The organism is Massilia sp. UMI-21 (assembly GCA_015277795.1).
GTDB lineage: Bacteria > Pseudomonadota > Gammaproteobacteria > Burkholderiales > Burkholderiaceae_D > Telluria.
Genome location: CP063848.1, coordinates 975,071 through 1,436,443, shown reverse-complemented (window position 1 = coordinate 1,436,443; position 461,373 = coordinate 975,071). Strand labels below are relative to the sequence as shown.

At 65.0% G+C, this 461,373-nt stretch carries 393 protein-coding genes, 9 tRNA genes, 12 rRNA genes, 1 other RNA gene, 4 pseudogenes and 3 riboswitches (2 of these 422 only partly in view); of the genes and pseudogenes, 173 read left to right on the top strand and 246 right to left on the bottom strand.

The window, feature by feature from the left end; genetic code table 11:
* Positions 1-1,254 carry the 3' portion of an allantoate amidohydrolase gene (locus IM543_06400; GenBank protein ID QOY95489.1) on the top strand. The gene continues 504 nt to the left of window position 1, outside the view, so the window shows 1,254 of its 1,758 coding nt (coding positions 505-1,758); its start codon lies off the left edge, out of view; the stop codon is at positions 1,252-1,254.
* Between the two features lie 26 nt (positions 1,255-1,280).
* On the opposite strand, the gene IM543_06395 is transcribed toward IM543_06400, so the two are convergent.
* The 8 genes from IM543_06395 to IM543_06360 form a co-directional block, all read right to left on the bottom strand.
* The gene (locus IM543_06395; protein QOY95488.1) at positions 1,281-1,772 is read right to left on the bottom strand and encodes an MgtC/SapB family protein; all 492 of its coding nucleotides are present in this window, start codon (positions 1,770-1,772) and stop codon (positions 1,281-1,283) included.
* A gap of 69 nt (positions 1,773-1,841) precedes the next feature.
* Positions 1,842-3,095, bottom strand: coding sequence for a Zn-dependent hydrolase (locus tag IM543_06390; GenBank protein QOY95487.1), 1,254 nt, complete (start codon positions 3,093-3,095; stop codon positions 1,842-1,844).
* A gap of 10 nt (positions 3,096-3,105) precedes the next feature.
* Positions 3,106-4,497 (bottom strand): dihydropyrimidinase, encoded by a 1,392-nt coding sequence (hydA, locus tag IM543_06385; GenBank protein ID QOY95486.1) that lies wholly within the window; start codon positions 4,495-4,497, stop codon positions 3,106-3,108.
* A gap of 11 nt (positions 4,498-4,508) precedes the next feature.
* Positions 4,509-6,011 carry an NCS1 family nucleobase:cation symporter-1 gene (locus tag IM543_06380; protein QOY95485.1) on the bottom strand — a complete coding sequence of 501 codons (1,503 nt, stop codon included), beginning with the start codon at positions 6,009-6,011 and terminating at the stop codon, positions 4,509-4,511.
* A gap of 88 nt (positions 6,012-6,099) precedes the next feature.
* Complete coding sequence (gene preA / locus IM543_06375; protein QOY95484.1) at positions 6,100-7,377, bottom strand: NAD-dependent dihydropyrimidine dehydrogenase subunit PreA; 1,278 nt, start codon at positions 7,375-7,377, stop codon at positions 6,100-6,102.
* Complete coding sequence (locus tag IM543_06370; protein QOY95483.1) at positions 7,365-8,753, bottom strand: NAD(P)-dependent oxidoreductase; 1,389 nt, start codon at positions 8,751-8,753, stop codon at positions 7,365-7,367. Before IM543_06370 ends, preA begins: the two co-directional genes overlap by 13 nt.
* A gap of 65 nt (positions 8,754-8,818) precedes the next feature.
* The gene (locus IM543_06365; GenBank protein QOY95482.1) at positions 8,819-10,312 is read right to left on the bottom strand and encodes a CoA-acylating methylmalonate-semialdehyde dehydrogenase; all 1,494 of its coding nucleotides are present in this window, start codon (positions 10,310-10,312) and stop codon (positions 8,819-8,821) included.
* 2 nt (positions 10,313-10,314) lie between these two features.
* A complete protein-coding gene (locus IM543_06360) occupies positions 10,315-11,631 on the bottom strand; it encodes an aspartate aminotransferase family protein (GenBank protein QOY95481.1) in 1,317 nt (438 codons plus the stop codon).
* Here IM543_06360 and IM543_06355 point away from each other — a divergent pair.
* The 7 genes from IM543_06355 to IM543_06325 all read left to right on the top strand — a co-directional run bounded on the left by IM543_06355 (position 11,630) and on the right by IM543_06325 (position 16,634).
* Complete coding sequence (locus IM543_06355; GenBank protein ID QOY95480.1) at positions 11,630-11,827, top strand: hypothetical protein; 198 nt, start codon at positions 11,630-11,632, stop codon at positions 11,825-11,827. The two genes, IM543_06360 and IM543_06355, sit on opposite strands and share 2 nt — an antisense overlap.
* A gap of 37 nt (positions 11,828-11,864) precedes the next feature.
* Complete coding sequence (locus IM543_06350) at positions 11,865-13,304, top strand: PLP-dependent aminotransferase family protein (protein ID QOY95479.1); 1,440 nt, start codon at positions 11,865-11,867, stop codon at positions 13,302-13,304.
* A gap of 7 nt (positions 13,305-13,311) precedes the next feature.
* Positions 13,312-13,956: a TetR family transcriptional regulator C-terminal domain-containing protein gene (locus IM543_06345; GenBank protein ID QOY95478.1), complete on the top strand. Its 645-nt coding sequence runs from the start codon at positions 13,312-13,314 to the stop codon at positions 13,954-13,956.
* Between the two features lie 27 nt (positions 13,957-13,983).
* Positions 13,984-14,547 carry a GNAT family N-acetyltransferase gene (locus IM543_06340; protein ID QOY95477.1) on the top strand — a complete coding sequence of 188 codons (564 nt, stop codon included), beginning with the start codon at positions 13,984-13,986 and terminating at the stop codon, positions 14,545-14,547.
* A gap of 198 nt (positions 14,548-14,745) precedes the next feature.
* Positions 14,746-14,961 (top strand): hypothetical protein, encoded by a 216-nt coding sequence (locus IM543_06335; GenBank protein ID QOY96544.1) that lies wholly within the window; start codon positions 14,746-14,748, stop codon positions 14,959-14,961.
* 3 nt (positions 14,962-14,964) lie between these two features.
* Complete coding sequence (locus tag IM543_06330; GenBank protein QOY95476.1) at positions 14,965-15,864, top strand: histidine kinase; 900 nt, start codon at positions 14,965-14,967, stop codon at positions 15,862-15,864.
* The gene (locus IM543_06325; GenBank protein QOY95475.1) at positions 15,864-16,634 is read left to right on the top strand and encodes a response regulator transcription factor; all 771 of its coding nucleotides are present in this window, start codon (positions 15,864-15,866) and stop codon (positions 16,632-16,634) included. The genes IM543_06330 and IM543_06325 overlap by 1 nt, the downstream gene beginning before the upstream one ends.
* 19 nt (positions 16,635-16,653) lie before the next feature.
* On the opposite strand, the gene IM543_06320 is transcribed toward IM543_06325, so the two are convergent.
* The 11 genes from IM543_06320 to xapA form a co-directional block, all read right to left on the bottom strand.
* Positions 16,654-17,310 carry a DUF2076 family protein gene (locus tag IM543_06320; GenBank protein ID QOY95474.1) on the bottom strand — a complete coding sequence of 219 codons (657 nt, stop codon included), beginning with the start codon at positions 17,308-17,310 and terminating at the stop codon, positions 16,654-16,656.
* An 86-nt stretch (positions 17,311-17,396) separates the two neighbouring features.
* Positions 17,397-18,425 (bottom strand): hypothetical protein, encoded by a 1,029-nt coding sequence (locus IM543_06315; protein QOY95473.1) that lies wholly within the window; start codon positions 18,423-18,425, stop codon positions 17,397-17,399.
* A gap of 7 nt (positions 18,426-18,432) precedes the next feature.
* The gene (locus tag IM543_06310) at positions 18,433-20,904 is read right to left on the bottom strand and encodes a hypothetical protein (GenBank protein QOY95472.1); all 2,472 of its coding nucleotides are present in this window, start codon (positions 20,902-20,904) and stop codon (positions 18,433-18,435) included.
* A gap of 13 nt (positions 20,905-20,917) precedes the next feature.
* Positions 20,918-21,757, bottom strand: a complete 840-nt coding sequence (locus tag IM543_06305) for a DUF4123 domain-containing protein (protein ID QOY95471.1) — start codon at positions 21,755-21,757, stop codon at positions 20,918-20,920.
* Positions 21,758-21,768: 11 nt separating this feature from the next.
* Positions 21,769-24,555, bottom strand: coding sequence for a type VI secretion system tip protein VgrG (tssI, locus tag IM543_06300; protein QOY95470.1), 2,787 nt, complete (start codon positions 24,553-24,555; stop codon positions 21,769-21,771).
* A gap of 205 nt (positions 24,556-24,760) precedes the next feature.
* Positions 24,761-25,165, bottom strand: a complete 405-nt coding sequence (locus IM543_06295; GenBank protein ID QOY95469.1) for a cytidine deaminase — start codon at positions 25,163-25,165, stop codon at positions 24,761-24,763.
* 10 nt (positions 25,166-25,175) lie between these two features.
* Positions 25,176-26,501: a thymidine phosphorylase gene (deoA, locus tag IM543_06290; protein ID QOY95468.1), complete on the bottom strand. Its 1,326-nt coding sequence runs from the start codon at positions 26,499-26,501 to the stop codon at positions 25,176-25,178.
* Positions 26,502-26,661: 160 nt separating this feature from the next.
* On the bottom strand, positions 26,662-29,022 hold the full coding sequence (locus IM543_06285; protein ID QOY95467.1) for an aldehyde dehydrogenase family protein: 2,361 nt from the start codon (positions 29,020-29,022) through the stop codon (positions 26,662-26,664).
* Positions 29,023-29,070: 48 nt separating this feature from the next.
* A complete protein-coding gene (deoC, locus tag IM543_06280; GenBank protein ID QOY95466.1) occupies positions 29,071-30,027 on the bottom strand; it encodes a deoxyribose-phosphate aldolase in 957 nt (318 codons plus the stop codon).
* The gene (locus IM543_06275; GenBank protein ID QOY95465.1) at positions 30,024-31,217 is read right to left on the bottom strand and encodes a phosphopentomutase; all 1,194 of its coding nucleotides are present in this window, start codon (positions 31,215-31,217) and stop codon (positions 30,024-30,026) included. Before IM543_06275 ends, deoC begins: the two co-directional genes overlap by 4 nt.
* A 22-nt stretch (positions 31,218-31,239) precedes the next feature.
* Positions 31,240-32,082: a xanthosine phosphorylase gene (gene xapA / locus IM543_06270; GenBank protein QOY95464.1), complete on the bottom strand. Its 843-nt coding sequence runs from the start codon at positions 32,080-32,082 to the stop codon at positions 31,240-31,242.
* A 305-nt stretch (positions 32,083-32,387) separates the two neighbouring features.
* Between xapA and IM543_06265 the strand changes: the two genes are divergently transcribed.
* From IM543_06265 to IM543_06255, 3 genes are read left to right on the top strand one after another with little or no spacing between them, the layout of a single operon-like run.
* A complete protein-coding gene (locus IM543_06265) occupies positions 32,388-33,500 on the top strand; it encodes a winged helix-turn-helix transcriptional regulator (GenBank protein QOY95463.1) in 1,113 nt (370 codons plus the stop codon).
* Between the two features lie 3 nt (positions 33,501-33,503).
* Positions 33,504-34,424 (top strand): pseudouridine-5'-phosphate glycosidase, encoded by a 921-nt coding sequence (locus tag IM543_06260; protein QOY95462.1) that lies wholly within the window; start codon positions 33,504-33,506, stop codon positions 34,422-34,424.
* A gap of 10 nt (positions 34,425-34,434) precedes the next feature.
* Positions 34,435-35,352 carry a LysR family transcriptional regulator gene (locus IM543_06255; protein ID QOY95461.1) on the top strand — a complete coding sequence of 306 codons (918 nt, stop codon included), beginning with the start codon at positions 34,435-34,437 and terminating at the stop codon, positions 35,350-35,352.
* On the opposite strand, the gene IM543_06250 is transcribed toward IM543_06255, so the two are convergent.
* Complete coding sequence (locus IM543_06250) at positions 35,353-35,562, bottom strand: hypothetical protein (GenBank protein QOY95460.1); 210 nt, start codon at positions 35,560-35,562, stop codon at positions 35,353-35,355.
* Positions 35,563-35,797: 235 nt separating this feature from the next.
* On the opposite strand from IM543_06250, the gene IM543_06245 reads away from it, so the two are divergent.
* A complete protein-coding gene (locus IM543_06245; protein QOY96543.1) occupies positions 35,798-36,142 on the top strand; it encodes a hypothetical protein in 345 nt (114 codons plus the stop codon).
* A gap of 57 nt (positions 36,143-36,199) precedes the next feature.
* On the opposite strand, the gene pcp is transcribed toward IM543_06245, so the two are convergent.
* From pcp to IM543_06225, 4 genes are all read right to left on the bottom strand, one after another.
* A complete protein-coding gene (gene pcp / locus IM543_06240) occupies positions 36,200-36,844 on the bottom strand; it encodes a pyroglutamyl-peptidase I (protein ID QOY95459.1) in 645 nt (214 codons plus the stop codon).
* Positions 36,844-37,797: a DUF979 domain-containing protein gene (locus IM543_06235; GenBank protein QOY95458.1), complete on the bottom strand. Its 954-nt coding sequence runs from the start codon at positions 37,795-37,797 to the stop codon at positions 36,844-36,846. The genes pcp and IM543_06235 overlap by 1 nt, the downstream gene beginning before the upstream one ends.
* Positions 37,794-38,519 carry a DUF969 domain-containing protein gene (locus IM543_06230; protein QOY95457.1) on the bottom strand — a complete coding sequence of 242 codons (726 nt, stop codon included), beginning with the start codon at positions 38,517-38,519 and terminating at the stop codon, positions 37,794-37,796. Before IM543_06230 ends, IM543_06235 begins: the two co-directional genes overlap by 4 nt.
* 68 nt (positions 38,520-38,587) lie before the next feature.
* Positions 38,588-38,890 carry a YciI family protein gene (locus tag IM543_06225; GenBank protein ID QOY95456.1) on the bottom strand — a complete coding sequence of 101 codons (303 nt, stop codon included), beginning with the start codon at positions 38,888-38,890 and terminating at the stop codon, positions 38,588-38,590.
* 158 nt (positions 38,891-39,048) lie between these two features.
* On the opposite strand from IM543_06225, the gene IM543_06220 reads away from it, so the two are divergent.
* The 8 genes from IM543_06220 (at position 39,049) to IM543_06185 (ending at position 47,550) form a co-directional block, all read left to right on the top strand.
* Positions 39,049-39,585 carry a hypothetical protein gene (locus IM543_06220; GenBank protein ID QOY95455.1) on the top strand — a complete coding sequence of 179 codons (537 nt, stop codon included), beginning with the start codon at positions 39,049-39,051 and terminating at the stop codon, positions 39,583-39,585.
* 115 nt (positions 39,586-39,700) lie between these two features.
* Positions 39,701-40,684, top strand: a complete 984-nt coding sequence (locus IM543_06215) for an alpha/beta hydrolase (GenBank protein ID QOY95454.1) — start codon at positions 39,701-39,703, stop codon at positions 40,682-40,684.
* 386 nt (positions 40,685-41,070) lie between these two features.
* Positions 41,071-42,072, top strand: a complete 1,002-nt coding sequence (locus IM543_06210) for a BMP family ABC transporter substrate-binding protein (GenBank protein QOY95453.1) — start codon at positions 41,071-41,073, stop codon at positions 42,070-42,072.
* Between the two features lie 151 nt (positions 42,073-42,223).
* A complete protein-coding gene (locus tag IM543_06205) occupies positions 42,224-43,753 on the top strand; it encodes an ABC transporter ATP-binding protein (GenBank protein ID QOY95452.1) in 1,530 nt (509 codons plus the stop codon).
* Positions 43,754-43,770: 17 nt separating this feature from the next.
* A complete protein-coding gene (locus IM543_06200) occupies positions 43,771-44,862 on the top strand; it encodes an ABC transporter permease (GenBank protein ID QOY95451.1) in 1,092 nt (363 codons plus the stop codon).
* A gap of 3 nt (positions 44,863-44,865) precedes the next feature.
* The gene (locus tag IM543_06195) at positions 44,866-45,831 is read left to right on the top strand and encodes an ABC transporter permease (GenBank protein ID QOY95450.1); all 966 of its coding nucleotides are present in this window, start codon (positions 44,866-44,868) and stop codon (positions 45,829-45,831) included.
* Between the two features lie 377 nt (positions 45,832-46,208).
* Positions 46,209-46,772 (top strand): PEP-CTERM sorting domain-containing protein, encoded by a 564-nt coding sequence (locus IM543_06190; GenBank protein ID QOY95449.1) that lies wholly within the window; start codon positions 46,209-46,211, stop codon positions 46,770-46,772.
* Positions 46,773-47,166: 394 nt separating this feature from the next.
* The gene (locus IM543_06185; protein ID QOY95448.1) at positions 47,167-47,550 is read left to right on the top strand and encodes a hypothetical protein; all 384 of its coding nucleotides are present in this window, start codon (positions 47,167-47,169) and stop codon (positions 47,548-47,550) included.
* A gap of 74 nt (positions 47,551-47,624) precedes the next feature.
* On the opposite strand, the gene IM543_06180 is transcribed toward IM543_06185, so the two are convergent.
* From IM543_06180 to puuE, 13 genes are all read right to left on the bottom strand, one after another.
* Positions 47,625-48,485 carry a MipA/OmpV family protein gene (locus tag IM543_06180; GenBank protein QOY95447.1) on the bottom strand — a complete coding sequence of 287 codons (861 nt, stop codon included), beginning with the start codon at positions 48,483-48,485 and terminating at the stop codon, positions 47,625-47,627.
* 95 nt (positions 48,486-48,580) lie between these two features.
* Positions 48,581-49,294, bottom strand: coding sequence for an ABC transporter ATP-binding protein (locus IM543_06175; protein QOY95446.1), 714 nt, complete (start codon positions 49,292-49,294; stop codon positions 48,581-48,583).
* Positions 49,287-50,489 carry an ABC transporter permease gene (locus IM543_06170; GenBank protein QOY95445.1) on the bottom strand — a complete coding sequence of 401 codons (1,203 nt, stop codon included), beginning with the start codon at positions 50,487-50,489 and terminating at the stop codon, positions 49,287-49,289. The genes IM543_06175 and IM543_06170 overlap by 8 nt, the downstream gene beginning before the upstream one ends.
* Before the next feature lie 4 nt (positions 50,490-50,493).
* Positions 50,494-51,705, bottom strand: a complete 1,212-nt coding sequence (locus tag IM543_06165; protein ID QOY95444.1) for an efflux RND transporter periplasmic adaptor subunit — start codon at positions 51,703-51,705, stop codon at positions 50,494-50,496.
* Between the two features lie 81 nt (positions 51,706-51,786).
* Positions 51,787-52,848 carry a S1/P1 nuclease gene (locus IM543_06160; protein ID QOY95443.1) on the bottom strand — a complete coding sequence of 354 codons (1,062 nt, stop codon included), beginning with the start codon at positions 52,846-52,848 and terminating at the stop codon, positions 51,787-51,789.
* Between the two features lie 47 nt (positions 52,849-52,895).
* Positions 52,896-54,590 carry a bifunctional metallophosphatase/5'-nucleotidase gene (locus tag IM543_06155; GenBank protein QOY95442.1) on the bottom strand — a complete coding sequence of 565 codons (1,695 nt, stop codon included), beginning with the start codon at positions 54,588-54,590 and terminating at the stop codon, positions 52,896-52,898.
* Between the two features lie 197 nt (positions 54,591-54,787).
* Positions 54,788-58,198: a TonB-dependent receptor gene (locus tag IM543_06150; protein ID QOY95441.1), complete on the bottom strand. Its 3,411-nt coding sequence runs from the start codon at positions 58,196-58,198 to the stop codon at positions 54,788-54,790.
* A 523-nt stretch (positions 58,199-58,721) separates the two neighbouring features.
* Positions 58,722-60,233, bottom strand: a complete 1,512-nt coding sequence (locus tag IM543_06145; protein QOY95440.1) for an adenosine deaminase — start codon at positions 60,231-60,233, stop codon at positions 58,722-58,724.
* Between the two features lie 230 nt (positions 60,234-60,463).
* A complete protein-coding gene (gene guaD / locus IM543_06140) occupies positions 60,464-61,771 on the bottom strand; it encodes a guanine deaminase (protein QOY95439.1) in 1,308 nt (435 codons plus the stop codon).
* Entirely contained in the window at positions 61,771-62,844 is a 1,074-nt protein-coding gene (gene xdhC / locus IM543_06135) for a xanthine dehydrogenase accessory protein XdhC (GenBank protein QOY95438.1), read from the bottom strand. The genes guaD and xdhC overlap by 1 nt, the downstream gene beginning before the upstream one ends.
* Positions 62,844-65,204 carry a xanthine dehydrogenase molybdopterin binding subunit gene (gene xdhB, locus IM543_06130; GenBank protein QOY95437.1) on the bottom strand — a complete coding sequence of 787 codons (2,361 nt, stop codon included), beginning with the start codon at positions 65,202-65,204 and terminating at the stop codon, positions 62,844-62,846. The genes xdhC and xdhB overlap by 1 nt, the downstream gene beginning before the upstream one ends.
* On the bottom strand, positions 65,201-66,697 hold the full coding sequence (gene xdhA / locus IM543_06125; protein QOY95436.1) for a xanthine dehydrogenase small subunit: 1,497 nt from the start codon (positions 66,695-66,697) through the stop codon (positions 65,201-65,203). Before xdhA ends, xdhB begins: the two co-directional genes overlap by 4 nt.
* Before the next feature lie 142 nt (positions 66,698-66,839).
* Positions 66,840-67,793, bottom strand: coding sequence for an allantoinase PuuE (gene puuE / locus IM543_06120; protein QOY95435.1), 954 nt, complete (start codon positions 67,791-67,793; stop codon positions 66,840-66,842).
* 93 nt (positions 67,794-67,886) lie between these two features.
* Here puuE and uraH point away from each other — a divergent pair, with 93 nt between their 5' ends.
* The 7 genes from uraH to IM543_06085 all read left to right on the top strand — a co-directional run bounded on the left by uraH (position 67,887) and on the right by IM543_06085 (position 75,800).
* Positions 67,887-68,255: a hydroxyisourate hydrolase gene (uraH, locus tag IM543_06115; protein ID QOY95434.1), complete on the top strand. Its 369-nt coding sequence runs from the start codon at positions 67,887-67,889 to the stop codon at positions 68,253-68,255.
* A gap of 67 nt (positions 68,256-68,322) precedes the next feature.
* The gene (locus IM543_06110; protein QOY95433.1) at positions 68,323-68,880 is read left to right on the top strand and encodes an ATP-dependent Clp protease proteolytic subunit; all 558 of its coding nucleotides are present in this window, start codon (positions 68,323-68,325) and stop codon (positions 68,878-68,880) included.
* A gap of 201 nt (positions 68,881-69,081) precedes the next feature.
* Positions 69,082-70,338 carry a hypothetical protein gene (locus tag IM543_06105; GenBank protein QOY95432.1) on the top strand — a complete coding sequence of 419 codons (1,257 nt, stop codon included), beginning with the start codon at positions 69,082-69,084 and terminating at the stop codon, positions 70,336-70,338.
* Between the two features lie 19 nt (positions 70,339-70,357).
* Entirely contained in the window at positions 70,358-70,765 is a 408-nt protein-coding gene (locus IM543_06100) for a hypothetical protein (GenBank protein ID QOY96542.1), read from the top strand.
* A 101-nt stretch (positions 70,766-70,866) separates the two neighbouring features.
* Positions 70,867-72,429: a chemotaxis protein gene (locus tag IM543_06095; protein QOY95431.1), complete on the top strand. Its 1,563-nt coding sequence runs from the start codon at positions 70,867-70,869 to the stop codon at positions 72,427-72,429.
* A 392-nt stretch (positions 72,430-72,821) separates the two neighbouring features.
* On the top strand, positions 72,822-74,546 hold the full coding sequence (gene pilB, locus IM543_06090) for a type IV-A pilus assembly ATPase PilB (protein QOY95430.1): 1,725 nt from the start codon (positions 72,822-72,824) through the stop codon (positions 74,544-74,546).
* Positions 74,547-74,564: 18 nt separating this feature from the next.
* Entirely contained in the window at positions 74,565-75,800 is a 1,236-nt protein-coding gene (locus tag IM543_06085) for a type II secretion system F family protein (GenBank protein QOY95429.1), read from the top strand.
* Positions 75,801-75,922: 122 nt separating this feature from the next.
* On the opposite strand, the gene IM543_06080 is transcribed toward IM543_06085, so the two are convergent.
* On the bottom strand, positions 75,923-76,822 hold the full coding sequence (locus IM543_06080; GenBank protein ID QOY95428.1) for a LysR family transcriptional regulator: 900 nt from the start codon (positions 76,820-76,822) through the stop codon (positions 75,923-75,925).
* 113 nt (positions 76,823-76,935) lie between these two features.
* Between IM543_06080 and IM543_06075 the strand changes: the two genes are divergently transcribed.
* The 9 genes from IM543_06075 to IM543_06035 all read left to right on the top strand — a co-directional run bounded on the left by IM543_06075 (position 76,936) and on the right by IM543_06035 (position 84,057).
* Positions 76,936-77,358 carry a TerB family tellurite resistance protein gene (locus IM543_06075; GenBank protein ID QOY95427.1) on the top strand — a complete coding sequence of 141 codons (423 nt, stop codon included), beginning with the start codon at positions 76,936-76,938 and terminating at the stop codon, positions 77,356-77,358.
* Between the two features lie 172 nt (positions 77,359-77,530).
* On the top strand, positions 77,531-78,616 hold the full coding sequence (locus tag IM543_06070) for a calcium/sodium antiporter (protein QOY95426.1): 1,086 nt from the start codon (positions 77,531-77,533) through the stop codon (positions 78,614-78,616).
* Between the two features lie 32 nt (positions 78,617-78,648).
* Positions 78,649-80,904 (top strand): DUF4040 domain-containing protein, encoded by a 2,256-nt coding sequence (locus IM543_06065; protein QOY95425.1) that lies wholly within the window; start codon positions 78,649-78,651, stop codon positions 80,902-80,904.
* Positions 80,901-81,326, top strand: a complete 426-nt coding sequence (locus tag IM543_06060; GenBank protein QOY95424.1) for an MnhB domain-containing protein — start codon at positions 80,901-80,903, stop codon at positions 81,324-81,326. The genes IM543_06065 and IM543_06060 overlap by 4 nt, the downstream gene beginning before the upstream one ends.
* Positions 81,323-81,709: an NADH-quinone oxidoreductase subunit K gene (locus IM543_06055; protein ID QOY95423.1), complete on the top strand. Its 387-nt coding sequence runs from the start codon at positions 81,323-81,325 to the stop codon at positions 81,707-81,709. The genes IM543_06060 and IM543_06055 overlap by 4 nt, the downstream gene beginning before the upstream one ends.
* Positions 81,706-83,175: a Na+/H+ antiporter subunit D gene (locus IM543_06050; GenBank protein ID QOY95422.1), complete on the top strand. Its 1,470-nt coding sequence runs from the start codon at positions 81,706-81,708 to the stop codon at positions 83,173-83,175. The genes IM543_06055 and IM543_06050 overlap by 4 nt, the downstream gene beginning before the upstream one ends.
* A complete protein-coding gene (locus tag IM543_06045; GenBank protein QOY95421.1) occupies positions 83,172-83,513 on the top strand; it encodes a Na+/H+ antiporter subunit E in 342 nt (113 codons plus the stop codon). The genes IM543_06050 and IM543_06045 overlap by 4 nt, the downstream gene beginning before the upstream one ends.
* Positions 83,510-83,776 carry a hypothetical protein gene (locus IM543_06040; protein ID QOY95420.1) on the top strand — a complete coding sequence of 89 codons (267 nt, stop codon included), beginning with the start codon at positions 83,510-83,512 and terminating at the stop codon, positions 83,774-83,776. The genes IM543_06045 and IM543_06040 overlap by 4 nt, the downstream gene beginning before the upstream one ends.
* Complete coding sequence (locus IM543_06035) at positions 83,773-84,057, top strand: monovalent cation/H(+) antiporter subunit G (GenBank protein ID QOY95419.1); 285 nt, start codon at positions 83,773-83,775, stop codon at positions 84,055-84,057. Before IM543_06040 ends, IM543_06035 begins: the two co-directional genes overlap by 4 nt.
* Here IM543_06035 and IM543_06030 read toward each other — a convergent pair.
* Positions 84,054-85,436: a hypothetical protein gene (locus IM543_06030; GenBank protein ID QOY95418.1), complete on the bottom strand. Its 1,383-nt coding sequence runs from the start codon at positions 85,434-85,436 to the stop codon at positions 84,054-84,056. The genes IM543_06035 and IM543_06030 overlap by 4 nt on opposite strands.
* Before the next feature lie 233 nt (positions 85,437-85,669).
* Here IM543_06030 and IM543_06025 point away from each other — a divergent pair, with 233 nt between their 5' ends.
* From IM543_06025 to yacG, 4 genes are all read left to right on the top strand, one after another.
* Positions 85,670-86,542 carry a prepilin peptidase gene (locus IM543_06025; protein ID QOY95417.1) on the top strand — a complete coding sequence of 291 codons (873 nt, stop codon included), beginning with the start codon at positions 85,670-85,672 and terminating at the stop codon, positions 86,540-86,542.
* 12 nt (positions 86,543-86,554) lie between these two features.
* Positions 86,555-87,184 (top strand): dephospho-CoA kinase, encoded by a 630-nt coding sequence (locus tag IM543_06020; protein ID QOY96541.1) that lies wholly within the window; start codon positions 86,555-86,557, stop codon positions 87,182-87,184.
* Between the two features lie 91 nt (positions 87,185-87,275).
* Entirely contained in the window at positions 87,276-88,031 is a 756-nt protein-coding gene (gene zapD, locus IM543_06015) for a cell division protein ZapD (GenBank protein ID QOY95416.1), read from the top strand.
* An 18-nt stretch (positions 88,032-88,049) separates the two neighbouring features.
* Positions 88,050-88,232, top strand: coding sequence for a DNA gyrase inhibitor YacG (gene yacG / locus IM543_06010; protein QOY95415.1), 183 nt, complete (start codon positions 88,050-88,052; stop codon positions 88,230-88,232).
* A 61-nt stretch (positions 88,233-88,293) separates the two neighbouring features.
* Here yacG and IM543_06005 read toward each other — a convergent pair whose 3' ends face one another.
* From IM543_06005 to argJ, 3 genes are read right to left on the bottom strand one after another with little or no spacing between them, the layout of a single operon-like run.
* Positions 88,294-88,731: an NUDIX domain-containing protein gene (locus IM543_06005; protein ID QOY95414.1), complete on the bottom strand. Its 438-nt coding sequence runs from the start codon at positions 88,729-88,731 to the stop codon at positions 88,294-88,296.
* Positions 88,728-89,615 carry an ATP-binding protein gene (locus IM543_06000; GenBank protein ID QOY95413.1) on the bottom strand — a complete coding sequence of 296 codons (888 nt, stop codon included), beginning with the start codon at positions 89,613-89,615 and terminating at the stop codon, positions 88,728-88,730. Before IM543_06000 ends, IM543_06005 begins: the two co-directional genes overlap by 4 nt.
* Positions 89,616-89,631: 16 nt before the next feature.
* Positions 89,632-90,870, bottom strand: a complete 1,239-nt coding sequence (gene argJ, locus IM543_05995; protein QOY95412.1) for a bifunctional glutamate N-acetyltransferase/amino-acid acetyltransferase ArgJ — start codon at positions 90,868-90,870, stop codon at positions 89,632-89,634.
* A 436-nt stretch (positions 90,871-91,306) separates the two neighbouring features.
* Between argJ and IM543_05990 the strand changes: the two genes are divergently transcribed.
* The 4 genes from IM543_05990 to IM543_05975 all read left to right on the top strand — a co-directional run bounded on the left by IM543_05990 (position 91,307) and on the right by IM543_05975 (position 95,062).
* Complete coding sequence (locus IM543_05990; GenBank protein QOY95411.1) at positions 91,307-92,038, top strand: transglycosylase SLT domain-containing protein; 732 nt, start codon at positions 91,307-91,309, stop codon at positions 92,036-92,038.
* 27 nt (positions 92,039-92,065) lie between these two features.
* Positions 92,066-93,070: an N-acetylmuramoyl-L-alanine amidase gene (locus tag IM543_05985; GenBank protein QOY95410.1), complete on the top strand. Its 1,005-nt coding sequence runs from the start codon at positions 92,066-92,068 to the stop codon at positions 93,068-93,070.
* Between the two features lie 209 nt (positions 93,071-93,279).
* Positions 93,280-93,891 (top strand): PEP-CTERM sorting domain-containing protein, encoded by a 612-nt coding sequence (locus IM543_05980; protein ID QOY95409.1) that lies wholly within the window; start codon positions 93,280-93,282, stop codon positions 93,889-93,891.
* 139 nt (positions 93,892-94,030) lie between these two features.
* The gene (locus tag IM543_05975; GenBank protein QOY95408.1) at positions 94,031-95,062 is read left to right on the top strand and encodes a MerR family transcriptional regulator; all 1,032 of its coding nucleotides are present in this window, start codon (positions 94,031-94,033) and stop codon (positions 95,060-95,062) included.
* Between the two features lie 31 nt (positions 95,063-95,093).
* Here the strand turns inward: IM543_05975 and IM543_05970 are convergent, their stop codons facing one another.
* Positions 95,094-95,579: a winged helix-turn-helix transcriptional regulator gene (locus tag IM543_05970; protein ID QOY95407.1), complete on the bottom strand. Its 486-nt coding sequence runs from the start codon at positions 95,577-95,579 to the stop codon at positions 95,094-95,096.
* Between the two features lie 111 nt (positions 95,580-95,690).
* Here IM543_05970 and IM543_05965 point away from each other — a divergent pair, with 111 nt between their 5' ends.
* Complete coding sequence (locus tag IM543_05965) at positions 95,691-96,980, top strand: D-amino acid dehydrogenase (GenBank protein QOY95406.1); 1,290 nt, start codon at positions 95,691-95,693, stop codon at positions 96,978-96,980.
* Positions 96,981-96,987: 7 nt separating this feature from the next.
* Positions 96,988-98,091 (top strand): alanine racemase, encoded by a 1,104-nt coding sequence (gene alr / locus IM543_05960; protein QOY95405.1) that lies wholly within the window; start codon positions 96,988-96,990, stop codon positions 98,089-98,091.
* A gap of 316 nt (positions 98,092-98,407) precedes the next feature.
* Here the strand turns inward: alr and IM543_05955 are convergent.
* A pseudogene (locus IM543_05955) lies at positions 98,408-99,835 on the bottom strand (IS1182 family transposase).
* Positions 99,836-99,995: 160 nt separating this feature from the next.
* A protein-coding gene (locus IM543_05950; GenBank protein ID QOY95404.1) for an IS3 family transposase occupies positions 99,996-101,563 on the bottom strand; the annotation gives its coding sequence in 2 pieces (ribosomal slippage) (positions 99,996-101,125 and positions 101,125-101,563; 1,569 coding nt in all).
* A gap of 151 nt (positions 101,564-101,714) precedes the next feature.
* Here IM543_05950 and IM543_05945 point away from each other — a divergent pair.
* Positions 101,715-102,827: a hypothetical protein gene (locus tag IM543_05945; GenBank protein QOY95403.1), complete on the top strand. Its 1,113-nt coding sequence runs from the start codon at positions 101,715-101,717 to the stop codon at positions 102,825-102,827.
* Between the two features lie 2 nt (positions 102,828-102,829).
* Positions 102,830-106,183 carry a DUF2974 domain-containing protein gene (locus IM543_05940; GenBank protein QOY95402.1) on the top strand — a complete coding sequence of 1,118 codons (3,354 nt, stop codon included), beginning with the start codon at positions 102,830-102,832 and terminating at the stop codon, positions 106,181-106,183.
* On the opposite strand, the gene IM543_05935 is transcribed toward IM543_05940, so the two are convergent.
* Positions 106,146-107,123, bottom strand: a complete 978-nt coding sequence (locus IM543_05935) for an IS481 family transposase (protein QOY95401.1) — start codon at positions 107,121-107,123, stop codon at positions 106,146-106,148. The genes IM543_05940 and IM543_05935 overlap by 38 nt on opposite strands.
* Before the next feature lie 444 nt (positions 107,124-107,567).
* On the opposite strand from IM543_05935, the gene IM543_05930 reads away from it, so the two are divergent.
* The gene (locus IM543_05930; GenBank protein ID QOY95400.1) at positions 107,568-108,647 is read left to right on the top strand and encodes an IS21 family transposase; all 1,080 of its coding nucleotides are present in this window, start codon (positions 107,568-107,570) and stop codon (positions 108,645-108,647) included.
* Positions 108,644-109,429 carry an AAA family ATPase gene (locus IM543_05925; GenBank protein ID QOY95399.1) on the top strand — a complete coding sequence of 262 codons (786 nt, stop codon included), beginning with the start codon at positions 108,644-108,646 and terminating at the stop codon, positions 109,427-109,429. The genes IM543_05930 and IM543_05925 overlap by 4 nt, the downstream gene beginning before the upstream one ends.
* 122 nt (positions 109,430-109,551) lie before the next feature.
* Here IM543_05925 and IM543_05920 read toward each other — a convergent pair whose 3' ends face one another.
* From IM543_05920 to secA, 3 genes are all read right to left on the bottom strand, one after another.
* The gene (locus IM543_05920) at positions 109,552-109,872 is read right to left on the bottom strand and encodes a hypothetical protein (GenBank protein QOY95398.1); all 321 of its coding nucleotides are present in this window, start codon (positions 109,870-109,872) and stop codon (positions 109,552-109,554) included.
* Between the two features lie 95 nt (positions 109,873-109,967).
* Positions 109,968-110,252 (bottom strand): DUF2489 domain-containing protein, encoded by a 285-nt coding sequence (locus IM543_05915; protein QOY95397.1) that lies wholly within the window; start codon positions 110,250-110,252, stop codon positions 109,968-109,970.
* Between the two features lie 314 nt (positions 110,253-110,566).
* Entirely contained in the window at positions 110,567-113,350 is a 2,784-nt protein-coding gene (gene secA / locus IM543_05910; GenBank protein QOY95396.1) for a preprotein translocase subunit SecA, read from the bottom strand.
* 438 nt (positions 113,351-113,788) lie between these two features.
* On the opposite strand from secA, the gene IM543_05905 reads away from it, so the two are divergent.
* Positions 113,789-114,184 (top strand): DUF721 domain-containing protein, encoded by a 396-nt coding sequence (locus tag IM543_05905; protein ID QOY96540.1) that lies wholly within the window; start codon positions 113,789-113,791, stop codon positions 114,182-114,184.
* Between the two features lie 45 nt (positions 114,185-114,229).
* On the opposite strand, the gene IM543_05900 is transcribed toward IM543_05905, so the two are convergent.
* From IM543_05900 to mraZ, 18 genes are all read right to left on the bottom strand, one after another.
* Entirely contained in the window at positions 114,230-115,165 is a 936-nt protein-coding gene (locus IM543_05900) for a UDP-3-O-acyl-N-acetylglucosamine deacetylase (GenBank protein ID QOY95395.1), read from the bottom strand.
* A gap of 72 nt (positions 115,166-115,237) precedes the next feature.
* The gene (locus IM543_05895) at positions 115,238-116,080 is read right to left on the bottom strand and encodes a DMT family transporter (protein QOY96539.1); all 843 of its coding nucleotides are present in this window, start codon (positions 116,078-116,080) and stop codon (positions 115,238-115,240) included.
* 121 nt (positions 116,081-116,201) lie between these two features.
* Positions 116,202-116,705 (bottom strand): peroxiredoxin, encoded by a 504-nt coding sequence (locus IM543_05890; GenBank protein QOY95394.1) that lies wholly within the window; start codon positions 116,703-116,705, stop codon positions 116,202-116,204.
* Between the two features lie 211 nt (positions 116,706-116,916).
* Positions 116,917-118,107, bottom strand: a complete 1,191-nt coding sequence (ftsZ, locus tag IM543_05885) for a cell division protein FtsZ (protein QOY95393.1) — start codon at positions 118,105-118,107, stop codon at positions 116,917-116,919.
* 170 nt (positions 118,108-118,277) lie between these two features.
* Entirely contained in the window at positions 118,278-119,510 is a 1,233-nt protein-coding gene (ftsA, locus tag IM543_05880; GenBank protein ID QOY95392.1) for a cell division protein FtsA, read from the bottom strand.
* A gap of 13 nt (positions 119,511-119,523) precedes the next feature.
* Positions 119,524-120,348 (bottom strand): cell division protein FtsQ/DivIB, encoded by an 825-nt coding sequence (locus IM543_05875; protein ID QOY95391.1) that lies wholly within the window; start codon positions 120,346-120,348, stop codon positions 119,524-119,526.
* Positions 120,349-120,354: 6 nt separating this feature from the next.
* The gene (locus IM543_05870) at positions 120,355-121,347 is read right to left on the bottom strand and encodes a D-alanine--D-alanine ligase (protein QOY95390.1); all 993 of its coding nucleotides are present in this window, start codon (positions 121,345-121,347) and stop codon (positions 120,355-120,357) included.
* A complete protein-coding gene (locus IM543_05865; protein ID QOY95389.1) occupies positions 121,334-122,722 on the bottom strand; it encodes a UDP-N-acetylmuramate--L-alanine ligase in 1,389 nt (462 codons plus the stop codon). Before IM543_05865 ends, IM543_05870 begins: the two co-directional genes overlap by 14 nt.
* Positions 122,719-123,792, bottom strand: coding sequence for an undecaprenyldiphospho-muramoylpentapeptide beta-N-acetylglucosaminyltransferase (murG, locus tag IM543_05860; GenBank protein ID QOY95388.1), 1,074 nt, complete (start codon positions 123,790-123,792; stop codon positions 122,719-122,721). Before murG ends, IM543_05865 begins: the two co-directional genes overlap by 4 nt.
* On the bottom strand, positions 123,789-125,006 hold the full coding sequence (gene ftsW, locus IM543_05855; GenBank protein ID QOY95387.1) for a putative lipid II flippase FtsW: 1,218 nt from the start codon (positions 125,004-125,006) through the stop codon (positions 123,789-123,791). Before ftsW ends, murG begins: the two co-directional genes overlap by 4 nt.
* Complete coding sequence (locus IM543_05850; protein ID QOY95386.1) at positions 125,006-126,505, bottom strand: UDP-N-acetylmuramoyl-L-alanine--D-glutamate ligase; 1,500 nt, start codon at positions 126,503-126,505, stop codon at positions 125,006-125,008. The genes ftsW and IM543_05850 overlap by 1 nt, the downstream gene beginning before the upstream one ends.
* Before the next feature lie 3 nt (positions 126,506-126,508).
* Complete coding sequence (locus IM543_05845; GenBank protein ID QOY95385.1) at positions 126,509-127,678, bottom strand: phospho-N-acetylmuramoyl-pentapeptide-transferase; 1,170 nt, start codon at positions 127,676-127,678, stop codon at positions 126,509-126,511.
* Position 127,679: 1 nt separating this feature from the next.
* Complete coding sequence (gene murF, locus IM543_05840) at positions 127,680-129,080, bottom strand: UDP-N-acetylmuramoyl-tripeptide--D-alanyl-D-alanine ligase (protein ID QOY95384.1); 1,401 nt, start codon at positions 129,078-129,080, stop codon at positions 127,680-127,682.
* Positions 129,080-130,612, bottom strand: a complete 1,533-nt coding sequence (locus tag IM543_05835) for a UDP-N-acetylmuramoyl-L-alanyl-D-glutamate--2,6-diaminopimelate ligase (GenBank protein QOY95383.1) — start codon at positions 130,610-130,612, stop codon at positions 129,080-129,082. The genes murF and IM543_05835 overlap by 1 nt, the downstream gene beginning before the upstream one ends.
* Positions 130,612-132,390, bottom strand: coding sequence for a penicillin-binding protein 2 (locus IM543_05830; GenBank protein ID QOY95382.1), 1,779 nt, complete (start codon positions 132,388-132,390; stop codon positions 130,612-130,614). Before IM543_05830 ends, IM543_05835 begins: the two co-directional genes overlap by 1 nt.
* Positions 132,387-132,659: a cell division protein FtsL gene (gene ftsL, locus IM543_05825; protein QOY95381.1), complete on the bottom strand. Its 273-nt coding sequence runs from the start codon at positions 132,657-132,659 to the stop codon at positions 132,387-132,389. The genes IM543_05830 and ftsL overlap by 4 nt, the downstream gene beginning before the upstream one ends.
* Complete coding sequence (gene rsmH / locus IM543_05820) at positions 132,656-133,636, bottom strand: 16S rRNA (cytosine(1402)-N(4))-methyltransferase RsmH (GenBank protein ID QOY96538.1); 981 nt, start codon at positions 133,634-133,636, stop codon at positions 132,656-132,658. Before rsmH ends, ftsL begins: the two co-directional genes overlap by 4 nt.
* Complete coding sequence (gene mraZ, locus IM543_05815) at positions 133,623-134,051, bottom strand: division/cell wall cluster transcriptional repressor MraZ (protein ID QOY95380.1); 429 nt, start codon at positions 134,049-134,051, stop codon at positions 133,623-133,625. The genes rsmH and mraZ overlap by 14 nt, the downstream gene beginning before the upstream one ends.
* 428 nt (positions 134,052-134,479) lie before the next feature.
* Here mraZ and IM543_05810 point away from each other — a divergent pair, with 428 nt between their 5' ends.
* Positions 134,480-135,430, top strand: a complete 951-nt coding sequence (locus IM543_05810; GenBank protein ID QOY95379.1) for an AAA family ATPase — start codon at positions 134,480-134,482, stop codon at positions 135,428-135,430.
* A gap of 12 nt (positions 135,431-135,442) precedes the next feature.
* Here the strand turns inward: IM543_05810 and IM543_05805 are convergent, their stop codons facing one another.
* The 3 genes from IM543_05805 to rnpB all read right to left on the bottom strand — a co-directional run bounded on the left by IM543_05805 (position 135,443) and on the right by rnpB (position 137,999).
* Positions 135,443-136,003: a hypothetical protein gene (locus IM543_05805; protein QOY95378.1), complete on the bottom strand. Its 561-nt coding sequence runs from the start codon at positions 136,001-136,003 to the stop codon at positions 135,443-135,445.
* Between the two features lie 118 nt (positions 136,004-136,121).
* A complete protein-coding gene (gene glpK, locus IM543_05800; protein ID QOY95377.1) occupies positions 136,122-137,618 on the bottom strand; it encodes a glycerol kinase GlpK in 1,497 nt (498 codons plus the stop codon).
* A 42-nt stretch (positions 137,619-137,660) separates the two neighbouring features.
* Positions 137,661-137,999, bottom strand: an RNA gene (gene rnpB, locus IM543_05795) — RNase P RNA component class A.
* A 182-nt stretch (positions 138,000-138,181) separates the two neighbouring features.
* Between rnpB and IM543_05790 the strand changes: the two genes are divergently transcribed.
* The gene (locus tag IM543_05790; GenBank protein QOY95376.1) at positions 138,182-139,885 is read left to right on the top strand and encodes a thiamine pyrophosphate-binding protein; all 1,704 of its coding nucleotides are present in this window, start codon (positions 138,182-138,184) and stop codon (positions 139,883-139,885) included.
* 149 nt (positions 139,886-140,034) lie between these two features.
* Here IM543_05790 and IM543_05785 read toward each other — a convergent pair whose 3' ends face one another.
* Entirely contained in the window at positions 140,035-140,226 is a 192-nt protein-coding gene (locus IM543_05785; protein ID QOY95375.1) for a hypothetical protein, read from the bottom strand.
* Between the two features lie 248 nt (positions 140,227-140,474).
* Between IM543_05785 and ftsY the strand changes: the two genes are divergently transcribed.
* The 4 genes from ftsY (at position 140,475) to rpoH (ending at position 144,641) form a co-directional block, all read left to right on the top strand.
* Positions 140,475-141,680, top strand: a complete 1,206-nt coding sequence (ftsY, locus tag IM543_05780; protein QOY95374.1) for a signal recognition particle-docking protein FtsY — start codon at positions 140,475-140,477, stop codon at positions 141,678-141,680.
* Between the two features lie 42 nt (positions 141,681-141,722).
* The gene (locus IM543_05775) at positions 141,723-142,382 is read left to right on the top strand and encodes an ATP-binding cassette domain-containing protein (GenBank protein QOY95373.1); all 660 of its coding nucleotides are present in this window, start codon (positions 141,723-141,725) and stop codon (positions 142,380-142,382) included.
* Positions 142,379-143,293, top strand: a complete 915-nt coding sequence (locus IM543_05770) for an ABC transporter permease (GenBank protein ID QOY95372.1) — start codon at positions 142,379-142,381, stop codon at positions 143,291-143,293. Before IM543_05775 ends, IM543_05770 begins: the two co-directional genes overlap by 4 nt.
* A 457-nt stretch (positions 143,294-143,750) precedes the next feature.
* Positions 143,751-144,641, top strand: a complete 891-nt coding sequence (rpoH, locus tag IM543_05765; GenBank protein QOY95371.1) for an RNA polymerase sigma factor RpoH — start codon at positions 143,751-143,753, stop codon at positions 144,639-144,641.
* Positions 144,642-144,892: 251 nt separating this feature from the next.
* On the opposite strand, the gene IM543_05760 is transcribed toward rpoH, so the two are convergent.
* Positions 144,893-145,294, bottom strand: coding sequence for an energy transducer TonB (locus IM543_05760; GenBank protein QOY95370.1), 402 nt, complete (start codon positions 145,292-145,294; stop codon positions 144,893-144,895).
* A 199-nt stretch (positions 145,295-145,493) separates the two neighbouring features.
* On the opposite strand from IM543_05760, the gene yghU reads away from it, so the two are divergent.
* The 3 genes from yghU (at position 145,494) to IM543_05745 (ending at position 147,681) form a co-directional block, all read left to right on the top strand.
* The gene (gene yghU / locus IM543_05755; protein ID QOY95369.1) at positions 145,494-146,342 is read left to right on the top strand and encodes a glutathione-dependent disulfide-bond oxidoreductase; all 849 of its coding nucleotides are present in this window, start codon (positions 145,494-145,496) and stop codon (positions 146,340-146,342) included.
* 124 nt (positions 146,343-146,466) lie between these two features.
* The gene (locus tag IM543_05750; GenBank protein QOY95368.1) at positions 146,467-146,946 is read left to right on the top strand and encodes a VOC family protein; all 480 of its coding nucleotides are present in this window, start codon (positions 146,467-146,469) and stop codon (positions 146,944-146,946) included.
* A gap of 114 nt (positions 146,947-147,060) precedes the next feature.
* Positions 147,061-147,681 carry an exopolysaccharide biosynthesis protein gene (locus IM543_05745; protein ID QOY95367.1) on the top strand — a complete coding sequence of 207 codons (621 nt, stop codon included), beginning with the start codon at positions 147,061-147,063 and terminating at the stop codon, positions 147,679-147,681.
* Positions 147,682-147,744: 63 nt separating this feature from the next.
* Here the strand turns inward: IM543_05745 and IM543_05740 are convergent, their stop codons facing one another.
* The 3 genes from IM543_05740 to pstS form a co-directional block, all read right to left on the bottom strand.
* On the bottom strand, positions 147,745-148,314 hold the full coding sequence (locus IM543_05740) for a manganese efflux pump (GenBank protein ID QOY95366.1): 570 nt from the start codon (positions 148,312-148,314) through the stop codon (positions 147,745-147,747).
* Between the two features lie 268 nt (positions 148,315-148,582).
* On the bottom strand, positions 148,583-149,200 hold the full coding sequence (locus IM543_05735) for a response regulator transcription factor (protein ID QOY95365.1): 618 nt from the start codon (positions 149,198-149,200) through the stop codon (positions 148,583-148,585).
* Between the two features lie 120 nt (positions 149,201-149,320).
* Positions 149,321-150,355, bottom strand: a complete 1,035-nt coding sequence (gene pstS, locus IM543_05730) for a phosphate ABC transporter substrate-binding protein PstS (protein QOY95364.1) — start codon at positions 150,353-150,355, stop codon at positions 149,321-149,323.
* A 161-nt stretch (positions 150,356-150,516) separates the two neighbouring features.
* Here pstS and IM543_05725 point away from each other — a divergent pair, with 161 nt between their 5' ends.
* From IM543_05725 to IM543_05715, 3 genes are all read left to right on the top strand, one after another.
* Positions 150,517-150,981: a hypothetical protein gene (locus IM543_05725; GenBank protein ID QOY95363.1), complete on the top strand. Its 465-nt coding sequence runs from the start codon at positions 150,517-150,519 to the stop codon at positions 150,979-150,981.
* 57 nt (positions 150,982-151,038) lie between these two features.
* The gene (ggt, locus tag IM543_05720; GenBank protein QOY95362.1) at positions 151,039-152,784 is read left to right on the top strand and encodes a gamma-glutamyltransferase; all 1,746 of its coding nucleotides are present in this window, start codon (positions 151,039-151,041) and stop codon (positions 152,782-152,784) included.
* Between the two features lie 156 nt (positions 152,785-152,940).
* Positions 152,941-154,170, top strand: a complete 1,230-nt coding sequence (locus IM543_05715; GenBank protein QOY95361.1) for a diguanylate cyclase — start codon at positions 152,941-152,943, stop codon at positions 154,168-154,170.
* Between the two features lie 108 nt (positions 154,171-154,278).
* Here the strand turns inward: IM543_05715 and IM543_05710 are convergent, their stop codons facing one another.
* From IM543_05710 to IM543_05700, 3 genes are read right to left on the bottom strand one after another with little or no spacing between them, the layout of a single operon-like run.
* Positions 154,279-155,730, bottom strand: a complete 1,452-nt coding sequence (locus tag IM543_05710; GenBank protein QOY95360.1) for a hypothetical protein — start codon at positions 155,728-155,730, stop codon at positions 154,279-154,281.
* Between the two features lie 8 nt (positions 155,731-155,738).
* The gene (locus tag IM543_05705) at positions 155,739-156,488 is read right to left on the bottom strand and encodes an ABC transporter ATP-binding protein (GenBank protein ID QOY95359.1); all 750 of its coding nucleotides are present in this window, start codon (positions 156,486-156,488) and stop codon (positions 155,739-155,741) included.
* Positions 156,485-156,883: a GntR family transcriptional regulator gene (locus tag IM543_05700; protein QOY95358.1), complete on the bottom strand. Its 399-nt coding sequence runs from the start codon at positions 156,881-156,883 to the stop codon at positions 156,485-156,487. Before IM543_05700 ends, IM543_05705 begins: the two co-directional genes overlap by 4 nt.
* A 198-nt stretch (positions 156,884-157,081) precedes the next feature.
* Between IM543_05700 and IM543_05695 the strand changes: the two genes are divergently transcribed.
* Positions 157,082-158,992, top strand: a complete 1,911-nt coding sequence (locus tag IM543_05695) for a PAS domain S-box protein (GenBank protein QOY95357.1) — start codon at positions 157,082-157,084, stop codon at positions 158,990-158,992.
* A 58-nt stretch (positions 158,993-159,050) separates the two neighbouring features.
* Here IM543_05695 and IM543_05690 read toward each other — a convergent pair whose 3' ends face one another.
* From IM543_05690 to IM543_05675, 4 genes are all read right to left on the bottom strand, one after another.
* A complete protein-coding gene (locus IM543_05690) occupies positions 159,051-159,635 on the bottom strand; it encodes a TerD family protein (protein QOY95356.1) in 585 nt (194 codons plus the stop codon).
* A gap of 26 nt (positions 159,636-159,661) precedes the next feature.
* Positions 159,662-160,357, bottom strand: coding sequence for a TIGR00266 family protein (locus IM543_05685; GenBank protein QOY95355.1), 696 nt, complete (start codon positions 160,355-160,357; stop codon positions 159,662-159,664).
* A gap of 59 nt (positions 160,358-160,416) precedes the next feature.
* Complete coding sequence (locus tag IM543_05680) at positions 160,417-160,992, bottom strand: TerD family protein (GenBank protein QOY95354.1); 576 nt, start codon at positions 160,990-160,992, stop codon at positions 160,417-160,419.
* A gap of 217 nt (positions 160,993-161,209) precedes the next feature.
* Positions 161,210-162,256, bottom strand: a complete 1,047-nt coding sequence (locus tag IM543_05675) for a DUF475 domain-containing protein (protein QOY95353.1) — start codon at positions 162,254-162,256, stop codon at positions 161,210-161,212.
* 134 nt (positions 162,257-162,390) lie between these two features.
* Between IM543_05675 and nhaR the strand changes: the two genes are divergently transcribed.
* From nhaR to IM543_05655, 4 genes are all read left to right on the top strand, one after another.
* Entirely contained in the window at positions 162,391-163,299 is a 909-nt protein-coding gene (gene nhaR / locus IM543_05670; protein ID QOY95352.1) for a transcriptional activator NhaR, read from the top strand.
* Between the two features lie 48 nt (positions 163,300-163,347).
* Positions 163,348-164,688, top strand: a complete 1,341-nt coding sequence (locus IM543_05665; GenBank protein ID QOY95351.1) for an HlyC/CorC family transporter — start codon at positions 163,348-163,350, stop codon at positions 164,686-164,688.
* Positions 164,689-164,794: 106 nt separating this feature from the next.
* On the top strand, positions 164,795-165,628 hold the full coding sequence (locus IM543_05660) for an alpha/beta hydrolase (GenBank protein ID QOY95350.1): 834 nt from the start codon (positions 164,795-164,797) through the stop codon (positions 165,626-165,628).
* Positions 165,625-167,190 (top strand): response regulator, encoded by a 1,566-nt coding sequence (locus IM543_05655; GenBank protein QOY95349.1) that lies wholly within the window; start codon positions 165,625-165,627, stop codon positions 167,188-167,190. The genes IM543_05660 and IM543_05655 overlap by 4 nt, the downstream gene beginning before the upstream one ends.
* Before the next feature lie 60 nt (positions 167,191-167,250).
* Here IM543_05655 and map read toward each other — a convergent pair whose 3' ends face one another.
* The 9 genes from map to IM543_05610 form a co-directional block, all read right to left on the bottom strand.
* On the bottom strand, positions 167,251-168,018 hold the full coding sequence (gene map, locus IM543_05650) for a type I methionyl aminopeptidase (GenBank protein ID QOY95348.1): 768 nt from the start codon (positions 168,016-168,018) through the stop codon (positions 167,251-167,253).
* Positions 168,015-168,257, bottom strand: coding sequence for a ParD-like family protein (locus tag IM543_05645; protein QOY95347.1), 243 nt, complete (start codon positions 168,255-168,257; stop codon positions 168,015-168,017). The genes map and IM543_05645 overlap by 4 nt, the downstream gene beginning before the upstream one ends.
* 71 nt (positions 168,258-168,328) lie before the next feature.
* Positions 168,329-168,592 carry a hypothetical protein gene (locus tag IM543_05640; protein QOY95346.1) on the bottom strand — a complete coding sequence of 88 codons (264 nt, stop codon included), beginning with the start codon at positions 168,590-168,592 and terminating at the stop codon, positions 168,329-168,331.
* A gap of 241 nt (positions 168,593-168,833) precedes the next feature.
* On the bottom strand, positions 168,834-169,901 hold the full coding sequence (locus IM543_05635; GenBank protein QOY95345.1) for an AI-2E family transporter: 1,068 nt from the start codon (positions 169,899-169,901) through the stop codon (positions 168,834-168,836).
* A gap of 68 nt (positions 169,902-169,969) precedes the next feature.
* The gene (locus IM543_05630; GenBank protein ID QOY95344.1) at positions 169,970-170,572 is read right to left on the bottom strand and encodes an SCO family protein; all 603 of its coding nucleotides are present in this window, start codon (positions 170,570-170,572) and stop codon (positions 169,970-169,972) included.
* A 3-nt stretch (positions 170,573-170,575) separates the two neighbouring features.
* Positions 170,576-171,469 carry a protoheme IX farnesyltransferase gene (locus tag IM543_05625; GenBank protein ID QOY96537.1) on the bottom strand — a complete coding sequence of 298 codons (894 nt, stop codon included), beginning with the start codon at positions 171,467-171,469 and terminating at the stop codon, positions 170,576-170,578.
* 89 nt (positions 171,470-171,558) lie between these two features.
* The gene (locus IM543_05620; GenBank protein ID QOY95343.1) at positions 171,559-172,683 is read right to left on the bottom strand and encodes a COX15/CtaA family protein; all 1,125 of its coding nucleotides are present in this window, start codon (positions 172,681-172,683) and stop codon (positions 171,559-171,561) included.
* A gap of 116 nt (positions 172,684-172,799) precedes the next feature.
* Positions 172,800-173,399, bottom strand: coding sequence for a cytochrome C oxidase subunit I (locus IM543_05615; protein ID QOY95342.1), 600 nt, complete (start codon positions 173,397-173,399; stop codon positions 172,800-172,802).
* Complete coding sequence (locus tag IM543_05610) at positions 173,386-174,189, bottom strand: SURF1 family protein (GenBank protein ID QOY95341.1); 804 nt, start codon at positions 174,187-174,189, stop codon at positions 173,386-173,388. The genes IM543_05615 and IM543_05610 overlap by 14 nt, the downstream gene beginning before the upstream one ends.
* A 33-nt stretch (positions 174,190-174,222) precedes the next feature.
* On the opposite strand from IM543_05610, the gene IM543_05605 reads away from it, so the two are divergent.
* Positions 174,223-174,423, top strand: a complete 201-nt coding sequence (locus IM543_05605; protein ID QOY95340.1) for a twin transmembrane helix small protein — start codon at positions 174,223-174,225, stop codon at positions 174,421-174,423.
* 185 nt (positions 174,424-174,608) lie between these two features.
* Here the strand turns inward: IM543_05605 and IM543_05600 are convergent, their stop codons facing one another.
* The 6 genes from IM543_05600 to IM543_05575 all read right to left on the bottom strand — a co-directional run bounded on the left by IM543_05600 (position 174,609) and on the right by IM543_05575 (position 180,521).
* Complete coding sequence (locus IM543_05600; protein ID QOY95339.1) at positions 174,609-175,466, bottom strand: cytochrome c oxidase subunit 3; 858 nt, start codon at positions 175,464-175,466, stop codon at positions 174,609-174,611.
* Between the two features lie 71 nt (positions 175,467-175,537).
* Positions 175,538-175,759 (bottom strand): DUF2970 domain-containing protein, encoded by a 222-nt coding sequence (locus tag IM543_05595; GenBank protein QOY95338.1) that lies wholly within the window; start codon positions 175,757-175,759, stop codon positions 175,538-175,540.
* The gene (locus IM543_05590) at positions 175,760-176,356 is read right to left on the bottom strand and encodes a cytochrome c oxidase assembly protein (protein QOY95337.1); all 597 of its coding nucleotides are present in this window, start codon (positions 176,354-176,356) and stop codon (positions 175,760-175,762) included.
* Between the two features lie 114 nt (positions 176,357-176,470).
* Positions 176,471-178,078, bottom strand: coding sequence for a cytochrome c oxidase subunit I (ctaD, locus tag IM543_05585; protein QOY95336.1), 1,608 nt, complete (start codon positions 178,076-178,078; stop codon positions 176,471-176,473).
* A gap of 29 nt (positions 178,079-178,107) precedes the next feature.
* On the bottom strand, positions 178,108-179,295 hold the full coding sequence (gene coxB / locus IM543_05580; GenBank protein QOY95335.1) for a cytochrome c oxidase subunit II: 1,188 nt from the start codon (positions 179,293-179,295) through the stop codon (positions 178,108-178,110).
* A 335-nt stretch (positions 179,296-179,630) separates the two neighbouring features.
* Positions 179,631-180,521: a methyltransferase domain-containing protein gene (locus IM543_05575; protein QOY96536.1), complete on the bottom strand. Its 891-nt coding sequence runs from the start codon at positions 180,519-180,521 to the stop codon at positions 179,631-179,633.
* Positions 180,522-180,645: 124 nt separating this feature from the next.
* Here IM543_05575 and IM543_05570 point away from each other — a divergent pair, with 124 nt between their 5' ends.
* From IM543_05570 to IM543_05550, 5 genes are all read left to right on the top strand, one after another.
* Positions 180,646-181,374 carry a ComF family protein gene (locus tag IM543_05570; GenBank protein ID QOY96535.1) on the top strand — a complete coding sequence of 243 codons (729 nt, stop codon included), beginning with the start codon at positions 180,646-180,648 and terminating at the stop codon, positions 181,372-181,374.
* A 20-nt stretch (positions 181,375-181,394) separates the two neighbouring features.
* The gene (trmL, locus tag IM543_05565; protein QOY95334.1) at positions 181,395-181,865 is read left to right on the top strand and encodes a tRNA (uridine(34)/cytosine(34)/5-carboxymethylaminomethyluridine(34)-2'-O)-methyltransferase TrmL; all 471 of its coding nucleotides are present in this window, start codon (positions 181,395-181,397) and stop codon (positions 181,863-181,865) included.
* A 166-nt stretch (positions 181,866-182,031) separates the two neighbouring features.
* Entirely contained in the window at positions 182,032-182,589 is a 558-nt protein-coding gene (locus IM543_05560; GenBank protein QOY95333.1) for a PEP-CTERM sorting domain-containing protein, read from the top strand.
* A gap of 248 nt (positions 182,590-182,837) precedes the next feature.
* Complete coding sequence (locus IM543_05555) at positions 182,838-184,166, top strand: TrkH family potassium uptake protein (protein QOY95332.1); 1,329 nt, start codon at positions 182,838-182,840, stop codon at positions 184,164-184,166.
* Positions 184,159-184,857, top strand: coding sequence for a TrkA family potassium uptake protein (locus tag IM543_05550; GenBank protein ID QOY95331.1), 699 nt, complete (start codon positions 184,159-184,161; stop codon positions 184,855-184,857). The genes IM543_05555 and IM543_05550 overlap by 8 nt, the downstream gene beginning before the upstream one ends.
* Here the strand turns inward: IM543_05550 and IM543_05545 are convergent, their stop codons facing one another.
* Complete coding sequence (locus tag IM543_05545; protein QOY95330.1) at positions 184,858-186,240, bottom strand: DUF389 domain-containing protein; 1,383 nt, start codon at positions 186,238-186,240, stop codon at positions 184,858-184,860.
* A gap of 302 nt (positions 186,241-186,542) precedes the next feature.
* Between IM543_05545 and IM543_05540 the strand changes: the two genes are divergently transcribed.
* On the top strand, positions 186,543-187,643 hold the full coding sequence (locus IM543_05540; GenBank protein ID QOY95329.1) for a mechanosensitive ion channel family protein: 1,101 nt from the start codon (positions 186,543-186,545) through the stop codon (positions 187,641-187,643).
* A gap of 48 nt (positions 187,644-187,691) precedes the next feature.
* On the opposite strand, the gene IM543_05535 is transcribed toward IM543_05540, so the two are convergent.
* The 4 genes from IM543_05535 to IM543_05520 form a co-directional block, all read right to left on the bottom strand.
* On the bottom strand, positions 187,692-188,534 hold the full coding sequence (locus IM543_05535; GenBank protein ID QOY95328.1) for a metallophosphoesterase: 843 nt from the start codon (positions 188,532-188,534) through the stop codon (positions 187,692-187,694).
* A gap of 116 nt (positions 188,535-188,650) precedes the next feature.
* Positions 188,651-190,483 carry a S8 family serine peptidase gene (locus tag IM543_05530; protein ID QOY95327.1) on the bottom strand — a complete coding sequence of 611 codons (1,833 nt, stop codon included), beginning with the start codon at positions 190,481-190,483 and terminating at the stop codon, positions 188,651-188,653.
* A 55-nt stretch (positions 190,484-190,538) separates the two neighbouring features.
* A riboswitch (cyclic di-GMP riboswitch) is annotated at positions 190,539-190,626 on the bottom strand.
* Positions 190,627-191,238: 612 nt separating this feature from the next.
* On the bottom strand, positions 191,239-191,712 hold the full coding sequence (locus IM543_05525) for an adenylyltransferase/cytidyltransferase family protein (protein QOY95326.1): 474 nt from the start codon (positions 191,710-191,712) through the stop codon (positions 191,239-191,241).
* Between the two features lie 10 nt (positions 191,713-191,722).
* Entirely contained in the window at positions 191,723-192,916 is a 1,194-nt protein-coding gene (locus IM543_05520) for a PilT/PilU family type 4a pilus ATPase (GenBank protein QOY95325.1), read from the bottom strand.
* Between the two features lie 171 nt (positions 192,917-193,087).
* On the opposite strand from IM543_05520, the gene IM543_05515 reads away from it, so the two are divergent.
* A complete protein-coding gene (locus IM543_05515; GenBank protein QOY95324.1) occupies positions 193,088-194,029 on the top strand; it encodes a hydrogen peroxide-inducible genes activator in 942 nt (313 codons plus the stop codon).
* A 165-nt stretch (positions 194,030-194,194) separates the two neighbouring features.
* Positions 194,195-194,806, top strand: coding sequence for a PEP-CTERM sorting domain-containing protein (locus IM543_05510; protein ID QOY95323.1), 612 nt, complete (start codon positions 194,195-194,197; stop codon positions 194,804-194,806).
* A 28-nt stretch (positions 194,807-194,834) separates the two neighbouring features.
* Here IM543_05510 and IM543_05505 read toward each other — a convergent pair whose 3' ends face one another.
* Positions 194,835-195,290: a YaiI/YqxD family protein gene (locus tag IM543_05505; protein ID QOY96534.1), complete on the bottom strand. Its 456-nt coding sequence runs from the start codon at positions 195,288-195,290 to the stop codon at positions 194,835-194,837.
* A 147-nt stretch (positions 195,291-195,437) separates the two neighbouring features.
* On the opposite strand from IM543_05505, the gene ubiA reads away from it, so the two are divergent.
* The 4 genes from ubiA to IM543_05485 are packed head-to-tail and all read left to right on the top strand — an operon-like array spanning position 195,438 to position 197,339.
* The gene (ubiA, locus tag IM543_05500) at positions 195,438-196,292 is read left to right on the top strand and encodes a 4-hydroxybenzoate octaprenyltransferase (protein QOY95322.1); all 855 of its coding nucleotides are present in this window, start codon (positions 195,438-195,440) and stop codon (positions 196,290-196,292) included.
* A gap of 54 nt (positions 196,293-196,346) precedes the next feature.
* Positions 196,347-196,667 carry a DUF883 domain-containing protein gene (locus tag IM543_05495; protein ID QOY95321.1) on the top strand — a complete coding sequence of 107 codons (321 nt, stop codon included), beginning with the start codon at positions 196,347-196,349 and terminating at the stop codon, positions 196,665-196,667.
* A gap of 2 nt (positions 196,668-196,669) precedes the next feature.
* Complete coding sequence (locus tag IM543_05490; GenBank protein ID QOY95320.1) at positions 196,670-197,047, top strand: phage holin family protein; 378 nt, start codon at positions 196,670-196,672, stop codon at positions 197,045-197,047.
* Complete coding sequence (locus IM543_05485; GenBank protein ID QOY95319.1) at positions 197,037-197,339, top strand: hypothetical protein; 303 nt, start codon at positions 197,037-197,039, stop codon at positions 197,337-197,339. Before IM543_05490 ends, IM543_05485 begins: the two co-directional genes overlap by 11 nt.
* Before the next feature lie 58 nt (positions 197,340-197,397).
* On the opposite strand, the gene IM543_05480 is transcribed toward IM543_05485, so the two are convergent.
* A complete protein-coding gene (locus IM543_05480) occupies positions 197,398-198,240 on the bottom strand; it encodes a pyrroline-5-carboxylate reductase (protein ID QOY95318.1) in 843 nt (280 codons plus the stop codon).
* Positions 198,241-198,257: 17 nt separating this feature from the next.
* The gene (locus IM543_05475; GenBank protein QOY95317.1) at positions 198,258-198,959 is read right to left on the bottom strand and encodes a YggS family pyridoxal phosphate-dependent enzyme; all 702 of its coding nucleotides are present in this window, start codon (positions 198,957-198,959) and stop codon (positions 198,258-198,260) included.
* Positions 198,960-199,038: 79 nt separating this feature from the next.
* On the opposite strand from IM543_05475, the gene IM543_05470 reads away from it, so the two are divergent.
* From IM543_05470 to IM543_05455, 4 genes are all read left to right on the top strand, one after another.
* Positions 199,039-200,082 carry a type IV pilus twitching motility protein PilT gene (locus tag IM543_05470; protein QOY95316.1) on the top strand — a complete coding sequence of 348 codons (1,044 nt, stop codon included), beginning with the start codon at positions 199,039-199,041 and terminating at the stop codon, positions 200,080-200,082.
* A 15-nt stretch (positions 200,083-200,097) separates the two neighbouring features.
* Complete coding sequence (locus tag IM543_05465) at positions 200,098-201,234, top strand: PilT/PilU family type 4a pilus ATPase (GenBank protein ID QOY95315.1); 1,137 nt, start codon at positions 200,098-200,100, stop codon at positions 201,232-201,234.
* Positions 201,235-201,330: 96 nt separating this feature from the next.
* The gene (locus IM543_05460; protein QOY95314.1) at positions 201,331-202,284 is read left to right on the top strand and encodes a cobalamin-dependent protein; all 954 of its coding nucleotides are present in this window, start codon (positions 201,331-201,333) and stop codon (positions 202,282-202,284) included.
* Positions 202,285-202,589: 305 nt separating this feature from the next.
* Positions 202,590-204,287 carry an MCP four helix bundle domain-containing protein gene (locus IM543_05455; GenBank protein ID QOY95313.1) on the top strand — a complete coding sequence of 566 codons (1,698 nt, stop codon included), beginning with the start codon at positions 202,590-202,592 and terminating at the stop codon, positions 204,285-204,287.
* A 21-nt stretch (positions 204,288-204,308) separates the two neighbouring features.
* Here the strand turns inward: IM543_05455 and IM543_05450 are convergent, their stop codons facing one another.
* Both IM543_05450 and IM543_05445 read right to left on the bottom strand, forming a co-directional pair.
* Positions 204,309-204,995 (bottom strand): pentapeptide repeat-containing protein, encoded by a 687-nt coding sequence (locus IM543_05450; GenBank protein QOY95312.1) that lies wholly within the window; start codon positions 204,993-204,995, stop codon positions 204,309-204,311.
* Positions 204,996-205,012: 17 nt separating this feature from the next.
* Positions 205,013-207,337, bottom strand: a complete 2,325-nt coding sequence (locus IM543_05445; protein ID QOY95311.1) for a TonB-dependent receptor — start codon at positions 207,335-207,337, stop codon at positions 205,013-205,015.
* Between the two features lie 156 nt (positions 207,338-207,493).
* Here IM543_05445 and IM543_05440 point away from each other — a divergent pair, with 156 nt between their 5' ends.
* Positions 207,494-207,976: a glutathione peroxidase gene (locus tag IM543_05440; GenBank protein ID QOY95310.1), complete on the top strand. Its 483-nt coding sequence runs from the start codon at positions 207,494-207,496 to the stop codon at positions 207,974-207,976.
* 122 nt (positions 207,977-208,098) lie between these two features.
* On the opposite strand, the gene IM543_05435 is transcribed toward IM543_05440, so the two are convergent.
* The 5 genes from IM543_05435 to IM543_05415 form a co-directional block, all read right to left on the bottom strand.
* Positions 208,099-210,138, bottom strand: coding sequence for a glycoside hydrolase family 97 protein (locus IM543_05435; protein ID QOY95309.1), 2,040 nt, complete (start codon positions 210,136-210,138; stop codon positions 208,099-208,101).
* 117 nt (positions 210,139-210,255) lie between these two features.
* A complete protein-coding gene (locus IM543_05430; GenBank protein QOY95308.1) occupies positions 210,256-210,570 on the bottom strand; it encodes a hypothetical protein in 315 nt (104 codons plus the stop codon).
* A gap of 72 nt (positions 210,571-210,642) precedes the next feature.
* On the bottom strand, positions 210,643-211,869 hold the full coding sequence (gene glcF, locus IM543_05425; GenBank protein QOY95307.1) for a glycolate oxidase subunit GlcF: 1,227 nt from the start codon (positions 211,867-211,869) through the stop codon (positions 210,643-210,645).
* 1 nt (position 211,870) lies between these two features.
* Positions 211,871-212,944 (bottom strand): glycolate oxidase subunit GlcE, encoded by a 1,074-nt coding sequence (glcE, locus tag IM543_05420; protein QOY95306.1) that lies wholly within the window; start codon positions 212,942-212,944, stop codon positions 211,871-211,873.
* Between the two features lie 6 nt (positions 212,945-212,950).
* Positions 212,951-214,432, bottom strand: coding sequence for an FAD-binding protein (locus tag IM543_05415; GenBank protein QOY95305.1), 1,482 nt, complete (start codon positions 214,430-214,432; stop codon positions 212,951-212,953).
* 102 nt (positions 214,433-214,534) lie between these two features.
* Here IM543_05415 and IM543_05410 point away from each other — a divergent pair, with 102 nt between their 5' ends.
* Positions 214,535-215,089 carry a cob(I)yrinic acid a,c-diamide adenosyltransferase gene (locus tag IM543_05410; protein ID QOY95304.1) on the top strand — a complete coding sequence of 185 codons (555 nt, stop codon included), beginning with the start codon at positions 214,535-214,537 and terminating at the stop codon, positions 215,087-215,089.
* Between the two features lie 16 nt (positions 215,090-215,105).
* Positions 215,106-215,810, top strand: a complete 705-nt coding sequence (locus IM543_05405; protein ID QOY95303.1) for a 2OG-Fe(II) oxygenase — start codon at positions 215,106-215,108, stop codon at positions 215,808-215,810.
* Positions 215,811-215,874: 64 nt separating this feature from the next.
* Here IM543_05405 and IM543_05400 read toward each other — a convergent pair whose 3' ends face one another.
* The 6 genes from IM543_05400 to IM543_05375 form a co-directional block, all read right to left on the bottom strand.
* Complete coding sequence (locus IM543_05400) at positions 215,875-217,341, bottom strand: hypothetical protein (protein ID QOY95302.1); 1,467 nt, start codon at positions 217,339-217,341, stop codon at positions 215,875-215,877.
* Position 217,342: 1 nt separating this feature from the next.
* On the bottom strand, positions 217,343-218,740 hold the full coding sequence (locus tag IM543_05395) for a ParA family protein (protein QOY95301.1): 1,398 nt from the start codon (positions 218,738-218,740) through the stop codon (positions 217,343-217,345).
* Complete coding sequence (locus IM543_05390) at positions 218,700-219,101, bottom strand: HEPN domain-containing protein (protein ID QOY95300.1); 402 nt, start codon at positions 219,099-219,101, stop codon at positions 218,700-218,702. The genes IM543_05395 and IM543_05390 overlap by 41 nt, the downstream gene beginning before the upstream one ends.
* A 177-nt stretch (positions 219,102-219,278) precedes the next feature.
* The gene (gene dxs / locus IM543_05385; protein QOY95299.1) at positions 219,279-221,150 is read right to left on the bottom strand and encodes a 1-deoxy-D-xylulose-5-phosphate synthase; all 1,872 of its coding nucleotides are present in this window, start codon (positions 221,148-221,150) and stop codon (positions 219,279-219,281) included.
* Positions 221,151-222,044, bottom strand: coding sequence for a polyprenyl synthetase family protein (locus tag IM543_05380; protein ID QOY95298.1), 894 nt, complete (start codon positions 222,042-222,044; stop codon positions 221,151-221,153).
* On the bottom strand, positions 222,041-222,283 hold the full coding sequence (locus IM543_05375; protein QOY95297.1) for an exodeoxyribonuclease VII small subunit: 243 nt from the start codon (positions 222,281-222,283) through the stop codon (positions 222,041-222,043). Before IM543_05375 ends, IM543_05380 begins: the two co-directional genes overlap by 4 nt.
* Positions 222,284-222,621: 338 nt before the next feature.
* Here IM543_05375 and IM543_05370 point away from each other — a divergent pair, with 338 nt between their 5' ends.
* Genes IM543_05370 through IM543_05350 form a run of 5 tightly spaced genes read left to right on the top strand, consistent with a single transcriptional unit; the run spans position 222,622 to position 226,522 of the window.
* Positions 222,622-223,722, top strand: a complete 1,101-nt coding sequence (locus tag IM543_05370; GenBank protein QOY95296.1) for an aromatic ring-hydroxylating dioxygenase subunit alpha — start codon at positions 222,622-222,624, stop codon at positions 223,720-223,722.
* 3 nt (positions 223,723-223,725) lie between these two features.
* The gene (locus tag IM543_05365) at positions 223,726-224,646 is read left to right on the top strand and encodes a DMT family transporter (GenBank protein ID QOY95295.1); all 921 of its coding nucleotides are present in this window, start codon (positions 223,726-223,728) and stop codon (positions 224,644-224,646) included.
* A gap of 25 nt (positions 224,647-224,671) precedes the next feature.
* Positions 224,672-225,544 carry a sulfurtransferase gene (locus IM543_05360; protein QOY95294.1) on the top strand — a complete coding sequence of 291 codons (873 nt, stop codon included), beginning with the start codon at positions 224,672-224,674 and terminating at the stop codon, positions 225,542-225,544.
* 15 nt (positions 225,545-225,559) lie between these two features.
* Positions 225,560-226,144, top strand: a complete 585-nt coding sequence (locus IM543_05355; GenBank protein ID QOY95293.1) for a hypothetical protein — start codon at positions 225,560-225,562, stop codon at positions 226,142-226,144.
* A gap of 3 nt (positions 226,145-226,147) precedes the next feature.
* Positions 226,148-226,522 (top strand): transcriptional repressor, encoded by a 375-nt coding sequence (locus IM543_05350; GenBank protein ID QOY95292.1) that lies wholly within the window; start codon positions 226,148-226,150, stop codon positions 226,520-226,522.
* 95 nt (positions 226,523-226,617) lie between these two features.
* On the opposite strand, the gene IM543_05345 is transcribed toward IM543_05350, so the two are convergent.
* The 5 genes from IM543_05345 to polA all read right to left on the bottom strand — a co-directional run bounded on the left by IM543_05345 (position 226,618) and on the right by polA (position 234,009).
* Positions 226,618-227,001 (bottom strand): MerC domain-containing protein, encoded by a 384-nt coding sequence (locus tag IM543_05345; protein ID QOY95291.1) that lies wholly within the window; start codon positions 226,999-227,001, stop codon positions 226,618-226,620.
* Entirely contained in the window at positions 227,001-229,085 is a 2,085-nt protein-coding gene (locus IM543_05340; GenBank protein ID QOY95290.1) for a TonB-dependent receptor, read from the bottom strand. The genes IM543_05345 and IM543_05340 overlap by 1 nt, the downstream gene beginning before the upstream one ends.
* Positions 229,086-229,212: 127 nt before the next feature.
* Positions 229,213-229,962, bottom strand: a complete 750-nt coding sequence (locus tag IM543_05335) for a ZIP family metal transporter (GenBank protein QOY96533.1) — start codon at positions 229,960-229,962, stop codon at positions 229,213-229,215.
* A gap of 102 nt (positions 229,963-230,064) precedes the next feature.
* A complete protein-coding gene (locus IM543_05330; GenBank protein QOY95289.1) occupies positions 230,065-230,946 on the bottom strand; it encodes a dienelactone hydrolase family protein in 882 nt (293 codons plus the stop codon).
* A gap of 285 nt (positions 230,947-231,231) precedes the next feature.
* The gene (polA, locus tag IM543_05325; protein ID QOY95288.1) at positions 231,232-234,009 is read right to left on the bottom strand and encodes a DNA polymerase I; all 2,778 of its coding nucleotides are present in this window, start codon (positions 234,007-234,009) and stop codon (positions 231,232-231,234) included.
* 174 nt (positions 234,010-234,183) lie between these two features.
* Between polA and IM543_05320 the strand changes: the two genes are divergently transcribed.
* The 3 genes from IM543_05320 to IM543_05310 are packed head-to-tail and all read left to right on the top strand — an operon-like array spanning position 234,184 to position 236,488.
* Entirely contained in the window at positions 234,184-234,690 is a 507-nt protein-coding gene (locus IM543_05320; GenBank protein ID QOY95287.1) for a hypothetical protein, read from the top strand.
* Between the two features lie 59 nt (positions 234,691-234,749).
* Positions 234,750-235,709 (top strand): homoserine kinase, encoded by a 960-nt coding sequence (locus tag IM543_05315; GenBank protein ID QOY95286.1) that lies wholly within the window; start codon positions 234,750-234,752, stop codon positions 235,707-235,709.
* Positions 235,706-236,488, top strand: a complete 783-nt coding sequence (locus tag IM543_05310) for a hypothetical protein (GenBank protein QOY95285.1) — start codon at positions 235,706-235,708, stop codon at positions 236,486-236,488. Before IM543_05315 ends, IM543_05310 begins: the two co-directional genes overlap by 4 nt.
* A 101-nt stretch (positions 236,489-236,589) precedes the next feature.
* Here IM543_05310 and IM543_05305 read toward each other — a convergent pair whose 3' ends face one another.
* Positions 236,590-238,902, bottom strand: a complete 2,313-nt coding sequence (locus IM543_05305) for a UvrD-helicase domain-containing protein (protein ID QOY95284.1) — start codon at positions 238,900-238,902, stop codon at positions 236,590-236,592.
* A gap of 172 nt (positions 238,903-239,074) precedes the next feature.
* Between IM543_05305 and IM543_05300 the strand changes: the two genes are divergently transcribed.
* The gene (locus IM543_05300; protein ID QOY95283.1) at positions 239,075-239,581 is read left to right on the top strand and encodes a hemerythrin domain-containing protein; all 507 of its coding nucleotides are present in this window, start codon (positions 239,075-239,077) and stop codon (positions 239,579-239,581) included.
* A gap of 55 nt (positions 239,582-239,636) precedes the next feature.
* Here the strand turns inward: IM543_05300 and IM543_05295 are convergent, their stop codons facing one another.
* On the bottom strand, positions 239,637-240,041 hold the full coding sequence (locus IM543_05295; GenBank protein QOY95282.1) for a GFA family protein: 405 nt from the start codon (positions 240,039-240,041) through the stop codon (positions 239,637-239,639).
* A gap of 224 nt (positions 240,042-240,265) precedes the next feature.
* On the opposite strand from IM543_05295, the gene IM543_05290 reads away from it, so the two are divergent.
* Positions 240,266-240,814: an SRPBCC family protein gene (locus tag IM543_05290; GenBank protein ID QOY95281.1), complete on the top strand. Its 549-nt coding sequence runs from the start codon at positions 240,266-240,268 to the stop codon at positions 240,812-240,814.
* Positions 240,815-240,951: 137 nt separating this feature from the next.
* Here IM543_05290 and IM543_05285 read toward each other — a convergent pair whose 3' ends face one another.
* Together IM543_05285 and IM543_05280 are read right to left on the bottom strand one after the other, a co-directional pair.
* Positions 240,952-242,751, bottom strand: a complete 1,800-nt coding sequence (locus tag IM543_05285; GenBank protein ID QOY95280.1) for a hypothetical protein — start codon at positions 242,749-242,751, stop codon at positions 240,952-240,954.
* A gap of 215 nt (positions 242,752-242,966) precedes the next feature.
* Entirely contained in the window at positions 242,967-244,073 is a 1,107-nt protein-coding gene (locus tag IM543_05280) for an S-(hydroxymethyl)glutathione dehydrogenase/class III alcohol dehydrogenase (GenBank protein QOY95279.1), read from the bottom strand.
* Positions 244,074-244,427: 354 nt separating this feature from the next.
* Between IM543_05280 and IM543_05275 the strand changes: the two genes are divergently transcribed.
* The gene (locus tag IM543_05275) at positions 244,428-245,990 is read left to right on the top strand and encodes a S8 family serine peptidase (protein QOY95278.1); all 1,563 of its coding nucleotides are present in this window, start codon (positions 244,428-244,430) and stop codon (positions 245,988-245,990) included.
* Positions 245,991-246,056: 66 nt separating this feature from the next.
* On the opposite strand, the gene IM543_05270 is transcribed toward IM543_05275, so the two are convergent.
* Positions 246,057-247,523 (bottom strand): M20/M25/M40 family metallo-hydrolase, encoded by a 1,467-nt coding sequence (locus IM543_05270; GenBank protein QOY95277.1) that lies wholly within the window; start codon positions 247,521-247,523, stop codon positions 246,057-246,059.
* Positions 247,524-247,727: 204 nt separating this feature from the next.
* On the opposite strand from IM543_05270, the gene IM543_05265 reads away from it, so the two are divergent.
* Positions 247,728-248,987 (top strand): DUF2254 domain-containing protein, encoded by a 1,260-nt coding sequence (locus tag IM543_05265; protein ID QOY96532.1) that lies wholly within the window; start codon positions 247,728-247,730, stop codon positions 248,985-248,987.
* On the opposite strand, the gene IM543_05260 is transcribed toward IM543_05265, so the two are convergent.
* From IM543_05260 to thiC, 5 genes are read right to left on the bottom strand one after another with little or no spacing between them, the layout of a single operon-like run.
* Positions 248,975-249,613 (bottom strand): thiamine phosphate synthase, encoded by a 639-nt coding sequence (locus tag IM543_05260; GenBank protein QOY96531.1) that lies wholly within the window; start codon positions 249,611-249,613, stop codon positions 248,975-248,977. The two genes, IM543_05265 and IM543_05260, sit on opposite strands and share 13 nt — an antisense overlap.
* A gap of 33 nt (positions 249,614-249,646) precedes the next feature.
* Positions 249,647-250,390, bottom strand: coding sequence for a hydroxymethylpyrimidine/phosphomethylpyrimidine kinase (locus IM543_05255; protein ID QOY95276.1), 744 nt, complete (start codon positions 250,388-250,390; stop codon positions 249,647-249,649).
* Positions 250,390-251,196, bottom strand: a complete 807-nt coding sequence (locus IM543_05250; GenBank protein QOY95275.1) for a thiazole synthase — start codon at positions 251,194-251,196, stop codon at positions 250,390-250,392. Before IM543_05250 ends, IM543_05255 begins: the two co-directional genes overlap by 1 nt.
* Before the next feature lie 10 nt (positions 251,197-251,206).
* A complete protein-coding gene (thiS, locus tag IM543_05245) occupies positions 251,207-251,410 on the bottom strand; it encodes a sulfur carrier protein ThiS (protein ID QOY95274.1) in 204 nt (67 codons plus the stop codon).
* Positions 251,410-253,269: a phosphomethylpyrimidine synthase ThiC gene (gene thiC, locus IM543_05240; GenBank protein ID QOY96530.1), complete on the bottom strand. Its 1,860-nt coding sequence runs from the start codon at positions 253,267-253,269 to the stop codon at positions 251,410-251,412. The genes thiS and thiC overlap by 1 nt, the downstream gene beginning before the upstream one ends.
* Positions 253,270-253,403: 134 nt before the next feature.
* A riboswitch (TPP riboswitch) is annotated at positions 253,404-253,523 on the bottom strand.
* A 90-nt stretch (positions 253,524-253,613) separates the two neighbouring features.
* On the opposite strand from thiC, the gene IM543_05235 reads away from it, so the two are divergent.
* A complete protein-coding gene (locus tag IM543_05235; GenBank protein QOY95273.1) occupies positions 253,614-256,424 on the top strand; it encodes a valine--tRNA ligase in 2,811 nt (936 codons plus the stop codon).
* 43 nt (positions 256,425-256,467) lie between these two features.
* On the opposite strand, the gene IM543_05230 is transcribed toward IM543_05235, so the two are convergent.
* Positions 256,468-257,130: a hypothetical protein gene (locus tag IM543_05230; GenBank protein ID QOY95272.1), complete on the bottom strand. Its 663-nt coding sequence runs from the start codon at positions 257,128-257,130 to the stop codon at positions 256,468-256,470.
* A 32-nt stretch (positions 257,131-257,162) separates the two neighbouring features.
* The gene (locus tag IM543_05225) at positions 257,163-257,432 is read right to left on the bottom strand and encodes a hypothetical protein (protein QOY95271.1); all 270 of its coding nucleotides are present in this window, start codon (positions 257,430-257,432) and stop codon (positions 257,163-257,165) included.
* Between the two features lie 203 nt (positions 257,433-257,635).
* Between IM543_05225 and IM543_05220 the strand changes: the two genes are divergently transcribed.
* Together IM543_05220 and IM543_05215 are read left to right on the top strand one after the other, a co-directional pair.
* Positions 257,636-258,085, top strand: a complete 450-nt coding sequence (locus IM543_05220; protein ID QOY95270.1) for a DUF2147 domain-containing protein — start codon at positions 257,636-257,638, stop codon at positions 258,083-258,085.
* Between the two features lie 126 nt (positions 258,086-258,211).
* Entirely contained in the window at positions 258,212-258,649 is a 438-nt protein-coding gene (locus IM543_05215) for a hypothetical protein (protein ID QOY95269.1), read from the top strand.
* A gap of 23 nt (positions 258,650-258,672) precedes the next feature.
* Here IM543_05215 and IM543_05210 read toward each other — a convergent pair whose 3' ends face one another.
* The 4 genes and pseudogenes from IM543_05210 to IM543_05195 all read right to left on the bottom strand — a co-directional run bounded on the left by IM543_05210 (position 258,673) and on the right by IM543_05195 (position 263,626).
* Positions 258,673-259,278: a response regulator transcription factor gene (locus tag IM543_05210; protein QOY95268.1), complete on the bottom strand. Its 606-nt coding sequence runs from the start codon at positions 259,276-259,278 to the stop codon at positions 258,673-258,675.
* Positions 259,275-260,408, bottom strand: coding sequence for a sensor histidine kinase (locus IM543_05205; GenBank protein ID QOY95267.1), 1,134 nt, complete (start codon positions 260,406-260,408; stop codon positions 259,275-259,277). The genes IM543_05210 and IM543_05205 overlap by 4 nt, the downstream gene beginning before the upstream one ends.
* A gap of 19 nt (positions 260,409-260,427) precedes the next feature.
* Positions 260,428-262,221 carry a CIA30 family protein gene (locus IM543_05200; protein QOY95266.1) on the bottom strand — a complete coding sequence of 598 codons (1,794 nt, stop codon included), beginning with the start codon at positions 262,219-262,221 and terminating at the stop codon, positions 260,428-260,430.
* A 358-nt stretch (positions 262,222-262,579) separates the two neighbouring features.
* A pseudogene (locus IM543_05195) lies at positions 262,580-263,626 on the bottom strand (transposase).
* Between the two features lie 134 nt (positions 263,627-263,760).
* On the opposite strand from IM543_05195, the gene IM543_05190 reads away from it, so the two are divergent.
* Positions 263,761-264,189: a hypothetical protein gene (locus IM543_05190; GenBank protein QOY95265.1), complete on the top strand. Its 429-nt coding sequence runs from the start codon at positions 263,761-263,763 to the stop codon at positions 264,187-264,189.
* A gap of 441 nt (positions 264,190-264,630) precedes the next feature.
* Here the strand turns inward: IM543_05190 and ruvB are convergent, their stop codons facing one another.
* The 10 genes from ruvB to IM543_05140 all read right to left on the bottom strand — a co-directional run bounded on the left by ruvB (position 264,631) and on the right by IM543_05140 (position 273,380).
* Entirely contained in the window at positions 264,631-265,698 is a 1,068-nt protein-coding gene (gene ruvB / locus IM543_05185; protein QOY95264.1) for a Holliday junction branch migration DNA helicase RuvB, read from the bottom strand.
* Between the two features lie 8 nt (positions 265,699-265,706).
* Entirely contained in the window at positions 265,707-266,285 is a 579-nt protein-coding gene (ruvA, locus tag IM543_05180; protein QOY95263.1) for a Holliday junction branch migration protein RuvA, read from the bottom strand.
* A 28-nt stretch (positions 266,286-266,313) separates the two neighbouring features.
* On the bottom strand, positions 266,314-266,850 hold the full coding sequence (ruvC, locus tag IM543_05175; protein QOY95262.1) for a crossover junction endodeoxyribonuclease RuvC: 537 nt from the start codon (positions 266,848-266,850) through the stop codon (positions 266,314-266,316).
* A gap of 169 nt (positions 266,851-267,019) precedes the next feature.
* Positions 267,020-268,606, bottom strand: a complete 1,587-nt coding sequence (gene purH, locus IM543_05170; GenBank protein QOY95261.1) for a bifunctional phosphoribosylaminoimidazolecarboxamide formyltransferase/IMP cyclohydrolase — start codon at positions 268,604-268,606, stop codon at positions 267,020-267,022.
* A 112-nt stretch (positions 268,607-268,718) separates the two neighbouring features.
* Complete coding sequence (locus IM543_05165; GenBank protein QOY95260.1) at positions 268,719-268,952, bottom strand: Fis family transcriptional regulator; 234 nt, start codon at positions 268,950-268,952, stop codon at positions 268,719-268,721.
* Positions 268,953-269,041: 89 nt separating this feature from the next.
* Complete coding sequence (gene dusB / locus IM543_05160) at positions 269,042-270,067, bottom strand: tRNA dihydrouridine synthase DusB (GenBank protein ID QOY95259.1); 1,026 nt, start codon at positions 270,065-270,067, stop codon at positions 269,042-269,044.
* Between the two features lie 153 nt (positions 270,068-270,220).
* A complete protein-coding gene (locus IM543_05155; protein ID QOY95258.1) occupies positions 270,221-270,895 on the bottom strand; it encodes a histidine phosphatase family protein in 675 nt (224 codons plus the stop codon).
* A 40-nt stretch (positions 270,896-270,935) separates the two neighbouring features.
* Entirely contained in the window at positions 270,936-271,601 is a 666-nt protein-coding gene (locus tag IM543_05150) for a YbhB/YbcL family Raf kinase inhibitor-like protein (GenBank protein QOY95257.1), read from the bottom strand.
* A 49-nt stretch (positions 271,602-271,650) separates the two neighbouring features.
* Positions 271,651-272,118: a D-tyrosyl-tRNA(Tyr) deacylase gene (locus IM543_05145; GenBank protein QOY95256.1), complete on the bottom strand. Its 468-nt coding sequence runs from the start codon at positions 272,116-272,118 to the stop codon at positions 271,651-271,653.
* Entirely contained in the window at positions 272,115-273,380 is a 1,266-nt protein-coding gene (locus IM543_05140) for a tyrosine--tRNA ligase (protein ID QOY95255.1), read from the bottom strand. Before IM543_05140 ends, IM543_05145 begins: the two co-directional genes overlap by 4 nt.
* Before the next feature lie 147 nt (positions 273,381-273,527).
* Between IM543_05140 and IM543_05135 the strand changes: the two genes are divergently transcribed.
* Positions 273,528-274,892, top strand: a complete 1,365-nt coding sequence (locus IM543_05135; protein ID QOY95254.1) for a M23 family metallopeptidase — start codon at positions 273,528-273,530, stop codon at positions 274,890-274,892.
* On the opposite strand, the gene IM543_05130 is transcribed toward IM543_05135, so the two are convergent.
* Complete coding sequence (locus IM543_05130) at positions 274,889-275,239, bottom strand: hypothetical protein (protein QOY95253.1); 351 nt, start codon at positions 275,237-275,239, stop codon at positions 274,889-274,891. The genes IM543_05135 and IM543_05130 overlap by 4 nt on opposite strands.
* 125 nt (positions 275,240-275,364) lie before the next feature.
* Positions 275,365-276,993, bottom strand: coding sequence for a HAMP domain-containing protein (locus IM543_05125; GenBank protein QOY95252.1), 1,629 nt, complete (start codon positions 276,991-276,993; stop codon positions 275,365-275,367).
* Between the two features lie 362 nt (positions 276,994-277,355).
* Here IM543_05125 and IM543_05120 point away from each other — a divergent pair, with 362 nt between their 5' ends.
* Complete coding sequence (locus tag IM543_05120; protein QOY95251.1) at positions 277,356-278,453, top strand: anhydro-N-acetylmuramic acid kinase; 1,098 nt, start codon at positions 277,356-277,358, stop codon at positions 278,451-278,453.
* Between the two features lie 72 nt (positions 278,454-278,525).
* Here the strand turns inward: IM543_05120 and erpA are convergent, their stop codons facing one another.
* From erpA to IM543_05100, 4 genes are all read right to left on the bottom strand, one after another.
* Positions 278,526-278,894 (bottom strand): iron-sulfur cluster insertion protein ErpA, encoded by a 369-nt coding sequence (erpA, locus tag IM543_05115; GenBank protein ID QOY95250.1) that lies wholly within the window; start codon positions 278,892-278,894, stop codon positions 278,526-278,528.
* A 94-nt stretch (positions 278,895-278,988) separates the two neighbouring features.
* Positions 278,989-279,381: a polymer-forming cytoskeletal protein gene (locus IM543_05110; GenBank protein ID QOY96529.1), complete on the bottom strand. Its 393-nt coding sequence runs from the start codon at positions 279,379-279,381 to the stop codon at positions 278,989-278,991.
* Positions 279,382-279,654: 273 nt separating this feature from the next.
* Positions 279,655-281,022 (bottom strand): group II intron reverse transcriptase/maturase, encoded by a 1,368-nt coding sequence (gene ltrA, locus IM543_05105; protein ID QOY95249.1) that lies wholly within the window; start codon positions 281,020-281,022, stop codon positions 279,655-279,657.
* A 448-nt stretch (positions 281,023-281,470) separates the two neighbouring features.
* Positions 281,471-282,508 (bottom strand): N-acetyl-gamma-glutamyl-phosphate reductase, encoded by a 1,038-nt coding sequence (locus IM543_05100; protein QOY95248.1) that lies wholly within the window; start codon positions 282,506-282,508, stop codon positions 281,471-281,473.
* 258 nt (positions 282,509-282,766) lie between these two features.
* On the opposite strand from IM543_05100, the gene IM543_05095 reads away from it, so the two are divergent.
* Positions 282,767-283,039: a hypothetical protein gene (locus tag IM543_05095; protein ID QOY95247.1), complete on the top strand. Its 273-nt coding sequence runs from the start codon at positions 282,767-282,769 to the stop codon at positions 283,037-283,039.
* 88 nt (positions 283,040-283,127) lie between these two features.
* Here the strand turns inward: IM543_05095 and rpsI are convergent, their stop codons facing one another.
* Positions 283,128-283,520, bottom strand: coding sequence for a 30S ribosomal protein S9 (rpsI, locus tag IM543_05090; GenBank protein ID QOY95246.1), 393 nt, complete (start codon positions 283,518-283,520; stop codon positions 283,128-283,130).
* A 9-nt stretch (positions 283,521-283,529) separates the two neighbouring features.
* Positions 283,530-283,958, bottom strand: coding sequence for a 50S ribosomal protein L13 (gene rplM, locus IM543_05085; protein QOY95245.1), 429 nt, complete (start codon positions 283,956-283,958; stop codon positions 283,530-283,532).
* Between the two features lie 335 nt (positions 283,959-284,293).
* Between rplM and IM543_05080 the strand changes: the two genes are divergently transcribed.
* The 4 genes from IM543_05080 to IM543_05065 all read left to right on the top strand — a co-directional run bounded on the left by IM543_05080 (position 284,294) and on the right by IM543_05065 (position 288,148).
* A complete protein-coding gene (locus tag IM543_05080; protein QOY96528.1) occupies positions 284,294-285,718 on the top strand; it encodes an alpha/beta fold hydrolase in 1,425 nt (474 codons plus the stop codon).
* Positions 285,719-285,728: 10 nt separating this feature from the next.
* A complete protein-coding gene (locus IM543_05075) occupies positions 285,729-286,460 on the top strand; it encodes an ATP-binding cassette domain-containing protein (GenBank protein QOY95244.1) in 732 nt (243 codons plus the stop codon).
* A complete protein-coding gene (locus IM543_05070; GenBank protein QOY95243.1) occupies positions 286,457-287,641 on the top strand; it encodes an ABC transporter permease in 1,185 nt (394 codons plus the stop codon). Before IM543_05075 ends, IM543_05070 begins: the two co-directional genes overlap by 4 nt.
* Before the next feature lie 84 nt (positions 287,642-287,725).
* On the top strand, positions 287,726-288,148 hold the full coding sequence (locus IM543_05065) for an OsmC family protein (GenBank protein QOY95242.1): 423 nt from the start codon (positions 287,726-287,728) through the stop codon (positions 288,146-288,148).
* Between the two features lie 23 nt (positions 288,149-288,171).
* On the opposite strand, the gene coq7 is transcribed toward IM543_05065, so the two are convergent.
* Entirely contained in the window at positions 288,172-288,816 is a 645-nt protein-coding gene (gene coq7, locus IM543_05060; protein ID QOY95241.1) for a 2-polyprenyl-3-methyl-6-methoxy-1,4-benzoquinone monooxygenase, read from the bottom strand.
* Positions 288,817-288,847: 31 nt separating this feature from the next.
* The gene (locus tag IM543_05055; GenBank protein QOY95240.1) at positions 288,848-289,306 is read right to left on the bottom strand and encodes a hypothetical protein; all 459 of its coding nucleotides are present in this window, start codon (positions 289,304-289,306) and stop codon (positions 288,848-288,850) included.
* A gap of 212 nt (positions 289,307-289,518) precedes the next feature.
* Between IM543_05055 and IM543_05050 the strand changes: the two genes are divergently transcribed.
* The 4 genes from IM543_05050 to IM543_05035 all read left to right on the top strand — a co-directional run bounded on the left by IM543_05050 (position 289,519) and on the right by IM543_05035 (position 295,402).
* Complete coding sequence (locus IM543_05050) at positions 289,519-290,418, top strand: ABC transporter ATP-binding protein (GenBank protein ID QOY95239.1); 900 nt, start codon at positions 289,519-289,521, stop codon at positions 290,416-290,418.
* Between the two features lie 29 nt (positions 290,419-290,447).
* Positions 290,448-294,038 carry a hypothetical protein gene (locus tag IM543_05045; GenBank protein ID QOY96527.1) on the top strand — a complete coding sequence of 1,197 codons (3,591 nt, stop codon included), beginning with the start codon at positions 290,448-290,450 and terminating at the stop codon, positions 294,036-294,038.
* Between the two features lie 43 nt (positions 294,039-294,081).
* A complete protein-coding gene (locus tag IM543_05040) occupies positions 294,082-294,285 on the top strand; it encodes an addiction module protein (GenBank protein ID QOY95238.1) in 204 nt (67 codons plus the stop codon).
* A 148-nt stretch (positions 294,286-294,433) separates the two neighbouring features.
* Positions 294,434-295,402 carry an IS1595 family transposase gene (locus tag IM543_05035; GenBank protein QOY95237.1) on the top strand — a complete coding sequence of 323 codons (969 nt, stop codon included), beginning with the start codon at positions 294,434-294,436 and terminating at the stop codon, positions 295,400-295,402.
* Positions 295,403-295,524: 122 nt separating this feature from the next.
* On the opposite strand, the gene IM543_05030 is transcribed toward IM543_05035, so the two are convergent.
* The 6 genes from IM543_05030 to IM543_05005 form a co-directional block, all read right to left on the bottom strand.
* Positions 295,525-297,225 carry a CHASE3 domain-containing protein gene (locus IM543_05030; GenBank protein QOY95236.1) on the bottom strand — a complete coding sequence of 567 codons (1,701 nt, stop codon included), beginning with the start codon at positions 297,223-297,225 and terminating at the stop codon, positions 295,525-295,527.
* Between the two features lie 299 nt (positions 297,226-297,524).
* Positions 297,525-299,573, bottom strand: a complete 2,049-nt coding sequence (locus IM543_05025; GenBank protein QOY95235.1) for a PAS domain-containing protein — start codon at positions 299,571-299,573, stop codon at positions 297,525-297,527.
* Positions 299,574-300,036: 463 nt separating this feature from the next.
* On the bottom strand, positions 300,037-302,772 hold the full coding sequence (locus tag IM543_05020) for a DNA topoisomerase III (protein ID QOY95234.1): 2,736 nt from the start codon (positions 302,770-302,772) through the stop codon (positions 300,037-300,039).
* Between the two features lie 577 nt (positions 302,773-303,349).
* Positions 303,350-303,808, bottom strand: a complete 459-nt coding sequence (locus IM543_05015) for a DUF494 domain-containing protein (GenBank protein ID QOY95233.1) — start codon at positions 303,806-303,808, stop codon at positions 303,350-303,352.
* A gap of 245 nt (positions 303,809-304,053) precedes the next feature.
* The gene (gene dprA, locus IM543_05010; GenBank protein ID QOY95232.1) at positions 304,054-305,184 is read right to left on the bottom strand and encodes a DNA-protecting protein DprA; all 1,131 of its coding nucleotides are present in this window, start codon (positions 305,182-305,184) and stop codon (positions 304,054-304,056) included.
* Between the two features lie 8 nt (positions 305,185-305,192).
* Positions 305,193-306,287 (bottom strand): LysM peptidoglycan-binding domain-containing protein, encoded by a 1,095-nt coding sequence (locus IM543_05005; protein ID QOY95231.1) that lies wholly within the window; start codon positions 306,285-306,287, stop codon positions 305,193-305,195.
* A 297-nt stretch (positions 306,288-306,584) separates the two neighbouring features.
* Here IM543_05005 and def point away from each other — a divergent pair, with 297 nt between their 5' ends.
* Positions 306,585-307,124, top strand: a complete 540-nt coding sequence (gene def, locus IM543_05000; protein ID QOY95230.1) for a peptide deformylase — start codon at positions 306,585-306,587, stop codon at positions 307,122-307,124.
* 10 nt (positions 307,125-307,134) lie between these two features.
* The gene (locus tag IM543_04995) at positions 307,135-308,094 is read left to right on the top strand and encodes a methionyl-tRNA formyltransferase (GenBank protein ID QOY95229.1); all 960 of its coding nucleotides are present in this window, start codon (positions 307,135-307,137) and stop codon (positions 308,092-308,094) included.
* A gap of 158 nt (positions 308,095-308,252) precedes the next feature.
* Here the strand turns inward: IM543_04995 and IM543_04990 are convergent, their stop codons facing one another.
* Positions 308,253-308,486: a BrnA antitoxin family protein gene (locus IM543_04990; GenBank protein QOY95228.1), complete on the bottom strand. Its 234-nt coding sequence runs from the start codon at positions 308,484-308,486 to the stop codon at positions 308,253-308,255.
* Positions 308,487-308,735: 249 nt separating this feature from the next.
* Here IM543_04990 and metH point away from each other — a divergent pair, with 249 nt between their 5' ends.
* Both metH and IM543_04980 read left to right on the top strand, forming a co-directional pair.
* On the top strand, positions 308,736-312,506 hold the full coding sequence (gene metH / locus IM543_04985; GenBank protein ID QOY95227.1) for a methionine synthase: 3,771 nt from the start codon (positions 308,736-308,738) through the stop codon (positions 312,504-312,506).
* A 133-nt stretch (positions 312,507-312,639) separates the two neighbouring features.
* Complete coding sequence (locus IM543_04980; GenBank protein QOY95226.1) at positions 312,640-313,017, top strand: SPW repeat protein; 378 nt, start codon at positions 312,640-312,642, stop codon at positions 313,015-313,017.
* Positions 313,018-313,153: 136 nt separating this feature from the next.
* On the opposite strand, the gene IM543_04975 is transcribed toward IM543_04980, so the two are convergent.
* From IM543_04975 to rsmB, 8 genes are all read right to left on the bottom strand, one after another.
* Positions 313,154-314,431, bottom strand: a complete 1,278-nt coding sequence (locus IM543_04975; GenBank protein QOY95225.1) for an EAL domain-containing protein — start codon at positions 314,429-314,431, stop codon at positions 313,154-313,156.
* 97 nt (positions 314,432-314,528) lie between these two features.
* Positions 314,529-315,296: a class II glutamine amidotransferase gene (locus IM543_04970; GenBank protein ID QOY95224.1), complete on the bottom strand. Its 768-nt coding sequence runs from the start codon at positions 315,294-315,296 to the stop codon at positions 314,529-314,531.
* Between the two features lie 75 nt (positions 315,297-315,371).
* A complete protein-coding gene (locus tag IM543_04965; GenBank protein ID QOY95223.1) occupies positions 315,372-315,629 on the bottom strand; it encodes a DUF3567 domain-containing protein in 258 nt (85 codons plus the stop codon).
* A 195-nt stretch (positions 315,630-315,824) separates the two neighbouring features.
* The gene (locus IM543_04960; protein ID QOY96526.1) at positions 315,825-316,196 is read right to left on the bottom strand and encodes a GTPase; all 372 of its coding nucleotides are present in this window, start codon (positions 316,194-316,196) and stop codon (positions 315,825-315,827) included.
* A 9-nt stretch (positions 316,197-316,205) separates the two neighbouring features.
* Positions 316,206-316,949, bottom strand: coding sequence for a response regulator (locus IM543_04955; GenBank protein QOY95222.1), 744 nt, complete (start codon positions 316,947-316,949; stop codon positions 316,206-316,208).
* Between the two features lie 126 nt (positions 316,950-317,075).
* The gene (locus IM543_04950; GenBank protein ID QOY96525.1) at positions 317,076-319,379 is read right to left on the bottom strand and encodes a HAMP domain-containing protein; all 2,304 of its coding nucleotides are present in this window, start codon (positions 319,377-319,379) and stop codon (positions 317,076-317,078) included.
* A 19-nt stretch (positions 319,380-319,398) separates the two neighbouring features.
* Positions 319,399-319,962, bottom strand: a complete 564-nt coding sequence (locus IM543_04945) for a DUF4390 domain-containing protein (protein QOY95221.1) — start codon at positions 319,960-319,962, stop codon at positions 319,399-319,401.
* A 69-nt stretch (positions 319,963-320,031) separates the two neighbouring features.
* Positions 320,032-321,384 carry a 16S rRNA (cytosine(967)-C(5))-methyltransferase RsmB gene (gene rsmB / locus IM543_04940; protein ID QOY96524.1) on the bottom strand — a complete coding sequence of 451 codons (1,353 nt, stop codon included), beginning with the start codon at positions 321,382-321,384 and terminating at the stop codon, positions 320,032-320,034.
* Positions 321,385-321,825: 441 nt separating this feature from the next.
* Between rsmB and IM543_04935 the strand changes: the two genes are divergently transcribed.
* From IM543_04935 to IM543_04905, 7 genes are read left to right on the top strand one after another with little or no spacing between them, the layout of a single operon-like run.
* On the top strand, positions 321,826-323,577 hold the full coding sequence (locus IM543_04935) for an arginine--tRNA ligase (GenBank protein ID QOY95220.1): 1,752 nt from the start codon (positions 321,826-321,828) through the stop codon (positions 323,575-323,577).
* A 19-nt stretch (positions 323,578-323,596) separates the two neighbouring features.
* Positions 323,597-324,268, top strand: a complete 672-nt coding sequence (locus IM543_04930) for an SPOR domain-containing protein (GenBank protein QOY95219.1) — start codon at positions 323,597-323,599, stop codon at positions 324,266-324,268.
* A 24-nt stretch (positions 324,269-324,292) separates the two neighbouring features.
* A complete protein-coding gene (locus tag IM543_04925) occupies positions 324,293-324,970 on the top strand; it encodes a thiol:disulfide interchange protein DsbA/DsbL (protein ID QOY95218.1) in 678 nt (225 codons plus the stop codon).
* A 5-nt stretch (positions 324,971-324,975) separates the two neighbouring features.
* Positions 324,976-325,761: an SDR family oxidoreductase gene (locus IM543_04920; protein QOY96523.1), complete on the top strand. Its 786-nt coding sequence runs from the start codon at positions 324,976-324,978 to the stop codon at positions 325,759-325,761.
* Entirely contained in the window at positions 325,758-326,534 is a 777-nt protein-coding gene (locus tag IM543_04915; GenBank protein ID QOY95217.1) for a biotin--[acetyl-CoA-carboxylase] ligase, read from the top strand. Before IM543_04920 ends, IM543_04915 begins: the two co-directional genes overlap by 4 nt.
* Before the next feature lie 2 nt (positions 326,535-326,536).
* Positions 326,537-327,283: a type III pantothenate kinase gene (locus IM543_04910; protein QOY95216.1), complete on the top strand. Its 747-nt coding sequence runs from the start codon at positions 326,537-326,539 to the stop codon at positions 327,281-327,283.
* Positions 327,277-327,993 carry an SPOR domain-containing protein gene (locus tag IM543_04905; protein ID QOY95215.1) on the top strand — a complete coding sequence of 239 codons (717 nt, stop codon included), beginning with the start codon at positions 327,277-327,279 and terminating at the stop codon, positions 327,991-327,993. Before IM543_04910 ends, IM543_04905 begins: the two co-directional genes overlap by 7 nt.
* Before the next feature lie 42 nt (positions 327,994-328,035).
* Here IM543_04905 and IM543_04900 read toward each other — a convergent pair whose 3' ends face one another.
* From IM543_04900 to IM543_04875, 6 genes are all read right to left on the bottom strand, one after another.
* A complete protein-coding gene (locus tag IM543_04900) occupies positions 328,036-329,055 on the bottom strand; it encodes a septal ring lytic transglycosylase RlpA family protein (GenBank protein ID QOY95214.1) in 1,020 nt (339 codons plus the stop codon).
* Between the two features lie 17 nt (positions 329,056-329,072).
* On the bottom strand, positions 329,073-330,188 hold the full coding sequence (gene rodA, locus IM543_04895; protein QOY95213.1) for a rod shape-determining protein RodA: 1,116 nt from the start codon (positions 330,186-330,188) through the stop codon (positions 329,073-329,075).
* Positions 330,189-330,191: 3 nt separating this feature from the next.
* Positions 330,192-332,171, bottom strand: a complete 1,980-nt coding sequence (gene mrdA, locus IM543_04890; protein QOY95212.1) for a penicillin-binding protein 2 — start codon at positions 332,169-332,171, stop codon at positions 330,192-330,194.
* Positions 332,172-332,187: 16 nt separating this feature from the next.
* Positions 332,188-332,706: a rod shape-determining protein MreD gene (mreD, locus tag IM543_04885; GenBank protein ID QOY95211.1), complete on the bottom strand. Its 519-nt coding sequence runs from the start codon at positions 332,704-332,706 to the stop codon at positions 332,188-332,190.
* Complete coding sequence (gene mreC, locus IM543_04880) at positions 332,696-333,790, bottom strand: rod shape-determining protein MreC (protein ID QOY95210.1); 1,095 nt, start codon at positions 333,788-333,790, stop codon at positions 332,696-332,698. Before mreC ends, mreD begins: the two co-directional genes overlap by 11 nt.
* 122 nt (positions 333,791-333,912) lie before the next feature.
* The gene (locus IM543_04875; protein QOY95209.1) at positions 333,913-334,956 is read right to left on the bottom strand and encodes a rod shape-determining protein; all 1,044 of its coding nucleotides are present in this window, start codon (positions 334,954-334,956) and stop codon (positions 333,913-333,915) included.
* 323 nt (positions 334,957-335,279) lie between these two features.
* Between IM543_04875 and gatC the strand changes: the two genes are divergently transcribed.
* From gatC to gatB, 3 genes are all read left to right on the top strand, one after another.
* On the top strand, positions 335,280-335,579 hold the full coding sequence (gene gatC / locus IM543_04870) for an Asp-tRNA(Asn)/Glu-tRNA(Gln) amidotransferase subunit GatC (protein QOY95208.1): 300 nt from the start codon (positions 335,280-335,282) through the stop codon (positions 335,577-335,579).
* A 54-nt stretch (positions 335,580-335,633) separates the two neighbouring features.
* Positions 335,634-337,109: an Asp-tRNA(Asn)/Glu-tRNA(Gln) amidotransferase subunit GatA gene (gatA, locus tag IM543_04865; protein QOY95207.1), complete on the top strand. Its 1,476-nt coding sequence runs from the start codon at positions 335,634-335,636 to the stop codon at positions 337,107-337,109.
* A gap of 111 nt (positions 337,110-337,220) precedes the next feature.
* On the top strand, positions 337,221-338,681 hold the full coding sequence (gene gatB / locus IM543_04860) for an Asp-tRNA(Asn)/Glu-tRNA(Gln) amidotransferase subunit GatB (GenBank protein ID QOY95206.1): 1,461 nt from the start codon (positions 337,221-337,223) through the stop codon (positions 338,679-338,681).
* Positions 338,682-338,739: 58 nt separating this feature from the next.
* On the opposite strand, the gene pyrE is transcribed toward gatB, so the two are convergent.
* Entirely contained in the window at positions 338,740-339,399 is a 660-nt protein-coding gene (pyrE, locus tag IM543_04855) for an orotate phosphoribosyltransferase (protein ID QOY95205.1), read from the bottom strand.
* Between the two features lie 155 nt (positions 339,400-339,554).
* On the opposite strand from pyrE, the gene xth reads away from it, so the two are divergent.
* Complete coding sequence (gene xth, locus IM543_04850) at positions 339,555-340,325, top strand: exodeoxyribonuclease III (GenBank protein QOY95204.1); 771 nt, start codon at positions 339,555-339,557, stop codon at positions 340,323-340,325.
* Positions 340,326-340,356: 31 nt separating this feature from the next.
* Here the strand turns inward: xth and IM543_04845 are convergent, their stop codons facing one another.
* The 8 genes from IM543_04845 to gshB all read right to left on the bottom strand — a co-directional run bounded on the left by IM543_04845 (position 340,357) and on the right by gshB (position 347,705).
* Positions 340,357-341,295, bottom strand: a complete 939-nt coding sequence (locus IM543_04845) for a pseudouridine synthase (protein QOY95203.1) — start codon at positions 341,293-341,295, stop codon at positions 340,357-340,359.
* 38 nt (positions 341,296-341,333) lie between these two features.
* Positions 341,334-342,239 (bottom strand): M48 family metallopeptidase, encoded by a 906-nt coding sequence (locus tag IM543_04840; protein ID QOY95202.1) that lies wholly within the window; start codon positions 342,237-342,239, stop codon positions 341,334-341,336.
* Between the two features lie 132 nt (positions 342,240-342,371).
* On the bottom strand, positions 342,372-342,989 hold the full coding sequence (gene metW / locus IM543_04835) for a methionine biosynthesis protein MetW (protein ID QOY95201.1): 618 nt from the start codon (positions 342,987-342,989) through the stop codon (positions 342,372-342,374).
* A complete protein-coding gene (locus IM543_04830; protein QOY95200.1) occupies positions 342,986-344,149 on the bottom strand; it encodes a homoserine O-acetyltransferase in 1,164 nt (387 codons plus the stop codon). Before IM543_04830 ends, metW begins: the two co-directional genes overlap by 4 nt.
* A gap of 34 nt (positions 344,150-344,183) precedes the next feature.
* Positions 344,184-345,962 carry a phosphoenolpyruvate--protein phosphotransferase gene (gene ptsP / locus IM543_04825; GenBank protein ID QOY95199.1) on the bottom strand — a complete coding sequence of 593 codons (1,779 nt, stop codon included), beginning with the start codon at positions 345,960-345,962 and terminating at the stop codon, positions 344,184-344,186.
* A gap of 41 nt (positions 345,963-346,003) precedes the next feature.
* A complete protein-coding gene (locus IM543_04820; protein QOY95198.1) occupies positions 346,004-346,273 on the bottom strand; it encodes an HPr family phosphocarrier protein in 270 nt (89 codons plus the stop codon).
* A 72-nt stretch (positions 346,274-346,345) separates the two neighbouring features.
* Complete coding sequence (locus IM543_04815; protein ID QOY95197.1) at positions 346,346-346,753, bottom strand: PTS fructose transporter subunit IIA; 408 nt, start codon at positions 346,751-346,753, stop codon at positions 346,346-346,348.
* A 1-nt stretch (position 346,754) separates the two neighbouring features.
* On the bottom strand, positions 346,755-347,705 hold the full coding sequence (gshB, locus tag IM543_04810; protein QOY95196.1) for a glutathione synthase: 951 nt from the start codon (positions 347,703-347,705) through the stop codon (positions 346,755-346,757).
* Between the two features lie 144 nt (positions 347,706-347,849).
* Here gshB and IM543_04805 point away from each other — a divergent pair, with 144 nt between their 5' ends.
* Complete coding sequence (locus IM543_04805) at positions 347,850-348,611, top strand: class I SAM-dependent methyltransferase (GenBank protein QOY95195.1); 762 nt, start codon at positions 347,850-347,852, stop codon at positions 348,609-348,611.
* A 66-nt stretch (positions 348,612-348,677) separates the two neighbouring features.
* Positions 348,678-349,325, top strand: coding sequence for a DUF4272 domain-containing protein (locus tag IM543_04800; GenBank protein QOY95194.1), 648 nt, complete (start codon positions 348,678-348,680; stop codon positions 349,323-349,325).
* A 22-nt stretch (positions 349,326-349,347) separates the two neighbouring features.
* Here the strand turns inward: IM543_04800 and gshA are convergent, their stop codons facing one another.
* The 4 genes from gshA to IM543_04780 all read right to left on the bottom strand — a co-directional run bounded on the left by gshA (position 349,348) and on the right by IM543_04780 (position 353,305).
* Positions 349,348-350,649: a glutamate--cysteine ligase gene (gshA, locus tag IM543_04795; GenBank protein ID QOY95193.1), complete on the bottom strand. Its 1,302-nt coding sequence runs from the start codon at positions 350,647-350,649 to the stop codon at positions 349,348-349,350.
* Between the two features lie 140 nt (positions 350,650-350,789).
* Positions 350,790-352,190: an ammonium transporter gene (amt, locus tag IM543_04790; protein QOY95192.1), complete on the bottom strand. Its 1,401-nt coding sequence runs from the start codon at positions 352,188-352,190 to the stop codon at positions 350,790-350,792.
* A gap of 11 nt (positions 352,191-352,201) precedes the next feature.
* Positions 352,202-352,540 (bottom strand): P-II family nitrogen regulator, encoded by a 339-nt coding sequence (gene glnK, locus IM543_04785; GenBank protein QOY95191.1) that lies wholly within the window; start codon positions 352,538-352,540, stop codon positions 352,202-352,204.
* An 18-nt stretch (positions 352,541-352,558) separates the two neighbouring features.
* A complete protein-coding gene (locus IM543_04780; protein QOY95190.1) occupies positions 352,559-353,305 on the bottom strand; it encodes a hypothetical protein in 747 nt (248 codons plus the stop codon).
* A 274-nt stretch (positions 353,306-353,579) separates the two neighbouring features.
* Between IM543_04780 and IM543_04775 the strand changes: the two genes are divergently transcribed.
* Genes IM543_04775 through IM543_04765 form a run of 3 tightly spaced genes read left to right on the top strand, consistent with a single transcriptional unit; the run spans position 353,580 to position 356,913 of the window.
* Complete coding sequence (locus IM543_04775; GenBank protein ID QOY95189.1) at positions 353,580-353,939, top strand: accessory factor UbiK family protein; 360 nt, start codon at positions 353,580-353,582, stop codon at positions 353,937-353,939.
* A gap of 36 nt (positions 353,940-353,975) precedes the next feature.
* Complete coding sequence (locus IM543_04770) at positions 353,976-356,495, top strand: adenosylcobalamin-dependent ribonucleoside-diphosphate reductase (GenBank protein ID QOY95188.1); 2,520 nt, start codon at positions 353,976-353,978, stop codon at positions 356,493-356,495.
* Positions 356,496-356,532: 37 nt separating this feature from the next.
* On the top strand, positions 356,533-356,913 hold the full coding sequence (locus tag IM543_04765) for a SirB2 family protein (protein ID QOY95187.1): 381 nt from the start codon (positions 356,533-356,535) through the stop codon (positions 356,911-356,913).
* Positions 356,914-356,924: 11 nt separating this feature from the next.
* Here the strand turns inward: IM543_04765 and IM543_04760 are convergent, their stop codons facing one another.
* A complete protein-coding gene (locus IM543_04760; protein QOY95186.1) occupies positions 356,925-357,584 on the bottom strand; it encodes a hypothetical protein in 660 nt (219 codons plus the stop codon).
* A gap of 193 nt (positions 357,585-357,777) precedes the next feature.
* On the opposite strand from IM543_04760, the gene IM543_04755 reads away from it, so the two are divergent.
* Complete coding sequence (locus tag IM543_04755) at positions 357,778-358,290, top strand: adenine phosphoribosyltransferase (GenBank protein QOY95185.1); 513 nt, start codon at positions 357,778-357,780, stop codon at positions 358,288-358,290.
* A gap of 121 nt (positions 358,291-358,411) precedes the next feature.
* Here IM543_04755 and ltrA (IM543_04750) read toward each other — a convergent pair whose 3' ends face one another.
* Positions 358,412-359,779, bottom strand: coding sequence for a group II intron reverse transcriptase/maturase (gene ltrA, locus IM543_04750; protein QOY95184.1), 1,368 nt, complete (start codon positions 359,777-359,779; stop codon positions 358,412-358,414).
* 459 nt (positions 359,780-360,238) lie between these two features.
* On the bottom strand, positions 360,239-363,052 hold the full coding sequence (locus tag IM543_04745; GenBank protein QOY95183.1) for an insulinase family protein: 2,814 nt from the start codon (positions 363,050-363,052) through the stop codon (positions 360,239-360,241).
* Positions 363,053-363,390: 338 nt separating this feature from the next.
* On the opposite strand from IM543_04745, the gene IM543_04740 reads away from it, so the two are divergent.
* From IM543_04740 to IM543_04720, 5 genes are all read left to right on the top strand, one after another.
* Positions 363,391-364,908: a YifB family Mg chelatase-like AAA ATPase gene (locus tag IM543_04740; GenBank protein QOY95182.1), complete on the top strand. Its 1,518-nt coding sequence runs from the start codon at positions 363,391-363,393 to the stop codon at positions 364,906-364,908.
* 65 nt (positions 364,909-364,973) lie between these two features.
* On the top strand, positions 364,974-365,483 hold the full coding sequence (locus IM543_04735; protein ID QOY95181.1) for a hypothetical protein: 510 nt from the start codon (positions 364,974-364,976) through the stop codon (positions 365,481-365,483).
* Positions 365,483-366,217, top strand: a complete 735-nt coding sequence (locus tag IM543_04730) for an ABC transporter ATP-binding protein (GenBank protein ID QOY96522.1) — start codon at positions 365,483-365,485, stop codon at positions 366,215-366,217. Before IM543_04735 ends, IM543_04730 begins: the two co-directional genes overlap by 1 nt.
* Positions 366,218-366,251: 34 nt before the next feature.
* Entirely contained in the window at positions 366,252-367,802 is a 1,551-nt protein-coding gene (locus tag IM543_04725) for a hypothetical protein (protein QOY95180.1), read from the top strand.
* Positions 367,803-367,878: 76 nt separating this feature from the next.
* Positions 367,879-368,220 (top strand): DUF1840 domain-containing protein, encoded by a 342-nt coding sequence (locus IM543_04720; GenBank protein ID QOY95179.1) that lies wholly within the window; start codon positions 367,879-367,881, stop codon positions 368,218-368,220.
* A 219-nt stretch (positions 368,221-368,439) separates the two neighbouring features.
* Here the strand turns inward: IM543_04720 and rrf (IM543_04715) are convergent.
* From rrf (IM543_04715) to IM543_04685, 7 genes and pseudogenes are all read right to left on the bottom strand, one after another.
* Positions 368,440-368,552 (bottom strand): 5S ribosomal RNA (gene rrf, locus IM543_04715).
* Positions 368,553-368,688: 136 nt separating this feature from the next.
* A 23S ribosomal RNA gene (locus IM543_04710) occupies positions 368,689-371,564 on the bottom strand.
* A gap of 228 nt (positions 371,565-371,792) precedes the next feature.
* Positions 371,793-371,868 (bottom strand) — tRNA-Ala (locus tag IM543_04705).
* A gap of 18 nt (positions 371,869-371,886) precedes the next feature.
* Positions 371,887-371,963: transfer RNA gene (locus IM543_04700), tRNA-Ile, on the bottom strand.
* Between the two features lie 80 nt (positions 371,964-372,043).
* Positions 372,044-373,578, bottom strand: a 16S ribosomal RNA gene (locus IM543_04695).
* The 16S, 23S and 5S rRNA genes sit together here with 2 tRNA genes alongside, the layout of an rRNA operon.
* A gap of 426 nt (positions 373,579-374,004) precedes the next feature.
* Positions 374,005-375,814, bottom strand: a pseudogene (locus IM543_04690) (penicillin acylase family protein).
* 30 nt (positions 375,815-375,844) lie between these two features.
* Positions 375,845-377,473, bottom strand: a complete 1,629-nt coding sequence (locus IM543_04685) for a DUF418 domain-containing protein (protein ID QOY95178.1) — start codon at positions 377,471-377,473, stop codon at positions 375,845-375,847.
* 221 nt (positions 377,474-377,694) lie between these two features.
* Here IM543_04685 and IM543_04680 point away from each other — a divergent pair, with 221 nt between their 5' ends.
* Complete coding sequence (locus IM543_04680) at positions 377,695-378,156, top strand: MarR family transcriptional regulator (protein ID QOY95177.1); 462 nt, start codon at positions 377,695-377,697, stop codon at positions 378,154-378,156.
* Between the two features lie 223 nt (positions 378,157-378,379).
* On the opposite strand, the gene rrf (IM543_04675) is transcribed toward IM543_04680, so the two are convergent.
* The 5 genes from rrf (IM543_04675) to IM543_04655 all read right to left on the bottom strand — a co-directional run bounded on the left by rrf (IM543_04675) (position 378,380) and on the right by IM543_04655 (position 383,520).
* A 5S ribosomal RNA gene (rrf, locus tag IM543_04675) occupies positions 378,380-378,492 on the bottom strand.
* 138 nt (positions 378,493-378,630) lie between these two features.
* Positions 378,631-381,506: ribosomal RNA gene (locus tag IM543_04670) — 23S ribosomal RNA — on the bottom strand.
* A 228-nt stretch (positions 381,507-381,734) separates the two neighbouring features.
* Positions 381,735-381,810 (bottom strand) — tRNA-Ala (locus IM543_04665).
* 16 nt (positions 381,811-381,826) lie between these two features.
* A tRNA-Ile gene (locus IM543_04660) sits at positions 381,827-381,903 on the bottom strand.
* 82 nt (positions 381,904-381,985) lie between these two features.
* A 16S ribosomal RNA gene (locus IM543_04655) occupies positions 381,986-383,520 on the bottom strand.
* Positions 383,521-383,962: 442 nt separating this feature from the next.
* Between IM543_04655 and cobT the strand changes: the two genes are divergently transcribed.
* From cobT to IM543_04590, 13 genes are all read left to right on the top strand, one after another.
* Positions 383,963-385,006: a nicotinate-nucleotide--dimethylbenzimidazole phosphoribosyltransferase gene (cobT, locus tag IM543_04650; protein QOY95176.1), complete on the top strand. Its 1,044-nt coding sequence runs from the start codon at positions 383,963-383,965 to the stop codon at positions 385,004-385,006.
* Between the two features lie 4 nt (positions 385,007-385,010).
* Positions 385,011-385,790, top strand: coding sequence for an adenosylcobinamide-GDP ribazoletransferase (locus IM543_04645; protein QOY95175.1), 780 nt, complete (start codon positions 385,011-385,013; stop codon positions 385,788-385,790).
* Between the two features lie 4 nt (positions 385,791-385,794).
* Positions 385,795-386,337: a histidine phosphatase family protein gene (locus IM543_04640; protein QOY95174.1), complete on the top strand. Its 543-nt coding sequence runs from the start codon at positions 385,795-385,797 to the stop codon at positions 386,335-386,337.
* Between the two features lie 32 nt (positions 386,338-386,369).
* A riboswitch (cobalamin riboswitch) is annotated at positions 386,370-386,603 on the top strand.
* A 67-nt stretch (positions 386,604-386,670) separates the two neighbouring features.
* Entirely contained in the window at positions 386,671-388,515 is a 1,845-nt protein-coding gene (locus IM543_04635) for a TonB-dependent receptor (GenBank protein ID QOY95173.1), read from the top strand.
* A gap of 26 nt (positions 388,516-388,541) precedes the next feature.
* Positions 388,542-389,573 (top strand): iron ABC transporter permease, encoded by a 1,032-nt coding sequence (locus IM543_04630; protein QOY95172.1) that lies wholly within the window; start codon positions 388,542-388,544, stop codon positions 389,571-389,573.
* Between the two features lies 1 nt (position 389,574).
* Entirely contained in the window at positions 389,575-390,348 is a 774-nt protein-coding gene (locus IM543_04625; GenBank protein ID QOY95171.1) for an ABC transporter ATP-binding protein, read from the top strand.
* Positions 390,349-390,353: 5 nt separating this feature from the next.
* Complete coding sequence (gene cobO, locus IM543_04620; GenBank protein QOY96521.1) at positions 390,354-390,995, top strand: cob(I)yrinic acid a,c-diamide adenosyltransferase; 642 nt, start codon at positions 390,354-390,356, stop codon at positions 390,993-390,995.
* Position 390,996: 1 nt separating this feature from the next.
* Positions 390,997-392,298 carry a cobyrinate a,c-diamide synthase gene (locus IM543_04615; protein QOY95170.1) on the top strand — a complete coding sequence of 434 codons (1,302 nt, stop codon included), beginning with the start codon at positions 390,997-390,999 and terminating at the stop codon, positions 392,296-392,298.
* A complete protein-coding gene (gene cobU, locus IM543_04610) occupies positions 392,295-392,855 on the top strand; it encodes a bifunctional adenosylcobinamide kinase/adenosylcobinamide-phosphate guanylyltransferase (GenBank protein ID QOY95169.1) in 561 nt (186 codons plus the stop codon). The genes IM543_04615 and cobU overlap by 4 nt, the downstream gene beginning before the upstream one ends.
* Entirely contained in the window at positions 392,849-393,793 is a 945-nt protein-coding gene (locus tag IM543_04605; protein QOY95168.1) for a cobalamin biosynthesis protein, read from the top strand. The genes cobU and IM543_04605 overlap by 7 nt, the downstream gene beginning before the upstream one ends.
* Positions 393,786-394,766 carry a threonine-phosphate decarboxylase gene (locus tag IM543_04600; protein QOY95167.1) on the top strand — a complete coding sequence of 327 codons (981 nt, stop codon included), beginning with the start codon at positions 393,786-393,788 and terminating at the stop codon, positions 394,764-394,766. Before IM543_04605 ends, IM543_04600 begins: the two co-directional genes overlap by 8 nt.
* Positions 394,763-395,644 carry a cobalamin-binding protein gene (locus IM543_04595; GenBank protein ID QOY95166.1) on the top strand — a complete coding sequence of 294 codons (882 nt, stop codon included), beginning with the start codon at positions 394,763-394,765 and terminating at the stop codon, positions 395,642-395,644. Before IM543_04600 ends, IM543_04595 begins: the two co-directional genes overlap by 4 nt.
* Entirely contained in the window at positions 395,641-397,113 is a 1,473-nt protein-coding gene (locus tag IM543_04590; protein QOY95165.1) for a cobyric acid synthase, read from the top strand. Before IM543_04595 ends, IM543_04590 begins: the two co-directional genes overlap by 4 nt.
* On the opposite strand, the gene IM543_04585 is transcribed toward IM543_04590, so the two are convergent.
* Entirely contained in the window at positions 397,107-398,417 is a 1,311-nt protein-coding gene (locus IM543_04585) for a metallophosphoesterase (GenBank protein ID QOY95164.1), read from the bottom strand. The genes IM543_04590 and IM543_04585 overlap by 7 nt on opposite strands.
* Positions 398,418-398,706: 289 nt before the next feature.
* On the opposite strand from IM543_04585, the gene IM543_04580 reads away from it, so the two are divergent.
* On the top strand, positions 398,707-399,498 hold the full coding sequence (locus tag IM543_04580) for an aldehyde dehydrogenase family protein (protein QOY96520.1): 792 nt from the start codon (positions 398,707-398,709) through the stop codon (positions 399,496-399,498).
* Here IM543_04580 and IM543_04575 read toward each other — a convergent pair.
* From IM543_04575 to IM543_04560, 4 genes are read right to left on the bottom strand one after another with little or no spacing between them, the layout of a single operon-like run.
* The gene (locus IM543_04575) at positions 399,495-400,616 is read right to left on the bottom strand and encodes an alpha/beta hydrolase (GenBank protein QOY96519.1); all 1,122 of its coding nucleotides are present in this window, start codon (positions 400,614-400,616) and stop codon (positions 399,495-399,497) included. The two genes, IM543_04580 and IM543_04575, sit on opposite strands and share 4 nt — an antisense overlap.
* Positions 400,617-400,674: 58 nt before the next feature.
* Entirely contained in the window at positions 400,675-401,448 is a 774-nt protein-coding gene (locus IM543_04570; protein ID QOY95163.1) for a hypothetical protein, read from the bottom strand.
* A gap of 56 nt (positions 401,449-401,504) precedes the next feature.
* Positions 401,505-402,167: a phasin family protein gene (locus IM543_04565; GenBank protein QOY95162.1), complete on the bottom strand. Its 663-nt coding sequence runs from the start codon at positions 402,165-402,167 to the stop codon at positions 401,505-401,507.
* A gap of 13 nt (positions 402,168-402,180) precedes the next feature.
* A complete protein-coding gene (locus IM543_04560) occupies positions 402,181-403,881 on the bottom strand; it encodes an AMP-binding protein (GenBank protein ID QOY95161.1) in 1,701 nt (566 codons plus the stop codon).
* A gap of 227 nt (positions 403,882-404,108) precedes the next feature.
* Between IM543_04560 and IM543_04555 the strand changes: the two genes are divergently transcribed.
* On the top strand, positions 404,109-404,852 hold the full coding sequence (locus tag IM543_04555; protein QOY95160.1) for a hypothetical protein: 744 nt from the start codon (positions 404,109-404,111) through the stop codon (positions 404,850-404,852).
* A 37-nt stretch (positions 404,853-404,889) separates the two neighbouring features.
* On the opposite strand, the gene IM543_04550 is transcribed toward IM543_04555, so the two are convergent.
* From IM543_04550 to IM543_04470, 17 genes are all read right to left on the bottom strand, one after another.
* Positions 404,890-406,299 carry a wax ester/triacylglycerol synthase family O-acyltransferase gene (locus IM543_04550; protein QOY95159.1) on the bottom strand — a complete coding sequence of 470 codons (1,410 nt, stop codon included), beginning with the start codon at positions 406,297-406,299 and terminating at the stop codon, positions 404,890-404,892.
* Position 406,300: 1 nt separating this feature from the next.
* A complete protein-coding gene (locus IM543_04545) occupies positions 406,301-408,280 on the bottom strand; it encodes an SDR family oxidoreductase (GenBank protein QOY95158.1) in 1,980 nt (659 codons plus the stop codon).
* Positions 408,281-408,289: 9 nt separating this feature from the next.
* Positions 408,290-409,945: a choline dehydrogenase gene (locus IM543_04540; GenBank protein ID QOY95157.1), complete on the bottom strand. Its 1,656-nt coding sequence runs from the start codon at positions 409,943-409,945 to the stop codon at positions 408,290-408,292.
* Positions 409,946-410,207: 262 nt separating this feature from the next.
* Positions 410,208-410,320 (bottom strand): 5S ribosomal RNA (gene rrf / locus IM543_04535).
* 140 nt (positions 410,321-410,460) lie between these two features.
* Positions 410,461-413,352: ribosomal RNA gene (locus tag IM543_04530) — 23S ribosomal RNA — on the bottom strand.
* Positions 413,353-413,580: 228 nt separating this feature from the next.
* Positions 413,581-413,656, bottom strand: a tRNA-Ala gene (locus IM543_04525).
* Between the two features lie 16 nt (positions 413,657-413,672).
* Positions 413,673-413,749 (bottom strand) — tRNA-Ile (locus tag IM543_04520).
* 82 nt (positions 413,750-413,831) lie between these two features.
* Positions 413,832-415,366, bottom strand: a 16S ribosomal RNA gene (locus IM543_04515).
* Between the two features lie 198 nt (positions 415,367-415,564).
* The gene (locus IM543_04510; GenBank protein ID QOY95156.1) at positions 415,565-415,999 is read right to left on the bottom strand and encodes a hypothetical protein; all 435 of its coding nucleotides are present in this window, start codon (positions 415,997-415,999) and stop codon (positions 415,565-415,567) included.
* An 865-nt stretch (positions 416,000-416,864) separates the two neighbouring features.
* A 5S ribosomal RNA gene (rrf, locus tag IM543_04505) occupies positions 416,865-416,977 on the bottom strand.
* A gap of 138 nt (positions 416,978-417,115) precedes the next feature.
* Positions 417,116-419,991 (bottom strand): 23S ribosomal RNA (locus IM543_04500).
* Positions 419,992-420,231: 240 nt separating this feature from the next.
* A tRNA-Ala gene (locus tag IM543_04495) sits at positions 420,232-420,307 on the bottom strand.
* A 16-nt stretch (positions 420,308-420,323) separates the two neighbouring features.
* Positions 420,324-420,400, bottom strand: a tRNA-Ile gene (locus IM543_04490).
* A gap of 82 nt (positions 420,401-420,482) precedes the next feature.
* Positions 420,483-422,017, bottom strand: a 16S ribosomal RNA gene (locus IM543_04485).
* Between the two features lie 437 nt (positions 422,018-422,454).
* Positions 422,455-424,032 (bottom strand): phospholipase D family protein, encoded by a 1,578-nt coding sequence (locus IM543_04480; protein ID QOY95155.1) that lies wholly within the window; start codon positions 424,030-424,032, stop codon positions 422,455-422,457.
* Between the two features lie 3 nt (positions 424,033-424,035).
* Complete coding sequence (locus IM543_04475; protein QOY95154.1) at positions 424,036-424,815, bottom strand: enoyl-CoA hydratase/isomerase family protein; 780 nt, start codon at positions 424,813-424,815, stop codon at positions 424,036-424,038.
* Positions 424,816-424,977: 162 nt separating this feature from the next.
* Positions 424,978-426,198 carry an MltA domain-containing protein gene (locus IM543_04470; GenBank protein QOY95153.1) on the bottom strand — a complete coding sequence of 407 codons (1,221 nt, stop codon included), beginning with the start codon at positions 426,196-426,198 and terminating at the stop codon, positions 424,978-424,980.
* A gap of 18 nt (positions 426,199-426,216) precedes the next feature.
* Between IM543_04470 and IM543_04465 the strand changes: the two genes are divergently transcribed.
* The gene (locus IM543_04465) at positions 426,217-426,369 is read left to right on the top strand and encodes a hypothetical protein (protein ID QOY95152.1); all 153 of its coding nucleotides are present in this window, start codon (positions 426,217-426,219) and stop codon (positions 426,367-426,369) included.
* Between the two features lie 15 nt (positions 426,370-426,384).
* Here the strand turns inward: IM543_04465 and apaG are convergent, their stop codons facing one another.
* The gene (apaG, locus tag IM543_04460) at positions 426,385-426,759 is read right to left on the bottom strand and encodes a Co2+/Mg2+ efflux protein ApaG (protein QOY95151.1); all 375 of its coding nucleotides are present in this window, start codon (positions 426,757-426,759) and stop codon (positions 426,385-426,387) included.
* A gap of 158 nt (positions 426,760-426,917) precedes the next feature.
* On the opposite strand from apaG, the gene rpe reads away from it, so the two are divergent.
* The 7 genes from rpe (at position 426,918) to IM543_04425 (ending at position 433,098) form a co-directional block, all read left to right on the top strand.
* On the top strand, positions 426,918-427,589 hold the full coding sequence (rpe, locus tag IM543_04455; GenBank protein QOY95150.1) for a ribulose-phosphate 3-epimerase: 672 nt from the start codon (positions 426,918-426,920) through the stop codon (positions 427,587-427,589).
* On the top strand, positions 427,589-428,287 hold the full coding sequence (locus IM543_04450; GenBank protein QOY95149.1) for a phosphoglycolate phosphatase: 699 nt from the start codon (positions 427,589-427,591) through the stop codon (positions 428,285-428,287). The genes rpe and IM543_04450 overlap by 1 nt, the downstream gene beginning before the upstream one ends.
* Before the next feature lie 202 nt (positions 428,288-428,489).
* Entirely contained in the window at positions 428,490-429,986 is a 1,497-nt protein-coding gene (locus IM543_04445; GenBank protein QOY95148.1) for an anthranilate synthase component I, read from the top strand.
* A gap of 1 nt (position 429,987) precedes the next feature.
* A complete protein-coding gene (locus IM543_04440; GenBank protein QOY95147.1) occupies positions 429,988-430,551 on the top strand; it encodes an aminodeoxychorismate/anthranilate synthase component II in 564 nt (187 codons plus the stop codon).
* Between the two features lie 80 nt (positions 430,552-430,631).
* Positions 430,632-431,669: an anthranilate phosphoribosyltransferase gene (gene trpD, locus IM543_04435; GenBank protein ID QOY95146.1), complete on the top strand. Its 1,038-nt coding sequence runs from the start codon at positions 430,632-430,634 to the stop codon at positions 431,667-431,669.
* Between the two features lie 38 nt (positions 431,670-431,707).
* Positions 431,708-432,508: an indole-3-glycerol phosphate synthase TrpC gene (gene trpC, locus IM543_04430; protein ID QOY95145.1), complete on the top strand. Its 801-nt coding sequence runs from the start codon at positions 431,708-431,710 to the stop codon at positions 432,506-432,508.
* A gap of 104 nt (positions 432,509-432,612) precedes the next feature.
* Positions 432,613-433,098 carry an energy transducer TonB gene (locus tag IM543_04425; GenBank protein ID QOY95144.1) on the top strand — a complete coding sequence of 162 codons (486 nt, stop codon included), beginning with the start codon at positions 432,613-432,615 and terminating at the stop codon, positions 433,096-433,098.
* Between the two features lie 106 nt (positions 433,099-433,204).
* Here the strand turns inward: IM543_04425 and IM543_04420 are convergent, their stop codons facing one another.
* From IM543_04420 to IM543_04385, 8 genes are all read right to left on the bottom strand, one after another.
* Positions 433,205-433,687 (bottom strand): hypothetical protein, encoded by a 483-nt coding sequence (locus IM543_04420; GenBank protein QOY95143.1) that lies wholly within the window; start codon positions 433,685-433,687, stop codon positions 433,205-433,207.
* Between the two features lie 184 nt (positions 433,688-433,871).
* Positions 433,872-435,179 (bottom strand): amidohydrolase, encoded by a 1,308-nt coding sequence (locus IM543_04415; GenBank protein ID QOY95142.1) that lies wholly within the window; start codon positions 435,177-435,179, stop codon positions 433,872-433,874.
* A 33-nt stretch (positions 435,180-435,212) separates the two neighbouring features.
* Positions 435,213-437,042 carry a M61 family metallopeptidase gene (locus IM543_04410; protein QOY95141.1) on the bottom strand — a complete coding sequence of 610 codons (1,830 nt, stop codon included), beginning with the start codon at positions 437,040-437,042 and terminating at the stop codon, positions 435,213-435,215.
* Between the two features lie 83 nt (positions 437,043-437,125).
* Complete coding sequence (locus IM543_04405; protein QOY95140.1) at positions 437,126-437,713, bottom strand: nucleotidyltransferase family protein; 588 nt, start codon at positions 437,711-437,713, stop codon at positions 437,126-437,128.
* A gap of 4 nt (positions 437,714-437,717) precedes the next feature.
* Entirely contained in the window at positions 437,718-439,937 is a 2,220-nt protein-coding gene (locus IM543_04400) for a xanthine dehydrogenase family protein molybdopterin-binding subunit (GenBank protein QOY95139.1), read from the bottom strand.
* A 10-nt stretch (positions 439,938-439,947) separates the two neighbouring features.
* On the bottom strand, positions 439,948-440,406 hold the full coding sequence (locus IM543_04395; GenBank protein ID QOY95138.1) for a (2Fe-2S)-binding protein: 459 nt from the start codon (positions 440,404-440,406) through the stop codon (positions 439,948-439,950).
* 144 nt (positions 440,407-440,550) lie between these two features.
* Positions 440,551-441,270, bottom strand: coding sequence for a DsbC family protein (locus IM543_04390; protein ID QOY95137.1), 720 nt, complete (start codon positions 441,268-441,270; stop codon positions 440,551-440,553).
* Between the two features lie 32 nt (positions 441,271-441,302).
* Positions 441,303-442,529, bottom strand: coding sequence for an FAD-dependent monooxygenase (locus IM543_04385; GenBank protein ID QOY95136.1), 1,227 nt, complete (start codon positions 442,527-442,529; stop codon positions 441,303-441,305).
* A 131-nt stretch (positions 442,530-442,660) separates the two neighbouring features.
* Here IM543_04385 and IM543_04380 point away from each other — a divergent pair.
* Both IM543_04380 and IM543_04375 read left to right on the top strand, forming a co-directional pair.
* Positions 442,661-442,736: transfer RNA gene (locus tag IM543_04380), tRNA-Phe, on the top strand.
* Positions 442,737-442,791: 55 nt separating this feature from the next.
* On the top strand, positions 442,792-443,130 hold the full coding sequence (locus IM543_04375) for an alkylphosphonate utilization protein (GenBank protein ID QOY95135.1): 339 nt from the start codon (positions 442,792-442,794) through the stop codon (positions 443,128-443,130).
* Positions 443,131-443,176: 46 nt separating this feature from the next.
* Here the strand turns inward: IM543_04375 and IM543_04370 are convergent, their stop codons facing one another.
* Together IM543_04370 and IM543_04365 are read right to left on the bottom strand one after the other, a co-directional pair.
* A complete protein-coding gene (locus IM543_04370; protein QOY95134.1) occupies positions 443,177-446,107 on the bottom strand; it encodes an EAL domain-containing protein in 2,931 nt (976 codons plus the stop codon).
* Between the two features lie 190 nt (positions 446,108-446,297).
* The gene (locus IM543_04365; GenBank protein ID QOY95133.1) at positions 446,298-447,947 is read right to left on the bottom strand and encodes a M28 family peptidase; all 1,650 of its coding nucleotides are present in this window, start codon (positions 447,945-447,947) and stop codon (positions 446,298-446,300) included.
* A 244-nt stretch (positions 447,948-448,191) separates the two neighbouring features.
* On the opposite strand from IM543_04365, the gene IM543_04360 reads away from it, so the two are divergent.
* The 3 genes from IM543_04360 to IM543_04350 all read left to right on the top strand — a co-directional run bounded on the left by IM543_04360 (position 448,192) and on the right by IM543_04350 (position 450,531).
* A complete protein-coding gene (locus IM543_04360) occupies positions 448,192-448,647 on the top strand; it encodes a fasciclin domain-containing protein (GenBank protein ID QOY95132.1) in 456 nt (151 codons plus the stop codon).
* Between the two features lie 116 nt (positions 448,648-448,763).
* Positions 448,764-449,138, top strand: coding sequence for a VOC family protein (locus IM543_04355; protein ID QOY95131.1), 375 nt, complete (start codon positions 448,764-448,766; stop codon positions 449,136-449,138).
* A 55-nt stretch (positions 449,139-449,193) separates the two neighbouring features.
* On the top strand, positions 449,194-450,531 hold the full coding sequence (locus IM543_04350) for a diguanylate cyclase (protein QOY95130.1): 1,338 nt from the start codon (positions 449,194-449,196) through the stop codon (positions 450,529-450,531).
* Positions 450,532-450,544: 13 nt separating this feature from the next.
* Here IM543_04350 and IM543_04345 read toward each other — a convergent pair whose 3' ends face one another.
* From IM543_04345 to IM543_04335, 3 genes and pseudogenes are all read right to left on the bottom strand, one after another.
* Positions 450,545-453,841, bottom strand: a complete 3,297-nt coding sequence (locus tag IM543_04345; protein QOY95129.1) for a helicase — start codon at positions 453,839-453,841, stop codon at positions 450,545-450,547.
* 61 nt (positions 453,842-453,902) lie between these two features.
* Positions 453,903-455,965: pseudogene (locus tag IM543_04340) on the bottom strand (M13 family metallopeptidase).
* A gap of 103 nt (positions 455,966-456,068) precedes the next feature.
* Positions 456,069-456,389 (bottom strand): hypothetical protein, encoded by a 321-nt coding sequence (locus tag IM543_04335; GenBank protein ID QOY95128.1) that lies wholly within the window; start codon positions 456,387-456,389, stop codon positions 456,069-456,071.
* 51 nt (positions 456,390-456,440) lie between these two features.
* Between IM543_04335 and IM543_04330 the strand changes: the two genes are divergently transcribed.
* Positions 456,441-456,947, top strand: a complete 507-nt coding sequence (locus IM543_04330; GenBank protein ID QOY95127.1) for a host attachment protein — start codon at positions 456,441-456,443, stop codon at positions 456,945-456,947.
* Positions 456,948-456,998: 51 nt separating this feature from the next.
* On the opposite strand, the gene IM543_04325 is transcribed toward IM543_04330, so the two are convergent.
* Positions 456,999-458,333: a GGDEF domain-containing protein gene (locus tag IM543_04325; protein ID QOY95126.1), complete on the bottom strand. Its 1,335-nt coding sequence runs from the start codon at positions 458,331-458,333 to the stop codon at positions 456,999-457,001.
* 485 nt (positions 458,334-458,818) lie between these two features.
* On the opposite strand from IM543_04325, the gene IM543_04320 reads away from it, so the two are divergent.
* Positions 458,819-459,736, top strand: a complete 918-nt coding sequence (locus IM543_04320; GenBank protein QOY95125.1) for a CAP domain-containing protein — start codon at positions 458,819-458,821, stop codon at positions 459,734-459,736.
* A gap of 131 nt (positions 459,737-459,867) precedes the next feature.
* Positions 459,868-460,758, top strand: a complete 891-nt coding sequence (gene uvsE, locus IM543_04315; GenBank protein QOY95124.1) for a UV DNA damage repair endonuclease UvsE — start codon at positions 459,868-459,870, stop codon at positions 460,756-460,758.
* On the opposite strand, the gene IM543_04310 is transcribed toward uvsE, so the two are convergent.
* Positions 460,755-461,373 carry the 3' portion of an alpha/beta hydrolase gene (locus tag IM543_04310; GenBank protein ID QOY95123.1) on the bottom strand. The gene runs 77 nt beyond the window's last position, so the window shows 619 of its 696 coding nt (coding positions 78-696); its start codon lies off the right edge, out of view; the stop codon is at positions 460,755-460,757. The genes uvsE and IM543_04310 overlap by 4 nt on opposite strands.

The following is a 461,373-nucleotide window of genomic DNA, read 5'->3' as shown; positions in this document are numbered from 1 at the left end:
AACGCGCTGCTGGGCGTCGTGCACCGCTTCGGACGGCAGGTAATGGACTGGGCCGAGACCCTGGGCGCGATCAGCGACAGCGAGGACGGTCTCACCTGCGCCTACATGACCCCGGCCCACCAGCGCACCGCCAGCCAGCTGCTGGAGTGGATGCGGGAAGCCGGCATGGACGCGCGGATCGACGCCGTCGGCAACGTGGTCGGTCGCTACCCGGCCGCCCGGCCGGACGCGAAGACCCTGCTCACCGGCTCGCACTACGACACCGTGCGCCGGGGCGGCAAGTACGACGGCCGGTTCGGCATCCTGCTGCCCATCGCCCTGGTGCGCTACCTGCACCGGCGCGGCGAGCGCCTGCCCTTTCACCTCGATGTCATCGGCTTCGCCGAAGAAGAAGGCGTGCGCTTCCGCAGCACCTTCCTGGGCAGCAGCGCCCTCACCGGCCGCTTCGATCCGGCCTTGCTGGACCGGCAGGACGGCGATGGCGTCACGATGCGCGCAGCGCTGATCGCCGCCGGCCATGAGCCCGCGTCCATCGGCGCGCTGGCGCGCGACCCGGCGTCGACGCTGGGCTTCGTCGAGGTCCACATCGAACAGGGTCCGGTGCTGCTCGAGCGCGGCCTGCCGGTCGGCGTGGTGACGGCCATCGCCGGCAGCTCGCGCTACCTGGTCGACCTGTCGGGCGTGGCCAGCCATGCGGGCACCACGCCGATGGGAATGCGCCGCGACGCCGCCGCCGCCGCCGCCGAAATCGTGCTGCTGGTCGAAGACCGCTGCAGCGGGCGCGGCTCGCTGGTGGGCACGGTCGGCCAGCTCGAGGTGCCCGGCGGCTCGGTCAATGTGATCCCCGGCGATTGCCGGCTCTCGCTCGACATCCGCGCGGCCAGCGACGACGAGCGCCTGGCGGCGGTGGGCGATATCCTGGCCGGCATCGGCGCGATCTGCGCACGGCGCGGCATCGAGGAAAAGCTGTGCAAGCTGGTCGAAGCCGACGCCGCGCCCTGTGCGCCGCACCTGATGGACCGGCTCGGCGCGGCCATCGAGGCGGCCGGACTACCGCGCTTCGACCTGCTGTCCGGCGCCGGCCACGACGCGATGGAGATGGCGCACATGACCGAGGTCGCGATGCTGTTCACGCGCTGCGGCAACGGCGGGATCAGTCACAATCCGCTCGAGACCATGACCGCCGACGATGCCGAGCTGGCGGGCGAGGTGCTGCTGGGCTTCCTGCGCAAGATGGGCGACACGCCGGCTTGAGGCGCATGCGCCGCCTCGCTTCCGGCTTACTTCTCGGTATGCCTTTGCTTGCCCGTCAAGTCCACGCGCAGGATCGCCAGGATCGCCAGCGCAAGCAGCGCGCTGAGTACGGCCGAGGCCTCGCGCCCCATCCCGGCCGCGACGCCCACCGCGGCGGTCAGCCATACGCTGGCGGCCGTGGTGACGCCCCTGACATCGTCTCCGTTGTAATGCTTGAGGATGGCCCCGGCGCCGATGAAGCCGATACCGGCGGTCACGCCCTGCAGGACGCGCGAGATATCGCCGATCTCCATCCCCGCCTGCAACGGGATCAGCACGAACAGGGCGGCGCCGAGCGACACCAGCATGTGGGTGCGCAGGCCTGCCGAGGCGCCGACCGTCTCGCGCTCGTAGCCGAGCATCCCGCCCAGCACCACGGCCACGGTCAGGCGCACCACGATGCGCGTGATGTCCTCGACATTGCCGAGGTCCGAAAATTCCTGCTGTACCGTGAGCCAGCTCCGCTCCAGCCAATCCATGCAATACCTCCCGAGAAGACCCGGGAATGATGCCATTTTTTCAAGAATGACAGCGCCACGCAGGCAGCGTCAGCCGGCAATGCCGGCGCGCTCGAGCATGGCATGCAGCAGCACGTTGCAGCCGGCTTCCAGGTGCGCCGGCTGGGCGTCCTCGATCTCGTTGTGGCTGATCCCGTCCTTGCAGGGGACGAAGATCATGCCGGCAGGCGCGACCCGGGCGGCGTAGATGGCGTCGTGGCCGGCGCCCGACACCACGTCCATGCTCGCATAGCCCAGCTTTTCGGTGGCGGCCCGCACGGCGTCCACGCAGTCCGGATGGAAGGGGCATGGCGGGTAATAGGAGACGCGCTCGATCGCGATCCGCAGGCCGCTTTCCTCGCGGGTCTGGTCCACGAAGGCCAGCATCTCCTCGTGCATCGTGTTCAGCAGCGCGTCGCTCACGTTGCGCAGGTCGATGCTGAACTTGACCTCGCCGGGGATCACGTTGCGGCTGTTCGGGAACACCTGCACCATGCCGACCGTCCCGCGGCCGTAGGGCGGGTAGCGGTTCGCGATCCGCACCGTTTCCTGCATGATGGCGGTGGCCACCTGCAGCGCGTCACGCCGCAAGCCCATCGGCGTCGGTCCCGCATGCGCTTCCATGCCGGTCACGGTGCAGTCGTACCACGACAGGCCCATCACGGCCGGCACCACGCCGATCACCTTGCCGGCGTCTTCCAGCACCGGCCCCTGCTCGATGTGGGTTTCGAAATAGGCGCCGATCGGGTGTTTTCCGGGCACCTCGTCGCCCAGGTAGCCGATGCGCTCCAGTTCCTCGCGCACGCTCTTGCCCTCGGTGTCGCGGGCGGCGTAGGCCGTCTCCAGCTTGACGGCGCCGCAGAACACGCCCGAGCCCATCATCACCGGCACGAAGCGCGAGCCTTCTTCGTTGGTCCAGAAGGCGACCTCGATCGGCGCCTCGGTCTGGATGTTGCGCTCGTTCAGGGTGCGCACCACTTCCAGCCCGGCCAGCACGCCGTAGTTGCCATCGAACTTGCCGCCGGTGGGCTGGGTGTCCACGTGGCTGCCGGTGACGATCGGCAGCAGCGCGGCATTGCGTCCCGCACGCCGCATGAAGACGTTGCCGATCTGGTCGACCGTGACCTCCAGCCCGGCTTCGCGTCCCCACCTGACCACCAGGTCGCGGCCCTGGCGGTCGAGATCGGTCAGTGCCAGGCGCTTGACGCCGCCCTTCTCGGTGGCGCCGATGGCGGCCAGGTCCATCAGCGATTGCCACAGGCGCTCGCCGTTGACGTACAGCTCATCCTTGCGCGGCTCGTTCATGGGTTTCTCCTCAGGCCACGGTAGCGGTAAAGGCGGGACGCGCGACGTAGCGGCCCGCTCCGGCTTCGGCGCGCAACGCGCCGCGTTCGAACACCAGCTTGCCGGCGGCGACCGTGTGGGTCGGGATGCCGCGCACCGTGCGGCCCTCGAACACGTTGAAGCCGCCCTTCGCGTGCTGGGTCTTGGCCGAGATGGTGCGGGTGCCGTTCGGGTCCCAGACCACGATGTCGGCATCCGCCCCGACCGCGATCAGGCCCTTGCGCGGGTACATATTGAAGATCTGGGCCGCATTGGTCGAGGTGACGCGCACGAATTCCATTGGCGTGAGCAGGCCGGTGTTGACGCCCCCGTCCCAGACCACCGCCATGCGCTCCTCGACACCGCCGCAGCCGTTCGGGATTCTGGTGAAATCGTCCTTGCCGGCCGCCTTCTGCTCGGCGCAGAAGGTGCAGTGGTCGGTGGCCGTGGTGTGCAGGTTGCCGCCCCGCAGGCCCTGCCACAGCGCCTGCTGGTGGTGGGGGCTGCGAAACGGCGGGCTCATGACGTGGCCGCGCGCGAAGTCAGGATCGGGGTGGCGGTAGACGCTGTCGTCGATGACCAGGTGGCCGGCCAGCGCTTCGCCGTACACCCGCTGGCCCTTGGCGCGCGCCCGTTGAATCGCCTCCAGCGACTCGGCGCAGGACACGTGCACGATGTAGACCGGGGTGCCGAGCACGCCCGCGATGGCGATCGCGCGGTTGGCCGCCTCCGCTTCGACTTCGGGCGGGCGCGAGAGCGGATGGGCCTCGGCGCCGCGCATGCCTTGTGCCAGGAGCTCCTGCTGCAACTGGTAGACCAGCTCGCCGTTCTCGGCATGGACGGTCGGGATCGCGCCCAGTTCGAGGGCGCGCCGGAAGCTCTTCACCAGCGTCTCATCGTCGGCCATGATGGCGTTCTTGTAGGCCATGAAGTGCTTGAAGCTGTTCACCCCGTGCTCGCGCACCAGCACGCCCATCTCTTCGTGCACCGAAGGGTCCCACCAGGTGACGGCCACGTGGAAGGTGTAGTCGCCGGCCGATTTTTGCGCCCAGCCGCGCCAGGTGTGGAAGGCCTCGAGCAGCGACTGCTTCGGATCGGGAATCACGAAATCCATGATCGTGGTGGTGCCGCCGGCCAGGCCGGCCGCGGTGCCGGTGAAGAAGTCGTCGGCCGTGACGGTGCCCATGAAGGGCAACTGCATGTGGGTGTGGGTATCGATCCCGCCGGGCATGACGTACTGGCCGCCGGCGTCGACGATCGTGGCGCCGGCGGGCGCCTCGAGCTTGTCGCCCACCGCCGCAATCCGGTCGCCCACGCACAGCACATCGGCGCGGACAGCACGGTCGGCGTTCACCACGGTACCGCCACGGATCAAGGTAGTCATGCACATTCCCTTCAGGTTGGATGGTTCGCCGTGCGCGGCACCTGCAGCGCGCGGCCATTCATCATCATCAGGCCATACACGATGGCCGCGATCGTCACGCCGACGAACCAGGCATAGGTATAGATGGTCTTGAAGGCCTCGCCCACGTCCGGGAACATGTTCGGCAAGGCCGCATTCAGGAAGCCGGGCAGGTTGGGCAGCACCCCGGCCGCGAACGCCACGATGGCGGCGGCGTTCCAGCCGCCCTTGTACGAATAGGCGCCGCCCTCCCGGTACAGCTGGTCGACGTCGAGCCTGGTCTTGCGCACCAGGTAGTAGTCGACCATCATGATCCCGGCGATCGGTCCGAGCAGGGCCGAGTAGCCGGTCAGCCAGATGAAGATGTAGTTCTGGGTGGTCTCGAGTATCTTCCACGGCATCATGGCCAGCGCGATGCCGGCGGTGATGTAGCCGCCGATGCGGTAGGAGATGCGCTTGGGCGACAGCGCCGAGAAGTCATAGGCCGGGCCGACCAGGTTGGCCGCCAGGTTGACGCTGGCGGTGTCGATCAGCAGGATCAGCAGCGCGACCAGCACCGCCACGCCGGTCATGCGGCTGGCCACGTCGACCGGGTCCCACAAGGCCTTGCCGTACAGGACGATGGTCGCCGAGGTGACGGTGACGGCCAGCGCCGCGAGCAGGGCCATGGGCAGCGGCAGGCCGAGCGTCTGGCCGACCACCTGGTCGCGCTGGGTCTTGGCGAAGCGGGTGAAGTCGGGAATGTTCAGCGCCAGCGTGGCCCAGTAGCCGATCATGGCGGTCAGCGACGGCCAGAACACGCTCCAGAACAGGCCAGCCTTGGGTCCGCCCTCGACGAACTGGGAAGGCTGGCCGAGCAGCGGGCCGAAGCCGCCCACCTTGTCGTACACCCACCACAGCAGCAGGAAGCAGATCGCGATCTTCAGCGGCGCGGTATAGGTCTCGAGCTTGCGGATCGACTCCATGCCATGCACGATGAAGTACATCTGGATCGCCCAGAAGCCCAGGAAGCAGGCCAGCTGGCCGAGGTTGATGCCCAGGCCGGGCAGGTTCTCGCCGCCGAGCGGCGCACTGGCCGCCCCGCCGAGCAAGACCCCGAGCAGCGTATAGATCATGCTGCCGCCAAACCAGGTCTGGATGCCGTACCAGCCGCAGGCGACGATCGCGCGCATCAGGGCCGGCAGGCGCGCGCCCCGGGTGCCGAAGGAGGCGCGCGCCAGCACCGCATAGGGGATGCCGTACTTGGTGCCGGCATGCCCGATCAGAAGCATCGGCACCAGGACGATCAGGTTGGCCAGGAACACCGTGAGCACCGCCTGCCAGGCCGACATGCCGCCTTCGATCAGGCTCGATGCCAGCATGTAGGCGGGAATGCTGATCACCATGCCGACCCAGAGGGCGGCAAAGTGATACCAGCGCCAGGTACGCTGCGCGGCGCTGGTCGGGGCGAGGTCGTGGTTCCAGAGGTCCTGGCTGGCGTCGTTGCGTGCTGTCACGGGGTCTTTCTCCAATAGGGTTGCGGTAGCGGGCCAGTGTAGCGTAATCGTACGTACCGGCGCGAGTGCCAATCCCTCCCCCGGCCGGTCAGGCCGCCGGCCCGGCGTGCGGATTGCGCGGGTCCTGGGTCCAGTTCATGTAAGGCTTGCCGGTATCCTGCGGCACCATGCTGATGCAGTCCTGAACCGGACAGGTGATCTCGCACAGGTTGCAGCCCACGCACTCGTCCTCGATCACCTCGTAGCGGCGCTTGCCGGCATCGTCCACCAGTTGCGCGACGGCCTGGTGCGAGGTGTCCTCGCAGGCCACCCAGCACTTGCCGCAGCCGATGCACTTGTCCTGGTCGATCCGGGCAATCACCTGGTAGTGCATGTCCAGGTACTTCCAGTCGGTGGTGTTCTGCACCGCCTTGCGCGAGAAGGCCGCGATGTTCTGGTAGCCCTGGCTGTCCATCCAGCGCGACAGGCCGTCCTTCATCTCTTCGACGATGCGAAAGCCATGCAGCATGGCCGCCGTGCAGACCTGCACGCTGCCGGCGCCGAGCGCGATGAACTCGGCCGCGTCGCGCCAGCTCTGGATGCCGCCGATGCCGGAGATCGGCAAGTTGCGCGTGGCCGGGTCGCGCGCGATCTCGGCCACCATGTTCAGGGCGATCGGCTTCACCGCCGAGCCGCAGTAGCCGCCGTGGGTGCTGGCCCCGCCCACGATCGGGAAGGCCACCATCCGGTCGAGGTCGAGGTGGGTGATGGAGTTGATCGTATTGATCAGCGAAACCGCGTCGGCCCCGCCGGCCAGCGCGGCCCTGGCCGGATGGCGTACGTCGGTGATGTTCGGGGTCAGCTTGACGATCACCGGCAGGCGCGTGTGCTTCTTGCACCAGGCGGTGACCATCTGCACGTAGTCAGGCACCTGGCCCACCGCCGCGCCCATGCCGCGCTCGGGCATGCCGTGCGGGCAGCCGAAGTTCAGTTCGATGCCATCGGCGCCGGTGGCTTCGACCAGCGGCAGGATCGCCGCCCACGGCGCTTCCTCGCAGGGCAGCATCAGCGAGACGACCAGGGCACGGTCCGGCCAGTCCTTCTTGACCTGGGTGATCTCGCGCAGGTTGATCTCCAGGCTGCGGTCGGTGATCAGCTCGATGTTGTTGAAGCCGATGACCTCGCGGTTCTTGCCGTAGTGGGCCGAGTAGCGCGACGAGACGTTGACCGCCGGCGGGTCTTCGCCGAGGGTCTTCCACACCACCCCGCCCCACCCCGCCTCGAAGGCGCGCACCACGTTATAGGCCTTGTCGGTCGGCGGCGCGGAGGCCAGCCAGAACGGGTTCGGGCTCTTGATGCCGCAGAAATCGATGCTCAGGTCGGCCATGCTGCCTCCGTATTGGTTCCAATGCGCACCTGGATGTCGTGGTGGATCGCCAGGGCGGCCAGCTTGCCGTGCTGGACCGCCTGCACCGTCAGGTCCTGTCCCGGCGCGACGCAGTCGCCGCCCGCGTAGATGCCCGGCAGCGCGGTGCGGAAGCGCTCGTCGACCCGGATGCGATCGCCTTCCCGTGCGAGTTCGCGCGCCAGCGGCTCGCTAAAGCCTTCTTCGCCCATGCTCTGTCCGATGGCCTTGAACACGGCATCGGCCGCGATCTCGACGATGCCGCCGGTACGCACCAGGCGCCCCTCTTCCATGCGGGTCTGCTCGAAGCGCATGCCGGCCACCCGGCCCGCCTCGTCCAGCAACACCTCGAGCGGCGCCGCCCAGGTGCGGATGCGCACGAAATTCGCCTTGGCGATCGCGATTTCGTGGCCGGTCGCGCTCATCGATTCCAGGCCGCGGCGGTAGACCAGGGTCACGTCCTCGGCGCCCATGCGCCTGATCTGCACCGCCATGTCGATCGCAGTATTGCCGGCGCCGATCACGAGCGCGCGGCGCGGCACCGGCAAGCGCGAGAGATCGCTGGCCTGGCGCAGCGCGGCGATGTAGTCGATCGCCGCCACCAGGCCGGGCGCATCCTCGCCCGTCAGTCCCAGCGCGCGGCTGGCCTGCAAACCGATGCCCAGGAAAACCGCGTCGTAGCGCGTGTGCAGCTCGGCCAGGCTCAGGTTCTCGCCCAGCTTGCGGCCATATTCGATGTGGATGCCGCCGATCGACAGGAGGAAGTCCACCTCCTGCCGGGCGAAGTCGCCCGGCAGCTTGTACTTGGCGATGCCGTATTCGTTCAGGCCGCCCGCCTTCGGTCGCGCCTCGAACACCACCACCTCGTTGCCCAGCATGGCAAGGCGGTGGGCGCAGGACAGGCCGGCAGGCCCGGCGCCGACCACGGCGACCAGCTTGCCGGTCGATGGCGCGCGCTCGAAAGGATGGCCGGCAAAGACGGCATGGTCGATCGCATGGCGCTGCAGCAGGCCGATGCGCACCGGTTCGCGCTCGGCCGGGTTGTTGCGCACGCAGGCGTCCTCGCACAGGATCTCGGTGGGGCAGACCCGGGCGCAGCTGCCGCCGAAGATGTTCGCCTTCAGGATGCCGTGGGCGGCGCCGGTGAGGTTCCCGTCGTGGATGTTCTTGATGAAGCTGGCGACGTCGATGCCGGTCGGGCAGGCGTTCATGCAGGGGGCGTCGTAGCAGTACAGGCAGCGCGCCGCCTCGACGGCGGCCTGGCGCGCCGTCAAGGGCGGCGCCAGGTCGGTGAACTGCGCGGCGAGTTCGCCGTTCGACCCTGCCGCGGGCGGCAGGTGCTGGAGTGATTCGATCATGTGCATCCCTTGTTGTTGTAGGTCGACGACATGCTGCAGCCCGGCACCTCCGGGCACCACCACTGCTACTTCATCTGCGGAAAGGCGAACTGCGGCCCGCTGCTCGCAGTGTTGGGCCAGCGCTCCATGACCGCCTTGTGGCGCGTATAAAAGCGCACACCTTCGGGACCGTAGGCGTGGTGGTCGCCGAACAGGCTGCGCTTCCAGCCGCCGAAGCTGTTGAAGGCCATCGGCACCGGCAGCGGCACGTTCACGCCCACCATGCCGACCTCGATCTGGCGCACGAACTCGCGCGCCACGCCGCCGTCGCGGGTGAAGATGGCGACGCCGTTGCCGTATTCGTTGGCGTTGATGAGTTCCACCGCGCGGCCGACATCCGGCAGGCGCACCACGCACAGCACCGGGCCGAAGATCTCTTCCTGGTAGATGCGCATGTCGGGGGTGACGTGGTCGAACAGGGTGCCGCCCACAAAGAAGCCATTCGGGCAGCCCTCGACGCGGTAGCCGCGGCCGTCGACCACCAGGGTGGCGCCCTGCTCCACGCCCTGGCCGATCAGGCGTTCGATGCGTTCCTTGGCGGCGCCGGTCACCACCGGCCCCATTTCCGCCCCCTCCGCCATGCCGTCGCCGACCTTCAGCCTGGCGGTGCGTTCCGCCAGTGCCGCGACCAGCTTGTCGCCGGCGTCGCCGATCGCCACCGCCACCGAAATCGCCATGCAGCGCTCGCCCGCGGAACCGTAGGCGGCGCCGATCAGGGCGTCGACCGCCATGTCCATGTCGGCGTCCGGCATCACCACCATGTGGTTCTTGGCGCCGCCCAGGGCCTGTACCCGCTTGCCCTTGCTCGATCCACGCGCGTAGATGTATTCGGCAATCGGGGTCGAGCCGACGAAGCTGATGGCCTGCACCTCGGGGTGGTCGAGCAGCGCATCGACCGCCACCTTGTCGCCCTGGACCACGTTGAAGACGCCGTCCGGCAGGCCGGCTTGCTGCAGGAGCTGCGCATGCAGCAGCGAGGCCGACGGGTCACGCTCGGACGGTTTCAGCACGAAGGTATTGCCGCATGCGATCGCGACCGGGAACATCCACATCGGCACCATCACCGGGAAGTTGAAGGGCGTGATGCCGGCCACCACGCCGAGCGGCTGGCGCATCGACCAGGCGTCGATGCCGCGCGCGATCTGGTCGGTGAATTCGCCCTTGAGCATCTGCGGGATGCCGACCGCGAATTCGACCACCTCGATGCCGCGCGCGACTTCGCCCTGGGCATCGGCAAAGGTCTTGCCGTGCTCGCGCACGACCATGGCGGCGAAGTCGTCGGTGTGCTGCTGGCACAGCTGCAAGTACTTGAACAGGACGCGCGCGCGCGCCAGCGGCGGCGTGGCCGCCCAGGCCGGAAAGGCCGCCAAGGCCGCGCCGACGGCGGCGTCGACCTCGCGCGGCTCGGCCAGCGCCACACGCGCGCAGGGTTCGCCGCGCGCCGGGTTGTAGACATCAAGCTGGCGGCAGCCTTGCGCGTGCGTCAGTCGTCCGTCGATGAAATGGGAAATCAGGGTCATGGTCAGTCCAGGTTCTTGAGGATGTGGGCCAGCTTGCCGAACAGTTCGTCGATGTTCTGCTTGTTCAGGATGAGCGGCGGCGACAGCGCGATGATATCGCCCGTCACGCGGATCAGGATGCCGTCCGCAAAGGCCTGCTTGAAGGCGCTGTAGGCGCGCGCGCCCGGTTTGCCGGCGATGGGTTCGAGCTCGATGCCGGCCACCAGGCCGATCGAACGCAGGTCGATCACGTGCGGCAGGCCGCGCAGCGCATGCAGGGCGTCTTCGAAATACGGCTGCACGCTCCTGGCGTTTTCGATGACGCCCTGCTCGCGGAATACCTCGAGCGTGGCCAGCGCGGCCGCGCAGGCCAGCGGGTGGCCCGAGTAGGTATAGCCGTGGAACAGCTCGATGCCGGCCGGCGCCTCCATGAAGGCGTCGTGGATGAAGCGCTTGGAAAACACGGCGCCCATCGGCACCACGCCGTTGCTCAAGCCCTTCGCAGTGGTCATCATGTCCGGCTCGACGCCGAAATAATCGCTGGCGAAGGGCGTGCACAGGCGCCCGAAACCGGTGATGACCTCGTCGAAGATCAGCAGGATGCCATGCTTGTCGCAGATCTCGCGCAGGCGCTTGAGGTAGCCCTTGGGCGGCACCAGCACGCCGGTGGAGCCGGCCACCGGCTCGACGATCACCGCCGCGATGGTGGAGGCGTCGTGCAGGGTCACCAGGCGTTCCAGCTCGTCGGCCAGCTCGGCGCCGAAGTCCGGTTCGCCGCGCGAGAAGGCGTTTTTCGACAGATCGTGCGTGTGCGGCAGGTGATCGGCACCCGGCAGCAGCGGGCCGAAGCTCTTGCGATTGTTACCGATGCCACCCACCGACAGGCCGCCGAAGCCGACCCCGTGGTAGCCGCGCTCGCGGCCGATCAGGCGCGTGCGCCCGCCCTCGCCGCGCGCCCGATGATAGGCCAGCGCCATCTTCAGGGCCGTATCGACCGCCTCGGAACCCGAATTGGTATAGAACACGTGGCCGAATTTGTGGCCGGTGTAGTCCATCAGCTGCTCGGCCAGGTCGAACGCGGCCGGGTGACCCATCTGGAAGGTGGGGGCGAAGTCGAGCTGGCCGACCATGTCGCTGACCGCCCGGGTGATGCGCGGCTGGGCGTGGCCGCAAGGCACGCACCAGAGGCCGGCAGTACCGTCGAGCACACTATTGCCGTCGACATCCTTGTAATACATCCCCTCGCTTGACACCAACAGGCGCGGATTGGCCTTGAAGTCGCGGTTATTAGTGAAAGGCATCCAGAATGCGGACATCGAGGTGGGCCTGGATTCGTTCATGCGATTCTCCCCGCCATTGAATGGCGAAAAATTTTTACCAGTTGGCAAAATATTGATCAATAATAGTCAGCAAGGCAACACCGGCACAGATACACCAAGGGCAGAACCGACCAACCGTACAGGCAGCACAGCCTGTACAGTTTTGTGGAGTGGTGGCGATGGAAGAAGCTGTTCTGACAGAGATGTTTCCTTCTGAAACCTTGCATCCGGCGTCCACGAGTGGCGCCTCCAGTATGGCACCCAGCGTGGCATGGCCGCTGCTCGCGATCGACAGGGCCAGGCGCGGCAGCCTGGTCGAGCAGATCGTCGGAACGATCTCGACGATGGTAAACGAGCGCCAGCTTGGTGCCGGTACGAAAATGCCATCGGTTAGACAATTCGCAAAGTGCAATGGCGTCAGCACATTCACCGTGGTGGAAGCCTACGAGCGCCTGCACCAGCTGGGCTTGCTGTCCTCGCGGCGCGGTTCCGGCTTCTTCGTCACACGCAGCCCGCCGCATATTTCCTGCGCGCCACTCCCCTCCCAGCCCTGCCTGCAATCCGAGATCGACGCCCTCGCCCCCGACCTGTACAGCGGCCAGGCCGAGGCGCTGCCGGTCGGCGCCGGCTGGCTGCCGCCCGAGTGGTACGGCGAGAACACCATCCTCGATGCCGTGCGCCATGCGATGAAGATCCCGGCGAGCCGCCTGCGCGGCTACGGCCACCCGCTCGGCTTTCCCTCGCTGCGCCAGCAGCTGGCCGCGAGCCTGTCGGACGAACTGTTTCCGGTCGACGCCGACCAGGTCCTGCTGACCAACGGCGCGACCCACGCCTTCGACCTGGTGCTGCGCACGCTCACGCGCCCCGGCGACGTGGTGCTGGTCGAGGACCCCGGCTACGGCAACCTGCTGACGCTGGTACACCACCACGGCTGCGTCCCGGTCGGCATCCCGCGCAGCGGGGACGGCCTGGACATGGAGGAGCTGGCGCGCCAGGCCGCGCTGCTGCATCCCAAGCTCATGTTCGTCAACACGGTGCTGCAAAATCCGCTCGGCACCTCGCTCTCGCAGGCCCAGGCGCACCGCCTGCTGGCGCTGGCCGAGCAGTTCGACTTCTGGCTGGTGGAAGACGACATCTACCGCGAACTGGCCGCCCCCGGCGAGGCCTCGCTGGCGGCGATGGACGGTCTGCGCCGCGTGATCCGGGTCGGCAGTTTTTCCAAGACGCTCTCGCCCGTGCTGCGGGTCGGCTCGCTGTGCGCCTCGCGTTCGCTGCTGCCGGAACTGCTGCGCGTGAAAATGGTGGCGGGCCTGACGACTTCCGAGATCAACGAACGCGCCGTGTTCCACGCCATCGGCGCGCGTGGTTACCGCCGCATGGTCGAGCGCCTGGCCAGCCAGCTGGAAGATGCGCGTGAACGCACGCTGGACGGGCTGCGCGACATCGGCATGCGCCCGCTGGCCCGTCCGCGCGGCGGCATGTTCGTCAGCGCCGGCTGGGACGAGACGCCCACTGCGGGGCGCCACGGCCGGGCCATCGCCGACGCCGCCCTGAAGGCCGGCATCCTGCTGGCCCCCGGCGAATTCTTCACGCAGCGCGAACCGGGCCGGATCTGGTTCCGCTTCAATGCCGCCTATTCGGCCAACCCGCGACTGCTCGACTTCCTGCGCGAATTTCTGCCCAACCGGCGCTGAGGACACCATGGACATTCAGGTCAAGGAACACATGAGCGACAGCGCCCGGCGGCGCGACAGGCTGGAAGGCGCCATCCTGGCCGCCGCCACCCGCCTGTTCGCCGAGTGCGGCTTCGAAGGCGCCAGCATCGCCACCGTGGCCGAGCGGGCCGGCATCTCGAAGCAGAACCTGCTCTACTACTTCCCGACCAAGAACGACCTGTACCGGCGCGTGCTCGACGATGTGCTCGACGACTGGCTGGCGCGCATGGCGCACCTGGCCGATGGGGATGGCGAGCCGGCCGGGGTGCTGCGCGCCTACGTCGCCGCCAAGCTGCGCTTCTCGCGCGAGCAGCCCTGGGCCTCGCGGGTGTATGCGATGGAAGTCATCGGCGGCGCCAAGTTCTACGGCGAGCAGATCCGCGCACGGGTGGTGCCCCTGCTGCGGCGCGACATCGAGGTGTTCGAACGCTGGATGCGCGAGGGCCGCATCGCCCGCGTCGACGCCACCCACCTGCTGTTCGCGCTGTGGGCCATGACGCAGTCGTATGCCGACTTCGCGGCCCAGATGACGCTGGTGCTGGACAAGCCCGAACTCGGCGGCGGTGACTTCGAGGATGCCGAGCGCCTGATCGGCGACCTGGTGGTGCGGGCCTTGGCCGCTACCGGGTGATCGGGCAGGAGTGTTATCCTTTCGCTCATGTCCGGCTTTCCCACTCCCCTCCTGAGCACGGAGCGGCTCACCCTGCGTCCCCTGGCGATGCAGGACGCCCCCGACCTGTTCGCCGTGTTCTGCGACCCGGCCGTGGTGCGCTACTGGAGCGCGGAACCGTGGACCGCGATCGGCTCTGCCGAAAGCGCCATCGCCCATGCGCTGGCTGCCTACCGCGACGGCTCGGAGCTACGTTTCGGGATCGAACTGGCGGCTACCGGCGCGCTGATCGGCACCGTCAACCTGCATCACGTCTTCCCGCAGAACCGCCGCTGCGAACTGGGCTATGCGCTCGGCAGTGCGCACTGGGGCAAGGGCTACGCCACCGAGGCGCTGGAAGCCGCGCTCGACTACGCTTTCCACGAACTGTGCCTGAACCGCATCGAAGCCGACATCGACCCGCGCAACGCCGCCTCGGCCGCCGTGCTGGAGCGGATGGGCTTTCGCCGGGAAGGCTATATGCCGGAACGCTGGTTCGTGCATGGCGAAATGGCCGACACGGTCAACTATGGGCTGCTGCGCAGCTACTGGGATGCGCGCGGCCGGGTTTGATGCCCCCGCCGATGCCCCCGCCGAAAGGGATAGAATCTCCCCCGCTTATCGGGCCACGCTGCCGCCAACACCGGGTTTTCTACCGTTCGTCGGATCGCCATGGCGCCGCCCGCGCGCGGGGGCTAGAGTAGCGTCATCTACTCAACCGAAGGACGCTCGCATATGACAACCTCCCGCTTCGATTCGTTCATCGCCGACATGCAAACCATCGGCCGCAAGACCCACCGCGCCGTGCGCTCGGGCGCCCGCACCCTGGCCGCCCTGCCCTGGCCTTCGCTGCTGGCCGTGTCGATCGGCCTGGCCCTGGTCCTGAGCATCGTGCCGCTGGCGCTCACGCTGTTCGTCGGCTTTCTGCTGCTGAAGTTCCTTGCCGCGGCCCTGTTCGGCCGCCGTCCAGCCCAGATCGTGGAGTAAGCCATGGCCGCCGCATCGATCAACCGCGCACTCGACTTCGTGCGCGAAGCCGTCAGCGAAGCGGGCGCCCTGTGGTGGGGCTTCTTCGACTGGCTGGCCCTGGTCGAGTGGCGCAAACTGTACGTGACCTGGTTCCTGGTCTTCATCTTCGGCATCTCGTTCAACCTGAGCGAACCGGCGGTGTGGTTCATCCTGCTCTCGTTCGGCGTCAAGGTACTGGCCGGCGGCAAGCGCCGCGCCGAACTCACCGCCCGCGAAGCGGCCGAGAAGGCCGACGTGGCCACCCTCGAGCGCCGCCTGATGGAAGCGCAGATGGCCACCCTGCAGGCCCAGGTCGAACCGCACTTCCTGTTCAATACCCTGGCCCTGATCGGCCAGCTGATCGAGACCGACCCGAAGGAAGCGGCGCGCGTGCATGCGCACCTGATCGAGTACCTGCGTTCCTCGCTGCCGCAGATGCGCACCAAGGGTGGCGGCATAGGCGGCACCCTGGGCAAGCAGGTCGAACTGTCGCGCGCCTACCTGGCCATCATGCAGGCGCGCATGAAGGAACGCCTTCAAGTGCGCTTCGAGGTGCCCGATTTCCTGGGCAGCGCGCCCTTCCCGCCGATGATGCTGCAGACCCTGATCGAGAACTCGATCAAGCACGGCCTGGAACCGAAGATCGCCGGCGGCACCATCACCGTGCGCGCCCATGTGGAAGACGCCACCCTGCACGTGGACGTGTGCGACGACGGCGTCGGCATCGACATGCACGCCGACGAGGGCGTGGGCCTGGCCAACATCCGCGAGCGCCTGGCGCTGCTGTTCGGGAAGGACGCCGAGCTGGTCATCGAGATGCCCCCGGCAGGCGGCGCCTGCGCCTCGATTCGCCTGCCCTACAGGATGACGGAGTTCGACTGATGAGCCAAAGCAGCCCGACCGCCCTGATCGCCGACGACGAAGCGCCGATGCGCGAGCAGCTGCGCATGCGCCTGCAGGAAGCCTGGCCCGAACTGCGCATCGTGGCCGAAGCCGCCAACGGCGCCGAGGCGCTGGACATGGCCGCGCGCTACCTGCCGGACATCGCCTTCCTCGACATCCGCATGCCCGGCATGGGCGGCATCGACGCCGCGCGCCAACTTTACAACCGCTGCCACATCGTGTTCGCGACTGCCTACGACCAGTATGCGCTCGACGCCTTCGAGCAGGGCGCCATCGACTACCTGCTCAAACCCGTGACGCCGGCACGGCTTCAGACCACCTGCGAGCGCCTGCGCGCCCGCCTCACGCGCGCGCCGCAGGAGATCGGCGCCCAGTTGGCCGAACTGGGTACGCTGCTCAAGGGGGGCGGCGCCGCCAAGCCGAACTACCTGAAGTGGATCCAGGCCCAGGTGGGCGGCAGCCTGCGCATGGTCAGCACCCGCGAGATCCTGTATTTCCAGGCCGACGACAAGTACACCTGCGTGCAGACCGCCACCGCCCAGCTCCTGATCCGCAAGACGCTCAAGGAACTAGCCGACGAACTGGACCCGGACGAGTTCTGGCGCATCCACCGCTCGACCCTGGTGCGGGTGGACGCGATCGCCGAAGTGTTCCGCGACCTGCGCGGCCGCCAGATGATCAGGCTGCGCAACTTCCCGGGCGAGCTGGAGGTCAGCCGCAACCACGGGCATCTGTTCCAGCAGATGTGATGCCTTTGCCGGCCCAGTTTTAACCGAACAGGCCTTCGTCGGAACCGTCGCCGTCGAAGAAGCCGCCGTTGTCTTCTATCCCGCCACTTCCATCGCCAGGCAGGCTGTCGCCGGTGCCAATGTCGTTCAGGCCGGCCTGCTCGGCCAGCGCACTGCCCGACAGGTCGCCGCTTTCCGCCAGGTGCTCGCCGCCTAGCAGGTGGGCGCCGCCGTGGTCATGGAACATGTTGTCGAGGCCGTGGAACAGGAAGCTGCCGGCGGCGACACCGACCGCGGTGGCGGCGATCGAACCCAGCGAACCACCGCCGCCGCCGCCCAGGAAGCCGCCCATGCTGCGGCCTATCGATCCGGGCGAGGTGTGCTGGTAGTGCATGTGCTCGGATTGCGGGTGGCCGGCATGGCGGCGCCTGCCCCAGGAATTGGGGTCGAGGAATCCGCCGCTGCTTTGACTTGGCTGGTGCTGGAGCTGGCTCTCTAGCGCGGCGATCTGGGCCCGTGCGCTGTCCAGGGCCTGCTCCATCAGCAGCGCGCGCTGGACCAGCAGGTAGGCGGCATCGGGTTGTTGGACGACAGCACGCTGGATGAGCGCATCGGCTCCGGGGTCTTTGTGGATGCCGCGGGCCTGGATGAGTTGGGTGAGGAAGTCATGCAGTTGCTGGCTATCGGATGGGCTCATGAGGGTGCTCCTCATCGAAGACCTGATCAAATCTGCATGTTGTGGGCTTGTCAGCGATTTCAAGACCGGTTATGCGCGACAATGCATTACAGTGTGCTAAAACCTACCCCTGCTGCGAGTGCAGCTTCGGGGTAAACAGCAACACGCCCTCCATCGGCCGCTCCCTGGATTGCATAAGGATCATCTGGTTCAATTGCGCAGCTAGCCTCGACCTCTTCGGGCCAGAATGGAATTTTGCTAGTTTGAATTGCAAAAATTCGAAACACACTCACTACGAAACAGAACGGGAACATAGCAAAATACAAAAGAGCCGGCGCCCCTGCAAAATTTGCGAATATCCTTTCAAATCCAAGGCTCACATTTTCGCGCTTCTGATCGATGGGCATGCAGAATTGAATTTGGCTTAAAATTTCTTGCGGACCTTCCTCCATATATCGCCGAACAAACTCCCAGTGGGCTCGAACAAAATCTTCAGAGAAAAAATTGGCAGTGTTCCCCACAAACTCTGCTGCTTCAAGTGTCCCTGAGTAGCTCAACGCGAAAGTCTCGCGAACCGTCTTCCTATCGGCGTCAAGTATGTGGGCCCGAACTTCCCAAAGATTTGATGCCGGAATGGTTCCTAACGTAAAAAATAGGTCTTCCCACGGATATGCCAGCACCGTGCCGTTAGTGCGAAAAAAATAAACCTTTCGATTCTTGCGATTAAAACGCATCGGATAATGGGTATATGCAAAGGATTCTTTTCGCAATAGACAAAGGACGCCCCAACCGAACAAACAGAACACAAAGAGCATTCCAATCCCGTTTGCAGTGGCAACATCAGCATCAAGTGTCGACTGGAGGATGCCCATTCCCTGCAAAAACAGTTTCAATCCCATCCATCCAAAGACTCCACTAATAACAAGCAGGACAGCAGACGTGATTGCGGTAGCCGCGCCCTTCCATCCATACCACTTATCCACCGTTTCAAGAAACGTGGAATTCATTTTGATCACACTAAGTTGATAACGGGGAATCAGACCAAGAGGTCGATCTTGCTTCAACTGATGGGCACGCTCCTGCTCGGTAAGTAGGCGATTAATAGGATATTTGCCGATAAGGCCGGAGAAATCCATAATTACCTCACTTGAGTGCCTGAATTAGCTGAGATTGCTCAGTTTCCATGTCTGCATAATGCTGACTCTCCAGGAGCCCCCAAGGACAACGTTCAAGCCAATCTTGAATCGGATTATCCTTGATACGGTCGATAAGCAAACCTACCACAATAGCCAAGACGAATAAAAATCCAATTACTGGAATTGCTGCGACACCCAGAATTGCGGGGAACGACAATGCCAAGGCTAGACCAATACCAATTGCTGACGAAGCGCCGTAAAGCCATGCTAGGCCGACCTGATTCTCGGATAAAGCACCATAGGCTTTAAACCCGTCTAAAACCGCAAGGTATAAGCCAGCGCATATTCCACCAACCTTTCCGCCGAGGTGGAAAACGCCACCTGCCTTGGCGATTCCTTGTCCAAACCGTAGGCCTAGACCGGCCCTTGATTTCATAACTCCGCCAATAATTTCTGCTGATGTAGAAAGCATTGCTGCGATACCGGCATGAAGTCGACCAACTGCATCTTTCTTTTCGTTGCTGAGACTCTTTTTTTCGTCTTCCCACACCTTCGTAAAACATATCAGCTGCACAATTGCCATTACAACTTTCGGAGCATTCGCGTTGACTACACTCCTCCATCGCACCAAATTTGTATTTTCTAGAGCCTCGACAGTTCCCATGCTTTTTGCGATCCAATTCGCTTGCTCCTGCGGAGTAAGATTTGCTGGCATGCTCTTGATCAGATCTTTATCAGCAACTACAATCCATTTCTTTTTTGCTTCTCCTTCAAGTCGAACACCATGGATTTGCAGCCGTTTCAACTCAGCCTTCACGGCACGCTTCATCTGAGGTTCGCTTATTTGATTCGCATTTGACTGCAGCAACTGACGTACCAGATATTCCAAGAATTTTTTCTTTGAACCAGTGACTTCGCACACAACTACTGGATGACCGGATACTATGCCCGTAGCCATGACAGCCGCACGAAATGCGGCGCTTCCATCCATCACCTTGTTAAAGGCTCGTGCAATCGGACCACTTATCTGCACAAGAAATTTTGCTGCAATATCCTGAGCATCATTGTCAAAACGGCCAACTGCTGCATCATGCGTTGCAAACAGATTATCCCAAGGTATTTGACGAAAACTGACATTAGCGGACATTGCATTCTTGATGGCATCTATAGAAGTCGATTGATTTAGCACCAATGCTCTCAAAAGTAAATTCTTTGGGTCCGATATATCTCCGTCAAGCCACTCCTGATATAAGTCAGAACATACCTTCTTATCTTGCGTGGCAAGTATACAATGGCTTAATGCTACTGTGTATGTCTTCCCAGAGTCTTTGTTCCGCTGATCATAGTTGCATTCAAAATAGTCGCTCAAACTAGAACTTTTCATCCATGCAACGTGCGCGAGCGCCAGAGGCGAAATGTAATTTTCGTCAAATTTACTGAGTTCACTTCCGTAAAATTTAAGCCACGCGTCTCGCTTTTTATCATTGAATTTTTCATCATATTTTTTCCATGCTTCAGCAGAAGCACGCTTCAGCTGCGCATAATTAACGCTCCGGATTCTTTCCGTTGTCTCACGTGTTGATTCCAACATCCAGTGACCAAACGGGTCATTGGCAAGTCGTTGGTCCGCAATCTGTTCTGCTCCTTCCATCTCCATTTCTTCGGCCTGAAGAAAAACCGCGGTTTTTATTTGATCAATTGCCATGCTTGCCGCTATCTTCCGTTTGTCTTCCGGGTTCTTGTTGACAAAGGAGTCTGCATTGTGTTTCATTAAAAAAGCAAGCTCCTGCGCCAATCCTGCTGGATCGGGCAGCGTTATGATCAATGCGGAGCCTTGCCTCATGGAATCGCATTCGGACCGAAGCCGAGCAGCATGGGCGTGCCGTGAAATGAACGCAAATGGACTTCCGTCAAAGCTGCTCTTCCCCTGAACCGGACTCATCGCATACTCAGCGACAAGAGTACCGAGTTGTGCGATAGGATGGTGGGGCTTCTGACTTCTTTTCAGAGCAGCCTTGACGTCAACTTCAATCATGTGCCGCGAACGATAAGCGGCGTCTTCGTTTCTTTTACGGACAGCGTCGGTCCACAACACGTCGCTAAAACCTATCCACACTTTGGAGGCATTCTTTGGATCCGGTATGGTGATGCAGCTTGCGATAGCGCGGTGTCCTTCGTCTGGACAGTTAAATGACTTCTGCGGCACGACAGGTGTGGCACCGGCAGTTTGGAAGATTTTGAAAAGAAATCCGTCTGGTGTAACGAAATACGTTTCCCAACGCCGACGTGACTCGTCAAACACGTTGACGTATCCACTTCGAAGCACACGTTTGGTGTAATGTGCAACAGATGGAGCTATATCGATCGGCAAACCTGACGCCAAAGGAGCGCCTGAGTCTACCGGTGCAACTGCGTGGCGTACTAGCAGCAAAGGCAAGCCCCGCTTATCACAGAATTCGCACGTTTTCGTCGAGTTCATATTGTTTTTCCACTTAATGGAGCGAGGCCCAGACCGTGTCTTCAATCAGTGCCAAACGATCCGATAGGCTGGTAGTTTCTTCAGATGCGGGAGGTAATTTGATGGCACTTGCAATCGCGGGGTGCTCATCGAAAAGCGGATCAAACAAGAGTCCACGTGTTGCATATTCGATCAGATCAGCTTGCTCACTTAGTCTGTGACGAGTGACGGCGCGCTCGATCAACTGCTCGGCCAGCACCGCTTGAGATTCCAACGCACGCAAATCTTGGATTCCCGCACTAATTAGTGCTCGGTTCACGATGCCTATCCTTTCGATACGCGCCCAGTCCCATCCGATAGGCCCAATTGATGGCAGATTTCCCTCAGCCTCGCTTTTAGCTTCACGCAGAGCGGTAGTCCAACTATTGCCGATCCAGTAGTGAAACCTTTGTGCTTGTCCAAACAAGCCACGACGCTGCATTGGATTCAACATTCGGAGAAGTTGATGGAGAACCCTGGAGTCGTGTATTCGCAGCCAGAAATTGCGTTTGTTATAGCGCCTTACAAGCTGAACAGCATTCCAACGGCGCGCAAATTCATGTGTATCAGACAAAGTAGCGACGAATATTGCTACGGATGATGAGGCAAGGTGCCCTTCGCATGCCCCTTGCAGGATGGTGCAGAGAGCGTTAAGGCGATCTTCAGATAGTTGCTGGAGGTCGACCGCTCCGGGCATAAGATGCGCGCTTTGCGACAGGCATTTTGGTACCAGAATTTGGGCAATAATATCTTCTGGTAATAAATTAAGTATTACTGGATCAACGACAGCAAACCGATATTCACGGACTGCCGTCAATGCGAGGCTCTTATTCATTTTATCTTCCCTTACAATAAGGGGACGCTGCTGTCTCCTGCAGCCGCTGCTCCAGCAGCGCGCAGTTCGCACAATTTCAGCTCCCCCGGTTTTGGCAGCACTTTTTCTTGCTTGGTGCTCTGTGGCCCCGCCAACTCCTTCTTGCTCGCCTTGAACTCCACCTTCCCCGGCGCATGCACCTCGATATTCCCGCCCTCCAGCTTGATATACGCCCCCTGCGCCGTCAGCAGCACATGCTTCTTCGGCGCCGACACCGACACCGACCGGGTCACGCTCGCCACGGTAATCTTCTTGTCCGCCGTCAGCGAGGTCGGCCCCGACTGGCTCTGGCTACTGAACTTTCCGCTGGCAGCATGCAACTTGATCCCCACCTCCTGGTTCGGCTTGTCCTTGTTGGTCGCCTTGCCATAAGTGAACAGGCTGATGCCGCCCGCCGCGAGCGTGGCCATGCTCCCCTGCGCCACCATATTGATGTCCTGGCCGGCCACGATGCTGCTCGTCGTTCCCGCCGCCAGCACCGCGTCCGCCGGCGTGGTCACGACAATTCCCGCCGGGCTCGACAGTTGCAGATGCGGCTCGCTGTACGCCTCGACGGGCTGCTGGCCGCCTGAGGTCGCGCTCAGGACCTCGAGGCTGTGCGCCATCTGCCTGATCGCCGGGATCTCGTCCGGCGCCGCTTCGTCCTGCAGCCTGGCGTTATGTTTTTGCGCCAGGTCAGCAATGGAGACCTGCAAGCGGTGGCTCTCTTCGATCTGGCTGAGCGCCTCGCGCGCGTCGAGCAGCGTGCCGCGTCCGCCGTTGCGCGCGTCGGTCGACAGCAGCATTCCCTGCCCGGCGCGCAGGGCGACGCTGTGCGCCGTCTTCAGCTCCGCGCCGAAGCCGACCGTCTCCAGGCGCTCGTTGTCGCTCTGATGCCGCAGGTGGCCCAGGTTCAGTTCCGCGGCACCGTCGTGCTGTTTCGCATGGTGCTGCAAGCCGATGCGCGGCTGCCCGGGCGCGTCGTCGAACACCAGCTGGTTGTAGGCGCCGCTGCCGGCCTGGCTAGCTTGCATCGCCTGCGACTTGAACCCGGACAGGACCGCCGCGTGCGCATGGCCGCCCCGCTCGCCCGGGAACCATGGCGCCGCATTGCCGGTGGCCGCGGCCGCGCCATAGGCGACCCGGTTGTGCGCGGCATCCGGCTGCCCGCGGCCGTTGTACAGGCTGCCGATCACCACCGGGCGGTCGATATCGCCTTCGAGGAAATCGACCAGCACTTCCTGGCCGATCCGCGGCAGCATGTTGCTGCCCCAGTTGGCGCCGGCCAGGGGCGTGGCCACGCGCACCCAGGTCCCGGCGCTGTCGTCGCCCGGTGCACCGGTATGCCCTTCCGGGGAAGGATGTCCCAGGCGGCTATGGCTGGCGGCGCCGCGCTGCCAGTGGAACTGGACCTTGATGCGATGGTCCCGGTCGGTGTGGATCACGGCGCCGGGCGGGCCGACCACGATCGCGGTTTGCTGGCCACGCACGGTCGGGCGTGGATGAAGGCGTTGGCCGTGCCCGTCGTTCGCAAGGCTGCGGTAAGGCACCCGCGCCGGGATTGCGTCGACCCGGTTGCGGTACAGCGGCCGTTCGTCGCCGGGTCGCCGGGCTGTGAGCAGGGGCTCGGCCGCTCCCGCCCGCGCCACCGCGCCCTGGCCCAGCAACTTGGCGACGCCATCGAGCATGTCCGCGCTCAGGTTGTTGTGCATCAGGTGCACCGCCCGCAGGATGAGGAAAGTACGGGCGTCGTCGTGATCCACCCGGTCGAACTGCGCGTGGCCGTGCAGGGTAAAGGTGGTGCCGGGCCCGAAGGTCCGCACGGTCCCGGCACCGACGTGGACGCGCCGCGCCGCTTCGATCGCTTCGATCTGGTTTTCCACGACGCGCTCGCCCTGCGCGCGGTCTTCCCAGGCGTAGAGTCCCGGACTATCCCGGCTGCACAGCAGGGCCTCGCCCGCATCGGCGCCCGCGGCCGCCACCTGGCGCCGGCGCGCCGTCCGGTAGTCCCAGCTGTCCATCTCGATGGCATTGGTCGACAGGCGCACTTCGGTGCGCCAGCGGTCGATGCTATCCAGCTTCATCACCGCACCGGGCCGGGTGAACGCGACCGAGGCCTGGACATTCGGCTTGAAGGCGCCGTTATGGTCGGCGATGACCATGGTATGGCTGCCGAGCAAAGCACTGTTCGGATCGCCGCTATGCTCGAAGAAGTAGAACAGGCCCTCCTCATGCATCAGCCGCTCAACAAAAGCGAGATCGCTCTCCTGGTATTGGGTGGTCAGGCTGCGCTTCGGATACCGCGCCCGGTCGGCCAGCTCGAAACGCCAGGCCGGCGCGATCCGGCCCCGTCCCGCGTAGCCGCCAAACACCACATCCAGGATGTCGAAGACGCTCATGTCCTGGAAGATCCGGCTGTCCCGGCCCAGCGAGAGAAACCGGCTCCAGGGTTCGATGGTCAGTACGTAGCGCGCGAAGCCGCCGTTCGCTCCCGTCATCTCGGCAGCGGTGACATAGCCGTGGAAGGGACGCAGCGCATCCCTGCTCTCGGCGGTGAGCAGCTGCACCAGCGCCACTTGCCCGAGCAGCGACCTGAGGGACACATGGGCATCCGTCGAGAGCGCGTCGATGCGCAAGCAGTAGCCCCGGCTGATGGCCTCTTCGCCGTGGACGCATTCGGCCACCAGGTCCTCGCCCAAAGGGGTGGTGAGCCGGATCAGGCGCGTGTCCTGGGTGAAGCGTGTGAACAATGCAAGCAGCTCGCTATCGTATGCTGGCATCCGGGCCTCCCTTCGTGCATGGCACAGTCATCCAGCGATTACACGTCCAGTTCGCAATCTTGCTGTTGAGAAGGATCAGGCTTGACGGAAAGCATTGCACTCTGCGCAACGTTTTCGGAAAAATCCGAGGCGGGCCCCGCACAAAACAAAAGCGCTGCCGTGTTGCCACGGTCAGCGCTTTTCACTACGACAGCAAGCTTGACGATTACTTGTTCAGGTCGCGCCCGCCGAACGCATTCGGCAGCTGCTCGGCCGCCGTGGTTTCGAACACGTCGCCTTTCAGGTTGGTCAGCACCACCGGCAGCGCATTGCCGCCCAGTTCCAGGATCACCTGGCGGCAGGCGCCGCAAGGGGCGATCGGGCCCTCGGTCTGGCCGATCACGGCCAGCGCCGCGAAGTCGCCCGGCTTGTAGCCGTTGGCGATGGCGCTGAAGAAGGCGGTGCGCTCGGCGCAGTTGCACAGGCCGTAGGCGGCGTTTTCCACGTTACAGCCGCGGAAGATGCGGCCGTCCTTGCATTCCAGCGCGGCGCCGACCTGGAACTGCGAGTACGGGGCGTAGGCCAGTTCGCGCGCGGCGCGGGCTTCGTCGATCAGTTTTGCGTAGGTCATGTCCGAGACCTTATTGAGGACGAATGGTACGGTAGATCATCGGCTCGGCCGCGGCTTTCTCGGCGCCGATCCGGTAAGCCGCCTGCACCTCGCGCACCGCCTGTTCGGCAGCCTGGCTGCTGCGTGCATGCACGGTGGCCAGCGGCTGTCCGACCGCAATCGCATCGCCCAGTTCCACCAGGTCGGTCAGGCCGACGGCGAAGTCGATCGTGTCTTGCGGACGCACGCGGCCGCCGCCCAGCGCCACCACCGCCAGGCCGAGGCCGCGGGTGTCGACCGAGGTCGCGTAGCCTGCCTGCAGGCTAGGCACCGGCACGATGACCGGGGCGCTCTCCAGGTACGCGTCCGGCTTGTCCATCAGGTCGGCCGGGCCGCCCAGGGCGCTGACCATGCGCGCGAAACGCTCGGCCGCCTCGCCGGAATCAAGCGCCGCCTGCAGCTTGGCGCGGGCCTCGCCTTCGTTGGCGGCCAGGCCCGAGATCACCAGCATCTCGGCGCACAGCGCCATCGTCACTTCGTGCAGGCGGCCTGGGCGCGACTTGCCGGTCAGGTAGTCGATCGCCACGCGCACTTCGACCGCGTTGCCGGCCGCGTGGCACAGCGACTCGTTCATGCCGGTCAGGATCGCCGAGGTGCGGGTGCCGGCGCCGTTGCCAACGGCGACGATGCTCTCGGCCAGCTCCACCGATTTTTCCATGCTCGGCATGAAGGCGCCGCTGCCGACCTTCACGTCCATCACCAGCGCATCCAGCCCGGCGGACAGCTTCTTGGACAGGATCGAGCCGGTGATCATGGCCACCGATTCGACGGTCGCCGTGGTGTCGCGGATGCTGTAGAAGCGCTTGTCGGCCGGCGCCAGCTGCGCGGTCTGGCCGATGATGGCCACGCCCACGTCCTTGACCACCTGGCGGAATTTTTCCGGATCCGGCACGGTGCTGTAGCCCGGGATCGAATCGAATTTGTCCAGGGTGCCGCCGGTATGGCCCAGGCCGCGGCCCGAGATCATCGGCACGAAGCCACCGCAGGCGGCGACCATGGGCCCCAGCATGAGCGACACCACGTCGCCGACGCCGCCGGTCGAGTGCTTGTCGACCACCGGGCCCGGCAGGTCCAGGGATTTCCATTCCAGGACCTGCCCGGAATCGCGCATCGCCAGCGTGAAGGCGACGCGTTCGTCCATGTTCATGTCATTGAAGTAGACCGCCATCGCCAGCGCGGCGATCTGGCCTTCGGTGGTGCTGCCGTCCGGGATGCCACGCACGAAGAACTGGATCTCTTCGGCGCTCAGGACGCCGCCGTCACGCTTCTTGCGGACGATTTCTTGGGGGAGGAACATTAGATGAGCCTTTCTATAACGTAGGGTGGGCGGCTTCGCCGCCCGCGCGTTCAAATCACGTATCCCGGCCTGCTCCGAGGCTGCTCATGGGCTGGTTGAACGCGCGGGCGGGAAACCCGCCCACCCTACAAATGCGTCAATTCAGACGCCAACAATTCAATCAGACGCCGTATGGAATCCAGATGTTTTTCACCTGGCTCGCATGCTGCAGCACGGTGCGGCCGCAGGCCTGCTTCGCATCGAACCAGTCACGGCCCTTGGCGCCACCGACCCAGGTGCGCTTGAGCGACTCGCTTGACAGGCGCTCGACCTCCGCGCAACCCTCCGCCGAGCCGTCGTGGCGCCACACGGCGTCCACGTCCGAGTGCGATGCCAGCGTGCGCGCCAGTTCCGAGCTGGAGCCGGTCACGATGTTCAGCGCGCCGCCCGGCAGGTCCGAGGTGTCGAGCACCTGGTACAGGTCTGTCGCAGACAATGGCGCCGTTTCCGACGGCACCGCCACCACGCGGTTGCCCAGCGCCAGCGCCGGGGCCACCAGCGAGATGAAGCCCAGCAGCGGGTTCTCGTTCGGGCAGATGATGCCGATCACGCCGACCGGCTCGTTCAGGGCCACGGTGATGCCGTGCATCGGCGGCTGGTGGGCCGCGCCGTCGTACTTGTCGCACCAGGCGGCCCAGTAGAACAGGCGCTCGATCGATGCCTGCACTTCGCGTGCGGCGTCTTTCGAACCGGTCTGCGCGGCGATGCGCTGGGCGAATTCGTCGGCGCGGATCGCCAGGTTCTCGGCGATGTAGTACAGCACCTGGGCGCGGTTGTGCGCGGTCGCTTTCGACCAGCCGGACGCCTTGTGCGCCGCTTCCACGGCATTGCGGATGTCCTTGCGGTTGCCTTCGCCCACGTCGGCCAGGAAGGAAGCATTGGCGCCGTTGATGGCGCGGCTGTAGGCGCCGTCCGGGCGGGTCTGCTTGCCGCCGATGTAGAGCTTGGCGGTGCGGTCGACGGCGAACGGCGCGGTTGCCAGATTCGCTTCGTCCGATGCCTTCACACGGCCTTTTTCAGCAACGACCGGCGCGGCCGGGCGTGCATCTTCCGACAACGGGGTCAGGTACTCGTACATGCCCTCCTTGCCGCCTTCGCGGCCGAAGCCCGATTCCTTGTAGCCGCCGAAGCCGCAGGCCGCGTCGAACTGGTTGGCGGTGTTGATCCACACCACGCCGGCCTTGATCTGCGGCGCCACGTCCAGCGCCAGCGAGATCGATTCCGACCACACGCAGGCGGCCAGGCCGTACACGGTGTTGTTGGCCAGCTGCACCGCTTCGCTCGGGGTGCGGAAGCTCATCGCCACCAGCACCGGGCCGAAGATCTCGGCCTGCGCCACGGCGGCCGAGGTCGACGCGCCCGTGATCAGGGTCGGCAGGTACCACGAGCCCGCGACCGGGGCTTCGCAGCTTGGTTGCCACACGTCGCAGCCTTCGCTGCGTGCCGACTCCACCAGCGCGTGGATGCGCTGCTGCTGGATCGGATCGACCAGCGCGCCGATGTCGTTCGATTTGTCGAGCGGCGAGCCGACGCGCAGGTTCTGCATGCGCGCTTTCACCTTGGCGATGAAGCGCTCGTACACCGATTCCTGCACCAGCAGGCGCGAGCCGGCGCAGCACACCTGGCCCTGGTTGAACCAGATCGAATCGACCAGGCCTTCGACGGCCGCGTCAAGGTCGGCGTCGTCGAACACGATGAAGGGCGACTTGCCGCCCAGTTCCAGCGACAGCTTCTTGCCGGTGCCGGCGGTGGCCTTCCTGATGATGCGGCCGACTTCGGTCGAGCCGGTAAAGGCCAGCTTGTCGATGCCCGGGTGATTCACGATGGCTTCGCCCACGGCGCCGTCGCCGGTGACGATGTTGACCACGCCGGCCGGCACGCCGGCCTGCTGGCAGATCTCGGCGAACAGCAGCGCGGTGAGCGGCGTGAACTCGGCCGGCTTGAACACGACGGTGTTACCGGCAGCCAAGGCCGGGGCGATCTTCCATGCCAGCATCAGGAGCGGGAAGTTCCACGGTACGATCTGGCCGACCACGCCGACGGCGCGGTAGTCAGCGAATTCTTCCGATTGCAGCTGGGCCCAGCCGGCGTGGTGGTAGAAGTGGCGGCTTGCCAACGGCAGGTCGGCATCGCGGGTTTCGCGGATGGTCTTGCCGTTGTCCAGGGTCTCGAGCACCGCGAACAGGCGCGCATGCTTCTGCAGCAGGCGCGCCAGCGCGTACATGACGCGCGCGCGGCCATGGCCACCCAGGGCCACCCAGCCCGGCTGGGCGCGGCGCGCGGCCTGCACGGCGCGTTCCACGTCGTCGCTGGTCGCCTGGGTCACCTGGGCCAGCTCGCTGGCGTCGGCCGGGTTGCTGGTCGCAAAAGTCGACGCGGCTTCGGTCCACGCGCCGTCGATGAACAGGCCGAAACGGCGTCCATGCTGGTCCAGCCACGCGTGCGCTTCCTTGGTGCTTTCTGGTGCGGGGCCGTAATCCATAGTCTGAAAAATCTCTTTAATAGTTGGCATGACGAGTCCGTTGCTGTTTTATGGTTGCGCGTGGCGATGGGCGGCCGAGTAGTTGCCGGTCACGTAGTGTTCGAGCTGGCGTTCGATGTCGGTCATCAGGCTCGACGCGCCGATGCGGAACAGGTGCGGCTGCAGCCAGTCGTTGCCGAGTTCTTCCTTCATCACGGTCAGGTACTGCAGCGCCGCCTTGGCGGTGGACACGCCGCCGGCCGGCTTGTAGCCGACCTGGAAGCCGGTCTGCTCGTAGTAGTCGCGGATCGCGCGGGTCATCACCAGCGACACCGGAATGGTGGCGTTGACGCCTTCCTTGCCGGTCGAGGTCTTGATGAAATCGGCGCCGGCCATCATGCAGACCATCGAGGCCTTGGCCACGTTGTCCAGGGTGACGATGTCGCCGGTGGCCAGGATCGCCTTCACGTGCGCCTCGCCGCAAGCCTGGCGGTAAGCCAGCATCTCGTCGTACAGGGCTTGCCAGTTGCCAGTCAATACGTGCTGGCGGGTGATCACGATGTCGATTTCGGTGGCGCCGGCGGCGACGCTCAGTTCGATCTCGCGCAGCTTGGTTTCCAGGCTCGACAGGCCGGCCGGGAACGCGGTCGACACCGCGGCGATCGGCAGGCGGCCCTGCAGGATGTTCACGGCCGGCGCGATCATCTCGTGGTACACGCAGACCGCGCCGGTGGTGAGCGATTCCAGGCCGAGGGCCTGCATCAGGTCGGCGCGCAGCGGGCGCATCGCCTTCATGCACAGGCGCTCGACGCGGCCCGGGGTGTCGTCGCCGCCCAGGGTGGTCAGGTCCATGCACTCGACCGCGCGGACCAGCCAGGCGGCCTGGTATTCCTTCTTGACGGTGCGGCGGTTCGCCAGGCTGGCGGCGCGGCGGTCGGCCGCGTTGCGGTTCACCTTGACGTGCTTGACCAGGCCGAGGTCGAGGCCGACGGCGGTGTTACGTTTGAAATCCAGGGGCTGGGTCATAGCAGTGCGGTTCCGTTCGAAAGTGGTTTGACGCCAAGGTGCTTGGCGAGCGTTGCGCCGATGTCGGAGAAGGTATTTGCGGTCGGCAGTTCCTGCGGGGCGACGTTCGGACCGAAGAAGATCATCGGGATGTGCTCGCGGGTGTGGTCCGAGCCCGGCGCGGTCGGGTCGCAGCCATGGTCGGCGGTGATGACGACCAGGTCGCCATCCTGCAGCTTGGCCACGAATTCGGGCAGGCGCGCATCGAGTTCGTGCAGCGCATTCGCATAGCCGGCGACGTCGCGGCGGTGGCCGAAGTGCATGTCGAAGTCGACGAAGTTGACGAACGTGAGCGACTTCGCGGGCGCGCTGTCGGCCACTTCGAGCAGGCGGTCGAACAGGGCCATGTTGTCGGCGCCCTTGATCAGCTGGGTCACGCCCTGGGCCGCGAAGATGTCGCTGATCTTGCCCAGCGCGATCACTTCGCCGCCCGCGTCCTTGACGTGGTCGAGCAGGGTCGGCGCGGTGGGCGGCACGGCGTAGTCGTGGCGGTTGCTGGTGCGCTTGTAGTCGCCGTTCGCGCCCGTGAACGGACGCGCGATCACGCGGCCGATGTTGTAGGGCTTGACCAGTTCATACGCGGCTTCGCAGACTTCGTACAGGCGCTCGAGGCCGAAGTGCTCTTCGTGCGCGGCGATCTGCAGCACCGAGTCGGCCGAGGTGTACAGGATCGGTTTGCCGGTCGCCACGTGCTCGTCGCCCAGCTCGTTGATGATGGTGGTGCCCGAAGCGTGGCAGTTGCCGAGCCAGCCCGGCACGCCGGTCAAGGCCTGCAGCTTGTCGGTCAACTCTTGCGGGAAGGACGGCACGGTCTTCGGGAAGTAGCCCCAGTCGAACAGCACCGGCACGCCGGCGATCTCCCAGTGACCGCTCTGCGTGTCCTTGCCGGTCGACTGCTCGCGGGCGGCGCCCCAGGCGCCGCTGAAACCCTCGCGCAGGCCGAAGCCCGCGGCCCATTCGCCGCTGGCCTTGTGCGCGGCGGCGGCCAGGCCGAGTCGTTCGAGATTCGGCAGCGCCATCGGCTTGCCTTCTTTCGCGGCCCATTCTGCAATGTGGCCGAAGGTGTTGGCACCTAGATCGCCGTACTTGTCGGCATCGGGCAAGGCGCCCAGGCCGAACGAGTCAAGCAGGAGGATGAATGCGCGTGACATGGATCGCTCGCTCTCCAAAAAGTTAGGCTTCGCCGCGTGGGCTTGCACCCAGGCGCTCGATGAAGGAATGGATCAGGGTGACCAGGTCCTTGGCCGCGATCGCGGCGTACTTCAGGGTCTGTTCGTGCGACAGCGGGAATGGGGTCAATCCCTCGGCCAGGTTGGTAATCGCCGAGATGCCGGCCACCTTCAGGCCGCAGTGGCGCGCCGAGATCACTTCCGGCACCACCGACATGCCGACCACGTCGGCGCCCATCGTCTTGAAGGCGCGGATCTCGGCGGCGGTCTCGAAGTTCGGGCCCGGGCAGGCCAGGTACACGCCTTCGTTCAGGGTGATGCCCTTGCCTGCCGCGGTTTCCTTGATCAGGGCGCGCAGGTCGGCGTCGTAGGCGTTGGCCATGCTGAAGAAGCGCGGGCCGAAACGCTCGTCGTTCGGGCCGGCCATCGGGCTGCCCGGCAGCAGGTTGATGTGATCGGTCAGGACCACGACGCTGCCCGCATCCACTTCGGGACGCAGCGAGCCGGCGGCATTGGTCACCAGCAGCATCTCGCAGCCGATCAGCTTGAAGGTGCGCACCGCGGACGTCATCACGGCCGCGCCGTAGCCTTCGTAGAAGTGGCCGCGGCCCTTCATGCACACCACCGGCACGCCGGCCAGGGTACCCAGCACCAGTTCGCCCGCGTGGCCGTGCACGGTGCTGATCGGGAAGCCCGGCAGGTCGGCATAGCTGATCGAGACCGCATCCGTCATCTGCTCGGCCAGCACACCCAGGCCCGAGCCCAGGATCAGTGCGGCGCGCGGCTGGAAACCGGGTTTGCGGGCCTGGATGACTTCTGCTGCTTCGAATGGGGTATTGCTGAACATGGTGGTCCTTGTGTGCGGAAACGGGAGACGTGAGGAGGGGCCGATACTGCAGTTGTTCCATCAACTGCTACCCACATTGAGCAATGAGCAATGAGCAGTGAGGACATATCAGCCGGAATATTATAACTATGCATGAGGCCCGATATGTATGGCAAATACCATTTTTCTTGTCGATTTATTGGTTTATAAAATAAATCTGAGGATGGATCGTCAAGCAGCGCTGGCGACAGCGCAGATAAGCTTTGACACCGGCAAAACATTTGTCTAGTATCGATGAACATTTGTTTAACCCGATGCGATGCCCCGTGACCGAGCTGCCCAAAAAAGAACAGTTGTATGAGCTGATCCGCGCGAATCCCTTCATTTCGCAGCAGGACCTTGCCACCCAACTGGGGCTGTCGCGCTCGGCCGTGGCCAATTACATCGCCACCCTGGTGCGCGAACGCCGCATCCTGGGACGGGCCTACGTGCTGCCCGACCGGCGCCCGGTGCTGTGCATCGGCGCCTCGAACCTGGACCGCAAGCTGCGCAGCATCGGCCAGCTGGTGCTCGGCAGCTCCAACCCGGCCTCGCAGGACGAATCCTTCGGCGGCGTGGCCCGCAACATCGCCGAGAACCTGGCCCGCCTGGGGACGCCCACGGCCCTGATCACGGCGGTCGGCAACGACGCCTCCGGCCGCGCCCTGCTCGCCCATGCCGAACAGGCCGGCATCGACACGCGCGGCGCGCTGCGCCTGGATGGCATGAGCAGCGGCACCTACACCGCGGTGCTGGACCAGCACGGCGAGATGGTGGTGGCGCTGGCCGACATGGCCCTCAACGACAGGCTCACGCCGGACTTCCTCGCCACCCGGGAGCATCAGCGCGCCGGCGCCGCCCTGGTGGTGGCCGACCTGAACCTGCCCCACGATACGATCGCCGCCCTGCTCGACGATGCGGCGCGCGACGGCGTCCCGCTGGTGCTGGTGGCGGTCTCGGTGCCGAAGATGGCGCGCCTGCCGCAGCAGTTGCGCGGCCTGCGCCTGCTGATCCTGAACGAAGGCGAGCTGGCCGCGCGCGTCGGGCGCACGCTCGACAGCGAGGCCGCCATCGGCGCCGCCTGTCTCGAACTGCAGCGGCAGGGTGTGCAGGACCTGGTCGTCACGCGCGGGGCGCAGGGCGTCATGTACACCGCTTCCTCGGGCCTGGTGCGCCTGGACGCGCCGCCGGTCGAGATCGTCGACGTCACCGGCGCGGGCGACGCCTTTGCGGCCGCCGTCTGCTGGTCGCTGCACGGCGCCGGCGAGGACGCCGACCTCGGCCTCGCCTGCCGCCGCGGGCTGCGGCTCTCCGCCACCACCATCGCCTGCGCGCAGACCGTCTGCGCCACCCTCGCAGCCGGCCACCTGGACCCGCTCAACGAAACCGTACTGGACTAACACATGCAATCCTTCCTCCTGTTCTCGCCCGAAGTCACCAGCGCGCGCGCCGCCGGCAAGCCCGTCGTCGCGCTCGAATCGACCATCATCTCGCACGGCATGCCCTATCCGCAGAACGTGCGCACCGCGCGCGAGGTGGAGCAGATCATCCGCGACGCCGGCGCCGTGCCGGCCACGATCGCCATCATCGACGGCAAGATCTGCGTCGGCCTGTCGGACCAGCAGCTCGAGCTGCTGGGTTCCTCTCCCGACGCGATGAAAGTCAGCCGCCGCGACCTGGCCTACGTGCTGTCGCAGAAGCGCCTGGGCGCCACCACCGTGGCCGCGACCATGATCTGCGCGCAACTGGCCGGCATCGAAGTGTTCGTCACCGGCGGCATCGGCGGCGTGCACCGCGGCGCCGAGACCAGCTTCGACATCTCGGCCGACCTGCAGGAGCTCAGCCGGACCAGCGTGGCGGTGGTGTGCGCCGGCGTGAAGTCGATCCTGGACATCGGCCTGACCCTCGAATACCTGGAAACCCAGGGCGTGCCGGTACTGAGCGTCGGCCAGCCGGGCTTCCCGGCCTTCTTTACCCGCGAGAGCGGCTTCCAGGCCGACTTCCAGCTCGACACGCCTGCGGAACAAGCCTCCTTCATCCGCACCAAGTGGCAGCTCGGCCTGCAAGGGGGCGTGGTGGTGAGCAATCCGGTGCCGCCGGACGCCGCGATGCCGGCCGCGGAAATCGACGCCATCATCGCCCAGGCCCTGGGCGAAGCCGATGCGCAGGGCGTCAAGGGCAAGGCGGTAACCCCCTTCCTGCTGGCCCGCATCAAGGAACTGACGCAGGGACGCAGCCTGGCGACCAACATCGCCCTGGTCAAGCACAACGCGCTGGTCGGCGCACGCCTGGCCGTGGCGCTCGGCGCCAATCCGGCCGCCTGACCGGCACCCCATGTCGATCGACCTGAAACAGCTGCGCTACTTCCTGGCGGTAGCCGAAGAGAAAAGCTTCTCGCGCGCGGCCGAGCGCCTGCACATCTCGCAGCCGCCGCTGAGCCAGCAGATCATGAAGCTCGAAGCCGAACTCGGGGTGCGCCTGTTCACGCGCACCACGCGCAGCTTCGAGCTGACCGTGGCCGGCAAGGCGCTGATGCTCGAGGCGGCCGAACTGCTGGCCAAGATGCGCATGACGATCGACACCATTCGCCAGATCGACCGCGGCGAAGTCGGCCGCCTGCGCGTGGGCATCGTCGGCTCGGCCATGTGGGGGCCGATCCCGGCCCTGCTGGAGCAGTTCCAGAGCCAGTATCCGCGCGTGACCTGGACCATCCACGAACTGGGGCCGAACGACCAGTGGGAAGCGCTGCGCGCCAGGCAGATCGACGTCGGCTTCTGGCGCGAGCCGCGCATCGAACCCGATGTGCTGAAGCAGGCCAACCTGCGCCAGGACCTGTGCTTCCAGGAGAACGTGTGCGTGGCGATCAACGCCAGGCATCCGCTGGCGCAGCACGATGCCATCGAACTGATCGACATCGCCCACGAGCCGATGCTCACCCTGCACCTGGACCAGTCGGCCGAGCCGCGCTACCTGATCCAGTGCTGCGTCAACGCCGGCTTCCAGCCGACCATTTTCCAGGAAGCGGCCGAACCCCAGACCCTGCTGGCGATGGTGGGCGCGGGCCTGGGCGTGGCGCTGCTGCCCCAGACCACCAGCCGGATCGGCTGGCCGGGCGTGCGCTTCCTGCCGATCCGGACCAATCCGCCCTCGGCGAATCTCTATATCAGCTACCCGGTGGAAGGCGATGCGCCGGTGGTGCGCGCCTTCCTGAACATCCTGTTCCCGGAAGAGAAGACCGCCGGCGGCGCCTGATCACTGGCGCTTGATCTCCACCGCCACGGTATTGAGCGAGGCGATCTGGTGGCGCCGTTCGACCGGGCGGGTCAGCACGCGCATCGTGATCTCGAGCGGCACCCCGAGCCTGGCCAGCTCGGTCGCGGCGCGCGGGCGGCCCTCGCTGGCCGCTTCGTGCACGGCGGCGTCGATCAGCAGCGCGGTCTTGTAATCGGTTCGTCGGTCCATTGATCCATCCTAACATCGCCCCGGCGCGCACTCCAAGGCAATCGCCCTTTGGCAAAACTTATTGCAAGGCCCCGCTCCATAAATTTTATTGCAAAGGCAAGTTTTTCTTCATTCTGCGTTACTTTGCGCACCGTTCTCGGCAGAGCCTTGGTGCAAACTCTTGTCAAAAGATGAATAACTTGAACCCTTTTACAAGGAGCACACTATGAAGACCACCGCCACCATTTCCGCCCTGATGCTTGCTGTTGCCGTGATGGCTACCGGCTGCAAGAAGGCCGACGACAATCCGAACATGGGCCCGGCACAGGAAGCCGGCGCTGCCATCGACGCAACGGCGGCCAACGCTGCCCAGGAAACCCGCGAAGCGGCGCAGCGCGTCGAGAACGCCACCGAAAACGCTGCCGAACGCGTCGACGCCGCCGCCGAACGCGCCGGCGAGAACATCGAGCAGGCCGGCGCCGAAGTGAAGCAGGAAACCAAGGAAGCCGCTGCCGAAGTCGAGCAGGCAGCCGACAAAGTGGGCGACAAGACCGGTGCCGCGCTGGAGCGCGCCGGCGAGAAGCTGCAGGAAAAGCGTTAATTGCCGAAGTAAGTCCGGGGCCCACGCCCCGGATCGTGGCGCACCTCGACGGGCGGCCTAGTGGGTCGCTCCGCCGACGTGCGCCACATCGCGTTGCACGTTCACGGCTGTTTCGACCGCCGTCATGATGCCGAGGATGATGTCGTCCAGCGCCATCGACGGCGGATCGTCCGGCCTTTCCTCGGCCTGCTCCGGCAGGAAAGGCACGTGGATGAAGCCCGCCCGCACCGGCCTGCCGGCCGTGTGGTGCATCAGGCCATAGAACACATGGTTGCATACGAAGGTGCCCGCGGTCTGCGACACCCCCGCCTTCAGTCCCTGCCCGCGCATCGCCGCCACCATCGCCTTGATCGGCAAGGTGCTGAAGTAGGCCGCCGGTCCGCCTTCGTGGATCGGACGGTCCACCGGCTGCCGGCCAGCATTGTCGAGGATGGCGGCGTCGTCGACGTTGATCGCCACCCGCTCCACCGAGATCTCCCCTCGCCCGCCGGCCTGGCCGACGGCGATCACGATATCCGGCCGGAGCTCGTCCACCATCGCGCACAGCAGCCCATTGGCCTGTCCGAACACGCAGGGCAACTGGCGCGCCTCGACGCGGAAGTTCGGGCCGCTCCACCCGTCGAGCGCGCGCACGGCCTCCCACGCGGGGTTGATGCGCGCCTTGTTGAACGGCTCGAAGCCGGTAAGCAGGACAGTGTTCATCATCGATTCATCAGGAAGTACAGCAGGAAGATGTTGGCCACCAGTAGCGGCAGCGCGGTCGGGATCTGGGCCCGGATCACGGCGTTCTTGTCGGGCAGGTCGAGCAGTGCGGCCGGCACGATGTTGAAATTGGCCGCCATCGGCGTCATCAAGGTGCCGCAATAGGCGCTGAACATGCCGATCGCCGCCATCACGGCCGGGTTGGCGCCGTAGACCCCGACCAGCACCGGGATGCCGACGCCGCCCGCCATCACCGGGAAGGCGGCGAAGCCGTTGCCCATCACGACCGTGAACAGCGCCATGCCGATGCAGAACACCGCGACCGCCAGGAAGCGCGAATCCATGTCGATGTAGGAAGTGGTCACGTGCGCCACCGCCTTGCCCACGCCGGCCTCGGCGAACAGCAGGCCGAGCACCGCCAGCATATGCGGCAGCACGACGGCCCAGCCCATCGCATCGACCAGGCGGCGCGCTTCGCGCACGCCCTGCAGCGGCGTGGACCGGGTCAGCCAGCAGGCCGCGCCCAGGGCCACCAGCGCGGCGACGCCGAGGCTGACCAGGGTCAGGTGCCCCGGGTCGAGCAGCGCCAGGCCGCCGACCCGCACATCCTTGAACAGGGTGGCGCCGAGCATGGTCACCAGCGGCAGCAGCAGGGCCGGGATGAACAGCCGGTTGCCGAGCCGGGCGCCGGCGGCGCGGCGCTGCGCTTCCGGCGGCACGGCCGGCTTGCCGGCGCCGACGCCCCCGAAGCCGGCCACCAGCGCCATCAGGATCATCAGCGCGCCGACCAGGCTCGGTGGCAGGCGCTCGCCCGCCAGGTAGACCAGCGCGTACAGGCCCCAGAACAGCGCGGTCGTGACGCGGCGCGGATTGCTCCGGTCGCGCAGGTTCAGCCAGGCCACGGCCGCGAACAGCAGGCCGACCAGCAGGTAGAAGTGATCGAGCGTGATCATGCCCGGGTCGCCTCCGGCTCCGTCCCATGGGCCGCGCCTGTCATCTCGCGACGGATACGGGCGTCGAGGCGGCCCAGGTTCCAGGCATGGATGATGAAGGCCGTGATCGCGGTCGGGATGCCCCACAGGGCCATGTGCAGCGGATTGACCGTGATGCCCTCGGCCTGCAGGATGGTCTGCATCAGCACGATGGCGCCGAAGGCCACGAAAATGTCTTCGCCGAAGAACAGGCCGACGTTGTCGGTGGCGGCGGCCATGGCGCGGATGCGGTGGCGCAGGGGTTCGGGCAGGTTGCCATAGGTGGTTTCGGCCGCGGCTTCGGCCATCGGCGCCACCAGCGGGCGCACCATCGAGGCCTGGCCGCCCAGGCTGGTGAGACCGGCGGCGGCCGAGGTCTCGCGTGCGAACAGGTAGACGACCAGGAGCCGCCCGGCGGTGGCTGAGCGCACCTTGCCGATCGCGGCCTGGGCGCGCTCGCGCAGACCGGCGCGCTCCAGCAGGCCGATCGCGGCCAGCGGCAGCAACAGGATCAGCGGCAGGTTGCGGGTCTTGACGAAAGCGGCGCCGAGCGCGGCGAGGATGCCCTCCACCGGCATCGCGGCGGCAAAGCCGGTGACGCCGCAGGCGGCCACCACCACCAGCACGGGATGCGCGCGCAGCAGGAACCCGGCGACGATGACCGCGACGCCGAGCAGCGGCCACAGGTTGACGGCAGATTGCATGAATTCTCCGGCTCTTGACAGCCGGGGAATCTTACCTGAAGTTCAGTGCATATTTGCCGTCGGCAAACTCATTCGGGGCGGACCGGCGTCAAGGCATCGTCGCCCACCACCGTATTCCACTGGCGCACATGGAAAGCGCGCACCAGGCCGTGGATGACGTAGGGGTCCCTGGCGGCGAACATCTGCACCGGTTCGGCGCTGTCGCAGCTGAACATCAGGACCGCCCGGTCGGCCGGGTCGGCCAGCGCACCGGCGATCACCAGCTCGCCGCGCTGCTGCGCTTCCCAGGCCTGCTTCAGGTGCGCGTCGCGGAATGCGCCGCGGCGTTCGAGGTAGTCGGGAGCGAGGTCATACATGAGCAGATAGTGCACGGGATCTCCAGTCAGGTGCGGCGTGCGGGAAAGCGTCTCGATCTTACCCGATCTGCTGCGTGCATGTCACCCGCCCCGGGGGCGGCCAAGCGTGCGTGTCGCTCCAGGCGTCTATGTCACACTCGCGGCGATAACCCGTCATCAGCCAGGAGACCGTCATGCAACAGACCACCATCGCCGGCCATTCGCTGCGTTCGATCCTGATCGCCGCGCCCACCGTCCTGATTCCCTTCGGTTTCATCCTGCACGCCATGCATCGCGCCACCGGCGACACCGACTACGCCAAGGCCTCCTATTACAGCATGGTGGGCGGCGTGGCCGGCGGCCTCGCCGCCAGCGTGGTCGGCGCCATCGACTATTCCGGCGAGAAGCCGCAGGGCCAGCTGAAACACGACGGCCAGATGCGCGCCGCGCTTACCGGCGCCGCCATGCTCGCCAATACCGCCAACCTGATCCTGCGCCGCGAAGGCCGTCATGAGCAAGGCGGCTCGGTGTTCCTGTCGGCCCTGGCGGCCGCCGGCACCCTGGCGGCAAGATGGTTCGACGACCGCATCGAGGCCGAGCGCGGCCACGGCGGCTCCGCCAGCGCCGGGGTCGACAACGCGGGCCAGGACGTGCGCATCGACCACAGCGCGCCCGATGTCGAACAGTATGTCGCCGCCGGCCCGACCACCACCCTGCATCCACCGCAGTAAGGCAGAGTCCGCCGCTGTTGCAATAATCCAACTGTTCCACAACTCATCCACTTGGTGAGCCACTGAGCGAAGTGCCGCACAGAACAAATTTGTGCGACAGGGGTAGACTGGGAACATGGACACCTCAAAGAAAATGGCCGCGGGGATCACAGGATTTGCCAGTTTTTTATGGCTGACCCTGACTGCGGCCGTGGCGGCCAACCAGCGCCGCCTGGTGTTCAATCCCTGCATTACCCCGGAAGTCGAAAGCCCGCGCAGCACCGGCCATCGCACCCGCCCGATCGTCCTGCGCGCCAAGGACGGCACCCGCCTCTCCGGCTGGCTGCTGACCCCGCTCGTTCCCGGCCCGCGCCCCGCGGTGATGTACTTCGGCGGCCGTTCCGAAGAAGTGTCCTGGGTCGCGCGCGACGCCGGCAAGCTGTTCCCCGGCATGACCGTGCTGGCCATGAACTATCGCGGCTATGGCCAGTCGCACGGCGTCCCGGCCGAGATCCACATGATCGAAGACGGCTGCACCCTGTTCGACTGGCTGGCCGCCCTCGGCCAGGTCGACGCCGCGCGCATCGCCGTGGTCGGCCGCAGCCTGGGCTCGGGCGTCGCGGTGCAGGTGGCCAAGGCGCGCCCGGCGCACTCGGTGGTCCTGATCACGCCCTACGACTCGATCCTGGCCATCGCCAAGCGGCGCTTCCGTGTGATGCCGATCGAATACATGCTGCGCCACCGCTTCGAGTCGATCAAGCACGCGCCCTCGCTCAAGGCGCCCACCTATGTGCTGCGCGCATCCGAAGACGACGTGGTGCCGCACTCGCACACCGACCAGCTGGTGCAGAAGCTGGCCACCCTGGTGGCCGACGACACGGTGCCCGGTTCGGACCACATGAACATCCCCTACCTCGAAGCGACCCAGGCGCTGATCGCCGGCTTCCTGACCCGCCAGTTCGCCAAGCCCGCGGCCACGCCGCAACTCCCCCCCGCCGACAGTGCCGTACAGGGCGCGCCGATCACGGTCGAGGTCGGCCAAGAAGTCGGCCCCAAGCCAGCCGGCGTCACGCTGGCGGCCCTGCCGGCGACCGGCACGATGAGCGCCGTAGCAAAATAATTGCTGAAAATTGTCAGCAGTTATATTTCCTTAGAATAAATTGCCAAGTAAAATCGTATTTGTCATCAATATGTCGCTTGATGCATATTTGACAGGCTGAGCTGCGTACATCCGGGTTTTCCTTATTGCGCGGCATCGCGGTCATTGTTTCGGCTCCAGGCCTGTGCTCTCTGTCGCTCCTGTTGTAGATGAGCTACATGCACCATGCGCTGTCGAGAGAAACAATTACCGAGATACAAATTGTCACCACGCGTGCGCCCCACGGCTGACACAATGCGTTTCGCATTGCCGGCCCCGACGGCGCCGTTGGCGATGCAGCTTGCGCAGCCCGTTCCTCGCTCACTGTTGGGCCGGGTACAATATCGACATTCCCAGGAGCCTCATTCATGAAACTCAAGCAACTCACCATGACCATCGCCGCGCTGTGCGTCGCAGGCAGCGCCGCCGCAGCACCGGGCGCACCGAAGCTGGGCATGGTCTACGATGCGGGCGGCAAGTTCGACAAATCGTTCAACCAGTCGGCCTTCGAAGGCCTGCAGCGCTTCACCAAGGAGACCGGCATCAAGGTCTTCGAAGTGCAGGCCAACAGCGATACCCAGGCCGAGCAGGTGATGCGCGGCCTCGCACGCAAGAAGGTCGACCTGATCGCGGCGATCGGCTTCTCGCAGACCCAGGCGGTCCAGAAGGTTGCCAAGGAATACCCGAACGTGCGCTTCGTGCTGATCGACAGCATCGCGCAGGGTAACAACATCAACTCGGTGATGTTCAAGGAGCAGGAAGGCTCCTACCTGGTCGGCGTCGCCGCCGCCATGGCCTCCAAGACGCACAAGCTGGGCTTCGTCGGCGGCATGGACATCCCGCTGATCCGCGCCTTCGCCTGCGGCTACAGCCAGGGCGCCAAGGCCCAGTATCCGAAGACCGAGATCATGCAGAACATGGTCGGCACCACCGCCGCGGCCTGGAACGATCCGGCCAAGGGCGGCGAGCTGGCACGCGCGCAGTTCGATCGCGGCGCCGACGTGGTGTTCGCGGTGGCCGGCGGCAGCGGCATGGGCGCACTGCAGATGGCCAAGACCAAGGGCAAGCTGGCGATCGGCGTCGATTCGAACCAGAACTACCTGCACCCGGGCACGATGCTGACCTCGATGGTCAAGCGCGTCGATGTCGCCGTCTATGACTCGTTCATGGCGATGAAGAACGGCAACTGGAAACCGGGCGTCACCTACAAGGGCCTGAAGGAAGGCGGCGTGGACTGGGTCCTGGACAAGGACAACCGTGCGGTCGTCTCGCCGGCGATCGAAAAGCGCGTCAACGCCGTGCGCAGCGACATCATCAACGGCAAGATCAAGGTCATCGACTACCGCGCCGCAGGCAGCTGCCCGGTCTGATTCGACCATTCCATGACAAAGCGCGCCGCGCCGGTGTACCCGGCCCGGCGCGCTTTTGAATGCAGGGCACGGCGCGTCTGGACGCCCGTATCGACGCTCGATTCGCCGCTCGATCCACAGCTCATTTACCACCCCTTTACTACTGATCGCAATGCAGCCAGCCGTAGAATTTCGCAACATCAGCAAGGCCTTCGGGCCCGTGCAGGCGAACGCTGACGTCAGCTTCTCGATCGCCAAAGGCTCGATCCACGGTGTGATCGGCGAGAATGGCGCGGGCAAGTCCACCCTCATGAGCATCCTGTACGGCTACTACAACGCCGACAGCGGCCAGCTCCTGATCGACGGCCAGGAACGCCAGATCCGCACCTCGTTCGAGGCGATCGCGCTGGGCATCGGCATGGTCCACCAGCACTTCATGCTGGTCGAGAACATGACCGTGCTCGACAACGTCATGCTCGGCACCGAGGGCGGGTTCAAGCTAGCTGCCAAGCGCAAGGAGACCGAGGCGAAGCTGCGCGAGATCTGCGCCAGGTACCGCCTCGACGTCGACCCGCTCGCCACCATCCACGATTTGTCGGTGGGCGAGCAGCAGCGCGTCGAGATCCTCAAGCAGATCTACCGCAGCGCCGAGATCCTGATCCTGGACGAGCCGACCGCGGTCCTCACCGCCCAGGAAATCGCCTCGCTGTTCGAGATCCTGCGCCTGTTCAAGGAACAGGGCAAGACCATCATCCTGATCACCCACAAGCTGGGCGAGATCATGGAGATCACCGACCAGGTGACGGTGATGCGCGCCGGCCGCGTGGCCGGCGCCGTGGCCACCCGCGACAGCTCGAAGGAACAGCTGGCCAACATGATGGTCGGCCGCCCGATCGAGGGCAACCTGCCGCGCAAGCCCTTCAATCCGGGCGCGCCGGTGCTGCAGGTCAGCGGCCTGCAGCTGGAAGACAAGAACAAGGTCAGGCTGCTTGCCGACATCGACCTCACCGTGCGCGCCGGCGAGATCGTGGCGATTGCCGGCGTGTCGGGCAACGGCCAGAGCGAACTGCTGGAAATCCTGTCGGGCATGCGCCTGCCGAGCGCCGGCCGGGTCGCCTTCCTCGGCCAGGAACTGCCCTATGCGCGTCGCTCGAACGCCGACGGCCTGCCCGCCGAATTCCGCGCGCTCGGCATCGGCCACGTGCCGGAAGACCGCCTGCGCGACGGCGTCATCAAGGACTTCTCGGTCATGCAGAACACCGTGTTCGGCTACCAGGACCGCGTGAAGAACAAGCTCGGCCTGTTCGACTTCGAGGCCATCGCCAAGCGCTGCGCGCACCTGCTGGAAGCCTTCGACGTGCGTCCGAAGAATCCGGACATGCGCATCGGCCTGCTGTCAGGCGGTAACCAGCAGAAGGTCGTGATCGCGCGCGAAGTGTCGGCCAGCCCGAAGCTGATGCTGGTCGGCCAGCCGACCCGCGGGGTCGACATCGGCACCATCGAAAGCATCCACACCCAGCTGCTGCGCCTGCGCGACGAAGGCGTGGCGATCCTGCTGGTCTCGACCGAACTCGAAGAAGTGCGCGCGCTGGCCGACCGGATCGTGGTCGTATCAGGCGGCCGCATCACCGGCGAGTTGAACATCGACGAATTCGATACCACCCGCATCGGCCTGTTGATGGGCGGGATGCACAAGCACTAGTTGTTAGCCGATCCTTCATGAAAACCACTGAACTCCCACGCTGGGCTTCTGGCTTCGTCCTGCCGGTCCTGAACCTGCTGTCAGCGCTGCTGGTGGCGGCGCTGGTCATCCACCTGCTGGGCGAAAGCCCGCTCGAATCGCTGCAGATCCTGGTCAACAGCGCCATCATCAATCCGGAAGGCCTGAGCTACACCCTGTTCTACGCCTCCACCTTCGTGTTCACCGGCCTGGCGGTCTCGGTAGCGATGAAGGCCGGCCTGTTCAACATCGGCGCCGAAGGCCAGATGTACCTGGGCGGCCTGGGGCTGACCTTGGCCATGCTCGCTTTCGACGCCTCGCTCTCGCCCTGGCTCCTGATTCCGCTGGCGATGATCGCCAGCGCCGTCTTCGGCGCCGCCTGGGCCTTCCTGCCGGGCTACCTGCAGGCCAGGCGCGGCAGCCACGTGGTGGTCACGACCATCATGTTCAACTTCATCGCCGCCAGCCTGATGAACTTCCTGATCCTCAAGCTGATCCCCGAGGGCGACCAGAACCCGGCCAGCCGCGTCTTTGCGGAAACTGCGTGGATGCCGCGTCTGGGCGAGTGGTTCCCGGCGCTGGGCGACACCCCGCTGAACATCGGCTTCTTCCTGGCGATCGGCGCGCTGGTGATCTACGGCGTGATGGTCTCGCGCTCGCCCTGGGGCTACAAGCTGCAGGCCACCGGCCTGAACCAGCACGCGGCCCACTACGCCGGCGTGCGCATCAGCCGCATGATCATCGTCGCGATGCTGATCTCGGGCGCGCTGGCCGGCCTGGCCGCGGTCAACTCGATCCTCGGCTCGACCCACTATCTGAGCCTGAACTTCCCTGCCGGCGCCGGCTTCATCGGCATCGCGATCGCCCTGATGGGCCGCCAGAACCCGATCGGCATCTTCCTGTCGTCGGTGCTGTTCGGCGCGCTGATCCAGGGCGGTTTCGACCTGTCGCTGGAAAAGCCGAACATCCCGCAGGAGACCTTCATCTTCATCCAGGGACTGATCATCCTGTTCTGCGGCGCGATGGAAAACCTGTACGCGCCCGCCGTCCTCAAACTGATCAACGCATCGAATAAGGCAAGCAAGGGATAAGCCATGGACGACTTTCAATTAGCCAGTATCGTCGTCTCGACGATCCGTAATGCGCCGGTCCTGATCTTCGCAGCCATGGCCGGCCTGTTCGCCGAGCGCAGCGGCGTGATCGACCTCGGCCTCGAGGGCAAGATCCTCGCCTCGGCCTTCGTGTCGGCCGGCGTCGCCTACAGCTATCAGGACCCGTGGCTCGGCATCGCCGCCGGCATCCTGGCCTCGTGCGTCCTCGCCATGGTGCAGGCCTACGTGTCGATCACCCAGAAAGGCAACCAGCTGGTGGCGGGCATGGCGATCAACATCGCCATGAGCGGGCTGACCTTCGTGGTGGCCCAGTACTTCTTCCAGCAGGGCGGCCGTACCCCGGACCTGGGCGAAGCGCGCCTGACCGACATCGTGCTGCCGGGCATGTCGGCGGTGGCCGACCTCCCCTTCATCGGCTGGCTGTACGGCAGCGTGATCGGCGGCAAGACGGCGCTGGTCTACCTCGCCTTCCTGCTGCTGCCGCTGGTGCACTGGGTGCTCTACCACAGCCGCTTCGGCCTGCGCCTGCGCGCCTGCGGCGAAAATCCGCATGCGGCCGACGCGGCGGGCATCTCGGTGCAGCGCACCCGCTACACCGCGATGCTGATCGCCGGCGTGCTGTGCTCGTTCTCGGGCGCCTACCTGTCGATCGTGCAGAGCGGCTTCTTCCTGCGTGACATGTCCGCCGGCGCCGGCTACCTGGCGCTGACCGCCATGGTGTTCGGTAACTGGCGTCCGCTGCACACGGTGCTGGGCTGCCTGATGTTCGGCTTCTTCGGCGCCGTGCAAGTTCAGATCGAAGGCGTCGACCTGCCGGTGGTGGGCCGCATTCCGGGCGCGCTGATCCAGATGATTCCTTACGTGCTGACCGTGATCGTGCTGGCCGGCCTGATGGCCAAATCGGTGGCGCCGAAGGCGCTGGGCAAGCCTTTCGTCAAATCGCGCTGATCCATCACTGGACGAATACAGGCCTGCATCGCTGCAGGCCTTTTTTTTGAACCGTCCAGTACGTGTAACCGTCACCTTGACCGCCGCACGCTTCGCATGTCGAGATTTCTTACATGAACAAGGTCAACGACCTACGTTGGTGAGGTTTCCGGCACGAGGCAGACGGCCTGAAGCCGCCCTCGCCGCGCTCGATGTCGCATATGGACATCCCAACGCGCTTTGTGTTTCCTGGAAACTTAGATTTTTTTCGGGAAAGATTACATTCGACTGGGAAATTATGCGAGAAATTACACAGGTGATTGATTAATAAAGAAAAAAACCTGTGGCACGGAAAATGCTACAGAGGAGGCAAGAATAACCATTCCTGGAAAAGCACAATGAACAAACTGATCAACATCGCAGCCTTGATCGCTGCAGCCTTCGCTGCACCAGCCCATGCCGGCGCCATCTATGACTACCAATACACCTTCAGCAATGGCGTCGTGGTCAACGGCAGCTTTACCGGTACCGCAAACGGCAACCTGATCACCGATCTGTCGAACATCTCCGCGTTCATCAATGGGGTCGCCTTCAACAACAGCGGTAGCCTGTACGCGTCGAGCATCACCAACCAGTGGGGCGGCTGGAGCTGGCAGTCGGGTGGCGGCGTCGCTTCGTTCGATGGCTTGCAGAACAATTTCCTGTTCATCGACGCCGACTATCCAAGCGGCTACAGCTACACCAATTACTTCCACGACGTCAGCATTCCTCAGCGCGAGCTGTATGCGTACAGCCAGGGCGTTGCTGGTTACAACACCTACGACTACAACACCAACGCTTATATCAGCGGCGTATGGTCGGTCAAGGCTGCGGGCAGCGCCGTACCCGAGCCTACCTCGGTGCTGTTGATCGGCCTGGGCCTGGCCGGACTGGTCGCCGCGCGCCGCAAGAAGCAGGCCTGATACTGCATTTCCAGCTCCGGGCGCTGCGCCCGCGAGCGATGACGCGCCGGCCCGGCCCCGATGCCGCGCCTGCGCGCTGCGACGCCATGCTGTCCTGAAGGCCGGGGCAGCTGGTGCGCGCCTTTGTTCTCCCCGAGCGACGCTCGCTCCGCTAGCCCAGCCACCCGCAGGTGGCGGCCTGAGGCCTTCGGCCTGCCCCCCTCCACTGCCTCCAACGCAAACCCTGACGCGCCGCGCTCTTGCCCTTCGCCACGGCTTATTGCCGAACTTGTTAGCAATTGTGACTACCGTAAGGCTTTGTAAAGACGGTCAACAGCGTTCATCCGCGGCCCGTTGAATGCCTAGGTGACACGATAAACGTACGCCAGAACCGTAATCAGAAAGGATTTATCCCATGAAGCACACCATTGCTACCCTGATCGTCGCCCTGTCCGCCACCTCGGCATTCGCCCAGACCGCCACCCCGGCCACGCCGGCAACCGCGGCAACTCCTCCGACCGCCACCACCGCAACCATGCCCGCCACGCCTGCTACCCCGGCCATTCCGGCGACCGAGGCAGGCGCAGCGACCGACACCACGGTCACGACCGAGTCGTCGACCACCGGCGGCACCGGCGCGACCGCGGCCACCGCGGCTTCCCCGGCTATGCCGGCCACCCCGGCAACGCCGGCAAGCGCGGCCGCGGCAGCCGACAAGGCCGACGCCAAGCAGGACAAGCAAGCCAAGCATGACAAGAAGTCCTCGCACAAGGATGCGAAGGACGGCGGCACCAAGTAAGTGTTCGCCAACCCGGGCGCGTCATGCGCCGCCCGGGTATCGCTGCCCCCCTGCCGTGCGGCCCCGCACGGTGCTTACAGGCTCGGATCGACCGTTTCTCCTCCGCGGGCCCGCGCCGCCGAGCGCTTGAAGGTCCACATCACCCCTATTCCGCCCGAGACCCCGCTGTTCTTCACATGCAGGGGACTGTCGCGGTTCGCCGCCCCCTGGTAGCTCTCGAAACGCAGATAGCCGAACAGGCGTACATCCTGGTTGATGCGGCTCGAGCCGAACAGGCCCAGGCGGGTCAGGAGCAGTCCTGCGTCCGCCGTGTAGGCCGGACGTACCGCCGTGGCGTACTGAGGCGCCACCTCGTAGAAGTGGCGGTTGATGCGGCGGTCGCCCAGCACCACCGATGCATTGGCCTCCAATGTCCACAGCCTGCGTTCGCCCGCCATCTCGTAGGCCAGGCGCGGTTCGAAGGTGTAGCCGCGTCCGTGCAGGCCGCCGCGCGCTTCGATCACGGCGCGCAAGGGAAACTCCGCCCGCAGCCGGCGATTGTTGCCCAGGTCCGCCAGGCGCAGCTTGAGGCGCGGGCCGAACTCCACCAGCGGGCCCAGGTCGGGCATGCCGGCCCGTTCGTCCACGTCGTCCGAATCGGACGGCAGGGCGCCGGCGAAACCCACGTCGAGTTCGGCGCGGTCGCTGCTGAACAGGCGCGCCGCGATGCCGGAGCGGTCGGCGCGCAGGATTTCGCCGCGGTAGACGATGTTCGGAAACACCAGCACGCGCGACTCACGCTCGTCCGAACCCGGGTAGGACGGCGTCGAGAGCGCGGCGCCGCCAATGCCGATTTCCCACAGGGGGAGATGGCGTTCGGGACTGGATTGGGCGCCGGCCGCGAGCGGCAGAAAGAGGCAGGCGGCGCACGCGGCGGCCTTGGTGGTGGGGATCATGTCGGTCCGGTGGGGTCGTTGGTCGTCGTTGAGCGGGATTCTATCAAGACCGGCCGGCGGACGCGCCGCGCACGCCATCTGCCGGCCGCCACGCGTCAGCCGGCGAGTTCGTCCTTGTCGATGACCCCGTCCACCAGCGTGATGGTGCGGTCGCATTGTTCGGACAGGCGCGGATCGTGCGTGACCAGCAGCACCGCGCAGCCGAACTCGCGGTTGAAGCGGCGAAACAGCTGGAACACCTCGGCGGCGGAGCGGGTGTCGAGGTTGCCCGTCGGCTCGTCGGCCAGCAGCAGGGCCGGACGGGTGACCAGCGCGCGCGCGACGGCCACGCGCTGTTGCTGGCCGCCGGAAAGCTGGTCCGGCTTGCGGCCTTCGAATCCGGCCAGGCCGACCTGGGCCAGCAGTCCGCGTGCGTGTTCGCGCTGTGCCGGCGTGGGCTTGCCGGTGGCCACCATCAGCGGCATCAGGACGTTCTCGAGCGCCGTGAAGGCCTGGATCAGGTGATGGAACTGGAACACGAAGCCGACCGTGCTGCCGCGCAGCGCGGTACGGCGGGCATCACTCATGTTTCTGGTGGGCTCGCCCAGCAGGAACAGCTCGCCCGCGCTGGGCCGGTCCAGCAGGCCGATCAGGTTGAGCAAGGTGCTCTTGCCCGATCCCGATGCCCCGACGAGCGCCGCGAAATCGCGGCGTTGCAGCGACAGGTCGAGTCCATGCAGCACCTCCACCTCGGTCGGCTTGCCGACGTTGTAGCTCTTGCGCAGGCCCTGCAGGCGCAGTACTTCCTGGTGGCTATCGCGCTCAGACATGGCGGATCGCCTCCACCGGGTCGAGCGCGGCGGCGCGGCGTGCCGGTATGGCCGCCGACAGGGTGCCGGTCAGGGTTGCCAGTGCCGCCGCCGCCACCGGCAGCCAGGGGTCCACCGGGATGAAAAACAGTTTCGGCCCGAAGATATTGAAGGCCGCCACCAGGCCATAGCCGGCCGCGCCGCCCAGCAGCGAGCCGGCCAGGCCGAACAGCGCGCCCTGGACCAGGAACACGCGCAACATCTGCCCGCGCGTGGTGCCCATGGCGCGCAGGATGCCGATCTCGCGCGTGCGCTGGACCACGCTCACCGACAGCACGCTGGCAATCCCGAGCGCCACGCTCAAGGCCACGAACACGCCGATCATGCGCGTCGAGAGGCTCTGCGAGCGCAGCGCGTTCATCAGCTGGGCATTGGTTTCCATCCAGCTTTCCGCCTTCAGCCCGGTGAGGCGGGCGATGCGCGCGGCCACCGCCTGCGCCTCGAAAATGTCGTCCACGGTCACGTCGATGATGGTCGCGGCGCCAGGCAGGTCGAGCAACGACTGCGCCTGCTTCATGTCCAGGTACACGTAGCGCGCATCCAGCTCGCGCACGCCGAGCTCGAAGATGCCGGCCACATTCACCACGCTGTCCCGGCCCTGGCCGCCGTCCAGGCGCAGCTTGTCGCCCACCCGCATGCCGAGGTCGATTGCCAGCTGCTTGCCGATAACCGCGTTGCCGGCGCCGACCCGGAAGCTGCCGGCGACGATGTCGTCCTTGACGGGAATGATGCGCAGGTAGCGCGGCGGGTCGATGCCGACCAGGGCCACCGACTGCAAGGCTTCGCCGCGCCGCGCGAAGGCCGGGCCGGAAATCAGGGGCGACACCGCGGTGACCCGCGGCAGCGTATCGAGCACGTCGCGCACCCCCTGCCAGTTGTTGATCGAACGCAGGCGCTGGGCGCGCTTGCTCTCCAGCAGCAACTGCGTGCTGCCCGGCGCCGGCGCCAGGATGCGGTTGCGCTCTTCGGTGGGCTGTACCTTGATGTGCGCCTGGGTGCCGAGGGTCCGGCCGATGATGTTGGCCTGCAGCCCGGTGATCAGGGCGGTGAGGAAGACGATCACCGCGACTCCCACGGCGATCCCCACCAGGATCAGGAGACTTTGTCCCCGCCCTTCGCGCAGGAAGCGGGTGGCGATGGTCCACTCGATCCACATGGCATCAGTCCAGCTTGACCGGCAATTCCTTGCGCACCGCGGCGTCGGCGCCGGGCGCGGCCGGCACGACGCGTACGCGCGCGCCGGGCGCCAGCGTGGTTCTGGCATCGGCCAGCACCCAGTCGCCGGCCCGCAGGCCGGAGGTGACCTCGGTCCGGGTCAGGCCGCGCAGGCCGAGCGCCACCCGGCGCCGCGTGGCGCGGCCATCCGAGACCAGCCACAGCTCGCTCTGCCTGCCTTCGGTGGAAACCAGGGCGTCGTTCGGCACCACGATGGCGCGCGCGCGCCGGCCGGTTTCGATGTTGACCGACACCGTCATGCCCTGGCGCAGGAAGCCCGGCACCGGGTGTACGGCCAGGCGCACGTCGACCGTGCCGCGTTGCGGATCGACGGCGGGGGCAATGAAGCTGAGCCTTGCCGGAAACGGCTGCATCGGGAAGGCATCGGCGATGCACACGGCCGCCTGGCCAAGGGCCAGCACTTCGAGGTTCTTCTCGTCCACCGGCACCATGATCTCGGTGTCGCCGGCACGGGCGATCTCGAACAGCACCCGGCCCGGCTGGACCAGGTCGCCCGGCTCGGCGTCGCGGGTGAGGATGGTGCCGGCGACTTCGGCGCGGATGGTGGTTTTCGCCAGCTGCGCCCTGGCGCTGGCCACCCGGGCCCGCGCCAGGGCCTCGCCGGGACTGCCGGCCGCGAGCGCACGGACATTCAGGCGCGCCTGCTCGACGGCGGTACGGGCCACGGTCTCGGCCTGGACGGCCTGCTCCATCGCTTCGCGGGTGATCATCTGCTTCTGGTAGAGCGCGCGCCGGCGCCCTGCTTCGCGGCCCGCCTGGGCCAGCCGCGCTTCGGCTTCACGCAGGCCGGCCTGGGCTTGCGGGCGGGTAGCTTGCTGCAACTGGGCCAGCGCCGCCTCGGCTTCGCGCATGGCAGCTTCGAGCTCGTCGGCACGCACCACCGCCAGCACGTCGCCGGGCTGGACCCGGTCGCCCTCCTGCACGCGGCGCTCGACCAGCACGCCGGTCACCGGGCTGCCGACCTGCGCCCGCGACACCGCCGCCACCCGGCCGGTGGCGACCACGGTCTGCACCAGCGGCCCCGCCGCCACCTGGTAGGCGGCCAGGGCCGGACCGCGCAGGCTGGCAAGCAGCACCCAGGCCAGCGCGGCGAGCACCAGCACGGCCAGTGCGATACGAACGAGACGGCGTTTCATCGTATGAACCGCCACAGGCGGCAGGGTCGGGGTTGAAAACAGTGCCGATGAAAGTTAGCGTGTTTCATCGGCACCGGATGCTCAGGACTTTTCCGGGAAGATCGCCTGCAGCAGCGCCGCCAGGTTGTATCCGCCCTTGATCAGCTGGGTCTTGGCGATTGCCGAGCTCGGCACCGGGTAGTTCTGCGGCACTTCCAGCGCGAAGGTGTAGTAGGTGTCGCCCTTCTTGCTGGTCTGCGGGGTGATCTTGCCCGGCACCACATCCTGGTAGGCCAGCTTCGCCACCACCAGGGCGTCGTCCGCCCACTGGACCGGCCAGGTGATCGGATCGCCCTGGGCCTTGGCGACCTGCGGGTTGCCGGCGATCGCCGCTGCGGCGAACTGGTCCGGGGTTTTGGTCTGGATCCGGCGGAAGGCATAGTCGACCGTGGTGCTGTCCCAGTACGAGTGGAAGGGCTTGGTCAGTGCCTTGGGGACGCCTTCGCGCACCGGCGCCGGCTGGCCCGGACCGATCAGGCCATCGGCCAGCGCGCTGACTTTGGCGTCGTCCAGCAGCAGGTTGTTGCCGCCGCGCGAATCGAAGATCGCGGTCTCGTCCACTTCGGCATGGGTCTTCGGCACCACGAACTTGCCGTCCTTGCTCACGAAGGCCGCGCCCACGTGCAGCGGCTGGTGGATGTCGCCGGCGAAGTGGGTCAGCAGGATCAGGGCCTGGCGCCTGGTGAACTTGTGCGGGTTCAGCGCCGGATCGGTCTTGCCCTGCAGGACCGCGATGCACTGCTTCAGGGTCTGGACGATGTCCACTTCCGAGGTGCCCACGCCATGGTCGTGGTACTTCTCGAGCTGGAACGGCACGTCGGTGTAGTGGTACTCGCTGTGCTTCGGGTTGCCGTTGACGTAGTCGACCATCTCCGTGGTCTGCGGACCGCAGTAGGTGCCCTTGACGCAGTCGGCCCAGTTGGCGATCGACTCGAGCGACTCGCCCGGCAGCAGCAGCGCCTGGATCTGCTTCTGCGCGTAGCTGCCCTTGAGCAGCTTGTCGGCGATGGCGCCCACGGCCTTGTGGCCGTCACGGCCCCAGGCTGCGGCGTCGAACGACGCGAAGGCGCTGGTCAGCGCGAGTACACATGCTAGTTTTTTCATGCTCATCCTTGGTTGGAACGGGGGCCGCGCCCTCGCGTCTGTTTTGTTTATTGTGCCTTGATAATGCGTGGCGCGACAGGGGCCAGCGCTGCGCCCTGCCCTGCGTTGTTGCGCAGGTACTCCGTGAAGGCGTCGAGGTCCAGCAGTCCGGTCTCGAGGCGGTTCGTGCCCTTGCCGAATTCGGGGAAATTGTCGCCGCCTTCGGCGAGGAAATTGTTGGCGACGATGCGGTAGGTCCTGGCATCGACCAGCGGCTGGCCGTCCAGGGTGATGGCGGTGACGCGGCTGCCGACCGGGCGCTTGGCGTCCCAGGTGTAGCTGAAGCCGTTCGACACCTGGAGCATCGAGGCGCCCGACGCGCCTTCCTTCCACTGGCGCTCGAGCAGCGCGCGGATCTGGGCGCCGCTCAGGTCCATCACGACCAGGGTGTTCCCGAACGGGAGCACGGCCTGGGCCTGGCCGAAGGCCGCCACATTGTCCTCGCCCGCTTCCAGGTCCTTGCGGATGCCGCCTTCGTTCATGAAGCCGATCTGCGCGCCGACGTTGCGGGTGGCCGCCAGCACCGCGTCCGCGATCAGGTTGCCGAGCGGCGCTTCGCCGGCCTCGTTCTGCTTGCGCAGCACCGGCGCCGAGGCCAGGCGCGCCACCGGGCGGCCCAGCGCGGCGCGGCTGCTGTCCTTGACCTTGGCGATGAAGGCGGCCATCTTCTGGTCGGCCGGGTAGGCGCCCGCCTTCATCAACACGTTCTCGACGCGGATCTCGCCGACGGCGCCGGCGCCCTTCTCCACCTGCATGCCGATGCGGGTCAGCATGTGGCCGTAGGACGAGGCCTGGGTCACGGTACGGCCGTCCACCTTGCACAGGTAGCTCTGGTGGGTGTGGCCGGTGATCACCAGGCGGATGCTCGGGTCGAGCTTCCTGACGATGTCGACGACCGGGCCTTTCAGGTTGGTGCAGCCGGGACGGGTCGGATGATCGACCGTGGTGCCGCCTTCGTGCACCAGCGCCACGATCACGTCCGCGCCCTGGCGGCGCATCTCGGGAAGCGCGCGGTTGATCGCCTCGGCCTCGTCGCCGAACGTCAGGCCGGCGATCCCCGAGGCCATCACCACCGAACGGGTGTCCTGCAGCACCACGCCGACCAGGCCGACCTTGATGCCCTTGGTCTCCTCGATGCGGTAGCCCGGAATGAAGGGCTTGCCGGTGGCGCTGTCGACCACATTGGCGGCCAGGTAGGTGAACTTCGCGCCGCCGTAGTCCCTGGCCATCTGGCAGGCCTTGTTCGGACGCGGCGAATCGCAGCCGCCGTGCTGCTGGCGCAGCAGTTCCTTGCGGCCAGCGTCGAATTCGTGGTTGCCGACCGCGCTCACGCGCAGGTCGAGCATGTTCATGGCCTCGATGGTCGGCTCGTCGGCCCACAGCGAGGACATCGCCGGGCTGGCCCCGACCAGGTCGCCGCTCGAGACGAACAGCAGGTCCTTGTCTTCCTTGCGCCAGGCCTGCAGCGCGGCGGCCACGGCCTCGGCGCCGCCGGCGCGGATCGCCGGCGCCTTGCTGCCGTCCGGATTGGTCGGCGCGAAGCGGCTCGGCTCCAGGTTGCCGTGGAAGTCGTTCATGGCGACGATGTTGATGGCCACCGGCGCGCGGCCGGCCGTGCTGGCGCAGCCGGCCAGGCCAAGTGACATGGCGACGGCCAGCGCGACGCAGGAAAGTCGTGCCGGGGCACGCAGGGAAACGGTCATGGAATGTTCTCGATCAAGGAAGGACGGCCGGCAAGGCCCTCCGCATTATCACATGGGGTCAGGGTCGGCGGCCATCCTTACAGCGCCGGAACCGACGCAAAAAACGGCGCAAAAAACGGCGGCCTTCACCCAATGAAAAACGGCCGGTGTCGCCACCGGCCGTTCTTACATCACAGGGATGCCATCAAGCGAGCGGATTAGAACTCGTACTTGAAGGTTGCCTGGATGGCCCACTGCGACTCGCCCTTGTTCTGGCGGACGTTCAGGTCTTCCACGTTGTTACGCACGCCGTAGACGTAGCGGCCCTGCGCATCCAGGCCGACGTAGTCGACGAAGCTGCGTGCCTGGCCACCGGCCGACTGGAAACCGACTTCCTCGATACGGCCCCACTTCTTGTTCAGCAGGTTACCGAAGTTGAGGATATCGAGGGCGAAGCTGGCCTTGTGCTTGCCGAAGAAGCCCGGCAGTTCCTGGGTGATCTTCACGTCGAAGCTGTTGGTCCACGGCGAGAAGGCTGTGTTGCGACCAACCACGCCACCCTTGGCATTGCGCAGGACTTCGTTGGCATTGACCACAGCCCAGAAGCGCGCCTCGTTGCTCTTGTTGGTCGCGGTGTCGCCAAAGAACACCACTTCACCCGAACCCTCGGCCGAGGGGATGTACATCAGGTCGTTGCCGGCCAGGCCGTCGCCGTTCAGGTCGTTGTTGATGGTCCAGCTGTACGGCTTGCCTTCGCGGCCTTCATAGAAGACGCCGAGGCGGGTGCGGTAGTTGCCGAAGAAGCGCTTCTCCCACGACAGGCGGGCATTGATACGCTCTTTCACTAGGTACGAGGAGTTGGAGGCGACTTCCTCGTTCGGGTTGAAGACCGAGCGGCCCGACCAGTTCGAGTTTGAGGTCGACGAGGTCAGCGGCGAAACTTCCGACGCGTTCGAGTGCGAGTAGGCCACCGACCAGCCGAAGCCCTTGCGGGTCGGGCTCGTCAGCGAGAAGGTAAGGACTTGGGCATCGCCCTTGTCGGTGCCCTTGGCCAGCAGCACGTTGCCATAGCTGAGGTTCGACAGCGCGCGGGTGGTGTTCTGGCAGCCGGTCGCGGTACCCGCCGAGTTGTTGGTGAAGGTGTAGCAGTTCGCCGACAGGCCGTTGGCGTTGTAGTAAAGCTCGCGGCCGTCCTTGCCGATGCGGGTCGGCGCGCCCAGGTTCAGGTTCTGGTAGTAGATCGCATCCTTGTTCTGGGTCGCCAGCAGCTCGGCGCCGAACACCAGGCCGCCGACCGGCAGCTCATGCTCGAATGCCAGGTTGGCCTTCCAGATCGACGGCTGACGCAGGTCCGGCGACAGGACGTCGACGTTGGCCGACGGGGTCGAACCGGTCACGGTCTTCTGTGCATTCACGTCAGGCGTGAACAGGCCGTCGGTCGACGGGCAGCGGTTCGCGCCCGAGCCCGAGCAGGTGATGGTGCGGGTAGCCACGCCCGGGTTCGAGAACGGGTTCGACATCCACACGGTCGCCGCCGCGCCCTGGAACAGGCCAACGCCGCCGCGCAACTGGGTCGGACGTGCCGCGTCGATCTTGTAATTGAAGCCGAGGCGCGGCTGCCACAGCTTGTTGCCGTCGAAGGTCTGGGTGTTGTCGACACCGAAGCCGCCGGTCTGGCGGGCGAAGGTGGCGGCATTGCCCCCGATGGCGGCCTGGGCGACGGCGGCGTTGCGCAGCGGGCTGCGGTCGACGCCGGTCACGTCGACGCGCACGCCGGCGCTGACGGTCAGGTTCTTGTTGACGGTCCAGTTATCCTGCAGGAACACGCCGGTGTTCTTCATGGTGAACTGGGCGATCGCATTGTTCAGCGAACCGCCGGCCACCGGCAGTTGCACGGTGTACGAGGTCGGGCGGCCGCGCGAGAAGTTCTCGTAGATCGCGGCGTCGATCTGGGCCGCGCTGGCGGTGGCGCAGTTGATCGAACCGAAGGTGTAGCTGAAGTTGTTATCGCATGCGAAGGTGTAGTTGCCGAACACGTTCTGCAGGAAGGCGTTGTACACCTCGTTCGAGGTGTAGTCGGCGCCGACCTTGAACTCATGGTCGCCCCACAGGTAGTTCGCGCCTGCGTAGATGTCCAGGGTCTTGGTGCCCAGCACGTTGTTGTGGCGGCTGTTCTCGGTACCGGTGTTCAGGAAGCGGTTGCCGGTGCGGGTGCCTGCCGGCGCGTCCGACGGCAGCGGGCCGCTGAACTGGAACGACATGGTCGGCAGCTTCGACGCGGTGATCGGCTGCGAGTCATAGTCGCGCTGCGAGATCTTGAATTCGGTCGAGAGGTTCTCGGTCCAGTCCGAGAACACCTGGCCGACCAGGGTTTCGATGCTCTTGTCCTGGTTGTAGAAGTACGAGCTCAGCGACACGCCGCTGTTCGAGAAGCCGGGGAAGATCGGCTCATTCTGCGAGGTCTTCGAGTAGCGCAGGTTGGCGCGGTGGTCGTCGCTGATGTTCCAGTCGAGCTTGAGCATGCGCTCTTCCGACTTCATCTTGGTACCGGCCGGCACTTCGGTGCTGCCGATGTCGAAGCCGTAGCGCGACTGGGCGATTTCCTGGATGCGGCTGATCTGGTTCGGGCTGATGCCGATGGTGGTGCCGGTGCCGGTGCCGATAGCGCCGAATTCCGGACCGTTACGGCTGCTCTCGTAGTTTTCGGCCAGGGCGAAGAAGAACAGCTTGTCCTTGACCAGCGGGCCGCTGACCCACAGGCCCTTGGTGTTGTCCTTGAATTCCGGCGCGTCGAAGTATTCTTCGGTGGTCTGGTTGAAGCGCTTGCCGACCAGGCGGTCGTCGCGGGTCACGTAGTAGGCGCCGCCGTGGTACACGTTGGTACCCGACTTGGTGACGGCGTTGACGTTGGCGCCGGTGTAGCCGCGCTGGGTCACGTCGTAGTTGGCGACGTTCACCTGCACCGAAGCGATCGCTTCCATCGAGATCGGCTGGCGGGCGGTCGGGCTGCCGTTGGCTTCCAGGCCGAAGGTGTCGTTCACGGCCACGCCGTCGATGGTCATCGAGTTGTAGCGCGAGTTCTGGCCGGCCACCGACATCTCGCCGCGGTCCTTGTCGGTCTGCGACACGCGCGGATCGAGACGGGCGAAGTCCTGCAGGTTGCGGTTGATCGATGCCTGGGTTTCCAGGTCGGCGCGCGAGATGCTGGTGACGGCGCCCATCGACTGGTTCGAGAAGATTTCCGAGCGGGCTGCCGAACCGGTCACGGTCACGGTCTGCATGGCCTGGCCCAGGGTCGCGTCGATCGCGGCGGTTTCGGCCAGCTCGACGAACACGTTCTCGCGGCGCTCGGTGACGCCATCCTTGGTGATGATGATCGTGTAAGGACCGCCTACACGCAGGCCGCGCGCAACATAACGGCCTTCCGCGTCGGTCGTGACATTACTGACAGAACCGGACTCGGCGTGAACAATCTGCACCTGGGCGCCGACTGCGGGCTTGCCGTCGGCGGCCGAGATACGGCCACCGATGGCCGAGGTGGTGTTCTGTGCGAAGGCCGGCGTGGCAGCCAACGCAACCGACAAAGCCAGCGCCAGTTTCGTGAGCCGGATCTGTTGTTGAGTGATCATTGATAACCCCAAAATGAACTAATAGTTATAACGGGCAGCCGACGGTTGCCCTCTCTTACAAGTACTGCAATTCTGGTTTGCTGCATGGTGCGCCGGCGGGCCTGCCGGCTAGCGGCGGCAAGTGTAGCGTGCAAGTATTTCAACGACATGACGCGGCGCCGAGCCCTAAAACGACGAATGCTTTATGGAAATCAAACGTCAATATGCATGAGCGTTAATAAACCGGCAAATTCGTTTTGGCTTCGCTATTCATACGTTTGTCGTATAAATGCGCGTCAACGCGTTGTGAATACGCTACAGACCGAGGGAAATCCCAGCAAATTTACAAGGCGGGATTATAAAGGCGGCATTCCTGGGCGAAATTTTTTTAGTAAGAATTTCGCCAAACCGTCGAGGGAAGAGGTTTTTTTGTAGCGGGAAGGCCACAAAAGATGAATGATTGCTAATGCTGAATCAAGAAGTTACCGCCTGCCAGTAACTGCAAGGCGCTCCACCACGACCTGGGGAGCGCCCTGCCGCCGCCTTATTTCGACGCTACCTGTTTCTTGGCCAGATCGGCCATCTTTGCCTCGAAAATGGCGAAGCGCTGGTCCAGCTGACGGGTCAGACGTTGTTTTTCCGCTACCGGCAGGAAGGCGTAGCGGATGCTGTTGTACGAGGTCCGTTTCAGCTCGGCATACTTCGGCTTGTAGCGGCTGGCGAACAGCACATACTCGTTCGACAGCGTATGGCGGGTCACGCCGGCATCGTCGGTCGAGATCACGTAAGGCACGCCATATTGCCGGTACAGGGTGACCGGGTGGTTCGCACCCTCGATGCCGCTGATGAAGGCGTTCGAGGTGAGATTGACCTCGACCGGAATGTCGTCCTTGCGCATCTTGGCCATGATGGCCTGCGCATTGGTTTCGTGCGCCAGGTCGATGCCATGGCCGATGCGGTCGGCGCCGGCCACCACCAGGGCCTGGTCGATATGGAACTTCAGGCCTTCCGGCGGCACATCGCCCAGGGCCAGCTCGCCGGCGTGCATCGCCACCTTCACTTCCGGATAGCGCGACTTCAGGAAGCGGAACATCTTCATGTGCAGCGCGTAGTCGCGCATCGAGACCATGGTGCTTTCCTGGCCGACGATATTGACGCCCACGATCTTGTCGCTCATGGCCGCGGCCTTGAAGCCCGACACCATCGAGGAGAACACCTGCGACGGGTTCAGCAGGCGCAGCACATAGGTCTGGTAGCGCATGGTGAAGCGCTCGTCGTCGATGCCTTCGGCCGCTTCATGGATGCGGTTGACGAAGTCCTCCACCGATTTCCGGAAGCCCGCATCCTGTTCCAGCACCGCCAGCCAGGCGCCCATCTGGGCGTCGAAGGCCTTGTCGTCCCTGGCGTTGCGCCACGCCTGCGTGTCGAAGTCCTGGTTCACGACGAAGGGCGACATCTTGAACATGGTCTCGATGTAGCCGACGTTTTCCAGGATCGCGCGCTGTTTCAGCTCCTGCAGGCCTTCGCGGAAGTTCGCGTTCGACACCGGCCCGAAGAAACCGAAGGTCTGGAAGAAGCTGCGGTCGGGCGGCGGCTGCATCGCGCCGTGGTTGGCGAAGTCCTTGGTCGACCAGCGCTGCAGCAGTTCGCGGTAGGTATGGTCGTCGGCATAGACTTCGGCGGTGGAGAGGCAGTTGCGTTGTTCACGCGGCTTGGCGCGCTCGGCCTCGACGAGCTCTTTCCTGGTCTCGATCCGGTAGGTCTGCTTGTCGACGCAGTAGCCCTGCTTGTCGAGGAAGTCGACGTAGGTCTCGGCGTAGACCGAACCCGAATAATGGTGGTGCAGGTCGCCGCCCTTCGGCATCTGGGTGAAGAACAGGGTCAGTTCGGACAGCTTCGGCTCGCCGGCGACCAGGCTGGCGTAATGGCGGGCGGTGGCGGCTTCGTTGACGCTGGTCCTGGTCGCTGCGGCGGGCCGCTTGGCCATGGCCTGCGGGGCGGCGGCGACAGCGAGGGCGACGGCGAGCAGGACGCCGCCGGTCAGTTTCTTGGTCATGGATCGGACTTTCTGGTGCGGTTGATCGCCGGAATACGCCGGCTTGGACCGCGCAACTCTAACTGCTTGGGTTGGCGTTTGCAATATGGCCATCCGGGCGAGGATCGGTTTTCGTAGGGTGGGCGGGTCTCCCGCCCGCGCGTTCAGGCAGCTCACGCATAGCCGCGCAGTCAGCATCGCCGTGATGTGAACGCGCGGACGGCCAAGCCGCCCTTCGTGGTCGGCCCGCCCTACGCGCGGACGTGTACCTGCTTGCCGGCAGAATATGTCGCCTTGACGGCGCGGTCGTCGCCCAGCAGCGCCAGCGCGAACAGCAGCTCTTCCAGCGACTCCAGCTGCCTGGTCCTGCGCGCCAGCAGCGGCGTGGCGGCCGGGTCGAGCACGATGAAGTCCGCTTCCGCGCCGGGCGTGAAGCTGCCGATCGTGCCTTCCAGCCCCATGGCGCGCGCCGCGCCCAGGGTCGCCAGGTAGAACATGCGCACGGCCGGCAGGTAGCTGCCCTTCAGGCGCGCCACCTTGTAGGCTTCGTTCATGGTCTGCAGCATCGAGAACGAGGTGCCGGCGCCGACGTCGGTGCCGAGCGAGAGCAAGGTCCGCGCGCCGTCCGCCTTCTCGAAGTCGAACAGGCCGCTGCCCAGGAACAGGTTGGAGGTCGGGCAGATTGCCGCCGCCGAGCCGGTGGCCGCCATGCGCGCGAAGTCCTCGTCGTCGAGCCAGATGCAGTGGCCGAACAGGGCGCGCGGGCGCATCAGGCCGAAGCGCTCGTACACGTCCAGGTAGCTGCGCGCCTGCGGATGCAGTTCGCCCACCCAGGCGCATTCGTCCTTGTTTTCCGAGACGTGGGTCTGGATGAAGGTGTCCGGGTAAGCCTTGGCCAGTTCGCCGGTGGCGCGCAGTTGCGCGTCGGTCGAGGTCGGGGCGAAGCGCGGGGTGATCGCATACAGCTGGCGGCCGCGCTTGTGCCACTTCTCGATCAGGTCGGCACTGGCGCCGACACCGCCCTCCAGGTCGCGCAGGAAGTCCGGACAGTGGCGGTCCATCAGCACCTTGCCCGCCACCATGCGCAGATTGCGTGCTTCGCTGGCCTCGAAGAAGGCGTCGACCGACTGCGGATGGACGGTGCAGTACACCACGGCGGTGGTGGTGCCGCAGCGCAGCAGTTCGTCGAGGAAGAACTCGGCGGTGGCGCGCGCGTGCGCCGGGTCGGCGAAGCGGCGCTCGGTCGGGAAGGTGTAGGTCTCCAGCCAGGGCAGCAGGCCGGGGCTGGGCGAGGCGATCATGTCGGTCTGCGGGTAATGCAGGTGGGTGTCGATGAAGCCCGGCGTGATGATCTGGCCGTGGTAGTCGTGCGGCGTCACCCCCGGGGGCAGCGTATCGACCAGGGCGGCATGGTCGCCCGCGGCCTTGATGCGGCCGTCTTCGACGACCAGCAGGCCGTCCTCGTGCCAGGCGTGGGCGTGGTCGTGGAAAGCCGGGTCGGCGTGAAAATGCAGCAAGCTCGCACGGTAGGCTTGCACGTTTTGCGGTGCGCTGGACATTAGTTCAATTCCGGTGAAACTTCGGGTTGGCGGGCTGCTGCTTCCCAGACGGTGAGCAGCTGGGCCGCCACAGAGGCCGCGATCACGGCCGGGGCCTTGCCCTCGATGCCGGGGATGCCGACCGGGCAGACCATGGCGGCCAGGCGCGCATCGTCGACGCCGCGTTCGCGCAGGCGGTGCTCGAACTGGCGGCGCTTGGTATCGGAGCCGATCAGGCCGAACCAATCCTGGGCGCCGGGGCGGGACAGTATCGCGTGCGACAGCCGCAGGTCAAGTGCATGGCTGTGTGTCATGACGAGAAAAGTGCTTCCCTGTGGCGCCTTTTCAACAAGGGCCTCGGGCGTGTCGGTCGCTTCCACCGTCACGTTGGGCGGCAGCGCGGGCGGGAACAGGTCGTCGCGCTCGTCGACCCAGGTGATGCGGCAGGGCAACTCGCCCAGCGCCCGGACGATGGCCGCGCCGACATGGCCGGCGCCGAACAGCAGCAGGTGGGCGCGCGGGGCGAGGACGGCGTCAAGCAGCCACTGGCGGCCGAGCTCGTCCTGGAACAGGTGGGTGCCCGGGCTGCGCTCGAATGCGGGAACAGCTGCGCCGGCCAGTACTTGCCCGCTGCGGTCGACGATCGTCGTTGTAGGGTGGGCGGGTCTCCCGCCCGCGCGTTCAGCCAGCTCAAGCTCAGCCGAGTCATCATCTTTCGTTGAACGCGCGGGCGGCGAAGCCGCCCACCCTACGAAAACCACGCGCCATGTATCTTCGTTGCGGCGCCGGTCGAGCAACGCAAGCTGCCCTGCATCGGCAAATTCAAACGCCAGCCAGGCCACGCCGCCGCAGCACTGGCCCAGCCTGGGGCCCAGCGGAAAGCGCTCGATATGCGCCGCGCCGCCCTGCGCCAGCATGGCGCGCGCGATGTCCAGCGCGCGCTGCTCCAGGTGGCCGCCGCCGATGGTGCCGCGAAAGCCGGCCGCCTCGACCAGCATGCGCGCGCCCGGCTCGCGCGGCACGGAGCCCTCGACGCGGGCGACCGTCACCAGCACTGCCGGCGCCTGCAGCGCGCTTGGCAACCAGTCGTTCATCAGCTACCCACAGCCGGGGCGGCAGCTTCGACGGCCGCCACCGCCCGCAGGATTTCTTCGCAGGTGGCCGGCGCATTCAGCGGCGGGTTGACCCGGTGGCCGCCGACGCTGGATATCGCATCGCGGATGGCGAAGAACACCGAGAACGGCAGCAGCAGCGGCGGCTCGCCCACGGCCTTGGAGCGGTGGATGCTGTCGGCGGCGTTGCGGTTCTTGAACAGGCGCACGCGGAAGTCTTCCGGACAATCCGAGACGCCGGGGATCTTGTAGGTCGAGGGCGCATGCGTCTTCAGGGCGCCGCTCTCGTTCCACCACAACTCCTCGGTGGTGAGCCAGCCCATGCCCTGGATGAAGGCGCCCTCGACCTGGCCGATGTCGATGGCCGGGTTGAGCGAGTTGCCGGCGTCGTAGAGCGCGTCGGCGCGCAGCAGCTTCCATTCGCCGGTGAGCGTATCGACCACCACTTCCGACACCGCGGCGCCGTAGGCGTAATACGAGAACGGATTGCCGTTCATGGTCTTCGGATCCCAGTGCAGGCCGGGCGTGGCGTAGAAGCCGTCCGACCACAGCTGCACCCGCGCCAGGTAGGCCTTGGCCACCACTTCGCCGAAGCGCAGCAGCTGGCCGGCCACGAACACGGTGTCGTCGGCAAACCGGACCTCGGACGCGTCGGCGCCGAACTCGGCCGCGACAAACGCGGCCAGGCGCTCGCGGATCTTGCGGGCGGCGTCCTGCGCCGCCTTGCCGTTCAGGTCGGCGCCGGTCGAGGCGGCGGTGGCCGAGGTGTTCGCCACCTTGCTGGTATTGGTGGCGGTGGCGCGCACGCGCGCCAGGTCCACGCCCAGTTCGTGGGCGACCACCTGCATCACCTTGGTGTTGATGCCCTGCCCCATCTCGGTGCCGCCGTGGTTGACCAGGATCGAGCCGTCGACGTAGACGTGCACCAGCGCGCCGGCCTGGTTCAGGTGGGTGACGTTGAAGGCGATGCCGAATTTCACGGGGGTCAGCGCCAGGCCCTTCTTGAGCACCGGGCTGCCGCGGTTGAAGGCGTCGATCGCCGCGCGCCGCGCGCGGTAGTCGCTGCTTTCTTCCAGCTCGGCCACCAGCTCGTGGATGACATTGTCGACCACGACCTGGCCGTAGGGGGTGACATTGCGCTCGTCGGCGCCACTGCGGCCGTAGAAATTCAGGCGCCGGATGTCGAGCGGGTCGCGCCCCAGCTTGCGCGCGATCTCGTCGATCACGTATTCGATCGCGATCGCCCCCTGCGGCCCGCCGAAGCCGCGGAAGGCGGTGTTCGACTGCGTATTGGTCTTGCCGCAGGCGGCGCGGATCTCGACGTCGGACAAATAATAGGTATTGTCGAAGTGGCAGACCGCGCGCGTCGCCACCGGGCCGGACAAATCGGCCGAGTAGCCGGCGCGTGTGACCATGTCGACCCTGGCGGCGACGATGCGCCCTTCAGGGTCGTAGCCGACCTCGTATTCATAATGGAAGCAGTGGCGCTTGCCGGTGACCAGCATGTCGTCGTCGCGGTCGGCGCGCAGCTTGACCGGGCGGCGGGTGCGCAGCGCCGCAATGGCGGCGGCCGCGGCCCACAGGGCCGACTGCGATTCCTTGCCGCCGAAGCCGCCGCCCATGCGGCGGCACTCGACGCTTACATGGTGCGAATGCAGGCCCAGCGCATGCGCCACCACGTGCTGCATCTCGCTCGGGTGCTGGGTCGAGCAGTACACGTGCATGCCGCGGTCTTCGCCGGGAATCGCGTAGGCGACCTGGCCTTCGAGGTAGAACTGCTCCTGGCCGCCGACGTACAGCTCGCCCTTGACGCGATGGGGCGACCGGGCAAACGCGGCTTCGGCGTCGCCGCGCGCCAAGCGCATCGGCGGCAGCACGTAGGATTGCGCGGCGCGCGCCTCCTGCGGGCTCAGGATGGCCGGCAGGTCGTCGTAGTCGACCCTGGCCAGTCGGGCGGCGCGGCGCGCGTTGTCGTGGCTGTCGGCGACCACGATGAAGATCGGCTGCCCCACGTACTGGACCAGGCCATCGGCCAGGATCGGGTCGTCGTGGATGATCGGGCCGCAGTCGTTCAGGCCGGGGATGTCGCGCGCGGTGAGCACCGCCACCACGCCGCGGCTGGCCGCGACCTGTTCGAGGTCGATGCCGAGGATGCGCGCATGGGCGCGGCCGGACAGGCCGAGCGCCGCGTGCAGCGTGCCGGCCGTTTCGGGAATGTCGTCGGTATAGGTGGCCTGGCCGAGTACGTGCAGCACGGCGGATTCGTGCGGCCGTGCGCGGCCGACTTCGGTCCAGCCGGCCTGCTGCGCCGTGTCGAGGATGGGGGTGCCTGCGTCGTTCATGTCGGTTCTCCTCGGGCGCCCGCGGCGAAGGCAGTGACGGCGCCGGGCGGCAGCGGGTTGTCGAGACGGGTCTCGAACCAGAAGCGGCGCAACAGGTTCCGCGCCGCCTGCATGCGGTAGCTGCTGGACGCGCGCATGTCGCTCAGCGGCGCGTAATCGCGGGCCAGCGCGTCCATCGCGGCGCGCAGCGCAGCCTCGTTCCAGGGCTGGCCGATGAGCGCCGCTTCGGCTGCGGCGGCGCGCCTGGGGGTGGCGGCCATGCCGCCGAAGGCGATGCGCGCACTCGCCACGGCCTCGCCTTCCAGGGTAATGGCAAAGGCCGCGCACACGGCCGAGATGTCCTGATCGAAGCGCTTGGCCAGTTTATAGGTCCGGAAGCGCAGGCCGGCGGCCTTCAGCGGAATGCGCACGCTCTGGACGAACTCGCCCGGCTGCAGGTCTTTCTGCTGGTAGCCGAGATAGAAGTCTTCCAGCGCCAGCACGCGTTCGCCGGCGGCGCCGCGCAGTACCACCCGGGCGCCCAGGGCGATCAGCCAGGGCATCGAGTCGCCGATCGGCGAACCGTTGGCCACGTTGCCGCCCAGGGTGCCGGCATTGCGGATCGGGAGCGAGGCGAAGCGCTGCCACATTTCGCCCAGCTCGTCGGGATAATGACGGCAGACGGCCGCGTAGGCATCGTCGAGCGTGACGCCGGCGCCGATGTCCAGGGTGTCGCCCGACGCGGCGACCTGCTTGAGCGCATCGACCTGGCCGAGGTAGATGATGTCGTCCAGCGCGCGCATCTGCTTGGTGACCCACAGCCCGACGTCGGTCGAGCCGGCCAGCAGCAGCGCCGACGGGAATGCGCTGCGCAGCCGCACCAGCTCGTCGAGCGTGCGCGGGGCGTGGAAGCGCCCGCCCTGTGCTTCGTAGGTGAAACCGTGGGGACGCTGCAGCTGCCGCAGGCGCTCGGCCAGCGCGGCGCGGTCAAAGGCCGCCGGGGGCAGCTCGACCATGCGGCGCGCCGCGTCGATGATCGGGCGATAGCCGGTGCAGCGGCACAGGTTGCCCGACAAGGCGTCGTCGATCTGGCAGCGCGAGGGCTGGCGCCCGGAAGGCCCGTGGCCTTCCTGCTTGAGGTACATGCCCCACAGCGACATCGCGAAGCCCGGCGTGCAGAAGCCGCACTGCGAGCCGTGGCACTCGACCAGCGCCTGCTGGACCGGGTGCAGCGTGCCGTCGGGCGCCTGCAGGTCTTCGACCGTAAACAGGGCCTTGCCGTCGAGCGTGGGCGTGAACTGGATGCAGGAATTGACCGCCTTGAGTTCGAGCTTGCCGTCCTCGAGCGCGCCGATCACTACCGTGCAGGCGCCGCAGTCGCCTTCGGCGCAGCCTTCCTTGGTGCCGGTGCAATGCAGGTCCTCGCGCAGGTGCTGCAAAATGGTCTGCGTCGGCGCCGCATCCCGCACTTCCTGGACGGCGCCACGGTAATAAAATCGGATCGGCTCTGGCATCGCACTCTCGTCTGTTGGTTCACCCTGGGGCAACACGCTGGGGCAAGGGCGGAAGGCTACCACCCGCAAGCATTTCACTTATAAGCAAATCTATATATTGCTTATCAATATATCAGCATATCTAATGAATGGGCTTTTCCTCTCATTTTAGGAAAGGATGCAGGGTTTTCCAGTGATTCGCGATGTCGATGCGGCGCGTGATCCAGACCCCGTCGTGCCCGAGCACGTAATCGAGGAAGCGGGCCAGCGCCGCGGCCCGCGCCGGCCGCCCGACGAGGCGGCAATGCAGGCCGATCGACAGCATCTTCGGCTGGTCCAGGCCGGCCGGGTCGCCTTCCGCGTACAGGACGTCGAAGGCATCCTTCAGGTAGTCGAAGAACTGGGTGCCCGAATTGAAACCCTGCATGGCGGCGAAGCGCATGTCGTTGGTGTCGAGAGTGTAGGGTACCACCAGGTGCGGCTGCAGCCGTTCGCCGCCCTCGGCGTCGCGCGTCGCCACCTGCTGCCAGAACGGCAGGTCGTCGCCGTAGTGGTCGGCGTCGTAGGCAAAGCCGCCGTGCTCGACCACCAGGCGGCGCGTGTTGGGCGAGTCGCGTCCGGTGTACCAGCCCAGCGGCGCTGCGCCGGCCAGGTCGCGGATGATCCGGACCGCCTCCGCCATGTGCGCGCGCTCGGTCGCCTCGTCGACGTTCTGGTACGAGATCCAGCGCAGGCCGTGGCAGGCGATCTCGTGGCCCAGTTCGCGGAAGGCGCTGGCCGCCTCCGGATGGCGTTTCAGGGCCATCGCCACCGCGAACACCGTCAGCGGCAGGCGACGCTCCTCGAACAGGCGCAGCACCCGCCACAGGCCGGCGCGCGAACCGTATTCGTAGAGCGACTCCATGCTCATGTGGCGCATCGGGTAGGCCTGGGCACCGATGATCTCGGAGAGAAAGGTCTCCGAGGCCGGATCGCCATGCAGCACGCAATTCTCGCCGCCCTCCTCGTAGTTCAGCACGAACTGCAGGGCCACGCGGGCCCGTCCGGGCCACTGCGGGTGGGGAGGTGTGCGGCCGTAGCCGACCAGGTCGCGCGGATAATGCGTGTAGGTGTCCATGGGCTGGCGAAAAGACAGGTATATCGGCGATCATATATTGCTGGAAGCACAAGGGTATATGATTGCCCGCATACTTCCACTCTTGCTTCCGATATGGGCAAACTCTCCACCCACGTGCTCGATACCGCCCACGGCCGCCCCGGCGCCGGCGTCAGGGTCGAGCTGTACGGCATCGATGCACCCGAAGGCGGCGGCCGCGCCCTGATCAAGACCGAGCTCACCAATGCCGACGGCCGCTGCGCCGCGCCGCTGCTGGAAGGCGCCCAACTGCGGCCCGGCCGCTATGAACTGGTGTTCCATGCCGGCGACTACTTCGCCGCCCAGGGCGTGGACTTGCCCCCGCCCCGGCTGCGCTTCCTCGACCGCATCACGATCGCCTTCGGCATCGCCGACGCCGACCAGAACTACCACGTGCCGCTGGTGATGACGCCCTGGTCCTACTCGACCTACCGGGGCAGCTAGAACCGCCTTCCGGACGCGGCCGGGGCGTGAATCTTGCTATGCTCGGGCTCACCGCGAGGGAGAGCCCATGGCAATGCACATCGTTCATTTCATCGGACCGATCAACCATAATTCCGCCAGTGCGATCCGGAATAACTGCCTGCAGGCGCTGCAGAATGGCGCGACCGAGATCGAATTGCACCTGTCGAGCGAGGGCGGCAACATGACGGCCGGCTTCGCCCTGTATTTCTTCCTGAAGTCGCTGCCGGTGCCGCTCACCACGCACAACATCGGCAGCGTGGAGTCGGTGGCCGTGGTCATCTTCCTGGCCGGCCAGAAGCGCTACGCCTGCCCCGGCACCCGCTTCCTGATCCATCCGCTGCACTGGGGCTTTGGCAGCCTGGTCGCGGCCGACCACTCGCGGGTGTCCGAGTGGCGCGACTGCCTCGATTTCGATGCCGAGCGCTATGCGACGATCTTCCTCCAGGCCACCACCGCGGCCGGTAACGCCACCGATATCCGCCACAATCTCACGGGCAGTGCCCGCATCTTCGATGCCGACGAGGCGGTCAAGGCCGGCATCGTCCATCGCGCCGTGCAGGCACAATTGCCGCCGGCCGGGACGGCCTGTCACTGGTGGAACTAAAAACGCAACAAACTGACAATATTCTGTTTCAATTGAACAACGGTAGATAAGTTGGCGCAAGCCAATTCTCACCAATTATCATCTTTCCTATTGCTGTAAATATTTCCTCGTGGATAGAATGAAATTCAGATTCCACGGCGCTGCCTGCTGCTGCCCTGTCGGCGCCGCCCTCCTCGAGCAGCTTCTGCAATAAGAACGATGATGAAAAAAACTGTAATCGCAAGCCTGCTCGCGCTTTCGCTGGCGGCCTCGACGGCCAATGCGCAAGACGGCACCGGCTTCCCTTCCGTAAAAATCAGTGGTTTCGGCACTGGTGCCCTGACCTACGCCGATACCGACAAGGCCGAGTTCGCGCGTCCGAACCAGGCCAGCGGCTCGTCCAGGGATTTCCGCACCGGCATCGATTCGAACCTCGGCCTGCAGGCCGACATGCCGGTCAACAGCTGGCTGTCGCTGACTGCCCAGGGCCTGGTGCGCCGCGACGCCGAAGACAGCTACGGCGCCGAACTGAGCTGGGCGTTCGCCAAGGCCCGCATTTCGGATGAAGTCAGCGTGCGTATCGGCCGCGTCGGCCTGCCGGTGTTCATGATTTCCGACTACCGCAACGTCGGCTACGCCAACACCATGCTGCGTCCGCCGGCGGAAGTGTATTCGCAGGTGCCGTTCAACAGCGTCGACGGCCTCGATGTCACCTGGCAGCACGGCTTCGGCGACACCACCGTGACCTCGCAACTGGCCTACGGCAACGTGAAGTCCCCAATCTCGGGCAACATCCACGCCAAGGGCAAGAAACTGGCCGCGCTCAACGTCAGCGCCGAACACGGTCCGTTCACGGTCCGCGCCGGCCACGCCACCGGCGAGATCACCATCGACGACTCGGCCTCGCTCAATACCCTGGTCGCTGGCCTGCGTGCCGCCGGCGCCGGTTACCGCTTCGCCCAGCTGCCGGTCCTGGCCGACGAGATCGAAGTGAAGGACAAGCGCGCTTCGTTCAGCTCGCTGGGCCTGACCATGGACTGGAACAACATCGTGGTCCAGACCGAATTTGCCAAGCGCAAGACCAAGACCTACATCAACGACACCACCTCGTGGTACGTGATGGGCGGCTATCGGATCGGCAAGTTCCTGCCCTACGTCAGCCACAGCAAGGTGCAGATCGACAGCGCCATCGTCAACACCGTTCCGGCAGCCTGCCCGACCGGCTATCCGGCGGCCTGCACCCCGACCCTGCAGCAGCTGGGCGTCGGCGTGCGCCGCCTGCCGAACGCCGGCGTGGGCCAGGGCGAGCAGTCCACCGACAGCATCGGCGTGCGCTGGGACTTCGCCAGCTCGGTGGCCCTGAAGGCCCAGATCGACCGCGTCAAGCCGAAGAACGGCACCGGCCTGTTCGTGAACGCCCAGCCGGGTTTCCGCGACACCGTGACCGTCGGCGCCGTCGCCCTCGACTTCGTGTTCTAAGGAGCGAACCATGCACAAGATGATTGCAAAGCTGTTCGCCCTCGCCGCCCTCGGCGCTTGCGCTGTCGCGCCGTCGGCCATGGCCGAAGTGGTGGTGGTGGTGAGCCCGAAAGCGGCCGAATCCAGCATGACCAAGGAGCAGGTCGCCCAGTTCTTCCTCGGCAAGTCCTCGAGCATGACCCCGATCGACCAGTCGGACTCGAGCGCGATCCGCGCCGAGTTCTACAAGAAGGTCGCGGACAAGGACGCCTCCCAGGCCAAGGCCTTGTGGTCCAAGCTGGTGTTCACCGGCAAGGCCACGATGCCGAAGGAAGTCGCCGACAACGCCGCCGTCAAGGCCGCCGTCGCCGCCAACCCGAAGGCCATCGGCTACATCGACAAGAGCGCCGTCGACGGCAGCGTCAAGGTCGTCTACTCGGCACCGTAAGCACACGACCGGCACGCCTGGCGCGTGCGAGTTGCGTGATCAGGTAGTACCCGCCGCCGGCCTCGTGCCGTCGGCGGTTTCTGCATTCTGGAGACATTACAATGAGCATCAAGCGCAGGATCTGGGCACTGCCCGTTATTTCCGCCATTATTTTCGGCCTCGGCGCCGGCGCCAGCGCGATGATCGCGAACGGCGCGCTGACCTCGATCACCACCACCGCGAGCGTCGATTACCCGGTGCTCGATGCCTCCAAGGCGCTTACCCTGGACGTCGCCGCCGTCGCCGACGGCTTGCGCGACTCCGTTGCCGAAGGCGACAAGGAAAAGATCACCCAGATCGGCGAGCAGGCCACCAGGCTGCGCGCCAGGCTGGACAAATTCAGGCAGATCCCGGGCCAGGCCGAGGTCGGCGCCCGCCTGGGCAAGGAATTCGACGCCTATTACGCGCCGGCCCTGTCGGCCGCGCGCATCATGCTGGAAATGGAACAGGGCGACCCGCAGGCCGTGGTCGGCAAGATGCAGTCGGCGCTGGCGGTGCTGAACACCGACCTGGCCAAGATCAACGACGCGGCCCAGCGCCAGTTCGCCGCCGGCATCGAGGCCAGCAAGAACAGCGTCAACAAGGTCGTGATGTCGATGATCATCACCGCACTGGTGGTCATCGCCAGCCTGGCGGTGGTGTCGTGGTTCGTGGTGCGCACCATCTGGCAGCAGCTGGGCGGCGAACCGGCCTACGCGCGCGAGATCGCCCAGGCGGTGGCCGGCGGCGACCTCTCGACCGAGATCCGCATCGAGGCCGGCGACCGCGGCAGCCTGCTGGTGGCGCTGAAGGAAATGCGCGGCCGCCTGGCGACCCTGGTCGCCGAGATCAAGGCCTCGGCCGACACCATCGCCATGGCCAGCTCGGAAATCGCGAGCGGCAATGCCGACCTGGCGCGCCGCACCGAATCGCAGGCGTCGAGCCTGGACCGCACCACCCGCTCGATGGAAGAGCTGACCGGCGCCGTGCGCGAGAACGCCAGCGCCGCCAGCCAGGCCAACGCGCTGGTGGAGACCGCGACCAGCATCGCCACCCGCGGCGGCCAGGTGGTCGGCGGCGTGGTGAGCACCATGGGCGACATCAACAGCTCGGCCAACAAGATCGTCGAGATCATCTCGGTCATCGACGGCATCGCTTTCCAGACCAATATCCTGGCGCTGAACGCCGCCGTGGAAGCGGCGCGCGCCGGCGAACAGGGCCGCGGTTTCGCGGTCGTGGCGGGCGAAGTGCGCAACCTGGCGCAGCGCTCGGCGGCGGCGGCCAAGGAGATCAAGGAACTGATCGGCGACTCGGTCTCGAAGGTGAGCGCCGGCAGCGCGCTGGTCGACGAAGCCGGCGTGACCATGGGCCAGATCGTGGAATCGGTGCGCAAGGTGCAGACCATCATGGCCGAGATCAGCGCCGCCGGCGCCCGCCAGAGCGCCGGCATCGACGACATCGGGCGCGCGATCGGCAGCATCGACGAGATGACCCAGCAGAACTCGGCGCTGGTCGAGGAAGCCTCGGCGGCGGCGGAGTCGCTGAGCGAGCAGACCACCCAGCTGACCCAGGCGCTGTCGGTGTTCAAGCTGGAAGCCGCCGCACCGGCGGTGTCGGGTCCGGGCAAGCGCCTGGCATTGCGGTAAGCAAGGCCCGCAGGCGCCGCCCACGCGTTCAGCCAGCCTGTGAGCAGCCGGGCGCCGTGCCCACGAAAGCCTTGAACGTGTGGCCGGCATCGACGGTGCGAACCGTGTGAATCCCCGGGTGGAGCCGCCCACCCCAGGGTTCGCCAGCCTGCCGGGCCGTGAAACGGCGCAGACCGCCGCATCCGGCGCCGTCAATACGCCATCTTGTCAGCCGATTCATACTCATTATCGGCTCGACCATAGGCGTTGCCAGGTGGACCATGAAAGCCCGTCCGAGCGCCTGTTCCCGTGGCGCATACGCATCTTCCCGGGACGGAATCCTTTACAAATTTGATGCCTGTAGGCATCATCCAAAGAATCCTTTCCGGGTACTTCCCCTTTCCTTTGTCCTTATGGCAGCAGTCCTTCCCAACACGATCACCGGTGCGCCCCTGTCGGGTCTGGCGCGGGCGCTCGTGCAGGCGAATCGGCTGAGCCCGGGACAGGCGGATGCGCTGCACAAGAAGGCCGCCGCCGACAAGACCGCCTTCATCGACGCGCTGCTCGAGAGCGCCATCATCGAGCCCGGCGCGCTGGCCAGCTTCTGCGCCGAGACCTTCGGCTACCCGCTGCTCGACCTGTCGAGCTTTGCGCCGGAAGCGATTCCCGCGACCGCCATCGACGCCAGGCTGATGCAGGCGCAGCGCGTCATCGCCTTGTCCAAGCGCGGTAACAAGATGTCGGTGGCGCTGTCGGACCCCACCAACACCCAGGCCCTGGACCAGATCAAGTTCCAGAGCGAGGCCTCGGTGGAGCCGGTGATCGTGGCCCACGACGTCCTGCTCAAGCTGCTGGGAAACCTGGCCAAGAGCGCCGAGGCGAGCCTGAACGAGCTGGCCGGCGAGGAAGGCGAGATCGAGTTCGCCGAGGAAGAAGCGCAGGCGGTGGCGGCGCCCGACGCCAGCGAAGTCGAGGACGCGCCGATCGTGCGCTTCCTGAACAAGATTTTGATGGATGCGCTGCAACTGGGCGCCTCGGATATCCACTTCGAGCCCTACGAGAAGTACTACCGCATCCGCTTGCGGGTGGACGGCGTGCTGCGCGACCACGCCAGCCCGCCGCTGTCGATCCGCGAAAAGCTGGTCTCGCGCATCAAGGTGCTGGCCAAGCTCGACATTTCTGAAAAGCGCGTGCCGCAGGACGGCCGCATGCGCCTGATCGTCGGCCCCACCCGCAGCATCGACTTCCGCGTCTCCACCCTGCCCACGCTGTTCGGCGAAAAGACCGTCATGCGTATCCTCGACGCCACCCAGGCGCAGATGGGCATCGACGCGCTCGGCTACGATCCCGAGCAGAAGGCGCTGCTGCTGGACGCGATCTCGCGCCCCTACGGCATGGTGCTGGTCACCGGCCCCACCGGTTCCGGCAAGACGGTGTCGCTGTACACCTGCCTGAACGTGCTGAACAAGCCGGGCATCAACATCTCGACCGCGGAGGATCCGGCCGAGATCAACCTGCCGGGCGTGAACCAGGTCAACGTCAACGACAAGGCCGGCCTCACCTTCCCGGTGGCGCTGAAATCCTTCCTGCGCCAGGATCCGGACATCATCATGGTCGGCGAGATCCGCGACCTGGAAACCGCCGACATCGCGATCAAGGCCGCCCAGACCGGCCACATGGTGTTCTCGACCCTGCACACCAACGACGCGCCCTCGACCCTGACGCGCCTGATGAACATGGGCGTGGCGCCCTTCAACATCGCCTCGTCGGTGATCCTGATCACCGCCCAGCGCCTGGCGCGCCGCCTGTGCAGTTGCAAGCAGCCGCTGGAAACGGGGCGCGAGGTGCTGCTGGCGGCCGGCTACCGCGAGGCCGACCTGGACGGCGGCTGGAAACCCTACGGCCCGGTGGGCTGCGACCGCTGCCTCGGCTCGGGCTACAAGGGACGGGTCGGCATCTACCAGCTGATGCCGATCACCCCAAGCATCGAGGCCCTGATCCTGGCGCACGGCAATTCGATGCAGATCGCCGAGCAGGCCGAGAAGGACGGCGTGAATTCACTGCGCCGCTCGGGCCTGATGAAAGTCAAACAAGGCCTCACGAGTCTCGAAGAAGTGCTCGGCTGCACCAACGAATAAGGCGAACACAGGACCACTATGGCAACGTCCCTACAAACCAGAAGCCGCGGCGGCGTGCAGGTCAAGGAATCGGTCTACGCCTGGGAAGGCAAGGACAAGACCGGCAAGACCGTGCGCGGCGAGCTGCGCGCCGGCGGCGAAGCGATCGTCAACGTCACCCTGCGCCGCCAGGGTATCCTGGTCACCAAGGTCAAGAAGAAGGCCTACCGCAGCGGGCGCAAGATCACCGACAAGGACCTGAGCCTGTTCACGCGCCAGCTGGCCACCATGATGAAGGCCGGCGTACCGCTGCTGCAGGCCTTCGACATCGTCGGCAAGGGCCACGGCAACCCGTCGATGGCCAGGCTGATCATGGACCTGCGCAACGACGTCGAGACCGGCACCAGCCTGAACAACGCCTTCCGCAAGTACCCGCTCTACTTCGACCCGCTGTTCTGCAACCTGGTGGGCGCCGGCGAACAGGCCGGCATCCTGGAAGACCTGCTCACCCGCCTGGCGATCTACAAGGAAAAGACGCTGGCCATCAAGGGCAAGATCAAGTCGGCCCTGATGTATCCGATCTCGATCATCGCCATCGCCTTCGTGGTCACGGCGGTCATCATGATCTGGGTGGTGCCGGCCTTCAAGGAAGTGTTCAAGACCTTCGGCGCCGACCTGCCGGCCCCGACCCTGATCGTGATGGCGATCTCGGAATTCTTCGTGGCCTGGTGGTACGTGATCTTCGGCGGCCTGTTCGCCGGCCTGTACTTCTTCTTCCAGTCCTGGAAACGCTCGCGCAGGATGCAGCAGGCGATGGACCGCCTGCTGCTGCGCCTGCCGATCTTCGGCGCCGTGATCCGCAAGGCCACCATCGCGCGCTGGACCCGCACCCTGTCGACCATGTTCGCGGCCGGCGTCCCGCTGGTCGAAGCGCTCGATTCGGTCGGCGGCGCGGCCGGCAACGACGTCTACCTGGAAGCGACCAGGAAGATCCAGCTCGAAGTCAGCACCGGCACCAGCCTGACGGTCTCGATGCAGAACGTGAACGTGTTCCCGAACATGGTGATCCAGATGGTCCAGATCGGCGAGGAATCCGGCTCGCTCGACGCCATGCTGGGCAAGGTGGCCGACTTCTTCGAAGAAGAGGTCGACGAGGCCGTGGCGGCGCTGTCCTCGCTGATGGAGCCCCTGATCATGGTGATCCTGGGGGTCTTGATTGGCGGGCTGGTGATTGCGATGTACATGCCGATCTTCAAGCTGGGCTCGGTGGTGTAGGGCAGGCCGCCGCGCGCCTGTTCCAGGTCGGACAGCTCTGGGCAGGCGCGCCTGCTCCGGGACGCAGAACGACACCGGTGGCGAGCGCAGTGGCGGAGCCTTTGCTTGGCGTCACAGACATCTCAGGCTGCGGGGCCGAACATCGCCCCCGCCCCGTCCAGGATGCGGCGCACCGCCGGATGCCGCTCGCGCCGCTCCACCGACACCGCGTAGAAATGCTCGACGATGCCGTCGATGGTGCCGATCGCCTCCAGGCCGTTCTCGGCCGCCACGATGTCGGCCAGCACCGTCGGCGTCACCATGAAGCCGGTGCCGGCGCGGGCAAAGGATTTGAGCAGCGCGCCGTCATCGAATTCGCCCACCGTGATCGGCCGCAACTCATGGGTTTCGAACCAGCTTTTCAGCTGGCTGTGGATGGCCGCCTCCTGCCCCGGCAGGAGAAAGGGCGCGTGCTTCAGGCGTTGCGGAAAGTCGCCATGCCAGGCCCGGCACAGGTCGGGGTGGCCCAGCACGGTCAGGGTGCTCGAACCGAGCAGCCGGGTGTGGCCCCGCACCGCGCCGCCGGTCGGCAGGCCCTGGTCGGCGATGACCAGATCGAGCTTGTGCGTGGTGAGGTCGAGCACCAGGTCCTCGAAGCGGCCTTCGCGGCAGATCAGGCGCATCGCCAGGCCGGCTTCGCGCGCCGGTTGCAGCAGGCGGAAGGCCATGGTCTTGGCGATCACGTCGCAAATGCCGACCCGCAGCGTCTCGTCCCCCGTGAACATGCCGCGCCGCACCGCCTGTTCGAGCTCGTTGCCGAGGTCAAAGATCTGCTCGGCGTAACGCAGCACGGTCTTGCCGGCCTCGGTGAGCGCCAGCAGCCTGCCCTTCTTCTGGAACAGCTTCTCGCCCAGCTGGTCTTCCAGCACCTGCAACTGCATGCTGATCGCCTGCGCCGTCACGTGCAGTTGTTCGGCCGCGCGCGCCACGGTTCCCAGCGTGGCCACGGCGTGAAAGTAATGAAGGTGCTTGTAATTGAGCATGGGGGCATCCGGATAAAAATCAATAAAACTTACGATTCGCGAAAGATTAATCGATTTTACTTAATAATTGCGCGGCCCTATAGTGATTTCACTTTCACATCACCGAGGTCGCCATGCACACTTATCCCGCCAACAGTCCCGCCGCAGTGAGCCGCATCCTGGCCCTGTCCATGATCGTCGACGGCCATGTCAGTCCGTCCGAAGTGCGCACCATGCACGGGTCGAGCTTCCTGCAGCAGGTCAAGGTTGACGACGACACCTTCGACACCACCTTGCGCGAACTGTGCGAAGACCTGCTGGGCGCCGCCGCCAACCGGCATGCCGGCATGGTCGAAATCGAACCGGCCCTGCTGGACGCCCTGCTGCGCGACATCCGCGATCCGCTCCTCCAGATCTGCCTGTGGAAGACCATGGTCGACATCATCGAGGCCGACGGTCATCTCGACGATCGCGAGACCACGCTGGTGCGGCGCGCGGCGCGCGCCTGGTTCGGCCAGGACGAGGCCACCGCCCCTGCCCGCGCCCTGGCCGGCTGAGGCCGGCCTGATCCCCGACCGGAGATGCCATGGACCTGCTCGTCCTGCCCTGCCCCCGCACCCCGGCCTGGACCTGGCCGGTATGCCTTGCCGGCGGCGATGCGCGGCCGCACAGGCATATAATCCTCTGCAAGCAGTCCGCGTCGCCCCTCCCGCATAACAAGGAGCAGCAATGATGACGGTACTCATGTTCCTGCTCGGCCTGGTCACGCTGGTCGCCGGCGCCGAAGCCCTGGTGCGCGGCGCTTCCCGGCTCGCGCTCTCGTTCGGCATTTCCCCCCTCGTGGTCGGGCTCACCGTGGTCGCCTTCGGCACCAGTTCGCCGGAGCTGGCGATCAGCGTGCAGTCCTCCTTCTCCGGCCGCGCCGACCTGGCGCTTGGCAACGTGGTGGGCAGCAACATCTTCAACATCCTGTTCATCCTCGGTGTTTCGGCCCTGATCACTCCCCTGCTGGTAGCGCGCCAGCTGGTGCGCCAGGAAGTGCCGGTCATGATCGGCATCTCGCTGCTGCTGCTGGCGCTGGCGGCCGACGGCCACATCGGCCGCGCCGACGGCGTGCTGATGGTGGGCCTGCTGGTCGCCTACCTCGTTTTCCTGATCCGCCAGTCGCGCCGCCAGCCGGCAGACGGCGCCGGCCCGGCCGACGACCTGCCCGCGCCTGCCGCCGGCTGGGCAGGCCACCCGGCCGTGCAGCTGCTGCTGGTCGGCGCCGGGCTCGGCCTGCTGGTGCTGGGCGCCAACTGGCTGGTCGAGGCGGCGGTCAGCTTCGCCAAGGCATTCGGGGTCAGCGAGCTGGTGATCGGCCTGACGATCGTCGCGGCCGGCACCTCGTTTCCGGAAGTGGCCACCTCGATCGTCGCCGCGCTGCGCGGCCAGCGCGACATCGCGGTCGGCAACGTGATCGGCAGCAATATCTTCAACATCCTTGCGGTGCTGGGCCTGACCAGCGCGGTGAGTCCGGCCGGGATCGCGGTCGCCCCCTCGATCCTCGCTTTCGATTTTCCGGTCATGATCGCGGTGGCGCTCGCCTGCCTGCCGGTGTTCTTCACCGGGAACCTGATTGCGCGCTGGGAGGGCGCCCTGTTCCTGGGCCTGTATGCGGCCTACATGGCGTACGTGCTGCTGGCGGCCCAGCAACACGATGCGCTGCACCCGTACAGCGCGGTGATGATGACGGCCGTGCTGCCGCTGCTCGCCCTGACGCTGGCGGTGGTGGCCTGGCGCGAATGGCAGGTCCGGCACCGCCGCCGCGCCTGAACCCGACCCGACCATCCTGACAGGGGAACGCGATGGCACAGGCAGCACAGGCAGCACAGGCAAGCATGCCCCAGGCGGCCTGGATCCGCTGGGCCTGGCTGTTGCCGCTGGCGCTGCTGCCGGCGGTGGCGGCCCTGCCGGGCGAGCTGGCCAGCTGGTCGATGCCGTGGGTGGCCCCGCTCGGCATCCGGCTCGGCTTCGCCGCCGACGGCCTGGCGCGCCTGTTCCTGCTGCTGGTGTGCGCCGTCGGCGCCGCGGTGCTGGCCTATGCGCCCGGCTACCTGCGCGGCCATGCGCGGCTCGGCCAGCTGATGGCGCTGCTGATCGCCTTCATGCTGGCCATGGGCGGCGCCATCCTGGCCGACGACCTGCTGCTCCTGCTGCTGTTCTGGGAAGCGACCAGCCTGCTGTCCTTCCTGCTGGTGGGCTTCGAGCACGGCCATCCCGACAGCCGCGACAGCGCGCGCCAGGCGCTGCTGGTCACCGGCGCCGGCGGGCTGGCCCTGCTGGCCGGCTTCGTCCTGATCCTGCTGGCCGCGCCCGGCCTGCGCCTGAGCGACCTGGCCCGGCTCGACCCGGCCGTGCTGGCCGACACCCGCTTCCAGGCCGGCGCCGCGCTGGTGCTGCTGGGCGCCATGACCAAGTCGGCCCAGTTCCCCTTCCACTTCTGGCTGCCGGGGGCGATGGCGGCGCCGACCCCGGTCTCGGCCTACCTGCACTCGGCCACCATGGTCAACCTCGGGGTCTACGTCATGGCCCGCTTCGACGAGGCGATGGGGGCGGTGCCCTGGTGGGAAGGCACGCTGCTGGCGATCGGCACGCTCACCGCACTGTGGGGGGCGGTGCAGGCGCCGCGCGAACGCGACCTGAAGCGCATCCTGGCCTGGTCCACCGTCTCGGCGCTGGGCACGCTCACCGTGCTGATCGGTTTGCCCAACGAACTCGGCGCGCTCGCCTTCGCGGCGTTCCTGCTGGCCCATGCGCTGTACAAGGCGCCGCTGTTCTTCGTCGCCGGCAACATCGACCATGCCACCGGCACCCGCCTGATCGACCGCCTGCGCGGACTGCGCCACGGCATGCCGGCCACCGCGCTGGCGGCGCTGCTGGCGGGGGTCTCGATGGCCGGGCTGCCGGCCACCATCGGCTTCATCGCCAAGGACAGCGTCAAGGCGGCCAAGGAAGTCAGCGACGTGCTGTGGGTGGTCGAAGGCGCCAGCCTGCTGGTGAGCACGGTCGGCGTGGCGGTCGCGAGCGTGGCGGCAGTGCGCATCTTCTTCGGCCGGCCGGAACATCCCGCCGGCCATGCGCCGCACGAGGGCGGCTGGCGGCTCACGGTCCCGCCGCTGGCGCTGGCCGGTCTCGGCATTGCGCTGGGGTTGTTCCCGTCGCTGGCCGAAACCCTGGTGACCGACGCCGCGCGCATGATCGCACCCGGCCTGCAGCGCGCCGATGCAGTCCTGGCCCCCGAGTGGCTGCTGCGCCTTGAGGGCTTCGCCATCGTGTGGGCGGTCGGGGCGGCGGTCTATGTCGGCTGGAACCGCCTGCACCGCCTGCTCGAGCGGCTGCGCTTCCTCGACCGCGCCGGCCCTGCCGCCGCCTACGGCGCCGCGCTGCGCGGCCTCAAGCATGGGGCCGGCATGCTGATCGGCGCCCTGCAGTCCGGCCGCCTGGGCCGCTACCTGGGCCTGAGCGCCGCCGCCACGGTGCTGTTCGCCGCTCCCTGGGCCTTTGGCCTGTCGTTCGGCGCGCCGCGGGCCGCCGGCGCGGACGGAGCGGGTGTGCTGGCCGGCTGCCTGGCCATCATCCTCGGCGCCGGGCTGGCCGTGCGCGGCCGCGACACCCTGCAGCGCCTGCTCGCCACCGGCGCGGTCGGGGCCGGCAGCGCGATCGTGTTCCTGTTTCGCGGCGCGCCCGACCTGGCCCTCACCCAGCTGGTCGTGGAGACCGTGTTCGTGGCGGTGGCCGCGGTGGCGCTGCACCGCTACCGCCCGCGGCAGCACGCGGACGCCGGCCGTGCCGGCGCCTGGCGGGCCGGCATCGCCCTGGCCTTTGGGCTGCTGCTCGGCGCCGCGCTGCTGGCGCTGGGCGACCGGCCCTTCGATGCCGCCATGTCCGAGTACTTCCTGGCGCAGAGCGTGCCGCAGGCGCACGGACGCAACGTGGTCAACGTCATCATCGTCGACTTCCGCGCCCTCGACACGCTCGGCGAGATCGCCGTGCTCATGCTGGCGGCCCTGGCGGCACGGCCGCTGGCGCGCCGCCTGCGCCGCAGGAGGAATGCCCCATGAATCCGGATCGCTCGATCGTGCTGGAAAACGCCGTGTCCACGCTGTACTGGATCATGCTGGCGGCCGCCCTGTGGCTGCTGCTGCGCGGCCATAACGCGCCGGGCGGCGGCTTCGTTGCCGCCCTGGTGGCGGTGGCGGCAAGCGCCGCCCACGCCCTGGTGTTCGGCAGCGCGGCGGCACGCGCACGCCTGCCGCTCGCGCCGCTCGGCCTGAGCGCGCTTGGCCTCGCGCTGGCGGCGGCCAGCGGCCTGCCGGCGCTGGCGCTGGGGCAGGACTTCCTGACCCACTGGTGGGGCGAACTGGGCGCCGGCGACCTGGCGCTCAAGCTCTCCACCGTGCTGCTGTTCGACCTCGGCGTGGCATTGTGCGTCTGGGGCGCGCTCGGCGGCTTCTGCCTGCGCTTGCTGGAGAATCTGCGATGATCGAATGGGCGATTGCGGCAAGCGTGGCCGTGGTGGCGGCAAGCGGCCTGTACCTGGCGAGCTCGCGCGACCTGATATCGATCGCGGTCGGCCTGGCCCTGCTCGGCTCGGCAGTGAACCTGTTTGCGTTCGCGGCCGGACGCCTGGAACAGGCCGCGCCGCCGCTGCTTGCCGCCGGCGCCGCCGCGCCGCCCGGACTGGTCGCCAACCCGGTGCCGCAAGCGCTGGTGTTGACCGCGATCGTGATCGGCTTCGCCTTTGCCTGTTTCGCCATCGCCCTGGCGCTGGCGCTGGCGGCGCATGACGAGCGCGCCGACGCCGACGCGCTGGAACTGGCCGAGCCGCCGGCGCGCGCGAACGGCGATCCGGGAGAATTGCCATGAACGGGGTGCTGGCCGCGTCGCCGGTGCTGGTGCCGCTGCTCACGGCGGCGCTGACGCTCGGCCTGGCCCGGCGCCCGGCGCGCCAGCGCGCCGCCAGCCTGGCCGGCGCCTCCCTGCTGCTGCTGTGCGCCTTGCTGCTGCTGCACGGCGCCATCGGCGGCGCGACGCTGGAGGCACGCTTCGGCGGCTGGGAGGCCCCGTTCGCGATCGCCTTCCGCATCGACCGCGCCGCCGCGCTGATGTTGACCGTCAATGCCGTGCTGGCGCTGGCGGTGCTGGGCTACCCAAGCCGCGGCGGGGTGCTGGCGGCGCCGTCCGGCCCGCCCCTGCTGCACGGCCTGCTGGCCGGGGCCGGCGGCGCCTACGCCACCGCCGACCTGTTCAACCTGTACGTCTGGTTCGAGGTGATGCTGATCTCGGCGCTCGGGCTGATCGTGGCGGGACGCCGGCCTGCGCAGCTCGAAGCGGGCCTGAAATACCTCGTCCTGAGCCTGTTCGGCACGGTCCTGCTGCTGGCGGCGGTGGCCGGACTGTACGGCCTGACCGGGCAGCTCAACTATGCGGCGCTGGGCGCCGCGCTGGCCGGGCGCGGCGCCGATCCGCTGGCCCTGCTGCTGGGCGCGCTGCTGATGGTCGCGCTCCTGATCAAGGCCGCCGCCTTCCCCTTCCTGTTCTGGCTCCCGGCCGCCTACCCGACCGCGCCGGCGCCGGTGCTGGCGCTGTTCACCGCGCTCGGGGCCAAGGTCGGCGCCTTCGCGCTGCTGCGCGTGCTCGGCGAGGTGTTCCCGGCCGGCGCGCCCGCGTATGCCCAGGGCCTGGGCTGGATCGCGGTGGCCACCATGATCGTGGGCGTGATGGGCGCGGTCTATCACTACGACCTGCGCCGCATCCTGGCCTTCCATAGCGTCAGCCAGATGGGCTATATCCTGCTGGCGGCGGCGCTGGGCGGCGCCGCCGGCATCGCGGCGGCGCTGTTCTTCAGCATCCATCACATCCTGGTCAAGGCCAACCTGTACCTGATCGCCGACATGATCGCGCGCCGCGGCGGCCACTACGACCTGCGCCGCATCGGCGGGCTGGCCGGCAGCGATCCGGCGCTGGCCGCCCTGTTCGCGCTGGGAGCGGCTGCGCTGGTCGGGATTCCGCCGCTGTCGGGATTCTGGGCCAAGCTGCTGGTGGTCCGTGAAGGTTTCGGCCAGGAGCACTACCTGTGGATGGCGTTCGCCTTGCTCACCGGCGCCCTCACCCTGCTGTCGATGAGCAAGATCTGGATCGAGGCATTCTGGAAACCGGCCCCCGCACCGGAGCCCGCGGCGCCGGCCGTACTGGCGCCGCGCGCTTGGCTGGCCAGCGGCGCGCTGTCGCTGCTGGCGCTGGGCATCGGCCTGTTTCCCGGCCCGCTGATCGACTTCCTGGGCGCAGCGGCCGGCAGCATGGCGCCGTCGCCCGCCGGAGGACGGCCATGAAGCGCATCGCCGCCGGCTTCCTTCTACTGTGGCGCCTGTTCGCGGCGGTCGCCCGCTCGGGCTGGCAGATTTCGTGGCGCATCCTGCGTCCGGAGCGTGGCTTCGCCCCGGGTTTCGCCGACTATCATTTCTCGCCGATGGGGCCGGCCGCCACCACCGTGCTGGCCTGCCTGATCTGCCTCACGCCCGGCACCACGGCAGTCGATGTCGACGTCGCCGCCGGGCGCATCCGCCTGCATCTGCTCGACGCCGCCGCCGCCGAGGCCACGCTGCAGGAAATCCGTTCGCTGTTCGAAAGCGCCGTACGGGCGCTGTTCGCCAAGGAGGTGGGACCATGACGATCTGGGCCGAGATACTGTTGGGTGTGACGCTGCTGCTGGTGCTGGAGGCGTTCCGCCGCCTGCCGGGCAGCGCCAACCGGCTGGTGGCCGTAGACATCCTGGGGGCCTGCGCCCTCGCGGCCTGCGTGATCGCCGCCGCGCGCACCGGCAATACGGCCTTCCTGGACGTGGCGCTCGGCTTCGCCCTGGTCGCGTTTTTCGGCACCGTGTGCTGGGCCTCGGCGCTGCGTGCCGGCGCCGGGCGCGGAGACGCGCCATGAGCACGCTCGGATGGCTGCTGATGGTGACAGGCGCGGCGCTGCTGGCGGTGGCGGCGCTCGGCCTGCTGCGCCTGCCCGATGCCCTGTCGCGCCAGCATGCGGCCACCAAGGCGGCGACCCTGGCGCTGGGCTTCATGTTGGCGGGGCTGGCCGTGCTGCAGCCTTCCGCCGCCTGGTGGATCCGGATCGGGGCGCTGGTCGTGCTGCTGGCGCTGACGGTGCCGGTCGCCTCGCACGCGCTGGCGCGCGCCGCGGCCGCGGCCGACCAAGCGGATGCCTAGCGCAGCGCCGCCTGCAACTGGCGCGCCATCCGTCCCACCAGGGCCCGCCACAGGTAGCCGCCCATCCTGAGGGGCCGGCGCCGGTCGGCGCCGCGCCGCCCCATCCGCTGCGGCAGGAAGAAGCGGCCGAAGGTCGACAGGCCGCTGCGCCGCAGCGTCCAGAAGCAGCCGCCGGCATAGACGGTATCGAAGCCGTCTTCGGCGCGCAGCAACTGCAGCGCCGTTCCGGAAAACATGGCCACATGCGCCGCGGGCAGTTCGCCATTGGCGCGCGGCCGCAGGCGGAATCCATTCCGGTAGGACAGTTCTACGGTCTGACGCAGGTCGGGCAGGTGCAGCAGCAAGGGCTTGAGCAGGCGCAGCCGCTCAAGCAGCGCGGGCAACACGTGCATGCCTGTGGTGACCCGCTCGCGGTAGCGGGAAAATGCCGCCTTCAGTTCGCCCAGCGAGGCTTGCGGCGGGCGCGGCAGCGGTGGCGGGCGCTCGCGCCAGCGTTCGGTCCAGTACGCCAGTGCCCGCTCGTGCGCGGGCGCCAGGCTAGCGGGCGTATCGCGCTGCAGGTCGATGCAGGTGCCGGGCGCCAGGAAGCGCAGCACGCCGCGCAGCTTGTCGAGCCGCGACAGCTCCAGCAGCTCGGCCGGCGCCAGCCTGCCGCCGTTGAGCCACACATTGTCGGCCCGCGCAAAGCGCGCAAACGAGGCCAGCGGCAGCACCAGCTTCGGCCGGAAGCGCTCGACCTGCGCCGCCAGGCGCTCCACCGCCGCCCTGGAGGCGGCTTCGCGCAGCGCAAACTGCTCCGGGTTGCCGCACCAGCCCATGCTGCCGAAGCCGGTGAGCAGCAGGTCGATGCGCGAAGCCGCCTTGCCGATGCGCGGCGCCGCGGCATGGCAGGCGGCCGCGGTGGGCAGGGCGCGGTCGCCCAGGTTGAGGATGCTGCGTCCGCCGCAGCCGATCAGGCAGGCGGTGTCGCCGTCGCCGTTGGCCAGCGCGGTCAGGCGCAGGTCGCCCGCCAGCGCCACCGTGACGCCGTCCGGGCACGGGGCCACCGGCAGCCGCTGGCGCCGCAGCTCATCGAGGATGCGCATGTCGCGCCCCGGCCGGTAGAGAAAGGTGGCGATGCCGCGGAATTCGCTGCGGAAGCGGCGCAGGAAGGCCAGCGAGAAATGGTCGGGCTGGGCGCGCGAGCACCAGATATAGACCGGCACGCCGGCCGCGTTGAGCGTCTCGAGCAGGGCTGCGTTGCTGGTCGAACCGTCGAGCAGGCTCCAGGCGCCGTCCAGCACTGCCCCCTCGAGCCAGGGATCGGATACCAGCAGCGCGCCATCGGTACGCACCATGAAGCAGGCGTGATTCAGGAAAGTCAGTGTCGGGTGCGGCATTGCAGGTCTCCGGCAGTAGCGGAACAAGGCTTCTCCAGGGTCAGCCTAGCCGCGCGCCACAGCCGGGGCATGATCCCCCACAATCGTGCGCCAGAGCGCCCGGACAATGGCCTGTCGACGGAAGCTTCGCCAAATCGCGGGAAAGCTCTACAATAGGTTGATATAGAGAATCTTTTTGCCCTGAATCGCCTACTTCCGCCTCTCCCTCTGCCTTCTGATCGGACCCTGCCGCCATGCCCCCGGAATCTTTTCTGTTCGCCCCGCCGGCCACACTCAGCGCCACCCTGGTGGCTGCCCTGTTCGGGCTGCTCGTCGGCAGTTTCCTGAACGTGGTCATCCACCGGATTCCGAAGATGATGCAGCGCGAATCCGATAACTACGTGGCCCAGGAAAGCGGCAAGGAGCCGCCGCACACCGACCGCTACAACCTGATGGTGCCGAGATCGAGCTGCCCGCATTGCGGCCACGGGATCACGGCGCTGGAAAACATCCCGGTGATCAGCTGGCTCGCCTTGCGCGGCAAGTGCCGCAAGTGCCAGGCCCCGATCTCGCCGCGCTACCCGGCCGTCGAGCTGCTCACCGGCCTGCTGGCGGGCGTGCTGGTGTGGACCTTCGGCAGCGGCCTGGCCGGCCTGGCGACGCTGCTGTTCCTGTTCCTGCTGGTGGCGATGACCTTCATCGACATCGACACCCAGCTGCTGCCGGACGACCTGACCTATCCGCTGCTGTGGGCCGGCCTGCTGGTGAACCTGCAAGGGACCTTCGTTCCGTTGCAGGACGCCGTGGTCGGCGCCGCCGCCGGCTACCTGGTGCTGTGGGCGGTGTACTGGCTGTTCAAGCTGGTCACCGGCAAGGAAGGCATGGGCTACGGCGACTTCAAGCTGCTGGCGGCCCTCGGCGCCTGGCTCGGCTGGCAAATGCTGCCGACCATCATCCTGCTGTCCTCGGTGGTAGGCGCGGTGGTGGGCATCAGCCTGATCGTGTTCGCCAAGCGCGGCCGCGACAAGCCGATTCCGTTCGGCCCCTACCTGGCCGCGGCCGGCCTGATCGCCCTGCTCTACGGCAGCAGCATCAGCGCCGGGCTGCAAGCCGTCGTGGCCGGCTAGGTGAGCAGCCCGATGGACGCGCCGCATCCCCTCGCCTTCTCCGTCGGTCTCACCGGCGGCATCGGCTGCGGCAAGACGACCGTGGCCGACCTGTTCGCCGCCCTCGGCGCCTCGGTGATCGACACCGACCAGATCGCCCACGCGCTCACCGCCCCGCACGGCGCGGCGATGCCGGCCCTGCTGGCCGAATTCGGCGCCGACTTCGCCACGCCGGAAGGCGCACTCGACCGGGCCAGGATGCGCGCGCTCGTGTTCAGCGACGACACGGCGCGCGCGCGGCTGGAAGCGATCCTGCATCCGCGCATCCGCGACGCCACCGCCGCCGCGGCAAGCATTGCCAGCGGCGACTACGTGATCTTCGTCGTGCCCCTCCTGATCGAGTCCGGCAGCTGGCGCGATCGCGTCACCCGCGTGCTGGCGATCGACTGCCCGGAAGACGTGCAGATTGCGCGCGTGATGGCCAGGAACGGATTGGCAGAAGCCCAGGTGCGCGCCATCATGGCGGCCCAGGTCACGCGCGAACAGCGCCGGGCGGCGGCCGACGATATCATCCTCAACGACGATGGGCTCGATGCATTGCGTCCACAGGTGGAGAGATTGCACGCAATGTATTTATCTCAAAGCAAACTAATCCAAAGTTAGTGAGCTAAGTCAATGTGGGATTTGTAATTTTGCGCAGCATGGTTCAGAATCATGGGGTTGCCCGCCAGCCTACATTCAGAGGAATGTCATTTTGATCGTCTACGAATATCCTTTCAACGAGCGGATTCGCACGTTGTTGCGGCTGGAAGACCTGTACGACAAGTTCAAGTTCTTTGTGCATCAAGAGCATCCGATGCAGCACCACGTGGCGCTCGCCACGATCTTCGACATGCTGGAAGTCGCGGGCCGGGCCGACCTCAAGTCCGACCTGCTGCAGGAACTCGAGCGGCAGAAGCAGAGCCTGCTGACCTACCGCAGCAATCCCAACGTCGCCGTCGATGCACTCGACGCCGTGCTGGCCGAACTGGACAGCGTGAGCGGCGCCCTGGTGGCGTCGCAAGGCAAGACCGGCCAGAACGTGCGCGACAACGAGTGGCTGATGAGCATCCGCGGCCGCACCATCATCCCGGGCGGCGCCTGCGAGTTCGACCTGCCCTCGTATTACGCCTGGCAGCATCGCCCGGCCGGGCAGCGCCAGGCCGACATCATGGGCTGGTTCGCCCCCTTGGCCCCGCTGTTCGAGGCCCTGGCCCTGGTGCTACGCCTGCTGCGCGACTCCGGCGGACCTTCCAAGATGATCGCCCTGGGGGGCAGCTACCAGCAGATGCTGCAGGGGAAGGTGTACCAGATGCTGCGCCTGTCGATCGACGAGACCCTGGGTGCGATCCCCGAAATCTCGGCCAACAAGTATATGCTGTGGGTGCGCTTCACCACCCAGGACGGCGACTGCAAGCCGAAGGCCCTGGAAGAAGACGTGCCCTTCGACCTGACCCTCTGTAACTTCTGATTTCTGATTGGTATTGAAATGACTGTTGTAGCCTGCCCGACCTGCGGCAAGAAGGTCGAATGGACCCCGGCGAACAAGTTTCGCCCGTTCTGCTCCGAGCGCTGCAAGCAGATCGACCTGGGCGCCTGGGCCGAAGAGAAATACACGATTCCCGGCGCCGCGCCGAACGACCCGCAGGACGACAAGCCGGGCGACGATTGAGGATGCGCGCGCTGGCGGCCGGTTCGCCTTCGTAGGGTGGTCGGCCTTGCCGACCGCGCGTTCAAGCAGCCTGCGATCCGGCGAACCGCACCTGGTCGAGCCACTCCAGCAAGGGTATCGTCGCCGGCAACAGCGGGCTGACGCTGTACCCGCCCTGCCACGCAAAGGCCTGCCCTTCCAGGCTTTGCGGCTCACCCGTCCACGCGCGGCAAATGTAGAAGTACAGGCGCACGTGCGCATGCTCGTACACGTGCTCGACGCAGCACCAGGCCTCGCCGCCGAGGACCTGTATTCCCAGCTCTTCGACGAACTCGCGCTGCAGCGCGTGGAAGATGTCCTCGCCCGGCTCGACCTTCCCGCCCGGGAATTCCCAATAGCCGGCATACGGCTTGCCGTCCGGGCGCTGGCCCAGCAGCACGTCGCCGTTGGGGCGCATCAGGATGCCGACCGCGACGTCGATCGGTTTTGCCGAAGCTGTTGTTACAGCTGTTTCAGTCATGCGTCTTCACTTTCAGGGAGCCTGCCGGCGTAGTCTTTGGCAAATTGCCATGCCACCCGGCCCGAGCGCGAGCCGCGCTGCAAGGCCCATTGCAGGGCTTCCTGGCGCGCCGCGTCGATCTGCTGCCGGGTGCAGCCGAAGCTGGCCAGCCAGTGCGCCACGATGCCGAGGTAGTCGTCCTGCCTGAACGGATAGAAGGACAGCCACAGGCCGAAGCGCTCCGACAGCGAGATCTTCTCTTCGACCGTCTCGCCCGGATGCAGGTCGCCATCCTCGCCATGCGTGTAGCCGGCGTTGTCCGACATTTTTTCGGGCAGCAGGTGGCGCCGGTTCGAGGTCGCGTAGATCAGCACATTGTCCGATTGCGCCGCGATGCTGCCGTCCAGCGCCACCTTGAGCGCCTTGTAGCCGCGCTCGCCTTCCTCGAACGAGAGGTCGTCGCAGAAGATCACGAAGCGCTCCGGCCTTCCCGCCACCAGGTCGACGATGTCGGGCAGGTCGGCCAGGTCGGCCTTGTCCACTTCGATCAGGCGCAGGCCTTCGCTTGCGAAGCCGTTCAGGCAGGCCTTGATCAGCGACGACTTGCCGGTGCCGCGCGCCCCGGTCAGCAGCACGTTGTTGGCCGGACGGCGCTGCACGAACTGGCGGGTGTTGCGCTCGATCTGGCGCTTTTGAAGATCGACGTGCTGCAGGTCCTCGAGCCGGATGCCCGAGGCATGCAGCACCGGCGCCAGGTACTTCCCTGCGCCGTTGGGCCGCGTGCGCCAGCGGAAGGCAAAGCTGCGCTTCCAGTCCGGCTCGCGCGGCACGGCGGGCGGCAGCACCGCCTCCACCCGCGCCAGCAGGGCTTCGGCGCGGTGCAGGAACTGTTCCAGGGGCGTCATCGACCGTGACGCGCCATCAGGAACGGTAGTCGGCGTTGATCGACACGTAGTCGTGCGACAGGTCGCAGGTCCAGACGGTGGCGGTGGCCTCGCCACGGCCCAGGGTGACGCGCACGGTGATCTCGCTTTGCTTCATCACGCGCTGGCCGTCTTCTTCCTTGTAGTCCGGATGGCGGCCGCCGCTCTTGGCCACCCAGACGTCGTCCAGGTAGAGGTCGAGTTTGGTGGTGTCGAGGTCGTCCACGCCGGCGTAGCCGACCGCGGCCAGGATGCGGCCCAGGTTCGGGTCCGAGGCGAAGAAGGCGGTCTTGACCAGCGGCGAGTGCGCGATCGCGTAGGCGATCTTGCGGCACTCCTCGACATCGACGCCCTGCTCCACCGTGATGGTCATGAACTTGGTCGCGCCTTCGCCGTCGCGGATGATCTGCTGCGCCAGGTTGCGCGAGATGTCGGTCACGGCCGCCTTGAGTGCTTCGTATTCGACGCCGGAGGCGGCGTCCACGCGCAGGCTGCCGGCGCCGGTGGCCACGATGATGAAGGAATCGTTGGTCGAGGTGTCGCCATCGATCGTGATGCTGTTGAACGAATGGTCGGCCGCGTACTTCACCAGTTCGTCGAGCACCGGCTGCGCCACGCGCGCATCGATGGCCAGGTAGCCCAGCATGGTCGCCATGTTCGGCTTGATCATGCCAGCGCCCTTGCTGATGCCGGTCATGGTCACCGTGTGCTCGCCGATGGTCACGGTGCGCGAGGCTGCCTTCGGCTGGGTATCGGTGGTCATGATCGCCTCGGCGGCGTTGAACCAGTTGTCGGCCTTCAGGTTGCTTACCGCGGCCGGCAGGCCGGCGACGATCTTCTGGATCGGCAGCGGCTCGAGGATCACGCCGGTGGAGAACGGCAGCACCTGCTGGGCGTCGATGCCCAGCAGCTTGGCCACTTCCGCACAGGTGGCCTGCGCATCGGCCAGGCCCGGCTCGCCGGTGCCGGCGTTGGCGTTGCCGGTGTTGACCACCAGCGCGCGGATCGGCTTGCCGCCAGCCTTCACGGCCGCCAGGTTGGCCTTGCTCACCTGGACCGGCGCGGCGCAGAAGCGGTTCCTGGTGAAGACACCGGCCACGGTCGCAGCTTCGGCCAGCTTCATCACCAGCAGGTCCTTGCGGTTGGGCTTCTTGATGCCGGCTTCGGCGTAGCCGATCTCGATGCCGTTGACGGGTTTCAGGTCGGCTGCGACGGGCAGGGGGGAATTGACGGCCATGGCGATCTCTTAAAGAAAAGATAGGTAATCCGATATTGTACCGCCAGCGGCGACTGCGGCGAGCAGGCCTGCCCGGCGCCTGGCAGGCACCGGCATTCATGCCGGTTTCTTGCCGATTTTTATGCCGATTTTTATGCCGGTTTTCATGCCAGTTTTTATGCCGGTTTTACGCAGATTTTATGCATTCTGCATGAAGCGATAACCCGTACTTACAGCCCCATAATGCGGGTTGATGGACCGACTTTCAGCAGCACCTTGCGCACGATTAATTTCTGCAGAAATATTGTTCTAAATCAAAGGCTTACGATTTCCGTCTCCGGAGTATGCATATACTCATCAGGCCCGGAAAACGCATCGTTTATTGGTCGTGCCAGGCAGCTTTCCCGGCCCCCTGGCCGGGCTTGTTCACATGATTCAAACAAGACTGGAGACAAGGATGAAACCAAGCGTCAAGGCGCGGCTGCTGGTCGCGCTATGTGCAGCACTCGCAGGTGCGGCGGCATCACCGCTGGCATTTGCCGACGGCAAACCGGCCGAACTGACCGTGTCGGCCAAACAGTACAAGCAGTATTTCAGGGAAGCTTCCAATGAGTTCAACGTACCGGTCGAGCTGCTGCAGTCGATCGCCTACGCCGAGACCCGCTGGCACCCGCACGTCCCCAAGGGCAAGCTCCGCAAGAACGGCGAGCCGGAAGTCGAAGTGGAATCGCACGAAGGCATGCCGATCAGCTACGGCATCATGGGCCTGCGCGACGACAATCACTTCGGCCATTCGCTGCTTGAGGGCGCGGCCCTGATCCGGGCCACGCCGGAACAGGCGGCCATGGATACGCGCACCAACATCCGCGCCGCCGCCGCCCTGCTCGCGCACTACGGCGCGCGCAAGAACAAGGGATTCCCGCTGGAAGACTGGGAAGCCGCGGTGGCGCGCTACAGCGGCATCCCCCAGCCCGAGATCGCGAAGATCTACAGCTATGAGGTGCTCACCGCGATCCGCCAGGGCCGCAGGGGCAGCATGTTCGAGATCGACCAGAAGCACGTCGAGATGGAAAAGGTGTACGGCAAGGAGCGGCTGCGCAAGCTGTCCGGTCGCCGCATCACGGTCGAGACCGGCACCGCCGATCCGAAGATTTCGGCGCCGGATTTCGTCGATACCCCAAACAAATAAAAACGCGCAGAATACGGAGACAATCTCATGAAAACCACAATGCGGTGCCTACTCGCAGGCCTGTGTTTCGTCGCGTCGGCCCAGCCGGCGCTTGCCTCGACCGACTACCCGCCGGCCACCTGGAACCCGGCCGCCAGCTGCAACTATTCCGCCCGCACCGCCGCCGTCAGCCATGTCACGGTGCATACCACGCAAGGCTCGTACGCGGGCTCGATCTCCTGGTTCCAGAACTGCAGCGCCGGCGTCAGCGCCCACTACGTGATCCGCTCCTCGGATGGTCAGGTGACGCAGATGGTGCGCGAGGCCGACAAGGCCTGGCACGTCGGCAACTCGAACGGCTACACCATCGGCATCGAGCACGAGGGCTACATCGCCAACCCCTCGGCCTGGTACACCACCGCCATGTACAACGCCTCGGCGGCGCTGACCAAGGACATCCTGACTTCGCGCGCCCTGGCGCAGAAAGTCTTCGACGGCAGCGGCGGCTGGAACGCGGTGCCGGCGGATTCGCTGTACAACGTCAAGGGCCACGTCAACTTCGCCAGCCAGAGCCACACCGACCCGGGTTCGGGCTGGGACTGGCCGCGCTACAAGTCGCTGGTGGCCGGCAGCACCGCCGGCGGCGGCGGCAGCGCCACCTGGCCGCTGGTCCAGTACGGCAACACCGGTGAACGCGTGCTCACCATCCAGTACCTGCTGCAGCAATGGGGCTACACGCTCAGCGTCACCGGCAGCTTCGACACCACGACCCAGAACGCGGTGAAGAACTTCCAGTCCTCGCACGGCCTGGGCGCGGATGGCGTGGTCGGCAACGCCACCTGGCCGGCGCTGACCATTCTCACCCAGCAGGGCGACTCGGGCGCCAAGGTGCGCGCGGTGCAGAGCCAGCTCAACGAGAGCGGCGCCGGCATTACGGTCGACGGCGCCTTCGGCCCGGCCACGGCGACCGCGGTGAAGAACTTCCAGAGCGCCAACGGACTGGGCGCCGACGGCGTGGTGGGTGACAACACATGGAACAAGATGGCCTGGTAAGACGCGGCGCGGGCAGGCGGATGGGCGCCGGCCCGCGCATCCCCCCCATGGGTGGGGTGACGCCCATTTTTACATGCATATTCGCAACATTTTTCCTTAAATTTTTTTCTTTACGTCAAATCAATCGCTTAGCCCACCCGCTAATTGTTGGCACGCTCGTTGCTTTATAAGAAAAACTTTCCTACATCAAGCATTTATTAGGGAATCTTATGAAGCGCATGTTCATCACTGGCCTGCTGGCCACCACCCTCCTCGCCGCCGCCCTGCCCGCCAGCGCCGGCCTGCTCGTCCATGTCTATACCAACGCCGGCAACAGCGCCATGGCGAGCCGCACCGCGGATTACGCCGGCATTGCCTCGGTCATCAACTACTCCGACCACGGCAACGCGGGCTACTACAGCGGCGACGCGGCCTTCCCGGGCGGCGTGCTCGACAATTTCGGCTTGTCGGCCATCGGCTGGCTCGACATCGCCACCGCCGGCGTCTACGAATTCCGCAGCTACGCCGACGACGGCGTCCAGCTCAAGATCGGCAACACCGTGCTGTACTCGGACAATGCCTACCATCCGGTCCAATACCGGACAGGCTCGACCTACCTGGCGGCCGGCAAGCACGCGATCGAATTCCTGTTCTTCGAAGGCAGCGTCTACGGCGAAGTCGAACTCGAAGCGCGCGCCGCTGGCGGCAGCTGGAAACTGCTGGGCGCCGAAGGCGGCGTCCAGACGCCGGCCACCGCCGCCAACGTGCCGGAACCGGGTTCGGTCGCCCTGCTCGGCCTGGCCGCGGCCGGCCTGGCGCTGGTGCGCCGTCGCAAGCACTGATCGCGCGTTCCGCCCTTTCTGCAATGCCGTCCGGTGCCCCGGGCGGCATTTTTCATTCCCGACATGCGATGATGCTTGACCCTCACGCAGCGTGAGGCTCCAGAGTAGCGGCACGCATGAGGAATTGGGAGAAACAGGAATGTTGAAAGTGGGAGAACTCGCGGCGCGCGCCGGACTGACGGTTCGTACGCTGCACCATTACGACAGCATCGGCCTGCTCTCGCCTTCTGCGCGTTCCGATGCCGGCTACCGGCTCTATGACCGTGACGACGTGGCGCGCCTGCAGCAGATCCAGGCCCTGCGCGCGTTCGGCATGGCGCTGGCCGACATCGGGGTTTACCTGGACAGCCCGCAGGCTTCGCCGCTGGCCGTGGTCGAGCGCCAGTTATCCAGCCTCGACCGGCAGATCGCGCAGGCGCAGCACATGCGCGAACAGCTGCAGCGCCTGCGCACGCGCCTGGCCGCCGGCGAAGACACGGACCTGTCCATCTGGCTGACTACCCTGGAGCAGATGACCATGTACGAAAAATACTTTTCGAAGGAAGAACTGGCGCGGCTGCCGCTGTACCAGAACCGCGCGGCGCAGGCCGAATGGCAGGAACTGGTGAAGCAGGCACAATCGCTGATCGATCGGGGCGTGGCCCCGGATGCGCGCGAAGCCAAGGCCTTCGCCGAGCGCTGGCTGGGCTGCGTGGAACGCGACAGCGGCGGCGACCCCGCCTTCATCCTGCGCCTGACCGCCATGACCGGGCAGGACCCCGAGGCGCAACAGCAAATGGGCTTGAGCCCTGCGCTGCTGGCCTACATGCGCGATGCGATCGCCGAACTGCGCTTCGCCATCTATGCGCGCTACCTGCCGCCGGCCACGATCGAGCGCATGCGCCGCCACGAAGCCTCGCATTGCGACGAGTGGATCGTGCTGGCCATGCAGATTCGCGCCTGCATGCAGGGCGATCCGAAGGCGCAGTCCGGCGAGGCCCTGGCACTGACGCGCCGCTGGTTCGCCCTGTTCCACGACATGGTCGGCGACGATCCCGAGGTGGTGGCGCAGTTCCGCCGCGCCGGCAGCCTGGAACCCATGCTGCACCTGGGTACCGGCATCGGCGACGACGTCATCGCTTTCCTGCGCCAGGCCATGGCGCGCATGCACGCTCCGGCCGCCCAGCCCTAGGGCATCCGGAGCCGGAAAACGCGGCGCTGCTTCAGCGCGGGATCGACAGCGCCAGCGTTTCCTTCAGCTCTTCCATCACCACGTAGCTCTTCGACTGGCCGGTATCGGCCACGTGCAGGATCTCGCCCAGCAGGCGGCGGTATTCCGACATTTCCGGGATCCGGGCCTTGATCAGGTAATCGAAGTCACCAGATACGAGGTGGCATTCCATCACCTCGGGAATCGCCAGCATCGCGCGGCGGAAGCGCTCGAAGGCCTGGTCGGACTTCTGGTGCAGGTTGATCTCGACAAACACCAGGATTTGCAGGCCCATGGCCTGCGGGTTCAGGCGCGCGTGGTAGCCCGTGATGACGCCGTCGCGCTCCATGCGCTTGACCCGTTCGATGCAGGGCGTCAGCGACAGCCCGACCTGCTCGGCCAGGTCTTTCATGACGATGCGCGCATCGTCCTGCAGGATGGACAGGATGTGCAGGTCGATCTTGTCGAGCACGCGGTGGGAGTTTTTCTGGACGCGCATGATTTTTCACTGAAAAAGTGTGTAATAACAGAAACCATTATTCCATTACTGGCGGTATGATGGCAATCTTTCCCAAATCCGGCTTTTTTTCATTCAGGACCTAGGCACATCATGCGCGTTCTCGTACTGGGCAGCGGCGTGGTCGGCGTGACCACCGCATACTATCTGGCCAAGGCTGGCCACGACGTCACCGTCATCGACCGTCAACCCGGCCCTGCCCTGGAGACGAGTTTCGCCAACGCCGGCCAGATCTCGCCGGGCTATGCCTCGCCCTGGGCGGCGCCGGGCATTCCGCTGAAGGCCGCCAAGTGGCTGTTCCAGAAGCACGCGCCGCTGGCGATCCGTCCCGACGGCTCGCTGTTCCAGTTGCAGTGGATGTGGCAGATGTACCGCAACTGCACGGCCGACCGCTACGCGGTGAACAAGGAACGCATGGTGCGCCTGGCCGAGTACAGCCGCGACTGCATCCGCGAACTGCGCGCGGACACCGGCATCGAATACGAAGGCCGCACCCTGGGCACGATCCAGCTGTTCCGCACCCAGCAGCAGCTCGAGAGCGCGGGCAAGGACATCGAAATCTTGAAAGAAGCCGGCGTCGAGTACGAACTGCTGCAAGGCCGCGAGCTGGGCAAGGCCGAGCCGGCGCTGGGCAAGCACGCCACCCTGGTCGGCGGCCTGCGCCTGCCGAACGACGAAACCGGCGACTGCCAGCTGTTCACCGCGCGCCTGACCGTGATGGCGCGCGAGCTGGGCGTGCGCTTCGAGTTCGACACAAGCATCCAGGCCCTCGACGTCAAGAGCGGCCAGATCAGCGGCGTGCGCACCGCCACCGGCATGCGCACCGCCGACCGCTACGTGCTGGCGCTGGGCAGCTATTCGCGCCTGCTGCTGAAGGACCAGTTCACCCTGCCGGTCTACCCGCTCAAGGGCTACTCGATCACCGTGCCGATCCTTGAACCCAGCCGTGCCCCGGTCTCGACCATCCTGGACGAGACCTACAAGATCGCCGTGACGCGCTTCGAAGACCGCATCCGCGTGGGCGGCATGGCCGAGATCGCGGGCTACAGCAAATACCTGAACCCGGCGCGCCGCGACACGCTCGAAATGGTCGTCAACGACCTGTTCCCGGGCGCCGGCGACACCCGCCAGGCCAGCTTCTGGACCGGCCTGCGCCCGATGACGCCGGACAGCACCCCGGTGGTCGGCGCCACCCCGCTGCGCAACCTGTTCGTCAACACCGGCCACGGCACCCTGGGCTGGACCATGGCCTGCGGCTCGGCCAGCGTCATCGCCGACCTGGTCAGCGGCAAGCAGCCGGCCATCCGTGCCGACGACCTGGCGGTGTTCCGCTACGCCGGCACCCCGCAACGCGGCGCCGCACCAGAACTGGTCAAGGCATAGTCAAGGCATGGTGGATTCTGTGGATGCGTCCCGCGCCGGGGCGCAGCTAGCGGTCGACCTGGGCGCGATCCGTGATAATTACCGGCTGCTGGCCGCCCAGACCCAAGGGGCCTGCGCGGCCGTCATGAAGGCCGACGCCTACGGGCTCGGCATGGACCAGGTGGCGCCGGCACTGGCCCTGGAAGGCTGCAAGGTCTTCTTCACCGCCCACCTGGAAGAAGCCATCCGCCTGCGCCAGCTGGTGCCCGAGGACTGCACGATCTACGTGCTGCACGGCGCGCCGCCGGGCGCCGCGCGCGACTGCTTCCAGTACGACCTGCGCCCGGTGCTGAACGATCCGGGGCAGGTACAGGAATGGCGCCTGCTCGCCCGCACCCTGGGCCGCGAACTGCCGGCCGCGATCCAGCTCGACACCGGCATGTCGCGCATGGGCCTGGCCCCGGCCGACCTGGCTGCGCTGTCCGCCAAGCGCGACTGGCTGGCCGGCGTGCGCCCTGCCCTCGTGATGAGCCACCTGGCCTGCGCCGACGAACCGGATCACCCGATGAACGCCGCCCAGCGCCGCAGGTTCGACGAACTGCGCGAACTGTTCCCGGGCGTGCCGGCCAGCCTGGCCAATTCCTCGGGCATCTTCCTGGGTTCCGCTTTCCATTACGATTTGCTGCGCCCGGGCGCGGCGCTGTACGGCATCAACCCGCAGCCGGGCCGCCCGAATCCGCTGAGGCAGGCGGTGTCGCTGCATGCGCGCGTGGTGCAGGTGCGCACCGTGCTTGAGGGCGACGTGGTCGGCTACGGCGCCCACCACGTGGTATCGGGCGAACGCCGCATCGCCACCATCGCGGTGGGCTATGCGGACGGCTGGCTGCGTTCGCTGTCGGGCCACGGGTACGCCTTCGTGGACGGCGTCAGGGTGCCGGTCGTGGGCCGGGTGTCGATGGACAGCATGGGGTTGGATGTGACGAACATTGCGCCGGAGCGCCTCGTGCCCGGGGCGCAGGTCGAACTGATGGGGCCTTCGCACTCGGTGGACGAGGTGGCGGCGCTGGCGGGGACGATCGGGTATGAAGTGCTGACGCGTTTGGGCGGGCGCTTCCATCGGCGCTACGTCTGATCACGCAAGGTCGGGCGGACGTCGTGGCTGCAGGTGGCAGGAATCGATCGAACGGCCTGTGATTATGGGACTCCGTTCGAACCACGTCACTACGGTCCGCCTTTGGTCCCGTGGCAAACCTTATTGTAGCGTCCGCTAACGACCCAGCCTGTGTAAAAACTCATTAACTGGATCCGTAAGCCGAATAGTACGGCTCACGGCCTATCCAAAAGCTTATAGAAGCGCCATAGCCTTGGCCGCCCCGTTTTCCAGTCCTCGGCAAGACCAGCAGCAAGAACGCTCCAAACAGCCCGATTGGCGGCAGAAAACGGGCATACGCCCTAATCGCCGCCAGCATTCCCTGCATGCCAAGCAGCGCGAGCAAACGACTAAAGTTGTAAGCCAGCACATGCAAGCTCATTTCGATCTTCACACGTTCCAGGCCTTTCGTTAGAAAGTGTGTGGATCCCATCCATGCCTTGATCGTGGCATAGGGATGCTCGACGGTTGAACGCCGGATGCGCATGGCGTCGGGCGTCTGTTCAAGACGTGCCTGCATGTCGTCGAGCACATCCTGATGTTCCCAGCGCGTCACGCGCCGCTGAGTGCTCGGCGTGCACTTGTCCTTGAGCGGGCAGCCCTTGCAGTTCGAGCTCCAGTAGCGGTGATTCGTCATGCCTTTTTCGACGCTGGAAAATCGCCATATCAAGGCTTCGCCAGCCGGGCAGCGGTACTCGTTCTTTTCGGAATCGTAAATGAAGTCGGCCTTGTCGAACCGGCCATCGGCCTTGGCCCCAGAAGTTTTCGTAGGCGGCACCAAAGCACGTATGCCCGCCTCACGACAGGCCAGGATTTCCTCGCCCTTGAAGTAGCCTCGGTCGGCAATCGCTGTCAATGTCGCCGTACCGATCGCTGCGCGGGCCTTCTTGGCCATGCCAGACAATTGATCGCGGTCGCTGCCATTGTTAGTGACCTCGTGCTCGACGATCAAATGGTGTTTGGCATCGACCGCTGTTTGCACGTTATAGCCAACGATGCCTGAGCCGCGCGTCATCATCGAGCGAGAATCCGGATCGGTGAGCGAGATCTGCGTTTCTCCAGTCTTTTCCAGCTTCGCTTCGATTTCCTTGAGCGTAGCCATCTGTGATTTCAACGCTGCGATCTTTTCGTTCAGGCGAACGCTTTTCGCTTGTGCAGTAGCCGGCTCCTGCCGGTCTGCCGTGTCGAGTTCGGTCAGGTAGCGGCTGATGTTCGCTTCGATCTCCGTCATCCTGCGCTTAAGCTTGGCGTCAGTGAAGTTGCGGTCGCTGCTGTTGACGGCCTTGAACTTGCTGCCGTCGATCGCCACCACTGCATCCGAGAACAGATCCAGCTGCTGGCACAAGACGACGAACTGCCTGCAGACATTACGAATGGCTTTGCCGTTGTCCTTGCGGAAGTTCGCTATCGTCTTGAAGTCCGGGGTCAGGCGCCTGGTCACCCACATCAGCTCGACGTTGCGCTGCGCTTCGCGCTCGAGCCTGCGGCTCGACTGGATGCGGTTCAGGTAGCCGTAGATGTAGAGCTTGAGTAGTACAGCCGGGTGGTACGCTGGCCTGCCAGTCTTTGCAGGTATCACCCGCGCAAAACCCAGACTGGCCAGGTCAAGCTCATCGACGAATACGTCGACCACCCGAACCGGGTTGTTTTCGGTGACGTAGTCATCCAGGTGCTCTGGCAGTAGCGTGCCTTGCCCACGGTCTTCGCCTTCGATAAAGCGCTTCATTTAACACCCCGGTGATGAGATACTCCCTCAACGTTAACCCAGCCGGGTTCGTTTACACGGTCCTGTGTTTTTACACAGGCTGGACCCATACCGGACATTGGTATTGTTCAGTGTTACGCCTGCTTCGATGCGGTGAATGTCAAGGTAGTTGTCGCCTGAATCAAGCTGCAATTTGCTGAGTTTGCGCCTCCTTCAAGGCAGTGGAGACGACGTGATCACGCTCCGGATTCAAGGTAACTGCCTTGCTTGGCGTCCAGTTCCGCGTCTGCCCCGACCAGCGGGCTGGATGACGCGCCTTGGCCTGCTCATAGACTTCACGGCGTGAAGCCAGGATGTCCTGGTCGTGCCCCTCATGTCGCTGAGCCGGACTGACGTAGCGCAGGCCGCTATGCCGGTGCTCGACGTTGTACCAGCGGACGAAACGAGCCGCCCAGGCTCTTGCAGCTTCCAGGTCGTTAAACCCTTCGTTAGGAAATTCAGGCCGATACTTTGCCGTGCGGAACAGCGCCTCGACGAAGGCGTTGTCGTCGCTCACGCGCGGGCGCGAATACGAGGCCTTGATGCCCAGCCAGTGCAGCATCGCCAGCACTGTCGTAGCCTTCAGCGTCGCCCCGTTGTCGCCATGCAGGACAGGCTTGTCGTCGCGCATGGCGATACCCTCGGCCAGCGCGGTGCGGCGCACCAGGTGACTGGCGTGGTCGGCATTGTCTTCGGCATGCACCTCCCAGCCGACGATCTTGCGGCTGTACAGGTCCATGATCAGGTACAGGTAGAACCAGCGACCGGCCACTTGCGCGGGCAGGTAGGTCATGTCCCAGCACCAGACCTGCCCGGGCGCCGTGGCCACATGGGTTGTCGGCGGGCGCTGCTTGTGCGGCGCCCTGGCCCGGCCGCGATGGCCACTCTGGCCGCTGGTGCGCAGGATCCGGCTGAATGTCGATTCGCTGGCCAGGTAGACACCTTCGTCAGCCAGCATCGGCACGATGCGCGCGGGCGGCATGTCGGCAAAGCGCGGTTCATTCGCGGCAGCCAGCACCGCTTCGCGCTCCTGCGCCGTGAGCGCATGGGCGGGGACAGGCCGTTCAGCTGTCGTCCGCCGGTCGCCATTGTCCAAGCCGCCGTGCGCTTGCCAGCGCTGCAGGCTGCGTTCGCTCAGTCCGACGGCGGCGCATGCCTCACTCAGGCGCGCGCCCTGCTTGCACGCCTGCTCGATGTCCTGGGCCAGTTTGCGGCGATCTTCGAGTCCGATCATTCGTCCTCGGCGCGGTACTTGCTGAAGATCGCCTCGGCTTTTTTTGACAGCACCAGCAATGCAGCCGCTTCCGCAAGCGCCTTGTCCTTGCGCCGTATCTCGCGCTCGAGCTCCTTGACGCGCCGCCTTTCCTGCTTGGCCTCGGCCGCCGTCAGCCGCTTCTCGCCCGGCTGGGCCAGGCCATTAATCGCATTCTCGCGCCATACCGCCAGCTCGTGCGGATACACGCCATTGCTGCGGCACCACGCGCTTTTGCTGGCCTCGTCCATTGCCGATGTCGCCAGCACCGCCTCGAACTTGGCCGCCGGCGTCCACTCGCGCCGCTGCACTGGACTTGCCAAGGCTTCGCTACGCCAGCGCTCCAATGTCGACTCGCTCACACCCACCGACAAGGCCACGTCCTTGATCGATACACTCTCGGGCGGCAGCAACCTTGCAACCGCCTTGTCTTTGAATTCTTGTCCGTACCGGGCCACTCTTCACTCTTGTTATCGCCCCCATTTTCTCAGATTCAAACGGGGCGACAACTATTCTGACACCGGGGGCACGTTACAATCTTTGAGTTTACGTGACGTTTGAGTTGCTAGAATGCTCAACCGCAGACCCTTAGAGTGCCGACTCGCAGCCATGAAAAGACATATTGTCCTAAGAATTACCGGTTTAACCTTATTAATATTTAGCAGCAATTGGCATGCATTTGCTTCGTCAAAAGGTCCAGAGTCAATGGAATACATCAAGTTACGTGAAGTAGTGGAGTTATCCGAGCCGAATAACCCAAGGCCGCGCTTCTTACAATTTAGTCCTAGTGGCAGAGTATTAGCTAGTCGTCAGGCGGACGGCGGGATTATCTTATGGAACTGGGAAGAGCGAAAGGTAGAACGTTCTGTAACTTTACCAATTGGAGCATCAGACGTAGTGGTTGGAACTCCATTTGCATTCTCTCCTGATGAGCGCTTTTTTGCTACATGTCATAGTCGGGCAAGCAATTCAAATGTTGTGATAACGGTCTGGAGCATGGCCGAATGGAAAATAGTTCGTCAATTTACGGACGACTCGGTAGGGCTTGGTTGCATAGCGTTAGCTTTCTCAGCAACTGGCGAAAAACTGATAAGGCTAACGGAAAGACCACTTGGCAGCGATCTAGCAGAACTTATTGAGTATTCGACTAAAGATTGGACGCAGACACTAGCGGTAGATTTAGCAAATATAAGCCCTAGAAATATGGCCCTATCTTCAGATGGATCGAAGCTAGCAATCATGGGCGTTTCTACTTTAAAGAGCGTGCCAGTCCCGCTAAAGAACGGGAACGGTCAGATAATTAGAAAACCAGAGTTTCATTTGCAGATAGTAGATGTAACGAATGGAGCAATCATATCAGACCGAATAGTTTCATTTCGCGCTGACTCTTTCACTCGCCTCGAATGGCATCCAAATAGCGAACAAGTATTTATCGCTGCCGGACAAGGGCTATATCACTTCGACCTAAAGTCGTCTGAAACAACTATCTTAGCCTCACCAAACTATGGACAAGCCCAAGTTGGCCTAGCAATTTCCGCTGGCACAAATAGAATCTATGAAGGATATGGAGGGGAGAAAGGGGTTTTAAGGATATGGGACATACATAAGAAAGAAATTACTTTTAGCGGCAATATTGACACTTCAGCAATAGCAACTCACAGCGAACAGAATATCATTGCTGTGGCAAGCGCAAAAAAAATTACAATTTTTTTAGCAAAATAAAAATGGCAACCATTCTAGAACTAGCGATTTTTAGTCGAGGCGTTTATGCCGATCCGGAAATTTTTACGAAATGGGAACTCATTGACGTTAGTGACGACAATGAAAATGGATATTACGGTCAAGCATATATCAATCGGGAAACAAAAGAAATTGTGATCACGCATCGAGGAACTAGGATGCCTGACCTCAAAGATCTTGCAAATGATGGGAAGCTAACACTTCTTATTCAACATAGTGGGCAAGACCGCGCGGTTGAGTTTGCGCGTGAAATTGCCCAACTGCCTGAATATGCAGATTACAAAATTATCAATACCGGCCACTCGTTAGGCGGAAACAATGCTCAAGCAGCGACTGCCTTTTTGCAAGACGAGTTGAAACGAGACGTCTCTGCTGTAACTTTTAATTCACCTGGAATTGGTGGGTATAGTTTTTCTGAGCCAAAGGAAAATTATCGGGTTCTAAATTTGTATGCGGAAGGTGACGCAATCAATTACGCTGGCGGTACCCATCTAGGATTTTCTTACAAACTCGATGCAGGGCCTGCCCCGCAACAGTTCCTGCCGACTTTGCTTCTTGGGTTTACCGGCGGACTAGGTCTAACACTAAGCGCTGTATATTCTCTGTACAATAGTCTTGTGCCAGGACATTCTATCGAAACTATTGTTTCGTACCTCAAAAAAGAAAATTCAATTTTCGGGGCAAATATTTGGGAACCTACTGGAACAATTCCTTCGAACGCAAAAGAAGAAGGTGCGCTCCGTATTGGGCCAGACGGCAAAGTGATTTTCTCAGATGAAAAAATCAAAATCAATTTCTCAATGGTCGGCGATGAATTGAGTGCGAAAGCAACGTACGACGTGAGCGCTCCTGATACCGATGGAAATGTGATTTCGATTCGCAATGATGGCAAATCTCAGTATTTCTCTCAGGTAAACGCAAAGGGCGAATTATATATTGACTATTTGAATAATAGTGACGGTAGCTGGACCTTCGATCGAGATACAGCAGAGCGAAAAGTCTCGCTGGAGATGACAACAGAAGGAGCATTGTCGGGCACGTATACCTACGGGCAGGATAATGGCCGTGTTACGGTTACATTTGATATCAACGCAGCTGGATTCGGCACTGAGGAAGTAGTAGGCAACGACTTTACTTGGACTAACAGCGCAACTTCTGAATTTTCCCATAGCATCTACGTCAACAAGGAAGGAGTCACAGAAGCTACAACTTGGACTGACGGTCATGGTTCGAAAAAATTTACTTCAGCAGATAAGGATATTGAAGAATACTTCAATGCTGACCAAAGCGGCTACAGGCTGACAGTCACCAACAAATCCTCCTACCCAAGCTATGTACGCGAAACTTACGGCAACGGAAAATATACTGTCGAATATATTATTGAAGGGAAATGGAAAACTGTTGAAACTCGTGCTTGGGAACCCAAGCTAAATGGGCGCAGCGAACTCGGTGGACTTAACAACTATACTGACGGCCATCTTACTTCTACTCATATGTATTCCTTTGCTAAAACGGGGGAAATTAAATCGATCAACTATTCCCGCGTTGGTCTAGAGCTCAACGATTCGAATCCTCCGAAAATTTATCTTAGTCAGTTTGCGATCTTAGAAAGTAAAGATGGAAAGTGGGGGCTAGATGCAATTTGGGAGCCAGTCAAGGAGCATTTCGGCTTTGGAGTATATAGTGTTATTCAATACGAAGACAAAACTTTTAAACTAAAAGATGGCCTTCCAACACTAGTCAAAAATAACGACGCTGAATTTACAGCGACTGATGGGTTAATTTATCAGATCCATGACAGCAAGAATGAGTTGGGAAGTGACTATATCTGGTCGCCAAATTACGAAGTACACAGCTCGTCATACCACTATACTTCAAGTGACGGTGTGTACCATATGATTGAGCAGGAAGCTCCAGGAATTTACAACCATCGCTGGTACGACGGCTCGGCATTCTGGTTCGAACAGGTTGATTTGTTTGGCCGTACCGTTTCATCGAACTCGGAAACTTTGAGTTCCACAACAAAATTCAATTCTGAAGGTATCAAACTTGTTGAGAACCTAGTAGATGCTAACGGGAACACCACCAAAACCGTATTTTCGCTCGACGGTTCATATATTCGGACTGAAGAGAACGAAGGGGTGCATATCGTTGCAAACTTTAATACAGCACAGATTAAAGTGCACGAAGTGATTTCAGCGGCTGGTAAAACAGTAACGAACGACTTTAACGCTACAGGACGCCTTATACACAGTGAGACAAACGAAGGCTGGATACGTACAACCGATGAGTACGCAGATGATGGAAGTAGCGTGCATCGAAAGTATGAGTATGGAGATACGCTCACGTTGGAAGTAAGAAAAGATCTAGATGGAACAATTATAGAGAAGCAATGGGGATGGGGGAACGTATTAAGTTCTTTAAAGACTGATCGCCCAGATGGCAGCTGGGATTACACATTCTATGATTGGAATGGCGATATCCAAAAAACAGATGTTCGCAATTTCGATGGTTACCATTTACAGCGCGAATGGTCTGATGGAAGAATCATTTGGGAAGATTTAAACAGCCATGAGAAATATTTTTCGTACAATGGTCGACTTATTAAAGAATCAGTAAAAATCGACGAGTTTAATTCGTATCTCATCCAATACAATCAAGATGGAACGATAAAGTATCGTGACGTATGGTCTCCAGACAGCTATACCCGATATGATAAATCATCGGCGATTATCTTTGTGGAACAGGAGATCGCAGGACGAACTGTCAAAACTTTTGCTGATGGAACTTCGGTAGATACGTCAAGTTCCTCCCAAACGCAGAAAACAGTCGGCTATACGTTTACGGACCAGCACAGAGTATCTGCTGTTTGGGGCTCAGAAGATGCTGACGTGATTCAAACTGATGCCGGAACGCGGTTTATTGCGGGAAGAGAGGGAGACGATACAATCACATTATCTACGGGGGAATCAGTCATAGCCTTTAACCTGGGCGATGGAAAAGATGTGTTGCAAGGAACAAATGGTGCAAATGCGGTTCTCTCGATTGCACTTCCCGCGCAGTTCAATGGTCTATCTTTGAGCAAAATTGGTAATGACCTCATCTTTAAGTTGGGCACTGATGACCAGATAACAATTAAGGATTGGTATAGTTTTTCAGATAAATCGATAGAGCGCTTGCAATTTGTTCACAATGAATTTACTGTGGATGGGCAATACGTTGGATTCGATCAAAGGTTTAGTTTAGTTGACTTTGTAGGTTTAGTTCAGCGATTTGATAGTGAACTGGTAAGGAACGGGCCTAACTGTCGAGTCCCGTTTGATCATAAACGCGTTTAACGAATAACTCCGGCCGCTTTTGTTGCCATTCCTTGAGAGCGAGGATGGGGGTTTTACTGCCGATGGCGCGTTGTGGAATGTGGTGGTTGTACAGCTTCAGATAGTTCAGCAAAGTGGCCTGCAGATCGGCCCGGCTATCGAAACGGGTCTGCTGCAGCAATTCGTTGATGCGCCCGTTGAAGCGCTCGACCATGCCATTGGTTTGCGGATGGCGTGGCGGCGCCAGGCGATGTTCTGCAGGCAGGGCTGCGCAGGCGACGTCGAATGCGTGTTTGCCGCTGGGCTTCTTGTCCTTGGTGGTGAAACGGTCGGTGAATTGCGAGCCGTTGTCGGTCAGGATTTTGCTGATCTTGATCGGCGAAGCCAACTTCAAACGGCGCAGAAAATCGACGCTACTTTTCTCCGTCATGTCGCTGTAGATGTGCATGAAGACCCAGCGCGTGGCGCGATCGATAGCGACGAACAGATAGCGGCGTGAGGTCTCGTCCGGCATCTGCGGCAGGTACTTGATATCGATGTGGATGAAGCCGGGTTCGTAGTCCTTGAAGGTCTTCTTCGGCGTGATCTTCTCTCCCTCTGCCGTCGCAATCAAGTCCGTCAGGCGCGACATGCCTTCACGCTTTAGCAGGCGCGCAATGCCCGCGCGCGAGACGGCCGGATTGATGTACTGCTTGGTAATGAACAGAAGATCGTCGAGCGGCAGGTAGAGTGACTGGCGCAGAGACAGAACAATGGCTTCCTGGGCCTGGCTCAAGGTTGTATGCAGTGTGTGAGCGCGGTGCGAGCGATCGTGTACGTCATCGCGTCCAAGCCACTTCTGTGCAGTGGCTCGCGTGATGTTGAAAACCTTGGCAGCTTCTCTGGAAGACAGGCCCGAATCCTTGATCTCCTGGCGGATCTTCGGTGTGGTACGGGCCTGTGGATGAATGCGTGAACTCATGCTGCCAACTGCTCCTGGTGCGATTGAATGCCGGGACTGCTGAACCCAGCAATCAAGTCGCCCAGCATAGCTTTTGCACGAAACAAAGGCCAGCTACGGCGAGGAATATGATCGCACGATACTGAACACCTAACTACATTTGGAGCTTTGCAAACGAACTAAACGGATCTCTTATCTCACACCAATCGGACAACGTGCTGGGAGGCATAGTTGCGGTTGATTATGCGAACTGGGACTTAATATCTAGTAGAGAAGCAGCTATGAGCGTTCTCCAGAGTTCAAAGGTGGGATTAATCGGTCTCCCACCGTATTACCTTGGCGACTGGGATGGCCCTCTGTAAATAATGGGCGGCCGCAGTTGTCAGCAGCGGTTGTAAACTGATACAGGCAGCGATTGAAAACTGATACACCATTTTGAGAAGATGGCCGCTTTGCGGAGCGGCCTTGAAACCCAAAGAGGTGTACGTGGAAATTCAACTCCTGAAGAGGCATGGGTTAAGCCTTCGGCAGATCGCCGCCGAGGTAGGCTGCGCAGTGAACACGGTACGCCGGCATCTGGCCCTGGAGGCCGTGCCGAAGTACGAACGCAAGGTCAAACGCCAGACGAAGCTGGCGCAATTCGAGCAGTACCTGAGAGATCGGCAGCAAGCCGCTCAGCCCGACGTGATTCCGGCCACCGTGCTGTACCGCGAGATCGCCGCTCGCGGCTACGAGGGCGGCATGAGCCAGTTGAGGGCCTTTCTGCGCACCTTGCGCCCGGCGCCTCCAGCCGACCCGGTGGTGCGTTTCGAGACGGCGATGGGCGAGCAGCTGCAGGTGGACTGGGTCGAATTCCGTAAAGGCAGCGCACCCTTGCACGCGTTCTGCGCGACGCTCGGCTTTAGCCGGGCGAGCTACGTGGAGTTCGTCAGCAACATGAAGGTGGAGACCCTGATCGCTTGCCACGAGCGCGCCTTTGCGGCGTTCGGTGGCGTGACGCGGCGGGTCCTGTACGACAACATGAAGACGGTGGTGCTGGAACGCGATGCGTACGGCGAAGGCGAGCACCGCTTCCACGCCGGCTTCCTGGACTACGCCAGGCATAGCGGTTTCGTGATCAAGCTGTGCCAGCCGTACCGGGCCAAGACCAAGGGCAAGGTCGAACGATTCAACGGCTACCTGCGTCGTTCGTTCTACGTGCCGCTGGCGAGCCGGCTCGCGCAGAGCGGCCAGAAGCTCGACGTCGTGACGGCCAACGTGGAAGTGGCCCACTGGTTGCGCGACGTGGCCAATGCGCGCATCCACGGAACAACCGGAGAGCCGCCAGCCGAAGCATTGAAGCGGGAGGTGGAGCACCTGCAAGCGCTACCGGCACCGTGGCGGGCGGACATCGCGGCAGCCAGGCCGCAAACGAGTACTGCAGCACCTGCGGCGCCGCGGCCGGCGGCGGTGGTGGAGCGGATCGCGCAACCGTCTCCAGTACAGCATCCGCTACAGGTGTACGACGCGCTGCTGGTGCGGGTTACTGAAGGGGTGGCGGCATGAACCTGCAGCATGAGCGTATCGCGGCGTTGTGCGAGAGCCTGAACCTGCCGTTCGTGGCACAGGGCTATGGCGCCGCAACCCAGAAGGCGGCGAAGCAGGAGATGGCCTACAGCGACTTCCTGGAGGGGCTCTTGAGGGAAGAAGCCGCCGGACGCAACGTACGCAAGCAGAGCATGATGACCAGGCTGGCCGGGTTCCCGGCAGTGAAGACGCTGGACGAGTTCAACTATGACTTCGCCAAAGGCGTCAAGCGCAGCCAGGTCGAGGAACTGGCCGGCCTGGGCTTCGTTGAACGGCATGAAAACGTGGTGCTGGTCGGGCCCAGCGGCGTAGGCAAGACGCACCTGGCAATGGCACTGGGCTACAAGGCCACGCAGGCAGGCATCAAGACGCGCTTCACGACGGCGGCCGACTTGATGTTGGCGTTGTCGACGGCGCATACGCAGAACAATCTGAAAGCGGTGATGCACCGCGCGATCAAGGCGTATCGGCTCTTGATCATCGACGAGATCGGCTATTTACCGATGAACCGGGAACAGGCCAACCTGTTCTTCCAGGTGATCGCGGCCCTGTATGAGCGTAGCAGCCTGATCGTGACCAGCAACCTGCCGTTCGGGCAGTGGGACACGACCTTCGCGCAGGACACGACGCTGACCGCGGCCCTGCTCGACCGGCTGCTGCACCACGCGCACATCGTGCCGATTGCAGGGGAAAGCTACCGGCTGAAGCACCAGCGCCAGGCCGGGATGATGAGGGGGAGCGATGTTGCAGAAGTTGGCTGAACGCGGACGGTGTTCGGCAACGGCGGTGTATCAGTTTTAAATCGCTGGCACGACGAAATCTGTATCAGTTTTCAATCGCCGTTGACAGCAGTTTTTGCGGCCGCTATTTCTCTAGCTTGAGACTATGCATTATTAGGCTTTTTCGATTGCGCTTCAGCGAATAGCGCCGCGTGTATTTCGTGAATCACTAAAGCACAAGAACTATTCATCGAGTCGAGCGTCATCCTCAACAGGAAATCCTCAAACGTTTGGTAGAACGGTCTCCGTTTGATCAGGACAATCCACATCCGCTCAACTGGAGTGTCGATTCGTTTAAGCACGGTGCCTTTGAACCGTCGGACGAAGTCGGAGGCCTGAGCCGAGAAGGTTTCCCAAGCCGTATCTTCCGTGATCGTGAGATTCAGGTTTCCCGAAGCCATAGTCTCGATTGTGGGCAGGTCCATATGCCTCAATTAGTGAAAATAGAAAAACCGCGAACGTCCGCTCGTGGCCGATTGCGGACCTACTGTAGCGCCCGCTGTCGACCCGAAGCAGACGTTCATGTGTTCGATTCGTGCTCTCCAAACCTTGCAATTAGCGACTTGCATGCATCGGCCCCGGCAGTGGAGGCCCAGTGTTCAGCCTCTTCAATCTCCAGTTCAAGCCGGGCCAGGGCACGTTTGTCCCAGTGCTCTCGAACGGCACCGAGCGGCAATGCATCAGTTTCTGAGTCGATAGCAACGAAAATTAGGAAGTCTGCGTCGTCAGCCGCCGTATCAGTTTCATGACGTAAAGCAGCCAATCGTCGTGAACCGATCAGAAAGCTCAACTGTCCGTCGAGCATCGCCTTTGCTATTGAGACGACCTCGCGGCGTACCGAACGAGCGTATCCCTCATGAGTAGCGTATTGGGTCAATTCAAGGCCCTATCTTTGTTCAAGTCAGCCGCACAGTATGTCGGCAACTGTTTAGGTCGAACGTCCGCTCCTGGCCGAAGCCGGCCGTCGAACACAGCATAGCAGCCCGCAAGCCAACAAAAATCGAGAACTGTCACGAAGTCCCACACAGCCGCCATCGACAGCGCACGCATCACGCACAAGACATAAAAAAAACGGCCAGGTTCTCACCCGGCCGTTCCATTTACAAGCGCTATATCAGCTCAGGCCAGCCTGCCGTGGCACTGCTTGAACTTCTTGCCGCTGCCGCAAGGGCACGGGTCGTTGCGGCCGACCTTCACGCCCATGTAGGTGCTGTGGTCTTCCGCCGCCACCGGGGCCGAGTCCGCGCGCACCGGGTTCGGGTTGAGCAGCTCTTCCGGCGCGGCCGACGGGTTGAAGTCGGCGTGCTGGTAGTTGACGTTTTCCAGGTGCGCCAGCTGGGCCGCCATGGCCGCTTCGGCGGCCTCGACTTCCTCGCGGGTCTGGATGCGGACCGTCATCACGGTGCGGATCACTTCGTTCTTGATCATGTCCAGCATGGCACTGAACAGCTCGAAGGCTTCGCGCTTGTACTCCTGCTTCGGATTCTTCTGGGCGTAGCCGCGCAGGTGGATGCCCTGGCGCAGGTGGTCCAGCGCCGCCAGGTGCTCGCGCCAGTGGGTGTCCAGGCTCTGCAGCATGACGTTGCGCTCGAAGCCGGCGAAGGACTCGCGGCCCACGATGTCCAGCTTGGTCTCGTACGAGGTTTCGGCCGCCTTCAGGACGCGCGCGAGGATGTCGTCGTCGTTCAGGTTCGGATCCTCGGCCAGCATCTGCTGCAGCGGAATGCTCAAGCCCCACTCGGCGGCCAGGCTTGACTCCAGCGACGGGATGTCCCACTGCTCTTCCACCGACTCGGCCGGCACGTACTGGCGCACCAGGTCGGTGAACACGCCCACGCGCAGCGAGGCGATCAGCTCGGCCATCTCGCTTGACTCCAGCAGCTCGTTACGCTGGGTGTAGATCACCTTGCGCTGGTCGTTGGCGACGTCGTCGTATTCCAGCAGTTGTTTACGGATGTCGAAGTTCCTGGCCTCGACCTTGCGCTGGGCGGTCTCGATGGAACGGGTGACGATGCCCGCCTCGATCGGCTCGCCTTCCGGCATCTTCAGGCGTTCCATGATCGCGCGCACGCGGTCGCCGGCGAAGATGCGCAGCAGCGGATCGTCCAGGCACAGGTAGAAGCGCGAGGAGCCCGGGTCGCCCTGGCGGCCCGAACGGCCGCGCAGCTGGTTGTCGACCCGGCGCGATTCGTGGCGCTCGGTGCCGATGATGTGCAGGCCGCCGGCGCCCACCACGTGGTCGTGCAGCGACTGCCATTCGTCGCGCAGCTGGGTCGACTGCGCGAGCTTGTCGGCATCGGCCAGCGCGGCGTTGGCTTCGATCAGCTGGATCTGCTTCTCGACATTGCCGCCCAGGACGATGTCGGTACCGCGGCCCGCCATGTTGGTGGCGATGGTGATCATCTTCGGCCGGCCGGCCTGGGCGATGATTTCCGCTTCGCGGGCGTGCTGCTTGGCGTTCAGGACGTTGTGCGGCAGACCGGCCTTGGTCAGGATGCCGGCCAGCAGTTCCGAGTTCTCGATCGAGGTGGTACCCACCAGCACCGGCTGGCCGCGCTCGTAGCAGTCGCGGATGTCGCCCAGCATCGCGTTGTACTTCTCTTCGGCCGACTTGTAGACCTGGTCCTGGCGGTCCTTGCGCTGCGACGGCTTGTTCGGCGGGACGACCACGGTCTCCAGGCCGTAGATCTCCTGGAACTCGTAGGCTTCGGTGTCCGCCGTACCGGTCATGCCGGCCAGCTTGTCGTACATGCGGAAGTAGTTCTGGAAGGTGATCGAGGCCAGGGTCTGGTTCTCGTTCTGGATGCGCACGCCTTCCTTGGCTTCCACCGCCTGGTGCAGGCCGTCCGACCAGCGGCGGCCCGTCATCAGGCGGCCGGTGAATTCGTCGACGATCACCACCTCATTGTTCTGCACCACGTAGTGCTGGTCCTTGTGGTACAGGACATGGGCGCGCAGCGCCGCGTACAGGTGGTGGATCAGGGTGATGTTGGCGGCGTCGTAGAGCGATGCGCCTTCCGGCAGCAGGCCCCATTCGGTCAGCAGGGCCTCGGCCTTTTCGTGGCCGGCCTCGGTCAGCAGCACGGTGTGCGCCTTCTCGTCCCTGGTGTAGTCGCCCGGGACTTCGATCTGGCCCTTGCCGTCCGGGGTCTCTTCGCCGACCTGCAGGGTCAGCAGCGGCGGCAGCGCGTTCAGGCGGTGGTACAGGTCGGTGTGGTTCTCGGCCTGGCCCGAGATGATCAGCGGGGTACGCGCTTCGTCGATCAGGATCGAGTCGACCTCGTCGACCACCGAGAAGTTCAGGTTGCGCTGCACGCGTTCGCGCACGTCGTAGACCATGTTGTCGCGCAGGTAGTCGAAGCCGAACTCGTTGTTGGTGCCGTAGGTGATGTCCGAGGCGTAGGCCTTCTGCTTGCTGTCGTGGTCGAGCTGCGACAGGTTCACGCCGGTCGTCAAGCCGAGCCAGCCGTACAGGCGGCCCATCGATTCGGCGTCGCGCTGGGCCAGGTAGTCGTTGACGGTAATGACGTGCACGCCCTTGCCCGAGAGGCCGTTCAGGTAGACCGGCAGGGTCGCCATCAGGGTCTTGCCCTCGCCCGTGCCCATCTCGGCAATCTTGCCTTCGTGCAGGACCATGCCGCCGATCAGCTGGACGTCGAAGTGGCGCATCTTCATGACGCGCTTGGCGGCTTCGCGGCAGACCGCGAAGGCTTCCGGCAGGATGTCGTCGAGCGTCTCGCCCTTGGCCAGGCGGTCCTTGAATTCGGGCGTCTTGGCCTGGAGTTCAGCGTCCGACAGCTTTTCCATCTGGGGCTCGAGCGCGTTGATCTGGCGCACGGTCTTTTGGTATTGCTTGAGCAGACGCTGGTTGCGGCTGCCGAAAATCTGGGTCAGGAATGACATTGCTGTGTTCTAGAAAATTACGCCGCAAAAAAGAGCCAGGGGTGAGCCGTCGAGGACTCGCCGAAGACCGACTATGGCAAAAAGCTACTGATTTTATCATGCGATCCGGCCACACTTGGGGATGATGGGGCGGATAACAAGGCTGCTGGTCAGTAGAATGTTATCAAATTGCACTATAAGTGCAGCGTCCGCCACACCCGAACGCCCCGGACGCGCCCCGACGGCAGCGGCGATTTACACCTCTCCGGCACCGTCCAGCGCGATTTTCCTGGCCGGTTTGTGGTATGTTGCGGGCATGGCGAAGCGCGCTTCCCTCCCCTGCCTGCGCTCCTGTTTCCTCTTCTATTTTCCAAGCTAGTTTTCATAGTGCATATCTACGGTACCAAGAACCGGCAAACCTCGATCGTTGCGACGGATTTCCTGCGCAAGAACGACCGCATGGCCAGCCTGCTGCCCGCCGCGATGCGCATGGCCCGGCTGCAGTCCGACTGCGCCGCGATCCTGCCCGTAATGGCCGGCAACACCGACGTGATCTCGTTCCAGGACGGGGCGCTGGTGCTCGCGGTGCCGAGTTCGGCCGTCGCGGCGCGCATGAAGCAGATGCTGCCCAAGCTGCAGTCGGCGCTGGCGCAGCGCGGCTGGGCGGTGGAATCGGTGAAGCTGAAGGTGCAGGTGGCACGCGCGATGCCGGACAGCAAGCCGCAAATGCGTACGCTGGAGCTGCCGAAGACGGCCGTGCAGGCCTTCGAGGAACTGGCGGAGTCGCTGGAAGACAGCAGCCAGAACAAGGGCCTGGTGGCGGCGCTCAGGCGGCTGGCGGAAAAGCGGAAGTAATCCGCCCTTCCCTGCGCGCCGGCGGCCGGCATCGGCCCGGGCGCATCACATCTGCGCCCACTCCCGCGTCATCTGGCGCAGGTAGGACGGCGGCGCCTCGCTCAGCGAATCGAACTCGACCCACTCGAAGGCGTCCGGCGTGCCCAGCAGCTTGCGCAGCAGCTCGTTGTTGAGCGCGTGACCCGACTTGTGGGCCGTGTAGCCGGCCAGCAGCGGGTGGCCGACGATGTACAGGTCGCCGATCGCGTCCAGGATCTTGTGGCGCACGAATTCGTCCTCGTAGCGCAGGCCGTCCGCATTCAGGATGCGGTACTCGTCCATCACGATCGCGTTTTCGAGCGAACCGCCGCGCGCCAGGCCCAGGCCGCGCAGGGTTTCCACGTCCTGCATGAAGCCGAAGGTGCGCGCCCGCGCCACGTCGTGCACGTAGGAGACGTCGCCGAAATCGACCGAGGCGCGCTGCATGGTGCCGTCCACGGCCGGATGGTTGAATTCGATGAAGAAGTCGAGCTTGAAGCCGTCGTAGGGCGACAGGCGCGCCCACTTCTCGTCCTTGCCGCTGCCGTGGCGGATCTCGACGTCCTTCAGCACGCGGATGAAGCGCTTCGGCGCGTCCTGCTCTTCCAGGCCGGCCTGCTGCAGCAGGAACACGAAGGACGCCGCCGAGCCGTCCATGATCGGGATCTCTTCGGCGGTCACGTCGACGGTGAGGTTGTCTATCCCTAAGCCGGCGCAGGCCGACATCAGGTGCTCGACGGTGGAGACGCGCGCGCCGTCGCGGATCAGGACCGTGGCCATGCGGGTCTCGCCGACCGCGTCGGCCGCGCTCGGGATGGCGACGATCGGATCGTAGTCGACCCGGCGGAAGGTGATGCCGGCACCCGGCGGCGCCGGCCGCAGGGTCAGTTCGACCTTGGTGCCGGAGTGGACGCCCACACCGGTGGTGCGCACGACCTGCTTGATGGTTCTTTGTTTCAACATGAAAACGATTATAGCCCAGGGCTCCGGGCGGCGCAGACGCCCGGCGGCCTCGCACGCCGAATCGCGCCGGTTCTACGGATGGTCCGACTCCACGTGCACTTTTTCGTGGCGAATCAGATACATGCCGCTGCCGATGATGATCGCCGCGCCCAGCACCGTCCAGCCGTCCGGCAGGGTTTGCCACAGCAGCCAGTCGAGGCCGACCGCCCAGGCCAGTGCCGTGTATTCGAACGGCGCCACGCTCGAGGCGTCGCCCTTGGCGAAGGCCTCGGTGATCGCCAGCTGGCCGATGAAGCCGCTCAGGGCCAGGCCCGCCAGCAGCGGCAGGTCGCTCATCCTCATGGCGACCCAGCCGGGCGCCGCCAGCGCCGTCGCGCCGATCGACATCATCAGCATCAGCCAGAACACCATGTGCTCGCTGCGGTCGGTCCGGGCCAGGATGCCGACCGTGATCGCCGAGATCGCATACATCGCCGCCGCGCCCAGCACCGCCAGGCCGCCGATGGTGAGGAAGCCGGCGCCGTCGGGCCGCAGCACCACCAGCACGCCGCACAGTCCGACCCCGATGGCGATCCAGCGCGCCAGGTCGACGCGCTCTTTCAGGAACCAGACCGACAGCGCGGTGATGATCGCCGGCGCGATGAAGAAGATCGTGTAGGCCTCGGCCAGCGACAGCTTGCGGATGCCGAAGGCGAAGAAGCTGAGCATCGCGATGCCCAGCACCGCGCGCAGCAGGTGCAGCGGCCAGCGAATGCGGAAGATGTCGGCGTAGCCGACCTTGATGCCGACATACAGGACGATCAGCGGCAAGGAGGTGAGCGAGCGCAGCGCGGCCACCTGGATCGCCGGGTAGGTCTGCGACAGCGCCTTCATCACCGTGTCCATCAGCGCGAACATGAAGACGGCCAGCACCATGGCGTAGATGCTGTAGAGCTTACTGGTGGGACGGGTCAGGGACATGGCGGGGCGAGGCTGATGCTACGAAAAAACGGCGCCGCGGCGCCGTTTGCAGGTGTTCCGGCGATGCGCGGGCCGATCAGCCCAGCTGCTCCAGCATCTTCTCGGCGCCCGAGACCTCGAAGCCGGCGGTTTCGACGTTGAGCTGCCTGACCACGCCGTCCTCGACCAGCATCGAGTAACGCTGCGAGCGGGTGCCCATGCCGTGCTTCGAGAAGTCGGCATCCAGGCCCAGGGCCTTCGAGAAGGCGCCGTTACCATCGGCCATCATGCGCACGATGCCGGTCGATTTCTGGTCGCGGCCCCAGGCGCCCATGACGAAGGCGTCGTTCACCGAGATGCACCAGATTTCGTCCACGCCCTTGGCCTTGAGCGCCTCGGCGTTCTGGACGTAGCCCGGCACGTGCTGGGCCGAGCAGGTCGGGGTGAAGGCGCCCGGCAGGCCGAAGATGACGATCTTCTTGCCCTTGACGAGGTCCGCGACCTGGAAGGTGTTCGGGCCGAGCGAGCAGCCGGCCGATTCGGTCTCGATGAATTCCGACAGGGTGCCTTCCGGCAGGCGATCGCCGATCTGGATGGTCATGGTCTGTTCCTTTTTGGGTTTTGAGAATCCGGCAATTATCGCCGATGTCCGGCGAGTCTGCAGAAGGGCCTTGCGTAGGGTGGGCGGCTGCGCCGCCCGCGCGTTCGACTCACGGCAGGTCTGCCATGACGCTCGCACTAGCCGAACGCCCACCGTACGAAAAGAAAAAGGCCAGCTTGCGCTGGCCCCTTGGCGTCCGACCCGGTTCGGCTCAATCGGCCTGCTTGCGCAGGAAGGCCGGAATGTCGTAGGTCTCGACGCCGTTGCGTTGCATCGCCTGCACCTGTTCCGATGCCTGCTCGCGGCGCCACACGGCCGGCTGCTTCATGCCGCTCGCGACCTCGCCGTGGCCCATGGTCATGCCGCCGGCCACCGCCGACGAACCGGCCATCACCGGCGCGTTGTAGGTACCGGTCTTGAGCATCTGCTGCGGCTGCACCAGTTGCATCTTCTTGTTCTTGCCCAGGCCGGTCGCGACCACGGTCACGCGCAGCTCGTCGCCCATCTCGTCGTCGTAGGCGATGCCCTGTGCGATCGACGCGTCCGGTGCGGCGAAGGCGCGCACGGCGGCCATGACTTCCTTGATTTCCTTGCCCTTCAGGCTACGGCTTGCGGTCACGTTGACCAGCACGCCCTTGGCGCCCGACAGGTCGATGCCGTCCAGCAGCGGCGACGCCACGGCCTGCTCGGCGGCGATGCGCGCGCGGTCCACGCCGGCGGCGGTCGCGGTACCCATCATGGCCTTGCCCTGCTCGCTCATGATGGTCTTGACGTCGTTGAAGTCGACGTTGATGTGGCCCGGCACGTTGATGATCTCGGCGATACCGGCGACCGCGTTGTTCAGGACGTCGTCGGCGTGCTTCATCCAGTCGAGCATCGACTCGTCTTCGTAGATGTCTTCCAGTTTTTCGTTCAGGATGACGATCAGGGAGTCGACGTGCTTGGTCAGTTCTTCCAGGCCCGATTCGGCGACCTGCATGCACTTGTCGCCTTCGTAGGAGAACGGCTTGGAGACCACCGCAACGGTCAGCGCGCCCATCGATTTGGCCACTTCGGCGACGATCGGTGCGGCGCCGGTACCGGTGCCGCCGCCCATGCCGGCAGCGATGAAGACCATGTGCGCACCGCGCAGCGCGTCTTCGATGCGCGCGCGCGACTGCTCGGCCAGCTGGCGGCCGACTTCCGGACGCATGCCCGCACCCAGGCCGGACTCGCCGATCTGGATGATGTTGTTGGCGCCCGAAACCGCCAGCGCCTGCGCATCCGTGTTTGCGGCGATGAACTCGACACCGGACACACCCTTGTTGATCATGTGCTGAACCGCATTGCCGCCTGCGCCGCCGACGCCGACAACTTTGATCACGGTCCCCAGTGCTGCGTTATCGACCATATCGAACTCCATATGAACTCCCAATATTCAAGATGCCGTTTCCGTTTCAGGACTGGTGCCAGGCCCCTGACAGAGCCCTGAAACCGGAAGTAGCGATTGTATTTAAAAAATCTTTACCCGTGGACGATTTGTTGCTGCCGTACTAAAAAAATTCGTGCTTGATGCGACCCTGCTGCCCTGCTTTAGAAATTCCCCGCTATCCATTCCTTCATGCGCTGCCAGACTGCCTTCACCGAACCATCCTGACGCGTGACGATGTGACCGCGCAGGTACTGCTTCTTCGCTTCCAGCAGCAGGCCGAGCACCGTGGCGTAGCGTGGGCTGCGCACGACGTCGGCCAACTGGCCGCGGTAGTCCGGCGTGCCGAGGCGCGCCGGTTTGAGGAAGATGTCCTCGGCCATCTCGATCATGCCGGGCATGATCGAGCTGCCGCCGGTAAGTACGATGCCCGACGAGAGCACGCCCTCGTAGCCCGACTCGCGCACCACCGTGTGCACCATCGCGAACAGTTCTTCGACGCGCGGCTCGATCACCGCCGCCAGCGCCTGGCGCGACAGCGCGCGCGGACCGCGGTCGCCCAGTCCCGGCACCTCGAGCGTTTCGCCCGGATCGGCCAGCACCTGCTTGGCCACGCCGTAGCGGATCTTGATGTCCTCGGCTTCGCCGGTCGGGGTGCGCAGCGCCATCGCGATGTCGCTGGTGATCTGGTCGCCCGCGATCGGCAGCACGGCGGTGTGGCGGATCGCGCCGTCCGAGAACACCGCGATGTCGGTGGTGCCCCCGCCGATGTCGATCAGGACCACGCCCAGTTCCTTCTCGTCGGTGGTCAATACGGCGTCGGCCGATGCCATCGGCTGCAGGATCAGGTCCGAGACCTCGAGTCCGCATCGGCGCACGCACTTTACAATATTCTGGACCGCGGACACCGCACCGGTGACGATGTGCACGCGCACTTCCAGGCGAATGCCGCTCATGCCGATCGGCTCGCGCACGTCTTCCTGGTTGTCGACGATGAATTCCTGGGGCACGGTGTGCAGCAGTTGCTGGTCGGTCGGGATGTTGACCGCCTTGGCGGTCTCGATCACGCGCGCCACGTCGGTGGCGGTGACTTCCTTGTCCTTGATCGCAACCATGCCGCTCGAATTGAACGAACGGATATGGCTGCCGGCGATGCCAGCATAGACATTGCGGATCTTGCAGTCGGCCATCAGCTCCGCCTCCTCGAGCGCGCGCTGGATCGACTCGACGGTGGCCTCGATGTTCACGACCACGCCTTTCTTCAATCCTTTCGACTCGTGCTGACCGAGGCCGATCACCTCGTGGCGTCCATCGGACATCACTTCGGCCACCACCGCCACCACCTTCGAGGTGCCGATGTCGAGGCCGACGATCAGGTTCTTCGCGTCTTTTGTCATTGCTGTTGCCTGCTTATGTTTGCTTGGTTGTTTTGTTGGGTTGATGCGGTTTTTTCTTGGCCGGCTTGACTGGCTTGGTGGCGTCGGTCGGCACCGCCAGCGCGGCCGAGGACAGCGCCAGGCCGTTCGGATAGCGCATGTCGATGGTGTCGATGCGCCCTTCCTGCAGCCGCGCGACCAGCTGCGGGTAGACGCCCACCAGCCGCTGCACGCGCTTTTTCAGCGTGTCCCTGTTCTGCTCCCGGCCGAGCGCCACGCTCATGCCGTTGTCCAGCTTCACGGTCCAGGCGTAGCGCTCCGACAGCGACAGCGCCTGCGGCGCCAGCTCGACCGGCGAGAACCACGAGCGCAGCTCGGTGAAGCGGGCCAGCACTTCCTTTTCGCTGCCCTTGGGGCCGTCGAAGGCCGGCAGTTCGTGGTCGTCGTCGGCCTCGGCCAGGTTGGCGGTAAACACGTCGCCCTTGACCGACAGCAGCCGGCCATCCTCGCCCCAGGTGCCGAGCGCCTCGTGCTCTTCGACCTCGACGATCAGCTGGTTCGGCCATTCGCGCCGCACCGTGGCGCGGCGCACCCAGGGCACGGTCTCGAAGGTCGTGCGCACCTGGTCCAGGTCGGTGGTGAAGAAGTTTCCGCGGATCTTGCCGATCACGCCGTTGCGCACCGTGAGTTCGTTCACGTGGCGCAGCGGCAGCGCGTACATGCTCTCCACCGTCACCGCCTGCAGCAAGAACATGGGACGTTGCGACAGCCACCACACGCCGGACCCGATACAGGCGAGCACGGTCATCGCCACCAGGCTGCTGGCGGTGGCGTTGAGGGCGCGGACGTCATGCCACATGCGTCGTTATCCCTTTGCCATCTTCAGGCGCGCCGATGCCAGGATCTCCAGGCACAGGTCCTCGTAGCCGATGCCCACCGCACGGGCCGCCATCGGCACCAGCGAGTGCGAGGTCATGCCCGGCGAGGTGTTCACCTCGAGCAGGAAGGGACGCATGTCTTCCTGGCGCACCAGCACGTCGACCCGGCCCCAGCCCTCGCAGCCGAGCGCGCGGTAGGCATGCACGGCGTGGCGCTGGATCTCTTCGGCCAGGTGCGGGTCCAGCTGCGCCGGGCAGTGATAGCGGGTGTCGTCGGTGAAGTACTTGTTCTGGTAGTCGTAGTTGCCTTCCGGCGCCACGATCTCGACGATCGGCAGCGCCCGGGCGTGCTTGCCGGTGCCCAGCACGGCCACGGTGAACTCGCGGCCGGTGACGAATTCCTCGGCCAGCACGACGGCGTCGAAACCGGCGGCCAGGTCGACCGCGGCCTTGAGCTCCTCGGCCTTGTTCACCTTGGTGATGCCGATGGTCGAGCCTTCGAGCGGCGGCTTGACGATCAGCGGCAGGCCGAGCGCCACCAGGACTTCGTCGAGGTCGGTGGACGGATCGATGGTCATGTAGTCCGGGGTCGGGATCTCGTCCATCTTCCAGATCTTCTTGGTGGTGATCTTGTCCATGCCGACGCTCGAGGCCATCACGCCGCTGCCGGTGTACGGGATCCCGAGTTGTTCCAGCGCGCCCTGCAGGCTGCCGTCTTCGCCGTAGCGGCCGTGCAGCGCGATGAAGACGCGGTCGAAGCCTTGCTCGGCCAGTTCGGCCAGGCTCCGGGTGCCGGGATCGAAGGCGTGGGCGTCGACGCCGCGGCTCTTCAGGGCGTTCAGCACGCCGGTGCCGGACATGATCGATACGTCACGCTCGGCGGAACGACCGCCGAAGAGCACGCCGACCTTGCCGAAGGAAGCCGGGTCGAAGGTAGAGGTGGTTGCGTTCGGGGTATTCACAGCGTCAAGCCTTTGCATTGGTCAGTTGGTGCGGGACGCCGCTGATCGAGCCGGCGCCCATGGTGAGGACGACGTCGCCGTCGCGCGCCACCTTCAGGATGGCGGCGGGCATGTCGGCGATCGCCTCCACGAAAATCGGTTCCAGCGTGCCGCCGGTGCGCAGCGCGCGCGCCAGGGCGCGGCCGTCGGCGGCCACGATCGGCGCTTCGCCGGCCGGATACACGTCGGCCAGCAGCAGCACATCCGGCGTGGCCAGCACCTTGACGAAGTCCTCGAACAGGTCGCGCGTGCGGCTGTAGCGGTGCGGCTGGAAAGCCAGCACCAGGCGGCGCCCCGGATAGGCGGCGCGCGCGGCGGCCAGGGTCACGTCAAGCTCGACCGGATGGTGGCCGAAGTCGTCCACCAGGGTGAAGCTGCCGCCGCCGGGCAGGCCGACTTCGCCGTAGCGGGTGAAGCGGCGGCCGACGCCGCTGAAATTCTGCAGGCCCAGGTTGGTCGCTTCGTCGTCGAGGCCGATCTCGCGCGCGATCGCGATTGCCGAGCAGGCGTTGAGCACGTTGTGCATGCCGGGCTGGTTGAGCACGAACTTCGTATCCGGGTAGCCCTGCTGGCGCACGGTGAAATGCATCTGCACCCCGACGGCATGGGCATCGAAGGCGCGTACTTCGGCCTCCGCCGAGAAGCCGTAGGTCGTCACCGGCTTGGTCACCTGCGGCAGGATCGCGCGCACGTGCGGATCGTCGATGCACAGCATGGCGCGGCCGTAGAACGGCAGGCGGTGGGTGAAGTTCACGAACGCGGCCTTGAGCTTCTCGAAGTCGTGCTCGTAGGTCTCCATGTGGTCGGCGTCGATGTTGGTGATCACCTCGATCATCGGCGACAGGTTCAGGAAGGAAGCATCCGACTCGTCGGCTTCGGCCACGATGTAGTCGCCCGCGCCCAGTTTGGCGTTGGCGCCGGCCGCGGTGAGTTTCCCGCCGATGACGAAGGTCGGATCCAGGCCGCCCTGGGCCAGCACCGAGGCCACCAGGCTGGTGGTGGTGGTCTTGCCATGGGTGCCGGCGATCGCGATGCCGCGCTTCAGGCGCATCAGTTCGCCGAGCATGATCGCGCGCGGCACCACCGGCACCTTGGCGGCACGGGCAGCGACCACTTCCGGGTTGGCTTCGTTGACGGCGGTCGAGGTCACGACCACGTCAGCGCCGACCACGTGCTCGCTCGAATGGCCGACGTGGACGCGCGCACCCAGTTCCGCCAGGCGCTGGCTGGCCGCATTGCTGGCCAGGTCCGAACCCGACACCTTGTAGCCGAGGTTGAGCAGCACTTCGGCGATGCCGCTCATGCCGCTGCCGCCGATACCGACGAAATGGATATTCTTGATCTTGTGTTTCATAAGTTCGCCAGTTGTTCCAGTTCCCGCGCGATGGCCTCGTTGGCGTCGCGCTTGCCCACGGTGTGCGCCGACCTGGCCATCGCCAGGCAGTCTTCGCGCGTGGTCGTTTGCAGCAGGCTCGCCAAGCGCTGCGGATTCAGTTCGCCCTGCGGCAGGTGGACGGCCGCTTTCTGTTCATGCATCCAGATCGCGTTGTCGCGCTGGTGGCCCGTGGTGCTGGCGACAAAGGGCACCAGCACGCTGGCCACGCCCGCCGCCGTCAGCTCCGACACCGTGATCGCGCCGGCGCGGCAGATCACCAGGTCGGCGTTCGCATAGCTTGCGGCCATGTCGTCGATGAAATCGACCACATTGGCGTCGACGCCCGCTTGCGCATAGGCGGCGCGCAGCGCGTCGATGTTTTTCTTGCCCGACTGGTGGGTCACGATCGGACGCGCCGCAGGGTCGATCATCGCCAGTGCCGCCGGCACGCTGTCGTTGAGCACCTTGGCGCCCAGGCTGCCGCCCACCACCAGCACGCGCAGCGGGCCGGAGCGGCCGGCGAAACGTTCGGCGGGCGCCGGCAGGTCGAGGATCTGCTGGCGCACCGGGTTGCCGGTGACCACCGCCTTGCCGGCGGCCTTGCCGAAATCGGCCGGAAAGCCGAACAGCACGCGCTGGGCGATCGGGGCCAGGGTCTTGTTCGACAGCAGCAGCGCGGCATCGGCATTCACCAGCGCCAGCGGCACGCCCCGGGTGCGCGCCATCATCCCGCCCGGCACCGTCACGTAGCCGCCCATGCCCAGCACCACGTCGGGCTTGCGCTGGGCAAGGTAGCGGCGGCAGGCCAGGAAGCTGGCCGCCATCTTGAACGCGCCTTTCACGGTGTGCCCGATGCCCTTGCCGCGCAGGCCGGCGAAGTCGATGCTGTCCATCGGGATGCCTGCCTTCGGCACCAGCTCGGTTTCCATGCCGTGCGCGGTGCCCAGCCACGACACTTCCCAGCCGCGCGCGCGCATGGTCTGCGCGATCGCGATGCCGGGGAAGATGTGGCCGCCGGTGCCGGCCGCCATGATCATCAGCCTCTTCATGTCCGGCCTCCGCGCATGCGCACCCGGTTCTCGTAGTCGATCCGCAGCAGGATCGCCAGGCCGACGCAGTTGAACAGCACGCCCGAACCGCCGAAGCTCATGAGCGGCAGGGTCAGGCCCTTGGTCGGCAGCAGGCCAAGGTTCACGCCCATGTTGATGAAGGTCTGGGTGCCGATCCAGATGCCGATGCCTTTCGCGGCCAGGCCGGCGAAGATCTGGTCGAGGGCGATCGCCTGGCGGCCGATGTCGAAGGCGCGTTTCACCAGCCAGTAGAACATCGCGATCGCGACCAGCACGCCGGCCAGGCCGAGTTCCTCGCCGATCACCGCCATGATGAAGTCGGTGTGCGCTTCCGGCAGGTAGAACAGCTTCTCGACGCTGCCGCCCAGGCCGACGCCGAAGATTTCGCCGCGCCCGAAGGCGATCAGCGAGTGGGTCAGCTGGTAGGCCTTGTCCAGCGCGTTGCCCTGTTCCCAGGGGTCGAGGTAGGCGAACATGCGGGCGCGGCGGAAGGGCGAGAGCGCGATGATCGTGCTGAAGATCAGCACCAGCAGCGCGCCGATGCCGCCGAACCAGACGATGTTGATCCCGCCCAGGAACAGGATGCCCATGGCGATGCAGACGATCACGCCGAAGGCGCCCAGGTCCGGCTCGAGCAGCAGCAGCATGCCGACCAGGCCGATCGCGACCATCATCGGCAGGAAGCCCTTGGTCAGCTTGTGCATGTATTCCTGCTTGCGCACCGTGAAGTCGGCGGCGTACAGCACCGCCGCGATCTTCATGATCTCGGACGGCTGCAGGTTCATGATCTTCAGCGGCAGCCAGCGGCGCGCGCCATTGACCGACACGCCGATCCCGGGGATCAGCACGATGATCAACAGCACCAGCGTGCCGATGAACATCATCGGCGCCCACTTCTGCCACAGCGCGACCGGCACCTGGAAGGCAACGGCGGCGGCGGCCATCGAGACGCCGATGTACATCATCTGGCGGTACAGGAAGTATTCGTTCTTGTCGTTCAGGTAGGCGAACTTGGGCGAGTCCGGCAGCGCGATCGAGGCCGAATACACCATCACCAGGCCGAACATCATCAGCAGGACGGTGACCCAGACCAGCGGCTGGTCGTAGTCCATCATCTTCGACGGACGGCTGCGCGCCGCTATGCTCGCGTCGCTGCTCGATCCGGAGAACTTGAACGGGATCTGGAACGGCATCAGATTTCCTGTCCTTTGTCGAGGGCGATGTCGCGCACGGCGGCGACGAACACCTGCGCGCGGTGCGCGTAGTTGGTGAACATGTCGAGGCTGGCGCAGGCCGGCGACAGCAGCACCGCGTCGCCCGGGCGCGCCAGGCCGGCGGCGCGCTGCACCGCTTCCGGCAGGCCCGGGAGGTCGAACACCGGCACCCCGGTCGGCTCGATCGCGGCGCGCACGCTTGGGGCGTCGCGGCCGATCAGCAGCACGGCGCGCACGTAGCGCGAGCTTGGTGCGGCGAGCGGTGCGAAATCCTGTCCCTTGCCGTCGCCGCCGGCGATCAGGAGGATCTGCTGGTCTTCGCCCGCGAAGGCTTTGCCGAGCCCTTCCAGCGCGGCCACGGTAGCGCCCACATTGGTGCCCTTGCTGTCGTCGTAGTAGTCGACGCCGTCGATGCTGGCGACCAGCTCCACGCGGTGTGGCTCGCCCGCGTAGTCGCGCAGGCCGTGCAGCAGCGGCGCCAGCGGCAGGCCGCAGGCGCGGCACAGGGCCAGCGCGGCCAGCGCGTTGGCGGCATTGTGCAGGCCGCGGATCTTGAGGGCGTCGGCCGGCATCAGGCGGCTGACGCTGACTTCCGGCGGCGGGGCAAGCTCGCCCTTCTTGCGTTTTTTGGGCAGCTCGTCGTCGAGCGCCACGGCATTGGCCAGCCACAGCACGCCGCGTTCGCTGACCAGGCCGAAGCTGTTCGGATCGAGCGGTTCGCCGGTGCCGAAGCTGAACACCGGCGCGTCCACCGCGCTCATCCGCATCACGATCGCGTCGTCGCGGTTCAGCACCCGCACGGTATCGGCACCAAAAATGCGCGCCTTGTCGGCCGCATAGGCGTCCATGCCGCCGTGCCAGTCGAGGTGGTCCTGGGTCACGTTCAGCACGGTGGCGGCATCGGCCTGCAGGCTGAAGGTGGTGTGCAGCTGGAAGCTCGACAGTTCGAGCACCCAGGCCTGCGGCAGCTCTTCTTTGTCCAGGCACTCGCGCAGCACGTCGAGCGCGGCCGGGCTGATGTTGCCGGCCACGCGCGTCGTCAATCCGGCGCGGCGGCACAGCAGGCCGGTCAGGCTGGTGACGGTGGTCTTGCCGTTGGTGCCGGTGATGGCGATGACTTTCGGCGCATAGCCGGTTTCCTTGCGCAGGTGCGCGAGCGCCTGCGCGAACAGTTCGATCTCGCCCCACACCGGGATGTTGCGCGCGCGCGCCGCGGGAGTGATGTGCGCGAGTTCACGGTCCGGCGCCAGGCCCGGACTGACCGCGACGAAGTCGATTCCGTCGAGCAGGGCTTCGCCGAACTCCCCACCCGTGAAGTCGGCGTTCGGCACCGCCTGGCGCAGGGCGAATAGGCGCTGCGGCTCGGTGCGCGTGTCGGCCACGCGCACGCGCGCGCCGCAACGTGCCAGCCATTGCGCCATCGCCAGCCCGGATTCACCCAGGCCCAGCACCAGTGCGGATTTGCCTTCGTAGTTCATGTCTTAGCGCAGCTTCAGGGTAGACAAGCCAACCAGGACCAGCATCATGGTCACGATCCAGAAGCGGACCACGACCTTGGTTTCCTTCCAACCCTTTTGCTCGAAATGGTGGTGCAGCGGCGCCATCAGGAATACGCGGCGCCCGGCGCCGTAGCGCTTCTTGGTGTACTTGAACCAGCTCACCTGGATGATCACCGACAGGGTCTCGGCCACGAACACGCCGCCCATGATGAACAGGACGATTTCCTGGCGCACGATGACGGCGATGGTGCCGAGCGCGCCGCCCAGCGCCAGCGCGCCGACGTCGCCCATGAACATCTGGGCGGGGTGCGCATTGAACCAGAGGAAGGCCAGGCCCGCGCCCGCCATCGCGCCGCAGAAGATCAGGAGTTCGCCGGCGCCCGGGATGTAGGGGATGAACAGGTACTTCGAGAAGGTCACGCTGCCGGTCAGGTAGGCGAACAGGCCGAGGGCGCCGCCGACCATCACGGTCGGCATGATCGCCAGGCCGTCGAGGCCGTCGGTGAAGTTGACCGCGTTCGACGAGCCGACGATGACGCAGTAGGTCAGCGCGATGAAGCCCCACACGCCCATCGGATAGCTGATCGACTTGAAGAACGGGACGATCAGGTCGGCCTTGGGCGGCAGGGTCATCGAGAAGCCCGACTGCACCCACGCGTAGAACAGCTGCAGCACTTCCCAGGGATTCTCGGCCGAGACCGAGAATGCCAGGTACAGGGCCGAGGCGATGCCGATCAGCGACATCCAGAAATACTTTTCGCCCGAACGCATGCCTTCCGGGTCCTTGTAGACCACCTTGCGGTAGTCGTCGACCCAGCCGACGGCGCCGAAGCCCATGGTCACGACCAGCACCGGCCAGATCAGGCGGTTCGACAGGTCGCACCACAGCAGGGTCGAGACGCCGATCGCAATCAGGACCAGCACGCCGCCCATGGTGGGGGTGCCGTGCTTGGCCAGGTGGGTCTGCGGACCGTAGGTACGCACGGCCTGGCCGACCTTCAGGGCGGTCAGCTTGCGGATCACGGCCGGACCGCAGATCAGGCCAATGGTGATCGCGGTGATGGTCGCGAAGACCGCGCGGAAGGTAATGTAGTTGAATACACGCAGCGGACCGATGTAGTCCTGGAAGTATTGGGCGAGCCAGAGAAGCATGTTAGTGGGCGTCCTTGTTGCCAGTGGTAGTTGATCCGGTCAGGTGCTGGACCACGCGCTCCATCTTCATGAAGCGCGAGCCCTTCACCAGCACAGTCGCGTCGCATTTGGCACCTGCGTTGCCGCCCAGAGTTACATCCAGTGCTGCCAATAAATCGTCGAACTGCTCGTAATGCCGTGCTCCCGACGCGCCCATGGAGCGCGTCAGTTCGCCAGTGGCGAGCACGTGTTCGATGCCGCGCGCGCGCGCGTAGGCACCGACTTCTTCGTGAAACTCTTTTCCCTGCGTGCCGACTTCGCCCATGTCGCCGGCCACCAGGATGCGCGGGGCCGGATACGCCGCCAGCACGTCGATCGCGGCGCGCATCGAGTCCGGGTTGGCGTTATAGGTGTCGTCGATGACGGTGGCGCCGTTCGCGGCCTGCTTGCGCTGCAGGCGCCCGCCGACCGGGGCGAAGGACTCGAGGCCGCGCACGATGGCGTCCTGCGCGATGCCGGCGGCCAGGGTGGAGGCGATCGCCGCCAGCGCGTTGCGCACGTTGTGCTCGCCCGCGGCGGCCAGCGTCACGGTGAACTGCGCGTCGCCGGCCGTCACCTGAAGTTCGTTGCCGAAGCCGGTGGAGGTGTAGCTCGCGCGCACGTCGCAGGCCTGGCTCAGGCCGAAGCTCAGCACCCGGCACCTGGCCAGCGAGCGCCACAGCTCGGTATAGGTATCGTCGCCCGGGAACACCGCCACGCCGTCCGGCGGCAGCGCCGCCAGCACCGAGCCGTTCTCGCGCGCCACCGCTTCCACGGTGTGCATGAATTCCTGGTGCTCGCGCTGGGCGTTGTTGACCATCGCCACCGTGGGCGCGGCGATCGCGGCCAGGCGGCCGATTTCGCCCGGATGGTTCATGCCCATCTCGATCACGGCCGCGCGCTGCGCGGCGTCCAGCCGGAACAGGGTCAGCGGCACGCCGATCTCGTTGTTCAGGTTGCCCTGGGTGGCCAGGCGGGCACTTTCGCCGAAGGCCGCGGCCAGGATCGACGCGATCATTTCCTTGACCGTGGTCTTGCCGTTCGAGCCGGTCACGCCGATCACGGGAATGGCGAACTGGCTGCGCCAGGCATGGGCGATGCGGCCCAGCGCCACGAGCGTATCGGGCACCACGATGGCCGGCAGCGTCCAGCCTGCGGGCAGCTTGTGCAGCGCGTTTTCGTTGACGACGACCGCGGCCACGCCGCGCGCGGCGACCTGGCCGAGGAAGTCGTGCGCATCGAAGCTCTCTCCCTTGAGCGCGACGAACAGCGCGCCGCCCGCCGCCGTACGGCTGTCGGTCGACACGCCGTCGAAGGCGAGGTCGCCGCCGACGAGCCGTGCACCCGGGATCGCGGCGACCAGTTGTGCAAGCGTTGCGCGCATCAGTGGGTCCTCATCATGGTGAGCCGCGCGGTCAATGCCAGCGAAGCATGGTCGGCATCGGAAAACGGGAGTTTCTTGCCCTTGATCTCCTGGTAGGGCTCGTGCCCCTTCCCTGCCAGCAGGATCACGTCCTGCTTGCCGGCGTTCTTCACGGCCAGCAGGATCGCGGTGGCGCGGTCTTCCACGGCCTGGAAGCTGTCGCTGCCGCGCTGCTCGATGCCGGCCACGATCTGGGCGATGATGTGGGCCGGCTCTTCGCTGCGCGGGTTGTCGCTGGTGACCAGGATGTGGTCGGCCGCCTGGGCGGCCGCACCCATCTGCGGGCGCTTGCCCGGGTCGCGGTCGCCGCCGCAGCCGAACACGCACCACAGCTGGCCGCCGCGTTCCTCGGCCACCTGGCGCAGGGCTTCCAGGGTCTTTTCCAGCGCGTCCGGGGTGTGCGCGTAGTCGATCACGACCATCGGCGCGTCCTGGCCGCCGAGCTGCTGCATGCGGCCCGGGGCCGGCAGCAGCGCTTCGATGGCCTCCACCGCGGCCTTGAGCGCCACGCCCTTGGCCAGCAGCGCGCCCAGCACCGCCAGCGCGTTGCTGACGTTGAAGCGGCCGACCAGCCGGGTCTTCACGCTCGCGCTGCCGGCCGGGGTGTCGATGGCGAATTCGGTCCCTGCGTGACGGCTGCGCATGTTCGACGCGCGCAGGATGGCGACGCCCTCGATGGCGGGCTGCCCGGCCTCGCCCTGCAGGGTGTAACCGGTGACCGGCAGCTGGGGAACATGCCGGCGCAGGTGCGCCACCAGGCGCAGGCCGGCCGGATCGTCCAGGTTGACGACGGCGTGCTTGAGGCCTTCCCACTCGAACAGCCGCAGCTTGGCCGCCTCGTACGCCTCCATGCTGCCATGGAAGTCGAGATGGTCGCGGGTCAGGTTGGTGAAGATGGCGACGTCGAAATGCATGCCGGCGGCGCGATCCTGCACCAGGCCGATGGACGAGACTTCGATTGCCAGCGCGCCCACCTGCTGCGCGCGCAGGTCGGCCAGCGTCTGCGCCAGCAGCACGGCGTCCGGCGTGGTGTAGCCGGTGGCATCGAACGCGGACTCGGCGCGGGCTTTGACGATGCCGACACCGAGCGTGCCGATCACCGCAGCAAGCTCGCCCAGGCGCGCCAGCGCCTGGCCGATCCATACCGCGCAGGAGGTCTTGCCGTTGGTGCCGGTGACGCCGACCGTGAACATGCCGGCATCCGGGTGCTGCAGCACGCCATGGGCGATCGGGCCCGCGCTCTTTTTCAGGTCGGGCACGCCGAGGTGGGGCACGCCCTGCGCCTGGTCCCAGTCGAAACCGTTTTCTTCATACACGACGGCGGCCGCGCCGGCGTCGATGGCGGCGGCGATGTAGCGGCGGCCGTCGGATGCCTCGCCCGGATAGGCGAAGAACACGTCTCCCTTGCCCACGCGGCGGGAGTCGGAAACGAGTCGGCCGCCTGGCGCGGCGGCGCGAATCCAATCGCAGATGTCGTTCAGGCGCATCGCCATCACAAGCTCTCCTCGACCGGTTCTTCCGGAATGATGATGTCGGTGATCGATGAGTCGGGCGGCACGTTGGCGGCCCGCAGGGCATTGGCCGCCAGGTCGGCGGCGGTCGGCGCGGCGACGCTGCCGCCGGTCCGGAAGGCGCCGTGCGGGTTGTCGATCATGACCGCGATGATGAAGCGCGGCTTGGACATGGGGGCGACGCCGACGAAGTAGCCGATGTTGTCGGTCCGCGAGTAGCGGCCGTTGACGATCTTTTCGGCGGTGCCGGTCTTGCCGCCGATGCGGTAGCCCGGCACCTGGGCCTTGGAGGCGGTGCCTTCCGGGCTGACCACGGATTCGAGCATGGTGCGCACCTGGGCCGCGGTCTTGGGCGAGATCACCTGCTGGCCGACCGGCTTCTCGTCCACCTTCAGGAAGGACAGCGGGATGATGTCGCCGTTGCGGGCGAAGATCATGTAGGAGCGCGCCATCTGCAGCAGCGACACCGACAGGCCGTGGCCGAAAGCCATGTTGGCGTATTCGATCGGACGCCACGATTTCCATGGACGCACGCGGCCGGCGGTGGCGCCCGGGAAGCCGAAGCGCGGCGACTGGCCGTAGCCCAGCTTGGTATACAGCTCCCACATTTCCTGCGGCGGGATCAGCTGCGAGATCTTGACCACCCCGACGTTCGAGGACTTCTGGATGATGCCGCTGACGTTGCGCACGCCGTAGTTGTGGGTATCGCGGATGCGCCTGCCGGTCACCACCATGTAGCCGGGATTGGTGTCGAACACGGTGTCCGGGGTGATCCGCCTGGTTTCGAGGCCGAGCGCCACCGTCATCGGCTTGATGGTCGAGCCGGGCTCGAAGGTGTCGGTGATGACGCGGTTGCGCAGCTGCGCGCCGGTCAGCTTGGAGCGGTCGTTCGGGTTGTAGGTCGGGTAGTTGGCCATGGCCAGCACTTCGCCGGTCTCGACGTCGAGCACCACCGCGCCGCCGGCCTGGGCGTTGAACTTCTCGACCGCGTTCTTGACGCTGGTGAAGGCGATGTATTGCAGCTTGCTGTCCACCGCCAGGGTCAGGTCCTTGCCCTCGTGCGGCTCGCGGAACATGCCCAGGTCTTCGGCGATGTGGCCGAGGCGGTCGCGGATCACGCGGCGGCTGCCCGGCACGCCCATCAGCGCCTTCTGGTGGAACAGCTCCATGCCTTCCTGGCCCTTGTCCTCGATGCTGGTGAAGCCCACCAGGTGGGTCATCACTTCGCCCTGCGGGTAGTAGCGCTTGTATTCCTTGCGGGTGTCGATGCCGTCGAGCTTGAGCTTCTCGATCTGCTCGACCGTGTCCATTTCGACCTGGCGCTTCAGGTAGACGTAGTTACGCTTCGGATCGAGCTTGGCGCGCAACTCGGATTCCGGCATCCCGAGCAGGCGCGCCAGTTCGGCCAGCTTCTCGCGCGGCTCGGTCAGCATTTCTTTCGGGAAGGCGGCCACCGATTTCACCGGCAGCGAAGACGCCAGCACCTGGCCGTGGCGGTCCACGATCCGGCCGCGCGCGGCCGGCAGTTCGACCACCCGCTCGTAGCGGCTCTTGCCCTGCTTCTGCAGGAACTGGGTCGACACGCCCTGCAGCCAGAGCGCGCGCACGGCCAGCGCGGCGAAGGCTGCGAACATGACGAACAGCACCAGGCGCGAACGCCAGTTGGGGACGTTCACGGCCAGGACCGGGCTCTTCGAGAAAGCCACGCCCTTGGAGGCGGCCACGCGCCCGGTGCTGCTGCGACGTTCGGCGCGGCTCATCGCTCCCCTTCCGTCAGGTATTGGGTACGGGCCGGGCTCAGGGGGGCCATGTTCAGGCTGGTGCGTGCGATCTGTTCGATGCGTTCGTTCTTGCCGAGCGTGGACTGGTCGAGCTGGAGCTGGGCCCAGTCGATCTCGAGCTGGCGCTCGTGCTGGTTCAGGCGTTCGAGCTCGATCAGCAGGTGGCGCGACTGGTAACGCGCGTTCACCACCGACAGGGCGCAGCCGACCACCGCCACCGTCAGCACGATGTTCAGCTTGACGCTCATGCCCGCACTCCGAGGCGTTCGGCCACGCGCAGCACCGCCGAGCGGGCGCGCGGATTGGCGCCGACTTCCGCGTCCGACGGTTTCATCTTGGTGATCAGTTTCATCAGGGGCTGCGGCAGGTCGACGGCGCGGATCGGCAGCCGGCGGTCCGGCTGCGCCACCTTGGCCTTCGAGGCCAGGAACTGCTTGACCATGCGGTCTTCCAGCGAGTGGAAGCTGATCACGGACATGCGCGCCCCCGGCGCCAGCATCGCGTAGGCGGCGCTCAGACCTGCTTCGAGGTCTTCAAGCTCTTTATTGATGAAAATCCGGACAGCCTGAAAGGTCCGGGTGGCCGGATCCTTGCCTTTTTCGCGAGTTTTGACCGTGTCTGCCACGATTGCGGCAAGCTCTCGTGTGGTCGAAATTGGCTGGACTGCGCGGCGAGCAACAATCGCCTTTGCAATCTGGAAAGCAAACCGCTCTTCTCCATAATCTCTTATCACCTTTTCCAATTGTTGTTCCGACGCGCTGGCCAGCCATTCGGCCGCCGACATCCCGCGCGTGGTATCCATGCGCATGTCGAGCGGGCCGTCCTGGCGGAAGCTGAATCCGCGCGTGGCGTCGTCCACCTGGGGCGACGAAATGCCAAGGTCCAGCAGGATGCCGTCCACCTGGCTGATGCCGCGCGCGGCCAGCGCGTCGAACATCGTGGCAAAACTGTCATGCACGATCGTGAAGCGCGGATCGTCCACGGTTTCCGCGGTGGCGATCGCCTGCGGATCCTTGTCGAACGCGATCAGGCGCCCCTGCGGGCCCAGGCGCGACAGGATCAGCCGGCTATGACCGCCGCGGCCGAAGGTGCCGTCTATATAAGTACCGTTCATGCGCTCGGCCGTCAGGTCGAGCGCATCGACTGCTTCGTCCAGCAGCACCGTGCGATGCTCGAATGCAGGCACCGTGGTTGTTTCCGTCATCGGCGCCTCAGAAGGAGAAATTGGAAAGGACATCGGGCATGCCGCCGGCCACGGCCTCGGCTTCGCTTTCGGCAAGCTTGGCGGCATCCCAGATCTCGAAATGCGTGCCCATGCCCAGCATCATGACTTCTTTCTCCAAACCCACGGCGGCGCGCAGTTCGGGCGAAATCAGCACCCGCCCTGCACTGTCCAACTCGACATCGCACGCATTACCAAGGAAAATGCGCTGCCACGCACGGGCCGACATCGGCCAGGCGGCGATCTGCTCGCGATGCTGTTCCCACACCGGACGCGGGAAGAACAGCAGGCAGCCGTGCGGATGCTTGGTCAGGGTCATCCGGCCCTCGCACTGGACCGCGAGGGCGTCACGATGCTTTGCCGGAATCGACATCCTGCCTTTTGCATCGAGATTGATCGCTGACGCGCCCTGGAACACGACTTTACCTAGTCTGGAGAATTATCAATTTAGAATTTTTTGGCCGCTTGGGGTCCCGGAAATCCCCCACAATTCGACACTTTTTCACACTGTTTCCCACTTTATTGGAATCAATGTTGGTGGTCAAGCGAATTCACGCTTGGCAAATCTGAATTTGTCTAATGAAACCAAGGACTTAGCGACGTCCATTGCAAGAAGCTCAAGCTAAAATGTCTCCTAAATCAGTCACTTAGGAAACGGATTGAAGGTTGGACCTCAGTTGTAAAGACAAGCTTTCCGTTTGATTAAGCTCATATCAGGGGGCTGACTTTTTTCAATGCAATAAAAGTTTCTTTGCAGAATTGAGGCGCTGCGGATTGGCGGCGCTCGGCTGGAAGCGTTAGGATCGAGCCAAGGCAAGGCCCTGCTTCTGCTACAAGGAGACAGCCGTGAGCATCACACTCGCCCGGACCTGCGCGGTCTACGACCTGATCGAAGTGCAGGAAGCGCTCGACCGCAGCCGCGGCCGCTCCCCGGAACTCGACGCATTCTACGAGCGCATGCTCGAGACCGGGGCCGAGCGCTTCGTCACCAAGCCCTCATCGATCGCCGCCCTCGATCCGCTGTTCGAGGAATGTCCCAATTTCGAGGAAGTCCTGGACGACCTGGCCCGCTACCTGGCATTGGCGCATGCGGGCGACCGGGGCTTCAATGTCATGCCGATCCTGCTGCTGGGCGGCCCCGGCGTGGGCAAGACCCACTTTGCCCGGCGCCTGGCGCGGGTCATGCAGACCGAATGCGAGCTGATCAGCATGAATGCGCTGTCGGCCGGCTTCGTCATCACCGGCAGCTCGGCCAGCTGGCGCGGCGCGAAATGCGGCAAGGTGGCCGAGCGCCTGGTGCGGGGACAGTACGCCAACCCCCTGATCGTGCTGGACGAAGTGGAAAAGGCGAGCGGCTCCACCCAGTCCGATCCGCTCGCCGCCCTGTATCAGTTGCTGGAACCGGAAACGGCCAGCGCCTTCCGCGACGAATTCATCGACGTCGAGATCGACGCCTCGCAGATCTTCTGGGTCCTGACCGCCAATTCGGTCGAAGGCATCCCCCACCCGCTGCTCAACCGGATGGCGGTGTACGAGGTGCCGACCCCCACCCAGGCGCAGGCGGCCGGGATCGCCCAGCGCATGTATGCCGGACTGCTGGACGAACTGAACCTGGCCGCCTTCGATCCGCGCCTGGCGGACGTGGTGCTGGACAAGCTGGTGGGCGTATCGCCGCGCGACCTGCGCAAGACCCTGCTCGACGGCCTGGGCCATGCGGTGGCCGCCGGGCGCGAACGCGTGCGCGTGGACGATATCCGGATGAAGCCGACGCCGGGCAAGGGGCGGATCGGCTTCTGAATGCGGCCCGCGTCAGGATCGATGCGCCTCGAGGGCCGTGGCGCGGCGGTCCATGCCGTCTTTCGGCATGTCCGGCCGGCCTGCACCCCGGCGGCGCACCGCGGCCAGGTCGCGCGCCAGCTGGCCCACGAAGCAGCCGTTGCACAGGCCGAGCAGGCCGCACACGCCGGCCGCGAACGCGATGTTGCTTGCCATTGCGGGCCGGATCGCCAGCAGCACGGCCAGGACGTACTTGATGAGGAAGATGGCCACCATCAAGACCAGCGGCGCCCAGCTGCCGCGCAGGCGCAGCGTGGGCGATGTCGGGCCCGGGGCGACGCCGCTGCGGCCGAAGCTCCAGCGCTGCAGCGCGGCGGCGCCGATGCCGGCGGCCCAGGCCAGCATCCCCACGCCGGCCACGCCGAACTGCATCGCGATCGACTGCAGCGCCAGCACCAGCATCAGCACCGGCACCACCAGCATCCGGGGGACGGTGACGTCGCGATCGCGCGAGGCGAGCACGCCGCGGTAGATCAGGAAGGCGAGGATCGCCCAGACATGGACAGGGGTGTTGGCGAGGATGTGCTGCAGCATGGCCGGCTCCGGAAGGTGGTCGATGCATCCACCTTAGCGACGCCGCGCAACAGGCTGGCCGGTTTGCGACGAACGGTTGCCGGGCGGCGCGAACTGCGGCGCGGCGGCGCGAAGCGTGTCACGCCTGCGCCCAGTCCTTGGCGTGTTCCACCGCGCGCGCCCAGCGCGCCATCAGTTCGGCGCGGCGCCCGGCGTCCATCGCGGGCTCGAAGCGCCGTTCGACCTGCCACTGGCGCGCGATGTCCTCGACGCTTTCCCAGTAGCCCACCGCCAGCCCGGCCAGGTAGGCCGCGCCCAACGCCGTGGTCTCGGTAACGCGCGGCCGCAGCACCGGAATGCCCAGCAGGTCGGCCTGGAACTGCATCAAGAGGTCGTTGCGGGCGGCGCCGCCGTCGGCGCGCATTTCCAGGACCGCGCAGGCCGCGTCCTTCTGCATCGCGGCCAGCAGTTCGGCGCTCTGGAAGGCGATCGCCTCGACCGCAGCGCGGGCGATGTGGCCGGCGTTCGTGCCGCGCGTCATGCCGACGATGGCGCCGCGCGCGTATTGGTCCCAGTGCGGCGCGCCCAGGCCGGTAAAGGCCGGCACCAGCATCACCCCGCCGCTGCTTGGTACGCTCAGGGCCAGCGCTTCGACGTCAGCGGACTGCTTGATGATGCCGAGCCCGTCGCGCAGCCACTGCACGGTGGCGCCGCCCATGAAGACGCTGCCTTCCAACAGATAATCGGTAGACGGCGCGGTGGCGCCAATGGTCCAGCCGACGGTCGACAGCAGCCGGTTGTGCGACACCGGCGGCGTGTCGCCGGCATGCATCAGCATGAAACAGCCGGTGCCGTAGGTGTTCTTGACCAGCCCCTTGCGGTGGCAGGCCTGGCCAAAGGTGGCGGCCTGCTGGTCGCCGGCGATGCCGGCGATCGGCACCGCCGCGCCGAACCATTCCTCGGCCGCCAGCGCCACTACCTCGGAACTGGCGACCACTTCCGGCAGCACCGCGGCCGGAATGCCGAACATAGCCAGCAGCGCCTCGTCCCAGCGCAGGGACTGGATATTGAAGAGCATCGTGCGCGATGCGTTGCCGACGTCGGTGACGTGGCGTCCGCACAGGCGGTACACCAGCCAGCTGTCGATGGTGCCGAAGGCGAGCTCGCCGCGCTCCGCACGGGCGCGTAGGCCCGGGACCTGCGCGAGCAGCCATTGCAGCTTGGTGGCGGAAAAATAGGCATCGAGCTCGAGGCCGGTGCGCTGCCGGATGTCGGGAGCGCGCCCCTGTTCGCGCAGGCGGTCGCAGATGGCGGCGGTGCGCCGGTCCTGCCAGACGATGGCGCGCGCCACCGGCTCGCCGGTGGCGCGGTCCCACAGCACGGTGGTCTCGCGCTGGTTGGCGATGCCGATCGCGGCCAGCTGGCGGCCGTCGACGCCGGCCTGGCGCAAGGCTTCGCGCGCGCAGGCGAGCTGGCTGTGCCAGATGTCGAGCGCGTCGTGCTCGACCCATCCGGGCTGGGGAAAGTGCTGGGGATATTCGTGCTGGCTGCACGCGACCGGCAGGCCGGCATGGTCGAACAGGATGGCGCGCGAGCTGGTGGTGCCCTGGTCGAGCGCCAGGATGAATTTCTGCATCGATGACTCCGCCGGGGCGCCCGGCCCGGCGGCGCCGAATTCATGTAAAGCAGGCCGATAGGCCGGATTCTGTGTAGTGGTTTCCCTTGCGGGACGCCCCTATGACAGCCATTCCTCTAGGCGCTGGATTACTCCAGCGCTCAAGCTTCCTACCCGCACGCTCCGCGAGCAACATCAACGCGTGCCTATTTGGAATTGCTCCAGGTGGAGGTTACCGCGTTTCACCGTAACTGAATACGCTCGTCTCTGTGGCCCTATTCCTCGCCTTATACCTTGCGGCTTTCAGCGGACGGCCGTTAACCGTCACCCCGCTCTGTGGAGTCCGGACCTTCCTCCCGCCCTCACCCGAAGGTGAAGACCAGCGACTGTCTGGCCTGCTTCACGGCATCATTGTAACCGATGCGGGCACGAACCGGCGCTGCCCTTTTTGCGAAACCACACACCCGGGGTCAGTCGTTTGCCCTGCTTCTTTTTGTGTAAGTTCGTGTCGCCATTTCAAAAGCCTTCCCCACCTCATCCACATAGAATGCCCGGATAGCAAACCAACAAGGATGACCGACACCATGACGCACCCTTCCCGCACCGGCGGCCAGATCCTGGTCGATGCGCTCCATACCCACGGCGTGGACACCGCCTTCGGCGTTCCCGGCGAAAGCTACCTCGACGTGCTGGACGCGCTGCACGATTCGGATATCCGCTTCGTGATCAACCGGCAGGAAGGCGGCGCGGCGTTCATGGCCGAGGCCTACGGCAAGATGACCGGCAAGCCGGGCATCTGTTTCGTTACCCGCGGCCCCGGCGCCACCAATGCCTCGATCGGGGTGCACACGGCCTTCCAGGACTCGACCCCGATGATCCTGTTCATCGGCCAGGTCGGCAGCGACTTCATCGACCGCGAAGCCTTCCAGGAAATCGACTACCGCCGCATGTTCGGCCAGATGGCCAAGTGGGTGACCCAGATCGACCGCGCCGACCGCATTCCGGAATACATCGCGCGCGCCTTCCAGGTGGCCACCAGCGGCCGCCCCGGCCCGGTGGTGCTGGCCCTGCCCGAAGACATGCTGGTCACGACGGCGGCAGTCGCCGATGCGCGCCCCTACCAGCCGGTGCAGGCGGCGCCCTCCTCGGCGCAGATCGCCCGGCTGCGCGCCATGCTGGCCGAAAGCCAGCGCCCGATCGTGCTGCTCGGCGGCGGCTCCTGGTCCGAGGGGGCCTGCGCCGACCTGCGCCGCTTCGCCGAAGCGAACGGACTGCCGGTGGGCTGCACCTTCCGCTTCCAGGACCTGCTCGACAACGAGCACCCGAACTACGTGGGCGACGTCGGCATCGGCATCAACCCCAAACTGGCGGCGCGCGTCAAGGACGCCGACCTGGTGATCGCCATCGGCCCGCGCCTGGGCGAGATGACCACCAGCGGCTATTCGCTGCTTTCGTCCCCGGTGCCGCGCCAGCGCCTGGTGCACTTCCATGCCGACCCGGAAGAGCTGGGCAGCGTCTACCAGGCCGAGCTCATGGTCGCCAGCGGCCCGGAACAGGCCTGCGCGATGCTGGCCGCGATGGCGCCGGTGGACGCGTCGGCCTGGGGCGGCACGATCGAGCAAGCCAGGGACGAGCTGGCCGCCTGGCAGGCGCAGCCGCCGATCTTCCGCGAGGGCGGCGCGCCGCTCGACCTGTGGCAGGTGGTGCAGGAGCTGATGCAGCAGGTGCCGCACGACACCATCATCACCAATGGCGCCGGCAACTACGCGACCTGGGCGCACCGCTTCTACCGCTACGGCGGCCGCCGCACCCAGCTGGCGCCGACCAACGGCGCCATGGGCTATGCGGTGCCGGCCGGCGTGGCGGCCAAGATCATCGATCCGCAGCGTACCGTGGTGACCTTTGCCGGCGACGGCGAATTCATGATGACGGGCCAGGAACTGGCGACCGCGGTGCAGTACGGCGCGGGCCTGGTGCTGCTGGTGTTCAACAACAACATGTTCGGCACGATCCGGATGCACCAGGAACGCGACTACCCGGGCCGCGTGTCGGGCACCAGTCTGCACAATCCGGATTTCGCGGCCCTGGCGCGCGCCTACGGCGGCCACGGCGAGGTGGTCGAGAAGACCGAGGAATTCGCGCCCGCCCTGCAGCGCGCGCTGGCGCATGCGAACGAACGCAAGCTGCCGGCCGTGATCGAGCTGCGCTACGACGGCAACCTGATCACGCCGAACGCGACGCTCGAGACGATTCGCAAGACAGCGGAGGCGGCCAAGGCGGCCCGCTGAGCGTCTGCCAGGCTTGAGACCCGTAGGGCGGCGGCTTGTGATCTGGTCCACTGGACCGGATCACTCCACGCGTTCACCCAGTTGATAAACAGCCGTCGCGTCTGCTCAACTGGAACGTGAACGCGCGGTCGGCAGAGCCGACCACCCTACTACTGGCCGAGTCCCAGCTCTGGCGGCAAGGGAATCGGCTTGTCGAAGAAACTGACCTGCTCCGGATTGGTCAGGAACAATGCGACGAGGGCGATGAACGCCCACACGATAATGTTGCGCATGTTCGCGGCGCTGCCATCGGTGGCATTGTCGCCATGGATGAGCCGCTTCAGGAAATTAGTGATTTTCACGGTGTGCCCCGTTGTATTTGTGGTTTTCTCTCCATGTTCAATTTAACGCAAGTCGCGCTCGTTTTCCAGATCCGCACTGTTGAGTAGCCAATCGGTTTCAACAACAACACAACAAAGAGTTCTTTCGCTGCATCTTCCAGCATCGATACCGGCCAGACAGGAGAGCGTCTTGCTGCTCTGGTAAAATATTCGCACCTTTTTTCATCGCCGGCGATCGCCGGCACCGTGCGCAGGATTCGCCCCCACATATGTTTAGTTTCTTCAAGAGAAAGAAGCCCGAGACCGAGGTCCCGGCGCCGAGCGAGCCCGCGTCTGCCCCCGCAGCTGCCGCAGCGCCGATGTTCGTGCCAGGTGCGCTGGACGCGCCGCTCAGCCGCGCTCCCGCGCCAACCGCCGCTCCCGCGCCGACTGCCGCGCCGACAGCCACTCCGACCGCTGCCCCCGCCTCTGCCCCTGCCTCTACCTCCGCTTCTGCGCCGGCCAGCGCGCCGGCGGCACCCGGGCTCGGCGAGTTGTTCCCGGAAACCGCGGAGCGTCCGACCACCGACGCCGAGAAGAAGCGCTCCTGGATGACGCGCCTGAAGGCCGGCCTGTCCAAGACCTCGAGCAACCTGTCCCTGCTGTTCGTCGGCGCGCGCATCGACGAAGACCTGTACGAGGAACTCGAATCGGCGCTGCTGATGTCCGATGCCGGCATGGACGCCACCCAGTTCCTGCTCGATTCGCTGCGCCGCCGGGTCAAGGAAGACAAGCTGCTCGATGCCAGCGCCGTGAAGGCGGCGCTGAAGGAGCTGATGATCGAGATGCTGCAGCCGCTGCAGAAGCCCCTGGAGCTGGGCCGCCACGAACCGCTGGTGATGATGATCGCGGGCGTGAACGGCGCCGGCAAGACCACCACCATCGGCAAGCTGGCCAAGCACATGCAGCGCTTCGAGCAGTCGGTGCTGCTGGCCGCCGGCGACACCTTCCGCGCCGCCGCGCGCGAGCAGCTGATGGTCTGGGGCCAGCGCAACAACGTGACCGTGATCTCCCAGCAGTCGGGCGATCCGGCCGCCGTCGCCTTCGATGCGGTCCAGTCGGGCAAGGCCAAGGGCGTCGACGTGGTCATGGTCGATACCGCCGGCCGCCTGCCGACCCAGCTGCACCTGATGGAAGAACTCAAGAAGATCAAGCGCGTCATCGGCAAGGGCATGGAGGGCGCCCCGCACGAGACGCTGCTGGTCATCGACGGCAACACCGGCCAGAACGCACTGGCCCAGGTCAAGGCCTTCGACGACGCGCTGCAGCTCACCGGCCTGGTGATCACCAAGCTGGACGGCACCGCCAAGGGCGGCGTGCTGGCCGCGATCGCGCGTACCCGGCCGGTGCCGGTGTACTTCATCGGCGTGGGCGAGAAACTCGACGACCTGCAGCCGTTCAACGCCGAAGAATTCGTCGAAGCCCTGCTCGGCTAAGCCTCGAATGAACAGAACCGCAGAACAGCAGAACAGGTATTCATGATCGAGTTCCAGTCCGTCTCCAAGCAATACTCCCCTGACAATTTTGCCCTGCGCGATGTCTCGCTGAACATCGGCAAGGGGGAGCTGGTCTACCTGGCCGGCCCCTCGGGCGCGGGCAAGTCGACCCTCATGAAAATGGTGGCCGCCGTCGAGCGGCCCACCAGCGGTGTCGTGACGGTCAACGGCCAGGACATCGGCCGCATCAAGAAGGCCGGCATTCCCTTCCTGCGCCGCAACCTGGGCCTGATCTTCCAGCAACAGCGCCTGCTCAACGACCGCAACATCCTCGCCAACGTGATGCTGCCCTTGCTGGTCACCGGCGCCCCCAGGGCGCAGGCCGAAGGACGCGCCCGCGCGGCCCTGGACAAGGTCGGCCTGGCCGAGCGCGCCAGGGCGATGCCGCTGGAACTGTCCGGCGGCGAACAGCAGCGGGTGGCGGTGGCGCGCGCCATCGTCAACCGGCCGCAGATCATCCTGGCCGACGAACCGACCGCCAACCTCGACCGCGTGGCGGCCGACCGGGTGCTCGACGCCCTGCGCGCCTTCCATGCCGTCGGCGTGACCTGCGTGATCTCGACCCACGACGAAGAGGTGCTGGACGGCGCGGCGCGCGTGATCCGCCTCGAGCAAGGCCAACTGGTGGAGGGCGGCGTATGAGCCCGTGGGTCCGCCAGCATCGCTTCGCCCTGCGCGCAGCGCTGTCCACCGTGCGCAAGGCGCCGGGCAGCTTCCTGTTCAACGTGCTCGTGGTCGCTTGCGCGCTGATGCTGCCTTTTGCCGGCATCACCCTGCTCGACAACGTGCGGCCGCTCTCGCAACAGCTCTCGGTCGACCCCGAGATCAGCGTCTTCATGCAACTCGAGGCCACGCGCGAGGACGCGACCGCACTGCGGCCGCGCATCCAGGCGATTGCCGCTACCGTCAGCAAGGCCGAGGTCGATTTCGTCCCGCGCGAGGATGCGCTGGCCTCGATGAAGGAAAAGAGCGGCCTGGGCGACGTGATCGACACGCTGGGCGACAACCCGCTGCCCGACAGCTTCAGGATGCGGCTCGACGGCCGCAATGCCGCCAGCCAGGTCGACGCCATCACCGCACAGCTGCGCGCGCTGCCCGGCGTCGATGTGGTGCAGGTCGATTCGGCCTGGGTCAAGCGCCTGGCCGCGATGCTGGCCATCCTGCGCCTGGCCCTGCTGCTGCTGGCGCTCACCCTCGGCACCGTGGTGATCGCGGTGGTCTTCAACACGGTCCGCCTGCAGGTCTTGACCCAGAAGGAAGAGATCGCGGTGTCCAAGCTGCTGGGTGCGACCGACAATTTCATCCACCGCCCCTTCTATTACACCGGCGCCCTGCTGGGCCTGTGCGCAGGTGTGGTGGCGCTCGGTGCGGTGATGCTGGCCTTGGGGCCGCTGAATGGCGCGATTGCCGATTTCGCCAGGCTGTATGCCTCGGAATTCCAGCTGGCGCCGCTCGGCGCGCTGGACATGGCCGGCGTGCTGGCGATCAGCGCGGGCCTCGGGCTGGTCGGCGCGATGCTGTCGGTGCAACGCCACCTGGCGCGCGTGCGCTAAGACATGCTGGATGCGCGGCCGGCTTTCCGGCTGTGCGTCCAGGCATGCGCAAGGGTATAGCCGCCCTCCCCTACGCGCAGACGGGTGCTATTCCTACAGGCTGTCCCTGACGAAGGTGCGCCATCCAACAGAAGGCCACTTCGGCGGCCTTTAACCTGTCTCTAACACGTTTTCCAGCCCTTTTTTGCTCACTTTTGAGCTGAATCAATCAAATCCCGACCGCCTGCCCTACAGTGGAAACGACGCGATTTTGATTCCTATAGGCAATACTTTAGCCAAACTTAATCAATTCCGATAAATCGATGCCCTGTCTGGCACTCCCCCACGTAGAGTGCTAATATATGTTTTGAAGACAGCGAAATCAAGATGAGCATCCGTAACAGGCAGTAACGCTGGTGTCGCGCGACATGGGTCCGTGACACACTGGATGCAGCAAGATCACTACGAGGAAATGAACATGTCCGCACAATCCGCATTGGTTCCGACCGGCAGTCGTGCTCTGGGACTGGGTTTCACCGGCAATCTCGGCAACATCGATGCCTATATCTCGGCCGTGAATCGCCTGCCGATGCTGACGCACGAAGAAGAAGTGTCGTTGGCCAGGTCGCTGCGGGAAAAGAACGATCTGGACGCCGCCCAGAAACTGGTGCTGTCGCACCTGCGCCTGGTGGTGTCGATCGCGCGCGGCTATCTCGGCTACGGCCTCCCCCACGCCGACCTGATTCAGGAAGGCAATATCGGCCTGATGAAGGCCGTCAAGCGCTTCGACCCGAACCAGGGCGTCCGTCTCGTCTCGTACGCGATGCACTGGATCAAGGCCGAGATGCACGAATACATCCTGAAGAACTGGCGCCTGGTGAAGGTCGCAACGACCAAGGCCCAGCGCAAACTGTTCTTCAACCTGCGCAGCAACAAGCAGGGCCTGGATACCATGTCGCCGACCCAGGTCGACGAACTGGCGAAGATGCTCGACGTCAAGCGAGAAGAAGTGATCGAGATGGAAACCCGCCTGACGGGCCGCGACATCGCCCTCGAATCGCCGACCGATGACGATGACGACAAGTTCGCTCCGATCGCCTACCTGTCGTCCGAGCAGCAGGAACCGACCCGCGTGCTGGAAGCCGAGCAGGTCGACCGCCTGCAGTCGGAAGGCCTGGAGACCGCCCTGTCGAAGCTGGACCCGCGTTCGCGCCGCATCGTCGAAGCGCGCTGGCTGGCCAACGACGACGGTTCGGGCGCCACGCTGCACACGCTGGCCGAAGAGTTCGGCGTATCGGCCGAGCGCATCCGCCAGATCGAATCGGCTGCGCTGAAGAAGATGAAGGGTGCGCTGGCGGCGTTCGTGTAAGCCTCATCCAGTCCCTGAAAAACCCGCTGCGGCGGGTTTTTTCATTGGTGCCCGTGTCTGCAAATGGACATCTTCGCCACGGGGTCGCGTTGGATGTTTCTGACTGACAGCGCAGTACAGCGCGCCGGCCTTGTCATGGAGAGGCAGTCGTCAACAAACGCCAAGCGTGCTTCGGGAATAATTTGTACCCCACCCACCCGGTCGAGCCGATCCAGACGAAGAGCGATGCCTGGATCGACACCATCGATGATCTACTGCGGCTTCCAGACGTATTGGATAGCAGTCCATGCCTCGACCGGCTTGCCCTTGACCAGTGGTGGATTGAAGCGGCATTTGGAGATTCCGGCAAGTGCGGCCTCGTCAAGTGCAGGGAAACCTGAAGAAGTCTGCACCAAGGAGCGCTTGATGATGCCGTCAGCGCCAATCAGGAAGCGTAGCGTCACCGTGCCCTGATGGTTCTGTTTTAACTCCTGCTCAGGATACTCGGGGCGCGAGCATGTTTCAGTCCTTATATTGCCAGGAGAACTGGCAGTCAGCTTGACCGCCCCTGCCGTTTCGCCGGCATGCGCACCGCTTGGCCCCATGAACAACAAGCCCACCGCAACCGACATACTCGCTTTTAAGACCTCGTTGAGACGTTTCAGCTCTGGCATGCATCCTCCTCGTAATCTCGCTATTCTTGTATGCTCGCGTCCGCTCTATGCCTGCGGCGGTCGTTCCGCTCAATATCGCACATTGCCAGAGCAGAAAAGTCGCAGACTGTAACGAAAGGCGGTTTTGCCGGCACGTACGGCACGTCCTGCCCGCCCCGGCTAGAATGATCGCTTTGATCAGATTCACAAGGAGCGCCCGATGACCGATCCCTACGTGCCGCCGAAAGTCTGGACCCCGCCCGCCGCCGCCGGCGGCACCTTCGCCAACATCAACCGCCCGGTCGCCGGCCCCACCCACGAGGCCGACCTTCCGGTCGGCAAGCACCCGCTGCAGCTGTACTCGCTGGCCACGCCGAACGGCGTGAAGGTGACCATCATGCTGGAAGAGCTGCTGGCCCTCGGTCACACGGGTGCGGAGTACGACGCCTGGCTCGTCAAGATCAACGAAGGCGCGCAGTTCTCGAGCGGTTTCGTCGACATCAACCCGAACTCGAAGATCCCGGCCCTGGTCGACCGCAGCGCAGTGGGGACGGATGCGGCGCCGGTGCGCGTGTTCGAATCGGGTTCGATCCTGGTCTACCTGGCCGAGAAGTTCGGCGCCTTCCTGCCGAAGGACGGCGTGGCGCGCACCGAGACCATGAACTGGCTGTTCTGGCAGATGGGCTCGGCGCCCTTCCTGGGCGGCGGCTTCGGCCACTTCTATGCCTACGCGCCGGAGAAACTGCAGTACCCGATCGACCGCTATGCGATGGAAACCAAGCGCCAGCTCGACGTGCTGGAGCGCCAGCTCGCACACAAGGAATTTGTCGCCGGCAGCGAATACTCCATTGCCGACATGGCCATCTGGCCCTGGTACGGCGGCATGGTGCGCGGCGAGCTGTACGAGGCCGGTGAATTCCTGTCGGTGCACGAGTACAAGCATGTGCGGCGCTGGGCCGACGCCATCGCGGCGCGCCCGGCCGTCATCCGCGGCCGCAAGGTCAACCGCGTGCGCGGCAATCCCGAAGAGCAAGTGCCCGAACGCCATGACGCCTCCGACCTCGACTGATGCCTGACAGCACCCGGCCTGATTTCCCATAAGTCGGACCGCGGCGGCTGCCGGACGGCCGCGCGTTTGCGTTATGCTGGCGCGCGAGCTTCCCACCCGACTGCCAACGATTGGAGACATGCCCATGGTCAGCAAGAACACGATTTGCCTCTGGTTCAACGGAACCGCACTGGAAGCGGCGCAGTTCTATGCCGCCACCTTCCCCGACAGTTCGGTCGGCCAGGTCTTCCGCGCGCCCAGTGACTTCCCCTCGGGCAAGCAGGGCGACGTGCTGACGGTGGAATTCACCGTGGCCGGCGTGCCCTGCATCGGCCTGAACGGTGGACCGGCCTTCCAGCACAGTCCAGCCTTCTCCTTCCAGATCGCCACCGACGACCAGGAACAAACCGACCGCCTGTGGAACGCCATCGTCGGCAACGGCGGCCAGGCGAGCGACTGCGGCTGGTGCCAGGACCGCTGGGGCCTGTCCTGGCAGATCACGCCGCGCGCGCTCACCGACGGCATGGCCGACCCCGACCCGGCGGTGGCCAAGCGCGTGTTCGAGGCGATGATGACGATGGGTAAGATCGACATCGCGACGATCGAGGCCGCCCGGCGCGGCTGAAGACCCCCTGTCCTACCGGACCCGGCAGCATGCGAGCGGTGCACTATACTGTCGCCCGGCGCCGGGAGCCCGGCGCCGGCATGCCATCCCATTCGACAACAGGAAGAAACACCCATGCAAGGTGAACCGATCTCGCGCAAGCTCCGCAACCTGGTCCGCTCGCTGCCGCCCACCGGCATCACGCTCAGCGAACTGATCCACCGGGTCGGCAACGACGGCCTGCTGATCCTGGCCGCCCTGCTCACCCTGGTGTTCCTGATTCCGGTGTCCATCCCCGGCGTGAGCACCGTGTTCGGCGCCGCCATCCTGCTGATCGGCCTGAGCCGCCTGTTCGGGCGCGAACTGTGGATTCCGGCCCGGATGAAGCACCGGACCATCGCCACCCGCAAGCTGCGTCCGGTACTGCGCAAGGCCCTGCCCTGGATGCACCGGATCGAACGCGTCAGCCGCCCCGACCGCATCCGCTGGATGGTGGCGCGCGGTCCGGTCCAGCACCTGAACAATGCCGCCCTGATCCTGGGCGCGGTGCTGCTGATGATGCCTTTCGGTCTGATTCCGTTCAGTAATACCTTCCCGGCCGTGGCGCTGCTGTTCCTGGCGATCGGCCTGCTGCAGCGCGACGGCGTCTGCGTCCTGCTGGGCCATATCAGCAATGCGGCGACGATCCTGTACTTTACGGTCCTGATCGCCGGCGGCGGCCTGGCGCTGCGCGAACTGGTCGGGCGCCTGGCCTGAATTTCCGCAATATCACCCATCCTTCGCTCGCATGGAGCAACACATGGGTGAGCAAAGCATGTCTCAGGCCGACAGGTGTTCGATCAGGATGGTGGTCCCGACCAGCACCAGCACCACGCCGCCGATACGCTCGGCATTGCGGCCCACGGCCGCGCCCAGGCGCCGGCCAAGCAGTACGCCGACCGTGACCATGATGGTGGTCGAGATGCCGATCGCCACCGCCGCATGCACGATCGAGACGTCGACGAAGGCCAGGCCGACCCCGACCGCCATCGCATCGATGCTGGTCGCCACCGCGGTCAGCACCAGCACCAGCCAGTTCTGCGAACCGGCCGCTGATTCGTCTTCCTCTTCCTGGTCCGCGCCGAAGGACAGCCAGATCATGCGCCCGCCCAGGCCCAGCAGCAGGACGAAGGCGATCCAGTGGTCCCATTCGCGGATCGCATCGGCGGCCAGCGAACCCAGGGCCCAGCCGATCAGCGGCGTGATGGTCTCGATGCAGCCGAACAGCAGGCCGATGCGCAGGGCTTGCGGCAGGCCGGGTTTGCGCAGGGCGGCGCCTTTTGCGATCGCCGCGGCGAAGGCGTCGGTCGACATCGCGAGGGCAAGGAAAATGAGAGCGGTGAAGGTCATGCGGGATTCCGGTCGGGCTGGGTTTGGGCAGAGCGCAACGGCGCATCCGCACGCCCGACTTGGCGCGGATGGGCCGATGGTCTCGCCAACCTGATCTGCCGATCATGGGCGCCCGCGCCACGGCCGTTCTGGCCGAGTGTGTTGACACGGGCACTTCCGCATTGCGCGGAAGCAGGCTACTCCCCATAGGGTGAACGCATTCTAGAAGGAAACTCTTATCGATGCAAGCCGCAGCCGCTGCAGTCGCCTCGGTCAAGGCCTTGGCCGTTCACGCCGGCGACAGCATGTAACCGGCCCCGCGCACGGTCTTGATCAGCGACTTGGCGCGCCCCAGCGCCTTGCGCAGGCGCAGCACGTGGACGTCCACGGTGCGCTGGTCGAGGCTGTCGTGCGCCTCCCACAGCTGCTCGAGCAGCTGGGCGCGCGTAAACACCTGGCCCGGGTGGCACAGCAGGAAGCGCAGCAGCCGGTATTCGACGTGGCGCACCTCGACCTTGTGGCTGCCGACGCGGACGCTGCAGCTGAGCGGGTCCAGCACCAGGCGGCCGGAGCGCAGCAGGCGCTCGTCCGGCGCTTCTTCCGGCGGCGGCTGGGGAATGAATCCGGGGGCCGGCGGCAACCTGCGTTCGCCGTCGCCGCACTCGGCCGCCAGCAGGATCACCGGCCCGCCGCGCAGGCGCGCCAGCAGGCGCATGCCGCCTTCCTGGCGCAGCATCGATGCCTGCAGCAGCAGTGCGGGGCGCTCGCGCCCGATGAAATCCCAGGCCTGCGCCAGGCTCGGCACGCTGTGCCAGATCCACTGGTCTTCGTGCAGCGAAAACTTGAGCAGCTCGGCAATGGCCGGCTTGTCGTCGACCACCAGGACGATGGTGTTGGCCGTGTTCATGGTTGACCTGTAGGCTGGGCGGGGGAAACAGTCCAGTGGACTGTTTCCCCCGCCCACGCGTTCAAACGGTATCGGAACAGGTGGGCGGTTCATCCAAGCGGGAGCCGCCCATCCCGGGGATCAGTAAACCGCCTTGCCCGATGCATCCTTCAGATTGGCCTTCCAGTTGGCCTGCACCAGCTTGACCACCGAGGCCGGCATCGGCACGTAGTCCAGCTCGGCGGCAGCCGGGGCGCCGTTCTTGAAGGCCCAGTCGAAGAACTTCAGCACTTCCTGGCCTTTGGCTGCGTCCGCCTGGGTCTTGTGCATCAGGATGTACGAGACGCCGGTGATCGGCCAGCTCTGCTTGCCGGCCTGGTCGGTCAGCACCACGCCGAAGCCCGGGGCCTTGGTCCACTCGGCGCCTGCTGCCGCGGCCTTGAAGGCCTCGTCGTCCGGCTGCAGGAAGTTGCCGTCCTTGTTCTTCAGCTGGGTGTGCGCCAGCTTGTTCTTCTTGGCGTAGGCCCACTCGACGTAGCCGATCGCGCCCTTGATGCGCTGCACGTTGGCGGCCACGCCTTCGTTGCCCTTGCCGCCCACGCCGACCGCCCACTTCACGCTGGTGCCGGCGCCGACCTTGTCCTTCCAGTCGGGGCTGGTCTTCGACAGGTAGTCGGTGAACAGGAACGAGGTACCCGAGCTGTCGGCGCGGTGCACCACGGTGATGTCGGCGTCCGGCAGCTTCACGCCCGGATTCAGGGCGGCGATCGCCGGCGCGTTCCACTTGGCGATCTTGCCCAGGTAGATGTCGGCCAGGACCGGACCGGTCAGCTTCAGCTGGCCCGGCTGGAGGCCCTCGACGTTGACCACGGCGACCACGCCGCCCATGATGGCCGGGAATTGCATCAGGCCGGCTTCGTCCAGGTCGTCGGCTTTCAGCGGCATGTCCGAGGCGCCGAAATCGACGGTCCTGGCCTTGATCTGCTTGATGCCGGCGCCCGAACCCACCGACTGGTAGTTGAGGCCGTTGCCGGTGGCTGCCTTGTACGACTCGGCCCACTTGGCATAGATCGGGTACGGGAAGGTCGCGCCGGCGCCGGTCATGTCGGCGGCATGGGCGGCCGACATCGCGAGCACGGCAGTGGTGGCGGCAACGGCGAGGATCTTCTTGAACATGGGCTTCTTATTCCTATTCCAGATTGATGGGTTGTGTTTTGGACCACGCGGCAAAGTCTAGTCCGCGAATGTGACGGCAATGTGACGGTTCCTGGCCGATCTCGATCAGGGCGCGACGGCGGCGCGCACCGCGTGCGCGACCGTGAGACGGCAGCTTTGCTATGATGGAGATTCCAAAAAATCAACCCGATGGACATCGCATGCACTCCCTGCTCCGTGTCTTCACCCTCGGCTGCGCCGGCGTCGCGCTGGCCACCCTCGTCGGCGGCTGCGCCACCCAGGACCGCCTGCCCGAAGCGCGCTACACCATGACCGAAGGCCAGGTGCTGCCGCTGGCCGAGCGTCTGAGCGTCACCTACGAAGGCGCCCAGGACAGCCGCTGCCCGGACAATGCGCGCTGCATCTGGCCCGGACACCTGGCCTACCGCTTCACGATGCGCATCGGCAGCGTGGCCCAGGCCTTTTATCTGGTGAAGGGGCAGCCGGGCTACATGTCGCCGGCGCTGCGCGGCTCGCGCATCGAACTCGACCACCTGACGCCGCTGCCGCCGCGCGGCATGGCGGCAGGCGGGGCACATGCGGCGCCGGTGTCGTATCCGGTGACCTTCAACATCTACGCGCAATAGGCACCCATTCAAGCGCCCATTCAAGCGCCCGTCCAGCGCCCGTCCCGGAAGGAACGCATGAAAACGACCCTGCTCGCCTGCGGGCTGACCCTGTCCATCGTCCTGCACGCGCCGCTGGCGCTCGCGAAGACCCCGGTGGCCACCGGCACCGGCGGCGCGGTCGCCACCATCAGCGAACAGGCGTCGCAATCGGCCATCCATATCCTCGACCAGGGCGGCAACGCCATCGACGCGGCGGTGGCCGCCGCGGCAACGCTGGGCGTGACCGATCCGTTCAGCTGCGGCATCGGCGGCGGCGGCTTCATGGTGATCTACCTGGCCAAGGACAAGCGCGTCATCACCATCGACCACCGCGAGACCGCGCCCGCCAGTTTTACCCCCGCCGCTTTTCTCGAGAACGGCAAGCCGGTCGACTTCGAAGGGGCGGTGGCGAGCGGCGCCTCGGTCGGGGTGCCCGGCACCGTGCGCGGCTGGCACGAGGCGCTGGAGCGCTACGGCAGCATGCGCTTCAAGCAGGTGCTGGCGCCGGCGATCGCCGTGGCCGACAAGGGCTATCGGGTGACTGAAATATTCAGTCATTTAACGGCAAAAAATGAAAGAAAATTTCAGCTATACGCGCCGACCAGTGCGCTCTACCTGCACAAGGGCAAGGCCTTGCAGCCAGGCACGTTGATCCGCAACCCGGACATGGCCAAGGCCTACCGCGAAATCGCACAAGGCGGCGTCAAGGCCTTTTATGAAGGGCCGATCGCGCGCGCCATCGTCGATGCCGTCAACCAGCCACCCTTCGCCCCCGGCAAGCGCGCGCGCGCCGGGCGCATGAGCATGGCCGACCTGGCCAACTACGAGGCGCGCATCCGCCAGCCGCTGCGCACCACCTACCGCGGCTACGAGATCTATGGCATGCCGCTGCCCAGCAGCGGCGGCGCGACCGTCGCCGAGGCGCTCAACATCCTCGAAGGCTACGACCTGAAGCAAATGCCGCGCGCCCGCGCCGAGCACCTGTACATCGAAGCCAGCCGCCTGGCCTTCGCCGACCGCAACGCCTACCTGGCCGATCCCGAATACATCGACGCGCCGGTGGCCGGCCTGCTGTCGAAGGGCTATGCCGCCCAGCGCAGGAAAGCCATCACGCCGGCGGCCGCCCGCAAGGCTGCCGCCGGCGACCCCTATGGCTACCAGAACGACCAGAGCGTGCCGCTGCGCCCGCAATCGGCACGCCTGCAGCTCGAGAACGCCCACACCACCCACCTGACCGTCTCGGACAAGGAGGGCAACGTGGTGTCGTATACCTTCACCATCGAATCCTGGGGCGGCAGCGGCATCGTGGTGCCGGGCTACGGCTTCCTGCTGAACAACGAGCTGACCGACTTCGACTTCAGCGGCCCGCACCCGAACGTGCCCGAAGCCGGCAAGCGCCCGCGCTCGAGCATGGCGCCGACCATCGCGCTCAGGAACGGCAAGCCGGCCTTCACCATCGGCAGCCCGGGCGGCTCCACCATCATCACGACGGTGCTGCAGACCATCGTCAACTACGTCGACCTCGGCATGCCGATGGACCAGGCCGTCGATGCGCCGCGCATCTCCGAGCGCAACGGCGACGCCAGCGCGATCGAACCGGGCTTCGCCGGCAGCGACCAGGCGCGCGCGCTGGAGCGCTTTGGCCACCGCTGGGAAGCGGGGCCCGAAGAGATCGGCGCCGCGAACGCGCTGGTGTTCAACCCGGACGGCACCGTGACCGCCGTCAGCGAAGGCAGGCGCCACGGCGTCGGCACGGCACTGGTGCAGCGTCGCGGCCACTGAACCGGAACGCCGTCGCTGCGGCTTCGCTGTTGGGCAAGTGTTACATGTTCAAAATCTTTCGTGGTTGAAATACAAGTTCTCGTAGGAATGATCTTACAATGGGATAACATACGGTAATCAGTACTGCCGCCTATCGTTATGCCCACGCCCTACGTCGTGCCAGCCCTGCCCATCCGCCGCAGCGCCACCTCCCTGGTTCTTGCGCTCGCCCTCATCGCGGCAATGAGCGTCTTTTTCGTCCGCGAAGTGGTCGAACTGCGCCAGGCGATGGTCCTGCTCCGGCAAAACGACACGGCCTGCATCCAGCTCCGCAATGTCATGACGCACCTGCTGAATGCCGAAACCGGCCAGCGCGGCTACCTGCTGACCGGTGAACCTGGCTACCTCGAGCCCTACCTGGTCGGGCGCAACGGGGCCCCGGCCAGCCTGCTGCAGGCCGAGCAGTCGGGCTACGGGGACCAGCGCTTCCTGGCCACTATCCGCAATCTCGCCCACATCGCCGACAGCAAGCTGGACGAACTCGATCGGACGGTGCAGATGAAAAAGCGCGGCGACGGCGCCGCTGCCGCGAACATCGTGCGCGAAGGCTTCGGCCAGCAGAAGATGCGCGAAGCGCGCCGGCTCATCCAGGAAGAGGTGGAACGCCTGCGCGTGCTGCGCGAGGGGATCATGCAGGGCTTCAACGACCGCCTGCTGCGCAGCGCCGCGATCCTGGCGCTGATGCTCTCGACCGTGGTCGCAATGGCGGTCCACGCGTGGCGCTCGCTGTGCGCCGCCGCCCGCCGCAACAACGAACTGGCCAGGCGCCTGGCGCTGGAAGCCTCGCACGATGCCCTCACCGGCCTGCCCAACCGACGCTTCTTCGAGCGCTGCGCGCGCCGCCTGGTCGCCCGCAGCCGGCGCAGCGGCAAGCCGTTCACCCTGCTTGCCCTCGACCTGGACCGTTTCAAGGAGGTCAACGACGCCCACGGGCATGCGCTCGGCGACGAAGTGCTCAGGGAAGCGGGCCGCCGCTTCCAGGCAGTGCTGCGCGGCGGCGAACTGCTGGCGCGCCTGGGCGGCGACGAATTCGTGGTCCTGGTGGAAGGCGAGTTCTCGCGCCACGACATTGCCGGCATCGGCCTGCGCCTCATCGATTGCCTGCATCCGCCGCTGCACCCGACGCTGGCGGAGATCAGCGTCGGGACCAGCATCGGGGTCGCGAGCTTCCCGCGCAACGGCGCCGACCTGGAAGGCCTGATGCAGGCCGCCGACGACGCGCTCTATGCCGCCAAGCACGGCGGCCGCGGCAGGCTGTGCTTCGCGCACATCGAGCTGACGCCGCCCGATCCGCAGGCCGGCAGCCTCGGCCAGCCTGCACCGTGCATCACCCCCACCGCGGGATAATGCCGTTCAGTTAGCGGGGGCGGACGCCTGATCGGCGTCCTGTACAACACCGGCTGGCGCCCTGCCGCAAGAGGCGAACGCGGTGCGCTGAGCCGGGCCTGGCCTCCCTCAGTCGATCCGCCCTGCCGGGAAGGCGCAGGGCGAGCGGCGCATCGTGCGCAGGCCGCGCACGACGGCGTAGATGGTGTAGCCGATGCTCAACAGCGCCGCTACCGGCAGGACCGGGAGGTCAGCGAGACCCTTCAGCGCCGCGCCGAGGACCAGGCCCTCGACGGTCGGCACCAGCAGCAGTATCACGGCGGCGGAGGCGGCGCTGCCAGCGCCGCCGGCATGGTTGCGCAGCGGCGTGGCCACGATCGGCAGCACCATGCAGGACAGGCAGGCCAGGCGCAGCAGCGCCTGCGCGCCTGCCCCGCCGAGCGCCGCCAGCAGCAGGGCGGCGCCGGCAGCCAGCCCCCAGACCGTCAGGGTTTTCAGCAGCAGGGAGCGGCCGAGCACGAGGTTGAAGGCCGCTGCCGAAGCGGGCATCGCGGGCGCCAGGCGTACCAGGGACTGCTCGGCGGCGAGGCCGCTGGACAACTGGCCGAGCCGCACGCAGTAGACCAGCGGCACCAGCAGCAGCATGCAGGCGAACAGCCAGCCGAAATCGGACACCAGACGGAAATCGCGACGCCAGGCCGTGACGAAGACCAGTGCCAGCACGACAGCCGTCATGAAGCCCTGCAAGACCATCACCTCGCCCAGGTGGTGCGCGGGCCCGAGTGCATGCACCAACAGGCGCCGGCCGTCGCGCCGGGCGCTGTCGCGGCGCAAGGAAGCGGCATACCAGCCGCGGGCTTCCTTGCCGGCCAGTTGTTCGACCAGCGGATCGGCCTTGCCGGCCGCGGTGACCCAGCGTGCACGGCGCGCCAGCATCGCCCAGTGGCGCTCGCCCGCTTGCGGGAACATGGCGCACACTGCCAGGTAGATGATCACGGCGTAGATGGGCAGCGACAGCACGACCGCCAGCGGATGAGACAGCAGGTCGGTCAGCGCGGCCGGCACCTGGCTCACGAACAGCGTGCTGAAAGTCGCCGTCATGACGATCGCGCTGCCCGCGCGGTGGCCTGCCACGCCCAGGCCGGTTCCTGCCATGAACACCACGATCCACAACAGCCACGCGCCCAGTCCGCTCGTACCGCTGAAGGGCGCGCTGGCGATGCCGGCAATGCCGACGTAGCACACGAGGCAGGACAGTTCGATCAGGCGGCGGCGCAGGTGCGGCACCAGCTTGGCATTGGCCGGTGCAGCCAGCTTCACCGCGCCCGGCAGGAAGCGCCAGGCCCAGGTCAGCAACAGGAAGCCGGAGGCTGCGCACCAGAACCAGGCCAAGGCTGCGCGCGGGCCTTCGACATAGGCCATGGCCACGCCAACCAGGAGCACCAGGGTCGAGGTCCCCCAGCGGGTGATGGCCGACATGCGCGGATCCGTGTTCGTCACCGCGGCGCGCCACAGCATCCGGTAATCGCGCAGGCGCGCACTGATGAGCCTACCTATTGGCGCACGCATTGGCGTACTCATTTGCCTACTCATCCGGTCACCTCGATGAACAAGTCTTCCAGGCTGAGCGGCTCGGCGCGGCGGCCGTCCACCGTGTCGCGCGCGCCTTCCAGCAGCGCGTCGAGCTGGCCCTGCAGCGCGATGCGGCCGTCCTTCAGGAAGGCCACGTCCAGCGCCACCCGTTCCAGGTCGGTCAGGATGTGGGTCGAGAACACTACCGTGGTGCCGCGCTCGATCACGCCGTCGACCAGCTCCGACAGAAAGGCCCGGCGCCCGGCCGGGTCCAGCGCCGATACCGGTTCGTCCAGCACCAGCAGTTCCGGGTCGTGCGCCAGCGCGCGGATGATCGACAGGCGCTGCTGCTGCCCGCCCGACAGGCGCCCGATCGGCTTGCCGAGCTCGATCGGGCCGAAACCCCAGCGCTCCAGCAGCGCGGCGACCTTGACCGGGTTCCAGCGCGGGTACATGGCCTTGAAATAGTCCAGCATCTGCACCGGCGTCATCCACTCGAACAGACCGGGCTTTTGCGGCACGTAGCCGATCCGGGCACGGGTGGTATCGGACAGCGCCGCCACGTCTTCGCCGAACAGCCTGGCGCTGCCGGCATCGAGCTCGCGCAGGCCGAGCAGGCATTCCATGAGCGTCGACTTGCCGGCACCGTTGCGGCCCAGCAGGCCAATGACCTGGCCCTGCCCGACTTCCCAATCGAGGCCGTTCAGGACGATGGCGCTGCCGAAATGCTTGGCCACGCCGCGCAACTGGATGAGGGGTGCTGTCACGATGCTTCCTTCAGGAGTTGGGTGAAAAGGGAAAGGACGGTGTCGGGGTCGAGTTCGAGCTCGCGCGCCTCGCGCGCGGCGCGCGCCAATGTCGGGCGCAGCAGCGCCGTGCGCTCGGCCTGGCTGCGCGCGCTGCGTGGGCGCTCGGCCACCAGCATCCCGAGTCCGCGCCGGCGCGCCAGCAGCCCTTCGGCTTCGAGCAGGCTGTAGGCCTTGGACACGGTCATGGGGTTCACGGCGAGCGCCTGGGCCACTTCGCGCACCGAGGGCAGCTCGTCGCCCGCCGCCATCTGGCCGCCGGCGACCAGCCGCCGCACCTGCTCGACGAGCTGGCGGTAGATCGGTTCGGTCGCGCCGGGCGTGATCGAGAACAGCTGGGGTGACTGGACGGCCATGGCAGTGTATATGTGTGTATTAATTGAGTAATACAGTATCCCCGGCCAGCCGTTCCTGTCAAGCGGCCTGCGCAAGAATATGCCGCGGCGGTATGTCCCACTGCAAACAAAAACTATGACATCATGCGCACGCCGATGGCCCCGCGCTGTGCGGCAGCGCCGCGCCCGGCGCCTCAGCGTCACGACAAGAAACCAGCCATGTCCTCCTCCGCAGAAACGGCCCCGGCCGGCACCGCCCCCTACGTCCCTTCCGAGGTCCGCTTCCGGGAACTGTTCGAACAGGCGCCGGCCAGCCTCCAGCTCCTCGATCCGGAAGGCTACACGCTGCGGGTGAACCGGGCCTGGGAGGCGCTCTGGCACATCCACGAAGGCAGCGAGCTGAAACGCTACGTGATGAGCCGCGACTACAATGTGCTGCGCGATCCCCAGCTGGTCGCCACCGGCGTCGCCGCCTTCCTCGCACGGGCCATGGCCGGCGAGTCGGTCGAAATACCCGCCATCCACTACGACACCGCCGCCATCGGGACCACCGGCCGGGCGCGCTGGGTCACGGCGCGCGCCCATCCGATCAAGGACGGCGCGGGCAAGGTGGTCGAAGTCATGCTGATGCACGAGGACATCACCGAACGCGTGGAAGCGGAAACCGCGCTGCGCGAACGCGAGGAGCGCTTCCGGACCCTGGCGATGGCGACCTCGCAGATCGTCTGGACCAGCGCCGCCGATGGGCAGATCCGGGAAGATTCGCCCTCGTGGCGCGCCTTTACCGGACAAGGCTATGAGGAATGGTGCGGCTACGGCTGGCTCGACGCGGTCCACCCCGAGGATCGCGAGCGCGCGCGCCAGGTCTGGAGCACCTCGATCGCCACCCATGCCGCCTACGAGACCGAATACCGGCTGCGCCGCGCGGACGGCAGCTACCGCTGGACCGCCGTCAAGGGCATTCCGATCCTGGATGCGAACGGCGCCGTGCGCGAATGGGTCGGCGCCAACCGCGACATCCACGACAGCGTGACGCAACGCGAAGGACTCGCACGACGGCTCGACAGCGAGCAGCGCCAGTCCGCCCTGCTGGCCAGCGTGGCCAGCGCCGCGCGCACCCTGCACACCGCCTTGTCCAGCGAGGACATCGCCGCGGCGCTGGCGCAGGAAGTGCGCGCGATCCTCGGCACGGTCGAGGTGGACGTGGCGCTGGACGCCGACGCCGACGCCGACGCCGGCATATCCGCGGCCGACCGGGCAGCGCTGCCCGGCAGCCTGGCCGTCCCGCTGCTCGACCGCAAGGGCCGCCGGATCGGCTGCCTGCGGGTGGCGGGCAAGGCCGGCGGCTTCGACGCCCAGGACGAGTCGATCCTGGCGCAACTGGCGGCGATCGCCGCCACCGGCTTCGCCAACGCCCGGCTGTACCGCTCGCTGCGCGAGCAGGACCGGCGCAAGGACGAATTCCTCGCCATGCTGGCGCACGAACTGCGCAACCCGCTGGCGCCGATCGCGGCCGCCGCCCAGGTGCTCCGGATCGCGGCCAGCCCCGAACGCATCCGCCTGTCGAGCGAGGTGATCGCGCGCCAGGTGCGGCACATGACCTCGCTGGTGAACGACCTGCTCGACGTGTCGCGCGTGACGCGCGGGCTGATCAAGCTGGACAAGGCCCTGGTCGGGATCGGGCCGGTGCTCGCCAGCGCCGTCGAGCAGTCGCGGCCCCTGGTCGCCGCGCGCGGGCACACCCTGGCGGTGGAGGTGGCGCCCGACCTGGCCGAGGCGCGGGTCGACGGCGACAGCACGCGCCTGGTGCAGGTCATCGCCAACCTGCTCAACAACGCCGCCAAGTACACCCCGCAGGGCGGCGCCATCGCGCTGTCGGCCAGCCGCGACGGCGCCCGCGTGCGCCTGTGCGTGGCGGACGACGGCATCGGCATCGAGGCCAGCCTGCTGCCCCAGGTGTTCGACCTGTTCACCCAGGCCGAGCGTACCCCGGACCGCTCGCAGGGCGGCCTGGGAATCGGGCTGGCGCTGGTGCGCACCATGGTGACGCTGCACGGCGGCGAGGTGCGGGCCCACAGCGAGGGCCCGGGCCGGGGCAGCAGCTTCACCGTCTGGCTGCCGCTGGCCTGAGCACCCTACAAAAGAAACGAGCCGGGCAAGCCCGGCTCTTCGTCGCATCGCGTGATGCTTACAGGTGCGGCGTGATCAGCGGCATCAGGTCGTCGAAGGTACGGCCCGAGCCGTTTTCGCCGATCGCATGCATCTTCCACTCGCCGTTGTGGCGGTACAGCTTGGCCATGATCTGGGCCGTGTGCGAACCCTGTACCGACAGGTTGAAGCGCGCCACTTCCTGGTTGTTGCTGCCATTGACCAGGCGGCAGTAGGCGTTTTCCACGGTCGAGAAGTTCTGGCCCGTGAAGCTGTTCACGGTGAATACCAGCGCCTTCACGTTGGCCGGCACGCGCGACAGGTCGACCTGGATCTGCTCGTCGTCGCCGTCGCCGGCGCCGGTGCGGTTGTCACCGGTGTGGGTGATGCTGCCGTCCTTGCTCTTGAGCTGGCGGAACCAGACCACGTCAACCGAGCGGTTCGCTTCGTCGAACATCACCACCGATGCATCCAGGTCGACCGGCTGGCCGGCGCCGCCGCCGAAGCCGAAGAAACCCTTCGACTTGGCCACGTCCCAGCCCAGGCCCATCGTCACGCGGCTCAGCGCGCCGCCGGCTTCCTTGTCCAGCGAGATCTTCTGGCCCTTCGTCAGATTTACTGCCATGTCATTCCTCCATTATTTTTGAACGATCAGCGCGCCGGGGTTTGCATCCAGGCTTTGAATGCCATCCGGTTGCGCGAACATACATAGACCTTCCCTTTGCCCGAGAAGCGCAACACCATGCCCTCGCCGCTGGTCTGGCTGTTGATCAGGTTGCCCAGGAAGCCACCGCTCTGGCCGGTCGTGATCGAGATCTCGTAGCGCAGCCCGCTGTCCCAGCACACCACGTGCGAGTTGTCGATGATCGCGTCCTTGCCCGGCTCGACCTCCAGCACCGACATCGAGCCGAAGCCCGACACCACCACCTGGCCGCTGCCCGTCGTCTCGGTGACGAAGAAGCCGCCGCTCTGCGCGAACAGGGCGTTGCCGATGCTCTGGGTGCGGACCTTCAGGTCGACCCCGGAGGTGGCGGCGACAAAGGCGCCGTCGCTGATGATGTAGTGGTTGGGACCGCAGTCGATGACCTGCATCGCGCCCGGCAGGGTCGGCGACAGCAGGCAGTCGCCGTCGCCGCGGGTCGCCTCGATATGCTGCTGGAAGAAGGACTCGCCGTTGGCGAAGGTACGCATCAGCGCGCTGCCGAGGCCGCCCTTCATCTTGCCCTTCAGGTCGAGCGTCGATTCCATCATCACCATCGCATCCGATTCGCAATAGATGGTCTCGCCGCGCCGCATCGAGACGTGCAGGAAGGGATCGACATCCCCGGTCACGGTAAATACTGGCATTTGGACTTCCTTTCCCTTTATTGATGCGGCCCGCGGGTCGCGGACCGCAGGGCTATTGGTTAAACGTTGACGCCGTAGTTCTTGGCGAGGGGCCCGAGGCCGCCGGCGAAGCCCTGGCCGATGGCGCGGAACTTCCAGTCGGCGCCGTTACGATACACCTCGCCGAAGATCATCGCCGCTTCGGTGGAGCTGTCTTCCGACAGGTCGTAGCGGGCGATCTCGCCGTTGTTGGCCGCGTTGACGCAGCGGATGAAGGCCTTGCCGACCATGCCGAAGTTCTGGCGGCGCGCTTCCGCGTCGTGGATGGTCACGGCCAGCACCACCTTGTCGATGTCGGCCGGCACCTTGGACAGGTCGATCGACACGCTTTCGTCGTCGCCCTCGCCTTCGCCGGTGAGGTTGTCGCCCGAGTGGACCACCGAGCCGTCGGCCGACTTCAGGTTGTTGTAGAAGATGAAATCGGCATCGGAACGCACCTTGCCTTGCGAATTCAGCAGGAACACCGCGCCGTCGAGGTCGAACGCTGCGCCGTCCGTGGCGCGGGTGTCCCAACCGAGGCCGACCTTCAGATTGGTCAGGCCAGGAGCTTCTTTCGACAGGTTGACGTTGCCGCCTTTTTGCAGACTGATTGCCATGATTGTGACTCTCCTAAAAAGTACTGCTTGAACACCGGGGGTATGAGCACAGCGAGCTGGTGTTCTGCCACTCGCCGTGCGGTTCGTTACATGCGCACGCCCTTTGTCGTAGGGTGGTCGGCTTGCCCGACCGCGCGTCCAACAAGATCATGCCTTACCACAGCGCATCCGTGAGTCGAACGCGCGGTCGGCGGAGCCGACCACCCTGCGCGACACCTTATGCAGGCAATGCCGCGTGCTTCTTCTTGTACTGCAGCGAGCTCCACAGCGAGGCGCCGATGAAGGCCACGCCGGCCAGGCCGGTGATCAGCTCGGGCACGTGGTACTTCATGCTGACCAGCATGATCACGGCCAGGATACCGATCGCGTAGTGCGCGCCGTGCTCCAGGTAGACGTACTCGTCGAGCGTGCCCTGGCGCACAAGGTAGACCGTCATCGAACGCACGAACATCGCACCGATCGCCAGGCCCAGCATGATGATCACGACGTCCTGGGTGATCGCGAAGGCGCCGATCACGCCGTCGAAGCTGAACGAGGCATCCAGCACTTCGAGGTACAGGAAACCGCCGATACCGCCGCGCTTGACCATGTCGCCCACGTTGCTGCTCTCGTCCGACTCGCTCTTTTCGAGCAGACTGCTGATCATGTCCACGCCGATATAGACCAGGATGCCCCACAGGCCCGCCATCAGCACGACCATCTTCTGCGCTTCCGCAACCCAGCCCATCGAGAACATCAGCGCGCCCAGGGCGACCAGCACCGAGATCGAGGACACCTTGCCGAGCGAGCCGAGCTTGCGCTCGATGTTGCCCAGCCAGTGCACTTCCTTCTCGTCATCCAGCAGGAAGTTCAGGAACACCAGCAGCAGGAACATGCCGCCGAAGGCCGCCACTTCCGCATGGTGCTCGGTCAGGTGGCCGGAGAATTCCTTCGGATTGCTCAGCGCCAGGTTCCAGACCTCGGTAATGCCCAGGTCGGCCGCCACGGCGACGATCACCAGCGGGAACACCAGGCGCATGCCGAACACGGCGATGATCATGCCCAGGCCCAGGAACAGCTTGAGCCAGAATTCGTTCCAGTTCTTCAGCACCGAGGCATTCACCACCGCGTTGTCGAAGGACAGCGAAACTTCCATCACCGACAAGATGGCCGTCACGCCGAGCGCCGTAATCATGCCGGCGATGCCGCCATGGTCGTAACCCCACCAGCCTGCCAGCGCAAGGCAGACGGCGGTCACGACGAATGACCATGTAAAGTGCTTCATGTTTTTCGTTCCCCTTATTTGTTGAGTAATCGTTTGTGGTGTTGAGGTGTTTGATCGACAGACGCAGTATGGGGCTTGCGCCCGCCTTGAAAAAGCGAAGATAATCGAAGAGTTACTTCATAAAAACAGAAGAAATGAACCACAGCCCCCCGAATTTTCGTCACCTGTACTATTTTTGGGTGGTCGCCAAGGAAGGCAGCATCACGCGCGCCGCCGAGCGCCTGGGCCTGGCCATCCAGACCGTCAGTACCCAGCTCACGCAGCTGGAGCTGTCCTTGGGCAAGGCCTTGTTTACCCAGCAGGGACGGAGACTGACTTTAACCGAGGCCGGGCGCCTTGCCTTGTCTTATGCCGACCAGATCTTCCTTCTGGGAGAGCAGATGCAGGAGGCGCTGGCCGAGTCCGACAGCGCGCGCACCCGCCTGACGGTCGGCATTTCCGACTCCTTGCCCAAGCTGACCGCCTACCGGCTGCTCGAGATCGCGACCCAGCTGCCGCGCCCGGTGCGGCTGGTCTGCTACGAGGGCGAATTCGACGAGCTGCTGGCCGACCTGGCCCTGCACAAGCTCGACGTGGTGCTGACCGACCGCGCGGTACGGTCGGGCACGACCTTGCGGGTGTTCAGTCACCTGCTGAGCGACAGCGAGACCATCGTGGTCGGCGCGCCCGGGCTGGTGAAGGATTGGGGCGCGGACTTCCCGCGCTCGCTGAACGGCGCGCCCTTCCTGCTGCCGACCCGCAATAATGCCCTGCGCGGCAAGATCGACGAATGGTTCGAGCTGCAGGGCGTGCGTCCCGACGTGGTCGGCGAGTTCGAGGACAATGCCCTGCTCAACACCTTCGGCCGGCGCGGCCTGGGGCTGTTCTTCGCGCCGGCGGCCCTGGTCCACGACCTCGAGGAGCAGTTCAACGCGCTGCTGCTGGGGCGCGTGCCGCAGGTGCGCGAGCACTTCTATGCCGTCTCGAACGAGCGCAAGATCCAGCATCCGGCTGTCGAAGCCATCCTGTCGGCGGTCCATCACGGCGTGCTAACCGGTACTTGAGCGGTACAATGGTGCCGGCTATTGCCATTTTTTAACTAAATCTCTTCAATGGAAAACTTTCTATTCGTCGTTCTCGCCCTGTTCCTGGTGGCGCTGAACGGCTTCTATGTGGCGGCTGAATTCAGTATCGTCACGTTGCGCAAGACCCGCGTCCACGCCATCGCCAAGACCAGCGGCCTGCGGGGACGCATCCTCGGCAAGGTCCACGACAAGCTCGACGCCTATCTCTCGGCCTGCCAGCTCGGCATCACCCTGGCCTCGCTGGGCCTGGGCTGGGTCGGCGAACCGGCCTTTGCCAGCCTGCTCGAACCCGTGTTCGCCTTCCTGGGCGTGACCTCGCCCGAGCTGATCCACGGCGTGTCCTTCGTGGTGGCCTTCTCGGTCATCTCCTTCCTGCACATCGTGGTCGGCGAGCTGGCGCCCAAGTCGCTCGCGATCCGCATCCCCGAGGTGGTGGCGCTGTGGACCGCGATTCCGCTGTATGCCTTCTACTGGGCCATGTACCCGGCGATCGCGCTGCTCAACGCCAGCGCCAACATGGTGCTGCGCATCGCCGGCCTGGCCGGCGCCGGCGGCCACGAGACCCACTACTCCACCGACGAGCTGAAGATGATCCTGCGCACCAGCAAGCCGGGAGAAAAATTCACCACCGACGAGCGCAACATCCTGGCCCAGTCGCTCGACTTCAGCCAGCTGGCGGTGTCCGACCTGATGCGGCCGATCAACGAGGTGAGCGCGCTGTACGCCAGCCGCTCGCTCGAGGAAAACATGGAGACGGTGCGCCGCAACCGCTTCTCGCGCTACCCCTATTTCGACGAGGAAGGCGAAGAGGTGCTGGGCGTGATCCACCTGAAGGACCTGTTCTTCGCGCAGCAGGCCGGGCGCACCATCACCGACCTGACCCAGCACCTGCGCCCGGTCGAGACCATTTCGGCGCGCACCCCGGCGCAGGACATCTTCCGGCGCTTCCGCAGCGGCGCGCCGCACTTCGCCCTGATCGGCGAAAAGGGCAAGCGCCCGGTCGGCTTCATTACGCTCGACAACCTGCTGGGCGCGATGGTGGGCGAGATCCGCGACGAGTTCCGCATGAACGAGAACGACTGGATGTCGCAGCCCGACGGCACGTATATCGGCAAGGCCAGCCTGCCGATCTTCTCGCTCGAGCGCCTGCTCGGGATCGACATCGACAACGAGGAAATGGGCCTGGACGATGTCGAATCGGTGGGCGGCCTCCTGATGGCCAAGCTGGGCGACATCCCCAGGCAGGGGCAGCGCATCGGCTTCCCGCACTTCGACGTGGTGGTCAAGAAGATGAACGGTCCGCGCATCCTGCTGGTGAAGGTGTATCCGAGGGTCCAGCGCGAGGACGGGGACGACGAGCACGACTGAAAGTTTTCCAGCATTGTCCCATAATTAGTTGTTGCGCTTGCAATACTCGTGGCGCATACTGGCGCCTGACGGGATACCCCGGCGGTAGTCACCACGAGGAGCAGCGATGTCCGTGCAAATCCGCAGCAACGTGCGTGTTACGGGTCAGGGCGGGGCCACCATGGTGTTTTCCCATGGCTTCGGCTGCGACCAGACCATGTGGCGCTTCCTGGCGCCGGCTTTCGAAGACCGTTTCCGCGTCATCAGCTACGACCTGGTCGGCAGCGGCGGCTCCGACCTGTCCGCCTACGACCGCCTGCGCTACGCCAGCCTGCATGGCTATGCCGAAGACCTGCTCGAGATCATCGATGCCTGCGCGACCGGGCCGGTGATCCTGGTGGGCCATTCGGTGAGCGCCATGATCGGCATGCTGGCCACCATCAAGGCGCCGGGGCGCTTCGTGGCCCAGGTGATGGTGGCGCCGTCGGCCTGCTACATCAACGACATGGGCAAGCATCCCGCCTACGTGGGCGGCTTCGAGCGCGGCGACATCGACGAACTGCTCGAGACCATGGAAGCGAACTACCTCGGCTGGTCGAGCAGCCTGGCGCCCGCGATCATGGGCGCGCCCGGACGCCCCACCCTGCGCGCGGAACTCACCGACAGCTTCTGCCGCAACGATCCCGACATCGCCAAGCATTTCGCGCGCGTCACCTTCCTGTCCGACCACCGCGCCGACGTGCCGCACTCGCGCACCCCGGCCCTGATCCTGCAATGCAGCGAGGACCTGATCGCGCCGCGCAGCGCCGGCGACTACCTGCTGCGCCACCTGCCCCGGGCCGAGCTCCATGTGATCGACAATATCGGGCACTGCCCGCACATGAGCGCCCCCACCGCCAGCTCGCGCGCGATCGACGCGTTCTTGTCCACGACCATGGCCACGACCCTGGAACGAGCATGAGCAGCGCCGCGACCTCCGCCGATACGCTGTACGAGCACGCACCCTGCGGCCTGCTGCTGGCCGACGCCGACGGCCTGCTGCTGCGCGCCAACGACACCGCCTGCGGCTGGCTCGGCTTCACGCTGCCCGAACTGGCCGGCATCGTGCGCATCCAGGACCTGATGACCGTCGGCGCGCGCCTGTTCCACCACACCCACTGCATCCCGGTGCTGCAGGTGCGCGGCTCGGTGGCCGAACTGCAGATCGACCTGCGCCACCGCGACGGCACGCGCCTGCCGATGCTGGTCAATATCGTGCGCCGACACGAGGGAAGCCAGGTCGTCGACCAGTGGGCCCTGTTCATGGCCACCGAGCGCCAGTCCTACGAGCGCGAACTGCGCAACGCGCGCAAGGCGGCCGAGGAAGCGCTCGAGGCGCGCCGCGGCGCCGAACTGCAGCTGCAGGCCGTGAACGCCGCGCTGTCGGCGGCCGACCGGCGCAAGGACGAGTTCCTGGCCACCCTGTCGCACGAGCTGCGCAATCCGCTGGCGCCGCTGTGCAGCGCGCTCGAGGTGATGCGGCATACCGAGCTCGCCGCGGGCGCCAACGCGCGCCTGCTGGGCGTGTTCGACCGCCAGCTGCAGCACCTGACCCACCTGGTCGACGACCTGATGGAAGTCTCGCGCATCACCCAGGACAAGATGGAGCTGCGGCGCGAAACGGTCGACCTGGCCCAGCTGGCGCGCGCCGCCGTGTGCGACACCGCCGGCCTGATGGAGCAGGCGCACCACCACCTGGAGGTCGCGCTCCCCGCCCACCCGGTCACGGTCGACGCCGATCCCACCCGCATCAACCAGGTGGTGGTCAACCTGCTCACCAATGCCGCCAAGTACACGCCGGACGGCGGCCGCATCCTGCTGTCGCTCGGCAGTGAAGACGGCATGGCGCGGCTGTCCGTGCGCGACAACGGCATCGGCCTGCCGCGCCACGCCCTGGCCACGGTATTCGACATGTTCTCGCAGCTGGAGCCGGCCCTGGAACGCTCGCGCGGCGGACTCGGCATCGGGCTGTCGCTGGTGCGCGGCATCGTCGAACTGCACGGCGGCAACATCTGCGCCGACAGCGAGGGCGAAGGCAAGGGCAGCTGCTTCACGGTGCGCCTGCCGCTGACCCAGGCAGCGGTGGCGGCCGCGCCGGAAGCGGCGCCGGCGCCGGCCGCGGCGCGCATCCTGGTGGTGGACGACAACGCCGACGCCGCCGAGATGCTCCTGATGGCGCTGGAACTGTTCGGCTGCGAAGTACGCGCCGCCCACAGCGCCGGCGCGGCGCTGGCGCTGGCGCAGGAATTCGCCCCGGAAGTGGCCCTGCTCGACATCGGCCTGCCCGACCTCAACGGCTACGAGCTGGCGCGGCGCCTGCGCGCGACGGCCGCCGGCCAGAACATGCGCCTGATCGCCGCCACCGGCTGGGGCCAGGAAAAAGACCGCCAGCGCGCTTTCGACGCCGGCTTCGATCATCACCTCACCAAGCCGATCGATTTCGAGCGGCTGCGCAGCGTGCTGGCGCCGCCCGATGCTGCCTGATTTACCGGGCGCGCCATGGACGACGATCCCGGCAAGCCCCTGGCGCGCATCGCCGCGGCCTCAGTTCAGCGGGCTTTCTCCGGGACGCAGGGTCAGCACCTTCACCCCGTTCCGGGTCACGGCGACCGTGTGCTCGAACTGCGCCGACAACTGGCCGTCGCAGGTAACCACCGTCCAGCCATCGTCTTCGGTGCGCACGGCGTGCCGCCCCTGGTTCAGCATCGGTTCGATGGTGAAGGTCATCCCTTCGCGCAGCACCATGCCCGTCTGCGGCCGGCCCCAGTGCAGCACCTGCGGCAACTCGTGCATCTCGCGCCCGATGCCGTGGCCGCAGTAGTCGCGCACCACCGAATAGCCGTGCTTGCGCGCGTGGCGCTCGATGGCGTAACCGACGTCGCCGAGGCGGGCGCCGGGACGCACGGCCCGGATGCCCTTCCACATCGCTTCGTAGGTCGCCTGCACCAATCGCCTGGCCGGCGCCGCCACCTGGCCGACCAGGTAGGTCTTGCTGGAGTCGGCGATGTAGCCGTTCTTCTCGAGCGTGATGTCGAGGTTGACGATGTCGCCGCTGTGCAAAATCTCGGTATCGGACGGCACCCCGTGGCAGACGACATGGTTGCGCGATGCGTTCAAGGCGTAGGCATAGCCGTACTGGCCCTTGCTGGCCGGACGCGCGCCGAGCGACTCCACGATGAAGCGGTCGACCAGGTCGTTGACCTGCATGGTCGACATGCCGATCAGGCTCAGGCTGTCCAGATGGGCGAACACCCCGGCCAGCAGCCGGCCCGACTCGGCCATCAGCGCGATTTCCTCCGGCCGCTTGATCATGCGGCCGCCGCCTTCACGGCCTCGGGTACGCCCCCTGCTCCCTTGAGCGCCTCGGGTGCTACCCCGGCCGCCTTGAGTTCGCGCGCGACGATCTCGTTGAAGCTCGCGGTCGGATTCATTTCGCACAGCATGCCGATCTTGATCCAGAACGCCGCCTGGGCATTGATCGAGCGGCAGGAGACGCTGCTGGCCTTGCGGATCTGGTCATGCACTTCGTCGTCGATGTTAACGATACCCATTACACACTCCATATATGTTCTATATATGGATTGTATACGGTCTCGTTCCGAATGCAACCCCATCTGTCGAGCTAGCGGCCGGAGATCACCTCGCCCAGCGACCTGGCTTCGGGAACATGGGCTTGCATTGCCCAGCCGGCGCCGGCCACGACCAGGGTGGTCAGGATGAAGGGAAGCAGGGTGTGCTTCAGCGCCGCGAGCATCCAGTGCCGGGGGTCGAGCATGCGCAAACGGCGGTACAGGCCGGCGGCCAACAAGGCGTCGACCAGGATTTCAGCGAACAGGACCGGCGCCGACCAGATCACGAACAGCGCAGACAGGGCGACGCCCAGCACCAGCAGGATGACGGCCAGCGGAATCGCGCCCTCCTCGGCCTGCCCGATGAGCTCGAGATGCCGGCCGCCAGCATGGCCGCCGATGCGGCGAGGCCGGCCAGCCCGGTCAGCGACACCAGGATGAGCATCTGGAGACGCGGAAATCCTTCGCGCAGCAGGCGCGCGCGCATGCTTGCCACGGCCATGGCGCGCGTGAGCGGACGGCGTCGGGGTGCGGGTTCGTGCATCGTCGACCTTCTACTCAAGCGTCCGTGTCCTGGCGGATGACCCGGTCAGGCGTCCCGGTCCATTCCGTCATCAGGGAATAGCCGACCGCGAGCAGGGTCGGGCCGATGAACATGCCGACGAAACCGAAGGCGATGAGGCCGCCCAGCACGCCCAGCAGGGTGAGCAGGAACGGCAGGCTGCTGCCGCGGCTGATCAGCATCGGACGCACGATGTTGTCGACCCCGCTGATCAGGAAGGCGCCCCAGATCAGCATGAAGATCGCCCAGCCGGTTTCGTGCTGCAGGAACAGCCACAAGGCGGCGCCACCCCAGATCAGGGGCGGGCCGACCGGGATCAGCGAGGAAATGAAGACCAGCACCGACAGCAGCGGCACCGCCGGCACCCCCGCGATGGCGAAGCCGACCGCCGCCACCAGGGCCTGTGCCAGCGCGGTCCCGAGCAGGCCGTACATGACCCCGCGCACGGTCTGGCTCACCGTGCTCGACACCGATTCGGCGCCCTCGCCCATCACGCGGCGCATGGTCACGGCGACGACTTCGAGCAGCGCCCTGCCGTCGCGATAGAAGAAGAAGCTCACGAACGCGGCCAGGCTGAGCTGGACCACGCCGGTACCGAGCATCAGGCCGCCGGCGATCAGGTAGCGCCGCGCCGGTTCCAGCATGCGCTGGGCCAGGGCGATCATTTCTTCGCGGCTGGCGACCAGCTTGCGCAGGTAGGTGTCGAGCGTGTCGCCCAGCAGCGGAATGTCGCGCACCCACGGAGGTGGCACCAGTTCGCGGTGCTCGATGGCGGTGCGCAGTTCGAGGAAGCCCTGGGCGACGTCGTCGACCAGATTGTAGGCGACCGTTGCCAGCGGAATGATGATGAGCAGGGTGAGCGAGAGCGTCATGGTCAGCGCCGCCAGGGTGCGCTGCCCGCGCATGGCCGCCTGCAGGCGCAGGTAGAGCGGCCAGGACGAGATGACGACGCAGGCCGCGAACAGGATCGCCGCCAGGAAGGGCCTGAGGACGTAGAGGCAGCCCAGCGTCAGCAGGACGACAATCGCGATGCGGGTGTAGTTCCTGCCTGGGCCTTGTTCCATACCGTCGCTGTCGAGTGATGTTTACATCATCATAACAGCAGACCAAACCAGAACGGCTTAGCGCAGCCTTACAGCAACTGGCGCAGGTCGGCCGCGATCGGGCCCGGGCCACCGTTGTGGCGCACGAACAGGCGCAGCTTGCCTTCGCGATCGAACACGTAGCTGCCGGCGGTGTGGTCCACCATGTAGTTGTTCGGATCGTCGCCCGACGGCGTCTTGGCGTAGAACACCTTGAATTCCTTGGCCGTGCGCGCGGTGGCTTCCTTGTCGCCGTACAGGCCGATAAAGCTCGGATGGAAGGCCGGCACGTAGGAAGCCAGCAGTTCCCGGGTGTCGCGCTCCGGGTCGAGCGTGACGAACAGCACCTGCACGTCCTTGGCCGAGGGGCCGAGTTCCTTCATCACGGCGGCCATCTCGGCCATCGTCGTGGGGCACACGTCCGGGCATTGGGTATAGCCGAAGAACAGCACCACCACCTTGCCCTTGAAGTCCTGCAAGGTGCGCGGCTTGCCGGTGTGGTCGGTCAGCGAGAAGCCCTTGGCGTAATCGAGGCCGGTCACGTCGGTGTTGTTGAAGGCCGGCGTCTTGCTCGACAAGCTGGCGGACAGCTTGTCACAGCCAGCGCCCAGCACCGCCACGCTCAGGATCATTGCAGTCAGCAGTTTTTTCATGGCTCAGAACTTGAAGTAATGGTCGACCAGCAGCGCGGCGAACAGCAGCGACAAGTAAATGATCGACCAGGTAAAGGCGTTGCGCGCTGCCATGTCGCTGTAGTTCTTGTGCACGCGCCATGAGTGGCGCAGGAACACCGTGTTGAGGGCGACGGCGGCGGCCAGGTAGATCAGGCCGCTCATGCCGACGGCAAACGGCAGCAAGGTGGTGGCCGCCAGCGCGATGGTGTACAGCCACACCTGCAGGCCGGTGTACTGCATGCCGTGGGTAATCGGCAGCATCGGCAGGCCGGAACGGGCGTAATCCTCGCGCCGGTACATGGCCAGCACCCAGAAGTGCGGCGGCGTCCAGACGAAGATGATGAGCACCAGCAGCCAGGCTTCCATCGGCACGTCATTGGCCACCGCGGCCCAGCCCAGGGCCGGCGGCATGGCGCCCGACAGGCCGCCGATGACGATGTTCTGCGGCGTCGCCGGCTTGAGCAGCATGGTGTAGATGAAGGCGTAACCGACGAAGGTGACGAAGGTCAGCCACATGGTGAGCGGATTGACGAAAGCGTACAGGACATACATGCCCAGGCCGCCGATGATCGCCGAAAAAAGGATCGTCTGGCTGCTGGTGAGCTCGCCCATCGCGGTGGCGCGGCGGGCGGTGCGGGCCATGCGCGCATCGATCTTCGCCTCCACCAGGCAGTTCACGGCAAAGGCGGCGCCGGCCAGCAGCCAGATGCCGGCGGTGCCGGCGACCAGCACCTGCCAGCCCGGGAAACCGTCGGTGGCAAGGAACATCCCGATCACCGCGCAGAACACGGCCAGCTGCGTGACCCGTGGTTTGGTCAGGGCCCAGTACTGGGCAACGCGGCTCGGAGCTTTATGGAGGGCTGTCTGGGTCGTCATCAATGGGGTGCTGGCTGGCTCGCAAGGCGGCAGCGCCGCGCCTGGCGCGACGGCGGCCAGGTCGGGGCACGCTTCGCCGATCTGTCGGTTCACGTTGCGCGGTTCACGTCGAGTTGGTGCTTTACCCGGTAGTTTAACATGGTCACCAGCAGGACCAGCGCCGCCGCCCCCGCGTTATGCATTACTGCAATGGCGAGCGGGAAGTCGAGGTAGACGGTGGCGACCCCGGTCAGCAGTTGCACGAACAGCAAGATGGCCAGCCAGCGGGCGTGCCTGGCCAGGTAGGCGTGGCGCCAGGCGCGCCACGCCAGCAGGCCGAGCACCGCGACGACGACGATGGCGAAGTTGCGGTGTACCCAGTGGATCGCCACCAGCGCCGAGAACGGCAGGTAGTGGCCGGCCGCGGTCTTGCCCAGTTCACGCCACAGGTGGAAGCCGTGCTCGAAGTCCATTTCCGGCACCAGGCGTCCGTCGCACAGCGGGAATTCGTCGCAGGCCAGGGTGGCGTAGTTGGTACTCACCCAGCCGCCCAGCGCGATCTGGGCCGTGACCACCACCGCAGCCAGGATCGCCAGCCGGCGGATGCCGCGCAGCGCCGCGTTGTCCCCGCCGCTGTTGCCGGCGGCCTGGGGCGGATGCATCAGGAAGTCTTCGCGTCCGCCGAGCCAGGTCAGCAGCGCCAGCAGGCCCATGCCCAGCAGCAGGTGGATCGTGACGATCACCGGCTGCAGCTTGAGGGTGACGGTCCAGGCGCCGAAGGCGCCCTGGATGCAGACGAACACGAACAGGGCCAGCGGAATGCCCGGCTTGAAGGCCTGCACCCTGGTCTTGCGCCACTGTACGATCGCGGTGATGAGCAGTGCCATGATGATCACGCCGATGCCCATTGCCAGGTAGCGGTGGATCATCTCGATCCAGGCCTTGACCACGGTGACCGGGCCGGTCGGCATGGCCGCCTCGGCGGCCGAGATCTGTTCGTGCGCCAGGAACGGGTTGGCCATGCCGTAGCAGCCCGGCCAGTCGGGGCAGCCCAGGCCCGAGTCGGTCAGGCGGGTGAAGCCGCCGAACACGATCAGGTCGAAGGTCAGGAACACGGCAACCCAGACCAGCTTGCGGAACTTGTTGGGGCTGGATGACATCCAGACCATCGACAGCGGCAGGGTCGCCACGAGCAGGCCCATCAGGGCCAGGTGCAACAGGGAAGAAGCTTGCATTGTTCAGGTAAGGCTGGTTCGGCCGGAGTGATCCGGCCGTCTTGCGTGGTTGTTCCGATCAGGCCGCCATTATCCGGCCTTTCCCGATTTGCCGCTTGGCCACGGCGGCCTGCTTCCTAGCCGATCGCGGACGCCTTGAGCAGCTTGGCAATGTCCTTGTAGACCTTACGAACGTCGGGGTCGGCCGGGAAGCGCATCATCAGGTTGCCCAGCGGGTCGATCAGATAGATGTGCTCGGATGGCTGCGTGCCCGGCTCGGCCGGCAGCCATTTGCCGACGGTATCGGCCGGCGCGCGCAGCAGGTGCATGCCGTCGTACTGGCGGATCGTCATGGTGTCGAGCGGCTGGTCGTCGAGGACCAGCCAGACGCGTTCGATGCGGTCCATGTTCTTGCCCTGCATCAGGCGCCACTGGCGCATCGCGAACAGCTGTTTCTGGCAGGCCTCGCGGCACTCGCCGCCCCCGACCTTCAGCATGATCCACTTGCCCGCGTATTGCTCCAGCTGTTCCGGGCGGCCGTCGAGCGTGGTGCTGGGCATGGGCGGGATCGGCCGGGTGCGCGGATCGATCAGGGTACCGTAGTTGGTGCGCCCGCTCGGCTTGATCACGTAATAGGTCAGGTAGGACAGGATCAGCGGCGCCGCGCATACCAGCAGCACCGCGAACAGCTTCCAGCGGCCCGCACGCCGCAGCTTGTCCGGGTCAGTCGCCTGCATCCCTGGTCCCTGCGTCGAGGTTTGCTGCCCCATGTGTTGATGCATCAGCTTTTCTTGATCCACTGCGGAATCCTGTTATCACAAAGAAGAGAACGGCCATGACTGCCAGTGCATACCACTGGAAGGCGTAGCCGCGGTGCTTGTCGATGCCGCTCGAGGGCGAGGGCCAGACGCGCAGCAAGGCGCCATCCTGCTCGCCCGGCAGGTCGGGGCCGGTCTGCTGCACGAAAAAGCTCTGCAGCAGCAGGCCGGTGGCGGCCGCCGCGTGTGCCGGATCGATGTTCTGGACGATGGCATGCGGCGCCAGCGGCGGCGCCTTGCCCAGGTCCATCACGTGCCCGGCGGAGGCCACGACGGTGCCCTCGATGGTGACCGTGCCCGCGGGCGTGTTGAAAGCCGGCAGCTTGCCGTATTCCGCCTCGCGCGGCAACCATCCGCGTATCACCAGTACATAGGTCTTCGCATCCGCGATCTTGAACGGCATCACGAGGTAGTAGCCAGGCCGTCCGGCGATCGGGCGATTGGCGAGAAACAGGGGCCAGCCGGCGACGAATTCCCCGGTGACGCGCACGCGGCGGTATTCGAGCGTGTCTGCAAGCGGGGGGACGGCGCCGGCGATCGCCTCGCGCAGCGCCACGGGCGCCTGGCTGGCGCGCGCGGCGAGTTTTTCCTGCACGGCCAGTTTCTGGGCGGCCCTGCCCTGTTGCCAGTTACCCAGCGCAATGCCCAGCACGGCAAGGAGAAGCGCGGCGATAAAGGGAATGGGACGAAAATGGAAGGGGAACCGCATTACAATGATGCCTCAACCTTGAACAGGCCAGCCATGAAACTCTTTGTTGCGATTGCCTTCATCCTAATCCTTGCCAGCCTCGGGTCCGCACTGTTTTTCCTGATGCGCGACAAAGGCCAGAGCAACCGTACGGTGCACGCGCTGGCGATGCGCGTCGGCCTGTCGATTACCCTGTTCCTGTGCCTGCTCGGCGCCTACAAGATGGGGTGGATCGCCCCGACCGGTATTCGCTGAACAAGCATACCCGATTCAAACGTCAGGGTGGGCGGGGTAATTTCGGGCAATGCCCGGAATGACAAACGCCCACGCGTTCAAGGATCGGACGCGCGCCAGATTCGCGTCATTGCACCCGCCGCTTGAACGCGCGGGCGGCAATGCCGCCCACCCTCACGAAAAGCGGCAGCGCCGCCCCGTTCCTCTTACAGCCAGTACACCACCACGTACAGGCCCAGCCACACGACATCGACGAAGTGCCAGTACCAGGCGGCGCCTTCGAAACCAAAGTGGTTGTCCGCCGTGAAGTGGCCCTTGAGCACGCGGTACAGGATCACCGACAGCATGATCGCGCCCATGGTCACGTGGAAGCCGTGGAAACCGGTCAGCATGAAGAAAGTCGAGCCGTAGATGCCCGAGGTCAGCTTCAGGTTCAGTTCCGAATAGGCGTGCATGTATTCGTAGACCTGGAAGCCCATGAAGACCGCGCCCAGCAGGATCGTGGCGGCGAGCCAGAACGCGGTCTTGCCGCGGTGCCCGGCGCGCAGCGCGTGGTGCGAGATGGTCAGGGTCACGCCCGACAGCAGCAGCAGCGCGGTGTTGATGGTCGGGATCGGGAACGGGCCCATGGTCTGGAAGTTGTCCACCACGCCGGCCGGGCCGGTGTTGCCCCAGGTCGGTGCGTAGTCGGGCCAGATGAACTTGTGGTCCAGGTCGGCCAGCCAGGGCATGGTCACCGCGCGGGCGTAGAACAGGGCGCCGAAGAAGGCGCCGAAGAACATCACTTCCGAGAAGATGAACCAGCTCATCGACCAGCGGTAGGAGGTGTCGATGCGCTTGCCGTACATGCCCGATTCGGATTCGCCGATGGCGTCGCCGAACCAGAAGTACAGCACCAGCAGGGTGGCGGCGATGCCGGCCAGGCACACTGCCGGCCCCCACGGGGCGCTGTTGACCCAGCCCGACGCGCCGGCCATGGTCACCAGCAGCGAAAGGCCGGCGAACATCGGCCAGCGCGATGGGCCTGGCACGAAATAGTAGGGCACGGTGTGTGGCGAACTCATTTTCATCTCCTCAATCTACTCTTTGAATTTTCGGGTGATTCTTGTGTCGCTAGGGTGATTACTCGGCTTGTCTACTGCGCTACCGCGAACCGTACCGCCAGCAGCAACAGGCCAATGAAGATTGCCGCGCCAACCAGTCCGGCAATGATCACATGCACCGGATTCAGGTTGGCGGCGTCCTGCTCGTAGTCGCGGCGCTTGCGCACCCCGAAGAACGACCAGAACACGGCCTTCATCGTGGCCAGGAAGCCGGCCCGCCGCTGATGCACCTTCGGGTGCGGTTTGTCTTCCATCTACTGCACCTTTCCGCCGCCCGTGGCCGCGGTCTGGACCGCGCCGCCGATTTCGAAGAAGGTGTACGACAAGGTGATGTTCTTCACCTCACGCGGCAGCGCCGGATCGATGAAGAAGACCACCGGCATCTGGCGCGCTTCGTTGGCCTGCAGCGTCTGCTCGCGGAAGCAGAAGCATTCCACTTTCTTGAAGTGCGGCGTGACGCTTTGGGGCGCGTAGCTCGGGATCGCCTGCGCCTTGACCGCCCGGCCCTGCTTGTTGACCACCTCGTAGGTGACGGTGACCAGCTCGCCCGGATGCACCGAGATGCTGCGCTGGGTCGGGCGGAAGCGCCACGGTCCCTGGGCATTGCCATCCAGCTCGACGACGATGGTGCGTGTCTTGTCGACCTGGGAATTCACCGGCGCCGCGACGAAATCGCCCTTCTGCGTCAGCACGTTAATGCCCAGCACGTCGCAGATCTGGCGGTAGACCGGCACCAGCGCGTAGCCGAAACCGAACATCATCACCGCCACCACCACCAGTTTGCCCAGGGTGGAGCGGTTCAGGCGCCGGATGCGGCCAGTTACCCTGCCCCGGCTGCTGATCGGCGTCATGTCAGCTCAGCCAGGTGAACTTGACGAACACGCTGGCGAAGAACAGCAACGCGATCCCGCCCAGCACCAGCGCCGTCTTCAGGTTGCTCTTCTTCTGTTCTCGCGTGGCCATGATTACTTCACCAGCGGTGGGGTTTCGAAGGTGTGGAACGGCGCCGGGCTCGGCACGGTCCACTCCAGGCCTTCCGCGCCGTCCCATGGCTTGGCTTGCGCCTTCTTGCCGCCGCGGATGGTCGGCAGCACCACCGCGAACAGGAAGTACACCTGCGACAGGCCGAAACCGAAGGCGCCGATCGAGATGATCATGTTGAAGTCGGTGAACTGGGTAGCGTAGTCCGCATAGCGGCGCGGCATGCCGGCCAGGCCCAGGAAGTGCATCGGGAAGAAGGTGATGTTGAACGTCACCAGGGAAAGCCAGAAGTGGATCTTGCCGCGCAGTTCTGGATACATGTGGCCGGTCCACTTCGGCGCCCAGTAGTAGAAGCCGGCGAACAGCGCGAACAGCGAGCCCGCCACCAGCACGTAGTGGAAGTGCGCCACCACGTAATAGGTGTCGTGGACCATGATGTCGATCGGGGTCACGGCCAGGATCAGGCCGGTGAAGCCGCCCATCGTGAACACGAAGATGAAGCCGACCGCGAACAGCATCGGGGTTTCAAAGGTCATCGAACCCTTCCACATGGTCGCGACCCAGTTGAACACCTTCACGCCGGTCGGCACGGAGATGAGCATGGTGGCGTACATGAAGAACAGCTGCGCGGTCACCGGCATGCCGGTGGTGAACATGTGGTGGGCCCAGACGATGAAGGACAGGATCGCGATCGAGGCGGTCGCGTACACCATCGAGGCGTAGCCGAACAGGGGCTTGCGTGCGAAGGCCGGGATGATCTGCGAGACGATGCCGAAGGCCGGCAGGATCATGATGTAGACCTCCGGGTGGCCGAAGAACCAGAAGATGTGCTGGTACATCACCGGGTCGCCGCCGCCGGCCGCGTTGAAGAACGAGGTGCCGAAGTGGCGGTCGGTCAGGGTCATGGTGATGGCCCCTGCCAGCACCGGCATCACGGCGATCAGCAGGAAGGCGGTGATCAGCCAGGTCCAGCAGAACATCGGCATCTTCATCAGGGTCATGCCCGGTGCGCGCATGTTCAGGATGGTGACGATGATGTTGATCGAGCCCATGATCGACGAGGCGCCCATGATGTGCATGGCGAAGATCGCCATGTCCATGCCCGGGCCCATCTGGGTCGACAGCGGCGCGTACAGGGTCCAGCCGGCGGCGGTGGCGCCGCCCGGCGAGAAGAACGAACCGGCCAGCAGGATCGCCGCCGGCGGCAGCAGCCAGAACGAGAAGTTGTTCATGCGCGCGAAGGCCATGTCGGAGGCGCCCACCTGCAGCGGGATCATCCAGTTGGCGAAGCCGACGAAGGCCGGCATGATCGCGCCGAACACCATCACCAGGCCGTGCATGGTGGTCAGCTGGTTGAAGAACTCGGGACGGAAGAACTGCAGGCCCGGCTCGAACAGTTCGGTGCGGATCATCAGCGCCAGCACGCCGCCCGAGAGCAGCATGATGAACGAGAACCACAGGTAGAGGGTGCCGATGTCCTTGTGGTTGGTGGCGAACAGCCAGCGGCGGTAGCCGTGCGGATGGTCGTGCGCGTGGTCGTGCGCGTGGCCGTGATGATCGTCGTGTGCGTGATCGATAGTGCTGGTAGTCATGTCGATTTCCCTGAAGCTAAATAGCTATATCACTTGCTGCGTGCAGCCAGCACTTCTGCCGGTTGGACGATGTTTTCCGCGGCCTTGTTCGACCAGGTGTTGCGGGTGTAGGTGATGACGGCGGCGATCTCGGTGTCCGAGAGCTGCTTCCAGGCCGGCATCGCGGCCGGATAGGCCGGGGTGTCCTGGCCGTTGAGCAGCACATCGACCTGGTGCGCCTTGGCGCCCAGCACCACCTGCGAGCCGTCCAGCGGCGCGAAGGCGTTCGGCACGCCCTTGCCGTTAGCCTGGTGGCAAGCCACGCAGTTGGCGTTGTACACCTGTTCGCCGCGGGTCTTCAGTTCGTCGATGGTCCAGACCTTGTTCGGGTCGTCGGCCAGGGCGGCCATTTTCTTCTTCTCGCCGCCGACCCAGGCAGTGTAATCCTCGGCGGAGACGACGCGCACCACGATCGGCATGAAGGCGTGGTCCTTGCCGCACAGCTCGACGCAGTTGCCGCGGTAGGTGCCGATCTTGTCGGCCTTGAACCAGCCGTCGCGCACGAAACCGGGGATCGCATCCTGCTTGATGGCGAAGGCCGGGATGGTCCAGGCGTGAATCACGTCGTTGGCGGTGAACACCATGCGAATCTTCTTGCCGACCGGGACCACCATTTCGTTGTCCACTTCCAGCAGGTAGTTTTCGGTCTTCTCCTCGGTGGCGGCTTGACCCGGCAGGCCGATCTGGCTGCGCGGGGTGGCCAGGTTCGACAGGAAGGAGATGCCCTCGCCTTCGCCGGTCAGGTAGTCGTAGCCCCATTTCCACTGCATGCCGGTGGCCTTGATGGTGATATCGGCGTTCGAGGTGTCCTTCAGTGCCACCACGGCGCGCGTCGCCGGGAGGGCCATGCCGATGACGATCAGGAAGGGAACGATGGTCCACGCGATTTCGACGGCGGTGGATTCGTGGAAGGTGGCGGCTTTGTGGCCGCGCGACTTGCGGTGCTTGAACACCGAGTAGAACATGACGCCGAACACGCCGACGAAGATCACCAGGCAGACGATCATCATCCAGTTGTGCAGGCTGTAGATGTCAGCGCCGAGGGCGTTGACCGGGGTCTGCAGGTTCAACTGGTGTTCCACCGGCCGGCCCGTGATTTCCGGAGCCGCCCATGCTGGGATGCCGGCTGTTGCTGCGAGGCCGAACATCCAGGCCCCAAGTCGCGATGCGTATGTCATGTTGTCCCCAACCACCCAAAATAAAAATATTTTTAACGGTCGGCAGCTCCATGAACGAACTGCCGCCGCTCCGAAACGTTCCGCAGGACGGCCCCCACGCCAGTGCCGCGTTGTGCGCTGCGGAAACGGTGGAGAACCTGCACGCCAGCGGCCGGTAGCTTCGTGCTACCGGCCGCTGGCGGCTCTGCTGATGCTGCAATTCATTTCTATTTTCTGCCCAGAGTGCCGCTTTTTTCAGCGTTTTCTTCGTCTGGACGATAAAAATAGCCACTGATTATAAACAAACCAGTAATTTTTATTCAAGGAAAATCGGGCAGTGTTGTTGCCGCAGGTTATTAGGGCTTGCGCGGCTGGAAACGCACGATTGCCTCCCCTGCCGCCGTGGTCCGGGGAGCCGGACGGAAAGCATGCCCATAGATGAGCTCGAAGCTCAGTCCGAGCTTGCCGTCCGGACGGCGCTGGGCCTCGAAGGCATCGAGCACGCGCCGCCACGCCGCCCGTCCGATGAGTCCGCGCCGGCGCGTGTCGAGCGGATTGCCGCCGAGCGCGCGCACATCTGCCAGCAAGGCCTCGGCGGTGTCGTAGGTGACCGTGATGCGCTCCATGTCCATGACCGGGGTGGAAAACCCTGCCTCCACCAGCTGGTCGCCGAAATCGTGCATGTCGACGAAGGGCAGCGTATGCGGCGTGTCGTCCAGGGCGGCGAAAGCGGTGCGCAGCTCGGTGAAGGTGTCGGGACCGAAACACGAGAACATCAGCAGCCCGTCCACCCGCAACACGCGCCGCCACTCGGCGAATACACGGTCCGGCTGCGGATGCCAGTGCAGCGCCATGTTCGACCACAACAAATCGAGCGCGTTCGTCCCGAACGGCAGCGTGCCGAAGTCGCCGCACAGGATATCCACGCCGGCCTTGGCCGGCAGCAAACGGCTGAGCATCTGGTTCAGCGAGCGCGTGGCGGCGGCCGGCGCCTTCGCCGCGCGGGCCATGGCGGGCGCGGCGTCGATGCCCAGGATCTGGGCCGCCGGATAGGTTTTCTGCAGCAGGGCCAGGTCGGCCCCGGTGCCGCAGCCGGCATCGAGCACCTGCTTCGGGGCGATCTTCACGAGCTGCAGGCGCTCGTGCATGCGCGCGGCGATCTCGCGGCGCAGGAAGTCGGCCGGGGCGATGCGGGCCGGCTGGGCGAACAGGGAACGGACGCGGGCCTGGTCGATCGGCGCGCTCATCCGGGAAGGTTGCGGTGAAGCCATGGTCGTGGTGCGGACAAATGAGATAATGGCGGAGTGTACATGCTCCCGTGGATTCGAGTAGATGGCCCAGCTTTCCGATCCCCTGCGCCGGCCGGGCAAGCTGCTGCCGGCGCTGCTCTCGCCTGTGCTGCGCAGCTTGCTTCCGTCCAGTTGCGTCCTGTGCGGCGCCCTGGGTGACGCGCCGGTCTGCCCGGCCTGCTCGCATGCCCATGCCCGCGACGTCCACCTTCGTTGCCCCTGCTGCGCCAATCCGGTCGGCGCCGGGGACGGCGCCCGGGTTTGCGGGGCCTGCCTGGCCGATGCGCCCGCCTTCGACGCCACCGTGGCCGCCTGCGACTACGTCATGCCGGTCGACGCGCTGGTGCTGCAGCTGAAGTTCGGCGCGCGGCTGGCGCTGGCCCCCTGGATGGCGGACCGTGTGCGCGCTGCGGCACTTGCCGGTCGTATCCGTACCGGACTGGCGCTGCCGGACCTGCTCTGTCCGGTGCCGCTGGGGCCGCGCCGCCTGGTCGAGCGCGGCTATAACCAGGCGCTCGAAGTGGCCAGGCCGCTGGCGGCCTCGCTCGGCATTGCGCTGGCGCCGCGGCTGGCCGAACGGCGGATCGACACGGCCGCCCAGTCGGGCGTGGCGCCGGGCGAGCGGCGCCGCAACGTGCGCGGCGCCTTCGCCGTCGCCGACGGCCAGCCGGCGCTGGCGGGACGGCACGTCGGCGTGGTCGACGACGTCATGACCAGCGGCCACACACTTGATGAACTGGCCGGCGTGCTCAAGCGCGCCGGCGCGGTGCGCGTGACGAACCTGGTGTTCGCCCGCACGCCGCCCCACTGATACTGAAAGAGGAGAACGATTTGTTCCATGTCGTACTGGTCGAACCAGAAATCCCGCCGAACACCGGCAACGTCATCCGCCTGTGCGCCAACACCGGTGTCCAGCTGCACCTGATCGAACCGCTCGGCTTCCCGCTCGACGATGCCAAGATGCGCCGAGCGGGACTGGACTACCACGATTACGCGAGCATGAAGGTGCACAAGGACTGGGAGGCCTTCCTGGCGGATGCGCAGCCTGACCCGGCGCGCATGTTCGCGCTGACCACCCACGGCTCCGCGCCGTTCGCCGATGCCCGCTTCCAGCCGGGCGACGTGTTCGTGTTCGGCGCCGAATCGCGCGGCCTCGACCCGGCGCTGCGCGAGCGCTTCCCGCCCGCCCAGCGCATCCGCCTGCCGATGCGGCCCGGAAACCGCAGCCTGAACCTGTCCAACACGGTGGCCGTGGTCGTGTACGAAGCCTGGCGCCAGAACGGCTACGGCGGCGGCGCCTGAGCGCAGCCCGACGTAAACATTTCCAAGAGCAATGTTACTTTGCTGTCGCGCTGGCACGACACAATGCGGGAATCTCCACAAGAGAGCGCGACAGTATCGGGCGAACAGGAGTAGGCTGGTCACGTCACGTTTCAATCGGCGCCCTGTTTTTTGCTCGAGGTTTTAGATGAAACACTTACTTTCCACCGGCGCCCTGCTGCTGTGCTGCACCGCCGCCCACGCAGACCCCGGCGCCAGCATTTCCTGGGGCTTTTCCTTCACCGGTTTCTACGACAGCGTGTCGAACAGCTTCCTGCCCGAGGAAATCATTTCCGGTTCGTTCAAGGGCCGCGACCTGGACAGCGACGGCCTGCTGGAGCAGGACGAACTGCTGAGCCTGGTAGTCGGCGAGCTCGACTACATCGCCTGCGCCGCCACCAGCAATGCGTATTACCAGTGCGGCGCGAGCAGTTTTTCGTTCTCGCCGGATGCCGGACTGCACTTTAGCGTCGGCAGCTACGGCCAGGACCCCGAAGGCTGGGTCGGCGGCGGCCGCCTGATCACCACCGGCGACCAGCACTACGCCTACGATTTCCATCCCGGCATGAGCAGCGAGCGCCACCTGTACTGGACCAGCGACACCCAGCTGAGCATGATGTCGCAGGCGCCCGAGCCGCACACCTGGGCCATGCTGGCCGCCGGCCTGCTCGGCCTGGGCTGGCGCGCACGCCGCATGTCCAGCTGAATCCGCTCCCGAACGGCACGGCTGCCCGCATGGCCGGCCGTGCCTGTGCGTCCCCGGGTGCCGGCCCATCGGCAAGGCGTCGTATAATCCGCACGCCCGTACGCATGGCCGCAACCCGGCATGCGTGCATTTCCCGGCCTCCCGGCACAGCCCGTGCCAGCGTCCCCGCCGCGGCGGGCGGCACCGGGCTGCGCTTGACGAATCATTGAACGGTCATACACGATGAGCACCACCCATCCGCACTGCGCATGAAAGCAGTCCTTCATCCCGCGCGCGCCGTCGTCCTCGGTTTTCTGCTGGCGATCATCACGGGCAGCCTGCTGCTGATGCTGCCGGCGGCGCACAGCACCGGCGAGCCCGTCCCCTGGATCGTCGCGTTCTTCACAGCCGTGTCGGCGGTCTGCGTGACCGGCCTGGCGGTGGTGGATACCGGCACCTACTGGTCGCCGTTCGGCCAGGTCACCATCATGCTGCTGTTCCAGCTGGGCGGCTTCGGCCTGATGACGGCCGCCACGCTGCTCGGACTGATGGTCAACCGCTCGCCGCGCCTGCGCACGCGCCTGATGACGCAGACCGAAACCCACACCCTCGGGCTGGGCGACATCTCGAGCGTGGCCAAGATCGTGTTCGCGGTGACCTTCCTGTCCCAGCTGGTCCTGACGGCCCTGCTGTCCCTGCGGCTGCACTTCGGGCATGGGCTGGACTGGCACGCGGCCTCCTGGAGCGGCCTGTTCCATGCTGCCTCGGCCTTCAATAACGCCGGCTTCTCGATCTACTCGGACGGGCTGATGCGCTATGCGGGGGACGCGCTGATCCTGATTCCCGTCATGGGCGCCATCATCCTCGGCGGCATCGGCTTCCCGGTCATGCACGACCTGCGCCACCGCTGGCACGATCCGCGCCACTGGTCGCTGCATACCAAGCTGACCCTGACCGGCACCCTGGTCTTGCTGGCCGGCGGTTTCGTGGCCCTGCTGCTGCTCGAATACGACAACCCGCGCACACTGGGGCCGCTGTCGATGGCCGGGAAAGTGCTGCACGGCCTGTTCCTGTCGGTTTCGGCGCGCACCGCGGGCTTCAATGCCGTCGACATCGGCGCCCTGACCCAGGAATCCTGGGCCGTGCATTACTTCCTGATGTTCGTCGGCGGCGGCAGCGCCGGCACCGCCGGCGGCGTCAAGGTCGGCACCGCGGCGGTGCTGGTGTTGCTGGTCATCGCCGAGATCCGGGGCCACAGCGACACCGAAGCCTTCGGCCGCCGGGTCAGCGCGTCGATGCAACGCCAGGCCATCACCGTGATGGTACTCAGCAGCATTATCGTGGCGCTGTCCACGGTGATCCTGCTGCGCCTGACCGACCTGCCGATCGGCCGCATCATCTTCGAGGTCATCTCGGCCTTCAGCAGTACCGGCCTGTCGACCGGCATCACCGCCGAACTGCCGCCGGCCGGCTTGCTGCTGTTGACCCTCTTGATGTTCATCGGCCGGGTCGGCATCATCACCTTCGCCACCTCGCTCGTCCTCGGCGAGCGCCGCATGCCTTACCGTTATCCAGAGGAGCATCCAATTGTTGGGTAGGATTTTTACAGAACAGTTCGCGTTTTCCGCGGGCGACAGTGTCGTGGTCATCGGCCTCGGGCGCTTCGGCGGCTCGGTCGCCCAATCGCTGGTGCGGCTGGGACACGACGTCATGGGCATCGACCGCAGGGAAGACCTGGTCCAGTTCTGGGGCGACCGGCTGACCCATGCGGTCCAGGCCGACTCCACCAACGAGAACGTCATGCTGCAACTGGGCGTGGCCGACTTCTCGCACGCGATCGTCGCGATCGGCTCGGACCTGGCCGCCAGCCTGATGACGCTGATGGTGCTGACCGAACTCGGCATCAAGGACATCTGGGTCAAGGCGCAGACGCCGGAACACGGCCAGATCGCCCAGCGCATCGGCGCCCACCACGTGGTGTTTCCGGAAGCGGACATGGGCGCGCGCGTGGCGCACCTGATTACCGGCCGCATGATGGACTTCATCGAATTCGAGGACGGCTTCGCGATCGCCAAGATCCATGCGCCCCCCGGCACCCACTTCCAGACCCTGGCCGAGGCCCATGTGCGCTCGCGCTACGGCGTCACCATCGTCGGCGTCAAGCGCGCCAACGAAGACTTCGAGCATGCCCTGCCCGATACCCGCATCCTGCCGGCCGACCTCCTGATCGTGTCCGGCCCCACCAAGAAGATCGAGCTGTTCGCGGCCGGCGAGAAGAAGAAGCGCTGATCAGCGCTTCTTCCACGGCACCAGCACCAGGCGCGCGCCCTCGGCCTTGGTGCGCGCCACCAGCCAGGCCTGGGCGCGCTGGATGTCGGCGGCGGCCAGCGCACGCTTGCAGCGCGCGGTCAGGGTCGGCACCTCGTTGGCCGGCTTGTCGCCTTCGGCGGGAAGTATGGCCACCCCCATCAGCAGGTCGGTGCAAACGGGATGCTGGGCCTGGAACTCGGCGCGGATGTCGACCGCGGTGTCGCGCCAGGCGCTGCGCTGCGCGTCGCGCTTGGCCAGTTCTTCGCGCAGCTGGGCGATGGTGAGGTCGCGCTCGCGCAGGCCTTCCTGGGTGTCGCGATAGATCTCGGCCAGGATGTCGGCCTTGAGCACGCCGACGTCGACGCGGCTGTCCTCGGCCTGGTTGACGACCAGGGTCGCCCCATCCAGCCCGGCCTGCGGCAAGCGCTTTTGAATCGCCTCGACCGCGGCCGCCGGCATGCGCGAGCCGATCAGGGTCAGCTCGATCTGCCGTCGCAGGGGGTCGAGCTGGGTGTCGACCACGTGCGAGGTGCCGCCGCTGAATTCGGTTCGCACGAAGGCGCGGGCCCGGTGGCCGAACACCTCGTTGTCCACCAGCTGGATCGCCAGGTAGATGCTGGGCAAGGCCGTCAGCAACACGACCGTCAGCAGCGTGCGCTTGACGCGGCGTTCGACGACCTGGTCCACGAACTTGCGGTGCGGCAGGCGCAGGTATTCGATCACGATCACGGTAGAGACGGCAATGAACACGCAGTTGATCGAGAACAGGTAGAAAGCGCCGCCGAAGACCGCCCAGTTGCCGTTGGCCAGGCCGTAGCCGGCCGTGCACAGCGGCGGCATCAGGGCGGTAGCGATGGCCACGCCCGGGATCACGTTGGACTTCTCGCGCCGGGTCATGCCGATGATGCCGGCCAGCCCGCCGGCCAGCGCGATCAGCACGTCCCACAGGGTGGGCGTGGTGCGCGCCAGCAGTTCCGACTGCGCCTCGTCGAGCGGGGTCACGAGGAAGTACAAGGTCGAGGTCGCCAAACTGATCACGGCAGCGATGCCGAGATTGGCGAGCGAGCGGCGAATCAGTGCGAAATCGTAGATGCCGATGCCGTAGCCGATGCCGACGATCGGCCCCATCAGCGGTGAAATCAGCATGGCGCCGATGATCACGGCAGGCGAATTGATGTTCAGCCCGATCGACGCCACCAGGATCGCGAACATGAGAATCCAGGGGGTGGCGCCGCGCAGCTCGATGCCGGAGCGCAAGCTGTAGTCGATGACGTCGTCATCGGCCTTGTCGTACAGCAGGCTGAAGCGGTGTGTGATGGGCCCCTCGGTCTGGGGGGCAAAGAATTTTTCGGTTTCGCTCATGATGGCCGGATGCTGCTGGGGGAGGCAGTGCTTGATTGTGGCCGGCCATCATACCAGCGTGTTTCCGGCAAAAAAACTCCTTCTTCTACTTCCTATCAAGAACATGCATTTGGACAAATGTACTGTCCTGTTATACTGGGAGGCTGGCCGTGTCGCCGCTTGCGCCGGCTCTTGCTTTATTCAATTACCCTCTTGGCAATCACTGCGCCCTCGCCGGCGCGATTCGCCACACCGCCCCGGGCGCTCGCACCTGCATCCACCAGCCTGGGACCGATAGAAAGGATGACAATGAGAGGAAGACTATGAACTATGTTCTTTGGAACAATGATTTGATTACTTGGTCGATTGCGGCCGGCATCGGCCTCGGCACCTGCCTGTTATTGTATATAGCCCGGAAAGTGCTGGTGCGACGCATCGAGTCGTTCGCCACCCGCACCGCCACCTGGCTGGACGACCTGGCCGCGCGCGTGCTGGCGGCCACCCATCCGCTGTTCATGCTGGCCATGGGCATCTACACCGGCTCGCACTGGCTGAGCTTGCCAGAGAAGACCGTCACCCTGCTGTCGCACCTGGCGGTGACCGCCCTGCTGCTGCAGATGGCGCGCTGGGGCGATGTCGCCGTGCACGGCTGGCTGCATTTCTACCGCACGCGCCGCAGCGGCGAGGACGCCGCCTCCACCACCTCGACCGCCGCGCTCGGCTTCGTGGCGCGCACCTTCATCTGGGCCGTGATCGCCCTGATGATCCTCGATAACTTCGGCGTCAACATCACGACCCTGGTGGCCAGTCTCGGCATCGGCGGCGTGGCGGTCGCCCTGGCCATGCAGAACATCCTGGGCGACCTGTTCTCGTCGCTCTCGATCGTGCTCGACAAGCCTTTCGAGGTCGGCGACTTCATCGGCGTGGACGACCTGGTCGGCACGGTGGAATACGTGGGCCTGAAGACCACCCGCATCCGCGGCCTCGGCGGCGAGCAGATCGTGTTTTCCAACAGCGACATGCTGGGCAGCCGGATCCGCAACTTCAAGCGCATGCAGACCCGCCGCATCGTGTTCGGGATCGGCGTCGTCTACGAAGTCACGAAGGCGCAGCTGCGCGCCATCCCGGGCATCCTGCGCGAAGTGGTGGAAGCCCAGCCGCAGGTGAAATTCGACCGCGCCCACTTCAAGGCCTACGGCGCCTCCTCGCTCGACTTCGAGATCGTGTACATCGTGCAGACGCCCGACTACGGCGTCTACATGGACATCCAGCAGGCGATCAACTTCGCCCTGTTCGAACGCTTCGAAGAGGAAGGCATCGGCTTCGCCTACCCGACCCAGACCCTGCATATCGCCGACATCGACACGCTCGCCGATGCCGTGCGCGAGACCCGGCCCCAGGTGGCGCAGGCCAAGCGCGCCTGAAGCGCCGGCGTGGGGCGCCATGCCGGCACACCACGCCTCCCGCGGCGCCTATTCGGGCGCCGGCTTTCTTTCCTTTAGCATGGCGGCCACCGCGCCCTGGCTCGCCGCATCCCAGCGCGCCAGCACGCGCTGCGGACAGCGGCCGAAGATGCTGGCCAGGCCGGCGCCGTCCCAGCGGTGCAGGGCAAAAGCCGGTTCGCCCTGCTCCACCAGCGGGCGCCCATCCGGCTGCGCGCCGTCCATCGGGGCGAACACCAGGCTCAGGTCCGACGACGAGGACGGACAGGTCGCCACCATCCGTCCAGCCCAAGGGAATACGCCGCCCAGGTGCACATGGCCGGCGCAGACGGCGACCACGTTCGCCCCCTGCAGCGCGGCGTCGAGGCGCGCGATCCAGTCCTGCCCCGGTCCCGGGTCGATCCAGCCCAGGCCGACATCGACCGGTGGATGATGCATGAAGACCAGCAGCGGCGCCCCGGCACTCTCCTGCACGGCCTGCCGCAGCCAGCGGGCACGCGCCGCGCAGAAGGCGCCGGCGTGGCGCCCTTCCTCGAGGCTGTCGAGCACCACCACCTGCAGGCCGCCAAGCGCGCTGCGGCCCTGGACGAAGCCTTGCGCGAAGTGCCGTTCGCCGAACACCGTGCGAAAGGGTTCGCGCCGGTCGTGATTGCCCAGCGCGAAACGCACCGGGCCGGGCCAGGCCGCCAGCGCCTGCTCGAGATGACGGTAGCTCTCGGGCGCGCCGTCGTCGGCCAGGTCGCCGCTCAGCACCAGCAGCGCGGGCTGCGGCTGGAGCGCGGCCAAGTGCGCCAGCACGCGATGCAAGCGAGCCAGGTTCGGATGCGCGGGATCGGCATGCAGGTGCAGGTCGGATACTTGTGCGATCAACATCTGGCGGCGCTCCTCGTTGCGGAAATCAGCATGGTGCCACGAATTGCCAGCGGTGGAACGGACAAGGCCCGCTGCGCTGCAGCGGGCCCTGGGAAAGAAACGGCGCGATCGGAAGCTTAGCGGACCGTCACGCTCACGCTCGCGCTGCCGGCATTACCGGCGGCGTCGCGCGCCTCCGCCTTGAGCGTGTAGGTGCCGGACTTCAGCTTGCGCGTGTTCCAGTTGTAGGACAGGCTGCCGCCGCTTCCCTGCGCCACCACCACATTATTCACCAGCAGCTGCTGGGACAATGCCGCCGCGCCCAGGTTGTCGCTCGCATTCACGCTGACCTTGACGTTGCCCGACACCGCGCCGCCAACCGGATTGGCGATGCTGACTACCGGCGCAATCGTGTCCGAGGTCGCCGACGGCGTCGTGGTCGTGGTGTTGGCGACATTGACCGCCACGCTCGCCGAGCGGCCCGCGTTGCCGGCGGCGTCGTAGGCGACGGCCACCAGGCTGGCCATCCCGTTCGCCACGCCTGCCGAATTCCAGCTGAAGCCATACGGCGCGCTGGTATCGCTGGCCACCGTGGTGCCGTTCACCTGCAGGTCGACGCGCGTCACGCCGACGTTGTCGCTGGCGCTGGCATCGACGGCCACCAGGCCGGACACCGTGCTGCTGCCGAGCGGGGCCGCGATGGCGGCGGTCGGCGCGGTGCTATCGATGGCGGGCGCGTCGCCGCGCGCGGCCTGCACCGCGGCGGCGGCGTTGACCCGGCCGTAGCCGTAGTACGCATCGCGGCCGGCCGTGCCGAGGTCCATCGCGGTCGAATACAGCAGGCTTTCGATGCGGCTGTTGCTGAGCGTCGGGGCGGCGTCCATCATCAAGGCGGCCACGCCGGCGGCCACCGGGCTCGCATACGAAGTGCCGTTCACTGCAGCATAGCTGTTGCCCATCCGGGTGGTCCAGATGCCGCTGCCGGGTGCGGTAAGCGCCACGAAGCTGCCATAGCTCGACCAGCTGGCGCGCTTGTCGTAGCTGTCGGTGGCGCCGACCACGATCATGGCGCTGTTGGGCGCATACCCCTGGTCGGTGCCGGTATTACCCGAGGAAACGAACACCAGGCCGCCCTTGGACTTCATGTAGTTGGCCGCACTGGTCACCGAGGAACTGGTCGTCACGCCGCCGTAGCTGACGTTGGCGATGCGGGCGCCATGGTCGGCAGCATAAATGAGGCCGTTGGCGACCGTGCTGTAGGCGGCGTAGCAGCCGCCGTCCGTCGCCTTCTTGTAGGCCACGCGCACCGGCATGATGCGCGCGCGCCCGGCGATCCCGGCCACGCCGAGGGCATTGTTGTTCACCGCGGCGGCGGCGCCGGCGACCGAGGTGCCGTGACCGCAGACATCGGCCAGGTTGGTATTCGCGTCATACACGTTGTAGCCGGCGACCAGGTTTGGCGCCAGGTCGGGATGGGCGGCGTCGATGCCCGAGTCGAGGATCGCGACCGTCACGCCGCTGCCCTGCGCGAGGTCCCAGGCCGCCGGCGCGCCGATCTTGCCGAGGTGCCAGGCACTGCCGACGTAAGGATCGTTGACCGCGAGCGTACTCGGCACCAGGCGATCCTGCTCGGCCGATTTCACATGGGGGTTGTGTTGCAGACGCGCCAGTACGGCACGCTCGGAGGCATTCGCCGGAAGGTCGACGATGTAGATGCCGCTCTGGCCGAGCTTGTAACGCTTGTGGCCGGGCGCTTCGATCATCTTGCCGAGCGCATCGTTGGTAACGCCGTCGCGGACTTCGACCAGCACGCGTCCCTTCACGAGCAGCTCATCATTGGGCTGGGCGGCGACCGCGGGGAAGGCGGCGCTGGCGCCAAGGACTGCGAGCGTCAGGGCGCGCAGCGAGAGACTGGGATTGAATGTGCTCATTGCATTTCCTGTTAAGTGGTTCCAACAGGGCTGCCACATGAGCCCATGTGCTTGCAGGACACACTAAATACGTGGTCCGGAAGCACAATGAACACCTGGCAGTCCTGCCGTCTTGGGGCGATAGCTCCCGGTAGACCGTGACTTTGCGTCCCGTGCTTTCGCACGGTTTGCCTTTTTCAGGAAATCGATACTAATATCTCGAATTCTCCAATGCAACCACATTTGTTCAAAATCGTCTCTTTTTTTGAATCCGGTTAATAAAAAATCAAAGAAACAGCGCACAGAATTGAACAATTGATCACACCTGTTGTATTTACTGAAAGAAAGATTTTCTATTTCGTGAAATTCCCCATCCGATTCAATATGAAAATATTTTATAAACCGTCAATTATTTCAAATTTCAATATTCCAAGTCATTGATTTTTAACTGAATATCTTTTAAATACAAAATTCTTGCGATTCAATGATCACGATCGAATTCTTTCGTTTATAAAAACCTTTTAATTTCGATCCCGGATTTCATCCTTATTTATTCAATTCGAAGATTTTTCACAAGCACGTCCGAAGCGAAGCTCATGAAAATGAATAAATACAGGCGGTTATTCGCAAGGCGGCGTGGTGGCTGATAGCGGAACCGGATTCGGCGCCGTGGACACGGTGCCGCCCCTGCAAGCGAGCAATGGCAAGCCGCGCAAATCCGGCGGCCGGCAGGAGGACGGGGGTGGTGTATCGGGCCGGAGGCGCCGATGCCACGTCGGGCAATGTATTGCAAGGGGCGGCGTCCGGCCCCTGATTCAGCCCCTGATCTTCGCCACCAGTTTCGTCGTCGAGCGGTCGTGCGCGAAATCGATGGCCACCGCCCGCCCGCCGTAGGCCAGCACCGCCTGTCCTTCCGGAATCCGCGTCATGTCGTAGTCGCCGCCCTTGGCATAGATCTCGGGGCGCGCCTGCAGCACCACCTCGAGCGCGGTGTCTTCGTCGAAGTCCACCACCAGGCTGACCGATTCCAGCGATGCCAGCACCGCCATGCGGTCGGCCAGGGTATTGTGCGGGCGGTCGTCGCCCTTGCCCAGGCGTTTCACGGAAGCGTCGGTATTGGCCGCCACCACCAGCGAGGCCCCCAGTTCGCGCGCCTGCGCGAGATAGGTCACGTGGCCGCGGTGCAGGATGTCGAACACCCCGTTGGTCAGCACCACCGGCTTGGGCAATGCGGCGATACGCTGCGCCAGCTCGGCGCGCGTGCAGATCTTGTTTTCGAATGCGGGCATACGGTTCTTCTCAGGTTTTTTCGGTGCTGGGTGCGTCGTCTTGCGTGTCTTCCTCGATTGCCATCGACAGCGCGCCGGCCTGGCCGGCGCCGCCGTCCGGGCCCTTGCGCTCGCCCGACAGCTTGATCTGCAGGCGCAAGCCGTTGGCCGAATCGGCGTTGCGGATCGCTTCGTCGTAGCCGATGTGGCCCTGGTTGTACAACTCGTACAAGGCCCCGTCGAAGGTGCACATGCCGAGCTCGCGCGACTTGTGCATGATCTCCTTGATGTTCTGGAAGTTCCCTTTCAGGATCATCTCGCCGATGGTCGGCGTATTCAGCAGGATCTCGATCGCCGCCTTGCGGCCCTTGCCGTCTTCAAGGCGCACCAGGCGCTGCGAGACCACCGCACGCAAATTCGACGACAGGTCCATCAGCAACTGGTTGCGGCGCTCTTCCGGGAAGAAGTTGATGATACGGTCGAGCGTCTGGTTGGCATTGTTCGCGTGCAGGGTGCCCAGGCACAGGTGACCGGTCTCGGCGAAGGCGATCGCGTGCTCCATGGTCTCGGTGTCGCGGATCTCGCCGATCAGGATCACGTCCGGCGCCTGGCGCAGCGTATTCTTGAGGGCGTTGTGCCAGGAGTGCGTGTCCACGCCGACCTCGCGGTGCGTGACCAGGCAGCTCTTGTTCTTGTGGACGTATTCCACCGGGTCTTCCACGGTGATGATGTGGCCGGCCGAGTGGCTGTTGCGGTAATCGATCATGGCCGCCAGCGTGGTGGACTTGCCGGAACCGGTACCGCCGACCACCAGCACCAGTCCGCGCTTGGTCATCACGACGTCCTTGAGCACTTCGGGCAGGTCGAGCTTCTCGAAGTTCGGGATCTCGGAGGCGATCGTGCGCACCACCATGCCGACGCTCTGCTGCTGCACGAACACGTTGACGCGGAAGCGGCACACGCCGGGCAGCGAGATCGCGAAGTTGCATTCCATCTCGTTTTCGAACTCGGCGCGCTGGCGTTCGTTCATCAGCGACAGCGCCAGCGCGCGCGTGACTTCGCCGGACAGGCGCTGCTGGCTCAGGGGCTTCATGGCGCCCTGGTGCTTCATGCTGGGAGGGAAATCGCTGGAGATGAACAGATCGGAGCCACCCTGGTGGTGCATCACCGTCAGCAGCTTGTGGATATAGGCCTGGGCTTCCGCCGGGCCGAAAGTCGACGACATGGGGTACCTCGCGAGAACACAGGCGGAAAATCCTGCACGGCAATTATATAGACTATGATTCGCGCAACCGTCCTCTTTCGATGAAACGAATGAAAATCCCGGCTGACTAAATGCCAACATTGTGTCAGGATGGTCGGCACAACAGCCGTGCCATCCTGTGCTAGAGACCCCATGACACTGACCGAGCTGAAATACATCGTCGCCGTCGCGCGCGCCAAGCACTTCGGCCATGCCGCCGAAGCCTGCTTCGTGGCCCAGCCCACCCTCTCCGTCGCCATCAAGAAACTCGAGGACGAGCTCGGGGTGACCTTGTTCGAGCGCGGCGGTTCCGAGGTCTCCGTGACCCCGCTGGGCGCCCAGATCGTGGCCCAGGCCGAGCGCGTACTGGAACAGACCGCCGCCATCAAGGAACTGGCCAAGCAGAACAAGGATCCGCTGGCCGGGCCCCTGCGCCTGGGCGTGATCTACACCATCGGCCCCTACCTGCTGCCGCCGCTGGTCAAGCGCCTGATCGACCACGTGCCCCAGATGCCGCTGGTGCTGCAAGAGAACTACACGCATAAACTGCTCGAACTGCTGCGCCAGGGCGAGCTCGATGCCGCCATCGTCGCGCTGCCCCTGCCCGAACACGGCATGTCGATGCAGACCCTGTATGACGAGCCCTTCGTGGTGGCCATGCCGCGCACCCATCCCTGGGCCGGCCGCAAGGAAATCCCGGCCGACGACCTGAAGCTCGAAACCATGCTGCTGCTGGGGGCCGGCCACTGCTTCCGCGACCAGGTGCTGGAAGTGTGCCCGGAGATGGCGCGCTATTCGTCGCCAGGAAACGGCATGCAGCGCACCTTCGAAGGGTCCTCGCTGGAGACCATCCGCCACATGGTGGCGAGCGGCATCGGCCTGACCGTGCTGCCGCGCGCCTCGGTGGCCGACATGCACGACCCGAATGGCCTGCTGAGCTACGTGCCCTTCACCCATCCGGTGCCCTCGCGCCGCGTGGTCATCGTCTGGCGCAAGAGCTTCACGCGGCGCGCGGCCATCGAGGCTGTGGCCCAGGCCGTGCTCGCGTGCCGCTTGCCGGGTGTGGACATGATCAGCCTCGACACCGCGGCCTGATTCCAGCGCTTGACCGGCGTGCCCGGTCGGGAAACTTTACATTTCCAGTTCGAAATTTAAAAAATAAGTTTAACAATCAGTTACTTATCCGGCAGGCACGCATTATGCATAGCTAATTTTGCTGTACATACGGATGTTTTCCGATATAACCGGGGAGTACTGATTATGAACAATAAGCAAATTATCCAGGCAGTCGTCGTGCTGTCCGCACTTGTCACAGGCCAGGCCGCACATGCCGCACTGGTCAGCTGTCCCGCTTCATTCGTGACGGATCCGACCGCCAAAGTCGAAAACAGCACCGGTACGACGACCGCTGCCAGTGCGTGCCAGTATCTCGATAATCCTGATTCCAGCAATGTGGCCAATCTTGCCAATATCAATGCCGCGGGATTTTTCGGCACGACCGACTGGATGGTCAACAGCGGTAACCTCCAGGTCAATGCCAGCGCTTCATCTGGCACGTGGGCCATCACCGGCGCCGACTTCGCCGCCTACGACTACATGATCGTGTTTAAGAATGGCAACAATACCAACCTGGTCGGCTTCCTGCTGAACGAGCTGTACGCCAACGGCGCCTGGTCCACGCCGTTCACCTCGCCACCCTTCAACTTCAATGGCAATTCCAGGTCGCACGACGTCTCGCATTACACCATCGTGCAGCGTGAAGACGATGGCGAAGGTCCGGGCAACGAAATACCCGAGCCGGGCATTCTGGGCCTGCTCGGTATCGGCCTGTTGGGCTATTCGGTGACGCGTCGTCGCCCGTTGAAGAAGTAAAGCCGGCCCGGCCACGGCCGGGCGTTCATCAGCCGCCGGCGCGCGAACGCGCCAGCTGGCGGTCCAGCGCATTCGCGAAATTCCGGCTGTCGGCCTGGCTGAAGGCCGCCGGACCGCCGGTATCGACGCCGCTCCCGCGCAGTTCTTCCATGAAGGCGCGCATCGTCAGCTGCTGGGCGATGGTGTCCTTGGTATACCACTCGCCGCGCGGATTGAGCGATAATCCCCCCTTGTCCAGTACCTGCGCCGCCAGCGGTATGTCGCCGGTCACGACGATGTCGCCGCTTTGCAGGCGCGCGACGATCTCGGCGTCGGCCACGTCGGGACCGCTCGGCACCTGCAGCGCGCGGATGTAGCGCGAACCGGGCACCCTGACCAGTTGGTTGGCCACCAGCGTGAGCGGGATCTGCAGCCGCTCGGCCACCCGAAACAGGATGTCCTTGATGACGCCGGGACAGGCGTCGGCGTCGACCCAGATGTGCATGTGTGAAGTAGGCTTGTCGGACATGGGCCGATTGTACCGGCAAGCCCTGCCCTGCGCGCGCCGTGCTCGTCCTTGTGCTCGCGCCAAAAGGGGCTAGAATCCCTGTCTTCTGCTCAACAGTTCTTGCGCGACAAGACACGACGATTCATGAACAAGCTGGCGCTTTATTTTCGCCTGGTCCGGGCCGACAAGCCGATCGGGATCCTCCTGCTGCTGTGGCCGACCCTGTGGGCGCTGTGGATGGCATCCGGCGGCGTGCCGGACATGATGGTGCTGGCGATCTTCGTGCTCGGCACCGCGCTGATGCGATCGAGCGGCTGCGCCATCAACGACTATGCCGACCGCGAGTTCGACAAGCACGTCAAGCGCACCAATGACCGCCCCCTCACCAGCGGCAAGATCCGCGGCTGGGAAGCGGTGATGGTGGCGGCCGTGCTGTCGCTGGTGTCTTTTCTCCTCATTCTGCCGCTGAACGCGCTGACCAAGCAGCTGTCGGTACTGGCCCTGATCGTGGCCGGCACCTACCCCTACTTCAAGCGCTTCTTCGCGATCCCGCAGGCCTACCTGGGCATCGCGTTCGGCTTCGGGATCCCGATGGCCTTCGCCGCCGTGCAGGGCGCGGTGCCGGCGGTGGCCTGGTGGCTGCTGGTGGCGAACGTGTTCTGGGCTGTTGCCTACGACACCGAATACGCCATGGTCGACCGCGACGACGACCTCAGGATCGGCATCCGCACCTCGGCCATCACCTTCGGCCGTTTCGACGTGGCCGCCGTCATGCTGTGCTACGGCGCGGCGCTGGCCATCGACCTGCTGTGCGGCTGGTACCTGGGCCTGCGCTGGTGGTTCGTGGGCGGCATCGTCATCGCGGCCGGCCTGGCGCTCTACCACTACACCCTGATCCGCCACCGGGAACGCATGGCCTGCTTCAAGGCATTTCGTCACAACAATTGGCTTGGCGCCGCACTGTTCAGCGGTGTCGCGCTAGACTATGCATTCAGGTAATATTGCACAAAAAGCATTCCCCTCACTACTATTACAACCTTGACGAGGCCTACCATGATGGAAAAAATCCCTACCCAAACCGGCACCCGCGACCAACTGATGTCGGACCTGAAGACCGTGATCCAGGACGCCGAAGCCTGGCTGCGCAATGGCGGCCAGCTGACCGGTGACGACCTGAAGGCGGCCAAGGCCAAGTTCGAGCAGACCCTGGCTGCCGCCAAGGAAAGCCTGGGCGAATACCAGCACACCGTGGTCGAGAAGACCAGGGAAGCGGCCCGCGTCACCGACGAATACGTGCACGAGAACCCGTGGAAGTCGGTGGGCCTGGGCGCCGCCGTCGGGGTCGTCCTCGGCATGCTGATCTCGCGCCGCTAAGCATGAGCATCACGGCGGCAGTGAGAAGGATCGCGGCCAATGTGCTCGACCTGGCGCGTACGCGCCTCGAGCTGGCCTCCATCGAGCTCCAGGAAAGCGGCCGGCACCTGCTCGGCTACCTGGCCTGGGGCGTCGCAGCGGCAGTGCTGGCGCTGTACGCGCTGGCCCTGGTCGTCCTGTTCGTGCTGGTCCTGTTCTGGGACACCCACCGCCTGGCGGCGGTCGGCGGCATGGCCGTCCTGTTCATCCTGGGCGCCGCATTTGCCGCGATGAAGCTGCGTGCCGGCCTGGCCAGGCGTCCGCCGCTGCTGCCGGCCACCCTGGCCGAGTTGCGCAAGGACGCCGCGGCGCTGAAGGGGGAGGATGGCGATGGCTTCTAAATCGGCGGACCTGGCCGCGCGCCGCGAGGCGCTGGTGTCGCGCTGCGCCGACCAGCGCACCCAGGTGGCGTATGACTTCGCCATGTTGTCGTCGCCACAGACGCTGGGCCTGATCCCGGCCTACGCGGCGCGGCACAAGAAGATGGCGCTGATCGTGGCCGGCATCGCCGCCGGCCTGGCTCTCGCCAAGCCGAAGTGGATGGTCGGCAGCGCGACCGCGGTCGTCTCGGCCTACAAGCTCGCCCAGAAGCTGCTGCCCGTGCTGCGCTGGAAGGGCTTCGAAGTCCACTGAGGTTTTTGCAGGGTGGGCGCGGTGAACTGGTCCTGTGGAGCAGTTCACCGCGCCCACCCTACGAGTCCTTGCCCGGTTCTTCGCCCGGTTCTTCGCCCAGTTCTTCGCCCAATGCACGCCCGCGGTCCGCGGCCGCCTTCATGGCCGCGACGATCGCCTCCTTCACTCCCGCCGCTTCCATGCTGCTGATCGCCGCGTGCGTGGTGCCCCCTTTCGAGGTCACGCGCTGGCGCAGCACGTCCACCGGATCGCCCGACTGCGCCGCCAGCTGGGCCGCGCCTAGAAAGGTGGCCAGCGCCAGCTGCCTTCCCTGCTCCGCATCCAGCCCCATCTCCAGCGCCGCCTGCTGCATCGCTTCCAGGAAGTAGAACACATAGGCCGGGCCGCTGCCCGAGACCGCCGTCACCGGATCGATCAGGCTTTCCTGCTCCAGCCAGACGGTCCGGCCGACCGCGCGCATCACCTGGTCGGCGGCCTCGCGCTGGTCCGCGTCGACCCCTGGCCCCGCCACCATGCCGGTGATGCCCATGGCAATCAGGGCCGGGGTATTCGGCATCGCGCGCACGATGCGGCTGTAGCCGCCCAGCCAGCGCGACAGGTCGGCGATGCGGATGCCCGCCGCGATCGACAGCACCAGCGATTGCGCGCCCAGCAGCGGCGCGAGGCTGGCCGCGACCTCGCGCATCTGCTGCGGCTTCACCGCCAGCACGACCACGTCCGCGTTCCCCACCTGCGTGTCGATGCCCGCCGCGGTGCTCACGCCGTACTGGCTGGCCAGGCGCGCGAGTGCATCAGGATTCGGGTCCACCACGTGCAGGCTGCCGGCGCCCGTGAGTTGGCCGGCCAGGCCGGCGACCAGGGCCGTGGCCATGTTGCCGCCGCCGATGAATGCGATCTTCATGTTGTCCTTTGTCAGTGTCATTCGTAGTGGCGCGTGCCGAAGATGGCGCTGCCGATGCGCACGATGGTGGCGCCTTCCGCAATCGCGGCGGCCAGGTCGCCCGACATCCCCATCGACAGCGTATCGAGCGCCAGGCCGTCCGCGCGCAGGGCCTCGAACAGGCCGCGCAGACGGGCAAAAGCGGCGCGCTGCCGCTCGGGGTCGGTGCTCGGTTCAGGGATCGCCATCAGTCCGCGCAGGCGCAGTCCGGGCAAGGCGGCCACCTGGCGCGCCAGCGCCGGCAGATCGGCCTCGGCGGCGCCGCTCTTGCTGGCCTCGCCGCTGATGTTCACCTGCAGGCAGATGTCGAGCGGGCCGAGATCGGGCGGGCGCTGTTCCGACAGGCGCTGGGCGATCTTGAGGCGCTCCACCGTGTGCACCCAGTGGAAGCTGGCGGCGATGGGACGGGTCTTGTTGCTCTGGATCGGGCCGATGAAATGCCACTCCACGGCCGTCCCCGGTTGCAGGCGCGCCACTTCCTGCATTTTGTCGAGCGCTTCCTGGAGATAGTTTTCACCGAAGGCGCGCTGCCCGGCAGCCATCGCCTCGACCACGGCTTGCGCAGGAAAAGTCTTCGACACGGCCAGCAGCCGAACCTCGCTCCTGGCCCTGCCGCTCCCTGCGCACGCGTCCTCGATTGTCCTTTCGACAGCTTGCAAGTTCCCAGCGATTATGGACATAATGGTTTTCTATAGGAAATATTTTGAGTAGAGACCCGGTCTTTCGTCCCGGCTTCGCTCACGCCACGGGATTATAACAATGGACATTTCGGAACTTCTCGCCTTCTCGGTCAAGAACAAGGCCTCGGACCTGCACCTCTCGGCCGGCCTGCCGCCGATGATCCGCGTGCACGGCGACGTGCGCCGCATCAACCTGCCGCCGCTGGAGCACAAGGATGTGCACGGCATGATCTATGACATCATGAACGACGGCCAGCGCAAGCAATACGAAGAAGTGCTGGAGTGCGACTTCTCGTTCGCGATCCCCGGCCTGGCGCGCTTTCGCGTCAATGCCTTCAACCAGGAACGCGGCGCCTCGGCGGTGCTGCGTACCATTCCGTCCAAGATCCTGTCGCTGGAAGAGCTGAACGCGCCGAAGATCTTCAGCGAACTGGCCCTCAAGCCGCGCGGCCTGGTGCTGGTGACCGGCCCCACCGGCTCCGGTAAATCGACCACGCTGGCGGCGATGGTCAACCACCTCAACGAAAACGAATACGGCCACATCCTCACCATCGAGGACCCGATCGAATTCGTGCACGACTCCAAGAAGTGCCTGATCAACCAGCGCGAAGTCGGCCCGCACACCCTGTCCTTCAACAACGCGCTGCGCTCGGCGCTGCGCGAAGACCCGGACTGCATCCTGGTGGGCGAGCTGCGCGACCTGGAAACCATCCGCCTGGCGTTGTCGGCGGCCGAGACCGGCCACCTGGTGTTCGGCACCCTGCATACCTCCTCGGCCGCCAAGACCATCGACCGGATCGTCGACGTGTTCCCGGCCGAAGAGAAGGAAATGGTACGCGCGATGCTGTCCGAGTCGCTGCAGGCCGTCATCTCGCAGACCCTGCTCAAGACCAAGGACGGCGCGGGCCGGGTGGCGGCGCACGAGATCATGATCGGTACCCCGGCAATCCGCAACCTGATCCGCGAAGCGAAGATCGCGCAGATGTATTCGAGCATCCAGACCGGCAGCAGCGTCGGCATGCAGACGCTCGACCAGAACCTGACCGACCTGGTGCGCCGCAACGTGATCAGCAGCGCCGCCGCCCGCAGCGCCGCCAAGATTCCCGAAAACTTCCCGGGCTAAGCAGGAGAACGCACCATGGAACGCGACCAGGCATCCAAGTTCATGTTCGACCTGCTGCGCCTGATGACCAGCAAGGGTGGTTCGGACCTGTTCATCACGGCCGGCTTCCCGCCGGCGATCAAGATCGACGGCAAGATGACGCCGGTCTCGAACCAGCCGCTCAGCGGCAACCACACGGCCGACCTGGCGCGCGCCATCATGAACGACAAGCAGGCCGCCGGATTCGAGCTGAGCAAGGAATCGAACTTCGCCATCAGCCCGGGCGACCTGGGACGCTTCCGCGTGTCGGCCTTCATGCAGATGGGCTGCGTCGGCATGGTGCTGCGCGTGATCACCACCACCATCCCGAAATTCGAAGACCTCGCGCTGCCGGAAACCCTGAAGGACGTGATCATGACCAAGCGCGGCCTGGTCATCATGGTCGGCGCCACCGGCTCGGGCAAATCGACCACGCTGGCGGCGATGGTCGGCTACCGCAACGAGCACAGCTACGGCCACATCATCACCATCGAAGACCCGGTCGAGTTCGTCCACCCGCACAGGAACTGCGTGATCACCCAGCGCGAAGTGGGGGTCGATACCGACAGCTTCGAAGCGGCGCTGAAGAACTCGCTGCGCCAGGCGCCGGACGTGATCCAGATCGGCGAGATCCGCGACCGCGAGACCATGGAGCACGCGATCGCCTTCGCCGAGACCGGCCACCTGTGCCTGGCCACCCTGCACGCCAACAGCGCCAACCAGGCCCTGGACCGCATCATCAACTTCTTCCCCGAAGAGCGCCGCCAGCAGCTGCTGATGGACCTGTCGCTCAACATGAAGGGCCTGATCTCGCAGCGCCTGATCCCGAAGAAGGAAGCCAAGGGCCGCGTGGTGGCGATGGAGATCCTGCTGAACTCCCCCTTGATCTCCGACCTGATCTTCAAGGGCGACGTCCACGAGATCAAGGAGATCATGAAGAAGTCGCGCGAACTCGGCATGCAGACCTTCGACCAGGCCCTGTTCGACCTGTACGAGGCGGACAAGATCTCGTACGAGGACGCCCTGCGCAACGCCGATTCGGTGAACGACCTGCGCCTGAACATCAAGCTCAACAGCAAGCACGCGAAGAACCGCGATTTCTCCACCGGAATGGACCACCTCGGCATCGTCTGAACGCGCGTCCGCACCTCCCCGGCGGGACCGACGGCGTGCGCCGGGGCGGTCCCGTTTGCGTTAAGGTGCGGGTTCACGGAGGAAAGAGTTGCGAGCGTGAGTATCCAGGACGATCCGCCGGCCATCGGCGATGCGATTCCCATTACCGAAGTCGAGCTGCAAACCGGCATCCGCCAGGCCACCTTGCGGATGTGGGAAAAGCGCTATGGCTTTCCACAACCCCTGCGTGACCGCCATGGCGACCGGGTCTACCCGCCCGGCCAGGTCGAACGCCTGCATGCGGTACGGCGCCTGATCGACCAGGGCCTCCGACCAGGAAAAATCTTTTCCAGCGCGGCGGCATGCGAGCCGGTCGATCCCGGCGTTCAGCCGGATGCGCACGCGGGCATTCCCGAGCACTACCGCCCTGTCTTCGACCTGCTGCGCGATTACCGGCTATCCGATCTGCACGCGCTGTTCCAGCACCGGATGCTGGACCTGGGCCTGCGCCGCTTCGTCATCGAATTCCTCGCCCCATTGACCATCGAGATCGGACTGGCCTGGCGCCGCGGCGAGCTGCCCACCCGCTACGGACACCTGTTTGCGCAACTGGCCACGGCGGGCCTGCACGCGAAACAGGCGGCGGTGCGCGCGGCCGGCGACAGCCGCCCCAGGGTGGTCATGGCGACCCTCACCGGAGAAGCCCATGTGCTCGGCATCCTGATGGCCGAAGCGGTGATGACCTCGATGGGCATGCATTGCATCCAGCTTGGCGCCGATACGCCGCCGCCGGAAGTGGCCGCGGCGGCCATCGAAAGCGATGCCGACATCGTCGCCTTGTCCTTCAGCGTCAATGTCCCGTGCAGGAACATGGTCCGCATGGTGGCGGCAATGCGTACCGCCTTGCCCCCCTCAACCGCCTTGTGGGTAGGCGGAGAAGGCATGCGCGCCGCCGGCACGCTGCTGCCGGGCATTGAAACATTCGACAGCCTCGATGCCATCGAGCCGGCCCTGCGCCGCTGGCGGCTGGCCCATCCTTCCGTGGAAGTAGCGCGCCGCAGCCGTTCCTGATGGCGCGAACGGCCGATGCCGGCTGTTGCAGCGATGCGACAGCAAGGCGTCGATGCCACGCTTGGGCCTGACTTTTTGTTCAGCACAAACCCTTCTGTATTCATCGGAAATGGCCGAAATCGTCCATACAGCGCGGCTTTGTGCAGCACAGCCATCATCACCAGACAAAACATTGGGCCAGGGGTAAATATATTGCCCCTTGGAACTATTTCCGGGCGCTGATATGGTGTGGCTGTAGCGCTGGCTCAGCCCCCTCGCCGCTCAACCCGGCCGCTCAACCCTTAACCTGCTACCCGGACTCTCCCATGTTCAATCGAATGAAGGTCGGCACCCGCCTGATCACCGGTTTCCTGGCCCTGGCCCTGCTCGGCGCCGCCGTGGCCGGCATCGGCATCTTCAACATGTCGCGCATTAACGATGCCAACGACTTGCTGTACGAACGCCAGCTGCTCGGCATCTCCTACGTGAAGGAAGCCAACATCAACCTGGTCTATGTCGGCCGCGCCCTGCGCAACGCGCTGCTCGCCTCGACCGACGCGGACCGCCAGGCTGCGTTTGCCGGCGTCGAAACCGCGCACGCGCAGCTGAAACAGAACCTCGACAAGGCGCGGCCGCTGTTTTTCACCGAGGCCGGCAAGCGCATGTTCGCCGAGCTCGACCAGCGCGTGCGCAGCTACGAAGCGCACATCGTCGAGGCAAGCAGGCTGGCGAAAGCCGATACGCTGCAGGAGACCCGCAGTTCGGTCGACTACGTGTTCGGTACCATGGCACCGGTGGCCAATGATCTCGACAAACGCCTGACCGATCTCACCCGCCAGAAAGAAGAGAATGCCCGCACCGCCGCCAGCGAAGCGACCGTGCTGTATGAAACCAGCCGTACGCTGATGCTGATGCTGGTGCTGGGCAGCGCCGCCGCCGGCGTCGGCCTCGGCGTGCTGATCACCCGCAGCCTGACGCGCCAGCTGGGCGGCGAGCCGGCCTATGCCGGCGAGATCGCCGGCCGCATCGCCGCGGGCGACCTGAGCGTCGACGTGGTGCTGCGCCGGGGCGACGACACCAGCATGCTGTACGCCATGCGCAGCATGCGCGACAGCCTGGCCAGGATCGTCGGCGAAGTGCGCAGCGGGACCGATGCCATCGCTTCCGCGTCCAGCCAGATCGCCAGCGGCAACCTCGACCTGTCCTCGCGCACCGAAGAGCAGGCCAGCTCGCTCGAGGAAACCGCATCGTCGATGGAAGAGCTGACCTCGACCGTCCAGCAGAACGCCGACAATGCACGCCAGGCCAACGGGCTGGCCACCTCGGCCTCGGAAGTGGCGGCGCGCGGCGGCATGGTGGTGTCGCAAGTGGTCGACACCATGGCCTCCATTAACGATTCGTCGAAGAAGATTGTCGACATCATCGGCGTCATCGACAGCATCGCTTTCCAGACCAACATCCTGGCGCTGAATGCCGCCGTCGAAGCAGCCCGTGCCGGCGAGCAGGGCCGTGGCTTCGCCGTGGTGGCCTCGGAAGTGCGCACCCTGGCCCAGCGCTCCGCCGCCGCGGCCAAGGAAATCAAGCAGCTGATCGGCGACTCGGTAAGCAAGGTCGATGCCGGCGCCCGGCTGGTCGACCAGGCCGGCAGCACGATGGACGAGATCGTCGCCAGCGTGCGCCGCGTGACCGACATCATGGGTGAGATCAGCTCGGCCAGCGTGGAACAAACCTCGGGCATCGAGCAGATCAACACGGCCATCAGCCAGATGGACCAGGTGACCCAGCAGAACGCCTCGCTGGTGGAAGAAGCGGCGGCCGCGGCCGAGTCGCTGCAGGGCCAGGCGGGCAAGCTGGCCCAGCTGGTGTCGGTGTTCAAGCTGGACGCACAGGCGGCCGCCATCGCCGCCCCTGCCGTGCGCGGCAAGCCTGCCTCGCGCCTGGCCGCACCTGCCAGGCCCGCACCGGCGGCCCGCCCTGCGCAGCGCGTTGCCGCCGTACCCCAGGAGGAGTGGGAAAGCTTCTAGCCGCGACACCGGGCCGCCTTCCTACGCCACGTTCAGCCCCATCTCCCGCACCATCTCGGCCGCCTGGCGCACCGAGATGGTCGCACCAAGAAACTGCTTCGCGTTCAGCAGTTTCAATCCCCCAAGATCCACCTCGCGCAGGTCCGCCCCATCGAAACGGGTGTCCCGGATGTGCGCGTCGCGCAGGCTCCCGCCTTCGAACACGGCTTCGCGGAAATCGCAGCCCGACAGATCGGCATCGGCGAAATCCAGCCCTTTCAGCAGCGCCTTGCGAAACGACATGCGGCGCAGGTCGGCGCCCACCAGCAGCGTATCCTCGAAGTGCAAGGCCAGGTGGCTGGTGTCCTCGAACCGGGCGCCGGTCAGCTTGCAGCCGTGGAAGGACGCCGAGGCCAGGCGCGCGCGGCGCCAGCTGCTGTTGTTGAGGTCGCAGGAGGCGAAGACGGCGTCGACCAGCTCGCCCGACTCGAAGTCGGCATGCGCGCCGCGGCAGCGCTGCCAGCGCGTGCGCGCCAGCTTCGCCGCATGGAACGAGGTTTCAAACAGGTCGCAGTGATGGAAGACGCTGTCCTGCAGGTCGAGCCGGGACAGGTCGGCGCCGGCCAGCGCGCAGTGCTCGAACACCAGCAGGTGCCCGGACGCGATGGCGTGTTCGATCGCGGCGCGGCCGGGCGCCTCGCTGCTGAAGGTAGCGCTCTGGCGGGTCATGCGAGGGCTGGGAACGCTCAGCCCGGACCGCGCGGCCCGCCGGGACCGCCGAACATCATCGGGCGGCGCTGGCCGCCGGCATTGCCGAAGCTGCCGAAGCGGTAGGACAGGCCGACGTAGGCCATGCGTCCGCCGAAGCGGCGGGTACTGTACTCGCGCAGGCGCTCGGTCTCGGTGATCGATTCCATTTTCTGCGAATCGAACAGGTCGTTGATGTTGACGGTCAGGCTCAATGCCGGCGTGAGCATGCGGCGGTAGTTCAGGTTGGCCGTGTAGCTCGGCTCGCGGTAGCCTTCGCCGAACAGGGTCTTGCCCTGGGCATTGAGCATCAGCATGAAACTGTTCGCCGGGTTCATCTGGTACATCAAGCGTGCCCGGCCGCTGACCGAGGTCGCGCTGCGCTTGTCGTCCAGCACGCTGCCCAGCACGGTCTGCTCGGCATAGCCGATATTGCCGTTCACGTTGATCATCAGCTGCTGGGTGGCGCGGCCGCTGAAGTTGAATTCGAGGCCGCCGGAACGGCTGCTGCCGGCGTTCTCGCGCGTGGTCAGCAGCACGTCGTTGGCCAGCAGGATGCGGCGCTCGTTGATCAGGTCGCTCTCATGGCGCAGGTACAGGCGCACGTTGGTGTCCACCTTGCCCAGCTTGGTCTCGACGCCCAGTTCCAGCGAATCGGAACTGGCCGGCTGCAGGTTCGGATTGCCCGACGAGATATTCTGCTCGTCGCGATAGACGACGAAGGGATTCAGGTCGCCCGCGCCGGGACGGCGGATGCGGTGCGCGTAGCTCAGGCGCAGCGTGGTCTCGTCGGACAGGCCATAGGTCACGAAGGCGCTCGGGATCGCGTCGAAATAGTGGTTGCCGGCGCGCTGGCCGGTGGTGACCTGGTTCATGTCGAGGTCCGCGTATTCGGCGCGCAGGCCGCCCAGTACCCCCCATTTGTCGTTCACGCGCCATTGGTAGCTGCCGTACAGCGCGTAGGTCATGTCGGTCAGCTCGAAGCGGTTGGTACGGGTGGTGTTGGGGCGCTCGGTGCCGCAGCATGGGTCGATGTCGAAGTAGGCGTTGTCGAACACATTGCTGTTGCGCGCCACCTTGTAGCCGGCCTTCCACACGCCGTGCTCGCCCGGCAACTCGTAGTCGCCGGTGAAGTCGACGATGCGGGTCTGGTTGTCGCCCTGCTGGCGGCTACCGGGCGCACTGGCGCTCGCTGGGCGCACGGTGTAGACGCTGGCGTAGTTGGCCGCGTTGTCGCTGTCGCTGCCCGATACGCGCAGGTCCACCTTGAAGGTCTCGCCGGGTGCGTCGCCCTTGTGGTCCAGGCGGGCGCCCAGTCCGTAGTTGCGGTTCTTCGTATCGCGCAGGCTGGTGCGCAGGTATTCGTTGTCGACGATGCCGGCCGCATTGGTGTTGCGATAGCGCTCGGTCGATTCGGCATCGTTCTCGTTCTGCGAATAATTCAGCGTGGCGCCGAGCACGTCCTTGTCGCCCAGGTTGTAGGTCAGGCCGCCGTTGAATCCGGTGGCCTCGTTGCGGTTCACGCCGTTCGAGTCCTGGGTGCTGCGCGCGATCGCGCCGGTTGCCGGGTCGATGCGCTCGCGCACGGTCTCGCCGCTCGACTCGCGCTTGTCCTGGCGCCGGAACAGGCTGCCCTGCACGCTGTAGCGCCCTTCGGTGTAGCTGCCGAAGGCGGAAGTGTTGTAGCGGCCCTCGGTGCCGACGTTCGCGTTCAGCACGGCGAAGCCGCCGGGGCTGCGTTCGCGCCGCATCACCAGGTTGATGACCGGCCCGCCGCCGCCTTCGTTGCCGAACTGCGCGCCAGGATTGTTGATGACCTCCACCGATTCCAGGTCGGCGGCCGGCAGCGCGTTCAGCGCGGCGGCGCGGTTATCGCCCTGCATCATCGCGGAGGGCTTGCCGTCCACCAGGATCTGCACGTTGCTGCGGCCGCGCAGCGTGACGTTGCCGTCGGCGTCGACGCCGACCGAGGGCACCTTGTTCAGGGTATCGGCCACGGTGTCGTTCGAGGTTGCCGGATCGGCCTTGACGTCATAGGTCTGGCGGTCGATGCGGTTCTGGGTGCGGGTCGCGGTAACGGTGACGGTCGACTCGACGGCCGGCGCGGCCGGCGCCGGCGCCGCAGCGGGAGCCTGTGCCTGTGCCGTGACGGGCTTGGCGGCATCCTGCTTCGCCTGCGCCTGCGCCGGCACCGGCACCGGCGTCGCCGGGGCCTGCTGGGCGCTCGCTGCGACGGGTAGCAGCAGGGTGCCCGCGACGAGTTGCGCGATCAGGGTACGGCGCGGGTGACGGGAAATGTGTGCGAAGTGGGAAGTGGTAGGCATGGAAGCGGCTCGGCAGTATAGGCGAGGGATTGTCGCATGCCCGCTTCTTGACGTTTGTAACAAAAGATAACAAGCAAAGACTTGAGCGATTGACGCATGCATACGCCTTGCGCCGCAATGACATACACTTTTGGTTTTCAGAACAGGACGAAGAACATGAACGTATTCGACTTCAGCGCGACCGCCCTCGACGGCCAGCCGGTGGACCTGGCGCGCTTTCGCGGCAAGGTGCTCCTGATCGTGAACACCGCCAGCGCCTGCGGCTTCACGCCGCAATACAAAGGGCTCGAAGAGCTGCACCGCCAGTACGGCGAACGCGGCCTGGTGGTGCTGGGCTTTCCCTGCAACCAGTTCGGCAAGCAGGAGCCGGGTACCGAGGCCGAGATCGGCGCCTTCTGCGAAAAAAACTATGGCGTGAGCTTTCCGATGTTCGCCAAGGTCGACGTCAACGGCGACGATGCCCACCCGCTCTACCGGCACCTGAAGGGCGAGAAGCCGGGCGTGCTCGGTCTTGAGTCCATCAAGTGGAACTTCACCAAGTTCCTGGTCGGACGCGACGGCGAGGTGGTCAAGCGTTATGCGCCGCAGACGGCGCCAAGTGAAATCGCCGGCGACATCGAGAAGCTGCTGGCGCAATAAGCGAACGCTCGCAGTTGTAGGGTGGTCGGGTTCTCCCGACCGCGCGTTCACCTCCGATTTGATCGGTCACGGAGCATGCGTGATTTGAACGCGCGGCCGGCAGGGCCGGCCACCCTACGCGTTCAGGGCTGCGGCGTGAAGCGGATGGCTTGCCCACCGCCCGGCGCCAGGCGCAGTTGCAGGGTATCCGCCGCGGTGACGAGCCTGGTCTCCGTCACCAGGTCGAAGCGGCGTTCGCTGCGGTAGTCGGCCGCGTCGCCGTCACGGTAGATCTCGGCGAGATAGCGCCTGCCTTTGTCGAGGAAGCCCAGCGGCAGCGGCAAGGTACGCGCTTCGCCGTCGGTGACGGCGCCCACGTACCAGTCCTCGCTGCCGCGGTCCTTGCGGGCGATGGTCGCAAACAAGCCCACTTCGCCGTTGATCACGCGCGTGTCCTGCCAGTCGGTCGGGACATCGCGGATGAACTTGAAGGCGGCCGGGTACGTCGCGTAGTTTTCGGGCAGGTCGGCCGCCATCTGGATCGGCGAGTAGATGACGACGAAGTTCGCCAGCTGCTTGGCCTGGGTCGAGTTGAAGGCCTTGCCGTCCGCGCCCACCAGGCTCAGGACGCCCGGGGTGTAGTCCATCGGGCCGCTCAGCATGCGCGTGAACACCAGCTTGGCCTCGTGGTCGACGCTGTTGGGCGGACTGCCCCAGGCGTTGTACTCGACCCCGCGCGCGCCTTCGCGCGTCAGCCAGTTGGGGTAGGTACGGCGCAGGCCAGTGTCCTTCACCGGCTCGTGGGTGTCGATCGACAGCTTGTACTTCGCCGCCTCGGTGACGGCCTTCAGGAAGTGGTTCACGCCCTCCTGCGAGTCGTAATGGCCGTAACGCGGCTTGCCGTCGCGGCCCGTGAACAGCGCGCTGCCCGCTTCGTGCACGTAGCCGGACTTGATGCTGTCCACGCCCAGCTTCGCATACAACTTGTACGCCGCATCCATCTGCCGTTCGTAGGCGACGATATTGGCGCCGGTCTCGTGGTGTCCGATCAGGCGCACGCCCTTGGCCTTCGCATAGGCGGCCAGGCCGGGCAGGTCGAAGTCCGGGTAGGGCTGGGTGAAGCTGAAATCGGCGCCGCCGTGGCCCCAGTCGCTTTCCCAGCCCTTGTTCCAGCCTTCGACCAGCACACCGCGGAAACCGTTCTGCGCGGCGAAGTCGATGTATTTCTTCGTGTTGGCGGTGGTGGCCGCATGCTTCGGGCCGGCGGCCCAGGAACCGCTGTTCAGGTGCATCTGCCACCAGACGCCGACGAACTTCGAGGGCTTCACCCAGCTCACGTCGCCGAGCTTGTTCGGCTCGTTCAGGTTGAGCACCAGGTCCGACATGTACAGCCCCGCCGCATCGCTTGCTATCTGCAGCGTGCGCCATGGCGTGCTGAACGCGCCCTGGCGCACCACGGCCGGGCCGCTCGGCGACGGCGCCAGCATGGCGCGCAGCTTCCGGCCCTCGACCTTGCGCAGCCACATGCTGGCATAGTCGACCAGCGCCGCTTCGTGCAGGGCGATGTGGGTGCCGTCCTCCAGGCGTAGCGTGAGCGGCGTGTTGGCGATGCCGATCTCCCCGAGCGGCGCCTTGCGGACCTCTTCCTCCAGTCCGGGCAACTCTCCGGCCGGGATCCACCAGGCGGTGGCCGGCTGGGCCACCGTGAATTCGGTCAGTTCATCCGTGATCTCGGCCACGCGCAGTTGCGGCTGCTCCGGGAATTCGTAGCGAAAACCGATGCCGTCGTCGTAGAGGCGGAACACCACCGCCAGCCGGCGCCCGGCGCGGTTCTTCTGTTCGAGGTCCACGCGCAGCTCGCGGTAGCGGTTGCGCACGAAGCGGCGCTCGCCCCAGGGCTGCTCCCAGGTGCTGTCATGCTCGCTCACGCCCTGCGCGCGCAGGCTGAAGCCGCCGTCGAGCTTGGGGGCATTGGCCAGGTTGAAGCCGAGCCGCGAAGGAGCGATGATCTCTTTGCCCTGGCGCTTGACGCCGTAGGCCAGCTTGCCCATGCCGTCGAGCTGGACTTCCACGCTGAGCACATTGCCGGGAGAGGCGGCGCTGGCGATGCGCTGCTGGGCCCAGGCCGGCAGGGCCAGCAGGCAGGATGCCGCCAGGGCGGAAGCGAAGTGGTGGATGCGCATGAAGTCTCCTTGTCTTGGTAGCGTCGTCCGTAGGAAAACTACCATTCCTCCAGATGAGCATGACATAGTAAGACAAAAAGACGTAACTCGACTACCAGGCGCGCCTTAACCCGCGCTTCAGCGGGTCTGGATCCAGGCTGCGCCGTGGGTGGTGCAGCCGCGGTTGACGTTGTCGAGGAAGCGGATGGCCTCGGTCTGCGAGACGCCCGGCGGCATCAACCGGGCCAGCGCGGGGTCGTCGATGACGCGGTCGAGCCCATGGGCGATGGCGCGCGACACCTCGCGCCCGCGCCGGCCGTCGCTGTTGTAGAGCGCATCGTAGACGCCGACGGCTTCCCAGAGCGGCACCAGGCCGGGCGTGGTGGAGTCCTCGAACACGACGGCGGGCGGCATGCCCTCGTCTTCGCGGATGAGCTGAAAAATGAAACTCAAGATCGTTACTCAGGTTGCAAGGCGAGGAGCGATCCTAGCATGTCTTGCACCAGTCCTGCTGCGGGTGCGATCTCAGGCCAGCGCGCGGTCGATCAGTTCGATCCAGTGGGTCACCGGGATGTCCGTGCCCGACTGCAGGTGGGTCATGCAGCCCATGTTGGCCGAGACGATTTCGTCGGGCCGGGTGGCCTCCAGGCTGGCCAGCTTGCGGTCGCGCAGTTGGTGCGCGATCTCCGGGTGCAGCACCGAATAGGTGCCGGCCGATCCGCAGCACAGGTGGCTGTCGGCGCACAGGTGGACGTCGACGCCGGCGGCGCGCAGCACGCCTTCGACCTTGCCGCGGATCTGCTGGCCGTGCTGCAGCGTGCAGGGCGGGTGGTAGGCGACGCGTTGACCGATCTTCCCCTTGAGCTTCGCGCCCAGCTGCTCCTCGAACTCCGGTATGATTTCGGACAGGTCGCGCGTGAGCAGCGAGATACGCGCCGCTTTCGCCGCATACGCCGCGTCGTGCGCCAGCAGGTGGCCGTATTCCTTGACGGTGACGCCACAGCCGGAGGCGGTCATGACGATCGCCTCCACTTCTTCGCGCTCCACGTAGGGCCACCAGGCGTCGATGTTGCGGCGCGCATCGACCAGCCCCCCTTCTTGATCGTTGAGGTGATAGCGCACCGCGCCGCAGCAGCCGGCCCTGGGGGCGACCAGCAGCTGCACCCCGCAGGCGTCGAGCACGCGCGCGGTGGCGGCGTTGATGGCGGGCGCCATGGCCGGCTGCACGCAGCCATCGAGCACCAGCATCTTGCGCGCATGGGCACGCGTGGGCCAGGCGCCGGCGGCGCGCGCCGGCTGCAGCTTGTCCTGCAGGGCTGTGGAGAGCAGCGGACGCGCCGCCTGCCCTGCCCTGAACGCCGGCTTGAACAGCGCCGTGCGCGGCAGGAATTCCTTGAGCGTGGTGCGCCTGACGCGGTCTTTCAGGGGCCGCGGCACGCGCTCCTCGACCACGCGGCGGCCGATGTCGACCAGGCGGCCGTACTTGACGCCCGACGGGCAGGTGGTCTCGCAGTTGCGGCAGGTCAGGCAGCGGTCGAGGTGGAGCTGGGTCTTGCGGGTTGGCTCGGCGCCCTCGAGCACCTGCTTGATCAGGTAGATGCGGCCGCGCGGGCCATCGAGCTCGTCGCCCAGCAGCTGGTAGGTCGGGCAGGTGGCGGTGCAGAAGCCGCAGTGCACGCAGGCGCGCAGGATCGCTTCGGCTTCCTTGCCGTCGGCGGTGTCCTTGATGAAATCGGCCAGGTTGGTTTGCATGTCAGGTCATTCGTCCCGGGTTGAAGATGTGCGCCGGATCGAAGGCATCCTTCAGGCGTTCGTGGATACGCGCGACGGCGGGCGCCAGCGGCTGGAACACACCGGCGGACTTGTCGCCGCCGCGGAACAGGGTCGCGTGGCCACCGCTGGCCGCCACCGTGCGGCGGATCGTGGCGGCGCCCAGGTCGGTGCGCAGCCAGCGCTGGGCGCCGCCCCACTCGATCAGCTGGGTTTCGCCCATCCTGCCCCCGAGCACGATGGCGCCGGTGGTGGACGGCACCGACAGGCGCCACAGCGCATCCTCGCCGCCAAAGAAAGGCAGGCGCTGCTCGCGCAGCTCTTCCCAGAAGTTGTCGGCATTGGGCAGGCGCTCGCCGCCGATCAGGCGCACCGCCGCATCGACCGCCGCCTGGGCGCCGGACAGGCGCAGCGTCAGCCAGCCGTTGTGCCAGCAGCTGCCCGACAGCGGCAGCGGCTGGCCGCCCCATTCGTTCAGCCGGCGAATGGCCTCGATCTCGGACAGCTCCAGGCGCAGGGTGGTTTCGGCGAAGGGACGCGGCAGCACCTTGACCGACATGTCCAGCAGCAGGCCGAGGGTGCCGAGCGAGCCGGCGAGCAGGCGCGAGACGTCGTAGCCGGCCACGTTCTTCATCACCTGGCCGCCGAAGGACAGCACGTCGCCCTTCCCGTCCAGCAGTTTGGCGCCGAGGACGAAGTCGCGCACCCCGCCGCTGCTGGCGCGGCGCGGGCCGGACAGGCCTGCCGCGATGGCCCCGCCCAAGGTGGCGTGCTCACCGAAATGCGGCGGCTCGAAGGCCAGCATCTGGTTGCGTTCGGCCAGCACCGCTTCGATCTCGCGCAAGGGCGTGCCGCAGCGCGCCGTGATCACCAGCTCGGTCGGCTCGTAGTCCACGATGCCGTGGTAGGCCCGCGTATCGAGGATCTCGCCTTCGAGGCGCTGGCCGTACCAGTCCTTGCTGCCGCCGCCGCGGATGCGCAGGGGCGTTCTGCTGGCTGCGGCGGCGCGCACCCGTTGCTGGAATTCTTCGATGGTCGGATCGCCGTATCGCTGCATGATGGTTCAAAAGCGTGGAAGGTCGGGGAAAGGCAGCGCGCCGCCGTGTACGTGCATCTTGCCGAATTCGGCGCAGCGGTGCGGGGTCGGGATCGCCTTGTCCGGGTTGAGCAGCATGGGCGGGTCGAAGGCGCGCTTGACCTCGAAGAAAGCGTCCAGTTCCTTGCGGCCGAACTGTACGCACATCGAGTCGATCTTCTCCATGCCCACGCCATGCTCGCCGGTGATGGTGCCGCCCACCTCGACGCACAGCGCCAGGATCGCCGCGCCGAAGGCTTCGGCGCGTTCGAATTCGCCCGGCTGGTTGGCATCGAACAGGATCAGGGGGTGCATGTTGCCGTCTCCGGCGTGGAACACGTTCGAGCAGCGCAGGCCGAAGGTCTGCTCCATCTGCTCGATCCCGCCGAGCACCCGCGCCAGCTGCTTGCGCGGGATGGTGCCGTCCATGCAGTAGTAGTCGGGCGAGATGCGGCCCGCCGCCGGGAAGGCGTTCTTGCGCCCCGACCAGAAACGCATGCGCTCAAGCTCGCTCTGCGATACGGCGATGGCGGTGGCGCCGGCGCCTTCGAACACCGCTTTCATGCGTTCGATTTCTTCGGCCACTTCCAGCGCGGTGCCGTCGGCCTCGCACAGCAGGATGGCGGCGGCGTCCACGTCGTAGCCGGCGCGCACGAAGGGCTCGACCATGCGTACCGAGGTGCGGTCCATCATCTCGAGACCGGCCGGGATGATGCCGGCGGCGATGATGCTGGCCACGGCATTGCCGGCGGTGATGACGTCGCCGAACGAGGCCATGACCACCTGCGCCACCGCCGGCTTGGGCACCAGCTTGACCGTGACTTCGGTGACGATGCCGAGCATGCCTTCCGAGCCGATGAACACGGCCAGCAGGTCCAGGCCGGGGGCGTCCAGCGCCTCGCTGCCGAGTTCGATGATCTCGCCATCGATGGTGGCCACGCGCACCCGCAGCACGTTGTGCACCGTCAGGCCGTATTTCAGGCAGTGCACGCCTCCCGAGTTCTCGGCCACGTTGCCGCCGATGGTGCAGGCGATCTGCGACGAAGGGTCGGGCGCGTAGTACAGGCCGTATTGCGCGGCGGCGTCGGAAATGGCGAGGTTGCGCACGCCCGGCTGGACCACGGCGGTGCGCGCATACGCATCCACGCGCACAATGCGGTTCAGCCTGGCGGTCGAGATCACCACTCCGTCGGCGATCGGCAGCGCGCCGCCCGACAGGCCGGTGCCGGCGCCGCGCGGGACGATCGGCACGGCCAGTTCGCGGCAGGTGTCCAGGATCGCCAGCACCTGCTCTTCGCTGGTGGGAAGCGTGACGATCATCGGCAGCTGGCGATAGGCGGCCAGGCCGTCGCATTCGTAGGGGCGGGTGTCTTCGGGGTCGGACAGGACGCAGCCTTCAGGCAGGCGGCGACGCAGGCTTGCTGCGACCTGTTCGCGCCGTCCGGCGAGGGTCGATTGGGTGGCGCTCATTCCTGAATTGTAGGCACAATTAGGGGCCAGCGGGGCACAAACACCGGGTTTTATCGTATGCTCGCCCTATCGTATTTTCAACATATTGCATAAGGCTACATCATGGGTAACCGACTCTCGAAAATCGCCACCCGCACCGGCGACGACGGCAGCACCGGCCTGGGCGACGGCAGCCGCACCGGCAAGGACAGCGCACGCATCCATTCGCTGGGCGAGGTGGACGAACTGAATTCCTTCGTCGGCCTGCTGCTGTGCGAAGACATGCCGGGGGACCTGCGCGAAGAACTGATCTCGATCCAGCACGACCTGTTCGACCTGGGCGGCGAGCTGTGCATCCCGGGCTACGAGATGATCAAGATCGAACACGTGGCGCGCCTCGACGGCCTGCTCGAGAAGTACAACGCCGAGCTGCCGGTCCTGAAGGAATTCATCCTGCCGGCCGGTTCGCGCGCCGCCTCCCTGGCCCATGTGTGCCGCACCGTGTGCCGCCGCGCCGAGCGCAGCATCGTGGCGCTGTCGCATGCCGAGGAGATCCGCCCGCACCCGCGCCAGTATGTGAATCGCCTGTCGGACCTGATGTTCGTGCTGGCGCGCGTGCTCAACCGCCACGCCGGCTGCAGCGACGTGCTGTGGCAGCACGAGCGCAAGCGCGGTTAAGGACAAGAGCCGGCGCATGGAAGACTTCATCGGGATCTACGATAACGCCCTCACCGCCGGACAGTGCGACGCGATCCGCGCGCGCTTCGACGCCAGCGGCAAGGCCCAGCGCGGGCGCACCGGCAACGGGGTGGACGTCAGCAAGAAGGACAGCTACGACCTGACCATCAACGGCCTGCCGGAATGGGACGACGTCGGCGCGCTGCTGACCCAGACCATGGCGCGCCACCTGGCGCAGTACATGGAGCGCTACCGCATGCTCCTGATCGGCGCGCTGTCGCCGCAGGTGGCGCATCCGCAGACCGGCGAGGCGGTGACGCTGTCGCTGCAGAATTTCGACGAGTTCGGCACGCCGAACATCTCCGAGCTGATGCAGTCGATCTACCGGGTCGGGCACATCAACCTGCAGAAGTACCTGCAGGGGAGCGGCGGCTACCACCACTGGCATTCCGAGATCTACCCGCAGAACGCCAGCGGCGAGACCCTGCACCGGGTGCTGCTGTGGCAGTTTTATCTCAACGACGTGGCCGATGGCGGCGAGACCGAGTTCCTGTACCAGGGCCGCAAGGTCGAGGCACGCAAGGGGCGCCTGATCATCGCGCCGGCGGGGTTCACGCATACCCACAAGGGGCATGTGGCGCGCAGTGGGGACAAGTACATCGCGACCTCGTGGATCTTGTTCCAGCGGGCTGAGGCGTTGTTTGGCTCACCACCAAACTAAATAATACCTCGATCTCTGCTCAACATAGCCTTCAGCGCGGCTGGCATTCGCTGCGGAATGAACTTCAAACAGGTGCTGTCCCCCCTTTCTTCAACAACTTCGCCGCAACCCTGAAGAGATCTGGCATATCAACACGTTCATCACGCCTGCGAAACATAACACCTATACGCTCAAGCGCTTGGAAGAGGTCTCGCTCGTTACTTTTAGCTTCTGTTGGAAACGGCGGTAGATAATTGTTTATACCAGCGTCCGTGAGCAATTCCTGAACCGTATGTGCGACACGCCAAGCGCGGAATACTTCTTTTTCATCTTGCGGCAAGAGCAAGCCGGAAAGGGGTGCTAGTACGCCTTTAATCCAAGGAAATTCTTGATGAAGTTGATCAACTCGAGTTTTTGAAGCAGCACGCAAGCCATGCCGAATACCATCCGGGGTAACAGCTCTGTCGTCAGGCGCTGGTCCAAACTTTGCCGCCGATATCATTAAGCCCAAAAAACTTCGTGGAGTAACTTCGTCAAACGCGTCAGCTAGATGTACAACCGGCCAGTCATAGGTTTTCCCCTTCTTGTATCCATACGGCCCATCCGCCATATAGGCCCCCGCCAAGCGTTCCATCAATCGTGCCTGAAGCTCCTCATCTAAAAGCAACGGCCAACGACGAGTTAAAATTGCATCAGCAGTCCCTGTTGGAATACCTTCACTTTTAAGGATTTTCCGGAATGCTTGACTCGCTGATGGCTCGGTCGATCGAGCAACTCGCGAAAATAATAGACCATAGAGATCACGCCTTGTCCAATTAAGCCGGACTGCACCGGTTCGCAACTTCGGCAACTCAACGAACCGTAATCCGTCATCATCAATCTGGTCAGGGCGTAGAAATAATTTAGGCTTTATACCACGATAAGCGCGCATGCCCCATACAACCTCCAAAAGTGCCTCAGTGAGCATTCTTCGTCGCGACCAGCTTGTTGCCATTGTATCGAGTGCATCGAACACAATTAGCAATTTCCGATCCGACTTGCGTAACATTTTTTCGTGCTCAAACAGAGTTTCTTCACGCGTTTCCCAGTCGCGAGCTACGTCCATAAGTTTCGAGAGTTTTGGCTTTACCCCATTCAAGGCATGTTCGACCGCCCTAAGGATTGTTGCCCACCAAAATGTTCTTGCCACTTCGATATCTGCGTTATGCGGGACGTATCCATTGAGGGCATCAACACCGATACCTTCGGGCCCTCCTACTCCCGTAAAGCCAAATTCAACAAATGTCTTTTCTAATCCAAGCCTTGGATATGCCTTCGCGGCAGCTTGCCTTGTAAGTTCCTGGCCTAACACACCAGACCAAAAACTTTTACCAGCTCCACGTGATCCGACGACAATTGGAGTACTTGGATCTAAAGCAGCCGCATGAGTCTCGGGCGCATAAATATCTGCCAACTTAGGGACATATGCGCCAACGGCGTCATTTGATACATCAGCTGGGATCTCAGCGATAGCACTACGAATTGCGTGAAAATCTTTCGCAGCGAGATTCAATTTATGCTCCAGAATTATCGACAATAGTGGCATCAATTCGACGCAACAACATTGCATATGCTTCAGCGTACGCAGGACGAGTTAGCAGATCGTGTTTCGACAACGGATCGAACAGCCGAAATTTCTCATCTTCGAGAACGCAAATTGTGTCAACTTCGTTATCAATAGAATTTGACACTTCCTCGTCCGAAATTTCATCATCCCAAGGTACATCGTTAAACGGCCCGGCTGGCAATGGAACAGATTTTTGCGTTGCAAGCTTTTCGGAAATTATCCCTGAAGCCGCAAAAAGATTTCGACACTTCTCACTAAAATCGGCAAACGATTCTTTGTCATCAGGAGCCTTGCCCTGCACCATTGTCAACCAGCTCAGCCATTCAGTTGACGGCTCATCACGCGATGTGATTCGGCATAAATGACTAAGTAGCGCAGCATATCCTTGGAATGTCTGCGGCTCGTTTAAGCCAAACAAAAACACATGTGCACCTAAACCAAGTATGGCTGAAGCTGTCGTCTCGTGAAGACCAGCACGAGCATCAATCAAAATTACATCATACCTATTTGTTTCAGCAAAGTAATCAACAATGGTGCTTACCTGATCCAAAATTGACGCTACACTCCCGTCCGGCAAAATTTGCTCAGTGTAGGCTCGCGAAATCTTCGCAAGCACATCACCTGGATTAGATATTGATCGCCTTCCGAAAGCCGGAACAACGTCAATTTTACCGCTACGATCAGCTAGCGATGACGGCCCTACCATATCAGCCATAAACACGTCATCAAGAGGTCCGAACTTAACTTCCACTAGGGCATCAATCAAACCAAATTCTGGCGTAGTATCCTTGTCAAGCAATATAGAACCTAACCCTGGCGCCTCCATATCTAGATCTATTGCGAGCACACGCTTTCCTTGAGCAGCGAAGTGTGCCGCCACTACTGACAAAGCAGTGGTCCTACCAACTCCGCCTTTCAAGCTTGCAAACACAAAGCGGGATGGACGAGTTGCAACTCTTGTGGGCTCTCTCAACCAGTCAGCCCCAACAAGCCGTCTGTCAACCATGCGTACAACCCATCGGCCGACAGGGATTTGAAGGGAATTTTCGGCCAGAATCTTTTTTGTGCCAGGCTCTTCCAATCCGGCTAGTGGACGATCCAAACGAATATATGGGCCCAACTTTTCTAGCTGGATAGATACAGTATCGAGAAGATCTTGCTCTAACTCAGTATCAGAAAAAAATGACAGCCGTCCAGAAATGTCCCGAAGAAAAACTCCACGAAGTAGTCGTTCTTCGCCGAGCATTTCAGCTATAACCTGAACCATTTGCGGCAGGCTATCGTCAAACCGGATGTTTTTCATTTTAAGTTCCAATACTTGCCACAATTTGATGAGCCTGATCATGCCAAAGTGCGACCCACTCAGGCCTGACTTCTTGACCATGCGCATACCGCATCATAGTAGACCAATGCGCAAAAAATCGGTCATCCATAATGAATCTTGAAAGCGCAGTACTCCGCCGCCCAGTGAGCTTGTCTCGCAGTTGCGTTTTGAGCTCTGGGAAATGTGCATAATAGGGATCTTCGCGTCGCTGCTTGGGAGGCAGGGTATGGATGCCGACATCACGAAGCATGGCTTTAACAGCGCATTCGGCAGCGATACCAAAAAGATATCCCGCCACATCCAACCGCCCTTGCCCCAAGAGATGATCGGCAGCTTCAAGATGCCGATATGCAGCGCGCGCTAAGTCTGGAGGGTAACTCATCCGTTCAATTCAGAATTTCCACCGATTAGCACACCTGTAGATCGGCAAACCTCGGGGATATAAACCTATTTCGACGTGTGCTCGCGCCTATACGCATGTGAAAGCACAGCACTATGCCTTTAATCGGCAGTTCGGACGGCTGCAAAATAGCAGACTTCCCTTGGCTACGAGCTTCATTTACGTGTTATTCACTACTAGCCGCGGCTCACCCACAGCAAAGCGCTGGTGAATCGACGCGGCGATGCCCTTCGCATCCAGCCCCACCGAGGCCAGCAAGGCCGCCGGATCGCCCTGGTCGATGAACTTGTCCGGCAAACCGAGGTTCAGCATCGGCTTGGCGATGCCTTCCGCCGCCAGCGCTTCCATCACGGCGGCGCCCGCACCGCCCATCACGCAGCCCTCTTCCACCGTCACCAGGTAGTCGTGCTCATTGGCCAGGCGCTTGACCAACTCGACGTCGAGCGGTTTCACGAAGCGCATGTTGGCCACCGTGGCGTTCAGCGCCTCGCCGGCCGCGATGCTCGGCGCCACCATCGAACCGAAGGCCAGGATCGCGATGTCCTTGCCTTCGCGGCGCACGACGCCCTTGCCGATCTCGATCGCGTTCAGCGCTTCCTGGATGCTTGCGCCGACGCCGGCGCCGCGCGGATAGCGCACCGCGGCCGGGCCGGGATAGTGGTAGGCCGTGGTCAGCATCTGCCGGCATTCGTTCTCGTCGGACGCCGCCATCACGACCATGTTCGGGATGCAGCGCAGGTAGGCCAGGTCGTAGTTGCCGGCGTGGGTGGCGCCATCGGCGCCCACCAGGCCCGCGCGGTCGAGCGCGAAGGTCACGTCCAGGTTCTGCAGGGCCACGTCGTGGATCAGCTGGTCGTAGCCGCGTTGCAGGAAGGTGGAGTAGATCGCCACGACGGGCTTCATGCCCTCGGTGGCGATACCCGCGCCGAAGGTCACCGAGTGCTGCTCGGCGATGCCGACGTCGAAGTAGCGCTCGGGGTACTGCTGGTGGAAGCGCACCATGCCCGAGCCTTCGCGCATCGCCGGCGTGATGCCGACCAGGCGCTTGTCGCTCGCCGCCATGTCGCACAGCCAGTTGCCGAACACTTCGGTGTAGGTGATCTTGCTCGGCGCGGTAGCCGGCTTGATGCCCTCGGTCGGGTTGAACTTGCCGGTGCCGTGGTACAGGATCGGCTCGGCCTCGGCCAGCTTGTAGCCCTGCCCCTTCTTGGTCACCACGTGCAGGAACTGCGGTCCCTTGAGCTTCTTGATGTTCTCCAGGGTCGGGATCAGGGAATCGAGGTCGTGGCCGTCGATCGGGCCGATGTAGTTGAAGCCGAATTCCTCGAACATGGTGGCCGGGACCACCATGCCCTTGGCGTGTTCTTCGAGCTTGCGCGCCAGGTCGAGCACCGGGCCGGGCAGCACGGTCTTGCCGACCGACTTGGCGGCGGCATAGAACTGGCCGCTCATCAGGCGCGCCAGGTAGCGGTTCAGCGCGCCCACCGGCGGCGAGATCGACATGTCGTTGTCGTTCAGGACCACCAGCAGGTTGCAGTCTTCTTCGACGCCCGCGTTGTTCAGCGCCTCGAAGGCCATGCCGGCGGTCATCGAGCCGTCGCCGATCACGGCGATCGCGTGGCGGTCCTCGCCCTTCAGCTTGGCGGCCGCGGCCATGCCGAGGGCCGCCGAGATCGAGGTCGACGAGTGCGCGGTGCCGAAGGTATCGTAGATGCTTTCGTCGCGCTTCGGGAAGCCCGACAGGCCGTTCAGCTGGCGCAGCGTCGGCATGCGGCCGCGGCGGCCGGTGAGGATCTTGTGCGAATAGGTCTGGTGGCCGACGTCCCACACGATGCGGTCGTAGGGCGTGTTGAACACGTAGTGCAGCGCGATGGTCAGTTCCACCGTGCCCAGGTTCGACGACAGGTGGCCGCCGGTCTTCGACACCGAGTCGAGCAGGAACTGGCGCAGCTCGGTGGCAAGCGGGGTCAGTTGCGTGCGCGGGAGCTGGCGCAGGTCCGCAGGGTCGTTGATGGTCTCTAGCAGGTTCATTTATGCCTTCCGCTGCACGATGAGGTCCGCGAGTTCGCGCAGCCGCAGTGCTTGTTCTCCAAATGGCGCCAGCGCTTCATGCGCTTCACGCCGCAGTTGCTCGGCCAGTTCCTTCGATTGGTCCAGTCCGAGGATCGACACGTAGGTCGGCTTGTTGTCGGCCGCGTCCTTGCCGGCGGTCTTGCCCAGCGTGGCCGAGTCGGCCGTCGCATCGAGCACGTCGTCCACCACCTGGAAGGCCAGGCCGATGGACGTCGAATAGGCGCCCAGGGCTTCCAGCTCGCGTGGCGACAGGTCTTTGCCACACAGCGCGCCCAGGATCACCGAGACGCGCAGCATGGCGCCGGTCTTGAGCTGGTGCATGCGCTCCAGTTCCTCGCGCTGAAGCGCCAGGCCGACGCTGTCGAGGTCGATCGCCTGACCGCCGCACATGCCGCCCGACCCGGCCGCTTCGGCCAGCAGGCGCAGCATCGTGACCAGCCGCGCCGGCGGCAGGCCGTCGATCCCGGCCAGCACCGCGAAGGCCTGGGCCTGCAGGGCGTCGCCGACCAGCAGCGCGGTCGCTTCGTCGTAGGCGACGTGCACCGTCGGCTTGCCGCGGCGCAGCGCATCGTCGTCCATGCACGGCATGTCGTCGTGCACCAGCGAGTAGACGTGGATCATCTCGACGGCAGCGGCCACGCGGGCCAGCGCTTGCGCGTCGCCGCCGAACAGCGCGCCGCTCGCATGGGCCAGCAGCGGGCGCACCCGCTTGCCGCCGCCCAGCGCGGTATAGCGCATCGCTTCGTGCAGCTTGTGCGGCACCGCGCCGGCCGCGGGCAGCAAGGTCTCGAGCGCGCCCTCGACCTGGGCCTGCACGTCCTGCATCCAGGCGCTGAAATCCTGGTGGCTCATTGATCGCCCTCGCCGCCTTCGGCCGAAAACGGCTTGAGCATGTCGCTCTCGAGCACCTTGACCTGGGACTCGACCTTTTCCAGCTGGGCCGCGCAGTACTTCACCAGCTCGGAACCGCGCGCATAGGCGGCCACCGACGCTTCGAGCGGCAGCTGGCCGGATTCCATCTGCGACACGAGCTGGGCCAGCTCGGCCATCGCGCCTTCGAAGGATTCCGGTGCATTTGTATTATTTGACATAGCTCTTTGCTTGGGGAAAGGGCGCAAGGGTGCGCCATGGGTCAATCCAATCGCGTATTTTAGATCAATCCTTCCCCTCAAGGGGCGCACATTGCATCGCGCACAACTTGCCTGCATCGTCAGTTTTTAGTGCAACAGCCCCTTTCCCCATGAAAACCGTGATTTTTCAACAACTTGTTTGCGCGGTTTGTTCCCTCGCTCGCGATGGGCCGAGACTGTAGAGCTCGATCCGAGGTATAATCTTCGGTTCTGTCCGAAATACCGTATTCCTTTTCCTAAGATTTTGGTCTTTGGATTCTTTCTCTTCTTTGGTAGTACTTGATTAAAGGGGGGTTGGGATGTCCGATCTGGCTACCCACGCCAAGCTGGCGCGTTCCTGCGCGCAGCTTCCAGTAAACGTCTACTTTGACGACGCGCTGATGCAGCGCGAGTTACAGGAGCTGTTTCACAAAGGGCCGCGTTATGTCGGCCACGAATTGATGGTGCCTGAGGTAGGCGATTTCGCGACACTTGCATCCGAAAACGAAGGCCGCATGCTGGTCCGCAACGCGGGCGGCATCGAGGTGCTGTCCAACGTCTGCCGTCACCGCCAGGCGCTGATGTTCAATGGCCGCGGCAATGCGAATACCATCGTGTGCCCGCTGCACCGTTGGACCTACGACCTGAAGGGCCAGCTGATCGGCGCTCCGCACTTCCCGGAGACGCCCTGCCTGAACCTGTCGAAGACCCCGCTGCAGAACTGGAACGGCCTGCTGTTCGAGCAGAACGGCTACGACGTCATGGACAAGCTGAAGCACATGGAGGTAACAAAAGACCTCGATTTCAGCGGCTACATGTTCGACCACGTCGAGATCCACGAGTGCGACTACAACTGGAAGACCTTCATCGAGGTCTACCTCGAGGATTACCACGTCGAGCCTTTCCACCCGGGCCTGGGCAACTTCGTTTCCTGCGACGACCTGAAGTGGGAGTTCGGGCGCGACTACAGCGTCCAGACCGTGGGCGTGAACCGCGCGCTGCAGAAGGCGGGCTCGCCGGCCTACAGGAAGTGGCAGGAACAGGTCCTGAAGTTCAACAACGGCCAGCCGCCCAAGTACGGCGCGATCTGGCTGACCCTGTACCCGAACATCATGGTCGAGTGGTACCCGAACGTGCTGGTGGTGTCGACCCTGTGGCCGCTCGGCCCGCAGAAGACCCGCAACGTGGTCGAGTTCTACTACCCCGAGGAGTTCGTGCTGTTCGAGCGCGAATTCGTCGAGGCCGAGCGCGCCGCCTACATGGAAACCGCGGTCGAGGACGACGAGATCGCCCTGCGCATGGATGCCGGCCGCAAGATCCTGCTCGAGCGCGGCGTGAACGAGGTCGGCCCCTACCAGTCGCCGATGGAAGACGGGATGCAGCACTTCCACGAGTGGTACCGCAGCAGGTTAGCGTTGTAATCGATGGCTTCACTCTGGATGCTGTTTGCCAGCTTCGCGTTCGCCGCCATGGGCGCGGGCGTGAAGCTGGCCTCCGAGTTCTACTCCACCTCCGAACTGCTGATGTACCGCGGCCTGATCGGCACCCTGGTGCTGCTGGTGGCGGTGCGCCACCAGGGCGGCACTTTCAGGACGGCCTTCGCCGGGGCCCACATCTGGCGCAGCCTGGTAGGGGTCACCTCGCTGTGGCTGTGGTTCTTCGCGATCTCGCGGCTGCCGCTGGCCACCGCCGTCACGCTCAACTACATGGCGCCGATCTGGATCGCGGCCTGGATGTTCGCCCACGGTTGGTGGAGCGGCACCAAGCTCCCCGAATGGCCGCTGGTGCTGGCGATCGCCATGAGCTTCCTGGGCGTGACCCTGGTGCTGCAGCCGGCCGTCGAAGCCAACCGCTGGCTGGGCGCCCTGGCCGGCATCTGCTCCTCGCTGATCTCGGCGGCGGCCTATATGCAGGTGCGTAAACTCGGCCAGATGGGCGAGCCCGAATACCGCGTGGTGTTCTACTTCTCGCTGAGCACCGCCCTTGCCGGCCTGCTGGGTGCGCTGGCGGGCGACGGCCCGCAGGACGCCGTCTTCCATGGCCATACCCCGTACAGCGGCGCCCTGCTGCTGGGCGTCGGCATCTTCGGCCTGCTGGCGCAGATCGCGATGACCCGCGCCTACCGCGTCGGCAAGGTACTGGTGGTGGCCAACCTGCAGTACACCGGCATCGTGTTCTCCAGCCTGTGGGGGCTGGCGCTATGGGGCGACCGCTTCAACTGGCATGTGTGGCTGGGCGTGGGCGTGATTCTCGCATCGGGCATCGCCGCGACGTTCTACAATACACGCAGCACGGCCAAGGGCGCCGTGGTCAAGGACACCGATCCGATCGCCAGCGAGACTTGAGAACTGAGCTGAGGAGCACCATACGATGAACAACTACGCCACCCTGATCTCCGCGCAAGACCTGGCAGCGCACATCGACGACCCGGACTGGGTGCTGGTCGACTGCCGCCACGACCTGATGAACCCGGCCGCCGGCCGCGACGGCTTCGCCATCGGCCACCTGCCGGGCGCGGTCTTCGCCGACATCGAGACCGAGCTGTCGGGCGCCAAGCATGGCCCGGACGGCGTGTTCCGCGGCCGCCACCCGCTGCCGGAAAAAGAAGCCCTGATCGACACCCTGCGCGGCTGGGGCGTGAACGATGGCACCCAGGTCGTCGCCTACGACGCCCACGGCGGCATGTTCGCCGCGCGCCTGTGGTGGCTGATGCGCTGGCTCGGCCACGACGCGGTGGCGGTGCTGGACGGCGGCATGGCGGCCTGGCAGTCGCTCGGCAAGCCCTTGAGCACCGGGGTCGCGGGCAAGCCCCGTGGCGGCATCGCGCTGCGCGCACCGCTCGTGCCCACCGTGACGGTGGCCGAGGTCCTGGAGAACGTCCGCGGTGGCGACACCGGGGGCGAGCGCATCGTGATCGACGCGCGCGCCAGCGACCGTTTCCGCGGCGAGAACGAAACCATCGACCCGGTCGGCGGCCACATCCCCGGCGCCCGCAACCGCTTCTTCAAGGACAACCTGCAGCCCGACGGCCGCTTCAAGGATGCCGCCACATTGCAGCGCGAGTTCGCGCCGCTGCTTGCGGATCCGGCGCGCGCCATCATGCAGTGCGGCTCGGGCGTCACCGCCTGCCACAACCTGCTGGCGCTGGAAGTCGCGGGCATGCCGGGAGCGGCGCTGTATCCGGGCTCGTGGAGCGAATGGGTGGCCGACCCCGGCCGTCCGGTCGCCACCGGCGACGCCTGAGCAGGAGCTCTCCACATGAAAAAAGCAGCAATGAAGGATCACGCAGCAATGTCGAACCAGGACAAGACCAGTATCGGCGCTGCGGCGCTGGAGATTCCCGACGCCGTCGCCGCCGCCCTGAGCGGCTGGGTGCAGCAGGTGGCCGAACAGACCGCCGCGCCGGTGCGCGAAGCGCTGGCCGACCTCGAAGCCGATGCGGCCGCCCTGCGCGAGAGCGGCGCCAGCCTGGCGGCCGAACGCGACCAGGCGCTGGCCGCATCAAGCGAGCACGCGGCCGAGATCGAGCGCCTGAACACCGAACTGCGCGACGCGCGCCAGGTCGCGACCGAAGCGCTGGTGAGCAAGGCCAAGGACCAGCTGGCGATCGACGGCAAGGACCGGCAACTGGCCGACCTGCGCGCCCAGCTGGAGCGCAACGTCGCGGCCCAGGCAAGCGAGTCGGATGCGCGCCTGCGGGCCGAGATGGAGCTGGTCGGCGCCACCACGGCGCGCGACAACTTCGAGGGCGAACTGAAGACCCTGCGTACCCAGCTCGACAAGTCCTACGCCGAGCGCAGCGCCCTGCGCGCCGAACTCGAATCGCTGCGCGCGAAGAAGTAAACCATGGAACGCAACACGCGCCAGCGCAAGGCCATCCACCAGTGCCTGGAAGACGCCGGGCGTCCGCTGGCGCCGCAGGAAATCCTCGAACACGCCCAGACCGTGGTGCCGGGCATCGGCATGGCGACCGTGTACCGCAACATCAAGTCGATGCTGGAAGCCGGCGAGATCGCCACGGTGTCGCTGCCGGGCGGCGGCGACCGCTACGAGCTTGCCGGCCACGGCCACCATCACCACTTCCACTGCCGTGCATGCGACAAGGTGTACGAAGTGCACGCCTGCCCGGGCGACATGCAGAAACTGGCGCCGGAGGGCTTCGTGCTGGAATCGCACGAGCTGACGCTGTACGGCTTGTGCAGCGACTGCCGGCCCCGCTGACGAATTTGTAGGGTGGTCGGCGCGGCCGACCGCGCGTTCAACTCACGGATGCGTAGAGACGACACATGCTTTCGTTGACCGCGCTGGCGGGAGACCTACGAACGGCAATCCTTGCAGTAGCGATGATTGCACAGGTGGGCCGCCAGCAGCAGCACGCTGCTGATCACCGCCCCCACCGTCTCCGCCAGTTCGCCGAAGCGCGGCCCGAGCACGAATACCGCCAACAGGAATGCTGCCAGGCCGGCCAGTCCAAGCGTGAGCGCCGCCGGATCGCGGTGCTTGATATAGCCCGGCACCAGCGCCAGCAGCACCGGCACCGCCACTCCCAGCAGCAGCGCGTCATGCAAGGCATGATGCTCCGCCCCCAGTCCAAGGAGCGGAAATCCTGCCAGCAGCAGCGGCATCGCCAGGCAATGCACCAGGCACAGGGCCGATGCCGCCATGCCGGCGTAGTCGGCCAGCCTGATCAGGGTCTTCATCAGAACACGAAGCGCAGGCCCGCGGTGACGTTGCGCCCTGCCAGCGGCGCCGCCTCCTTGATGAAGGAGCCATGGCTGAAGGCCAGCTCATTGGTCAGGTTGTTGATGCGGGCGTAGAGCTGGGCCGGCACGCCGCCGATGCGCGTCGTGTAATGGGTGCCGAGGTTCAGCATGGTGTATCCGCCGGTCGGCGCTTCGAATTCGGCCACCCTGTCCTGCCTGCCGACGCGGACCAGTTCCATCATCCCGTGCCATGCCTGCCAGTCGGCATTCAGGCGCACGCCGACGCGGTGCGCGGGGATGCGCGGAATGTCGCGGCTGCCCGCGCCGCCGTCGAAACGGGCGCGCACCAGGTCGCCGAACAGCGTGCCTTCCACCACGGTCGAGAATGCGTGGCGCAGCTCCCCTTCCAGGCCGGTGAAGGTGGCGTCGCGCTGCGCATACTCGACCAGCTGAAAGCCTTCGTGCGCGTCCAGCGTGTGCGCATAGATGTAGTTGTCGACGCGGTTGTGGAAGGCGCTGAGCGAGAAGGTGGTGTCGCCCTCGAACTTGCGCAGGGTGAGGTCGATGTTGTTCGAGGTCTCCTTGCCCAACTGGCCATTGCCGATCTCGTAGGTAGCGGTGGCCAGGTGCACGCCGTCCGCGTACAGCTCTTCCGAAGTCGGCAGGCGGTGGCTGCGCGAGGCGCCGGCGCGCAGCGAATACTGCGGCTTGAATTTCCACACCGCGCCCAGCGCGACCGAGGTGCCGCGCGCGTCGGTATCGCGCTGGGCAGCGCTGTCGACGCGGATGTCCTGCCACTCGTGGCGGGCGCCGGCTTCGAAGCGCCAGTTGTCCAGCTTGTATTCCTCGGTGACGAACAGCGCGTGCTTTTGCGTGACGGTCGGCGGGACGTAGGCTTCGTCGCCTTCGGTACGGAAGTCGCGGCGCGTGGTTTGCAGGCCGACAACGCCGCGCCAGCCGCCCAGCGGCAGGTGTTCCAGCTCGAGGCGGGCGTCGTGGCCGCGGTTCAGGAAGCTGGTGGCGACCACGCCCGCTTCCAGCTCGTCATGGCGGTAATCGGTGAATGCGGCGCGCAGGCGCGCCTTGGCGAAGCCCGGCAAGGGATTGCGGATCTCGCCGCGCAGGTCCCAGCGGTCGCTGTCGAGCTTCACGACCGGGACTTCCTCGACGCCGTGGTCGTGCTCGTGCTCGTGGTCATGGTCGTCCCCGGCCTCTTCTTCGTGGCCGCCGCAGTGCAGGTGGCTGCCATGCGGATGGCAGCTTTCGAACTCGTGCTCGTGGCCGGGAATGCCGTATTCGGTACGCTCCTTGGTGTAGGCCATGCCCAGGTAGCCGCGCTGTCCCACCCAGGACAGGCCGAAGGTCGCGCTCTCGCCTTCCTTGTAGCTGCCCGGCACGCGCTCGCCGCCTTCCCAGCCGCTGCCGACGCGGTATTCGCCGGCGTCGCGCTTCACGCCTTCGGCATGGACCGCGATGGCGCCGGCGCCGCCGGTCACTTCGAAAGCACCGGTCTTCTCGCGCGCCACGGAATTGGCGCGCAGCTCGAGGCTGCCCTCCGGCTTGGCCGGTACCGCGGTCGGGATCTTGCGGTCGAGGATGTTGACCACGCCGCCCACCGCGCCGCCGCCATAGGCCAGCGCCGACGGGCCGCGCAGCACTTCGATGCGTTCGGCCAGCACCGGCTCGAAGCCGACGGCGTGGTCCGGGCTGATGGTGGACGCATCCTGCACTTCGGCGCCGTCGGACAGGATCTTCACACGCGGGCCGTCCATGCCGCGGATCACCGGGCGGCTGGCGCCGGCGCCGAAGTGGCTCGAACTGATGCCCGGCTGGTTGGCCAGGGTCTCGCCCAGGGTCGATTCGCGTGCCCGCACCAGTTCTCCGCCGCCGAGCGACGTGGCGGGCGTGATCATGTCGTCGCTCACCACGCCCAGCGCGCTGGCCGAGACCACCACGGTCGGCACGGTGTCGGGGTCGGCCTGGAGCCGGCTGTTCGCGGTCTGGGCCTGGGCGGTCGGGGTAGCGAAGGCGAACAGGATCGCCAGCGCGAGCGGCGTGCGTGGGAGGGTCGGGGATGGCATGGCGAGGCTTCCTTGGTTGAGCTTGTTCGGTAATGATAAGTCATTATCATTAGACGCGCAAGAAGCGAACGCATGCGCCGTCCTGCCGCCAGGGGATGGGGGCGGCGCGCCACCAGCAAGAAGTGATTCAGTAGGCGTGATTCAGGGCCAGCACGATCGCGACGCCCAGCAGGATAAGCAGCACCTGCGGCACCGACTCGCGCACGGTGGCGCGGCGCTGCATCTGGGGCATCAGGTCGCTCACGGCGATGTAGATGAAGCCCGAGGACGCGAATACCAGCACATAGGGGATCAGGCCGCTGGCCTGGTCCAGCGTGAAGTAGCCGAGCAGGCCACCCAGCACCGCCATCAGGCTGCACAGCAGGTTGAAGACGTAGGCGCGCAGGCGCGAGAAGCCGGCGTTGAGCAGCACGATGAAGTCGCCGATCTCCTGCGGGATCTCGTGGGCGACGATGGCCAGCGCGGTGACGATGCCCAGCTCCGGATTGGCGAGGAAGGCCGCGGCGATCAGGATGCCGTCGGTGAAGTTGTGCATCGCATCGCCCAGCAGGATCATCCAGCCGGATTTGCCGGCCTGGTGGGCGTCATGGCCGTGGGCGTGGTGATGGCCGTCGCCTTCGTGGTGGTGCGAATGGCGCAGGATCGCCAGTTTCTCCAGCACGAAGAAGGCCAGCAGGCCGCCCAGCAAGGTCGCGAACAGGCTGCGCGGGTCGGTGCCGGATTCGAAGGCTTCCGGCAGCGCGTGCAGCAGCGAGGTGGCCAGCATGATGCCGACCGACAGGCTGACCATCCGTTCCACCACTTTCGACAGCAGCGCGAACGAGAAGACGGCAGCGCCTGTGATGCTGACGACGCCGGCGACGAGCGTCGCCAGCAGGATGGAAGATAGGACGGGGTCGATTTGAAGGCCTCTAGTTCTGGTCTTGCGCAGAGCGGCAAACCGGGCATTGTACCCTGCCCGGTCTGCCTCCGTGCAAGATCAGGCGACGCCGTGGGTGGAGAACCAGTTCAGCGCCTTGCTCCAGCCGTCCTTCGCATCCTCGGCGTTGTAGCTGGGGCGGTAGTCGGCGTGGAAGGCGTGGCCCGAGTTCGGATAGACGTGGATCTTCGAGCGGCTGTTGCCGGCGTCGAGCAGCTTGCGCATGCGCTCCACCGACTCCAGCGGGATGCCGGTGTCCTTGCCGCCGTACAGGCCGAGCACCGGCGCCTTCAGGTTCTGGGCGACGTCGATCGGGTGTTTCGGCTGCAGCGGGTTGGTGTCGCCCACCAGGCGGCCGTACCAGGCCACGCCGGCCTTGACGTTCGGGTTATGGGCCGCGTACAGCCAGGTGATGCGGCCGCCCCAGCAGAAACCGGTGATCCCCAGCTTGTCGGTGTTGCCGCCGCGCTGCCTGGTCCATTTGACGATGGTGTCGAGGTCCGTCATGACCTGGGCGTCGGGCACCTTGGCGATGATGTCCTTCATCAGGGCGGGCATCGGGGTCTTGGTCGCGTCGCCCTGGCGCACGAACAGGTCCGGGGCCACGGCCAGGTAGCCGGCCTTGGCGAAGCGGCGCACGACGTCCTTGATGTGCTCGTGGACGCCGAAGATCTCGGAGATGACCAGGATCACCGGCAGGTTGCTGCGGTCCTTGGGCTGGGCGCGGTAGACCGGCACGTCCTGGCCGTTGACGACGACGATGTGGTCGGCGGCATCGAGGCCCTCGGCGCTGGTCTGGACCTGGGTCTGCGCGACTACCGGCAGCGCGGCGACGGCGAAGCCGCCGCCTGCGGCTGCTTTCAGGAAGACACGGCGGTCGACGCCCTCTTTGAACGCACTGGCGGACAGCAGGCTTTCGGCATCGCTGATGAGATCTTTCATGTGCACCCCTCCGGTTGTGTTGGATAGTCTTGCTATCTTAGCAAAGTCCGGAGCGGCGCACGCTTGCTGTCGAGCGGGGCGATCGGCACCACCTGCACCACCGGTTCCAGGCAGTACCCGTCCTTGCACCGGTCATGCCGCACCATCGCGGCCGCGACTCCCATCCGGCGCCGTTGCCGTAAGCCGCGCACAGCGGCAGGCCGGCCAGGTCGGTGCTGCCGGCGCCCGGATCGAAGCGCTCGTGCCTGGTCTACGAGATCGTCACGCCGTCGCGGCTTTCGCCCTTCAGTGCGCTTGCTCCCAGTTCGGCCCCACGCCGGTCTCGGCCACCAGCGGCACCCTCAAGGTCGCCACGCCCGCCATCAGCTCCGGCAGCTTCACCCGCACCAGTTCCAGCTCGGCTTCCGGCACTTCGAGCACCAGTTCGTCGTGCACCTGCATGATCATGCGCGTGGCCAGCTGGTCGGTCTCGATCCAGCCCTGCACCGCGATCATCGCCAGCTTGATCAGGTCGGCCGCCGTGCCCTGCATCGGCGCATTGATCGCCGCGCGTTCGGCGCCGGCGCGGCGCGGGCCGTTCGGGGAGTTGATCTCGGGGAGCCACAAGCGGCGCCCGAACACGGTCTCGACATAGCCGCGCGCCTTCGCCTGCAGGCGGGTCTCGTCCATGTACTGCTTCACGCCGGCGAAGCGCGCGAAATAGCGGTCGATGTAGCTGGCCGCGGCGCCGCGCTCGATGCCCAGGTTCTGGGCCAGGCCAAAGGCGCTCATGCCGTAGATCAGGCCGAAGTTGATCACCTTGGCGTAGCGGCGCTGCTCGCTCTGCACTTCTTCCGGGTTGACCCCGAAGATCTCGGCGGCGGTGGCGCGGTGGATGTCCTCGCCGTCCGCAAAGGCTTTCAGCATGGCCGGGTCGCCCGAGATATGCGCCATGATGCGCAGCTCGATCTGCGAATAGTCGGCAGAGACGATCACGTTGCCGGGCGCTGCGATGAAGGCTTCGCGGATGCGGCGGCCTTCGGCGTTACGCACCGGGATGTTTTGCAGGTTCGGCTCGTTCGAGGACAGGCGGCCGGTGATCGCCACCGCCTGCGCGTAGTTGGTATGCACGCGGCCGGTCTTCTGGTTGACCATCTTCGGCAGCTTGTCGGTGTAGGTCGACTTGAGCTTCGACATGCCGCGGTGCTCGAGCAGGATCTTGGGCAGCGGGTAATCCTCGGCCAGTTTCTGCAGCACCTCTTCATCGGTGGACGGCGCGCCGGTGGCGGTCTTCTTGATCACCGGCAGGCCGAGTTTCACGAAGAAGATCTCGCCGATCTGCTTGGGCGAACCGAGGTTGAAGGGACCGCCGGCCAGTTCATAGGCCTGCTGTTCCAGCTCCAGCATGCGCGCACCCAGCTCGCCCGACTGCACGGCAAGCAGCTCGGCGTCGATCAGCACGCCGTTGCGCTCGATCTTCTGCAGCACTTCCATGGTCGGCATCTCGATGTTGCGGTAGATGTAGGCCAGGCCCTTGTCGGCCTCGACGTGGCCCAGCATCGCCTGGTGCAGTCGCAGGGTGATGTCGGAATCCTCGCCGGCATACTCGGTGGCGCGGCCCAGTTCCACCTGGTCGAAGCAGATCTGGCTGGCGCCCTTGCCGCACACGTCCACGTAGGGAATCGTGGTGTAGCCGAGGTGGCGCATGGCCATGGTGTCCATGTCGTGCGGCTTGTGCGACTCGAACACGTAGGACTCCAGCAGCGTGTCGTGCACGATCCCCTTCAGCCTGATGCCGTGGTTTTCGAAGATGTGCATGTCGTACTTGAGGTTCTGGCCCAGCTTGGGCTTGGCCGGATTCTCCAGCCAGGGGCGCATCCGCTCGAGCACGTGTTCGCGCGACAGCTGGTCGGGCGCGCCGGCATAGCGGTGCGCCACCGGGATGTAGGCGCCCTTGCCCGCTTCGACCGACAGCGAGATGCCGACCATCTCGGCCGTCATCGGATCGAGCGAGGTGGTTTCGGTGTCGACCGAGGTCAGCTCGGCCGCGTCGACCAGGGCCAGCCACTTGTCGAGCTGCTCCTCGAGGAGGATGGTCTCGTACTCGCCCTTGATGACGGCCATGCCCGGCAGGGTGCCGGAGGCGCCCTCGGGGGAATTGAGCGGCGCGCCGCCCGGGCCCGCGCCGCGGGCCGGGGCGACTGCGCCATCGGCACGTCCATTGCCGCCGCCCAGTTCGCGCAGCATGGTCTTGAAACCGTAGCGCTGGAAGAAGTCGCGCAGGGCCCCGGCGTCTTCGGGACGGCCGACCAGGGTTTCCTCGAACGAGACCACGTGCTTGACCAGGTCGCAGTCGGTCTTCACGGTGATCAGTTCGCGGCCTTTCGGCAGCCAGTCGAGCGCGGCGAGCAGGTTCTTGCCGACCGCGCCGCCGATGCTGTGGGCGTTCTCGATCACGCCGTCGAGCGAGCCATGCAGGGCCAGCCACTTCACCGCCGTCTTCGGGCCGCACTTGCTCACGCCCGGGACGTTGTCGACGGTATCGCCGATCAGGGTCAGGTAGTCGATGATGCGGTTCGGCGGCACGCCGAACTTGGCGATGACGCCGGCCTCGTCCAGTTTCTCGTTGCTCATCGTATTGATGAGCATGACCCGGTCGTTGACCAGCTGCGCCAGGTCCTTGTCGCCGGTCGAAATCACGGTCTTCATGCCGCGCGCGGTAGCCTGCACCGCCAGGGTGCCGATCACGTCGTCGGCCTCGACGCCGTCGACCATCAGGATCGGCCAGCCCATGTGGCGCACCACTTCGTGGATCGGTTCGATCTGCTTGCCCAGGTCTTCCGGCATCGAGGCGCGGGTGGCCTTGTATTCCGGGTAGAGCTCGTCGCGGAAGGTCTTGCCCTTGGCGTCGAACACGCAGGCGATATAGGCCGCCGGATAGTCGGCGCGCAGGCGGCGCAGCATGTTGACCATGCCGTGCATGGCGCCGGTCGGGAAACCGTCCGCGCTGCGCAGGTCGGGCAGCGCATGGTAAGCGCGGTAGAGATAGCTGGAGCCGTCAACCAGCAGCAGGGTATTTTCCATAGGGCGACATAAAAAAGTGAGCCGGCGCAAGCGCCAAAGTGTCCGGCATTATCGCAGAATCGGCCGCGGCGACGCACCGAACAAGGCGGACAGGGCGGTTCCAGTTCACGCACACTTTTCACAGGGAAGCGTGTCGGTTTGTTACAATGAACTAAACGACACAAGGTGACCATCATGTTGCGCACATCTTCCCGCCTGAAACTCCTGTCCCTGTGCGGGGCTCTGAGCCTGATCGCGCATGCCGGCCTGGCCACGGCACAGTCCCAGCAGCAGCCGGTTCAGCAGCAAGCCGCCCGCCCGGCCCAGACGCCACCGCAGCTCGAGCGTATTGAACCGGGCAGCGACGTGCCGGCCACCACCATTCCGCCGAAAGAACGTACCCGCATCATCGAAAAGCGGAACAACAGCGGGCAAGTCACCGAAGTCGTCGTCGACACCGGCAAGAGCCGCTACATCATGAAGCCGCACAACCCGCCCGGCAACGCCCAACCAGGCGACGCCCAGAGCGGCGCGATCCGCGCCCCACAATGGCAGGTCATGGAATTCGACTTCGGCAACCCGAAAAAGCAGGCCGCCGATCCAGCCAACGCGGCGCCGTCCCCGGCGCCGGCCAGGGCGGGCGTACCGCCACGCGCCGATGCGCCGCCACCGCCACCGCTGGAACCTGTCGAAAAAAAATAAATCCTGACGCTGCCGCTGCTTTGGATCGCGGCAGCCGACCCTCACCTTGTTGCTAGCTCATGGCAGTTTTTACCGCGGTCTCGCTGGACGATCTTTCCCAGTGGATCAAGCAGTTCCCCCTCGGCCGCGCCCTCGCGCTCCAGGGCATTTCTTCCGGCATCGACAATAGCAATTTCTTCCTCACGACAGAGCGTGGGGAATTCGTGCTGACCGTTTTCGAAAACCTCGGACGCGAGCAGTTGCCCTTCTACGTGCAGCTGATGCGCCACCTGGCCGAGCGCGGCATTCCGGTGCCGGCGCCGGTGCCGAACGCCGAGGGCGAGCTGGTGGTCACCCTGCACGGCAAGCCGGCCATCATCGTCAGCCGCCTGAGCGGCGCCTCGCAGCTCGACCCGCAGCCGCCGCATTGCGCCGAAGTCGGCACGATGCTGGCGCGCATGCACCTGGCCGGGCGCGACTTCGCCCTCAGCCAGCCGAACCTGCGCGGCCTGGACTGGATCGCCGCCACCGCCCCCACCGTGCTGCCGCTGATTTCGGCGTCCGAAGCGGAACTGCTGCGCAATGAAGTGCGGTACCAGGGCGACTTTGCCGCGACCGCCACCTACGCCGCCTTGATGCGCGGCCCGGTGCACGCCGACCTGTTCCGCAACAACGTGATGTTCGACGGCGAGCGCCTGACCGGCTGCTTCGACTTTTATTTTGCCGGCGTCGACACCTGGCTGTTCGACGTCGCCGTGACCGTCAACGACTGGTGCGTCGACCTGGCGACCGGCTGGCTCGACGAGGCCCGCGTGCATGCCCTGCTGGCCGCCTACCATGCCGTGCGTCCGTTCACGCCGCAGGAGCGGGCTGCCTGGCTGCCGATGCTGCGCGCCGGCGCACTGCGCTTCTGGCTGTCGCGCCTGTACGATCTGCATATTCCGCGTGCGGCAGAACTGCTCACGCCCCACGACCCCACCCACTTTGAACGCATCCTGCGCGCCCGCATCGAACGCGGCGCGCCCGATCTGCCCACATGAACTCTCTCCCCGCAATCACCGGCTGGCACTGGCTCAAGCAAGGCGCCGGCCTGTTCCGCAAACAACCGGCCGCGCTCACCACGCTGCTGTTCGCGAACATCCTGATCAGCATCGGCATCAGCGCAGTGCCCCTGCTCGGGCCGATGATCGCGGTGATCCTGATTCCCTCGTTCTCGATGGCCTTCATGAAGGCCTGCCTGATGATCGAGAACGGCGAGCGCGTCACGCCGGCCGTGCTGCTGACGGGCTTTCGCCAGCCGGTGGTCAAGGACCTGTGCAAGGTGGGACTGGTCTACCTGGGCGTGTCGCTGCTGATGGCCGTGATCACGCGTTTCGCGGTCGACCCGGACTTCTGGGAGCAGGTGGCGCGGCAAGGGCGCGAAGGCGGCCAGGCGCAGGTGGCGGGGTCGGACATCCTGGCGATGTTCATGATCTTCGGGCTGGACGTCGCCGCCTTGATGGCGCTCTGCTTCGCCGCGCCGCTGGCCTACTGGCAGAAGATGGGACCGGGCAAGGCCACCTTCTACAGCTTTTTCGCCGTGGTGCGCAGCGCGCGCGTGTTCATGGTGCTGCTGCTGGCCTGGTTTGCGATCTTCTTCGGCATCTGCATGCTGGTCACGCTGCTGCTGGGCGCCTCCAACCTGACGCGGGTGGTGATCATGTGGCTGATCTTCCTGTTCATCCTGCTGCTGCAGTGCGCGATGTATGCGGGGTATCGGCAGATTTTCGGGAAGCCGGTGGATGGTGCACCGACCGGCGGCGTCAACCTGACCAAGTAGGGTGGTCGGCTCTGCCGACCGCGCGTTCGACCGGACGATGATAAAAGGCGTCGCGTCGATGCATGGTCGGTTTGAACGCGCGGACGGCGAAGCCGTCCACCCTACCGGCCGATCCGCTCCAGCTTCGCCACCGACAGGTCGAGCACCTTCATCCCCGCCGAACCGAAGTTGATCTGGGCGCGCGCCGCCCCTGCCCCACCCTCGATATTCACGATCACCCCTTCGCCGAACTTGGCATGGGAAACGCTCTCTCCCACGCGCCAACCCGAGCCGTTGCCGGATTTTTGCGTGATCTGCTGCGCGATCTTGTTGTCGGAACCGTCGCGGAAGGCGGCGTCGTCCCAGGCCGTGGTCTGCTTGCGGCCGGCGAACCAGTTGGTCTGCACGCGCGGCGACAGCCACTTGATCGACTCCTCGGGCAGCTCGTCGAAGAAGCGCGACTTCATGTTGAAGCGGGTCTGGCCGTGCAGCATGCGCTGCTGGGTAAAGCTCATATATAAACGCTTGCGCGCGCGCGTGATCGCCACGTACATCAGGCGCCGCTCCTCGTCGACGCCGTCGAGTTCGCGCGCGCTGCTCTCGTGCGGGAACAGGCCTTCTTCGAGGCCGGTGATGAACACCGCGTCGAATTCCAGGCCCTTGGCCGAGTGCACCGTCATCAGTTGCAGCGCGTCCTGGCCGGCTTGCGCCTGGGCGTCGCCCGCTTCCAGCGAGGCGTGCGTGAGGAAGGCCGACAGCGGCGACATCACGCTGGCCAGCGGGGCGTCGGCATCGAGGATCTCGATGCCGTCCTGGTTGACGATGGCTTCGCCGATCTGCGGCAGCGCCTGCGGGCCGAGATGGGCCGGGGCGCCCTGGCCGAAGCCTTCTTCCTGCACGAACTGGGTGGCCGCGTTGACCATCTGCTCGAGGTTCTCGATGCGGTCGGCGCCTTCTTTCTCGTTCTGGTAATGCTGCAACAGGCCGCTGCGCTCCAGCACCACGCTCACCAGTTCGGGCAGCGGCAGTTGCTGGGTTTCGAAACGCGCCGATTCGACCAGTTTCACGAAGGCGCCGAGCGCGCCGCCGGCCTTGCCCGTCATGTAGGGCACCGCCGCGTACAGCGAAACGCCGTAGGAATCGGCCGCCATCTGCAGCTGCTCGATCGAGCGCGCGCCGATGCCGCGGGTGGGGAAGTTCACCACGCGCATGAAAGCCGAATCGTTGTGCGGGTTGTCCATTAGCTGCAGATAGGCGATGGCGTGCTTGACCTCGGCGCGCTGGAAGTAGCGCAGGCCGCCATACACGGTATAGGGCAGGCCGGCCGCGAACAGCGCATGCTCGATCACGCGGCTCTGCGCGTTGGAACGGTACAGGATCGCGATCTCGCTGCGCGACAGGCCCTCGTTCATCAGGCTCTTGGCTTCCTCGATGATCCACTGCGCCTCTTCGAGGTCGGAGCTGGCCTCGTACACCCGCACCTGCTCGCCCTGCCCCGCATCGGTACGCAGGTTCTTCCCTAAACGCTTGGTGTTGTTGGCGATCAGGTAGTTGGCGCTGTCGAGGATGTGGCCGAAGGAGCGGTAGTTCTGCTCCAGCTTGATCAGGTTCTTGACGCGGAATTCGCGCTCGAAGGCCTGCATGTTGCCGACGTTGGCGCCACGGAAGGCATAGATGCTCTGGTCGTCGTCGCCGACGGCGAAGATGGCGCCGCCGCCCTCCTCGTCGTGGCCGGCCAGCAGTTTCAGCAAGTTGTACTGCAGGTCGTTGGTGTCCTGGAACTCGTCGACCAGGATGTGGCGGAAGCGCATCTGGTAGTGCTGGCGCAGCGGTCCGTTGCGCGCCAGCAGTTCGTACGAACGCAGCAGCAGTTCGGCGAAATCGACCACGCCCTCGCGCTGGCACTGGCCCTCGTACAGCTCGTAGAGCTCGATCATGCGACGCTCGATCGGGTCGTTCGGCTCGAGCCGGTTGGCGCGCAGGCCCTGTTCCTTGGCGTTGTTGATGAAGTACATCAGCGCCTTGGCCGGGTATTTTTCGTCGTCCACGTTGTTCGCCTTCAGCAGACGCTTGATGAGCGAGAGCTGGTCTTGCGAATCGAGGATCTGGAAGGCCTGCGGCAAGGCCGCATCTTTATAGTGGGTGCGCAGCAGGCGGTTGCACAGGCCGTGGAAGGTGCCGATCCACATGCCGCGCGTATTGATCGGCAGCATGGAAGACAGGCGGGTCAGCATCTCCTTCGCCGCCTTGTTCGTGAAGGTCACGGCCATGATGCCGGCGGGCGACACCTGCCCGGTCTGGATCAGCCAGGCGATGCGGGTCGTGAGCACGCGCGTCTTGCCGGAACCGGCGCCGGCCAGGATCAGCGCGCTCTGCGACGGCAGGGTGACGGCGGCGAGCTGTTCGGGATTGAGATTATGGAGGAGATTCTGCATCCGGCCATTATAACGCTGTGATTACTGTATGCCCATCCAGCTTTGCAACAGTCGCGGCAGGCTGCGTCAAACATGCGCGTATTGATCTTTGCGCCGTCTGCGCTAGCCTGAAAGACCGTGGCGGCGGCGTGCCGTTCGCCGCCCGGGCAACGAGTAATCAAGGGAGGATGGTATGGCAAGCGAACACGAAACAGGCAGGCATGGCGCCTTTCCGGTCGACCGCCCGGTCGAGGCGCTGGTGCGCGACCACGACATGGTGCGCGCGCTGGCCGACAAGTATCTGAACAGCGACAGCCGGGAAGTGAAGAAACAGGCCGGCAAGCAGATCCTGCAGGCCCTGTACCTGCATTCGCAGCTGGAGGAATCGGTCTTCTACCCGGCGGTACGCAGCATCGACGAACCGCTGATCGCCCACTTCGAGCAGGCCCATCGGAAAGTCGATGCGCTGCTGGCGACGCTGGAGCGCATGCCGCTCGACGACGCCCACAGCGACCAGCTGATGCGCGAACTGATCGGTGCGGTCACGGCCCATATCCAGGAAGAGGAAATCCAGCTGTTCCCGCGCATCGAAGGCTCGGGCGTGGACATGATAACGGTGGGGCTGGAGATGCAGGCGTTCGAGGCCAACATGGTGCACACGCAGGGCCAGATGAGCGACTCGCAGATCCGGCGGCGCTAGGATGCGAGCAATGCCGGCGCCTGCCCGGCGCCGCGCCGGAAGGCAAGGCGGAAAATCACTTGCCGGCGGAGCGCGTCGTCGGATATTCGGGCAGGCCGTCGTGCAGCTTCATCCATTGCAGGCGGCTGCGCACGAAGGTATGGTCGCCCGGCGGCGCCTGTTCCGGGTCGTCGAGGCTGGCGCTGGTGATGTCGAGTTCTTCCGGCCAGCGGCTGTCTTCGAAGCTCAGCGTGGTGCCGCACAGCGGACAGAAGCCGCGCTGCACGTGTTCGCTCGACACGAAGCGTGCCGGAGCACCTTGCGTGAAACGAAAGTCGGCGCGACGCGCGCTGAACCAGGCCAGGGTCGGCGCCCCGGAGATCCTGCGGCAGTCGCTGCAGTGGCACAGCGTACTGTTGAAGATCTCGCCTGTTACCGCATAGCGAACTGCACCGCAGAAACATCCTCCTTGCAAGTTCATTTTGGTCTCCTTTCTGGCGGCCAATAACGGACTCATCAGTATAAGCGGCCCATCCTTTCGCGCGCCGCCCGATTGTCTTTTCGCTTATTTTAAACAGAGATTCGCGACAGTTCGCGTGGCCCGTCGGACCAAGAACGTAACGAAGCCAAGGCCTCCACATGCCGCGTTCCGGGCCAGACCAATCATGCATGTGGAGAGGCTTCCCAGCCCAAAGGAGAATACTTATGCTGAACCGCGTAGTTACCGTTGCCGCACTCGCTGTCGGTGGCATGATGCTGTCGAAAAAACTGAAACAGAACCGTACCGGCTATGGCGCCAGCTCGTCGGTGTCCGAGTCGATCGAGATCAACGTCCCGGTCAAGACCGCCTATAACCAGTGGACGCAGTTCGAAGATTTCCCGCAGTTCATGAAGAGCGTGAAGGAAATCCGCCAGCTCGACGACAAGCACCTGCACTGGCGCGCCAACGTCGCCGGCGAAGAGAAGGAGTGGGATGTCGAGATCACCGAACAGGTGCCGGACAAGCGCATCGCATGGCGCAGCGTCACCGGCGTGAAGAACGGCGGCGTCGCCACCTTCCACAAAATCTCGGACAACTGCTGCCGCGTCATGGTCCAGATGGACTATGAGCCGGACGGCGCGGTCGAAACCGTTGGCGACGCCATGGGCGCCGTCCGCATGGAGCTGCGCGGCAACCTGCACAACTTCAAGGAACTGCTGGAGAAACGCGGCTCGGAAACCGGCGCGTGGCGCGGCAAGATCGCGCAGCAATAAAATCGCCCACATCGGCGCATGCTGCTGAGGCTGCATGCGTCGGCGATTTTTGACCATGTGGTAAAAAAAGGCCTGTCGCTGGAAGCGGCAGGCCTTTTTCTTTTGCAACAGGGCTCCTGGCTGGCCCCGCAGGCAGGTCAACCCGCCTGCGGCACCGGCTTGGCCAGTCCTTTTTCCCGGGCTTCGCGGATCAGCGCGCGCACCGTCTTGTCGGCCGCCTTGCTCTCGCGTTCCATCTCCTTGCCGAGCGCGCCCATTTTCTCGCCGATCGCCTCCATCGGCTTGCCGGCCTCGCCCATGCGGCGGCCGATCTCGTCCATCGACTTGCGGGCCTGGTCCATGCCGGGCTGGTCGTGGAGCCGGCTGATCTCCTCGCCCGCCGCCGACAACTGCTTGCCGACTTCGCCCATGCGCTTCTGGAGGCGCTCGCGTTCCTTGACGCTGTCGGTCGTCCCCATCCGCTTGCCGAGCCTGTCCATCTCTTCGCCGAGCGCTTCCATGCGCTCTTCGATGCGGCGGACCTGGCCCTCGTCCGGCTTGAAGCCGCGCGCTGCCACTTCCATTTCCTTGCCGAGCACATCCATTTTCTTGCCGTGCACGTCCATTTCCTTGCCGTACACGTCCATCTGTTTGCCCAGCTTGTTCACCGGCGCCCAGGCTGCATCGATCCGTGCCAGCATGGCGGCATCCTGGATGATGTACGCCTGCCCGCCTTCGCGGAACCACAGGAAGTTCCCACCAATGCGGTCCCGGGCCTGCTTGACCTCATCCCAATCGTCGCTGCTGCCGCTCATGCTCATTCCTTTGTCGCCTGCGCGCACAAGGGCATAGGGCGGCTCGGCGCCGGGTTTGACGACGCGGCCTTCGTTGCGCGCTTCCTGTTGCGCGCTGCGCGCCGGCCCGGACGCCGGTTCGGCGGCGGCATGCGCGGGCGCCGACCAGGAATAGAACGCGGCGCAGGCGGCCAGGCCCAGGATCGGCAAGGCGAGTTTCCAGTTCAGCGGTTCGGCTTCGGGACGAACCAGGCGTTTAATGCGGGACATAAGATTTCCTCCATGTGCTGCTGGGGCAAGTTGCGGGGTGAACTGGAACAAGTCCAGTTCGGACAATGCAAGGGCCAGGCGCCGCGGTTCGCCGAGCGTGCTTGCGGCTACATCATCTGCAATCTGTTCGCGCTCTTCGCGGATCCGGTGCGACAGCCACCACACGGCCGGGTGGTAGAACAGCAGGATCTCGATCGCGCTCTGAAGCACATTCACCAGGTAATCGCAGCGGCGCACATGCGCCAGTTCGTGGGCCAGCAGCGCTTCCAGCAGCTGCGGCGGCATGCCCGAGACCAGCGCCGCCGGCACCAGCACCACCGGCCGCCACCAGCCGGCCGTCACCGGACTGGTCAAATCGTCGACCACGCCGAGCGTGACGCGGCGGGCGATCCCCATGCCGCGCGCCATCCGGTCGAGGCGCAGCTGCCAGGTCGGATGAAGCCGGTACTGGCCGGGGCGACTACGGCGGCGCACCCAGGCCAGCCCGCACACCATGCGCAGTGCCAGTACGCCGGCGCCGAGCGACCAGAACAGCACCACCAGCGGCAACCGCTCCTGCAGCGCCGACTCCCAGCCGGCGAAGCGGCCGGCATCGATCACGGCGGCCGGCAGCCGCCCTGCCGCCACCGCGCCGGCCTGCCTTGCCGCCAGCGCCAGCGAGGAGCTCGGCGCGCCGGTATCTGCAGCGGCGATGCGCTGCACGGTGCCGGCCAGCGGCAGCGCCGCGCACAGCAGCAGCGCGCCGCAGGCCACCAGGTAACGGGCTTGCGGCCGCGCCTTGCGCATCAGCGCCAACAACAGCGCGGCGATCCAGCCGAGCACCAGGCCCTGCCACAGGAAATCGATCAGTGCCCAGGCCAGGCTGGACGCGGCCGTGCCGACCAGTTCGTTCATCGGTACTCCCTTTCCGTCATTCGCAACTAGATTAAAAGTTCTAGATAAAATTGTCTAGAACTTTTTTTCTACTTTGAGCCGACAGCGTCGGCATGCTGGCACTGTAGGCGTGCGCGGGGCTGCCGGCGAGCCCGGTGCGACAGGCGGCAGGATTGGCGGAACAGAATGGAAAACGCGGCCCGGAGGCCGCGCAGGAAGCATGCGTCAGGCGGAGATCAAAACACGACGACTGAGCGGATCGACTCGCCCGACTTCATCAGGTCGAAGCCTTCGTTGATGCGCTCGAGCGGCAGGTGGTGGGTGATCAGGTCGTCGATGTTGATCTTGTTTTCCATGTACCAGTCGACGATCTTGGGCACGTCGGTGCGCCCGCGCGCGCCGCCGAAGGCCGAGCCTTTCCACACCCGGCCGGTCACCAGCTGGAACGGACGGGTCGAGATCTCCTGGCCGGCCGCCGCCACGCCGATGATGATCGACTGGCCCCAGCCCTTGTGGCAGCACTCGAGCGCCTGGCGCATGGTGGTGACGTTGCCGACGCACTCGAAGCTGTAGTCGGCGCCGCCGTCGGTCAGCCCGACGATGCTGTCGACCACGTTCTCGACCTGGGTCGGGTTGATGAAGTGGGTCATGCCGAACTTGCGCGCCATCGCCTCGCGTTCCGGGTTCAGGTCCACGCCGATGATCTTGTCGGCGCCGACCATCTTCGCTGCCTGGATCACGTTCAGGCCGATGCCGCCCAGGCCGAACACGACCACGTTGGCGCCCGCCTCCACCTTGGCGGTGAAGATCACCGCGCCGATACCGGTGGTGACGCCGCAGCCGATGTAGCAGATCTTGTCGAAAGGCGCGTCCGAACGCACCTTGGCCAGCGCGATTTCCGGCACCACGATGTAGTTCGAGAAGGTCGAGGTGCCCATGTAGTGGTACAGCGGCTTGCCGTCGAGCGAGAAGCGGGAAGTCGCGTCGGGCATCAGGCCGCGGCCCTGCGTGGAGCGGATCGCCTGGCACAGGTTGGTCTTCTGCGACAGGCAGAACTTGCACTGGCGGCATTCCGGCGTGTACAGCGGAATGACGTGGTCGTCCTTGCGCAGGCTGGTGACGCCCGGACCGACATCGACCACCACGCCCGCGCCTTCATGGCCGAGGATGGCCGGGAACAGGCCTTCCGGGTCGGCACCCGACAGCGTGTAGTAATCGGTGTGGCAGATGCCGGTCGCCTTGACTTCGACGAGTACCTCGCCGGCCTTCGGGCCTTCGAGTTCGACTTCTTCGATCGTGAGCGGATGGCCCGCCTTCCATGCAACTGCAGCCTTGGTTTTCATGTTTCCCTTCCTAAACGAGCGTAGGACGCCGCCGAATTGCAACGCCGTAAAGTTTGAAATGATAACAAGGACCGCGGAGACGTGCGGCGGGCGCTGCGAGCGCAGCCGTTGTGGGCTAAAAATGCTTTAGATGTTTGGGAAAAACGATAACACGCCAATCGCTGTTTGGCACTTCAATTTTTACACCGTTTATTCCATGTCAAGTCTTTCCTACGCACAGTTGAATTTCATGTGCATGAGGTATGACTTTTGGCATAGACTAATTTCACCGCGGATGTATGTATGCGGAAATAACCAGCGCACGGAACCAACAGAGTCCCGGCGACACAATATGTTTTCAAACGGAGAATATTAATGGTAGACAAAAATACTCGCGCAAGTTCCCTTCGTGTTTGCCTGGCGGCCCTGGTCGCTGCCGGCGTGCTCGGCAACGTGCAGGCGGCAGCTCCCGACACCACCCGCATCATCGTCGCCTTCAAGCCGGGCGCCGCGGCCAAGATGAAGTCGGCCGTTGCCGCAGCCAAGGGTTCGGTCAAGCACGACATCTTCGGCATGAACGCCATGGCCATCGAGGTGCCGGCAGTCGCGCTGAAGGGCCTGGAGAACAATCCCAACGTCGAGTACATCGAAGAAGACGTCATTCGCAAGCCGTTTGCCCTGACCAGCCCGTCGACCGGCAGCCCGTATGCGTCGGGCCAGCTGGTCCCGTACGGCATCAAGCAGGTGCAGGCCGACCAGCTGTCGGACTCGCTTGCTGCCAACCGCAAGGTCTGCATCATCGACTCGGGCTATGACCGCAACCACGAAGACCTGTCGAGCAACCCGGCCACCGGTGAATACGACGCCGGCACCGGCTGGTGGTACACCGACGAGAACCACCACGGCACCCACGTGGCCGGCACCATCGCCGCCATCAACAACAGCGGCACCGGCGTGGTCGGCGTCAACGCCAACAAGCAGCTCAAGCTGCACATCGTGAAGGTGTTCGGCGCGAGTGGCTGGGCGTATTCGTCGACCCTGGCCTCGGCCGCCAACAAGTGCGGCGCCGCCGGCGCCAACGTGATCAGCATGTCGCTCGGCGGTGGCCGTTCGAGCAAGACCGAGCAGCGCGCCTTCGACAGCCTGTACGCGAAAGGCGTCCTGAACGTCGCCGCCGCCGGCAACGACGGCAACACCGTGGTCTCCTACCCGGCCGGCTACAGCAGCGTGGTGATGGTCGGCGCCGTGGACGAGAACAAGCAGTGGGCCAGCTTCTCGCAGTACAACAGCCAGGTCGAGCTGGCCGGTCCGGGCGTCAGCGTCCTGTCCACCGTGCCGATGGCGTCGGGCCAGGAAGCGGTCCTGACGGTCGGCGGCAGCACCTATGCCCCCGGTGCGATGGAAGGCTCGCCGGTCAAGACCGCCACCGCGCCGCTGGCCGACTTCGGCATCGGCGACACGGTCAACAGCGCCGTCTCCGGCAAGGTCTGCCTGATCCAGCGCGGCACCGTGGACTTCGCCACCAAGGTCTCGAACTGCCAGAACAGCGGCGGCGTCGGCGCCGTGGTGTACAACAACGCGGCAGGCAGCTTCGGCGGCACGCTGGGCACCACCGTGACCACCATCCCGTCGGTGACCGCGACCGACATCGAGGGCGCGGCGATGAAGAACCAGCTGGGCCAGAGCGCTACCGTCGGCATCAAGGCCAGCAACTACGCCTACTTCGACGGCACCTCGATGGCGACTCCGCACGTGTCGGCCGTGGCGGCCCTGGTGTGGAGCTACTTCCCGACCTGTAGCGCTGCGCAGATGCGTGCCTCGCTCACCAAGAGCGCGCTCGACCTGGGCACTGCCGGCCGCGACACCAAGTACGGTTTCGGCCTGGTGCAGGCCAAGGCCGCACGCGACCGCATCGCTTCGCTGGGCTGCGGTAACTAAGCCTCGCGCTGCAATAAACAAAAGGACGCTTCGGCGTCCTTTTGTTTTACGGCGCTGCCGCTGCGCTCACTGCGCGGCCGGCGTGCCGGACCCGAGCGCGCGCCCCTTGGCGGCGTAGCCCGCCGCCTTCGGCGCGCTGGTCCAGACCGGACGCTCGCGCGCATTCGCGACGTCGGCCACACCCTGGGCCAGCATGCGCGTCACGCGCGCCATGTTGTCGTAGTCGAGCTTGTCCCAGGTGTCGTCCTTGCCGTGGTAATCCGGGAAGCCGTAGGCCACCGACAGCGTGTGGGCCGGCACGCCGACGTCGGCCAGCGACTGGTTGTCGGCGCGCGAGAAGAACAGGTCGCTGAAGGACGCATGCTTCCACAGGCGGATTCCGGTCTGGCCGGCGGACGGCTTGAGCATCTCGCCCAGGTTCGAGAAATCGAAGCCGGTCATCGCGATCGAATTCAGCTGACGGCCCTCGCTGTCGTCGGTGCGCCCGGTCTGTTCCAGGTTGATGTTGGCCACGGTGTCCTTCAGCGGGAACAGCGGGTGGCGCGCATAGTATTTCGAGCCGAGCATGCCGAGTTCCTCGCCGAACAGGGTCACGAACACGATGCTGCGGCGCGGGCGCTCCTTGCGGGCGGCCAGCGCATGGGCGATCTCGATGAGCGAGCCGACGCCGCTGGCATCGTCGTTGGCGCCGTTGTAGATCTCGCCGTTGCGGATGCCGACGTGATCGTGGTGCGCCGTCACCAGGACGTAGGAATCCTTCAAGGCCGGATCCGCGCCGCGCAGCACACCGGCCACGTTGCGCAGCTTGACCGGGCGGATGCCTGGCGCGGCCACCCGCGCCGTCACGGTGGCGCCGCCCTTCTCCAGCGCCGCGGCCACGTCGGCGGCATGCAGCACCAGGACCGGCACGGCGCCCTTGGCTGGCGGCTGTTCCGGGTCGATCAGCCAGCCGCCGGTGCCCGACGCATGGCGCCGCTCGCGGTCGATCATGATGATCAGGGCCGGCTTGCCGGTGATTTTTTCCTGCAGCTGGCGGGCCGCGCCCGGCACCGGCGCGGCCGGCACCACCAATACCTTGCCGTTGGCGGCTTCGCTGTTTTCCAGGGCGTCCTTCCAGGGCATGAAGACCGCCGGCGTCGCCGCGAGCTTGACCGGATCGAGGAAGTGGCCGGTCACGCCGCCGGCCGGCACCGCAAGGGTAGCGCCGCCTGCGGACACGTTCATGACCACGTCCTCGGGCTTGCGTTCGGCGTATTGCCAGTGCGCGGTCTGAAAATAGGCATCGTCGCCGGCCGGTTCCAGGCCGGCGCTACGGAACTGGGCCGCGATGTATTCGACCGCCACATCCTGCCCGCGCGAAGGCGTGCCGCGTCCTTCGAGCGCGTCGGAGGCGAGGAAGGAAACGTGGCCGCGCAAGGCCTCGGGCGAAATGCTGCGCACGCCGGCGGGAAGCTGGGCGCATCCGGTGGCGGCCAGGGCCAGGCCGAGGGCGAGGACGTGGGCGGAGAGAAGCTTGGTCGGGTGAAGGCGCATGCAACGGGCTTTCATGATAATGGCAAGAAAAGCAATATCGCATGCTCGGCGGCATGCGGTCAATCCATCCGGGGGGCGATTCGATGCATATCTTCCGCCCGATTGTCCACGCTGTGTTCCCGAGCGAACCGACCGGCGCCGCGGATTCGCCTAGGCTGGGCTCCATCGTGCGACAAGCGCGTATGCATGTATCCTCCATCCAGCCTGATTGCCGCCATGCTAGAAAAGCTTCAGTTCCTGTTGAACCGCCTGCGCGAGCGCCTGTGGGTCAAGCCCCTGCTCGCCTGCCTCCTGTCGATCGCCGGCGTGATGCTGGCCCACGTGGCCGACGCCGTCACCATCGAATGGAAGGTGCCCGAAATTGCGCAGGGCTCGATCATCGACCTGCTCAAGATCATTGCCGCCAGCATGCTGGGGGTGGCCACCTTCGCGGTCGCCTCGATGGTGTCGGCCTATGCCTCGACCGGGCAATCGGCGACCGCGCGCGCCTTCCCGCTGGTGGTGGCGGACGACGTGTCCCAGAACGCGCTCTCGATCTTCGTCGGCGCCTTCATTTTCGCCATCGTGGCGCTGAGCGCAACGACCAACGATTATTTCGACAAGGCCGGGCGCTTCACCTTGTTCATCCTGACCTTGTCGACCCTGGTCGTGGTGATCGCGTTCTTCGTGCGCTGGGTCGACAGCATCGCCCGGCTCGGCCGGCTGGGCGCCGTCATCGAAAAGGTCGAGCACGCCAGCGCCGCGGCGCTGGCCAGGCGCAAGCAGCACCCTTACCTGGGCGGCCTGGCCACCAGTGGACCACCCCGCGGCCTGGCCTTCCACAGCGAGCGCAGCGGCTATCTGCAGCGCGTCCACATGAAGACCCTGCAGCACATGGCCGCGAAATGCGGGGTGCGGATTACCCTGGCCGTGCTGCCCGGGTCCATGATCGTTCCGTCGCGCCCGCTCGGCTATGTGCTGCCCGACGACATCGACAGTGGACCGGTCGAGGCGGCGCGCCTGCGCGAGGCGTTCGTTATCGGCCGCACGCGCCAGTTCGACGAGGATCCGCGTTTCGGCCTGGTGGTCCTGTCCGAGATTGCTTGCCGCGCCTTGTCGCCGGGCGTCAACGACCCCGGTACGGCGATCGGGATCCTGAGCACCCTGCACCGCCTGTTCGTCGACTGGGCGCGCCCCGTTGAGCCGGCCGAGCCCGAATTCGACCGGATCCAAGTGCCCGTGCTCGCCATCGACGAGATGTTCGAGGATGCCTTCCCGGCGATTGCACGCGACGGCGCCGGCCTGGTCGAGGTGGCGATGCGCCTGCAGCGCGTGCTGGGCGAGCTCGGTCGTTGCGACGATGGCCACATGGGCGGCGCCGCGCGGCACCACGCCGCCCTCGCCATGGCACGCTCCGAACGGGTCCTCGATTTTCCGCTGGACATCGAGCAACTACGGCGCCGGCACGCCGACTACTGGACCTGATCCTTTCCCGTTGGGGCAGCCCGGAACAGCGCGGAGAATGCGCGCACGGCCGCGGCGGGGTCCTCGGCGGCATACACGCTCGTGATCGCCGCCACCATCGCTGCGCCACGCGCCACCAGCGGCGCCGCATTGGCCGGCGTCATGCCGCCGATGACCACCATCGGCAGGGGCACGCGGTCGCGCCAGACCTCGACCAGCTCCGGCGGCGTCACGAACGTGTATTTCTTGACCTGCGAAGGGTAGAAGCCGCCGAAGGCGACATAGCTGGCGCCGGCCTGCCGGGCGGTTTCGGCCAGCTTCAGTTCGCCGTAGCAGGAGGCGCCGACGATCTTGTCCGGACCGAGCAGCATCCTGGCCTGCGCCACTGGAAGGTCGGTGCCGCCGACGTGGACGCCGTCGGCATCGAGGTCGCGGCACAGGTCGATGTGGTCGTTGATCACGAGCGGGCGGCCGTGGCTGCGGCACAGCGCCAGCAAGGCCGCGGCCTGCTCTGCCCGCAAGGCCGGGCTGGCGCTCTTGTGGCGATACTGGACCATCGACGCGCCGGCGCTCAGGGCGATGTCGGTGACGCCGAGCAGGCGCTCGGTGTCGTCCCAGTCCGGCGTGACCAGGTACAGGCCGCGCATGAAGTGCTTTTTCGGAGTCAAAGGGAAATCCTTTCAGTGGGTATGCAGGATGCGGCGCGGGATGCGCTGCCCCGGCGCGATCCAGAAGGCGTGCGCCAGGGTCTGGTGGCAGTAATCCTGCGCCAGGTCGAGCGCCTGCGCGATGGCCTCGCCCAGCGCCAGGCGCGCCGCGATCGCGGCGGCCAGGGTGCAGCCGCTGCCGTGGTAGCCGTGCGGCAGCCGCGGCAGGCGCCAGGCGCGCTGCTCGATGCCGTCGCGCAGCCAGCGGTTGACGATCACGCTGCCCTCGCCGTGGCCGCCGGTCACCAGGACGTGCTCGCAAGGCACGGCGCCCAGCGCCTGCGCCTCCGGCAGGTTCGGCACCAGCACGGTGGCCAGCGGCAGCAGTTCGGCCAGCGCGCCGATGGCGTCGTCCTTGCACAGCGTGTCGCCGTGCCCGCTCGCCAGTACCGGATCGAGCACGACCGGCAGGCCGGGATCGGCGGCGCGTAGCCGACGCAGCAGCCCGGCGATCGCGGCCGCGTTTTCCCGGCTGCCGGGAATGCCGATCTTGACCGCGTCGATGCTGCAGGTGTCGACCAGGGCGCCGGCCTGGCGCAGGACCAGGCCGGCGTCGACCGGTTGCACTTCATGCACGCGGTTGTTGTCCTGCACGGTCAGCGCCGTCGCCACCGGCAGCGCATGGCCGCCGAGCGCGCCGATGGCGGCGATGTCCGCCGCCAGTCCCGCCCCGCCGCCGGGATCGAGTCCGGCGAACACCAGAACGGTCGGCACCATCAGGCGCCGGCCGCCGTCGCCCGGCCCTCGACCGGTGACGAGGGCGAGGCGGCAAAGCGCTTCGGCATGCGTCCGGCCAGGTGCGCCTCGCGCCCGGCGATGACGGCATGGCGCATGGCGCGCGCCATCCGCACCGGGTCGCGCGCCGCGGCAATCGCCGTGTTCATCAGCACGCCGTCGCAGCCGAGCTCCATCGCGATCGCCGCGTCCGAGGCCGTGCCGACGCCGGCGTCGACCAGCACCGGCACGCGCGCCTGCTCGACGATGAGGCCCAGGTTCCACGGATTGAGGATGCCCATGCCCGAACCGATCAGCGAGGCCAGCGGCATCACGGCGACGCAGCCGATTTCCTGCAGTATGCGCGCCTGCACCGGATCGTCGCTGCAGTAGACCATCACGTCGAAGCCGTCGCGCACCAGGACCTCGGCGGCCTTGAGCGTCTCCGGCATCTGCGGGAACAGGGTGTTCTCGTCGCCCAGCACTTCCAGCTTGACGAGCTTGCGCCCGCCCAGCAGTTCGCGCGCCATCTGCAGCGTATAGATCGCATCCCTGGCCGTGTAGCAGCCGGCCGTGTTCGGCAGGATGGTGAATTCATCCGGCGCGAGCACGTCGAGCAGGCTCGGTGCGTTCGGGTCCTGGCCGATGTTCACCCGGCGGATCGCCACCGTGACGATCTCGGCGCCCGCGGCCAGCGTCGCCGCGCGCGTCTGCGCCAGGTCGCGGTACTTGCCGCTGCCGACCAGCAGGCGCGAGGCATACTGGCGGCCGGCGATGGTGAGGCAGTCTTGTTCGATCATTGCGTTCATTGTTATCTCCTTAGCCGCCGCCGATGGCGCGCACGATGTCCACCTTGTCCCGGGCCTGCAACCGCCGCTGCGGCCACTGGCTGCGCGGCACCACTTCGCGGTTGACCGCGACCGCCACCGCCTGCCCTGCCACGCCGAGCTGGCCGGCCAGGTCTTGCAGCGAGTGCCCGATGGGCACGCGGTACGGGGCGCCGTTCAGTTCGAGTTCAAGCATCACACCTCCCGGTACAGTTTCGCGCCGCCACGCACGAACTCGATCGCCTTCTCTTCCATGCCCCGCGCCAGCGCCGCCTCTTCAGCCACGCCCCGGTCCGCGGCATAGGCGCGCACCTCCTGCGTGATCTTCATCGAGCAGAAGTGCGGACCGCACATCGAGCAGAAATGCGCCACCTTGCTCGATTCCTTGGGCAGGGTCTCGTCGTGGAAGGCGCGGGCCTTGTCCGGATCCAGGCCAAGGTTGAACTGGTCTTGCCAGCGGAACTCGAAACGCGCCTTGGACAGCGCGTTGTCGCGCATCTGCGCGCCCGGGTGGCCCTTGGCCAGGTCGGCCGCATGGGCGGCGATCTTGTAGGTGATGATGCCGTCCTTGACGTCCTGCTTGTCGGGCAGGCCCAGGTGCTCCTTGGGCGTGACGTAGCACAGCATGGCGGTGCCGTACCAGCCGATGGTGGCCGCGCCGATGCCCGAGGTGATGTGGTCGTAGCCGGGCGCGATGTCGGTGGTGAGCGGGCCCAGGGTGTAGAACGGCGCCTCGCCGCACTGCGCCAGTTGCAGGTCCATGTTCTCCTTGATCAGGTGCAGGGGCACATGGCCCGGGCCCTCGATCATGGTCTGCACGTCATGCTTCCAGGCGACCTGCGTCAGTTCGCCCAGGGTCTTCAGCTCGGCCAGCTGGGCCTCGTCGTTGGCGTCGTAGATCGAGCCGGGACGCAGGCCGTCGCCCAGGCTGAACGATACGTCATAGGCCTTCATGATGTCGCAGATCTCCTCGAAATGCGTGTACAGGAAGGATTCCCGATGGTGCGCCAGGCACCACTTGGCCATGATCGAGCCGCCGCGCGAGACGATACCCGTCAAGCGTCGGGCCGTCATCGGCACATACGCGAGGCGCACGCCGGCGTGGATGGTGAAGTAGTCGACGCCCTGCTCCGCCTGCTCGATGAGCGTATCGCGGTAGATCTCCCAGCTGAGCTCCTCGGCCTTGCCGCCCACCTTTTCCAGTGCCTGGTAGATCGGCACCGTGCCGATCGGCACCGGCGAATTGCGGATGATCCACTCGCGCGTCTCGTGGATGTGCTTGCCGGTCGAGAGGTCCATCACGTTGTCGGCGCCCCAGCGGATCGCCCAGGTCATCTTTTCCACCTCCTCGCCGATGGAGGAAGTGACGGCCGAGTTGCCGATGTTGGCGTTGATCTTCACCAGGAAGTTGCGGCCGATGATCATCGGCTCGATTTCCGGGTGGTTGATGTTGGCCGGGATGATGGCGCGGCCACGCGCCACTTCGTCGCGCACGAACTCCGGCGTGATCTCGTCGGGAATGCTGGCCCCGAAAGATTGGCCCGGATGCTGGCGCGCCAGCAGGCTGGCCACGCGCGCGCCCATCGGACCGGAATCGACCAGCGAAGCGAGGTATTCCTTGCGGCGCAGGTTTTCGCGCAGTGCGATGAATTCCATCTCGGGCGTCACGATGCCCTGGCGCGCGTAGTGCATTTGCGTGACGTTGCGCCCGGCTTTGGCGCGGCGCGGCGTGCGCTGCAGCTCGAAGCGCAGGGCCGCGAGTGCCGGATCGCGCAGGCGCGCCTTGCCGTAGTCGGAGCTGGGGCCTGGCAGTTGCTCGGTATCGGCGCGCTCGAGGATCCACGGCAGGCGCGGCGTGGCCAGGCCGCGGCGCACGTCGATGGCAAGCAGCGGGTCGGTGTACGGCCCCGAGGTGTCGTAGACGAACAGCGGCGGATTCGGCTCGCCGCCGAAGCTGTCGGGCGTCGGCGATTGCGCGATTTCGCGCATCGGCACGCGCAGGTCGGGCCGGCTGCCTTCGATGTAGACCTTGCGCGAGTTGGGGAAAGCTGCGATCGCCGCCTGGTCGACCGTGGCGGTCGCGGCGTCGAACAAGGGTTTTGCACTGAGAGGTGCGTTCATGTGGCTCCTTTGCGGAGCCAGCAAAGGAGTGTGCCAGGACCGGCCAGGCAGGCGCGTGCGCGCCCTGGGCCGTGTGCTGACTGCTTCCCTTCGCTGGCATTATCCAGATCAGGTTCGGAGGGTATTTCTCACCCGCCCATCGCAAGCACATGTGTGCGTTTGCGACAGCAGGACCCCTAGCGTGCGCCGCGTCCGGATTTCCGGGACGCAGCGGGCCGAATTATAGCGGCATCTACACTATAATGGTTCTTTTCGCACAATTTTTAGTTGACCACACCATGGAACTTGCCAAGTCTTTCGAGCCCGCAGACATTGAACAATACTGGCGCACCGAGTGGGAACAGCGCGGTTACTTCACCGCCACCATGGAAGACGGCAAGCCGTCGTTCAGCATCCAGCTGCCACCGCCGAACGTCACCGGCACCCTGCACATGGGCCATGCCTTCAACCAGACCATCATGGATGGCCTGACCCGCTATTACCGCATGCGCGGCTATAACACCGCCTGGATCCCGGGCACCGACCACGCCGGCATCGCCACCCAGATCGTGGTGGAGCGCCAGCTCGACGCCCAGAAGATCTCGCGCCACGACCTGGGGCGCGAAGCCTTCGTCGAGAAGGTCTGGGAGTGGAAGGAAAAGTCGGGCAACACCATCACCGGCCAGATGCGCCGCATGGGCACCTCGCCCGACTGGAAGCGCGAGTACTTCACGATGGACGAGCCGCGCTCGAAGACCGTGACCGAAGTGTTCGTGCGCCTGTTCGAACAGGGCCTGATCTACCGCGGCAAGCGCCTGGTCAACTGGGACCCGGTGCTGGGCACCGCGGTCTCGGACCTGGAAGTCGACTCGCAGGAAGAAGACGGCTCGATGTGGTACATCCAGTATCCCCTGGCCGACGGCTCGGGCCACCTGACCGTGGCCACCACCCGCCCGGAAACCATGCTGGGCGACGTCGCCGTGGCGGTGGACCCGCTTGATGAGCGCTATGCCCACCTGCACGGCAAGTTCCTGAGCCTGCCCCTGACCGGCCGCCAGATCCCGGTGATCGCCGACAGCTACGTCGACAAGGAGTTCGGCACCGGCTGCGTGAAGATCACCCCGGCCCACGACTTCAACGACTACGCGGTCGGCCAGCGCGCCGGCCTGGCGCCGATCAACATCTTCACCCTGGACGCGAAGATCAACGAGAACGGCCCGGCCCAGTACCAGGGCCTGGACCGCTTCGCCGCGCGCAAGCAGATCGTCGCCGACCTGGAAGCGCAAGGCCTCCTAGCCCAGGTCAAGCCGCACAAGCTGATGGTGCCGCGCGGCGACCGTACCGGCGTGGTCATCGAGCCGATGCTGACCGACCAGTGGTTCGTCGCCATGAGTAAACCTGCGCCGGAAGGGACCTTCAACCCGGGCAAGTCGATCACGGAAGTGGCGCTGGAAAAGGTCGCCAGCGGCGAAATCAAGTTCGTTCCGGAGAACTGGAGCACCACCTACAACCAGTGGCTGGGCAACATCCAGGACTGGTGCATCTCGCGCCAGCTGTGGTGGGGCCACCGCATTCCGGCCTGGTATGGCGAGAACGGCGAGATCGTGGTCGCCCGCGACGAAGAAGAAGCGCAGGCCAAGGCGGCGGCTAGCGGCATCACCGGCACATTGCGCCGCGACGACGACGTGCTCGACACCTGGTTCTCGTCGGCCCTGGTGCCCTTCTCGACCATGGGCTGGCCGGAACAGACCCCGGACATGAAGCACTTCCTGCCGTCCTCGGTGCTGGTCACCGGCTTCGACATCATCTTCTTCTGGGTTGCCCGGATGGTGATGATGACGACCCACTTCACCGGCAAGGTGCCGTTCGAGACCGTGTACGTGCACGGCCTGGTGCGCGACAGCCAAGGCCAGAAGATGTCCAAGTCGAAGGGCAACACGCTCGACCCGATCGACCTGATCGACGGCATCGACGTCGAGTCGCTGGTGGCCAAGCGCACCACCGGCCTGATGGATCCGCGCGCCGCGGAGAAGATCGGCAAGGCCACCCGCAAGGAGTTCCCGGAAGGGATCCCGGCCTTCGGCACCGACGCCGTGCGCTTCACCATGGCCAGCTACGCCTCGCTGGGCCGCAACATCAACTTCGACCTCGGCCGCTGCGAGGGCTACCGCAACTTCTGCAACAAGCTGTGGAACGCCACCCGCTTCGTGATGATGAACACCGAAGGCAAGGACTGCGGACAGCCGGAGCCGGGCGACCTGTCGCAGGCGGATCGCTGGATCGTCTCGCTGCTCAACCGCGTCGAGCTCGACATCGCCAAGGGCTTCGCCGACTACCGCTTCGACAACATCGCCAGCAGCATCTACAACTTCGTCTGGTACGAATACTGCGACTGGTACCTGGAACTGGCCAAGGTCTCGGTGCAGCAGGGTAGCGAAGCGCAGCAGCGCGCCACCCGCCACACCCTGCTGCGCGTGCTCGAGGTGGTGCTGCGCCTGGCGCACCCGATCATTCCGTTCGTGACCGAAGCCCTGTGGCAGGCGATCGCGCCGCTGGCCGGCAAGGGCGCCGGAGAGAACCGCGATTCGATCATGGTCCAGCCGTATCCGCTGGCCGACACCTCCTGCGTGAGCGAAGAAGCGGAAGCCTGGATGGAGCAGTTGAAGAGCCTGATCGACGCCACCCGCAACCTGCGCGGCGAGATGTCGCTGTCGCCGTCGGTGCGCGTGCCGCTGATCGTCGAGCCGGGCAACGAGCAGGACCGCGCCCGCATGGCGCTGTTCGCTCCCTACATCCAGTCGCTGGGCAAGCTGCAGGAAGTGCAGATCGTCGAGGCGCTGCCGGAGTCGCCGGCCGCCGTGTCGATCGTCGGCACCACCAAGCTGATGCTGAAGGTCGAGATCGACGTCGCCGCCGAGCGCGAGCGCCTGTCGAAAGAGATCGCGCGCCTGCAGGGCGAGATCGCCAAGGCCGGCGCCAAGCTGTCCAACGAGAGTTTCGTTGCGCGCGCCCCGGCCGCCGTGGTGGAGCAGGAGAAGGAACGCGTGGCGAACTTCTCTGCGACCCTGGCCAAGATGCAGGAACAGCTGGCCAAGCTGCCGGCGGCGTAATCAGTCCCGCTGCACAGGAAAACGCGGCTTCGGCCGCGTTTTTTTATCGCTGCGCGCTGCGCAGGCGCTCCAGCGCCGCCGTCACCGCGGTGCGCGCCGCACCGCAATCGAGTTTTGCCATCTGCTGGATGCTCAGGTCCTTCCCGATCTCTTCGGCCACCAGGTAGCCCAGGTAGTAGCCGCGCCGTGCCGGCAGGCCGCCCGCGCCGCCATCGCGGCCGAAGAACAGGCCGGCGTAATCGCTGCGGTCTTCGCTGTCCAGCTTCGCATGGACGTCGTCCAGGGCGCGCTTGAGCTCCTTGCGGGTATCCGCGACCAGGTTGGGTGGGAAGTCGAGCAGCAGTTCGGCATTGTTCGCGGTCGGGTTCAGCTGCTTCGACACATAGGTGGCCAGCCCTTCGCCCCACAGCGACACCCACACCGGCTCGCTCTTGCAGCCGGTGTCGTGATAGTCGTGGAACAGTTCATGGTGGAAGAAGGCCGCTTCATCGCCCTGGCCGTGGACCTTGACCATCACGTCGGCGCCGAAGATGAAGTGGGTGCGGTCGTCGAAGGTCCGGGTGCCGCCGTCCATCTCGCCGAGCGAGTGCAGGAACCAGACGTCGGTCTTGGCCGGATAGTCGGGGAAGGCGGCGCGGAAGCTGGCGATGTGTCCCGGCAGTTCCCGGGTGAAGCGGGCGACCTTCTGCACATAGGCGTCGCGCATCGCCGGGAACTCGGCCCGGGCCCTGGCCAGGTCTACGTCGCGCTGGGCCGCGCTGCGCTGGCCGTTAAACGCCCGGCGCCATAGAAGCCCGGCAGGCGCGACGCGACGCTGGCCTTGAAGTCCTGGATGAATTCCTGGTCCGGCTTGCCGGCGTTGCGGTCGAACACGGCCGTGAAGCCGCTGGCCAGGTCATGCACCTTCATGGCGGCGGCCGGCGCGGGCAGGTCGGCGGCCGCGGCGCCGGCGCCGGCCGATAGCAACGTGCCGAGAAGGACGAGGGGGAGACAGGTAAAGCGCTTCACGTATGCGGGTCCTCTATCAAGAATGCGGGATCGTATCGACGTCGACCCGACCGGCATATCACCAAAATGCCGCAATGTTGTCAATATATGCATGCATTGCGCCGACTGTGGCGATTGGAATGAATCCTCTGATTCCGCCATCCACTTGGCCTTGAGGGTTTGCTACACTCTGCGCTACCAATAACGATTCTGGAGACCCCAAGATGCGACAACTGATGAAGGCTGGCCTGATTGCCATGATGTTCGCGATGCCGGCGGCGGCGTGGGCGCAAAGCGCTTCCCCGGCAGGCATGTGGAAAACGATCGACGACGAAACCGGGAAACCGAAGTCGCTGGTGCGCATCACCGAGGAAAACGGCACCCTCAGCGGCAAGGTCGAGAAGCTGTTCCGTCCGGCCGACCAGGACCAGAACCCGAAGTGCACCGCCTGCGACGGCGCGCGCAAGGACCAGCCGATCATCGGCATGACCATCCTGTGGGGTCTCAAGAAAGACGGCAACGAATACACCGGCGGCGAGATCCTCGATCCGGCCAAGGGCAAGACCTACCGGAGCAAGGCCACCCTGAAGGACAACGGCAGCAAGCTGGAAGTGCGCGGCTACATCGGCGCACCGATGTTCGGCCGTTCGCAGACCTGGGTCCGCGAACAGTAAGCGTCACAAGCGGCCTACGGGCCGCTTTTTTTATCGCCGGCGCCAGCCGTGCGTCATTGAAATTGTATTTTTGGTAACTTCTCGTATTGCTGGGTCATACCCGACTTCAATACGAGGAAATACCAGATGATCTTCTTGCGTCTTGCCTGCCTGCTCGCCGGGGTACTGGTGCTGGTGGCGCCGCCGGCCGTGCTGTTCCCGAACGGAAGCGCCTTCCCCGACCTTCCGCACGCCGCCTTCCTGCTGGTGGCGCTGCTGGCGGCGGCATCGAGCTTCTTCTTCATCGCCATGGCCGGCCACCGCATCAAGCGCTCGCCCGCGCTGGGCCGACTGTGCACCATGCTGCTGGTAGCGCCGCTGCTGGCCGGCGTGGCGCTGCTGTGGGGCAGTGCCGAGCCGCTCGCCATGTGGATGAGCGGCGCACTGCTCTGCTTCACCCTGCTGCTCGCGCTGCTGCTGGCCTTCATGCAGCTGAAGCAACCCAGCCCCGGCCGCCTGCGCGCCCGCGAAGGACGGCAGCGCCGCGGCCAGTTGCCGGGGCTGCGCCGCATCGAGCCGACCTAGTACAGGCGCCGGGGCGCGGACGGCTACAGCCAGCCGGCGTCGCGTGCCATCCGGTAGGCGTCGACCCGGTTGGCCGCATCGAGCTTGCTGATCGCCTCGGACAGGTAATTGCGCACCGTTCCTTCGGACAGGTGCACCTGGCGCGCGATCTCGGCGCTGCTGCGCCCTTCCCCGGCCAGGCGCAGCACCTGGCGTTCGCGCTCGGTCAGCGGATCCTCGCCGCCGCTCCAGCTTTCCAGCGCCAGTTCGGGCGCGATCGCGCGGCCGCCGCCATGCACCGCGCGGATCGCCGCCGCCAGCGCATCGACCGGCGCGTCCTTCAGCAGGTAGCCGCGCACGCCGGACGCCAGCGCGCGGCGCAGGTAGCCGCTGCGCCCGAAGGTGGTCACCACGATCACCCTGGCCGGCAGGCGCCGTTCTTTCAGTTGCTCAGCCAGTTCCAGCCCGGTCATCAGGGGCATCTCGATGTCGGTGAGGACGATGTCGGGCGCCAGCCGCTCGCACAGGGCCAGCGCTTCCTTGCCGTTGGTGGCGGTGCCGACCACCTCGAAGTCGGGCTCGAGCCGCAGCAAGGCGGCCATGGCGCCGAGCACCAGGTTCTGGTCTTCGGCCAGCAGGATGCGGATCATGCGGCGGCTCCCGACGTCGTTGCCGCGCCCACCGCGGCAGGCACGCGCAGTTCGAGTTCGAGACCGGCGCCGGCGCGCAGCGCCAGCCTTCCGCCGACCGAGGCCACCCGTTCGCGCATGCCGCGCAGGCCGTTGCCATGCCGGATGTCGCCCTCGCTGCGCGCCTGGCCGTCGTCGGCGATGCGCAGCACGGCCACGCCATGCTCCAGCGACAGCGACACGCTGCAGCGGCGCGCGCCGGCGTGGCGCACCACGTTGGTGACGGCTTCGCGCAGCGCCAGCGCCAGCACGTTCTCGGCGGCCGGCGCCAGCGCGAAGCGCTCGACCTGCTCTTCCAGCCCGACCTCGGCCGCCGCCAGGCTGGCCCGCGCACTCGCCAGTGCGCTTGCCAGTCCCTTCTCGCGATAGCCGGTGACGGCCGCGCGCACTTCGGCCAGGGCCTGGCGCGCGCTGCTTTCGATGTCGCCCACCTCGCGCGCGCAGGCGTCGGCGTCGCGGTGCGCGAGCTTGCGCGCCAGTTCGGCCTTCAGCGCGATGAGGGACAGCGAGTGCCCCAGCAGGTCGTGCAGATCGCGCGAGATGCGTTCGCGCTCGGCGATGGTGGCCATGTGCTCGACCTCTTCCTGCTTGCGCATCAGCGCCTGGCGCGAGCGGCGCAGGCGTGCATCCATGACGGACCCGAGGCCCACCGGCAGGCCGGCGGTCAGGATCGGCATCAGGAACAGCATCTGCATGTTCCCGCTCGCCTGCAGGGAGGCCAGCAGCGCCAGCACGATGACGCCGCCGATCGCCAGCATGGCGCGTTTCATGTCGACGATGCGGGCCGCCATGGCGCAGGCAAAGATGAAGAAGGTCGCTGCGCCCGGGTTCCAGCGCACCCAGGCGGCGCCGAGCAGGCAGCCCCCCAGCATGCAGGCGGCGACCTGCCAGCCGCGCGCCCGGTAGCTGGCAAGGTAGAGCGGCACGAACAGCGCCAGGCTCAGGACCAGCATGCCGAGCTCCAGCGCGCCGGGCCGCACATAGGCGTACTTCCAGCCCATGTAGGCAAGGCTCAACAGCCAGAGGTAGGGCATCTTGCCCTCTTCCGGCGGGAGCCACGGTCCTGCCAGCATCTGCTTGATCTTGTTCATTGGTTGAAGTCGGCTAGGCTTAGCGCGCCAGCAGGCGCACGTCGGCGATCTCGAAGCGGTAGTCGCCCGGCTGTGGACCGGCGTTGAATCCTAACATGGTGACGGCCGCCGGATCGATGCCTTTGAGCTCGCCGAAAGGAACCGTTACCTCGATCCATTCCGGCCCGGCCGTGAAGCTCTTCGCACCCGGGATCTGCACGCCCTGCGACATCGCGATCATCTGGTACACCTTGCCGTCGCCGCGCACCTTGAAGCGCACCGCCCCGGCGGCGCTCAGGTCCACCGATTGCATCGGCTGCGCTCCCGGCATGAAGGCCACGCCGGCCCAGGCGAAAGGCAGGCCCGGCGCCACGCTCGCCTCGATCGCCAGCGGCACCTGGCCATCGGCCAGGGGCGGCTGCACGGCCAGCTTCACGCGCGACTTGCCGCCGGCAAAGCTGTCGGTGGACGCGGCCCATCCCATGCCGAAGGGGCTGGCCAGGCGCTCCTTGCTGAACTGGCTGATGCGGCCGTCCGCGGGCAAGGCCAGGGGCTTGCCTGCCGCTTGCGCGGCCTTGGCCACCTGGCGGCGCTGGTCGTCGGCCAGGGTCGCGGCGCTCTCGCCATCCTTCCACACCTCGACGATGCGGCGCGTGGCCAGGATGTCGCTGGTGGGGTCGCCCTCGACCAGCAGCAGATCGGCCTTGTAGCCGCTGCCGATGCGGCCGCGCCGGCCCAGCTTGAAGACCTTGGCCGGCGCGCTGGTGGCGGCGGCGAGCGCCTGCACCGGCGTCAGGCCGGCTTCGACCAGGGCCGCCAGCTCGCGGTGCATGCTGATGCCGTACTGGGTGCCCGGATTGCCGGCATCGGTCCCGGCCAGCACCGGCACGCCGGCCTTGTGCATGGCCAGGGTGACCGCCTTCGGCGCCGCCAGCAGCGCCGGCTTCGCTTCCTTCCCATAGCGCGCCTTGAGCGGCGCCTGCGCATCCTTGTCGAGCAGGCTGGCAAATTGCGGATTGGCCAGCAGGTCGTCGCCGCGATAGGCCGCCATGCTTTCCAATACGGCGAAGGTCGGGATCACGAAGGCGCCCTTGCTGCGCGCCAGCCGCGCCAGGCCTTGCGCATCGGCCGAGCCGCCCGGGAACAGGTGCACCAGGCCATCGGCGCCGGCCTCCAGCACGGCGCGCGCATCCTGTTCGTTGCTGATGTGGACCACGGCCAGCTTGCCGCGCATGTGCGCCGCCGCGATCACGGCTTTCACGGTGGCCAGGTCGAGCGACTTGAAGCCATAGCCGCCTTCCATCACGATCTTGATGAAGTCCGAGCCTTCCGCGATGCGCGCATCGACGAAGGCCTGGGCCTGCTCCGGTCCGGTGATGGTCGGGATCGGCACGCCGAACTGGGTACCGTGGCCGTTCGGCGCGGTGACCAGGGTGCCGGCCGAGAACAGGTCGGCATGCGCGTGGTTGCCGCCCTGCGCCATCTCGTCCTTGGTCCGCTGCATCAGGCCTGGCTCGGTGAACATGTCGATCTGGGTGGTTACCCCGAACAGCACCGGCAACTCGAAAAAGCGGAAGGCGTGGGTGTGGGCGTCGATCAGTCCCGGCAGCAGGGTGCGCCCGGCGCCGTGCACGATGCGCGCGTCACGGGGCGCGGCGCCGCGAAAATCCGCGTCGACGATCACGCCCTGGTCGAACAGGACCGAGCGGCGCGCGTGCACGCGCTCGCCGTCGAAGACGCGGACATCCTGCACCAGGGTGGGCGCGGCGTTGGCGGCGGTGGCCAGCACCAGGATGACGGCGGCGGAGAGCGCTTTCAGGGCGATGGGTTTCATGTGTTCCTCGCATGGGTTGGTGTGCAAGCAGTATGCGAAGAACGCGATGGCGCCTGTAGAAGCAGACGCCATCGGATTGTCATGACAATTGTCATGCGGGGCGGTGTCGAGTGCTGGCGAAACCTTCGTTTGCTCGGAAGACAACAAGGGCATACACTGAACTGTATCGACTGTCCGCTATCGGCCTAGCCTGTGTAAAAACTCATTAACTGGATCCGTAAGCCGAATAGTACGGCTCACGGCCTATCCAAAAGCTTATAGAAGCGCCATAGCCTTGGCCGCCCCGTTTTCCAGTCCTCGGCAAGACCAGCAGCAAGAACGCTCCAAACAGCCCGATTGGCGGCAGAAAACGGGCATACGCCCTAATCGCCGCCAGCATTCCCTGCATGCCAAGCAGCGCGAGCAAACGACTAAAGTTGTAAGCCAGCACATGCAAGCTCATTTCGATCTTCACACGTTCCAGGCCTTTCGTTAGAAAGTGTGTGGATCCCATCCATGCCTTGATCGTGGCATAGGGATGCTCGACGGTTGAACGCCGGATGCGCATGGCGTCGGGCGTCTGTTCAAGACGTGCCTGCATGTCGTCGAGCACATCCTGATGTTCCCAGCGCGTCACGCGCCGCTGAGTGCTCGGCGTGCACTTGTCCTTGAGCGGGCAGCCCTTGCAGTTCGAGCTCTAGTAGCGGTGATTCGTCATGCCTTTTTCGACGCTGGAAAATCGCCATATCAAGGCTTCGCCAGCCGGGCAGCGGTACTCGTCGATTTCCTTGAGCGTAGCCATCTGTGATTTCAACGCTGCGATCTTTTCGTTCAGGCGAACGCTTTTCGCTTGTGCAGTAGCCGGCTCCTGCCGGTCTGCCGTGTCGAGTTCGGTCAGGTAGCGGCTGATGTTCGCTTCGATCTCCGTCATCCTGCGCTTAAGCTTGGCGTCAGTGAAGTTGCGGTCGCTGCTGTTGACGGCCTTGAACTTGCTGCCGTCGATCGCCACCACTGCATCCGAGAACAGATCCAGCTGCTGGCACAAGACGACGAACTGCCTGCAGACATTACGAATGGCTTTGCCGTTGTCCTTGCGGAAGTTCGCTATCGTCTTGAAGTCCGGGGTCAGGCGCCTGGTCAGCCACATCAGCTCGACGTTGCGCTGCGCTTCGCGCTCGAGCCTGCGGCTCGACTGGATGCGGTTCAGGTAGCCGTAAATGTAGAGCTTGAGTAGTACAGCCGGGTGGTACGCTGGCCTGCCAGTCTTTGCAGGTATCACCCGCGCAAAACCCAGACTGGCCAGGTCAAGCTCATCGACGAATACGTCGACCACCCGAACCGGGTTGTTTTCGGTGACGTAGTCATCCAGGTGCTCTGGCAGTAGCGTGCCTTGCCCACGGTCTTCGCCTTCGATAAAGCGCTTCATTTAACACCCTGGTGATGAGATACTCCCTCAACGTTAACCCAGCCGGGTTCGTTTACACCGTCCTGTGTTTTTACACAGGCTGGGCCAACAGCGGACCCTGGCGCATTGCGCAATACAATGAAATTGGGCCTTCTATGGATGAGAACGCAGAATCGACCTTTTGGGGGCTATTGCACGATGGCGGTCTTGAAGCCATTACGGGGACAGTTCCTGGAACGGTGTCGGTTCGAATATCAATTCAATACTTGCGGCAGCAATTCCCCACAAAAGGCGCGGGTTTCAAAATTGACCTTCTCGATTGCAAGCGGTTTGTGTATCAGGAATACGATTCTTCGCCACTCGAAGACTTCGACGCCATCGTCGCGTTGGAGCCTGAAATCGTCAGCGCCGAAAAAGGGACCGAGTCTGTGATCGTCAACTGCGTAATGGGCACACTTACTATCGATTACGGAGCCGCGTCAATCTATCTCGACTCAGGTGCGCCTGTGTCCTTCGATGAACTCACGACCGCTAGTAGAACTTATTGGGATGACTGGGCGGCCCGTTCAGCTAACCACAAGTAATCGTCAGGAGCAGCTGTCATGCCTGGAACGTCGACTTCGGTCGCGAGCCGCATCGGAATGCACGGCCGAGATTGGCTAGCAGAGTGAAGCGAGTGACTGCCATTCTCCTGCTATCACTGTTACTAGTCGGCTTTGTAGCTCTTTTCCTCTGGGTGCGAACTCCACTTTCGATCCACCATTGTCTCGACCAGGGTGGGAGGTGGGATCATGCGCGGGGCGCCTGTGATGGCGGGAGACCGGGACTAAGGTGATGTTGAAAAACTGCCTGGATCGCGGACCTGCATGACCCTCACCCCGGCGCTGCATTGGCCAAGGCGTCGGCAGACAGTCCTCACATCGTGGCGCAAGCTCTCCTCCGGGAAAGCTTCGGTCGCCAACTGCAGCGCAAGCATTCCCGCGCCCTCCTCCGTCAGGGCAGCCCGATCGGCGCGCGACACCCGCTCAGGCGGGCGGCAGGCTGTCCCACAAGTCGCCCGTCGGGCTGATGCGCGGCGCGGTGACGCCGAAATGCTGATACGCCAGCGGCGTGGCGATACGCCCGCGCGGGGTGCGCTGCAGGTAGCCCTGCTGGATGAGGTAGGGTTCGAGCACGTCTTCGATGGTGTCGGCCGCTTCGCCGATCGCCGCAGCCAGGTTGCCGATGCCCACCGGGCCGCCGGCGAACTTGAACAGCACGGCCTCCAGCAGCTTGCGGTCCATGACGTCGAAACCCACGGTGTCGACATCGAGCATCTTGAGGGCGCGGTCGGCCATGTCGACCGTGATCTCGCCGGTGCCCTTCACTTCCGCATAGTCGCGCACGCGGCGCAGCAGGCGGTTGGCGATACGCGGCGTGCCGCGCGCGCGCTTGGCCACCTCGCGCGCGCCCTCCTCCTTGATCGGGGCTTCGAGCAGCGCGGCGCTGCGGGTGACGATCCTGGTCAGCTCCTCGACGTTGTAGAACTCGAGGCGCGCCACGATGCCGAAGCGGTCACGCAGCGGGTTGGTCAGCATGCCGGCGCGGGTGGTGGCGCCGACCAGCGTGAAGGGTTGCAGGTCGAGCTTGACCGAACGCGCGGCCGGGCCCTCGCCGATCATGATGTCGATCTGGTAGTCCTCGAGCGCCGGATACAGGATCTCCTCGACCACCGGCGACAGGCGGTGGATCTCGTCGATGAACAGCACGTCGTTCGCTTCGAGGTTGGTGAGCAGCGCGGCCAGGTCGCCCGGGCGTTCCAGCACCGGGCCCGAGGTCTGGCGCAGGTTCACGCCCATCTCGCGCGCGATGATGTGGGCCAGCGTGGTCTTGCCCAGGCCCGGCGGGCCGAACAGCAGCGTGTGGTCGAGCGCCTCGCGGCGCTTGCGCGCGGCCGAGATGAAGATTTCGAGCTGGTCGCGGATCTTGGACTGGCCGACGTATTCGTCCAGCTGCTTGGGACGCAAGGCGCGCTCGATCGCCTCCTCGTTGGGCGAAGCGGGCGCGGCGTCGATGACGCGCTGCTCGGTAAAGTTGTCGGTCTGGATGCTCATGCTTGTGCCTAGGCTTTGGAGAGGGCCTTCAGGGCGAACTTGATGCCGTCGGAAACGCTGCTACCGGCCGGCATGTTCTTGATGGCCAGGAGCGCTTCCTTGTCAGAATACCCCAAGGCGACCAGCGCATTGAGCACGTCGACCTGGGTGTCGTCGCGCACCGCGCCGCCGACCACGCCGATGTCGGCGCCCAGCTTGCCCTTGAGTTCGAGCAGCAGGCGCTCGGCGGTCTTCTTGCCGATGCCCGGGACCTTCACCAGGCGGCCTGTTTCCTGCAAGGTGACCGCCTGCGACAGGTCGGCCACCGACATGCCGGACAGGATCGCCAGGGCCATGCGCGCGCCGATGCCGGTGATCTTGATCAGCTGGCGAAACAAGGCCCGTTCCGATGCGCTGCCGAAACCGAACAGCAGGTGCGCATCCTCGCGCACCACCAGGTGGGTGAACAGCACCACCTTCTCGCCGGTATGCGGCAGGTTGTAGAAAGTGCTCATCGGCACGTCGACTTCATAGCCGACGCCGTTGCAGTCCACCAGCACGTGCGGCGGCGCTTTTTCGAGCAGGGTTCCGGAGAGACGGCCGATCATCGTATTGTCCTATTGTTCCTGATTGTGCTTAAACGAGGCGGCTGCGCTTCATGCGCAGCGTGGGCGCGCCTGGCGCCAGCGCGCCGAGCATCGACAGGGTGTCGATGCTGTGCGCGTGGCAGATCGCCACGCCGAGGGCGTCGGCGGCGTCGGTGCCGGGCAGGCCCGGCAGCTTGAGCAGGCGCGCCACCATGTCCTGCACCTGGGCCTTGGCGGCCTTGCCGGTGCCGACCACGGCCTGCTTGACCTGCACCGCCGTGTATTCGGCCACGTCGAGGTCGGCCCCGACCAGGGCCGTGATGGCCGCCCCGCGTGCCTGTCCCAGCAGCAGCGTGGACTGCGGATTGACGTTCACAAACACCTTTTCGATGGCCGCGCAGCCGGGCTGGTAGGCGGCGACGATGTCGCCCACGCCGTTCAGGATCACCTTGAGCCGGGGCGGCAACGCGCCTTCGAGGCCGGTCTTGATGGTGCCGGACGCGATGTAGCGCAGCTTGCTGCCGTGTTTTTCAATGACGCCGAAACCCGTCGTACGCAGGCCCGGGTCGATGCCGAGAATAATCATTGTGGAATGATATACGGCTGGCGGGTGTTCGTGGGAAAAATACTGTGCAAAAACACAGTAGGGTGGTCGGCTACGCCGACCGCGCGTTCAAACCATGTATGAAAACCACGACGCGTTCATTTCCACGCCGGTTGAACGCGCGGCCGGCAGAGCCGGCCACCCTACGGACTTAGTGGCGGAAGTGACGGGTGCCGGTGTACAGCATCACCACGCCGCGCTCGTCAGCCGCATCGATCACTTCCTGGTCGCGCATCGAGCCGCCCGGGTGGATGACGCAGGTCGCGCCCGCATCCACCACCACGTCCAGGCCGTCGCGGAACGGGAAGAAGGCGTCCGAGGCCACCGCCGAACCCGTCAAGGAAAGGCCGGCGTTCTGGGCCTTGATCGAGGCGATGCGCGCCGAGTCGATGCGGCTCATCTGGCCGGCGCCGACGCCCAGGGTCATGCCATTGGCGCAGAACACGATGGCGTTCGACTTGACGAACTTGGCCACGCGCCAGGCGAACATCAGGTCTTGCAGCTGCTGCTGGGTCGGCTGCTTCTTGCTGACCACGCGCAGGTCGCCCAGGCCGACGTTCTTCGCATCCGGCGCCTGCACCAGCACGCCGCCGCCGACACGCTTGAGGTCATAGGCGTTCTGGCCTGCGCCCAGCGGGATTTCCAGCAGGCGCACGTTCTGCTTGGCCGCCATGATCTGGCGCGCCTCTGCGGTGAACGAGGGCGCGATCAGCACTTCGACGAACAGCTTGGCCAGCGCCTCGGCCGCACGGCCGTCGACGTCGACATTGAAGGCGATGATGCCGCCGAAGGCCGAGGTCGGGTCGGTCTGCAGCGCGCGGGTGTAGGCGTCCAGCGCATCGGCGCCGATCGCCACGCCGCAGGGATTGGCATGCTTGACGATCACGCAGCCGGCCGGCTGCTGCATGCCGCCGAGCGACTTGACGCATTCCCAGGCCGCGTCGGCGTCGGCAATGTTGTTGTACGACAGTTCCTTGCCCTGCAGCTGGCGGTAATTGGCCAGCGCGCCCGGGGTGGCGACCAGGTCGCGGTAGAAGGCGGCGCCCTGGTGCGGGTTTTCGCCGTAGCGCATGTCCTGAACCTTCTCGAAGCTCATGTTCAGGGTCTGCGGGTAGCTGGAACGGGTGGCGTGGGCGCGGTCTTCGCCCAGGCTGCTCAGGTAGTTGGTGATCGCGCCGTCGTATTGGGCGGTGTGGGCGAACACTTTCTTGGCCAGGCGGAACTTGGTCTCGTAGCTGACCGGACCGGCGGTAGTACCGGTACCTTTCATTTCCGCCAGCACCACGCCGTAGTCGCTCGGGTCGACGATCACGACCACGTCACGGTGGTTCTTGGCGGCCGAGCGCAGCATGGTCGGGCCGCCGATGTCGATGTTCTCGATCGCATCGTCCAGCGAGCATTCGTCCTTGGCGACGGTCTGCTGGAACGGGTACAGGTTGACCACCACCATGTCGATCTGCGGAATGCCGTGCTCTTCGAGCTTGGCGACGTGCTCCGGCAGGTCGCGGCGCGCCAGGATGCCGCCGTGCACCTTCGGGTGCAGGGTCTTGACCCGGCCGTCGAGCATTTCCGGGAAGCCGGTGTAGTCGGCGACTTCAGTGACTTGCACCCCATTTTCCTGCAACAGCTTGGCGGTGCCGCCGGTGGACAGGATGTTGACGCCGAGGGTGGCCAAGGCCTTCGCGAAATCGAGGACGCCGGTTTTGTCGGAAACGGAAATCAGTGCTTGTTTGATCATGGTGAGGCCTGTGGTTGAGAATTCTGGCGCCCGCCGGATGAACCGGGCGGACAAGGCGGACGGACGATGCACCGGCCGCGCTCCAGACGCACGGCCAGGCCATGCAAAGGACTTAGAGCAGCCCGTGCTCCTGCAGTTTCTTGCGCAAAGTATTCCGGTTGATGCCCAGCATCTGCGCCGCGTGCGACTGGTTGCCGTCGGCGCGGGTCATGACCACTTCGAGGACCGGCTTTTCAACCGTGAGCACCATCATGTCGTAGATGTTCGTCGGCTTCTGCTCGCCCAGATCGTTGAAATAGTCCTCGAGGCTCTTCTGGACGACTTCCTGGATACTTTCTTTGCTCATGTTCTCTGCTGCTTCATCCTGGTTAATGATTGCCCGCTGCTGGCGCAGCGCGTCCCCGTCTATTCTGATTCTTCTATGTGCACTGCGTTCTAGGCTGCGATCGCCGCGTCGGTAACATGCGCGGGGCGGTATTGTAACCGCTCGCCATGCCGGAGCTGCGATTTGAAAAAGGTATCAACTGCAGCCAATTGCTCGGCAGTCGATTCCAGCAGGTTCATGCGCTGGCGGAATTCTTCCCCGCCCGGCAAGTCCTGCACATACCACCCGATGTGCTTACGGGCGGTGCGCACGCCGACGTATTCGCCATAGAAGGCGTAATGCGCCGGCAGGTGCTCGTTCATGAGGCCGCGTACTTCTTCGACCAGCGGCGCCGGCAGATGCGCACCCGTGCGCAGGTAATGGTCGATCTCGCGGCAGATCCAGGGGCGCCCCTGGGCGGCGCGGCCGATCATCACCGCGTCGGCCCCGGTGTAGTCGAGCACGTACCTGGCCTTTTCGGGAGTCGTGATGTCGCCGTTGGCGACCACCGGGATCCCGACCGCGGCCTTGACCGCGCGGATGGTGTCGTACTCGGCCTCGCCCTTGTAGCCGTCGGCGCGGGTGCGGCCGTGCAGGGTCAGCATGGCGATGCCGGCCTGCTCGGCCATGCGGGCGATGCGCAGGGCGTTCTTGTTCTGGCGATCCCAGCCGGTACGAAATTTCAGGGTGACCGGCACGTCGACCGCCTCGACCACCGCGTGCAGGATGCGCTCGACCAGGTCTTCGTGCTGCAGCAGCGCGGAACCGCACCAGCTGTTGCACACCTTCTTCACCGGACAACCCATGTTGATATCGATGATCTGGGCGCCGCGCTCGACGTTGAACCTGGCGCAGTCGGCCAGGTCTTTCGGGTCGGCGCCGGCGATCTGCACCGCCTTCGGTTCCATCTCCCCCGCGTGGTCGGTCCGGCGCGCCGTCTTTTCGCTGGCCCACAGGCGCGGGTTGGACGCCGCCATCTCGGACACTGCGTAGCCGGCCCCCAGCTGCTTGCACAGCTGGCGGAACGGGCGGTCGGTCACCCCGGCCATGGGGGCGACGAAGACATTGTTACGCAGGATATATGGTCCGATTTGCACAGCGGAAATCTCGAAAGTTTCTCGGGGAACCTATTATTTTACCTCAATCGCTGCTCAAAATAGCGGCAGAATTTTTGGGTATTGTTGCGTGTGTGATATTGGCAGGGGTGCGCAGAGGGGGTAGACGCTGCGCTTTCGGCCGCCTGGCCGCGCTTAGCCGACATCGTCCAGCACTGCCGGCCGCAGATGCCCGACCTCTCCCCAGCTCAGCAGCCGCAAGCCCCCCGCTTCCGCCACGAAGCGGTTCACGCTCGCATTGAGCACCTTGAAATCGCGCGGCGTTTCCAGCGACAGGCCGAGCGCGGCGCGATAGGCGCATTCCAGTACCCCGCCATGCGCCACCAGTGCAATGGTCTTGCCCGGATGCGCGGCCGCGTGCAACGCGATCGCGCTGGTGACCCGCTCGTAGAACGCGCGGAAGCTTTCGCCCCGGTTGGCGCCGGGCGGCAGCTCGCCGTCGACGTCACGCGCCTGCCAGGCCGCGAACTCGCGCGGGAAGCGTGTCGCGATTTCGCTGTACAGCAAGCCCTCGAAGCCGCCATAGCAGCGTTCGCGCAGCGCCGGATCGGTCGCGACCTGCGCGCCGCGCGTGCGCGCGATCGCCTCGGCGGTCTGGCGGGCACGCTGCAGGTCGCTCGACACGATGTGATCGATCCGCTCGGCGGCGAGCGCCGCTCCCAGCAGGACGGCCTGGCGCTCGCCCTCGGCATTGAGGGCGATGTCGAGATGTCCCTGGAGCCGCCTTTCGGCGTTCCAGGCGGTCTCGCCATGGCGGATCAGGAGGATGGTCGTTGCAGCGATGAATGGGGTATTGTTGTTCGAAGGCATGAGGTCCGTTGACCCGAACCTCGGGGTTCAGGTGCTTGATTCAGGTGCTTGATGTCGACGCGAGATCGGGATTCAGGGAATACACCCCGAAGGTGCGCGCCTCGTCCAGGATATGGCCGCGGATCGCCAGCCGCAGCTCCGATCCGTTGAAACGGCCCACCAGCGGCAGGCGCGGGATGTCGAGCGCATACAGGGTAAAGACGTAAGTATGCACACGTTCGTCGTTCCAGGGTGGGCAGGGGCCGTCGTAGCCGTAGTACTCGCCCGCCATGCCGGGATCGTTCGCGAACCAGCCGGTGTAGTCGTTGATGCCCTGGCGCAACTGATGCTCGGTGCCGTTCTTGATCGTGAACGGCACCAGCGGGCCCGATTTGCCGTGCGGGGTCACCATGTCGGAAAACATGCCCTCGGCCAGCGACTTCAGGCAGAGCGGGATGTCCACCAGCGACCAGTGGAAGAAGTCCACCCGCGGCAGCGCGACAGGGACGGTCTTGCCTTCCTGGTTGACGTCGTCGCCGACCGACGGCGCGTCGGGATCGTGGCAGACCAGCACCAGCGACTTGGCCCCCGGAGGCACGTCGTCCCAGGCAAGATGCGGACTGCGGTTGTCGGACAGCCTGACGTGGCTGCCGGGATCGATCACGGCAAACGCACAGTGCGGCGGAATGACACCGCCTTCGGTAAATGACTCGCTCCAGATTCGCATACGTCCTCCCAGCCGATGATGCTATTGACCCCATGGGGCGGCACGGGTTTCAGCGCTGCGTACCCGCCACCGCGACTGGATCAACCTGCAGCCAGAAAGTGACTGGACCATCGTTGACCAGCGACACTTTCATGTCCGCCCCGAATTTGCCGGTCTCGACAATGCCATGGCGGGCGCGCGCCTGGCGCACGACATGCTCGAACAGGCGCCGTCCGTCTTCCGGCGCGGCGGCCGGCGAGAACGAGGGACGGGTGCCCGACCTGGTGTCGGCCGCCAGGGTGAACTGCGGCACCAGCAGCAGGCCGCCGGCCGTGTCCGTGATGCTGCGGTTCATCTTGCCGGCATCGTCGGAAAATACCCGGTAGCCCAGCAGCTTGGCCAGCAGGGCATCGGCTTCGCGCTCGGTATCGCCCTTCTGGGCGCATACCAGCACCAGCAGGCCGGGGCCGATCGCGCCGATGGTCTCGCCGTCGACGCGCACGCCGGCTTCGCTGACCCGCTGCAGCAGGCCGATCATGCCGTCAGGGTGACGCGCGCGAACTTGCGTTTGCCCACCTGCATCACGAAACTGCCGGCCTCGACCTGCAAGCCCTTGTCGCCGACCACGGCGCCGTCGATCCGCACGCCGCCCTGGTCGACCATGCGCATCGCTTCCGAGGTCGAGGCGCACAGGCCGGCCGCCTTGAGCAGCTGGGCCACGCCCAGCGGCGCGCCGGACAAGGCGACTTCCGGCACGTCGTCCGGAATGCCGCCCTTCGAGCGGTTGACGAAGTCGGCCAGCGCATCCTCGGCCGCCTGGGCCGAGTGGAAGCGTGCGACGATTTCCTTGCCCAGCGCCACTTTTGCATCGCGCGGGTTGGCGCCGCCGGCCACCTCGGCCTTGACCTGGGCGATCTCGGCAATCGAGCGGAAGGACAGCAGGTCGTAGTACTTCCACATCATGTCGTCCGAGATGCTCATCAGCTTGCCGAACATGGTGTTCGGCGCCTCGGTAATGCCGATGTAGTTGTTCTTGGACTTCGACATCTTCTCGACGCCGTCCAGGCCTTCGAGCAGCGGCATGGTCAGGATGCACTGCTGTTCCTGGCCGTAATCCTTCTGCAACTCACGCCCAACCAGGAGGTTGAACTTCTGGTCGGTGCCGCCAAGTTCCAGGTCGGCATGCAAAGCGACCGAATCATAGCCCTGCATCAAAGGGTAGAGGAACTCATGCACCGCGATCGGGGTCCCACTCTTGTAGCGCTTGGTGAAGTCGTCACGCTCCATCATGCGGGCCACGGTGTAGCGCGAGGCAAGCTGGATCATGCCGCGCGCGCCCAGCGGGTCGCACCATTCGGAGTTGTAGCGGATTTCCGTGCGCGCCGCGTCCAGCACCAGCGAGGCCTGGCGGAAGTAGGTCATGGCGTTTTCCTCGACCTGCTCGCGGGTCAGCGGCGGACGGGTGGCATTGCGGCCCGAGGGGTCGCCGATCATCGAGGTGAAATCGCCGATCAGGAAAATCACCTGGTGACCCAGGTCCTGCAACTGGCGCATCTTGTTCAGCACCACGGTATGGCCAAGGTGCAGGTCGGGCGCGGTCGGGTCCAGGCCCAGCTTGATGCGCAGCGGCTTGCCCGACTGTTCGGAACGCGCCAGCTTCTGCGCGAATTCGCTTTCGATCAGCAGTTCGTCGACACCGCGCTTGGTGATTGCCAGCGCTTCGAGCACCTTGTCCGTCAACGGCAGGGGGGCGGATTTATTTACCGGAGCACCGCTGCCGGACGAAACAGTAGAAGTCATAAATTCTTGTAGGAAATTTGCTAAGACGGTTGTAGGACCACTTCTTTTGGTATAATTCACGATCGTTTTTCAGTTTCCTGCAGAAAACTTTGCAGATCGATAAGAAACTGGATCCTGAAAGTTCAGCCGCAAATTTTAACTGATTGCATGAACCCTATACATAAAATCACTGGTAAAAGCCTGCTCCAGCTGGTGCCGCGGACGCGCAAGGCGCGCATCATCAGCGCCGGCGCCGCCTTCCTGAGCGTGTGTGCCTTCGGCGCCGTCGCAGTGGCCCCGATCGCTCCTGACGCGGCGGACATGCCGGTCAAGTCGATCGAGCAAAACCTGGAACTGCCGAACCTCGCAGACCAGATCGCCGCCCTCCAGCAAGACGAGCAGCAATTCATCCACGAAGAGCGCATCCGCCCAGGCGATTCGCTCAGTGCCCTCTTCACCCGTCTTGGCGTCGACGACGCCAGCGCGCACAAGTTCGTCCGTACCGACAAGACCGCCCGCCGCCTGATGTCGCTCAAGACCGGCAAGCGTGTCCAGGCCGAAACCGACGGCAACGGCCTGCTGCTGTCGATGCGCGCCATCATCGTCGACGGCAAGGGCGGCGATGCACGCCAGATCACGGTCGAGCGCAAGGGCGACCGGTTCGTCTCCACCGACGCCCCGGCCAAGCTGGAGCGCCGCGTCGAGATGCGTTCGCGCGAGATCAAGACCTCGCTGTATTCGGCCACCGACTCCAACGTGGACGGCGCCAGCATGCCGGACTCGGTGGTCGCCCAGCTGATCGAGATGTTCTCGACCAACATCGACTTCCGCTCGGACCTCAAGCGCGGCGACCGTTTCAGCGTCGTGTACGAGACCTACTGGCTGGACGGCGAACAGGTCAAGACCGGCCGCATCCTGGCGGGCGAATTCGTCAACCGCGGCGTGAGCTACCAGTCGGTCTGGTACGAAGACCCGGTCACCAGGCAAGGCGGCTACTACAGCCTGGACGGCAAGTCGCTGAAAAAAGCCTTCCTCAAGTCGCCGCTGCAGTTCTCGCGTATTTCGTCGGGCTTCTCGATGCGCATGCACCCGATCTCGGGCAAGTGGAAGGCGCACAAGGGCGTCGACTACGCCGCCAGCACCGGCACCCCGATCCGCGCGGTCGCCGACGGCGTCGTCGATCTCGCCGGCAAGAACGGCGGCTACGGCAACCAGGTCGTCCTGAAGCACTGGTCGGGCTACAGCACCGCCTATGCCCACATGAGCCGTTTTGCTCCGGGTATGCGCAAGGGCGCCAAGGTCAGCCAGGGCCAGGTGATCGGCTACGTCGGCTCGACCGGCTGGTCGACCGGCCCGCACCTGCACTACGAGTTCCGCGTCGCCGGCCAGGCCAAGGATCCGAACAAGTTCAAGTCGCTGGCCCAGCAACCGCTGAACCAGGCCGAACTGGCCCGCTTCCGCATGGCCGCTGCCGACATGAACCACCGCTTCTCGCTGCTCGCACCGAGCGGCAACGCGATGGCGGCACGCTAAGCCGTCTTCAGATGGACAAGGCCCCGCGGCATGCAGATGCCGCGGGGCTTTTTTCTTTTGGCGCGGTCAGGTTTATCTATTGATGACGCCGATTGCGATACGCTAGAACTGTTGCGCAGCCAGTCGCGCGGACGCTGATGGAAGGCACTCACGTCCTGGACGTGGAGGGCGGCCTGGTGGGCGATCCCGTGTTTGCGTGAAAACGCGCGGTAGGCAGCGTCGGCGTCGCTGACCAGGAGTGCTTGCCGGTCGAAGCTGGGCTGCAGGCGGCGTTCCAGGTGCACCTTGTTCCAGGCCCCGCGCCCGACCAGTGCGCCGATGGCCTGCCAGCCGCGGTCGCGTGCCACCAGAATGCAGTCGAGCTCGTTCGAGATGCCGCTTTTGCGCGGCGCGCAGAAACCTCATTGCCCGCCGTTCACGCCGGCGCGGGTCGGCGGCCGCGCGCTGCCCGCATGGCCGCCGTCACGGCCCCTTAGGCCGATGCGAGGCGCAGGCGCAGCGAGCGCTCACCGGAAGCCTGCGCCGACGGAGGCGTGCGCGCCTGCCCGGCCACGGCATCCACCTTGAACGTGCGCACCAGTTCGGCCAGCGAAGTGGCCTGGTCCTGCATCGATGCCGCCGCGGCAGCCGCCTGTTCGACCAGGGCGGCATTCTGCTGGGTGACGTCGTCCATCTGGGTGATCGCGGCATTGATCTGCTCGATACCGAGTGCCTGTTCGGCGCTGGCCGACGTAATCTCGGCCATGACATCGGTCACGCGCGTGATGCCCTGCACGATTTCCTGCATCGTCGCGCCGGCCTGGTCGACCAGGCGCCCGCCGGCGTCCACTTTGCCGACGGAATCCGCGATCAGGGTGCGGATCTCCCTGGCCGCGCCTGCGGAGCGTTGCGCCAGATTGCGCACTTCCGAGGCCACGACGGCAAAGCCCCGGCCTTGTTCGCCGGCGCGCGCCGCCTCGACCGCGGCATTCAGCGCCAGGATATTGGTCTGGAAGGCGATGCCGTCGATGACCGCGATGATGTCGCCGATCTTTTTTGACGAAGCATTGATCGATTCCATGGTCGTCACCACTTGCGTCACCACCTCGCCGCCGCGCAGGGCGATCCCGGCGGCGGCTTGTGCCAGCGTATTGGCCTGGCGCGCGTTGTCGGCGTTCTGGCGGACCGAGCTGGTCAGCTCTTCCATCGATGATGCGGTCTCTTCCAGCGAGCCGGCCTGCTGCTCGGTGCGGGACGACAGGTCGAGGTTGCCCGAAGCGATCTGCTGCGAGGCGCTGACGATGGTCTCGGTGCCGGCGCGTACTTCGTTCACCGTCACGAGCAGGCTGTCGTTCATGCGCTTGAGTGCGGACAGGAGCTGACCGACTTCATCGCGGCCCGATACCTGGATGTCGGCAGTCAGGTCCCTGGAAGCGACCTGCTCGGCAAGTCCGACGGCATGGGTCAGCGGCCGGGTGATGCTTCGGGTGAGCAACAGCGCCAGGAGCGCACCGCACGCCACGGCGGCGATGCCGGTGGCGAACAGCAGGCCTTGCGCCCTCTCCTGCAGTGCGTCGATCCGCAGGTCGGCCTCGTGAAACAATTGTTCTTGATGAGCAACCACGTCTTGCACCGTGCGTACATACTGCGTCATCACCGGGAAGACCTTGTTGGTGAAATCGGCCTTCAGTTCCGGATCGTCTACGCCGAGCTCGGCCTTGCGGCGGAAGGCCGCGTCGCGGACGGCGAAATAGTGCTTGCGCTGGTCGGCGACCGCCTTCAGGAGTGACTTGCCGCGCTCGTCCGCGACCTGGGCTTCGAGCGCTTTCTGGACCTTGCTCACGCCGGCACTCACTGCCTTCATTTCCTTCTCGTAATAGGCGTCGTCGGCCGGATCAGCGCTTTTCAGTTTCGCCACGGTGCGGACGCTATTGGTTGCAATCCCCTGCAGCCACTTGTCTGCAAGATCGACTCTCTTCGTCGTGGCCGTCATCACAGCCTTGGCCTCGGCAATACGGCCGAGCTGCCATAAGGCGGTCGCGAGCATGACTGCGGTCAGGAGGAGGATGGTGGCAAAGGCGGCGCCAAGCCGGGTGCCGATTTTCAGGTCATTGAATTTCATGTCGGTTCAGCCTAAACGATGATCGGTTGGGGCGAAAGTGCAATCCCGGAACGCGCGGGGTCAAGCCTCGCGCCCTTTCCTGAAGAATTTACTCCAAGCGCATAAATTTTTCTCTAAAGAAATATACGAAGGGCTGGAAAATGAACTTTCCAACAATAAACAGCTACAAATAAACAACGACCTGTTAGCAGTTCGGCATGCTGGCGTGGGGCCGGGAGGCGTGCGCCGGCATGCCTTGGCGCGGCGCGGAAGCTCAGCGCCGACGGGGCCGGCCCATGGCAGCTTCCTCTGGACGACGGGAGCGTTTAGTATGCAGGTCGGTGCCGACCACTGTCCGGTTTGCCCGATAAGGAGAAAAACACATGAATGCAAGCTCGTCCTTGTATATCGGCCTGATGTCCGGTACCAGCCTCGACGGTGTAGACGGCGTGCTGGCCGACTTTGCCAGCGGCAATATCCACAGCCTTGCAGCGGCATTCACGCCCTTCCCGGCCGAATTGCGCAGCGAACTGATGGCGCTGCAGGCTGCCAGCGAGAACGAGCTCGAGCGTGAGGCGCTGGCCGCCAACGCCCTGGCCCTGTGCTACGCCGACTGCGTGCGCCAGCTCTTGCCGTCCAGCCCGGGCCCGGTCGCCGCCGTGGCGGTGCACGGCCAGACCATCCGCCATCGCCCCGAACTGGGCTTCACGCGCCAGACCAACAACCCTGCCCTGTTGGCCGAACTGAGCGGGGTCGACGTGATCGCCGATTTCCGTACGCGCGACATCGCCGCCGGCGGCCAGGGCGCGCCGCTGGTGCCGGCCTTCCACGAGGCCGCCTTCGGCAAACCCGGCCTTGCACGCGTGGTCGTGAACATCGGCGGCATCGGCAACATCAGCATGCTGCACGGCGACGGCCGCGTCACCGGTTTCGACACCGGGCCGGGCAATGTGCTGATGGACTTATGGATCGCCCGCCACCTGGGCAAGCCGTATGACGCCGACGGCGCCTGGGCCGCCGCCGGCAAGGTGCACGGCCCCCTGCTGGCGGCGCTGCTGGACGAAGCGTATTTCCGCCAGCCGGCGCCCAAGAGCACCGGCCGCGACCTGTTCCACGCGCATTGGCTGGAGGCCCGGCTGACGCGCTTCGCGGACGTCGCGCCGGCCGACGTGATGGCAACACTCACCCGCCTGACGGCGGTGACGATCGCCGACGCCATCCGCGGCGAAAGGGCGGCGGTGGATGCGGTCTATGTGTGCGGAGGCGGCGCCTACAACGCCACCCTGCTGCGCGACATCAGTAGCGCGCTGGGCGGCACGCCGGTGGAATCGACGTCCGCGCTCGGCATCGCGCCGAACCGGGTCGAGGCGCTGGCCTTCGCCTGGCTGGGCTACCGCTTCATGCAGCGCGAGCCAGGCAACCTGCCGGCCGTCACCGGGGCGCGCGGTCCGCGCATCCTGGGCGCGCTGTATCCGGCTTGACCCGCTGAAAAAGGAACGGCCCGGATAAACCGGGCCGTCGACTGCCCGGATCACCGGGCTGCCTGGGGGAGATCAGGCGGAGAACGAGGAGCCGCAACCGCAGGTCGATTGCGCGTTCGGGTTCTTGATCACGAACTGGGCGCCTTCGAGGTCGTCCTTGTAGTCGATCTCGGCGCCGACCAGGTACTGGTAGCTCATCGAGTCGATCAGCAGCTGGACGCCGTTCTTTTCCATCGTGGTGTCGTCTTCGTTGACGATTTCGTCAAAGGTGAAGCCATACTGGAAGCCGGAGCAGCCGCCGCCCTGCACGAAGACGCGCAGCTTGAGGTCGGGATTGCCCTCTTCCTCGATCAGCTGAGCAACTTTTTGTGCGGCGCTGTCGGTGAAGTTGATCGGGGTCGGGATCGTGTCGTGCTCTTGCACTTCGGCGACTGCGGTCATGAAACACTCCTGGTGAAATACGTGAATTACGCTCTGGCTACCATTATAGACCCTTGGCGCAAACGATGCTGCCAACCGGCTGCCGACCGGCTGCTTATCCTGCCGCGGCGTCGGCCAAATGAAACACCGGCTCGCTGGCGGGTTCGTGGGTCAGTTTCCCTGTCACCAGGGCTCCGCCGTGCATCTCGAGCAAACGGTAATGTACATCACCATGTATGCGGCCTTTCGGCTGTAATTCAAGGAGTTCTGACGAGTAGACGGATCCGGCGATATAGCCGTTGACCACCAGGTTGGCGCAGCGCACCTCGCCCTCGATACGCGCGTGCTCGGACACGATCAGCATGCTGTCGGCGCCATCGGCCGCGACCACGTTGCCGTGCACCTCGCCGTCGATGCGCAGCCCTCCGGTAAAGCACAGGTCGCCCTCGATCCGGGCCGAGATGCCGACCAGGCTGTCAATCTCGCTTTTTACTTGTCGACCGAACATGTTCCACCCCTTCCAATGAGACGCCGGCGGCACATGCCGGGCGCTGAAATCAACCTGTGCATCGGTCAATTTACCGTGCTCAACAAGAGTGGCCTTGATCTAGATCGGGTGGGGCGGCGTGTTGCTGGAATGCGCCGGAAATGGGGGTGTCGAAGCGATGAAGCGCGCGCCAGGCGCCCGCGCGCAATCGGCATAGGGGACGGCCCTGAGGGCCGCTCCCCTGCCACACCACCCGGCATGCGGGTCCGCACCGGGCGGTTCGAGTAGTTGAGGTCAAGACAGGCGAGGTACACCGAGTCGGTCGAAATAGCCGATAGTCATCACTGTTTTGAGTAACCTATCGCTGTTGTGCCACCAGCGGCGGCTGTTCGCCGCTACGTGCCTCGCTGCCGACGGCCAAGCCCCAAGTTTAAGGAGCTCCCGATACATGGTGCTTCCGCGCTTCCAGTGCTTGAGCTGGATAGCCCGCAGCCTGTGCCGCAACCATTCATCGAGTCCGCGCCATACCTTTGGGGTTTGCGCCAACTGGAAGTACCCTTTCCAACCCAGCATATAGGAACGAAGTCCCTGCACCACATCCGGCATGCTACGCCCACCAGATCGGCGGGTTAGCTCCCTGATGCGTTGTTTAAACGCTTGCAACGGCTTTTCCGCCACCTTGCGTTTGACTTCGCCCCCACGCCCCACCCACAGGCTGTAGCCGAGGAACTTGCGGCCAAAGACGCTGGCCACGGCGCTCTTGCCTTCGTTGACCACGAGGTGCAGTCTGGCATAGCAGCGCCGCAGCAGCCTCATCACCCGCTGGCCCGCACGCACGCTACGAACATAGACGTTCGCGTCGTCGGCGTAGCGCGCAAAGCGATGGCCGCGCCGTTCCAGTTCCTTGTCCACTTCATCGAGCATGACGTTGGCAAGCAGCGGACTCAATGGACCGCCTTGCGGCGTTCCTTCGTTCCGTTCCTGTACTACACCATGCTCCATGATGCCGCTGTTCAGATAGGCACGGACCAGCCGGATCACTCCAGCGTCGTCGATGCGTTTCTTCAAGCGGTCGATCAGGATGTCATGGTTGACCCGGTCGAAGAACTTCGACAGGTCCACGTCCACCACGATTCTCAGCCCGGACTGGACGTATGCCTGAGCGGCTAATACCGCATCCTGCGCACGCCTGCCCGGTCGGAAGCCGTAGCTATGCTCGCTGAAAGTGGGATCAAGGATCGGTTGCACCACCTGTAATAGTGCTTGCTGGATCAGCCGATCCGTCACCGTCGGGATGCCAAGCTCGCGCTCGCCACCGTCGGGCTTCGGAATCGTCACCCGACGTACCGGACTGGGCCGGTACGTCCCTGCCAACAGTTGTTCTCGTATGTGAGGCCACTCGGTTGCCAGCAGACGCGAGGTCTGGTCAATGTCCAGTCCATCCACGCCAGCCGCTCCCTTGTTGGCACGCACACGCTTGAACGCCCGCCGCAGGTTCTCTGTCGTCAGCGCCGCTTGCAGCAACGCTGACCCCGTGCCTCCGGTTGCATGCCGCGGGCAGAACGCTTCGTCGCTGAAAGCATCGAGCATGGCTTCACCTTGCCCTACGGCTTCCCGCCCCGCGTTTGCGGGCATCTGACGCTGTGCCTTCTGCATCGACATATCGGATTCACTCCTACTCGTTCGGTCCTTCGTCGGCGGAGTCGAGCCTTCCCAGCGCTACCTCCAACTACTATGACCTCTGCTGAGACCCCGCTCCGATTTTTTTTTCGTCGCCCTTTCAGGCACAAGGCGGGGCGTCCCCAGGTAAGGGCCGCACTCCTTCATCACACAACCGCCGCATCTACGCCACCTCTCCTTGACCACAAGAGCTTTGCGGTTCATGGCCCGCTCGCCCTGATCGGCAACGCCTTCTATGCGATTCGTGTTCCTCGGCTCATGATTTACGATCCACGCTTCCTTCCCACACTCGGTTACCCTCATGCAGTTGCGCTTCACTTCGCTCACTGTGGTCAGCTCGCGGCAGGACTTTCACCCGCAGGAGTGCGCCCATGCTGGGCGCACCACGAAAAAGGCCCCGGATGGGGCCTTGGTCAGTTGCAGTCAAGCATCATGGCAGCAGCGCGATCTGCTTCAGGCCGGTGGCTTCGTCCAGGCCGAACATCAGGTTCATGCACTGCACCGCCTGGCCGGCGGCGCCCTTCATCAGGTTGTCCTGCACCACCAGGATGACCACGGTATTGCCGCCTTCCGGACGGTGCAGCGCCAGGCGCAGCATGTTCGAGCCGCGGGTCGAGCGGGTTTCCGGGTGCGAGCCGAAGGGCATCACGTCCACGAACTGGCTGTCCTTGTAGGCGTCCTCGAACAGGGCCTGCAGGGCGGCGTCGTCGATCTCTTTCGTCAGGCGCGCGTACAGGGTCGCGTGCATGCCGCGAATCATCGGCACCAGGTGCGGGGTGAAGATCAGGCCGACCTTCTGATCGGTGTAGCGTGCCAGCTGGGCCGAGGTTTCCGGGGTGTGGCGGTGGCCATGCACGCCGTAGGCCTTGAAGTTGTCGCTCGCTTCCGAGAACAGCGTGCCGATCTCGGCCTTGCGGCCGGCGCCCGAGACGCCCGACTTGGCGTCGGCGATCAGGTTGCCCGCGTCGACGATGCCGGCCTTGAGCAGCGGGTGGAAGCCGATCTGCATGGTGGTCGGGTAGCAGCCCGGGTTGGCGATCAGGCGCGCCTGCTTGATATCTTCGCGGTTCAGCTCCGGCAGGCCGTACACGGCTTCCTCGATCAGTTCGGGCGCGGTGTGCGGGATCTTGTACCACTTCTCGAAGGTGGCCTGGTCCTTCAGGCGGAAGTCGGCCGCCAGGTCGATGACCTTGACGCCGGCCGCCAGCAGCGCCGGGGCCTGGGCCATGGCGACGCCGTGCGGGGTGGCGAAGAACACCACGTCGCACCCGGTCAGGTCGGCCTTGTCCGGGCTCGAGAAAGCCAGGTCGACGACACCGCGCAGCGAGGGGAACATATCGGCCACCGGCAGGCCGTCTTCCTTGCGCGAGGTGATCGCGGTCAGCTGCACGTCGGGGTGCACGGCCAACAGCCGCAGCAGTTCCACGCCCGTGTATCCGGTTCCGCCAACGATGCCAACTTTGATCATATTTTGTTCCTTCGTGATGTAAGAATGAGCTTTTCAGGACGAGGCTGCATTTTAACAGCGGTGGAAAATGCGTGCGCCCAAGGGCGTGGCTCCCCCGAGGTGCAAAGGATATTTGCATGAACGCTCCAGAATGCAAATATCCTTTGCATCGCCAGCGATCGCCGAATCGCTGCGTTGCGTCAGCAATATTTCAATGCTATGTTGCAACAATATTCAGGCGCACTCCAATGACAGCGCCCATTCCAGGACCCAGACCACATGATTTCCGAACGCATGCGAACGCACCATCACACCAGGTTCTCCTGGCGCCCGAGGAAGTCCAGCTCGACGGCCGAACTGATCGCACGCGTGCTCCATGTTCTCATCGGCCTTTTCCTGTTTTGCGGGTCTGTCTGGGCCGCGACTTACATCGAAAGCCCCTACCAGGTGATCTACATCGTGACGATGCTGTTGAGCCTGCTCATGGTCGGAAGCGGCCTGTATGCCAGAAGGGAAACGGTTTTCAAGGCCTTCCTGGGATATTGGTGCTGAGACCCGGCCCCAAATAACAAAAAGCCGCCCACCTTGCGGAGGACGGCTTTTCTCGCAGCAGCGCCCGACAGGCGCTGTCGAAGTCGAATTAACGCTTCGAGAACTGCTTTGCGCGACGTGCTTTACGCAGGCCGACTTTCTTACGCTCGACTTCACGGGCGTCACGGGTGACGAAACCGGCACGTGCCAGGTCGCCCTTGAGGCCTGCGTCGTAGTCGATCAGGGCGCGGGTGATGCCGTGACGGACGGCGCCTGCCTGGCCCGACTCACCACCACCGTGCACGTTGACCTTGATGTCGAAACGCTCGACGTTGCCGGTCAGTTCCAGCGGCTGGCGGATGACCATCAGGCCGGTCTCGCGCGAGAAATATTCGTTCGCAGGCTTGCCGTTCACGACGATCAGGCCGGTGCCGGCTTTGATGAACACGCGAGCGACTGCACTCTTGCGACGGCCGGTGCCGTAGTTGTAGTTACCGATCATGTCAGTTCCTTAGAGGGTCAGTGCTTGTGGTTGCTGTGCTGCGTGCGGGTGCGAACCTTCCGCGTACACTTTCAGCTTCTTGATCATTGCATAGCCCAGCGGGCCCTTCGGCAGCATGCCTTTGACAGCCTTTTCCAGGGCACGGCCCGGGAAGCGCTGCTGCATTTTCAGGAAGTTGGTTTCGTAGATACCGCCCGGGTAGCCCGAGTGACGGTAGTAGGTCTTGGCGGTGGCCTTGGTGCCGGTCACGCGCAGCTTGCCTGCATTGACGACGATGATGTAGTCGCCGGTATCGACGTGCGGAGTGAACTCCGGCTTGTGCTTGCCGCGCAGTCGGAGTGCCACTTCGCTGGCAACACGTCCGAGGACCAAGTCCGTCGCGTCAATCACCAACCAGTCGCGCTGGACTTCATGGCCCTTAGCGGAAAAAGTTTTCATGATGACTTCCTAAATAGGTTAAATGCTCACTGTGGTGGTTCCGCCCTTGCTGCAGCGGACTCTGCCTTATTGTCTTCCCCGAGCAAAGGGAAAGCCCACGATGATAGCCGAACAGCGACCAGCCCGTCAATGCGCCTGACGCCTGCTGTGGCATTTTTCGCGTACTTCCTTGACTGTGTTCTTTTACTTAAGGGAATGCGTTCCCGACCCGCATAATTTCGTGCGATGGTGCAACTAATTCATTGACCATCAAAACGATGCCAATCTACTATGCATGCATCCTTTGAGGAGATTGTGTGAAGACAAGATCGTTACTCCCCCTTGCCGCCCTGTGGCTGGCAGCATCTGCCGCCGGCACACCCGCATGGGCGGCGGCCAGTACGGCGCCCGCCACTGCCGTTCCGGCCACCACCAGCCGCAGCTGCCATCTGCCCGGCGTCGTCGATACCCTGCGCTGCATCACCCTCGACGTCCCGCTCGACCATGCCAATCCGGCCGCCGGCAAGATCAAGCTGCATGTCACCGTCGCCCCGGCGCACCGCAGGGGCACGCGCGGCGACCCGCTGTTCGTGCTGGCCGGCGGCCCCGGCCAGGCCGGCAGCGACGTGGTCGGGATCCTGAGGACCGCCTTCAGCCGTGTCCGGGCTACCCGCGACATCGTGTTCCTCGACCAGCGCGGCACCGGCCGTTCGGGCAAGCTCGATTGCAAGAGCAAGCCCGAGCACGAGCACATGACCGAGCAGCAGCTGGAAGCGGAGGTGCACGCCTGCATCGCCGCCACCAAGGCCCCGTATGCCGCCTACACCACCGATGCCGCCGCCCGCGACACCGAACTGGTGCGCCGCGCGCTCGGCTACGGCGCCGTCAACGTCTGGGGCGGTTCCTATGGCACCCGGCTCGGCCAGGCCTATGCCCGCCTGTATCCTGCCAGCGTGCGCAGCCTGGTGCTCGACGGCGTCGCCGCGCCCGACCAGGTGATCCAGGCCGGCTCCCTCGACGCCCACGCCGCCCTCGACAAGATGTTCGCGCAGTGCGCCGCCGAGGCCAGCTGCAACAAGGCCTTCCCGAACCTGCGCGCGCAGTTCGACGGCCTGGTCGCGAAGCTCGAAGCCGGCCCGCTCAAGCTGTCGCTGGCCAACCCGCGCACCGCGCAGCCGGTCGAGATCACCATGACCGCGGCGCGCTTCCTGGGCACCGTGCACAACATCCTGTACTCCCCGGCCGACGCCCGCCGCCTGCCCTTCCTGGTCCATAACGCGGCGCAGGGACGCTGGCAGCCCTTCATCGCGCGCCAGAACCTGGCGGGCGATTTCGGCGGCGACAGCCAGATGGCGATGCTGCTGCACCTGGCCGTGGTGTGCGCCGAAGACGTTCCGCGCCTGACGCCCGAGCTGCTCGCCTCCGATGCGGGCAAGCTGACCAAGACCCTGGCAAAGCAGATGCCGGCCTTCTGCAAGCAGATGAACGTGCCGGCGGTGCCGTACCGGGAGCCGGCGCGCATCGATGCCCCGGCCCTGCTGCTGTCCGGCGCGCTCGACCCGGTCACGCCGCCGCGCCGCGCCGAAAGCGCGGCCAGGTACATGCGCCACGCCCAGCACGTGGTGGTCGCCAATGCCGGCCACGGCGTCTCGCAGCTCGGCTGCGCGCCGCGCCTGCTGCGCGCATTTCTGGACAAGCCGCAGGAAAAGCTCGACGCGAGCTGCCTGAAAGAGATTCCGCCCCCGACCTTCCAGCTCGGCAGCGCCGGCCCGCAACCATAAGGCACAGAACATGATTGAAGTCCACGATGTACGCAAGAAGTTCGGCGCCGTCCAGGCGCTGGGCGGCGTCAGTTTTACCGCCCGCGACGGCCAGATCACGGCCCTGCTCGGCCCCAACGGCGCCGGCAAGACCACCCTGCTGCGCACCCTGGTCGGCCTGCTCAAGCGCGACCACGGCAGCATCGCGATCGACGGCGTCGATCCGGAAAAGGACCCGATGGAAGTGCGCCGCAATATCGGCTTCCTGACCGACCAGTTCGGGCTGTACGAGCGCCTCAGCACCCGCGAATACCTGGTCTACTTCGGCGAACTGAACGGCATGAACCGCGCCGCGCTCGACCAGCGCATCGGGGAGGTGTCCGAGCTGCTGGGCATGGAAGAGATCCTGCATCGCCGCACCAAGGGCTTTTCGCAGGGCCAGCGCATCAAGGTGGCGCTGGCGCGCACCCTGCTGCACCGCCCGCGCCACCTGCTGCTCGACGAACCGAGCCGCGGCCTGGACGTGATGAGCACGCGCGCGCTGCGCACCGCCCTGAACGCCCTGCGCGCGGACGGCTGCTGCGTGATCATGGCGACCCACGTGATGCAGGAAGTGACCGCCCTGTGCGAGGACGTGATCGTGATCGCCGGCGGCCATACCGTGGCCCAGGGCTCGCCCGAAGAATTGTGCCGGCGCACCGGCATCGCCAACCTGGAAGACGCCTTCGTCAGCCTGGTCGGCACCGAGGAAGGAATCGCATGAAAACCAAGATGTGGGTCATCTACTGGAAAGAGCTGCGCGAGACGCTGCGCGACAAGCGCTCGCTCGGCATGCTCGCCATGTTCACGCTGCTGTACCCCGCCATGATCGGCCTCATGCTGCACCAGGGGATCGAGAAGAGCACCAAGACCGAGCGCGAGGGCATCGAGCTGGCGGTGATCGGGGGCGCCAAGGCGCCGACCCTGATGTCGCAGCTGGGCCAGAAGAACATCACGGTCCAGGACACCGCGCCGATGGACGAGGACGCGATCGGCGAACTGCTGCGCGCCAAGAAGGCGGTTGCGGTGCTGCGCCTGCCGGACGACTTCACCGAGAACTACTACGCGATGCGCCCGGCGCGGGTCGAGATCTGGTACGACTCGGCCTCGGACCGCGACCGCCAGCGCAGGGACGTGGAAGACGTGCTGGAGGCCTATGGCGCCAACATCGCCGGTGCGCGCCTGCTGGCGCACGGCGTGTCGCCGGTGGCGCTGTCGCCGATCCAGGTGCAGCGCTACGACACCGGCACCAACGCCTCGCGTTCGGCCGCCCTGATCGGCAGCATCATCGGCATCCTGTTCTTCCCGGCCTTCATGCTGAGCATGTCGGCGGCGGTCGACAGCACCGCCGGCGAACGCGAGCGCCGCTCGCTCGAAGTGCTGATGGCGCAGCCGGCCAAGACCTGGGAACTGGTATGCGGCAAGTGGCTGGCCGCGAGCACGCTGGGCATCGTCGGCGTTACCCTCGAACTGATGCTGGCGCACATGATCCTGCGCTGGCTGCCGCTGGAGGAGCTCGGCATGTCCTGGAGCCTGGGCTGGGGCGAACTGATGCTGGTCTGCCTGGTGACGGTGCCGCTCGCACTGCTGGGCGGTGCGCTGCACATTGCGCTGGCGATGAATTCCAAGACCTTCAAGGAAGCGCAGACCATGATCAGCATCGTGCTGATCGTGCCGATCATCCCCGGTTTCGTGGTCTCCTTCATGGACCTCAAGACCGCGGACTGGATGTACATGGTGCCGATGCTGTCGAACCAGACCCTGGTCACCGAAATGTCGAAGGCCGGCAGCCTGGGCGCCCTGCCCTACCTGATGACCTTCCTGTGCGCGGCCATCCCGGCCGTCCTGATCATCGCCTTCTCCAGCTGGCGCATGAAGAGCGAGCGCTACGTGCTGGCCGTCTAGGCCTTCTCATCCAGGGACGCCGTTACACGGCGTCCCCGTCTGCCTTACAATGTTCCGCAGTCAATCCTCAGCGGAGAAAAAGCAATGGAAGTGAAAGTCAGCTGGAACGGCCCGTCGGGCATGAGTTTCCGTGCCGAGACCGGCAGCGGCCACATGGTGACGATGGACGGCGCACCGGATGGCGGCGGCCATAACCTGGCGCCGCGCCCGATGGAGATGGTGCTGGTCGGCACCGGCGGCTGCACCGCCTACGATGTGGTGCTGATCCTCAAGCGCGGGCGCGAGGACGTGCGCGGCTGCGACGTGACGCTGCAGGCCGAGCGCGCGGAGACCGAACCCAAGGTGTTCACCAAGATTAACTTCCACTTCACGGTCACCGGCCGCAATCTGAAGCCGGCGGCCGTCGAGCGCGCCGTCAGCCTGTCGCACGAAAAGTATTGCTCCGCCTCGATCATGTTGGCCAAGACGGCCGAGATCACGCACACGGTGGAGATTGTCGAAGTCTGATCCCCGGGGCGCCGGATGCGGCGTCAGATGTGGTATGCGGTGGTGGTCATCACCTTCGACATCGCCGTCATCAGCAGCTTGACCGGCACGGGCGTGTCGGCCGCCCCCAGCGCCTGCGCCGCCGCGCCGTGCGCGATTTCATCGACCCGCATCTGGTCGACGATGGCGCGCGACTTGGCGTCCTGCGGCGGCAGCTCCTCCAGGTGCCGGTTCAGGTGCGCCTCGACCTGGCGCTCGGTCTCGACCACGAAGCCCAGGCTGTGCGGGTCGCCCAGCTTGGCGGCAATGCTGCCCAGCACATAGGAACCGGCATACCACAGCGGATTGAGCAGGCTCGGCTGCGAACCCAGGTCGGACAGGCGCTCGGCGGTCCACGCCAGGTGGTCTTCTTCCTCGCGCGCCGACTTTTCGAACTGCTTGCGGATCGCCGGGCTCTTGCCGAAGCGCGCCTGCGAATCGTACAGCGCCTGCGCACACACCTCGCCGACGTGGTTGACGCGCATCAGGCCGGCGCTATGGCGGCGCTCGTCCTCGCTCAGCTCGCAGTCGGTGGCGTGCAGGCCGGGATTCGGGCGCGACGACGATGCCACGCCGCCCACCACGCGCAGGGCCTTGTCGAAACCGGCGATCAGGCTGTCGAGGGAAGAGTTGGAACGGTATGCACTCATAAAGTTGTCGATGCGATATTCGAAAACATCATTATAGGCCTTGTGCCGGGCCTTGGGCGCCTGGCGCTCCCGCTTCCAGCTCGGCCTTGCTGCGGGCGATCCAGTCGGCCAGCGGGCCCTCCGCCTCCAGCCCCGAGATGTTCTTCGCCACCCCCAGGTTCAGCTCGAGCAGGAAGGGAATCGATGCGGGCGGCACTTCCGGGCAGTGGCGCCGGAACGCGTCCATGAAACGCGCGCACCCGACGGTGGGCATGACCCTGGCGCCGCTCATGTACTGCAGCACGCTGGTAATGGTGTGGCCCTTGCCCAGCGTGTGATAGATGAAGCGGTTGAAGCCGCGGTCGACCTTCTTGAAATCGATCGCCTCTTCGGTCATCAGCGCCGCCAGGTAATACAGGCCCAGCGCGACCCGGAACCAGTCGGTCGACTCGGTACGATCACGCCCCTCGCGCATCAGCGCCAGCAACTTGTCCTGGATGGCCTTGTTCATGCCCCCATTATCCATGTTTCCAGGCCGAATGTGCCTGTGGCGCCATGTTTATATGCGGAAACTATTGGTGCATACCGTCACCGCCCGGTCCGCCGATTATGCAGTCTGGGCCGCCAAACCTTCCGTGTGTCGCAGAGTACCCACAAACTCCAGGACAATTTAATACAATGCAAGTGTTGAAAAAGGTTTATATGCACGCTTGGGGACATGGTATGGAATTGAAAATCCGCAATTTGTCGAAGACCTACGCCAATGGCGTGGTCGCGCTCGACCGTGTCACGCTGACCATCCCGTCCGGGATGTTCGGCCTGCTCGGTCCGAACGGCGCCGGCAAATCGACGCTGATGCGGATCCTCGCCACCTTGCAGGAATGCGATTCGGGTTCGGTCTTCCTGGACGACATCGACGTCCTCGACGAAAAGGACGAGGTGCGCCGCATGCTCGGCTACCTGCCCCAGGATTTCGGCGTCTACCCGAAAGTGACCGCTTACGAACTGCTCGACCATTTCGCCCAGCTCAAGGGCCTGTCGCACAAGCACCGCCGGCGCGAGGTGGTCGACGGCCTGCTCCAGCAGACCAACCTCTGGGAAGTGCGCAACCAGCGCCTCGGCGGCTTCTCGGGCGGCATGCGCCAGCGCTTCGGCATCGCCCAGGCCCTGCTGGGCGACCCGCGCCTGATCATCGTCGACGAACCCACCGCCGGCCTCGACCCGCAGGAGCGCGTGCGCTTCCACAACCTGCTGTCCGAGATCGGCCAGGACAAGACCGTGATCCTGTCCACCCACATCGTGTCCGACGTAGCCGACCTGTGCGCCAACATGGCCATCATCAACAAGGGCCATGTGCTGCTGTGCGGCGACCCGCAAGACCTGACCTACGAGATCGAGGACTACATCTGGGCGCGCTTCGTCACCAAGCAGGAACTGCCGGTGTTCCAGAAGCGCCACCACGTCATCTCCACCCGCCTGCTCACCGGCCGCACCCTGATCCACGTGTATTCCGAGACCGATCCGGGCGACGGCTTCGAGCCGGCCCGCGCCAGCCTGGAAGACGTCTACTTCGCCACCATCGCCGGCAAATCGCTCTATAACCCCACGGCGGGAAGTTGTTAACGAATGCGTGCCAAGCGATGATCTCCCCATTGTTCGCCATCGCCGGCTTCGAGGCGCGGCAGCGGCTGCGGCTGCTGTCCACCTGGATCTACTTCGGCATGTTCCTGGCGCTGGCGATGCTGTGGATGGCCGCGGCAGGCGGCGCCTTCCGCGATGCGATCGTCAGCTTCGGTGGCCGGGTCCTGATCAACGGGCCGCGCCAGATCGCGCTCACCACCGCCTTCCTCGGCTGCTTCGGCGTGGTGGTGGTGGCCGCCGTCATGGGCCGCTCGGTGCAGCAGGACTTCGAATACGAGATGCAGCACTTCTTCTTCAGTGCGCCGATTCGCAAGGCCGACTACGTACTGGGACGCTTCCTGGGCGCCTTCGTCACCCTGGCGATCATCCTGTCGAGCATCGTGCTGGGCGCCTGGCTGGGCAGCTTCATCCCCGGCATCGACCCCGACCGCCTCGGTCCGAACGGCTTGTCCAGCTACCTGCTGCCTTACCTGCTGACGCTGCTGCCGAATACCTTCATCTTCGGCTCCCTGTTCTTCGTGCTGGCGGCGCTGTCGCGCCGCATGCTGCCGGTCTACGTGGCCAGCATCGTCATGATGATCGGCTACATCGTCGCGCCTTCGCTGGCGCGCGACCTCGACTACAAGACCCTGGCCGCGCTGATCGACCCCTTCGGCACCACTGCCCTGATCCGCCTCACAGAATACTGGCCGATCGCCGAGCGCAACACGCGCCTCGTCACGCTGGAAGGCGTGTACCTGGTGAACCGCCTGGTCTGGCTGGGATTCGGGCTGGTGGTCCTGCTGCTCGGCTACTGGCGCTTCCACACCAGCGACAACGTCGACCCGCGCCACAAGAAGGGCCAGCAGCCGGGCGACATCCCTGCCACGCCCGCGCCACCGTCGCCGCAACTGTCCCGCGCCGCCGTCGACACCCGCGAAGCACCGGACTTCGCGCGCCGCAGCCTGGGCCTGCTGCTGGGGAAGTCGGTCTGGTACAACCTGCGCGAATCGAGCAAGAACGTGTACTTCCTGGCGCTGGCGATCGCCGGCGTCCTGATCCTGGCCGCCAGCGCGCTCGACCTCGGCGCGATCTACGGCACCAATACCTATCCGGTCACCTACATGGTGCTGGACCTGATCCGCGAGGTGTTCGCGCTGTACATGCTGGTGGTGACCACCCTGTTCGCCGGCGAGATGGTGTGGCGCGAACGCGAGGCGCGCATGGCCCAGATGCTCGATGCCATGCCGGCGCCGACCTGGCTGCCCCTGGTCGGCAAGACCCTGGCCCTGGTCGGCCTGCAGGCCCTGCTGCTGGCGATGGCGATGGTGGTGGGCATGCTGATCCAGCTGTTCAAGGGCTGGTTCGTCCTCGAGCCGGGCCTGTACCTGCGCTTCCTGTTCACCGTGCTGCTGCCGCAGTATGCGCTGCTGGCGGTGGCGGCGGTCGCGGTGCAGGTGATCGTCAACAACCGCTACCTGGCCTATTTCATCCTGATCGCCGTGTACCTGGTGACCGCCACCGCGCAGGGCGTCGGCCTCGACCACCCGATGCTGGTGTACGGCAGCACCCCGCCCTTCACCTACTCGGCGATGAACGGCTTCGGCCACTACTTGCTGCGCGAGCACCTGTTCCAGCTGTACTGGAGCGGCCTGGCCCTGATGCTGATGGTGGCGGCGCGCGTGCTGTGGGCGCGCGGGGTCGACGACGGCTGGCGCGAGCGCCTGCGCCTGGCGCGCCGCAACCTGTCCAGGCCAGTGCTGGCCGGCTTCGGCGCGGGCCTGCTGGTGTTCGCCGGCACCGGCGCGCTGCTGGCCTATGAACTGGACGCGGGTGGCTACCGGACCAGCGCCCGGCAGGAAAGCCTGCGCGCCGAATACGAACTGCGCTACCGCCGCTACGCGAAGCTGCCGCAGCCGCGCATCGTCGACGTGCACCTGGAGGCCGACCTGCGGCCCGAGACGCGCTCGCTGAGCGTGAACGGCGTATACGAGCTGCTCAACCGCAACACGGTCCCGGTCCAGGACATCGTCCTGTACCAGCAGCGCGGCGCCGCGCTGGCCACGCGCTTCTCGCTGCCGGCGCGCCTGGTGCTGGCCGATCCCGAGCACGGTTTCTATCACTACCGCCTGGCCCAGCCCTTGCAGCCGGGTGCGCGCATGGACTTCCGGTTCCGCGTCGGGTATGCGCCGGGCGGCCTGCTGGACCTGGGAAGCGAGACCCCGGTGATCCGGAACGGGACCTTCTTTACCAACGAGGTCATGCCGCGCATCGGCTACCAGCCGGCCGTGGAGCTGACGGACGAGCGCGACCGCAAGCGGCGCGGCCTCGCGCCGAAAGACCCGATGGCGGCGCGCGACGACCAGGCCGCGCGCGCCAACCACAGCCTGGGCGTGGACGCCGGCTGGATCGGCTTCGACGCCGTGCTCGCTACCTCTCCCGACCAGATCGCGATCGCGCCCGGCACCCTCGAAAAGGAATGGATCGACAAGGGCCGCCGCTACTTCCACTACCGGATGGACAGGCCGATCCTGAACTTCTATGCGATCCAGTCGGCGCGCTACGAGGTGCGGCACGACCGCTGGCAGGACGTGACCATCGACGTGTTCTACCATCCGGGCCACGAAGCCAACGTCGAGCGCATGATCCGCGGCGCCCAGGCCGGCCTGGAGTACGCTGCGCGCCGCTTCGGCCCCTACCCTTTCCGCGAACTGCGCATCGTCGAGTTCCCGCGCTACGCCAGCTATGCGCAGGCTTTTCCCGGCACCATCCCGTTCTCGGAAAGCATGGGCTTCATCGCCCGCATCGACGAGGATTCGCCGAAGGACATCGATTACCCGTTCTACGTCAGCGCCCACGAGACCGCGCACCAGTGGTGGGGTCACCAGCTGGTGGGCGCCAACACGCGCGGCGCTACCGTGCTGTCGGAAAGCCTGTCCGAGTACACCGCGCTGATGGTGATGAAGCGCGCAGCCGGCGGACAGAAGATGCGCCGCTTCCTGCGCTACAACCTCGACGCCTACCTGATGGGCCGCGCCACCGAACGCCGCAAGGAGCTGCCGCTGGCCCAGAACGAGAACCAGGACTACGTCCACTACCGCAAGGGCAGCCTGGCGCTGTACCTGCTGGCCGACCTGCTGGGAGAAGACACCGTCAACGGCGTGCTGCGCGGCCTGCTCGAGAAGCATGCGTTCAAGGGCGCGCCCTACCCGACCGTGCTGGCGCTGGTGGATGCGCTGCGCGCCGTGACGCCGCCCGACAAGGCCTACCTGATCGACGACCTGTTCGAGCACATCGTCCTGTACGAAAACCGCGCCGACAGCGCCACCGTCCGCCAGCGCAAGGACGGCAAGTTCGAGGTGACGATCAAGGCGCATGCGGGCAAGGTGCGCGCCGGCGAACTGGGCGACGAGCAGCCGGCGCCGCTCAGGGACTACATCGAGTTCGGCGCCGATGACCGCAACGGCAATCCGCTGGCACGCGAACGGCGCCTGGTCGACCAGGCCAGCCAGACCGTCACGCTGGTGGTGAATGCACGTCCGGCACGGGCCGGTATCGACCCCGATAACAAATTAATCGATCGAAAACCCGCGGACAACATGGTTCCTGTCGACAACCCATAGAACTGCAGGTAATATTTGCGAAATATTAGCCGGAAGGAGCATCATGTCGAACCTGGTTTCCGAGATCGCAGAACAGATCCAGACGCTGAGCGAAGCGGACAAGCACGCCCTGGTCCGCCTTCTGCTGCAGGACGTCGATGTCGACGAGGATGCCGACGAAGCCTGGCGCAACGAGATCGTGCGCCGCGTAAAGGCGATCCGCAACGGCGAAGCCGCCATCCGCGCACTGCAGGAATGGCAGGAATAAGACCTGTCCGGCGCGTCGCGCACAACCAGAAAAACCGCGGTCATGCCGCGGTTTTTTCATTGGCTCTGTCAGCGTTAACTATGGATGAGCCCTGAACTGCTGAGCATCTCCCTGGTCGAACACCTGTCTCCATCGACAGGAAGCGGCCGTGAAAACACCCAGCTTCAAGAAATGGTTCGCGCGGCTGCCCGCGCTGAACGGGGCGCAGCGCCAACAAACACTGGCGGCATTGCATCCGGCCGCAGGGCTGGACCGGACCGTCGCCCTCATCGAGCAGATCCGCGCACCCCAACGCGCGTGTCCGCGCTGCGCCTGCACGCGCTGCTACCGGCACGGCCATGCCAATGGCCTGCAGCGCTACCGCTGCCGGGAATGCGGCCGCAGCTTCAACGACCTGAGCGGCACGCCTTTTGCGCGGCTGCGGCTGCGCGAAAAATGGCTCGACTACCTGGACGCATTGATCGGGGCCAAATCGGTGCGCCGCGCCGCCCTTGATGTCGGCGTGCACCGCAACACCGCGTTTCGCTGGCGCCACCGCTTCGTCGACCGGGTCAAGCACGACTTGCCGCAACAACTGAGCGGCATCGTCGAGGCCGATGAAATGTTCATCCTGGAATCGCAAAAGGGCGCGCGCAAGCTGGACCGGGCGCCGAGGAAGCGTGGCGGCGCGGCGCGCAAACGCGGCATCTCGAGCGAGCTCGACTGCATCCTGGTCGCGCGTGACCGCGGCAGGCAGACCATCGGCGCGCTGGTCGGGCGCGGGGCCTTGAGGGCGGTGCACCTGGAACGCTACCTGCTGCCCAGGCTCGACCGGCAAGCACTCCTGGTCAGCGACGCCAATGCCGCCTACCGGGCGTTCTCACGCAAACATGGGATCGCCCACCAGGCGGTCAACCTGCGCGCCGGCGTGCGGGTGCGCCGTGACGCTGGCAACGCCCTCCACGTACAGAATGTGAACGCCTTCCATCAGCGTCTACGCGACTGGCTGGCCCGCTTTCGCGGCGTGGCATCGCGCTACCTGCCGAATTACTTGGGTTGGCACCGGGCGCTCGACGGCGCGCGGGCAATTGCTGCGGAACAGTTCTTACGCATCGCAATCGGGGGCATCAATAGATAAAGGTAACAGCGCCTTTTCATTTGCGCCGCCAGATGCGCGGTCCGGGCAACGGTGCGACTGGGACACCGTCGGTTAGGGCCGCGCGTATTCTTCGAAGACGAGCCAAAGCCGGCAGCTTCGCCTCATTCCACCTCGGCCGCGTCGGTCGCCTCCGCGGGCGCCGGCGCCGGCGGCCGGGCTTGTGGGCGGGCCGGCTGGCGGCCACGCGGCAGCGCCGGGCGTGCCGGCGGACGCGGCAGGGCTTGCGCGGCGGCCTGCGGCGCGGCGCCGGATGGCTTGGCCAGCTGGAAGGTATCCACCAGTTGCGCCAGCCCGCCGGCCTGCTCGCGCATCGCTTCGGCGGCCGCCGTGGCCTGCTCGACCAGCGCCGCATTCTGCTGCGTCACCCGGTCCATCTGGACGATCGCACCGTTGACCTGCTCGATGCCCTCGCGCTGCTCGTCACTGGCGGCGGCGATCTCGCCGATGATGTCGGACACGCGCTTGACGCTGGCCACCACCTCGTCCATCGTGCCGCCGGCCTGGTCCACGAGGCGCGAACCGGTTTCCACGCGCGACACCGAGTCGCCGATCAGTTCCTTGATTTCCCTGGCCGCCGCCGCGGAGCGCTGCGCCAGGTTGCGCACCTCGCCCGCCACGACCGCGAAGCCGCGGCCCTGCTCGCCCGCGCGCGCCGCCTCCACGGCGGCGTTCAAGGCCAGGATATTGGTCTGGAAAGCGATGCCGTCGATGACGGTGATGATGTCGGCGATCTTGCGCGAGGCCTCGTTGATCGAGCCCATCGTCGTCACCACCTCGGCCACCACCTGGCCGCCGCGGGCGGCGGTGTCGGCGGCGCTCGCGGCCATCTGCTTGGCCTGGCGCGCATTGTCGGCATTCTGCTTGACGATCACGGTCAGCTCTTCCATCGACGAGGCGGTTTCCTCCAGCGAGCCGGCCTGCTGCTCGGTACGGCTCGACAGATCCTGGTTGCCGGCCGAGATCTCGTGCGCGGCGGTCGCGATGGCGCCGGTGCCGGCGCGCACCTTCGACACGATGGCCACCAGGGAAGCGTTCATGTCCTTCAGTGCGGCCATCAGCTCGCCGGCTTCGTCGTTGGTGCGGACCTTGACCTCACGGGTCAGGTCGCCCTGCGCCACGCTGCGCGCCAGCGCCACCGCGCGGCGCAGCGGAATGCTGATGTTGCGCCCCAGTTGATAAGCCATGAACACCGCCAGGATGGCGCCGATCAGGCCGCCGCCGACGAGGGTGCGCCGCATGGCCGACTGCAGTCCGGCGATCTCCGCCGCGTGCTGCGCCAGTTCTTCGGTTTCGGTGCGGCGCAGCTGCCCGATCGTGCCGCGCATGGCCTCCATGGCGGCCTTGCCCTTGCCGGCCTGCTCGTGCGCGATCACCGCGCCCAGGTCGGTGTCGACGGCGTCGCGGCGCAGGGCGATGGCCGGATCGACGGCCTGGGCCAGCCAGTCGCGCTGTTGCTGCGCCAGCGCCCGCAGGCGGCCTTGCTGGGCGTCGTTGCCGGCGGTCAGCTGCAAGGCCTTGTCGAGGTGCTGCTGGAAGGCCTGCTTGCCGGCGCTGTAGGGTTCGAGCGCGGCTTGCGCGCCGGTCAGCGCGAAACCGCGCTGGCCGGTCTCGATGTCCACCAGCGCCAGCAGCGCCGCATCGGCTTCGGCCAGGATGGCATGGCTGCGCGCGTTGGCTTCGTCGGCCTTGCCGAGTGCGGTGAAGTTGGCATAGGCAATGGCGACCACGATGCCGGTGATGCCGATCAGGATGCCGTAGCCGAGGTACAGGCGGGTTGCGATTTTCAGGTCGGAGAGCTTCATGGGGTTCAGACGGGTCTCGATATCGTTGTAAGTGTTGTGCCTGGTGGAGGCGGACCGAATGATGAAACTTGAGGTATCAAATACCTGACCGATTATTACGGAACAATTGATTAATGAAAAGCAAATTTTTGGGGGAAGGAAAGGAAAACCACGGCGGGGTGTGACGAATCCATGGCGAAAATGTCGTGCGCACCACCGGCCTTGTTGCGGACGGCAGGTCCAGCCAAAACCGTGCCACCTCACCGCCGGATCAGGCAACAGACTGCCGGACCTGCGCACGCGACGCCGTCACCGCCCGGTCACTGTGTCCCGAGCCCGGCTGTGGTGCGTTGGATAATGCGCATCAGGTCGTCGATATGCAAGGGCTTGGTCACGTGCTCGTCGAATTGCGCGGCACGCGTCAGGTAGCGGTCCTCATCCCGCCCCAGCCCGGTCAGCGCGATCAGCGGCAGCTTGCGACCGCTTGGCGTGTTACGAATACGCAATGCTACCTGCACGCCGCTGATATCGGGCAAGCCGAGGTCGAGGAAAGCCATGTCGAAGTGGCGCCCGGCTGCCAGCGCCACCGCGTCGAGACCGTTAAAGGCCAGCACTGCCTGATGGCCCAGGGCTTGGAGCAGCAAGGCAAGCGTCGTGGCGCCATCGATATTGTCGTCGACGACCAGCACGGTCAGCGGCCGCGAAGGCGACTCCTGGCCGGACGGCAGCGTGTCCAGGGCCGGCTCGGCGTGCTCCACACAAGGCAATACAACTGTGAAGCAACTTCCCTTGTTCACGCCTTCGCTCGACACGCTTACCCTGCCCCCGTGCAGTTCCACCAATTGCTTCACGAGGCTCAGGCCAATTCCCAATCCCCCTTGCGCATGCACACCCGTCGCATGCACCTGGACAAACAGGTCGAAGATATCGTCGACCGACGACGCGGACAGGCCAATGCCTTCGTCGCATACGCGCAAGCTCACCGAGTCTCCATCGACGCGGGTATCGATCGACACGGCCGAGCCTGCCGGAGAGTACTTCGATGCGTTGGTCAGCAGATTGCTGAAGATCTGGATCAGCCGCAATGCGTCGCCATCGAGCCAGACGGGCGACGAGGGCATGGCGCAGGTGAGCGTCTGGTTTTTGGCGTCAAGCAGGGGCTGCGTGCTTTCGATCGCCTGCTCGATGACTTGACGCAGCGCGACCGGCTTTCTTTCGATCTCCAGCTTGCCCGAGCTGATGCGCCCCACCTCCATCAAATCGTTGACCAGTTTGGACAGTTGCGTGACTTGCCGTTCGATCACCTCGCGCGCCTTGTTGCGCACCAGGCGGTCGTTGGAAAAACGGATCAGCTGGGCCGCCGACGCGATCGGCGCGAGCGGGCCGCGTAATTCGTGGGCAAGCGTCGCCAGGTATTCGTTCTTGCGATGGTCCGCGCGCTGCAGTGCCGCACCGTCTTCGCGCACCTGGCGTACGCCGCGTTCGCGTTCGGTATGGTCGCTGGAGACGGCCAGCACCGATTCTACCCGGCCTTCCAGGTCGAACGAAGGCAAGCAGCGGGCAATGAAGAAGCGCTCGTTGCCGTCCGGGTCGGTATGGCTGAAATCGAATTCGCGGCCCTTGCCATTGCGCAGTACATTGTCGAGTACCGCGCCCCAGCGCGTCGCCAGCGCGGAAGACATCCCGAATTCCGTGTATTTCTTGCCAATATAAAATTCGGCTGGTTTTCCGGTCAAGGCTTCCACGCGGGAAGACATGAACACGCAGCGGTATTCGCGGTCGAAGCGGCTGATGATGTCCGGCAGGTGCATCGCGATGATCGCCAGGTCATGTTCGCGCTGGCGTATGGCGTTCTGCGCCTGGGTGGCCTCGGTGACGTCGACGACGGCCCCGTTGATGCCGGACGGACGACCGTCGGCGCCGAGCTCGACACGGCCACTGCCACGTACGTAGCGGACCGCTCCATCGTCGAGGCAGATGCGAAAGCGCACCGAGTAGTCCGCGCCGCTGGAGAGGGCCGCGTTCACGGCGGCATCGACATTTGCCAGATCATCAGGATGGACCCGCTGACGGAACATGGTATGCGTCACGGGGATTCCCGCCGGCCAGCCGAAAATCGCGTAATGGTGTTCCGACCAGCGCACCGTATCCTGGGTCAGGTCCCAGAAAAAGGTACCGATGCCGGCCGACTCGATGACATGTTTGAAGGCTTCAAGCCGGTTTGCCAGGTCCAGACGCCGCTCAGCGGCTGTGTCACCCGGGCTTGCAGATCGCTTCTCTCGAAGCAGCCGAGGTCCAAATGCAGCCAGAGCAAGGGCAGCACCGGCGGCCAGTCGGATCGTTGGAGCTATCAGTTTTACCCATTGCATGAAAAGTCGTTCCAGGTTGATGGCGAGAGGCCGCCGCGCGCGTCCGGCGCAGCAGTGTGGCCGGCCCCAAGGCCCCCGAATGTGCGACCTTTACCAAGTAGCCATGCATGTCGAGCAGCATTTGCAGCATCGCTGACCTTCGAGACGGTCGTCCACGACCAGCGCACGGTGCTGTCATGACGACCAGCTAGCGCGCATTTCGCTCATGACTCCTTCTTTGATAAAAGCCACCCGGCGTCCGCGAAAGTCGCGCCAAGGTTTGGCAATGTATCTTCAGGACACAATTTTGACAAATCAAATTCAAAACATCAACAATTTTTGCTGAAATTGATTGAAGCGCTAGCAAGGCCAGCAGCCCGTTGAGCGAAGGAGGCATGGGTCAGCGGATCTGATTGTTTGCCCGCGCGAAAAAAAAAACGCGAACCCTCGGGTCCGCGTCCTTGTGCGATCGGCAGCGCAGCGCTTACTTCTTGCTTGCCGCCGAAGCGATCTTCTTCGCCGCCGGCTTGCGCGCCGCCGTCTTGGCGGCCGGCTTCGCCGCGGTCTTGGTCGCCGTCTTGGCAGCCGATTTCGCAGCCGATTTCGCAGCCGATTTCGCAGCCGATTTCGCAGCCGATTTTGCCGGCGCCTTGCGCGCCGCCTTCACCGGCGCCGCTGCGCCATCGGCAGCGTCGGCGCCGTCCGCGGCGCCGTCGGCCGCTTGCGCCTTGCCCTTCGCGCCCGGCTTGGCCTTGCGCTCCTCGAACTCGAAGCTGATCTTGCCGTCCTTGCCGCGCACCAGGAAGGCCTTGAAGGCGCGGCGCGTGCGCTGCGACACGAAGCCCGGCAGCAGGTCGGTCTTGCCCTCGTTGAGCAGCTTGGCCATCTGCTCGGGCAGGATTTCCTGCTGCAGGATGATGCGGCCGCTGCGGAAATCGCAGGCTTTCGGCTTGGCGACCGTCTTCTCGCACACGTAGGCCAGGCCCATCTCGTACACGCCGCTGGCGCACTTCGGGCAGGGGCCGAGCGCGGTCTGGCCGGTGAAGTCGACGCCCTCGCCGTCCTCGCCCTCGTCCTGGTCCTGGCCGAAGTCGAATTCGAGCTTGAAGTTCTGGATGTCTTCGTCGCGCACGATGCGCAGGATCGCCGCGAACGGACGGCCCATCTTCGAGCGGAAGCCCTGCAGCGGACCGATGGTGCGCTTCTCCAGCAGTTCCTCGACCTCGTTGATCTCGAACTGGCGGCTGCCCGGCGTCTTCGACATCGAGAAGTCGCACTTGGTGCAGGCGAAGCGGCGGTAGTTTTCCTTGACCACGCCGCCGCAGTTCGGGCACGGGGTCTTCAGGGTCGCGTAGTCGCCCGGGATGGTCTCGTTGTCGTATTCCTTGGCGCGCTTGACGATGATCTGCGTCATCTGCTGGATCTCGCGCATGAACTCGTCGCGCGAAATCTTGCCCTTCTCCATCTGCGACAGCTTGTATTCCCATTCGCCGGTCAGCTCGGGGGCGGTCAGTTCGTTCACGCCCAGGCCGCGCAGCAGCGTCATCAGCTGCGATGCCTTGGCGGTCGGGATCAGCTCGCGCCCTTCGCGGATCAGGTATTTCTCGGTGAGCAGGCCTTCGATGATGGCCGCGCGCGTCGCCGGCGTGCCCAGGCCCTTGCCGGCCATGGCGTCGCGCAGCTCGTCGGAGTCGACCAGCTTGCCCGCGCCTTCCATCGCCGACAGCAGCGTCGCTTCGCTATAGCGCGCCGGCGGCTTGGTGACCAGGCCATTGGCGGTGATCTTCTCGGTCTGGACCTTCTCGCCCTTCTGCACCGGCACCAGGTTGGCGCCGTCCTTGTCGTCGCCGGTGGTGTCCTTGCCGTACACCGCCAGCCAGCCGGGGTTGGTCATGACCTTGCCCTCGGTCTTGAACTGGTGGCCCGACACTTCGGTGAAACGGGTCGTCACCAGGAATTCGGCCGGCGGGAAGAACACGGCCAGGAAGCGGCGCGTGACCAGGTCGTACAGCTTTTGTTCCGGCTCGGTCAGGTTCTTCGGCACGACGCCGGTCGGGATGATCGCGAAGTGGTCCGAGATCTTGGTGTTATCAAAAATACGCTTGTTCGGCTTGACCCAGCCGTTCTTGGTGATCTGCTTGGCGAAGCCGTTGTAGTTATTCGTGTCCGCCAGCGCACCCATCGTGTCCTTGACGGTCTGGATGTAGTCTTCCGGCAGGTGGCGCGAATCGGTACGCGGGTAGGTCAGCACCTTGTGCTTCTCGTACAGCGCCTGGGCCAGGCCCAGCGTGTTCTTGGCCGAGAAGCCGAAGCGGCCGTTGGCCTCGCGCTGCAGGCTGGTCAGGTCGAACAGGGCCGGCGCCATCGAGGTGGTCGGCTTCGATTCCTCGGTAACCACGCCCTGCTTGCCGCGGCAGGCGGCGGCGATCGAATCGGCGGCGGCGCGGCTCCACAGGCGCTCGGCGCGCTTCTCCGGGTCGTTCTCGTCCTTCTTGAAATTCTGGTCGAGCCAGCGTCCTTCGTAGATGCCGGCGGCGCACACGAACTCGGCGCGCACCTCCCAGTAGTCGCGCGCGACGAACTTCTTGATCTTCTCTTCGCGCTCGACCACGATCGACAGGGTCGGGGTCTGCACCCGGCCCACGGTGGTCAGGTAGAAGCCGCCCTCTTTCGAATTGAAGGCGGTCATGGCGCGGGTGCCGTTGATGCCGATCAGCCAGTCGGCTTCGGAACGGCAACGCGCGGCATCGGCCAGCGGCAGCATCTCTTCGTCGCTGCGCAGGTGGGCGAAGCCTTCGCGGATCGCATTGGCCGTCATCGACTGCAGCCACAGGCGCTTGACCGGTTGCTTGGCCTTCGCGTTCTGGGCGATCAGGCGGAAGATGAGTTCTCCTTCGCGGCCCGCGTCACATGCGTTGATCAGGGTGGTGACGTCCTTGCGCTTGATCAGCTTGTTGAGCACCTTGAGGCGCGATTCGGTCTTGGCGATCGGGTTCAGCGCGAAGTACGGCGGAATCATCGGCAGGTGCGTGAAGCTCCATTTGCCGCGCTTGACGTCGTGCTCCTCGGGCACCGCGATCTCGAGCAGGTGGCCGACGGCGGACGACAGGACGTATTCGTCGGATTCGAAGTACTCATCGTGCTTGGTAAAGCCGCCCAGCGTCTTCGCGATGTCGTTCGCGACCGACGGCTTCTCGGCGATGATGAGGGATTTGGTCATAGTGTTTATCGGGTGCTCTATATATAAGTGGCTTTTGCCCGCGCATCATACATGCTCCGGGGCTGGACGGTTGTGAAAGCCGTAGTGTCCGTATAGTAACAATCTGGATTGAGCGGCCAATGATAAGCGCGATGGCGCGCCGACTGCAAGTGTGCCGGCCTGCCCTTACAACCTGGAACAGGCCGATATTGCCGTGTGTTTCGGCATGGCGCCGCCCGGTGTGCCACCAGGCATCCGCACTTCAGGACGAAAAGCGTCACATGCCAATCGAATGAATGTTACAAATTTTCTGGTCTATCAACGCAGGGCGGGCATGGGCGAATTCTTTCCCGTGCCGAGCGAAGACGACATTGCGCGATGCCCGCCTCTCGTGCCTGGAAGCGGCAGCTTCCCGGTCGTGGTCTACGCGCCGAGCCTGTCCGCCTCCGCCATGGAAAACAGCGGTTACCGGCGCGTGCTCGAACTGAATCCGCAGCATGCCGCCGCGGCAGCCTGCGTGCGGGCGCACGGCGGCGCCGAGCCGCCGAAATGCAAACGGGGCCTTGCGGCCCCGTCGATGCGTCGGTGGTGCGTGTGTTCAGTGCAGCAGACGCGGTTCCTGCTCGTCGTCGTCGCCGAACAGGTCGTCGAACATGAGCGCATCGGGCTCCTTGCCCTGGCTCCACAGGACCATCAGCACGATGATCTTGAGCTTGCCCAGCGCCACCGGCGACTCGTCGCAGGCCAGCGCGCGCTCGATGACGATCTCGCGCTGCGTCGGGCTGAGCACCTTGGCGCTCTCGAGGAACTGGATGAAGCCGATGGCTGCACTGCCCAGCTCGATGTATTCCTCGTCCACGTAGTAGCGGATGCCGGTGCATGCATCGATTGCGTCGGAAACTGCCGCTTCGGTCAGCCCGGACAGCCAGTCCAGCGCCTCGGAAATCTCGATATCATCGAAACCGACGGCGGACAGCTTGCGTGCCAGGGCCGCCGGCTCGGGGCAGGCGTCAGGACGATAGTACGTCTCGTAGAGGTAGACCAGGATGTCGAACATAGTGACGCTACTGTAGCAGCTAAGCTCGCCGAGGCACAAGTGCGACACGCGCGACCAGGTGTCGCCGGTAAAAAACGTTGTATGACGGCCTTATCGGTTCATTCAGTTTTGTCGATATTTAACAAAATTCAGGTCAAACATTTCACAAATATATCTCAAGAAGAATACTCTTTTTCGTATTGCCTCATGCAACATGCATATGCGAGAACAAGCATACTTTTGGGAATCAGGGTGCGCAGGCTCGCTCAGGCTGTTTGCACGACACGTTGCACCCGGCCATCGGGCAAGCGTTCGAGCAGCCCCGCCAGTTCGAGCGCCAGCAGTTCGCCGGCCAGCCGGCCGGCATCGCCGCCAACACAATCGAGTAATGCATCTGCCTGCACCGGATCGTGGCCCAGCGCGGCCAGCAAGGCGTCGTGGCCCGCGCCGCCCCGCGCCGGCGCCATGGCAGGCCGCGCGAGCGGCGACGCCCGCATCGCTTGCAATACCTCGTCCACCGTCTCGACCAGGTGCGCGCCTTCGCGTATCAATCGATGGCAACCCTTGGCCAGTGCCGAATGGATCGAGCCAGGCAGCGCGAACACTTCGCGGCCCTGCTCGGCCGCCATCTGCGCGGTAATCAGGGAACCGGACTGGGCCGCTGCCTCGACCACCAGCACGCCGGCTGCCAGGCCGCTGATGATGCGGTTGCGGCGCGGGAAGTTGCCGGCGACGGGCGGCGTGCCGAGCGCGTATTCGCTGACGATGCAGCCCGCCTCGGCGATGCGATGCGCGAGCGCACGGTTGCGTGCCGGGTAGACCCGGTCGGGGCCGGTGCCGATGACCGCGATGGTCGACCCCGGTCCGCGCAGCGCGCCTTCGTGGGCGGCGGTATCGATGCCGAGCGCCATGCCCGACACCACGCACAGGCCGGCGCGCGACAGGCTTTCCGCGAAGCCTTCCGCATTGGCCCTGCCCTGCGTGCTGGCATTGCGGCTGCCGACCACGGCGATCATGGGCGCAGGCAACAGGTCGCGCCGTCCGTTCAGGTACAGCAGCAAGGGCGGATCGGGAATGTGCCGCAGGGCGTCCGGGTAGTCGGCGTCGTGCAGCGTGAGGATGTGGTGATGCGGTGCGGACAGCCAGGCCAGGGTCAGGTCGACCTGGCGCGCGCCTTCCGGCGTGATGGGTGCGCACAGCGCGGCGGCCTGCGCGGCCGGGACCTGTGCCGCAAGCGCCGCATAGCCGGCACGGAAGATGGCCGCGGGGGAACCGAATGCGCCGAGCAGCAGCTTCGCGGTCCGGCAGCCCACCCCGGCCGCCCCGTCCAAACGGATCCAGTCGGCAAGGGCGCAGGCGTCTGGCGGGCTGGATGGGTGGGGGGCCGTGTCCTGCACGGTAGGGTTTACTCCGGTGAGCGCGCCACGTCGCCGACTTCCACCGGCGCCGTCACTTGCATGATCAGGCCATACGATACATTGCTGAACACGCGGAAAATGAACAGGCTGCCATATTGCTCGTCGGGCAGCTTGATCTGCTGTTTGCCGAAGCCGAGCATGCCTTTACTGGCAGGGTCCGGCACCGTCTTCCCGAGATGATAGAGCTGCAGCACGGCGCCGACATCGAGCCCGTCAACAGAACCGCGATTGACAGTGACCACCTGGCTCTGGCCGGCATAGCTCACGCCCGCGTAGATCGACATCACGCGCGCATCGACAGGCTGGGCCGGCGCATGCGGCATGTAGTTGCGCACCGGCGTCGGCGGCATCGGCACCAGCAGGTCGCCCACGCCCATTTCCTGGCGCGTCTCGGTGACGCGGAAACTATGCGCATCCACGCCCGGTGCCGCTTCGCGATCGAGGCTCACGCTGCCCAGGTAGGCAGCTTCGTAGGCCAGCACCTTGCCGGTCTGCGGATCCTTCAACGGACCGCTGGGGCGGAACACCTGGAAGCTCTTGCCGCCGCCCAGGTTTCCCTTGACGTAGACGCGGTCGCCGGTGCCGAGATAGACCCGGCCTTCCTGCGAGGCCACGATGCGCGGCGCGCCGGCCAGTGCGTCGGCCTCGACCACGAGCGGCTGGGTCAGGTAAGGCTCGATCATGCCGGCCGGAATCGACTGCACGGCGTCGCGCTCGAGCGACTCGCTGCGCAGTTGCGGCGACAGCTTCGTGAGTGGCGGGAGGCCGCGGCCGTCGCCCTGCCCCGGACGGGTCAGGGACAGGCGGCCGCGGGTGCGGTCGAAATAGATGACCTGGCCGGGATAGATCCAGTGCGGGTTGCGGATCTCGTCGCGGTTCATGCCCCAGACCTGGGGCCAGCACCACGGATTCTGCAGGAAGGCGCCCGAGATATCCCAGAGCGTATCGCCCTTGACCACGACGTGCTGGTCGGGCGCATTCGGACGGAATGCGCACGATGCCGCCTGGACCGGGCTGGCCGCGGCACACGCGACCAGCGCCGCCGCAGCAGCGCGGGTCACGACTGTGCTAAAATTTTTCATTGCATACGTCCGTCATTGCGTCCGCTGTTGCGTACTTGGATTGCGGCTTTGACACCGGATGGCTGGCAGCGCACCGCTCTTCTGGAAGAAACAGCACGATAAACAGCACGATAGAAACAGCGATGACTACGCCTGATCGACAAAAGGTTGCCGTACTGAATCAAATTCTGCACACAAATCCCTGAACTAGCAAGACAAAACGCGTCTTGCCAGCCCCTGGATGTGTTGCATTTCTGTCCGTGCGCGCCGGCTTGCTGAACTCCTCATTGAACTGATACCCCCTGGAATTGCCCGACCATGGCCTTACTGAATATCCTCCGCTATCCTGATCCACGCCTGCACAAGCTTGCCAAGCCGGTCACCGAATTCGGCACCGAGCGCCTGCGCCAGCTGGTCAAGGACATGGCCGACACCATGTACGACGCACCCGGTGTCGGCCTGGCCGCCTCCCAGGTCGACGTGCACGAACGCGTGGTCGTCATCGACGTCAGCGAAACCTCCGACCAGCTGATGGTCTTCATCAACCCGGAAATCACCTGGGCCAGCGAAGAAAAGCAGGTTTACGACGAAGGCTGCCTGTCGGTGCCCGGCATCTACGACGGCGTCGAGCGTCCATCCCGCGTCAAGTGCAAGGCCTACGATGTCGAAGGCAAGGAATTCGAGGTCGACGCCGACGGCCTGCTGGCCGTCTGCATCCAGCACGAGATGGACCACCTGATGGGCAAGGTCTTCGTCGAATACCTGTCGCCGCTCAAGCGCAACCGCATCAAGGCCAAGCTGCAGAAGGAAGAACGCGGCATGGAACGCGAAGCCGCCCTGCGCGCTGCGCGCCGCTGACAGGCGGTCGATGAGAGTCGCGCCTAAAGTTGTCTTCGCCGGCACCCCCGAGTTCGCCGCCGTGGCCCTGCGTGCCCTGCACGAGGCCGGCTTCGAGATTCCCCTGGTCCTGACCCAGCCCGACCGCCCGGCCGGGCGCGGCATGCAGCTGCAAGCCTCCGCGGTCAAGCAGTATGCGCTGGCCCATGGCATGCCCGTGGCGCAGCCGCTGTCGCTGCGCATGGACGCCAAGGATCCGCAACGCGCCGAGGAGGCACGCGCCGTCCACGCGCGCCTGCTGGCGCTCGACTACGACGTGATGGTGGTGGCGGCCTATGGGCTGATCCTGCCGCGCAGCACGCTCGACATCCGCCCCTGTATCAACATCCACGGCTCGCTGCTGCCGCGCTGGCGCGGCGCCGCGCCGATCCACCGCGCGATCGAAGCCGGCGACGTCGACACCGGCGTGACCATCATGGGCATGGAAGAAGGCCTGGATACCGGGCCGATGATGCTGATCGAGCGCATCGCCATCGCGGACACCGACACCACCGGCAGCCTGCACGACAAGCTTGCCGCGCTGGGCGGCCGCATGATCGTCGACGCGCTGCGCCGGATGGAAGCCGGCCAGCTGGCCTCCGTGCCGCAGCCGGAAGCGGGCGTGACCTACGCCGCCAAGATCAGCAAGGAAGAAGCGAAGCTGGACTTCGCCCTGCCGGCCGGGCTGCTGTGGCGCAGGGTGCGCGCCTTCAATCCCTTCCCGGGTGCGCACGGCCTGGTCGACGGCGTGACGGTCAAGGTATGGAATGCGGAACTGGCGCCCGGCAGTGGCAAGCCTGGCCAGGTGCTGGCGGCGGATGCGCAAGGCATCGTGGTCGCCTGCGGCGAAGGTGCGCTGCGCATGACCGAGCTGCAAAAACCGGGCGGCAAGCGCCTGGCGGCGGCGGAGTTTCTCAAGAGCTTCCCGCTGGACGGAAAGCGCTTTTCGTAGGGTGGACGGGTTCCCCGTCCGCGCGTTCAACTATCGGATGAACAGCCGCGCGGGCCGCATTACCGTGATGTGAACGCGCGGACGGCATAGCCGTCCACCCTACGGCAAGTCTCGACCCCAAAAGAAAATCGGGGCATCCGCCCCGACCATTTACTGCATCACTTCTCTTGCGACCCGGCTGTGCGCTGCGCGTCCATGTACTCACGCAGCACCTGGTTGATACGGGTCTGGTAACCCGGGCCAGCCGACTTGAACCAGTCGAGCATGTCCACGTCCAGGCGAATCGTCACGATCTGCTTCACGCCGTTGATGGTTTGCGGCTTGACGGCGACAGCCGGTTCTTCGATGCGGCTCACCGCTTGATCCCAATCCGGCTCATATTCTTTGTTCATGCAATCATCCCGTTAAAAGCTCCGCCAACACTGTGGCGACGGGGTAATTGTCGTCCGTGTATGTAACGTAAAGATTGCGGATACACCGGGTTTTGTAACGTCATGTATCAGTTTGCGATTTCCATACATAAAGATACATACACGAAACTGCCTTTTTGGCCCCGCCGGAAGCATCCAGCGTCATGACGTATAATCGTAGACCGCCCATCAGTAAACGGCCTGTAAAGCCGATTCTAGAAAGACGACAACATGAATGCCCCTCTCCGCACCATCTCCCCGATCGACTCCCAGCTGCGCGACATCCTGAAGCGCCGCATCATGATCCTGGATGGCGCGATGGGCACCATCATCCAGCAGTACAAGCTGGACGAAGCGGCCTACCGCGGCGAACGCTTCAAGGACTTCAGCGCTCCCGGGGGTTCCAGCCAGCGCGAGCTGTTCGTGAAGGGTAACAACGAGCTGCTCACCCTGACCCAGCCGCAGATCATCCAGGAGATCCACGAGCGCTACCTGGCCGCCGGCGCCGACCTGATCGAAACCAATACCTTCGGCGCCACCGGCGTGGCGCAGGACGACTACCACATGGCGCATCTGGCCTACGAGATGAACGTCCAGGCCGCCAGGCTCGCGCGCGCCGCCTGCGACAAGTACAGCACGCCGGACAAGCCGCGCTTCGTGGCCGGCGCCCTCGGCCCGACCCCGAAGACCGCCTCGATCTCGCCCGACGTGAACGACCCGGCCGCCCGCAACATCAGCTTCGACCAGCTGGTGGAGAGCTACCACGAGCAGGTGCGCGGCCTGGTGCTGGGCGGCGCCGACGTGCTGCTGGTCGAGACCATCTTCGACACCCTCAACTGCAAGGCCGCGCTGTTCGCGATCGACCAGTACTTCGACGCGCACCCCGAGGTGCCGCGCCTGCCGATCATGATCTCGGGCACCGTCACCGACGCCTCGGGCCGCATCCTGTCGGGCCAGACCGTGGCCGCCTTCTGGAACTCGGTGCGCCACGCCAGGCCCATCACCATCGGCCTGAACTGCGCACTGGGCGCCGCCCTGATGCGCCCGTATGCCGAGGAACTCTCGCAGATCGCCGACACCTTCGTGTGCATCTACCCGAACGCCGGCCTGCCCAACCCGATGAGCGACACCGGCTTCGACGAACTGCCGGCCGACACCTCGTCGCTGCTGGCCGAATTCGCCGACGCCGGCTTCGTCAACATCGCCGGCGGCTGCTGCGGCACCACCCCCGAGCACATCGCGGCGATCGCGCAGGTCCTCGAAGGCCGTGCTCCGCGCCAGGTGCCTGACATCCCGGTCGCGATGCGCCTGTCGGGCCTGGAGCCCTTCACCATCGACGACAGCTCGCTGTTCGTCAACGTCGGCGAACGCACCAACGTGACCGGCTCCAAGGCCTTCGCGCGCATGATCCTGAACGAGCAGTTCGACGAGGCGCTGTCGGTGGCGCGCCAGCAGGTCGAGAACGGCGCGCAGGTCATCGACATCAACATGGACGAGGCCATGCTCGACTCGCAGGCCGCGATGACGCGCTTCCTGAACCTGATCGCCTCCGAACCCGACATCTCGCGCGTGCCGATCATGATCGACTCCTCCAAATGGAGCGTCATCGAGGCCGGCCTCAAATGCGTGCAGGGCAAGGCCATCGTCAATTCGATCTCGATGAAGGAAGGCGAGGAAGAATTCATCCGCCAGGCCAGCCTGTGCCGCCGCTACGGCGCGGCCGTCATCGTGATGGCCTTCGATGAACAGGGGCAGGCCGACACCTTCGCCCGCAAGACCGAGATCTGCGGCCGCGCCTACAGGGTACTGACCGAGCAGGTCGGCTTCCCGCCGGAAGACATCATCTTCGATCCGAACATCTTCGCGATCGCCACCGGCATCGAAGAGCACAACAACTACGCGGTGGACTTCATCGAAGCCACCGCCTGGATCCGCAAGAACCTGCCGCATGCGCAGGTGTCGGGCGGCGTGTCGAACGTGTCGTTCAGCTTCCGCGGCAACGACCCGGCGCGCGAGGCGATCCACACCGTGTTCCTGTACCACGCGATCAAGGCCGGCATGAGCATGGGCATCGTCAACGCCGGCATGATCGGCGTCTACGACGACCTGTCGCCCGAACTGCGCGAGCGCGTCGAGGACGTGGTGCTGAACCGCCGCCCGGACGCCACCGAGCGCATGATCGAGTTCGCCGGCACCCTGAAGGCCGGCGGCGGCAAGCAGGAGCAGAACCTCGAGTGGCGCAACACCCCGGTCGAGAAGCGCCTGGCGCACGCGCTGGTGCACGGCATCACCCAGTGGATCGTCGAAGACACCGAAGAGATGCGCCAGCAGGTACTGCGTGCGAACGGCCGCCCGATCCACGTGATCGAAGGCCCGCTGATGGACGGCATGAACATCGTCGGCGACCTGTTCGGACAGGGCAAGATGTTCCTGCCGCAGGTGGTGAAGTCGGCGCGCGTCATGAAGCAGGCGGTGGCCCACCTGGTGCCTTTCATCGAAGAAGAGAAGGCGGAAGAAGAACGCCGCACCGGCATTGTCGCCAAGCCGAAGGGCAAGATGGTGATCGCGACCGTCAAGGGCGACGTGCACGACATCGGCAAGAACATCGTTTCGGTGGTCCTGCAGTGCAATAACTTCGAGATCGTGAACATGGGCGTGATGGTGCCCTGCGCCGACATCCTGGCCAAGGCCAAGGAAGAGAACGCCGACATCGTCGGCCTGTCCGGCCTGATCACCCCGTCGCTGGAAGAAATGGCCCACGTGGCGCGCGAGATGCAGCGCGATCCGTACTTCCGCGAGAAGAAGATTCCGCTGCTGATCGGCGGCGCCACCACCAGCCGCGCGCACACGGCCGTGAAGATCGCGCCGCACTACGAAGGCCCGGTGGTGTATGTGCCGGACGCCTCGCGCTCGGTATCGGTGGGCCAGTCGCTGCTGACCGAGGACACGCGCGACGCCTACATCATCGAACTGGCGCAAGACTACGAACGCATCCGCGTGCAGCACGCCAACAAGAAGGCGCTGCCGATGCTCACGCTCGAGCAGGCGCGCGCCAACAAGGCCAAGCTCGACTATGCCCCGGTCAAGCCGAAATTCATCGGCCGTCGCCTGTTCAAGAACGTCGACCTGGGCGAGCTGGCGCGCTACATCGACTGGGGTCCGTTCTTCCAGACCTGGGACCTGGCCGGCCCCTACCCTGCCATCCTCAGCGACGAGGTGGTGGGCGAAGCGGCCTCCAAGGTGTTCGAGGAAGCCCAGGCCATGCTGAAGAAGATCATCGAGGGCCGCTGGCTGACGGCCAACGGCGCCATCGCGCTGCTGCCGGCGAACGCGGTGAACGAGGACGACATCGAGGTCTATACCGACGAATCGCGGGAGGAAGTCGCCTTCACCTGGTACGGCCTGCGCCAGCAGGGCGTCAAGCCGGTGGTCGACGGCGCGCAGCGCCCGAACCAGTGCCTGTCCGACTTCGTGGCGCCGAAGGCGTCCGGCGTGGCCGACTACATCGGCATGTTCGCGGTCACCGCGGGGCTGGGCATCGAGAAGCACGAGCAGCGCTTCGAGGCGGCGCACGACGACTACTCGTCGATCATGCTCAAGGCCCTGGCCGACCGCCTGGCCGAGGCCTTCGCCGAATACCTGCACGAGCGCGTGCGTACCGACCTGTGGGGCTATGCCAGCGGCGAAGACCTGTCGAACGAGGCATTGATTCGCGAGTCCTACCAGGGCATCCGCCCGGCGCCGGGCTACCCGGCCTGCCCGGAACACACGGTGAAGGCCGAGCTGTTCCGCACGCTGCAGGCGCAAGAGATCGGCATGGAGCTGACCGAGTCCTTTGCGATGTACCCGGGTGCGGCGGTATCGGGCTTTTATTTCGCGCACCCGGACTCGAAGTACTTCGTGGTCGGCAAGATCGGCGAAGACCAGCTCGAGGACATGGCGCGCCGCCGCGGCATGGACAAGAGCGAACTCGAACGCTACCTGGCGCCGAACCTGTCGTAATCCGCTGTACAGCCCCCTGCGCCGCCGCACTGTCCTCAGGACGGTGCGGCGGCCGTCCCTCCGCCTCCTCCAAACTTCTGCCCGGGCACATTGTCTAAAGCAGTGTGTGATCCTGGCTCGAGAGGAGAAAATCATGGCCATGCATTTCGCATCCAGACGCTGGCAAGACCAGCTCATGGTGCTGGTCGGCGTCTGGCTGTTCGTCTCGCCGTGGGCGCTCGGCTATCCGTCGTATTCGCCGCCGGCCACGAACGCGTATATCGCCGGCGCGATCATTGCGCTGCTGGCTGCGTTCGACCTGGTCCAGACCCGCGTCTGGGCCGTGCTGCTCAACATCGTCGTGGGGATATGGGTGGCGGTCTCGCCCTGGCTGGTCGGCGTGGTGCGCGACCCGGCCATGACCTGGAGCCTGGTCATCGCGGGCCTGGCCACGATCGTGCTGGGTGTGTGGGAACTGCGCAGCGATCCGGAGCTGCACCGGCAGTGGACCCATTCCGGTACGCCCGGGTAATCCCTGACGCCGCATTTGTAGGGTGGTCGGCTCCGCCGACCGCGCGTTCAGCCAAACGATGCGCCGCCACAGTGCATGCGTGATTTGAACGCGCGGTCGGGCAAGCCGACCACCCTACGAATCGACGCGATCGTCATCAAATCGCGTAACGAACGACCTTGTCGCTCCACTCGAACGCCGACACCTCGAGCTCGGCCAGGTCGTCGCCGTCCATCGACAACTCGTGCAGCGCAGGCATCACCTCTTCCTGGGCGTCGTCCATGCGCTCGATCGATTCGGCCAGGCGCAGCAGCTCGCCGAAGAAGCCGCGGCGCACCAGCAGCGCGTGGCGCACTTCGTCGATCACCGGGATCTGCTCCACGATGTCCTGCATCGGGATGCAGAACAGCGTGTCCATCAGCGACATCATGCCCACCGTGAAAGCGATGTCGGCCACGTTGCGCTGCGCCGGGCGCAGGCGCTGCGCCAGCAGTTCCATCAGGCGCGCGCGCGTGGTGGCCAGCATCAGCAGCGGGCTCAGGTTGTGGCCGCGCACGCCCGGCTCGGCGTACAGCAGGATCTGCAGCCAGCGCTGCAGCTGGCGGCGGCCCAGCAGCATCAGGGCCTGGCTGACCGATTCGATGCGCCGCCCGGCGCCGGCCGCCGGCGTGTTCACCAGGCGCAGCAGGTTCAGGCCGAGCGTCACATCCTTCTTGATCGCGCGCTCGATCTCGGCGTTGTCGGCATCCGAGGTGACCAGGTTCATCAGGTCCAGCACCGTCGCCTGCGAAGGCGACAGCTTGCGCCCGGCGATCACCGTCGGCTTGGCAAAGTAATAGCCCTGGAAGTAATCGAAGCCGATGTCCAGGCAGGTGCGGTATTCGTTGTGGGTCTCGACCTTCTCGGCCACCAGGCGCTTGCCGGTGCCGCGCAGGCGCGGCGCCAGCGACAGCAGGGTCACCACCGGCAGTTCGCGCAAGTCCATCTTGACGTAGTCGATGACCGGCAGCAGGCGGGCCAGGCTGGCGCCGTGCGCCGAGGCTTCGGCCGCGAAGCGGAAGCCGTGCGTGGACAGTTCGGTCATGCGCCGGATCACGGCGTCGTCGGGCTCCACCGAACGCACGATCTCGAGCACCGTGCGTTCGCGCGGCAGGAAGGCGAACATGTCGCTCATGAGCACGTCGGTGTCGACGTTCAGGAAGGCGGTCGCGTCGCCGATCGCGCGCGGCATGCCCAGTTGCGAGGCATGGTGGATCACGCTGGCGCTGGCCGACAGGCCGGAATCGATCTGGGCCGCGCCTTGCGCGCTGCCGCGGAACAGCAGCTCGTAGCCGAACAGCGCCTGGTTACGGTCGAGCACCGGCTGGCGCCCGAGGTAGAAATTGCGCAGTTTCAGCGGCTGGGAAGCCTGGTCGGTGCTGGCGGTATCGGTCATGTCGTGTGGATGGGCTCGCAAACAGTCGTACTGTAACGTATTCGCCAGATTTAGTGGATTTATAGCACTAATTTATTAGCGGAACGATATTACTTTGTCATGATTGTGGCAAGCCGTCCACGAACAGCTTCAGTTCGCCCGGTGCGAAGCGGGTCCAGGTTTCGTTGGTGGTCAGCGGTTCGGTGACGATGATGGCGACCCGGTCGTTCGGGGTCGTCACCTGCGAAAAGTCGACCGACAGGTCTTCGTCCGACAGGGAGGCGGCGGCAAACGGATACTGGCGCACGATGTAGCACAGCTTGGTGGAGCAGTGCGTGAACAGGGCGGTGCCGTCCGACAGCATCATGTTGAAGGTGCCGTGCGCGGCGACCTGCGGCACCAGGCGCTCGAGCGCCATGCGCAGGTCCGCCAGGGCGGGCGCGGTGTCGCCGAAGGTATTGCGCAGCTCCTGCATCAGCCAGCAGAAGGCCAGTTCGCTGTCGGTGTTGCCGACCGGGCGGAACGGCCCATGCAGCGCCGGCGCAAAGTCCTTCAGGTCGCCGTTGTGGGCGAACACCCAGTAGCGGCCCCACAGCTCGCGCACGAAAGGGTGGCAATTCTCGAGCGCGACCTCGCCTTGCGTGGCCTTGCGGATATGGGCGATGACGTTGGTGGACTTGATCGGGTAGCGCTTGATCAGTTCGGCGATCGGCGAGGCGATCGCGGCCTGGTGATCGACGAAGTGGCGTACTCCCTTGCCTTCGAAAAAAGCGATGCCCCAGCCGTCGTGATGGGTGTCGGTGCGTCCGCCGCGATGGGCGAAGCCGGTGAAGGAGAAGACGATGTCCGTGGGGACGTTGCAGTTCATTCCGAGGAGCTGGCACATGGCGCGCAGCTTACCACGCCTAGAGGTGCCGGTGCGCTACTACGTCTCGGACCGCAGTAGCGTTTTCCTGGTGAATCAGTGCAGCACGACTGGCTGGCTCATCAGGGTATCGTAGGAACCCAGGAAGTCGTCGATTTCATCCATGGTCGGCTCGCTCGCGATGAGATTGTTCACATCGCGACGGAAAGACTGAGCCAGTTTGCCGCCGATGAACGCTTCGCGCCGGCCGGCCTTGTCGACGATCTCGTATCCGCCGAAGCGCAGGGCTTCGAGGTCGCGATCAACGCCAAACTCCACGACGCTGTACTGTTCGCTGTTATAGATCATGTTCATGATGACTCCTTCTCTCGATCAGAATGGTGGCGTCTCGAAAAACCCGCTGCGCGTTGCGGCGGCAGCTTGCGGCGGTCTTCCGGGCCGCCCGGTTGTCCAATCAGGCGCGCGGCGGCGGGCGCATGATTGATCACTTCGTTTAAGAGGTGGGGCTCGCTGGACCGATTTCAAGTACGCACGACGGCGTTGAAGATGTCAGGCGCGTACGGTCGGATTCAGTGCCAACAGCTGATCGTATGGCGCTTCTTGCAGCCACGATCGCAACTGATCAAGGTGCTCACTGTTCGCCACACCGATGAACAGGCGTTCCGGGCCTTGGCGTAACAGTCGATTTAATGTTACACGCAAAACCAGATTCCCGGAGCAGCACATACACCCGGGCGCGAGTCGGACAAGTCTTACGGAAGAGGCATCGGGGATGGAGCTGCTGCCTGGGGCGAGCCCTTCGAGGATGACGGCGCTGAAACCGTCAGGAGAACACGGCGTCTCGAGCAGCGCGGCAATCGCCGCCTCGCGTACGGACGCCGCCGCGCCGGTAACCAGGGTGGTCGCGACGCGTTCGCGCAATGCGGGCAATCAGACGCCTTTCTTGGCCAGTTTGCCGGGTTCGACGCCGAGTTGCTTGAGCTTGCGGTACAGATGGGTGCGTTCCAGGCCGGTCTTCTCGGCCACCCGCGTCATGCTGCCGCCTTCGCGGCCCAGGTGGTGTTCGAAGTACATGCGCTCGAAGGCGTCGCGCGCTTCACGCAGCGGCAAGTCGAAGGACAGGGTGTAGCCGGTGCCCTCGCCTTGCGAAATCGCATGCACCAGGCGCGATCCGTTGGCCGCCTGTGGCGCGGCGGGCGCATACATGGGGACGGCCGCGGGGGGCAGGCCGACGCCGGCGTCGGCCACGGGAAGTGCAGCGGCGGCAGCGAGCGGACGCGGCGGCACCAGGGGGGCGCGCGCCACTTCCTGTGCGCGGGTCAGGCCCTGCTGCACGGCCTTGAGCAATTTCTGCAGGGCGATCGGCTTCTCGAGGAAATTCAAGGCGCCGATGCGGGTCGCCTCGACGGCGGTGTCGATGGTGGCATGGCCGGACATCATGATGACCGGCATGGTGAGCAGGCCGTCGCGCTGCCACTCCTTGAGCAGGGTCACGCCGTCGGTATCCGGCATCCAGATGTCGAGCAGCACCAGGTCGGGCGCGCCGCCTGCGCGTGCCTCGCGTGCCTGCTGTGCGTTCTCCGCCAGCGTGATGGCATGGCCTTCATCGCCCAGGATTTCCGAGAGCAATTCACGGATGCCCATTTCATCATCAACTACGAGTATGTTCGCCATCTCTTAACCTTCCTGATCTCTTACCCGTTGATCGCCGTACAAAACCCCCATGCCCGCCTTGCATCGTCTTGCGCCGGGGGCTTTGTAAGACAATCTTATTGGCCTGCCGCGATTTTATGCCGTCTTTTATATTTCGGACAAGTTCGCCTCAGGGGCTAACTTTAACAGCAAAATGAATACCGACGCGCCACATCCGTCCGGATGATTCCCGATATCGATCCTGCCACCGTGTTCATCGATGATCTTTTTTACCATCGGCAGGCCCAGGCCGGTGCCGCGCGCTTTCGACGTGACGTAGGGTTCGAAGGCGCGCGCCAGGATGCGCGGCGAGAAGCCGGGGCCGTTATCCGTGATCGCCAGCCGCACCGCGGTGCCGGCGCCGCCGTCCGCGCCTTCGTAGTGGATGGCCTCGGTGGTGACGTCGACGCGCGGGGCCGGCATACCCGGGGCGCGGTCGACCAGCGCATCCTGCGCGTTCTGGAGCAGGTTGTGGATCACCTGGCGCAACTGGGTGGCATCGCCCATCACCTGCGGTAGGTTCGGGGCCAGCGCGGCGTGGATGATATCGGAATCGTCCTCGGCCAGGTAAAGCTGCAGGATCTCGTCGATCAGGCCGTTCAGGTCGAGCGGCTCCAGCACCGCCGGCGGCGTGCGCGCATAGTCGCGGAAATCGTCGACCATGCGCTTCATGGCGTCGACCTGGTTGACGATGGTCGTGGTGCTCTTCTTGAGCAGTTCGGCTTCAAGCGGCGGCAGGCTCGACTCGAGCTTCATCTGCAGGCGCTCGGCCGACAGCTGGATCGGGGTCAGCGGGTTCTTGATCTCGTGCGCCAGGCGGCGCGCCACCTCGCCCCAGGCCACCGAACGCTGGCCCGAGATCACGTCGGAGATATCGTCGAACACGACGATGAAGCCGCTGCCGGTGCCCACCGGCAGGCGCGAGCCGCGCGCCAGCAGCGTGATGTCGTGGTCCTGCTCTTCGCCGCTGCCGCGGCGCGGGATCTCGATCTGCTGCTGCCAGTGGGCGCGCTTGCGCCCGCCGGCGTTGCCGCTGCCGGCGGCGCTCTGCGCGCTTTGCGCCGAAATCGCGCGCGTGATGCAGTTGTAGAAGGTTTCCAGTCCGGGAATGCCCGCCAGCGGTCCGCTGAGCGCGCCGGGTTCCACCTGCAGGATGCGGTAGGCCGCGTCGTTCGAGTTCACCACCCGCCCTTCGGCATCGAGCACGAGCACGCCCGCCGACATATTGGCCAGCACCGATTCCAGGTGGGCCTTGGCGTTCTGCAGCGCCGTGCGGTTGCGCTCGACCGCGCTGCGCGCCTCGAACAGCTGGCCGGTCATGGCGTTGAACGAGCGCGTCAGGGTGCCCAGTTCGTCGTTGGTCTCGACGGTCGGACGCGGCGACAGGTCGCCTTCGGCCACCGCCTGGGTGCCCTCGGCCAGCACCAGCAGCGGCTGCGCCAGGTTGCCGGCGATGAGGAAGGCGCTGCCGATCGCCCCGAAGATCGCCAGCAGCAGCGTCAGGGTGAGGGTCTCGATGTACATCTTGCGCAGGCCGGTGCGCTGCAGCGAGCGCGAACGGTATTCCTCGGACGCGCTGCCCAGCACCACCGCGTTCGAGGCCAGGTTCACCGGCACCGCCTGCAGCAGCTGCAGGTAGCGCGGCTCCATCCCCGCCGTTTCCGGCACCGCCAGCAGGACCCGCAGGCGCAGGCCGGTGGCCGCATCCAGGCCGGTTTCGCTGTCCTGGCGGTTCTGGCCCGTCGCCTGCCGGTTGATCGTTCCTTCCGGCCGCGCATAGCCGCCCGGCAGCGCGGCCGACTTGAGCATGTCGGACGAGGGCCGGTCGGCGTCCAGGCTGGCGTCGCGCTCCGGCGCCGCCGACGCCAGCACGGTGCCGTCCGCGGTGAGCAGCATCGCGCTTTGCAGGCCGCTGATGTCGTTCACCAGGCCGCTCAGCACGCCCTGCACCGTCACCGCGTCCTGGCCGGCCAGCGTGGTGGCGGCGGTCTGGCCGGTCGCGCCCAGTTCGGCCACCGCTTCGTCGAGCGCGGCGCGGCCCAGGTTCAGGCCGGACTCGATCGCGGCCTCGATCTTGACGTCGAACCAGCTGTCGATCGAATGCGACACGAACATCACCGAGACCATGAAGATCACCAGCCCCGGCAGGATGCCGATGCCGGCAAACAGGAGCACCAGGCGCGCCACCAGGCGCGAGCCGAACTTGCCGGCCTTGTAGCGCGAATACAGGCGCGCCAGCGCGACGATCACGAGGATCAGCAGCAGCGCCGCCATGCCGGCGTTCAGGCCGAGCAGCCAGATATAGTAGCGGTCGAAGAAGCCCGAGTTGTCGGAGACCGAGGCGAGCAGGAACAGCAGGATCGAGACGATCGCGCCGCCCACCACGAGCGCGTAGCGCAAGGCCCGGTTCACCGACTTGCCACGGATGGCGCTACTCAGCACGGTAGGTGAAATTCTTCCGGTTCGAGCTCAAGCGCCAGCTCGAATCGTTGATGGCATTGACCTGCAGGGGCTTGGACAGGTAGTCGCGGTCCATGAACATGCGCACCGAGACGTTGTAGACCTCGCCCTGCTTGAGGGCGCCCTTGGGCGCGATCAGCCAGCGCGCCGGCCGCCGGATCAGCGACAGCGCATCGTCGAGGGTATTGAAGGCCTGCGGCACGCTGCCGCCGATGGTGACGATGTACTGGCGCGTGAGCATGTCGTAGGAGATGCCGATGGTGCGCTTGGAGAATACCGCCTTCTCGTCGCGCCACCACCAGCGCGGGCGCGTCATGTCGATCTCGGTGGTGAAGTGCAGCTTGATGCCGTGCTGGACCGCGTCCTGCAGTTCGTGGTTCAGGTCGAAGGCGAAGGCCGTATTCAGGCGATAGCCCTCCTCGCTGGACTGGATTTCGGCCTTGAGGATCTCGATCGTGTCGGCCGCCCGTGCCTGCGCGCACGCGAAGACCAGCAGCAGCTGGCAGGCGAGGAGGCAAAAAAATCGTAAGGTCACGGGTGCGGCGGAGCCTAAAAGTGTATAGCCGAGGGTTGAAGCCGGTGCATGTTCATCGTGAATGGATCATCACGCAGCTGTCTTCTTCTGGAACAGCGCATAGAACAAGCCGTCATGATCCTGCCCGGCACCGCTGGCTGGCAGCAGCTGGCCCGGCGCGTCGAGGCGGATGGCGTCGTGGCGCGCCGCGAAGGCGGCTGCCTGCGCCTCCGATTCCTGGGGCCAGAGCGAACATGTCACGAACAGCAATTTACCATTGGGCAGCAGCATCTGCCAAAGATTGTCGAGTATTTTGCTGGAAAGTGTTGCAAGTTGGAGCGTGTCCGACTTGCGGCGCAGCCAGCGGATGTCCGGATGGCGGCGCACGATGCCGGAGGCCGTGCAGGGCACGTCAGCCAGGATCCGGTCGAAGGGCCGGCCGTCCCACCAGCCGCTGTCCTGGGCCTCGGCCGCAATCGTTGTCGCCCGCAGTCCCAGGCGTCCCAGGTTGTCGCCGACCCGCGCCAGGCGCTGGGCATCGGCGTCGACCGAGGTCAGGTCGACCTCGGCCGTCTCGAGGATGTGGCCGCTCTTGCCGCCGGGCGCCGCGCAGGCGTCCAGCACGCGCATGCCATCATGCAGGTCGAGCAGCGGCGCGGCCAGCTGGGCGCCGGCGTCCTGCACCGACACCAGGCCGTCGTGGAAACCGGGAATCTGGCTCACGTTGACGGCCTGGGCCAGGCGCACCGCGCTCGGGCCCACCTGCTCCGCCTCGAAACCGGCGTCGACCAGGGTCGCCAGGTAGGTCGCGACGTCGGTGCGGCGGCGATTGACGCGCAGCGTCAGCGGCGGGTGCGCGTTGCCGGCCGCCAGGATGGCTTCCCACTGCAACGGATAGGCGGCGCGGGTGCTGTCGATCCACCATTGCGGGTAGTTCCAGCGCGCCAGCGGCTGCTTCAGCGCCTGCGCCACCAGCGCCTCGCGCTCGCGCAGGAAGCGGCGCAGCACGGCATTGACCATCGCCTTGGCATGGGCGAAATCCGGGTGGCTGGCCGCCGCATGCACGGCCTGGTCGACCACGGTGAAGGCTTCGTAGGGCGCATCCGCTCCCTGCGGCGGGTCGAGCAGGCTCAGCGCCGCGCACAGCAGGCCGCCCAGCATCGGCGGTTCCGGCGCCTTGCTCGTCATCAGGCCCAGCAGGGTCTCGCTGCGCCCCAGCTGGCGCATCGTCCGGTAGGCGATGTCCTGGATCGCGCCGCGCGCCTGCGGGGTCACCTCATAGGCCGCGAACACGGCAGCCAGGGCCTGCGGCAGCGCGGCGCCGCCGCGCACGCGCGCCACGGCGCTGGCAGCGCCCAGCAGCGCGAGCGCCAGCGAATCGGCCTTCAGGTCGGGGCGGTAGTCGCGCTGCGGCGCCACCTTCACTTCGTGGCTGTGGCGCAGGCGCGCGCTGTCGCGTCCTGCATGGCGCTCGGCCTCCGGCCGCTCGCGGCGCGCGGCGGCGGCTTCGCGTTCGGGCGAGGGGCGGTAGGTCGGCCTGGAACCGGCGGCATCGCGCTCCTGCTCCGCCTTGGCGGCAGGCCGCGCCGGCTGCGCCCCGTTGCGCGGCGCAGGAGAACGCGCCGGCCTGGCTGTCGGTTTCAGGGTGAGCGTCGGGCGCTTGTCGGTCATGGCAGGGTCAATACGGTCGAAAAAGACGCTCATTGTAACGGCTTAGCCTTTGGTACCGCTTAAGCAATCATCAGTTGCGCATTCGTCACTTGCGACGAGTGAACTTATTCCATGCATCCCTGAACCAGGCATTGCCGATTCAGTATAATGGCAGCTGTTTGCCTGCTTCCAGGCCCTGCCTCATCGTCCGCACCATTATCAGACCGACATCCCATGCTCGTCCAACAAAAACAACACATCGTTGCCCTGTTCCAGGCCGCCCTCGCGCCGATCGTCGCCGGCACCGATCTCACGCCAAACGTCGTATTGGAGCGCCCGCGCGACCCGAGCCACGGTGACATCGCCTGCAACATCGCGATGCAACTGGCCAAGCCGCTCAAGACCAACCCGCGCGAACTGGCCACCCGCCTGGTCGCCGCCCTGCTCGCCGAGCCGGGCGCCGCCGGCCTGGTCGAGTCGGCCGACGTGGCCGGTCCCGGCTTCATCAACCTGCGCGTGGCCCCCCAGGCCAAGCAGTCGGTGGTCAGGATCGTGCTCGAGCAGGGCCAGGCCTTCGGCCGCGGCGCTTCCGGCCAGGGCCACCACGCGATCATCGAATTCGTGTCGGCCAACCCGACCGGCCCGCTGCACGTCGGCCACGGCCGCCAGGCCGCGCTGGGCGACGCCCTCTCCTCCCTGTTCGAAGCGCAGGGCCACGAGGTGACCCGCGAGTTCTACTACAACGACGCCGGCGTGCAGATCGCCACCCTGGCCGCCTCGGTGCAGGCGCGCGCGCGCGGCTTCCGTCCGGGCGACCTCGAGTGGCCGGAATCGGCCTACAACGGCGACTACATCCAGGACATCGCCGACGACTTCATGGCGAAGAAGACCGTGTCGGCCAGCGACGGCGCGCCAGCCACCGCCAGCGGCGATACCAACGACATCGAATCGATCCGCCGCTTCGCCGTGACCTACCTGCGCAACGAGCAGGACCAGGACCTGCAGGCCTTCGGCGTCAAGTTCGACAACTACTACCTCGAGTCCTCGCTGTATGCCGACGGCAAGGTGGACGCGGCCGTGCAGGCGCTGGTCGATGCCGGCGTCACCTACGAGAGCGAAGGCGCGCTGTGGCTCAAGACCACCGACTACGGCGACGACAAGGACCGCGTGATGCGCAAGTCCGACGGCACGTACACCTATTTCGTGCCGGACGTGGCCTACCACATCCAGAAATTCCGCCGCGGCTTCGACCAGGCCATCAACGTGCAGGGCAGCGACCACCACGGCACCATCGCGCGCGTGCGCGCCGGGCTGCAGGCGGTGAACATCGGCATCCCGCGCGCTTATCCCGACTACGTGCTGCACAAGATGGTCACCGTGATGAAGAACGGCGAAGAGGTCAAGATCTCCAAGCGCGCCGGCTCCTACGTCACCGTGCGCGACCTGATCGAATGGTCGGGCAACGGCGACGTCACCCGCGGCCGCGACGCGGTGCGCTTCTTCCTCATCTCGCGCAAAGCCGACACCGAATTCGTGTTCGACGTCGACGTCGCGCTCAAGACCTCGGACGAGAACCCGGTCTACTACGTGCAGTACGCCCACGCCCGCATCTGCTCGGCGCTGGCCAACTGGGGCGGCGACGAATCGCAGCTGGCGCGGGCCGACCTGTCGCTGCTCACGGAGCCGCACGAAGCGAGCCTGCTGGCCAAGCTGTCCGCCTTCCCGGAGATGCTGGAACGCGCGAAACTCGAGCTGAGCCCCCACCACGTCGCCTTCTACCTGCGCGAGCTGGCCGGCGAGCTGCACAGCTACTATTTCGCCCACAAGTGGCTGCTCGACGACAACGAGCCCTTGAGGCTGGCGCGCCTGGCCCTGGCCCTGGCCACCCGCCAGGTGCTGCGCAACGGCCTGGCCCTGATCGGCGTGTCCGCCCCGGCCAAGATGGAACGCGCCCCGACCGATACCCCCACCGAAGACCAGGCCTGACCCCGACATGAAGCGCAACATGACCGCTCTCCGCTCGTTTTCTCCGCTGCGCCAGCGCGGCAGCACCCTGACCGGCATCATCGTCGGCCTGATCATCGGCCTGGCGATTGCCGTGGCGGTCGCGCTCGTGATCACCAAGGGCCAGTCGCCGTTCACCGACCGGTCCAACAAGATGGGCCGCCCGGCCGACCTGGCGCCCAGCCAGGCCAACGACCCGAACAAGCCGCTGTACGGCAACCGTGACGCGGCGCGCGAAGCGAACCGCCAGATCGCCGAACGCGCCAGCCGTCCGGCGCCGGCCGCGCCGGAGGCGCCCGCCGAAGCGGCCGACCCGCTGGGCCAGGCCATTGCCGGCATGCAGGCGGAGCCGGCCCAGTCCGCCGCGCCGGCAGCGCCCGCACCCGCCTCCGCGCCCGCCCCTTCGGCGACCGCCGCGGTCCCGGCCGGCGCCGACGGCTATATCTACTACCTGCAGGCCGGCGCGTTCCGCGAGATGTCCGACGCCGAGAACACCCGCGCCAAGCTGGCCCTGCTCGGGTTCGAAGCCGCGATCAGCGACCGCAGCACCGACAGCGGCGTGCTGCATCGCGTACGCGTCGGCCCCTACAGCGGACCGGAAGCCATGAACAGGGCGCGCGCCAAGCTGCTCGACAGCGGCATCGACGTCGCCATCGTCCGCAACCAGCGCTGATCCATCCCGCCACCGAGGAATCGCATGAATCCGCTTCGCCGCCTGCTGTGCTGCTCCGCCCTGCTCGCCCTGTCCGGCATGGCAGCAGCCGCCCCTGCCTCCGGCACGCCGGACCGGCCCAGGGAAGGCGCCGAGTACCAGGCCTTGCCCGAAGCGCAGCCGACCGACAGCGGCCGCAAGGTCGAGGTGCTGGAATTCTTCGCCTATTACTGCCCGCACTGCTACGCGTTCGAGCCGCAGCTGGCCGAGTGGGTCAGGAAGCAGGGCGACAACATCGTGTTCCGCCGCGTGCACGTGCCGCGCGGCGCGGCCGTCGCGGCGCAGCAGCGCCTGTTCTTCACGCTCGAGTCGCTCGGCCTGCTCGACCAGTACCACGGCAAGGTCTTCGATGCGATGCACGTCGAGCGCCTGCCGCTGGCCCAGGACGAACAGGTGTTCGACTGGGCCAGCCGCGCCGGCATCGACCGCGCGCGCTTCATCGACACCTACCGCTCGTTCGGCGTGCAGGCCAAGCTGCGCCGCGCACAGGCCATGATGGAAGCCTACCGCATCACCCACTGGCCCATGATCGCCATCGACGGCCGCTTCCTGACCTCGCCGGGCATGGTGTCGGAAGCCGGCACGCCGGGAGAGGCCGCGCTTGCCGGAACCCTGCAGGTGATGGACAAGCTGGTCGCACGGGCGAAAGCAGACAGGAAATGACCCGCATGCCGGGCCGCGCGGACCGGGTGTTCATCACCGGCGCATCGAGCGGCATCGGCGCGGCACTGGCGCGCGAATACGCGGCGCGCGGCGCCTGCCTGGGCCTGCTGGCGCGGCGCCAATCCCTGCTCGAAGAACTGGTCGCCGGCCTGCCCCACCCGGAACGCCACCGCATCTACGCGGTGGACGTGCTCGAGCGCGACGCGCTCGCCGCCGCCGCCGCCGACTTCATCGCCGCCCATGGCGGCGCCGACATCGTCATCGCCTGTGCCGGCATCTCGCACGGCACGCTCACCGAGCGCCCGGCCGACCTGGCGGTATTCGACGCCGTGTTCGCCACCAACGTGAATGCCACCGTGTCCACCTTCGCACCCTTCATCGCCACCATGAAAGCCCAGCAGGGCCCGCGCCGCCTGGTCGGCATCGGCAGCGTGGCGGGCATCCGCGGCATGCGCGGCGCCGGCGCCTACTGCGCGTCGAAAGCGGCCGTGCACGGCTACTGCGAATCGCTGCGCCTGGAGCTGCGTGCGTCCGGCATCAAGGTGGTGACCATCGCCCCCGGCTACATCGACACACCCATGACCCGCAACAACCGTTTTCCCATGCCTTTCCTGATGCCCGCCGAGCGTTTCGCCTTTCGTGCCGCCAATGTGATCGCGCGCGGCGCCAGCTACCGCGTGCTGCCCTGGCAGATGGGCGCCGTGGCCAAGCTGCTGCGCCTGCTGCCCAACCCCCTGTTCGACCTGGCGTTCTCGCGCGCGCCGACCAAGCCGCGCCGGGAGCAGGCATGAACGGCGCCCGGATCGCTTCGCTGTCCCGCGCGGGGATACAGGTCGAGGTCGTGCCGGAGACCGGCTCGACCAACGCCGACCTGCTGGCGCGCGCGCCACAACTGGCCGACCCCGTGCTGCTGGTCGCCGAGCGCCAGACCGCCGGGCGTGGCCGCGCCGGGCGCAGCTGGCTGTCCTCCAGCGCGGGGGCGGGAAACTTCGCGCTGACCTTCTCGCTGGCCTGGAAGTTCGACGGCGGCCCGCACAAGCTCACCGGACTACCACTCGCGGTCGGCGTGGCGCTGGCCGACGCCCTGGGCCAGCTGGGCGTGCAGGTCCAGCTCAAGTGGCCGAACGACGTGCTCAAGGACGGCGCCAAGCTGGCCGGGATCCTGGTCGAGACCCAGTCCGCCACGGGTGGCGGCACCTGGGCCGTGATCGGCATCGGCCTGAACCTGGTCATGCCCGACGAAGTCGAGGCGACCCTCGGCCGCAGCGCCGCCGGCGCGCCCTGGCTGGCGCGCATGGACCGCGACGTCCTGATGGCGGCCCTGCTCGACGCCCTCGCCGACGCGCTGCGCCTGTTCGCGCGCGCGGGTTTCGGCGCCTTCAGCGCGCGCTGGAACCTGCGCCATGCCTGGCAGGGGCGCAGCGTCGTCATCCTCGACCACGGCCGGGTGCTGCAGGAAGGCCTGGCCGCCGGCGTCGACGACACGGGCCGGCTGCTGCTCGACACGGCCGAGGGTCGCTTGCCGGTGCTGGCCGGCGACGTCTCATTGCGTGTGAAGGAGTGAGCATGCTGCTGCTGGTCGACGCGGGCAATACCCGCATCAAATGGGCGATCGCCGCGCCGGAGGCGGCGCCCGGCGCGTGGACGCTGCATGATGCGGTCTCGCATGCCGGGCTCGGGACTGCGGCCGCGGCCTGGCGCCGCGCCGGCGTGGCGCGCGCCATCGTCTCGAACGTCGCCGGCATGGCCCTGCGCGAGCGCATCGCCGCGGCCCTGCCCGAAGGCGCGCAGGTCGAATGGTTCGCCGCGAGCGAGCAACGCGCCGGACTGCGCAACGGCTACCGCAATCCGGCCCAGCTGGGCTGCGACCGCTTCGCCGCCGCCATTGGCGCCCGTGCGCTGGCGCCCGGCCAGGACCTGATCGTGGCCACCTGCGGCACCGCGACCACGGTCGATGCCGTCACTGCCGACGGCCGCTTCATCGGCGGCATGATCCTGCCCGGGCTGGCGCTGATGGCCGGCTCGCTGGCCCGCAATACGGCCCAGCTGCCGCAGGTGGCGCCTGGTGCGGCGCCTCCTCCGCTGTTCGGCGACAACACCGACGACGCGATCGTCTCGGGGGTCCTGTCGGCCCAGGCCGGCGCGATCGAGCGCGCCTGCGCGGCGCACGGCGCGACTGCCTGCATCGTGTCGGGGGGGGCGGCGCCGTATATCTCGCCGGTGCTCAAGTTTGCGCACCGGGTGGTCGATAACATCGTGCTGGTCGGCCTGCACGCGGCGGCCACCCCATCGAAGGGAGAGCACACTTGTTGAAATTCGTATTCTGGGCCTTGCTGGCGGCGAACGCCGCGCTGTTCGCCTACGGCCAGGGCTACCTCGGCAAGGTCCAGGGCGGCGAGCGCGAGCCGCAGCGCCTGAAGAACCAGCTGGCCCCCGGGCGCATGGTGATGCTCAGCGCGGCCGAGGCGCGCGCGGCGGCCGAGGTCCCGGCAGCGGCGCCTGCGCAAGCCGCGCCGCCGGCGGAACCAGCGCCGCCCGCCCAGGCGCCGGTGGTCCAGACCATCGCCTGCACCCAGGCCGGCGCCTTCGCGGCCGGCGACGCGCGCCGCTTCGAGACCCGCATTGCCCGCCTCGGCCTGGGCGAGCGCGTGTCGCGCACCAGTGTCCCCTTCCAGGAAGTCACCAGCCACCTGGTCTACCTGCCCCCGAGCGGCGGCAAGGAAGGCGCCGACCGCCGCGTGGCCGAACTGAAGGACCAAGGCGTCGAGAACTTCTTCGTGATGCAGGGCGACTCGCCGCTCAGGTGGGCGGTGTCGCTGGGCGTGTTCAAGACCGAGTCGGCCGCGCAGGGCCTGGCCACGGCGCTGGCGAAACGGGGCGTGCGCGGCGTGCGCGTGCTGCCGCGCGGTCCGCAGGGCACGCGCGCGGCCTGGCGCTTGCGCGACCTGACGCCGGAAGAACGGTCGCGCGTGGCGCGGATTGCCGACGATTTTTCGGGCGTCCAGCTCAGCCAGTGCAAGTAAGCAGGTGTCCGGTGGTGCCGCCCCCTGGCAAGGGCTGCAAGCCTAACGCTTGACCACGATCGGCTTCAGGCCGAATGAAGACGGTACCGCGCGCGCCGCCTCCAGCGCATGCTCGCGGCTCTCGAACGGCCCGCCATACAGGCGGTTCACCGCACCGACCTTCACCACTTCCAGCTTGCCGACTTCGACGCCGGCGCCGGCCAGGCGCTCGCCGATGGCTTGCGCCGTACCGGCACGGCCGTAAGCACCGAGCTGCACGTAGAAGCTGCCGCGCGGCACCAGCTTGGGGACGAGCTGCGTCACTTGAGCCACTGCCGCGCTGTCGGTGCGCACCCGGTCTTCCAGCATCAGCGCGGCGATCTCGGGCGGCGCCGACTGCGCTTCGGAGGTGGCGCTGCGGCGCTCGGAGGCCATGCGGATGGGGTCGTCCGGGAACAGGCGCACCAGCTCGACCTCGTGGCTGCCCTTGCCCAACAGGCCCAGTTTCAGGGCGGCCGTGTAGGAGACGTCGACGATGCGGCTGGCATGGAAGGGCCCGCGGTCGTTGATGCGCACCACGATCGACTTGCCGGTTTCGAGGCTGGTCACGCGCGCATACGAGGGAATCGGCAGCGTCGGATGGGCCGCCGTCATCTTGTACATGTCGTAGAGCTCGCCTGACGAGGTCTTCTGGCCGTGGAACTTGACCCCGTACCAGCTGGCGACGCCGCGCTGGACGAAGGGGTCGTCGTGCAGCATCGGGGTGTAGGTCTGGCCGAACACCGAATACGGGCGGTTGGCCCATTTGGCATAGGGTTCGGCCTTGACCACGGCGTCGGGCAGGTCCATCAGGCCGGCCGGCGGGTTCAGGCCGGGCCCGTCGTCCTTGTAGTAGCCGCCGCGGCCGGAACTGGCCGGCGGCAGCTTGGGTACGTCGGCAACTTTTGCCTTGGGATGCTTCCAGGGCAGCGGGATGAGGCTCTTGCGCTCGCCGCTGTCGGTGGTGCTGCAGCCGGTGGCGAGGCTTGCCAGTGCAATGACCGCGGTAATGGTCGTAGCAAGTTGTTTTCTTGGAACGGCCATGCGCGATCCTTGTTAAATTACGTCTGCACTAGTTTACGATGTCTTTGGATACTCATCAATATACCAGCGCCGAGGCCGAGCGTGATGAAGGCTGTTCCGCCATAGCTCATGAGCGGTAGCGGAACGCCGACCACCGGCAGGATACCGATCACCATGCCCATGTTGACGAAAGCATACGTAAAGAACATCATCGTGATCGCACCGGCCAGCAGGCGCGAGAAGGTGTTCGGCGCGTTCGCCGCGATCATCAGGCCACGGCCGATCAGCATCAGGTAGACGAACAGCAGGAACAGGTTGCCGACCAGGCCGAACTCCTCCGAGTACACGGCGAACACGAAGTCGGTGGTCTGCTCGGGAACGAATTCCAGCGCGCCTTGCGTGCCCTGGCCGTAGCCCTTGCCCATCAAGCCGCCGGAGCCGATGGCGATCTCGGACTGGATGATATGGAAGCCCTTGCCCAGCGGGTCGGAGGTGGGGTCGATCAGGGTCATCACCCGCTCGCGCTGGTAGTCGTGCAGCATCGACCAAGCGATCGGCAGCGCCGCGGCGCCCGACACCGCCAACGCGGCGATGGCCTTCCACGGCAGGCCTGCCAGGAAGATCACGTAGAAACCCGAGGCGAACACCATCAGGCCGGTGCCGAGGTCGGGCTGCTTGGCGATCAGGGCGAACGGAATCAGGAGCAGCGCCGCGGCCACCAGATAGGTCTTCCAGGTGTTGGCGTTGGCGCGCTGCTGGAAATACCAGGCCAGCATCAGCGGTGTCGCGATCTTCAGGATCTCGGACGGCTGGATATCCACGCCGACGTACAGCCAGCGCCGCGCACCCTTCTTGATGATGCCGAACAGCGCCACCGCGATCAGCAGCGTGACCCCGAGCGTATAGATCGGCACGGCGAGCCGCATCAAGGTCTGCGGCGGCACGTTGGCCGCGATCCACATGATGCCGAAGGCCAGCATGAAATTGCGGATCTGGTGCTCGACGCGGTCCGGGAATTCGGCGCCGGCCGAGGTCATGGTGATCACGCTGGTCATCATCAGGATGAACAGCACCAGGCCGAGCGGCCAGTCGAACACGGTGAAGTACGGACGCAGGCGGCGCCGCAGCGAGCGGCGTTCTGGAATGTGCGCCATGGCTTATTCCTTTCTGGTGGCGGGTGCGGACGACCTGGCCGGCACGGCGGCGGCCTGGACGATCGGCGCGGCGGGGGCGCTGCCCGCCGGCCTGGCGACGACTGGCGCCTCCTTCGGCTTGGGCGGCGCCGGACGCTTGCCCAGCAGGTAGTAGTCGAGCGCCTTGCGCGCGATCGGCGCGGCGGAAGCGGCGCCGAAGCCGGCGTTCTCCACCACCAGCGCCAGCGCGATGCGCGGATTCTCGGCCGGCGCGAACGCGACATACAGCGCATTGTCGCGGTGGCGCTCGTCGATGCTGTTGGCGTTGTACTTGCCGCCGCGCAGGCCGATCACCTGCGCGGTACCGGTCTTGCCCGCCGAAACATAGCCGGCGCCGGCGAAGGCGCGGAACCCGGTGCCGTTGGATTCCTGGGTCACGCCGACCATGGTGCGCTTGATGAAGTCGATGTTTTCCTGCTTGAGCGCGATGCGGCGGGTTTCCTTCGGCACCGTCTCGGCACGCTGCTTGATGGCGCCGTCCTCGATCAGCTTGACCAGGTGCGGCTTCATCACCACGCCGTCGTTGGCCAGGTTGGCGACCGCGTGGGCCAGCTGGATCATGGTGTAGTTGTTGTAGCCCTGCCCGATCGAGATCGAGATGGTGTCGCCGCCTTGCCACCTGCTGGCGGCGCGGGTCTTGAAGCGCTTCGCCTTCCACTCCTTGGACGGGCGCACGCCGGTCTTTTCGTGTTCGAGGTCGATGCCGGTCAGCTCGCCGAAGCCGAACTGCTGCATGAAGTTCGAGATGTTGTCGATGCCCATCTCGTTGCCGAGCTGGTAGTAATAGGTGTCGCAGGATTCGACCACCGACTTGTACATGTCGACCACGCCGTGGCCGCCGGGCTTGTCGTCGCGGAAGCGGTGGCCGCCCAGCACGTAGAAGCCGGGATCGCGGATGGCGTCGGATGGCTTGCGAAAGCCCATCTCGAGCGCGGCCAGCGACATGAAGGGCTTGAAGGTAGAGCCCGGCGGATAGGTCCCCGACAGCGGACGGTTCATCAGCGGACGGTCGAGCGAGGTGTTCAGTTCGTTCCAGCTCTGGGTGTCGATGCCGTCCACGAACAGGTTGGGGTCGAAGCCGGGGCGCGAGACATAGGCCAGCACGTCGCCGGTGGCGGGCTCGATCGCCACCAGCGCGCCGCGCTGATCGCCGAAGGCTTCCTCGATCACCCTTTGCAGTTCGATGTCGACCGACAGGATCAGGTTGCTGCCCGGAACCGGCGCGGTACGCGACAGCGTACGGATGGCGCGCCCGCCGGCGGTACGCTCGACCTGCTCATAGCCGGTGGTGCCGTGCAGGTAGCTCTCGTACTTCTTCTCCAGGCCTTCCTTGCCGATATGCTCGGTGCCGTTGTAGTTGGCATCCTGGCCATCCTCTTCGAGCCGGGCCGCCTCTTTCTGGTTGATGCGGCCGATGTAGCCGATCACGTGCGAGGCGCTCTCGCCCAGCGGGTACTGGCGGAACAGGCGCGCCTGCACATCCACGCCCGGGAAGCGGAAGCGCTGCGCGGTGAAGCGCGCCACCTCGTCGTCGCTCAGGCGGGTGCGCAGCGGCACGCTGGCGAAGCTGCGCGACTCTTCCACCAGGCGCTTGAAGCGGCGCCGGTCGCGCGCGTCGATCTCGACCAGCTTGGACAGCTCGTCGATCACCGATTCCATGTTGGCCTGCAGCTTGGACGGCGTGATCTCGAGCGTATAGCCGGATTCGTTGCGCGCCAGGACCACGCCGTTGCGGTCCACGATCAGGCCGCGGTTGGGCACGATGGGCACCAGCGCGATGCGGTTGCCCTCGGCCTGCAGTGCGAACTGGTCGTGGCGCAGCACCTGCAGCCAGACGAAGCGCGCCACCAGCAGGCCGAAGCAGATGAAGACAAGACCCACCAGCGCCGTCAGGCGCATGCGGAACAGGTGGATCTCGCGGTCGTTGTCCTTGAACTCGGTCACGGCGTAGCTTGAGGTATCAGATCGGACGGGTATGGTCACGGTCGACGGCGCGGCGCTGGGGCGCCAGCAGCAGCCAGGTAATCACGGGCCACAGGGCGACGGCAACCACGCTCTCGGCGAAGTGCAGCAGGCCCGGAAAGCGGCCCGAGGCCGTGAAGTGGACGAAGGCCTGCACCGCCTGCGTCAGCAGCAGCAGCGGGAACACGTGCATGGCCTGGGTCATCACGGGGAACCACAGCACGCGGCGGTGGATCATGATGGCCAGGTAGGACAGCAGCGTGTAGGCCAGCGCGTTCTCGCCCAGCAGGCTGGCGTCGTGCACGTCCATCAACAGGCCCATGACGAAGGCCACGCCGATGCCGACCTTGCGCGGCTGGTGGATGCCCCAGAACACCAGCACCAGCGCGACGAAGTCGGGCGCACCCACCCAGCGGCCGAGCGGCAGCAGGTTGAGCATGAAGGCGCAGACCAGGCTGAAGGTGATGAACAGCGGGCTGACGGGCAGCAGGATGTAATGTGGACGGTTACCGGGCATTGGTCGTGCCTCCCTGTTGGACCGCGGCGGCCGGCGCGGCGGGACGCTGCTGGGCCGCAGGCTGCGGCTGGGCCGGCAGCCCGCTAACGCCGTTGGCCGGCGCTGCGGCCGTGCCCTGCCCCGCCGGCGGCGCCTGCGGCGGCAGCGGATTCGGCGCCAGCGGCAGCGGCGGCAGCGGCGCCATGTCCGGCAGCTTGCGGCGCGCGGTGGTGGCCGGAATCTGCGCTGCCGCCTTCGGCTTGGGCGGCAGGTTCGACTGCGACATGATGATCAGGAGCTGGCGGTGGCGGTTGATGCCGGCCAGCGGCTGGCAGACCACGCGCCCGAACGCGCCGGCGGCGACGTTCTCGACCTGCACCACCGTGGCCACCGCCAGGCCGGCCGGATACATGCCGTCCAGTCCGGAGGTGACCAGCACGTCGCCGACCTGGATGTCGGTGTTGGCCACCACGAAACGCAGGTCGAGCAGGCCGGACTGGCCGCGGCCGTAGGCGATGCTGCGCAGGCCGCTGCGCAGCACCTGCACCGGTATCGCCTGGTCCTTGTCGGTGAGCAGCGTGACTTCGGAGGTGAACGGGAACACGCGCGTGACCTGGCCGACCACGCCGGCATGGTCGATCACCGGCAGGCCCAGCACGACATTGTCGCGCGAGCCGCGGTCGACCACGATGCGGCGGGTCGACGGATCGCGCGCGTCGTACAGGATCTCGGTCATCTGGGCCTGGACCGGCAGGTGGGCGCGTGCATCCATCAAGCGCCGCAGCTGGGCGTTCTCGGCCATCTGGAGCTGCGCCTGCTGCAGGATCCTGGCCTGCGCCAGCTGCTGGGTCTTGAGATCGCGGACTTCCTTCTGCAGGGTGGAGATCGACGAGAAGTAGCCGGCCATGTTGCCGAGCGCTTCGCGCGGCAGCAGGGCGGCCATCTGCAGGGGGTACAGGACGGTGGCGGCCACCTGGCGCACCGAACCGAGGGTGTGGTAGCGCGCGTCGACGACCAGCAGCAGCACCGAAATCAGGGCGAAGACGATCGCCTTGACCCGTGCCGGGGCTCCCTGTTTGAAAAGCGGCGGAGGACTGTATTCCATGTCCTGGTTGGCGTCCTGTCTAGACTGCGCGGCGTGCCAACGTCAAGGCGGGCAGACGCGCGCGACATGCCGCACGCCCTGCCCGCCTTGATATCGGCTGCACCACCGATGTTGATCGTTTTTTATTCGTACGAGAAGATCGAGCCCAGCTTGTCCATGCGCTCGAGCGCCATGCCCGAACCGCGCACCACGCAGGTCAGCGGGTCTTCGGCCACCAGCACCGGCAGGCCGGTCTCTTCCATCAGCAGGCGGTCCAGGTCGCGCAGCAGCGCGCCGCCGCCGGTCAGCATCATGCCCTTCTCGGCGATGTCGGCGCCGAGTTCCGGCGGAGCCTGCTCCAGCGCGTTCTTCACGGCCGAGACGATCTGGTTCAGCGGGTCGGTCAGGGCTTCCAGGATCTCGTTGCTCGAGATGGTGAACGAGCGCGGAATACCTTCGGACAAATTGCGGCCCTTGACTTCCATTTCCTTGACTTCCGAACCCGGGAAGGCCGAGCCGATGGCTTTCTTGATCGCTTCGGCGGTCTGTTCGCCGATCAGCATGCCGTAGTTGCGGCGGATGTAGTTGACGATGGCTTCGTCGAACTTGTCGCCGCCGACGCGCACCGAGCCCTTGTAGACCATGCCGCCCAGCGAGATGATGCCCACCTCGGTGGTGCCGCCGCCGATGTCGACCACCATCGAGCCGGTCGCGTCCGAGACCGGCAGGCCGGCGCCGATCGCGGCCGCCATCGGCTCTTCGATCAGGTAGACCTGCGAGGCCCCCGCTCCCAGCGCCGATTCGCGGATCGCGCGGCGCTCGACCTGGGTCGAACCGCAGGGCACGCAGATGATGATGCGCGGCGACGGACGGAAGAACTTCGAGTCGTGCACCATGCGGATGAATTGCTTGAGCATCTGCTCGGTGACGGTGAAGTCGGCGATCACGCCGTCCTTCATCGGACGAATGGCTTCGATGTTGCCCGGTACCTTGCCCAGCATCTGCTTGGCTTCCTTGCCGACTGCCTGGATCGTCTTCTTGCCGTTCGGGCCGCCTTCCTGGCGGATCGCGACCACCGAGGGCTCGTCGAGGACGATGCCCAGGCCGCGCACATAAATCAAGGTGTTGGCGGTGCCGAGGTCGATCGCCAGGTCATTCGAGAAGTAGCTGCGTAAAAAACCAAACATGTGTGTCCTGATTGCGCGTCGGGGCGCGCGTCAATAGTGATCGGGATTGTTCTCGCCGCGCCCGCCCGGCTGGAGCCTGTGCGGCGCGGTCTTTTCCTGCGGCGGGCGCCCTTTCAGCCCGACAGCGCATTAGCCCGCCATTCTACCTTATAATTTGTTGATTAAATGCTGAATACGGGGGGTTTTCGACCCCATTTCCACAGCGAGATCGACGGTGTTTCCAAGGTTTTATCGGACGTAGCGCGCCGTTCGCTGACCGCTTGCCAACATTCGTTATTAGCCCAACCACATTTTGCACGCGGCGCCAAGCCGCGCTCTTTGCCATGTCCCTGACACTTTCAGACGTAAAACGCATCGCCAACCTGGCCCAGCTCGAAATGGATGAAGCCCACGCGCAAACCGCGTTGGCCGAGTTGAACGGCATCTTCGCACTGGCCGAGCAGATGCAGGCGGTGGACACGACCGGCGTTGCGCCCCTGTCGCAGCCGCTGGCCAGCATCATGGCGCTGCCGCTGCGCCTGCGCGACGACGTCGTGACCGAAGAGAACCGCCGCGAGGATTACCAGGCGCCGGCGCCGAAGGCCCAGGACGGCCTGTACCTGGTGCCGAAGGTCATCGAGTAAGCGCGCCCGAAGTCGCGCCACCGCACGCCAACGTTTTCAAGAATCGACACGCACATGCACAACAAGACCATCAAAGAGCTGTCCGCGCTCCTGCAATCGAAGCAGGTCTCGAGCGTCGAACTGGCCAGCCACTATCTCGACCGCATCGACGCCAGCGGCCATAACGCCTTCCTGCACGTGGACCGCGAGCGCACGCTGGCGCAGGCGGCAAGCGCCGACGCCCGCATCGCCGACGGCAGCGCCGGCCCGCTGACCGGGGTGCCGATCGCGCACAAGGATATTTTCGTCACCCGTGGCTGGCGCACCACAGCCGGCTCGAAGATGCTGGCCAATTATGCAAGCCCGTTCGACGCCACCGTGGTCGAGCGCTTCAACCGCGCCGGCATGGTCACGCTGGGCAAGGTCAACCTCGACGAATTCGCGATGGGCTCGGCCAGCGAGAATTCAAGCTTCGGCGCGGTGAAGAACCCCTGGGACCCGCTGGCGGTGCCGGGCGGTTCCTCGGGCGGCTCGGCCGCCGCGATCGCCGCGCGCCTGGCGCCGGCCGCCACCGCGACCGACACCGGCGGCTCGATCCGCCAACCGGCCGCCTTCTGCGGCGTCACCGGCATCAAGCCGACCTACGGCCGCGTCTCGCGCTTCGGCATGATCGCGTTTGCCTCCTCGCTGGACCAGGGCGGCCCGATCGCCCAGACCGCCGAGGACTGCGCCCTGCTGCTCAACGACATGATCGGCTTCGACGAACGCGACTCGACCAGCCTCACCGTCGAACAGGGCAACGTGCCCGAGGACTATACCCGCGACCTGAACCAGCCCCTGACCGGCCTGCGCATCGGCGTGCCGAAGGAGTACTTCGGCGAAGGCCTGGCGGCGGACGTCGAGCAGGCGGTGCGCGCCGCGCTGGACCAGTTCGTGAAACTGGGCGCGAGCCTGGTGGAGATTTCGCTGCCGAAGACCGCGCTGTCGATCCCGACCTACTACATCATCGCCCCGGCCGAAGCCTCGTCGAACCTGTCGCGCTTCGACGGCGTGCGCTACGGCCACCGCGCTGCCGAGTACAAGGATCTGCAAGACATGTACCGCAAGACCCGCGCCGAAGGCTTCGGGCGCGAGGTCCAGCGCCGCATCATGGTCGGCACCTACGTGCTGTGCCACGGCTACTATGACGCCTACTACGTGCAGGCGCAAAAGATCCGCCGCCTGATCGCCGACGACTTCCAGGCCGCCTTTGCCGACAAGTGCGACGTGATCATGGGCCCGGTGGCCCCGACCGTGGCCTGGGACCTGGGTGCGAAGTCGAACGACCCGGTGGCCAACTACCTGGCCGACATCTACACCCTGTCGACCAGCCTGGCCGGTTTGCCGGGCATGTCGATCCCGGTCGGTTTTGGCCAGGGTGAAAAAAACGCCAAGCGTCCGGTCGGCCTGCAGATCATCGGCAACTATTTTGCCGAAGCCAAGCTGCTGAACATCGCGCACCAGTACCAGCAGGTCACCGACTGGCACACCCGCGCCCCCGAAGGCGTTTGATCCCCGCGAACACGTAGGGTGGGCGGCTGTGCCGCCCACGCGTTCAACCAGCTCCTGCCTAGAACAACAGCAACACACGGCGGGCGCAGCGAACAGAAAAGAGAACACATCATGCAATGGGAAGTCGTCATCGGTCTTGAGAACCACGTGCAGCTCACGACCAACTCGAAAATCTTCAGCGGCAGCTCGATTCGCTTCGGCGCCGAGCCGAATACCCAGGCCAGCCCGGTCGACCTGGCGCTGCCGGGCGTGCTGCCGGTGCTGAACCGCGGCGCCGTCGAGCGCGCGATCCGCTTCGGCCTGGCCGTGGGCGCGAAAATCGCGCCGCAGTCGGTGTTCGCGCGCAAGAACTACTTCTACCCCGACCTGCCGAAGGGCTACCAGATCAGCCAGTTCGAGGATCCGGTGGTCCAGGGCGGCACCGTCAGCTTCGCCTACGAGAAGGACGGCAAGCTGGAAACGAAGACCGTCAACCTGACCCGCGCCCACCTGGAAGAAGACGCCGGCAAGTCGCTGCACGAGGACTATGCCGGCATGAGCGGCATCGACCTGAACCGCGCCGGCACGCCGCTGCTCGAGATCGTGTCCGAGCCGGAGATGCGCAGCGCGGCCGAGGCGGTGGCCTATGCCAAGGCCCTGCACTCGCTGGTGGTGTGGCTGGGCGTTTGCGACGGCAACATGCAGGAAGGTAGCTTCCGTTGCGACGTCAACGTCTCGGTGCGCCCGCTCGGCCAGAAGGAATTCGGCACCCGCTGCGAGATCAAGAACCTGAACTCCTTCCGCTTCATGGAAGAAGCGATCCACTACGAAGTGCGGCGCCAGATCGAGCTGATCGAAGACGGCGGCAAGGTGATCCAGGCGACCCGCCTGTGGGACCCGGACAAGAAGGAAACCCGCTCCATGCGCACCAAGGAAGACGCGCAGGACTACCGCTACTTCCCGGACCCGGACTTGCCGCCGCTGGTCATCGGCCAGGACTGGATCGAGCGCGTGAAAGCCGACATGCCGGAACTGCCGGGCGCCCTGCGCGCGCGCTTTACCGGCGAGTACGGCCTGCCGGAATACGACAGCCTGGTGCTGACGTCCTCGAAGGCGATGGCGACCTATTACGAGGCCGTGGTGGCCGCCGCCGGCAAGGAAAGCGCCAAGGCCGCCGCCAACTGGATGATGGGCGACGTCGCCTCGACCCTCAACCGCGAAGGCGTGGAGCTCGACGCGTCGCCGGTGAGCGCCGCCCAGCTGGCTCTGCTGCTCAAGCGCATTCTGGATGGCACCATCTCGAACAAGGCCGGCAAGGAAGTGTTCGCCGCCATGTGGGAAGCGAAATCGGATGACGCCAACCTGGCCGATACCGTCATCGAGCAGAAGGGCCTGAAGCAGATCTCGGACACGGGCGCGCTGGAAGCCATCGTCGACGAGGTGCTGGCCGCCAACGCCAAGTCGGTCGAGCAGTACCGCGCCGGCAAGGAAGCCGCGATCAACGCCCTGATCGGCCAGACCATGAAGGCCTCGAAGGGCAAGGCGAATCCGGCCCAGGTGACGGAACTGCTGAAGAAGAAGCTGGCGGGCTGAGCGGTCCGTACGGCATAAAAAAACCGGAGCATGCTCCGGTTTTTTCATGCCTGCCGCATCACACCCCGTAACGCTCGCGATAAGCCGCAACGGCCTGCTTGTGCGCGCCCAGGTCGGCGCCAGCCTCGTTCGAGAGATAGGTGAACAGGTCGTCCAGGTTGGCGATCGAGATCACCGGAATGCCGAATTCCTGCGACACCTGCTGCACCGCCGAGTGCTCCGACAGCGCGCCGTCCTTGCCCGAACGCTCCATGCGGTCGAGCGCGATCAGCACGGCCGCCGGTTCGGCGCCGGCGGCGCGGATCATGTCGACCGATTCGCGCACCGAGGTGCCGGCCGAGATCACGTCGTCGATGATCACGACCTTGCCCGCCAGCTTGGCGCCGACGATGGTGCCGCCCTCGCCATGGTCCTTGGCTTCCTTGCGGTTGTAGGCGAAGGAGGTGTTGCGGCCCTTGGCGGCCAGCGCCACGGCGGTCGCCGAGGCCAGCGTAATGCCCTTGTAGGCCGGGCCGAACAGCATGTCGAATTCGACGCCGGAGTCGAGCAGGGTCTGCGCGTAGAACTGCGCCAGCTGGCCGAGCGTCGCGCCGTCGTGGAACAGGCCGGCGTTGAAGAAATATGGCGACTGGCGCCCCGCCTTGGTCGTGAAATGTCCGAACTTCAATACCTCGGCCTTGACCGAAAATGCAATAAATTCCTGGCGCAGGTCGCTCACGTACTTCTCCTGAATCTGGTTGGTCGAAAGCGGGTATTGTAAACCGGCCGGCAGGCGACCGCCGGCCGGGTCCGTTCCGAAGAGCATCAAAACGCGCTACACTATCGGCCCCAGCGCCGCGTGCCGGCCGCCGACTCTCTTCTCATCGAACTCCCATGCCACGAATTATTTCCGCGAATCTGAACGGGATCCGTTCCGCCCACAAGAAGGGCTTCTTCAACTGGCTCGCCACCCAGTCCGCCGACTACATCTGCGTGCAGGAACTGAAGGCGCAACAGGCCGACATGACCGAGGAATTCCTGTCGCCGCACGGCTACCACGGCCACTTCCACTACGCCGAAAAGAAGGGCTACTCGGGCACCGGCGTGTACAGCCGCACGGCGCCCGACAACAAGCGCATCGGTTTCGGCTGCATGGAATTCGACGCCGAAGGCCGCTATACGCGCTGCGACTTCGGCAAGCTGACCGTGATCTCGGTCTACTGCCCGTCGGGCTCCTCGTCGCCGGAACGCCAGCTGGCCAAGTTCCGCTTCATGGAAGTGTTCCTGCCACACCTGGCCGAGCTGAAGGCCGAAGGCCGCGAAGTCGTGATCTGCGGCGACTGGAACATCGCCCACAAGGAAATCGACCTCAAGAACTGGAAGAGCAACCAGAAGAACTCGGGCTTCCTGCCGGAAGAGCGCGCCTGGATGACCCGCATCTTCGACGAACTCGGCCTGGTGGACGTGCACCGCAAGGTGGCGCCGGAGGCCGCCGATTACACCTGGTGGAGCAACCGCGGCCAGGCCTATGCCAAGAACGTGGGCTGGCGCATCGACTACCACGTGGCCACTCCCGGCATCGCGGCGCGCGCCAGCTCGGTCTCGATTTACAAGGACGAGCGCTTCAGCGACCACGCGCCTTTAATCATCGATTACGACCTTTGATCGTTCAACCTGTCTTTACCGGGCTTGCGGATCATGCGGGCCAGTCGAGCCGGAAGCCGCTGTCGAAGCGGCGCGGCTGGCCGCTGAGCGGATCGTCGAAAGCGATCGCGCGCGCCAGCAGCTGCAGCGGCGCGCTGAAGTCGTCGCCCTTGCACGGCAGCGCCACCGGATAGAAGGCGTCGTTCAGGATCGGTGCGCCGAGCATCGAGAGGTGCAGGCGCAGCTGGTGCTTGCGGCCGGTGTGCGGATGCAGCCGGTAATGCGCCACCTCCCCGCGCCGCTCGATCAGCTCGATGAGGGTCTCGGAATTCGGCTCGCCCGGCACTTCGGCGCTCACGAAGAACTGCTCCGCATCCTGCATGCGGCTGCGGTAGGTAAAAGGGAATGCCCTGCCCTCGATCGCGCCCGCCAGCGCCTCGTACACCTTGTTCACCACCCGCTTCTGGAACATCGACTGGTAGGCGCCGCGCGAGGCCGGGTTGTGCGAGAAGATCACCACGCCCGCGGTCTCGCGGTCGAGCCGGTGGATCGGCACCAGGTGCGGCAAGTCGAACCGTTTCCTCAGGCGCACCAGCAGGGTCTCGTGCAGGAAGCGGCCGGTCGGGATGGTCGGCAGGAAGTGCGGCTTGTCGGCCACCAGCAGGTGCTCGTCCATGTGCAGCACCTGTTCCTGGAACGGAATCGGCGTCTCGGGATGCTCCAGCTCGCGGTAGTACCAGATGCGCATGCCCTGGCGCACCTGGCTATCGGCGCTCAGGGCCATGCCTTGCGCGTCGACGATCTCGCCGCGCGCCAGGCGGCTGGCCCACGCCGCTTCTGAGACGTCGGGAAAGCGCTCCGTCAGGAAGCGCAGCATGCCGCCGGCGCGGGTTTCGAGCAGCCAGAGGTAGCTGGGCGCGACCCCGTCGCGGGTCGGCAGCGGCACATGGGCGTTGGCTTCGGCCTGGTGGCCCTTCCTGCGCTTAGTCATCGAACACGCCGATCAAACCGGCCCATCAAGCCGGCCGGTCAACGCAGCGCGACATTGGTCTGGTAGGGCGGCAGCTTGGACACGGTGGTGCCCTTGGTGCGTGCGTAGACCGGCAGCAGCTGGTTCATGTGCGCCTGCATGTCGGCGATGCGGCTCTCGCCGCCCGGGTGGGTGGAGAGCAGCTCGATCGGGGCGCGCTTGTCGAGCGCCGCCATCTTGCGCCACAGGGCGATGCCGGCGCGCGGGTCGTAGCCGGCGCGGGCGGCGATGTCCAGGCCCACCAGGTCGGCTTCGCGCTCGTCGCCGCGCGAGAACTTCAGGCCGATCAGCTGGGCGCCGTAGTTGGCGACGGTGCCGGTAATCCCCGGATCGATCCCGAAGATCCCCGAGACCAGGGCACCGCCCAAGCGGGCAATAGCACTAGTTCCCATCTGCTTTGCGATCTTTTCGCGGCTGTGCTCGCGCAAGGCATGGGCGATCTCGTGCCCCATCACCGCGGCGACCTCGTCGTCGGTCAACTTCAGCGTGTTCAGGATGCCGGTAAAGAAACCGATCCGCCCGCCCGGCATGCAGAAGGCGTTGATGTCCGCCGAATCGATCAGGTTGACCTGCCACTGCCACTGGGTGGCCTTCTGGTTCCAGCGCGGAGCGTAGGGAATGATGCGCTTGGCGATGGCGCGCAAGCGCTGCACCTCGGGGTGCGAAGGTGGCAGCAGCACGCCTTTCTGCTGTGCCTGGCTCATCATCTCGGTGTACTGCTGCGCAGCGGCCTCGTTGAGCTGTTCTTCGGGAATGAAGCGGCCGGCGCGCGATAACGGTTCGACCCGAATACCGTCCTGGACCGTCGTGTTGCGGTCATCCTGCGCCGCGGCCTGGCCCATCCCGGCGGCGCCGACGGCGGCAAACAGGGACAGGCAGGCAGCCAAATGCTTAAGTTTTGTCATTTTGTCACCGACAGGCTGTTTTTAGCAGCACTATCTCTACAGAAAGTAACTGGAAAGGGACACACAATAGCGCCGATCATCGCGGATTGCGCTGGGCTCGACAAGCCACCATCTAACATAAGCGCACCGAGCTCAGGCGACAACGCCCGCTTTCTTTCGCAGACGAAACACCGCGAGGCTGCCGCGCAGGTTGGGCAGGAAGCGCACCGGTCTTCCTTCGGCCAGCGCCACGTATTCCAGCACTTCCAGCCCGCACTTCTCGGCCAGGTCCTTGAAGTCGTGGATGGTGGCGTAGCGCACGTTGGGCGTGTCGAACCACTGGTAGGGCAGCGTGCGCGAGACCGGCATCCTGCCCTTGATCAGCGCCACGCGGTGCGGCCAGTAGGCGAAGTTGGGGAAGGAGACGATCGCTTCCTGGCCGACCCGCACGATGTCGCGCAGGCGCGCCTCGACGTGCTGCATCATCTGCAACGAGGACAGGCACAGCACCATGTCGAAGGTGTTGTCGCGGAACAGGTCCAGGCCCTGCTCCATGTCGTGCTGGATCACGCTGATGCCGCGCCGGGTGCTTTCCAGCACCTTGTCGTCGGCGATTTCGACGCCGTAGCCGGTGCACTGCTTGCCCAGCTCCAGGTAGCGCAGCATGGCGCCGTCGCCGCAGCCGACGTCCAGCACGTGGGCGCCGTCGCGCACCCAGTCGGCGATGAAGGCCAGGTCGGGACGCAGGGAATGCAGTTCCTTGAAATTCATGCCGCCTCCCCTGCGAGCGTATTGGAAAACTCGGCCGCGATCCGGTCGTAGTAGGCGCGCACCACGCCCAGGTAGCGCGGGTCTTCCAGCAGGAAGGCATCGTGGCCGTGCGGCGCGTCGATCTCGGCGTAGGTCACCTTGCGGCGGTTGGACACCAGCGCCTCGACGATCTCGCGGCTGCGCTCGGGCGAGAAGCGCCAGTCGGTGGTGAACGAGGCGAGCAGGAACTGGGCCCGGGTGTTTTCCAGGGCCTTGGTCAGGTCGCCGCCATGGGCGCGCGCCGGATCGAAGTAGTCGAGCGCCTTGGTGATCAACAGGTAAGTGTTGGCGTCGAAGTATTCCGAGAACTTGTCGCCCTGGTAGCGCAGGTAGGACTCGATCTCGAAGTCGATACCGAAATCGAATGCGTAGTCGTCCTTTTCGGCGGCGTTGCGCAGCTTGCGGCCGAACTTTTCCGCCATGTCGTCGTTCGACAGGTAGGTGATGTGGCCGACCATGCGCGCCACCTTCAGGCCGTTCTTCGGCACCACGCCGTGCTCGTAGAAGTCGCCGCCGTGGTAGTCCGGGTCGGTCAGGATGGCCTGGCGCGCGACGTCGTTGAAGGCGATGTTCTGGGCCGACAGCTTGGGCGTGGACGCGATCACGATGCAATGGCGCAGGCGCTCGGGGAACAAGATGCTCCACGAGAGCGCCTGCATGCCGCCCAGCGAGCCGCCCATCACGGCGGCGAAACAGTCGATGCCGAGGCGGTCGGCCAGGCGCGCCTGGGCCGCGACCCAGTCTTCCACCGTCAGCAGCGGGAAGGCCGCGCCATAGGGCTTGCCGGTGGCCGGATTGGTGTGCATCGGGCCGGTCGAGCCGAAGCAGGAGCCGAGGTTGTTCACGCCGATCACGAAGAAGCGGTCGGTATCGACCGGTTTGCCCGGGCCGACCATGTTGTCCCACCAGCCCTGGCTCTTGGGCTTGTCGGCATAGGTGCCGGCCACGTGGTGCGAGGCGTTCAGCGCATGGCAGACCAGGACCGCGTTCGACTTGTCGGCGTTGAGGCTGCCATAGGTTTCATACACCAGCGTGTAGTCGCCGATGCTGGCGCCGCTTTGCAGGCGCAGCGGCTCGGCGAAATGCATCGCCTGTGGTGTGACTGTTCCAATCGATCCCATGGATGGTATTCGCGTAGTTCTGATGGGGTGAATCTTAGAGCGTCTGCAGCTGCTCCACTGCGGTCGCGATCTCGTCCGGCTCGATCGAGCGCAGGATGCGGCGGGTGCGGGTGGTGATCGCCGCCAGGTCGCTGTTCAGGATTTCCTGCTTGACCGACAGCAGCTGGGCCGGGTGCATCGAGAATTCGCGCAGGCCCATGCCGAGCAGCAGGCGGGTGAGCTTGGTGTCGCCGGCCATCTCGCCGCACACGGCGACGTCCAGCCCGGCCTTCTGGGCGGTGGCGATGGTCTGGGCGATCAGCCCCAGCACCGCCGGGTGCAGCGGATTGTACAGGTGCGCCACTTCGTAGTCGACGCGGTCGATCGCCAGCAGGTACTGGATCAGGTCATTGGTCCCGATCGACAGGAACTGCATGCGCTTGACGAACATCGGCAGCGCCAGCGCGGCCGCCGGAATCTCGATCATGGCGCCGACCTCCACGGCCGGGTCGTACTTGACGCCCTCCTCGCGCAACTGCTGCTTGGCCTGCTCGATCATGGACAGCGTCTGGTCGATCTCGAAGGCGTGCGCCAGCATCGGGATCAGGATCCGCACCTTGCCGAAGGCCGAGGCGCGCAGGATCGCGCGCAGCTGGGTCAGGAACAGCTGCGGCTCGGCCAGGCAGTAGCGGATCGCGCGCAGGCCCAGCGCCGGGTTCAGTGCGGTGTGCTCGGTGGGATCGAGCGGCTTGTCGGCGCCGACGTCGAGCGTGCGGATGGTGACCGGGCGGCCCTTCATGGCCACCACCGCCTTGCGGTACTGCTCGAACTGCTCGTCCTCGCCCGGGATCCTCAAGGCGTGGCCGAGTCCATGGCTGCGTCCCATGAACAGGAACTCCGAGCGGAACAGGCCGACGCCCATCGCGCCGGCATCGAGCGCCGCCGCGCAGTCTTCCGGCAGCTCGATATTGGCCAGCAGCGTGACCGGGGTGCCGTCCCTGGTCACCGCCGGGGTCTTCTTGAGCTTGAGCAGGCGCTTGCGCGCCTTGATCAGGGAGGCCTGGCGCGCGCGGTACTGTTCCAGCACCAGCTGGCTCGGGTTGCAGATCACCACGCCGGCGTCGCCGTCGATGATCACCCAGTCGTCCTGCTCGACCAGGCGCGAGGCCTGGCTCATGCCGACCACCGCCGGAATGTCGAGCGAGCGCGCGACGATCGCGGTGTGCGAATTCTGGCCGCCGACGTCGGTGACGAAACCGATGAAGGAGCGGGTCGCGCCGTCGCGGTCGCGGAAGGCCAGCATGTCGGCCGGCGAAATGTCGTGGGCCACCACGATCATCTGCGGGGGCGCGTGGTCCTCTCCCGCCAGCAGTGGCGGGATCTCCAGCGCGGTGCCCATCAGGACTTTCAGCACGCGCTCGGCGACCTGCTGGATGTCGTGCTTGCGCTCGCGCAGGTACTCGTCCTCGATCTCGTCGAACTGGCTCGACAGCTCGTCGATCTGGGTCACCAGCGCCCATTCGGCGTTGTAGTGTCGCGTGCGGATGATGTCGAGCGGCGCTTCCGAGATCAAGGGGTCGGACAGGATCAGCGCGTGCACGTCGATGAAGGCGCCCAGTTCGGTCGGCGCGTCCTTGGGCAGCTCGGTCCACAGGGCCTGCAGGCCGCGGTGCACTTCGGCGATGGCGTGCTGCAGGCGCGCGACCTCGGCCTCGACTTGCTCTTCCGGAACGAGGTAGTGCTTGACGTCGAGCGCGGCCGGCGTGAGCAGGTGCGCACGGCCGATCGAGATGCCGCGCGAAACCGGAATGCCGTGGAGCGTGAACGATGCCATCGAGGGTCCCGTGTGGCGGGGAGCTGCCGCTTCGCGCGGCATTACTCGCCTTCGCCGAACTTGTCGTTGATCAGGCCCGCCAGCGCCGCGATGCAGGCTTCTTCATCCGGGCCATCGGCCTCGAGCAGCACTTTCGCGCCCTTGCCGGCGGCGAGCATCATGACGCCCATGATCGACTTGGCATTGATGCGGCGGCCGTTGCGGGTGAGCCAGACGTCGCTTTTGAATTTGGCGGCCAACTGGGTGAATTTGGCGGAGGCGCGGGCGTGCAGGCCCAGCTTGTTGATGATCTCTAGTTCCTGTTGAATCATGTTCTCGCTTGTTTGTCTCGTTCTATGCCGCGGCCAAAATAAGTGTCGTGAGTTCGGTGCAGTTCAGTGCGCTCAGCCCGATCCGACGCGGATCCGGTTATCCACCCGCACCGCGCCGTTCTGGGCGCCGGCCAGGGCCATTTCCACCACCACGTCGAGCGTGTCGCGGCGATAGGTGATGGCACGCAGTAGCATCGGCAGGCTGATGCCGGCGATGACTTCCACATGGCCGGCATCGGCCAGCGAATTGCAGCAGTTCGATGGCGTGCCACCCTTGATGTCGGTGATGACCAGCACGCCGTCGCCCTCGTCCAGGCGTGCGATTGCTTCCTTGGCGAGGCAGTTCACCTGCGCCAGGTCCTGGTCGGCGGTCACGTCGATCGCCTCGAAGCGTTCGGTGGGCCCACGGAATACGTGCGCCACCGCCGCGATGAATGCCTGGCCCAGCGGAGCGTGAGTCATCAGCAGGATGCCAACCATGTCAGTGGGTCTCTTTTGCTCTCAGTTCGACCGCGTCGATGAACATCGCGGCCACGTCGAATCCGGTCTGGTCGGCGATCTCCTGGAAGCAGGTCGGGCTGGTGACGTTCACCTCGGTCAGGAAATCGCCGATCACATCCAATCCTACCAGCAATAAGCCGCGCGCGGCCAGCACCGGCCCGAGCGCCTCGGCGATCTCGCGTTCGCGTTCGGTGATCGGCTGGGCCACGCCCAGGCCGCCGGCAGCCAGGTTGCCGCGCACCTCGTTCCCCTGCGGGATGCGGGCCAGCGTGAAGGGCACCGGCTTGCCGTCGATGACCAGCACCCGCTTGTCGCCCTGCTTGATGGCCGGGATGAACTTCTGCGCCATGATGGTGTGCTTGCCGTTGGCGGTCAGCGATTCGATCACCGAACCCAGGTTCATGCCGTCGTTCGTGACGCGGAAGATGCCGGCGCCGCCCATGCCGTCCAGCGGCTTGAAGATCACGTCGCCGTGCTTCTCGTGGAAGGCGCGCAGGCGCGCCGGGTCCGAACTGACCATGGTCGGCGAAGTGTACTGGCTGAACTGGCCGATGGTGAGCTTCTCGTTGTGGTCGCGGATCGCGGCCGGGCGGTTGAATACGCGCGCGCCCTGGCGCTCGGCCAGCTCGAGCAGGTAGGTGCCGTACACGTATTCCATGTCGAACGGCGGGTCCTTGCGTTCGATGACGGCGTCGAACACCGAGAGCTGCACGCTTTCCGGCTTGTCGGCGCGGTACCAGGCATCGGGCTCGCCGGTGAGATGGATGCGCGTGACGATGGCCGTGACCACGCCCTCTTCGAGCACCATGTCGCGCTGTTCGAACGCGTAGATGGCGTGGCCACGCCGGGCGGCTTCGCGCATCATCGCGAAAGTCGTATCCTTGTAAATCTTGAACGTGGAAAGCGGGTCGGCGAGGAAAGCGATTTTCATGAGGCATCCAGTGCGGGGAATGCCCTGATTTTAGCCGGAAACGCGATTCCTCGCGGACGGGCCCTGCTTTGGCGGCCGGGAATGCACCTTCCCGGTGCAAGACGCGCGTTCCACATTGCATTCGTGCATGCACAGCAGAGCGGTATGAGCCGCCTCAAGCCTTGCTGCGGTGCCCTGGGCGACCATGGCCCCATGGATGCGCACACAGACAAACAGGCGGAACAGGACCGCATCAAGAACGTGTACCGGCGCTGGCACGGCGGCGCGGCGCTCGATCGCTATGCCTGGCACCGTCCTGAAATCCTGCAGCAGGTGGCGGCCCGCTCGCGCGCCTTTGCCGCCCTGCTCTCCGAGTCGGTGGGCGGCGACCTGTCCGGCCTGCGGGTGCTCGACGTCGGCTGCGGCACCGGCGGCTTCCTGCGCCAGCTGATCGATTGGGGCGCCGACCCCGCCAGGCTCACCGGCACCGAACTGCAGCAGGACCGGCTCGATCACGCCCAGCGCTTTACCGCCGGCGGCGTCAACTGGCGCCTCGGCACCCTCGACACCATGGGACTGCGCGGCTTCGACCTGGTAACGACGCAGACGGTGTTTTCCTCGATCCTCGATGCCGGACTGCGGCGCGATCTGGCGGCCCAGATGTGGCGCGCCCTGCGCCCGGGCGGTTGGGTGCTGGTGTTCGATTTTCGTTACGACAACCCACGCAACCCCAACGTGCGCAAGGTCACGCGCGCCGAGCTCGACGCCTTCTGGCCCGGCGCGCGCAGCCGCTACCGCACGCTGATGCTGGCGCCGCCGATCCACCGGCTGCTGGCGCGCGCGCCCTGGATGCTGTCCGATCTCCTGACCGCGCTGGCGCCGCCGCTGCGCTCGCACTTCATGTACATGGTGCAGAAAGGCGCTTGAGTGCTGGCTCGCGCTCGCCGTCCGGCGCTGATGTTATTGTCCTGCAAACCTTTTGCGGAGAGTGACATGACACCGGAAGCACGCAGGGCAGCAAGCGAATCCTGGTTGCGGGAGCACGGCGTGCCCATCAACCCGCTCCTGCCCATGATCGAAGACGAACCCGACGTCGGGCTGCGTTCGGAAGACGCGCTGTGGCGCCGGCTGGTGGCCTTGTGGGGCGTGGTCGGCCGGGCCACCCTGCGCCGGAATGCCTATTTCAAGGATTATTTTTCGGTAGGCGAACGGCGCAGCTGGCTGTCGGCCGACGAAGCGGCCTTCCTGTTCACGGACACGCCCGACGAACGCGAGCTCGTGCGTTTCTCGTGGCGGCTCGAAGCCATGTTCTTCCTGGCCTGGTGCGGCGGCCTGGTGGACGAACTGCCCCTGCCCCTGCATCCATCGAGCGTCGAGGCCGTGCTGCCGCTCTACCCGCACGACCTGGGCGAGGCCACCATGCTGCGCCAGGCGCTGCGCCTGCGCAGCAAGGCCGAGATCCTCGACTGGTCGGATCGCCTCTACCGCCTGCACTGGGCGGTGCGCGATGCCCAGCTGAACGGCCATGCGCCACCTCCCGGCATCGACCCGGGCATGGTGCTGGAATGGCACCATGCCGCGAACTGGATGACGCGCTACGAGCAGGAAGACGACTGGGACGCGGTCGGCACCGACACCTGAGCGCCGCTGCAGCGCCCAGGGCTCAATACACTTCCGGATTCGGATCGGTGCGCTCGAGTTCCAGCGACGCGGCCAGCAGGCCCAGGCGCGCCACCACGCCGTACACGTAGAACCGGTTCGGCGCCGCCGTGCCCGGCTTGGCCTTGAGGTCCGGCATCGCATGCTGCTGGGCGAAGGCCAGCGGCACGTACTGCGAGCCCGGCGCGTTCAGGTTCTGGTCGATGCCGCGCTCGGCATGCACGCGGTAGAAGCCGCCCACCACGTAGCGGTCGATCATGTAGACCACCGGCTCGGCCACGGCGTCATTGATCGATTCGAAGGTCGGCACGCCTTCCTGCACGATCATGTCGGTGATCGCCACGCCATCCTTGATGACCGTCATCTTGTTGCGCTGGACACGGCTCAGGTCGCGCACCTCGCTGGCATCCTTCACGGTCATCACGCCCATGCCATAGGTGCCGGCGTCCGGCTTGACGATCACGAAGGGCTTCTGCTCCTTCATGCCGTATTCCTTGTACTTCTTCTTGATCTTCGAGAGCAGCGCCGACACCGCATCGGCCAATTGCTCGGTGCCGAGGTCCTGCTGCAGGTCGATCTCGCCGACCTTGCTGTGCAAGGGATTGACCAGCCACGGATCGATGTCGATCAGCTTGCCGAACTTCTTGGCCACTTCGTCGAAGGCCTTGAAATGGTTGCTCTTGCGACGCAGCGCCCAGCCCGCGTGCAGCGGCGGCAGCAGCGACTGCTCGTGGATGTTTTCCAGGATAGCCGGAATCCCGCTCGACAAATCATTGTTCAGCAGGATGGTGCAGGGATCGAAATCGGCCAGGCCGACGCGGCGGCCGTTGGACGAGCGCACCAGCGGCTCGACCACCAGCATGTTGCCGTCTGGCAGCGCCAGCGGCGTCGGCTGGGTGACCTCCGGCGACAGCGAGCCGAGGCGCACGTGCAGGCCGGTCTGGCGGAAGATCTGCATCAGGCGCGCCACGTTCTGCAGATACATCGGATTGCGCGTGTGCGTTTCCGGAATCATGAGCAGGTTGCGCGCATCCGGGCAGTACTTGTCGATCGCGGCCATGGCGGCCTGCACCGCCAGCGGCAGCATTTCGGTGGACAGGTTGTTGAAGCCGCCCGGGAACAGGTTGGTGTCGACCGGGGCCAGCTTGTAGCCGGCATTGCGCAGGTCCACCGAGCAGTAGAACGGCGGCGTATGCTCCTGCCACTCGAGGCGGAACCAGCGCTCGATGGCGGGCGTGGCTTCGAGGATTTTCTTCTCCAGGTCCAGGAGGGGACCGGTCAGGGCGGTGGCGAGGTGCGGAACCATGGTGTGGACGTCCTAGTGGTGGCTTATTCGAATTATATCGGTAGCCTCATATATGGACGAATATCCTTGTTTAAAGTCCGAATACTTGCCATAAACGCAAAAACGGCGCCAAAGGCGCCGTTTGCCGCAACAGGGGGCGTTTATGCGTGGTAGGCCGACTCACCGTGGCTGGTGATGTCCAGCCCCTCGCGTTCCTGGTCCGCCGGCACGCGCAGTCCGATCACCACATCCACCAGCTTGAAGGCGAGGAAGGCCACCAGCGCCGACCACACGATGGTGATGCCGACCGCCTGGGCCTGCACCCAGACCTGGCCGGCGATCGAGTAGTCCGGCGCGCCCTTGTTGGCGATGTAGTCCCAGATGCCCTGCCCGCCCAGTTGCGGCGCGGCGAACACGCCGGTCAGCAGCGCGCCCAGGATGCCGCCCACGCCGTGCACGCCGAACACGTCGAGCGAGTCGTCGGCGCCCAGCAGGCGCTTCAGGCCGGTCACGCCCCACAGGCAGATGACGCCTGCCAGCAGGCCCATCACCAGCGCGCCCATCGGCCCCACGAAACCGCAGCCCGGGGTGATCGCCACCAGGCCCGACACTGCGCCCGAGACGGCGCCCAGCAGCGAAGGCTTGCCCTTGACGACCCACTCGCCCAGCATCCACGACACGGCCGCCGCGGCGGTCGCCAGCAGGGTGTTGATGAAGGCCAGCGCCGCCACGTCGCCCGCTTCCAGCGCCGAGCCGGCGTTGAAGCCGAACCAGCCCACCCACAGCAGCGAGGCGCCGATCATGGTCATGGTCAGCGAGTGCGGGGCCATCGATTCGCGGCCCAGGCCGATGCGCTTGCCGATCATGTAGGCGCCGACCAGGCCGGCCACGGCCGCGTTGATGTGCACCACGGTGCCGCCGGCAAAGTCGAGCGCGCCTTTTTGCCACAGGAAGCCGGCGCCCTCGGTGACGGTGGCCAGGGTGGCGGCATCAAGGATGGCGTCGGGGCCGGCCCAGAACCAGACCATGTGCGCCACCGGCAGGTAGCCGAAGGTGAACCACAGCACCACGAACAGCAGCACCGCCGAGAAGCGCACGCGCTCGGCGAAGGCGCCGACGATCAGGCCGCAGGTGATGGCGGCGAAGGTGCCCTGGAAGGCGACGAAGATGAACTCGGGGATCATGGTCTCCTTGCTGAAGGTGGCGGCCTGGCTGAAGCTGCCGGTCGCGGCATCGTAGATGCCGTTCAGGAAGGCGCGGTCGAAGCCGCCGATGAAGGCATTGCCCTGGGTGAAGGCCAGCGAATAGCCGTACAGGCACCACAGGACGATGATCAGCGAGAACACCATGAACACCTGCATCAGCACCGACAGCATGTTCTTGGCGCGCACCAGGCCGCCGTAGAACAGGGCCAGGCCCGGGATCGCCATCATGATGACCAGCAGCGTGGCGACGAACATCCACGCGGTGTCGCCCTTGTTGATGCTGGGCGCGGCGAGCGCCGGCAGCGCCAGGCTGGCGGCGGCCAGGCCGGACAGGACTTTGGTAACGGTATGCTTCATCAGTGTTCCCCTTACAGTGCGTCGTTGCCGGTCTCGCCGGTACGGATACGGATGACCTGGTTGAGGTCGGCCACGAAAATCTTGCCGTCGCCGATCTTGCCGGTGCGGGCCGCGCCCGAGATGGCGTCGATGACCTGGTCGACCACGGCGTCGTCGACGGCGGCCTCGATCTTGATCTTCGGGAGGAAATCGACCACGTACTCCGCGCCTCGGTACAGCTCGGTGTGGCCCTTCTGGCGGCCGAAGCCCTTGACTTCGGTCACGGTCATGCCCTGTACGTTGATCTCCGACAGCGCTTCCCGGACTTCGTCCAGCTTGAAGGGTTTGATGATGGCGGTAATCATTTTCATGGTGATGCCTCTTTATTCTTAGAAAGTTTTGGACAGGCTCAGCACGGCTGCCGACTTGCCCAGGTTTTTCCCTTCCGGGCTCAGGTAGGCCGTGGTATTGCCCTTGATCCAGGCCAGCGACACGGTGGCCATGCCCAGGTCCTTGGTCAGACCGAGCTTGTAGTCGGTGTACGAGAACGCGCCGTTGTTGTTCACTTCCTGGCGCCCGGCGTGCAGGTTCAGGACCAGGCCCTCGTAGAGGTCGATGTCGGCGCCCAGGTCCAGGTAGCCGCTGCGCTTGCTGTTGGCGGTGCCGAACAGGTTGGTGGTCGAATGCGAATACTTGACGTAGGCCGGACCGAAGCCAAGGCGCGCGTACAGTTCGAAGGTGTTGGCGCTGGGGCTCAGGTGGTTTGACGGATACCAGTAGTACAGGCCGCCGACGTCATACGTGAGGTTTTCGCTCAACTGGCCGCGCTTGCCGCCGTAGACGTCCCATTCGATGTTGCCGTCGCCGCCGAGATCCTTGGTCCACTTGATGGTGGACAGCCAGGTGCCCACGTACAGGCCGGTCGGGCCGTGCACGTAGTCGACGCCGCCCTGCAGCGCCGGGTCCAGGCGGGTTTGCGACAGGCCGCGGTAACGGTAGTCGCTGGTAATGGCGGCGTTGTAGCTGATCTGGTGCTCAGCAGCTTCCCCATGGGCAGCGTCCTGCGCAAAGGCAGGGATTGACGAGAAGGCCAGGAGGGCCAGGCTGACTACTGCTGCATTGGTGTTGCACTTCATGACATTCCCCTTATATTCAACAAGCCAGGCGTGGGACCGGGCTGTTGCGGTTTACAATCTTGTTTGCTACACGCCTGCCAACTCTTTAGCAGGATGCGTGCCAGCCCAAAAAACGCGTGGAGTGGGTGATAGCGGCTTGTTTTCTCAGCCATCCGCCCCATTTGCGATTCGAATAACCCGGGAAACCCGTGCGCACGGCCATTCGCCGCTGCGCCGCGCACCAAAGCGGATAAGCGCGCACCGTCGTGGTGCAGTGCGATCCGTCTGAAAGGAAATGGACATGAACAGCTTCTTCAACGACATCCAGGGCAAGATCAACCAGGCAATGGAAAGTGGCCCGGCCAAGGACATCGAGCGCAACGTCAAGGCGATGATGACCCAGGGCTTCTCCAAGCTCGACCTGGTCACCCGCGAAGAGTTCGACATCCAGGCCCAGGTGCTGGCCAAGACTCGCGCCAAGCTCGAAGCGCTCGAACTGCGCGTGGTGGAACTGGAAGCGCGCCTCGCCGGTCAGGCGAGCAGCGCCTCCACGACCGCCCCCGCCACCGCGGCGTCCGCAAGCGCCGCGTCCAGCGAACCGCTGCCCGGCGCCACCGATCCGGCCGCGCCGCACGTCATCATCGACAAGGACTGACATGCGGCCGGCATTCATGCAGGAGCGCAGCGCGCCATGAATGCCGTCGAGCCGTCCGGCGCCGCGCCGGTGCCAGCGCCGGCGCCGCAAGAGGTTTCGCTCGACGTCCTGCGCGAAAAGTACGCCAAGGGCGAGGAAAGCAGCATCCTCGATGTGCGCCGGCGGGTGGCGCGGGCGCTGGCGGCGCGCGAACCAGAAGAGGATCGCGCCGAGATGGAAGCGCGCTTCCTGTGGGCCCAGGAACACGGCTTCGTGCCTGCCGGGCGCATCAACTCGGCGGCCGGCCTGGGGCTGCAGGCCACCCTGATCAACTGCTTCGTGCAGCCGGTGGGCGATTCCATTTCCGGCAGCGACGACGGCCTTCCCGGCATCTATACCGCCCTGCTCGAATCCGCCGAGACCATGCGCCGCGGCGGCGGCGTGGGCTACGACTTCAGCGCGATCCGCCCGATGGGCAGCAAGGTCCACGGCACCCGCTCGCGGGCCTCGGGCCCGGTCTCGTACATGGAAGTGTTCGACGCCTCGTGCCGCACGGTGGAGTCGGCCGGCGCCCGGCGCGGCGCCCAGATGGGCGTGCTGCGCATCGACCACCCCGACATCGAGCGCTTCGTCGCCGCCAAGGACGAAGGCGGACTCACCAACTTCAACATCTCGGTCGGCGTCACCGACGCCTTCATGCAGGCGGTGCAGGACGACGCCCCGTTCGCGCTGGTGCACCGCGCCGAACCGGGCGACGAGGAGGCCGGCGCTTACCGGCGCGAGGATGGCCTGTGGGTCTACCGCCAGGTACGCGCCCGCGCCCTGTGGGACAAGATCATCGCCTCGACCTACGACCACGCCGAACCGGGCGTGCTGTTCGTCGACCGCATGAACGCGGAGAACAACCTCTGGTACGCCGAAGAACTGCGCGCCACCAATCCCTGCGGCGAGCAGCCGCTGCCGGATTATGGCTGCTGCGACCTCGGCTCGCTCAACCTCACCGCCTTCGTGATCGATCCCTTCGGCGCCGCGCCCTCCTTCGATTTCGAGCGCATGTGCGAGGTGGCCGCGCTCGGCGTGCGCATGCTCGACCTGGTGCTGGACGCGACCGAATGGCCGCTGCCGCAGCAGGCCGCCGAGTCCGCGGCCAAGCGCCGCATCGGCCTCGGCTTCCTGGGACTGGGCAGCGCCCTGGTCATGCTGGGCCTGCGCTACGATTCCGAGGCCGGGCGCGCCATGGCCGCGCGCATCGCCGAGACCCTGCGCGACGCCGCCTACGCCACCTCGGTCGCGCTGGCCTGCGAGAAAGGCCCGTTCCCGCTGTTCGACGCCGACCGCTACCTGGACGGCCAGTTCGTGCAACGCCTGCCGGATTGGCTGCGCGAAGCGATCCGCAAGTTCGGCATCCGCAACTCGCACCTGCTGTCGATCGCGCCGACCGGCACCATCTCGCTGGCCTTCGCCGACAATGCCTCGAACGGCATCGAACCAGCCTATTCCTGGACCTACCAACGCAAGAAGCGCATGGCCGACGGGTCGATGCGCAGCTACGATGTGGAAGACCATGCCTGGCGCCTGTATCGCCGGATGGGCCACGCCACGGACCAGCTGCCGCCGCCATTCGTCACCGCGCTCGAGATGCGCGCGCTCGACCACCTGCGCATGGTGCAGGCGGTGCAGCCCTTCATCGACACCGCGATCTCGAAGACCGTCAACGTGCCGGCCGACTATCCGTTCGAGGATTTCCGCGACCTGTACACCCAGGCCTGGCAGGCCGGCCTGAAAGGACTGGCGACCTACCGGCCGAACATGGTGCTGGGCAGCGTGCTGTCCACCGCGCCCGATGCATCGCCCGCTGCATTGCCCGCTGCCTTGCCGGCTACTTTGCCCGACGCCGGCCCCGACGACGATCCGCTGCGCAAGCGCTTCGAGCGCCGTCCGCTGGGCGAGCTCGAATCGGTGACCTCGAAAATCGAGTATTCGACCCAGGAAGGCCGCAAGACCGCCTATCTCACCGTGAGCTTCATCCGCGCCGAGGGCGTCCACGAAGGCCGCAAGCTCGTCGTCGAGCGGCCCTTCGAATTCTTCATGCCCTCGAACCAGCGCACCGGCGGCCAGCAGTGGATCACGGCCTCGATGCGCCTGCTGTCGATGGTGGCGCGCGCCGGCGGCCCGATCGCGCGGGCGCTGGCCGACATGCGCGACGTGGTCTGGGAAAAAGGCCCGGTGCGCTGCGGCTTCCTCACGCGCGAGGACGGCACGCAGGTGCCGGTCTACCACGACTCGGAAGTGGCGGCGATCGCCTTCATGCTGCAGCGCGTGCTGATCCGGCGCGGCTTCCTCGACGCCTGGGGCAACCAGGTGGCGGTGCCGGAGCTGGCGCGCAGGTTTGCGTCGCGACGTGCGCAAGCCGGCGACGGCATGGCCCAGGAAGCCGGGCCGCAGGCGCCCCTCGCGTCCGCCGCCCTGCCCGCCGCCAGCGGCGCCAAGTGCCCGGAATGCGGGGCGCGCGCGCTGCGCAAGGTCGACGGCTGCACCCGCTGCGACGAATGCCACTATGTCGGAGAGTGCGGCTGAGGCATACTGCGCGGGTTGCCAACTCAGCTGACCCGCCATGCCCTACATCGCCCTCAAGCACCTGCACATCACTTTCGCCGCCCTGAGCGGCCTGCTGTTCCTGGTCCGCGGCATCTGGATGCTGCGCGCCTCGCCGCGCCTGCAGCAGCGCTGGGTCAGGATCGTCCCGCACGTCATCGACACCCTGCTGCTGGCCAGCGCGGTCGGCCTGGCGGTGTGGAGCCTACAGTATCCGGGCCAGTCGCCGTGGCTGACGGCCAAGGTGAGCGCATTGGTGGCCTACATCGTCCTCGGCGCCGTCGCACTCAAGCGCGGCCGCACGCGCCAGGCGCGCGCAATGGCCTTTGTCGGCGCCCTGCTGTGCTTCGCCTACATCGTCGCGGTGGCGCTGACCAAGAATCCGCTGGTGCTGTTCTAGTCGGGCGGCGATCAAGCAGCGCGCAGGCGGGCCCGGGCCCGGATATCGCGCCGGATGCAGATGACGATGACCATCATGCCCAGCACCGAGGGCAGCAGCTGCGACCAGGGCTGCCCGACCCTGACCAGGTTGCCGACGGCGGCCGACAGCATTCCGAACAGCGAGGCCACCAGCTTGTAGATGTGCTCGTAGCGCCAGAGCCTGGCGTGCCAGTGGCGCGGGAAGCACCAGCGCGCCGTGTCGTAGGCGAGCAGGACGGCGAGCCCGCCGAGCGCGGCGGGGATGACGGCCGGCGCAGCCCCGGCCATGCCGCCAGGCGACAGCAGCACCGGCAACAGGCCGATTGCCCATGCCGCGGCGGACAGCGCCAGCAGCGCGTCAACCCGGTTTGGCCCGGCGGCGCGTGTATAGACGACATGCCAGCCGCTCAGCAACTGGTAAGTGACCAGCACGGTCAGTATGGCGAACAGCGGCACGAAGCGAAAGAGCGCGCTGCCGATAGCGCCCGTGGCGCACACGACCAGGGTGAGTAAAACAAAGGTCCTGCCCTGCTTGCGATGAGCGGCCGTGCCCTTGGCCTGCGCCAGCAGCGCCAGGCCCAGGCCGATCGCGGCGGCACCGGCGCCGATATGCAAGGCGAGATTCAGGAGATGCGGCAGCGGGATGCGCATGATCGGCCTGGTTCGGGTGAAGGAGAAGCCAATCTACATGCGGAAACGTTCCGTGGCGTGCATGCTGTCGCCAGTTGCCAAAATATGGCAACGAACGGCGCGATTCCGGCATGCCCAATGCGGCCTTGGCGCAGACCGGCGATAATCGCGGTTCACACACCATTTGCATCCCCCACACGAGCACATCCCTCATATGAACGATTTCGACAGCGTTCCGCTGGAGTTTTTCCAGGATTACCCGGAACCGGGCGTCAATTTTATCGACGTCGGCTGCATCTTCGACCAGCCCGAGCATTGGCGCATCGCCATCGACACCCTGCATGCGAAGACCGACGAACTGCACTTCGACTTCATCCTTGCGATGGACGCGCGCGGCTTCATGATCGCCGGCGCGCTTGCCCTGGAGCACAAGGTTGGTTTCGCCATGGCGCGCAAGGCAGGCAAATTGCCCGGCGAGTCGATCAGCATCGATTACAAGCGCGAATACGGCAGCGCCACCATCGAGATCCAGCCGGAACGCATCAAGGGCCAGCGCGTGCTGATCGTCGACGACGTGCTCGCCACCGGCGGCACCATCGAAGCGGCAGCGGCCCTGCTGCGCCAGCTGGGCAAGGAGGTGGTCGGCGCCGCGGCCCTGTTCGATATCGCGTTCTTCAAGGACAAGCGCGTGCTGACGATGCCGGTCGTGACCCTGCGCGACGTCTGAGCCTGCGAGCTTCCACTGGCCAACGGCCTTCCCGATCGGCATAGGGGACGGCCCTGAGGGCCGCTCCCCTGCCACACCACCCGGCATGCGGGTCCGCACCGGGCGGTTCGAGTAGTTGAGGTCAAGACAGGCGAGGTACACCGAGTCGGTCGAAATAGCCGATAGTCATCACTGTTTTGAGTAACCTATCGCTGTTGTGCCACCAGCGGCGGCTGTTCGCCGCTACGTGCCTCGCTGCCGACGGCCAAGCCCCAAGTTTAAGGAGCTCCCGATACATGGTGCTTCCGCGCTTCCAGTGCTTGAGCTGGATAGCCCGCAGCCTGTGCCGCAACCATTCATCGAGTCCGCGCCATACCTTTGGGGTTTGCGCCAACTGGAAGTACCCTTTCCAACCCAGCATATAGGAACGAAGTCCCTGCACCACATCCGGCATGCTACGCCCACCAGATCGGCGGGTTAGCTCCCTGATGCGTTGTTTAAACGCTTGCAACGGCTTTTCCGCCACCTTGCGTTTGACTTCGCCCCCACGCCCCACCCACAGGCTGTAGCCGAGGAACTTGCGGCCAAAGACGCTGGCCACGGCGCTCTTGCCTTCGTTGACCACGAGGTGCAGTCTGGCATAGCAGCGCCGCAGCAGCCTCATCACCCGCTGGCCCGCACGCACGCTACGAACATAGACGTTCGCGTCGTCGGCGTAGCGCGCAAAGCGATGGCCGCGCCGTTCCAGTTCCTTGTCCACTTCATCGAGCATGACGTTGGCAAGCAGCGGACTCAATGGACCGCCTTGCGGCGTTCCTTCGTTCCGTTCCTGTACTACACCATGCTCCATGATGCCGCTGTTCAGATAGGCACGGACCAGCCGGATCACTCCAGCGTCGTCGATGCGTTTCTTCAAGCGGTCGATCAGGATGTCATGGTTGACCCGGTCGAAGAACTTCGACAGGTCCACGTCCACCACGATTCTCAGCCCGGACTGGACGTATGCCTGAGCGGCTAATACCGCATCCTGCGCACGCCTGCCCGGTCGGAAGCCGTAGCTATGCTCGCTGAAAGTGGGATCAAGGATCGGTTGCACCACCTGTAATAGTGCTTGCTGGATCAGCCGATCCGTCACCGTCGGGATGCCAAGCTCGCGCTCGCCACCGTCGGGCTTCGGAATCGTCACCCGACGTACCGGACTGGGCCGGTACGTCCCTGCCAACAGTTGTTCTCGTATGTGAGGCCACTCGGTTGCCAGCAGACGCGAGGTCTGGTCAATGTCCAGTCCATCCACGCCAGCCGCTCCCTTGTTGGCACGCACACGCTTGAACGCCCGCCGCAGGTTCTCTGTCGTCAGCGCCGCTTGCAGCAACGCTGACCCCGTGCCTCCGGTTGCATGCCGCGGGCAGAACGCTTCGTCGCTGAAAGCATCGAGCATGGCTTCACCTTGCCCTACGGCTTCCCGCCCCGCGTTTGCGGGCATCTGACGCTGTGCCTTCTGCATCGACATATCGGATTCACTCCTACTCGTTCGGTCCTTCGTCGGCGGAGTCGAGCCTTCCCAGCGCTACCTCCAACTACTATGACCTCTGCTGAGACCCCGCTCCGATTTTTTTTTCGTCGCCCTTTCAGGCACAAGGCGGGGCGTCCCCAGGTAAGGGCCGCACTCCTTCATCACACAACCGCCGCATCTACGCCACCTCTCCTTGACCACAAGAGCTTTGCGGTTCATGGCCCGCTCGCCCTGATCGGCAACGCCTTCTATGCGATTCGTGTTCCTCGGCTCATGATTTACGATCCACGCTTCCTTCCCACACTCGGTTACCCTCATGCAGTTGCGCTTCACTTCGCTCACTGTGGTCAGCTCGCGGCAGGACTTTCACCCGCAGGAGTGCGCCCATGCTGGGCGCACCATTAAAAAAAACGCCTGGCTCGACCAGGCGTTTTCATGAGACGCACCAGCCTTGTTTTACTTGACGCTGCCGCCGTTCTTCGCCGCCTTGGCGAAATCACCTGCCGTGACAAACGAGACATCGGCTGGCTTGATGAACTCACGCATGGCGGTGTTGACCTGCGCGAGCGTCAGCTTGCGCACCTGGTCCTCGACCTTGCCATCGAACGCCATGGTGCGCTCCAGCGACAGGTATTCGGACAAGGCGCCGGCAAGCGCCTCATCGGAGGTGCGCGATACTTCCTCGCCCTGCAGCCAGCCCTTTTTCGCTTCGACCAGTTCGGCTTCGGTGAAGCCCTCATTCACCGCTCGTTCGAGCTCTTCGCGCAGAACGGACTCCACCTTCGCCGTGTTCTGCGGAGCGCTCATCGCGTACGCCATCCAGATCCCGGCGGGATCACGCGAAGGTACGCTGAGCTGCGCGCCGACGCCATATGACAGGCCTTCCTTCTGGCGAATGCGGTCGGCCAGGCGCGAACGCAGCGCACCGCCGCCCAGCATGTAGTTCGCCATGACCAGCGCAGGATAGGCTTGCGCATCGTCCTTCATCGGTACCGGATGCACTGCCAGCAAGAGGCTGCTGGCCTTGTCCGGGGTTTCGAGCGCCAGCTTCTGGCCCGCGACAGGCTTCACAGTGCTTGGCACGCGCACGTATTTCTGCTGCGAGTTCCAGGTGCCGTACAGGCGTTCGAGCTGCGCCTTGAGCGCTGCCGGATCGAAGTCGCCAACCGCCGCGAAGGTGGCGTTATCCGCGCCGTAGAAGGCGCCGTGGAAGGCCTTCACCTCGTCGGCCGTCGTCGCTTTTTGCGACGCGAGCTTCTCCTGGAGCGTCATCGCATGCTTGACGTGGCCCTCCGGGGTGGTGTCCAGCAAGCGCGAAAGCGCAACGCTGGCCTGCGGATTCGGTTCCGGAATCGCCTGCTCGGTTGCGTTGATGTTCGCGCGCTGGAATTCGCCGAATTCGGTCGACGCGAAGGCCGGCTTCCTGAGCACCTCGGCCACCAGGTCCATGACCGCAGGCAGGTTGTCGCGCGTGGTGGTGACCGACACGGTGACGCCTTCGGCGCCGCCGGCAACGCGGACCTGGGCCTTGAGCTTGTCGAACGTGTCCTTGAGCTGCTGGCGCGACTTCTCCTGGGTGCCGTAGGTCAGCAGGCCTGCCGTGAAGCTGCCGATGGTCGCCTTGTTGCGCAGTGCTTCCTCGGTACCGAAGCGCAGGCGCATCGTCGTGCTGACGAGGCCGCCCTTGGTTTTCTTCGGCAGCAGTGCGCCTTTCAGACCATTGGCCAGTGTGAAGCGCTGGGTACGCGATTCGATGTTGGCGGGACTCGGGTCGAACACCTCTCCCTGTGCCACGACTGTCCGGCCCTTGTAGTCATTGACCACGGCGGCGATATCGATCATGCCCGGCACCTCGGTGCGGTCCGCGGCCTCGGTCGGGACGAACAGGCCGAGCGTGCGATTCGAGGCTTTCAGGTATTTCTCGGCTGCTGCCTGCACGGTTTTGGCGTCGGTCTTTTCGACCTGGTCGCGGTTCACGAAGAACAGGCGCCAATCGCCCGCCGCCATCGCTTCGGTCAGGCCGATCGTCAGGCTGGCGCTGTCGTTCATCGCCAGTTCGATGTTCTTGGCGATGGCCTGGCGCGCGCGCGCCACTTCCGCTTCGGTGACCGGATTGGACTTCAGGTCTTCCAGCACCTTGAGCAGGGTCTCCTGGACAGGCGCCAGCGGCTGCCCCTTCGGCACCACCGCGCCGAAGATGCGGTAGCCAGGCTCGAGGTTGCTCACCGCCATGACATTCACGTTGGTCGCCAACTTGCTTTCCACCAGGGCCTTGTGCAGGCGTCCCGATGGGGCGTCGGTCAGCACGCGGCCCAGTACCTGAAGCGCAGCGGCATCCGGGTGACCGCTCGGCGCCACATGGTAGCCGGCGCCCACATACTGGGTTCCACCGGAGCGGCGCACCGTGACGGAACGTTCGCCGTCCTGCACCGGCTCAACCGTGTAGGTTGGCTGGATCACACGCGTCGGCTTCGGAATTTTTCCGAACACGCTGTTGACCTGCGCCAGTACCTTGGCTTCATCGAAGCGGCCGGCGACGATCAGCACCGCGTTGTCCGGCTGATAATAATTCTTGTAGAAAGCACGCAGGCGCGGGATATTCACCTGTTCGATGTCGGATCGCGCGCCGATCGTCGACTTGCCATAGTTGTGCCAATCAAAGGCGATTGCCTGCAGGCGCTCGATCGTGACGCGGATCGGGTTGCTCTCGCCGATCTCGAACTCGTTGCGCACGACCGTCATCTCGCCCTTGTTGGTCTTGGTGTTCCACAGGTCGTCCTGCGAAATCGGGGCGTTGATCATGCGGTCCGCTTCGAGCGACAGCATGGTGGCCAGGTTGGCCTCGTTCGCCGGGAAGGTCGCGTAGTAATTGGTGCGGTCGTACCAGGTGGTGCCGTTGAAGTCGGCGCCGAGTCCGTTGAGCACTTCAACCGGGCTTCGGGTGCCTTTCTTGACACCGAAATTGGCGGTCGGCTTGAACAGCAGGTGTTCCAGCAGGTGCGCCATGCCGGTCTCGCCGTAGTTCTCGTGGCGAGAACCGACCATGTACACCATATTGGTCGTCAGGGTCGGCTTGGAGGCGTCCGGAAAGAGCAGGACACGCAGGCCGTTTGCCAGGCGGTATTCGGTAATGCCTTCGACCGAAGCGATCCTGGCAGGCGCCTTGTTGATGGCGGAGCCGGCCTGGTGTGGCGCAGGCCGAATCTTATCCGCAGCAAAAACCGGCGACAGGATGCCGGCACTGATCATGAGCGCAACGAGAACTTTCACGTTTTTAAATCCTGATTTATGTATGTGTAAAAACAAAGAAGACGGTAACAAACCGTGCATGTCTCCATGAAGCTTTGGACCTGCGTCGGCCAGCGGGCGCTTCGATGACGGTCCATTGCCTTCCCTACCTGGAAACGCAACAATGAATCGCGGCATACTGGAAGTCAATGCCGGAACGAATTTCATCCAGCAGCCATAAATGGCGGGCCACGGTTTTCCCGCGCGCCTCCAGTCATTGCTTCCGTCATCGGGCCGGTCCTGCGCACGGTTGGCAACGCTCAATGACGCGCTCGCGCGACGGCGCACTATCGGGCGGTCCACTATTTGCCAGGGATGTCATGAGTCTCGCCGTATTACGCAGCCGCGCGCTCGCCGGCATGGAAGCACCCACTGTCAGCGTCGAAGTCCACCTGGCCAACGGCCTGCCCGCCTTTACCATCGTCGGCCTGCCCGATGCCGAGGTGCGCGAGGCAAAAGACCGGGTGCGCGCCGCGCTGCAGAACTCCGGCTTCACCATCCCGCCGCGCCGCATCACGGTCAACCTGGCGCCGGCCGACCTGCCGAAGGAATCCGGCCGCTTCGACCTGGCGATCGCGCTCGGCATCCTGGCGGCCTCGCAACAGATCCCCGGCGAGCAACTGGGGCGCTACGAATTCGCCGGCGAACTGTCGCTGTCGGGCGAACTGCGGCCGATCCGCGGGGCGCTGGCGATGGCTTTTGCCATGCACCGGCACGACGATGGCGGACCACGCGCATTCATCCTGCCGCTGGCCAACGCGGATGAGGCGGCGCTGGTGACCGACGCTGCCATCTATCCTGCCGGCACGCTGCTGGAGGTATGCGCCCACTTCGCCCAAGGCGCAGCCGACACGCGTTTGGCGCGCCACCAGGGCCAGGCCCTGACGGCAGGCGTCGAGTATCCCGACTTCGCCGAGGTGAAGGGCCAGCACACGGCCAAGCGCGCACTGGAAGTGGCCGCGGCGGGCACGCATTCGGTGCTGTTGATCGGTCCGCCGGGTGCGGGCAAGAGCATGCTGGCCTCGCGCTTTCCGGGCCTGCTGCCGCCGATGAGCGACGACGAAGCGCTGGAATCGGCGGCGGTGCAGTCGATCGCCGGCAGCTTCTCGCCGCAACGCTGGCGCCGGCGGCCGTTCCGCAGTCCTCACCATACGAGTTCCGGTGTGGCGCTGGTCGGCGGCGGCAACCTGCCCCGTCCGGGCGAGGTCTCGCTGGCCCACCACGGCGTGCTGTTCCTCGACGAGCTCCCGGAATTCGACCGCCGCGTGCTTGAAGTCTTGCGCGAACCGCTCGAGTCCGGGCACATCACCATCTCGCGCGCGGCGCACCAGGCCGATTTTCCGGCCCGCTTCCAGCTGGTCGCGGCCATGAATCCCTGCCCCTGCGGCTGGCTGGGCCACGCGTCCGGCAAGTGCCGCTGCACGCCGGATGCGGCGCAGCGCTACCAGGGGCGCGTCTCCGGTCCCCTGCTCGACCGCATCGACATCCAGCTGACGGTGGCGGCGATGCCGCCGGACAGCATCGGCGCCCAGGCCGACGGCGAGACCAGTGCCGCGATCGCGGCGCGCGTCGCCCAGGCCCACGCGCTGCAGCGCGCGCGCCAGGGCAAGCCGAACCAGCGCCTGGCGCCGCGCGAGATCGACCGCTACTGCCGTCCGGACACCGCCGGCGAGCGCCTGCTGCGCGCCGCGATGCAGCAGCTGCAGTGGTCGGCGCGCGCCTATCATCGCGTGCTCAAGGTGGCGCGCACGGTGGCCGACCTGGGCGGCGCCGAACATGTCTCGGCCGAACACATCGCGGAAGCGATCCAGTACCGGCGGGCCCTGCCCGAGCACTGAGCGGTGCATCGACAACTGCTTGTCGGGATGGTGTTTTCGGGCGCGCCTCCTGTTACCATCACGGCATGCACATCAAACAGCTACTTCCCGTTTTCGCAGCGGCCGCCATGTTGGCGGGCTGTTCGCCCACTTACAACTGGCGCGACTACACCAGTGGCGACGGCAGCTTTCGTGTGCTGTTCCCCGCCAAGCCCTCGACCCACACCCGCGCCATCAACCTGGGCGGCATCCAGGTCGACATGACGATGACCGCGGCCGAGGTACAGGGCACGACCTTCGCTGTCGGTACCGCGATGGCGCCGGATGCGACGCTGGCCCAGGCCACCCTGCCCGCGATGCGCCAGGCCCTGCTGCGCAACATCGGGGCGAGCGACAGCGCCGACAATAGCACGGCCCCCGCCGGCGCAAGGCTCGACGTGGACGCGGTCGGCAAGGGCAACAGCGGTCCGGTGCGCCTGGTGGGGCGTTTCGTGGCCAAGGGCGCCCGCATGTACCAGGTAATCGTGGTCGGCAAGCCCGGCGCCATGCCGCCCGAGCAAACCGAGCAGTTCCTGACGTCCTTCGCCCCGCAATGATGAACGGCGCCGCCCTGGCCTTGCGGACGATTGGTCTTTCCAAGGCCTTCGGCCGTCCGGCGGTCGAGGGGCTCGACCTGGAGGTGCGCCGCGGCGAGCTGTATGCGCTGCTCGGTCCCAACGGCGCGGGCAAGACCACCACGCTGCGCATGGTGACCGGGCTGGTGGCGCCGGATGCGGGCCGCATCGAGGTGCTCGGCATCGACCTGGCGCAGTCGCCGCGCGAGGCCAAGCGCAGGCTGGCCTACCTGCCCGACGACCCGATGTTGTACGGAAAGCTCAAGCCCACCGAGTACCTCGAGTTCGTGGCCGGCTTGTGGGGCGTGAACGCGCGCGACGCCGAGGCGCGCGCCCGCCAACTGCTCGACTGGCTGGAGCTGGCGCCGCATGCGCACGAACTCACCGAAGGCTTTTCGCGCGGGATGAAGCAGAAGCTGGCGCTGGCGGGCGCGCTGATCCACGATCCCGAACTGCTGATCCTCGACGAACCGCTGACCGGGCTCGACGCCGCCGCGGCGCGCCAGGTCAAGGACCTGCTGCTGTCGCACGTGGCCAAGGGCGGCACCGTCATCCTCACCACCCACATCCTGGAAGTGGCGGAACGCCTGGCGCAACGTATCGGGATCATCCGCCAGGGCCGGCTGATCGCGGAGGGGTCGCTGGCCGAGCTGCGCGAACGCACCAGCGGCGCGAGCCTCGAAGAGGTGTTCCTGCAGTTGACGGCGCAGGCATGAGGGTCCGGTGATCAGCGCGGTCATGAGCGCGGTCATGAGCGCCCCGGCGGGCAGCATCCGCTGGCTGCTCCGGCACGAGTTGCGGCTGCTGTGGTACAGCAGCGGCTCCAGCAAGCCTGGCAAGCCGGCGCGGCGCCCCGGCCGGGCCACGCTGGCAAGTGTGGCGCTGGCGTGGCTGGGCTTGCACGTCCTCGCGTTCTTCGTGGTCGCGCGCACGGCCGGCATCGACGCCGCCGACCCGCGGGTGCTGGTGGCGGTGACTGCACTGCTCTCCGGCGTGATGACCTTCATGCTGTCGAGCGCACTGCATGCGAGCGTACGCGTGCTGTTCGAGCGCGGGGACCTCGACCTGCTGCTGTCGTCGCCCCTTCCCTCGCACAGCATCTTCACGGTGCGCCTGGCCACGGTTGCCGCCGGCACCGCCGCGCTGTACCTGTTTTTCCTGGCGCCCTTCGCGCATGCCGGCGCGGTGCTCGGCCACGGTCGCTGGCTCGCGGTGTATCCGGTCCTGCTCGGCATCGCCACCGTCATCGCCTGTGCCGCGATGCTGATGACACTCGGCCTGGTGCGGGTGCTTGGGGCGCGCCGTACGCGCGTCGTCGCACAGGTAATCGGCGCGCTGGCGGGTGCGCTGCTCTTCATCCTGTCGCAGCTGTTCATGCAGTTTGGGGCCTCGATGAAAGCGCGCGCCGCGGCGGCCTTTGCCCAGGCCTTCGAGTCGAACGGGCCGCTTGGCGCGGGCAGCGCCCTGTGGTGGCCGGGCCGCGCGCTGCTGGGCGAGCCGCTGCCGGTACTGGGGGTGGTCGTGCTGGCGCTGGCGGCCTTCGTCTTCACGGCGGCGCGGACGCACCACTTCTTCGTCCACGGGCTGCAACAGGCCGCGTCCTCGAACAAGGCGTCGCGCCGGCCGGCCGGCGGGGTGCGCTATCGCTTCGGACGCAGCCTGTTTGCCAGCGTCCTGGCGAAGGAATGGCGGCTGATCCTGCGCGATCCGCACCTGATCTCGCAAGTGGCGCTGCAGCTGATCTATCTGCTGCCGCTGTGCTTCGTCATCTTCCAGCGCAGCGAAGCCCAGCTGCCCATGCTGGCGGTCGCCCTGACGCTGCTGTGCAGCTCCCTGGCTGCATCGCTGGCGTGGATCGTGGTCTCGGCCGAAGATGCCCCCGACCTGCTGCGGCTCGCGCCGGCGCCCGGGCGCACGCTCGGAATGGCCAAGCTTGCAGCGGCCATACTGCCGCCACTGGCGATCGTGCTGATTCCGATGGCCTGGCTGGTGCTGCGCATGCCGGCAATCGGCCTGTCCGCCGCTTTCACGGTCGGTGGCGCCGTCTGCGCGTCCGCCCTCACCGCGCACTGGTGCGGTCGCCCCGCCTCACGCGGGGATTTCACGACGCGCGGAAAAAACGACTTCCTGACCCAGATCCTCCAGGTGGTCAACAGCCTGTCCTGGGGTGGACTGGCCTGGGGCCTCGCATCCCTGGCAACCGACGGGTCCAGCCAGGCCATGACCGGCACCGCGGTCGCCGCCGCGGCGGTGCTGGTGGCGTTCGCGGCTGCCTGGTTCCTGCGCCGCTCGCGCCCATAAGTGCGTGCGCGACATGAAAGCAATTGCAAGTCGTGTTATCGTTTAATCACTAACAAATCAATCAATGGGCACAGCTATGTTGATTACATTCAAATGTAAATCCTATCCTGAAGTGTTGATGTACCAGGAGCACGCCAAGCGCATCCTGGATCTGTTGCACAAGGATACCGAACGCGGCGTCATAACCGCGGAAGAAGCGCCACGTGCGGTGGCCTTGCTCGAGGGCGAGATCGACGAAAGCAAGAAGCACCAGGTTTCCGAACAGGTCGAGCGTGACGTGCATGCGCACCACGGCGAGAGCGAAGATAACGATCACGAGCCGATCGAGCTTGTTACCTTCCCGACGCGAGCATATCCTTTGCTGGAAATGCTGCGTTCGGCTCGCGACCAGCATACCGACGTGCTCTGGGGCGTGTAAGCGATTCATGCGAATTACCAGCGGGGCGTCAGCCCCGCTTTTTTTGCGCTCCTCCCGCTGGCGCGGCGGCAGCCTTGCGTGCCAGGCAAACCGGCGCGATGCACATGCATAACGACGCTTTGGAGCAAAGATGCACAGTGCGCATCCGGGCGCTGGCGTATTGCTTGAAGACGCAAAAAAGCCCACCAGGATCACCTGGTGGGCTCTTTCATATAACTAGCCTGACGATAACCTACTTTCACACTGGTTGCAGCACTATCATCGGCGCAAAGTCGTTTCACGGTCCTGTTCGGGATGGGAAGGGGTGGGACCGACTTGCTATGGTCATCAGGCTTTGACTTGTCTGAGTTTTACCAATCGGTAAAACTCACAATCCGGGAAGAAGTAAGTTTCTTTTTATTCTTGGGTAGCAGTATCAACAAACTGCAGCTGTATTTCTTGACTTGTTCTATATCCTACCAAGGTTATAGGGACAAGCCGTACGGGCAATTAGTACTGGTTAGCTTAATGCATTACTGCACTTCCACACCCAGCCTATCAACGTCCTGGTCTCGAACGACCCTTCAAGGAGCTCAAGGCTCCGGGAAATCTCATCTCAAGGCAAGTTTCCCGCTTAGATGCTTTCAGCGGTTATCTCTTCCGAACTTAGCTACCCGGCAATGCCACTGGCGTGACAACCGGTACACCAGAGGTTCGTCCACTCCGGTCCTCTCGTACTAGGAGCAGCCCCCTTCAAATTTCCAACGCCCACGGCAGATAGGGACCAAACTGTCTCACGACGTTTTAAACCCAGCTCACGTACCACTTTAAATGGCGAACAGCCATACCCTTGGGACCGGCTACAGCCCCAGGATGTGATGAGCCGACATCGAGGTGCCAAACTCCCCCGTCGATATGAACTCTTGGGAGGAATCAGCCTGTTATCCCCAGAGTACCTTTTATCCGTTGAGCGATGGCCCTTCCATACAGAACCACCGGATCACTATGTCCTACTTTCGTACCTGCTCGACTTGTCGGTCTCGCAGTTAAGCACGCTTATGCCATTGCACTATTAGCACGATGTCCGACCGTACCTAGCGTACCTTCGAACTCCTCCGTTACACTTTAGGAGGAGACCGCCCCAGTCAAACTGCCTACCATGCACTGTCCCCGATCCGGATAACGGACCAAGGTTAGAACCTCAAACGAACCAGGGTGGTATTTCAAGGTTGGCTCCACCGGAACTGGCGTCCCGGTTTCAAAGCCTCCCACCTATCCTACACAGATTGGTTCAAAGTCCAATGCAAAGCTACAGTAAAGGTTCATGGGGTCTTTCCGTCTAGCCGCGGGTAGATTGCATCATCACAAACATTTCAACTTCGCTGAGTCTCGGGAGGAGACAGTGTGGCCATCGTTACGCCATTCGTGCAGGTCGGAACTTACCCGACAAGGAATTTCGCTACCTTAGGACCGTTATAGTTACGGCCGCCGTTTACTGGGACTTCAATCAAGAGCTTGCACCCCATCATTTAATCTTCCAGCACCGGGCAGGCGTCACACCCTATACGTCCACTTTCGTGTTTGCAGAGTGCTGTGTTTTTATTAAACAGTCGCAGCCACCAGTTTATTGCAACCCTTTCACCCTTCCACAGTAAAGTGGTCAAGCTACCGGGGCGTACCTTATCCCGAAGTTACGGTACCAATTTGCCGAGTTCCTTCTCCCGAGTTCTCTCAAGCGCCTTAGAATACTCATCTCGCCCACCTGTGTCGGTTTGCGGTACGGTCTCGTATGACTGAAGCTTAGAGGCTTTTCTTGGAACCACTTCCGATTGCTTCGCGGCATAAAGCCACTCGTCTCAACCCCTTGAATTCCGTGCCCGGATTTGCCTAAGCACCTTCTATGAGTCAAAAACTAGCTATTCCAACAGCTAGACAACCTTCCGCGATCCGTCCCCCCATCGCATCATACGACGGTGCAGGAATATTAACCTGCTTCCCATCAGCTACGCATCTCTGCCTCGCCTTAGGGGCCGACTCACCCTGCTCCGATGAACGTTGAACAGGAAACCTTGGGCTTACGGCGTGCGGGCTTTTCACCCGCATTATCGCTACTCATGTCAGCATTCGCACTTCTGATACCTCCAGCATCCTTCACAAGACACCTTCGCAGGCTTACAGAACGCTCTCCTACCATATCTATTGCTAGATATCCGCAGCTTCGGTGACTGGCTTAGCCCCGTTACATCTTCCGCGCAGGACGACTCGATCAGTGAGCTATTACGCTTTCTTTAAATGGTGGCTGCTTCTAAGCCAACATCCTGACTGTTTTAGCCTTCCCACTTCGTTTTCCACTTAGCCAATCTTTGGGACCTTAGCTGGCGGTCTGGGTTGTTTCCCTCTTGACGCCGGACGTTAGCACCCGACGTCTGTCTCCCAAGCTCGCACTCATCGGTATTCGGAGTTTGCAATGGTTTGGTAACTCGCAATGAGCCCCTAGCCATAACAGTGCTCTACCCCCGATGGTGATACTTGAGGCACTACCTAAATAGTTTTCGGAGAGAACCAGCTATTTCCAGGTTTGTTTAGCCTTTCACCCCTACCCACAGCTCATCCCCTAATTTTTCAACATTAGTGGGTTCGGACCTCCAGGGCGTGTTACCGCACCTTCATCCTGGCCATGGGTAGATCACCTGGTTTCGGGTCTACACCCAGCGACTGTCGCCCTGTTCGGACTCGATTTCTCTACGGCTCCCCTATTCGGTTAACCTCGCCACTGAATGTAAGTCGCTGACCCATTATACAAAAGGTACGCCGTCACCCCACGAAGAGGCTCCGACTGTTTGTATGCACACGGTTTCAGGATCTATTTCACTCCCCTCCCGGGGTTCTTTTCGCCTTTCCCTCACGGTACTGGTTCACTATCGGTCGATTACGAGTATTTAGCCTTGGAGGATGGTCCCCCCATGTTCAGACAGGATTTCTCGTGTCCCGCCCTACTTGTCGTACGCTTAGTACCACCGATCTGATTTCGCATACGGGACTATCACCCACTATGGTTCCTATTTCCAGAGGACTCTGCTATCAGTTCGACTATCACGTACAGGCTCATCCCATTTCGCTCGCCACTACTTTGGGAATCTCGGTTGATTTCTTTTCCTGCAGCTACTTAGATGTTTCAGTTCGCCGCGTTCGCTTTGCATACCTATGTATTCAGTATGCAATGACCTATAAGGCCGGGTTTCCCCATTCGGAAATCTGCGGATCAAAGTGTGTTTGCTCACTCCCCGCAGCTTATCGCAAGCTACTACGTCCTTCATCGCCTGTAATCGCCAAGGCATCCACCATGTGCACTTATTCGCTTGTCCCTATAACGTTGGCCCCTGCTGACAACAGGGATCGTCATAGAAAATCAAGAGTACAGCTTAATTGCATGTTTGTTGATACTTGATTACTACCCTAAGTGTGCACTTTTACATGCACGCTTAAAAAAACTTTACTTCTTCCAGATTGTTAAAGAACGAAAAAACAGTGATCTCGAAAAGACCAAACCTAAGCATCTTCTTGCTTACGTTTGCACTTTCAGAACCAGGTAATGGTGGAGGATGACGGGATCGAACCGACGACCCCCTGCTTGCAAAGCAGGTGCTCTCCCAGCTGAGCTAATCCCCCCGGTTACTTGCGATAACTTGGTAGGGCTGGTTGGACTCGAACCAACGACCCCCGCGTTATCAACACGGTGCTCTAACCAGCTGAGCTACAGCCCCGACATACACTGTTGTTCTCTTTACTAACAGCCGATAAGCGTGGACGCTTGATGTGGAGGCAAGCTCCGGTGCTACTCTAGAAAGGAGGTGATCCAGCCGCACCTTCCGATACGGCTACCTTGTTACGACTTCACCCCAGTCACGAATCCTACCGTGGTAAGCGCCCTCCTTGCGGTTAAGCTACCTACTTCTGGTAAAACCCGCTCCCATGGTGTGACGGGCGGTGTGTACAAGACCCGGGAACGTATTCACCGCGACATGCTGATCCGCGATTACTAGCGATTCCAACTTCATGTAGTCGAGTTGCAGACTACAATCCGGACTACGATACACTTTCTGGGATTAGCTCCCCCTCGCGGGTTGGCGGCCCTCTGTATGTACCATTGTATGACGTGTGAAGCCCTACCCATAAGGGCCATGAGGACTTGACGTCATCCCCACCTTCCTCCGGTTTGTCACCGGCAGTCTCATTAGAGTGCCCAACTAAATGTAGCAACTAATGACAAGGGTTGCGCTCGTTGCGGGACTTAACCCAACATCTCACGACACGAGCTGACGACAGCCATGCAGCACCTGTGTGAAGGTTCCCTTTCGGGCACTCCCAAATCTCTTCAGGATTCCTTCCATGTCAAGGGTAGGTAAGGTTTTTCGCGTTGCATCGAATTAATCCACATCATCCACCGCTTGTGCGGGTCCCCGTCAATTCCTTTGAGTTTTAATCTTGCGACCGTACTCCCCAGGCGGTCTACTTCACGCGTTAGCTGCGTTACCAAGTTAATTAAAACCCGACAACTAGTAGACATCGTTTAGGGCGTGGACTACCAGGGTATCTAATCCTGTTTGCTCCCCACGCTTTCGTGCATGAGCGTCAATCTTGACCCAGGGGGCTGCCTTCGCCATCGGTGTTCCTCCACATCTCTACGCATTTCACTGCTACACGTGGAATTCTACCCCCCTCTGCCAGATTCAAGCCTTGCAGTCTCCAATGCAATTCCCAGGTTGAGCCCGGGGCTTTCACATCAGACTTACAAAACCGCCTGCGCACGCTTTACGCCCAGTAATTCCGATTAACGCTTGCACCCTACGTATTACCGCGGCTGCTGGCACGTAGTTAGCCGGTGCTTATTCTTCAGGTACCGTCATTAGCGCAGAATATTAGTCCGCACCGTTTCTTCCCTGACAAAAGAGCTTTACAACCCGAAGGCCTTCTTCACTCACGCGGCATTGCTGGATCAGGCTTGCGCCCATTGTCCAAAATTCCCCACTGCTGCCTCCCGTAGGAGTCTGGACCGTGTCTCAGTTCCAGTGTGGCTGGTCGTCCTCTCAGACCAGCTACTGATCGTCGCCTTGGTGAGCCTTTACCCCACCAACTAGCTAATCAGACATCGGCCGCTCCAAAAGCATGAGGCCCGAAGGTCCCCCACTTTCATCCGTAGATCGTATGCGGTATTAGCGTAACTTTCGCTACGTTATCCCCCACTTCTGGGTACGTTCCGATGTATTACTCACCCGTTCGCCACTCGCCACCAGGCCGAAGCCCGTGCTGCCGTTCGACTTGCATGTGTAAAGCATGCCGCCAGCGTTCAATCTGAGCCAGGATCAAACTCTTCAGTTCAATCTCTGTTTGTTGACTCTTTCGAGTCATCCGCATTGCTGCGGAGTCGCTCACTCAAGATACTGACCGTCATCTCATTGCTGAGACAACGCTTAATACTTTTGTGAACATTTGATAATTTAAGTATGCGGCTGAGCGAACCCAGCCGGCACCTTCATCAAACGCCCACACTTATCGACTGTTAATTGTTAAAGAACCTTGTTCTGTACTACCTTGCTGCACCGTACGAAGCGTTGTGTTCGTCAGCAGCAGAGAAGTGAGATTATGCAGTGTTTCGCTTAACTCGTCAACCCCTCGTTCGCTTCGTTTTTTGATTTTCTCTTGAGCTTGCTACCGTAAGCATTTGATTACGTTAACGTTTTTCTGCTCAAAACAAAGCGGATGCGAACTATAGCAAAGCGCAGGTCAGCTGGCAAGCCCTTGTCTTCAGTCGGCCGGCACCAGTTCGATGAGCTGTCGCGCGGCTTTCTGCACCGCGTCGTGCGAATACAGGAGTGGGAAGTATCTACCCTCGGCCCAAGTCTGTGCGAGGTCGCGGTAATGCGGACTTGCCGGATCGCCAGACTGGCCCGGCGTATTGATTGCGCGGGAGTTGTCCCAGTTGCCGACGTCGAGCACCATGCGGAACGATGACCCGTGGGCCTGCCAGAAGCTGTCAGGGTAGTAGCTCGACGCATTGACCGTATAGGCGCCGCCACCGCGGGGCAAGGGTCCGACATTCACCTGCCCCCGGGCCGCCGCGTCGAGGATCGGCGTCATCGGGTGGATGAAGTAGCTGAAGTGGAGCTTGCCCTACTGCCAGCGGGCCGGATCCGGGCCCTGCAATCCTTCCATCTCCGCCCACGCGTGCGCCAGGCTGGAAAGCAGGACCGCGTTACGCTTGCGAACCGCATCGGCGCCGAAGCGCCGCGCCGGGTGTTCGAGCGATTCGAGCAGGACGCTCGCATGCGGCGCCTCGAAGCTTTGCGCCGCCGCTGGCATGAGCGCCGCCTCCTTGAAGGCCTGGCCAAGATGCCGCGACCACCATACCTCGTACAAGGCCGCGGCAGCCGACGTGGCGTTTTCCTCGCCGTTCCACGCCGACAGCAGGCGCAGCGCCGCCAGGGTCTTTCGGTCGTGCGACGACAGCGGCTTGAGCAGGGCCAGCAGCCGGCGCGCGTTCAGCGATACGACGTCGTTCTGGAGGCGCTCCATGTCTTCCATACTCGCCCTGGGCGTCTTCGACAAGACCTCCGATCCGCCGCGCGCGAGCATCGTCGGGCCATTCGAAACCGAGCTTGTGCTCCCGGTATGGAAAGCCCGCCGGCAGGTTCATCTCGTTCGCCGACGCGAACCAGCCCCGCTTCGGATCAAGTACATACGGAAGTTTCGCGCCGTCGAGGAAGCCCTTCCATTCATAGCGGCCGTCGCCCGGCACCGGCATCAGGCCATCCCAGTTGGAACGCACCGGCGCCAGGCCGCCGGCGACCCAGCCGATATTCCCGGCCGTGTCGGCGTACACCTGGTTCTCGGTCGGCGCGCCCCAGCGCTCCATGGCGCGGCGGAACTGGGTAAAATCCCGGGCCTTCATGTAGTCGATACTGCCGAAGTACGGCGCCATGCCTGGCGCCGTCCATGCGGTACGGACCGCGAGCGCGCGTCGCTTGCGGGGGTCGTGGTAGATCACCGGTCCGTGGCGGGTGAAGCGCAGTTCGACCGTCCGCGTCGCGCCGCCGCGCACCGCGAGCTTCTCGCGCTCCACGCGGAAGTTCTCCCAGCCGCTCCGGTAGCGGTACTGCCGCGGATTCTTCGAGTTGATTTCTTAGACATAGAGGTCTTCCTGGTCGACGCTGAAAATGATCAGCCCGAACGCAACCCTGCCGAGGTAGCCGAGCCAGCGGAACTCGAAGGGCAGCAGTTCGGGCCTGCGCGCGATATGGTCGATATAGGCGTTGATGCCGGCGACGAAGCGGGCACTGGTCCGCTGCGCATCCTTGCCGTAGGCCGCCCATTCCGGCTCCATGCTGCCGCGGTACAGGAACAGGCGTGCCGCACGGTCCTGCTCCACGTAGGAAGGACCGAAGACCGAGGCCAGCTCCCCCAGCCCACGGCGGCGCCACAAGTCGATCTGGAACAGGCGGACGCGCGCGGCATTGAAGCCCTGGACGAAAAACGCATCGTCCTGGCTCGCCGTGTAGATATGGGGCACGCCCCAGCGGTCCACCAGGATCCGGGCCGGCTGCTCCAGTCCGTCCACCTTGAGCGGCGCCGAACCGAACCGGCCGCATCACGCCGGCGTCGCCACCGCAGGCAGCACGGCCGGGGTCCCGATGCGCATCGGCGGAATCTGCCAATAGGTGACCGCACGCCACAGCCATTCCACCGGGCCGTAACGGAAGCGCGACAGCCACGCATGGCTGAACACGATCTGCGCCGCCACGAGCACGAGCACGAACAGCATCTGGTCGACCCGCGAGATGCCCCAGTTGCCCAGGCCGTAGCCGAGGAAGAAGGTGGATGCGACCAGCGATTGGGTCAGGTAGTTGGTCAGGGCCATGCGGCCGAACGGTGCCAGCAGGCTCACCTTGTTCAGTGGTGACGCGCTGTACAACATCAGGATCACCAGGCTGACATAGCCGAGCGAGGCAGGCAGGTTGCCCAGCATTTGCAGGCCCGTGGCCAGCTGGAAGCCGTCGGCGCCGCGTGAACCCGGCACCGCTCGCATGCTGATGGCCGATCCGAGCAAGCCCATGCCGATGCCGATCGGCAGGCCGAACATTGCCAGCTTGCGAAACAGCGGCAGGTGGGCCTGCGCCTTCTCCATGACGCCCGAGCGGACGAACCAGGTCCCGATCAGGAACATACCGGTCAGGATCGTCGCGAAGCCCACCTCTCCGGGCGCCTTCTCGAGGAGCTCCCTGGCCCGCATGCTCATCACGTCGGCATAGCTTCCTTTCGTGAGCGTCGCGGTTTCGGTCTTGATGCGCTCTTCGCGCTCCTTGAGGTTCTTGGCCCGCGCGGCATTCTGCTCCTTTCGCTTTTCGGCTTGTTCCTTGGTGGCGGCCACGGGCGGCTTCTCGGGGAAGAAATACATCGATGCGCCAGCACCCGTCATCATGAGGAAAATGAAGCAGTAGATGCCGACACCGATCCGCCATGGACGCGCGGGCCGGTCGGCGTGGTAGCGTGCGGAAAGGCAGCCGAGCGTGACGAGTGCGGCGCCAAGCATCGGCAGGCCGAAGCGCGCCTCTGGCGGCGTGCCAGGCAAGAACCAGGTCGCGGCGCCACCGATGAGGCCACTCACGCCGAGCAGGATCATGATGAACGCGATCACCGGCAGCTTGCCGAGGCGCTTCATGCGCTGCTCGCCGCGCAGCCACCAGGCAACGAAACCTGAGAACGCAAGGCCGCCGGCCAGGCCGAACATCCAGTTCATTCCCGGGATAAAGCCTGCGCCGGCACACAAGGCGATCGCAAGCAGTATCCACTTGGTCCGCCCATACAGCACGATCAGCAGCGCAGTCGCCGCGACCGCGTAGCTGAACAGGATATCGCCGGAGAACAGGAAAATGTGGTGCAGGGCGCCGAAGACGGCCAGCGCGGCGATGCGTCGCATGTAGGGAACCAGGAAGCCGCGGCCGGCGCGCTCCGCCCTGGTGAGCATGACGGCGAAGCCCATGCCGAACAGGAGGGAGAAAATAGTCCAGAATTTTCCGGTGACAAAATACTGGACGAAGTAGCTGACCCAGAAGTCTGCCCCGGTCAGCCCCCTCTGCAGGCCCGAGCCGAGGGCGGCAGTGGCCCGGTTGAAAAACTCGACATTCATCATGAGGATGCCGATGAGGGCGAAGCCGCGCACCACATCCAGTGACTGGATACGCTCGTCGTTCGCAACCGGCGTCCAGGCCGCCGGCACAGTTGCTTGATCCATGGCCATTCCTTCTGGTTATGATCCTGCGATAGTAGTGCGCCGTGCCCTGGGCGATGCATCGAATGCGACGAAACGACAAAAAGCGGTGGCAAAGCGTCTTCCGGAAGCCCATTATGCATGTTGCATGAAGCGACTCGGCCACTCAGCACAGGCCTTTGTTGGGTCACTAGCTTGCAATTAGCTCGTGTGCGATCTATATTGGATTGATGAAAACCACCATGCCTTCCCCCACTGCTGCGCCTGTGCTGGGCAAGCAGTTGTGCTTCGCCTTGTACTCGACATCGTTGGCGATGATGCGTGTCTACCGCGGTCTCCTGCCGAGGCTCGGGCTGACTTATCCTCAATATCTGGTGATGATGGTCCTGTGGGAGCAGGACGAGCTGACGGTGTCGGATATCGGAGAACGCTTGTTTCTGGATTCCGCCACCTTGACGCCACTGTTGAAACGCATGGAAGCGCAGGGCCTGGTGCGGCGGGCGCGGGCGCGCGCCGATGAGCGGCAGGTGATTGTCAGCCTCACCGAGCAGGGCCAGGCCTTGCGAAACGATGCGGCGGCGCTGATGCCGGAAATCCTGTGCGCTACCAAGTGCTCGGTGGAAGAGATCACCAGCCTGCGCGACCAGCTGGTCGATCTGCGCAAGAACCTGAACGATAGCGCCGGCGCCTGAGCAGGCGGGGCTTCGCCCCGCACTTGACGTCTGCCGGACGGGCACGGCGGCTCCGTTCGTCCAAGCCACGAAGTCCGCTCAGTCGGCCTGGACGGAAGGCTACACACAAAGCAAACACCCCCACCAGGGCAAGGATTCGCCGTGCGGATCCAAGCGCTGGGGTGTTGCGTACCGACGCAAAAAAGCCCACCAGGATCACCTGGTGGGCTTTTTCATATAACTAGCCTGACGATAACCTACTTTCACACTGGTTGCAGCACTATCATCGGCGCAAAGTCGTTTCACGGTCCTGTTCGGGATGGGAAGGGGTGGGACCGACTCGCTATGGTCATCAGGCTTTGACTTGTCTAGAAATTTGACCACATGGTCAAACTTCACCAATCTTGGAAGAAGTAGTTTTTCTTGTTCTTGGGGTAGCAGTATCAACAAACTGCAGCTGTATTCCTGACTTGTTCTATATCCTACCAAGGTTATAGGGACAAGCCGTACGGGCAATTAGTACTGGTTAGCTTAATGCATTACTGCACTTCCACACCCAGCCTATCAACGTCCTGGTCTCGAACGACCCTTCAAGGAGCTCAAGGCTCCGGGAAATCTCATCTCAAGGCAAGTTTCCCGCTTAGATGCTTTCAGCGGTTATCTCTTCCGAACTTAGCTACCCGGCAATGCCACTGGCGTGACAACCGGTACACCAGAGGTTCGTCCACTCCGGTCCTCTCGTACTAGGAGCAGCCCCCTTCAAATTTCCAACGCCCACGGCAGATAGGGACCAAACTGTCTCACGACGTTTTAAACCCAGCTCACGTACCACTTTAAATGGCGAACAGCCATACCCTTGGGACCGGCTACAGCCCCAGGATGTGATGAGCCGACATCGAGGTGCCAAACTCCCCCGTCGATATGAACTCTTGGGAGGAATCAGCCTGTTATCCCCAGAGTACCTTTTATCCGTTGAGCGATGGCCCTTCCATACAGAACCACCGGATCACTATGTCCTACTTTCGTACCTGCTCGACTTGTCGGTCTCGCAGTTAAGCACGCTTATGCCATTGCACTATTAGCACGATGTCCGACCGTACCTAGCGTACCTTCGAACTCCTCCGTTACACTTTAGGAGGAGACCGCCCCAGTCAAACTGCCTACCATGCACTGTCCCCGATCCGGATAACGGACCAAGGTTAGAACCTCAAACGAACCAGGGTGGTATTTCAAGGTTGGCTCCACCGGAACTGGCGTCCCGGTTTCAAAGCCTCCCACCTATCCTACACAGATTGGTTCAAAGTCCAATGCAAAGCTACAGTAAAGGTTCATGGGGTCTTTCCGTCTAGCCGCGGGTAGATTGCATCATCACAAACATTTCAACTTCGCTGAGTCTCGGGAGGAGACAGTGTGGCCATCGTTACGCCATTCGTGCAGGTCGGAACTTACCCGACAAGGAATTTCGCTACCTTAGGACCGTTATAGTTACGGCCGCCGTTTACTGGGACTTCAATCAAGAGCTTGCACCCCATCATTTAATCTTCCAGCACCGGGCAGGCGTCACACCCTATACGTCCACTTTCGTGTTTGCAGAGTGCTGTGTTTTTATTAAACAGTCGCAGCCACCAGTTTATTGCAACCCTTTCACCCTTCTGCAGTAAAGCAGTCAAGCTACCGGGGCGTACCTTATCCCGAAGTTACGGTACCAATTTGCCGAGTTCCTTCTCCCGAGTTCTCTCAAGCGCCTTAGAATACTCATCTCGCCCACCTGTGTCGGTTTGCGGTACGGTCTCGTATGACTGAAGCTTAGAGGCTTTTCTTGGAACCACTTCCGATTGCTTCGCGGCATAAAGCCACTCGTCTCGACCCCTTGAATTCCGCGCCCGGATTTGCCTAAGCGCCTTCTATGAGTCAAAAACTAGCTATTCCAACAGCTAGACAACCTTCCGCGATCCGTCCCCCCATCGCATCATACGACGGTGCAGGAATATTAACCTGCTTCCCATCAGCTACGCATCTCTGCCTCGCCTTAGGGGCCGACTCACCCTGCTCCGATGAACGTTGAACAGGAAACCTTGGGCTTACGGCGTGCGGGCTTTTCACCCGCATTATCGCTACTCATGTCAGCATTCGCACTTCTGATACCTCCAGCATCCTTCACAAGACACCTTCGCAGGCTTACAGAACGCTCTCCTACCATATCTATTGCTAGATATCCGCAGCTTCGGTGACTGGCTTAGCCCCGTTACATCTTCCGCGCAGGACGACTCGATCAGTGAGCTATTACGCTTTCTTTAAATGGTGGCTGCTTCTAAGCCAACATCCTGACTGTTTTAGCCTTCCCACTTCGTTTTCCACTTAGCCAATCTTTGGGACCTTAGCTGGCGGTCTGGGTTGTTTCCCTCTTGACGCCGGACGTTAGCACCCGACGTCTGTCTCCCAAGCTCGCACTCATCGGTATTCGGAGTTTGCAATGGTTTGGTAACTCGCAATGAGCCCCTAGCCATAACAGTGCTCTACCCCCGATGGTGATACTTGAGGCACTACCTAAATAGTTTTCGGAGAGAACCAGCTATTTCCAGGTTTGTTTAGCCTTTCACCCCTACCCACAGCTCATCCCCTAATTTTTCAACATTAGTGGGTTCGGACCTCCAGGGCGTGTTACCGCACCTTCATCCTGGCCATGGGTAGATCACCTGGTTTCGGGTCTACACCCAGCGACTGTCGCCCTGTTCGGACTCGATTTCTCTACGGCTCCCCTATTCGGTTAACCTCGCCACTGAATGTAAGTCGCTGACCCATTATACAAAAGGTACGCCGTCACCCCACGAAGAGGCTCCGACTGTTTGTATGCACACGGTTTCAGGATCTATTTCACTCCCCTCCCGGGGTTCTTTTCGCCTTTCCCTCACGGTACTGGTTCACTATCGGTCGATTACGAGTATTTAGCCTTGGAGGATGGTCCCCCCATGTTCAGACAGGATTTCTCGTGTCCCGCCCTACTTGTCGTACGCTTAGTACCACCGATCTGATTTCGCATACGGGACTATCACCCACTATGGTTCCTATTTCCAGAGGACTCTGCTATCAGTTCGACTATCACGTACAGGCTCATCCCATTTCGCTCGCCACTACTTTGGGAATCTCGGTTGATTTCTTTTCCTGCAGCTACTTAGATGTTTCAGTTCGCCGCGTTCGCTTTGCATACCTATGTATTCAGTATGCAATGACCTATAAGGCCGGGTTTCCCCATTCGGAAATCTGCGGATCAAAGTGTGTTTGCTCACTCCCCGCAGCTTATCGCAAGCTACTACGTCCTTCATCGCCTGTAATCGCCAAGGCATCCACCATGTGCACTTATTCGCTTGTCCCTATAACGTTGGCCCCTGCTGACAACAGGGATCGTCATAGAAAATCAAGAGTACAGCTTAATTGCATGTTTGTTGATACTTGATTACTACCCTAAGTGTGCACTTTTACATGCACGCTTAAAAAAACTTTACTTCTTCCAGATTGTTAAAGAACGAAAAAACAGTGATCTCGAAAAGACCAAACCTAAGCATCTTCTTGCTTACGTTTGCACTTTCAGAACCAGGTAATGGTGGAGGATGACGGGATCGAACCGACGACCCCCTGCTTGCAAAGCAGGTGCTCTCCCAGCTGAGCTAATCCCCCGTTACTTGCGATAACTTGGTAGGGCTGGTTGGACTCGAACCAACGACCCCCGCGTTATCAACACGGTGCTCTAACCAGCTGAGCTACAGCCCCGACATACACTGTTGTTCTCTTTACTAACAGCCGATAAGCGTGGACGCTTGATGATGGAGACAAGCTCCTGGTGCTACTCTAGAAAGGAGGTGATCCAGCCGCACCTTCCGATACGGCTACCTTGTTACGACTTCACCCCAGTCACGAATCCTACCGTGGTAAGCGCCCTCCTTGCGGTTAAGCTACCTACTTCTGGTAAAACCCGCTCCCATGGTGTGACGGGCGGTGTGTACAAGACCCGGGAACGTATTCACCGCGACATGCTGATCCGCGATTACTAGCGATTCCAACTTCATGTAGTCGAGTTGCAGACTACAATCCGGACTACGATACACTTTCTGGGATTAGCTCCCCCTCGCGGGTTGGCGGCCCTCTGTATGTACCATTGTATGACGTGTGAAGCCCTACCCATAAGGGCCATGAGGACTTGACGTCATCCCCACCTTCCTCCGGTTTGTCACCGGCAGTCTCATTAGAGTGCCCAACTAAATGTAGCAACTAATGACAAGGGTTGCGCTCGTTGCGGGACTTAACCCAACATCTCACGACACGAGCTGACGACAGCCATGCAGCACCTGTGTGAAGGTTCCCTTTCGGGCACTCCTAAATCTCTTCAGGATTCCTTCCATGTCAAGGGTAGGTAAGGTTTTTCGCGTTGCATCGAATTAATCCACATCATCCACCGCTTGTGCGGGTCCCCGTCAATTCCTTTGAGTTTTAATCTTGCGACCGTACTCCCCAGGCGGTCTACTTCACGCGTTAGCTGCGTTACCAAGTTAATTAAAACCCGACAACTAGTAGACATCGTTTAGGGCGTGGACTACCAGGGTATCTAATCCTGTTTGCTCCCCACGCTTTCGTGCATGAGCGTCAATCTTGACCCAGGGGGCTGCCTTCGCCATCGGTGTTCCTCCACATCTCTACGCATTTCACTGCTACACGTGGAATTCTACCCCCCTCTGCCAGATTCAAGCCTTGCAGTCTCCAATGCAATTCCCAGGTTGAGCCCGGGGCTTTCACATCAGACTTACAAAACCGCCTGCGCACGCTTTACGCCCAGTAATTCCGATTAACGCTTGCACCCTACGTATTACCGCGGCTGCTGGCACGTAGTTAGCCGGTGCTTATTCTTCAGGTACCGTCATTAGCGCAGAATATTAGTCCGCACCGTTTCTTCCCTGACAAAAGAGCTTTACAACCCGAAGGCCTTCTTCACTCACGCGGCATTGCTGGATCAGGCTTGCGCCCATTGTCCAAAATTCCCCACTGCTGCCTCCCGTAGGAGTCTGGACCGTGTCTCAGTTCCAGTGTGGCTGGTCGTCCTCTCAGACCAGCTACTGATCGTCGCCTTGGTGAGCCTTTACCCCACCAACTAGCTAATCAGACATCGGCCGCTCCAAAAGCATGAGGCCCGAAGGTCCCCCACTTTCATCCGTAGATCGTATGCGGTATTAGCGTAACTTTCGCTACGTTATCCCCCACTTCTGGGTACGTTCCGATGTATTACTCACCCGTTCGCCACTCGCCACCAGGCCGAAGCCCGTGCTGCCGTTCGACTTGCATGTGTAAAGCATGCCGCCAGCGTTCAATCTGAGCCAGGATCAAACTCTTCAGTTCAATCTCTGTTTGTCGAAACCCGTATTGCTACCGGCTTCGAAATCGATCCACTGGATCGATTTCGCTCACTCAAGATACTGACCGTTATCTCATTGCTGAGACAACGCTTAATACTTTTGTGAACATTTGATAATTTAAGTATGCAGCTGAGCGAACCCAGCTTGCACCTTCATCAAACGCCCACACTTATCGACTGTTGATTGTTAAAGAACTTTATTCCGTACTACCTTGCTGCACCTTACGAAGCGTTGTGTTCGTCAGCAGCAGAGAAGTGAGATTATGCAATGTTTCGCCTAACTCGTCAACCCCTCGTCTCTTTCGCTACCGCTGCCGTAGAAGCTGCGTTTCGCGTCGAGGAACAAGACTATAGCAAAGGCCGAGGCCACTGACAATGGCTGCTACTGTGCTATCGTCGCGTTTTTTCCACCTTATCTTTCCGGCAATGCAAATTCCCCTCATTGCGCCGACCGCCGACACGGCCCTGTCGCAAGTGCTGAGCGACGCCATCAATAACAAGACGAAACCGCTTGGCAGCCTTGGGCGCCTCGAATCCCTTGCGGCGCAATTGGGCATGATCCAGCGCTCGACGCGGGTTCGTATCTCGGAGCCGGCCATCCTGGTTTTCGCCGGGGACCATGGCGTGGTCGCGGAAGGCGTGTCGGCCTATCCGCAAGAGGTAACGTGGCAGATGGTGGAGAACTTCCTCGCCGACGGCGCGGCCATTAATGTATTCGCCCGCCAGAATGGCTGCGCCTTGCATGTGGTAGACGCCGGCGTCAACCATGACTTCGGCGCGCGTCCGGGCCTGCTCGACCGCAAGCTTGCCAGAGGTACCCGCAATTTCGCCAACGAAGCCGCGATGTCGCGCCTGGAACTGGAGCGCGCACTGGAACATGGCGCCGCCCTGGTGCGCGACCTGCCCGGCAATGTCGTCGGCTTCGGCGAAATGGGCATCGGTAATACGACTGCGGCCGCAGCCATCATGCACAAGCTCACCGGGCTGCCGCTGCCGCAGTGCGTCGGCGCCGGCACGGGATTGTCGGGCGAAGGCTTCCAGCGCAAGCTGCAGGTCATCGCGGCGGCGGTCGACAAGCATGCCGGGATCGACGATCCGCTCGACGTACTGGCCACCTTTGGTGGATTCGAGATCGCCATGATGGCCGGAGCGATGCTGGAGGCGGCCGCGCTGCGCAAGGTGCTGCTGATCGACGGCTTCATCGTCACCTCCGCCCTGCTGGCAGCGAGCCGCCTGCAGCCGGCCATCCTCGATTACTGCGTGTTCGCCCACGCGTCGAGCGAGAACGGGCACCGCCTGATGCTGGAGGCGCTCGACGCCGAGCCGCTGCTGCAACTGGGGCTGCGGCTGGGCGAAGGCACCGGCAGCGCGCTGGCCCTGCCCCTGCTGCATGCGGCCGCCAACTTCCTGAACGAGATGGCGACCTTCTCCTCGGCGCAGGTCAGCACCAACGCGCAGCAGGAACGATAAGAAGATGCAGCAGCTGCGCCTGTTCTTCATCGCGGTCCAGTTTTTCACGCGCCTGCCGATTCCGCGCTGGGTCGGCTTCGAGCAGGAATGGCTGCACCACGCCTCGCGCTATTTTCCACTGGTTGGCCTGGTGGTGGGGGCGCTCGGCGCCGGCGTGTATGCCGCGGCCGCCCTGCTCTTTCCCGCGCCGGTCGCGGCCGTGCTCTCGACCGTGGCAACCGTCTACGCCACCGGCGCCTTCCATGAAGACGGCTTTGCCGACACCTGCGATGGCATGGGCGGCGGCATGACGCGCGAGCGGGTACTGGAGATCATGCAGGACTCGCGCGTAGGCGCCTACGGCGCCATCGGCATCGTCTGCATGCTCGGCCTGAAGTGCGTCACGCTGGCGATGCTGCCGCCCGCCGGCGCCATCGGCGCGCTGCTGCTCGCCCATCCGCTGTCGCGCCTGGCGGCGACATCGCTGATCTGGCGCATGGAATACGCGCGCGCCGAGGGCAAGGCCAAGCCGCTGGCCGAACGCATGACGACAAGCGAATTCGGCATCGCCTGCGCCAGCGTCGCGCTCGCGGCCGGCATCCTGCTCGCGGCCGGCGCCCTCGACCTGCCGGCGCTGCTGGCAGCCCTGGCCGCAAGCAGCGCCGCTGCCTGGTGGCTGGCCCGCAAGTTCGTCCGCCGCATCGGCGGCTATACCGGCGACTGCCTCGGCGCCGTCCAGCAACTGGCGGAAGTCGTCATCTACCTCGCCGTGTTGGCCACGCTCGGCGACGGCGCACTGGCGTAAGTCGATGCGACTGATCCTGGTCCGCCATCCGCAGCCGGATATCGCAGCGGGCATCTGCTACGGCAAGACCGACGTCCCGGCATCGGCGGAAGCGCTCGCGCAGGTCGCGGCCAGCCTGCGCGCTGCCGGACTGCCCGGCGCACTGCCGGTCCATGCGAGCCCGCTGGCACGCTGTGCCGCATTGGCGCGCGAACTGGGCGCACCCGTCAGCCTGGACGCCCGCCTGGCCGAGATGGACTTCGGCGCCTGGGAGATGCGCCCATGGGATGCCATCCCGCGCGCCGAGGTGGAGGCCTGGGCCGCCGACCTGCTGGGCTTTCGTCCCGGTGGCGGCGACACCGTGCGCGAGGTGGCGCATCGGGTAGCCGCATTTCGGGAGGATCTGCGCCGGACCGGCTATGGCGCTGCCCTGCTCATCTGCCATGCCGGCACCATGCGCCTGCTGTCGGCCCTGCATGCGGGCGGCAGCGTCGAAACCGCCGCGCTGCGCGCCGCATCCAGCCCGCATCGCATCGCGTACGGTGAAGTTATCGAGCTGAGAGACTGACAACGCTGCCCTGCCACGCCGCGGTTTCTAATTTATAATGGCGACGTTTTGGTGCTCGCGGTCGTGTTCACGACCGCAGTTAAACGGGAAACACGAAGCCCTTCAACAAGGCCAACGTGTGCTGCCCCCGCAACGGTAAGCAAGTGCCGCGCTCGATGCATGACAAGCGCGGCAAACCGTCTTCCATGACCACTGTGCGAATGCATGGGAAGGTCGGACGGCCACACTTGCCAGCCCGGATACCGGCCAAAAGGTGGAAGCGCGCCCAAGCTGCGCTTCTGTTCAATCTGGCCTACGGGGACGTCGGCTGGTTGTCTTTGATGTGAACATTTCATGAACTTTTCTGTAACACGGCAAGCGGCCGCGCCGGCGCTCGCGATTCCGTTCGCGTTCGCCTTCGCCGCGTCCTCCTTCGCCCAGACCGCCGATACGGTGCTCGTCACCGCCAGCCACATGCCGCAACGCGCGGCCGAGGTGATCGCCGACACCACCGTCATCCACGCCGCAGAGATCGCGCGCCTGGGCGCCGGTTCGGTGGCCGACGTACTGCAGCGCCAGCGCGGCATCGAGATCGCCCGCAACGGCAGCGCCGGCGCCGCCACCAGCGTGTTCCTGCGCGGCGCCAACAGCAACCAGGTCGTGGTCCTGCTCGACGGCGTGCGCATCGGCTCGTCCAGCAGCGGCGGCGCCGCCTTGAACGCGGTACCGCTGGGGGCCATCGAACGCATCGAGATCGTCTACGGACCGCTCAGCACACTGTATGGCGCGGATGCGATCGGTGGCGTGATCCAGATCTTCACGCGCAAGGGCGACGGCGCACCGGTCGTCAGCGCTTCGGCCGGCGCCGGCAGCAATGCCACGCGCCAGCTCGACGCGAGCGTGCACGGTGCAGCCAATGTGTTTCGCTACGCCTTCAGCGCCGGGCACGAGGAATCGGACGGTTTCTCGGCCACGCGCCCGGGCGCCTTCGGCTTCAATCCCGATGACGACGGCTATCGCCGCCGCCACGCCAACGGCCAGTTTTCCTTTTCACCGATCCCCGGTGTCGACCTCGGCGCGCAGTTCCTGCACAGCGAGCTGCGTGCGCAATACGACAACGGCAGCACCGCTTATGACGCCCACAACCAGCAGGACTTGAATACGCGTGCGCTGCACGCCACAACCCGGTTCACGCCGAATTGGCACAGCACCCTGCAATACGCCCGCTCGGAGGACAAGCTGGGCAGCTTCACCAGCACGGCGGCAAGCGGCGCCAGCCAGATCGATACCAGGCAGGACGAACTGACCTGGCAGAACGGCATCGCGCTCGGCCCCGACACCCTGCAAGTCCTGGTGAGCCGCCGCGAAGAAAAAGTCGCGTCGAGTTCCACCGCCGCCCTGTCGCGCACCCGCAGCACCAATGCCTACGCGGCCGCCTACGCGGCCAGGCGCGGCGCCCACCTGTTCGACGCCAGCGCCCGCCACGACCGTTCTTCGAGCTACGGCGGCAAGAACACCGGCGCCGCCGGCTACGGCTACGATTTCGGCAATGGCTTGCGCACCACGGCCAGCATTGGCTCCAGCTTCCGCGCGCCGACCTTCAACGAGCTGTACTACCCCGGCTACGGCCTGGCAAGCAACCGTCCGGAGAAGGGCCGCAATGTCGAAGCCGGCCTGCGCTACGACGCCGGCGGCATGCAGCTCGACGCCACCTGGTTCCGCAACCGCCTGACCGACATGATCGTCTCGCGCACGCCCTGCCCCGGCCGGACCGGCAGCTGCGCCTACAACGTCAACGAAGCGCAGCTGGAAGGCCTCACGGTGGCGGTCCAGGCCCGCGTCGGCCAGATCGATCTGCGCGGCAGCCTGGACTGGCAGGACCCGACCGACGAGACCACCGGCAAGCAATTGGCGCGCCGTGCGACAAAACATGCCAGCTTCAACGCCGACACCGGCTGGGGCGCGCTCGCGGCCGGCGCCGAGCTGCTGTTGTCGGGCGAGCGCTTCGACGATGCAGCAAACCGGAACCGCCTGGGCGGCTACGGCCTGCTCAACCTGTACACTAGCTGGCGGATGACGCGCGACCTGTCCCTGCTGGTCCGCCTCGACAACGTCACGGACAAGCAGTACGAACTGGCGCGCTACTACGGCACCGGCGGCCGCAGCTGGTTCGCCGCCCTGCGCTACGGCATCCGCTGACCCGGCCGCCATCGAGAAGGAGACCCATGCATCACCCCGCCCACGCCCACCGCCGGCGCGCCATGCTGGTCATCGGCGCACTGCTGCTGTGCGCCGTCGCCAGCCTGCTGTTCGCCGGCATGACGGGTTCGATCGCCGTGCCGCTGGCCGAGATGCCGGACGCCCTGGGCCAGCTGGCCAATGGCGCGGGCGCCGACGGCGGATCGCTGGCGGCCTCGCTGCTCGAGCTGCGCGCCGGCCGCGCCCTGACCGCCTTCGTCACCGGCGGTGCGCTGGCACTGGCGGGGGTGATGATGCAGGCGCTGCTGCGCAACCCGCTGGCCGATCCCTACGTGCTCGGCATCTCGGCCGGGGCCTCGGTCGGCGCCCTGCTGGCGCTGCTCCTGATGGCCGCCGCCATCGTGGTCGACCTGGCCGCGCTGGGCGGTGCGGTGGCCGTGTCGATGCTGCTCTACCTGCTGGCCCGGCGCGACCTGCGCGGCGGCCTGGCGCAAGAGGGCGGCGCCTCGATGCTGCTGCTGACCGGTGTGATCCTGTCGTCGGCCTGCATGGCCCTGGTCACCCTGATGCTGTCGATCGCGCCGGAAGGCCGGCTGCGCAGCATGATCTTCTGGATGATCGGCGACCTCGCCGGCGCGCCGCTGCGCCTCGCACCCTGGCTGGTGCTGGGTGCGGGCCTGCTGTATGCCCTGCGCAGCGCGCGTGCCATGAACATGGTGGCGCTGCATGCGGAGGCGGCCGCCACGCTCGGCGTGCGCGTCGGTTCCCTGCGCAAGGGGCTGTTCTTGGTCTCGGGCGTGTTGACGGCCAGCGCCGTGACCAGCGCCGGCTCGGTCGGCTTCGTCGGCCTGATCGTGCCGCATGCCTGCCGCTTCGCCTTCGGTCCCGACCACCGCGTGTTGATTCCGGCGGCGGTGCTGGCCGGCGGCAGCTTCCTGGTGCTGTGCGATACGCTCGCGCGCACCGTCATCGCGCCGCAGCAGTTGCCGGTCGGCGCGATCACCGCGCTGATCGGCGCGCCGGTCTTCCTGTATCAACTGCACAGGCTGCGGAGGTAAGATGATCCGGACCGAACACCTCATGCTCAAGGCCGGCCACCGCGTACTGGTGCGTGATCTCGACTGGGCCGCCCGCCCAGGCGAGTGCTGGAGCATCATCGGCCGCAACGGCGCCGGCAAGAGCACGCTGCTGCGCACGCTCGCCGGCTTGCGCCGGCCGGACGGCGGCGCCGTGCTGGTGGGCGGGCGCGCGTTACAGGACTGGACGCCGGAAGCACTGGCGCGCGAGCGCGCTTTCCTGGCGCAGTCGCGCCACGATGCCTTCTCGTACAGCGTGATCGAAACCGTGCTGTCGGCGCGCCACCCCTACCACGCCAGGCGCTACTGGGAAGGAAGCGACGACCACCAGGCCGCCATGGACGCCCTCGCAGCGATGGAAGTGGCGGACCTGGCCGTGCGCGACGTGCGCACCCTGTCCGGCGGCGAGCGCCAACGCGTGGCCATCGCCGCGCTGCTGGCCCAGGACACGGCGCTGCTCCTGCTCGACGAGCCTGCCAATGCGCTCGACCTGGCGCACCAGGTCAGCGTCATGGGTCTGCTGGCGAAGCTGTGCCGCGAGCAGGGCAAGATCGTGGTCATGATCGGCCACGACCTGAACCTGGCCTACCGCATCTCCACCCATGCGCTGCTGTTGAACGGCGACGGCCGCTGGCAGGCCGGCCCGGTCGAGCAGACCATGCAGCCGGCGCTGCTGGGCGACTACCTCGGCCACCCGATCGACATGATCGAGCACGGCGGCCGCCGCATTTTCCTTCCCCATGAGGCGAGGGCATGAACGACATGAACGACACGAGCCACAGCGAAACGCATCGCGATGACGCCCTGGTGCTCAACGAGCGCCACCGCCTGCGCATGGCGCGCAAGAAGGCCGTCATCGACGCAAAAATCGCGGCGGCAGACAAGGAAATCGGCATCCTCATCGTCAATACCGGCAACGGCAAGGGCAAGAGCTCGAGCGCCTTCGGAATGGTGGCGCGCGCCCTGGGGCACGGCATGAAGGTGGGCGTGGTCCAGTTCATCAAGGGCGCCATGTCGACCGGCGAGGAAAAATTCCTGCGCCGCTTTCCCGACGAAGTCAGCTTCCATGCGATGGGCGAAGGCTATACCTGGGAGACCCAGGACCGCGAACGCGACATTGCCAAGGCCAAGGAAGCCTGGGCGCAGGCCCGGCGCTTTCTTGGCGACCCGAGCTACGGCATGGTGGTGCTGGACGAGCTGAACATCGCGCTCAAGTACCGATACCTCGACGTGGATACGGTCATCGCCGACCTGCTCGACCGCCCGGTCATGCAGCACGTGGTGGTGACCGGCCGCGCAGCGCCACCGGAACTGGTGGCGGTGGCCGACACGGTCACCGAAATGAACGTGGTGAAGCACGCCTTCAAGGCGGGCATTGCGGCCCAGGCCGGGACGGAGTGGTGACATGAACAGGGATGCGGGCGCCCGCGCCGTGCTGGTCGCGGCAATGGCTTCAGGCCAGGGCAAGACCAGCGTCACCGCCGCCCTGGCGCGCAAGCTGCTGCGCCAGGGCTTGCGGGTGCGGGTCTTCAAGTGCGGGCCGGACTTCATCGACCCGATGCTGCTCGAACGCGCGTCCGGCGCGCCGGTCCATACGCTCGACCTGTGGATGGTCGGCGTCGAAGAGTGCCGGCGCCGACTGCACGACGCGGCGCGCGAAGCCGATGCGATCCTGGTCGAAGGCGTGATGGGCCTGTACGACGGCTCGCCGTCGGCGGCGGACCTGTCGCGCGAATTCGGCGTCCCGGTGCTGGCGGTGATCGATGCCTCGGCCATGGCCCAGACCGTCGGTGCGGTAGCGCGCGGATTGCGCGACTACGGGCCGGTAGCGCTGGCCGGCGTGGTCGCCAACCGCATCGCCAGCGAGGGCCACGCGGGCATGGTGGCCGCGTCGCTGCGCGAGATCCCCCTGGTCGGCTGGCTGCCGCGCCAGGACCGGCCGCTGCCGGAGCGTCATCTCGGCCTGGTCTTGCCCGGCGAGGTCGACGGACTGGATGCGCTGCTCGACCAGCTCGCGGACGATCTGCACTTCGACGAAGGGGCATGGAAGGCCCTGCCCAAGATGGCGCAGTCGCCCTCCGCGTGGCAGCACCCGGGCCGGCTGCTGGACGGGCGCACGGTCGCCATCGCGCGCGATGCGGCCTTCTGCTTCCTCTACCCTGCCAACATCGAGCTGCTGGACAAGATGGGAGCGCGCCTGCGCTATTTCTCGCCGCTGGCAAACGAAGCGCTACCGATGGATGCCGATGCCGTGTTCCTGCCGGGCGGCTATCCGGAACTGCATGGCGAGACGCTCGCCCGGGCATCCCGCTGGCAGTGCTCGATCCGCGACGCCCACGCGCGCGGCTTGCCGATCCTGGCCGAATGCGGCGGCATGATGGTGCTGGCCGACGGCCTGACCGACAAGGACGGACGGCGCTGGCCGATGGCCGGCCTGCTGCCGGGCGAAGTGCACATGCAGCCGCGCCTGGCCGGCCTCGGCGCCCATGCCATGCCGACCCGGTTCGGTCCGGTGCGCGGCCACAGTTTCCATTATTCGCGCCTGGAGACGTCGGTGGAGGCCCGGGCGCATACCGTCAAGACCGGCAACGGCGCGCAAGGCGAAGCGGTGTACCGCATCGGCTCGCTCACCGCCTCGTACTTCCACGCTTACTTTCCTTCGAACCCGCCGGCGATAGCGGCGCTGCTCGGCGCAGGCGCATCGTGAGTTGCACCCTGGTGCTCGGCGGCGCCCGCTCGGGCAAGAGTCGCCATGCCGAAGGACTGGCCCGCGCTTCGGGCAAGGAAGTCGTGTATGTGGCCACCGCGCGTGCGGGCGACGCCGAAATGACGGCGCGCATTGCGCGGCACCGCGCGCGCCGCCCGGCCCGGTGGCGCACGGTCGAGGAGGAGCTGGCGCTGGCCTCGGTGCTGCGCGCGCAATGCGCGCCCGGGCGTCTGGTGCTGGTGGATTGCCTGACGCTCTGGCTGAGCAACCTGATGTTCTGCGACGGCCGCGCCTGGCCGGATGTGGGCGAACCGGCGCTGCCGGAGCGCTTCCACCAGGAACGCGCGGCGCTGCTCGATCTGCTGCACGCCGGCGTCAAGGGCGACCTCGTCTTCGTCGCGAACGAGGTCGGCATGGGCATCGTTCCCCAGGGCGCGGTATCGCGCTGCTTTACCGACGAAGCGGGCTGGCTGAACCAGGCGGTGGCGGCGGCCGCCGATCGCGCCGTGTTCGTGGCGGCCGGGCTGCCGCTCGTGCTGAAAGGGGATGCATGCTGAGCGGCCTGACCTGGCCCCAGCTGGCCGGCCTGCTGGCGGCGGGCATCCTGCTCGACCTGCTGCTGGGCGAGCCGCGCCGCTGGCATCCGCTGGTCGGTTTCGGCCGGCTGGCGCAAGGCATCGAAGCCTGGCTGAACCGCGGCAGCCGGCGCTTCGCGCGCGGACTGCTGGCGTGGGCCCTGGCGGTGCCGCCCCTGGCCCTGCTGGCCTGGTTGGCGATCGCGCATGCCGGCCTGTGGCTGCATGCGGTCCTGCTGTATGCCTGCATCGGGCTGCGCAGCCTGCGCGAGCATGCGCTGCCGATCGTCGACGCCCTGCGTGCGGGCGACCTGGAGACGGCGCGCCTGCGCACCGCGTGGATCGTCAGCCGCGACACGCAACACGCACAGGAATCCGACCTGGCGAAGGCGGGCGCCGAGTCGCTGCTCGAGAACGGCAACGACGCGGTGTTCGCCACGCTGTTCTGGTTCATGGTGGCGGGCGGCGCCGGCGCGGTCCTGTTCCGGCTGGCGAACACGCTCGATGCGATGTGGGGCTACCGGAACGCACGCTTCAACCTGTTCGGCCGTGCGGCTGCGCGCATCGACGACGCGCTGAATTATGTGCCGGCACGGCTGACGGCGCTGTCCTATGTCCTGCTGGCGGGAACGGCGCAGGCACGCGCCTGGCGCTGCTGGCGCACGCAAGCCTCCGCCTGGAGCAGCCCGAACGCCGGGCCGGTGATGGCCAGCGGCGCCGGCGCGCTCGGGATATCGCTCGGCGGCGCCGCGGTCTACGACGGTGAGCTCGAGCAGCGCCCGCCACTGGGCACAGGTCCTGGCGCCACCGCGGCGGACATCGCGCGCGCCTGGCGCCTGGTGCTACACACGACCCTGCTCTGGCTCGGCCTGGCCTGCGCCGCGGCCGTGATTGCGCTGATGCGGAGCGCACATGCTTGAACATGGCGGCAAGCTGCGCGAGGCCGCCCGCCTGTACGGGCGCGATGACTGGCTCGACCTGTCGACCGGTATCAATCCGCTGGGCTATCCCGCACCTGCCCTTCCTGCCGACGCCTGGCATCGCCTGCCCGAGCCGGATCCGGCGCTGGTCGCGGCAGCCTGCGCCTGCTATGGCGCGCCCGACCTGCTGCCGGTAGCGGGCACGCAGGCGGCGATCCAGGCGCTCCCCCGGCTGCGCGCGCCGTCGCGCGTCACCGTATCGGCGCCCTCCTATGCCGAACACGCGCACGCCTGGGGCAAGCATGGGCACCGCTTGCGCCTCGCTGCCCATGCCGGGCTGGAGGCCGCGATCGACAGCAGCGACGTGGTGGTGGTGGTCAATCCGAACAACCCGACCGGCGCGGCGATCGCGCCCGGGCGCCTGCTGGACTGGGCGGTGCGGCTGGCCCCGCGCGGCGGCTGGCTGGTCGTCGACGAGGCCTTCGGCGATACCGATCCGGCGCTCAGCGTCGCCGCCCACACGGCGCAACCCGGCCTGATCGTGCTGCGTTCGGTCGGCAAGTTCTTCGGCCTGGCGGGCCTGCGGCTGGGCTTCGTCGGCGCCGAGGCGGCAACCTTGCAGGCACTCGCGGACCTGTTGGGACCGTGGGCCGTCAGCGGTCCGGCCCAGACGGTGGCGCTGCAGGCCCTGCGCGACACTGCCTGGCAGCGTGCGAGCTTCGCACGGCTGCAGCTTGCCGGCCGGCGCATGCGCAGCCTGCTGGAGGCGCACGGCATCCGTGCGACGGGTACGCCGCTGTTTCACTGGTGGCCCGAAGCGCAGCCGGAGGCTTTCCACACGCACCTGGCGCGTCAAGGCATCTGGTGCCGCCTGTTCCGCGAGGCCGGGCGCGGCATCCGGGTCGGTCTGCCGCCGGACGAAGCCGGTTGGGAACGGCTGCAGGCAGCACTTCACACATGGAGCAATCGATGAAACAGATGGTCATTCTCGTGGCGGCACTGGCAATCACTTGCGCCGCCGCGCCGGCGGCTGCGGTCACGGTGCGCGACGACGCCGGCAACGCGGTCACGCTCGGCAAGCCGGCAATGCGGGTGATCTCGATGGCGCCGCACGTCACCGAAACCCTGTTCGCAGCGGGCGGCGGCGGCCGCATCGTCGGCGCGGTCGACTACAGCGACTATCCGGAAGCAGCCAAGCGCATCCCGCGCATCGGTTCGAACCGCGAGATCGACCTCGAGCGCGTCATCAGCCTGAAGCCGGACCTGATCGTCGCCTGGATGCACAACAACGCCGAACGCCAGATCGAGATGGTGCGCCAGCTGGGCGTGCCGGTGTTCCTGAGCGATCCGCAAACGCTCGACAGCATTCCGGACAACCTGCTGCGCCTGGGCCAGTTGATGGGCACGGAGACGGTGGCAAACGCCGCGGCGGCGCAGCTGCGCAGGCAGCTGGCCGGCCTGCGCACCCGCTATGCGGGCCGCCCGACGGTGCGCAGTTTCTACCAGGTGTGGGACAAGCCGCTGTACACGCTCAGCGGCAAGCACATCGTCACCGATGCGCTGCGCCTGTGCGGCGGCGAGAACATCTTCGACAAGCTGACCGTGATCGCGCCGACCGTGTCGATCGAAAGCGTCTTGCAGGCCGATCCGGAGGCGGTGTTCGCCACCGCCGAAAAGAACTATGGCGGCGTGCGCTTGTGGAAGCCGTATGGGCGCCTGCACGCCACCCGCAACGACAACCTGTTCACGGTCGACGGCAACCTGCTCAACCGCGCGGGTCCGCGCATGATCGCCGGGACCGCCGTCCTGTGCGAGAAGCTCGAGCTGGCGCGCCGGCGCCGCAAGCAATGAGCGCCCTGCCCTTCCGTACCCTGATGGTGCAGGGAACGACTTCGGACGCCGGCAAGAGCACGGTGGTGGCCGCGCTGTGCCGCCTCTTGCTGCGCCGGGGCCTGCGGGTGGCGCCGTTCAAGCCGCAAAACATGGCGCTCAACAGCGCGGTCACGCGCGAGGGCGGCGAGATCGGGCGCGCCCAGGCGCTGCAGGCGATCGCCGCCGGCGTCGACGCGCACACCGACATGAACCCGGTCCTGCTCAAGCCCTCGAGCGACACCGGCGCCCAGGTGATCATCCACGGCCGCGTGCGCGCAGAAATGAACGCGCGCGACTACCACCAGTACAAGAGCGTGGCGATGGGCGCGGTGCTGGAATCGCATGCACGCCTGCTGGTGCAGTACGAGGCGGTGGTGGTGGAAGGCGCTGGCAGCCCGGCCGAGATCAACCTGCGCGAGCGCGACATCGCCAACATGGGCTTCGCCGAGGCGGTCGATTGCCCGGTGATCCTGGTCGCGGACATCGACCGCGGCGGCGTGTTCGCCCATCTGGTCGGCACCCTGGCCTGCCTGTCCGAGTCCGAGCGCAGGCGGATCGCCGGTTTCGTGATCAACCGCTTCCGCGGCGACATCACGCTGCTCGAACCGGGGCTCGACTGGCTGGAAGCGCAGACCGGCAAGCCGGTGCTGGGCGTGCTGCCCTACCTGCACGGCATGTACCTGGACGCCGAGGATGCCGTGCAGCCGGCGCAGTCGGGCCGGGGGCGCTTCCGGGTCGTGGTCCCGAGCCTGCCGCGCATGAGCAACCATACCGACTTCGACGCGCTGCGCGCGCACCCGGAGATCGACCTGCGCTTCGTGCGTGCGGGCGAGGCGATACCGGCGGCCGACCTGGTGATCCTCCCGGGCAGCAAGAACACGCGTGGCGACCTGGCCTGGCTGCGGGCGCAGGGCTGGCCGGCGCAGCTGAGCCGGCATCTGCGCTATGGCGGCAAGCTGATCGGGATTTGCGGCGGCTTCCAGATGCTCGGCCGTACGGTGGCGGATCCGCATGGGGTCGAGGCTGAAGCCGGTGTGTCGGAAGGGCTGGGACTGCTCGACATCGATACCGAATTGGCGCAGGAAAAGCGGCTGGCTGTGGTCAGTGGACAGGCCACGCGCGCGGACGGGCAACGCTTCGGCCTGCAGGGCTACGAGATCCATATGGGCGTATCGCAAGGTGCGGCCATGGACCGGCCGGCCTTCGTCATCGACGGACGCAGCGAAGGCGCGTGCTCGGAAGACGGCCAGGTGCTGGGCACTTACCTGCACGGCGTCTTCGATCATCCCGAGGCGTGCGGGGCACTGCTGGCCTGGGCCGGGCTGCAGTCGACCCACGTCGTCGACACGGCCGCCCTGCGCGAGGCCAGCATCGACCGCATCGCCGATGCGACGGCGCCGGTACTCGAGCGGCTGCTGGCGCTCATGCCTGCAAGCGGCGCTCAGTAAGGCTGGGGAATGCGCGCCAGCGCATAGTTCGAATTCACCAGCTCCTTGAGCATGGCGAGGTCGCGCGCCGCGAGCAGGCTGAAAGGTCGGGTCAGGCGGCGTCCGCCCCCTTCGTCGAGTTGCCGCGCGACGCCCACCGGCACCACGCCGGGTTCGCCGTTGCGGATCAGGAGCGCTTCGGGCCGTGCCGTATTGCTGTTGACATCGATGGCCCATACCCGGCCGTCGTGCAGCGCGCTCACGCGCTCGACCAGGGTATGTCCGACGACGATCGATTTCGCACCGAAATGGGAAAGCACGTCGCCGACCTGGGCAGCCGTCGCACGAGCGTAGCGGTCGTCGCCATCCTCGAGATAGCCGCGGTACTGGGTCAAGCCGGCGGGACCGATCACGGCGTCGAGCTCCGCCTTGCCCGGCCGGTCCCCCGACCAGTAACGCCGCATCGCACTGTTGAGATGACTGAGGGTGAAACCGGCATCGGCCACCAGGGGATGGACGCCGCCATGGGTGATCAAGGTGCTTCCGCTCTTGACGATGACGGGCTGCAGGCGCAGCCAGTGGCCGATCAGCGTGTCGGGGCCGAATGCCTCCACATGGCCACCCATCCGCTGCAATGCGTGCAGGTGGTCGCGGTTGGCGCGCGAGATGTTCCCGCGCAGCAGATACTGCTCGTGGTTCCCCAGCACCAGGTGGACGGCGCCGCCGGCGTCCTGGGCCTGCAGGCTGAGCGCATACAGCCGCCACAGCACGGCGAACACGTCGCGCCCGCGATCGACCGCATCGCCGGCGATCACGAGGTGCTTGCGGCCATAGCGCCAGTTGCCGGCAGCGTCGGTCACCTCGAGCGACGCCAGGGCGGCATCGAGGAAGCGCAGGTTGCCTTCGATATCGCTGAGCACCAGGGTATCCGCCTGCGTATCGAAGACGGCGCCGGGCACCGTGGGGACGCGGGATACCGGGAACCGGTGCCGGCGGCCGGCGCAATCGATCGCCAGGTCTCCATCCTTGCCGGCAAGCCGGCCGACTTCGCCCTCGCAATACCAGGTCGCCACCCAGCTGCCGTCCGCGCCCTTGCGCACGACCGGCCCATCGAGGAAGCCGGGCAGGCGCACGTCGTCGCCAGTGCCGGCATAGGTATGGATGCCCGCATTCCCTGCGCCGCCGAGCGGGACGATAAGACGCTTGTGGACGCCGGCTTCGGTGAGTTCGATTCGGGCGTTCGACAGGGCGATTCCGAGCGCGGCAAGCAGCAGCATGCCCAGCACCAGCAGGCCGCGGAGGAGATAGCTGCGTGTCTTTTTCATTGTTGTTTTTCTTGGCAACAAAACAATGAGTGTAGCGCAGGCCCCGTTCATATTGGCCGTTTTGGCAGGCTGTTTTCCCGGCTCGGGAAGAGATCATGCGGCCCGGGTAGGCCGTCGTTTGATATTTCTCAAACCTGCTCCTTGACCGCTTCCGACAATGGCGGCATGGAAGCTAGTACCATGGCCGCCCAGTCCGGGACTGAGGACGGCGCCGTTCCCGGCACTGCGCTGACCCGGATCTTCGGCCAGCAGCACGAGCGCGCGCGCCACGCCGCCGGCGCCGTGGGCCCTGCGTGCGGGCCGCCTGCGGCGGCAGCGCGGCGCACTGGCGGCGGCGATCAGCGCCGACTTCGGCCACCGCTCGCTTCACGAGACAGAACTGCTCGAGATCAACCCTGTGCTCGACGGCATCGCGCATTCGTTGCGGCACGGTGCCGGCTGGATGCGGCCGCAGCGGCGGCGCCCGGGATTCAAGTTCTGGCCCGGCACGGCGCGGCTCATGCCGCAGCCGCTGGGCGTGGCCGGCATCGTCGTGCCCTGGAATTATCCGCTGCTGCTCGCTCGACTGCAAGACATGGTCGACGAGGCGCTTGCCGGCGGCGCCCGCGCCTGGCCGCTGTCCGGCGTGGCTGGCGACGCCCGGCGCCGACTGTTCCCGCCGGTGGCGCTGTCCGGACTGGCACCGGACGCCAGCGTCTTGCGGGAAGAGATCTTCGGACCGGTCTTGCCGGTGCTGGAGTATGCGAGCCTGGATGAGGCGATCGCCTGGATCAATGCGCGTCCGCGTCCGCTGGCGCTGTACCTGTTCGCGCGCCGGCGCGCGACCGTCGAGCGGGTGCTGGCGCACACCACGTCCGGCGGCGTCACCGTGAACGACACTTTCCTGCATGCCGGCACCGACAGCCTGCCCTTCGGCGGCATCGGCGAGTCGGGCATGGGCGCCTACCATGGCGAGGAAGGCTTTCGTACCTTCAGCCACTTCAAGCCGGTCTTCCTGCGGGCCAGGATCGGCCTGCTTCCCTGGCTGTACCCGCCGTTCGGCGTCCGCGCCGAACGCCTGCTGCGCATGCCGCGCCGCTAGCCGGCAAGCCAGGCGCGGATGCGCTGGTACACCTCGACGCGCGAGAGCAGGTCCAGGTGGTGGATGCCGAACGCGATCCAGGTGTGCGCTTCCGGAAAGCGCAGCGTGTAGGCCGGGTCGGGGTGCCGCCCGAGCGCCGTGTCGAGCGGCACCAGGCCGTCGCCCAGCACGCGTTCGCGCATGTCGCCCAGCCGGCGGCCGGTGCTGCCGGCGATCGCATAGCAGCGCACGCCCCTGGGCAAAGGTACCCGCCGGCGCTGGTCGCCGGCATGCTCGAAGCGGTCGCGGCCCTGCCAGTCCGCATCGACCAGGTTCCCGTAGCGCAGGTCGGTGATGCCGGCGCTGCGCAGTTGCCCGAGCCTGGCGAAGGGTGCGGTGAAGCGGTTGCGGCCAAGCGTGACGGTCAGCCAGTTGCCGGTGCGCTCCAGCGGGGCGCCATGGTGCGGCGTGCCCAGGAAGACCATGTGTCTTAGCGAGCGCAGCCATGCATGACGTGCGCGCCGTCCGTAGTAGCAGGCGCTGCGCGCCACCAGTCCGCCCATGCTGTGCGCCAGGATGCTGATTTCTTCCACCGGCACCGGCCACTCGCGCACCAGGGTGTCGAGCATGTCGGACAAGGCGCGCCCGTTGACCGAGACGTGCAGCCCGCTGTTGTAGTGGAGGTAGAGCGGCGTATAGCCCAGGTCGCGCGCCAGCGCCTCGCCATGGTCGTGGTGGTTGCGCCGCCACTGCAGGTCGCAGCGGCACAAGCCATGCGCGAGGATCAGCAGTTTGCCGCCTGGCTCGGGAATGGCGGCGGCCAGCGCGGCGCGTTCGAGAACCAGCGGGCGGCCATCGCGGCGCAGCCGCATCGGGATCGCCAGCGCATTGTCCGACAGGGCCAGGAAATCGCCCACCAGCCCGTTCAGCGCGGCGAGCACGGCTTCGCGTTCGGCCGATGAGGGCGGGCTGTGGCCAGGATCCGGCCGCGGCGCCAGGCAGGCATCCACCCAGCGGCCCACCAGCGCGGAGCCGGCGCGTGCCCGGCGGACGGCGAAGCCGGCGATGCCGCCGCCGCCGCGTGCCAGGAAACGCGCCTGCAGGGCGTCCACCAGGTCGAGCACTTCCTCCACCGCCATCAGCCCGAGCCGGCTGATCCCGTGCAGGTCGGAACCGTGCAGATGACGCGGCTTCGACTCAGTCTTCGAGTGCTTGTCGCGCGCGTTCGACATCCAGGCGTTCCATCGCATCGTGCGGTTTGATCGCGGCGGCCTCTTCGCACAGGGCGATGGCGGCCTGTGCCCCCTTGCGTCCGTCCAGCATGGCGAGCGCCTGCGCGTATTCGACGCGCGCAATGACCGAATCCGGATTGAGGGCAAGCGCCTGCCTGAAATGTCCGAGCGCCGCCTCCCGGCTGGCGCCATGGCTCAGTCCACCGAGCAGCGCCCCGACCTTGTCGATGATCTCGGCATGGTAGACGCCGAGCGCGATATGGGCATCGGCGTGGCGCGGCGCCAGCGCCAGCGTGGTGTCGAGGCTGGCCTTCACCCTGGCGCCGATGCCTTGGGCCAGCGCCTTCACGACCGAGACGGCCTGCGCATGCCGGCCGAGTGCGTAGGCATGCCAATAGAAGGCTGCCGGGTTCGACGGCTGCCGCGCCTGCTGCTGCTCGCAACGTTCGGCCACCTGCAGGAAGCGCTCGCTCCTCGTTGCCGCCGAGGGTTCGAGGTAGACCGCATGGATGCAGGTCGCCTTGTTCGCCACCGCATATCCGGCCATGCCGGCATCCAGGCCCTGCCTGGCGGCTTCCTCGAAGCGCCCGGCGTGGAAGGCGATCCATGCGTCGACCAGCGCTGGCTCGGCCGGCCACGGCTCGGCGTCGCCGGCATGCAGGCGGCGCCATGCCTTGTGCAGGCCGGCAGCCGTGTAGGCAAAGGCCGGATCGGAATAGGGACATCTTGCCCAGGCCATGCGCCCTCCTTGCCAGGACATGCCGTGTGGGACAGTGACAAGCGAACCGCCGCCTGTCAGCGCGGTCCGGCCGCTGCCGTCTTCTTCGCTGTCGGGCGCTTTGCGGCAAGCTTTGCGGCAGGCTTTGCGGCGGGTTTTGCCCTTGCTTTGGCTGCCGCCTTGCGTGCCGTTCCCGCTGCCGCTTTCTTCGCAGGCGCCTGCGTGCCGGCCTGGCGTGCCGGCCTGGCTGTCGCTTTCTTCGCAGGCGCAGGGCTGTTGGCGATCCGGAGCGCGTCGACGGCCTGCGTCAACGCATCGATGTCGGCGCGCGCCTGCATCCCGGCCGTGTGCAGCGCGGCTTTCAGCTCCGCCACGTCGCGGCCCAGGGCCTGGACTTCTTCGGGCGCCGGCAGCCCCAGGTTGCGCAGCGAGCGGGCCACCCGGTCTTCGAACATCTTCTCCAGCTTGTCCAGCGAGCCGCTGGCCTGGCGGCCGGCATTCTCTGCCAGCCGGGTGACGGTATCGGTCACCGAAACGCCTGTGCCCCCGGTGAACCGCTGGGTCAGTTTCTGCAGTTCGCCGCCATCCTGGACCAGCTTCTCGAACAGTTCGCTGCCTTCCCGCTGCGCCCGGGCGAACGCGCCGAGCCCGGCCTGCCAGATCTGGTGCGCCGAACTGCACACGGCATCGAGCATGGCGGCATCGTCCGACCTTGCCAGTTCCTTCAGTTTGCGGTCCATCTTGTCTCCTCTGTCAGTCAGCCGGCGCGGCGGTGGCGCCGGCGGCGGCGCGCGCTTCCTGTTCCGCCACGACACGCCGCAATATCTTGCCGATATTCGATTTCGGCAAGGGCTCGGTGCGAAATGCAACGACCTTCGGCACCTTGTAGGGTGTCAGGTACTTCCTGCAGTGTTCGACCAGGGCCTCGGCCGTCAAGGCCGGATCGCGCCGCAGCACCACCACCTTGACCGTTTCCTGGTCCTGGCTGTCATGCGCCGCGATGGCGGCCACCTCGTACACGCCGGGATGCATGGCGACCACGTCCTCGACTTCGTTCGGGAATACCTTGAAGCCGGAGACGACGATGACGTCCTTCTTGCGGTCGACCACCCTGACCCTGCCCTGCTCGTCGATGACGCCGATGTCGCCGCTGCGCAGCCAGCCATCCGGGGTGAACACATGGGCGGTTTCGTCCGGCATGTTCCAGTAGCCGCGCATGACCTGGGCCCCGCGTACGCAGATCTCGCCCGGTTCGCCGAGCGGCACTTCGACGCCGGCGTCGTCGAGCAGCACCAGCTCGGTCGACGGGATCGGCAGCCCGACCGTGCCCGAGAACGTGGTCGCGTCCAGCGGGTTGGCGCAGACGAAGGGCGAGGTCTCGGTCAGGCCGTAGCCTTCGATGATGGGCTTGCCCGACAGCTGCTGCCAGCGCTGCGCCACCGAGCGCTGCAGCGCCATGCCGCCCGCCACCACCAGCTTGGCGCCGCGCAGGTCCACCTGGCGCATCTCGGGGGCGTTCAGCAGCGCATTGAACAGGGTGTTCACGCCGATCATGACCGTGAAGCGGGTATGCCTGAGTTCGCGGACGAAACCGCGGATGTCGCGCGGATTGGTGATCAGGACGATCCTGGCCCCGTAGGCGGCGAAGGTGAACATCGCGGTGAGCGCGAACACGTGGTACAAGGGCAGCGGAAGCACCACGATCTCCTTGCCCTCTTCCAGGGTGGCGCGGATCCAGGCAGTGATCTGGGCGATGTTGGCGACGATGTTGCCGTGGCTGAGGATGGCCCCCTTGGGCACGCCGGTGGTGCCGCCCGTGTATTGCAGGAAGGCGGTGTCGGCCGCGTCGAGCGGGACGTCCGGCGCCGCCGCGGATGCGCCGTGCGCCAGCGCCTCCGGGAACGGCACGGCCCCGGCGATGTGCCAGTCTGGCACCATGAGGCGTACGTAGCGGACCACCAGGTTCACGATCTGGGCCTTGGGAAAAGGCAGCAGGTCGCCGACGCGGGTAGTGACGACGTGGCGCACCGCGGTCGCCGGCAGCACCTGTTCCAGCGTGTGGGCGAAGTTTTCCAGCACCACGATGGCGTTCGCACCCGAATCCGCCAATTGGTATTGCAGTTCGCGCTCGGTGTACAGCGGGTTGACGTTCACGACCGTGCAGCCGGCGCGGAACGCGCCGAACAAGGCGACCGGGTACTGCAGCAGGTTGGGCAGCATGATCGCGACACGGTCGCCCTTGCGCAGGCCGGCCGCATGCAAGTGCGAGGCGAAGCGGCGCGACAAGGTGTCGAGCTCGAACCAGCTGATCGTCGCGCCCTGGTTGCTGAAGGCCGGCTTGTCACCGAAACGTTCGGCGACCCGGTCGAGCATCGCGGGCAGCGAGGGATAGGGAGCGAGATCGACCTCGGCGGGCACGCCCGGGGGATAGCTGTTCAGCCAAATCTTTTCCATGGCAGGCCTTGTGACACAAAGAGGCAGGTCGGCAGGTCGGGCAGGTGGGACTGGCCGTGGGCATGCGCCCGCAGCCGCCCGGTCTTACCGCGGCTTCCTGCACGATGGACCGCTTGATGGGGAGCGTATTGATCTACATCAGTGTGTGAAGCATCGCGCCTTGCAATTGCGTCGGCAAATTACGGTCCAATCGAACATGCGTGCATACCGATACCGAAGGAGCTGACATGGCCGGCAAACAGACGAAGAACGAGACGAAGTACGAGGCGAAGACCGAAACGAAGACGGAAGCAAAGACCGCCGCGGCCCATCCGCGCGCGCATGCGGACCAGTCGCATCACGCCGGAGACGGTGGCGCCCGGGCCGGACATGCCGCCCAGGCAGTGCAGCAAGGAATGGCCGACAGCCTCGCCGCGCTCGACGCCATCGAGGGCCAGATCACCGCGCTGGTTCGCAAGACGGTGGCCGACAGCCTCGGCACAGGGGGCGCGGCCGCCGACGAGATGGCGGAAGTGATCCGGCACGTGGTCAAGGGCGCGGTGATGGCAAGCGAGCAGGTGGGAAGCGGCCTGACCATCAGCATCACGAGCGTGTCCAAGGGCATCGTCGGCGGCGTGCACGACGTCGGCGGCGACGTGGTAGCTGCCTCGTTCGAGATCACACGCTCGCTGATCCTGGTGGCGGCGACCCTGGGCGCCGACCTCGGCATGGTGGCGCGGCGCGGCATCGATGGCCTGATCGAAGCTACCCGCGAGACCGGCGGCGATGCCGGCCAGGTCGGCCGGCGCGCGATCGAAGGCGCCATCGAAGCAGCGGGCGAGATCAGCCACACCGCAGTGCGCACCGTCAAGGATGTGCTGGTCGGTATCGCCGGCAGCCTCGGGCAGACCATCGAGGCCATGCTGCCGCACGGCGCGCACGCGCGTGCCGCCATCGGGACGCCGCCTGCGGCGAGCAAGCAGCATCACTAGCGACGGCGCCTGCACGACTGCCCCCGGTGGCACAGTGCTACCGGTCCGGCGGCGGCCACTGCATCATCAGTGCGCACAGGCGCAGCCCCTCGAACTCGTCGGTGAAGCGCTTGGTGATGTCCGCCGCATCCGGCACGCGCTGGACGTCGGCCATCACCCCGAAGCTGACCTGGCCATCATAGCTGAGGATACTCGCCCCGATCCCGATGCCGCCCGACTGCGGTACCCAGAACAGTTCGCGCTCGATGCGCCGGCCTGCCAGGTAATGCGGCTGCTCCGGACCGTGCACATTCGTGATCACGATGCTGGCGTTGGCGGCCAGCGCCTCGAGGATGCGCTCCTTGACGAACTCCGGCGCCACGCCCATTCCGGCCAGCAGGCCGAACGCCACCAGCGGCTGCTGCGAGGTTTTCAGTGCGGCCATGCCCTGATGAACCGCGTGGACCCGCTCGACAGGATCGGCAACGCCGACCGGCAGGTCGAGGAAGACCAGGCCGAAACGGTTGCCCAGTTCCGTCACCGGGCCCGCCGGACGCAGATTCACCGGCACCAGCGCACGCAAGGTCTGGCCGGCCGGTACATCGTCCGCTTCCTGCAGCCAGGCGCGCAGCGCGCCGGCGACGCAGGCCACCAGCACGTCATTGACCGAGCAGCCCAGCACGCCGGCCAGCGCCTTGACCTCGAGCAGCGGCAACGGTGCGCACCAGGCGATCCGCTTCGCAATACCGAGCTCACCCTTGAGCCGGGTCGGCGCATCGGGCGTCATGGCGGCGATCACGCCCGCCTGGAAAGCGAGGTCGACGCCGCGCCGGGCGTAGTCGAACGTACGCGAGGGATGGGCCAGCAGGCCGGTCCCGGCCGCCGCCAGGTCCAGCGCCCCACGCAGCGCAGCGCCGAGGACTTCGGCCGGCGGTCCGAAGACGCGCTCCCAGGCTCCCCGCCGGTCCGCGTGGCCCACCAGGTCGGACATGGGATGGCGCGGGTGCACGGGATCGGTGTCGGTCATGGCCTCGATAACATGCAGCAGCGCGAATCCGTCGCCGTAGCAATGGTGGATGCGCATGACCAGGGCGCTGCTGTGGGGGCCGTCGATCAGGTGCCATTGCCACATCGGCCTGCCGGGATCGAGCGCGGTACTGGCCAGCATGCTCGCCATGTCCTCGAGCGACGCGCCGGCATACGGGGCCAGGCGGCGCACATGCCAGTCGAGATCGAAACCGGGGTCAAACTCCCAGTGTGGATCGCCATGCGCGTCGACGATACGCTGGCGGAAGCGGTGGAAGCACAGCATGCGCGTGCGTATCACGTCCTTCAACCGCTGCAGGTCGACGTGGCCGTCCAGTAACATCATGCCGCAAATCATCATGAGGTTGACGGGCCGGTCCATGCGCAGCCAGGCCGCATCGACTGCCGACAATGTCTCGCGGGTGGTGGCGCCGGACGCCATGTCAGAGGTGTATGCCGCGCAGCAGCTGCTGCATCGCCTGCAGCTCGGGCGAGCTTGCCTCGGGTGCCGGGACGCCCTCGCCGCCCTCGCCGGGCGCCAGCCGGAAGGCGGTGTTCATGACGGCCTGGGCCAGGCGCGGTGTGAGTGCCTGCAGCGCGCGGCCGATCTGGCCAACCTCGGTGGCGATGCGCACCGGCTTGCCGACAATCGCCTGCACCACGAACCCGGCCGCTTCCTCTGGGGGGATCGCCGGCGCATGCCGGTAGGCGGCGGTCGGCGTGATCATGGGAGTGCGCACCAGCGGCATGTTGATGGTCGTGAAAGCGATGCCGAGGTCGGCGAATTCGGCCGCAGCGCATCCGGCCCAGGCTTCGAGAGCCGCTTTCGATGCGACATAGGCCGAGAAGCGCGGTGCGTTCGTCAGCACGCCGATCGACGAGATAACGATGACCTGCCCCGCACGGCGCGCCACCATCGAAGGCAGCAGGCCCATCGTCAAGCGTACCGCACCGAAGTAATTCAATTGCATCATGCGCTGGAAGTCGTGGAAGCGCTCGTAGCTTGCCTCGACGGTACGGCGGATCGAGCGGCCCGCATTGTTGACCAGGATGTCGACCCCGCCGTGGTCGGCCAGCACGGCCTGCACGAAGCGCTCGCAGGCGGCGATGTCGGACAGGTCGACCTGGTACGCCTGCACGGCGCCGCCTTGCTTGCCGATTTCTGTGGTGGCGGTGGCGAGCCTGTCGGCGTCGCGTCCGCAGATGAGGGTCGTCGCACCCGCCTGCGCCATCCTGTGTGCGGTGGCCAGGCCGATGCCCGAGGAGCCGCCGGTGATCAGCACGACCTTGCCGGCCACTTCGGCGCGCAGGCGACGCTCGATATCCAGCTCGGGATCGAGGTGGCGTTCCCAGTAATCCCATACGGCGGCCGCGTACTGCTCGAGCGGTGGGCAGACGATGCCGCTGTCCTCGAGCGCGGCCTGGGCCTGGCGGTTATCGAACCGGGTCGGCCAGTTGAGCAACCTGGCGACCCCCTCGGGCAGGCCAAGCTCGTGCATGACAGCTTCGCGCAGGCGCCGCACCGGCGCCAGTGCCGCCGAGCCTTGCCGGATCATGCCAGGCAGGAAGCCGAGCAGCGCCGCGTTTATCCGCAGGCTGAAACTGGGCGCATGCGCCGCATGGGCAAAGATGTTGAGTATTTCGCCGACGCGCCTTGACGTGGGGTCGGTCAGGTGGAAGCATTGGTGGTCGAGCCCGGGCCGGTGGGCGATGAAGTGCATGGCATCGACCACGAAGTCGACCGGCACGATATTGATTCGCCCACCCTCGATACCGATCGCAGGCATCCATGGCGGCAGGATGCGTCGTAACTTCTGGATCGGCTTGAAGAAATAATAAGGGCCGTCGATCTTCTCCGCTTCGCCCGTGCGGGAATCGCCCACTACCAGGCCGGGACGGTAGACGCGCCACGGTATGCGGCACTCCTGGCGCAGCACCAGTTCGCCCTCGTGCTTGGTCGAGAAATAAGGATGCCAAAGCCCTTCGGCCTCTTCGAACATGTCTTCACGAAAAACGCCTTCGGCCATGCCGGCTGCGGCGATGGAGCTCATGTGCTGGAAGCAGCCGGCCCCCAGCAGGTTCGCCAGCTGCACTGCCTGCCGTGTCCCTTCCACATTCGCAGCCAGCTGTTCCGCGGCGCCGGCGCGCAGGTCATACAACGCGGCCAGGTGGAAAAAATGGTCGAGCTTGCCCGACAGGGCGTGGCGGTCGACCTCGGACACCCCGAGGCCCGGCAGCAGCAAGTCGCCGTTGACCGGGATCGCGCGCGTGTCGTCCACGCCCCAGTACGCGAGCAGGTCGGGCAGCTTTGCCCAGCTTTCCTGGCGCAGCAGGAACCAGACGATGCTGTCCGGCGCCGCCAGCAGTTTCCTGACCAGGCGCTTGCCGATGAAGCCGGTGGCGCCCGTGACGAAGTAATGCATCTCGTCTCCTCAACGCGGCTGATTCGCCGCGGCCGGACCGGCGGGTGTGAACATCCTCGCCCCCGCTTCCGCCAGGACCAGATCGGCGGCCTTTTCGCCGATCATCACGACGGCGGCATTGGTGTTGCCGCCTACAAGGGTGGGCATGATCGAGGCGTCAGCCACGCGCAAGCCCGCGATGCCGTGCACGCGCAGCGTGTCGTCCACCACCGCCATGGGGTCATGGCCCATTCGGCAGGTGCCCGCAGGGTGGTAGATCGATTCGGCCTTGCGGCGGATGAAGCGCACGATGTCGTCGTCGGTGCGCACGCCTGGCCCAGGAAAGATCTCCTCGCCACGATAGAGATCGAAGGCCGGGGCCGCCAGCACCGCGCGCGCAGCCTTGACGCCGGCCACCAGCGGCACCAGGTCAGCCGGGTCGGACAGAAAGCGCGGGTCGATCAGGGGTGCGTCGGTAGGATCCGCACTGTGCAGGGAAACGCGACCCCGGCTTTGCGCCCGCAGCGCACACACGTGCAGCGCATAACCATGGCCCAGCATCGTAAAAGCAGCACTGCGCAAGTCGCGGGCGTGGCCGTCGAGATGTGCCGGCGTGAAATGGAGCTGCAAGTCGGGAATTGCGGCGCCAGGCGAACTCCTGAGAAAACCGCCGCCTTCGGCCGAGTTACTGGTGAGCGGCCCGCGACGATGCACGGCATAGTCGAACAGGTGCTTCAGCCACGCCGGCAGCGTGGCTGGCGAAATACCCAGCGACACCGGGCGCGTGCAGCGGTGTACGACCAATGCATCGAGATGGTCCTGCAAGTTGCGGCCCACCCCGGGAAGGTGGTGGCGTACCGGGATGGCGTGGCCCAGCACCCCGTCTTCCGGTCCAATTCCCGACAGCAGCAGGAGTTGCGGTGAATTGATGGCGCCCGCCGCCACCAGTACCTCGCGCCGGGCAGCGGCGCTGCGCACGCGACCGCGGTGCAGATAGTCGACCCCGGCGGCGCGCTGCCCCTCCAGCCGAATCCGGGTGGCGTGCGCACCGGTAAGTACGGTCAGGTTCTTCCGCTGCAGCGCCGGATGCAGGTAGGCACGCGCGACGCTCCAGCGCTCGCCATGTTTCTGCGTGAGTTCGTAGCAGTTGACGCCTTCCTGGATCGGGCCGTTGAAGTCGGGATTGCGGGCATATCCGGCTTCGACGGCGGCCTCGACGAACACGCGTGTCAGCAGATTGGTTGAACGCTGTGTCGCCACGTTAAGCGGACCGTCGACGCCGTGGAACGGCGACGGCCCGGCTTCGTGATGTTCAGCGCGCTTGAACAGCGGCAGGACATCGGCATAGCTCCAGCCGCGGTTGCCAAGTTCGGCCCAATGATCATAATCGCTCGCGTGGCCGCGGGTGTAGACCATCGCGTTGCTGGCGCTGCTGCCGCCGAGAGTTTTTCCACGGGGATAGTACAAACGGCGACCGTCGAGGTGGCGCTGTGGCACGGAATAGTAACGCCAGTTAAGACGTTTGCTCATCATCATGTGCACCATCCCGAGCGGCATTCGGATCAAGGGATGGGTATCGGGTGGTCCCGCCTCGAGCAGGCAGACCGACAGGTCGGGATTGGCGGAGATGCGATTGGCCAGCACGCAACCTGCCGATCCGGCTCCAACGATAACGTAGTCGTACATGTCGCGCCCGCTTCCGTATATGCCCCTTGGCCTCTCTGCCTATATTTCCAGTTGGTGCAGGTGCTGATCTGAGCTGCATCAATGCGTGCAAAGCTTGTGGCGAGACTTTCCTGTACCCTGGAGCAAGCAGCGGTAGCGCGTGCAAACACGAAAGAAACGCAAAGCGCGAGGGTGCGCGATGCGCAGTCCGGCGGCGGGATTTTGCTTGTGCAAACGCAAAAAAGCCCACCAGGATCACCTGGTGGGCTCTTTCATATAACTAGCCTGACGATAACCTACTTTCACACTGGTTGCAGCACTATCATCGGCGCAAAGTCGTTTCACGGTCCTGTTCGGGATGGGAAGGGGTGGGACCGACTTGCTATGGTCATCAGGCTTTGACTTGTCTAGAAATTTGACCACATGGTCAAACTTCTACAATCCGGGAAGAAGTAAGTTTCTTTTTATTCTTGGGTAGCAGTATCAACAAACTGCAGCTGTATTTCTTGACTTGTTCTATATCCTACCAAGGTTATAGGGACAAGCCGTACGGGCAATTAGTACTGGTTAGCTTAATGCATTACTGCACTTCCACACCCAGCCTATCAACGTCCTGGTCTCGAACGACCCTTCAAGGAGCTCAAGGCTCCGGGAAATCTCATCTCAAGGCAAGTTTCCCGCTTAGATGCTTTCAGCGGTTATCTCTTCCGAACTTAGCTACCCGGCAATGCCACTGGCGTGACAACCGGTACACCAGAGGTTCGTCCACTCCGGTCCTCTCGTACTAGGAGCAGCCCCCTTCAAATTTCCAACGCCCACGGCAGATAGGGACCAAACTGTCTCACGACGTTTTAAACCCAGCTCACGTACCACTTTAAATGGCGAACAGCCATACCCTTGGGACCGGCTACAGCCCCAGGATGTGATGAGCCGACATCGAGGTGCCAAACTCCCCCGTCGATATGAACTCTTGGGAGGAATCAGCCTGTTATCCCCAGAGTACCTTTTATCCGTTGAGCGATGGCCCTTCCATACAGAACCACCGGATCACTATGTCCTACTTTCGTACCTGCTCGACTTGTCGGTCTCGCAGTTAAGCACGCTTATGCCATTGCACTATTAGCACGATGTCCGACCGTACCTAGCGTACCTTCGAACTCCTCCGTTACACTTTAGGAGGAGACCGCCCCAGTCAAACTGCCTACCATGCACTGTCCCCGATCCGGATAACGGACCAAGGTTAGAACCTCAAACGAACCAGGGTGGTATTTCAAGGTTGGCTCCACCGGAACTGGCGTCCCGGTTTCAAAGCCTCCCACCTATCCTACACAGATTGGTTCAAAGTCCAATGCAAAGCTACAGTAAAGGTTCATGGGGTCTTTCCGTCTAGCCGCGGGTAGATTGCATCATCACAAACATTTCAACTTCGCTGAGTCTCGGGAGGAGACAGTGTGGCCATCGTTACGCCATTCGTGCAGGTCGGAACTTACCCGACAAGGAATTTCGCTACCTTAGGACCGTTATAGTTACGGCCGCCGTTTACTGGGACTTCAATCAAGAGCTTGCACCCCATCATTTAATCTTCCAGCACCGGGCAGGCGTCACACCCTATACGTCCACTTTCGTGTTTGCAGAGTGCTGTGTTTTTATTAAACAGTCGCAGCCACCAGTTTATTGCAACCCTTTCACCCTTCCACAGTAAAGTGGTCAAGCTACCGGGGCGTACCTTATCCCGAAGTTACGGTACCAATTTGCCGAGTTCCTTCTCCCGAGTTCTCTCAAGCGCCTTAGAATACTCATCTCGCCCACCTGTGTCGGTTTGCGGTACGGTCTCGTATGACTGAAGCTTAGAGGCTTTTCTTGGAACCACTTCCGATTGCTTCGCGGCATAAAGCCACTCGTCTCGACCCCTTGAATTCCGTGCCCGGATTTGCCTAAGCACCTTCTATGAGTCAAAAACTAGCTATTCCAACAGCTAGACAACCTTCCGCGATCCGTCCCCCCATCGCATCATACGACGGTGCAGGAATATTAACCTGCTTCCCATCAGCTACGCATCTCTGCCTCGCCTTAGGGGCCGACTCACCCTGCTCCGATGAACGTTGAACAGGAAACCTTGGGCTTACGGCGTGCGGGCTTTTCACCCGCATTATCGCTACTCATGTCAGCATTCGCACTTCTGATACCTCCAGCATCCTTCACAAGACACCTTCGCAGGCTTACAGAACGCTCTCCTACCATATAGATCAAGTGATAAATCACGAGAAATATATCCGCAGCTTCGGTGACTGGCTTAGCCCCGTTACATCTTCCGCGCAGGACGACTCGATCAGTGAGCTATTACGCTTTCTTTAAATGGTGGCTGCTTCTAAGCCAACATCCTGACTGTTTTAGCCTTCCCACTTCGTTTTCCACTTAGCCAATCTTTGGGACCTTAGCTGGCGGTCTGGGTTGTTTCCCTCTTGACGCCGGACGTTAGCACCCGACGTCTGTCTCCCAAGCTCGCACTCATCGGTATTCGGAGTTTGCAATGGTTTGGTAACTCGCAATGAGCCCCTAGCCATAACAGTGCTCTACCCCCGATGGTGATACTTGAGGCACTACCTAAATAGTTTTCGGAGAGAACCAGCTATTTCCAGGTTTGTTTAGCCTTTCACCCCTACCCACAGCTCATCCCCTAATTTTTCAACATTAGTGGGTTCGGACCTCCAGGGCGTGTTACCGCACCTTCATCCTGGCCATGGGTAGATCACCTGGTTTCGGGTCTACACCCAGCGACTGTCGCCCTGTTCGGACTCGATTTCTCTACGGCTCCCCTATTCGGTTAACCTCGCCACTGAATGTAAGTCGCTGACCCATTATACAAAAGGTACGCCGTCACCCCACGAAGAGGCTCCGACTGTTTGTATGCACACGGTTTCAGGATCTATTTCACTCCCCTCCCGGGGTTCTTTTCGCCTTTCCCTCACGGTACTGGTTCACTATCGGTCGATTACGAGTATTTAGCCTTGGAGGATGGTCCCCCCATGTTCAGACAGGATTTCTCGTGTCCCGCCCTACTTGTCGTACGCTTAGTACCACCGATCTGATTTCGCATACGGGACTATCACCCACTATGGTTCCTATTTCCAGAGGACTCTGCTATCAGTTCGACTATCACGTACAGGCTCATCCCATTTCGCTCGCCACTACTTTGGGAATCTCGGTTGATTTCTTTTCCTGCAGCTACTTAGATGTTTCAGTTCGCCGCGTTCGCTTTGCATACCTATGTATTCAGTATGCAATGACCTATAAGGCCGGGTTTCCCCATTCGGAAATCTGCGGATCAAAGTGTGTTTGCTCACTCCCCGCAGCTTATCGCAAGCTACTACGTCCTTCATCGCCTGTAATCGCCAAGGCATCCACCATGTGCACTTATTCGCTTGTCCCTATAACGTTGGCCCCTGCTGACAACAGGGATCGTCATAGAAAATCAAGAGTACAGCTTAATTGCATGTTTGTTGATACTTGATTACTACCCTAAGTGTGCACTTTTACATGCACGCTTAAAAAAACTTTACTTCTTCCAGATTGTTAAAGAACGAAAAAACAGTGATCTCGAAAAGACCAAACCTAAGCATCTTCTTGCTTACGTTTGCACTTTCAGAACCAGGTAATGGTGGAGGATGACGGGATCGAACCGACGACCCCCTGCTTGCAAAGCAGGTGCTCTCCCAGCTGAGCTAATCCCCCGTTACTTGCGATAACTTGGTAGGGCTGGTTGGACTCGAACCAACGACCCCCGCGTTATCAACACGGTGCTCTAACCAGCTGAGCTACAGCCCCGACATACACTGTTGTTCTCTTTACTAACAGCCGATAAGCGTGGACGCTTGATGATGGAGACAAGCTCCTGGTGCTACTCTAGAAAGGAGGTGATCCAGCCGCACCTTCCGATACGGCTACCTTGTTACGACTTCACCCCAGTCACGAATCCTACCGTGGTAAGCGCCCTCCTTGCGGTTAAGCTACCTACTTCTGGTAAAACCCGCTCCCATGGTGTGACGGGCGGTGTGTACAAGACCCGGGAACGTATTCACCGCGACATGCTGATCCGCGATTACTAGCGATTCCAACTTCATGTAGTCGAGTTGCAGACTACAATCCGGACTACGATACACTTTCTGGGATTAGCTCCCCCTCGCGGGTTGGCGGCCCTCTGTATGTACCATTGTATGACGTGTGAAGCCCTACCCATAAGGGCCATGAGGACTTGACGTCATCCCCACCTTCCTCCGGTTTGTCACCGGCAGTCTCATTAGAGTGCCCAACTAAATGTAGCAACTAATGACAAGGGTTGCGCTCGTTGCGGGACTTAACCCAACATCTCACGACACGAGCTGACGACAGCCATGCAGCACCTGTGTGAAGGTTCCCTTTCGGGCACTCCTAAATCTCTTCAGGATTCCTTCCATGTCAAGGGTAGGTAAGGTTTTTCGCGTTGCATCGAATTAATCCACATCATCCACCGCTTGTGCGGGTCCCCGTCAATTCCTTTGAGTTTTAATCTTGCGACCGTACTCCCCAGGCGGTCTACTTCACGCGTTAGCTGCGTTACCAAGTTAATTAAAACCCGACAACTAGTAGACATCGTTTAGGGCGTGGACTACCAGGGTATCTAATCCTGTTTGCTCCCCACGCTTTCGTGCATGAGCGTCAATCTTGACCCAGGGGGCTGCCTTCGCCATCGGTGTTCCTCCACATCTCTACGCATTTCACTGCTACACGTGGAATTCTACCCCCCTCTGCCAGATTCAAGCCTTGCAGTCTCCAATGCAATTCCCAGGTTGAGCCCGGGGCTTTCACATCAGACTTACAAAACCGCCTGCGCACGCTTTACGCCCAGTAATTCCGATTAACGCTTGCACCCTACGTATTACCGCGGCTGCTGGCACGTAGTTAGCCGGTGCTTATTCTTCAGGTACCGTCATTAGCGCAGAATATTAGTCCGCACCGTTTCTTCCCTGACAAAAGAGCTTTACAACCCGAAGGCCTTCTTCACTCACGCGGCATTGCTGGATCAGGCTTGCGCCCATTGTCCAAAATTCCCCACTGCTGCCTCCCGTAGGAGTCTGGACCGTGTCTCAGTTCCAGTGTGGCTGGTCGTCCTCTCAGACCAGCTACTGATCGTCGCCTTGGTGAGCCTTTACCCCACCAACTAGCTAATCAGACATCGGCCGCTCCAAAAGCATGAGGCCCGAAGGTCCCCCACTTTCATCCGTAGATCGTATGCGGTATTAGCGTAACTTTCGCTACGTTATCCCCCACTTCTGGGTACGTTCCGATGTATTACTCACCCGTTCGCCACTCGCCACCAGGCCGAAGCCCGTGCTGCCGTTCGACTTGCATGTGTAAAGCATGCCGCCAGCGTTCAATCTGAGCCAGGATCAAACTCTTCAGTTCAATCTCTGTTTGTTGACTCTTTCGAGTCATCCGCATTGCTGCGGAGTCGCTCACTCAAGATACTGACCGTTATCTCATTGCTGAGACAACGCTTAATACTTTTGTGAACATTTGATAGTTTAAGTATGCAGCTGAGCGAACCCAGCCGGCACCTTCATCAAACGCCCACACTTATCGACTGTTGATTGTTAAAGAACTTTATTCTGTACTACCTTGCTGCACCGTACGAAGCGTTGTGTTCGTCAGCAGCAGAGAAGCGAGATTATGCAGTGCTTCGCTTAACTCGTCAACCCCTTGTCTCTTTCGCTGTCGCTGCTTGAAAAGCAGCGCTGTGCATCGGAGGAACGAGACTATAGCAAACTTGGTTGATGTCGGCAAGGGCCGCACGGTAACGGAAGAAGCTTTTCGGCATACTGTTAAGTCATAGAAAATATAGCCTGACAGAGCCAGTCCATGGCAAGGAAAATACGCGACATGATCGAAGCGGCGCGTGTCGCTCTTCCAGAAAGACCGACCCTGTTGTGCTTCCAGACGTTCGCTGTGCTCACGGCGGTTCGGCGCCATGAACGACTTCGCGACGTCTTCCCATGCAACCAGGTTGATCGTGGTGATCGCCTCTATGGCGACGATCATGAGGTTGGCGGTGCAGGGCCCTGCTCGATCGGGTTATTGGACTCATGGCCTGGATATGGTCCGAACTGGTCAGTAGTGCGCTCTCCCCCTCCCCTATTGACCGGCGCTCGACAGATTCAGCATCTTCCATCTCGTGAGCGACAGCCTGCAGAGCGCAGGAAGCCAGCATCGGCATCGCATTCGGGATGATGGCCCTGGTATCGGGCTGCTTGGCGCATCATGTCGCACGGAAATCACGCTTTGTCCGCTTGCGAGCGAGATTGACCAATACCGACTAATGTGAGTTGTCGAACAGATGAGCATTCTTGCAGCCGGATAATACCTAGTGCGACATTCATTGAGACTAGATTGAACCGTGCCGTTGCACGACGGTCGAAGCACGTCAGCTGCGAGAAGCAGCAAGGATGTTGAACTGGGCTACATTCGCCGACCCAAAGTTCCGATATCGGGGGGAATGTATACGGTGGTGAGTGTTAGCCCAGCCGTGCAAAGTACCGGCGACTACGGCGCATAGAGGCAGAGCGGGCATGTTGGCTCGCCTCCTGTCGGGTCGCGGTGTCGCACAGCTGGGAACCCGGCCGGGAAACTGGTCGGGCAGAAGCCTCGGTTTTCAACCGGGGCTTTTTTTCGTCCAGCTTACTGATGCCAAGGAAATGCATGCGAGACGGGTTTTGCTTTGCAAAAGCAAGAAAACCGACAGGGCGAACATTCGCCGTGCGGATCCAAGCGCTGGGGTATTGCCTGTCAACGCAAGAATGCCCGCAGAGAGCGAGGATGCGCAGTGCGCGTCCGGGCGGCGGGATCTTGCTTGTGCAAACGCAAAAAAGCCCACCAGGATCACCTGGTGGGCTCTTTCATATAACTAGCCTGACGATAACCTACTTTCACACTGGTTGCAGCACTATCATCGGCGCAAAGTCGTTTCACGGTCCTGTTCGGGATGGGAAGGGGTGGGACCGACTTGCTATGGTCATCAGGCTTTGACTTGTCTAGAAATTTGACCACATGGTCAAACTTCACCAATCTTGGAAGAAGTAGTTTTTTCTTGTTCTTGGGTAGCAGTATCAACAAACTGCAGCTGTATTCCTGACTTGTTCTATATCCTACCAAGGTTATAGGGACAAGCCGTACGGGCAATTAGTACTGGTTAGCTTAATGCATTACTGCACTTCCACACCCAGCCTATCAACGTCCTGGTCTCGAACGACCCTTCAAGGAGCTCAAGGCTCCGGGAAATCTCATCTCAAGGCAAGTTTCCCGCTTAGATGCTTTCAGCGGTTATCTCTTCCGAACTTAGCTACCCGGCAATGCCACTGGCGTGACAACCGGTACACCAGAGGTTCGTCCACTCCGGTCCTCTCGTACTAGGAGCAGCCCCCTTCAAATTTCCAACGCCCACGGCAGATAGGGACCAAACTGTCTCACGACGTTTTAAACCCAGCTCACGTACCACTTTAAATGGCGAACAGCCATACCCTTGGGACCGGCTACAGCCCCAGGATGTGATGAGCCGACATCGAGGTGCCAAACTCCCCCGTCGATATGAACTCTTGGGAGGAATCAGCCTGTTATCCCCAGAGTACCTTTTATCCGTTGAGCGATGGCCCTTCCATACAGAACCACCGGATCACTATGTCCTACTTTCGTACCTGCTCGACTTGTCGGTCTCGCAGTTAAGCACGCTTATGCCATTGCACTATTAGCACGATGTCCGACCGTACCTAGCGTACCTTCGAACTCCTCCGTTACACTTTAGGAGGAGACCGCCCCAGTCAAACTGCCTACCATGCACTGTCCCCGATCCGGATAACGGACCAAGGTTAGAACCTCAAACGAACCAGGGTGGTATTTCAAGGTTGGCTCCACCGGAACTGGCGTCCCGGTTTCAAAGCCTCCCACCTATCCTACACAGATTGGTTCAAAGTCCAATGCAAAGCTACAGTAAAGGTTCATGGGGTCTTTCCGTCTAGCCGCGGGTAGATTGCATCATCACAAACATTTCAACTTCGCTGAGTCTCGGGAGGAGACAGTGTGGCCATCGTTACGCCATTCGTGCAGGTCGGAACTTACCCGACAAGGAATTTCGCTACCTTAGGACCGTTATAGTTACGGCCGCCGTTTACTGGGACTTCAATCAAGAGCTTGCACCCCATCATTTAATCTTCCAGCACCGGGCAGGCGTCACACCCTATACGTCCACTTTCGTGTTTGCAGAGTGCTGTGTTTTTATTAAACAGTCGCAGCCACCAGTTTATTGCAACCCTTTCACCCTTCCACAGTAAAGTGGTCAAGCTACCGGGGCGTACCTTATCCCGAAGTTACGGTACCAATTTGCCGAGTTCCTTCTCCCGAGTTCTCTCAAGCGCCTTAGAATACTCATCTCGCCCACCTGTGTCGGTTTGCGGTACGGTCTCGTATGACTGAAGCTTAGAGGCTTTTCTTGGAACCACTTCCGATTGCTTCGCGGCATAAAGCCACTCGTCTCAACCCCTTGAATTCCGTGCCCGGATTTGCCTAAGCACCTTCTATGAGTCAAAAACTAGCTATTCCAACAGCTAGACAACCTTCCGCGATCCGTCCCCCCATCGCATCATACGACGGTGCAGGAATATTAACCTGCTTCCCATCAGCTACGCATCTCTGCCTCGCCTTAGGGGCCGACTCACCCTGCTCCGATGAACGTTGAACAGGAAACCTTGGGCTTACGGCGTGCGGGCTTTTCACCCGCATTATCGCTACTCATGTCAGCATTCGCACTTCTGATACCTCCAGCATCCTTCACAAGACACCTTCGCAGGCTTACAGAACGCTCTCCTACCATATCTATTGCTAGATATCCGCAGCTTCGGTGACTGGCTTAGCCCCGTTACATCTTCCGCGCAGGACGACTCGATCAGTGAGCTATTACGCTTTCTTTAAATGGTGGCTGCTTCTAAGCCAACATCCTGACTGTTTTAGCCTTCCCACTTCGTTTTCCACTTAGCCAATCTTTGGGACCTTAGCTGGCGGTCTGGGTTGTTTCCCTCTTGACGCCGGACGTTAGCACCCGACGTCTGTCTCCCAAGCTCGCACTCATCGGTATTCGGAGTTTGCAATGGTTTGGTAACTCGCAATGAGCCCCTAGCCATAACAGTGCTCTACCCCCGATGGTGATACTTGAGGCACTACCTAAATAGTTTTCGGAGAGAACCAGCTATTTCCAGGTTTGTTTAGCCTTTCACCCCTACCCACAGCTCATCCCCTAATTTTTCAACATTAGTGGGTTCGGACCTCCAGGGCGTGTTACCGCACCTTCATCCTGGCCATGGGTAGATCACCTGGTTTCGGGTCTACACCCAGCGACTGTCGCCCTGTTCGGACTCGATTTCTCTACGGCTCCCCTATTCGGTTAACCTCGCCACTGAATGTAAGTCGCTGACCCATTATACAAAAGGTACGCCGTCACCCCACGAAGAGGCTCCGACTGTTTGTATGCACACGGTTTCAGGATCTATTTCACTCCCCTCCCGGGGTTCTTTTCGCCTTTCCCTCACGGTACTGGTTCACTATCGGTCGATTACGAGTATTTAGCCTTGGAGGATGGTCCCCCCATGTTCAGACAGGATTTCTCGTGTCCCGCCCTACTTGTCGTACGCTTAGTACCACCGATCTGATTTCGCATACGGGACTATCACCCACTATGGTTCCTATTTCCAGAGGACTCTGCTATCAGTTCGACTATCACGTACAGGCTCATCCCATTTCGCTCGCCACTACTTTGGGAATCTCGGTTGATTTCTTTTCCTGCAGCTACTTAGATGTTTCAGTTCGCCGCGTTCGCTTTGCATACCTATGTATTCAGTATGCAATGACCTATAAGGCCGGGTTTCCCCATTCGGAAATCTGCGGATCAAAGTGTGTTTGCTCACTCCCCGCAGCTTATCGCAAGCTACTACGTCCTTCATCGCCTGTAATCGCCAAGGCATCCACCATGTGCACTTATTCGCTTGTCCCTATAACGTTGGCCCCTGCTGACAACAGGGATCGTCATAGAAAATCAAGAGTACAGCTCGTTGCATGTTTGTTGATACTTGATTACTACCCTAAGTGTGCTCACTCGTCATTGCTGACTCGCTTACACGCTTAAAAAAACTTTACTTCTTCCAGATTGTTAAAGAACGAAAAAACAGTGATCTCGAAAAGACCAAACCTAAACCGCAGAGGCTTACGTTTGTGCTTTCAGAACCAGGTAATGGTGGAGGATGACGGGATCGAACCGACGACCCCCTGCTTGCAAAGCAGGTGCTCTCCCAGCTGAGCTAATCCCCCGTTACTTGCGATAACTTGGTAGGGCTGGTTGGACTCGAACCAACGACCCCCGCGTTATCAACACGGTGCTCTAACCAGCTGAGCTACAGCCCCGACATACACTGTTGTTCTCTTTACTAACAGCCGATAAGCGTGGACGCTTGATGATGGAGACAAGCTCCTGGTGCTACTCTAGAAAGGAGGTGATCCAGCCGCACCTTCCGATACGGCTACCTTGTTACGACTTCACCCCAGTCACGAATCCTACCGTGGTAAGCGCCCTCCTTGCGGTTAAGCTACCTACTTCTGGTAAAACCCGCTCCCATGGTGTGACGGGCGGTGTGTACAAGACCCGGGAACGTATTCACCGCGACATGCTGATCCGCGATTACTAGCGATTCCAACTTCATGTAGTCGAGTTGCAGACTACAATCCGGACTACGATACACTTTCTGGGATTAGCTCCCCCTCGCGGGTTGGCGGCCCTCTGTATGTACCATTGTATGACGTGTGAAGCCCTACCCATAAGGGCCATGAGGACTTGACGTCATCCCCACCTTCCTCCGGTTTGTCACCGGCAGTCTCATTAGAGTGCTCAACTAAATGTAGCAACTAATGACAAGGGTTGCGCTCGTTGCGGGACTTAACCCAACATCTCACGACACGAGCTGACGACAGCCATGCAGCACCTGTGTGAAGGTTCCCTTTCGGGCACTCCTAAATCTCTTCAGGATTCCTTCCATGTCAAGGGTAGGTAAGGTTTTTCGCGTTGCATCGAATTAATCCACATCATCCACCGCTTGTGCGGGTCCCCGTCAATTCCTTTGAGTTTTAATCTTGCGACCGTACTCCCCAGGCGGTCTACTTCACGCGTTAGCTGCGTTACCAAGTTAATTAAAACCCGACAACTAGTAGACATCGTTTAGGGCGTGGACTACCAGGGTATCTAATCCTGTTTGCTCCCCACGCTTTCGTGCATGAGCGTCAATCTTGACCCAGGGGGCTGCCTTCGCCATCGGTGTTCCTCCACATCTCTACGCATTTCACTGCTACACGTGGAATTCTACCCCCCTCTGCCAGATTCAAGCCTTGCAGTCTCCAATGCAATTCCCAGGTTGAGCCCGGGGCTTTCACATCAGACTTACAAAACCGCCTGCGCACGCTTTACGCCCAGTAATTCCGATTAACGCTTGCACCCTACGTATTACCGCGGCTGCTGGCACGTAGTTAGCCGGTGCTTATTCTTCAGGTACCGTCATTAGCGCAGAATATTAGTCCGCACCGTTTCTTCCCTGACAAAAGAGCTTTACAACCCGAAGGCCTTCTTCACTCACGCGGCATTGCTGGATCAGGCTTGCGCCCATTGTCCAAAATTCCCCACTGCTGCCTCCCGTAGGAGTCTGGACCGTGTCTCAGTTCCAGTGTGGCTGGTCGTCCTCTCAGACCAGCTACTGATCGTCGCCTTGGTGAGCCTTTACCCCACCAACTAGCTAATCAGACATCGGCCGCTCCAAAAGCATGAGGCCCGAAGGTCCCCCACTTTCATCCGTAGATCGTATGCGGTATTAGCGTAACTTTCGCTACGTTATCCCCCACTTCTGGGTACGTTCCGATGTATTACTCACCCGTTCGCCACTCGCCACCAGGCCGAAGCCCGTGCTGCCGTTCGACTTGCATGTGTAAAGCATGCCGCCAGCGTTCAATCTGAGCCAGGATCAAACTCTTCAGTTCAATCTCTGTTTGTTGACTCTTTCGAGTCATCCGCATTGCTGCGGAGTCGCTCACTCAAGATACTGACCGCTATCTCATTACTGAGACAACGCTTAATACTTTTGTGAACATTTGATAATTTAAGTATGCAGCTGAGCGAGCCCAGCTGGCACCTTCATCAAACGCCCACACTTATCGACTGTTGATTGTTAAAGAACCTTGTTCTGTACTACCTTGCTGCACCGTACGAAGCGTTGTGTTCGTCAGCAGCAGAGAAGAGAGATTATGCAGTGTTTCGCTTAACTCGTCAACCCCTCGTTCGCTTCGTTGCAGAATTTTCCTGCTGAGCTTGTCACCGTAAGCACTTGATTACGTTAACGTTTTTTGCTCAAACCGAAGCGGAGGCGAATCATAGCAAACGGGCGCGGTATCTCGCAAGGCCCTTCACGCATCTTTTTTCAAAGGAGCCAGTCGATCGGCAAAAACGACAACAAGTGGACGCCTGCGCGTTTCCAGATGCTCGTGCCCGGCTCCTGGTCGTGACGCCGCGTCGTGCCCTCGGAGCGTTCGATCCAGTACAGCTTACCGTTCGCATCGAGGCGAACCTCGTAAGCACGGGCAGGCATGTCTTCCTCGAGTACCCGGCCGAGCCTGGCCGCCAACAGGGGACTGTCGATGACCAGGCCCATCTCGGTATTCAGGTCGATCGAGCGCCGATCCATATTGAAGGAGCCGACATAGATGCTGCGCCCATCGACCGCGAAGGTCTTCGCATGCAGGCTGGACGCGGAGCTACCGAAACGGCCCTTCCCCGTCCGGGGCAATTCCGCGCCCCAGCTGCGGCGAAGTTCGAACAGCGAGATGCCCGCAGCGAGCAGCGCGCGCCGCCATTTCGCGTAGCCGGCGTGCACCGCCGCCACGTCGGTCGCCTCCAGCGAATTGGTCAGCACACGCACCTGGACACCGCTGCGGGCGATATCGCCGAGCGCCTGCGCTGCCTCCTTGCCGGGGACAAAATACGGAGTGACCAGGTCGAGCTGCCGCGTCGGCTCCCCGAGCAGCTTGCGCAGGCCGACAGCCATGCGCTGGTCCGGGTCGGCTTTTCCCAGTACCTTTGCAGGATCGTCGCTGACGAGCCGGGCACGGCTCCACTCCAGCTGCAGCCGGCCCTGCGTCAACTGCTCGGCGAATGCCAAGCTTCGTGCCCCCGCCAGGTAGCCCTGCGCCTCGGCCTGGCCACGCTGGGCCGCGGCGCGCATGGCCAGTGCGCCGGGAGCTGCGGCATCGGCCGGATCGACCAGTGCCGCGACAGGATAGGCCGACGCGCTGTTCCAGTAACGGTCGAAGTCCTGCGACACGGCGCGCACGGCCGGCCCGACAAGCAGCACGTCGAGGTCGACGAACAAGGTGTCGCTCGTCGCCTCGAAGTATTCGTCGCCAATATTGCGTCCTCCGAGGATGCTTGCCTGGTTGTCGGCCGTGAAGGATTTGTTGTGCATGCGCCGGTTCAGCCGGCCGAACTCGGTCAGGTAAGCCAGGGCGCGCCAACGCCGCACGCCGAAAGGATTGAACAGGCGGACTTCGATGTTCGGTTCGCGGTCGAGGGCCGCAAGGACCGGATCGAGGCCGGCGGTGTTGTTATCGTCGAGGAGCAGACGGACGCGCACGCCACGCGCGCCGGCACTGCGCAAGGCATCGAACATCAGTGTGCCGGTGAGATCGTCACGCCATATATAGTACTGGGCGTCCAGGCTGCGCTGCGCACTGTCGGCGAGCAGCACGCGTGCCGCGAAGGCGTCGCGGCCGTCGCTCAGCGGATGGATTCCGGACAGCCCCGGGTGATTGGCAGCGAGCGGCGCGATGGCCTGTCCCAGGCGCGTGTCGTCGGCGCCCTCGAGCGCCACCGTATGGGTGCGCGGCCCCAGGGGCGGCAGCGCCGTGCAGCCGTAGGCCGCGACGGCGATCGCCGCCAGCATTGCGAGCGCTGCCGCCGCGCGACGCAGCGCCCTTGCGTGACCGGGGGCCGCCGCCCACATGGCTTACATCCCTTCGAAATTCGGCTTGCGCTTCTCGAGGAAGGCCGACATGCCTTCTTTTTGCGCAGGCGTGCCGAAACCGGCGTGGAAGTAGCGGCGCTCGTAGCGCACGCCTTCGGTCAATGGCATCTGGTAAGCCTGGTTCACGCAATCCTTGATCTGCATGGCGACCGACACCGGCATCTCGGCGATGCCCTGGGCAATCTTGATGGCTTCTTCCATCACGCTCTCGACCGGATAGACGCGTGACACCAGGCCGGTGCGCTCGGCCTCCGCGGCATCGATCATACGGGTGGTCAGCAGCATGTCCATCGCCTTGGACTTCGAGATCGCGCGCGGCAGGCGCTGGGTGCCGCCGGCGCCCGGGGTGACGCCGACCTTGATCTCCGGCTGGCCGAACTTGGCGGTTTCCGCCGCGATCAGGAAGTCGCACATCATGGCCAGTTCACAGCCGCCGCCCAGGCAGTAGCCCGACACGACGCCGACCACCGGCTTGCGGATGTTCAGGATATGTTCCCAGTTGCGGCCGATGTAGTTGCCTGGATAGGTATCCGCCGCATAGGTGTAGTTTGCCATGGCCGCGATGTCGGCGCCGGCGGCGAAGACCTTGTCGCTGCCGGTCAGCACGATGACGTTGACCGCAGGGTCGGCGTCGAACTTGACCAGCGCGTCGCCCAGTTCGTTCATCATGTTGTCGTTCAACGCATTCATCGCCTTCGGACGGTTCAGGCGGATCACGACGACCTTGCCGTGGTTTTCAATCAGCAGATCTGCATATTCCATGTGACATTCCTTTTGTGAGCTTGGACGGATTGCCCGGATTGTAACGTCTCGCGCGGTGCCGAACACGGTCTGATTATTTGTTCAGCAATATTCTATGCGCGATCCCGCCCTCCGTTCGTCATCGGCGGGGAGCCCCCCCCCCTGACGCACCTGGCGCTTTGGCTATGGCGTGGGGCGCGGCAGCAGCACCCATACCTGGCCGCGCTGCTTCATCTTGCCTGCCCGGTCCACCGCATCCGGGCCGAAGCCGTAGAAGAAGTCGGCCCGCACCGCGCCGCGAATCGCACCGCCGGTATCCTGCGCCATCATCAGGCGCCGCATGGGCAGCTCGCTGCCGGCTTCGGTCGTCGCCAGGAACAGCGGCGCGCCAAGCGGGATGAAGGACGGGTCGATCGCCACCGAGCGGCCGGGCGTGAGCGGGACGCCCAGCGCGCCCTTCGGGCCCAGCGAAGGGTCGGGCAGCTTTTCTTCGCGGAAGAAGATATAACTGGGATTCACGTTGAACAGCTCCTGGCGGCGCGCCGGATTGGCCGCGATCCAGGCACGGATGCCCTGGGCCGTGGCTTGCTCGGCGGTGAGCTCGCCCTGCTCCACCAGCCAGCGCCCGATCGCCTTGTACGGATGGCCGTTCTGGTCGGCGTAGGCCACGCGCACGGTCTCGCCAGTGTCGAGCTGGACCCGGCCGGACCCCTGCACTTCGAGGAAAAACGCCTCGACCGGATCGTTCACCCACAGCAGTTCCTTGCCGGCGAACGGCGCCCGCGCGATCTCGGCACGGGTGCTGTACGGGACCACGCTTCTACCCGCCAGGCGCCCGCGCAGGCGCATGCCCTTCAACTGCGGATACACGCTGCCCAGGTCGACCGTGAGCAGGTCGCGCGGCACGCGGTAGAGCGGCGTCCGGTAGTCGCCGCCCTGTTTGCGGGATCCGTACAGCATCGCCTCGTAGTAGCCGGTGACCAGGCCGGTGTCGGCGCCATCGGCGGCGCGCACCAGGTTGGGCACGAACCAGGTCTCGAAGAAGTTGCGCACCGCCGCGGCATCGCTCGCATCGAAGGCGCGGCCGGCGGCGCATACCGCTTTCCACTCGGCCTTGCTGGCCAGACCCCGGCAGGACTGCAGGAAGGCCGGCCAGGCCTGGCGCAGCTCGTCCTCTTCCCAGCCCGGCAAGGCGCTGAAGCTGGTCGGCGTCAGCAGGGGTGCCGGAGGAAGGGGTTCGGCAGGCGCCGCAGGCGGGGTCGGCTGGGCGGGCGGCACATACACCGGGCCGACCGGCGGCGGCATGCGCACCGGCGTGGGTGGCTGCGGCGGCGTGGTCGAGCAGGCCGCCAGCAAGGCGACGAGGACAAGCGAAGCGGTTACACTGCGGCGTGTCGATAACATAAGGAGGCGAGTACCGATATGTGGATCTTGATGGTGGAAGCCGGCGTGGCGCTGTTCCTGCTCGTCTTTATCGTCTGGTGGACGATGTTCGCAGGCCGCAAGGACGTGCCGCCCGACGAACCCGTGCAACATGAGCAGGCCGAGAAGGGCCGCGACGCCGGCAATCAGTAAGCCTTGCTGCGCCGATCAGTGCAGCGCGCCCGGCTGCGCCAGCACGAATTCGGGAATCGGGACCTCGAAGCGGTGGCCGTCCTCGGCCACGCAGAAGTATTCCCCGTACATCGAACCCTGCGGCGTTCCGACCTGGGTGCCGCTGGTGTACTCGAACTGCTGCCCCGGCTGCAGCAAGGGCTGGTGGCCAACCACGCCCAGGCCGCGCACTTCCTGGGTCTGGTTGGCGGCGTCGGTGATCACCCAGTGGCGCGCGATCAGCTGGGCGGCGACGCTGCCGGTGTTATGGATCGTGATGGTGTAGCTGAACACGAACTGGTCCCGTTCCGGGTTGGACTGTTCCGGCAGGTACTGGGTCCTGACCTTGACAGCGAATTCATAGGCGGGCATGGGGATTCCTTGCGTGATCGTCAATATTGGCTGGAGCGCTGCGTGTGGCGCAAACGACAATCATACCGCGCGGCGCCCTTCGAAGGCGCCGCCGGCGCAGCGGGCATGCGCTTCATCAGCGTAAAATAGCGGATTCCTTGTTACCTGCACGATCGCCCATGACCACCTACCGCATCGCTCCCAGCATCCTGTCCGCCGATTTCGCCCGCCTGGGCGAGGAAGTGCGCAATGTCGTCGCCGCCGGCGCCGACATCATCCACTTCGACGTGATGGACAACCACTACGTCCCCAACCTGACCATCGGCCCGCTGGTGTGCCAGGCGATCCGCCCGCACGTGCAGGTGCCGATCGACGTGCACCTGATGGTCAAGCCGGTCGACCGCATCATCCCGGACTTCGCCAAGGCCGGCGCCAATATCATCACCTTCCACCCGGAAGCCTCGGAACACATCGACCGCACCCTGCAGCTGATTCGCGATAACGGCTGCAAGGCCGGCCTGGTGTTCAACCCGCACACCCCGCTGCATTACCTCGAGCACGTGATGGACAAGATCGACATGATCCTGATCATGTCGGTGAATCCGGGCTTCGGCGGCCAGTCCTTCATTCCGCAATCGCTGAAGAAGATCGCGCAGGCGCGCCGCATGATCGACGAATCGGGCCGCGACATCATGCTCGAGGTCGACGGCGGCATCAAGGCCGACAACATCGCCGAGGCGGCCGCCGCCGGCGCCGACACCTTCGTGGCCGGTTCGGCCATCTTCGGCAAGCCCGACTACAAGTCCGTGATCGACGCGATGCGCGGCGAACTGGCGAAAGTAGGCAAGTAATGCGGGCCGGCGCAGCAGGCATCCGGGCCGCCCTCATCGACCTGGACGGCACCATGCTCGACACGGTGCCCGACTTCGAGGCGGCCCTGAACGGCATGCGCGCCGACTTCGGGCTGGCGCCCATCACGCAGGACATCATCAAGCCGCTGGTCGGCAAGGGCTCAGAAAAACTGGTGCGCGACGCCCTGCTGCTCGACTGGGACGCGGCGCGCGTGGACGCGGCATTCGACGAGGCGCTGGCCGGCTACCAGCGCCACTACCTCGCCGTCAACGGCGAGCGCAGCACGCTGTTCGACGGTGTGCTCGAAGGCTTGCAGGCCATGCGCGACCAGGGCCTGCGCCTGGTGTGCGTCACCAACAAGCCCGTTGCGTTCACCTTGCCCCTGCTGGACCAGAAAGGCCTGGCACCCTATTTCGAGCGCGTGTTCGGCGGCGATTCGTTCGCGCGAAAGAAACCGGACCCGATGCCGATGCTGGGCGCCTGCGCCGCGCTGGACCTGCCGCCCTCGCAAGTGGTGGCCATCGGCGACTCATCCAACGACGCCGAAGCGGCGCGCGCCGCAGGCTGCTTTGTGCTCACCGTGCCATATGGTTATAACCACGGACGGCCTATACAAGAAATTAATTCTGATGGTATAGTGAGTTCGCTGCTGGAAGCAGCCGTGCTCATAACTGCGCATAACCACACCTTAAAATAAGTCATCTATACATGTTTTTCACCAAAAACCACACTGTCAACCAGACCGGCGCCCTCGAGGCCTGGCTGTGGCGACGCTGGCAATCCTGGGCTGACTAAGCCGTATCGATTGCTGCCGGGGCGCGCGTTGTCGCCCATCCCCGGCAGGTTTTTTGAAGTGTGAACCACCGCCCTTCCCTCCCCCGGGCGGTCCGGAGAAAAGCATGACCGAACTCGAATTCAAATCGCTGGCCAACCAGGGCTATAACCGCATTCCCTTGATCGCGGAAGCCTTCGCCGACCTCGAAACCCCGCTCACGCTCTACCTCAAGCTGGCCCAGTCGCAGCAGGCCGGCAAGAACACCTTCCTGCTGGAGTCGGTGGTCGGCGGCGAGCGCTTCGGCCGCTATTCCTTCATCGGCCTGCCCGCCTCGACGCTGATCCGCAGCAGCGGCAATCGCCTCGACGTCGTCAAGAACGGCGAGGTCATCGAGACCTTCGAGGGCAATCCGCTCGAATTCATCGAACAGTACCAGTCGCGTTTCAAGGTGGCCCTGCGCCCGGGTATGCCGCGCTTCTGCGGCGGCCTGGCCGGCTACTTCGGCTACGACACGGTGCGCCACATCGAGCACAAGCTGGCCAACAGCTGTCCGCCGGACGAACTGGGCCTGCCGGACATCCAGCTGATGCTGACCGAAGAACTGGCGGTGATCGACAACCTGTCGGGCAAGCTGTACCTGATCGTCTATGCCGACCCGGCGCACCCGGAAGCCTTCGGCCGTGCGCGCCAGCGCCTGAAGGACCTGCGGGTGATGCTGCGCCGGAGCGTCGATGCGCCGGTCACCTCGAGCTCGGTGCGCACCGAAGCGGTGCGCGACTTCAGCAAGGAAGATTATTTAAAGGCGGTGGCCAGGGCCCACGAATACGTGATGGCGGGCGACCTGATGCAGGTGCAGATCGGCCAGCGCATCCGCAAGCCCTACGTGGATTCGCCGCTGTCGCTGTACCGCTCGCTGCGTTCGCTGAATCCGTCGCCCTACATGTACTACTACAACTTCGGCGACATGCAGATCGTCGGCTCCTCGCCGGAAATCCTGGTGCGCAACGAAGCGCTCCCCGAGGGCGGCAAGAAGGTCACCTTGCGTCCGATCGCCGGCACCCGCCCGCGCGGCGCCACGCCGGAACGCGACCTCGAGCTGGCCGCCGAACTGCTGGCCGACCCGAAGGAAGTCGCCGAGCACGTGATGCTGATCGACCTGGCCCGCAACGACATCGGCCGCATCGCCGAAACCGGCAGCGTGCAAGTCACCGACCGCATGGTCATCGAAAAATACTCACACGTGCAGCACATCGTCTCGAACGTCGAAGGCCGCCTGAAAGACGGCATGTCGAATCTCGACGTGCTGCGCGCCACCTTCCCGGCCGGCACCCTCACCGGCGCGCCGAAGGTGCGCGCCATGGAAGTCATCGATGAGCTGGAACCGGTGAAGCGCGGCATCTACGGCGGCGCCTGCGGCTACCTTTCCTTTGGCGGCGAGATGGACGTGGCGATCGCGATCCGCACCGGCGTGATCAAGGACGGCAACCTGTACGTGCAGGCGGCAGCCGGCATCGTGGCCGACTCCATCCCCGAGATGGAATGGCAGGAAACGGAAAACAAGGCACGCGCCGTGCTGCGCGCTGCCGAACAGGTGCAGGACGGCCTGGATGGGGAGTTCTGACATGCTGCTCATGATCGACAACTACGACTCGTTCACCTACAACATCGTCCAGTACCTGGGCGAACTGGGCGAAGACGTGCGCACGGTGCGCAACGACGAGATCACGCTCGCACAGATCGAGCAGATGGCGCCCGAGCGCATCTGCATCTCGCCGGGACCGAAGGCGCCGAAGGACGCCGGCATCTCGCTCGACATCCTGCGCGAATTCAAGGGCAAGCTGCCGATCCTGGGCGTGTGCCTCGGCCACCAGGCCATCGGCGAAGCGTTCGGGGGCAAGGTCGTCCGCGCCAAGCAGGTCATGCACGGCAAGACCTCGCTGATCGCCCACACCGGCGAAGGCGTGTTCAAGGGACTGCCGAGCCCATTCACCGTGATCCGCTACCACTCGCTGGCGATCGAGCGCGCTTCGCTGCCGGACTGCCTGGAAGTGACGGCATGGACCGACGACGGCGAGATCATGGGCGTGCGCCACAAGGAATACGACATCGAAGGGGTGCAGTTCCATCCCGAGTCGATCCTGTCGGAACACGGCCACGCGCTGCTCAAGAACTTCCTCGCGCGCTGATCCGCCCCCGTGCAGGCGCCGCACCAGCGGCCTTGCGCCCAAGCATCACGCCACCATTACGCCTAGCTGAAAGACCCGCCATGCCGATCACCCCACAAGAAGCCCTGCTGCGCTGCATCGAACACCGCGAGATCTTCCACGACGAAATGCTGCACCTGTTCCGCCAGATCATGTCGGGCGAGATGTCGCCGACCATGGTCGCGGCGCTGACCATGGGCCTGCGCGTGAAGAAGGAAACCATCGGCGAGATCACCGCCGCCGCCCAGGTGATGCGCGAGTTCTCGACCAAGGTGCCGATGGCCGACACCACCGGCCTGCTCGACATCGTCGGCACCGGCGGCGACGGCGCCCACACCTTCAATATCTCGAGCGCGGCCATGTTCGTGGCCGCCGCCGCCGGCGCGCGCGTGGCCAAGCACGGTGGCCGCAGCGTGTCCTCGTCCTCGGGCAGCGCCGACCTGATCGAGTCGCTCGGCGCCCAGATCGACCTGAAACCCGAACAGATCGCCCAGTCGATCGCGCAGACCGGCATCGGCTTCATGTTCGCCCCGAACCACCACGCCGCCATGAAGCACGTGGCGCCGGTGCGCCGCGAGCTGGGCGTACGCAGCATCTTCAACATCCTCGGCCCGCTCACCAACCCGGCCGGCGCACCGAACATCCTGATGGGCGTGTTCCACCCCGACCTGGTCGGCATCCAGGTGCGCGTGCTGCAACGCCTCGGCGCCCAGCATGCGATGGTGGTCTGGGGCCGCGACAACATGGACGAAGTCTCGCTCGGCGCCGGCACCCTGGTCGGTGAACTCGTGAACGGCGAGATCCGCGAGTACGAGATCCATCCGGAAGACTTCGGCATGTCGATGATCGCGAGCCGCAACCTGAAGGTGGCCAATGCCGAGGAATCGAAGCAGCGCGTGCTGGAAGCGCTGCGCGGCGAGCCTGGTCCGGCGACCGATATCGTGGCACTGAATGCCGGCACCGCGCTCTATGCGGCCGGGGTCACGCCCTCGATCGAGGCAGGCCTGGCAAAGGCGCGCGCCACGATCGCCTCCGGCGCGGCCGTGGCCAAACTGGAGCAATTCGTGGCCGTCACGCGCCAGCTCGGCGGCAACGCCTGAATCACGGAACCCGCCCTGTCCACGCACTCATCATTGTTATGTCCGATATCCTGAACAAGATCCTGGCCGTGAAGGCCGACGAAGTTGCCGCCGCCAAGCGGCAGCGCGACCTGGCCAGCCTGCGCCGCGAGGTCGAGAGCGACCTGGAAGCGCGCCGCGCCATCCGCGGTTTCGAGAACAGCCTGCGCAGCAAGATCGCAGCAGGCCGTGCCGGCGTCATCGCGGAAGTGAAGAAGGCTTCGCCGTCGAAGGGCGTGTTGCGGCCGGACTTCCAGCCGGCGGCGATCGCGCAGAGCTATGCCGCACACGGCGCGGCCTGCCTGTCGGTGCTGACCGACGCGCAGTTCTTCCAGGGTTCGGTGGACTACCTGCGCCAGGCGCGCGCCGCCTGCGCGCTGCCGGTGATCCGCAAGGACTTCATCGTCGACCACTACCAGGTGTACGAGGCGCGCGCCATGGGGGCGGATGCGATCCTGTTGATCGTGTCGGCGCTGGACCATGGCCTGATGGCGGAGCTGGAAGCCTGCGCCCACGAGCTGGGCATGGACGTGCTGGTCGAGGTGCACGACGGCGACGAACTCACCGCGGCCCTGAAGCTCGAGACGCCGCTGGTCGGCATCAACAACCGCAACCTGCGCAGCTTCGAGGTGTCCCTCGAGACCACCCTCGGACTGCTGCCGCGCATTCCGGCCGAGCGCCTGGTGGTGACCGAGTCGGGCATCATGGGCCCGGCCGACGTGCAGCGGATGCGCGCGGCGGACGTGCATGCCTTCCTGGTCGGGGAAGCTTTCATGCGGGCGCCCGATCCGGGCGTCGAATTGCAGAGCTTGTTCGGCTGAAGCAGGGCTCGGGCGCCGACGCAACTCGGCGGAACTCCGGATGACCAGTAGCGTCGAAGCTAAGCGCCCATGAGGCGCCAACCTGCGACGCTCACTCATCCACCATGAACATTTCTCTTCGCAGTAAAACGCCGTGCGCCATCCTGCTGGCGGTGCTGTGCGGATGCGCCAGCCCTCCGCCCGTTCCCGTCGAAGAACGCAGCACGGTCGCCATCGGGCGCGCGCCAACGCCTGCACCCGCCCCGCCTCCCTCGCACACGCTCGAGGCCTACAAGGCCGATGAGGCGCGCCACATCCTCGCACGCAATGCCGAGCGCAGCTTCAGCGGCCGCCTGCCGCCGATGCTGCCGGCGATCGTCGTGCTCAGCATCACGGTGGATCGGGATGGCCGGCTGACCGACGTGCGGGTGCAGCGCTCGCGCGACCCGGACGCCACGCGGGTAGCGCTGGCCTCGACGCTGCGCAGCGGGCCGCTGCCGCGACCCGAAGGACTGCTTGCCGCGCACAGCCGCGCGATGAGCTTCTCCGAAACCTTCCTGTTCGATCGCGACTACCGCTTCCAGCTGCGTAGCCTGGCGGGACCACAATAAGACGACACCCCGGCGTGACGCGCGCCACAAAAGGAAAAGGCAGGTGACCGGCACCTGCCCTTTCCTCGCAAGCCGATGCCGGGCAGTGCCCGGCATTCCGGCATGATCAGTTCGATCCGCCCACTGCGGCTGGTGCGGCTGCTTGCCCACCTGCCTGCGCGGCGGCTGGGCCGATGTTCGTCGTCTGTCCCATCATGACCTGGAACAGGTTCGGGTAATCGTAGGCTGCGCCCGAGGCCACGTCCACGCCCGCACCGATCACGCCGCCAAAAATAACGTTACCGAAGGCCATGCCCTTGGTCGAAGACTTGATGGAAGCAATGCCAGCCTCCATGCCCGGCTTTTCGCATCGCACGGTCATGTCGCCGTAAGCACGGCGCACGGTGACGGTGCCTGGCGTCGTCACGTAATACACGCCTTTTTCGTTCTCCAGCTTGCACGATGCGCCATCCACCTTGCCGCTCGGCTGATGGGTTTCTACCGAGACGATCTGACTGGTGCCGCTGACAATGGACGCGCAACCGGTCAAGTTGGCGGCAATTGCCAGGACGGCAAACGAAAGGCTGGAGCGCAGGAGTGAGTTGAACATGTCGTTTCCCTGTTTGGATACCGGTTTTCCACCGGACTAGTTATAGGAACGACAGTTATAAGGAAAGCCTACCCCTTAAGCAATATATATTTACACTGGGTAAATCGCTGTTGTTTTATGATCAAGTGCAGTACTTTCAGGACGGGCCAGAAATGGGCGCCGGCAAGGTCGGCACCCGTGCCTGCTATCGGCCCATGACATTCAGTACGGCCAGGCTCATCGCTTGCGCAGCCGTCTTGATCGACGGTTCCGGCACCGGCGCGTAGAACGGCGAATGATTGAACGCGATCGGCTTGCCGCCGGCGCGCTCGGCATCGAGCACGGCCTGGGGGTCGTAGACGCCGGTGAAGAAGAACATCGAGGGCACGCCCTCGTTGACGAACAGCGAGAAGTCTTCGCTGGCCGTCATGGCGGGCATGCGCTGGGCATTGGCGGCGCCGAAGGCGTCCTTGAACACGGCTTCGGTCTTCGCCACCAGGGCTTCACTGTTGACGATGGCGGCGCCGCCGCCGATCAACTGCACGTCCGGCGCCGGGGCGCCCGCCATGGCGGCCGAGGCATTCGCGACGCGCCGCACGCCCTCGAGCAGCTTGGCGCGCACCGCCGGGCTGTACGAGCGGATGGTGCCGCGCACCTGCACGCTGTCCGGGATGATGTTGCCCACGGTGCCACCCTGGATCGCGCCGATGGTCACCACGCCGAATTCCTTCGGATCCTTCTCGCGGCTCACCACGGTCTGCACGTCCACCACGAAGCGGGCGGCGATGGTGATCGGGTCGAGCGACTTGTCCGGCGCCGAGCCGTGGCCGCCGCGGCCCTTGAACACGATCTCGATCGCATCCGAGTTCGACGAGACCGGGCCGGAATTGAAGCCGACCGTGCCATGGGCCAGCGGCCAGGAATGCAGGGCGAAGGCATAGTCGGGTTTGGGGAAACGCTTGAACAGGCCGTCGTCGAGCATCGCTTTGGCGCCGGACACGATCTCTTCTGCCGGCTGGGCGATGAAGACCAGGGTGCCCTTCCACTTGGCCTTCATCTCGGCCAAGGTGCGCGCCGTGCCGAGCCAGCCGGCCATGTGGATGTCGTGGCCGCAGCTGTGGGCGACGAAGCTCTCGGCGCCGTTGCTCACCGCCCTGGCGCGGCTGGCGTAGGGCAAGCCGGTTTTTTCTTCCATCGGCAGGCCGTCCATCTCGGTACGCACCAGCACCGTGGGACCGGCGCCGTTCTTCAGCACCGCCACGACGCCGGTCTTGCCGACCTTGTCGGTCACCTCGAAGCCGAGCTTGCGCATTTCAAGCGCGAGCTTGCCCGCGGTGCGCATTTCCTGGAAGGCGATTTCGGGGTTGGCGTGCAGGTCCTTGTAGACCGTATCGAGCCAGGGGTACATGGCGTCGACACGGGTGCCGACGTCGGTTTTCAGCGGGACGGGAAGCTGGGCGGACGCCGATGCGGCAAAGAAGGACAGGACGGCGGCGATCAGGGCAGATTTCAAGTAGACCTCGGTGCATGGACGGTTTGAACAGCCTTAAACGCTGCTGGGGCGCGTCAAGGCGGCCGACTTCTTGCCGGCGACCGCCTGCGACAGCGTGATGCACGGCACCCGCTCACCCTGCAGCGTCACCTCGAAGGCCATCAACTCGTCGCGGCGGAAGGCGTGCACGGTGACTTTGTCGCCGACCCGGTAGCGCTGCAGCAGGGTCTCGACATTGGGCGGGTTGCCGATGGCGCGCAGGCCGTCGATCGCGATCACGACGTCATGGGCCGACAGCCCGGCGCGGTGCGCGGCGCCGCCTTCGTGGACCTGGGTCAGCTTGGCGCCCAGCGGATCGCGGCCGATGCCGGCGTCGAGCGAAGGCTTGCCGCCCTTGCGCTCGTCCACCAGCTTGATGCCGAAGGGCGCATACAGCTTGGCCAGCGGCAGGTCTTCGGTACCGCGCACCCAGCGCTCGAACTGGCTGCGCAGGCGGGTGCCGGCCACCTCGTCGAAGATCGCCTCGACTTCGCTTTCCAGTACGCCGCGGCCGACGCCCTGGTAGAAGTCGCGCCCGAAGCGCTCCCACAGCGCCAGCATCACGTCGTCGAGCGACCTGGCGCCGCCCGTCTTGGCGCGGATGGTCAGGTCGAAGGCCAGGCCGATCAGCGAACCCTTGGTGTAGTAGCTGATGATCGCATTCGGCGAATTCTCGTCCTGGCGGTAGTACTTGCTCCAGGCGTCGAAACTCGACTCGGCCACGCTCTGTTTAAGGCGGCCGCTGCCGCGCAGGACGCCGCCGATGCTCTTGGAAAGCAGCTTGAAATAGGTCGGCTCGCCGATGATCCCGGCGCGCACCAGCATCAGGTCGTCGTAGTAGCTGGTCAGGCCCTCGAACAGCCAGAGCAGCGGCGTGTAGCTCTCCACCTGCAGGTCGTAGGGTGCGAACGCCGCCGGCTTGATGCGCTTGACGTTCCAGGTGTGGAAGTACTCGTGGCTGCACAGGCCCAGGAAGCGCAGGTAGCCCTCGCCCGGCTCGGCGCTCTTGGGCGTGGCCAGGCTCGGCAAGTCGGCGCGCGCGCAGATCAGGGCGGTCGAGGCGCGGTGCTCGAGTCCGCCGTAGCCGTCGCCGACCGCCATGGTCATGAACACGTAGCGTTCCATCGGCGCGCGTTTCGTCAGCGGCTCGAAGAAGGCGATCTGGGTTTCGCAGATGGCCTTCAGGTCGGCCTGCAGGCGCGCCATGTCGAGGTTCGGCACGCGGCCGGTGATGACGATGTCGTGCGCGATGCCGTGCGCCTTGAAGGTGGCAAGCTCGAACTCGCCCATCTCCACCGGGTGGTCGATCAGCTCGTCGTAGTCGCCGGCGACGTAGGTGCCGAAGCCGTAGCGCTTGGCGCCCAGTTCCTTCATCGCGGTAGCGACGCGCCAGCCCTTTGCCGCCGCATCACCCGGGCGCTGGATGTCCACCTGGTGCGGAAGCGGTTCTTGTCCCACCACGCGCAGGAACACGCTGGTGCCGTTGAAGAAGCCGTGGGTCTGGTCGAGGTGGGCGGCGCGCACCGACAGGTCCCAGGCATACACCTCGTAGTGCAGGGTCAGCGGGCCGGGCACGCGCGCAGCGCGCCAGGAGTGCTTGTCCAGCTTCGTCAGCAGCACGTCCTGCCCGCCGCTCTCGGCGCGGATGCGCACGATGTTTCGGGCGAATTCGCGGATCATGTAGCTGCCCGGGATCCATGCCGGCAGTGCGAATACCTGCCCGTCCGGGTCGGGGGTCGCGACCGTGACCGTGACGTTGAAAAGGTGGCCGGCCAGGTCCTTGGGAACGATGGTGTACAGGATGGCGGGCTGCGCGGGATTCATTTTGGCGGAAGGTTTTTTCATATCGATAGATGATCAGGGCGGCCGAAATATGCGCCCTAGTGTAATCGTATTCGATCACCTGCGGAAATAATGACATGCATATGTCAGGCCGGCAGATCGTCAGGCGTATCGATGTCGCGCAGGATGCCGGGATCAAGCACGGCCACCTCACGCACCGGGACCATCTGCAGCAGCCGGCGCGCGCCCTGGTCGCCTTCCATTCCCAGCAGTGCGTCGCGATGGCTACCCGCGAACGCGACCGGATTGCCGCGCCGGCCCTCGTGCACCGGCACCGCAATCCCCGCCCCGCCCTGCACCGCATCGCGCAGCGCGGCCAGCGTGGCCGGCGCCACGAAGGGCATGTCGCCCAGCGCCACCAGCCAGCCCTGCGCCGGCAGCGAATGGCGGATCGCATGGACCAGCGAGGCGCCCATTCCGCTGTCGGCGTCGGGGCACACCGTGACCTCGCAGCCGAGTGCACGCAGGATGTCGGCGACGCCGCCGTCTTCCGGCGGGACGACCGCGACCACGCGCGGCAAACAAGACAAGAGCAGGCGCGCGCTGGCGGCGACCACGGGTTCACCGCCGGGCAAGTGCTGGAGCAGCTTGTTGCGCGCGCCGAGGGGATCGAAACGGCGGCCCCGTCCGGCAGCGAGCAGGATGCCGGTCAACACGGGGCGCCTGGACGACATCGCCTCAGGCCGAGGCCAGGTCGAACGGCAGCTTGCGCAGGCGCTTGCCGGTCAGCCGGAACACGGCGTTGGCAAACGCCGGCGCCAGCGGCGGCAGGCCCGGTTCGCCAATGCCGGTCGGCGGATCGTTCGAGGGCACGATGTGCACCTCGACCTGCGGCATGTCGTTCATGCGCGCCACCGTGTAGTCGCCGAAGTTCTGCTGCTCGACCACGCCGTCCTTGAGCGTGATGGCGGCGCCCGGCAGGGTCATGCCCAGGCCCATCAGGGCCGCGCCCTGCACCTGGGCCTCGATCGACAAGGGATTGACCGGCTGGTTGCAGTGCACGCCCGCGACCGCACGGTGCAGCTTCGGCACGCCGTCGCTCACCGAGGCTTCGACCACCCACGCGACGACCGAGCCGAAGGACTCGTGCAAGGCCACGCCCCAGGCGCGTCCCTGCGGCAGCTTTTTCGTGCCGTAGCCCGATTTGGCGACCGCCAGGTCGAGCGCCGCGCGGTGGCGCAGGTGCTTTTCGCCCATCAGCTTCTTGCGGTAGGCCACCGGATCGACCCTGGCGGCGTGCGCGGCCTCGTCGATCAGCGTTTCCATCACGAAGGCGGTATGGGTCGAGCCTACCGAGCGCCACCACAGCACCGGCACGTTCTGCTGCACGCCCTCCACGCTCAGCTTCATCGGCACGGCGTACGGCTCGCCCATGCCTTCGATGCTGGTGCCGTCGACGCCGTTTTTCACCATCATCGGCTCGAACAGGGTGCCGGCCATGATCGACTGGCCGACCACCTTGTGGTCCCAGGCGACGATCCGGCCGTTCGCATCGATGCCGATATCGGCGCGGTGCACGTAGGCCGGACGGTAGTAGCCGCCGCGGATATCGTCCTCGCGGCTCCATACCACCTTGACCGGGCCGCTTTTTCCTGCCGCGCGCCAGGCCTTGGCGATGCGCACCGCATCGCCGATCCAGTCCGAGGACGGCACCGCGCGCCGGCCGAAGCCGCCGCCGGCCATCATCGTGTTGATCGCGACCTGCTCCGGCTTGAAGCCAAGCAGCCCTGCCGCGACCTGCTGGTCCACGGTCTGGAACTGGGTGCCGGCCCAGATGGTGCAGGCATCCTCCTTCAGCTCGACGACGCAGTTGAGCGGCTCCATCGGCGCGTGCGCCAGGTAGGGAAACTCGTAGACGGCCGAGATCTTGTGGGCGGCGCCTCTCAGTGACGCCACGTCGGCCGCGCGCGCGACGGCGCCGCCCGCCGCCTTGGCCAGCTTGCGGTACGCCTGCAGTTGCCGGGCGCTGTCGACTTTCTCGACAGCGCCGGTATCCCATTCGGCCCGCAGCGCTTCGCGGCCCTGCCTGGCGGGCCAATAGCCGCTTGCGAACACGGCGACGCCTCTGGCGCCGCGATCCAGGTCCACTTCCAGCACGTCGACCACGCCTTTCACGGCGCGGGCGGCCGCGGCATCGAACTGTTTCACCTTCGCGCCGAACACCGGCGGACGCGCCACCAGCACGGTCAGTGCCTGTTCCGGCCTGAAGTCGATGCCGAACTGCTGGCGGCCGCACGACTTGGCGCGCGCATCGATGCGCCGCATCGGCTTGCCGATGTAGCGGAATGCTGGCGGCTGTTTCAGCACGACCGTGGCGGGCACCGGCTGCTTCATCGCCGCCTCGGCCAGGGAACCGTAGGTGGCTTTCCGGCCGTTCGGCCCAAGCACCACGCCTTTCGATGTCGTGCACAGCGAAGGCGCCACCTGCCACTGTTCGGCCGCGGCGGCGACCAGCATCGCCCGGGCGCGCGCCCCGATCTCGCGGTATTGCGTGAAACCATGCGCGATGCTGCCCGAGCCGCCGGTGATCTGGATGCCGAAGGCGGGGTCCTTGTAGATGTCGCCGGCCGGCGCCAGCTCGCCGCGCATCTGCGTCCAGTCGGCGTCGAGCTCTTCGGCGATCAGCATCGGCAACGAGGTGTGCACGCCCTGGCCGAATTCGAGGCGGTTGACGATGACGGTGACGCTGTTGTCGGGTGCAATGCGCAGGAAGGCGTTCGGCGCATACACCTTGGCGTTGGCATCGGCGGCGATGGCGAAGCGCTGCGCGCCCGGCAGCGTGAAGCCCAGCACCAGTCCGCCGGTAGCGGCGCCGGCGGTTTTCAGGAAGCCGCGGCGCGACAGCCCGGCGCCGGCGGAGCGCGCCACGGCGGCGCGGTCGATCCAGTCGAATTTCATTGCGCGCTCCTCAGGCGAGGGTGGCGGCGGCATCCTTGATCGCCGCGCGGATCCGTTGATAGGTACCGCAACGGCAGATATTGCCGCTCATCGCGTTGTCGATGTCGGCATCCGTGGGATGCTTGTTGGTGCGCAGCAGCGCCGTGGCGCTCATCACCTGGCCGCTCTGGCAGTAGCCGCATTGCGGCACGTCGTGCCTGACCCAGGCGTCCTGCACCGCCTTGCCGACCTTGTCGTTTTCCATCGCTTCGATGGTGGTGATCTTTTGGCCCTGGACGCTCGATATCGGCGTGACGCAGGAGCGGATCGGGTTGCCGTCCAGGTGCACGGTGCAGGCGCCGCACAGCGCCGCGCCGCAGCCGAACTTGGTGCCCGTCATGTCGAGATTATCGCGCAGCGCCCAGAGGATGGGCGTGCCCGGGTCGGCGTCGACCTGGAGGTCGCGCCCGTTGATGTTCAAGGTGACCATGTGCTGCTCCCTGTTTGGACTACGTGTTTGTTATTGTTTTGTAGGGTGGTCGGCTCTGCCGACCGCGCGTCCCGCCTGCAGGAGCACTGCCACAAAGCGGGCACTGCTTGAACGCGCGGTCGGCGAAGCCGACCACCCTACGATTTACTTCAGCGACTGCAGCTTGGCTTCCAGTCCCTTCAGGTCGATCGCGCCGGGGATGCGCGAACCATCGGTGAAGAAGATCGCCGGCGTGCCCTGGATCTTCAGCTTCTGGCCAAGCGCCACGATCTGGTCGTTCGGCGTTTCGCAGGCGGCGGGCGCGGCCGGCGGCAGCTTGCCGTTGAGCATCCAGTCGTCCCAGGCCTTGACGCGGTCGGGCGCGCACCAGATATTCTTCGACTTCACGAACGAATCCTCGGACAGGATGTTGTACATGAAGGTGTAGATGGTGACGTTGTCGATTTCCTTGAGCGTGGTCTGGCGCAGGCGCTTGCAGTAGCCGCAGTTCGGGTCCTCGAACACGGCGATGACGCGCTTGCCGTTGCCCTTGACCTGCTTCAGCGCCATCTCGAAAGGCAGGTCGGAGAACTTGATCTTGTTGATCTCGTCGACACGGGCGCGGGTCAGGTTGGTCGAGGTCTTGGTATCGTAGACGTGACCGATGAACAGGTATTCGCCCTTCTTGTCCGTATACAGGATGTCGCCGGCGACCCGCACTTCGTACAGGCCGCCGTAGGGGGTCTCGCGGACCGACTCGATCTTGGCGCCGCCCAGGCGCGGTTCGAGCGCCTTCTTGATGGTCGCCTCGGTGGTGTTCTGCGCTTCCACGCAAGATGCGAGCAGGCCCGTCGCCAGCAGGACGGCGACCTTCGTTTTCAACATGACAATTCCTTAGAGGGGATCTTGATATCCGGTTACTTGCCCATCGCATGCGCCATCAGGCGGCGTTTTACTGCAGGCAATTTATCGAGCAAGTTTAATCCGAAATTACGCACGACGCGTAGGGGTTCCAGGTTGGCGCCGAACAAACGTTCGAGTCCATCGGTGGCCCATTGCATCAGCAACACGTCTTCCTTGCGCTTGCGGGCGTAGCGCGCCAGCACGCGCTCGTCGGCGATGCCGCGCCGGTCTTCGCGATTGCGCAGCACGTCCAGCAGGTCGACGATGTCGCCGAAGCCCAGGTTCATGCCATGGCCGGCCAGCGGATGCACGGCGTGGGCGGCGTCACCTACCAGCGCCACGCGCGGCGCCACCATGGAATGCGGGCGCACCAGCGCCAGCGGCACCGCCTTGACGGCTTCCGGCTGCAGCGGACGCAGGGTGCCGAGCTTGTCGTCGGCATATTCCCCCAGGCGGATCGCCATCTCGCCGAGCGACTCGTCCATCAGGGTGTCGGCCAGGGTTTCCGGGGCCGACCATACCAGCGAGACCCGGTTGCCGGGCAGCGGCAACAAGGCAATGATGCCGTCGGCGCAGGTGAACCACTGGTGGGCCACGCCATGGTGTGGCTTGTCGCAGGCGAAATTGGTGACGATGGCGCGCTGGTGGTACATGCGGTAATCGACGCCGATGTCGCACTGGCCGCGCACCCAGGATTCGCGGCCGTCGGCGCCCACCACCAGTTCGCAGGCAATCCTGGCGCCGTCTTCCAGCAGGACCGTCGCGCCCTGCTCGCTGCACGTGAGGTCACAGGCGCAGCCTGCCACCTGCTGGACGTTGGCCGCGAACTTGAGCGCCGCGTCCAGGGCGCCGTTCAGGTTGCTGTCCTCGACGATCCAGGCCAGCGTGCCGACGTGGGCGCCGAAGGCGTCGAAGCCGAGGTTGCCGCCCTGCTGGCCGTCGCCGCGGATGTCCATGGCATCGACCGCCTGCACCCGGGCCAGGTCGAGGGCGCCCCAGACCTTGAGCGAGGCCAGCAAGTCGTGCGCCGTGTGATTCAGGGCGTAGACGCGTACGTCCCAGGGTTTGTCCGCGGCAGACGTGCTGGGCGTCTCCGGCGCCGGACGCGCCGGCGGCACCAGGAGCGTGACGCTGTATCCCGACTGGGCGAAACCGAGGGCGGCAGTCTTGGCGATGGCGCCATTGCCGACGATGCAGACGTCGCTGCGGTGCTGGGCGGCGATGTTGGTGGTAGTAGTCATGAAACACATTATAGCGAGATGTCAACAGCGCGCTCGACCACTTGTCGCGTGCCGCCGGCCTCGCTGGCCGCCGGAAGTGCGCCGGGGGGCTTGCGCAGATGAAAACCGCTGGCTATAATCATGCCTCTCTTGGCCTGGTAGCTCAGTTGGTAGAGCAGAGGATTGAAAATCCTTGTGTCGGTGGTTCGATTCCGCCCCGGGCCACCAAGAATAAGAAAAAAACGCCACCTTCGGGTGGCGTTTTTGTTTTCAAAGGTCTCCCATGCATACCCTGCCCCCTTGCCCGCAATGCCAGTCCGCTTTTACGTATGAAGACGGCGCCGGCCAGTACGCCTGCCCCGAGTGCGGCCACGAATGGCCCGTGCAGGCCGCGGCGGCCGAAGCCGGCCGGGTCTGGCGCGACGCATCCGGCAACATCCTGCAGGATGGGGATACGGTCACCGTCATCAAGGACCTGAAACCGAAGGGTTCGGGCGGCGTGATCAAGCAGGGCACCAAGGTCAAGAATATCCGCCTGGTCGATGCCGACCACGATATCGACTGCAAGATCGACGGTTTCGGCGCCATGAGCCTGAAGTCGGAATTCGTCCGCAAGGCCTGAGCGGCAAGCTCGCGCGGCCGCTTCTCGCGCTGTCATCAGTCTGCCTTCAGCGGGCCAGGCGTACTTCGATGCGTTCGACCACGTGGTGCACGTCTTCGGGCGGCACCGGCGGGCTGAAGAAATATCCCTGCCCGATGTGGCAGCCATGGGCGAGCAGCCAGTTCATCTGCTCGCGGGTTTCCACTCCTTCGGCCACGACCGTCATGGTCAAGGCATTGCCCATGGCGACGATGGCCTGGGTCAGCTTCTCGGCATTCGGGTCCTGCAGCATGCTGCGGGTGAAGGACTGGTCGATCTTCAGGCATTGCAAGGGTAGCTGGCGCAGGTAACTCAGCGAGGAAAAGCCCGTGCCGAAGTCGTCCAGCGAGGTGGCGATGCCGGCCTCGTTCAGCTCACGCAGCACGTTCTGGGTCTCGTCGAGCTGGCGGACGAAACAGGACTCGGTCACTTCGATTTCCAGGGCCTCCGGGGGAACCTGGTATTCCTCCAGCAGGTCGGCCAGGTAGCCGGTCAGGTTGGGCGACAGGATATCGGCGATCGACAGGTTGATGGCAACCGGCAGCCCTGCCAGGCCGTGACTACGCCAATGGGCCTGTTCAGCAATGGCGCTGCGCATCACCCAGCGGTCGATCCGGATGATCTGGTCGCTGTTCTCGGCGATCGGAATGAAAGAATCCGGGCTATTCTGGCCCCGGGTCGGGTGGTTCCAGCGGACCAGCGCTTCCAGTCCCACCACCTTATGGCTGATGAGATCGACCTTGGGCTGGAACACCAGCGAAAGCTGGTTGCGTTCCACGGCTTCGTCGAGGTCGCGTTCGAGCAGGTAGTGGTCGCGCTGGTTGGCCGCCATCGCCAGTTCGAACACCACGCTGCGGCAGCGACCCTGGGACTTGGCCTGGTACAGCGCCAGGTCCGCATGCCGCAGCAGTTCGCTGACCGTACGGCCATGACCGGGCGGAATTGCGATGCCGACCGAAATCGCCAAACGGAATTGTTGCCCTCGGATATCGAAGGGCGTGGCCACCGACTGGTGCAGGCGTTCGGCGAAGGTCAGGGCGGTGGCGGCGTTCGGGTGGGGAATCCGCAGCAGGAGCATGAATTCGTCCCCGCCCAGGCGCGCCAGCAGGTCGAACTCCCGCATCACCGCCTTCAGCCGCGCACTCAGTTGTTGCAGCACCTGGTCGCCTGTTTCGTGACCGTAGGTGTCGTTGATCTTCTTGAAGTGGTCCATGTCCAGCAGCATCAGCGCGGTGTCGTACTGGCCGTCTTCCAGGCGCCGCGAGACCTCGTCCTCCATGGCCCGGCGGTTGTACAGCCCGGTGAGATGGTCGTGATGGGCGCGCCAGTGCAGGGTTTCCTGCATTTGCCGGTTGATCTGCAGCTTGTTCACCTCGCACAACATCCGCAGCAGGTTTTGCAGCGCCTCCGCATCGGTTTCCATCCAGTGGTCGCAATGCCCCCGCACCGACTCCTGCCACACAGCGAAGGAACGCCGCGGCTCCAGGCGCACCCGTCCATTTGGCTGGACCAGGTAGTCCTTTACCGGCTCGCCGCCCCAACGCACTTGCTGCACCACTTCCTGTCGCGTCACGAAGCAAAAGATGATGCCCTCGTCATGCCGCTGCGCCAGCAACAGGCCCGCCGCTTCCGGCAAGAAGCTCAGGCCATTTTTTTCTGGGGCCAGCAGGTCGTCGCGCATGTACACCTGCGGGATGAGGCTCTGGCTGTCCAGCCGCGCCCCGACCTCGTCGAGTATCTGGTGCGTGGCGCCCTGGCGCTTGCCCGGTCCCCCGACAAAGGCGAGCGTACCGATCTGCACCCCCATGGTGTCGGCATTGAACGCCGGCAGCAGCCTGGGCATCCATAATTCCAGCAGGTTGGGAATGTCGCCTTCCTGAATCAGTGCCTGATGAAATTCGTTCAGTAACTGGTCGAGTTTCAGGCGTTGTTGCACCGCCTCCAGGCGGGACAGGGTCTCGATGCGCATGTTGACGATTTCCGCCAACAGCTCCGACAGCTGGCGCATGCCTTCCCTGAGCTGAAACGGCGGCGTCCTGGGCCGATGGTGATGGCAGGCGATCAGCCCCCATAACCTGCCGTCGAACACGATCGACAAGGTCAGCGTGGCGTGCACGCCCATGTTGCGGAGATAGACCAGGTGTACCGGGGACAAGCCGCGCAACAGGCAGTGGCTTTGATCGAGCGGCTCTCCGTCGGGCAAGACGGGAGGAAGCAGCGGATCCGTCGCGTCTTCGACATCGGCCAGCACGCGCAGCTTGTTGGTCAGGTAGAGCCTGCGCGCCTGGCTGGGAATGTCGGAAGCGGGAAAGCGCAATCCCAGGTATTGCTGCGGGTAGCCGTTGGCGGTGCGCTCGGCCACGACTTCACCGCAGCCATCGGGCAGGAAACGGTACATCATCACCCGGTCGAATCCGCTCATTTCCTGGATGACCTGGACGCACTCGGCGAAGAATGTGTCGAGTCCGTCGGTGCGGCGCAGGCGGCCAATCACTTCGCCGAAGTCGGAAAACATCTGGTTCTGCCGCAACAACTCATCCGCGTTGGCGTTCAGCGGCAGCCATTCGAGTACCGCCACCGGTCCGCTTCGGTGCCCGAGGCATTCCCACTTCGACGCAGCAGAGCGGTCGACCGCGGGAAAGCTGCGCTCGAACCGGGGCCGCCAGGGCAGGGCCAGGGGGTGCGTCGCGGGCAGGGATGCGATGTCGGGCGCATCGCTGCCTTCTCCGCCGTCAACCCAGTCGGACAGCGGGCTGGCGAGGAGCGCTTCGGCGTCCTGCAGTCCCGGCCAATGACGCAGTATCCCGGCAGAGACCTGGACAATGCAGCGGCTCGCCAAGTCCACTGCCATGAGGAAGCCGTAGGACTGTACGTTGCCCAGCAGATGGATCGGCTCCTGTGCGCAGGATTGCTCCAGTTCCGCTGAAATGGTGGTGTCGTCAAGCGCCCCCGGCCCCATGCTTTACAGCCTCTCAAGACATGCGCGAACAACGTGTCTACTTCGAAGACAACAAGATTAAGACCTGTGGCAAGATCATTGGTTCCGGCACGCCGCGCAGGACGCCAGGCGCCGCCGGAACGAACAACGCCACCCTGGGAGAGCCCGGGTGGCGTCGTCGGATGGGCGCCTGGCGCCCTGCCCTTGCTCCTTACTTGCGCTCGGCTGCGGATTGGTCGCGCGTGACGCGGAACTCCGAATCGCGCGCCCAGTTCGGCCAGGCCGTCGAATTGGCCAGCTCGGCGCCGACGGCGTACAGCACCGCGAGGTCGCGCGCCATGCCGGTGAAGGTCCAGGCCGGGTCGAATTCATCGGATGGCTGGTGGTAATGCTTCTCGGTGTAGGCCGCTTCGTCCGCCAGGCCCGCCTGCGTGCCGCCCTCGACCCAATCCTTGCCCGAACCGAAGGAAATCGCCGGTACCCCGCGCTTGGCGAAGGGGAAGTGATCGGAGCGGAAGAAATAGCCCGCTTCCGGCTTCGGATCCGGCGAGTAGCGCATGTTCCAGCCCTTGGCCTTGGCCACCAGGCGGTCCAGCAGCTCGAGCCTGGCGCTGCCCGAGATATTGAAGTCGCGCGCCGGGCCGCGCGGGTTGAGCGCATCCATGTTGATCACGGCCACCGTCGAGGCCAGCGGATACAGCGGATTCGATGCGTAGTATTCCGAGCCGAGCAGGCCCTTCTCTTCCGCGGTGACCGCCAGGAACATGACGCTGCGCTGCGGTGCCGGCTGCTTGCCATAGGCGCGCGCCAGTTCCAGCATCGCCGCGATGCCGGTGGCGTTGTCGATCGCACCGTTATAGATCTTGTCGCCCGTGGCGTCGGGCTGGCCGACGCCCAGGTGGTCCCAGTGGCCGCTGTAGATCACATACTGCTTCGGCTGCTTCTTGCCTTCACGAATCGCGACCACGTTCTTCGACTTGATGACCTGGGTATCCACGGCGTAGTCGGCCGACAGGGTGACGCCCTTGAGCGGCACCGGCTTGAAGGCACGGGTCTGCGCCTGCTTCTTGAGCGCCTCGAAATCGAGGCCGGCGGCCTTGAACATGGCGGCTGCCAGGTCGCGCTGGATCCAGGCTTCCACCGGGGCGTGCGACTTGCGCGGCTCCTTGCGCACCACGTCGTACATCACATTGGTATTCGAATTCTGCACCGTCGGCCAGCCGTAGGAGGCGGGCTCGGTCTCGTGCACGATGATGGTGCCGAGCGCGCCGCGCCGCGCCATCTCCTCGAACTTGTAGGTCCAGCGGCCGTAATACGTCATTGCCTTGCCGCCGAACTCGCCCTGCCCGGCCTCGAAGTCCGGATCGTTGATCAGGACCACCGCCAGCTTGCCCTTCAGGTCCTGGCCCTTGAAGTCGTCCCACTTGCGTTCCGGCGCGGTCACGCCATAGCCGACGAAGACCAGCGGCGCGTTCTTGAACGACACGTGCTGCAGACCGCTCATCGAGGCGCGCACGGCCATGTCCGGCCCCTGCTTCAGTTCGCGGCTGCTGCCGCCTTCGGTCAGGGTCAGCTTGACCGGGCCCTTGATCTCGAAACGGCCGAGCGGCACGTCCTGGGTCCAGGCGCGCTTGCCACCGGCCAGGTCGCCGCCCGGCTGCAGGCCGGCCGCCTTGAATTGCTGGATCAGGTAGTCGACGGTTCGGGTTTCACCGGCGGTGTTCGGGCCGCGGCCCTCGAATTCATCCGAGGCCAGGACCTTCACGTCCTGCGCCAGGCGCTTGGGGTCGAAGGTCGGCGCTTGCGCCGCGTGCACCGTTGTCGCGGCCAGGCCAATCAAGGCAAGAGTCAGGTTTTTCAATGCAAGGCTCCCTCATGAGGAAAGTGGCAGGCGGCCACATTATCACGCTATTGCGCATGTTTCCACTTCAATACGCGTGCGACGGAGTGAACCGAGCCTAATCAGGATGACTCAACAACAGCGGTTCGTGACACCTATTTGAACCGCCTTTATCATGTTATATCCGGTTCAAATCTCGACAAATTCCGGTTCATCACCTAGGATGAATGAAGCAATCGTGGTACAACCCAACCAAGGAGCACACATGATCAAGATCGTATTCGGCGCCGTCATGGCATTTTCCCTGTCCACGGCACAGGCTGCGGATATCGTTGACACCGCCAAGGCCGCCGGCAACTTCAATACCCTGGTCGCCGCCGTGCAGGCCGCCGGCCTGGTCGACACGCTGAAGGGTCCGGGCCCGTACACCGTGTTTGCTCCGACGGACGCAGCCTTTGCCAAGATTCCGAAGGCCAAGCTGGACGCCCTGCTGAAGGACAAGGCCGCGCTCACCAAGGTACTGACCTATCACGTGGTGCCGGGCAAGGTGATGGCCGCCAGCGTCAAGCCGGGCGCGGTGCCGACGGTCGAGGGCAGCAAGCTGACCGTCAGCACCAAGGGCGGCGCGGTCATGGTCGACCAGGCCAGGGTCGTCAAGACCGATGTGGACGCCGACAACGGCGTGATCCACGTGATCGATTCGGTGATCATGCCGAAGTAAGTCCCGCCTCCCCAGGCCAATGCCAGTCGGCGACGACTGGCATGTTCCATGGCACTGTGCCTGCATGGCCGCCAGGCGATGCGATAATGCTCCGCCCAACCACTGCGGAGAATGCCATGTCCCAGATTGCCGGTATCGACCATGTCCAGGTCGCCATCCCTCCCGGTACCGACGCGCAGGCGCGCGCCTTCTATGGCGGCGTGCTGGGAATGACCGAGGTGCCCAAGCCGGCGCCGCTGAACGCCTCCGGCGGGCTCTGGTTCCAGACCGGCAGCAGCCAGCTGCACATCGGTGCGCAAGCCGGCTTCGTCCCGGCCAGGAAGGCGCATCCGGCGTTCATCGTCACCGACTTCGCGGCCTATTGCGCCCTGCTGCGCGAACGCGGGGTGGACGTGCGCGAAGAGGTGCAGGTCAACGGCCGACGCCGCGCGGGCATCGAAGACCCCTTCGGCAACCGCGTCGAGCTGATCGAGGCTGTCAAGGGCGAATAATAAATAATTATCCGCATAGTATTCTAGGGTCCGGTCACCATTAGAATACATGCGTATGGGATACCGAATCGACACGCAGGTGAGCAACTTCACCGACCTCTTGCTTGACGCGGTCTGCGTCGTGGACGCCGGCGGCAAGTTTGTGTTCGTCAGTGCGGCCGGCGAACGCATCTTCGGCTATACCCTGCAAGAAATGGTCGGCAAGGCAGTCGCCGACCTGGTGCTGCCCGCCGATCGCGAGCGCACCCTGGCCGCCGCCCAGGCCGTCATGCGAGGCCGGTCCCATATCCATTTCGAGAACCGCTACCTGCGCAAGGATGGCAGTATCGTGCACATCATGTGGTCGGCGCGCTGGTCGGAAACCGACCGGGTACGGGTCGCGGTGGCCCGCGACGTGACCGAACTGAAGCAGGCTCAAGCGGTTCAGGCCGCACTGTATGCGCTGTCCGAAGCCGCCCACGTGAACGAAGACCTGGCCGGCCTGTTCCAGCGCAGCCACGAGATCATCGGCGAGCTGCTGCCCGCAGCCGGATATGCGGTGGCCCTGCGCGACGGGCCGGGCGACAGCCTGCGCTTTGCCCATCAGGTCTGCGACATCCGGCTCGAGACGCCGATGCGCAGCTTGTGCGAGGCGGTCGTGGCCAGGCAGGCGCCGATGCTGCTGGCGCCGTCGAGCGAAGCCGACGGACCGCCGCCGGCGCCAGGCGTGTCGATGCTGGCGGTTCCCTTGCCGGCCGGCCAGAGCACGCTCGGGGCACTGGTCCTGCACGGCACGAGCGGCGGCACCTACAGTCACCAGGACCGTAACCTGCTGCTGTTCGTGGCGAACCAGCTTGCCGCCGCCATCCAGCGCAAGCAGTTGCAGGCCGGTATGCACTTCATGGCGATGCACGACGAGCTCACGCACCTTCCCAACCGGCGCCTGTTCCACGACCGGCTCGGCACGGCGCTCGCGCGCGCCCAGCGCCAGCACACCAGGCTGGCGCTGCTGTTCATCGACCTGAACCGTTTCAAGCAAGTGAACGATCAGCATGGTCACCTGGTCGGCGACCGCTTGCTGCAGCAGGTCGCGCACCGGATCGCTGCCTGCGTGCGCGACAGCGACACGCTCGCGCGCCTGGGCGGCGACGAATTCGTGGCCTTGCTGGAGAATATCGTCTTGCCCGAGGATGCGGCCCCGGTCGTCGACAAGATTCGCCAGGCACTGTCAGCGCCGTTCGCGCTCGGCGACGGTCTGGTGCTGGCGACGTCGGCCAGTATCGGCGTCGCCCATTACCCCGAACACGGCGACAACATGCAGGAACTGATGTCGCGCGCAGACCAGGCCATGTACGATGTAAAACAGGCAGCAGCGGGCGCGCCGGCAATGGCGGACACCCCGGCCCTTCCTTGAAGGGCGGCGTGCCTCAGGGGGCCAGGGGCGCCAGCACCGCCTGCAGTTCGTCGGCCCCGATGGCAGGCGCCAGGCCGCCATCGGCATCCAGCAAACCGCTTGCCAGTTCGCCCTTGCGGCGCTGCATGTCCTGGATGCGTTCCTCGAGCGTGCCCCGGGCAATCAGCTTGTAGACGAACACTGGCTGCTCCTGGCCGATGCGCCAGGCACGGTCGGTAGCCTGGTTTTCACTGGCCGGGTTCCACCACGGATCGTAGTGGATGACCGTGTCGGCCGCTGTGAGATTGAGCCCGACGCCGCCCGCCTTCAGGCTGATCAGGAATACCCCGACCTGTCCTCCCTGGAAGGCGGCGATCGGCGCGGCGCGGTCCTCCGTATCGCCGGTCAGCGTGACGAACTCGACATCGCGCCCGCGCAATGCTTCCGCGATCAGGGCCAGCATGCTGGTGAACTGGGAAAACACCAGGATCTTGCGCTGCTCGCTCAGCAGGGTGTCCAGCAACTCGATCAGGACGCCGAGCTTGGCCGAGGCAGCGGCAGCGGCCACGCCCGCCGTCTTGAGCAGGCGCGGATCGCAGCACACCTGGCGCAGCTTGAGCAAGGCGTCGAGGATCACGATCTGGCTGCGCGCGAACCCCTTGCGCGCGATCTCGTCGCGCACCTTGCGGTCCATTGCCAGCCGCACGGTTTCGTACAGGTCGCGCTGGGCCGCACCGAACTCGACCGGCAGTACGATTTCCGTCTTGGGAGGAAGTTCGGTCGCTACCTTGTCCTTGGTCCGCCTCAGCATGAACGGTCGCACCCGCCGCGCCAGCAAGTCCCTGCGCAGGCTGTCGCCTTGCTGCTCGATCGGCTTGCGGAAGACCGTGTTGAACGCCTTTTCCTCACCCAGCAGCCCGGGCATCAGGAAGTGGAACTGCGACCACAGCTCGCCCAGGTGGTTCTGCACCGGCGTGCCGGTCAGGCACAGGCGATGCCGCGCCTCGATCAGGCGGGCCGCCTGGGCCGCCTTCGATCGGCTGTTCTTGATATATTGCGCCTCATCCAGGATCAGCAGATGGTAAGCATGGCGGCGCAGCGCCTCCTCGTCGCGCGCCAGCAGCGGATAGGTGGTCAGCACCAGGTCGGCATGGCCGATCTGGTCGAACTGCGCCGAACGATCCTTGCCGTGCAAGAGCAGCACCCGCAAGCCTGGCGCGAACCTGGCGGCTTCCGCCTGCCAGTTACCCATCAGGCTGGTGGGCGCCACGACCAGTGCCGGCGCATCGAGCCGGCCGGCTTCTTTCTCGACCAGGAGATGGGCCAGGGTCTGGATGGTCTTGCCCAGGCCCATGTCGTCGGCCAGGATGCCGCCGAAACCGTACTCGCGCAGGAACTGCATCCACGCCAGCCCCGCCTGCTGGTAGGGGCGCAGCGTCGCCTGCAGGCCCGCTGGCGCTGCGACCGGCCGGACGCCGCCGAAACTCTCCAGCTTGCGCCCGAGTTCGCGCAGGCGCTCACCGCCCATCCAGCGCAATTGCGCCGCCTGCTCCAGCTCGGCCAGACGCGCGGCATCCATGAGCGGCAGGCGGAAGGATTCGCCGATGCGATCGCTGAAGTACAGCTCGCCCAGGGTGGCGAGGATCGGCTTGACGCGCCCCCAGGGCAAGGCAACACGCGTCAGGTCCGGCAGCGCCACGATGAGGACCTCGTCGTCGCCATGAGAGGCCAGTGCCGCGGCATCGAAATCCCGGGGCGCCTCGCGTATCATTTCCAGCAACAAGGGCAACAGGGAATGGCGCTCGCCATTGACCAGTACGCCGAGTTCGAGGGCAAACCATGCGTTCTCGCCTTCGTCCTCGTTCAGTTCCGCGTACCACTCCTGCACTTCCTGCAAGTCATAGCGGAAATCGGCGCCGAGCTCGACCTGCCAGCCGGCAGCGCGCAGGCGCGCCAGCCCGTGCCGTACGAATGCCACCCACGCCGCTTCCGCCGGCAGCACCAGGGCGTCGGGAAATTCCGCCAGCACCGTACCGGCCTCCGGGGCGGCAAAGCCGTAGCCGGCAAGCGTGGCGCGGGCAGCCGCTTCCGCTTGCGCATTGCGTTCGATGAGTTCGACCGTGCCGCCTTCCACCCTGCGCAGTTCGGGGCCCTGCCCGGGGGGCGCCAACACGCCAGCGTAGTCGAACAACAGCATCGCATGATCGTGCCATTCCAGCTTGCCGCGTGTGCCCATTGCCAGGCTGTCGAGCACCAGGCAGGGGGTCGGCAGGACGTCGCTGCGGCGGCGCGTCTGCAGGGCCTGCGGCGGCGGCACGATACGGTCCAGCCCCAACGCCATGAAGCGCTCGGTCATGGCCGCGCGTTGCTCCGGGGCCAGGCGCGGCGCTTGCCGGACCAGCTGCTGCAGGACTTGCTGCGGCAGCGCCGCGAGCTGCTCGGGCAGCGCGAGTTCGCCCAGCAGTCCGCCGTCCAGATAATGCATCGGCTCGGTCGTGAGGATCTCGCCGACCGCGCTGCCGTCCTCGAAACACCAGCGCAGGCTGACCGCTCCCTCGGCTTCATCATCCTCATGCCAGCCGAGCTGCCCGTGCCGGGGGAGTCCCGGCTGGACCTGGAGCAGGTCGCCACGCCGGAGGTCGGTCAGCGATGCCGACCACCACAGCCGGCCTTCGCGGCACAGTTGTTCCAGCAGGCGGGCGCCGAGCCGGCCGGCCGGCTTGACGCCTTGCTGGTACATCCTGCCCGTATTCATGCCGACAAGCAGCCGGATCGGCTCTTCATCCTCGTCCTGGACGTAGGCCGGCGGCGACGCCAGCAAGCGGTAGAAATCGTTCTGGACCGTGGCGCCGCCGATGCTGCCATCCTTGCGCAGGCGCGCCTTGCACAGGTGCAGGCGCGGCACGCCCTCGCCACGATTGGGTAGCAAGACATAGACCAGCCGCTCTTTCGGTGCGGGCGGCGGTCCGGCCCGCGTCAGGGATTGCAGAAAGGAGAACTGCTGCAGCCAGTGCTCGGCAGCCGGCGACAAGCCATGCGTCGCAGCAGGATCGATCTCCTGCAGGGCGACCAGGAGCACGGCCACCACGTGCTTGCAATGTCCGAACATCGGGCAACTGCATTCGCTGTCGAACCGGACGACACCGCGGCGATCGGCTTCGACGAAGATGGTTTGCCTGTACACCTGGTAGCCGCTGCCTTCGACTTCACCGGTGATCATCTTGTCGAAGACATCGGCGGCGATGACCCTGCCCTCGCTGGCATAGCGCTCGCCGCGCGCGAACGTGGTCGGGTCGAACTGGCGAACGATGTCTTCGAGCGTAAATTGCATGGGGAGAATCGGCAACAATGTGAGTGCAGCGCGCATTATCGCCGATGTTCTCCCCCGCGTCTTACCAGAAGATCACACGGTCCTTCGGGTCCAGGTACATCTTGTCGCCCGGCTTGACGTCGAAGGCCTCGTAGAAGCCCGGGTGGTTGCGCAGGCTGCCGTTGACGCGGAATTCCGACGGCGAATGCGGGTCGGTCTTGACCTGCGAGATCAGCGCCGCGTCGCGCGCCTTGCCCTTGCGTGCCTGGGACAGGCCCATGAACAGGCGCTGCTCGGCGCTGAAGCCGTCGATCACCGGACCCGGCTTGCCCTTCAGGTAGATCTTGTAGGCGCGGCTGGCCATGATGGCGCCGGCGTTGTCGGCGATGTTCTCGCCCAGCGTCAGCTCGCCGTTCAGATGGTAGCCCGGCAGCGGGCTGTAGGCGGCGTACTGGGCCACCAGCACCTTGCCGCGCGCGGCGAATTTCTCCGCGTCTTCTTTCGTCCACCAGTTGCGCAGGTTGCCGTCGCCGTCGTACTGCGAACCCTTGTCGTCGAACGCGTGGCTGATCTCGTGGCCGATCGAGATGCCGACCGAGCCGTAGTTCACGGCCGGTTCGGCGTTCGCATCGTACAGCGGGTACTGCAGGCGCGCCGCCGGGAACACGACCTCGTTCAGGGTCGGGCTGTAATAGGCGTTGACGGTCTGCGGCGACATGCTCCACACGCTGCGGTCGACCGGCTTGCCGAGCCGGCTCACGTTGTACTCGTGGCCGAATTCGCGCGAACGCATCACATTGCCAACCAGGTCGCCGCGCACGATCTTCAGGCCCGAGTAATCGCGCCATTTGTCCGGGTAGCCGATCTTGACGTTGATCTTCGACAGCTTGATCTGCGCCTGCTTCCTGGTCTCCGGCGACATCCAGTCGAGCGTCTCGATGCCTTCGCCGAAGGCGGTGATGAAATTCTTCGCCATGTCCAGCACCTGCTGATTGCGCTCGGCCGGGAAGTGCTGGGTCACGTAGGCCTTGCCGACCACTTCGCTCAGGTTGCGGTTGATCTCGGCGACCGCGCGCTTGTCCAGCGGGCGGTTCACCTTGGCGCCGGACAGCACGCTGCCGCGGAAGGCGAAGCTCTCGTCAACAAAAGGCTGCGACAGGTAAGGGGCGTAGGCGCTCAGCAGGCGGAACTCGAAATATGGCTTCCACACCGCGAGCGGGGTGGCGGCGACCAACTTGTCGAGGGCGGCCAGGTAGGACGGCTGGCTGACGATCACCGATTCGGCCTTGCCGGCGCCGGTGCCCTGCAGGTAGGTCTTGAAGTCGAAGCCCGGCATCAGCGTGCCCAGCTCGGCCAGGGTCATCTTGTTGTAGCGCTTGACCGGGTCGCGGTTCTCGACCTTGGTCCACTGGGCGCGGGCGATGTCGGTTTCCAGCGCCACGATCTTTTCCGCCAGCGCGCCGGCGTCCTGGTGGCCGGCCAGCGCCAGCATCTTCTCGACGTGCGCCTGGTACTTGGCACGGATCTCCTTCAGGCGCGCGTCGTCCGCATTCAGGTAGTAGTCGCGGTCCGGCATGCCAGGCCCGACTGCGAGATGCTGACGATGTAGCGGGTCGAGTCCCTGTTGTCCTGGCCGACGTACATGTCGAGCGGCGCATCGGCGCCGATGCGGGCGAAGCGCGCCATCAGCGTGGCCATCGCGCGTTTGTCCTCCAGCGCATTGACGCGCGCCAGTTCCGCTTTCAACGGCGTCAGTCCCAGCCCATTGCGGCGCGCCTCGTCCATGTAGCTGGTGTAGAAGTCGCCCATCTTCTGCGCGTCCGAGCCAGGCGCGGCATGCTTCTGCGCGGCGGCGGTTTCGACGATGGTGCGGATCTGCTGCTCGACGCGGTCCTGGGCGATGTTGAAGGCGCCCCAGCTGGAGCGGTCCGACGGGATGTCGACGTCCTTCAGCCAGGCGCCCTGGGTGTGGCGGAAGAAGTCGTCCTGTGCGCGCACGTTGCGGTCCATCGCGGCGACTTCGATGCCGGATACCGCGCCGGATACCGCGCCGGCGGCCGTGGCCGCTGTCCCGTCGTAGGCGCCGGCCTGGGATGCCATGGCAAACAACCCTGCGATCACGGTACTGCACAGGCTAGGTTTCATCACTCTCTCCAGGTTGTTGGTGTTAGGAATCGAGCGATGCTAATCCAACTGAAGCAGCAATGCCAAGGGCATTTTTGTATGCAAGTTGTTTCAGGACGCCCCGTCAATACGGGGCGCGCGACCGGCCCGCCTCGGCAAGCGCCGCGTCGACGAGCTGCAACTTCGCGCCGGTGATGGCGATGTCGCCGCTGCCCCGGATGGCCTGCTGGCGCCGCCTGTAGGCGGCATGGCCCGGCGCGGCGGCAACGCCCTGCCGGCTCCTCCAGATCATGCCACCGCGAGGGACAATCCAGCGCCGCCGCACGGCAGCGGACGGCGGTGCGCCGGGTATCCGGAAGCAGCGATATACTCGGTTCATCGCCTGATCGACATGTGGAAATCCGCATGCGATCGCCGCTCCACGCCTTTGCTTCCAGGCCGCCATACCGGCGCGCCGTGCAAGACGCTCACCATTGACAACTGACAGGGGGGTAGCATGCCAACAACCTGGATTCTCGCAGCCAACGCCGGCCGCGCGCGATTCTTCTCGGAGTCCGATCCGTCCGAGCCGCTACAGGAAGTGCAAGACATGGTCGACCCGGCGGCGCAACTGCGCACGGTCGACACCCAAACCGACCGGCTCGGACCGAGGGCGGCCGGCGACAGCCGCCACAGCGTCGGCGGACACCAGCCCGCCGGCTTCCAGCATAATGCCCAGGCCGGCGCGCCGACCAGCATGTACCAGCCGGCCCAGACGCCGGACCAGCACGCGGCCGAGCGTTTCGCCAAGGACATCTCTGCCTTCCTGCTCAAGGCGCACCAGGAAAACCGCTACCAGCATCTGGTGGTATCGGCCACGCCCGAATTCCTCGGCACGCTGCGCGCCAACCTGGATCCCCAGGTGCAGCAACTGGTCAAGTCCGAGATCAACAAGGATTACACGCACGCGAACGCGCAGCAACTGCGCGAGCAACTGCAGGCGCACCAGGCCAAATCCGAATAGAAGGGCGCCAGGCGGGCACACGCCGCCAGCCGCCACGGCTGGCGGCGTTTTCTACAGCGCTGCCGCCCGCCTGGCGCCTTCCGCCTGCGTGCAGATCCGGTTGCGCCCGCCCTGCTTCGCCTCGTACAGCAGCGCATCCGCACGCAGGAACAGTTCGTTCTCGCTGCGGCATTCCGGATAGGCCGCCACTCCGCCGCTGAACGAGAAGTGGCACAGTTCGCCGGGGCCGACCTCGAAGGGAATGGCGCAAAAGGCCTGGCGCATCGCGTCGAGCCGCTGCCAGCCTTCCTCCTGCGTGCAATCCCAGAACACCACGACGAATTCCTCGCCGCCGAAACGGCTGAGCAGATCGCACGCGCCCACCTGCGAGGCCAGGGTCAGGGACAGGCGCTTGATGACGATATCGCCGAAGTGATGACCCCAGGTATCGTTGATGGTCTTGAACTTGTCGATGTCGATGACGCCGAAGGCCAGCGGGCAGCCTTCCCGGGCCGCGCGCCGGATCAGGTCCTGGGCCTTCTTCTGCAACCCGACCTTGTTGAGCAGGCCGGTGGCGCGATCCTTGCCGATCAGGTCCTTGTTGATGCGGATCTTGTTGGCGCGGCTCACCAGCTGGGCTTCCAGCAGTCCTGGCTCGCAATTGGCCAGCACGGTGTCGAAGCCGTCCACCAGGGCGCGCCGGGTCAGGGCGGCGTCCGGACGGCACTGCAGCAGCGCGATCTCGCGCACCGGATCGGCCTCGATGTTCTTCTGCAGCACCCGGACGATGGCGTCGGTGCGCGCGTATTCATCGTCGGTGACCAGCACCAGGTCGGGTTGCAGGTCCTTCACCCGCAAGTGCAGGGTCTGCGCCTCGGGATGGCGGATCACCTCGACCCCGCGCTCCAGCAAGGCCGCATCGTCCAGTTCCGCTTCCTCGCCGAGCACCACCATGCGCACCAGGTCGCCGCGCTTCTTCTGCACGAACAGCTTGAACAGCTTGTCGACGAATACGTCGTTGGCGATCGGCTTTTCGGCGTAGGCCAGGCAGTTGCTGTCGACCAGGCGCTGCTGCAGCAGGAAACGGCTGCCCTGGCGTGCGCTCTGCAGGTAAACGTAGCTGTGGTCGCTCGGCAGGCGCTGCAGCAGCTCGCCCAGCATCAGGGTACGGCGCCCGTCCGGCATGTCGGCCTGCATGTTATGCAGGGCGTCGAGGTCGATCACATACAGGTTGTCGCCGCCGTCGCCGGCCACCGCCTGGACGAAGCGCGAAACGTCATCGAAGAACAGGATGTCGAAGTCATATTTATGGGCGTGCAGGAGCAGTTCGGCCCGGTTGTCCTTGATGAAGAAGCTCTGCGATAGCAGCAGGACATGGTTCCTGTACAGCGGCACGGCGTGCGTCATGGTTCCTCGACTTCCTTGCTGATTGCCTAACGGCTACACAATGGCGGTGCGCCGCCCTCTCCCGATTCCCGATGTTATGTTTATTGCAGGAATCTTCATTGTGTCGCTGTCCGCCTCAAAACGCAAACGCTTTGGAGCCGGCCAAAGGTTTGATGTCGCGCAAACCACATAAGCAAGAACTTCAACCCAGAATCAGTGTCTAATAAAATCGTGGGCATTAGCGCCCACTCGCACCCACCGAACGATGCAAGCCGTACGCCTCCTTGTACCGGCACGGGGCAGCGGCGCCCGCTTGTTACAGGGGGACGCTTTGCGGGCGCGGGCCACGCTGCTATAGTGGACGCTCGCGACAGATGCGCCCCTTCTGTCCGGCTACGCAAACGCTGACCTGAGGTCGGCGTTTTTGCTTTCGGGCAGGCTTGACTTCCTGCTAATTCCTGCCGTGCCGTGGCGCGGGAGGCCGGACTGATCTTGCTATCTAAAACATGTCGACCCTGTCTTTCGAAGCGCGTCCATGCTGTCATGCCGCGCTGCGCCACGCCTTGCCCTTCCTGTTCTTGCTGGCGGCCGTCCGGCCGGGCGTGGCCGCTGGCGCGCCGGCGCCGGCGGACGGCGCCGAACAGCTGACCGCCCTGGTCAATGCCTACCGCATGGCGCCGGGCGACTGCATGGGCCGCGCCGCCGCGCCGGTCGCGGCGCTGACGCCGCACCCGGCGCTGGCGCGCGTGCGCATCGGCCCGGCCACCTTCACCGAACTGGCCCTCGAAGCTGCAGGCTATGCCGCCGAGCGTGCCGTGTCGGTCAGCGTCAACGGTCCGCAAACGCCGGCCGAAGCGATGACGGTGTTACAGCAAAAATATTGCAGTACGCTGCTCGACACCCATTTCTCTGTGATCGGCAGCTATCGCGCGGGCAAGGAGTGGACCGTGATCCTGGCGCGTCCGGCGCCACCACTGCCTTCCGAGACCTTCCCGGACTGGCACGCGGCCGGCAAGGCCGTCCTGGCCGGCGTGAACGCGGCGCGCGCCAGCGCCCGCAACTGCGGCAGCCAGCAGTTCGCAGCGGCGCCGCCGCTCAGCTGGAACCCGCAGTTGGGCGAGGCTGCGCTGGCCCACAGCCGCGACATGGCGGCGCGGCGCTATTTCAGCCACCGCGCCAGGGACGGCAGCCAGCCGGCCGACCGGGCGACGCGGGCCGGCTATGCCTGGCAGCGCGTAGGCGAGAACATTGCCTTCGGCCAGAGCACGCCGGACGAAGCCGTGGCCGGCTGGCTCGACAGTCCGGGCCACTGCGCCAACATCATGCATCCCGGCTTTACCGAGATGGGCGCGGCCTATGGCGTCGCGGCGGAAAAGCGCAGCGGCATCGTCTACTGGACCCAGGTGTTCGGGCGGCCGCGCTGACCCGGACCGGCGCCTGCCTTGTCCCGGCGCTGTCCCGGCCACCTGTGCCTGACGGGGGAAAGCGAACGCGCGCCCGGGGCCGGATTCGCTAGACTGGGAGCGAGCGCGCCACAAGAAAACACAAGGAAACCATGCCACCGAACCTCGGCCTCGTCTGCATTACCGTCTCGAAAGACGTCCGCTACCGCACGGTCACGCGCAAGCGCCTGCTCGAGCACAGCCTCGACGCCCAGCGCGCGCTGCTCGAAGACCTGTACCGCGACAACATCCAGACCTTCGACAATGCCATGCGTTACTGCGAGGCCGAAGGCATCCGCCTGTACCGGCTGCCCTCGTCGATCTTTCCCTTCGCCGACGAAGACATCGGCCGCGAGGTGCTGGCGCCGTTCGCCGCCACCCTGGGGCGCTCGGGCCGGCGCGCGCTGGAACGCGGCATCCGCCTGGTGATGCACCCGGACCAGTTCGTGGTCCTGAATTCGGATTCGGAAGGGGTGGTGGCGAACAGCATCAAGATCCTGCAGATGCATGCGGAGATCATGGACCTGCTCGAGCAGCCGCGCTCGTCCTGGGCCCTGCTCGAGATCCACGGCGGCAAGGGCAAGCGTGCCGATGCGCTGGTCGAACGCATCGGCCTGCTTCCCGAGGCCATCCGCTGCCGCCTGGGGCTGGAGAACGACGAATACGCGTATGGCGCGCAGGAGATCTACGAGATCTGCATGCGCGCCGGCGTGCCGATGGTGTTCGACGCCCATCATCACGTGGTGCATGCCAAGCTGTCGAGCTACGAGGACCCGAGCGTGGGCGCCATGCTCATGAAGGCGCGCGAGACCTGGGCCGACCCGGCGCACCAACTGGTGCATATCTCGAACGGCCGCGAAGGCTTCAACGACCGCCAGCACTCGGACCTGATCGAGGTCATGCCCTCGTCCTACCTGGCCGCGCCCTACATCGAGATCGAGGCCAAGCACAAGGAAGAAGCGATCCGGGGCCTGCGGGCCTGGTCGATGTCCGCGGCGGCCTAGGCTGGCGCGACCCGGTCGAGCCAGGGCAGGACGAGCGCCAGCAGCGCTTGCGGCGCCTCGATCGGGACCATATGGCCGCTGTCCTCGATGACGGCCAGTTCCGCGCCGGGGATTCCGGCATGCAGCTCCTCGGATTCCTCGCGCGAACGCAGCCGGTCCTGTCCCGCCGCAACGACCAGGGTCGGGCAGCGGATCGCGTGCAGGCGCTCACGGTCGCCCGCGCGCACGATCGCGGACTGGCGGCGGAATACCTCGCCGCCCAGGCGCACGCCCATGGCGCGCACGCGCTCGATCAGCGCCGCGTTGCCGGCCTGTTGCGGATGCAGCGAGGCGGCGATCGCGGTCTTGCTCAGGCCCGAGAACGAGACCGAGGCCGCAGCCTTGCCGACCGTGCCGCGGCTCTGGCGCAGCGAAGGCGTATCGGGGCGGGTGGAGGTGGCGATCAGGACCAGCGCGCGCACCCGCTCGGGCGCCAGGCGCGCGATCTCGCGGGCGACGTAGCCGCCCATCGAAAAGCCGACCAGGATGAAGTTCGCCGGTGCATCGGCCAGCGCGCGGGCGGCCATCGCTTCGATGGAGGCATCGTGGCCGAGGTCGGCATGCACGATTGGGCCG

Bases quoted from the DNA above. Each gene is read 5' to 3' on its own strand.
- IM543_05850 (QOY95386.1), bottom strand. From the start codon at position 126,505: ATGAACTACGAAGGCAAATCCGCACTGGTGCTGGGCCTGGGTGAATCC.
- IM543_06150 (QOY95441.1), bottom strand. From the start codon at position 58,198: ATGATCACTCAACAACAGATCCGGCTCACGAAACTGGCGCTGGCTTTG.
- IM543_06070 (QOY95426.1), top strand. From the start codon at position 77,531: ATGATGACGGTACTCATGTTCCTGCTCGGCCTGGTCACGCTGGTCGCC.
- IM543_04735 (QOY95181.1), top strand. From the start codon at position 364,974: ATGCACATCAAACAGCTACTTCCCGTTTTCGCAGCGGCCGCCATGTTG.
- IM543_04575 (QOY96519.1), bottom strand. From the start codon at position 400,616: ATGGCGGTGGAGGAAGTGCTCGACCTGGTGGACGCCCTGCAGGCGCGT.
- IM543_04630 (QOY95172.1), top strand. From the start codon at position 388,542: ATGCATCACCCCGCCCACGCCCACCGCCGGCGCGCCATGCTGGTCATC.
- IM543_04570 (QOY95163.1), bottom strand. From the start codon at position 401,448: ATGGCCTGGGCAAGATGTCCCTATTCCGATCCGGCCTTTGCCTACACG.
- IM543_05445 (QOY95311.1), bottom strand. From the start codon at position 207,337: ATGCCTACCACTTCCCACTTCGCACACATTTCCCGTCACCCGCGCCGT.
- IM543_04930 (QOY95219.1), top strand. From the start codon at position 323,597: ATGACCGCTCTCCGCTCGTTTTCTCCGCTGCGCCAGCGCGGCAGCACC.
- IM543_05350 (QOY95292.1), top strand. From the start codon at position 226,148: ATGGAACGCAACACGCGCCAGCGCAAGGCCATCCACCAGTGCCTGGAA.
- IM543_04740 (QOY95182.1), top strand. From the start codon at position 363,391: ATGAGTCTCGCCGTATTACGCAGCCGCGCGCTCGCCGGCATGGAAGCA.
- IM543_05065 (QOY95242.1), top strand. From the start codon at position 287,726: ATGGAAGTGAAAGTCAGCTGGAACGGCCCGTCGGGCATGAGTTTCCGT.
- nhaR (QOY95352.1), top strand. From the start codon at position 162,391: ATGAACCACAGCCCCCCGAATTTTCGTCACCTGTACTATTTTTGGGTG.
- IM543_04805 (QOY95195.1), top strand. From the start codon at position 347,850: ATGAGCCGCCTCAAGCCTTGCTGCGGTGCCCTGGGCGACCATGGCCCC.
- IM543_04600 (QOY95167.1), top strand. From the start codon at position 393,786: ATGCTTGAACATGGCGGCAAGCTGCGCGAGGCCGCCCGCCTGTACGGG.
- IM543_05360 (QOY95294.1), top strand. From the start codon at position 224,672: ATGAACAACTACGCCACCCTGATCTCCGCGCAAGACCTGGCAGCGCAC.
- IM543_05405 (QOY95303.1), top strand. From the start codon at position 215,106: ATGGAAGACTTCATCGGGATCTACGATAACGCCCTCACCGCCGGACAG.
- IM543_05600 (QOY95339.1), bottom strand. From the start codon at position 175,466: ATGAGTTCGCCACACACCGTGCCCTACTATTTCGTGCCAGGCCCATCG.
- IM543_06190 (QOY95449.1), top strand. From the start codon at position 46,209: ATGAACAAACTGATCAACATCGCAGCCTTGATCGCTGCAGCCTTCGCT.
- tssI (QOY95470.1), bottom strand. From the start codon at position 24,555: ATGCCAGCATACGATAGCGAGCTGCTTGCATTGTTCACACGCTTCACC.
- IM543_05875 (QOY95391.1), bottom strand. From the start codon at position 120,348: ATGTGGCATGACGTCCGCGCCCTCAACGCCACCGCCAGCAGCCTGGTG.
- IM543_05095 (QOY95247.1), top strand. From the start codon at position 282,767: ATGATTTCCGAACGCATGCGAACGCACCATCACACCAGGTTCTCCTGG.
- apaG (QOY95151.1), bottom strand. From the start codon at position 426,759: ATGCCCGCCTATGAATTCGCTGTCAAGGTCAGGACCCAGTACCTGCCG.
- rplM (QOY95245.1), bottom strand. From the start codon at position 283,958: ATGAAAACTTTTTCCGCTAAGGGCCATGAAGTCCAGCGCGACTGGTTG.
- IM543_06055 (QOY95423.1), top strand. From the start codon at position 81,323: ATGATCGAATGGGCGATTGCGGCAAGCGTGGCCGTGGTGGCGGCAAGC.
- IM543_05975 (QOY95408.1), top strand. From the start codon at position 94,031: ATGTTGAAAGTGGGAGAACTCGCGGCGCGCGCCGGACTGACGGTTCGT.
- IM543_04560 (QOY95161.1), bottom strand. From the start codon at position 403,881: ATGGAAAAGATTTGGCTGAACAGCTATCCCCCGGGCGTGCCCGCCGAG.
- IM543_05165 (QOY95260.1), bottom strand. From the start codon at position 268,952: ATGAGCAAAGAAAGTATCCAGGAAGTCGTCCAGAAGAGCCTCGAGGAC.
- IM543_05750 (QOY95368.1), top strand. From the start codon at position 146,467: ATGGTCAGCAAGAACACGATTTGCCTCTGGTTCAACGGAACCGCACTG.
- IM543_04900 (QOY95214.1), bottom strand. From the start codon at position 329,055: ATGGCCGTTCCAAGAAAACAACTTGCTACGACCATTACCGCGGTCATT.
- IM543_05110 (QOY96529.1), bottom strand. From the start codon at position 279,381: ATGTTCGGTCGACAAGTAAAAAGCGAGATTGACAGCCTGGTCGGCATC.
- IM543_05300 (QOY95283.1), top strand. From the start codon at position 239,075: ATGGCAAGCGAACACGAAACAGGCAGGCATGGCGCCTTTCCGGTCGAC.
- alr (QOY95405.1), top strand. From the start codon at position 96,988: ATGGTGGATTCTGTGGATGCGTCCCGCGCCGGGGCGCAGCTAGCGGTC.
- IM543_04595 (QOY95166.1), top strand. From the start codon at position 394,763: ATGAAACAGATGGTCATTCTCGTGGCGGCACTGGCAATCACTTGCGCC.
- glnK (QOY95191.1), bottom strand. From the start codon at position 352,540: ATGAAAATGATTACCGCCATCATCAAACCCTTCAAGCTGGACGAAGTC.
- IM543_05775 (QOY95373.1), top strand. From the start codon at position 141,723: ATGATCGAGTTCCAGTCCGTCTCCAAGCAATACTCCCCTGACAATTTT.
- metW (QOY95201.1), bottom strand. From the start codon at position 342,989: ATGAATTTCAAGGAACTGCATTCCCTGCGTCCCGACCTGGCCTTCATC.
- amt (QOY95192.1), bottom strand. From the start codon at position 352,190: ATGAAGCATACCGTTACCAAAGTCCTGTCCGGCCTGGCCGCCGCCAGC.
- IM543_05970 (QOY95407.1), bottom strand. From the start codon at position 95,579: ATGCGCGTCCAGAAAAACTCCCACCGCGTGCTCGACAAGATCGACCTG.
- gatA (QOY95207.1), top strand. From the start codon at position 335,634: ATGCACAACAAGACCATCAAAGAGCTGTCCGCGCTCCTGCAATCGAAG.
- IM543_05625 (QOY96537.1), bottom strand. From the start codon at position 171,469: ATGACGACCCAGACAGCCCTCCATAAAGCTCCGAGCCGCGTTGCCCAG.
- IM543_04800 (QOY95194.1), top strand. From the start codon at position 348,678: ATGACACCGGAAGCACGCAGGGCAGCAAGCGAATCCTGGTTGCGGGAG.
- IM543_06075 (QOY95427.1), top strand. From the start codon at position 76,936: ATGCACACTTATCCCGCCAACAGTCCCGCCGCAGTGAGCCGCATCCTG.
- murG (QOY95388.1), bottom strand. From the start codon at position 123,792: ATGAAGAGGCTGATGATCATGGCGGCCGGCACCGGCGGCCACATCTTC.
- rpe (QOY95150.1), top strand. From the start codon at position 426,918: ATGACCACCTACCGCATCGCTCCCAGCATCCTGTCCGCCGATTTCGCC.
- uvsE (QOY95124.1), top strand. From the start codon at position 459,868: ATGCCACCGAACCTCGGCCTCGTCTGCATTACCGTCTCGAAAGACGTC.
- IM543_05540 (QOY95329.1), top strand. From the start codon at position 186,543: ATGAACTATGTTCTTTGGAACAATGATTTGATTACTTGGTCGATTGCG.
- IM543_05150 (QOY95257.1), bottom strand. From the start codon at position 271,601: ATGCGAATCTGGAGCGAGTCATTTACCGAAGGCGGTGTCATTCCGCCG.
- IM543_05315 (QOY95286.1), top strand. From the start codon at position 234,750: ATGGCAGTTTTTACCGCGGTCTCGCTGGACGATCTTTCCCAGTGGATC.
- IM543_05645 (QOY95347.1), bottom strand. From the start codon at position 168,257: ATGGGTATCGTTAACATCGACGACGAAGTGCATGACCAGATCCGCAAG.
- IM543_06255 (QOY95461.1), top strand. From the start codon at position 34,435: ATGTCGATCGACCTGAAACAGCTGCGCTACTTCCTGGCGGTAGCCGAA.
- coxB (QOY95335.1), bottom strand. From the start codon at position 179,295: ATGACATACGCATCGCGACTTGGGGCCTGGATGTTCGGCCTCGCAGCA.
- IM543_05770 (QOY95372.1), top strand. From the start codon at position 142,379: ATGAGCCCGTGGGTCCGCCAGCATCGCTTCGCCCTGCGCGCAGCGCTG.
- IM543_05595 (QOY95338.1), bottom strand. From the start codon at position 175,759: ATGGAAGACAAACCGCACCCGAAGGTGCATCAGCGGCGGGCCGGCTTC.
- IM543_04645 (QOY95175.1), top strand. From the start codon at position 385,011: ATGCAGCAGCTGCGCCTGTTCTTCATCGCGGTCCAGTTTTTCACGCGC.
- IM543_06355 (QOY95480.1), top strand. From the start codon at position 11,630: ATGCGATTCTCCCCGCCATTGAATGGCGAAAAATTTTTACCAGTTGGC.
- IM543_04395 (QOY95138.1), bottom strand. From the start codon at position 440,406: ATGGTCACCTTGAACATCAACGGGCGCGACCTCCAGGTCGACGCCGAC.
- cobO (QOY96521.1), top strand. From the start codon at position 390,354: ATGAACGACACGAGCCACAGCGAAACGCATCGCGATGACGCCCTGGTG.
- IM543_06170 (QOY95445.1), bottom strand. From the start codon at position 50,489: ATGTGGATCGAGTGGACCATCGCCACCCGCTTCCTGCGCGAAGGGCGG.
- IM543_04915 (QOY95217.1), top strand. From the start codon at position 325,758: ATGAACGGCGCCCGGATCGCTTCGCTGTCCCGCGCGGGGATACAGGTC.
- IM543_04780 (QOY95190.1), bottom strand. From the start codon at position 353,305: ATGAAGTGCAACACCAATGCAGCAGTAGTCAGCCTGGCCCTCCTGGCC.
- IM543_05590 (QOY95337.1), bottom strand. From the start codon at position 176,356: ATGACGCCGATCAGCAGCCGGGGCAGGGTAACTGGCCGCATCCGGCGC.
- erpA (QOY95250.1), bottom strand. From the start codon at position 278,894: ATGACCGCAGTCGCCGAAGTGCAAGAGCACGACACGATCCCGACCCCG.
- cobT (QOY95176.1), top strand. From the start codon at position 383,963: ATGCAAATTCCCCTCATTGCGCCGACCGCCGACACGGCCCTGTCGCAA.
- IM543_06175 (QOY95446.1), bottom strand. From the start codon at position 49,294: ATGTCTGAGCGCGATAGCCACCAGGAAGTACTGCGCCTGCAGGGCCTG.
- IM543_04820 (QOY95198.1), bottom strand. From the start codon at position 346,273: ATGATTCAACAGGAACTAGAGATCATCAACAAGCTGGGCCTGCACGCC.
- IM543_05725 (QOY95363.1), top strand. From the start codon at position 150,517: ATGATGGAGATTCCAAAAAATCAACCCGATGGACATCGCATGCACTCC.
- IM543_05660 (QOY95350.1), top strand. From the start codon at position 164,795: ATGTCCGTGCAAATCCGCAGCAACGTGCGTGTTACGGGTCAGGGCGGG.
- IM543_06085 (QOY95429.1), top strand. From the start codon at position 74,565: ATGGCAACGTCCCTACAAACCAGAAGCCGCGGCGGCGTGCAGGTCAAG.
- IM543_05070 (QOY95243.1), top strand. From the start codon at position 286,457: ATGAAAACCAAGATGTGGGTCATCTACTGGAAAGAGCTGCGCGAGACG.
- IM543_05210 (QOY95268.1), bottom strand. From the start codon at position 259,278: ATGATCCGCATCCTGCTGGCCGAAGACCAGAACCTGGTGCTCGGCGCC.
- IM543_05520 (QOY95325.1), bottom strand. From the start codon at position 192,916: ATGTCGTCGACTTTCGGCCCGGCGGAAGCCCAGGCCTATATCCACAAG.
- IM543_04445 (QOY95148.1), top strand. From the start codon at position 428,490: ATGACCGAACTCGAATTCAAATCGCTGGCCAACCAGGGCTATAACCGC.
- IM543_05465 (QOY95315.1), top strand. From the start codon at position 200,098: ATGGAACGCGACCAGGCATCCAAGTTCATGTTCGACCTGCTGCGCCTG.
- IM543_06045 (QOY95421.1), top strand. From the start codon at position 83,172: ATGAAGCGCATCGCCGCCGGCTTCCTTCTACTGTGGCGCCTGTTCGCG.
- IM543_04410 (QOY95141.1), bottom strand. From the start codon at position 437,042: ATGAAAAAACCTTCCGCCAAAATGAATCCCGCGCAGCCCGCCATCCTG.
- IM543_05145 (QOY95256.1), bottom strand. From the start codon at position 272,118: ATGATCGGCCTGCTGCAGCGGGTCAGCGAAGCCGGCGTGCGCGTCGAC.
- IM543_05040 (QOY95238.1), top strand. From the start codon at position 294,082: ATGTCGAACCTGGTTTCCGAGATCGCAGAACAGATCCAGACGCTGAGC.
- IM543_05620 (QOY95343.1), bottom strand. From the start codon at position 172,683: ATGCAAGCTTCTTCCCTGTTGCACCTGGCCCTGATGGGCCTGCTCGTG.
- IM543_04555 (QOY95160.1), top strand. From the start codon at position 404,109: ATGGCCGGCAAACAGACGAAGAACGAGACGAAGTACGAGGCGAAGACC.
- IM543_06285 (QOY95467.1), bottom strand. From the start codon at position 29,022: ATGGATTACGGCCCCGCACCAGAAAGCACCAAGGAAGCGCACGCGTGG.
- IM543_04830 (QOY95200.1), bottom strand. From the start codon at position 344,149: ATGGGATCGATTGGAACAGTCACACCACAGGCGATGCATTTCGCCGAG.
- IM543_05135 (QOY95254.1), top strand. From the start codon at position 273,528: ATGAACCCTATACATAAAATCACTGGTAAAAGCCTGCTCCAGCTGGTG.
- IM543_05190 (QOY95265.1), top strand. From the start codon at position 263,761: ATGGATGAGAACGCAGAATCGACCTTTTGGGGGCTATTGCACGATGGC.
- IM543_06305 (QOY95471.1), bottom strand. From the start codon at position 21,757: ATGAATAAGAGCCTCGCATTGACGGCAGTCCGTGAATATCGGTTTGCT.
- deoA (QOY95468.1), bottom strand. From the start codon at position 26,501: ATGTTCCTCCCCCAAGAAATCGTCCGCAAGAAGCGTGACGGCGGCGTC.
- IM543_05805 (QOY95378.1), bottom strand. From the start codon at position 136,003: ATGCTGCAGCACATCCTCGCCAACACCCCTGTCCATGTCTGGGCGATC.
- IM543_05345 (QOY95291.1), bottom strand. From the start codon at position 227,001: ATGAAGACCCTGATCAGGCTGGCCGACTACGCCGGCATGGCGGCATCG.
- pstS (QOY95364.1), bottom strand. From the start codon at position 150,355: ATGTTCAAGAAGATCCTCGCCGTTGCCGCCACCACTGCCGTGCTCGCG.
- IM543_04325 (QOY95126.1), bottom strand. From the start codon at position 458,333: ATGACGCACGCCGTGCCGCTGTACAGGAACCATGTCCTGCTGCTATCG.
- IM543_04400 (QOY95139.1), bottom strand. From the start codon at position 439,937: ATGAAATTCGACTGGATCGACCGCGCCGCCGTGGCGCGCTCCGCCGGC.
- IM543_06020 (QOY96541.1), top strand. From the start codon at position 86,555: ATGGACGCGCCGCATCCCCTCGCCTTCTCCGTCGGTCTCACCGGCGGC.
- IM543_06330 (QOY95476.1), top strand. From the start codon at position 14,965: ATGGCCGCCGCATCGATCAACCGCGCACTCGACTTCGTGCGCGAAGCC.
- guaD (QOY95439.1), bottom strand. From the start codon at position 61,771: ATGTCCAGCGCACCGCAAAACGTGCAAGCCTACCGTGCGAGCTTGCTG.
- IM543_05380 (QOY95298.1), bottom strand. From the start codon at position 222,044: ATGAGCCACCAGGATTTCAGCGCCTGGATGCAGGACGTGCAGGCCCAG.
- IM543_04405 (QOY95140.1), bottom strand. From the start codon at position 437,713: ATGTCGTCCAGGCGCCCCGTGTTGACCGGCATCCTGCTCGCTGCCGGA.
- IM543_04510 (QOY95156.1), bottom strand. From the start codon at position 415,999: ATGATCGTCGCCATAGAGGCGATCACCACGATCAACCTGGTTGCATGG.
- IM543_04345 (QOY95129.1), bottom strand. From the start codon at position 453,841: ATGCAATTTACGCTCGAAGACATCGTTCGCCAGTTCGACCCGACCACG.
- def (QOY95230.1), top strand. From the start codon at position 306,585: ATGGCCTTACTGAATATCCTCCGCTATCCTGATCCACGCCTGCACAAG.
- IM543_05745 (QOY95367.1), top strand. From the start codon at position 147,061: ATGCAAGGTGAACCGATCTCGCGCAAGCTCCGCAACCTGGTCCGCTCG.
- pilB (QOY95430.1), top strand. From the start codon at position 72,822: ATGGCAGCAGTCCTTCCCAACACGATCACCGGTGCGCCCCTGTCGGGT.
- IM543_05415 (QOY95305.1), bottom strand. From the start codon at position 214,432: ATGAGCGCCACCCAATCGACCCTCGCCGGACGGCGCGAACAGGTCGCA.
- IM543_04320 (QOY95125.1), top strand. From the start codon at position 458,819: ATGTCGACCCTGTCTTTCGAAGCGCGTCCATGCTGTCATGCCGCGCTG.
- IM543_06025 (QOY95417.1), top strand. From the start codon at position 85,670: ATGCCCCCGGAATCTTTTCTGTTCGCCCCGCCGGCCACACTCAGCGCC.
- puuE (QOY95435.1), bottom strand. From the start codon at position 67,793: ATGGACACCTACACGCATTATCCGCGCGACCTGGTCGGCTACGGCCGC.
- trpC (QOY95145.1), top strand. From the start codon at position 431,708: ATGTCCGATATCCTGAACAAGATCCTGGCCGTGAAGGCCGACGAAGTT.
- IM543_04565 (QOY95162.1), bottom strand. From the start codon at position 402,167: ATGGACCGCAAACTGAAGGAACTGGCAAGGTCGGACGATGCCGCCATG.
- IM543_05980 (QOY95409.1), top strand. From the start codon at position 93,280: ATGAAGCGCATGTTCATCACTGGCCTGCTGGCCACCACCCTCCTCGCC.
- IM543_04990 (QOY95228.1), bottom strand. From the start codon at position 308,486: ATGAACAAAGAATATGAGCCGGATTGGGATCAAGCGGTGAGCCGCATC.
- IM543_05260 (QOY96531.1), bottom strand. From the start codon at position 249,613: ATGCGCGGCCTGTACCTGGTCACGCCGGACTGGGACGACACCGAGCGC.
- IM543_04755 (QOY95185.1), top strand. From the start codon at position 357,778: ATGAACGATTTCGACAGCGTTCCGCTGGAGTTTTTCCAGGATTACCCG.
- IM543_05505 (QOY96534.1), bottom strand. From the start codon at position 195,290: ATGCACATCTGGGTCGACGCCGACGCCTGTCCCGGCGTCATCAAGGAC.
- IM543_06100 (QOY96542.1), top strand. From the start codon at position 70,358: ATGATTGCAAAGCTGTTCGCCCTCGCCGCCCTCGGCGCTTGCGCTGTC.
- IM543_06315 (QOY95473.1), bottom strand. From the start codon at position 18,425: ATGGATTTCTCCGGCCTTATCGGCAAATATCCTATTAATCGCCTACTT.
- IM543_05905 (QOY96540.1), top strand. From the start codon at position 113,789: ATGGCCAGCCTGCTGCCCGCCGCGATGCGCATGGCCCGGCTGCAGTCC.
- ruvA (QOY95263.1), bottom strand. From the start codon at position 266,285: ATGATCGGCCGTCTCTCCGGAACCCTGCTCGAAAAAGCGCCGCCGCAC.
- IM543_06395 (QOY95488.1), bottom strand. From the start codon at position 1,772: ATGGATTGGCTGGAGCGGAGCTGGCTCACGGTACAGCAGGAATTTTCG.
- IM543_05395 (QOY95301.1), bottom strand. From the start codon at position 218,740: ATGATCAGGCTCATCAAATTGTGGCAAGTATTGGAACTTAAAATGAAA.
- IM543_05455 (QOY95313.1), top strand. From the start codon at position 202,590: ATGTTCAATCGAATGAAGGTCGGCACCCGCCTGATCACCGGTTTCCTG.
- glpK (QOY95377.1), bottom strand. From the start codon at position 137,618: ATGCAGAAATTCATCCTGGCGCTCGACCAGGGCACCACCAGCTCGCGC.
- IM543_06335 (QOY96544.1), top strand. From the start codon at position 14,746: ATGCAAACCATCGGCCGCAAGACCCACCGCGCCGTGCGCTCGGGCGCC.
- IM543_05710 (QOY95360.1), bottom strand. From the start codon at position 155,730: ATGAGTACGCCAATGCGTGCGCCAATAGGTAGGCTCATCAGTGCGCGC.
- IM543_04605 (QOY95168.1), top strand. From the start codon at position 392,849: ATGCTGAGCGGCCTGACCTGGCCCCAGCTGGCCGGCCTGCTGGCGGCG.
- IM543_04730 (QOY96522.1), top strand. From the start codon at position 365,483: ATGAACGGCGCCGCCCTGGCCTTGCGGACGATTGGTCTTTCCAAGGCC.
- IM543_04540 (QOY95157.1), bottom strand. From the start codon at position 409,945: ATGTACGACTACGTTATCGTTGGAGCCGGATCGGCAGGTTGCGTGCTG.
- ftsW (QOY95387.1), bottom strand. From the start codon at position 125,006: ATGCCGTTCCAGATCCCGTTCAAGTTCTCCGGATCGAGCAGCGACGCG.
- xdhB (QOY95437.1), bottom strand. From the start codon at position 65,204: ATGAACGACGCAGGCACCCCCATCCTCGACACGGCGCAGCAGGCCGGC.
- IM543_06345 (QOY95478.1), top strand. From the start codon at position 13,312: ATGGACATTCAGGTCAAGGAACACATGAGCGACAGCGCCCGGCGGCGC.
- IM543_04360 (QOY95132.1), top strand. From the start codon at position 448,192: ATGATCAAGATCGTATTCGGCGCCGTCATGGCATTTTCCCTGTCCACG.
- IM543_04925 (QOY95218.1), top strand. From the start codon at position 324,293: ATGAATCCGCTTCGCCGCCTGCTGTGCTGCTCCGCCCTGCTCGCCCTG.
- mreC (QOY95210.1), bottom strand. From the start codon at position 333,790: ATGGAATACAGTCCTCCGCCGCTTTTCAAACAGGGAGCCCCGGCACGG.
- IM543_06230 (QOY95457.1), bottom strand. From the start codon at position 38,519: ATGCAATCTGCCGTCAACCTGTGGCCGCTGCTCGGCGTCGCGGTCATC.
- IM543_05690 (QOY95356.1), bottom strand. From the start codon at position 159,635: ATGGCAGTAAATCTGACGAAGGGCCAGAAGATCTCGCTGGACAAGGAA.
- IM543_05700 (QOY95358.1), bottom strand. From the start codon at position 156,883: ATGGCCGTCCAGTCACCCCAGCTGTTCTCGATCACGCCCGGCGCGACC.
- secA (QOY95396.1), bottom strand. From the start codon at position 113,350: ATGTCATTCCTGACCCAGATTTTCGGCAGCCGCAACCAGCGTCTGCTC.
- IM543_05890 (QOY95394.1), bottom strand. From the start codon at position 116,705: ATGACCATCCAGATCGGCGATCGCCTGCCGGAAGGCACCCTGTCGGAA.
- ruvB (QOY95264.1), bottom strand. From the start codon at position 265,698: ATGAGCATCCAGACCGACAACTTTACCGAGCAGCGCGTCATCGACGCC.
- IM543_05675 (QOY95353.1), bottom strand. From the start codon at position 162,256: ATGAAGCACTTTACATGGTCATTCGTCGTGACCGCCGTCTGCCTTGCG.
- IM543_06360 (QOY95481.1), bottom strand. From the start codon at position 11,631: ATGAACGAATCCAGGCCCACCTCGATGTCCGCATTCTGGATGCCTTTC.
- IM543_05680 (QOY95354.1), bottom strand. From the start codon at position 160,992: ATGGCAATCAGTCTGCAAAAAGGCGGCAACGTCAACCTGTCGAAAGAA.
- IM543_05895 (QOY96539.1), bottom strand. From the start codon at position 116,080: ATGGTGCTGGCCGTCTTCATGTTCGCGCTGATGGACACGGTGATGAAG.
- IM543_04585 (QOY95164.1), bottom strand. From the start codon at position 398,417: ATGAAAAAGACACGCAGCTATCTCCTCCGCGGCCTGCTGGTGCTGGGC.
- IM543_05490 (QOY95320.1), top strand. From the start codon at position 196,670: ATGAGCATCACGGCGGCAGTGAGAAGGATCGCGGCCAATGTGCTCGAC.
- gshB (QOY95196.1), bottom strand. From the start codon at position 347,705: ATGAAAATCGCTTTCCTCGCCGACCCGCTTTCCACGTTCAAGATTTAC.
- murF (QOY95384.1), bottom strand. From the start codon at position 129,080: ATGCGCGCAACGCTTGCACAACTGGTCGCCGCGATCCCGGGTGCACGG.
- IM543_04385 (QOY95136.1), bottom strand. From the start codon at position 442,529: ATGACTACTACCACCAACATCGCCGCCCAGCACCGCAGCGACGTCTGC.
- IM543_05295 (QOY95282.1), bottom strand. From the start codon at position 240,041: ATGAACTTGCAAGGAGGATGTTTCTGCGGTGCAGTTCGCTATGCGGTA.
- IM543_05530 (QOY95327.1), bottom strand. From the start codon at position 190,483: ATGTGGCAGCCCTGTTGGAACCACTTAACAGGAAATGCAATGAGCACA.
- IM543_05250 (QOY95275.1), bottom strand. From the start codon at position 251,196: ATGAACGCAATGATCGAACAAGACTGCCTCACCATCGCCGGCCGCCAG.
- IM543_05075 (QOY95244.1), top strand. From the start codon at position 285,729: ATGATTGAAGTCCACGATGTACGCAAGAAGTTCGGCGCCGTCCAGGCG.
- xdhA (QOY95436.1), bottom strand. From the start codon at position 66,697: ATGCCAGAGCCGATCCGATTTTATTACCGTGGCGCCGTCCAGGAAGTG.
- IM543_06040 (QOY95420.1), top strand. From the start codon at position 83,510: ATGACGATCTGGGCCGAGATACTGTTGGGTGTGACGCTGCTGCTGGTG.
- IM543_05340 (QOY95290.1), bottom strand. From the start codon at position 229,085: ATGCCATCCCCGACCCTCCCACGCACGCCGCTCGCGCTGGCGATCCTG.
- ubiA (QOY95322.1), top strand. From the start codon at position 195,438: ATGAACAAGCTGGCGCTTTATTTTCGCCTGGTCCGGGCCGACAAGCCG.
- IM543_04335 (QOY95128.1), bottom strand. From the start codon at position 456,389: ATGGCGGCCTGGAAGCAAAGGCGTGGAGCGGCGATCGCATGCGGATTT.
- purH (QOY95261.1), bottom strand. From the start codon at position 268,606: ATGATCAAACAAGCACTGATTTCCGTTTCCGACAAAACCGGCGTCCTC.
- IM543_05940 (QOY95402.1), top strand. From the start codon at position 102,830: ATGGCAACCATTCTAGAACTAGCGATTTTTAGTCGAGGCGTTTATGCC.
- IM543_05915 (QOY95397.1), bottom strand. From the start codon at position 110,252: ATGCTCGACGGACAGTTGAGCTTTCTGATCGGTTCACGACGATTGGCT.
- trpD (QOY95146.1), top strand. From the start codon at position 430,632: ATGCCGATCACCCCACAAGAAGCCCTGCTGCGCTGCATCGAACACCGC.
- IM543_04910 (QOY95216.1), top strand. From the start codon at position 326,537: ATGCTGCTGCTGGTCGACGCGGGCAATACCCGCATCAAATGGGCGATC.
- glcE (QOY95306.1), bottom strand. From the start codon at position 212,944: ATGCAGCGATACGGCGATCCGACCATCGAAGAATTCCAGCAACGGGTG.
- IM543_04970 (QOY95224.1), bottom strand. From the start codon at position 315,296: ATGTGCCAGCTCCTCGGAATGAACTGCAACGTCCCCACGGACATCGTC.
- IM543_05990 (QOY95411.1), top strand. From the start codon at position 91,307: ATGAAACCAAGCGTCAAGGCGCGGCTGCTGGTCGCGCTATGTGCAGCA.
- IM543_05985 (QOY95410.1), top strand. From the start codon at position 92,066: ATGAAAACCACAATGCGGTGCCTACTCGCAGGCCTGTGTTTCGTCGCG.
- IM543_06195 (QOY95450.1), top strand. From the start codon at position 44,866: ATGGACGACTTTCAATTAGCCAGTATCGTCGTCTCGACGATCCGTAAT.
- IM543_05695 (QOY95357.1), top strand. From the start codon at position 157,082: ATGTCCTCCTCCGCAGAAACGGCCCCGGCCGGCACCGCCCCCTACGTC.
- IM543_05545 (QOY95330.1), bottom strand. From the start codon at position 186,240: ATGAGCGAAACCGAAAAATTCTTTGCCCCCCAGACCGAGGGGCCCATC.
- IM543_06105 (QOY95432.1), top strand. From the start codon at position 69,082: ATGAAAAAAACTGTAATCGCAAGCCTGCTCGCGCTTTCGCTGGCGGCC.
- IM543_05965 (QOY95406.1), top strand. From the start codon at position 95,691: ATGCGCGTTCTCGTACTGGGCAGCGGCGTGGTCGGCGTGACCACCGCA.
- IM543_04770 (QOY95188.1), top strand. From the start codon at position 353,976: ATGAATGCCGTCGAGCCGTCCGGCGCCGCGCCGGTGCCAGCGCCGGCG.
- IM543_04640 (QOY95174.1), top strand. From the start codon at position 385,795: ATGCGACTGATCCTGGTCCGCCATCCGCAGCCGGATATCGCAGCGGGC.
- IM543_05525 (QOY95326.1), bottom strand. From the start codon at position 191,712: ATGCCCGCATTCGAAAACAAGATCTGCACGCGCGCCGAGCTGGCGCAG.
- ruvC (QOY95262.1), bottom strand. From the start codon at position 266,850: ATGATTATTCTCGGCATCGACCCGGGCCTGCGTACGACGGGTTTCGGC.
- pcp (QOY95459.1), bottom strand. From the start codon at position 36,844: ATGAACACTGTCCTGCTTACCGGCTTCGAGCCGTTCAACAAGGCGCGC.
- IM543_04625 (QOY95171.1), top strand. From the start codon at position 389,575: ATGATCCGGACCGAACACCTCATGCTCAAGGCCGGCCACCGCGTACTG.
- argJ (QOY95412.1), bottom strand. From the start codon at position 90,870: ATGGCCGTCAATTCCCCCCTGCCCGTCGCAGCCGACCTGAAACCCGTC.
- IM543_05870 (QOY95390.1), bottom strand. From the start codon at position 121,347: ATGCAAAGGCTTGACGCTGTGAATACCCCGAACGCAACCACCTCTACC.
- IM543_05555 (QOY95332.1), top strand. From the start codon at position 182,838: ATGAAAGCAGTCCTTCATCCCGCGCGCGCCGTCGTCCTCGGTTTTCTG.
- IM543_04725 (QOY95180.1), top strand. From the start codon at position 366,252: ATGAGCGCCCCGGCGGGCAGCATCCGCTGGCTGCTCCGGCACGAGTTG.
- IM543_04980 (QOY95226.1), top strand. From the start codon at position 312,640: ATGGCCATGCATTTCGCATCCAGACGCTGGCAAGACCAGCTCATGGTG.
- IM543_05370 (QOY95296.1), top strand. From the start codon at position 222,622: ATGTCCGATCTGGCTACCCACGCCAAGCTGGCGCGTTCCTGCGCGCAG.
- IM543_05495 (QOY95321.1), top strand. From the start codon at position 196,347: ATGATGGAAAAAATCCCTACCCAAACCGGCACCCGCGACCAACTGATG.
- IM543_06180 (QOY95447.1), bottom strand. From the start codon at position 48,485: ATGATCCCCACCACCAAGGCCGCCGCGTGCGCCGCCTGCCTCTTTCTG.
- IM543_05485 (QOY95319.1), top strand. From the start codon at position 197,037: ATGGCTTCTAAATCGGCGGACCTGGCCGCGCGCCGCGAGGCGCTGGTG.
- IM543_06260 (QOY95462.1), top strand. From the start codon at position 33,504: ATGCAATCCTTCCTCCTGTTCTCGCCCGAAGTCACCAGCGCGCGCGCC.
- IM543_05205 (QOY95267.1), bottom strand. From the start codon at position 260,408: ATGAACAAGATCAAGCAGATGCTGGCAGGACCGTGGCTCCCGCCGGAA.
- ltrA (QOY95249.1), bottom strand. From the start codon at position 281,022: ATGTCGATGCAGAAGGCACAGCGTCAGATGCCCGCAAACGCGGGGCGG.
- IM543_06185 (QOY95448.1), top strand. From the start codon at position 47,167: ATGAAGCACACCATTGCTACCCTGATCGTCGCCCTGTCCGCCACCTCG.
- IM543_06110 (QOY95433.1), top strand. From the start codon at position 68,323: ATGGCAATGCACATCGTTCATTTCATCGGACCGATCAACCATAATTCC.
- IM543_05925 (QOY95399.1), top strand. From the start codon at position 108,644: ATGAACCTGCAGCATGAGCGTATCGCGGCGTTGTGCGAGAGCCTGAAC.
- IM543_06200 (QOY95451.1), top strand. From the start codon at position 43,771: ATGAAAACCACTGAACTCCCACGCTGGGCTTCTGGCTTCGTCCTGCCG.
- gshA (QOY95193.1), bottom strand. From the start codon at position 350,649: ATGGTTCCGCACCTCGCCACCGCCCTGACCGGTCCCCTCCTGGACCTG.
- IM543_06050 (QOY95422.1), top strand. From the start codon at position 81,706: ATGAACGGGGTGCTGGCCGCGTCGCCGGTGCTGGTGCCGCTGCTCACG.
- IM543_04760 (QOY95186.1), bottom strand. From the start codon at position 357,584: ATGCGCATCCCGCTGCCGCATCTCCTGAATCTCGCCTTGCATATCGGC.
- IM543_05375 (QOY95297.1), bottom strand. From the start codon at position 222,283: ATGTCAAATAATACAAATGCACCGGAATCCTTCGAAGGCGCGATGGCC.
- IM543_05685 (QOY95355.1), bottom strand. From the start codon at position 160,357: ATGCCAGTATTTACCGTGACCGGGGATGTCGATCCCTTCCTGCACGTC.
- IM543_05005 (QOY95231.1), bottom strand. From the start codon at position 306,287: ATGAAAAATTTTAGCACAGTCGTGACCCGCGCTGCTGCGGCGGCGCTG.
- IM543_05740 (QOY95366.1), bottom strand. From the start codon at position 148,314: ATGACCTTCACCGCTCTCATTTTCCTTGCCCTCGCGATGTCGACCGAC.
- IM543_05055 (QOY95240.1), bottom strand. From the start codon at position 289,306: ATGAACAAGGCCATCCAGGACAAGTTGCTGGCGCTGATGCGCGAGGGG.
- IM543_05900 (QOY95395.1), bottom strand. From the start codon at position 115,165: ATGTTGAAACAAAGAACCATCAAGCAGGTCGTGCGCACCACCGGTGTG.
- IM543_06325 (QOY95475.1), top strand. From the start codon at position 15,864: ATGAGCCAAAGCAGCCCGACCGCCCTGATCGCCGACGACGAAGCGCCG.
- IM543_06000 (QOY95413.1), bottom strand. From the start codon at position 89,615: ATGACGCCCCTGGAACAGTTCCTGCACCGCGCCGAAGCCCTGCTGGCG.
- IM543_06220 (QOY95455.1), top strand. From the start codon at position 39,049: ATGCAACAGACCACCATCGCCGGCCATTCGCTGCGTTCGATCCTGATC.
- IM543_06145 (QOY95440.1), bottom strand. From the start codon at position 60,233: ATGACCAAGAAACTGACCGGCGGCGTCCTGCTCGCCGTCGCCCTCGCT.
- IM543_05865 (QOY95389.1), bottom strand. From the start codon at position 122,722: ATGAAACACAAGATCAAGAATATCCATTTCGTCGGTATCGGCGGCAGC.
- IM543_05920 (QOY95398.1), bottom strand. From the start codon at position 109,872: ATGGACCTGCCCACAATCGAGACTATGGCTTCGGGAAACCTGAATCTC.
- IM543_05355 (QOY95293.1), top strand. From the start codon at position 225,560: ATGAAAAAAGCAGCAATGAAGGATCACGCAGCAATGTCGAACCAGGAC.
- IM543_05450 (QOY95312.1), bottom strand. From the start codon at position 204,995: ATGACCCGCCAGAGCGCTACCTTCAGCAGCGAGGCGCCCGGCCGCGCC.
- IM543_05290 (QOY95281.1), top strand. From the start codon at position 240,266: ATGCTGAACCGCGTAGTTACCGTTGCCGCACTCGCTGTCGGTGGCATG.
- IM543_05030 (QOY95236.1), bottom strand. From the start codon at position 297,225: ATGAAGCTCTCCGACCTGAAAATCGCAACCCGCCTGTACCTCGGCTAC.
- IM543_05440 (QOY95310.1), top strand. From the start codon at position 207,494: ATGAACGTATTCGACTTCAGCGCGACCGCCCTCGACGGCCAGCCGGTG.
- IM543_06245 (QOY96543.1), top strand. From the start codon at position 35,798: ATGCTTGCTGTTGCCGTGATGGCTACCGGCTGCAAGAAGGCCGACGAC.
- ggt (QOY95362.1), top strand. From the start codon at position 151,039: ATGAAAACGACCCTGCTCGCCTGCGGGCTGACCCTGTCCATCGTCCTG.
- IM543_05435 (QOY95309.1), bottom strand. From the start codon at position 210,138: ATGCGCATCCACCACTTCGCTTCCGCCCTGGCGGCATCCTGCCTGCTG.
- IM543_05410 (QOY95304.1), top strand. From the start codon at position 214,535: ATGGGTAACCGACTCTCGAAAATCGCCACCCGCACCGGCGACGACGGC.
- IM543_05470 (QOY95316.1), top strand. From the start codon at position 199,039: ATGGACATTTCGGAACTTCTCGCCTTCTCGGTCAAGAACAAGGCCTCG.
- IM543_04465 (QOY95152.1), top strand. From the start codon at position 426,217: ATGTGGATCTTGATGGTGGAAGCCGGCGTGGCGCTGTTCCTGCTCGTC.
- IM543_05610 (QOY95341.1), bottom strand. From the start codon at position 174,189: ATGCGGTTCCCCTTCCATTTTCGTCCCATTCCCTTTATCGCCGCGCTT.
- coq7 (QOY95241.1), bottom strand. From the start codon at position 288,816: ATGAGTGCATACCGTTCCAACTCTTCCCTCGACAGCCTGATCGCCGGT.
- IM543_06390 (QOY95487.1), bottom strand. From the start codon at position 3,095: ATGAACGAGCCGCGCAAGGATGAGCTGTACGTCAACGGCGAGCGCCTG.
- IM543_06210 (QOY95453.1), top strand. From the start codon at position 41,071: ATGAAACTCAAGCAACTCACCATGACCATCGCCGCGCTGTGCGTCGCA.
- IM543_04330 (QOY95127.1), top strand. From the start codon at position 456,441: ATGCCAACAACCTGGATTCTCGCAGCCAACGCCGGCCGCGCGCGATTC.
- IM543_06295 (QOY95469.1), bottom strand. From the start codon at position 25,165: ATGACCTACGCAAAACTGATCGACGAAGCCCGCGCCGCGCGCGAACTG.
- IM543_04450 (QOY95149.1), top strand. From the start codon at position 427,589: ATGCGGGCCGGCGCAGCAGGCATCCGGGCCGCCCTCATCGACCTGGAC.
- IM543_04350 (QOY95130.1), top strand. From the start codon at position 449,194: ATGGGATACCGAATCGACACGCAGGTGAGCAACTTCACCGACCTCTTG.
- IM543_04550 (QOY95159.1), bottom strand. From the start codon at position 406,299: ATGGCGTCCGGCGCCACCACCCGCGAGACATTGTCGGCAGTCGATGCG.
- IM543_05200 (QOY95266.1), bottom strand. From the start codon at position 262,221: ATGAAACCCATCGCCCTGAAAGCGCTCTCCGCCGCCGTCATCCTGGTG.
- IM543_06370 (QOY95483.1), bottom strand. From the start codon at position 8,753: ATGATCGAATCACTCCAGCACCTGCCGCCCGCGGCAGGGTCGAACGGC.
- xdhC (QOY95438.1), bottom strand. From the start codon at position 62,844: ATGAACGACTGGTTGCCAAGCGCGCTGCAGGCGCCGGCAGTGCTGGTG.
- IM543_06310 (QOY95472.1), bottom strand. From the start codon at position 20,904: ATGAACTCGACGAAAACGTGCGAATTCTGTGATAAGCGGGGCTTGCCT.
- thiS (QOY95274.1), bottom strand. From the start codon at position 251,410: ATGCTTGAACTCGAACTGAACGGCGCCCCGTACCGCGTGCCCATCGGG.
- ftsY (QOY95374.1), top strand. From the start codon at position 140,475: ATGTTTAGTTTCTTCAAGAGAAAGAAGCCCGAGACCGAGGTCCCGGCG.
- IM543_04955 (QOY95222.1), bottom strand. From the start codon at position 316,949: ATGGCGAACATACTCGTAGTTGATGATGAAATGGGCATCCGTGAATTG.
- IM543_04845 (QOY95203.1), bottom strand. From the start codon at position 341,295: ATGACTAAGCGCAGGAAGGGCCACCAGGCCGAAGCCAACGCCCATGTG.
- IM543_05390 (QOY95300.1), bottom strand. From the start codon at position 219,101: ATGAGTTACCCTCCAGACTTAGCGCGCGCTGCATATCGGCATCTTGAA.
- IM543_05015 (QOY95233.1), bottom strand. From the start codon at position 303,808: ATGTTCGACATCCTGGTCTACCTCTACGAGACGTACTATCGTCCTGAC.
- IM543_04590 (QOY95165.1), top strand. From the start codon at position 395,641: ATGAGCGCCCTGCCCTTCCGTACCCTGATGGTGCAGGGAACGACTTCG.
- IM543_05140 (QOY95255.1), bottom strand. From the start codon at position 273,380: ATGACTTCTACTGTTTCGTCCGGCAGCGGTGCTCCGGTAAATAAATCC.
- IM543_05310 (QOY95285.1), top strand. From the start codon at position 235,706: ATGAACTCTCTCCCCGCAATCACCGGCTGGCACTGGCTCAAGCAAGGC.
- IM543_05270 (QOY95277.1), bottom strand. From the start codon at position 247,523: ATGCGCCTTCACCCGACCAAGCTTCTCTCCGCCCACGTCCTCGCCCTC.
- IM543_05475 (QOY95317.1), bottom strand. From the start codon at position 198,959: ATGTCCATAATCGCTGGGAACTTGCAAGCTGTCGAAAGGACAATCGAG.
- uraH (QOY95434.1), top strand. From the start codon at position 67,887: ATGGGCAAACTCTCCACCCACGTGCTCGATACCGCCCACGGCCGCCCC.
- gatB (QOY95206.1), top strand. From the start codon at position 337,221: ATGCAATGGGAAGTCGTCATCGGTCTTGAGAACCACGTGCAGCTCACG.
- IM543_06165 (QOY95444.1), bottom strand. From the start codon at position 51,705: ATGAAACGCCGTCTCGTTCGTATCGCACTGGCCGTGCTGGTGCTCGCC.
- dxs (QOY95299.1), bottom strand. From the start codon at position 221,150: ATGAACCTGCTAGAGACCATCAACGACCCTGCGGACCTGCGCCAGCTC.
- IM543_05255 (QOY95276.1), bottom strand. From the start codon at position 250,390: ATGGTGCCGACCGTTCTGGTGTTCGCCGGACTCGATCCCGGCGGCGGG.
- IM543_05025 (QOY95235.1), bottom strand. From the start codon at position 299,573: ATGCAATGGGTAAAACTGATAGCTCCAACGATCCGACTGGCCGCCGGT.
- polA (QOY95288.1), bottom strand. From the start codon at position 234,009: ATGGAAAATACCCTGCTGCTGGTTGACGGCTCCAGCTATCTCTACCGC.
- ftsL (QOY95381.1), bottom strand. From the start codon at position 132,659: ATGAGCGTCAAGCTGAACATCGTGCTGACGGTGGCGGTGGTCGGCTGC.
- ftsA (QOY95392.1), bottom strand. From the start codon at position 119,510: ATGACAAAAGACGCGAAGAACCTGATCGTCGGCCTCGACATCGGCACC.
- IM543_06365 (QOY95482.1), bottom strand. From the start codon at position 10,312: ATGACCCTGATTTCCCATTTCATCGACGGACGACTGACGCACGCGCAA.
- IM543_06205 (QOY95452.1), top strand. From the start codon at position 42,224: ATGCAGCCAGCCGTAGAATTTCGCAACATCAGCAAGGCCTTCGGGCCC.
- IM543_06035 (QOY95419.1), top strand. From the start codon at position 83,773: ATGAGCACGCTCGGATGGCTGCTGATGGTGACAGGCGCGGCGCTGCTG.
- IM543_06155 (QOY95442.1), bottom strand. From the start codon at position 54,590: ATGACCGTTTCCCTGCGTGCCCCGGCACGACTTTCCTGCGTCGCGCTG.
- IM543_04815 (QOY95197.1), bottom strand. From the start codon at position 346,753: ATGGTTGGCATCCTGCTGATGACTCACGCTCCGCTGGGCCAGGCATTC.
- IM543_05845 (QOY95385.1), bottom strand. From the start codon at position 127,678: ATGCTTCTCTGGCTCGCCCAATACTTCCAGGACTACATCGGTCCGCTG.
- IM543_05305 (QOY95284.1), bottom strand. From the start codon at position 238,902: ATGCAGAATCTCCTCCATAATCTCAATCCCGAACAGCTCGCCGCCGTC.
- IM543_05155 (QOY95258.1), bottom strand. From the start codon at position 270,895: ATGCCTTCGAACAACAATACCCCATTCATCGCTGCAACGACCATCCTC.
- IM543_04840 (QOY95202.1), bottom strand. From the start codon at position 342,239: ATGACAAAACTTAAGCATTTGGCTGCCTGCCTGTCCCTGTTTGCCGCC.
- ctaD (QOY95336.1), bottom strand. From the start codon at position 178,078: ATGACTACCAGCACTATCGATCACGCACACGACGATCATCACGGCCAC.
- gatC (QOY95208.1), top strand. From the start codon at position 335,280: ATGTCCCTGACACTTTCAGACGTAAAACGCATCGCCAACCTGGCCCAG.
- IM543_04440 (QOY95147.1), top strand. From the start codon at position 429,988: ATGCTGCTCATGATCGACAACTACGACTCGTTCACCTACAACATCGTC.
- IM543_06095 (QOY95431.1), top strand. From the start codon at position 70,867: ATGAGCATCAAGCGCAGGATCTGGGCACTGCCCGTTATTTCCGCCATT.
- IM543_05735 (QOY95365.1), bottom strand. From the start codon at position 149,200: ATGAACACGGCCAACACCATCGTCCTGGTGGTCGACGACAAGCCGGCC.
- metH (QOY95227.1), top strand. From the start codon at position 308,736: ATGAATGCCCCTCTCCGCACCATCTCCCCGATCGACTCCCAGCTGCGC.
- ftsZ (QOY95393.1), bottom strand. From the start codon at position 118,107: ATGGAGTTCGATATGGTCGATAACGCAGCACTGGGGACCGTGATCAAA.
- glcF (QOY95307.1), bottom strand. From the start codon at position 211,869: ATGCAAACCAACCTGGCCGATTTCATCAAGGACACCGCCGACGGCAAG.
- ltrA (QOY95184.1), bottom strand. From the start codon at position 359,779: ATGTCGATGCAGAAGGCACAGCGTCAGATGCCCGCAAACGCGGGGCGG.
- IM543_05050 (QOY95239.1), top strand. From the start codon at position 289,519: ATGGAATTGAAAATCCGCAATTTGTCGAAGACCTACGCCAATGGCGTG.
- IM543_04420 (QOY95143.1), bottom strand. From the start codon at position 433,687: ATGTTCAACTCACTCCTGCGCTCCAGCCTTTCGTTTGCCGTCCTGGCA.
- IM543_05665 (QOY95351.1), top strand. From the start codon at position 163,348: ATGGAAAACTTTCTATTCGTCGTTCTCGCCCTGTTCCTGGTGGCGCTG.
- hydA (QOY95486.1), bottom strand. From the start codon at position 4,497: ATGACTACCTTGATCCGTGGCGGTACCGTGGTGAACGCCGACCGTGCT.
- rpsI (QOY95246.1), bottom strand. From the start codon at position 283,520: ATGATCGGTAACTACAACTACGGCACCGGCCGTCGCAAGAGTGCAGTC.
- IM543_04765 (QOY95187.1), top strand. From the start codon at position 356,533: ATGCCCTACATCGCCCTCAAGCACCTGCACATCACTTTCGCCGCCCTG.
- IM543_05630 (QOY95344.1), bottom strand. From the start codon at position 170,572: ATGAAAAAACTGCTGACTGCAATGATCCTGAGCGTGGCGGTGCTGGGC.
- preA (QOY95484.1), bottom strand. From the start codon at position 7,377: ATGGCCGACCTGAGCATCGATTTCTGCGGCATCAAGAGCCCGAACCCG.
- IM543_04375 (QOY95135.1), top strand. From the start codon at position 442,792: ATGCATACCCTGCCCCCTTGCCCGCAATGCCAGTCCGCTTTTACGTAT.
- IM543_05635 (QOY95345.1), bottom strand. From the start codon at position 169,901: ATGGAACAAGGCCCAGGCAGGAACTACACCCGCATCGCGATTGTCGTC.
- IM543_06030 (QOY95418.1), bottom strand. From the start codon at position 85,436: ATGCCGCACCCGACACTGACTTTCCTGAATCACGCCTGCTTCATGGTG.
- yacG (QOY95415.1), top strand. From the start codon at position 88,050: ATGACTGTTGTAGCCTGCCCGACCTGCGGCAAGAAGGTCGAATGGACC.
- IM543_06065 (QOY95425.1), top strand. From the start codon at position 78,649: ATGGCACAGGCAGCACAGGCAGCACAGGCAAGCATGCCCCAGGCGGCC.
- IM543_04470 (QOY95153.1), bottom strand. From the start codon at position 426,198: ATGTTATCGACACGCCGCAGTGTAACCGCTTCGCTTGTCCTCGTCGCC.
- IM543_05220 (QOY95270.1), top strand. From the start codon at position 257,636: ATGCGACAACTGATGAAGGCTGGCCTGATTGCCATGATGTTCGCGATG.
- IM543_04390 (QOY95137.1), bottom strand. From the start codon at position 441,270: ATGTTGAAAACGAAGGTCGCCGTCCTGCTGGCGACGGGCCTGCTCGCA.
- IM543_05330 (QOY95289.1), bottom strand. From the start codon at position 230,946: ATGAAAGATCTCATCAGCGATGCCGAAAGCCTGCTGTCCGCCAGTGCG.
- IM543_04875 (QOY95209.1), bottom strand. From the start codon at position 334,956: ATGTTTGGTTTTTTACGCAGCTACTTCTCGAATGACCTGGCGATCGAC.
- IM543_04480 (QOY95155.1), bottom strand. From the start codon at position 424,032: ATGTGGGCGGCGGCCCCCGGTCACGCAAGGGCGCTGCGTCGCGCGGCG.
- IM543_06005 (QOY95414.1), bottom strand. From the start codon at position 88,731: ATGACTGAAACAGCTGTAACAACAGCTTCGGCAAAACCGATCGACGTC.
- IM543_04545 (QOY95158.1), bottom strand. From the start codon at position 408,280: ATGCATTACTTCGTCACGGGCGCCACCGGCTTCATCGGCAAGCGCCTG.
- IM543_04935 (QOY95220.1), top strand. From the start codon at position 321,826: ATGCTCGTCCAACAAAAACAACACATCGTTGCCCTGTTCCAGGCCGCC.
- IM543_04720 (QOY95179.1), top strand. From the start codon at position 367,879: ATGTTGATTACATTCAAATGTAAATCCTATCCTGAAGTGTTGATGTAC.
- IM543_05125 (QOY95252.1), bottom strand. From the start codon at position 276,993: ATGAAATTCAATGACCTGAAAATCGGCACCCGGCTTGGCGCCGCCTTT.
- IM543_04635 (QOY95173.1), top strand. From the start codon at position 386,671: ATGAACTTTTCTGTAACACGGCAAGCGGCCGCGCCGGCGCTCGCGATT.
- IM543_05365 (QOY95295.1), top strand. From the start codon at position 223,726: ATGGCTTCACTCTGGATGCTGTTTGCCAGCTTCGCGTTCGCCGCCATG.
- IM543_05285 (QOY95280.1), bottom strand. From the start codon at position 242,751: ATGAACGAACTGGTCGGCACGGCCGCGTCCAGCCTGGCCTGGGCACTG.
- IM543_04355 (QOY95131.1), top strand. From the start codon at position 448,764: ATGTCCCAGATTGCCGGTATCGACCATGTCCAGGTCGCCATCCCTCCC.
- IM543_04920 (QOY96523.1), top strand. From the start codon at position 324,976: ATGCCGGGCCGCGCGGACCGGGTGTTCATCACCGGCGCATCGAGCGGC.
- IM543_05760 (QOY95370.1), bottom strand. From the start codon at position 145,294: ATGCCAGAGCTGAAACGTCTCAACGAGGTCTTAAAAGCGAGTATGTCG.
- ptsP (QOY95199.1), bottom strand. From the start codon at position 345,962: ATGGCATCGTTCACGCTCCACGGCATTCCGGTTTCGCGCGGCATCTCG.
- IM543_04680 (QOY95177.1), top strand. From the start codon at position 377,695: ATGAAAACCACCATGCCTTCCCCCACTGCTGCGCCTGTGCTGGGCAAG.
- IM543_05320 (QOY95287.1), top strand. From the start codon at position 234,184: ATGTTGCGCACATCTTCCCGCCTGAAACTCCTGTCCCTGTGCGGGGCT.
- IM543_06320 (QOY95474.1), bottom strand. From the start codon at position 17,310: ATGAGCCCATCCGATAGCCAGCAACTGCATGACTTCCTCACCCAACTC.
- IM543_04615 (QOY95170.1), top strand. From the start codon at position 390,997: ATGAACAGGGATGCGGGCGCCCGCGCCGTGCTGGTCGCGGCAATGGCT.
- IM543_06250 (QOY95460.1), bottom strand. From the start codon at position 35,562: ATGGACCGACGAACCGATTACAAGACCGCGCTGCTGATCGACGCCGCC.
- IM543_05235 (QOY95273.1), top strand. From the start codon at position 253,614: ATGGAACTTGCCAAGTCTTTCGAGCCCGCAGACATTGAACAATACTGG.
- IM543_05615 (QOY95342.1), bottom strand. From the start codon at position 173,399: ATGCAGGCGACTGACCCGGACAAGCTGCGGCGTGCGGGCCGCTGGAAG.
- IM543_06235 (QOY95458.1), bottom strand. From the start codon at position 37,797: ATGATCACGCTCGATCACTTCTACCTGCTGGTCGGCCTGCTGTTCGCG.
- IM543_05575 (QOY96536.1), bottom strand. From the start codon at position 180,521: ATGAGCGCGCCGATCGACCAGGCCCGCGTCCGTTCCCTGTTCGCCCAG.
- IM543_05560 (QOY95333.1), top strand. From the start codon at position 182,032: ATGAAACACTTACTTTCCACCGGCGCCCTGCTGCTGTGCTGCACCGCC.
- IM543_05100 (QOY95248.1), bottom strand. From the start codon at position 282,508: ATGATCAAAGTTGGCATCGTTGGCGGAACCGGATACACGGGCGTGGAA.
- yghU (QOY95369.1), top strand. From the start codon at position 145,494: ATGACCGATCCCTACGTGCCGCCGAAAGTCTGGACCCCGCCCGCCGCC.
- IM543_06060 (QOY95424.1), top strand. From the start codon at position 80,901: ATGAATCCGGATCGCTCGATCGTGCTGGAAAACGCCGTGTCCACGCTG.
- rodA (QOY95213.1), bottom strand. From the start codon at position 330,188: ATGGCGCACATTCCAGAACGCCGCTCGCTGCGGCGCCGCCTGCGTCCG.
- IM543_06080 (QOY95428.1), bottom strand. From the start codon at position 76,822: ATGCTCAATTACAAGCACCTTCATTACTTTCACGCCGTGGCCACGCTG.
- IM543_05120 (QOY95251.1), top strand. From the start codon at position 277,356: ATGAATGCAAGCTCGTCCTTGTATATCGGCCTGATGTCCGGTACCAGC.
- rpoH (QOY95371.1), top strand. From the start codon at position 143,751: ATGTCCGCACAATCCGCATTGGTTCCGACCGGCAGTCGTGCTCTGGGA.
- IM543_06350 (QOY95479.1), top strand. From the start codon at position 11,865: ATGGCACCCAGCGTGGCATGGCCGCTGCTCGCGATCGACAGGGCCAGG.
- IM543_05020 (QOY95234.1), bottom strand. From the start codon at position 302,772: ATGACCAAATCCCTCATCATCGCCGAGAAGCCGTCGGTCGCGAACGAC.
- IM543_05515 (QOY95324.1), top strand. From the start codon at position 193,088: ATGACACTGACCGAGCTGAAATACATCGTCGCCGTCGCGCGCGCCAAG.
- IM543_05280 (QOY95279.1), bottom strand. From the start codon at position 244,073: ATGAAAACCAAGGCTGCAGTTGCATGGAAGGCGGGCCATCCGCTCACG.
- IM543_05275 (QOY95278.1), top strand. From the start codon at position 244,428: ATGGTAGACAAAAATACTCGCGCAAGTTCCCTTCGTGTTTGCCTGGCG.
- IM543_05935 (QOY95401.1), bottom strand. From the start codon at position 107,123: ATGAGTTCACGCATTCATCCACAGGCCCGTACCACACCGAAGATCCGC.
- IM543_05230 (QOY95272.1), bottom strand. From the start codon at position 257,130: ATGCGCGACGCCTATGTGCAGAAGGTCGCCCGCTTCACCCGGGAACTG.
- xth (QOY95204.1), top strand. From the start codon at position 339,555: ATGCCACGAATTATTTCCGCGAATCTGAACGGGATCCGTTCCGCCCAC.
- IM543_06160 (QOY95443.1), bottom strand. From the start codon at position 52,848: ATGAAAAAACTAGCATGTGTACTCGCGCTGACCAGCGCCTTCGCGTCG.
- IM543_05835 (QOY95383.1), bottom strand. From the start codon at position 130,612: ATGGCGATGCGCCTGAACGACATCTGCGATTGGATTCGCGCCGCCGCG.
- IM543_05945 (QOY95403.1), top strand. From the start codon at position 101,715: ATGAAAAGACATATTGTCCTAAGAATTACCGGTTTAACCTTATTAATA.
- xapA (QOY95464.1), bottom strand. From the start codon at position 32,082: ATGTTCAGCAATACCCCATTCGAAGCAGCAGAAGTCATCCAGGCCCGC.
- IM543_05535 (QOY95328.1), bottom strand. From the start codon at position 188,534: ATGTTGATCGCACAAGTATCCGACCTGCACCTGCATGCCGATCCCGCG.
- IM543_04425 (QOY95144.1), top strand. From the start codon at position 432,613: ATGAACATTTCTCTTCGCAGTAAAACGCCGTGCGCCATCCTGCTGGCG.
- IM543_04370 (QOY95134.1), bottom strand. From the start codon at position 446,107: ATGGGGCCGGGGGCGCTTGACGACACCACCATTTCAGCGGAACTGGAG.
- IM543_04775 (QOY95189.1), top strand. From the start codon at position 353,580: ATGGACATGAACAGCTTCTTCAACGACATCCAGGGCAAGATCAACCAG.
- IM543_04475 (QOY95154.1), bottom strand. From the start codon at position 424,815: ATGGAATATGCAGATCTGCTGATTGAAAACCACGGCAAGGTCGTCGTG.
- deoC (QOY95466.1), bottom strand. From the start codon at position 30,027: ATGACCCAGCCCCTGGATTTCAAACGTAACACCGCCGTCGGCCTCGAC.
- IM543_05655 (QOY95349.1), top strand. From the start codon at position 165,625: ATGAGCAGCGCCGCGACCTCCGCCGATACGCTGTACGAGCACGCACCC.
- map (QOY95348.1), bottom strand. From the start codon at position 168,018: ATGATCAAGCGGCCGGAGGAAATCGCGCTGATGGCCGAGTCGGGCCGG.
- IM543_05605 (QOY95340.1), top strand. From the start codon at position 174,223: ATGAAACTCTTTGTTGCGATTGCCTTCATCCTAATCCTTGCCAGCCTC.
- IM543_06215 (QOY95454.1), top strand. From the start codon at position 39,701: ATGGACACCTCAAAGAAAATGGCCGCGGGGATCACAGGATTTGCCAGT.
- mreD (QOY95211.1), bottom strand. From the start codon at position 332,706: ATGCCCGGTAACCGTCCACATTACATCCTGCTGCCCGTCAGCCCGCTG.
- IM543_04995 (QOY95229.1), top strand. From the start codon at position 307,135: ATGAGAGTCGCGCCTAAAGTTGTCTTCGCCGGCACCCCCGAGTTCGCC.
- IM543_06275 (QOY95465.1), bottom strand. From the start codon at position 31,217: ATGTCACGCGCATTCATCCTCCTGCTTGACTCGTTCGGCCTGGGCGCC.
- IM543_06340 (QOY95477.1), top strand. From the start codon at position 13,984: ATGTCCGGCTTTCCCACTCCCCTCCTGAGCACGGAGCGGCTCACCCTG.
- IM543_05480 (QOY95318.1), bottom strand. From the start codon at position 198,240: ATGAAGATCGCATTCATCGGCGGCGGCAACATGGCCACGGCCCTGGTC.
- IM543_04965 (QOY95223.1), bottom strand. From the start codon at position 315,629: ATGAACATGATCTATAACAGCGAACAGTACAGCGTCGTGGAGTTTGGC.
- IM543_05790 (QOY95376.1), top strand. From the start codon at position 138,182: ATGACGCACCCTTCCCGCACCGGCGGCCAGATCCTGGTCGATGCGCTC.
- IM543_05510 (QOY95323.1), top strand. From the start codon at position 194,195: ATGAACAATAAGCAAATTATCCAGGCAGTCGTCGTGCTGTCCGCACTT.
- IM543_05830 (QOY95382.1), bottom strand. From the start codon at position 132,390: ATGAGCCGCGCCGAACGTCGCAGCAGCACCGGGCGCGTGGCCGCCTCC.
- IM543_05215 (QOY95269.1), top strand. From the start codon at position 258,212: ATGATCTTCTTGCGTCTTGCCTGCCTGCTCGCCGGGGTACTGGTGCTG.
- IM543_04975 (QOY95225.1), bottom strand. From the start codon at position 314,431: ATGACCGATACCGCCAGCACCGACCAGGCTTCCCAGCCGCTGAAACTG.